The organism is Stieleria maiorica (assembly GCF_008035925.1).
GTDB lineage: Bacteria > Planctomycetota > Planctomycetia > Pirellulales > Pirellulaceae > Stieleria > Stieleria maiorica.
Genome location: NZ_CP036264.1, coordinates 2,371,168 through 2,832,540, shown reverse-complemented (window position 1 = coordinate 2,832,540; position 461,373 = coordinate 2,371,168). Strand labels below are relative to the sequence as shown.

Here is a 461,373-nt window from a genome sequence, read left to right as displayed (position 1 = left end):
CAAGATGACTGCTCTATCAAAACACGCTGCAACTGCAAATCTGCTCATCCTTATTTTTCTCGCCTGCGGCTTCGCATCGGCTCAGGAATCGCAAGTCTCGGTATTGATGCTTGGCGACAGAGGATTCCATAGGCCATCCGAATTCTATCGGCATTTGGCTGGGCCGCTCCGAGAGCAAGGGATCGAATTTACTTACACGGAGAAACTGAGCGACCTCAACGAAGATCATCTCGCCAATTATGAAGGGCTGATGGTCTTCGCAAACATTGAGCAAATCACACCGGACGCCGAGTCGGCTCTGCTGAACTATGTTCACAATGGTGGAGGCCTGATTCCTGTTCACTGCGCGTCGTTCTGTTTTCTCAATTCCGATAAGTACATCGAATTGGTTGGCGGTCAGTTTCGAAGTCACGGGTTCACTCGCTTTGAAACCAAGATCGTGGCTTCTGACCATGAGATCATGCGGGGGCTGAAACCGGTTCGGTCGATGGACGAAAGCTACCGCCACAGCAAGCTCAACCCGGACATGACCGTTCTTGAGACACGGAGCGACGAATCCGGCCCCGTGAGCGATCCCGATGGTGAACCCTACACATGGATTCGGACGAGCGGACAAGGACGCGTTTTCTATACCGCGTGGGGTCACGATCATCGGACGTGGTCCAACGATGACTTTCAAAAGTTGCTCGCACGCGGTGTTCTGTGGGCCTGTGGTCAGACGCTCACCGCAGCTTCGGCCGACAGTGTTGAACCTACAGATCCCAAAGCGAGTGCGGTCGTCGCTGCGAATCGTCCCTTTTCCGCGCCGGCGATGAATCCGCCTTCGGTCGACGATGAACAATTTGCAACGACAGACGTGGGGGCGAAGATCCCCAACTACACGCCGGGTGCCCAGTGGGGAACGCAGGCCGAACCGTTCTCGAAGATGCAAGATCCTCTACCAGCAGAAGAATCCATCAAAGCATTCGCGACTCCGGAAGGCATGCATCTTGCAATCTGGGCCAAGGAGTCGACCGACAAGTGGCCCAGCGATCGCCAACAAAAGGACAAGACCGCGGGGCTAAAGGGCAAGCCGATCGCAATGACCTGGGACGAGGACGGGCGTCTGTGGATTTGCGAAACGGTGGACTATCCCAATGAACTGAAAGAAAAATCAGCTGTCGGCCGCGACCGCATCAAGATTTGCGAAGATACCGACAACGATGGCCAGGCCGATAAGTTCACCGTCTTTGCGGAAAACCTTAGCATACCGTCGACATTGGTTTGCTACCGGGGTGGTGCGATCGTCCAGGACGGCGAAGAGACGATTTATTTGAAGGACATCGATGGCGACAACAAAGCTGATTTTCGACAGTCGCTGATTACCGGCTGGGCGCTGGGGGACACCCACGGCGGCGTTAGCAATTTTCAGTATGGCCCCGACAATTGGATCTGGGGCATGCAGGGCTACAACAATTCCCAGCCCGTCATCAACGGCGAACCGCAAATGCGTTTCCGCCAAGGGTTTTGGCGATTCAAGGTCAAGGCGGGTGCCTCGGATGAGACAGCGCCAGCCTATGCGATCGACGCAGAAACGGGCAAAGTCGCAGACAACCAATCAAGCGACTTCGATCAGCACACAATCCGTGTCGATACATTGGAGTTCATGCGAGGCACGAACAACAACACCTGGGGGCTAGGTTTCAGCGAGGAAGGCTATGTCTTTGGTTCAACGGCCAACGGTTGCCCGAGCGTTCACATGCCGATCCCCAACCGGTACTACGATCAAGTCGCCGGCTGGTCGCCCGAGACTCTTCAGAATATTGCCCAGTCACATCGATTCGACCCGATCGATGATCGCATCCGTCAGGTCGACTGGCACGGCGGATTCACGGCCGGATGCGGCTCAGCAATCTACACCGCACGCAACTATCCACCGACTTGGTGGAACCGCATTCAAATGGTCTGCGGTCCGACGGGGCATCTCGTCGGTTCGTTCGTGCTGGAGAAGGACGGTGCAAGCTATCGCAGTCGGAACATGTTCAACACGGTTGCCAGCATCGATGACTGGTCGGCGCCGATCATGTCGGAGGTCGGTCCCGATGGCAACGTTTGGGTCTTGGACTGGTACAACTACATTGTTCAGCACAACCCAACGCCCAACGGTTTCCAAACCGGTAAAGGGGCTGCGTATGAAAGTGACCTGCGCGACAAACGTTTTGCCCGAGTCTATCGACTGGTGACCGACGAGGCCGGCAGCGGCTCTGCGACGCGAACGTTACAACTCGCTGATGCAGAGAACGCGAAGTTGGTTGCGGCACTCAGTAACGACAATTTCTTTTGGCGTCGAACGGCACAGCGTCTTTTGGTCGAACGTGCGGCGACTGACGATGCGACGCTCAATGCTCTCGTTTCATTGGTCGACAACAATCAAGTCGACGAGATCGGATTGAACCCAGCCGCGATGCATGCGATTTGGACGCTCGCAGGCTTGTCGGAACCGGGTAACGAGTCAGCAGTCGCTGCACTGGCAAAGGCGTGTGCCGCCGGTTTCGATCATGTATCCAGCCCCGTGCGCAACGCGGCAATCGCGAGTTGCGGTAGCGGTCAAGTCGCCAAGGCGATTGAAGCGGGTCTGCAAAACGACGTCGACCCCAAAGTGCGATTGACCTTGTTGCTGCGCGTTGCCGAAGGAAAAGCGAACGCTGCGATCAACGGTGACGAGCTTGCTGGCTTGGTATCTTCGATCGAAGACGATAGCGTTTTATTGGACGCATGGACTGCCGCTGCTTCGACCGATCCTGCTGCGGCGATCGTGGCGCTCGGCAAGATGAGTCCGTCCGCCGCGAATTCGCTGGGTCAACGGATTTCCGTTCTGGCGGAGCACCTCGCGAGGAGCAATCCCGCGGCTGAGCAAATCAGCGAGCTGCTTGAAATCTCGCCCGATTCACCAGTCGCCGTCACGGTCTGGGAAGGCTTGGCAAAGGGTTGGCCGCGAGATCTGGTTCTTAATCTTCCCGAGTCATCGCAGAAAATTGTTCGTGACCGGTTCTTAGCCAACGACACTTCGGTCGAAAGCAAAGCCGCGATCCTGGCGGTAGCCGACAAGTGGTCGATCACGAACCTAAACGAGATCGTCAGTGAAATACAGGACGATCTGCTGACAACCGCTTTGGACGCGGATGCCGATTCAGCGAAGCGTCTGAGTGCTTGGGATCAAGCGATTCGCCTTGCACCAATGAGTCCAAAGATTCTCGACGCGGTTGAGGCATTCTTTACACCTCAACTGGCTCCAGAAACTGGGATCGCGGCACTGAACTCACTGCAGGCCGCCCGCGTGAATGGTCTTTCCGAAACGTTGTTGGACATGAAATCCTCGCTGGGTCCAAAACTCGGTAGCCAAGTTCTGACGTTGCTTTTATCCCGAGCCGACAGCACTGAAGATTTGCTGGACGCCATTGCCGATGGACAAGTGCAATTCAATGATCTTCAGCTCGATCAACGCCAAGCCTTACTGAACCACCCCACCTCATCGATAGCATCGCGAGCGAAGGATTTGATGGAAACGCGAGGTGCGATGGTAACATCTAATCGCCAAGCATTGGTCGATCAATGGTTACCGGTCGCTGCCGTGGAAGGCGATGTGACGAACGGCCTGGCGATGTTCAAGAAGCATTGTTCGGCTTGTCACATTCATGGCGAAATCGGGCAAGAAATCGGTCCTAACTTGACCGGCATGGCGGTTCATCCCAAAGAAGAAATCTTGATGAACGTCCTCGATCCATCGCGAAGCGTCGAAAGCAACTTCCGCACGTACCAGATTTTGACCGTCGACGGAAATGTGCTCTCCGGAATGCTAGCCGGCGAGTCGGCAAACTCGCTACGCATCATCGACACGCAAGGCAAAGAAAAGCTGGTCCTTCGCGAAGACATCGAGCAATTGACTTCGTCGCACAAGTCATTGATGCCAGAGGGTTTTGAAAGCTCGATCAGTAAAACTGAAATGGCGGATCTGCTTTCGTTTCTTGCCAAACGTGGCAAGTACGCGCCGCTGAACATCTCTAACTCTGCGACCATCAACAGCAAAAAAGGCCTCCCCGGATTCCGCGGACGACCTGGAGACGAGTTTGTACTCGATTCCTATGGGCGTGTAGAGGTCGAGGGCGTTCCGTTCGAATTGGTCGATCCCCAGGGAGATCGGATCGCCAATATCATCGGTTTGCAACGTCAATCATCGCGATTCCCAAGCACGTTGCCAGAATCGGCTAGCCTCGACTGCGCTGGAAACGTGAAAACGATTCACATATTGGGGGGCGTCGCCTGGGCTGCCTACCCACGTTTCAAGGATGAAACGACCAGCATGATCGTCCGTCGTCATTACGCTGACGGAAGCACAAGTGACTTTGAATTGGTCAACGGCAAGCACATCGTGACTTACCAAGCGGGCGAGGATGTGCCGGAATCGAAGAAGGCGATTGAAGCTGGCGGCAAGCAAATTCGCTACTTGAAGATTCCCGCCGAAGCTGACAAAGCACTTACGAAAATCGAATTCTTGAAAGGCGGTGACTTTTCGCTTCCGCTCGTGTTTGCGGTGACCGTCGAGTTTGCAGGTGAAGCTCACTAGACCTGACGGTGATTCGTTGACGTTCCTTCTCCTCTTCTTCTATATCGAGACCCTCTCATGAGAAAATTTGTTGCTCTAGCCCTACTCGGCATGCTACAGCTTGCCTGTGCCGTTGCCCAAGCACAGGAGCAAAACCCGGAACGTCCTCGCCAAGGTCGTCGCGGAGGCGGATTCGGCGGCCCGATCGAACTTGGTCCCGAAGACAAGCAAACTTATCCCGATCCTGCAGATAGCATCGTTGCAAAGCGAGAAGACATTCCGCACGGCAAGTTGGAGATGATCGACTATGAGTCGAAGACGGTCGGCACGACTCGCAAGATGAACGTCTACACGCCCCCGGGGTACTCGAGCGAGAAGAAGTTCCCTGTCTTGTATTTGTTGCACGGCATTGGTGGCGACGAGACCGAGTGGCAGCGTTTTGCGACACCTGATGTGTTGTTTGACAACCTGATCGCGGATGGCAAAGCGGTTCCAATGATTGTGGTGATGCCGAACGGCCGCGCGCAGAAGAATGATCGCGCCGAAGGCAATGTGATGGCGAGTGCTCCAGCATTTGCCGTTTTTGAGAAAGACTTGCTCGATGACGTCATTCCCACCATCGAGTCGCGTTATTCCGTTCAGGCCGATCGAGAACACCGAGCCCTGGCCGGCTTGTCGATGGGCGGTGGGCAGTCGCTGAACTTCGGACTGACCAACCTGGACACGTTTGCCTGGGTCGGCGGATTCTCGTCGGCGCCCAATACCAAGGCCCCAGAGGAATTGGTCCCCGATCCAGAAAAGACGAAGGAACAACTCGAGCTACTCTATCTGTCATGTGGAAGCAAAGACGGATTGATCCGAATCAGTCAACGTCTGCAGCGTTATTTGAATGAGAACGACATTCCACACATCTGGAACGTCGACTCGCACGGACACGATCCGACCCACTGGCGGAACAATCTGTATTATTTTGCTCAATTGGTATTTCAGGAGACATCCAAGGCCTCAGGGCTGCAGGAAGACAATACCAACAATTCGAATAAACAGCCTTCTGCGGACAAAGATCAGAACGCGGCTGCTGGAAGTAATCTTCCAGAAGGCATCAAAGACGATTTCCAGCCGGCGCCCACCAACCAAGCTGGAAGAGACTACCCACAAGTCAATTCCCAAGGCCGAATCAAGTTTCGAGTCGTCGCGCCGGAAGCGAAGAGCGTGGCAACGACATTTCGCGACAGCACGGAGTTCGTCAAAGGCGACGATGGCGCTTGGACCGGATACTCACGACCACTTGATGAAGGCTTCCACTACTATGAGCTGATTATCGACGGTGCTCACGTACCTGATCCCAACAGCAAATACTATTTCGGAGCAATGCGTTGGGGGAGTGGAATTGAAATTCCTGCCCACGATCGCGAATTCTATGCACTGAAAAATGTCTCTCACGGCCAAGTTCGCGAGATCTACTTCCATTCAGAGAGCACGGATTCCGAGCGGCGAGCTTTCGTTTACACACCTCCGGGATACGACAGCAATCAAAACGAACGCTACCCAGTGCTGTACTTGCAGCACGGTTGGGGCGAAAACGAATACGGCTGGAGCGTCCAAGGCCACGCGGGTCTGATCATGGACAATTTGATCGCGGAAGGAAAGACGAAGCCCTTCATCATCGTCATGACCTATGGCATGACCAACGAAGTCCGCATTGGCGGGCTTCAGAACTTTGATATCAAGGATTTTGAAACGGTCCTCGTTGATGAACTCGTCCCACATATCGACCAGAACTTCCGCACTTTGACCGATCAACCAAATCGTGCCATGGCTGGACTGTCGATGGGTAGCATGGAAACGAAGTCAATCACGCTACGCAACCTTGACAAGTTTTCACACATCGGGCTTTTTAGTGGAGCCACGATTGGAAAAGAAGATGTCGAGAACACGGAAGGGTTCAAAGACAAAATCGAACTCGTGTTTGTTAGCTACGGAAGCAAAGAAGTCGACGGCGGTCGAACTCGTCGGGGAGGCAACCCGGCCGGCTCCGTGAAGCAATTAAAAGAGATGGGAATCGATGCCCACTACTACCTGTCTCCCGAAACCGCCCACGAATGGCAGACTTGGCGACGCAGCTTGAAGGAATTCGCCCCTCTGTTGTTTCAGCCTGAAGACAGCCTGTTAGGCAGCTGGAAGGTCGACTTCGACACTCGAATCGGCGTTCAAAGCTACGCAATGACTTTTGGCAAGGAAGGCGGCAAGCTGTCTGCGACAGCGAAAGCGGAAGTCAACGGTCGCTCGCGCGATGTCACCTTTGAGCAGGTCAAACGGACCGGCGATACCATCTCGTTCGTCGAAAACCTGAATTTTGGTGGAAACGAGATTCGCATCGAATACGAGGGGCAGATTGACGGCGACACGATCCTGTTTTCGCGAAAGGTAGGTGACTTCGCAACGGAAAAGGCAACAGCGACAAGGTCTAAGTCCGTTGACGACCTGGTGTCCGAGAACGCGAAGGAAGCAATGCAACGTGGGGCGGATGCTCAGCCACAACAGGCCGTCGTAATGGCCGACTCGGTCGACCCAAACTTCCACATTTATCTCTGCTTCGGCCAATCCAACATGGATAGCGGCGGGCGGATGAATGACGCTGACCGAGACGTACCCGAGCGTCTGCTGGTGATGGCCGACTTTGACAATGAACAAAGGGGCTGGCAGAAAGGAAGCTGGTACCACGCCGTCCCACCGCTGGCTGCTCGCGGACGAGGAATCTGTATGGTCGATTCCTTCGGGAAAGCGATGGTTCATTCGCTTCCAGACGACGTCCGCGTTGGAATCATCAAGGTTTGTGTGCCCGGATGCAAAATCGAACTGTATCAGAAGCAGTCGTTTCAGTCTTATATCGACGGCGAGCGAGATTGGTTGAAAAACATTGTCAAAGCCTACGAGGGAAATCCTTATCAGTACCTTGTCGACATGGCTAGAGAGGCGAAGAAGCACGGCGTCATCAATGGGATTCTTCTCCATCAAGGCGAATCCAATACCGGGGACAAAGAGTGGCCCGAGAAAGTCAAGTCTGTCTATGACGACTTGATGAAGGACCTCGATTTAGATCCAAACGAGGTGCCACTGTTGGCCGGAGAGATGGTGCACGCTGATCAGGGAGGCCGATGTGCAAGTCACAACGCGATCATCGCGACCTTACCGGAAGCAATCTCGGGTGCTCGGGTAATATCGTCAGCAGGTTTGCCGACCGACGACAAACTGCATTTCAACTCGGAAGGGTCTCGCGAGTTTGGTAAGAGATATGCCGCTGCAATGCTTTCATCGTTGGCCTCAGAGGGCGTGGTCGCCGAATAAGCCATTTCGCCAATTGATCACTGCAACTTCCAAAACCACATCGGATATCGCCGTATGTCATTTCAATCGATTGTTGGCTTTTGCTGCATCGCGTTGTCCGCCACGTTCACGCTGGGCCAAGAAAATGCTTTGTCAGAGCAGAATTCCGAAAGTGTGACTGGCACTTGGCATTGCCAATTCGATTCCCCCTTCGGATTGCAGACTTACCGCTTCCATATTGCGATCAATGACGCCGGCGATGCAGCCGCACACGCGGAAGTGGATACTCGCGACGATCAACGCAAAGTCGAGTTCGTCGATGTGAAAGTCAACAACGATTCACTCAGTTTTGCAGAGGTCCGCCAGTTCGGCGACCGAGAGTTTCGTATTGAGTACAGCGGCGAACGCAAAGGAAAGGATCTCGCGATAACAAGGTCATTTGGAGAGCGGGGCGGCCAGGTGTCGCTTGCCACGCGTGAGCTTCCCGAGCCACCACCGAAGGAAGATTTCACACCAGTGGTCGAAGTCAGAATCGATCGCCTTATCAAAGACGCGTTTAAAGATTCATTCTTGGTCGGCATGGCCGGTGACCTTCCTTCGCGTTATTCGGAAGAGGAGTTGAAACTAGCCGCAGAGCATTTTGCCGCGATCACTCCCGAAAACTGCATGAAGCCCGAGCGAGTTCACCCGGCAGAAGATCGTTGGGATTTCCAGCGGACCGATGCTCTCGTGGAATGGGCCGAAAAGAACGACATGACCATTCACGGCCACACGTTGGTTTGGCATGCGCAGACGCCCAATTGGTTCTTCGAGGGGCGCGATCCCGAGACGGTCAAGCAGCGAATGAAACAACATATTGACACGCTTGCGGGACGGTACAAAGGGAAGTTGCAGAGTTGGGATGTGGTCAATGAAGCCATCAACGATGGTGGGAACTCTGAAACCGCGAAGACGGAGAATCTACGCAACTCGAATTGGTTGCAAACGCTCGGCCCCGAGTTTCTCACTTTGGCATTCAAGTTTGCTCGACAGGCAGATCCCGATGCGGTGCTCTACTACAACGACTACAACATCGAATCGGGACCCAAGCATGCAAGTTCGATGGTGCTGCTTGAACGACTGCTTGCCGAGGGTGCTCCCATCGATGCCGTCGGCATCCAAGGGCATTGGCGAAGCGGGCGAGTTCCTTTCGAAGACATCGAAAAGGCGATCACCGACTATGCATCGCTTGGACTGAAGGTCAGCATCACAGAGCTCGACGTCACGATTCGTGGTGATTCCGGCGGTCAATTCGGAAGGCGTCGATTCCGCAGCAACACTCCGCCTTCGCTCGAAGACTTGAACGCACAAGCCGAAGACTACGCCAAACTGTTCGCCATTTTTGGCAAGCACGAAAAGGTCATTGAGCGAGTCACCTTCTGGGGTCTGAACGACCGACGCACGTGGCGCTGGGGACAATATCCGCTACTCTTCGACGGGAACAACAATCCCAAGCCCGCCTATGCCAAAATTATCGAGCTGACCGATGAAACAGAGGCTGACCAAGAAGCAGAATCACCAAAGCAAATTGAGGTGGAAGATGGTGGACAAGGTCCCTATTCGGCGATCGCCACGGAGTCAACAACGCTAGCCGGCATGACGATCTATCGCCCCAAGTATTTGTCTGCTTTTGGGAGAGAACGGAAGCTACCGATACTGTTGTGGTGGAACGGTGCGTGTGCAAACACAACCGATGAACACAAGAATTTTCTGAACGAGATTGCATCGCACGGATACCATGTTCTCGGCATTGGACCACTCGATCAATTGGAGCGACGTGGTGAATCATCTCGTCAGCGGACGAATTCCTCTCACCTGCTTGCTGCCTTGGATTGGATCATCGAACAGGACGCGAGCGTCGACAGCATTTACTCCGGCAAAACCAACACAACAGTGATCTAGAGTAACCGTCGAAAACGAGAAACTCCGCACGTTTCTCGGTGTTTGTTACCTTTCACTTTGAGCCAATGTCACTTTTCATCGGCCAGGATCAAAAAGACATTGGGCCGAGTGGCAGGATCGGCTCGGAGTGGGCTCCGATTGAACATGGCGACGGCAAGGATCACCAGCGTCACGATGGAACGACACGCAAAAAGACGTCAACGACCGAGGACGAATCGGCCGGGTCACGCATAGAAACTGGACCATGATGAATTCCTTTCGTTGACAGAATCGATCCCACGCGCACGCCTGCCCACGCGCCCTGCCGGCGTGGCTCGCCGTCCCCAGCGAGCACCGAGTGTGGTGGTCGGCAAACCGCGGAATCCACCTTCGCCGAGCCGTCCTTCCGGGGACAGTGATTAACGCGGTTTTGACGGGCGAATCTGTTCGCCAACGATCGCTCTGCGATTGCAGCCGGCTATTGCAGGTCGTCCTCGGCCATTTCACTCATGGTTTCCGATTCGATCTGCTTTTCCATTTCCTTGTAGGCGTCGATAGCCGCTTGGTCGGCGTCCTGGGTGACCGAGGTCGGTTTGGATTCCGCGCAGCCGCCGAGCGTCAGAGAAAGTGAGACGGTGGCGGCGACGCACAGCAGGAGAGATCGTGTGTTCATATTAACTCGCTTGAAGAATTCGGTATTTCGGAAAGCCTGTTCGGATCGCTTCCCCATGACGTCGCGGCGCTCGCCAGAGCGTGGGCAATGCCGGGAACCACCTTCTGGCGAAGGTGGCTACGTTTGAATCGCGATTCACTTTGTTTCATCCTCAAAGTGTCGCTGTCCAGCTAGGGGCCATCGACTTGAAGGAAGGCGACACAGGAGTCATGTCGCCTTCCTTTTGATGTCCGAGCTTGGGGACGTTATTGGTTCAACTGTTCTTCGATAGTCTCGCTGGCCGCTCGGGTTCCCAAGGCGCCCCAAAGCCCGTAGGGGCTCTTGTTGCCCGGTGCTCGGGGCCCGGTTCCGTTGATCCAGACGTCACCGTGATTCCGGCTGCCGGCTTCGATCGAATCGGTGATAAAGACGACCGCACCGTCTCCCATCAGGACATGCGCGCCGCCTTGGTGTCGGCTGGACATCGGAGCGGTCCCCGTCAGGTCGTCGCCATTGTGACGCGAACAGTAGATGTCGTTGGGAGGCAGGATGGTGAAGCAACCGGTGAAGATTTGTTTGAAATCTGCCCAGCGGAAACCTCTCGCACGAGTCGCTCGTGAGGCACCGTTAAGCCAAAACCGCGGCCGATCGGGATCGACGAAGTCATCGCAGGCACCCGGATTGTCGCGGATCGCGTTCATCGAACCGTTGTTGTTGCCCAGTGTTCCGCCGTCGCTGGGCAAGACGGTCCGAGCATCGGTGTCGCCCAAGTACGTTGCGATCTCGCCCATGGCGATCGTGTTGGACAGGCCATCGAGAACGTCGCGGAACCGCCCGCTGATATCGCGTGGTTTATAGAAACCGCGGTGCCCTGCCTGGGCACGCTGGAAACGGACCGACGCGACCGGCTCCATCAGGTCGCCGTCCCAAGGACCGACCATGGTTTGCCAAGTGCTGTCGCCCAAACAGGCGGCGTAGTTGGCGCGGCCCAGTGCCGGCAGTCCGACACCGGGGTCGCTCGGGCAACGGTAGGTGGGGATCTCCATCGTCCAAGGTTCATAGTCGATGTTGTCCGGCGTCGGCCCCATCGATTGGAAGTCGATCACGCCGTCACTGTCGATATCCATCGGGTTGCTGATCCGTTCCCAAATCGACTGCTGTTCCATAAACGGCAGAATCCCGACCAGTGTGCTCAAGCGGCGATTGTTTGCCAACGCGTTGGAGGCCCACCAAGCGTTGCCGGCACTGGGATTGGAGGTCGTCCCGACGCCGTGGGCGGGTATCCGTTTGTAGGTGGAATGGTAGTTGTGGATCGCCAGCCCGAGCTGTTTGAAATTGTTGCTGCAACTCATGCGTCGGGCAGCTTCACGCGCCGCTTGAACAGCCGGCAGCAAGAGCCCGACCAGAATGCCGATGATCGCGATCACGACCAGGAGTTCAACGAGTGTGAACCCCGCTTTGGACGTTCGGTTCATACAAATGACCTTAGGAAAAAGAAGAGAATAGTAAGTGGCCGGGCGGAGCCCCCCGATCCGCCGCCACGGTACCATCGTCCAGGCGGGGTGGAAATAATTTATTGCGTCGACCAACAAACGATTTGCGTCGGCGTGTTCATGACGTGTCAGCGGCCTGTTGATTGACAAGCCCGCAGCGCGAGCAAGGGGGAGAGGGCGGATCCGCTCGCTCGCGCTTCGGGCTCGTATCGCTCTGCTCATTCATTAACAACGAGTAAACCAACTGGGCGTGATACATCCCGCTGAAAGCCGATCCGACTAGCGAATCCCCCTGCGCCGCCGATCCACCGAACGCCCGTTCACACACGCAGCGCCTCAGGTGACACATGTGGCCAAGATGAATTGACACGACGCAAGGCGACTGATTTGCGGTCCGCAAGGCTTTCTGGTAGCTTTCGTTGGACGGTCCGTCGTCGCAAGCTCGCGACCGACTGACGAATGATTTGCGACACGCAGACGGCGTTTTGCGACACAGGTGGAGAGCACGTCATAGGCAGGCTGCATTGAATCCAACCAATCGACCCCGGATCGCACTACTTGTCGAAGCCTCGCGCGCTTACGGGCGGGAACTGCTACGCGGCGTTGCGTTGTTCTCACGCACGCGAGTGGAATGGTCGCTGTTGCACCAAGAGATGACGCTGGACTCGGCGATCCCCGATTGGATTTTCAATTCACGCATCGACGGTGTGATCGCCCGCGTGGACTGGCATACGATCGAGCCGCTTCGCCAATTGCGTGTTCCGATCATCGATGTCCGATGCAACCGAAAATTCACCGGTGTGCCGCAGGTGGAAACGGACAACAAACGCGTGGCGGAGATGGCGTTCACGCATTTGTGGGAACGCGGGTTCCGCCGATTCGCATTCTGTGGGTTTCGCTTTGCAACCTATTCCGATGCCCGACTGGCGGCGTTCCAACAACTTGTCGACGCCGCGGACTGTCCCTTCGATGTTTACCAATCACCGGGCGTGCCCGGCACGACGCTGACACAGTTGGAAGAGGCAGGGGTGCTGGAACTGGAGTCCCTGGCGCAATGGTTGTCCGCTCTTGAGCGCCCCACCGGGTTGTTTGTCTGTAACGACATCCGCGGCCAACAGGTCCTCAATGCCTGCCGGTTGGCGAACATCGCGGTCCCGGACGACTTGGGCGTGATCGGCGTGGATGACGATGACGCGATCTGCTTGTTGTGTGATCCGCCGCTGTCGAGCGTCCGCCCCAATGCCGAGCGCGTCGGGTATCGGGCGGCGGAGATCTTGCAACAAATGCTGACCGGCTGGCGTCCGGAAAACGAGATCGAATACGTCGCGCCGGTCACGGTTTCCGAGCGTCTGTCGACCAAGGTGGTCGCGGTCGATGATGTCGAAATCGCACGCGTGTGCCGATTCATCCGCCAGAACGCCTGCCAGGGCATCAACGTCGGCGACGTCGCACAGTTCACTTCACTTTCCCGACGACAATTGGAACGCCGGTTCCGCGAAGCCTTGGGCCGCACGCCGCACCAACAGATCACCCTGACCCAACTCGATCGCGTCAAACAATTGCTGCGGGAGACCGACATGACGTTGGAACAAATCGCATTCAAGACCGGATACAGCCACAAAGAAAGTCTCGGTTCGGTCTTTAAACGCGAACTCGGACAATCCCCGGGCGAGTATCGATCGCAGCATCAGACCGAACGCGACACCCTGGCCACCACAAACGATCCCAACGACCAATAGCGACCAATCAACACCAATGCTTCGAATCTTCTTGCTCCTGATTTGTTTCGGCCTGGGCGTCCCCTGTTCCCAGGCCCTCGAGATCTTCGTCAGCCCGACCGGTGATGACGCGGGAGACGGATCGGCCGCCGCGCCACTGGCTAGTCTCGCCCGCGCTCAGCACTTGGCGCGACGATCGGCCGGCAAGGCCGCCGTGACCGTGTCGGTTGCCGACGGGGTGTATTACCTCAGTGAAACGTTCACGTTCACCGCAGCCGATTCGGGAACGGAACGATGGCCCGTGACCTACCGCGCCGAAAACGAAGGCGGCGCGGTACTCAGCGGCGGAACCAAGCTGGACTTGCAATGGAGGCCTTACCGCGACGGCATCTTCGCGGCCAGCACCAAACCGGGACTGGCGATCGACCAGTTGTTTTTGTCAGGACGCAAGCAACGGATGGCACGCTATCCGAACTTCGACGCCGACAAAAAGACCGAGGCCTACCAGGGATTTGCCGCCGATGCGTTTTCCCGACAGCGGGCCAGCGGTTGGGCGGATCCCACCGATGGCTTCATCCATGCGATGCACCGCTCCCGCTGGGGAGGCTACCACTATCGAATCACCGGCAAGAACGCCGACGGTGACGTGACCTACGAAGGCGGCTGGCAGAACAACCGTCAAATGGGCATGCACAAAGACTATCGGATGGTGGAAAACATTTTCGAAGAACTGGATGCCCCGGGGGAATGGTTTCACGACTCCAAGAGCAACACGCTGTACCTGATGCCTCCGGCAGGCATCGATTTGGACCAGGCCGTTGTCGAAGTCGTGCGGCTGCGACATCTGGTCCAGTTCGACGGGACTGCGGACGATCCCGTGCGATTCGTCACCTTGCAGGGATTCGTGTTCCGGCATGCCGCGCGGACGTTTATGGAAACCAAGGAGCCGCTGTTGCGATCGGATTGGACGATCTATCGGGGAGGCGCGGTCGTGCTGGCGGGGACCGAAGATGTCCGGATCCTGGATGCGGAATTCGACCAGGTCGGCGGCAACGCAATCTTCCTGAGCAATTACAACCGACGCGCGCTGGTCAAAGGTTGTCACATCCACGACACCGGCGCCAGCGGCGTGTGCTTTGTCGGCGATCCCAATGCCGTCCGCGACCCGTTGTTCGAATACCGCCAAAAGAATGATCTGACCAAGGTCGATCGCACACCCGGTCCCAAGACAGACAATTACCCGGCGGATTGCATCGTCGAAGACTGTTTGATTCACGGAATCGGTCGCGTCGAACGCCAACCGGCCGGGGTTCAAATCACCATGGCACAAGGCATCACGGTCCGCGACTGCTCGATCTATGACTGTGCCCGCGCCGGCATCAACATCGGCGACGGCGCGTGGGGCGGTCACTTGATCCAGCGCTGCGACGTGTTCGACACCGTCCAGGAAACGCACGACCACGGTTCATTCAATTCATGGGGGCGCGATCGCTACTGGAGCAGCGACCGCAACGCCAGCCAAGTCGTCATCGACGCCGAACCGCAGTTCCCCTTCCTGGATGCGGTCGAAACGACCGTGATTCGCGACAGCCGATGGCGCTGCGACCATGGCTGGGACATCGATCTGGATGACGGGTCGTCCAACTACGACATCTACAACAACCTGATGCTTTCCGGCGGATTGAAGCTGCGCGAGGGGTTCCGTCGCCGCGCGTGGAACAATATCACCGTCAACAACGGGCTGCATCCGCATGTATGGTACAACCACAGCGGCGATGAAGTCTTTGGCAACATCTTCATGGCCGCGCCACAGGGGGCGCGGATGCCGACCGAAACGGCGAAAGGAAAACGCGTCGACGGCAATCTGTACTACGCACACGTCCCGGCGATCAAGGATCGCTACGCCAGCTTCGGCTGGGATCGCAACTCGATCGTCGCCGATCCCAAGTTCATCGATCCGGCCGCCGGTGATTTTCGCGTGCAATCTGATTCGCCGGCACTGAAGATCGGATTCGAAAACTTTGCCATGGGTCAGTTCGGCGTCAAGAAACCGGCGTTCAAGCGGATCGCGCGCACGCCGGAAATCCCCGCCTTGGAAGTCAAGCAGGAAATGGCAAAACCCCGCTCCGACAGCGGCCGGATCGGAAAACCGACGACGACGTATTGGCTGGGAGCCGCGGTCAGCGATCTGAAAGGCAGCGAGTTCTCCGCCTATGGGGTCTCTCAAGAAGAAGGTGGCGTCGTGGTTTCAAAGGTGACACCGATCAGCGACGCGGCCAAAGCGGGCTTACGCGATGGTGACTTGGTTCAGGGAATCAATGGAACTGCGGTCACTCGCGTCGCTCAGTTGCTGGCGGCGTATCAACAGCTACGCGAGAACGCCTTGGTACTGAAGGTGATTCGAAACCAACAAACGATCTCGCTGTCCGATCCGCACGCCCCAGGAATCCTGTTCGAGTCCGCTCCAAATCCTGACGGTTTCCAGACGGTGATTCTGCAAAGTCCAACGACCGGCAAGGTGGACGCCCAGCCCACCCCACGCAATGAATCGCTCGCGACATTGACCGACGGCAAGATCGAAATGGGATACGGCCCGGTCTTCGCCAATGGCGTCACGGCCGGCGCTTACCGCATGGACCTGGGAGAACTGAAAGACGTTTCGTCGATCACCAGTTGGTCTGCCAATTATGGCGGAGTCCGAGGTGCACAACGATGGACGGTCTATGGAAGCGATTCGCAGTCCGATCCCGGTTGGAATGTCGGGGATCGCTCCAAGTTCACGCCACTGACATCAATCGACACCCGTGCGGCGTCCCACGAGGATTTTAATGCCGTCTCGATTCGTGCCAAACCGGGACGCAACCTGGGGCGATTTCGTTGGATCCTGTGGAGTGTTCGACCGGTCACAGGCCGAGGTGAAAACACGGCGTTTCAAGAGTTGGTGGTGCGGTAGGTACCGGGCCCTTCCTGAAGATTGGATCCTGCAATGAGTGCTCCCTTTCGTACGCTCGCCTTCGTTCGCATCAAGAGAATCGACGGGGCCAACAACGGAGCGAAGCTGCTGGCCCCCTCATCCCCAGCCCTTCTCCCCCGCAAAGCCGTGGGAGAAGGGAGCCGTAGTAAGTCGTGTAGCCACCAGAGCCAATGAAGGGTGTCTTCAACCAAAACGCACGTCTCATTCACTCCTTCGCATTGATCGCGATGGTCAACTTGGTGGCCGGGTGTTCGAGCGACAGCCGGTCGCCAGGGAGCAACAACGCCGCACAGGATTCGCATTCCGATGCGATCAACGCGGCGACTGATGAGGCGACGGCTGAAGACGCATTGCAGGTCGCCCGTCGCGCGCTGATCGCTTCGCCGGAAGATCCAAAACTTCTCACCGACGCGGCTCGGGCGACGGCGGCTGCCGGTGACCGCAGAGCAGCGGCGATGCTGCTTGCCAAGGCCGCCGAAGTTGCCGATTTCAACCCGACGAGGGTCGAGTGGGCGGTGCAGGCGTTGCTGGAAGTCGGGGAACTGTATCCGGCGATCGAGTTGCTTTCCCAGGCGGTGGAAACTGAATCGGACAACCTGTCGATTCGTCGCCAGCTGTTCGGGCTGCTCGGAGAAGCCGGCAGAGTCGACTTAATTCCTGAGCATTACGAAGCGATCATTCGCAACCGAGCGTTCGACGTTGCGGTATTGCTCGCCGGCACCGATACGTCCGAACGCTTGTTTCCGCCCGAAGCGATCGAAGCGCTGATCGAGCGCAATCCAGACGACCATCGACTTCGCCTCGGCATCGCGCAGTCGCTTCGCGATCAACGCCGGTTTTCCGATGCCGAGGCGGTGTTACGTGAAATCGTCCGGCACCATGCCGGTTTTGCTCCCGCACTGGCGTTGCTCGGGCGCATGCCGGGTGTCCAGCAGGCCGGCGATCAGGAATTTTCGGAGTGGTTGAACGCCGCGTTGCCGCACTGTCGCGACCAGTCCGATTTTTGGATCGCCGTGGCAGACAGGCATTTTCAACTGGATGATTTCTCGGCCGCGCTGTCGTGCTATCTCGCAGCGACTCGCATCAGCCCGAATCGGGTGGTTCCGTGGTCTCAAACCAGCCGGGCGATCCGTCAGCTTGTTTCAGATGTGGTGATTTCGCATGCCGGTGAAAAGACGACGCTCCGTGACAACGACGCTGATCGGATCACGCGTGTATGCGACCGGCACGTCAGAAACTTGCTGGACCTTCGCATGCACCTGCAGCGATTCGGCGGCAGTGGCGAAAGCAGCCAGCATGCTGCGGTCGAGATCGCTCGGGTGCTGAACCGAATGGGGCGGCGCTGGGAAGCCGAGGCGTGGTCGGCCATCGCGATGACGCTGCCAAATGAACGCGATTCGGAATTGAGCGAATTGCGTCAGGACATCATTGAAAACCTGAAACGAAGTCGAAGCTGGAATACGCCTCCCGAATTAGCTCCGTTGGATTCTCTGGTGTCCAATCCGGTCACCCGGGTCAATCGTTCGAGTCGTTTCGTCCCCTCGACAAACCGTCCGGCTGTTCTCGGCAACGATGATGCGATTCATTGGGCTGATGAAACCCGTTCGCGAAATCTGGTCGTGCCGACGCTCCAGTACCCCGACATCGCATCAAGCTTGATCCATTCGATGGGCAGCGGCGGGGGAACGATCGATTTCGATCTTGACGGTTGGTCGGACTTGTTTTTCTGCAGCCCTGTCCGTGAGACCGGTCCGCAGACCGAACCAACAAGTGTCCTGCTGCGGAACCTTGGCGGAGTGTTCGGCAACGTGACGCTTGTGTCCGGCTGCAAGAATTCAGTTGTCGGTCAAGGCGTGGCGGTCGGCGACTACAACGAGGACGGTTTTTCCGATCTCTTTATCGCGAACGTCGGGGCGAACCGGTTACTTCGAAATAACGGCGACGGATCGTTCTCCGACGACACGCGTTCGCTCTGCACGGCGTCGATCCAGTGGACCACGTGTGGTGCTTGGGTTGACTTGGACCTTGACGGGATCGTGGATCTGGTTGCAGTCAATTATTGCTCGCTGGCCGGCGGTGTCGATCTGCCCTGTCAAAACGAGGGCCGGCCGGCTCCCTGTCACCCGGCAAAGTTTGCCGGTGACGACGACCAAGTCTTGCTGGGCAACGGCAGGGGCGAATTGGTCGATTCGTTCGGCGAACAGCTGGATCAAATCACGCCCGGACGCGGACTGGGGGTATTGGCCGGGCGATTGACCGGTGAGACTCAATCCGCGTTGGTCGCCAACGACATGTCGGCCAATCACTGGTTTCAGGTCACAAGCGAAGGTTTGATCGAAGCAGCCGTCCCACGGGGCATTGCGGTCGATGGGCAATCGCTGACGCAGGCATCGATGGGCATCGCCGGCGGAGACTTCGATGGTGATCTGGACCTGGATGTTTACGTGACGGGTTTTGCACGCGAGTACAACATTTACTACGAACAACAAACGGGCGGATTTTGGGTCGACAACACGGCCGTTCAAGCATTGATCGAACCGACGCGAATGACGGTCGGGTTCGGGACGCAAGCAGTGGACATGAACGCCGATGGGATCGACGAATTGGCGATCACGAACGGACACATCGGTGGCTTCGGTCCCGATCAACCGTCCCTGGCACAGCCGTTCCAGCTGTTTCGACGGGCGCCCCAAGGACCGTTTCAAATCGTTGACCTTGCCAGCGAGGACACCTACCTGGCGGCCAACCATATCGGGCGCGCACTCTGGAAAATCGACGTCGATCAAGACTTGGCGGATGACTTGATCATCACGCATCAAAACGCTCCGCCGGCCTTGTTGGCCAACCGCACCGTAACGGACAACCGCCGGATCGGATTCCGCTGCGTCGGCACGACCAGCTCTCGTGACGCGGTCGGAGCGATCATCGACCTTGTCGCCGGCGGTCACCCCCGTCGGCTCTGGGTGCTCTCCGGGGACGGTTACATGAGCAGCAACGAACGAATTCTCAAGGCTGGAATCGGATCCAGCGACCACGTCGATGACGTCAACGTCACCTGGCCTGATGGAACGGTCGAGTCGTTCGGAAGGTTGGCTGCCGGACGAACCTATTTGCTGATCGAGGGTGCCGGGGAGGCCTTTTTCACCGAACCACCTTCGGCCGCCCCGGCGAGTGTCGCAAATCATTCGCAAGTCGACGCAGCCGGCGGTTGATTCCTCCTGCATTTGTGGGACCCTAGCCATTCCGCCGCAGCTCAGATTTCGATTTGGCTGGACAGTCGCCGTCCTCTCCGAGGTCGGCTCGGAGCAAAGCTCCGCTTTTTCGCGCGCCGAGTTCGGAGAACACGGCGACTCTCGGAACGCATCGTCAAGTACGTCAATTGAGTTGCGGTAGACTACGAGGGTGTGACTGGCCAGCGTTCCCCATCGGCACCAAGATTAATAACAACCATGAAATCCCGTGTCTTTGCCGCATATTTACTGCTGTTGGTAGCGTCCTACGTCGCACTGACTTCAACAGTCGCTGCTGAACCGTCGCGTCCGAACATTCTGTTCATCTTTGCCGACGATTGGGGCTGGGGAGACCTCAGCTGCCACGGCCATCGGTATGTCCAAACGCCCAACATCGATCGGCTGGCCCGCGAGGGGACGGATTTCCATCGCTTCACCGTTGCCAGCGGAGTCTGTTCGCCCAGCCGGACCGCGGTGATGACCGGACACTTTCCCGCTCGGTACAACATCGACGGACACTTTGCCTGGGTGCCCAGCAACGCCAAACGCAACATGCCCGACTGGTTGGGGACCGATTGCGTGACGCTGCCCCGCTTGTTGCAAAACGTCGGCTACGCGACGGCCCATTTCGGCAAGTGGCATCTGGCCAACGACATGATTCCCGATTCGCCATCACCGGGACTGTACGGCTATGACACCTACGGTGCGTTCAACTGTTCCGGCGAGCAGATGCCGGTTCACGAAGATGCCGACCACGCGATCGAATTTATCGAGCAAAGTCATCAAGCGGGCCAACCGTTCTTTATCAACCTGTGGATTCACGAACCGCACACGCCCTTCCATGTGGTGCCGAAGTATCGCTGGCGGTTTCGAAACAGCGGTCTCGAGGAACCCGATGAGATCTATGCGGCGGTGTTGTCGCACGCCGACGATCGGATCGGCCAGGTGCTCGATGCGTTGGACCGGCTGGACCTGACCGACGACACGTTGGTCATCTTCAGCTCGGACAACGGGCCCGCACGGGCCCGCCCCGGGACGGAACTTTCGCTCAGTTACGATACCGCCACGGGGGCGGGGTTCGGGATCGGAGCGGCCAAGGGAATCACGGCCGGCCGCAAAGGGTACAAGGCGGCATTGTTCGAAGGCGGGATCAATGTCCCCTTCATCGTCCGCTGGCCGGGCAAAGTCGCCGCGGGGCATGTTGATGATCGCGCGATGATGTCCGCGGTGGACCTGTTGCCGACGTTCTGTGAAATCGCCGGTGCCTCGTTGCCGGAATCTTACGTGCCCGACGGTATCAGCCAGGTCAAAACGCTGCAGGGCGAGACCAGCGACGGTCGAAGCAAACCGTTGTTTTGGAAGATGAGCGGAAAGGGCAAACCGGGACTCGCCGACTCCTTTCATTGGGTCGATTACTGCATCGTCGATCAGAATTGGAAACTGCTCAGCGATGTCGACTCGGACTATGTCGAACTGTACGACATCGTTGCCGACCCGTATGAACAGAAGGATTTACATCAACAACGTCCCCAGGTGGTCGCCGATCTGGTCGCCAAACTTACAAAGTGGAAAGCGACGCTTCCCGCCAAACCCGATCCGAAGAACTTTTCGTCCTTGCGAGAAGGCTCTTCGGACTGACAAGCACCAAACCCAAGACAATCGTTCAAAGAAACGCCACCCAATACGTAGCTACCTTCGCCAGAAGGTGGATCCCCGACGCTTTCCACGCTCGCACCGAGCGTAGCCACGTCGAATCAACGGCCACACCCGATCAACCGTATTCCGCAACGATGCCCCCCCAACCGACCGACCATCCCCGCGCCGTCACCGATCAATCGACGCGCCGACTTCCTCGCGTTTTGATCATGCTGATGCTTCTATGCAGCGGCTTTGCGTGTCAAGACCACGCGTTCGCCCAGCAGTACGCCGAAACGCAGGACGATCAGAATACTTGCATCGCGTGGTGGCGGGACGCCAAGTTCGGCATGTTCGTCCACTGGGGCGTCTACTCGGTCGTCGGCGGTCAATACAAAGGCCAGGAACTGCCCAACAGCGCCGAATGGATGATGGCACGCGGCAAGATCCCGATTTCCGAATACGAACAATACGCCAAACAATTCAACCCCGTCGACTTTGACGCCGATGAATTCGTCGGCCTGGCCAAGCAAGCCGGCATGAAGTATCTGGTCATCACCGCAAAGCATCACGACGGATTTGCGATGTTCGATTCCAAAGCGACCGAGTACAACGTCGTCGATTTCAGCCCCTTCGGCCGCGACATCATGAAAGAGTTGGCCGAGGCCTGCCAACGTCAAGGCATCAAATTCGGGTTCTATTACTCCCAGGCCCAGGATTGGCATCACCCCGGCGGATTTGGCAACAGTTGGGACAAAAGCATCCAGCGAATCAGCAGCGATCAATACGTTCGCGAGAAAGCTGTCCCCGAGGTGCGTCAATTGCTGACCGAATACGGGCCGATCGGCATCTTCTGGTGGGACACGCCGCGGGCGATGAGCGAGCAGGCGTTCAACAGCTTGCACTCGCTGACCAAACTGCAACCCGATGTTCTGACCAACGACCGATTGGGCGAAAACTTTCCGGGCGACTACAAGACGTTCGAACGGAACATCCCCCGACAAGCACCTGCGGCCAAAGATTGGGAAGTCTGTATGCCGATCAGCGGCAGTTGGGGATACAAGAAGTCCGATACGAAATTCAAATCCACCCGCACCTTGATTCAGAATCTGGCCGACATCGCCAGCAAGGGCGGCAACTACTTGCTGAACGTCAGCCCGACCGGCAAGGGAACGTTATTGCCCCAGGCGACCGATCGACTGCGGCAAATCGGACAGTGGATGCAGACCAACGGCGAATCGATTTACGGCACCACCGCCAGCCCGATCGGAAAACCGGATTGGGGACGTTGCACCGCCAAAGTCAGCCCCGACGGAACGGCGTTGTATTTGCACGTGTTTGATTGGCCGAGCGATCAAATTTTGGAGGTTCGCGGGCTGGCCAATCAAGTCTTGTCGGCCACCTTGCTCGGCGAAGGGCAGTCCGTGACGACCGAGGTGACGGATGACGGCATCCGGGTACGATTGCCCGAACAGCCGACCGACGAGTTCAACAGCGTGATCAAATTGGTCGTCGACGGTGCACCGAAAGTCAAATCGTTGTTGCCCACCCCCGGCAAGGACGGGGTGTTGGAATTGGGGGCCGAACTGGCGTTCATTCACAATAACGAAGGCAGTCGCGACGCCGGAATTCGCCAGCACGACGGCATCGATCACATCGGGTATTGGCATGACGATCAAGCCTGGGTCGAGTGGGAAATCGAAATCCGTGATCCCGGCGACTATCGCGTGTCTTCGGTCCTGTCGGTCCAAGAACCACAAACGCGATTCCGCGTTTCCGTCCACCAGTCCGAGCTGACCGCGACCGTCACTTCAACCGGCGGATATGGACGATACGCGGAAAAGGATCTCGGAACCCTTCGAATCGACCAACCGGGCCGCATGAGTGTTCGTGTCCATCCGATCCCGGGCTCTTGGCAACCGATCAATTTGAGGCAGTTGACGTTGAAACGTGATGACCCGGCAGGGGAAATCGAGTGATCGTCGACTGTCAAGCATTCCAATCGGTTCGTGTATCATTCGGATCGTCTCCCACTTCTCTTGCCGACATCACGGAACTAGGATTCCCGCTCGACTCGTTTTCCGGAAACTGTGAATCGCCCACCGAACTCTTGTCATGAATGCACCACTTTCCTCTCGCAGCGTTTTCAACGGCAACCTACCCAAGATCGGTATTCGACCGGCCATCGACGGGCGGCTGGGAGGCGTTCGCGAATCGCTTGAAGACCAGACGATGAACTTGGCACGGCGCGTGGCCGAATTGATCTCGTCAACCGTTCGTTATCCTAACGGCCAACCGGCCGAGTGCGTGATCGCCGAAACCTGCATCGGCGGGGTGGCCGAAGCGGATCAGTGCGAAACACTGTTCCGCCGCGAAAACGTGGGCGTATCGTTGACCGTCACGCCGTGTTGGTGCTACGGATCGGAAACGATGGACATGGACCCGCTGCGTCCCAAGGCGGTGTTCGGTTTCAACGGCACCGAGCGACCTGGCGCGGTGTACCTTGCCGCGGTCCTGGCCGGGCATTCGCAAAAGGGGCTGCCCGCATTCGGCATTTACGGGCAAGACGTCCAGGAGGCGGGCGACGCGAACATGCCCGAAGACGTGCAAGCCAAAATCCTGAACTTTGTCCGCTGCGGGTTGGCCGCCGCATTGATGCGGGGCAAATCCTATCTGTCGATGGGCGGCACCTCGATGGGGATCGCCGGATCGATGGTGGACTATGGCTTCTGGGAAAAGTGGCTGGGGATGCGAGTCGAAGACATCGACATGAGTGAGTTCAGCGGTCGGATGAACAAAGGGCAATACGACCAAACCGAATACGAACGCGCCCTCGATTGGGTCAAAACGAACTGTCCCGAAGGCGACGACTACAACAGCGACAGCGCCAAACGTTCCCGCGAGCAGTTGGACAGCGAATGGGCCGACAGCGTCAAGATGGCGTTGATCGCCCGTGATTTGATGGTCGGCAATCCGAAACTGGCCGAAATGGGACTGAAGGAACAGTCGCATGGCCACAACGCGATCGCGTCCGGTTTTCAAGGCCAACGTCAATGGACCGATCACTTCCCCAACGGGGATTTCATGGAAGCGATCCTCAACACCTCGTTCGACTGGAACGGCAAACGCGCCCCGTACATCGTCGCCACCGAAAACGACGCCCTAAACGCCGCGACGATGTTGCTGGGGCACTTGCTGACCAACACCGCACAGGTGTTCGCCGATTTGCGGACCTACTGGAGCCCCGATGCGATCGCATCGGTCTGCGACGGGTATCGGCTGGACGGTCTGGCAAGCGGTGGCCTGCTGCACTTGATCAACTCCGGCCCGGCAACCCTGGACGGCACGGGCCAACAATCCGCCGCCGACGGATCGCCGACCATGAAACCGTTCTGGGAAATCGGCGACGAAGAAGTCGAACAATGCCTGAAAGCCACGACCTGGCATCCGTCGATGACGGAATACTTCCCCGGCGGCGGAATGAGCACGCGCTTCAAGACCCGCGGCGGCATGCCGGCGACGATGACTCGCATCAATCTGGTCGATGGTCTCGGCCCCGCACTGCAAATCGCCGAAGGCCACACGGTGGAACTGCCCGAAGACGTTCATGACCGGCTGGACCAGCGCACCAACCCGACCTGGCCCACGACCTGGTTCGCACCGACTTTGACCGATCGCGGCGCGTTTTCATCGACCTATGACGTGATGAATTCCTGGGGCGCTAACCACTGCGTGATGACGGCCGGCCACGTCGGTCACCTGTTCATCACGTTGGCCTCGATCCTTCGCATTCCCGTCTACATGCACAACGTCGACCGCGCCCGCGTCTTCCGCCCCAGTGCCTGGAACGCCTTCGGAACGGACGACTTGGAAGGCGCCGATTTCCGCGCCTGCGAAAACTTCGGTCCGCTGTACGGACGGAAGTAGCAAGCACTCTTGGTGCTGTCGACTCAAGCAACGCCTCGCCATCAGCCACAGATGAACGCTGATGAACGCTGATGAAGACTGATGAAGACAAATCGCCCCCGGGATTGAGGCTGGTTGGATCGACGTTGATCGTCGACCACATCGAACGCACGTTCGCCGGTGAAAGTGTCGGCATCGATCTGCACTGATCACCCAAACCAAGGCGACTCCGCCGCTACGTATGGGTCGCCTGGTTATCCGACGATCAACGACAACAATGATTCCCTAGGGCGCAAACGGATCTTCAGAACGCGTCTCCTCCCCGCGTGTGTCTGCGAACAATTCGAACAGTTTTGTCTTCACTTGCGAAACGCTTTCAAGCTTTCCGACGCTCGTTGCGATTGCCAGGCTCAGTTTCGCGGGTACCTGATCGTTGAGTAGAACAACTGCCTGATCCTTCTCAAACGCGACTGCAAGGTGGTGGGTATTAGGGTGGTTAAACTCCTTGCGGTTGATGCTGGCTATTAGCACTTCGGAAACGCCGGCGTTTTTCAGTCCAATCGAGATCGCCGATAGCTGGGCGGCCGTGGTGGTTGGAGAATATGAAACGAGAGCACGCGGAGTTTGTGAATCGAGGTTGACTAAGAGACGAAGTCCTTGCGGGATGCGATCCTCAGCCTGGGCAGATGGAGCGACGAGAAGCAAGAATGCGATCGCGGTGACGAACAACCGCGCGAATTCGATTTGCATTTCAAAATCCCCAAACGCGTATGAGTAGAACAGAGATCGTCACCGCGTCGGCACGATCGACCGGAACTCCAACAAACTCAACTCGCCGACTGCGGTACATCAATTGGTTGGCGCGGATCGGCCACGACGACCGATTGAGCCATCGCCGCTCCAGGCCAATGTACTCGATCGGAAACACTGCGTGACGTTTTACTTCGATGACGCTGCCGTTTTTGCTGGACGCCCGAAAGGCTGGCACAGAGTTTGCCGATGGCGTCACGGCCTATTGATTGAATCAGCCGTTTGGCGCGAGCCTACGGGCCCGGTGCGTTTTCTCAATGGTGCATGCCCGTACGCGCGCGAGAAACTTCGATCCCGAGGGAATACCTGCAAAGCCATGCGAAGGTCGTGAAGCGAGTGTTTCCGACCACGGATCAACCGCTGAAGTTCTTCAATGTCGTTTGCCGGTACCAATTGATGCGATTCCTTCAAGGACGTAACGTCGGCAGTCACCGCGGACGGACGTTTGACTTTTCTTTTCAATAATACGCGCAAGGCGTCCTTCGGTGCACGCAATTGTCCCCCGTCTCTTGCTCGTCGAACCATCGCAAGATCATCGGCCGCGACAATTCACAAATTGTACCGTGGACAGGTCGGTATCACCAAATTCCGTTTGGCCTCCAATTGCATCATCCCCGACGTCGCAGCTAAGGAACCGACAGTTGCGCATCTTGGCCTCTTTGAAGTCGGAACCACGAAGATCGCATCGCTCGAATGTCACGTCAGTGAGTTCAGCCATGAAGAATGACGCCCAGTACAAGTCACAGCCAGTGAACGTGATTCGTGTGAGTGTCGCACCTTCGAAGTGCGAGCCCTCGGCAATGCAATCGACGAAAGCTTCGTCTTGGGCGACGACGTCCATGTTGTCGGCGCTGTTTCGCATCGTGATCGAGCTAGGCATGGTCATCAGTCGGGGAACCATTAATGATTGGTGGTCGGACCAGGGTGACAGGGCAAAGTCCACGGTCGGACCGTGGAGCACTGCCCGCCACCCGATGGCAGGGCGTGGCGGTGTCGCGGTCAAGAATTGGGCCTTCGCTTTCGGGGGAAGCGGATCTGCCGCGCCGGGCCTCGGTGGCAGGTGAAGCCGCGTATTGGAGGAAGAGCTGGTAAAAGATTGCCTCGTCCGCTCCGATATCGCCGATGCTCGGCCGGATTACCCCTGTGCCGGAGCCGCGTTTCTTCAGCGTCACGTCGATTACGTGTATCATGGGAGGTGCGTTTTGCTCCGCACACGCGCCCACCTTCACCCGCTCTCTTGCCGAGCGGCCCTGCCTGACCGATCCGGTTGCACTCCCATCCCGAGAGTCTATTTGACCGTGAATTCCATTCGACTTCTTGTCGCAACTCTGACCGTTCTGCTGGTCGGTCTTGATCGCCTCGTGAAGGCCGCCGATCCGCAATCCTCCGCCAAACTGGATTTCGCCGCCGACATTCGCCCGATCCTCTCCGATGCCTGCTACCACTGCCACGGTCCGGATGCCAACGCCCGCGAGGGCGGGTTTCGTTTGGATGATCGCCAGGCGGTTCTGGATGCCGGCGTGCTCGCCTCCGGCGACATGCTGGAACGGCTGACGAGTACCGATCCCGATGTGCGGATGCCGCCGCCCGATTCGAATCGACGCTTGCGGCGCGGCGATCGCGCCAAATTGAAACGCTGGCTGGCCGAAGGTGCCGATTGGCCGGTCGATGATCGACACTGGGCCTTCATCCCGCCGCTGCGGCCGGATCTGCCGAAGGTGGCCGACACCACCTGGCCACGCAACCCGATCGATCGCTTTGTCCTCGCACGGTTGCAGGCGGAAGGATTGAAACCTTCGGCCGAAGCCGACAGGGCGACACTGCTTCGCCGCGTCAGTTTTGATCTGACCGGGCTGCCCCCGACGATCGAAGAGCTGGACGCCTTTTTGAACGATCGCGCCGGCGGCGCCTACCAGCGCGCGGTGGACCGGTTGCTCGAATCACCACGCTACGGCGAACACATGGCCGTCGATTGGCTGGAAGCGTCTCGGTTTGCCGATACCGATGGCTACCAAAACGATCGGCTGCGTTACATGTGGGTGTGGCGCGATTGGCTGATCGACGCCTTGAATGACAACCTGCCGTTCGATCAATTCGTCGTCCAGCAGATGGCCGGCGACCTGCTACCGGACCGCAGTTTTTTGACCCAAGTCGCGACGGGATTCAACCGCAACCATCGCATCAATTCCGAAGGCGGCTCGATCCCGGATGAATGGATCGTCGAATATGTCGCTGACCGAGTGGAAACGACCGGCACGGTGTTTCTGGGGCTGACGATGACCTGCTCGCGATGCCACGACCACAAGTACGACCCGATCTCGCAAAACGATTTTTATCGCCTGTTCGCGTTCTTCAACAACATCGACGAAGCCGGCTTGGGACCGAACAACGGCAACAGCCCGCCGTTCATCAAGGTTCCGAAGACCTGGCCGAATCTGGCCGAGGATCAATTGGAGTTCGTCATCCCCGAACCGGTGAAGATCAAGGTGGTGCAGACGTCCGTCCCGCGACCGCAACCCGGTGGCGAAGACACGGTGATGGTGTTGCACGAGCTGGACCAACCGCGCGACACCTATCGACTGGAGCGGGGCCAGTACGATCAACCGGACAAGTCGGAAAAGCTAGAACCAGCAACGCCGCCGGTCCTGGGAGCCTGGAACGAGGATTGGCCGAACAATCGTTTGGGGCTTGCCCGCTGGCTGGTCGATCCCGGACACCCGCTGACGGCACGGGTGACGATCAACCGTCTGTGGCAGCATCACTTCGGGGCCGGACTGGTCAAGACCAGCGAGAACTTTGGCGTCCAAGGGGAAATGCCCAGTCATCCGAAATTGCTCGATTGGCTGGCGACGGAATTCATCCGCACCGGCTGGGACGTCAAAGCGATGCATCGGTTGGTCGTGACCAGCGCGACCTATCGGCAACAGTCTTCGGCACCAGAAACTTTGCTCGAACGCGATCCCGAAAACCGCCTGCTGGCACGCGGACCGCGCAAGCGACTGTCCCCCTTTGCGATCCGCGACACGGCACTGTTCGCCAGCGGATTGCTGAGCGATTCGATCGGCGGCCCGTCGGTCAAACCGTACATGCCGCCGGCGATTTGGAGCAGCATTTCCAACGCGAAGTACAAACAGGACACGGGGGAAAAACTGTATCGCCGCAGCATGTACACGTACTGGCGACGGACCGTCCCGCCGCCGACGATGATGGCATTCAACGCCGCCGCCCGCGAGACCTGCATCGTGCGGAGCGACCAAACCACGACGCCGCTGCAAGCACTGACGATGATGAACAACATCACCTTCGTCGAAGCCGCACGGCACTTGGCCGAGCGGGTGATGATCCCGGACGCCGGGAACCAATCACAGGCAATCGCCAGGGCGTTTCGGTTGGTGACCAGTCGACAACCGCGACCGGACGAGCTTGCCGTGCTGGTCGAGGACTTCGACGCGTACCGAGAGGAATTTCGAAAGGCGCCGGATGCCGCACGGCGCTTGCTGTCGGTCGGCGAAACCCTTAGCTCGCCCGAATCGGATCCGGTCGAGTTGGCGGCACTGGCGTTGGTCGCCAACACGATCCTGAACCTGGACGAGGCCATTGCGGAGAACTGAGATGAATCCCTCGGAAGAATTCAAGCGACAACACAACCGACGCGCCTTTTTGGGCGGCAGTGCGTTGGGGCTGGGATCGATCGCGGCAGGTTCACTGCTCGGCTCACTGCTCGGTGCGGCCGAATCGACGCCCCTCCCAGCCGGCGTTTCCTCGGCCGTTTCGACGATCGCTCCCAAAGCCAAACGTGTGATCTATCTGTTCCAGTCCGGCGGCCCGTCACAGATGGACCTGTTTGATTACAAGCCGGACTTGGCCAAACGATTCGGTGAAGAAGTGCCATTGTCGGTTTACCCGGCCGAGCGAAAGACGACGATGACATCGGGGCAATCATCCTTCCCGGTCGCGCCGAGCACGTTCAAGTTCCAACAACACGGTCAGTCGGGCATTTGGCTGAGCGAGACGCTGCCGCACCTGTCCAAGGTGGTCGACGAGATCTGTGTCATCAAAAGCATGTACACCGAAGCGATCAATCATGACCCGGCAGCCACGTTGTTTCAGACCGGTTCGGTGATCGCGGGTCGGCCCAGCATGGGGGCTTGGGTGAATTATGGCCTGGGCACCGAGAATGCGAACCTGCCCGCGTTCGTGGCAATGACGTCCAACGGCTCGGCCAAGGCCGGTCAACCACTTTATGACCGGTTGTGGGGCGCGGGATTCCTGCCGGGACGATTCCAGGGTGTAAAGTTCCGCGGCCAGGGCGATCCGATTTTGGATCTGTACAATCCCGCCGGCGTCACGCAAACCCAGCGCCGCAGGATGTTGGATTCGATCGAAAAACTGAACCAAGACCGCGCCGATCACTTCAATGATCCCGCGATCGCCACCCGGATTGCCCAGTACGAACTGGCCTACCGGATGCAAATGAGCGTCCCGGAATTGATCGACGTCAATGACGAACCCCAAGCGGTGCTGGACATGTACGGACCGCAGGCGACGCAGGTCGGAAAGTATGCCTACAACTGCTTGTTGGCGCGTCGGTTGGCCGAGCGAGGTGTGCGATTCATCCAGCTGTACCATCGCGGTTGGGACGCGCACAACAACGCGCAAAAGCAAGTCCCGGCCCAGTGCCGTGACACGGACCAACCCACCGCGGCCCTGCTGAGCGATCTGAAACAACGCGGCATGCTGGATGAAACGCTGGTGATTTGGGGCGGCGAATTCGGTCGGACGGTGTACTGCCAAGGCAAGTTGACGGACAAGATTTACGGTCGCGATCACCATCCCAATTGCTTCACCTATTGGATGGCCGGCGGGGGCATTCGCGGGGGGATGACGTACGGCGAAACCGACGAATACAGCGTGAACGTGGTGGAAAAACCCGTCCATGTGCACGACCTGCAAGCCACCATCTTGGCCCAGTTGGGGATCGACCACGAACAGCTGACGTACCGCTACCAAGGCCGCTATTTCCGCCTGACCGATGTGCACGGCAACGTGATCAACGAGATCGTCAGGTCGTGATGGGTGCGGAGGCTTGAGAAAGGCAGGTCAAAAAATCGGCAGGTCAAAAAATGGCAGGGCTGAAATGGTTTGCACGGGGTGCATGGCAATCTTCTTACCTCCAAAATTTTCCTACCTCTCCACCCAGCCTACGAGCCCCTTCACGGCGGTGGGGATCCGGATAGAGATGGCAGAATGATTCGGGGCAGAATGATGAGGGTGCATGTGGGCTAACGCCAAACGACTGACCTCACCAAGGACCTAACAGCCCCACCAAGAACCTAAGCGTTGGGTGACCGTCTCGGTCCCCCCAATTCATTTTATGACCAGCCCATTTTTTGACCAACATTCGTCCCGCCCGGCGCAGGATTGTCGCAGACCTGGACGGCCCCTTTGAATACGCTACAACGACCGACAGCGAACAATCCGTCCGGTTCGAATCACCACGAGATCCACCATGCTTTTGTTGCGTTCAGCACGTCCGGTCCTTTCAACACTTGGCGTTTTCACGCTACTCCTCGCCGGTCGGTCGAACGGCAACGCCGCCGAACCGGCCAAGCCGGTGTTCAAGGACGGCGAGGCTCAGGTGGTCAAAGCGTTTGAAGATTCCGACTATTGGATCCGCCATGACCTGTGGGTCGAAACCGAATTCGATTCTGACGGCGACGGCAAACTGGATCGGATGCACGTCAGTGTGACCCGCCCGCGTCAAACCGAAAGTGAAGGGTTGAAGTTGCCGGTGATCTACAACTCCAGCCCCTATTATGCGGGCACCGGCGCCAAGGGACAGGAGTACTTTTGGAACCCGCGCCAGGAACTCGGCCAGGCGCCGCCGGAGCGGAAACACTTCGGCCCCGTCGAGCGAACCGGGATGCGTCCGATCATCTCCAAGCGGCACGAGAAAGACTGGGTCCCGCGCGGCTACGTCGTGGTTCATTCTTCGTCGCCCGGAACAGGACTCTCGCAAGGCTGTCCGACCGTCGGTGGGGACAACGAATCGCTGGCCCCCAAAGCGGTGATCGACTGGCTTTGCGGCCGCGCCGATGGATACACGACTCCCGATGGCGACGAAACGGTGACGGCGGATTGGTGCACCGGCAAGGTCGGAATGACGGGAACGTCGTACAACGGCACCATCCCCTTGGCGGCGGCGACGACGGGAGTGGAAGGACTGGAAGCGATCATCCCCGTTGCCCCCAACACGTCGTACTATCACTATTACCGTTCCAACGGCCTGGTGCGACATCCGTACGGATACTTGGGTGAAGACATCGACTATCTGTACGACTTTATCCACAGCGGCCCCGAAGCGCGACGTGACTACTGTGATTGCAACGTCCGCGATGAGGAAATGCTCAAGCAGTTCGACCGGGTCAACGGTGACTACAACGACTTTTGGGCGGGACGCGATTACCTGAACGATCTAGAACCGCTGAAGGCTGCGGTGCTGATGGCACACGCCTTCAATGACTGGAATGTCGTCCCCGAGCACAGCGTACGAATCTATGAGGCGCTCAAAGCCAAAGGCGTTCCGACCCAAGTGTTCTTTCACCAGGGCGGGCACGGCGGTCCGCCTCCGATCAAGATGATGAACCGCTGGTTCACGCGTTACCTGCACGGCGTGGAAAACGATGTCGAAAAGGACCCGCGTGCGTGGATCGTTCGCGAGAAAGACAAACAAGACAAACCGACGTCCTATCCAGATTACCCCAATCCTGACGCCGAACCGGTGACGCTTTACCTGTCCGCCGGCGCCCCCGAGCCGGGATCGCTGGGTATCACGCCGACCAAAGACCAGGGGACCGAAACGCTGGTCGACAACTTCTCGTTCGACGGTGCATCGCTGGCACAAGCCGAATGGACCGAGCATCGGTTGATCTACACCACGCCCGAATTGAAGGCGCCGATCCACGTCTCCGGAACGCCTCGGATCACGATCAAACTGGCCAGCAGCAAACCGGCGGTCAATCTATCGGTGTGGCTGGTCTCACTGCCGTGGAACAACGACAAGAACGCCAAGATCACCGACAACATCATCACCCGAGGCTGGGCCGATCCGCAAAACCGGAACTCGATCACCGAAAGTGAACCGTTGGTGCCCGGACAGTTTTACGAGGTGTCGTTTGATCTGCAGCCCGACGATCAAATCATCCCCAAAGGCCAGCAGATCGGTCTGATGATCTTTTCCAGCGACAAAGATTTCACGCTGCACCCCAGGCCGGGAACGGAACTGACGATCGACCTGGACGCGACCTCACTGTCGCTGCCCGTCGTCGGTGGCGAGGAGACGCTCGGCAAGGCGTTTTGACGCAAGATGTCAGTGATTCGTCACCCTCCCGACACGAGACAGGATCTCCGAAACCGGCGTCAAATCACTCACGGTTGAATCCCTCTGGATCGGTAGAGAATCAAAACGCTGTGAAACGTTTGCGGCCTACGAGGTGTCGGATCCGAAGGACACGGGCTTAGGCGGATGCCCGCGGCGTCGGTGCCGTTTCTTCGGCTAATGTTCCTCGAGCACCTCCGCGGCCGACAAGAAGTGATCCTGGTCGGTGTCCAGACCGCGAAAGGTTTTGATCGGGCCGATGAACTCGGTCTCCGAAACATCCCCGTCTCGATTGGCGTCCATGCGAATCGCCCAACTGGGACGCGGGTCGGTGCCCGATACATCACTTCGATTGATTTCGAATCGCATCTCGTCTTGATCGGGCTGGCCGCGACCAAACTGGATCATCAGTGTGTCGGGTATCTTCGTCGCCGGCACCGTGCCGGATTTATCAAGCAGAGTATGCAATCGCTCCGGCACGGAGACGATTTCGCGATGGGACAAGAATTGGTCGTGGTCCACGTCGAACCAGGCAAACACAGCATCGGGGTGCTCCGCGGCTCGTCCGCGGACCTGAACATTCCAAATCGATTGCTTCCGACCAAGCGTTTGATTGATCTCCATGAAACTCAACTTGCCGTCTCCATCTGCATCCAACTGTTCCAATGGAAACTGCTCCTTGGCGACGTCGGGCAGTTCACCCTCGTCGATCGCACCGTTGTTGTCGGCATCCAACTGACGAAAGACTTCGCGTGGAATTCGGTTTCCGGTTGTCGGCGTGTCCGACGTGGTGACCCCCACCTGAAACGCTGTGCCGACGATCCAACAGCGGTCGGCTCCCTGTTCAATCGTTGTCGTACTTTCAGCGGCGTCTGTCAGTGCCACTTCGGTCGATATGACCGGTTCGCCGCTTACGAAACGGACGGTGATCGAGAATGCAGGATCGATCCCGAGCACCGATTCCGCTTCCTCCGCCGAAATCCACTCGTCCCGATTCGCGTCAAGCGATCGGACCGGATTGGTCGGACCAAGAACGGAAGTTTCTTCAAGCAAGCCTCCCATCGCGTAGGACAAGTCGGACCAGTTCACGAACCCAGACAAATCCATTGCGACGTTGCCTTGACGGTTGGACCGGTTGCGCCGCCAGGCATCGTTGTCGTTTTGGCGTCCCCGCGATGACTCGGCAAAGTCGATGCACTGGTCGGCGTTGGAATCGATCTCGCGCAGCAATGCGTCGGCGGCCAAGTCGATCTCAGTCGCATCGAGCTTTCGATCCTGATTTCGGTCGATGGCGGAAAAAAGCGGCGATTCGCTGCGATTGGCCCATCGAAAGGCGTCGGTTCCGAACAGCCGGAATTCGCCGTTGACATTGGAATCGCGAAAGAGGAAACGCGTCAATTCCTGGTCATCGACGCGTTGGTCCTTGTTGCGGTCGTAACGTTTGATGAGCATTTTTTCCTGACCATTGACGCGCGAAGCCGTTTGCCCGAACGTCGCGGGGTCACCGGCAACGTGCTCCAACAGCTGATCCCAAGTCGGCTGCAGTTCTTCCGTCGCGCCGATCGCCTTTCGCACCATCGACAATTTTTGATCAAAGGCCTCACGCAGCGGTTGGTCGTCGATCAAAACGTCCAAGCCGACCAACAGCGGTCCCATCGATGTCGGGATCCACAGGCGGTACGCGGGTTCGGTCGTTGCGGTTGGATCGGGGGGCGAAGGGGCAGTCGGATCGGCGTCCAAATTGACGTCCAGCTCCGTCAATCCGTCGACTTCCGCGTTTGTCTGGATCGACGTCGTTTCCAAAGTAGTGTCGATTGACTCTGCGTCGGCCGAATCGGCGTTGGACACATTCTCGATTCGGTCGCTTTCGCGCCGGCTTTCATCCGGTACCGGCTGTGGTGACGTACTTGCGGAGGTGCTGGTGTTCAGCTCTTGCTTCACCTCGGGCGTCGCTATCGTCGGTGCCGGCGCTGGACCCACCGTATGATCACATCCGGATAGCACAAGGAGCCCCGCCAAGGCGATGGATTCCAAGCTGGCGCGTTTGGTCAGCACCGCAGCGACCTTCGCCAGAAGGTGGCACCCCGGCCCGATCCACGCTTTGGCGAGCGTCGCTACGTCGATCTGGCACTGGCCAAGGAGGCAGCTCACAGCAACACCTGTCGGATCGGGCTGCCTTCGGAGATCGCGATCGGCCGGCCGCCCTCGGCGATGTTCTCGCTGGCGGGGTCGACCCCCAGAGCGGCGCAGAGCGTCGCCAACAGGTCGTGCTGGTTGATCTTTCCGTCGGTCACTTCCATACCATCGGCACTCGTTGCGCCATATGCTTGGCCGCCGGCGATCCCTCCGCCGGCCAGCACGCACGAAAATGCTTGCGGGAAATGGTCTCGCCCGCCGTTGGAATTGATTGCGGGCGTGCGTCCGAATTCGCCCGCCCACAAGATCGTCGTCTTTTCCAGCAGCCCGCGATCGGCCAACTCGGTCATCAGCGTCGACCACCCCGCGTCCAACTGCTCGCTCAGTTGCTTGACCTGGTCAAAGTTGTTTGCGTGCGTGTCCCAGCCCAATCCGTCGCCCAATGTGACCTCGACCAGCGGCACCCCACGCTCGATCAATCGCCTGGCCATCAGGCATCCTTGTCCGAACGTGCCGCGTCCGTACGCCTGGCGAACGACTTCCGATTCTTCGGTCAGGTCAAAAGCATCCTTGGCGTCGCTGCCGAGCATGTCGATGGCCGATCGGTACACGGTGTCGTGTGCGACAACGTTCGGCGTACCGCGTGTCTGCAAGAATGTCGATTGCATTGACTCCCACAGGGCCAATCGGCGCTCGAAACGCGGGGCATCGACCATCGGGTGTGGCTGCAAATGATCGACGCGCAACGGAGCAAAGCTGTCGTTACCCGGCGGCCCGGAGGCGCTGACCGACGTCGCTGCGAATTTCGGTCCCAGAAAGCCAGGGCTGAGCGAGCTTCGGGCGAACGGCCCCGGCGCGATCGTGACGTAGTGGGGCAACTTGGACGCGGGATTCCGCAGCGATTTTGAGAGCGAACATCCGATCGCCGGGTAGCGGACCGGACCGCCGATCGCATGCCCGGTTCGCATCACGGTCGTCCCCCGCTCGTGGTCGCCTTCCTTGGTCGACATGCCGCGCAAGATCGCCAGTCGGTCCGCCTGTGCGGCCAGTCCGGGAAGGTGTTCGCTGAATCGCAGTCCCGGGGCGGCGGTCGAAATCTCCTTGAAGGATCCGCCGTTGTTGTGCTTGGGTTTCATGTCAAAGGTATCGATCTGGCTGGGGCCGCCCGACATCCAAAGCAACACACAGTGTCGCTGGTCGTCGGCCGACGCCTCCGCCGCGACCGCCGCGATCGATTGCATCAGCGGGCTGATCCCGATCGCTCCACCGATCGAAACGGCAGCGGCGATCGACTGACGGCGCGTGAAGACCGGTGGTTGCAACATGGATTCACCTTTGTTGTGGGATCGGCTTCCAGCCTCGTCTTCGCTCTCATTCCCGGGCTCCGCCCGGGAGCGGGATACATCGGTGGCTCCGCCCCCGTGTCGGGTTAACGGGAGGCGGAGCCTCCGGTTCAGTGTGTCCCCAGGCAGAGCCTGGGAACAAGTCGTCGCCTCTTCAGTGTGTCCCCAGGCGGAGCCTGGGAACAAGTCGTCACCCACCTCTCACGGACAAACAAAACACTCCGCGGTATTGAGCAAAATCCACGTCAGATCACTCAACCGTGACGCGGCGGATTGCTGCGTCTCTTCATTCAAATAAGCCAAAAATTGATGACGTTCGTCGTCGGTCGGCGGTCTTGACAGACAAGCCAAAAACAGCATTTCGATCCGATCGGCATCGTCGAAAAACGGCGCGTCCATCGACGCGATCAGCCCGCTCTGCTGCTCCGCCGTCGCCGCCAACATCTCCGGTCCGTTCATCATGCCGAGCACCTGCACGACGCCGTGTGGAAAATCGGTCGAATCGGCATCCGCTGCATCCATCCGTCTGAGAAATTCAGTCCGAGCCATTTGGGTTCCGCCTGCGTTCTGTCCTCCCATCAACACGTTTTGCCGAAGGCTGTCGAAATACTGTGACGCCGAAAGCGTTTTGATGTTCATCGCGGCAAAGGAATCCGCCGGCGGCCGCGTGGCGTCGCGGGTCTCGCTGCTGCGTTGATAGGCGTCGCTGTTTGCAACCACACGATACAGAGCCCGCAGATCGAAGCGTTGTTCGACCAGGTAGTCGGCCAGGAACTGCAACAACTCGGGATGGCTGGGCGGGTGGCTGGAATCCATGGCGTCGACCGGATCGACAATCCCACGTCCGAACAGGTGCGCCCAAACCCGGTTGGCAGCCGCGCGTGCGAAGTACGGGTTGTTGCGTGAGGCCAACCAAATCGTCAGTTGCCGGCGTCGAAAGTCGGTCGGGTCGGCTTCGGGTGGTGACGACGCGCCGGGATAACGCGGCGACATCACGCGATCCGATTCGGGAAATAGGACTTCTGTACCGGATCGGTCTTCGATCGCTTGGCCGCCGCCGCGCATGTCCGAATCGCTCAAGCGAAGTTGTGCGAAGAACGCGGCGAAGGACCAAAAATCATCTTGCGTCCAACGCGCATAAGGATGGTCGTGGCACTGGGCGCATTCCAATTGGACCCCCAAAAACAATCGGGACGTCGCCGCGGCCAGCTTGACCGGTTCCAGATTTCGCGAGGTGTAAAAGATCGCCGGCCCGCGGTCACTTTTCCCCCCCGCTGTCAGAAATCTTCCAACGAGATGATCGTAGGGCGTGTTCTTGAGGAATTGCTGCCGCAACCACGTCTGCAACTCCGCTGCGTTTTGTCGATTCTGTTCGGCGGTCTCAGCCGGCAACAGAAACGCGTTCCAGCGATCGGCCATGTGATTGGCGAATCGAGTGGATTCCAGCAAGGAATCGATCAGCCGATCTCGTTTATCCGGTGCGGGGTCGGCCAGGAACGTTCGCAGCCGCCACACCGGAGGCGCGACGCCGGCAAGATCCAGCCAAACTCGCCGGCAAAACTCGGCATCGCCGCTCCGTGCACTCGGTTCAATCGATGCCTGCCGCCAGGATTCGGCCAGGTAGCGATCGATAGCCGCAGACGGATCCACGAAGCGATCCCCCGTCACCTGATCGCATCGGGCGACGTCGGCGAATAAGCAAAGGACCGCGAGAGCGGTGTGAACGAAAAGCAGACGTTTCATCATGGCATCCTGAGTTATACCACGCCCGCGATTGAGGAGCGAAAAAATCGGCTATCGCCCTCCGGCCCCGAATTCACATCAACTCTTCGCCGCATGGATCGCCAGCACGATGGCGAACCAGATCGCAAACGCAGCAATACCGGTCAACACGTTGAGCGCGACCTTTGCCGCAATGGGCAGATTGGACTTGTAAATCGCCATGTTGATGCCATAGGCGCCTCCGCCGAGCCCGCCGCCGATCGCGCCGCCAAACGCGACCATCAGGAACGGCCATCCACACAACAAGTGAGCAGAAAACGGCACCTTGTCCGCGCCGCTTTGCTTCGTTTGATCTGGCGTTTGACCGGCAGCGCCATCCACGTTTTCAACCGGTTGATATGGATTCGAGTCACCGTTCACGTCGTCGCCTCGGAAAGTTTGGGCTGTGGATGCTGCATCGAAAACTTCCGCCGAGAACGCGGAAACGATCTGCAGGCCGACATTGTAACGCGAGAATCTGACCGGAATGGTGCTGCTGGCTCGTCGAGGCTTTGCGAAGTCGTTACGATTGGCGTGACGCGAAACACACCTCGGAGATTGAGCGGTAGCGGATGATCCCAACGACGATGATCCCATGGAACTTCAGCACGGGCGGATTCAGCATCCCGGCCCGATCCACAGCCGTGGCGGCCTTCAGCCCCCTGGTCTGCGTTGTTGCGATAAGCTGCGCGATCGTCTTGCCATTGGCACATTCGGCAACCGTCAACGCTCAGGATCAAGCTGGCGTAAATGCGACGGCTGACCAGGCAAGCGATCCGGCGGGAATTGCCGTTACCGTCATGCCGGCCGGCGTCCAGCGATTCGCCAGCGGCGGCTGGGCCTCGTTGGCCGTTGTGGGTGTCAACCACACCGACCAGGATGCCGAAGAAGTCGTTTCGGTCTTTGTCGGTGACGATCCGAATCTGCAATTTTCAACGCGAGTTTGGATCCCTGCCCACAGCAAACGCCAGTCCTGGCTGCCGATCGCGATTCCACCGAAAGCACAGATCGACGAAAACCGTGTCGATCTTTCGATGATTCGTGTGACGAAAACGGGCGACGGGGAGTCCTTCACCGAGAACATCAATCAAATGCCCGTGTCCAAGCGGTCGCTGATGTTAGTGGACGACGAAATCAACACCGGTTTTTTCGCAGACCCGCCGGGCTTGGTCGACACCGCCGATGGCGATACCCGGCGCGCCAGATTGAACCGAATCCTGAACGCGGGGCGAGACTCGGTGATGACGGATCCGCGCGAGCTGCCGATCGTCAGTTTCCTGTCCAATTTTTTGCCGCCCACCCACGGGGCGCTGGCGGAACTGGATCAGGTGGTGATCGCCGGCGATCAATTGCAGTCCGATTCGGAAGGGATTCGCGCGGTCCGACACTGGATCCGACGCGGCGGACGGGCGTGGATCATGTTGGATTTGACGAGCCGGTCGCTGGTCGATGACCTACTCGGCGATGACTCGGACCATAGCGTGATCGATCGGGTCGAATTGAACGCGTTCGACCTGCACACGCATGACCCGATCGGCGGTTCGGCCGGAACGACGGAAACCTGGACGTCGGAGATGCCCGTGCAGATGTTGCGGGTGTTGACCCCGTCGGACGATGTGGTCTGTCACATCGACGGCTGGCCGGTGGCGTTTTGGAAACGTGTCGGCGATGGGGAGGTTCTATTCACGACGTTGGGCGGCGGCGGATGGGTGCACCCCGATCAACGTGTCACGGTCGCCCTGTCGCAGCTGTCGCGCAGGTTCTTCGAACCCCGAAATCCGCCTCAGGATTTCGTCGGCGCGATGCAGCCCATCGTGGATGACCAAATCGGCTATCGAATCCCCAGCCGCTCCCTGGCCGCTCTGGTGCTCGGTCTGAACGCCCTGGTCATTCTGGTCGGCGGCGTCTGGTGGACGCGACAACGTCGACTGGAACGGATGGCGTTCCTGGTTCCCGTCTCGGCAACCCTGACGACCGTGATCATGTTGTCGATCGGTTCGTATCACACCACCGCGATCCCGTCGACGGTCGCCACCAGTCAAGTCGTGCAGGTTCGAACGGCGACCGATGAAGCCGATGTGGCGACGATCCGTGCCGTTTACACGCAACAATCCGGCGACCTGGGACTGATTTCCAGTGACCAGGTGATGACGATGCCGTTGGAAGACACGGCAACCAGCGAAACACGCCGGATCAGCTTGGAAGACGACGGCACAAGCCGCTGGATCGGCCCGCCGCAACCGCCCGGTGTCGTCCGACACCTGGCATCCGATTCAATCCTCCCCCTGGAGCAACCGATCTACGTTCGCGGAACCTTCGATGCCGATGGGTTTCGCGGGACACTCCACGGGTTGGATCCCAGCACCTGTGGTGACGCGCTGGTCGTCGCGTCGCCCGCACCGATGACGGCGGTCAGAATCGAATCGGCGTCCGTTCCGGGCGAAATCACCGCGAGTACGTCGGATCGACTTTCGCCCGGTCAATTCATCCCCGGTTCACTGCTGACGGACCAACAACGCACGCGTCAAGCGTTTTTACGCGGCCTGTTCGATTCGGTCCAAGACGATTCCCCACGCAATTCACTCGGCGATGGGCCGTCGCTGTTACTTTGGACGGACCCGATCAATGTCGGCGTTCAATTCGACCGTGGCTTTGATCAAAGCGGGGCGGCACTGGTTTCCATCCCCATCCAAGTCGATCGGCCGGAATCGGGGAAGCAGTTTCAGATTCCGTCGACCTTCATTCAAACCGACACCTTTTATGGGGCGCAGGGTCGAACAACGCTGTTCAATCCGCGAACAGGAAAGTGGTTGCCGGAGATGACGAAAGCCGCCGAAGCACAACTGTTGTTTCGCTTTCCCGCTGCCGTCGCGGCCATGTCACTCGATCGCGTCCATGTCACGATGAAGGTGAACGCCCCATCGCGAACGCTGTTTGCGAAAGCTCTGATCGAAGGACAACCCACGAGCGTCTTCCGCCGGGAGAATGCGACGGGCGTGATCGATTTCACGATCGATCGGCGGGATGCATTGCGTCTGCAGGACGACGGCGGGTTGTGGCTGGCAGTGGGCGTCACCGAGTCCTCCGAAGCGCAGCAGCGGCAGCAGACCGTCCGACCGCAGGCAGATCAAACCGAATCCGACCAATCCCAGCCAGGGCAACCGCCTGCAATCGATCCGGCTGAACGCTTCGTCGACAACACCACGTGGCAAATCGACTACGTTCATCTGGATGCCGTCGCAACGATCCGTCCCGACGACCTTCCCTCCCTTGTCGAAGAATCCGAAACAGGCTCCCAGTGACCGATCCATCCCCCATCATTGAAACCGTCAATCTGACCAAGCGGTACGATGAATTCACCGCCCTGGACTCGCTCTCCATCTCGGTCCACAGCGGCCAGATCCTGGGCTTCATCGGCCCCAACGGTGCCGGCAAAACGACAACGATCCGAATCCTGGTCGGGTTGCTGAAACCGACCAGCGGCTCGGCCCGAATCGCGGGAGCGGACTGTTTGACCGAATCACGCAAGATCAAGCGTTTGGTCGGATACATGCCCGACGATTTCGGAAAATACAACAATATGCGCGTCGGGGAATACCTGGATTTCTTCGGCGCCGCTTACGGGATCGGACGTCGGCAACGCATCGTGCGGATCGACGAAGTGTTAGAGATCGCCGGTGCGACGTACATGAAGGACTTGTTTGTTGACGCGCTCAGTCGTGGGATGCAACAGCGCGTCGCGATCGCCCGAACGCTGATGCACGACCCGCAAGTGATGATCTTGGACGAACCGGCCAACGGGCTGGATCCGCAAGCACGGATTGACATGCGGTCGATGCTGTTGCGACTGGCAGAGATGGGCAAGACCTTGATCGTCACCAGTCACATCTTACCGGAGCTTGCGCGGGTGTGCGACATCGTTGCGATGATCACCAAGGGACGCCTGCGGGCCTTCGGGACGCTGGACGAGATCATGCGGGACATTCAACAGCGACGCACCTTCGAAATCCAGTTGGTCGATCACGATCAAGTCGACCGCGTGGTGGGCTTGGTGGAAAACTGGTCGCGTGAAATGGACCACCCGTCCGAAGTCACCGGGGCAAAAACCGAATCGATGGTTCGATTCACGACGGAATTGAATGACCGCGAAATCACTCCGCTGTTGACCCACCTGGTCGGTTCGGGCGAAGCGATCGCCCAATTCCGCGAAGTCCCCACGGACTTGGAGGACGCATTCCTGTCGGTCGCCGGCCAAAGCCACGACGATGACGCAGCGGAGAAACAAGTGGCATCGGGGCAGGCGGCATCAGAACAGGCGGCATCATGAGTTCAGCATTCAACCCGGTCGTGCAGCGAGAGTTTTTCGGCATTGTCCGCTCGCCCAAAGCCTTCGGGACGCTGTTGGCATTGACGATCACCTTTTCGGTCGCGGTGCTGATGCGTTGGCCCACCGATGCGACGGTCGATCTGAACGGCGTCCAGTCGATCCAGGTGTTTCGCGTGTTCGGCTATGGCTTGCTGGCCGGCGTCGTGTTTTTGGTGCCGGCGTTTCCCGCCACATCGATCGTCAACGAAAAGAACGCCGGCACGCTGTCGTTGCTGCTCAATTCGCCGCTCAGCCCGCTGTCGATCTACCTGGGAAAACTCGCCGGCGTCCTGCTGTTTGCCATGCTGGTCTTGCTGGCCAGTTTGCCGGGGGCGGCGGCCTGTTATGCGATGGGAGGGATCGACCTGCGCGACGGTCTGGGGCTGTTCTATTTCGTGCTGCTGTTGCTGGTTTTTCAGTATGCCACGTTGGGAATGCTGATCAGCAGCTATGTCCAATCGGCCGACGCGGGGGTGCGGTTGACCTACACGGTGATTTTTGCCCTGTTCTTATTGACACTGGTTCCCGACGCGTTTTTTCCCGGCGGGTCCGGCGTGATGGGAACCATCGCCCAGTGGGCGCGTTACCTGTCGCCCGTTCCGGTCGTGATGCAGATCATGGGACAGGGCGGACTGGGGTCTCGGGGGCTGATTGAATCGCCGGGCAACTTGCAATTCATCATCATCACACTGGTCAGCAGTTTGGTGTTCGCCGGCATCACGATCGGCAGATTGAATTACCGGATCTTTGACCAATCGCGGGCCAAGGGCGTGATCACCGACGACCGTGGACTGACGGCGCGGCTGCTGCGGCGATTCTTGTTCATCGTCGACCCGCAGCGCCGCAAACCCGGCATCCCCTGGTACCTGAACCCGGTGATGGTCAAGGAGTTTCGATGTCGTCGTTTCGGCCGTTCGCAATGGCTGTTTCGCCTGGTCGCCGTCTGCGCCGTGGTTTCGATGGTGTTGACCTTTGCCGCCGCCACCAGCGTCACCTCGTGGGGCACGGAAACCATCGGCGGGTTGATGGTGATCTTGCAAGTCGTGCTGATCGTCGTGATGACCCCCAGTTTGACCTCGGGGTTGATCAGCGGCGAACGAGACGGCGGCGGTTGGGAACTGCTACGTCTGACTCCGTTGTCGTCGCTGAAAATTGTGCGTGGCAAACTCTTAAGCGTGCTATGGACCCTGCTGTTGGTGTTGATGGCCACGCTGCCGGGCTATCTGGTGATGATCTACATCCAGCCTCAAATGTGGTACCAGGTCAATTTGGTTTTGGTCTGTTTGGCGTGGACCGTGGTTTACACACTGGCGGTCAGCGCGGCCATCGGCAGTCTGTTTCGTTACACCGCGGTCGCGACGACGGTCACGTATGTTGTCGTGATGACACTTTTCTTGATCCCGCTACTGGTTTGGTTAGGGCGCGGAGCCCCGTTCGGGTTCGAATTGGTGCAGCGTGTGTTGTTGATCAATCCGGTCGGCGCGGCACTCAGCGTGATCGAAACGCCCGGGTTTGAAAACTACGATTTGTTGCCTGACGCCTGGTACGTCGCCGGCGGCTTTTCGGCCTTCATGTTCTTGGTCTTTGGTTTACAAGTATGGCGTCTCACTCGTCCCGTCTAATGGCCGGTTTCACGGGGATTGCCGGACTCGCGGCTTTCGCGTTGATCGGCGTCTTCTCCGGCTCTACCAGCGCAGCCGAACCGGCGTCGTCGATCCTGGACGTTGATGACGTCATGGGGACCGATCCCACGTTTCCGTTTCGGGAAACGCAGCTCATCATTTCCAACGACGCGATCCCGCTGTGGCTCAATGCCCTCGCCAAGCCCAACGCCCAACTGCAACGAGTCACGGTCGACACGATCGCCATCGCCCACCGCCGCGGGATGGACGGCATCGATGCCGCCTTGCCAGCGTTGGTCGACTTGGCGGGTCAAAGTGAATTGGCTTTGTCGGTTCGGCGGGCGGCGGTACGAGCCCTGATCGAAATGGACGCCCGCGATCAAGCGCCGTTGCTGGCCGCACTGGCCGATCAGCACGGACCGGCGATTTCGGCGCTTGTCGAACCGGCACTCGTCCGGTGGAAGTCGCCGGAACGGTCACCGCAATGGCTCGAGCGGCTTCGCGATCCCGGCTCTCCACGGCAATCGCTGGTCAACGCGATTCAGGGGATCGGAGCACTGCAATTGCAAGACGGATCGGACTTGCTCGCTCGTTACGTCCGCGACACGACACAGCCCGCTGGAATCCGGCTGGCCGCGGCGCGGTCACTCGGCCAGCTCTCCGGCTCGGGGCTCGTTCCACTGGCCGGCGATCTGATCGGTAAGGATGACGGAGACATGGTCGCGGACTTGATGGCAATCGCTCTGATGAGTCGCCATACGGATCCCGACGCGATCGATCTGCTGCGGTCGATGATGGACCGCGACAGCACCGCCGTGCAATCCGAAGCACTCCGGCGACTTTATGAAATCGATGGCAACCTGGTGCTGGAGTTCGTCGAACAGGCGCTGCCCAGCCCCGACGTCAACGTCCGTCGCACGGTGGCCCAAGCCCTGATCGACAGCGAACAGGTGTCGCGCATCACCCCCTTGGCGACGCTGCTGGACGACGTCAATCCGGGGCTTCGCCGACACGTCGCCGCCGCCTTGTTTGAACTTGGCCTATCGCCCGAGCTGCGCGACGAAGTGATCGCACAGGCGTCGGGGGTGCTCGACCGAGATGCCTGGCGCGGCTGCGAACAAGCCGCCCGCGTCCTGATCAGCTTGGACCACAAACCGGCCGGGGACCGGTTGGTCGATCTGCTGCGGCATCCCCGTGGTGAAGTGATGGTGACCGCCGGCTGGGGCCTGCGTCGATTCGGGGAAAAGCGGCATCTGCCGGCCATGCTCGGACGCGCAACCGAGATTCACCAGCAGTTTCAAAAACGTCAGCTCAACGCGGGCTCTCCCGGCGTGGTGGACCTAATGTCCCAGCTTTTCCAGGCCTTTGGTGAAATGGAATACCATGAAGCCGACGAACTGGTTCGCGCGTATGTGCCACGCAGTTTCGCGCTCGGTGAACGGGCGCGGACCGCCGCGTCATGGTGCGTCGGGTTTCTGTATCCCGATCAGGCGCCCGAGGATCTGGTCCAGGTTCTCGTCGAAAGGCTCAATGACGTCGAATCGCTGGAGCCGGAGTACGGAACGGTGCGCGCGATGTGTGCCCAAAGTCTGGGGCGGATGAAGGCCGAAGCCGCGTTACCGGATCTACGCCGGTTCGCGACCGATTTCGGAGGCGACGTCTGTTTCTCCTGCCACTGGGCGATCGAGCAGATCACCGGCCAATCATCGCCACCGTCGGTCGAACCGATCGTGATCGATTACGACGACTGGTTCCTGAAGCCGATTTCCGCCGACGAGTGAAGAGGGTGGGGGCAAAACGATGGGGGCAAAACGATGAAAGGCAGAATGATGGGGGGCAGAATGATGTTCGCTGGCGAGCGTCTCGTTGACGTCGCTGCGCTCGGTGCGAGCGTGGAATACACACGGGATCCTCCTTCTGGCGATGGTAGCTACGTTTGAGCGACGATTCACGATGTTTGTTACACGGTAGTGATCAAGAGCAAGAAAGCCTGTCAGGCAACCTTGAGCTGGCTCGTGCCTTTGGCCAGGTCCAGACAGACAATCAGTTTGCCATCGGTGCGGGCAAAGGTGCCGCTTTGCAATCGCGATACCGACGCCACCTCGTTCAGCGTGGTGGTCTTTCCCGCGTGAGTCAGCGTCGGAGCTTTCGTGATCGATGCGGCGTCCATCGAAATCGTGAAGTCCTCGCATGCCAAGGGGGCTTCGATGGCGATCGATCCGGTATCGTGTTGCGTCAACTTGGCCATTTCCTTTGCCGCCCAGTAGCGTCCGATTTCGCTGACCTTCAACCACAGCGTCTGGTCGCCGTAGCGTGAGGCGAGCGACGTGACCACACGTTTAAATGCCTCGAATCCCGACTTGGTTCCGTTGCAATACATGCCCGGCCAATGGCACAGCATCACCGCCGGTTCGCCGCGCTCGATCAATTCCACCATCCTCCCCGAGGTGGCGTCTGGGGTGCAGTACAGGTCCGGTTGCGATTCCTTGACGCCTTCCCAACCGCCGAACCAATCGCCCGTGCCGGCGGGGACGTTCATGGTCAAATTGGACAGGGTTTTCTGGCCGCCAAATTCCAAGCGAGGTGCCGTCGATTCGTCACCGCTTTTGACGTATTTGAAGTAGTGCGGCAGCTCGCTTCCATACACGTCGCGCACCGCCTGGCCGACCGCGATCGGCAGTTTGTCTTTGACGCGGTTTCCGAATCCGCCCGGGGTGGTGATGCCGTCGCAATGCAGTCCGCAATTCTTCAGGATTCGAAGTGCGTAGGCCAGGTAGGCGGTCAAGTGGTCGGTGCTGATGTCGGTTTGCGGATAACTGTTCTCCATCGTCCCTGAATTGGCCTCCGCCATCGGCCGGCCGGTCTTCAGGTCGATCACCCGCGTGTGCGTGATCATTTCCGGATGGATGTCCCAGTGGGGCATCATCAGGTCGCGGACGAGTGCCAGACTGTCGTCCAGATCCTTTCGCGACCAACCCGGCAGCGTGCGATCCAGCCATCCGACACAGGCCGGATAGGGCACAATGCTGTACTTGCCCTTCACACCGTGCTGGGCACACCACTCGCCAAATTCACGGACAAACCCGTCAGGGATTTCTCGCGGCCAATCACGCCACGGTTGATCGTACGTGTCTCGATCGGGCCAGGCCTGCGCGAATTGCGGCATGCAAAAATGCCCCATGTTCACCAGGCACGTCGAGTCATCGATGATGAACGACAACGGCACACGTCCGCGCGGGTTCAGGACGCGAATCGAGTTGTCGGCCGCAGAAATCTCGTTCGCGCCGGCCATCCCAAACGGGCCGAGCGCAGTCAAACCGCCCAGCGAAGCGGCGGAGATTCGGAGTGCGTCGCGTCGTTTGATGTTCATCGATGAATCATGCCAATTGTGGTAAATCGAGCGTCGTCATGTTCACAGCTGCTGGTCCGAATATAGCAGCCTCTCGCATGGTTTTCTTTCCTGCCACATCATTCTGCCTTCTCATCATTCTGCCTTCTCATCGCGCCGCTCGCTCACCGGCCTGTTGATTTAATCGCAACCGAAACAATAGTGAGCCGTTGGCGCTAGCCACGGGCCTCGAAGCGATGCCGGCACCGCTAGGCCCGCGGCTAGCGCCGTCGGCTCACGAAATCGACAACCCGTCGCGCTTCCCTCTGGCATTTCTCTCTCATCGTTTTGCCGCCATCGTTTTGCCCCATTCCAACCCCATATCCCCACGACGACTTCACCAATCAATCTCCCACGCGCCGCTGTTCAAGTGCAGAAACCTCGTCATCGCCTCCACTTCGGCTTCCGCCTGCAATCGAAACGCCTTTTGCCGAGGACGTTTGTCGGCAAAGCCGAACTGCACATTCAAGCGGTCGTCGCTGACGTTCGCGTTGGCCCAGCCGAGAATTTGATCGCGCCACAGCACCGGCATCGCGTAGTAACCCCGGATCCGTTTCGCCGCCGGGACGTAGGCTTCGAAGCGATAGTCCCATCTCCACAGTTGCTGGAATCTCGCCCGATCTCGTACCAAGGGGTCAAAGGGCGCCAAAATCCGAACCCGCTCGATCACTTCGTCGCTCAACCAGTCCTCTCGGCTCCAGAGATAAGTCACACCCGCGACGTCCACTTCGTTTAATCGTCCATCCTCAACCAACGACTCGACGGCCGCCAATCGATCTCGTCGTGATGGCACCAGGTGGTTGTGGCTGCGCAATTCGGAGACCAGCATTGATCGGGTCGCCGCGCCGAACACGGCGGCGGTGGTCAAGGCAAGTCGGCGATAACGCTCGGCCGGGTCCGCTGGATGATCGCCACGATCCTCGGGCACCTGATAGACGCGAATCCCTTTCTCCCGGCGAACCACTCGCAAATGCCCGTGGTGGTGAAGGTGCTCCAGAATGCGCTTCGTTTGCTGGGACTTGCCGCCCCAATAGTTCTTTACACTCTTGCGACCGAACCGATCATCCAAACCCCGCGGATGCGCTTCGCCCAAATCCGCCACCGCATCGAGCACGTCGCGTTCAAGCTTTTTCAGTTTGCGATGCGGACGCAGGCGTAGGTTTCTCCAGACCTCGGGTGTCATGAATCCGTACGCAAATAGATAGCCTTCCTCGGCGTCCAGATCGGGAAACTTCTCCTCCAGCTCACCCGCGACGTAGCCCGGGACACGCTGCCGAAGCATCAAGTCCTGGGCGCGTGCCGGACAGCGAATCGGATCCGCCTGCACAAACAGCATTGCGTTCAATGCATCGGAAAGTCGATCGAAATCGGGAAAGGAACCGGCAACAACCCGTCGCCTGAATTCGTTCAGCTGCAGTCGTTCCACCGTCGTCTTTACCCACAAAGTTCCTGTGCACAATTCTACATTTTTGCACCCAATCTCGCGGAAAACCTTGCCGGGCAACAGGTGGTAGGCGAAAATACTCCCTGCAGAGACGGGGGCGAGACGAGTGACGGGGTCTGGACGGTGATCACGATAGCTCGGACGTGACACCTCATGACCGGTTCACACCCCGAACGCTTGATACCAAACCCGATCTTTGATCGGCGCGGGGAAAGCATGGCGGTTCGACTTTGCGCTGGAATGTCCCATTCCTCGTAGCGACCGGACATCACGTCATGCTTCCCCAACAACTCTCACGAAACGCGGCGTCACGTCGTACCAAGAAGAGTCGTCAACGTCATCGTCAAGCGTATCGCCGTCGTTTCTCGCGTCCCCAGCTTGAGTTTCTCGAGAAGCGGCTGTTACTTGCTCAAGACTTGTTGATTGCCAATCCGGAAGCCGACAACATCCTTCGCTTTGAGGGCGCGACAGGCGATCCACTCGGTGAGTTTGTCAGCGCCAATTCGGGTGGCTTGGTCGATCCGATCGATCCGACATTTGGCCCGGACGGCAACCTGTATGTGATCAGTAGCGAAGCTGGTCACGAGAAGATCCTCCGGTACGATGGCGGCGACGGCAGTTTCATCGGGACCTTCATCGACACCGGCGCGGGCGGATTCAGCGGGGCCAGCGCGATCGAGTTCGGACCCGACGGTGACCTGTACGTCGCGACCAACACCAGTGCGGGGGTGTTGCGATATGACGGAGCGACCGGTGCCTTTGAGACCGCGATCGCGGCGGGAGAAGTGGCTCGCGCTTCAGGGATCGCCTTTGGTCCTGACAACAATCTGTACGTGATGGACAGCGATGGTTTCCTGAACACGTTCGCCGATCGCATCACCCGCTATGACCCTGCAACAGGAAACCAGATTGACGAATTTGTCGCCCCCGGCAATCTGGATGACGTGGCCTATTTCACGTTCGGCCCCGATGGGCACCTTTACGTTCCGGACGTCTCCTTCAACGACATCCGCAGGTTTAACGGCACCACGGGGGAATTCGAGGGGATCTATGTCTCATTGGCCCCGAACGAGCCGTCATTCGACATTCGATTCGGCACTGACGGATCGGCGTACGTCAGCAACGGTGGTGTGGAGCGATTTGATGTCGAGTCAGGCGACTTTATTGATACGTTTATTGACGGCCAATTCGGCACAGCCACCTTCGTGCCAAGCTTCGCTGAAGCCGTCGATCTCGAAGTGCTCAGCGTCCAGATTCCCGCGGGTGCCGTTCAAGGAGAACAACTGACCATCGCGTACGAAGTGCGAAACTCCTCTGCCACGTCAACCGCAGGTGATCAGTGGACCGACGTCGCCTACTTTTCGCTCGACGACGTCTTTGATCCGTCCGATCAGGAGGTTGGCAGGGTTGATCGCAAATTTGAACTACCCGCTGGTGGTCAATACACAGAAACGATCACCGTTGCAGTGCCCGCTACGCCCATCGGGCTTTATCACGTATTCGTGATTGCAGATCGCCGCGGAGAAACAAGCGACCAGTCTCGGGCAAATAACCTCGGCCTCGCGCCGACCACACTGCTGACCTATCCACCGTTATGCGACAGTCACGACGCCGCTGGTTCGATCACCGTCGGCAGGACGGCTTCATCACAGACGATGGACGATATCAACGATGACCGGCTGTCAATCACGTACACGGCATACAACGCGACTGCGTGTGTTGTTGATGACGTCTTGTTAACGACAACGCTACAGACAGGCGTGGCGCTCGACACGGCCGAAGTGGCTCCCGAACGTAATGGTGAAACGCTTGCCTGGGCACTTGGATCACTGGCGCCATACGGTCGAGCAAGCGTAACGATTGAGGTGGCACTTTCTAATCCAGTGCCATCACAGATTGACGGCGGTGCTGCCGCATCTGGTTCGATTGACGGCTGGATCGTTCGCGATTCGGCCCCTCCATTGTTGCTCGCCACAGGTCCGTTTGATCCCGCCGTGTTGGCATCAACTCCCGACGCCAATACAGATGATCCCGTAATCCAGGAGAAAGCTGCGGAGCTTGACTACGATCCGCTGAAAATCGCGGACTTCCTGACACATGAAATTGGATATCAGTCCTATTCGGGCTCCCTGCGTGGCGGCCGCGGCACGCTGTGGAGTGGGGCCGGGAACTCTCTCGACGAAGCAAGCTTGGGCATCGCATTGTTTCGAGCGTCGGGGATTCCGGCCCGGTACGTCGCCGGAACCTTGAATGAAGAGCTCTCTCAGCAACTGATCTTGTCGATGTTCCCGGCCGATTCATCGGCAATCGGTTTTGTTCAACAGGATTTCGAAGTTGGGGATCCCGTGAACGACCCACAACTGGTCGCGGAAACAGCAGCTCACTATTGGATTCAGCTCGACGTTGGTGGAGGATTTGAAGACTTTGACCCCACGTTTGCCGACGCAACCATCGGCGCAACTTATGCCGATGAGCAGCAGACCTTCACTGAAGTCTCACCGGCGCTGAGGCATCGGACTACGATCCGTCTGAATGCCGAATTCTATCACGAAGCGAATACGTTGTTCGGATTGTCGAACCCGATCAACACCAAAACCGTCCTTGAAGAAACCTTTGATACCGTTGCGCTTGTGGGTCGTCCCATTTCGATTGGGCACTTTGTCAACCAACGGCAGACCGGAGCGGTGATCACGGCGCGAACGATCACCTATTCGCCTTACTATCGAATCAGCGATACCGCTTTCGACTTGGCCAGCGATGAGATCTTTTCGGGCGAATCCTATCAGGAGGTCTTTACTAACTTTCCCTTTGGAAACCAGATCCTCACCGGTGTATTCATCGAATTGGATGTCATCGGAATCGACGGCACGACATCGACGTCCGAGCACGTCTTGCTCGATCGTATCGGTGCGGCGAATCGCGATGGGGCTGGCGGCGACGTCTCGATTTCTCCGGACGATGGCCCGGCGTTTTCGCCTTTTGACGCAACGACGATCAATGTCTTGCCGGGAAAGAGCGACCCGAGAGCACTCGCGCGGGCGATTCACGAATTGGAGTCGCTCAACCGCCGACTGCTCGAACGCGGCGCACAAAGCGGCGGTCTGCAAATCGATCCTGGCTCGCCCGATTCGGAATTGATGTGGACAAGTCGCGTTGCTCTCAATCGCCTGCGTCTCGCCCATTTCCTATCACTCTCCGAACTTGTGATCGATGCGGTTGCTCGCGATGTCAAACTGGCCGCCTACCAGGACTCTCCAAGAATCACCATCGCGAAATCATTGGCGAGATTCAATGCCGATGGCCGACTCACTGTCGCCGAAGCAATCGACTTGAATCGCAACGACATGCGAGTTGTCGTTTCACCCGGTCAAGCAGTTGCCAGCAAGATCGGTTTTCAAATGCATCGCGGCTTCGTGGACAGTGAAGTCGAAGCTGTAGTCCTCGGTACGTCCGCGGGTTCGGAATTCAACGTCACCAGTGCAGACACGATCATTCAGGCTGCCGTCGCCGAAGGGGCGACGTTGGTTGTGATCGGACCTGGCGATGAGACCAGACTTGAAACACTCGACATCTCCGCGGATGTGAAAGCAAGAATCCTGCGAGCGATCACTGATGATAAGTTGGCCGTTGTTCCGGACCGGGCGATCGACATTGCGGGCAACGCCCAAGTAGCATGGTACGAGATCGACCTCGAAACCGGAGACACGATTGGGGTCCTGGCCGATGGAAGCCATGGAGCCATTTCCGAGCGAGTTGCGGCACTGTGGGTCGGATTCGCCCTAGGATTCTCCACGCCTCCGTTGATCTACGTCGGAGGTCTACTCGCCCAGAAATACGGGGCGCCAGATAGTGTCGGTTCCGGTGCGGGAGCCGCCTCCACACTCTGGGGTGTCGCCAACGAGTTGTTTCCAAATTTGAAAAACCCCAAGCACGGCTTTGCAGGTGGTAAACATCCAGCCCCCTTCTTTTTCTTCTTCGGATTTTTGGCGGGGCTCTGGCTGAGCATTTACTTATCCGGCAAGATCAATCCATTCCTACTGGAACAACTCAAGAAACTCCCTGGCGACCCACCGTTGCCTCCCTTCCTATTTGGAACGGAGATTGTCACGCCGGGATCATTTAGCAACGCTTCATTCCAGCAGACGGTTCAGCCGACGCTCGCCGGCGGAAACGTATCCGGGGCGTTAGGCGCCCAATCGGTACGTGCTTCAGGTGCGATCGACATCAACTCATCGGACCATAAAAACGTTGTCAATCGTTACGCTGCTAACACACTGACCGTCGTCAACGGTGAATTATTTGATGCCGATGGCAATCGACTTGGCACAGGCGACATTTCGATGTCGTCCATCCCCCATGCCGATGTGACCCTTACCGGCGTACAGTCCAGACGTGAATTTGGAGTCGGTCGTGTCCTCATCACTCCTTCATCAGACGACGGGATCGCCGTCGTCAGCGAGTGGGACGAGTTGACAGCGACCTTCGGTGGCGAATTGGTCGCAGAAATCACGACGAACTCACTGTTGCTGAACAACACGCCGCTGCCGATGGGAAACTACAGCATCGTTTCGGAGTCTCTCACCCTACAGGGCAGCGGTTCCGTTTCTCATGTTCATGTGGAACACTCGCTATCAATCTCTGCCGAAGATGCGGTTGTTGAGATCGGCCCGGGAAGCACTGGCAACCTGACCGTCGGCACAGACAACGACGTGTTTATTCACGGAATAGCACTCAACGGCTATACCGGCTCCTTAGATATCGCGTCTGACGCTGAATCAGTCGCCGTCAGCCTGCAGGGCGCTGCAGAACATCAATCCCACGTGATTCCCAGCAACACGACATTCTCAGCCGACCACAATACTCCCACGTTTTTGACGCCGTTGGTGCAATCCAGTCTGGGCGGACCGTATGACATCGTCGTTGACGCCCCCGAGGGCTGGACGGTTGAAGCGTTATCCGATGGATCGGTATCGGTACTCCCGAAACCGGGTGCTGCACTTGGGACACACTTCGTCAATCTGACAGCGAGATCTCAACATGATCCTGCACTGCGAACCAAAGCAAGAATTGGTATCGAAGTGGAATCCACGGATCCTGGCGTGAGTCTGTCCGTTGATCATGACACGGTTTTCTTTTTGGATCTCAACGGCGGCCAGGTCCCCACGGTTTTTCGAGCCACCGTCGGCAATCAAGGACAGGACTCAGACGTGTTCGATGTCTTGGTCCCGCAGGCCCCACCTGGCTTTGAGGTCATCATTTCGAATCCGGAATTGCGAGTCGACGGGGGAAGATCAGCGGTTACCGGAATCAATCTGGTCCCCACCGGTCCGCTCAGTCCACCGGGAACGACGATTACATTTGACGTCGTGGCAACAAGTGACCAAGATCCCACGGTCACCGCGATGGACACCGTCAGCTACACCATTGATGACATCCATGGATTGGCCGTCAACATTGACCCGATCGAGGTCACCGCGATTCCAGGCGAGACGGTGACTTTGGAGTTATTGCTCCAGTCGACAGGGAATGTCGCCGAAGAAGTCTCCTTTGAGACGCAGTTGTCCGATGGCCTGGCAGTCTCAAATTTACAGAGTGTTTCGCTAGCTCCAGGTAGTTCTCAGATCCTGGAGATCGGTTTCACGCCCGATGCCTCGGTGCCTCTCAACAGCATCTTGTCCGCCATCATCACCGCGGACATCGGCACCGAGATTCCGGTCGTGACTCAAGTCTTTGTCTCGGTCAGCGCCCCGGGCGTTGCAGCCGTCAATCGAGCAGCAACCGCGGTACGGGCGCTGAATGACACCACGCTCGGAGATCGACTCGAAGATCTTGGGATCGGGCTGACGCGGCTCGTTCAAGAGCCGGACAACGCGTTGTTCAAGGAACAAGTGCGGGTTCTTCTGGACAACACGATCAGCTTTTTCATGGATGACACCGACTACAACGGCTTTGTCGGCCCACTCTCCACAGCAAGAGACGGTTTTAACACAGCGAGTACGGCTGAAGCGATCAGCACCGCGATCGAGAGCATCGGAAATGTCCTCGATGACTTCGGAGAGGCGGTAGGCAACCTCGCGGCCCATCAATTCGCCCTGTCCCTCAGCCCCAACACGCTGGTCGCTCAACCCTTGGTGCCGGCTCCGTTTGTCGCTCGCGTGCATAACTTGGGCACGGCCACGACGAGTTATAGCTTGGCCCTGGCGGGAGTTCCCGACGGCGTCACGGCGACGCTCGATCAGGACACGCTGACGCTCGCGCCGGGTGAGTTTGCCGATGTGCCGGGATCGCTAACGCAGGTCTCGACCACCGAACTGGTAGATTTTGATTTCAGCGTCGATGTGGCCGTGACCGGCATCACGACGCAGATCCAAGAATCCGCCATCGGTTCTGTGCGACCGCGAAATGAAATCGTTTCCGTCACCGGCATTGACGTGGTGCCGCCGTTCGGGGATCCGGGAACTCAGGTCAACCTGACCGCGCGATTGCTCAATGCCGTCAACCGGCAACAAGCGGCACTGGTCTCCTACTCCGTGACCGATCCCGGTGGATCCACCGTGTTTGAATCGCCGACACCGGTTCCCGCGTCACTGACCGTGCAAACCTCGCTGGTCAGCGTCGACCTGGGAAACCTCGACACGAGCGGTTTTGCGCAGGGGCAACACACGATCAAGGTGACGGTCGCTGATGCAGACGGCAACGCGATTCCCGGTGCCGATGCGACCACACCGCTAATCATCGGATCACCCGTCGAAGCGACTCTCACGGTCGGGCCCCAAGTCGTGCCCCCTGGGGTGAGCACGGTTACGAACACGCTGCAAGTATTTGGCAAGGTCCCGCTGGGTGTCGGCACGCTCAAGCTTGTCGGCATGTTGCCGATCGAAGCGTTCACGGGAAATTTTGATAACGTCGATGCCATCCAGGGGATCACGCTCGGCGGTGACACCGCGTACGTGCATGGCAACGCGCTGGGCATCGGCAGCCTGCATGTTGTCGATCTGTCCGATCCCACCGCACCGACGCGCACCCGAGCGGAAATCGGTATCGTTTCGACCGCCGGTGCGATTGACGGTGACCGCCTGTTCGCCGTCGACGAAGGGACCACGGCAAGCGGATTCTCGACGCTTCACGTCTTCGATCTCAACGGCGGTTCGGGAGGTACGTTGGAGGATCCGTTGTTACGTGATTCGATCTCGGTGCCCTACATCTTTGGCCAGGACCTCGTGGTCTCGGGGGACTCTGTCTTCACCGCAGAGGCTCAGGTACGATTCAACGGGCCAAACCTGCTGGAACAGAACGGCACCATTTTGTCGTTTGACGCCAGTGATCCGGCGGACGTGCAGTTCCTGGACTCGCTTTTCGACGTCAACGGCACGACCGACGACGGCAATCCCAACATGGGAGGCAACTTCTACACACGTGCGTTTGCTTTGGCGGATCCGACGACGCTGCTTGTGACCAGCAGTACGTCAACGGGAAGTGACACACAAACCGGCACGGGGCGTTTGCTGGTCGTGGATGTCGCCGACCCCGCAGCGATCAACAGTGATGATCCGAACACCCAGAACGCGGTCGTCACGGAACTGTTGATTCCCGGCACAACGTTGATCGCCGATATTGTGGTTCACGGGGAGATGGCGTACGTGATCGGCAGCACCGGTGGGTTTAAGAACGGCGACGAAACGGACCGCGCCCCGACCGGTGATCTGGTGCTCGCGTCGATCAACATCAGCGATCCACGCAACCCAGTGCTCACCCATACCGAGACGCTCACGCGGGCCGCTCGCGGAGCGCTCAATCTGACGGTGCTGGGCCCCGGTTGGCTGGCGATCTCCAGTTTAGGTGATGCGACCGCCGACACTCCGCAATTGATCACGATCGACGTTACCGATCCCGGTTCGTTCTCATTCGATCAACAGCTTGAATTGACCGGTACGCCGGAAGGCATGGCAGCCGACGCGACACACTTGTACGTGACGCAAAGTGACGGTTTATTCGTCTATGAATTGCGTCCCGACGACCCGCTGGAATTGCTTGCTGTGGCGCCGGTCGCCGGGGCCGCCGGTGTCGCGGTGCAGAATGACATTGCCTACGCCTGCGGAACCGACGGGATCAGTGTGCTCGACTATAGCAATCCCGCCAGTCCCACCGTCGTGGACACCGTCGGTACGGGCTCGCATCGTGGTTGTCGTGTCGATGGCGACCTACTGGTCGCCATCCGCGACCCGACGGCACGTACCATGGCCGTCGATGTCTATTCGATCCAGAACGACCCGCTCTTGCCCGTCTTGTTGGGAAGTTCGCCTGCGATCCAATACGCGAATCTCGAGTCAGGGATCGAACTGATAGATTCACATGCCTTTGTCTCTCAGTTCGGCGTTTGCGTACAGACGCGGCCCGCGACCGGGAATATCGTCGGGATGATGGGCGAATTGCTGTCTGTGGCGTTCAACTTGGACGACCCGGACAGTCCGACTTCGGCGACCCCCGAGTTGGCCGATGCGCTTTTCAATACGTTCGGAGACAACAACTCCCCGCCGACCGACGTCGGTGGCTGCGCACTCAGTGGTGGTGACCACAATGTGTTTGGACTCACCTTGGCCGGCCCCGATCTGGCCTATCTGGCCGCGGGTAGCGCGACGGTCGCCAACCCCGGCGGAGGCGTCGGACGAATTCATGTCGTCGACATCAGCAACCCCGGCGCCGCACAAGTCGTCACCGACGTGGATCTTCCCGGGACACAGCAGGCGTTGGGGATCGGAATCGCGGGGAATTACGGCGTCGTCATCGGCAGCACGACTGGCTGGAACAATCCGTTCGATGGATTTCGTGCCGGAAATCTCACCGTCACTTCCCTCGATCTGTCCGATCCGCTTGATCCCCGAGTCATCTCCACCAAGGAACTTGATCGACCGGCACGGTCGTTTTGGACCAACTTCGGTTCACTCGGTAACAACCTGTTCGGATTCTCAAGCCAGAACTGGCAAAGCGATACCCAGCGTGATGCCAAACTCTTGCTGATTGACCTTTCCAACCCGTTGGATCCGTACGTCATCGAAACGGAGGTGGAACTCGATACGGTTCCTCCGAACTCGATCACCGCCGACGGAGACCTGTTGTTCACGACGGACGCTGGTGGTGTGTCGATTTATCGCATCGGCGACCTGCCCAGGATTCCCTTCACCGCCCAGGTCCAGATACCACGCAACTCAGGTGTGTCCGTCGTCGAAGCCTCGTTCAATCTTCCTCCCGACCAGATCATCGCTAACGATCCCGACTTTGACACCTTGGTGTGGAACTTGGCTTTGACACCCGATGCCGATCTTGTGAATCTGACGTGGGACACCGTCGTCACCGCGTTGCAGCCCGGCCAGTCACGAGCGATCACACTCGACACCACCGTCGATTTCGCTTACCAGAGTGCGCCGGGACAACTCACATTGGCAGCTCAAAGTGTGGCGGTCCAGCAGCTCCTTGCGATCAATCCTTCCGGATCCGCCGCACAACCCGGAGGTAAAGCTGACTTTACCCTTTCGGTCATGAACCCGCGCGATGTCGACGTCACCTACGACTTGTCCAGCAGCGGAGTCCCTGCCGACTGGATCGATCTCGTGTCGCAAGTCGTTGTTCCCGCCGCGGGATCAGTTGATGTTCCTCTCACGCTGCGGCCGGATTCGAATGCCGTCCTCGATGACTATGGTTTCGTGATCACGGCGACGAGTCATGGCACCACGGGAGACGTAGAAGGATCGCTCACCGTTGCGGGCGACCCCATTTTGCCACCGATTGATCGCGCGGCACGGGGCGTTTGGGTTGAATTGAAACCGATGTCGGCAACGGCCGGACAGGGGACTTCGGCGATCTACACGGCTCGAGTCTACAACACTGGAAGTGAAAGTGATGAGTTTGTGTTGTTTGTCAGCGGACTGCCCGCGGAGTTTGACACAACGATCAATGCCGGAATCTTCAGCGTGCCGGCCGGGGCGAGCAACTTCCGCGAATTCCCCGTCCGAATCACCCCGCCGGCCGGGACCGCCGCGGCCGAATATCCCTTCACCGTCACAGCCGCCTCGGTTGACCACGTCAGTGTCACCGGCCCGGCTGCCGGATCGTTGACCGTCGTTGACGTCGGTGTCGATGTTGAAATCGTGCCGACGTCCACCGATCCGGAAACATCGGTGCAAATGACGATCACCAATACAGGCACTGTGCCGGAGACCTTCGACGTCTCGCTTGCGGCGCCCGCCGCGCTGGCCGCGACCCTGGGCACCGCGACAGTCTCGCTGCAACCCAGTCAGTCTCAAACCGTCACCATCGATCTCGGCGAAATCGACTTTGCCTTTCCCGGAACGTTGCAACTGATCGGATCCGCGAGGTCACAGACCCAGCCGACCGTCCTGGATGCTCAGAGCATCGACGTAAACATCGCCGCTGTACGAGCAATGACGGCTGAATTCGAGCGAGACACTCGTACGTTACCGCTGCCCGGTGTTTCCAGCTTTTTGCTGCTGGTCGACAACGTTGGCAACGTGGAAGACGAATACACCGCACGGATCTTCAGTACGGACGGCCCGGTATCGGCCGCACTGAAGGATCTCGACGGCGTGCCCGCCCAGGAAATCCCTCTGTTTGTCTTGCCCGGCCTTTCGCGTGGCGGCATCGTGCTGGACACGGAACTGACCGGATTCGGCACGGGGACGGTCACCGTCCAGGTCAGATCTCTCAACGACGCGACGATCCTGGCCGAGGACACCATCACGGTCATGACCGACGCTGAGTTCGACTTTGGGGATGCGCCGGAGGGAATTCAAATCGAAGACCTGGTCAGCAACTATCCGACTCGGCTCGGCAGCGGTGGAGCCAGGCACGCATTGGTCGACAATGGGCCGCGTTTGGGGCCTTCGATCGATGTTGAACCGAACGGGCAACCGAGCGAACTGGCCGATGGTGATGGAATCGACGAGGATGGCGTGATTCAAATCGCTAGCTTCGTATCCACCGCAAGCCAGTCCACCTTGGGAAGTGTTCTCATCGATGTGTCAGGGACCGCCAAGCTGGACGCCTGGATCGATTTCAATCGGAATGGCCGGTTCGACCACCCGGCCGAACACTTGGGTTCCGGAACGAGCACGGCGCTGGTGCCGGGCGCGAACATCGTTCCGGTGACTGTCCCTCCGGGCGCTTCGGTCGGAACCACCTATGCCCGCTTCCGCATCAGTACGCTTGGCGGACTTGCGCCCGGTGGTGAAGCCGACGATGGCGAAGTCGAGGATTACCGGTTTGAGATTCTGGATGGTACGTCGGGTGCCGATGCTATCGTGAACCTGATCGTCGGCGACGTGAATGTGATCGGTGAAGGTGGTGATGTCGTGGTTTTGCACGAAACGACAGAACTGTTCCGAGTACCGGGTGCCGCGCTGGCGGGCCTAGGCTTTCAGGGAACCGACGAAGACGACCTGTTGTCGCTAGGCAACCTCGGCGCGGTGCTCAACGCGCCGATCCCGATCGGCTTTCACGGCAGCGGCGGCAGCGACACATTGAAACTGGCCGACCGTGATCAGCTGCTTGATCTGACCGACGACGATCTGAATCCACTCGGCGATATTGAAGTCATCGACGTGGTGGGCGCCAGTCCCAACCATTTGATACTCGACGTCGTCAGTGTGGTCGCATCAACCGACATCGACAACTCGTTGCTAGTGATTCACGACGACGACGACACGGTCCACTATGCCGGGGCACAATGGACCGTCAACCTGCCGATCTTTGTCGACGGTGCTCAACGGCATCACCTGACCGGTGGCGGAGCGACCGTCGAAACCCTCAACACACGTCCCTGGACCAACCCCTACATCAGAACCGATGTCGACCGCAGCGGATCCACTTCACCGCGCGACGCGTTGCTGATCATCAACTTATTGGGGCGAGAAGCGGCGGATACCGGATCGGTTGCTTTACCCGATCCGACCTCGGCAGAAACGATCGCCGATTGGTACTATGACGTCAATGGCAGCCGATTCGCTTCGCCACTGGATGCACTCCAGGTAATCAACTTCATTGCGGTCCAGCAAGAATCCGAAGGGGCGGCGGGAGAAGCGTTGCTGGCGGCGGATCTGTTAACCAGACGTTCGGCCCTGGGGGATGCAACCGAGTCATTGCAATCTCTGGACACCGCGATCCGAAACGCCCCAATGAGCAGTCTGAGCATCGACCGTTCGTGGCCCCTGCCGACCGGCCGGCGACACTGGCCAGAGACTGCCGATACCGATCTGGAACTCAGCTTTGTTGATGGAAATCGAGAACGTTCACTCGGCGAACTCGATGCGATTGACTACTCGCTGGCGAACGATCCGGCACAACCGTTTTTGTGGCGTTTGGAAAACGGGGAATTGGATGCCACCTTGGCCGACTGCTCGCTGCAGTCGCTGGGCCACACTGACAAATCCTGAGGGCGGCAGCCAGGGCGTGCTCGTTCAAAAGCCGCTTGGATCGCCGGTTCAGAGGGGGCCTATCGTACGTCCGAAGCGAATTAGGTAGAACTTGAATTTTCCCCGCAGCCGATCATTTGCCAATGGATCCAATCACTCAACTCGTTCTCTGCACCGCGGTTGCCGGCGGGGCGATTCCATTGGGAGGCGTTGTTGCGTCGTTTGAAAACATACGTCCTCGTTGGCTTGAGGAGGAGTTCCGTCACACCGTGATCGCATTCGGGGGTGGCGCCCTGCTCTCAGCTGTCGCGCTGGTGCTGATCCCCGATGGCGCCGAACTGATCGCGACGTGGGAAACGGTGACGGCATTTGCCGCCGGAGGGCTGTGTTTTTGGGGATTGCAGATTCTGCTTGACCGGAGCCAGTCGTCGGCATCGCAGCTGGTCGCGATGTTGTCCGACTTTGTTCCGGAAGTCATCGCACTTGGAGCCGTGATCTCGGGCGGCAAAAGTGGCGCGATACTGCTGGCGGTGATCATCACGCTTCAAAACCTGCCCGAAGGGTTCAATGCTTATCGAGAGCTTCGCAGCGGCGGGCTGGCATCGCGAAAAATCTTATTTTGGTTCATGATCGCGGCGATACTCGGGCCTCTGTTGGGATTCTTGGGATATCATTTGCTCGCCGACGAACCGAGGATTCTGGGCTGGATGCAAGTCTTCGCCGCCTCAGGGATCCTCTATTTGGTCTTTGAAGACATCGCACCCCAAGCGACCTTGAATAACAGCAGTTTTCCGCCGCTAGGGGCCGTGTTTGGTTTTTTGCTGGGGCTGTTCGGAAAACTTTTGGAAGGCTGAGCGGGGCGCGTTTCTCGGGTTTTGCGATTCGGCCGCATTTCAATTACGTTGTCCCGAATGAACGACATTGTTTCCACCAGGTTGATTGCAAGTATGCCTTTGTACCGTTGTGTTGTGCCCGAGTTATTCCTATTCGTTTCCTTCCTCGGCGTATCAAACTGCGCCGCCGAGGACTGGTACCGTTGGCGTGGTCCCGACGGAGACGGCATCTCTCGTGAAACGGATTGGAAATGCGATTGGGCGGGCGAGGGGCCTGACATCGCGTGGTCCCGTTCGGTCGGAACCGGATTCTCATCGGTGGTGGTCAAAGACGATCGAGTCTTCACGCTTGGGCATGTCGACGACCAGGACAAGGTCTATTGCATCAACGTCGCCGACGGAGAAATTATTTGGACGTTCGGCTATCCCGCGGAACTCGACGACCGCGACTTCGAAGGCGGCCCGATCTCGACACCGACCATCGATGGTGACAGGCTTTACGTGATGGGGCGTGCCGGAGAGTTGTTCTGTTTGCAGATCTCCGATGGCTCCAAAATGTGGGGCATCAATGTCGCTGATGAGGCCGAGGTGCGGTTGCCCGGCTGGGGCTTCTCCGCCGCTCCCTTGGTGATCGGCGACAGGCTGTTGCTGAATGTCGGCGAGTCCGGTGTCCTGGTGGACAAACACAGCGGTGATCTGATCTGGAGCTCCGACGACCGTGAATGCGGCTACGCGTCTCCGGTGTTGATCCCCAATTCCGATCCCACCGTCGCCGTGATCGCGTCCGGAAAAGCGTACATCGGTGTGGATGTCCAATCGGGGGAACAGCTTTGGGCCGAACGTTGGTTGACCAGTTTCAATTGCAACGCCGCCGATCCGATCTTTCATGACGGCAAGATGCTTCTCTGCTCGGGTTACAACCGCGGCGCGGCTCTGTTTGACATCGGGGGGACGACGCCCGAGCTGATTTGGAAATCAAAAGAGATGAAGAATCAGATTCACACGTCGATTCTTTACCAGGGCTATCTGTACGGCATCGACGGTGATATGGAAGCCGGCGCGCGATTGCGCTGCATGGACTGGGCGACCGGCGAAATCCGCTGGTCGGTCGACGACCTGCGCCCCGGAGGTCTGGCGATGGCCGATGGCAAGTTGTTGTTGTTGACCGAACCAGGCGAATTGATCATCGCCCCGGCAACCCCCGACGGCTGGGAACCGATCGCCCGCGGGCAAGTCCTGGACGGAAAAAGCTGGACCAGCCCCGTGTTGTCCGGGGGCCGCATCTTTTGCCGCAGCATCCAAGGCCAACTCGTCTGCATCGATTGCCGCGACTAGAATACCCGTGGCATTACTCCCAACTCCCAACTCCCAACTCCCAACTCCCAACTCCCAACTCCCAACTCCCAACCCGCCCCCATGCCCATCCAACGTCGCTCCTTCCTCGCCGGCACCGCCGCAGCCGCCACGCTCGCATCGGCCCCGGCGATCCATGCCGCTTCCAAAAACAAACAGTACCGCACGGCGCTGATCGGAGCCGGTTGGTGGGGCATGAACATCCTGCGCGAGGCGATGGCCGGTGGGCAAACCAAAGTCGTCGCGCTGTGTGATGTTGATTCCGACCGCTTGGAAATCAACGCCGAGGAAGTCACCGATTTATCCGGCGACACCCCGCGAATTTACCGCGACTATCGCGAGCTGTTCGAAAAGGAAGACGTCGAAATCGCGATCATTGCCACGCCGGATCATTGGCACGCGCTCAATGCATTGGCGGCGATCCAGGCCGGAGCGCATGTCTTTATCGAAAAACCGACCGGCCACACGATCGGCGAAAGCCAAGCCGTCCTCGCCGCCTCACAAGCCGCCGATCGCTTGGTCCAAGTCGGACTGCACCGACGCATCGGCCCCCACCACGTCTCGGGCATGAAATTTCTGAAGGACGGCGGGGCGGGCGACATCGGGTTGGTGCGAATGTTTGTGCACAGCCGCGGCGGGGCGGAAAAGCCGACGCGAAACAGCGAACCGCCGGAGAATCTCGATTGGGACATGTACTGTGGCCCCGCGCCGCTGCGTCCCTATTGCCGTCGGATTCATCCCGGCGGCTTCCGGCACTTTCTGGATTTCGCCAACGGAACGCTCGGCGACTGGGGCGTCCATTGGCTGGACCAGATGCTGTGGTGGAGCGACCAGCAATCGCCGGACAGCGTTCATTCCACCGGCGGGCGACCGATCGCCGGTCAGGCCGTGCTCAACGACGAAGAGCAAACGACCGACGCCCCCGATCACCAAACCGCCACGTACGAATTCGATTCCTTCACCGCGACCTGGGAACATCGCAAATTCGCCGGACAGGGACCGGAGCAGACCAGCATCGGATGCTACTTCTTCGGCACCCAGGGAACGTTCCACATCGGCTGGCGCGACGGTTGGACGTTCTACCCGGCCGACAGCAAGAAGCAAGTGATCCACCAAGATGCCGAGCTGCAAGAACCCGACGGGCACAACCTGAAATTGCTCTACGCCGATTTCCTTCGAGCAATCGAAACCGGCAGCCGCCCGGTCGCCGACATCACCGTCGGACACCAGGCCACCACGCTGGCCCTCTTGGGCATGCTGTCGATGAAACTCGGCCGCAGCGTCCGCTGGGATGCGGGCGCCCAGCAGATCGTCGGCGACGACGAAGCCAACGGCATGCTGCGACGAAAGTACCGCCAGCCCTGGAGCTATCCCGAAATCGGATAGTCGCGGCAGGACAGGTGACAGAAAAAGGGGGGGCAGAAAAATGGTGTTTCGGATTCGTCGACAAGAAAATCGGTGACAAGACAATTAGCACTGGGTGAGCCAAAAGAACCCTTCATCTAATCAGGCATCCATTTTTCTGCCCCCTATTTTTCTGTCATTTTCCTCCCCACTACCGCAGCAACCGGGTGTACTGCATTCGAAACGCACCGTCGTATTGTCGGTCGCTCGATGTCAGTGGAACGGCGTAACCGGCCGTCAACTGACCTTGCTGTTTGAACTCAAACGTGGTTCCCACCACCGCACTCGTCAAGCTGGTCGTTCCGCCCCAGTTGCCCACCTGGATGTTGCCGGCGGTCACGATCGAGGCGTCGTCGCCGAGCGAATTGGTGTGGTGGACTTCCACGGTAGGGATGATCCCCGACAAGCACGCTGCGTCATCATTGCGATAGGCCCAACAACCCAACGCGACATCGAAGAAGAAGTAGTCGGGATCGTCAAATGAACCCGCTGCTTGAAGTCCTTGTCCGGAGTTCGTCCACACGTCGTTCTCGTCGGTCGCAAAACTGAATTGGGTGAAGCCTTGCGCGAACCACTTCTGCGACGGCATGTACAGCCATCCCAAGAACGGTTGGATTTGCACGGCGTCGTTTTCAACACGCAACAGCGGTGTGCCGTCGGCCAAGTCAACGGCGATGTCATCCGCGGTCGAAAACCCGAACCCGACGCCGCCGGTCAAGGCGTACGTGTCGGTGCCGTACAACAACCCTTTGACATACAGCATGATGTTGCCCAGTTCGGCGCTGGATCCGTTGGAAACCGCCGTGCTGGTCGCGGTCAGATCGCTGACCGCATCGGTCGCGAACGGGATTCGCAACTCGACCGAGGCCTGTCCACCCAGGAACGTCTTTTCAAACCCGGGTGTGAACCGGTTCAGACCGCTCGACGCATTGCTGGCGACCACATCATCGAAAAAGCTGTAGTTGAAGAACACGCGATCCTGCGGCAACACGCTTCCGCCCTCGGCGATCTTCATCGATCCGACGCCGCCGTTGGCCGCGCTCGGCAGCGCCGTGTCGAAGCGAATCAGATAATCATAAAAATAATACGCGTCCAAGTCCTCGCCGCCGTTCATCGAATCCGTCCCGCCTTGCAGCATCGCTCCCGACGCGCTGGCGTCAAAGACGGTCGTCCCCGTTAGCGCATTGCGACTTTGGAAAGCCGCATGGACGCCCGTGTCGTAAGTACCAGGCGGCGGTTGCAGCAGGACAATGTCATAGGCCTGTGCGGTCGAAGCGAGCTGGGCTTGAATCTGCGAGATCGTGTCGGCCGTGGTCAACGTCGCGTTGCCGGCGATCGTGCCGGCCAGGCTGGCTGCGGGCAACGTTCCACTGGCGCGAAAGATCGCTTGGGCTTGTTGGACCGAAGCCAGACTGCTGGCATAAATCCCGACAGGCCCGGATTCGGAGATCGTCAATGTGCTTCCCCCCGGCGGCAGTGTTCCGGGAGCATCCAAATCGTCGGCAAACACGAACACGCGGTCGAGCCGGTAATCGCCCACCGCCCGAGTCTGCGGGCCGGCAAAGAAATCCCCGATCATCGAGGGCAGCCGATCCTGCAAGCTGAGACAGCGGCGGGGCGTGCTTTCAAGCATCGCGTCGCAGCATTCGTCCAAGCCATCACAACCGACTCCGTCGCAGAGCGGCGCGTCACAGCACGCCTCGGGCAAATCATCCTGGCCGAGGAGGAACGAATCGCCCGCGGAAAACAGAACGGCAGCCGCAAGAAGGCGAAAAACAATCTGTCGAGCCATCACCAGGACCTCCCTGTCCAACCGTTGACGCCGAAGCCCGTTGGCAAGCCACGGCCCTCGCACTTCCCCCGCTTCCGCTGAGCTGCAGACGCCCCTCGGCCCGGCAATCAGGGACCCGGCAATCAGGCGACGCACCGGAGGCAGCTCAACCACTCTGCAGACTGGTATCGGCGGGCCGCTTGTACCAATCGCACCGGTTCAACCGAATTCACCCCCGACACGACCCCGTTGAGCGTGACAACCGCTACGAGTGAAAGGGACTGCGTAACCGGCACAGTTTAACGGGAGCGAGGGACAGAAAAATCGAGGGCAGAAAAATGGCAGGGGAAGGGAGAGACAGGAAAATGGGTGACAAGAAAATGAGGGGCGAGTCCGATAGCTCGTGACCATTTTGACGATCATTGGCCAACGGCCTGCACAGCGCACGAAAGGACCGCAATTCAACCCCCGTCCCCTTTAGACCCCGAATTGATTCTACTTATGCCCGTGCCATTCGTGTCACTCTTAGCCGCCGATTGGTGAAAGCCTCCGCAGCTTTACCTGTGCTTTTACCTGCGGAAGACCAATGAGTTCATCGTAGACGCGATTATATCCCACGACGAATTTGGGGGTTGCCTCCTGCGGATCGGTCAAAATCCGAAGGTTGCCTTCGTCAGGCCACCAATGGTGATGGGGGATCCTGAAAATATGCCCATGGTGACTGCCATCGTAAGCCGCAATCAGCCAAGGTTCGCGGGCCGCTCCCAAAGCGTGCCAGTGAGACCGTGGGCGAAATACCTCCCACGCCCTGTCATAGATGCCGAGAAAGTCTTCGGGAATACGCCGCGTCCATTGCTTCACTCGTAGGAAAAACTCGAGAGACGCCACCCAAGAACCACACGCATTGGACAACATTTGCTTCGCAGTGCTGCGGTCGTTGCTCGCCAAGTTTCCCGCATCTTTCAACAGGAGCCCATACTTAATCATGCTCTGGTACAACAGCCGTGTTGTCATTTCATATTCCCCTGATCGCCTCTCTTGGTCCGCCATTTCTTGTGGCGAAATGGATAGGGTACTGGCGAGACTGATGGGCATAGCTTGGCTCCGAGAGCGATTGTCAAACGTTGTGCTTGGCGTCCTAGGAACATACGTCGCGTTATCCTCTGAATCAAAAAAAACAACTCTCGATCATCGAGTCTTCTTGCGGCTGTCGGGGGCGCTCATGGGTGGCCCCTTTTCAAGCGTCCCCGACAAAGAGAAAGACAGGAAAATGGGTGACAAGAAAATGACGAGCGAGTCCGATAGCTCGTGACCCTTTTTTCGATCATTGGCCATCGGCCATAGATACCAATAGCCTGGGGCATCGCCCCAGGAATCTAACGTGCTCTCCCGCCATTTGGCCAACGGCCATGCACAACACTTGACCGAGCCCACAAATCAACCCCCGTCCCCTTTGGCCAGCCCCCTTTTGTCAGTAATGCAGTCCGCATTTCTGGCGATTCCTCCGAGGCACTTTCTGTATAATCCTCTGACTTGGCACCACCAGGTTTTCTCCTCCGTCACGTGGGACTGTGGTGAACCCGATCTTAGTTGCGTTGATCCTGCTGCTTGCCGCCTTAGGCGGTATTCTCTGTCTGATGATGTTTTGGCGACCCAAACGTCGGCTTTGCCGCGCAGAGGTTGTTCAGATTATTGAGCGTTTCTTATCCGGAGAAGGGGGGGCCTATGAATGGGACGATTTTCTGTCGCTCCCGATTGCGGACCCGAATCTTGATCGAGTCCGTCAGCAATGCGTACGCGTCGACTGGGCGAGCAAGAAGGGGCGGGAGTCTATCGAACGAATCCTGGCCGAGATTCGCGGCAATTAAATACAGGTCGACCGAAGCCGAAACAAATCCAAATGCCCGTGCACGAAGAATCCGGCACTGCCGATTGCAATTCGGAATACCAGACAACCGATCACATTATTCCACCCTAAGCCGATGCGCAGGTAGTTATTTCCATTGAGTAGCCCGGGCACTCCGCCCGCCCGACTACCGATCCTGGTCCCGCCTCTCGCAAACAGGCTCAACAGGATTCTGCTGTTAAGAAGTGCCCGCTCAATGAAGGATTCGCCCGTCGGGTCGGTACCATTGGCGGGCGAATTATTGACGTAGCGGTAGAGATTGATGTCGTTCGCTTGAAAGCGAAGCTGATCCTCGCTGGTGAATTGACCGTTGCCTGCGTCGTACCACCTCGTCCGATAGAAGCTGATCTCGGCTGCATGGTCGACCTCTCGGCCGGTGAATGCGAATCGACCAAAGACCCCCGGTTCCGGACCCGTGGTGATGTTCCCGAATGCGCTGTACATCGCGTGATAGACAGGGACAGCACCATTGGGCTGGATGTCGCTGACCGTCGCCAGACGATCCGTGAGATACCAATTCCTTCCGAGTCCGACGGAGTAGCGTGCAAGATTGCTGTCGATTTCATGGCCGTACAAATACCTCGCGACGGCTATCTCGGCTTGATTGAAATCAGCCCAGATATGGTCGCCGTTGTGAATAAAGAACTCGTTTTCGGTCGACTGTGATTGGGCCCCATCGGGATCGATTTGTCGGGCAAAACGTCGACCGAGTGCGTCATAGGTGTACTCGACAGAGTGCATCAGGATCGCTCCGGCGACGGGTGAATCGGGATCACCAGGATCACTGCTCCAGTCATCGATCCTGACCAAGCGATTCAGATGATCATACTGATATGTTCGTGTTTCGCCGTTGCCCAGGTGGATTCGTTTGACTTGATTACCTTCGCCGTCGTATAGATAGCGGTAGGTCCCGTCAGATTCGAGTCGGTTTCCGGTGCCCGTGGTGTAACTGCGGTCAACACCGCCAATGCTGGACGATAGACGGTTGCCGTTGGCATCGTACGTGTAGGATTCGTCGTTCTGCTTTTCAAAGTCAGCCAGTGTGAGTTGGCCGGTTAGGTCATAGGTGTAATCGATTGCTTGCTCGTACTGGCTTTCTTCGTGAAACCGGTTTTCGCGGACAAGCAATCCGCTAAAGTCATAGTCATAGTCGTATCCGGCTAGAAGCTGGTCGACCGAGTCTTTGTGAAGAATTGCATTACTGCGCCCCGATGTGTCGTAGGTTCGATCAGAAAGACCGACCAGTGCATCGCCAGTCAGGTCGGAGTAGCGACGAGTTTCAATTTCACGACCAGCGGCATTGTAAAAGAAATCAATCCTCGCATTGTCCACGTCGGCGACTTCTCCACCGGGGATGTCGGAGTCGAACCACCTGCGTACAGCCAGTCGGTTTCGTGAATCGTATTCGGACGCGACGGTGACCCCGGCGTCGTCACGCGTGCTCGTGACATTGCCGACCGGGTCGTAGTCGTGGGTCAAAACGATTTGTGGGGCACTTGAGATCGTGTTAGATCCGAATTCGACGGACTTTAATCGGCCGAGCAGATCATAGGTGTGCACATAGCTGCTGTTGTTGTCGACTGCAGTCAGCATGTTGCCGAGCTCGTCGTAAGAGAAGCTGATCGTGTTGAGCAAAGTGTCGGTTCCGGCTTCGTACCATCGCTCCTCCTCCAGACGGCCTCCGAGATCGTACTGAAACTCACGTCTGCGACCGTTGCGATCGATCGTTTTCGTTTGGTTTCCCCCGGCGTCATAGCAGGTCAATCGCACATGATTCGCAGGCGTATTGGTCTCGCATGAAGCGCCGCTGGCAAGATCCACTGATGTCATTGCACCTTCGATCGACAACCCTTCGTTGTAAAACGGATCACGTTCCTCGATGGCTTGATTGAGTTCGTCGTATACCCAAGTCGTGATATTTCCGACCGGATCCCGCAGCAGGATTCGATTGCCGTTGGCATCGTATCGGAAGTCAGTGATCCCGCCTTCGGCATCGACCTGTCGGATCAGACGATTGTTCTCGTCGTACTCGTACTTCGTGATGCGACTCTTGCGATCTTGCAGTGGAGTTGCCGGCGATTCCAGCAAGGTGTTTCCGGCACCGAGAGCGTCAGGACTTACGATCACTTCCCAATCAAGCTGATCTCCGACATAGAACTTCCGAACGACGGACTGCGGGTGATGCGGATCACCGGTGACACCGCGTCGCCGTTCAATTTCACGTCCTACGCTGTCGTAGTCCGTCTCGCTGATTTCAACGAGTGTTCCATCCGCTTCAAACGTGCCTTCACTGGTGACTTGACCGAATTGATTAAAGCTGAATTCCTCGTAGGTGCCATCGGCATAGATGATGCTCGATGGTGAACCGCAAGGACAAGCGTCGTCGTACACAAACGTTGTCGTGTAGCCGTTGAAATCGATGTGCTTGGTTCGACGGCCTTGATCGTCGTAGATGAAACTGGAGATGTCGCCCAACGCATTGATGACCTGGGTCAAATTTCCACGGGCGTCGTACCCAAAGCTGGTTGTGGCGTTTCTGGCGTTCGTGATCGAGCGGACTCGATTCCCGGAATCGTACGTAAACTTGGTGACGACAGGAGTATCGAAAGGACCGACTTGGCTGCCAGCCTCGATGAACTGCATGACATTGCCGCGGGCATCGTATTCGCGTTCGGTGATGAATCCCCGTTCGTCAATGATGCGAGTTTCCAGATCAGGGTGCCGCGGGTCGCCATACTCACGCGTCACCTTGTTGCCGAGCGGGTCGATCTCTTCAAGCACATTTCCACGATCGTCATAAACTAACGTGGTCGGATTGCCGTTTCCATCGCGGACGATCGCCGTGTTCGCATCCGCGTCAATTTCACGATCGTCAACTCGGTCGCCCTCGGCGTCAATAACGCCCTTGAACTCCAATTGCCTACTGTCCGAGTTCTCTTCGTAAACGGTTTTCAAGACGCGTTTGCCCGACGCATCGTAAACCGCTTCGAGGTAATGGGCAGCATCGGCCCAGTATTCGTGCCGCGTTGTCAGTCCGGCTTGATTGGTAAAGCCGGCCAGGTCACCATTAAGATCGTATTGATATGAAAGGGGATTGCCGGCCGGGTCGACAATTATTTTGATTCGGTCTCTATGATCACGGACGAACTGAATGGCATCACCGGATGAATGGCTGATCCCCTCGTCGCTGAAGGTGGCGGTGTTGCCGTTCAGGTCGGTGATGGTTTGCAGGCCGTCGAATTGGTTGTAGCGGTATTTAAGGCCTTCTTTGGTGGTCAGCGTGTAGGTGTCGGGATTGATCCCGCCGGCCAGGGCGCCGACGATGCCTCCGACGGCGACGGTCTTCTGATCGATGGTGAGTGTGTCGTAGACGCCGGGGTCGGGCGTGAAGACCGGTCGGCCGGTCGATCCGAAAAAGCTGCCGCGGATGTCGGTGACGTCATAGGTGAACCCGACCCGCCGGCCATCCGGATTTGTCAAATACACCTTCGTCTTTCCGGCGACAAATTTGTCATTGCCGAAACTGAGTGCCCCGCCGGTTCCAATCGCCCCCGCTTCGAAGATCCTTGCGTCCTGCACGCCCAGGCTCCAGCCGTAGCCGAAGTCGCCTTCGTCGCCCGCGTTCAATGTGTCGTAGACTCGCGTGACGGTGATCGGGATCCCTACCAAGGGAATACTCAGATCGATGAACTCCAGACGGAAATTGCCGAGTTGAAGGTTGCCTTCGACGTTGACCAGCGTCGGCTGCACGTAGCCGCGACCGTTGACGTCATAGGCCGCCACGACGATCGCGTAACCGTCCTTGGAAACCGCCGAACTGTCGAACACCGCCAGCTCGCCGTCGTGGACTTCTTCGGTCCCCTCGTTGACCATCACCCAATCGGGATCGGACAGGTTGATCCCCGTCAAGGAAACCTTGTCGGCTCGCGCATAAAACACGCGGTAATACCACAGGTTGTCTTCCGGATCATCGACCGTGCCTTCGATCGTGACCAATCCCATCACGTTCTCACCGACCTCCGGCGACGTGATCATCACCTGCGGCGGTTGATTGTCGGTGGGATCGAATCCGGGATGCGGCGGCAGGTCGGGTGGGATCACCGTTCCCGGATTGTTCGGGTCCACCGGCTGGTTCGGCCGCGACGGATCGACGACCGTGACGGTCCCATCGCTTTGGCCGCGCAGTCCCACCGTGTCGATCGCGAACGCTTCCAACGCGACCGCGCCGACGGTCTGGCCGGTCAAGACGACCGCACCGGTGTCATCCAGCGTCACCATCGCGCCGTCGACGATCAAGCCGACGTCCACCACGCCGACATTGTCGGTCGCCAACACCCGGACCGTGTAACTGGATCCCTGGTCCACCTGACCGTCGCCTTGGAAGGACCGATTACCTGAAATGATGGTGAAAGAAACCTGCGGGGGGATCGTGTCGTCGAGCAACGTGATCTGCCACGTGTCGCTCGCCGATTGCCCCCGATCGTCCGAAACCGTCACCGTCACGTCGGCCGCGTCTTCGGAAAAACCATCGGTCTGCCAGATGATGCGTCCGAATCGATCGATGGTCATCCCATCGGGTGCATTGTCGTTCAATCGGTACGTCAGCGGATCGCCGTCGGAATCGCTGGCGCGAACGGTGTAGCGGTACGTTGCCCCGCGCACGACGCTGTCGATCGGCGTCGAATTGATCTGGGGCGCGCTGTTGACCGCAATGGACAACAAATAGGTTTGTGTCGAAGTTGCTCCATGGTCGTCCGTGGCGGTCACGACGACCGTCGGGCTCGGATCTTGTTCGGCCGGTGTCCAACTGATCAATCCCGCATCGTCGATCGTCATCGCCGCTGGCAGGTCGCCGGCGATCGAGAACGTCACCGCGTCGCCATCAGGATCAACTCCGCGGACCTGGTACGTGTACAGCGTCCCGGCTTCGGCGGCAAAGTTGGGGGTCGACGTGATGATCGGGGCGCGGTTGCCCACGGTTCCCTTGCTCGGGTCGCCGGGGACCCGCAGCTCGTCGGACGACTTGACGACAATCGTGTACGCTTGCGTTCCCGAGTCCAGTCCGTCGCTGACTTCGACCAAGACGTCGTGCGAGTCGACTTGGGCGGCCGTCGGCGTCCAGCGAATCAGACCGGTCGTTTCGTTGATCTCCATCCCATCAGGAGCTTCCAGCAATTTCCACGTCAGCGGGTCGTTCTCCAAATCATCGCCGCGGACCGCATACAAGTAGACTCGGTCGCTGTAACCGACCGTCGGCGGAATCGAGACGATCGCCGGAGCGACGTTGTTGCACCCGACTTCGATGCTGAATCGTTGCGTCGCTTGGCCGACCAGCACATCAGTGGCAGTGATCTCCACGAAATGGCTGCCGATCTGCGACTCATCGGGAGTCCAGCGAACCACGCCGGTGTAGGGATCGATCGACATGCCGCGCGGTGCGACGGAGAGTTCCCAGCCGACCGGATCGCCGTCGGGATCACGTGCGACGGCATCGTATTGATAGTCGCGGCCGCTGACCCAGTGGGTCGGCGGCACGGAAGTGATTTCGGGCGGCTGGTTGATGTCGACCGATGCGACGGTCAGGTCGAACAACTGCGTCGCCACACCACCGCGACCATCGCTGACTTGGATTTCGATCGAGTTGTTGGATTCGGCACTCCGCGAAGGCGTCCAGCGGACGATTCCCGCGTCGGTGATCTGCATCCCGGTGAGCGGATCGATCAATTGATAGGTCAGTGTGTCGCCATCGGGGTCGGAGGCTTGGAGGTCATAGGTCCAAGCGAGTCCAAAGCGTGCGGTCGGGCGAGGCGACGATTGGATGACGGGATTGCGGTTGACGGCGGATGCGTCGGCGATACTCAACGTCCAATCTTGCGAGTCCGAACCGCCACGACCATCTTCGGCGATGACCGAGAAACTCGCGTCGGATCCCGAAGCATCCTCGGGAACGTCCCAGACGAGTTCGTGATAGGAGTCGACCAACTGGTCATCGGAGTTCATCAATTCCACGCGTGAGATGGTGATTCCGTCCGGAGCGGTGTCACTCAGCCGCCACGCCACCTGATCGCCGTCGGCATCTTGGGCTCGCAGCCGATGTGTAAACGGTTTTCCGGCAGTCGCCATCACGGCGGGAGTGGACGTGATCGACGGAGCGACGTTCGGCGCGGTGACGACGACTTGGAACGATTGGACGGTCGATCCGCCACGCCCGTCACTGACTTGCATCACAACATTGTGGCTGCCGAGTTGATCTTCGGTCGGCAACCAAGCGATCGAACCGAGTTCCGGGTGAATCGTCATCCCGTCCGGGGCGAGGGGCAAACGGAATTCCAACACATCGTTTTCCGGGTCTGAAGCGACCGCATCGTAGCGATACAGATCGCCTAGCGTGATCTCGGTAATCGCGGAACTGGTGATGACCGGCCGTTGATTGAGCCCCCCGCTGACATCCGAATTGACGAAGCTTACGTTTGTCGCCGATTGGCCAGTGTTTAAGTGAACCCTATAGACGTTGTCAGTCGGAAAGCTGGGACTCCAGCCCTGCTGAACGACTTGGCGAATGCTGTAGTCTCCGGCGGCCACGTTATGAAACTCAAACTGGCCTTCCGAATCGGTCCGAGTAAATCGTTCGCCTGGATCGAACACGGCGTTGTGATTGGAGTCGATGAAAACGGTCCAGTCCTGCAAGCTCACTTCCGAAGGATCCGGTTGCTGCGTGATCGATTCAAGACCGAGTTCGACGTAATCGAACGCGGTATAAGGTTCCTGAGGCGCGACGAACCGCACATCGAGATAACCATACCAGGCTGACCCGACCTCATTAAAAACTTGATCGAATTGGAGACTCGCAGAGGCTGATTGGATCAATCCGTTTTCGTTTGTCGGCTGGATCGAAAGGGGAATAACGATGGTTTCACCGGCCGCGCCCGATCCATCGTTGGCGATCACTTCGATGCTCGCCGGGACAACGTCGTAATCACCAAAGACGACGTTCACGAAAAGCTCGCTTCCCTCCGAGACACTTTCCTTTTGAACCTCGAACCGAAACTTAAACGTTGGTTCATTTGGGACGTCCGCACCAGTGGGATCGGGGAAGTTGGAACCTTGGTAGCTTGTCGATAGGGCGATGTCGGTCCACTCGGAACCGCTGGACCCCAGATTGACAAAACCGAATCCGTTGATGGAATCTCCACCGCGTTCAGAGACGTCGCGGTTGTCAAACTCGTCACCGGAACCGGTGGCAACGTCAAGATTTCCGTTCAGGTCCGGCAAAAACTCGCCATCTTGTAGCAGGCCGTTTCCATCGGTATCGACCGGAGTGTTCTGTGCGGACAGAAAAGCGGATGGATCTTCGAACCCAAATCCGTCCACATCGCCAATGATGATTCCCGTAAACGCGTAGGGTTCCGATGTAATGCTTCCGGTAATGGATCCAGTCCCGGGCTCGGCAAACTGAATCTGAAACGATTGGTCGTCAACGCCGCCGCGACCATCGGAGACCTCAACCGTCACGTCGACCGCTTCGACTTGGTCGGTCGGTGGAACCCACGTGATTCGACCGGCCGAATCAACCGCCATGCCGTCGGGAGCGACGGGAAGACGATAGGTCAGGTCATCATTGTCCGGATCAACGGCGACCACCTGGTACTCGTAGACGTCACCCAGGTTGACGGGGACCGACCCGAGGACTTCGTTGGTGTTGGCGTTGACGAAGGCCAAATCGAACCGGGACGGTGTGCCGGTTTCGAATCGGATGTCGAACGAAACAGTTTGGCCGGGGGCAATGTCGGTTTGGATTCCGGTCAGATTGACAAACCCGACTTCGGGATCGGACGCGACGACGTTGATCGGAATGTTGCGGATGATGCTCTCGCCCAAAATGTCCGAGAACACGTTGGTGAACGCCTCGGCGGCCGCCGCGTCGCTCCGCAAAAAGTTCAAATCCCACGTGATGCCGTCCACGCCCCACGCCAAGTCGACGTATTCGGTGCGAATGTTGGCCACGTCGCCTCGTCCGACCGGTTCGCTGCGAACATATTGGCCGCCATCGGAGACGGTAAATCCGGAACCGCCGTCGCTGACATAGGCGGTTCCGTCGGCGGCGACGCCGAAAGCCAGCGCATCGTTGGAATCTTCCATGCGCGCATTCGCAACAATCGAAAACAAAATGTTTTCGTTCTCCAGTCGGTCGGCGATCGAATTGAATGACACCGATCCGTTGACCGTCGTTCGTTCTTCATCGGTGACCAGAATGACGACGCGCGACGCTTCATCCCGGAACGAATAGTTGTTCAGCGTGTACTCGATGCCGTCGTAGCCGTCTTCGGCGCCTGAACGCGAGGTGCTTAGCGAATTGGTTGCGGTGGCGAAATCGGTGGCCGACATCCAACGATCGCTGCCGGATTGTCGTACGCGGGCCGAGTTGGCGAATCCGACCAAACCGTATCGGTTGTTTGTCAGGCCCGACCCGACCAACGACTGATCCAGGGATGATATGATGTCACCCAGCCATGCCTGTTCACCGGCCATCGATCCCGACTCGTCGACCACGAACACGATATCCGCCGTCCCCAGATCGCCACCCGAATCGGGCAACGTCAGCGAGATGTTCGATTGGACCGTGCCACCAACCTCCAGAGGCACCGAAAGCTGCGTGGGATTGGTGTTGCCCGAGGCGGGATTGTTGACGCCGGCGATCCCATACGACGTGTTTGGATCCGAGACGATCGTCGGCGGATGGTTTTCCGGGTCCGGGTGAACACAGACGACAAACTCCTGGATCGCCACTCCGCCGTTGCCATCGCTGACTTCGACCGTGACGTTGTGATTGCCGATCTGGTCGGCGGTTGGCCCCCAGGTGATCAGTCCAGATGTTGGGTTGATCACCATTCCTTCGGGGCCATCAGTAATCAGGTAAGTCAGCGAGTCATCATCCGGGTCAATTGCATCGACATCGTAGGAATAGGTCGTCGCTGCAATCGTGGTTTTCGTGAATCCCCGGTAGAACACATCCGCTTGAGACTGGTTGAAAAAGCCAAACCTTCCTTCTGAAAAAGCATTGTCGAAGATCTCAATCGGTTCGATTACGGGCACACCGTCTTGAGAGATCTCGATAACGAAACGGCCTGGTTCGAAATTCAATGCGAACTGGTACGGCACGTCATCGACGTAGCCGATGTTGTTCTGATAGAGCGTTCGGATGCGAGTTGGGTCCGGATGCACCTGATAGCCGATGTCGGCATTGTCCACCTCGGTATCAGAATCGACTACCTTGACCGTCATCAAAGCGGGGGACCGTTCCCTCCAATCAAAAAGATAGAAATGCTGGGGGTCTTGGTAGCCGAACACAAATCCCACCCAATCATCATCTCCACCTTCCAGATCGTCGAAGACGGTGAATTCGCCGGAAATTGATGACTGCCCCAGTTCTTCATTGGAAACGAAGACGGCTGCATCGGAGTTGATTACTTGATGTACCGAATAACCGTCATCCGATACTTCCCAGCGTGAGTCGCGAACTTCACCCCCGTCAAAGTCGTGTTGAGTCCAGTCCGACAAACTGATTGGCGTGGGAATTCGTTGCAGTGATTTTACCACTGATGCAATCGTCACCGGCGTGCTGGTGATCACCGGTGGGCGGTTGGGCGGGGCCTGGGAAACCGTGACGGTGTAACGCTGCGTCGCGACGCCTCCATTGCCATCGCTGACGCGGACTGCCACGTCGTGCTGGCCGATGTCGTCTTGGCTGGGCATCCAGGTGATCAGCCCCGTCGCCGAGTCGATCGTCATCGCACTCGGACCCGTCGTCAAGCCATACGTCAGCGTGTCCCCATCCGTATCGGTCGCATCGACGTCGTAGCGATACGTTCGGTCGTAGGGGGCTTCGGTTGCCGGCACCGTGATGATCACCGGAGCTTCATTCAGTTTCCCCAAGAACACCAGTTCGTAATCAAACCGATGCTTCAGCGGGTTTTGGAACGCGATCGTTGGCGATGCGGTCACCTCGTTCGGTTCCAGCGTCCCGTCGTCGACGGCGCCTGAAAAATCAAAGTACGGCGTTCCGTCGTCCAGGTAGCCGTCGGGCTCGACGACCGAGACCGTCGGGTCGCTGATGTTGCGGACTCCGACCAACAGCGGCACCTTGCTTTCGAACACGCCGTCGTTGCGCGTCGCCAAGTCAACATACAGATGCCGCTGGTCCTCGTTGAATGAGGTCCGGCCGTACACGCCGGAAAAGCTGCCGGTGATGTCGCTGTATCGATCCAATTCGATGCCCGACGGTTCACGGCCCGTGACGGAGACTGTCACGGTGCGACTCTGACCATAGGCATCGAACGCTTCGACTTCATATGCATTCAATCCGTTGGCGACATCGACGTGTGTGTAAAACGTTCCGCCGGCGTCCAACGCGTCCACCGGTTTGCCGTTGACCGTGACATAAGCAATCGAATTGGCGAATTGCTGGTCGACGTTCAAAAACGGAGTCGCTGCGGTCGCGATGCCGGACAAGACGATCGTCGATGGTTCGACCGAGGTCTCCGCCGACGGGGTCAGGATGTTGATCTCCGGCGGCGGCAAGGCGTCGACGGCGAACTCGATGACGCTGGGATCGACTGCCGGGTCGGAGGACTGCAGCGTGAGTTGAACTTCCAGAAATTGCCCACGGACCTCCTGCAGCGTCGCCAACGATTCGGTGATCGTCCAAGGCAGCGACTTGATCGATCCCGGGTCATCGGACGCCCTGACGCGAATCGTCAGATCGCTGCCATCGGGAGTGTCGGCGATCGCACGCGCGGTGGTCCAGACCGTACTCGGTCGGCCCGAATCAATCGTTTCGGTCCAGGTGCCTTCGCGGAGCAGGTTGGCCCGAACGCTGCCGGTGGAATCGCTGTAGTTGTACGGCGAATTCCCGGTCGGCACGGACAACGCCACCTGGTCGGTGTCGGGGTCGACTTTGATCGCCGTGTTGCTGCCGAGCGAGGTCGTCCAGAAGAACCCGTCCGCGTCGACGGCGGCACCTTTCAGGGCGTGCGCGCCGGTTTCGACGGTCTTGGCCTGGATCAGCGTTCGCCGGTCGTCTGCGAATTCCCATTTGAACAGATAAGTGCCGTCGTGGTGGGCCGCCCAGACGTCACCGTTGTGGTCGACCGCAACACCACCGCCGCTCGATTCCCCCGTTGCCGAGTTGTAGTGATCAATCTCGCCCGTGGCCGGATCGTAACGAGTGAGGTAAGAACCCTGCCAACCAGAGGTCCAGACGACGCCGTTTTCGTCCAGCGTGATGCCGTACATGGTTCGGCCGATGTCGATGGAGCCTAAGTACGATTGCGTGTTCGTATCGATGCGATCCAGGTGCCGCGAATTGGCCGTCGTACTGTAAAGGATGCCGTTACTACCGATCACGGACCCGTAGGGGGCTCCGGAGACGGCGACGATTTTTTCGAACGCACCGGTGGCCTCGTCGAAGACTTCATACTGATTTCGGTTTAGCAATCCGACCCACAGCTTGCCATTGCCATCGATCGCAATGCCCCGCGCCCCGCCGCCATAATTCCACTGATCCGGATTGCTTCGATTTCGGCCCGCATGAATCGTCATCGCGATGCGTTCGTCATCGGGCTGGCCATCGCCGTTGGCGTCCCAGGGCAGCATTTCGTCGCCGGAAATGCGTCCATCCCCGTTGGCATCAACACTGGTGTCGACGACGCCGTTTCCATTGCGGTCGATGAAACCGTCGTGCAGGATTTTGACGGCGTTGTAGGGGATGCTGGCGTTGTCACCGCGGTTGGCGACCCACGCGGCCCCATCCCCGGTGACCGCAATCCGCGACGGGTTGGTCGCACTGTTGGCGCCCGTCCGATAACGTGCTAATTCTTCGCCCGTTTCGGTATTGAATTTGGAAACCGTTCCGTCACCGGAATTGGAGATCCAGATGATCGGCAAGATTTCGATTCCACCAGATGCGTTCAACTGGATCGAACCGGCATCCTGGTCGGCACGCAGATTAAAAAGTTCACCCGACTGGAAGTCATCCGCGGTGGTGTAGACAAAGGTTTTCGGGAAATCGATCGGCGCTGAAACAAGCGGAGGTTTCTGTGCATCCGTTGAGACCGTCGTGTCCACGATGGCGAGCGGTGCAGGCGCGGTGCGAGATTGCTGCGATTGGAATTCCCCGACCCTCTCTGAATCCGGCGGCGAATCCACGGGGGCTCCCGTGTAACCGGGGATCACATAGTCGACGATGCGCACGGTCGTCATCGTATCGGAATCGTCGTTTGCCAGTCGAAAGATCAGGTTGGCGGTTTCACCCGCGATCACGCCGGAGAGATCGACCGTGACCTTCGTGCCGCCGTCGACCGGTTCGGTCGAAACCCCCGATCCGGTGACCGATCCCAGTTCCTCCGTCACGTTAAAAAACGCGTCGCGCGTGGCGGCGTACGGTGCGATCAGTGGATTACCAAGACGATCGACCAACGCGACTTCGAACGCATCGTTGATGAACTGGGTGTCCGCTCTGTCAAACTCAAGGTCGCTGTACGTAAAACTCAGCTCGCTTGCCCCGGCGGGGACCACAAACGTCGTCTCCAAGGTTGTCACGAAGGAATCACCCTCGGTCAGCACCGCGGTGCATTCGTCGGCGACGACACTCCCTCGTTCCGCGTCCGAGCCTCCCGATTGTGAGGTTCGCCAACCGGTCAAATCGTCGACAAACCGTGTGCAGCTGTCGTAGGGAGCCTGCGTCTGGATGTCGATGATGACGTCGTCAAACCCACGGTTCCCCACCAGCATCCCCGGCCAACGACTGGCGTGCAATTCCCAGCCGATCTGTGGTGCTGTGGCATCGGTCGCAATCGATTCGGTTAAAAGCCTCAGGTGCTGATCGGAGTCACCCAGATCATCGGCCGGCTGCAAGACGTAAACGCCGAGGTGCCGACCGGCAGGAAACGTGTTACTTTCGCGAAAGGGTTCGGCGCGAAACTTGGAATACGCTACCTCGCGATGCGCCGACGCGAAGACGGCCTCGGGATAATCAGCGTGTTCCGGCGCCACCCCGTCGATCGCCCCCGAGGCATCATCGGCGATGAAGAATCCCAGCTCGTTGAACTCTTCGCGGACGAATTCGAAGTGGGCCGACAGATCGATCAGCTGATCGTCATCACCGGGCAGCGTCATCAACATCACGCTGGTGAAACCGGCGGGGGCAAGATCACCTTCGGCTTCCGGGCTCAAGTACGCGATCGAGCCATCGCCGGTTTGTTCCAGTCCATTGATCACACGCAACGCGTCGACGGTCGTCAACTTTCCGTCGCCGCTGGTGTCGTAAAAACTTTGCAGCCGGTTGGATCGGGTCCCCAGCGTTCCCGATCCATCCGACGTGGCGATCTTGTTGATCACCCGCAACGCATCCATGGAGCTGACTTGCCCGTCATTGTTCACGTCCAACGATCGCGCCGGATTTTGCCAATCCGACGCGAGCAACATTCTCGCTTCCAGCTTTTCCATCAGCGAGTGTCGGTGGCGATCGCGTTTGCGGCTGGACTTCCGACGTGCATGGGGCGAATTCATTTGGCCTGCCTCACGGGGTCAATCTTGGTTGGTCCCCGGTATTCTGGTAGGCCCCTCCCCCCCGTGCCACCGTTAGGCCCCGAAAAACCGCTAACATTTTCCTATCCGTCAAAACCGTCACCCGCTGGTTCACAGGATCGGATTGATGACAGACGGTGCATCGCGGCGATTCGTCGCGGACGCGGCCATGACGCAGCGACGCTGTCCCGCCCCTTGCTGGCGCTGCGGGCTAGTAAATCAACAGGCCGGTAAGCCGTTGGTGCGTGAAGTGGTGCTGTGGGACGATCTGGCAAGTTTGCGACGTATGGTTGGCAGTCACCTGTTTTCCATCCCGCCTGAGACTGCCATGGTCGCGACTCTGCCATCCCCGTCGTCAGCCTGTTTTGAGACAAACTCACCGCAGTTCAGCGGACGCATCATCGACGATCCCGCTGCACTGGAGTCGTTCGTGCCTGCTTGGCGGGATCTGGTCGCACGGTGTGCTTGGCGCAACCCGTGTTACGAACCGGAGTTTCTGATCCCGTTGCTGAAGTATCGCGGCGACGAATCGGCTGGGTTGTTGGTGATCGAAGGTGCCTCGGCGATGGATACGAATCGGCACTTGTATGGCGTGATGCCGCTGGTGACCAAGTCGTTCTATCACTTGCCGGTGCGATCCGTGCACGCTTGGCGGCCCGACGAAGCGTTCGACTCAACGCCGCTGTTGGATCGCGAGCACGCCGACGACGCGTTGTCCACGATCTTCACCACGCTGTCAGGTCGGGGCGTCCGTCTGTTGGCCTTCGACACCGTCTCGGCCGATGCGGCGTTTGACGGATTGATCCGGCGCGCGGCGGCACGCCAGGATCGGGCCATCTTCACGCGTGACCGTTTTTCCCGAGCCGCGATGCAGCCAGGGGACGACGCGGAAACGTATCTTCGACAGTCGATGTCCAAGAATCGTCGCAAGAAAGCCAAGCGACTGCTGAAGAAGCTTCAATCGGTCGGAAGCGTTGCATTGGAACACTCCTCGGGAGCAAACGACGTTCACCAGTGGGCACATGAATTTGTCGATCTGGAAGCTTCCGGATGGAAAGGCCGCCAGGGGACCGCGATGGCTTGCCAAAGCGAATCACTGGCGTTCTTCTTGGAATTGGTCGATCGCTGCGTCCCGCACGACGCGATCCGATTCGGCCGATTGACGCTGGACGGCGTCCCGATCGCGATGCTGGTCGATCTCCACAGCGGCGGTCAGGTCAGCGGATACAAGACGACCTACGATGAGCGTTTCGGCGAGTATTCGCCGGGATTCCTGCTGGAACTGCAAAACGTGCATTGGCTTCACGAGCTCGGATGCTCCCTTTGCGACTCCTGCACCGACCCGAACAACGAACTGATCAACGGCCTGTACGCCCAGCGTCTCCCGTTTCAAAGCATCGTGATCGGGCTGGATTCCGCCATGAATTGGCCGGTCACGTCGCTGTTGCCGTTGATGCAAACCACGGCACGACTGACAAAATCCTGCGTCCGAAAAATCAGACGCTGAACATGCGGGATCAGCGAATACGAGCACGAAACGCGAGCGGCCTGTTGATTGAGTGAGCCGACGGCGCTAGCCGCGGGCCTAGCGGTGCCAGCATCGGCCTGCGAGGCCCGCGGCTAGCGCCATCGGCTCACCATTGTTTCGGTTGCGATTCAATCGACAGCCCGCAAGCGAGTGGGTTTCGATCAAACGACGTTTCTTATTTTTTCCCCGGACAGTTAAGGGAACGCCGGTCGGACCACGCAGGGGGCTGGTGAGTCGGGAACGCTCCGATTCTCCACCCCATTTTTTCTGCCTTTGGTCCACAGGGTCGCTGCAATGTTCCCCAAAAATATCACGTTCGGTCAAAAACGTTCAAGTCGCTGCAAAAAGAACCCGACGAAACGGCGTTCGACGGCACGACGCATCACGCGTCCGTTGGAAACACTCGAAGCCCGCCAATTGATGGCCGCCGATGCGACGCCGATGTCGCTGTTGGATGTCACCGCCGGCGATCACACCGCGGCGCTCATCGCCACGGTTGAATCGGGCCAGCAGTCCGACCAGTCGGCGCAGACCGCACCATCGCAAACGTCGCAATTGTCAGCTGCCGCCCGCCAGACGGTCGACGCGATGAAGGCGATCGCCGACCAAACCGGCCGGATCGCACTGGACCAGATCGATCAATTCGCCTCGTTCGCGGGCATCGTGATCGAAGCGCCGACGTTCGGCAGCGATGGTTCGGTCACCGGGACAACGACGTTCGGACAATCCGACGCTCCGGTCTTGTTTCAATACGTCGGCAACGCGCTGGGAAGCAACGCACTGGAAAACGATTCACTGGGACATTGGGTGTTGGCCGTCAAGACCGATCTGGGGGCGCTGGCCCAGAGCAACGACTTGATCGAATCGCCACTGGAATTCAAGTCGCCGATCGTGGTCTTCTCTGCAGCGGCGGGTGAGATCGAATCGTCGGCGATGTCGACACAGGCCCAAGACTTCTACGGTGACCTGTATGCTTCGGATGATTTCACCGTCCGACTGCAGCGCGGCGTCAACGTGCTGACCACCGCGACGATCGCTGAAGATTCGATTCCGGCCGAATTGCTGGATCGAGTCGGTTTGGCCATTCCGGAGATCCAAATCGAAGGCGTCTTGTTCAGTGAGTTTTCCAACGACGTCGTGCAGCGATGGCAATCAGAACCCAAAGACACCGGTTTCTGGGAAGAGCTGCGCGAAGACGTGATGCTGAGGGCGACGTTGCCCCAGATCGTCATCAATGACCTGCCGCCCAATTTGAGTGTCGGCAACGCGTTTCTGGTCTGGCAATCGCCTGGCACCGACCAAGACCAATTGTATGTCAGCGTTGATTTGGCGATGGCTCAGAGCGACGGTTCGATCGTCGAGTTATCCGGACGCGTGGGGATCGCGGAAACGCCGACCGGAAACGAGTTTCGCTTGTCCGCGACCGCTCGCAACATCAACAACGCGTTCGGCGTGACGGGGCTGGACCTGGACGAAGTCATTTTGCTGATCAGCATGAACACCGTCAAAGCACCCCAACCGGGCCAGACAGGCGCGAATCAAGTCGGTCCGACCGCAGTGCCATCGGTCAGCGTTGGCGTGCTGGCGGACATGGAACTGGGCGGACGCCACGTGTCGATCGCCGGGAAAGTGGATTTCAGCATGGCCGCCGGGACGCCGGTCAAAATCGCGCTTCGCGGCGAACTGGAATCACTCTCCAGCACCGACCTGATGAATTTTGCCAAGCGATTGACCGGGCTGGGGGATGTCTCCTCCGACCCGAGCAAAACGCCGACGTTCGAGATTCGTGACGTTGTCCTCAACATTGCCCCGCTCGGTGGCGATGTCGAACTTGGCATCGAAGACGGCATCGGCGTCCGGGGCGAACTGTACATCAAAGGAAACTTGGCCGGTCGCGTCGATGGATTGATCGATCGCACCGGAATTACACCGGTCGTCCGACTGAAAGCGTGGACGCGGGCGTTCGACTTGGGCGCCCTTTCGGTCACCGACGTCAACATTGACATCCTGATGTCCGAGAGCAGCCAGGATCACTTCATCGTCAGCGGCGGTGTCAAGATGCTGGGCGTCTCCCACGACGTCGACATTCACATCACGCCACGCCGGATGTATTACAACATCACGACGGAAGTCGACGGATTAGGCATGGTGGATTACGAATTCGAGGCTTCGTCGATCGGCGTTCCGTTCTGGACCTACCGTGCGGTGGTTCGCAATGATTTGAGCGCGACGCTGGAGGGCAAGGTCGCCGGAGGATTGAACGATTGGATCGACCAGGCCCGCAAGGATTTTGACAAAGCCCAAGCCGGCCTCGATGCGGCACAGCGGGAGGTCGACAAGCTGATCGGCGAACGTGACACTGCGATCAAGGAAGCCCAACGCGATTTCGACGAGATCAAATCGAATTTGGCGGCGGCGGAAAAAGCGGTCGCGTCACTTTCCTCCAAAGTCAATTCGCTCCGAAAAACCGAAAGCGCCCGCTATTCGACGTGGCGCAAGGCCGTTCGCAGCCGCAAGCAAGCCAAGTGGTACAACTACGCTCAACGTCGAGCGTACGAAGTCGCAACCTACGCCAGGTACGCCTCCACCAAGGGACTTCGCTTGGCCGCCCAGGGATCGTTGAATGTCGCCAACGCGACCATGTCGGCCGTTCGCGCGTCGGCGGGCTGGATCCTTGACGCCGCCGGCCCCGAGGCTCATCCGGAAGTGATTCGCATCAACGCGGAACTGGCCCTCAAGAACGCGGCCCTGGATGTCGCCCAATTGGCGGTCCAAGCCGCCGAGGAAGTCGCGACCGGTGCGGTCGGAGCGTTGGCGTTTGTGGCCGAGCACCATGACGACCTGTTCATGATCGACCAAGTCTCATTCGAGGGCACCCTGTCAGCCATGTTGGCCGACAATGCGGTGGACTTTCAAATCGACTATCGATTCATGAACAAATCCCACAGCATGGGCTTGCATCTGGCCGCCCCCGACCTGGACCTGGATGACATCGCCAAACAGATCGTCCGCGACGTCAAAGCCGGTTTGGCCTGATTCTCGCCGGCTCGACAGCTCGTCGTGCCTGGGTAGAACTGATGTTTGTTGAGGCGTCCTGCCCAGTCCCACCATGGTCGTTGTTTCGTTTGCGGTCTTTTGACCGTCTTATCCGGCAAACGCGTCGATGCGATCGCCGATGCCGGGATGCAACCACGTCGGCTTGCGGGCCGCGTCGCTGTCTTCGGTCACTCGCAGCAGCGCCGCGGCGAGCTGGTGTCCCGCTTCGCTCTCGGTCGGCGGAACGTCGGCGCAAACTTGAGAGACCGTCGGCGCCAAACGACAGGCGACCGCATCGGCGTCGTATTCGCTGCGGTAGCTGACGATTCGCAAGATCAACACGGTGGCCAGCAGACTCAGGGCGCTACCAAGCGTTCCGGCCCAATCCGTTGCCCAATCCGCCACCCAAGCAGAAAGCGAATCGTGCATCAGTCCCCGCTCTAGCGCCGCGCCGGCCAGCCAGGCGGGAACCAGCGCGGCAATCCGCAGCGGCACGTGATGCCGTCTCGCATGCGCCACCTCGTGCAAAATCACCATCGCAAGTTCCTCTCGGCTGAGCTCTCGGACCAACCGGTCGCTCAACATCAGCACGCGAAAACGCCCCAGCAAACCGGCGATCATCGCATTGTGGGTTCGCAGTCCCGTGTCCCACTGCACGATCTTGCAGCGTGGGATCCCGGCAGCGGCAACAACGGATCGGATCCAGTGCAGCGTCGCATCATCCAGGGGCGTCGTCGGAAAGATGCGTCGGACCAAGACCGGGATCCCGGCGACCAGCACCAGCCCAAGCGCGCCCCAGGCCACCCACGGCGGCACCTGATCCCCGATCGATGTCAGCGAGACGAAGTCGATCAGTGCCAAAATGCCGACGATCGGTGCGATCAGCCAGCCGACGCTGCAACGCAGCGTCGCAACGATCGACTTCAATCCTGCCCACACGTTGGGCCGCACCAACCCCAGCCGCGCCGCAAACAGATACTCGCCCGCCCATAATCCGGACATCATCGCCATCGCAGGAAACAGCAGCACCGTCGCCTGCAACGCCAACGAATCTTGCACCACCGGCAGTTGATCGAAATTGCGGCCGAGCCCGAATCCCCCCAGACAAAGCAGCACCAATCCCAAAGAAAACCAACGAAAACACTCGGTTTGCCGATCAAACCAATCGTAGCCGACCCGCGCGTCCACTTCGCCTTGATCGATCAATCGCACGACCAATCGCACCGCCAGGTAACACAGCACCCACCAAGCGACGATCACCAGGGCGGTGAAGCCCGCTGCTCGGGCGAACGATTGGCTGGATGCGGGCAGCGACCCCAAACTGAGCGAGAGGATGACGGCCAGGAAGTAGTAGAGCTGCATCGGCAAACGGGGAAGTGTGGGATGTGCATTGGGGCGGTGGGCGAGGCTTCTGGTGGTCTACCGCAGCTCAATTTTCGTACTTGACGATGGGTTCCTTGGGTCGCCGTGTTCTCCGAACTCGGCACCCCAAAAGCGAAGCTTTTCCCCGCGCCGACCTCGGAGAGGACGGCGACTGTCCCGCCCATTGGAAAACGAAGCTGTGGCAGACCGCTAGCCTGGCATCAGTGGGAGAGGCGTTCAGTATCACTGCGTTTCCCGCCGAGGTCCCACTTCTTTCCCAGCCCAATCACGAATTAGCCGCAGAGCGGTCCAGATTTTCCGGTCATTTCGCCAAATTGACGCTCCCTGTAGACTACCCGGACAAGGAATGCCGTCTTCTACTGACCACGAAATTGCCCGAATGTCGACGACCGAAATCCTGGTCAAGGGTGCCCGCGAGCACAACCTCCGTGATGTCAATCTGACTCTGCCCCGCGGCGAACTGGTCTGTTTTTCCGGTGTGTCGGGCAGCGGAAAGTCCTCCTTGGCCTTCGACACGCTGTACGCCGAAGGCCAACGTCGCTACGTCGAGTCGCTTTCGAATTACGCGCGGCAATTCATGGGGCAGATGCCCAAACCCGACGTCGATTTGGTCAGCGGACTGAGCCCTTCGATTTCGATCGCCCAAAAATCGACCGGCAACAATCCCCGCAGCACCGTCGGGACGATCACTGAAATCTACGATTTTCTGCGGGTGCTGTTCGCCCGGGTCGCGACACCGAATTGCCCCAATTGCCACGTCCCCATCGCCGCCCAACCGTCCGACGCGATCACGTCACGGATCTTGGACCTGGATCCGGAACAAACGATCTGGGTTTTGGCGCCGCTGGTGCGGGGGCACAAGGGCGAGTTCAAGGACTTGTTCGAAGATCTGCGTAAACAGGGGTTCACACGAGCACGCGTCGACAACGAGACGATCCTGCTGTCCGACCCGCCGCCGCTGGATCGCGCCCGCCGCCACGACGTCGAAGTCGTGGTCGACCGCGTGGGAATCGATGACCGCGACCGCGGCCGCATCAACGAGGCGGTCGACCAAGCCCTGAAGCTGGGCGATGCATCGCTGATCGTGTCGCTTTCGGATCCCAACAGCGATTCGGCGAGGCCGGCCAAAGAAGACATCTTGTTCTCGTCACGCTACTCCTGCGGCTCCTGTGGCGAAAGCTTCCGCGCACCGACGCCCCAGTTGTTCTCCTTCAACAGCCCCCAGGGGATGTGCGAGGCCTGTGACGGACTCGGGCACCTGTACACGTTCGTCCCCGAATTGATCATCCCCGACGAATCGCTGTCGATCCGCAAGGGGGCGATCACGATGTTGGGCAAGTGGGGCGACATCGGTCGCTATCGCCGCCACATCTACAAAGGCTTTGCGACGGCGATGGACAAGCAGTTGGAGCTTGATCCGGGGACGATGCTGGAGACGCGTTGGCGTGACCTTCCCGCCGACGCACAAAAGTTGTGGTTGTGGGGCAGCGAGTCGACGTACGAATTGACGTGGCGCGGCGGCCGCAAGAGTCGCAAGTACAGCGGTTCGTTCAACGGATTCATTCCCGAACTTCTGGATCGCTACCGGACGACCAAGAACAAGATGCAGTTGCGGCATCTTGAAAAACACATGAACACGATCGATTGCGTCGATTGTGAAGGCCGGCGGCTGAATCGACAGGCCAGTGCGGCGACGATCACGACCGCGTCGGCCACGTTCCAAGATCGCAGCGCGCTCTCGCTGCCCGATTTGTGCGAACTGTCGATCGACCAGCTGAGCGACTTCTTTGGCGAAATCAGTCTCGGAGAAACCGATGCCAAAATCGCCGCCGAAGCGCTGAAAGAAATCCGCACGCGGCTGGGATTTCTGCTCGGCGTCGGTTTGGACTATCTGACCCTGGGACGAACCGCGCCCACGCTCTCCGGCGGCGAATCGCAACGCATTCGACTGGCCGGTCAGATCGGCAGCGGTCTGGTCGGCGTGTTGTACATCTTGGACGAGCCCTCGATCGGATTGCACGCCCGCGACAATGATCGGTTGATCGAAACACTGGTGCGGCTGCGCGACGCCGGCAACACCCTGATCGTGGTCGAACATGACGAAGACACAATGCGGGCGTCCGATCGGATCGTCGATTTCGGTCCCGGCCCGGGCGTCCGTGGCGGCGAAATCGTCGGCATCGGAGGCGCCGACGAATTGGGCAGCAACAAACGCAGCGTCACCGGCCAATATCTCGCCGGGAATCGACAAATCGCAATCCCCGAAACACTGCGTCCGATCGATGGCGAGGAACAGCTGACGATTCACGGCGCACGATTTCACAACCTGCGAAACGTCGACGCGACGATTCCGCTGGGAACCGTGACCTGCGTGACCGGGGTTTCCGGCAGCGGAAAAAGTTCGCTGATCGGCGGCATTCTGGAACCGGCATTGCGCCGCGAACTGAACGGCGCCGAATGCGAACCCGGGGACCACGATTCGATCAGCGGTCTGGACTTTCTGGACAAGACGATCGCGATCGACCAATCACCGATCGGCCGAACGCCACGCAGCAACCCGGCGACGTACGTCAAAGTCTTTGACGAAATCCGCAACCTGTTCGCCAAACTGACCGAAGCGAAAACGCGGGGCTACACCGCCAGCCGATTCAGTTTCAACGTCGACGGCGGACGCTGTGCGGCTTGCGACGGCAACGGTGCGACCAAGCTGGAAATGGACTTCCTGGCCGACATCTGGGTGACGTGCCCGGTCTGCGGCGGCAAACGTTACAACCGCGAAACGCTGTCGGTCCAGTTCAAGGGTGCTTCGATCGCCGACGTGCTGGAGATGGACATCGCCCAGGCCCTCAAGTTGTTCGAAAACGTCCCCAAGGTCGCCGAAAAACTGCAAACGCTGGTCGACGTCGGCTTGGAGTATCTGAAACTCGGTCAACCCTCCCCGACGCTTTCCGGCGGCGAAGCACAGCGGATCAAGCTGTCACGCGAGCTCAGTAAACGCGAAACCGGCAAGACGTTGTACGTGTTGGACGAACCGACGACGGGGCTGCACTTTGCCGACATCGAATTGTTGCTCCGCGTGATCCACGGCTTGGCCGATCGAGGCAACACGGTGGTGATCGTTGAACACAACCTGGACGTCATCAAGACGGCCGATTACGTACTCGATCTGGGCCCCGAAGGCGGCGCCGGTGGGGGCAAAATCGTTGCCGCGGGACGTCCGGCCGAGATCGCCAAGAACATGGACAGCCACACCGGGGCGGCGCTGGCCAAAGTGATGGGCGTCAAGCGTCGCAAGCCGACAAAGCGTCACGCCACCGCCAAGCCATCGGCCGCATTGGCGCCGCCGCCGGAAAAGGCCAAAACCCACTTGGTCGTCCAGTCCGCTGCGGAACACAATTTGAAATCGGTGTCGGCGGAAATCCCCCGCGACGCCATGACCGTGTTCTGCGGCCCCAGCGGCAGCGGCAAAAGCTCGATGGCGATGGACACGATCTACGCCGAAGGCCAACGCCGCTACGTCGAATCGCTGTCGTCCTACGCCCGGCAATTCATCGGCCAAGTCCAAAAGCCCAAGGTCGAACGGATCGAAGGTCTGTCGCCGGCAGTCGCACTGGAACAAAAGAACCTCGGTCATTCCCCACGCAGCACCGTCGGCACGGTCACCGAGATCTTTGATTTTCTACGCATCTTGATGGCGCGTCTCGGTACCCGGCACTGTCCCGATTGCGGCGTCGAAGTCGGCACGCAGACGCCCGAACAGATCGCCGAGAAGGTTTTGTCGATGCCCGAAGGCACACGTGCCTTGCTGCTTTCGCCGATCGAGGTTGTTGCCGGTGAAGCGTCCAAGGACACGTGGCAATCGCTGCGCAGCCAAGGCTACCAGCGGATTCGCGTCGATGGAAAAACAATCTCGCTCGATGACGCCCCCGCACTGGATCCGCGCAAGCGACAAACCGTCCAAGTCGTCGTCGACCGGATCGCGGTCAACGCCGAAGAACGCTCGCGCATCAGCGACAGTGTCGAACAAGCGTTATCGTTAGGGATCGGAGTCATCCAGGTCGCGATCGCACACCCGGACCGCGAAGAACAACATTGGGAAACGATCACCCACAGCCAGCACCTGGTCTGTGGTGACTGCGGGCGATCCTTTCCCACGTTGACGCCGCACCACTTTTCATTCAACAGCTCGGTCGGATGGTGTCCGCAGTGCGAAGGGTTGGGCATGCAGACGGGAACCAACCCGACAGCCCTGATCGACTCGCCCCGCAAAACACTTGCCGAAGGTGCCGCGTTGCTTTGGCCCAGCGTCGACCAGGAAGTCTCGATGTGGCTGCTGCGCGCCCTTTCGCGGCAAACCGGCATCCCGATCGATGTTCCCTTTGACGAATTAACGGCGTCGCACCGCAGAATGTTGTTCCATGGTCTTGGGGATCGCTGGATCGAGGTTCACCAAAACGATGCGAAACCCGGATCAAGTTCCCACAAGAAATTGTTCCGCTATCGATTCAAAGGGTTTTATCCGGCGTTGGAAGAGGCGTCGCGTTTGACACCGGGACTGCGTGGCAAGCTGGAACAATTCGTCGACGACATCAATTGCAGCGCCTGCGACGGGTCTCGATTGCGAGAGGAAGCCGCGGCGTGCCAATTCCGCGGTTGGACGATGGCCGATCTGGTTCACATGCCGCTGGACCGATTGGACGACGTCGTTTCGGATTGGAAGCTTGACCGTCGCGAAAAGAAGATCGCCGGCGAATTGGTCCGTGAAATTCAATCACGGGTCCGGTTCCTGCTGGACGTCGGGTTGAACTATTTGACCTTGCATCGCGGCGCCGCCACGCTGTCAGGCGGCGAAGCCCAGCGGATCCGCCTGGCCGCCCAACTCGGCAGCGGTTTGTGCGGCGTGCTGTACGTGCTGGACGAACCCACGATCGGGCTGCACCCGCGTGACAATTTGCGTCTGCTTTCGGCGCTGCATCGGTTGCGTGACCTGGGCAACACGCTGTTGGTCGTTGAACATGACCGCGACGTGATTGCCGGCAGCGACTACCTGTGCGATTTTGGTCCCCGTGCCGGTCGGCACGGCGGACGGATCGTCGCCGAAGGCCGCCCGACGGCTCTTTCGCCGATCGAACAAAGCGTCACGGCGGGTTACATCAACGGCACCAAGCACATTCCCTTGCCGTCCGTCCGGCGCCCGGTGATGACCGAAGGCGGCAAGCCGCTGGTGGATCATTTGACGTTGGTCGGCGCATCGGAAAACAACCTCGATCACGTCGATTTGAAACTGCCAATGGGCGTGTTGACCGTTGTCACCGGCCCCAGCGGCAGCGGCAAGAGCACGCTGATCGAAGGGACCTTGTATCCGATCCTGGGCAAGCGGTTGCACCGTTTGCGGATGAAACCCGGACGGCATGAAAAGGTCGAAGGCTTGCGACACATCGACAAAGTGATCCGAGTCGATCAATCGCCCTTGGGCAACACCCCCAGCAGCAATCCGGCGACCTACACCGGCGTGTTCGATACGATTCGAAACCTGTTTGCGATGATCCCCGAAGCGGCCGAGCGCAAGTTCACGGCGCGGACATTCAGTTTTAATGTGCCCGGCGGACGCTGCGAGACCTGTGAAGGCAGCGGGCAACGCAAGATCGAAATGCACTTCTTACCCGACGTCTGGGTGCCCTGTGAAGAATGCGACTCGCGGCGTTACAACGAAGACGTGCTGGAGATCAAGTATCACGGCAAGTCGATTGCCGATGTGTTGGCCATGCCCTGCGGCGAGGCGGTCGAATTGTTCGCCGCCGAACCTCGGATCGTCCGCGTGCTGCAAACCCTGTGTGACGTCGGTTTGGACTACGTCACGCTGGGGCAATCCGCACCGACTCTATCTGGCGGCGAAGCCCAACGCGTGAAACTGGCGTCGGAACTCGCCCGTCCGGGGACCGGCAAAACGTTGTACCTGTTAGACGAACCGACGACCGGATTGCACTTCGACGACATCGCAAAACTGTTGGACGTGATTCAGCGTCTGGTCGATTTGGGCAACACCTGTGTCGTGATCGAACACAACCTGGACGTCGTCAAGTGTGCCGACTGGATCATCGACATGGGGCCAGGGGCCGGCGTCGACGGCGGAAAAATCGTTTTCGAAGGCACGCCCGAGCAGCTTGCGGCGACCGCGACGTCAGCGACCGACGACCGGCCGGTGTCCGTCACCGCATCCTTTGTCGCCGAAGCACTTGATCCATCGCAACGCGCAGCCAAGCCCCAAAAGGCCCCCCCAAAAAAGGCCAAGACCGCCCGGCGAAAACAATCCACCTTGCGAATCGATGCGGCCGACCAAACGAAGTCCGTTACGGAGTCGGCGGCCAAAACGAACGGCCAAGTGAAGAAGGCGAAAGCCAAACGGAAGACCAAGAAACCTGATTCGAATTCCGTTTGGAAAACACTCGGCCGGAAATGGCATTCGATGCCCAAAGGGTTCGACGACAACCAGAAGCCGGATTGGCCGATCAAGTTGCCGGATCGATTGTTCGATCAAATCGAAAAGATCGGCGGTGAGGATTGTTTGCGGATGTCGGCGGCCAATCGAGTCGACGTGGTCGGCGCCGATGGTGACGTCAAGCTTTCGATCCGCACGCGCGATTTGGATGCGGTCAAGATCGTCGCCAACGAACCAATCGATCCGACCGAAGCCGATGATCTGGGCCACGCCAAGATCGTGGTCACAGGCGACAAGCAAGCGACCACACTGGCCATCAACCGGCTCGGCCAAGCGACCAAACCAGCGCTCCGCCGCTTCCTCAAACGCGCCCTAACGACCTAGCATGCCAGCGGGACGCGTCAGCGAGCGGCCCGTCACCAAATCACCATCACCGGCCACTGGCTCACGCCACGTGCTGGCATCACCACCGGCCACTGCCGTCACGCCACGTGCTGGCATGAAACCGCTATCTCTCACTCAATTCCAACAATGCCCCACACCCCTTCCACGCACGACCTCGCCGGCTGTGAAGAGGCGCTGCGCATGGCGATCCAGCACGGCGTCTGGGACGCGGCGGTGGCGGCGAAAGTCCGCTCGATGGTGGGGCAGGACCTCGCCGCCGTCGTCTTGGTGTCGCTGAATCTGCAATCCAAAGCGCGGGCGAAATTAGGTGACGGAATCTGGTGGTGCACCGAGCGTTCGCTCAGCCAAGCGACACCTGCAGCGGTCGCCGACTTGAAGGCCCGCTGGATGAACGGCACCACGGTGGTCGAAGGTTGTTGTGGATTGGGCGCCGACACCATCGCGATCGCCAAGGCATATGGTTCCTCCGGCCGTCCGATCACCGCGGTTGATACCGACCCCATGATGGTTGCCATGGCCACGGAAAACCTACGATTGAATTTGGGTTCCATCCCGGCGCAGATCGACGTGCGTTGTGACGACGTCGCCACGTTTGCGATTCCCGGCGACGCGACCGTTCATCTGGATCCCGATCGCCGCGACGATGCCGGCCGCAAGGTTCGCCCCGAAGACTACTCGCCGCCTTGGGACGTGGTGGAACAAATCCTGGATCGCTGCGAGGCGGGGATCGTCAAACTGGCGCCGGCCGCAGAGATCGAAGACCGGCCGCAGCGGCATCGCGTGTGGATTTCGCTCGGCGCCAATGTCCGCGAGCAAACGTTGTTGACAGGCAGCGCGATCGATCGGGCGGGTGAGAACCTTGGCCCGCCGCTTGCCGAATCCGCGCGCTCCGCGGTTGTGCTGGGGAAAGCTGGCAATGTTGCGATACACACCAGCGAGCGCATCGACGGCGCGGTCGAGCGAGTGGACCAGCCGATGGCCTACCTGGCCGACCCCGACGCCGCCATCCGCGCCGCCGGACTGACCGAATCGTTTGCCGATCAACACGGCTATGCCACCATCGGCGGCCCCCGCGGGTTCTTGACCGGCCAGACCGAAATCACCGGTGATCTAGCGATCTGTGAACCCGTGATTTGGTCGGGGGCCTGCGATGACCGCAAGTTGCGCAAGACGTTGCGATCGATGAATGGTTTCCCCTGGCGAGTCAAAACGCGGGGCGTGTCCCAGAATCCCAACGTGCTAGAAAAGCGCTACCGATCCTGCGGCGAGCGGCCGTTCACACTGTGGATCGGCAAGGGAACGCGTCGTCAATTCGCGGCGTTGACCGCGCCCGGATGACCGGTCCCACCTTCCGAGGTCGTGCGGTTTCTAAGTCTTTGATTCTAAAGGGTTCTTGCAAATATCTCTGGCGCCCTGAACCACAGGGAGGTCGATTGCCCACGGATAGCAGCGCGAACCCACGGATCCCAGGCCGCATCACATCCGTGGGTTCGCGCTGCTATCCGTGGGTTTATTTGGTTCTGCCAGACCTCCTTTCCGAACGCACCACCTCAAAGCAAGCGTCCTGCCAAGGGGAGTGAAACGCGTAAACGCTTCGTATCTCCGCGGGCAAAAACCGTACGCCCTCTTCTTGCGAAGGTAGCTACGTTTGAACTTTTTCCGATTTTCTTAGTCACATTTCCCACCCGCCTTCGACTCCCCTGATACAGACCGGCAAATCGGTCGTTTTCAGGTCGTATTCCACTCTTTGAAGGTTGGTTGTCATGTTCCGAGCGGTCAAGTATTCCGTCGCCGCGTTTCTGGCGGTCCTGATCGGCGGCGTTTTGTTGTTGGGGCCGGGTTTCTTTAGCTACGTGCGTACGTCGGCGCGGTCGGTGCGTGATTCCGTCCAGGAAACCGTGCCGATCGAGTTTGAATTGCGGCGGGCCCGAGATCTGATCGAAGCCATCTTGCCCGAACTTCAAGCCCAAGTGCGAATGATCGCCCAGGAAGAAGTCGAAATCGCTGCACTGCGGCGAGACGTTTCAGAAACCGAACACCGTCTGGAGGACGAACTGGCGACGCTTTCCAATCTGCGTGAACAGATGCGGACGCAATCCGTGTCGTTCAAAGCTGGCGGTCGCAACCTGAATCGAACGCAACTGACCGAGCAACTTGCCAGACGCTTGGACCGCTACAAGACGGGCCGACTTGCACTGGCCGCCAAGGAACGGTTGTTGGAAAAGCGAAACGAATCGCTGGCCGCGGCGCTGGCATCCTTGGATTCGATGCGCCACCGCAAAGTCGAACTGGAGCAAAAGGTCGAGGCGTTGGCGGCAGAGGCTCGTTTGGTTCAAGCATCCAAGATCGATGCGGGAATCCATCTCGACGGCAGTGAATTGTCGGATGCCGATCACTTGCTGCAACAGATTGAAACTCGATTGGCCGTCGCCCAGCGGGTCTTGGAACACGAACAAGATATCTTTTCCATCGACCTGGAGGGGGAAAGCCAAAGCGAAGATCAAGTCTTGGCGGAGTACGACGAGTACTTCGGCAACTCGAACGCCCCGCAACCGTTGGTGTCTAGCCTTTAGGCGACTCCCCCTCGCTGCGAAGCAGCGACAGGATGCGGCTACCAGTACGATGGCCCTTCCGGGCCGTCGTCCACAGGACTCCCCGCGACGACCTAGAAAGGACGTCGTACAGCGGTCAACACTGCCAGCGCGACAGGGGTGCCACCATCCGCAAGAGCGCAACACCAATTCAACAAGCTCCCTAACATCCCAACCGTGTTTCCAATCCAACTCAAACGAATCGAGACCGCGATCGACGCAGGGCGATTGGACGACGCCTTTGAGCTGCTGATCGCGACACCGCAGCGAGGGCACCGCGACGGCCAGCGGTTGACGGATTTGTTGATCGATCATCTGGTTCAACGTGCACGGCGGCATCTCGATCGCCAACACCACCGCGATGCCAGATCGGATGCGGACAAGGCACGATGTCTGGCCGGACGGACCAGCGAGGTCGTCAATCTGGTAAGCGAAATAGCGGAAATTGAATCGCAGCAGCGTGCCCAGGCGGCCGCCGAGCAAGAGGCAGCTCGGGAGGCTAAAATGCAAGGTCAACTCGGTCAATTCACGTTGGGACAACATCTCTTGCCACCCGGTCCAACCCATTCCAGGCTCGCCGCCGAAATCGAACGCAAACGCACGTTGGCCGCTGCGGCGGCCGATCGGATCGGCCAGGCGATCGCGTCACACGATTTTGAGGCGGGCGTTGCAATCGTCCAGTCGCTTGATGCAGAACTTCGACGTCATCGATTGGTGGTGGACAAGATCCGGGCACTGCTGCCGCCGATCCTGGAGCGGATTGTCGCCGACTTCGAGAGCGGTCGACTGGATCGTGGCGGCGACGGGTTGCAAATGGCAATCGCCGCGGCGCCGATGGATGCTCGCCTGAATGAACTGCGATCCTGTTTCGATCGATGTGCACGCGCAAACGAGTTGATCGGCCGGGCATGCTACCTGGAAGCCGATCGCGAACTCGCCTTGGTCTCGCAAGTGATCTCAAATGCACCTTGGATCACCGAAACTCGCAAGACACTCGCCCTGCTTGCTGACCAAGTCGCCAAGGTGCGTTCGGGTCCGTTGGGGCTGCTCGACGGTTACGTCCCGATCCCGACGGGTAGACCTGTTGGTGTTCAGGCTTTAGCCGCACACTCCGGCTGCGAAGCAGCGACCGGGGTTCGGCTAAAGCCTGGACACCAACGGGTGGACGAGCGGCAGGGCGCCAGGGTATTGCGGGTCGATGGGCTGGGGACGATCCTGTTGCTCGATGCGGAGCGTGTTTCGGTGGGGGCGTCATCGACGTCACAGCGTTACGATTTGCCGCTCCTGACCGAGGGGCCGTCGGCTGCGTTGTTCATCCGCCGCGCGGGCGAAGACTATTTTGCCGAGTCGGAGGCAGAGTTCCGTGTCAACGATCGGCCGACCAAACGCCGACTGTTGGCCGACGGTGATTCGCTGGGGTACGGCCGGCGGGGACGTCTCAAGTTCCGCAAGACCGTCCCTGCAAGCGGTTCGGCGGTGCTGCAATTGTCCGGGGCGGGGCTGGCCAAACGTGAGATTCGCTGCGCGGCATTGATGGCGGATTCGCTGTTGTTTTCGGGCTCCGGCGGCCACTTTTCGATCTCCGGCGGCGAGCGACCGATCGTCGTGTTTCGCTCGGCCGGCGGTTACGCGATCAAATTCGCCGAGCCGGGCGGTGACGTCTGCCAACTGGAACCCGATCGCCCGGTCTTACTCGGCCAGACGCGTTTTTCACTCACTCAAGTCAATCTGTCCTAAGGTCGCGGCATGCCAGCGTTTCACTACCAACAAGGCGATCGTCCGCTGGAGGGTTACACGATCCAGCACGCGCTCGGACGCGGCGGATTCGGTGAAGTCTACTTTGCGACCAGTGATGCGGGCCGCGAAGTCGCGCTCAAAGCGGTGCAAAACTACGAGGACATCGAACTGCGCGGCATCGGCCACTGCATGAATTTAAAGTCACCGCATCTGGTGATGATCTTTGATGTCAAACAAGGCGACGACGGAACACCCTGGGTGATCATGGAGTATGTTTCCGGCGCTTCCTTGCGAGAGATCTTGGATGCGTCACCCCAGGGAATCGATCCGGCGCAGGCGATGTTCTTCGTCCGCGAGCTTGCCAGGGGAATCGACTACTTGCACACCGCCGGAATCGTCCACCGCGACTTGAAGCCGCACAACATTTTCTTCGAAGACGGTGTCGTCAAAATCGGCGATTACAGTTTGAGCAAAGTGATCACCGTCAGTCATGCCAGCGGGCATACGATGACCGTGGGAAGCGTGCACTACATGGCCCCGGAGATCAGCATGGGGCGATACGACAAAACCGTCGATCTGTATGCCCTGGGCGTGATGTTGTATGAAATGCTGACCGGCAAACCGCCCTTTGACGGCGAAAGTGTCGGCGAGATCTTGATGAAACATCTCAGCGGTGAAGTCGACGTCGGCGCGTTGCAAGAACCGTTTGCCGGCGTGGTCCGCAAGGCGATGGAACGTGACCCGGCAAAACGTTACCAGTCGGCCCGGGAGATGGCTGATGCGCTGGGCTGTGAATCGACAAGGGTGATCGACGATTCGATCCCTGCCAGTTTGTCGTTGATCGGGAAAAAGAACACGTCCCCGACGAACCCAGCACCATCAAAGATTGAATCGCTGGGGATCGAAGACTTGGCCGACACCGTCGGAGCACGTCACGCCACCAGCGACACCGCCGAATCGGAAACACCGTCACGCGGACGCGACACGCATCCAGTGGTCGATGCGCGATTACGGCGGATGGCTGACGCACGGTATCTGACCCGTGTGGCTCTGTCGTTCGTGTCCACGATCCTTCTGGGGGCGCTGGCTTTTGTCGTCTCTCTCGAGGTCGCCGGCGATCTTGATGCGATCGCGCTGGTATTGATGCCGGTTTGGATCTGGCTAATTTCGATGCTGTTGGCGATGACGATTATTTTTTCCCAGCCGCCAGTGCCGCGCTGGTTTACCCCTCTGGCCACGCGGGTTTGGCTGCTCGGGGTTTGGGCGTTGATCTACGGCTTGCTTCACTATGTGTTCAATCGAATTCCGTTTGAAGATGCACTTGCCGGATGCTGGGCCGGCGGTCTGACCGCGACCCTACTGATGGACTGGCGGTGTTTCGCCGATCCGCAACGACCACAGCGAATCCGAGTCGGACGAACACTGATTGCAGGGGCGGTCAGCGGTGTTGCGGCAGGGCTCTATGGGGTCGCGCTGGGACTGAACGTCTTTCGACTGGACTATGTGATCCTGTCGATGGCCGCAACGATGGCTGGCGCGATCACGGTTCAGTTGACGTCGCTTTGGCAAGAGCCGAATGACACGCCGTGGGACCGAGGCGACGCATCGCGGCACAAGACGACCCCAGCCCGTCGACCTGGCGATGACCGTTCGCGGCCCAACAGCGCATTGACAAATTTCTTTCACGCTGAAGCATCGATCGAGGAGCACGTTTCCTAATGTTTGTCAGCTTTTTCTTACTGATCGTCCTCGGGATCTACCTTGGCATCTTGGTCGTCGTGATCGTTTCGGCGGTCAGTGCAAAATCGACTGCCGGCCGTGTCGCTGCGATCGTGGCGGGCTTGTTTTTGTTGATCATCGTGCCGTTGTTCCTACTGGCTGCCACGTACAGCGTGCGAGTCGCCTCGTCCGAGCACCATGTCTGGGCCGACCAGCACGCTGCGGGAACCCGAGTACCCGATCGACCGCTCGATTCGACCAGCGTCGATGTTCCGTCCATTCCCACCGGGGAATCGGCCTCCGCGGCTCCATCGCCGCCTCAGCGTCCGGTACCGCCGCCGGTCCTGAAACCGGTTGATCAGACGTCCGACGAGGATTCACTTCAGCCAAACACATCCTCCCAACAACAGCCGGCCGGAACGTGGCGAGCGACGGACACGGCGACTTTTACGGCAAACGTGTATCCGAGTGATGCTTCCGCGATCGATGCATTGCTATCCGGCCTGAAAGAGAAACTCGCCGAAAACCGAGTGCTGCTTCGTGACGACCAAAACGACAGCAACGACGTTGTTGATCCCGACAAGGTCGTCGTTTCCGCCGATGGCCCCGATCTTGACTCCTTGCTTCCGGCTGCGATCTCACGTCTGGGGACGCAGTTCTCCGCGATCGGCGTCGGAACACGTCCGGGCAACGCACCAACCAAACCGATCGAAAACGAGCTTGCGATTCATTTCTCTGTCTCCAAGTCGACTTTGATGCAGGCACCTTGGGATCAACAAGACCAGCTGCAAAGCCGACTGCTCACCTGTACCGCCACGATGGGCGGTCGCCAAGCCTCCTTCCAGGCTTTTGTGACCGAGAAACCTTGGGTCGAATCGTTCGACCAATTTGTGTCCCGGTATCCACAACGCAAATTCGTTGTCGGGTACTCCGGCGAATTTCAATCGACCGAGGGTCAGGCCCGCAAAGCCGCCTTGGAGGATGCGGTCCGGCAAGCAGCGTTTTCGTTCCGCGGAAAATCGTACGCGATCATTGACGACCGGCATGTCGTCGATCGATTCGCCCAGCGACTGTCCCGTTCTTACGGCGACGTGTGGCGAGAAGCCGTTCTGGTCGAAGTGCCCGATGCACAACAAGTCGATGTTGCACGCACGACCGCGGCCGAAGCGTTTGAACGTTCCCAAATCGGACGTCTGTTGCAAATTTTTGGAGTGGTTGTGCTGGTCCTCGCGACCATCGTGTTATGCCTGGGGCTGAACTGGGTGACGGAAGGCTACTATCGAAGCCAGGTCATGCTAGGATTGGCAGGCGTGGTCGTGATGGGAGGTCTGATTGTTGCCATGTTTCTCGGATAGGACGCCCCGTGAACGAAGCTGACGCGCATCTTCTGCAATTGATTGAAACCGGCGACCAAGACGGGTGGCGGCAATTCGTAGACCGATTCCAGCGTCGCTTGATCGCATTTGCGCTCCATCGTGTCGATTCTTTGGCCACCGCCGAGGACTTGGTCCAAGAAACGTTCGTCTCGTTCTTGGATGCGCGGGAAAACTATCGCGGCGACGGCGAACTAGAATCCTTTCTGTTTCAAATCCTGCGGTACCGCATCATCGATCATTACCGTCGCAGCGGCATCGCGCAGCCGTTGCCCGTGTGTCACTTCGGCGGAGAAAGCGTGATCGACGCACTTGCCACCGCGGAGTCGACCGAGCCGAGTGTCAGTTGGTACGTCCGACGTGATGAACAGAACCAAGCCACCACCGTGGCGCTGGCCGCCGCGATCCGTCGTCTCGCCGATGACTTGCAGTCGGGCGAGCGGTTTAAAGAGCTGGAAATCGCCGAAGGACTGTTTTTCGCCCGGCGACGCAATCAAGAACTCGCCGCGGTGATGGAGATCAGTGAAAACGAAGTTGCCGTGGTGAAACGTCGACTGATCGGACGACTGCGTGACGAACTGAGACGATCGGCGGAGCGTGCCGGCAACTGGCCCGATGATGCTTTGCTGGCCGACGGTTTGTTAAGTCGCGTCTGGGAAGCGGAACGCCCCAGTTGCCCCAAACGCAGCACGCTGGGCAAGTACACCCTGGGGATTCTGCCGGACGCCTGGGCCAGCTACGTGGATTTTCACGTCCAGACGCTCGGGTGTTCGTTTTGTCGAGCCAATCTGGAGGAACTCCGTCCCGGTTCGGCAGCCGGTGAAAACGCTGCCGCCCGCGACCGGTTGGTGCAATCCACCATCGGCTTTTTTCGGGCGCACGTTGGTGTCTAGCCTTTAGGCGATTCCCCTCGCTGCGAGGGGCGTCGATTGTATTACTGATGGGTTCAGTTACTTTTGTTCCGTGCGTCATCAAAGATCACTCCGCTCGGTTCGCCAACGGCGATCTACAACTTAGCCTGGGGTAAGACCGGATGAGCCCCAGCGAATCCGGGCGTAAACCCAGGTCCACTTTCCTGGGGTTGCGGTCACTTCGCTGCGCTCGTTCCCTGACCCCAGGCTATGGATGTGTATGCCCTTTGGGCAAGTGCTGCGGAATTCATTCCGCAGCATCGTGAAACAACGTTCTGGGCTAACAAAGAAGATCGATGATCACCACTGAGCGGTACTAACCCAAAAATCGCTCAGTAAAACAATCGACGTCTCAAGCAGCGACCGTGGGCGGCCTCGCCTACTTCTTCTTCCCATTCTTGTTCGGGTTCAGCGGCAGCACGTCGGCCCGCTCGGCATAGGCTTGCCATATGGCGGCCAGCGATTCGACTCGCTCGGGTTGTTCGTCGGCCAGATCGTGTTGTTCGCTTCGATCGGCCGCGATGTTGTACAGTTCCCACTTTCCCTTGGCCCCCTTGGCGACCAACTTGAAATCGCCGACGCGGATCGCACGATTGCCTTCGTGTTCCCAGTAGATCGCCTCGCGCTCGATCGGTTTGCCTTCGAAAGTCGGCACCAGGCTTTTGCCTTCCATCGGTTTGATCCGGTTGCCGCCATGAAACACGCTCGGGTAGTCAGCCCCCGAGACATCCACGGCGGTCGCCATCAAGTCGACCAGGTGGCCGGGCGTGTGTTCCAACTCGCCGTGACGCGTCACCTTGGAGGGCCAATGGACGATCAACGGCGTCGAGATGCCACCTTCGTGCACCCAGTGTTTGTACTCGCGAAAAGGGGTGTTGGAAACGGTGGCCCAGGCGCGTCCGTATCCGATGTAGGTGTCGGCCGGCCCGGCCATGACGCCTTTGCCGGTTCGAACCGGGAAACCATCGCGGGTTTGTTTGGGTTGCATGTCGCCCTGCAGGTAGTCCTCGGGCAATGTGGGCAGCGTCGCTGCTTCGGCGCGATCCACACCTTTACCCCCACGCCCGTAGTTTTCCGCACATCCGCCATTGTCTTGAAAGAAACAAATCAGCGTGTTCTCGAATTGTCCGGTATCGCGGAGTGCGTCGACGATTCGCCCAATGCCCTGGTCCATGTTGTCGATCATCGCCGCGTAGACTTCCATGTTGCGTTTTTCCCACTCCCAGAATTCGACTTCTTTGGAGTTTTCGGGGACCGGAAAGTTGGTCGTCGCGTTCGGATCGATCACGCCCAAGTCGATCATCTTTTGGTAACGTGCTGCACGAACGGCGTCGTATCCGGCATCGTATTTTCCTTTGTACTTTGCGATGTCTTTTTCTAACGCATGCATCGGCCAATGAGCCGCGGTGAAACTGACGTACATAAAAAACGGTTGGTCGCCGGTTTCGAAATGGTGTTCGTTGATGAAGCGAACGGCGTGATCGGCGATCGCATCGGTGTAGTAGAACGTGCCGTTGGTTTGATCCTCCGGCCCGTATTCGGGGTCGTCCGCGGGCGAGAGGTATTGGTTGTCTCGCGTCAACGTGTTGGGATCAAAAAAACTGCCGGCGCCGTGGATGGTTCCATAAAAGCGGTCGAACCCGCGTTGCCGCGGCCAGTTCTGTTTGTCGGCTTCGTTCTGGGGGCGGATCTGTTTGGTGACGTGCCATTTACCCGACAGGTAGGTGCGGTAGCCGGCCGGCTTGAGCACCTCGGCCAGCGTGACGCAGTTTCGATTCAGGTCGCCGCGGTATCCGTCATAGCCACGGTCGTTCATCATGTGCCCGATCCCCGCCTGGTGCGGGTACAGCCCCGTCAACAGACTCGCCCGGGTCGGGCAGCAGCGGGCGGTGTTGTAGAACTGGGTGTAGCGGATCCCCTTGTCGGCGAGGGCATTCAAGTTCGGCGTGTCGATTTCGCTGCCGTAACATCCGATGTCCGAGTATCCCATGTCGTCGGACATGATGTAAATGATGTTCGGAGGCTGCTCTGACGGGGCGCGATCGGCCGCCGTAGCAGTGGAGTGCGGACAAATCGTCGCCGCTGCGAAGCAAATCGCTGCAAATCGAAATCGTAGCATGAAAGATCCTCGGTGATGAATGTTCCGGTGGCTACCATCTTAACCTGCCAGCGATCGACCGCGTGGCGGTCATCGAATCGCTTTTCGCTTCCGAAACCGACTAGAATGTCGCATCTCCGGTCCGCGTGGGGAACGTCTTCAATGAGGGCTCACCGAATCGGCCGTGACCGCCGCACCCCGTTACCTGACTCGGTTGGAAACAGCCGAGTGACGATCAACCGATGAACAAACACGCTCTCTGGCTCGTCTTACTCCTCGCGTCCAGCGTCGCTGCCGAGGATCGGCCGAACATCCTGTTCATTTTCTCCGACGACCAGAACTACAAAACGCTGTCGTGTTACCCCGAATCGCCCGAATGGGTGCACACGCCCAACATCGACGCGTTGGCCAGACAGGGCATCCGATTCGAACGCACCTATTTCGGCGCCTGGTGCATGCCCTCCCGCGCCAGCTTCCTGACAGGCCGTCTGCAACACGGCATCCAAACGATGCGGATGGAGGGCCAGTACCCTGCCAGCGTCTACGATCCACAACAATGTCGTTTCTGGCCCGCCGAACTTCGCAACAGTGGCTACCACACCGCTCAGATCGGCAAGTGGCACACGGGCATCGACACCGGCAACGGTCGAGACTGGGACCACCAGATCGTGTGGAATCGTCCCGGGCACCCGGAAAACGCCGGCAACTACTTCTACGATCAAATCATGACCTTCAACGGAGTCGATCGTAAAGTCGACGGGTACTCGACGGACAATTACACCAACTGGGCGATCGACTACATCAAGGGCCAGAACCGCGACGAAACCAAGCCCTGGTATTTGTGGTTGTGCTACGGAGCCATCCACGGACCGACCACGCCCGCCGACCGACACGAAGGAAAACTGGCCGGCAACACTGCTCCCGTTCCCGAGGATATCTTCGGCCCCTGGCCCAACAAGCCTGCCTACCTGGCCAATCTGAACGCATGGCAAGAAGGTCCCGACGGCAAACCGTATCGCCGCAGCAAAAAAGTTGCGAAAAGCAACTTCAACACCAACACCGCCGGGCAGGGATACGACGATTGGGTCCAGCAATACAACGAATGCGAAATGGCGATCGACGAAGGCGTCGGTCGTTTGATTCAAACCCTGCGTGAAACCGGTCAATTGGAAAACACGCTGATCGTCTATGCCGCCGATCAAGGTTTCGCACTCGGGCAACATGGCATGAACAACAAAGTCGCGCCCTACGACGCCGCGATCGCTTCGCCCATGATCATTTCCCACGCCGGAAAGATCCCCGCCGGAAAGGTTTGCTCGCACCCGATCAACGCCCCCGACCTCGTCCGTCACTTTTGCAAAGCCGCGAACGTTGACCTGCCCTGGCGGACCGACGGGCGTGACATCAGTCGGCTGTTGGCCGATCCAGAAACCGACGACTGGATTCAACCGATGCTGATGACCCACACGGGACGCCGATACGGATCTGACACCGATCAAATGCCGGATGAAACCGGAATGTATGAAGTCGGCGGCATCCCCTGGTACGTGCTGCTGCGCGACGGCCGATACAAGTACATCCGCACAATGGTCGCAGGCGAGATGGAAGAGGTCTACGATCTGCACGCGGACCCGGAAGAACTGAACAACCTCGCGTTGCTGCCGGAGCACCGAACGTTGCTGATCTCCCTGCGGGAAAAAGCGATCGAGGAGCTGCACCGCACCGACGCAAAGTTCGTTCCGCATCTGCCGGCACCGCGGACACCCTAGTGCCGCGGAAAGGAGGCAGGTACCAATGGCACGGGCATAAGCGTTGGTGGCTAGCCTTTAGGCGATTCCCGGTCGCTGCTTCGCAGCGACAGTGGGCGGCTAAAGCCTGGACACCAGCGGTTGCTGCATCCCTTTTAAGTAATGCCCGTGCCCATCAGGTCCGGTACCGGACTGCGTCAATCACTCTTTGTTCACTCCACCATCGATCATTGAATCCCCGCTTCGCCATGGCTTCGCGCTACAAGACCCTACTGTTTACGTTCTTCGCCTTCATCGCGACAACCTGTGCCATCGCCGACGAACCCAACTCGCCGGCCGATTGGGATGTCGAGAATTACCCTGCGCCGAACCGGCAACAGAAGATCGACACCGACACCGGCACGTGGATGAATTTGGATGTCAGCCCCGACGGCAGCCAGATCGTGTTTGATCTGCTCGGGGACCTGTATCTGATGCCGATCACCGGCGCCGACGGCACCGAGGCGACGGGAAAGCAATACCCCAAAAACCTAACCGGCACGGTCGCCTGGGAAATGCAGCCGCGTTTCAGCCCCGATGGCGGCCAGATCGCGATGACCAGCGACCGAACCGGCAAGAACAAGAAAGCCGGCGACAACCTTTGGATCATCAACGCCGACGGGTCCTCACCGACTCAGGTGACCAGCGAAACGTACCGCTTGATCTGCAACCCCGTCTGGTCACCCGACGGCCAGTACCTGGTCGGGCGGAAACACTTCACCAGTCGACGTTCGCTCGGTGCCGGTGAGTTTTGGATGTTCCACCGCGATGCGATGGCCGCCGGGGCGACCGCCGGCGTGCAATTGACCGAGCGGCCCAATGACCAGAAAGATGTCAACGAACAGGTTTTCTCGCCGGACGGACGTTACTTGTATTACAGCCAAGACGTGACACCGGGCGACACCTTCGAATACGACAAGAATTCACACCAAGGCATTTACGCGATCAAGCGATTGGATCTGGTCGAAGGCGAGACCGAGACGCTGATCCGCGGTCCCGGCGGAGCCTGTCGACCGACGCCGTCTCCGGATGGAAAAACGTTGGCCTTTGTCCGCCGCGTCGGCGTCAAGACCGGACTGCACTTGTTCGACCTTCAATCGGGCGAGATTCGATTGGTCTATGACGACTTGGAGCGCGACATGCAAGAAGCGTGGGCGATCCACGGCGTTTACAGTGCGTTCGATTTCACGCCTGATGGCCGATCGATCGTGATTTGGGCGAAAGGGAAAATCCGCCGAATCGACCTGGAGAGCGGCGATGCGGAGACCATCCCGTTTCGAATCCGCGACACGCGTACCGTCAAGCCTGCGGTCCGTCACAAGATCCCCGTTGGTCAAGACGAATTCGACGTCAAGATGCTGCGCGACGTCTGTGTTTCACCGACCGGCGATCGGGTGGCATATCAAGCACTCGGATACATCTACCTCAAGTCACTGCCCGATGGCAAACCGATTCGTTTGACCAGTCAAACGCATCACTTTGAGTTTTGTCCGCAGTTTTCTCGCGACGGGCACTACATCGTTTACACCACTTGGAATGATCGCGAGCTGGGGACGATCCGAATCGCGTCGACCGATCCGAGTGCCAACGAAAACTGGATCGTGACCGACACCCCCGGCCACTACACGAACCCGACGTTTTCGCCCGACGGAAAGCAAATCGTTTATGAACGTGGCGGCGGTGGGCATTTGCGGTCGCCGCTATGGTCGCGTGAACAAGGCGTTTACCGAATCGGTTGGCGTGACGGCGTCGCCGAACGGATCACCGAATCGGGCAGCGATCCGCAGTTTGCCGCATCGGGCGACCGAGTCTTTTTGACGCGGCGTGGTGGCGGCAAGGAATCGGACAACGTCACGTTGTTTTCGGTCGACCTGGCCGGCCTGAACGCGCGTGATCACTACACCAGCGACTGGGCGACCGAAATGCAAGTCTCGCCCGACGGAAAGTCGTTGGCATTGATCGAACGGTTCCATGTCTATGTGACTCCCTTTGTTCACGCCCCCTCGGCGATCAAGGTCGGCCCTGGCGGGAAAGGATTGCCGATCGCCAAGGTCAGTGAAGAAGCCGGCGATTTTGTGCATTTTTCCGGTGACGGATCCGCGTTGCATTGGTCGCTCGGCGCGGAGCTTTCCACGTGCGATGTTTCGGACGCCATGGACAAGATCGCCGGAAGCAAGGAGGAATCGGACGCGGACACCAATGAAGCCTCCGCCGCGATTAATTCCATCAGCATCGGCTTCAAACATCCACACGACCAACCCGGCGAAACGCGTGCGCTGGTCGGCGGGCGGATCGTCACGATGGGCAAAGCCGGAGTGATCGAAAATGGAGTCGTCGTGGTCCGGGGGAATCGGATCGTCGCCGTCGGCCCGCGAGACGAAGTTGAAATCCCTGATGACGCGATCAAGACCAATCTGAATGGACAAGTGGTGCTGCCCGGGTTGATCGACACGCATGCCCACGGAGCCCAAGCGACCAGAGGGATTACGCCGCAACAGAACTGGATCGACTACGCCCGGCTGGCGTTCGGCGTCACCACGATCCACGACCCCAGCAACGACACGCACAGCATTTTCGCGGCCAGCGAGATGACCAAGGCGGGTGTGATCGTCGGCCCGCGGACCTTTTCGACCGGCAAAATCCTCTATGGTGCCACGGGGTCCTACAAAGCCGAAATCGAATCGTTGGCCGACGCGGAGTTCCATCTCAAACGCATGAAAGCGGTCGGGGCGTTCAGCGTCAAAAGCTACAACCAGCCGCGACGCGATCAACGACAGCAGGTGCTCGCGGCGGCGCGGAAGCTGGACATGTTGGTTGTCCCCGAAGGCGGTTCGACGTTCATGCACAACATGACCATGATCGTCGACGGGCACACCGGGATCGAACACACCTTGCCGGTGCAAACGGCCTACGACGACGTCATGGACCTGTGGCGTGGCACCGGAGTCGGATACACGCCGACCTTGAATGTCGCCTACGGGGGCCTGTCGGGTGAACGTTATTGGTATGCGATCGATGATCTGTGGTTGCACACGCGGCTTAAGACCTTCATTCCGCCACATGTCTTGAATCCACGCGCACGACGCCGTGAAAAAGCGCCGCTGGAAGATTACAACCACATCAAGGTCGCCGAGATTGCCCGGCAGGTCGTCGAACAAGGCGGACTGGTGCAAGCCGGCGGCCATGGTCAATTGCCGGGGCTGTGCACGCACTGGGAGATGTGGAGTTTCGTCCAGGGAGGCATGACGCCGATGCAGGCGCTGACCTGTGGCACGCTCAACGGTGCTAAGTACCTGGGGCTGGACGATGACTTGGGATCAATCGAAGTGGGCAAGCTGGCCGATCTGATCGTGATCCGTCGCGGCGCCGATCCGATCAAACAGATTCGTGATTCGGAGAAAATCCAATTTGTGATGGCCAACGGCCACCTGTTCGAAGCCGATCGAATGAACCGTATCGGTGACAATGCGCCACGTGGAGAGTTCTTTTGGGAGAACAACGCCGGTGCGGGTGTGTTGGCGACCGCATCCGAAGCGGTCGGCTGCAGCTGCCATCGCGGCCGGTAGATCACGCAGTGCGTGAAGGTCAGCGAGGTATAAAAGCACGACGGACATCAGCGGGATTGACGCACGTGTCGCCTTTCGTTTCGCCGTCGCGGAGAGGAGGTAAGAAGATTTCGGAGGTAAGAAAATGATGATTCGCAGATCAGTTTCGGAGGAGCCAATCTTCCTACCCCAAATCAGCCTCCGCCCAATGGCACGAGGTGGATTGATGGAAGGGATGGCAGAATGATTCGGGGCAGAATGATGGAGTGCGCGTAGCGAGCAGCGGCATGCCCTACGCGTGGCGCAACAACTGCATGAAGCGGCGGAGCAATTGGTCGGTCGCCGGTGTGTCTTGCACTTTCGCCTCGAACACGTCCAGCGGGTCACCGGTGATGGATTCGACGTATTGGGGATACGCATGCACCCGCTGGATAAACGCATGGCGGTCCAGCTCGGGATGGAATTGGGTCCCATAGATCGGCCGATCCTTGACGCGGAATGCTTGGTTTTGCACCTTTTCGCTCGATGCCAGCAAGATCGCTTGCGGGGGCAAGGTCACGACGCAGTCCTGGTGTCCCATTGGAGCGAGGAACCGATTGCCGAGCGGCCCAAACAGCGGCCCGAACAGCGGATCCTCACGTCCTGCCTGGGTCAGCCGGACTTCGATGGATCCCAATTCCGCATGGGACGCATCGGTCACCACTTCGCCGCCGAGTGCCTTGGCCATCGCTTGGAATCCCCAGCAGGAGGCAAACGTCGGTTTGGCCAATTCATACAACTCCCACATCGCCGCCAGCGCCGGTGGCAGCCATTCGCCGCCTGCGGCGACCGAGTAGTCTCCGCTTCCGCCTAGCAGGACCACATCGACGGCATCCAGCTGAGCGACGGTCGGCGGACCGGCCAACAAGTCGTGGACAGCGATCTGTGACGGATCACATTGCAACGCCCTGGCAAAACACTCGATCTCCTGCGTGCGCATCGGATCGTCGGCGTTGCGGATTTGCAGCAAGAGAAACCTGTCCATCGATCGCATCACTCCCAGGACCCGTGCAGTCAGCCCGGATAAGTCTATCACAAGCGGCCCAGGCGACCAGTCGCGTGGGCAAGCGGTCCGCCCCCCTGGCCGAGAGCACCACGGTGTTAAACCATACCGGTTGCAGTGGTTTTTGGTCCGGTGCACTGGCGATTTGACGACTCAGGTTTGCTACCAGAGGCAACATCATGTCAATCGTTCCGATACTACATTTGTCGTCCATCCGCTGCGGATGTACCTCGGATCAGATCGGCAAGGATGCCGGTGAGATCATTTCTCGTGGAGGGAGTCTATCGGTGTGCACGGATGCCATCAGACAATTCAAAATGTCATTGTCGGCTTGCTGCTTGTTATCCGTTGTCGGGTGCGCACAGGTTGACCAGCGCAGGGTCACGCCCGAGTTGCCGGGCCAGACCACTGCACCGACGAAGACACCGTTGACGGTGCGACCGGCGGTGCACCGCCAAAAGGCAGCCAAGACATCAGTTGGGTCACTCGATCGCGTCAACACCGTTGCGTACGCGGATGAGGGGCAACAATCCTCTTCGAGTTTCGCGGACCATCTGGAGCGAATCGCGTTGCAGCCGGTCGAGATGAACACGGTCGAGGCGCGGCTAGAATCATTCAGCGATCTCGTCGCGGCGGATGTGTCGCAAGCCAGCGCGGAAAACGTCTACACCCTGGACCAGCTCGAGCAACTCGCCCTCACCAACAACCCCGCCATTGTCGCAGCCGGCGCGACAGCCACCAAAGCCGCGGGGCTGCGCAATCAAGTCGGCACCCGGCCCAACCCGACGCTGGGATATTTCGGCCAGCAACTCGCCGATGAAAACACCGACCAACACGGTGTGTTCCTGGAACAGGAGTTTGTTCGTGGCAACAAGTTGGAACTCAATCGTGAAGTGCTGGGACACACGATGTCGGCCCAGCGTTGGGAAATGCAGACTCAACGCTACCGTGTTCTGACCGATGTGCGCGTCCGGTTTTATGAAGCCGTCGCGGCGCAGCGACGCGCCGACGCGACACGCAATTTCGAAACCGTCGCCCGACGCGGGGTTCAAGTTGCGATGGAGCGTCAGCAGGCCGAAGAAGGCAACTTGATCGAGGTCTTGCAGGCCCAAACACTGCTCAGCGAAATCATGCTGGCGGCCGAACAAGCAGAAGTCGAGTACCGAGGGGCGTGGCAAGATTTGGCCGCCGTCGCCGGGTTGCCCGAAGCCGCGCCGGCGCGACTGGTCGACGGGCCGGCGACCGAGAAAACCCCGCGCGATTGGCAGGCCGCCTACGACCAGATCCTTTCCGAAAGTCCGGAGTTGTCGGCGGCCAACGCGTTGGTTTGTGAGAAGTACGCCTTGCTGAAACGGCAACGCGTCCAGATGGTCCCCAACCTGACCGGACAATTCGGCGCCGGTTACGACAACGCGACCGACTCGGGAATGATCAATCTGGAATTCTCCGCGCCGATCCCCGTGTGGAACCAAAACTCCGGCAACATCTCGGCCGCCTACGCGGAATACACCCGCGCCCTGGAAGACGTCAAACGGATCGAGCAATCCATCAAGTCGCGACTGGCACGCACCGCCCAGGCCTTCGATTCCGCCTTGGCAGCGGTCACAAAATACGAACAGGAGATCATCCCGCAGACGCAGAAGAGCCTGGATTTGAGCGAAGAGGCCTATCGCGCCGGTGAACTCGAATTCCTGCAGGTCCTGGTCGTTCGGCGTAGCTTTTTCGAGTCGGCGATCCGCTTGATCGCCGCCGAAGGAAATCTGGCCCAAGCCAACGCCCAAGTCGAAGGGCTGTTGTTGACCGGTGGATTGGACGCCCCGTCCGACTACACCGACGGCGACGGAATTCGCGGCGTGTCCTTCGGCGGCCAGTGATGGCGGGAAGAACGTTGGTGTCTAGCCTTTAGGCGACTCCACTCGCTGCGAAGCAGCGACCGTGGGCGGCTAAAGCCTGAACACCAACACGTGTGCCCGCTACCTTCATCCGCCAACGGCTCCATCATTCTGCCTCCCATCGTATTGCCCCCATCATTCTGCCCCGTATCATTCTGCCTCCTCCCTACAGAACACGATCCAAGCAGGTGTCGCTCGCTTACGCTTCCCGCTGGCATTTCTCTCTCATCGTTTTGCCCCCATTGTTTTGCCCCGAATCATTCTGCCTCCTTCCTACAGAACACGATCCAAGCAGGTGTCGCTCGTCTACGCTTCCCGCTGGCATTTCTCTCTCATCGTTTTGCCCCCATTGTTTTGCCCCGAATCATTCTGCCTCCTTCCTACAGAACACGATCCAAGCAGGTGTCGCTCGCTTACGCTTCCCGCTGGCGTTTCTCTCTCATCGTTTTGCCATAGGAATCCAGATCGCCCGAGTCTGAATCATGGAGACTCGCTCAATGTCATGTGCAATAGCGGGTAGGGTTTGCCTTGTCCGTCAAGCGGTGATCGACCTGTGACGCGGAACCCCATGCGTTTGTAAAAGCCGACCGCTTGCTCGTTTTGCTCGTTAACGTCAACCCTTGCTGCTCCCTGCTGCTCGATCGCGTGCTCGGTCAACAGCCGTCCGATCCCGGAGCCTCTTCCCTGCGGAGCAACGAACAGCATTTCGATGTTCCCTTCATGCACGCCGCAAAACCCGCGGATCTCGCCTGCATCGGACTTCGCGCATCGAAGGTCGACCGCGTCAAAGTACTGGTCCAAGATCATCGGTCGGAGCCTTTCGATGTCGCCTTCCTGCAGAAAGTCATGCGTGGCTCTCACGGACGCCTCCCAGATTTCGATCAACGTTGAATAGTCATTCTGGGTCGCCTGCTCGACTCTCATCTCGTCCTACTTCCTTTTCACTGAACGTCATTAAATTCATCTTGGCCCCCAAAAGTGGCCCTGTCGCTCTTCGCAATTGTGGCCCTGGTGCAGGGCCACCCTGATCCTAGAATTGCGGTCGAGTGTCCCGCCCACAAAAACTTCGTCGAACAGGTGAAACTGTGAAACAACTCTTAGCAAATCTTGTTTTAGTGATCGCCACCCTTTGCACAAGCCACGTCGCCAACGCCCAACAGGCGACAATCACCGCACCGGAAACGTGCACCATCAACGTCAAAGACAGTGTCAGTCGGTCGACGTTCGACCCGTCGCTGCCGACGATCGGCGTCCTGCTATTTGACAGCGTCTTGATGACGGAAGTGACCGCGCCGATCGACGTGTTTTCCAAGCCGGACAAAGACGGAAAAAAACTCTTCAACGTCGTCACGGTCGCGCGAGCCCTCCAGCCGGTTTCGATGGAAAGCGGGCTACGAGTCGTACCGGATTATTCGTTTGACGATTGCCCCGAATTGAACGTTCTGGTGGTGTCCAGCTCCTATGAAATGGAATCGGTGATTGCTTCCGCCGAGATCGTGGACTTTGTCAGATCAAAAGGAAAAACGTCGGACTACACGATCAGCAACTGCGCCGGTGCCCACTTGATTGGCGCAGCCGGCGTCGCCGATGGCCGCAAGATCGTCACCTACATCGGCGGAGGCAATCTGCTTCAAGAAACCTATCCGAAGCTCGCGGTCCAAGATGACAGCCGCGTGAGTTTCGTGAAAGACGGCAAAATGATCTCGTCCAACGGCAACCTCGCCAGTTACATCTCCGCGTTAGAGTTGCTGCAAGAGATGACGAGCCGGCAACATCGCAACTTCGTCGAATCGCATCTGTATCTGGACCGATTGAAGAACTACAACCGCTGAGACGACACTGTAGGGGCTCACTTTTGCAGCTCTTTCGCCCAGCGACGGACCGCTCGACGGATCGATTCTTTGTCGAACGCGGCAAAGCCCAGAATCATGCCAGGTGCGTCCCCGTTTCGCGAATACATGCTGACCGGGTGAAATTCAACTTTCGCTCGGTTGGCTGCCGCGATGAGCTTGGTTTCGGCCGCTTTCGTGACACCGCGTGCCACCAGGTGCATCCCCGATTCTGGCTGCTCGACACCAACGTACCCGGCGAGGTGTTTGTCGAGCGTCTCGAGAAGGACCGTCTGTCGTTCGCAGTACAGCGCACGCATCCGGCGAATGTGTTTCACAAAATTCCCGGATTCGATGAAGCGGTGCAGCACCATTTGAACGAGCGGCGGTGACGCTCGGTCCTGCAGAAAACGCGCATAGGCAAAGGTCTTCGCCAGGTCAGCCGGCACAATCAAGAATCCCAACCGGATCGCCGGATACAGCATCTTGCTGAACGTTCCCATGTAAATCGTACGCCCCGAAGAATCGAGACTGCTTAACGAAGCATGGGGGCGTCCGGCATAGCGAAATTCACCGTTGTAGTCGTCTTCGACAATCCAGCTTTTGTGGCGTTGTGCCGCGGCGATCAGTTCCAACCTGCGATTCAGGCTCATGGTCATGCCCATCGGCCATTGGCCACCGGGTGTCACACAGATCAGCTTTGGCGGTGCGGTGTTTTTGGGAACTCGCGACAAGTCGATCCCCTGGGAGTCCAGCGGCAACGGTATCAGGCGTGCCCCCGCGATCTCCAGCAATCGGTTGGCCGGCGCGTTCCCGGGCTCTTCCACCCAAACCGCGTCGTCACGCTCCAACAGTAACTGCGAAATCAAGGTCACGGCCTGCTGCGAACCGGAGGTGATCACGACCTGGTCCGCGTGGCATGACAGCCCTCGCGAGACCGCCATGTACTGGGCAATCGACTCTCGCAGCGGCTGATAGCCTTGCGGATCACCAACGCATAAATGGCGTCTGGACCACCGGGCCTGTTCGTTGCGGAAGCGATTCCAGATTTCGAGCGGAAACTCATCGATCGCTGGTAAGTGGGGAGTGAACGCTTTCGGTGCCGCCGTCATCGTCGGCATCCAGCGGGATTCGTCGCAGAACTGCCGGCCCAAGGGCGACAGACATTCCACGGGATTCATTTGCGGTGCCACTGGACTCGTGGTGGCGTCGAATTCAAACGCTTGCGGCGGCATTTTGGCAACGCGTGTTCCACTGCCGCGAACCGACTCCAAATACCCCTCGGAGATCAATTGATCATACGCGGCCAGCACCGTATTGCGAGAGACGCCGATCGCGGTCGCAAGGTTGCGGCTGGAGGGCACACGGTCATCGGGACGCAAGGTTCGGTCGGCGATGGCCTGCCGCAGATGATGCTCCAGTTGCTGGTAGACCGGCGTCGCAGAATCAGGAATCAGCTGAATGGACTCGAACTCGAACTGCTCGTTTCTGCGCCGCGACATGACTTCTGCAAAGTGGTCCCGTTGAATCACCATAAAGTGGCCCTTTCTCGGATCCACCTGGATTCTATGATTCTACTGCGAAACGTTATTCCATAACCATCGGAGAATGAAATGCGAGCAGATTACTTTCAAACGGACCACCGATACATCGAAGCGTTGCTTAAGAAACCCGCCGCAGCGGTCTAGCCTTGCACGATCAAGTCGCAAAGCTCCCCAAGAGTATCAATGGCTTGATCGGCCGTATGGCGCTAGCCTACGGGCCTTGGTTCACAATCTCTGTGAGTGGGGCCCGTACGCTCGCGCGAAACGGCTAATCCAGTCAGCAATTCGATTGAATCAAATAGGCGCAAAATCTTGGTCCGCCGCAAACCGCCGAAAACGTCTGCTGCCGTGATCAGAACGAAGCCACCCTCTGGGATACGATCCGCCAACAAGAGCGTCGCCATGATAAACTGGGCAGCCCCATGACTCGCTGACTCCAACGGAACTTGTGTCCCACCATGCCAACCTTCACGCCAAGAACTCGCACCTTCGTTCTATTCTTCGCATTGCTATGCACCGGGATCGCCGCCGTCGCAGCCGACGGACTCGTTAATCCAACCGATGCAACAAACCAAACGGTTCAAGAAACGGGTTCTAGCGTCAAAGAGGGCACGCCGATTTTCTTGACGGCAAACGACCTGTCGATCGTCACCGGAAAGCCTTCGCTAGTGACCATGTCCAGTGGGTCCACACACATTCCCGTCTGGTCCTTGTCCGGCGGCACCACCGGCCAGTCCGTCGCCGGAATCGTCAACGGTCTGCCCAACGAGTGCGTCGCGGTGAGGGTCGAGATCGTGGTCACGACGACGGACAAGACGACCAGCCCCGAGTTCCAGGATCTCTATCGCGTCCATTTGTCTCAGTTGGTCGATGGCGTTCCGTTCACGGACCGGTACGCGCTGGGAAAACCCGTGCAAACCAAGCTCCCCGCCGCACCGTTTCACACCCGGACGATTGTGCTGGAGACGTTCTACCAAGTGGATCCCGACGCTCCCTTGTGGGTGCGGATCCAGCGTGAACCGGGGCTTCCCGGCGACACGTTCACCCGGCCCACTGGCTTGGCGGTCGTGAAAGTGACACCCTTGATGACCGACCCTCCGAAAGCGCACCTCGTGCAGGACGTGGCCGGCTATAACTCGTGGCCGATGATCCAGGCCATCGGAGAAAAACTCGTCTGCACCTACAGCAGGGGCTCAGCACACTCGATCACCGAAGACGCCCGCGCCGTCTACGCACGCACCTCCACCGACGGCGGCGAAACATGGACCGAGGAAACGGTGGTCGCCGACACACCCGGATACGGAGAGGTCACGGTCGGAAAAGGTCTGGATTCCAGCGGCGCGATGTTGTTGTGGGTGCGCCGCATCGGAAAGGATTGGAACCACGACCTGTACCGAAGCACGGACGGCCAGACGTTTACGCTGCTATCCACTCCGAAGCTGGACGTTCAACCGATGCAGATCACCGACGTTTTCTCCGTCCCCGGCGTCGGACTGATGGCGCTGTGGTTCGCGGGAAAATACAATGACCAAGCCGTTCATTCTTGGGGCATGATGACCAGCAGCGACGATGGCGTCACTTGGAAACAAACCACCATCGAATCCGAATTGACAAAACAGGATTGGCCGACCGAACCCGCCGCCGTCTACCTGGGTGAGGGGCGGATCCTTGCCGTCGCGCGGACCGAAACCGGCCCCACCCAGTTCCAGATGATGTCCACGGATTACGGCGCGACCTGGACCCGCAAGCGAACCAACATCGGTGATATCGCGGCATCCACGCCCAGCCTGATCCTCGATCCCTATTCCGGATTGCTGAGCAACTATTACTATGAACGTGGCCGAGGCCTCCTCCGCCGCCGCGTCGTCGATCCGGAGCACATCTTTGAACATCCACAAGACTGGCCCGCGTCGGAGATCGTGACCCTCGCCAGTCCGGTCATGTGGGACTCGGGAAACGCAAACGCAACAGCGATCGGGAACGAGCACTACGTCGCGTTCTATTCCGGCAAAGCTCCCAACACCTCCGTGCTCGTTTCCGAGGTCCCGGCGCCGATCGACAAGTAATCACGTCGTCGACCACCGCATCATTCTGCCCCGCATCATTCTGCCTTTCCCCCACTGACTCCCATCGACGTGGCAGGACACCGTATCCTACCAATCAGATCGATCGCCTGACTGACAACGAACTCCAACTTTGAAAACCATGCAACACCCCGCAATCATACGAAAGCCCGGCGAAGGGCGCAGGATCGGCATCGTCGGCGACCTGTACCGGTTCCTCGCCACCGGGAAAGAAACGGGCGGGAAGTACGCCACGTTTGAGGCGATCGTTCCGCCCGGCAGCGGCCCGCCTCCGCATGTCCACAGCCGAGAAGAAGAGTCGTTCTTGGTCCTGGAAGGCGAAATGACGTTCCAGTTGGGCGACCAGAGGTTCACGGCCGGCGAAGGCACGTTCCTGAACATGCCCGTCGGCAGTCTTCATTGCTTCAAGAACGAATCAAACAAGACCGCACGGCTGCTGATCACCTTGGCGCCGGCCGGGATGGAGGAGATGTTTTTCGAGGTGGGAACACCGTTGGCCGATGACGCCGACACCGCGCCGCCACCCAGCGAGGTCGAGATCAAAAAACTGCTCGACGCCGCACCTCGTTACGGCCTCGAAATCAGGGTGCCGCAAAAGTGAAAGCAATGGCACACAAGAAAGGGCTTAAAGGGGACGGGGTGAATGGCACGGGCTTAAGTCCATACGCTGAGCCGTAGGCGCTAGCCTCGGGCCTTACCTTAAGTCCATACGCTGAGCCGTAGGCGCTAGCCTCGGGCCTTGCCGCCGTGTTAAAGGCGCATCAGGGCCCGCGGCTAGCGCCGTCGGCTCACTATGCCCTTGCCATTCGGGACGGGGGTCTTTTTTCTTTCCGTTTCGGCCAAAAACGAAGTCGCCGGCGATTTCCTTCCCCGTTCTGTAACGCCCTGCGTACCTGGGTTGGCGGGTGCCGTGGTTGACTTCAGCGGCACCGCCACCGGTTTGGCAACTGCCGACGGCGAACAGCAACCTCTTGTTAACTGAACGGGAATCCCATGAGCGATGGTATCGTTGACGAACGGAGCGTGTCCCCTCCGGCGGCCCTTTTGGCCGACTTTGGTTTTGATGACGACAAACTGAAATCGAATCACAAGGCCTGGCTGGAATCCGCGGTGGTCGACCGGATTCGTTCCGTAGCGATGAAGCCGGCGGACGGCTATTGGGAAATCCGTCTCGAAGGAGCAGCCAGCCAGATCGGCAGCGACGGCTACAACCTGCAATTGTCACAGCGGCGAGCGGATCAGGTGCAGAACTACATTCGGGGGCGGCTCGCCGGGCATCCGCTGACATTTCGAGTGATCCCCAGGGGCGAGAGCGTGCCGGTCGACCCGGCCGTCCAGGACAACGCTTGGGACCGGGCCGTCGCCGTGATCGTCACGAAATACCGCTTGCCCAAGCCCACGAAGAAGCCGAAAAAACGCAAGCTGCCGCCGACGAAGATCCCCAAGGTCATCCCCCCGATTCCGAAAACCAAGTCGTTTTCTATTCAGGTGATCAGCGGTGAAGCCGAGTCGCTGTTCAGCCTGGCCGCGCCAACTGGCCTGGCCAAAGGCGTGGCAAAACGAATCGCCAAACGTATCGGTGCGAGTGCGAAATTTGTCGAGAAGATTCTCAAAAAACTTCCCTTCCCCAACGCTCGTTTCGGGCTCTTGGCGTTGGAAGTCGAGGTCGAGATCGTCGACAAACTGTTCAAAGAATCCGCACGTTACACCATTGAGCACAGTGTGCCCTATTGCAGCGGCGGAATCACGGGTGCACCGAAGAAGTTTGAGATTCGACGCGGCGACAAGGCGACGTTCACGGACTTGCGGGCCATCGAACCGGACGACTTCGCCGGCGACGCGTTCCTGTCCATTGCCGACGAGCGGTTCAGTTTTGGAAAACCGGCCAAGGGGCGAGGATTTCGGCATTCACGCGTGGACCTCGATTTTCGCTGGATGCCGAACAACGTCATTTTCGGTGATGTCGGTGCCGCGGTAGACTTCGAACTCAGCTAGCGAACCCTTACCGGCGTCGGAGGACATCCTTGCGTCGCACTTGGAGTCGATGATCGAATCCGCCGAGTGAGACGGCCGGTCTGCGACTCCAATATTGCATCTCCGCCCCTTTCCTGGCCTGCGCTTGCTTGTCGGTCAGCGTTTGCCGGCAAGCGATCCCATCAGACCGATGAATCCGGCAACGGACAGCCAACGCACGGGACCGGTTTCAAAAATGACAGTCGCGGAAAGAACAATCGCCGCGGTGAACCAAAAGACCGCCCGGTCGATTCCCTGCCATCGCCGTCCGCGGATCGCCATCGCGGTCGAATAACCCATCCAGATTGCGGCGAAGGCGAGATTGACGTACACACCCCATCCAGCTCGGATCCCAGTGACTCGCTCGGATTCCTTCGCCGTCGCCGCGATCGCTGCCGCATGGCTCCAGCCGTATGCGAGTCCATAGCTGGCCAGAATGTGCAGCGTGATCATCACACTGCCGAAAAGCCAAGCGAAACAGTAGACTCTCTGCCGCGCACGGTTGCCGACATGAGAATCGCCGCTGCGCGCGAAGCTGCCGACAAACCAGCCGACCAGGGCCAGCCAAACCGGAACATAAATCAACGCGTCATCGATCATGGTAAGCCAATGGACCGGAAGGGCGCAAGGGTGATACACCCCGGTTCAGGTTCCCAATGCAGGAAGAACATGCAGTGCGAGGTCCACGGCAAAGTGAGCCAACATTGCGGCGATCAGACTACGCCGCCAATACAAGAAACCGAACAAAACGCCGACGAGTGTGTTCCCCATCATCGTCGCCGCAATTCCGATGCGATCGGCTGCGCCATAGGAGGCAAGCTGGGGTAAGTGCATGGCCGCAAATACCAGAGCAGAGACAACAATGGCCGACCATCCGACGACCGGAGAAACGTCCTGTCGAGCGAGCAGCCGCAACACCGTCCAGGCAAGAATCGTCAAGACCCCCAGACGCATCCAGACCTCCTCTCCGACCGCAGCACCGATTGAAACCATCAGCCCACCCCAGATTCCCCGGTGTCCAAGTGTCGGCAATTCTGGTGGCAGATACGGCTGAGCGACGAATCGAAGTAAGAGCAGCGAAATCCCCAATGCCAGTCCCAGAGGGATGGCTAGCTTGGCATCCTGAAGGAGTTTCTTTCCCGATCCTGGCGTTCGATACAGTAGATCGGTGACCAAAGGCGCGCCGAGACCGATCGTTTGCCCGAGCATCAGACCTAACGCCGCCAGTGGAATCGTGACGGCACACAAGACGATGGCACTGGGCCCCAATACGGCGAGGAAGTTGCCGTCGAAGGTAGCGGCCAAGCTAGCGAGTTGGGTGACCAGAGTCAGGCCCACCAGCACAGTGAGCGGAAGAAGCGTTGATCGTTTCAGCCCGAATGCCGATGCTATGCTCATTTCGATGGTGATATCAACGGAGGAATGTGAAGCCCAATCGATGTTCGTAACTTGCGTCTAAATCTTTGCCGCAATACGAGGTCTTTCTACCAAGATTTTCGATTTCCGGGGCGTCGCGTGCCACGCCGCGGAGAAACGAGTCAAGGCGGTCGTTTGGGACGCCGTCACACTGCTGCAACTGGTATCGACCAGCGCAGTCTATGAAGATAGTCTGCACATCAACCGCCAATTTTTTGAGCTTCTCCGAGTATCCGAGAGCTGCCACTAAGTTCCCGGAAGAACCTTTTCCGGACGAAACTGGGAATCCATGATCAATCCAGGTGCAAATCCAAGAAGCGTTGTTGCGATTCCTCGGTACCGATCACAAACATTTCCGCGTTCGCCGGGAGTTTCGTGTCTGGATCCGGATTGACGAGCAGTCCCTCGTCGCCCTGAATGGCGATCACGCTACAACCGGTTCGTTGCCGCACGGCGTTTTCAACCAGCGTCTTGCCGGCAAGTGACGAGGGCACGTGCACTTTGAAAACGTCCAACCCTTCGGCTAACAGCAAGACGTCGCTGCGTCGGAGTAGATTGAAGATCACGTTGGCTCCCATAGACGACTCGGAGATGACGAAATCGGCACCGGCACGGTGAAGTGTATGGATATTACGTTCGTGCGTCGCACGACTGATGATCTGAACGTCCGCATGCAACCGTCGGCAATACAACGTCAGGTAAACATTGAGCGCGTCGTCGTGGGTCGTAATCACCACCGCAGACGTTTCCATGATCCCCGCTTGCTTCAGGATTTCCAGGTCGGCCGCGTCGCCTACGATCACTCGGTCATCGTGCTTGCGCCGCTCGTCTTTTTCCACCACCCGAAAATCAATGCCCTGCTGCTCAAGGCCACGAGCGGTTGCTGACCCGACACGGCCGAACCCGATAATCACGATCGGAACATTGCTGAAGTGATAGATACAAAACAGACTGTCGTATTCATCGAGTTGCTCACGGGTGCCCGCCATGACCAAGATCGTATTCTCGGTAATGAGCGTGTCGGGACCCGCGTTTTGGTAGCGTCCCCGTTCCCAGACTCCCGACACGCTCAGATTGACGTGATCACGTAGACGAATGTCGCGAAGCGTTCGACCGACCAACGGCGTTCTGGCCGCGCTGGCCTCGGCGATCAACAGATCATCAAACTGCCCGATGACGTGTGTTTTGGCGTCACGACCGATCACGCGTCGGGCCAGCGACCGGCCCATCATTTCAGCGAGTTCCAGCACCCGCGTGCACCCGGCAAGTTCCAAAATGTCGACCGAAGCCACGTTGGCGGCGGTGGCAACGATCGGCACCGTTTCGGAGACTTCGCGTGCCGTGAAGGCGACATTGGTATTGATGACGTCGGTGCCGATGGTGGCCACAAGTGCCGCCGTTTCGGTGCGCAACAGCCGGTAGGTCTCAGGGTCGTCCAATTCACCAACGACGACTTTCAAGTCCAGGTCGTGAAGTCGCAAAGCTTCCGCGACATCCGACACGAGTATCACATACGGGTATTTGAACTGCGTCAGCCTTTTGATCAACGCTGCCTCGACCGGGCCGTAATCCGTCACAATCACGTGACCCTCGGTATTGGCGGGCAATTGACGCGGTGCCCGTGCGGCTTCCTGGGCTTGCATCCACGGTGCATAGAAGAATTGAATGAAAGTGAAGGGCAGCAGGATCAGCATGAACAACGTCCCGCTCATCAAGACGACCATCGAAAAGAGCCGCCCCAGATCCGTGTGAAACGTGATGTCGCCGAACCCCAGCGTGGACATCACCGTCAACGTCCAATAGATGCCCGTGATCCAACTAAAACGTCGACCCTCCCACGCCATCAGGTGATGAAAGATCACGCTGTAGATGGCAATCATCCCGAACATCAAGAGTGCGAACTGGGTCAGCACCCGCAAATTACGGCGACTGGCACGGTTCCGCATAAAATGCAGGTACAGCGTCGTGAACGATTTCATTGCATTCTCGATGTCGACGGCTCTGCTCTCGATTGCACCGATGCACCGGATGATTCGTCGTAGGTCAGTCTAACAATGCCGACTTGGAAGTTCAAAGCAAAGGGCGCAACGCTTCTACCAGTGGCGCGTTGACGCCTCTGGGAAAACTTGCCCGCGCGTGTTCGCATCACTTCGCTGTTGACGATAACTCGAATACTTCGTCACCGGCGGTCTTACGCAAACGACGTTGCGGCAATTGCTGCGGCCCAAAAACAAGGCTGAACAAATCACATGATGGGAATGTCCAACGGGGGGCTCTGTTCGACGCACTTGCAATTCAGTGGTCTTGTAACCGCGGGCCGCATCCCAGACACAATGTTAGGCTTTGTCCCTCAACCCGTAGCGGAAGCCGCCAAGGCTTTCGACGCGCAGCAGTCCACACGGGAAAAGCCGGAATTCTTGGCGAATTCCGCTACCACAGACGACCCTTGCCGGGTTGAGGGACAAAGCCTGGTCCGAGACAGATTGCAGATCGATGCCTGGTAAGGAGCGTTGTTGAGCAACGCAGCCTGCTCCGCAAGCCGATCGATGTTGGCCGAACGAGCATCCAGATGGCCAGCGGTGGAAGTCTCGGCGTGTTAAAGTACGCTCACGCAACCGACCCGAACCAAGTCGGCTTTGGGCCTTCGTTCACCCGACGGCCGGACCGATTCGCTGTCTTACGCACGTTCGTTTTTTGACAGCCCGGTCAGTGCAAGACTACAAGAATTTTCCGGAATACATTAATGGCCCGAACAAGAGTTCAATTGCTGCTTTCAATCCTGCTGACCCTTGTCATCTGCGTGCCCGCGTCCGCCTGGTCGGCTGACGAATCGAAGCCGGAAAAGCTGCGGATCATCACGCACAATGTGTGGTATGGGTTCACCAAAAAGACTGAACCGCGATATGCCGACTGGAAACGCTGGATGAAGGCTCAATCGCCCGATGTCGTTTCATTGCAGGAGTTGAACACCTACACCGAGGAAAGACTGCGAGCAGATGCGGAATCATGGGGGCATCCGTATTCCGTACTACTGAAGGAAGACGGGTTCCCCACCGGGATCACTTCCCGATATCCGATCCAGGATGTGAAACGAATTCGCCAAGGATTCCACCATGGTCTGCTTCGATGTCGCATTCAGGGCATCTGGTTTTATGTGATCCACTTTCATCCTTCCAATTTCCAGCGGCGGATCGATGAAGCCGCACTGTTGAAGCAGGATGTCGACTCACTCCCCGAACAGAATCCGAAAGTCGTCTTGGCCGGCGATTTCAACGGGTTCTCCCCAGCCGACCAGTCACAGTATGACTCAGATCAGCAACTGGTTCCGTTCTTCAGGAGCCTCGATCAGAAAAGCCCCGGAGCCCGCAATCTGAATGATGGAAGAATCGACTACGGCGGCATTCAGGCAATTCTGGAACAGGGATACACGGATCTGATCGCCTCGCGCAGATCTCCTCACCTACCTTTCGTCGGGACCTTTCCGGGCGCACTTGTAAGCGATCAGGATCATGGGACGGATCGCCGGTTGGATTACATCTTTGTCTCTCCATCGCTGCGTGATCAGGTGGAATCGGTCGCGATCCTGCGTGACCCCTGCACGGAAATGCTCTCGGATCATCTCCCTGTGACCGCAACGATCCGGCTTCGTGAACCCGCGGGTCAAGCATCCATATTCGCATCAAAGCCGGAACTGCTGCAGGAAACAGGAGCCGGTGAGGGGCCGGCGTGGCATCCGAAACTGGGACTGTTGACAAGCGGGGAAGGAAACATCAATCGGCGCACACCGGCGGGAGAGCAAAGCGTGTGGTTTCGCAACGCCGGATCCAACGGACTGCAATTTGACCAACAAGGCAACCTGGTGATCTGCCAGTCGGCTCAGCGACGTCTGGTGCGGCGGAGTCAGGATGGTTCGCTGCAAGTGCTGGCGGACCAATTCCGGAACACGAAATTCAACACCCCCAACGATCTGGCCATTGATGCAAAGGGACGGATTTATTTTACCGACCCGCGTTATGGTGATCGTTCCTCCATCGAGATGCGGGATGATTCCGGCCGCCAAGTGGAAGGCGTTTACCGAGTGGATCCTGACGGTGGGATTGCCCGCATCATCACGCATGAAGTTGACCGCCCCAACGGGATCGCAATCACGTCGGACGGTCGATTCCTGTATGTCGCAGACAACAATAACAACAGTCGTGGCGGGGCGCGCAAGCTGTGGCGATTCAACCTGAACCCCGATGGCAGCGTTGACACCGCGACACAGAGGCTGATTCATGACTGGGGATCAACGCGGGGTCCGGATGGCCTCAAGCTCGACACCGCAGGCAGGCTTTACGTTGCCGCCGGACTGAATCGTCCGAATCTGCCATACGAAACCGCAGATCCGCCTACCGCTGGGATTTACGTGTTTTCTCCTGCGGGCGAATTGCTGGAATTCGTGGCAATCCCCCGTGACGAAACCACCAATTGTGCCTTCGGAGGCGCCGACGGAAAAACGCTGTTCGTCACCGCGGGAGGAACGTTATGGAGTATCCGCACAACAACTCCCGGCCAGGTGTTCTGAAGCGATGGCATTCCGGAAATCCCAGTCGATGTCACGGAAGCCTAGGCAAGACTCGCGATTGAGCGACCGGGATTGCCGCTATTCTTTGCCGCTCGGATCAAGACGTCGATGTTAAATTCTGATTCGATCGTTGGCTTACGCTTTGATTTCATCAAGCTGCTTGGTCGCGATGCCGACCGGGCGGTCAATCGGAACCCCGGCGCATGAAAGCAGCGTCGTAAGCAGGTCGCCCTGGTTGCCCTGAGTGTCGGGTAGGAATCTCCCTGTCTTGATGGAGCCTCCCCCCTTACCAGCGATGATGAACGGCAGGTTCTCTCGGGTATGCCGATCGCCGTCTTCGAGACCGGAACCCCACATCATGATGCTGTGATCCAGCAGCGAGCCGTCACCCTCTCGCAAACCGGCCATCTTTTTGACCATGTAAGCAAACTGATCGACATTGAACTTCGTAATGGCGGCCACCTTGCGGACCTTCTCCTGCTGGTTGTTGTGGTGAGTCGTCGAATGATGCTTGTCGGTGAATCCGAGTTCGGGGTACGACACTCCGTTTGGGGTGGAACCGATGTAGGAGCAGACGCGGGTTGTATCGGTCTGAAAGGCCAGCACCTTCAGGTCGCACATCACCTGCATGTATTCACTGCGTTTGTCACCTTCGGGAATCTTGATCTCGATCGGCGGTGAGTCCGAGTCGTGGCGGCGACTGGAGCGAACGCCGGCCTTCTCCAAAGCCGCCTCCTTCTGTCGCATTTCGATGGCGGCAATCCTCCGTTCCACCGAACGGACGCTATCCAAGTACTCGTCCAATTTATGCTGGTCCGTCGGGGGCAGCGTGCGCCGCAAATCTCGTGCGCCGGCGAGCACTCGATCCAACAATTGACGGTCCAGCGGGCTCATCGGCGTGGATGCGTGCCCCTTCGATTCCTGCTTGTTGAACAAGCGATTGAGCACGTTGTGCGGATTGATCTCGGCCGGGACCGCTTGAGTCGGCGAGCGAAAGCTACAGTGCGAATAGTAGGCTTCGTTCAGTCCTGCCTGGTTCTCCTTCCACGTCTGAGGCATCGTGGCTAGTTCCAACGAAGGCAACGGTGTGAACGCTCCAACGTAGTTTGCGGCGATCTGGTCGGCTGAAATCGAGATGCTGATTTCGTCGCGTTTGTCTGGGTTCGGCAGCGCTGCGGTGAGCCATGTTGATAGTTCGAGTGCGTGGGGGGCGCCTTTGAAAGGACCGTTGGAAACCCCTGAAACGCCTTTCATCATCAAACACTGGTCAAGTATCGGCCGCAGGGACTCGAGTGCTGGTGGCGGCGATGTGAGGAAGCTCTCCGCATCGGCGGGCCAAAACTGGTCCATGATCACGCCATGGGGCATGTACATGAACCCGAGACGTATCGGTGGTTTGGATGCTTGATTCCCACTGGCTTCTGCCCACCCCATGGCATCCAACAGAGGCAGCGCGAGAGCGGCTCCGGCGCCTTTCAAATAGGTTCGACGATCAATGATTGTCATCGGACTCTCCGGTGTGTGAATAAATAACTGGCGATCACCTCGGTGATCACCGTGCGCATTCGGTAATCGTCCTCGGCAATCTTGACCATCAGTTGGTCGATCACGATTTCATCGTAGCCTTCCAATTGCCGCCCCAACGCGAAGGCCATCAAGCGTTCAGTCAGGTTGCGAGCCAGGTCTGATTTTCGCTCGGCCAACAGGCGTTTGAGTTCTGCGGGGTTCGAAAAACGCGCGTCACCGGGAAGTGCTCCCGCGGAATCGATCGCGACACCGGCGTCATTCTTTTCGCGCCAGCGTCCAATCGCGTCGAAGTTCTCTAACCCGAAACCGATCGGGTCGAGAACCCTGTGGCAGTTGGCGCAAGTCGGATCGGATTGGTGTAATTCGGTCCGCTCGCGGAGCGTCAGACCTTCCAGGTTCTTCTGCGGTTGATCTTCCAACTCGGGGACATCCGGTGGAGGTGGCGGGACGCGTTCTCCCAGGACCTGCTCGAGCACCCAGACACCACGCTTGACGGGGCTGGTGCGGCCTGGAAACGATGTCGACGCCAACGTGGCCGGCATCCCGAGAATGCCACCGCGATTGGGGTCTTCCAGTTTGACCTGTCGCATTGCGGGCCCCTGAACGGATTGCTCCAGGCCGTACAGCTTGGCGAGCGGTTCATTAAGAAAGGTGTAGTCGCTGTCGACGAACCGAAAGACGCTTTGGTTCTCGCGCACGATGCTCTCAAAAAACAGGCGTGCTTCATCCATCATCGCCGTCCGCAGTTCGGCAGTCATCTCAGGAAACACGTCTGGGTCAAACGTCTGGTTCTTTAGCCCACTGACGCCAAGCCACTGGGCGCCGAAGCTGTCAAACAAAGCGCGCGATCGCTGGTGATCTAGCAACCGCGCCACCTGGGCCCGCAATACTTCGGGTTTGTGAAGCTGGCCCTTGTCGGCCAGCGCAGACAACTGGGCGTCAGGCGGTGCCGACCACAGCAAATAAGAAAGGCGGGAGGCGAGTTGATAATCGTCCAGCGGTACGATGGCGTCTTTCGAGTCGAATCCTGCCGCAGGCGTGATGAATAGAAATTGCGGTGAGACCAGGATCGCCTTCCACATCAACGCCAACGACGCCGTGTAATTCATCTGGTGCTCGCGGCCGAGATCGAAGATCCCCACCAATACATCCAGTTCCGCCTCGGTGGGCGGACGACGGTAGGCGTCGCGAGCCAACGTGCGGGCAACTTCTCGAGCCGCACTGGGAAAATCGCTGTCGTCCGCAGGAGTTTCGCCAAACAGACGTCTTTGCACTTCGTTGGGTCGTTGCCCCTCCGGTGCCACGACTTGTTCGATCAACTTGTTGGCGATGCCGAGGAACAGCTCCGATTGCAGAGGCGAGATGGAGTTCAGATAGCCCTCCCCGACGACTTCCTCTGGCAAGCTGCCTGCGATCGACGGGGCCACACCATACAGGTCGCGCAGCGTATTGCCGTATTCCACCTTGCTCAGACGCCGGATCACGAAGGGGCCGGGATCACGCCCGGCCAGATACTTCAGCTTGCCGATCCACTGCGCGAACTCACGCCGCTCCTCCTCCGTCGGAATCTCTCCCGCGTCTTCGGGCGGCATGTCGTGGACCTTGACGTTCGCAACCGCCTTCTTCCAATGCAGGAATGACGTCGCGCTTTCAGGGCTGTTAAGTGCCGACCGTAGATTGAGTCCCGCTTCGGGACGCGGACCGTGGCAGTCGATGCAGTATCGATTGACGAACGGCTCGACCTTCTTTCGGAAAGTCTTTCTGGCATCGGTACGAAGCGCTTCCTCGTTCGCAACACCATCTTCAGGCTCTGCTCGACAGGGCGAAGCCGGCGCCAAAGCCAATACGATGCCCAGGGCCGAGATCGTCAAACCGAAACGAAAACGGTTGTGGATCTTGCTCTGTGCTTTCATGTGTTTGCCGTCCCGCGTACCTGAGGTGTTCGTAAAGCCGACGAAAGATTTACGGCGAAAAATGCAATCAATCGTCAGCCCGCCTTCGCCCGATTATGCCAGAATCTGCTCCGCTACGCGAGCGTCGTCGACGCCGGCCAGGCGGACGTCCAGGCCGGTGAGTTGCTATTGCTGATCAATCCCGAAATCACGAACCTTGCGGTGGAACAGACGAATGATTTCGGTTCACCATCACTTCGACTGTAAAATGGTCGCCGAGCGGTTTAACGTCATAACACATGAATGTCTTGCCGCTCAATTCAGTACGATCAAGCAATCGCGGCCACGGAAGCTCTCGGTTCTCAATGTCTCGACTTCAATCGTCTCTGCCGACCTCGCCACCGTAGTCCATGAAGATCGTCTTCGCGTGAACCGCCAAGCTGTCGACGAGCGCCGGATCATCGGGCGAGAGCGGCGTTTCCGGGGTAAGCTCTCCCGCGCGAGCGGCAAGCACGATGGCGGCCAACACATGCTCAACATCGACCGGTAGATCCGTCGATTCTTCGAGCCGGATCGCCAAGTCGAACAGCACCTCCGCGAGTGAGGGATCGACGGTCGCTTGCCCGGACGCACTAACGGACAATCCCGGCACAATCTGTTGCTTTCTGGCGTCGTTCATCGGCGCTCACAACGCTCCATTGATAAACTCAAACAGCGCCTTCGTGGGCGGATCACCGGGCAATCCCAATTCCCTGTTGATCGTTCCATGGTTCTTGCCTTCCGCGGCAAGACTGTTGGCATTAACAACAGCTTTCCTGAGGGCGTCTGCGAAAGCCTGGGAGCGAGCCGTCGAGTCGGCGCGACTGGCGACGTGCAGGATCAGGAAAGCCGGAATGCCTTTTCCCTCAGCCACGTGAGCGATCGGCGACAGGTCGTTCTGGCTTGCTTCGCTTTTACCGAAGACAGTCGTGTAGAGCCCGCCACGCAGAGGGCCGGCGCTCTTGATCTGACTTACGACATCATAGGCGGCGGTGTCGACGGGGATGCAGCCGGTGATTTTGCTGAGCGACAGGCCTTCAGCCTCGAGATAACGTTCATCGGTGCAAACCAAAGCGGCCAAATGCGCACCCGCGGAGTGCCCGGCAACGAAGAGCGATTCTCGATCACCGCCGTAGTCTTCGGCATGATCGTAGCCCCACTTGATCGCCTTGGCGATGTCACTCGTCATTTGCTTGACCGTTACGTCAGGCACAAATCGGTAGTTGACCGAGATGAAGACAAACCCCTTCTCGATGAACGCCTTGGGTTTGCTCTGGACGCCAGCTTTGTCTCCTTTTCGCCATCCGCCCCCGTGAATCCAGAACACGATGGGATGGTCATCGCCTTCGGGGGGCGCATAGACATCCAGTTTTTGTCGCTCGTGGCCGTTTTCGACATAAGCGACGTCACGACGCACGTTGATCGCCTCAGAGACAGTCGAGGCCTTCCGTACCTTGATCCATTCGACCTCCAGCTTGAACGGTCCGGCCTGCTTGTCGCTGAGTTGAATTCCCAGGACCGTGACGTTATCGGGGACAAAGGTCTCGTTCGGAAACACTCGACCTCGCCATGTGGCCACGAACTTGTCCATTGGCAAGACGACTTCGATCCATTCGTCCCTTTTTGTTTTGAAAGGTTGTTGGTAGGAATTCCGGCTGACACGACGTGGCACATAAAGGCGGAGGTTGTATTCACGACCGTCGCCGCGAACTCGAATCACAATGGAATCGCCATTTTTGAGTCCAAGATTGGAACCTCTCGATCTGACCGATGCGAAGCCTCCGTTGTTTTCCAGCGACAGCGTGCCGAAGAACTCGAAATTCCTGTCGTCGTTGATTTCGAAGCGGCCATCGGAACGACCGCCCATCACGCCATCGTTGACGGCTTGCCATCCCTCGGCAGCGTCTGCGTCGTCGAAGTTAAACAGGATTCGATCCTCGGCAATGACCGACACGCCTCCCAGGCAGGCGATCAGCAACATCATTCTTAAGATCATGTTCTTGATTCTCGTGAAGGAAAACTCATTCAGATCTCCTAGGATACCGTTTCGCAACCGCGGCGCGACAAAGCCCCGGCAAAACCCAATGGGCCAGACCATATGGCACGGCATAAACGCTGGTGTCTAGCCTTGAGGCGATTCCCGGCCGCTGCATCGCAGCGACAGCCGGCGGCTAAAGCCTGCACAGGAGCGATTGCTGAATCCCTTTCGGCTTAACCCCGTTCCATTCAAACCTGCCCCTTTTGATGCGTCACCATTGTAGAACCGTTGTCCCCAACTGTTCCCCCTCAGCCGCACGCGGCTGACCCCGGCACCCTCTGCCCGCTGCGCAGTCAGCAGAGAACAGTTGAGACAACGGTTCTACGCTGGCTAATCAAAGGGGTCAGGCCCAATACTGTTCGGCACAAGATTTGCGCACGAAGTTTTAGCATATTTTGGCACGCGGTTTGCGCCATGGACACGCTCACAGAGGACGGCTGCCATAGTGTCATTGTCGCTGACGATTCGTCATGCCCGCCAAGCAAACCAAGCCCAAAATAGTTCCAAAACGTGGGAAACCAGTTGTCACTCCTGGTACTCCAGATGATCTGTCGGTCGATCAGGCACAGCAAGAGGCGACCACCGATGCCTCAGATCGAAAATTCAAGAGCAAAGACATTCAAGGTCTGAAGTATCTCGATATGATCGCTCCTCTGCTGGAGCGACTTCATGACGACCAATGCGAACGCGACAAAGCTGGCAATCGAGACCTGCACTACGACCAACTCTGCATGCTGGTACTGCTATATCTATTTAATCCGGCGATTACCGCGTTGCGGTCAATTCCTCAAGCCACGGAACTTGCGAAAGTCAAGAAACGACTCGGTTGCGGACGAACATCCCTTGGCTCACTGAGCGAAGCTTCGCGCGTGTTCGACGCCGACCGTCTCAAAGAAGTCATTGCCGAGCTCGGCCAGCACGCACAGTCGGTACATGGCCAAAAGAGCCTGCACGGCATCAACCAGACGATCACCCTTGTCGATGGCTCATTGGTCTCTTGCCTGCCTCGCTTGATCGATGCATCGATCTTCAAAGGGCAAAGCAACAGTCACTTGGTCAAGTGGCGATTGCATACGCACTTCGAGGTGGATCGGTACGTCCCGACGCGAATCGACGTGACGCCCGACGCAGGTGGCCAGCACGACGAACGATCGGTGCTCGAGCAGACGATCCAGCGAGATCGTTTGTATGTCATGGATCGCGGTTATGCAAAGTTCTCGCTGTTCAACAAGATCGTCCAAGCCAAAAGCAGCTATGTGTGCCGCGTTCGCGACAACAGTGTTTACGATGTCCTGGAGCAGCGAGTGCTTTCCGAAAAAGCCGTCGCCGCAGGAGTCTTAAGCGATGAGATTGTAGATCTTGGCAGACACCAGGGCGGAAACCGAGAACGGCCAGGGCATCCTGTTCGGTTGATCTGCGTTCGTTGTAGCGCCCATACCAGCCGTGGAAAGTACCACGGGACTTCGACGGGACCGAGCAGCGATGGCATCTTACGAATCGTGACGAACATGCTGGATGTTCCCGCCGAAATCATCGCATTGATCTATTCTCAACGCTGGATCATCGAGATCTTTTTTCGATTCTTCAAGCAGTTGATGGGCTGTAGCCACTTGATATTCCACAGCCAGAATGGAATTGAGATTCAGTGCTATTGTGCATTGATCGCCTGCCTGCTGATCAACATCTGGACGGGGCGCAAGCCAACCAAGCGTACGTTTGAGATGATCAGCTACTACTTCATGGGTCTGGCGAGCGAAGAGGAATTGATCGCTCATTTAGAGAAACTCAAGCGGCACTACGACGCGACTGCAACCAACCAATAAAACTCGATTCGGGAGCATCGCAATTGATGTTGCCTGCGATTGATGCTGCGCGGTCACCAAAACGATAATCGCTCCGCTTGCCAGCCACTGCTTGCGACTGCAACCCGAACCGTCATCGATTACTCAAACTCTGTCCGCTCAAGGTGCGGAGCAAGCAGAGTGCCGAACAGTATTGGGTCAGGCCTCTTTGTTGGTCGGCAACGTCCCAAGAATGCAGGCGGCTGGCATGCGAACGTCAACGGACACGGGGCGATAGCCGCCTGAAGTAGCGGAAGCCGCCAAGGCTTTCGACGCGCAGCAGTCCACACGGGAAAAGTCGAAATCCTTGGCGAATTCCGATACCACAGACGCCCCATACCGGGTTGAGGGACAAAGCCTCGCGCTGGAGCTACTTGACGATCTTCTGGTCCATTGGCGATCTCCTTTGTTGCAGTCACTTGCGAACAGCGTCTACGATCAAGAGCCCGACTCCAACCATGCTGCCCAAGGCGATCACCGCATAACCAATTCGAAACGCCAAGAATTGCGACACGTTGTCGGTCGGCTCAAATGTCGCCAAGAAGCCGAATCCACAGAATGCAGCGACAGCGAGAAGGGCGATCACCCCCGGTATAGCGGCCATTCGTTTCATGATTCCCCGCCCTTGTCGCTCGTCTTCCCGTCACGGTGCCTGCGGCACCGATCACTACAATACTTGACTTCGCCCCAAACCTTCTCCCACTTCTTTCGCCAGGTGAAAGGGCGGCCGCAGACGATGCAGATTTTCTCGGGAAGTTTGGGCTGTTTTTTTGCCATCGCAATGACTCGCGCGCGAGTTTGATCTCAATGCCGGGGGGCGCCGATCCAGCGATCGCCTTGCCACCCAATTTATCTCACATTCCGCCCTGCGACGACTGCAACGTCGGTTGGCCGTTTTCGCTGCTCCGGTTCGGAGTCATGGTGGACTGTCAATTGATTTGCATGACCGTCGAAATTTGACGCCCGCAATCCATCGGTCTAGTCTAGTGTGACTCGTTCTGAGATCTACATTTTGAGGCGTCGCGATGTTGCAGTTCATTTTCAAGTCGGTCGCGTCGTTGGTGCTGATCATCGTATGTCGGCCCGCCATTGCTGCCCCGGTCTCGTTTCTGCCAATCGCCGAAGCCCACATCATCGACAGCGACGGCAACGGAGTTTTTGAGACGATCTTTGACGACCCATCGTTTGCGCTTTCCATTCGGCGTTTTGACGGCACCGTCCAAGATCGGACAGTGATCGAGTACGATCTTTCGTCGATTTCCGGCGACGTTCACGTGACGAGCGCTCGGTTGGATTTTCGTGTGACCGCGATACCCTTGGCTGGATCGGGAGCCGTATCCATCGGTGGGTACGCGGGGAATGGCACGATCGAGTTAGCGGACGCTGCAAACCCCGTCCTGGCGATTGGCTCCTACGATGCGATGACGGAGGGACTGGGGCTGACGTCGGTGAACCTTGATCCAGCATTCTTTCAAAACCAGTTGGCGGGAACAGCCCCAATCGGCCTCCGTCTCGAGTCTGCGGTTAACGAAGTCAATACGTCGATCTCGCAGTCGTCCCCTGCTCCCACTCTCGTTCTGGATGTCGTGGCCGTTCCTGAGCCTTGCCTTTTGGGCTTGCTCACCATATTCATTGCAGGTTGTTCACTCTCGCGACGGTCCCGTACGGCGACGTGATCGAAACAGGCGGATCGACCGGTCGCCCAAGCGGCTCCGGCTCTGTCGACCGGAACAGCGGCTTGGCAATCGAAAACCGCGGACCTTAGACTCACTGCTAAGTCTCTTTCAGCCCTGTATTCTCGGCTACCTTGATTTCTTGTCGGCGTTCTTGCGTTTGCCACCCGTTGCCTTAGCTGGCTCCGCATTGGTATTGGGAAAGAACTCTGCCAGTTCAACCTTCAGGCTCGCGAGCGATTCCTCACCGGCAAGATTATTCCACTCGTTGGGATCGATTCGCAGGTCGTAGAGTTCCTCGCTGCCGTCGTTATATCGGATATATCGATGGGTTTGGCTGCGGACGGCGTGGTTGTCTTTGCCGAAGGTCGTCAACGCCACGTTCGGCCATGGTGCAGATGGGTTTTCCAGCAACGGCGTCAAGCTGACTCCTTCCAGTCCCTCTCGGGGTGGCAAGCCACACAATTCGATCAGAGTCGGATAGATCGACAACAATTCAACGGGGCGCTTGCACGGTTTGCCCTGATCGATTCCCGGGACACTGAGAATGAAAGGAACGCGAGTCGCTTGTTCCCAAAGTGATTGCTTCGCCCAGCGTTCCTTCTCACCAAGAAAAAAGCCATGGTCCGAGTACAGCACGACGATCGTGTTGTTTGCGTGCGAACTCGTTGCGAGAGCATCGAGGACTCGACCAACCTGTTCATCGGTCCAACGAATACAGGCCAGGTACGATTGCACGGCCTCATTCCAGCGTCCGCTTTCGACAAACCACGAGTGAGCCGGCGCGGCGGGGGCCTTCGTCAGAGTCGCGGCAATGCTTGGCAGGTCGTCACGGTCACCGTCTTTCACCTCTGGCAGTTCGATCGTGTCTGCCGGGATCTCATTGAAGACGCGGGTCGGAGAATAGAATGGAACATGGGGCCGATAGAACCCAACGGCAAGAAAAAATGGTTGCTCGGATCGCTTGCCGATGAAATCGATCGCCCACGAAGCATCGACATAATCCTGGAACAGTTCTTCGTTATAGGACTGGCCGCCAAAATCCCACAGGCCTTTTGCCCCGTCGGGGGTCTCAGGGATCAGACGTTGATCGATTTTCTGTCGCTGGCCAGGTCGCGGCCCGATTTCGTCAAAGTCACCAGGCGGCAACCCAGAACCGTGGTAGATCTTGCCCGTGGTGTAGGTTCTGTAACCGCTCGCCGCGAAATGGCGAGGTAGCGTGACACGGGACTTCAGGGCGTCCACGGTCCAAGGCTTGGGCGAATTCATATAAACGCCGCTGCTCGATGGCCGCATCCCGTACATAATGCTTGTCCGGGACGGGTTGCAGATCGGTGCCTGGCAATGAGCATTGCTGAACAAGGTCCCATGCTCGGCAAGCCGATCGATGTTGGGCGAACGGGCTTGCGGATGCCCGCCCAAGCAGCCAACCCAGTTGTTCAAATCGTCAATCGCAATCAGCAACACGTTCGGCTTATCAGCCTGCACGACAACGGATGGCCAGGACAAGACCAACAGCCCGAATAGGACGCGCATTGATTGAGCACGAGTCATGTGAAATCGCCTCAGCGGGATCGAGGGTGCGGGGAGTACCAGAGTGTAGTCAAAAATGCGGACGAGCAGGCTTTGACCGACGTGATCGCAGGTAGCCAGCAGTAGAAATCCCGGCTTGTGAAAGTACGCTCAAGCAACCGAAACAGGCCGTAACGGGTTCGGGCCTGCTTCGATCGGCGGCTCAAAGCATGACACGAACGGATTGGCTATATTCTCTTGTGTCGAATTGAAACTCTGCCTCACGGAACGAACGCAATGGTATCAAGTGAAACGAGCGAATCCCCCATTACAGTGGCCGTGTCGCGGTCATTGTGTCTCCTGATCGTCGCATCTTGTTTGACCCTCGGTCGTCCCGTGTTGGCGAAAGACCGATTGATATGCTGTGGTGGGGCGGAGGTCTTTATTCTTGAAATCGATCCAGACCAATCCGAGGCTCCGGCGCCGGTTTGGTCGTGGAAGGCAGAAGATTCTCCTGAGATTCCGGAGGCGGGTAGAAGATCGTTCGCGACGACCGACGAGTGCAAACCGATTGGAGGGTCTCTTCTGATCACATCGTCCAGCGGCGGTGTCGCATTGATTCGCCGGAGTGACAAACGTTGCCAGTTCTACACGGAGGCGAAGAATGCCCACAGCGCATGTCTACTGCCGGTGGATCGCGTTGCGGTGGCGTCAAGCTTTGGCGGCGACGAACTTCTCGTTTACAAGCTGGCCCGGCCCAGCGGCAGCCCGGCAAAACCGGTCGCCAGAATTCCCCTTCGAGGTGCCCATGGAGCGATTTGGGACGAGGAGTTGAAACGATTGTGGGCCCTGGGATCCGATGAACTCCTGTTGCTCGATATTGGAGACGAACCGACGAGTTCCACCATCGGTGTTGATCGACGAATCGAGCTCCCGACGCCCGGCGGCCACGACCTCTCGCAATCACGCGAAACGTCCATCTTCTTCGTGACGACGAACGAGCACGTCTACCGTTTCGATGCCAGAGACGCCCGCTTTACACCACACCCAATTCTTGCCGACCGGCCCAAGGTGAAATCGGTCAGCGAACATCCTCAGACCGGTGAGGTCGTTTATCACCAGGGAACGCCAGAAAACTGGTGGAGCGACAGAATTCGATTCCTCGGCGACCGAGAGGACATCCAGCTACCAGGGCGACGACTCTACAAAGTCCGATGGGACAGGTAAGCTTCACGGAGCGAAATCAAATGATAGACATCGAGTTGTTGCCGCTCCGACGACGAATTGCTGCGGTTGCTCGACCAGCAGTCGCATCGCCATCGTTCCGCCGTTGGATGCCCCAGTGACGTAAACTCAGCTCGGATCACGATCGTGCTCTTTGACAACCGTCTTAACCGGCCGGTGACGTTACACGTTGAATTCAGATTTGCCCGAATTCGCCGCTCCGGTTTCCGCAATTGTTCGATGGCTCTTCATCGGTGCGGGGCAGCAGGTAGATTGACACGTTCATACATGACAGTCGCAAAATCTCTCTCCAAATCAATCGGAGTTCCGATGGAATGTTGCGTCCACTCGACCACGATCGCTTCCAACGACTCTTCATTCGGTCCCCGACCAAGGAAAATACGAGTGCTTCCCCCGGTCACCACCCCGTATGTCAGGTACAGTGAACCTTTGCTCCTTGAAATCAAGTGATCAATTTCCGAACCGTCATCGAATCTTAGGTGGCCCGTCGCAATAAGTTCATGACCGGAATCATGAAGAGCAGTTGCCCAGGCTTTGTAGTAGGTGCCCGATCCCGATGTCTTCCGATGAGAATCTCCAAGGCTTTTGTCGATCGAAATCTCAAACCCGGTTTGATGCCTTGAGACGAGTTCTGAATCCAGTAGATGCTGACAAGACTCAACGGGCCTCCATTTTCCTGCGATCGTATGGATGATTTTGTTCAGAGTAGTTTCACCAGCGTCGATCATCGTCGTCAGGCACAGTAGCGTGAACGCCATTGTGATGAAGAGGGTTTTCATGTGTTTGCCTTCCTGAAATGTGTGTGTGTGCCAGCGAACACCAGCGCTGACCGGGCCACCGCGAGCGTTCATCGATTGGAACTCGCGTTGTCGACGACGCCGCGTCCATCGCGTGGTTCTGTCGCGTTTGGCCCAACGATCAATGAGTGCCAGTTGGTGCCTACGGTTGACGGGTATTTGCTCTCTGAGCCTCGTGCAAATGGAATAACAGAAACTGCTCGCCTCCTACGCGTTTACGGAACTGCTCTCGGTTTGCCGAGTTGAGCCAGTGAAAGTACCATGGGGCAATCGCGGTTTCATCAACTTGAAAATGGATCTCACTGCCGATGGTTTCGGGTACAGCGGGCAAGTCCTCACCTGGCTCCGGCTCCTTGGGGACCTGCAGCCGAAATCCCAGCCGACCATCCATTGCATCCTTGCACCTGATCTGCATCTGCATTTTCTGCCAACCCGTATCGTTTGGGCGCAGCGATCCAAGGGTGATCGGCACGACCTTCGTCTTTGCAGTTTCAACCAACACCACTGGGCCGATTTCAATGAGCTGGCGATCAACTAGTCGCGATAGCATCTTTGACGTGGCAGCAAATGGCAGGTTCTTGCTCGCCTGTCGCGTCCCATCGATGGTGGTTGGCGGGTCAACAAAAGCTTCCTGAACGAAACGAGCGAGTTCGACGCGCTCACGCACTTCTTCAGCAGGCAATCCATCAACTTCATCAAGCAAATGGTGCGCTGCGGAATGTGTCAACGACATTGAGACAACTTTTGGATACTTGTTAGCAGGGCAGCCCAGCGTACGCGGGGGCCAGCCCCCGAACCCCCGGGATTTTTTTAGGCATGGCTCGGGTGTTCAATGATGTTTCTTGTGGTATCGTCGATTCGTCCGGTGAAACGGAAGATGGCTCTGCGGGGACGCAACCGTCCAAGGGATAGCCGGATCGAGGGTGCGTCAATGACGTCTCTTATGGAGCTCCGGGGCAATTCGCTTCAGGGGCTCCGATTTTTCTTTCTCTTTCCCGTTTTGGAGCGTTGATCCAGACGGCCTTGGGAAGACTCGCAGGAGTTGGGACGCCGCCCACGAATCGCTCAGGATTCTTTTGCCACGCCTCTCGAAGCGTTTCCTGTCGCTGTGCAAGGATTTCTTCGGCTTGTCCGTAGTGTAACGATGATGGTGTGAGTAGGCCGATGCCGCTGTGGTAATGCTCGTCGTTGTACCAGCTGAAAAAGTCTCGACAGAAGCCAAGTGCATCTTCATAGCCCCCGAATCGCTTTGGAAATTCAGGACGATACTTCATCGTTTTAAATTGGCTTTCCGAGAACGGGTTGTCGTTGGAAACGTGGGGGCGGCTGTGTGACTTTGTGACGCCCAGCGAAGTGAGTAATTCGGCCACGGAATGGGATGTCATCGAAGGCTCACGGTCGCTGTGAAGGATCAATTGGTCGGATTGGACGCCTTGTTTTTCAATCGTCGTTTCAATGAGCTGGGTGGCCAGATCGGCGGCTTCACGATGCGCCAGCATCCAGCCGACGACGCAGCGACTGTAGATGTCCAGGATGACGTAAAGGTAATAATAGGTCCATGTTTCGGGACCCTTCAGCTTGGTGATGTCCCAAGACCAAACCTCATTGGGTCCGCTCGCCAACAGTTCCGGCTTTTGGTAGTTGGGGTGTTTCAGTTGATTCCGCCGCTCGCGAGAACTCTGGTTCTCGGCGAGGATCCGATACATCGTTCGCACGCTGCACAGGTAATCGCCTTCATCAAGCAACTTCGAATAGACCTGCCGCGGTGACTGATCAGCGAAACGTTCACTGACGAGTTGATCAAGCACCGCCTTTCGTTCATCCGCTGATAGCGTTCGAGCAGGTGCAGGCCTCGGGCTCGATGGCCGATCGGGATCACGACGACGGTAAAACGTCGCTCTGGAAACGTTCAGTGCCCGACACGCGGCGGCGACGCCGACGCGTTTGCTAAGCCCTTCGGCTGCTTTCAGTCTGTCTTCTCGGGTGATCGCGTCTGCATCATCTCCGAGACTTTTTTTTGGACGTCAATGATCAACTCCGCCTGACGGAGTTTCTCTTTCAAGCGTTCATTCTCACGCCTCAGATCAGCGAGTTCCTTTGCCGCTGACGCCTTTTTGGGTGATGCTGCTCGATTGGATTTTTTCGATGATGACAATGGTTCTTCCCGAAGTTGACGACGCCAGCGTCCTACCACTGACGAGTAAAGCCCTTCGCGTCGCAGCAGGGCTCCGATTTCACCAGGCTCGGTACACCGTTCGGCCTCGAGCGCGATGCGGCGTTTGTACTCGGCAGTAAAGCGACGACGGCTCGCTTTCTCAGTCACCTCAGGATTTTTCTCAACTTTTTTGTCAGCGTTCTCGGTCATGCAAAATGCTCCGTGCCCTCAACTCTGAAAAACTCAAAGTTGTCTCACGCATGTTGGCACGTCGCAGCCTTCGGCCGCAACCAAACGATCCGGCCTCCATGACCGTTCAGAATGCCGGGGGATTTTCCCAGGCATTGCTCGGGTGTTCAAGGAGCGGCCAAATGGTTGCAATCTGCGGCACCTTCCGCAATCCTTGCTATTTACATGGTTGGCGTTTTACGCTGGGAGGGTGACATGGAACGATTCATCGAACGACACGATCAACGCATCATCGGTGTTTTGTCGGGATTCGACCGGATCCTTTTTCGTGGGACCATACGTGCGTTGAGTTACTTGGACGGGATGGATAAGTATTTGAACGTACATGGCGTCCTCTACAAACATTTCGGCGGTTTCGTCCAACGCATCTCAGACAGAATCAAGGAACACGCCGCTGAATACGCTGAAGCGCATGGCCGGCCGTTCCGATACTTAACGTCTTCATCCATTTCCAAAGAAGACTGCGCGCGAAGCATCATGGAGCAAGACTCCATTCAGCAAGGATTAGTTTGCGTTTTGTCATGTGTGGAATCGTGCCAAACCTACGAGCTTCATAAAGATCCGAAAGGAAAACGTCTTGAATTGGCGCATGCCCGAAGGAAATGCTTGTTCCTCTATTTCTACTTCGTCGACCGGGAATTTGGCCTGATGCACGTCCGACTTCAGACTTGGCTTCCCATGACTATCCAGGTTTGTTTGAACGGGCGTGAATACCTTGCAGGTCGACTGGATAAGGCTGGCATCGGCTACAACAAACAGGGCAATTGCTTTACCCATATTGATGACCTTGCCAAGGCCCAGCAGATGATTGACGATCTTCACAAGCGAAACTGGGTACAGTTCCTGAATGCGTTGGCCCGTCGGTTCAATCCCTGGCTCAAACTGAAAAGTCAGCTGAAGTTCCCCGCGTATTACTGGACCATGCGCGAAAGTGAATACGCGACTGATGTGATGTTTGCGAATGAGGCTTCACTTAATGCGATCTACCCTGCTCTTGTCAATCATGCAGTTCAGCACTTCGGCTGTCGCGATGTGATGCGATTTATGGGCCGTCGCTTTCATCGTGATTTCAACGGGGAAGTGACAAGCGATGTGAAGCATCGTGTGGAAGGAGTAAGGATAAAACACTGGGTCGATGAGAACTCGATCAAAATGTACGACAAGGCGGGCAGCGTACTGAGAATCGAAACCACGATTAACAATCCGAGACGCTTCAACGTTCGAAGAAAAGCGACCCGTGGCGGCGAAGTTGTTGTTGCATGGTTTCCGATGCGAAAGAGCGTCGCCGACGTTGCACGGCGTGTGGAAATATGTCACGCCGCGAATGAGCGCTATCTTGAGGCACTCGCTGTCGTAGGAGAATCATCTCCCGCGCACAAGATACTTGATCCAGTAAGTCGCCGGATTTTCCGTCAGGGACGACCATATCGGGGGCTACGCCCGATCGAACCGGACGAAGTTCGCATGTTCTCGGTTCTGCAGGAAGGGACGTTCCTCTTGCAAGGGTTCCGCAATAAAGACCTACGGTCAAGGCTCTTTCCACATGTCAATCGTAATGACAAAGAGCGGAAGCGGGCGGCTGGGCGTATCACTCGGTTGCTACGGTTGCTTCGCGCACACGGATTGATCCGAAAAGTTTCAGGCACGTTCTACTATCGAATAACACAAAAAGGGCAGAAACTTATGACGACGGCTCTGAAACTTCGCGACACCGAACTCCTCGAATTGAGCGCTTAATCTTTGTTGTCAAAACAAGCTTTCACGGGTTTGTTATACAGAGGGTTCCACCCGAAAAGCGTTGCACCGAGTTATTCTGCACAGGAATACGATGCGCAAGGTCGCTGGCTTATTTCAAAAGCTTCGGAACTTTTTCGCCGGCCGCCATTGTTTATCGGATGGGAAGACAATCTGTTGCGTCGTTTTCCAAACGATTTCAGCGGATTGCACGCGGGTGCGTGTAATCCTGCAGTGATATGTCGCGACGCCAATGCCGAATACTGGCAATGGTGGCTCGCTCAGAGACGCTATTTGAATAGCTTCTTGATGTTGTTTTTCGCTGCCTTTCCTTTGCTCTTCACGCGTTTGCTGGTCGATGAGACCTTCCGTCCGGTTGACCTAACGCGATTGACAGCTTTTGCCGGTTTTCGAAGGTCGACCGAGACCTCGCCGCCGGCTTTCCCGCCGACACCGACTGCGCCACCGACGCCATAGTCGAAGTTGACGCGACCGTTCTTGTACTTTGCGTCAACGCCCGCTTCGACGCCAACTCCAGACCATGCTTCTCCAGTCGCTGCGACACCAACAGGACCGACGTCAGTGCCAACGCTGCCCCGAACCCTGGCTCCCGCAAAAGCGTTGCCATTGATTCCGACTCCGTTGTTTGAGACTCCTGCCTGCGCACCTGCTTCCACCCCGACGAACGCCTCCGCTTCGGAATAAGTCCTCACCTTCGTATTCCCAACCCGACCTTCCTGGGAAATTCCGGTATCAGCCGCGTAACCTGCGCGAACGCCTCCTCTCACGCCGGCGAACCATTTCTCGTCTCTTTGCCGGCCAAATTTCATCGCGTTGTCTTTGTCGTTTCCGGCCGAGAAGCCAATATCGAGTTGGCTTTCCTGTCGCAGTCCGGAGTTGCCCCATGTCTTGCTCGTGGCACCGTTGCGATGTGTCGTCGTTGAACCGGCGCGTTGCTGGTAGCTCATGCCGGTTGGCAAGGAACGAGATTGCTGTGGAATCCAGTCTCCCCATGGGTTTTGGGCTGATCCAACGGAGACGGTCAAAAGTGTCAGGAAGAGGGCATGCGCTGCAGTTTTCATGTCGTTTCACCTAGAGGAGGAGCGGATTTGCTCTCCAAAGCGTGAAGTGAAACGGAGTGTTACAGCGATTCGCAAAACATTTTCTCAAACAGCCACAGGATGTCTGCGAGTTCGCGTGGTGGCGCTCCGGAATGCTGCAGAGCCGAGTTCGGCCAGATGCCGCGTGAAGGGTCGCGCAACTACGAAACCCAAAAGGTGGTGGTGGTGGTGGTGGTGGCGATGATTTTTTTCGCGCATGCCGGCGAAAGCGGTTCGAGGCGGAACCCGCGATGGCCACCCCCACCCGCTCGGAAGGACCCGTTCGGTGCTTGGTGGGAATGGCCGGCATTGCTGGGAATTTGCCGCGTTTTCCGCGGCGTGGGGCATTGTTGACGGGGACCAGAATAGGCCGATGATGCCCGCGGAAACACGCCGCGCGGCGTGTAAAGAACGCCACCCGGAATCTATCCCGTTTTGCGGGCAACGTCACGGGCCTTTTCGGCGTCACGCTCCGCGTAGATTTCGGTCACATTCGCTACGGAATGACCGAGAATGACCTGAGCCGCCTCCAAGCCAAATTGCTTTCGGACCTCCGTCCCGCGGGTGTGCCGCAATCGATTCGGCGACCATCGATGTTCTGATTGCCAGATCTTCAGTGCGTCGCCTTCAAGCGGCGTGTCTGGAGGGAATGCGACGTCGCAGGCACGATGAATTGCCCCGTAGAGTTGCCGGATCGGGCGAATGATCGTTTTGATCGCGTACGCCTCGCTCGTCGGAGTGCCATTCTTCTTGTAGTACCGCTCGGCGAACTTGCGGTATTTGTTCAGGACCTGCGCGACGGTCAGGGACGCCTCTTCTTCGCGCGGGAGCGAACGGTCGTTCGCCAAGTATTCCAAGATCAGCCGGTCAAACTCCAGCTTGCTGGCTCGGCTGCCGTGGGGGCCGAGATAGAAGTCACGTCCGTCGAGTGTGACGATGGCTTGTCCGCTCGCTCGATGCTTGCGGTACTTGGGATGCGATGTAGTCAACTTGGGCATGCGATGGGTCTCCTGAATGCCAAAACGGTATGTACCGTTTTGGCTCCGGTGGAAACGCCGCACGCTTGACCATCAAGCGGAACCCAAAATCGCGGTTTCGGCTATAAGAAAAACTAGTCTTTTTCAACAGTCGGGGCGACACGATTTGAACGTGCGACCTTCTGGTCCCAAATCTCATCTTTTCCTATAGAGAAAACCGGCTTTTCGCGGGGATTAAAACCGTGTTTTCCCGAAGGTACCCGTGTTCTGGCACTGACGCAAGTTGACGCATAGAATTGCATTGAAACGCGAGGAATAGCGGTATTTGGGCAGAGCGTTATTGGCCAACGCCGTAGTCTGCAGATGACTGGCATCCCATTCAGATTGGCGATGACGAATATGGAGGGTCACCAGAAGCATGCACTCGAAAATCGTTCGCCAATTGATTCTTGGAGCGGCAATGAGATGGCTAAATATGAACCGGACAGTGAGGGAGAACTCTACGACGACGTTGGCTCGATTCGAGCCGAAGACGTCAATCAAGAGCTCGTTTCTAACGTCAACGAGGAGGGGCGCGGAGATGAGTGCGTGTCAGGTTTTCCCGAAATCAATATCGCGTTGCTAGACGCGATCAAGATCCTCAGGGTTTTTGTTGACGATCGCATCGAGTTCAGTTCAGAACGAAACTGCCTGTTGCTCGATGGAAAGCGGTTCATTCCATCATCAGGTTCCAGCGGTCTGGTGAAAGACGCATTCGAAGTTTTTGAGACTTCGAAGCGGGTTCTAGATTTGGTCGAACTTCAGTTCAATCTAGCTGGAGCTCAATCGAATGAGCAAATAGGAAAGCTGTTGCGTCTGAATTTGCACCGCCTTGTCAATGACTCATTTGGGCTGGGGCGAATGCATGAACGCATGATGCAGCGTGCGACTGGCATTGAAAAGCAATACGCGTCCGCAGAAGAACGCGACCGCGGACTAAAAAGATCACGTCATACGGGTAAACGCATTGCTGACGATTTTTTCGCCGAAGTGGCTCAAAGCGTGCTCTCAGAAAATCTAGGTGCGCAGAAAAAGTTCATAGACACCGCGATACTCAGAGAGCTGAAGAAGCGAGGAGTCGACATTACTAAACGGTCTGTTACACGATACCGACAAAAGCTGGAGAAATTAAATCGGGAGAATCTCTGACCAGCGATTTCTCGCTGGTCCGTAGCATCCTGTAGCCTCGCTGCACACGAATTAATACTCCATCCCTTTGCGAGGTGTCCTGTGAATTCATTCGAATCAAGTGGCGATGCTACCCAGCTATTGCGGCTATCGAAAGCGGTATCGGTCGTGGAACGCATCACCGGCGAACGTCCCCATGTTGCGAGCCTGCATCGTTGGGCTGCACGCGGATTGGCTGGCTGCAAGCTCCGGACAGTCTACGCGGCTGGATGTCGCCGTACGTCAGCACTGTGGATACGCGAGTTCTTCGATGCGGTAACGGCCGCCAAAAGCGTTCCAGGCCAGCATAGCAGTTCGGCCCCCCAGGATCGAGACTCGATCTCGGCCGATGCCGAACTGAAAAAAGCCGGCATCTAAGCGATGGCGACTAGAGCAGATGATTGACACAACTGTCAATCGAAACCGCCAGTGCCCAACACGGGACTGACCGATGTTTCGCCAGTTGGGCGCGCCCCCACATCGAAGTGTTCATGCGTTGCGGGTTCGCGGAGACGGGATGACTCAACGCTCGCCCCAAAACAAAAACCGCGACAAAGAATAGTGTCCTTGTCGCGGCTTTCGATTCATTTCCGCCGGAGCGGCGCACACCGCTTCCGCTGGAGTTCAAAGTTCCTTTGCGCAGAAACTTAAACCATGTCAAGTATAACCAATACGTACGGCGAAGCAAAATCTAGTAATCCCACAACATCCCAACGCCTTAGGAGAAGTCAGGCCCTACGCAAGGCTCGCGCTGAAGCTGGCCTACTCATCGGCGAGAGTTGCCGCGAGGTCGCGGTCAAATGGATCGCCAAACGCGCCTTCGGTCACTATGACGCACTGGTAAAGAAGCTCACATCCAACGCGTCGCCGGTCGAAGTTCATCCCAAAATCTCCGGCAGCGATGCCCGACGCAGCGGATTTACCGCCGAAGGACAGAAAAACTGGCCCTGCAATCGGTGCGGCACAGAAAGCAGCATCTACGCCCTTTATGGCGGCAAAGGTGAGGATTCCGGGCTGGGCAAGGGCCAATCGTTTAAACGCCGCGGTCTCGTCTATTGCGCCAAGTGTGAGACGTCGACTTGCAACGTGGTTGAGACAATTGCAATGCTACGCGGCGATGACCACAGCGATCCGGAAGTCATCGACGGAGTGATCGAGGACATCTTCGCGTCCGACGTCATCGACGCTCCGCCACCGCTCTCGGACAAGATCGATTGGAGCAATCTCGAAATCGATTTCGATGATGAGCCCAACTACCGCGTTCAATTTAACCTCGTCGCGTGCGAGCGGGAATTGAAAAGCAAGAAGAGAAAGGCCGAACAAATCGCAGTGGAAATGGAAGCCCGTCTAGTTGACGCAGCCTCACCAAAATCGCCGAAAACGGCATATCCCCCGCTGTGCCCCGTCCAGCCGGCGGCAAAATCAAAGAGTTCGACCCAAAAAATGGGAAAGAAAAAGCCTCGCCGCAAAAAGAAAGTCACGAAGAACGCGACCAAAGAGACTCCGGACATTCACTCGCTGATCGTCAAATTCGCCGCGATGAAAAAGATGCCACCGGAGTCATTCGTCGCGTTCGGCGCAGCGGTAGCCAAGGACAGACACGGAGAAGACGAAATCAGGGTTCCGCTCTGGTACCCTGAGCCCGCAGACGCAGTAGGTGTCGAGTTGGACGGCGTAGACCTGGACGGCTACTTCCGCATGTCGCTGGGAAGCCCCGAGATGATGAAGGGGAAGATAAAGTGGCACGCCAAGCACGGGTTGTTCCTCCCGGGGCGGCGACCACAGCCCGGGGAGGCGTGGCACCTCGTAGAAGGCGTAAAAGATGCCGCAGCGATGCATGGGGCGGGCTACGTCAACACGGCAGGACTGTCGACCAAGTGTTTCGCGGGCCTATTCAAATCGCGTTTGCCCGCGATGTTTAATGGCTGTCACGTGATCCTCGTTCCCGATCGCGACAGAGCTGCAGCGAACAAGGTATCCGAAAATAGGCAAGCATTGCTTGATGCTGGGGCAGCATCTGTAAAGGTAGCCGTTTTGTCTTTCCCCATAGTCGAATCGAAAGGGCCGGACGTCCGCGATTACATCGCCGAGTTCGGCGAAGAGAAGCTTCGTGAGCTTGTCGCCGCGGCCGCGGAATACAACCCGAATGACTGGCAGCTTTCAGACTCCAAGGGGCGACCGAAGATTCGAAACAGCAAAGTAGCAACAAAGGAAATCATTGGAACGATCTTACGCGAACTCGCTAAGCGTGAAGACTTGTTCGTCCGAGAAGGACGGTTGGTCGAAAGCTACGTGGATTGCTCGGGAGAACTCCGGCTAATGGAGCTGAAGCAAACGGTGTTGCCGAGCGAAATCAATGAGGTCCTTGATTTCGGACCGGCAGGCGTTCCGAAATGGGCAGCGCCCCACGTGCATGGCCACAGCCATAAAGCGCATCACTTCGGGATTCGAGTTCTGGACCGCGTGTCGTCGGCCCCGGTTCTCCGGGCCGATGGCAGTATCATTCGCGACGGCTACGATCCGGAGCTGAGGGTTCTCGTCAAATCGTCCCAAAAATATCCAGCCCTGCCACAAATGGATCGTGAACCGCTCCTAATGTTGGACCCACTGTGGAAATTGATCGAGGAATTCCCGTGGCTCAACGATGAGCAGGATCAAGCCGCTTTTCTCGCTGAAGTCGTGACCGAAATCGTCCCACATTTGTTCACGGGGCGGCCACCGCTTTTCGTCCACGAAGCAAACGTTGAGGGTGCCGGCAAATCTCTACTGGCATCCTTAGGCCACATCATCGCGACCGGATTTCAACCTTCGTTCCTCGCCTACCAAGCGAACCAGGAAGAACTGCGAAAGACAATCACATCGATGCTCATGCGCGGCGAAATGATGATCTTGCTTGACAACGCCGACGCTGAAATTGGTGGCGCCGTAATGGACATGTTTCTGACGGCCGAGATCTGGTGCGACCGGATTCTCGGCGGGAATGAACCGTACAAGGCGACCAACCAAGCGATGATGATTGTGACCACCAACAGCGCGACATTCACTCCGGATACTTTGAGACGAACGCTTCCAGTGCGATTGAATATTACAGATTCCGCATACAAAGCGCGAACGTTTAGAATTGAAAACTTACTCGCAGAAGCACAGCAGCGACACCACAATATTTACATGCGAATTCTCGCGTGCCTGCATGCGTACATCGCCGCGGGAGCACCGTTGCCGCCGTCGGAAATGACACTTGCCAGCTTCGAGGGCTGGTCACGATTCGTCGGCGGATTTGTCGAATTCTGCGACTTGCCGTCACCACTGTCAACTCGTGATAGTCTGCAGCAGGCTAGCACAGTAAACGACGTCTATGACACTGTAATAGCGGCCTTCAGGTCGCTTGACCGTGATACCGTCAACGGATCCGGCATGACCGCCTCTCAGATTGTCCGTGAGTTCGAAAAAGCCGAGCGACCGCGCGACAGCTTCAGCACGGTGGGCAAGCTGACAAACGGAAACTCGTCAGACGCACTGAGAGAGATGATCGAAGCGATCGGAATGTCTGGAAACCGTCCGTCATCACGAACGCTTGCCTGGGCACTGGTCAAGCTAAGTAAACGTCCAAGAACCGATTACCGGATTGAAGTCACTGAGGGACGAGCCAAGCAATTCAAACTTGTCGACCTCAACCCGACAGCACCGTTGACGATCGCAAAACCAGATTCGACTGATGCCGCCTGAGAGAGGGCAGTTCCACAAAGGTTCAGCATGGGGTTCAACAAGAGTTTGGATCGGCGTTATACGGGGAAAACGCACAGAAATGCTGAACCTGCTGAACTATTGGCGTCCTACGCGTGAACCCCGATGCGCGGAGGCGCTGTCCACCCAACTCGTCCGTACACAAGTACCAGCGGCTCAGCGCATCGGTGTTCTTGCGGATTGAGCCAGAAGTTCAGCAGGTTTAGTACTTTTCACGTTTCGCTCGGCAAAACACGGGAAATGTCGTGTGCTAAACCCCATTTTGAACCTTGCTGAACCCTGCGGAAAGCCCTCGTTCGTCGTGGGGATTCTGATCGTTTTGCCGTAAAGTTTATGTAGAGATCCGATCTTCCTTGCATTGGACGCGCCCACGTCGAGGGATGAGCAATAGATTGTTGATCAACAGCGCTCATGACGTCGATTCCCGTTCAGCCTATGTGGCAGTTCATCAACGCAGACAGATTGTTGAGGATTCCGGTTTGAGAGCGTTGCTAACAACACATGTTGACTATTGTTTCCGCACTCTGATTGCAAAAACGGTCAACTCGGTTGCATGTCTGGACTAGTCAGGCCAACGATTGTCTGAGCTCAAACGAAGCAGCTTTTCGATTGTTGGCGCTCTGCCGTGCTCGCAATCTGAGCGGAAATCGCCGAGTTGAGGATCCAGGTAAAGTTTGTTTAGCGTGGATACATTCTGCATCCACCACCGCCGGAACAGTACGTTTCTTCAGACTGCCAGCATCACTGTGTATTCGACTCCGGATACGCTAGATCGATGCGTCCATGAGTTCATCGACCTGACCTGATTTTGTCGTTTCTGAAAATGTTGTGTAATGCGGGTGTAGACGTTTCTTCCGAGAGGGTCCGTAGCCAAACACAACAACCATGAGCAAACACAATCCCAAGGAACACACCCGCCCGATCTACATGGCCACTAACGGCCTCCGCGATCCGGACTGGCGTTGGCGGCTCGCCGTGAGCTCTGCGCCCGTTACGCGCACCACACGGCGGCCTGACGCGATCTGCTGGCATCTCGTTGATTATCTCGCAAGCGGCGACGAGTGGATCACCTCATTGGACGGCACTCGACGATTCTCAATCAGGCCGCTGCTGGCGATCCAAAACGATCGGCTAAAACGCCTGACCCTGGAATCGCGTGTGCTTGCCTTTCGCGACATCACCGTTGCTGCCGAGGCATCCCGTGTCCCCGTCCAGGTCGCCCACGACTACTGCAGCATCTTTTTCGACGTCGGCGATCGATTGCACGCAGTCCGGGCGATCGACAGCAAGATCATTCATGCGGCTGGCCACCGTGACGACATCGTCCGTCGCGAGTTGTACTGGCACGCGTACTTCGGCGGGCCGCTGGTCGCCGAACACTGGCTCTTGCACCTGCCCTTCGTCGGATGCGAAGCCGAGCACGACTTGGAGACCCCGGAAGGCCGACAGCGTGAGCAGCTTGAGCTGACGATGGCGTCACGCGAACCGGGCCCTGAGTTCTACGACAGCAAGCTTTTGCCCGTCTACCAGCAATTGCTCGACCGGGAGCCGAAACGCCGTCCCTACGCCGAATGCGTCCAGGATCACGTCACAGACGCCCTGGAGGCCTACTGGAGAAGCGAGCCGACCGAAGCCGCCCGAAAGATCCTTCATTCCAGAATCGCAGCTTAGCCATCGACGGGGAACTCGAATGTCCATCAACCTCCGCCGAATCGGCGTCAACACGTTTGTGACGGAAACCTCACGCCGACAGGGAAAGGTCGTGCAGCGTCACGTGGGGAGCTACACGAACCCGTTCGTTCGCTTCATTTACAGGAAATCGCAGCTGACAAAGACGCTCGCCAGGGGGCTCCGAAATGAAACAGCAGCGATCCGCCAAGAGTGCCGCCTGATCGAGCAAACCATGTTGCAGCTTGAATCGCTGGCAAAGCACTTCTTCGTGTTTCTCCGACTCGCCGTTACTCGTTTTCAGGAACCGTCCCCGATGTCGAAGCCAGACTCACCGGGCCAAGCAACGCAGCACGCCGCAACCAAGCCTGACCGGGAACATATCGACGAAGCCCTGCGTGTCCTTCCCGCAAAACATGCCTTCGGCAAGCTGTGCAGGCAGGCCGACGCGGGAGACCCCGAGGCCATACGGCGACTCGATGAGTTGATCGAGCAAGCGCCCGAGATCCTTGAGTCGATGGCGGACCTGATTCGGTTTGCCAAGCAGGCGGTTTTGCGTGGGATCTCACGTGAAAGCGTTGTTTTTTCCAAAGCGATGACGGCCAAACTCCAGGTTTTAGAAGACAGGATCAAGGCGGATCACGTCGAAGATCCCATCCTGGACATGATGGCGGAGATTGTGGCAATCAGCCACTTGGACGCGATGCGCTGCGCATTGCTCGCCCTCAACGGACATGAAAGCAAAACCGACGCCGATCACATCCAAAGACTCGTCGACCGATCGGTGCGACGGTTCGTCGGCATTCAGCAGAACTATCAACGGCTCGCCTGGCAAAGCAAAAGCAGGCGCGCCGTCGCACGCTCACGCAAAACCAAATAGTCAGTCTTCCGACAGCCCGAACCGCCCCCAACCCCATCACGACCACTTCGTCTCAACCGGCAGGCCCACCCATGCATTCTTTAAACGCAGAATCCCAAAAACATCTTGCGGCGATTAATGACGCCGTTGGTGTCGCCGAGAAATTCCTCGCGGCGATGCCGGGGAGCCGTCACAGCAATTGTGTGTGTGAACTGGTTGAACACGCGCCTATTTTCGCGACGATCCCTCGGACCGCGTGTGCCTGAGATTTGGCCGGATTAACAACCACTCGGGCGAATGCCTGCATGTCGAGGTCTCCGACGAGCATGGTGAGACGTTCTACACGGTGTGGATCTGCGATGAGATCGTACCAATTGCGATACGATTCGCTATTGCCAGGCAGATTCCGGCAATGCTCAGATTCGTCGCCCATCATGCACAGGCGGTAGCTGCCGCGCGGGCTGAGCCCCTTGCCAAATTAGTTGAAAGGGCAGCAGCGACGATGCCTGTGCCGGGGCAGGCATGCTGCGTTAAACCGCGGTGATCGATCAAATTCGGAAGCAAGGTTCCTTCGTCTCCAACACGATTGCGGGAAAAAGTTTGTGTCGCTGGCCGCCCGTCTTGCGTGGAGATTTTTCCGGGCCGCGGCAATGGCGCTGACAAATGTTGCATTTTGATTTTCCATTCCCGTTGCAAAAACTGGAAGGTGCGGGACTAAGCCCGCTGAGAATAGGACGGAGCTTCCGAGGAGGCTACGGCCCAGCCCCGCAGATCTGCGGAGCGACCGATAGCCAAACGTAAGCGATGGGAAGAAGCAAGCGGCAGTTTCTAACCATCCTGTTGTGCCACGCACACCTTCCACCCCGCCAACGCCCGTTGGGTCAGATGAGGGATGGCGAACTGCTCCTGTAGTTCTTGCTTTTCGGGGCGTTTCAGCGGAGTTTCAAGGATACAGCGAGGAAGACAAACGGCTTCAACTTCGACGTCGCGCTCCATGCCTCGCACGAACATGAAGTGTCGGTGGCTCCAGCGAATTACTGTAGCTTGAGGGCACAGCTTCTTCCGTATGGCATAAATCGGCGTGATGATCCTCCAGACGGATCCATCGCCGAGGCGATAGTCCTTTCCGCCGATGTATCCGTTGAACTGGCCTTCGACGTGGGACATGCTGACGACGTACGAGTTGCTGGCGTGCATTATGGCTGCTCCCATGTGCGACTGAGTGTTGGATGTGTTCAATTCCAGTAGACCTCGCAACGCCAAATTCACGAAATAACTGCGAGTCCGTCCGCGCGTTGGTGCCCTACTTGATTTGCCGACTTCGCTGAGCGCAGGGCGAGCGACGCTCGAAACGCACTCTCATGATCCGCGTTTTCCCTGCGGGATCTTGGGCAGTGCCGTGAGGGGTTTTTCGACCTTGATTCGGCGCCATCGATCCCGTCAAATCCACAGCGTTGTTTCCCTTCTCCGCATGTCGCTGGAAACACTGCTCGACTGAGAGTTGGAGCAGACGTTTTTGCACAGGACGTGCAAATTTGGTGCTCTTCTTAGCGGCGATAGAATCCAACCCAGTAGTCAGTTGTTCCTTCGCGTTAGATGAGAGATTCCATGAATATTGCAGAACTTGCCCGCCCAGAAGTCTCCGATCCGATTGATCCCAAGGATGAGATTCGATTCCTCTTTGGGGCCAATCCCTTTGCCAACAAAATGTGCCAACTCCAAAAAGATCCTGCCTATCTCGGATACTACATGAATCATTGGCATCGCCCACCGCCGCTTCCCGGTCCGGGTGACGTCGGGGATTCGGTCTTGGGCATTCCCTGGCTATGGTACTGGCTTGCGATTGGCTGCGAGGGCTGCGCAAGTGAGCCTGATCATTTTGTGCTGCCGGTGGTGATCGCGCTCTGGCACCGCGCCATTCGAACAGGAAGGCGAGAAGTCCCCCTCAAAAAGGAGTTCTTAGAGGAGTTCGAATTGAAGCCGAGGAGTGCCGACCGTGCACTGAAGAGGTTGCATGAGAAATCCCTGATTCTTTACATCGTCCACAATACGAAGCAAAACAACGTTTTGCTCCTGCCGACACCACGACTGGACGACGAGTAGGAAACGCACCGTCCGTGAATGGGTGTCGCGAGCTACTGTGATCTCGCCAAGTGCGGCAGCTTCGTGCCGTTGGTGGCATACGGGGTGAGAGTGACCGGATTGCCGATAGCTCTCGCTTGAACGAGAACTCGTCGTGTTTTTCTCACCCGCCAATAATGGGCTAGCGGTCGTCTCGCAGGCGTGTGTTGATAACCAGCGGATCAGCTTGTCAACGGACGAGCGCGAGCCTGGCATTCGCCGTCATCATTGTCCGGTTGCAATTGCGAGAACCAGCGAGACGTCACATCATTTTGAGCTGAAGTATTCGTCTCTTGTTTGGCGATTACCGAATGCCGTCCGGACCTGTTTTTTCCGCATCCGCCCGCGGCTCTTCCCGCCGAGGTGCCAAACGGTGGATTTTGTTTTTCCCTCTCCGCTGCAAATCGTGGCAGTGCTGTCAGGTGCCGGAAACGGTTTGAAGCCTGGGGAGCGACGCTGGCGACCGTGCGGGCACCGGCGAAGTTCGACGTCGGGCGACATGTGAACGGCGCGACGCATCCGTTTCAATGTATTGCGGTCCGACTGTCCAACGAGACGTCTCCGATCACTCCCGAGACGAACTGCCTCCCCGGACCGCTGCCGACCCCGATCTCCCCCGTGGCAAGCCCAACAGTGCCGAAAGAAGGCAGCAAACGGATACCTCCACCGCGATCCAGAGGTGCCTCCGGGCGGCCACATTGTAAGCGTTCTATCTGCCCAGGGTGGCCTTGGTGGCGGGGGAAGCTGCCGACGGCCAATCGTCCCCCGTCAATTCGGTGGCCGCCGCTTCCCATGTCTCTAGCACGCAGTTCATCGGCGCTGCCGTTGATGCTGCGTTTTGATCTCACTGGGGTGTCTCTGAGCTCTACTTCCGCTCGACTCCCAAGGGGCGGCGCGAAGTGCGGTCAAGGGATTCGGTCTTTTACTAAAAGAAAAACCCACTGGATCACGCATCGCATGTCACGAGGGAGTCAGGCGTCTATCGATCCACCACGGGCCACGAGAGATCAAAACGCTTTCGCGGTCTCATCGCTGGTAACCCACGGTCAGAAGACCCCTGAAGCTGGCGATAGCCTTGCTCGCCATCACGTCTGATTTCGGGTGCGCCCTAACGGAAGTGACCTGATGCAGTTCACCACATCATGTCCAGGTCCCCGTCGCCGGTTTGCTGGGCGTACTCAAGGTGGTCGCACAGGTCAGCGACCGCTTCAACATCAGAACCCGCTTTGCCTTTGACGCACGAGTGGCTCAGGTCGCCGATTAGCCACTGCAGCTCTACCCGAGTCATTCCCACTCGGCGAATCGCTTGTTCTTTCGGCCAGCGTCGTAGTGACGCCTCTAAGCGGCCCGATACATAGCCGTACTTCAGGATCAAGTCACGATGTTCACGCGTCAGTTGAATTCGCTCGGTCAGTTTCGTCATCACGCCACCCTCGCCTCACGGCGACGCACTCGACGTTGCTGTGTGGTCAGGCGTCGCGTCTTCTGCTCGGCGTCGCGGTAGGGACGGATCGACTCCGGGTGTTCCTTGCGCCACACGTCGGGAAGCAGGCGTTCGTAATCTGTGCTGCCACTTGCCAACTGACGAAGACAATCGTCCACGTAGGCCCAAACATCCAAGTGATGCCGTGCCGCCGAAGACACAAGACTATACATCGTCGCCGCCACTCGGCCTCCTCGGTTTGATCCGACGAACAACCAGTTCTTTCGACCGATCGTCAAGCGGCGAAGTTCGTTTTCCGTCGCATTGTTGTCAATCGGGATCGCGCCGTCGCCAAGGAACACCGACAACTCATCCCACTGATTCAACGCATAACGCACCGCCTTGCCGATCGAGCTCTTCGGAAGCACTCGTCGATCACCGTTCATCTGCAGCAACCAGTCATGAAGGTCGTTCATGATCGGCACCGACTCGTTCTGACGCAGTTCCAGTCGGTCGGCCGCCGAAGCTTCTCGCACGCGATCTTCAACCTTGTACAGGCCACGGTAAAACGCCAGTGCCCGCGCAGCGGCGACCGGGTCGTTCGGTCTGGCTTCGACGAACTTTCGACGTGCGTGCGCATTGCAGCACGCGGCAAAGATCTGATCCTGTGCTCCAAGATAGACTCCGTCGTTGACTCCATAAGCATCGACCACCGCGTGGCCGTGAAAATCACGAAGGAATTTTGCCGGGCCGTCGCGTCCTCGTTGTTATACACAATTCATTCCCCTGATCTGGTTGCATTTGGACCAAAGCTTCGCCAACAACTACTGATGTCGTAGAGTCGTTCCATGCCGCGCATGACCGTATCGGTGCCAGGCTCGTCATGTCGTGGTCGGTCGATGTAGCCGCCAAGCCGAGCGATCATGCGGACGATCTCCTTCAACGTCGGTGGTTTCTTTGGCGGATCTTCCCCGGTGACGATCTTGTATACCGGCTGCCATTCGTCGGCTACGAATACTGCTTCACAGCTGACGTCTGGACATTCGCGACCGATCCGCACGCTGTAGAACGTTCGCCACGCCAAGATCATCGAAACAGCGAGACAACGCTCGAATCGTTCGATCTTTTCAAACCGCTTTGCTTCGATGCGAGTGCCTGATTTGAGAGTTCGGAAGAATACTTCGATCAACCAGCGAATGCAGTAGTAAGACAACACCAGCTCAATCTCTTCCTTGTTCGAAATCGGCATATTGGTCAGCAACAGCCAACTGATAGGCGTATCCCCTTCAGGCGGATCGATCTCGTGAGCCCAAATCGCGTTGACTTTCGTGGGCCGTAGGTGTCGATCGGGCCGATAGGGGTTCTTCAGTGTCAGCGTCGTTGCACGCACCTCGAGTTCGCATTGGCGTGCCTCTCGCGGTTGATTGCGTGCTCGTTTGTCACAGGCTAACTTGGGTTGGTGCGAACGAATCGTTATCGCTTTGGTGTAGCGTACTTTGCTCGCGGCGAGTTTTTCATGCAGATTTCCTGATGGCCGACCGTGCTGATCAACGATCGAACGGTCATAGCAACTGCGAATAATCCACCAAAAGTTCTTTGGAGAATCGGAATTACACTCGATGACTTCAAAGATGTCCGCTTCGCTGTCAGCCACGCAGACAACTTGCGTTTCGGGGTGCTCGCTAGCGATTAACTGTGCTTCGCGGTGGTTTTCAAGCCATCGCAGAGACTCCTTCTCTTCAATCGGCACTTTCTTTCGATCATCGGCTTTTGACGGACCTTCCTCGCGAGTCCAAAGTTCCGCTGCAACGGTTCCTAAGGGCGTGCCGGTGGGAGTGAACGCCATCAGCGGGTGAAGCAACTCGCCGTAGCGTGAACTGCCATCTAGCGGACCGGCCCCTTCTACTTGCGTGTTAGGTTTCGTCAAATCCAGTTCCGTCGTATCGTGAGCCAAGATGACAACTTCTTGCTCAGCAAGACGCTTATAGCAGGCATCTATATGGGGCGCTAAAATGTCCTCAAAGCAGATCGCATCGTTATCAAAAAGTCGGTAGGCTGCCGTTGTTTCGTTGTGTCCTGCGCCGACTGCAGCAGGAATGCTCTTGCTCGGCAAACCAGCCATGGCGGAGAGCACTTCGGCAAGTCGTTCATTTCGTCTCTTGTCGCCAAGATCCACCGTTTCTAATTCGTCAATCACCCATTGGCTCACCATCGCAAACACTCCGTTGCTACCTGTCGTGCACCTGAACTCCCTGTGAGCAACAGTTTGAGCGATTTCGCGAATCAATACATCATCAAAAATTTGTGTATAACAACGAGCCGTCGCGTCCCCGGCTTTCCGTGAAGTCGAACACGTTATACGGATGATCCTCCCCGCCTCGATACAGCCAGAATCGTGCAGTCCGCATCTTGCCCGGCAAGCTGATGTCCTGCAGGCGAACCGACGTATCATCGACACCCAGCACATCGCCTGAAACGATTCGCGACTTCATCAGTTCCACCAACACATCGGCCAATGCCGCGATGTTCGCCAGCATCCCAAACTGTGTGTTGCGAGGGATCAGCATCCCGGCGCGGGCGAAGATGTCTTCTCCGCGATAGAGCGGAAGATGATCGGCGAACTTGTTGACGATCAGTTGCGTGTAAACACCGAAGCCATAATCGCTGCCGGGGATCGGCGTTGTCAGTCCGCAGGGTTCCTCACCGGCGGGCACCTGAGCGATCGATTCTTTGCACTTGCAGCAGGCTCGTTTGTGGCGATGGATCTCCCAGACGAAAAACTCTGCCGGGATGAAATCCAATCGATTGCTGATGTCGGTGCCCACAATCGGCATCTCTTCACCACAGCACAGACAGCTTCGCTGTTCGGCCGGAACGTCCGCCTCGATGACTTTGCGTTTGAGATGATCCGGTAGCTTCTCGGACTTCTTCTTGCGACGACGCCGACGTGGCCGGATTGCTTCATCGTCTTCGACATCGTCATTCTCGGCTTGCTGAACACCTAAGTCGAACAGATGCAACTGCGAGTCATCTTCGACGTGCCGCTCGGAAGATCTGCCGAACAACTTGCTGCGATAGAGGTTCAGTTCTTCGCGGAGTTGTTCGTTGGCTTTCTGCAGTCGCTCAACCGTTTCGATCAACTCAGCGTTGAGCCTCAATGCGCTCTGCAGGTCGTCATTGTTTTCCGAAGCAGCCATGCAGTTGTTATCGCCATCAAAACAAAAAACGCAAGGCTCTGTTGGGCCTTGCGTTGATGCTTTTTAAAAAGATTTGCTCGGCTAACTCACGCCGCTTCAGGGCGGTCGATCGAGTAGCGTTTGCGCCGTTGTGATCCTTCGATCTGCACACCGCGGAGCATCATGACCAGGCCGGCCGAGTCGATCTCGAAGCTGCCATGCTCTTTGGAGACAATCTTTTCGAAGCTTCCACTTTCGAGTCGCTTGGACCAGAGAGCCAGGCCGTCGCAGTCCCACATCAAAGTCTTGACATAGTCGCGCCGACGGTTGAAAAAGACGAACAGATGACCGGAGAACAAGTCGACCTGAAAATGTTCTTTGACGAGTCCGGACAAGCCATTGAAGCTCTTCCTCATATCGGTCGCCTCGGTGTAGACAAAGATCCGCGTAGTGGGCGCAAGTGCGATCACGATGCCACCTCGCTGAGTGCCTCGACGATGTTCTTGATCAGCCTGCGTTGCTGCTCGTCGGTGGCGTTCCGGTCGAGTCGAGCAACAGCCCCGCCAGGCAATTCAATCTTCAGGCCGGTCGGTTGAGCCGCTTCCATCGCGGCGGGCAGAAGCTCAACCGCGACGAACGAGGCCGCTCGATCGCGGGGGCCTGTTGGACGATCGGGAACGCAGGATCGCAACTTCCGTCGCCACTGATAGAAGGAGGCGACCGAATAGCCTTCGCGATCACAGAAATCAGTGACGGTCAGGCCGGATTGGGCGAACCGTTCGATGCGGTCACGCCACTGCTGTGCGAGTTGAGGGTTGGGGAACTGCGGCATGGGTTTCTCCTGAAAGTGGAAAGAAACCCCTCACGCTAACCAGCCGGTCAACATGGGCAGATAGAACGCTTACTTCCATCGCCTCAACACTGGTGCAAACCGACTCACGAATCAGGAGATTCGAAACTGCATTTACTCGGGGGACTTTAACGACCTGCTAAAAGCATCGACGGACAACGAACAGTTTCGAGATCTTTTTGGCTTAGACGAAAACAAGTCCTATCGATATGCCTTCGAAGAATTTGCTTTGCGGTTTTATACGTTTGCCGATCGATACGAAGATTACGACGGGAATTTATCGCAGTACCTCAACTCTTATATGGAGCACGCACGAAAGAAGTTCTCCGATAGCGACATTGACAAGCGGAGAAATCTATTCGACCGCACCGTTTCCGTAATATTTAGACGCATCACATCCGGGGCAGCGTTGCCGAAGCTCAGCAAGGCAACGATCGAAGCTCTGTTCGTTGGAGTCGGCCGCAACATTGATCATGTCGAGGAATTTACAAAGGCTCAGCTTGTCAGCCGGTTCAAAAAATTGAGGGCGTCGGAAGAGTTCACCCCCGAGAATCTGAAAAATGCTATTACCACAAAAGTTAAGTTAATAGCTCGTATGGATCGTGCGGTTGAGATTTTTGCATAACGATGATCGTCAAAGCCCACATCGAGAAAGACCTCAAAAGACTGAACAGGCTGTACACGGAAAGCTTGACCGGCGCCAGTAGCGATGTGCCGATTTACTATTCAAAGCTGGCAGTTCTCGAACTCGCCGGGTGGCTTGAGGAATCGTTCGATCTCATCGCGTTTCGAGCAATGAAAGGAAAAGTATCTCCAGGGAAATTCCAGAATCTGGTCGACGATGCGGTGAAAAAAAATCACGGATTCAATTACGACAACAACTTCCTGGTAATGATGGCTAAGCTCATCGGGCTTACTCATTGCGAAAAACTCGATCGCCACCTCGATTCCGATGCATCTTTGAGCATTTTGCGAAGCGAGCTGAATGCTCTACAGCAACAACGGCGTACGGCCGCACATGTCAATATTGCCCGGACTACGCTGGCTTTTGATGCACCCTCGGTCTCGCTTGCACGCATGCAGAAGGTCTATCCGATTCTAAGGGGTATCTACCGGTGGTTTTGCTGAGCTGTGTCGGGGGGCGTTTGGCAACGTATTTTTGACGTCGCAGGTCTCGACTGACGGCGTTTCTTCAGCTTGTCATAGATGTCGATGACGACCGATGCCCAGGCGTTGATGGCTTCGCGCAATTCGTCCGAGCGTTCCATAGTTCCATGAGGTTTCTTCGGTTCGCTACTTGGCTGCCGTTGGCAGCCAGCCCTTGCGTGGGACGCACTTGAGCAGCCCCAATCGCGCAGCGCGGTGCAGGTGCACCGTCCCGTAGTTGCGTCCCAATCGGTCGGCAAAATCCTTCGTTCGTACCGGCGTCTTGCCGTCAAACATCTCCCTCATAGTCGACGCGACCTTCTCCGGTTCGGTCAACGGTCGGTCCAAATCCGCTTCGGTGAACTCAAGCACAAACGGCATACTTCTGCTCTGACAGCTTGCAATGCTTGAATTAGCCATCCGAGCGATTTGCTCCGACCGTCTGGGGGCTAAAAAAATGTGAGTCGCTTGATTGAATCCGATTCTCCTCCAAACACCCCGCCGGACAAACCGACGAGGTGTTTTGCATAGTCGGCAATCGGTACTAGCAGTCCGGTAGGTTTGCTTGATCTGAACGCGGTGAATCCTGCGGAAGACGCTTAGAATCCGTCGCGAGCATCTCGACAAGTACCGGATCGGCTCTCGCTTCGGCGACCTCGTCGCGTTTGCTTTTTGTGAGCAGCAACAGGATTAATACAAGCGGCAGGCAGCATGCGAGCAGGATGCCCGTCGCTTCGATGGACTTGGCGACGATCGGGTCGCTGCGTTCGCGTTCGGACCAGAGTCGGCGGTCCGACTCCAGATCGTCTCGGCCCTGACTGAGGATTTCTTGCTGATCAAGTACCCTTTGCTGGGCATCGAAGACTTGGTCAACCTGACGGTCGGTCAGAACCGGTGGTTCGCGCTTGCATCCGCTCAGCAGCAGGGGCATGAGCGTGATTACCGAGATCATGGCGAGATTTGTTCTCATCGCCCTCCTCGTGGTTTCGGGGTTGGTTGTGGAGTAGATGATTCAGGATCTGACGCAATCCTCGAATCTGTGTTTTCGACTGGAGCAAAAGCAAGGCCGTGACAGTCAATGCCAGTGCCAGCGTGAAAACGACTATATGGACTGGTTCCATGGTTGATTTCCTTTCGGCGAAGGAGTGGGACGCAGTGCGAAGACGTTAGGCGGCGTCCCGGGATTCTTTCAGCTCGCCGATCAGGCTTGAGGCTTGACGAATCGAGAGGGCCGAAACGTCGGCAACCCCGATGCGGTCTTGAAGCAGATGATCGAGATTCACACCTTTACGGCGCGCAATCGCCCGGATGGCGGCGACTTGGTTTGCCGTTGCTAAGCGTTGGCTGCCGTCAGCCGAACTGGATGTGTCGTGACGTTCACGTCGGCCCGAGCTGTGTGCTACTGTCTCGGAGGGCGAAATCGCCCACCCGGAAACGGCGTCGACGCAGTGACGGGTAACTCGGTGAAGCCGTGACTCCGCATCGGCGTCGAAATTGTCCAGCTGGAATTCAGCCGAGCAGGTCGTCGTGATTCCGTCCCGACAGGGCGAATCCGAGACACTGATTGATAGTCTCATGGGGGCTCCATGGTTTGAGTAAATAGTTCAGCGACGAAGATTGATCGCTAGGTGGGCATCATTTCCGATGCGAGAAGGTTGACGGTCAGGTCGCGTTCGACCGGAATGCCCCTGAGCCAGCGTGTCAGCTGATGGACCATCAGCGATGCCGCGAGATTGGCGGCGTAGACGGTGCTGGCGGTGGTGCAACTGCCCGAGTGGGCTTCGGACGCGGAGAATAGCGTCGTTTCGTAGTGCTCGTCGTGTGTCGGATCATCCGACGCGAGCACGCGAACGACTTCGCCGCGCATCCGACCATCGATCCACAAGTCGCAGCGAGATTTCAGGCAACGCCAGATAGCGGCTCGTGACGCAATTGAATCGACACACGAAACGACGATCTTGCCGTGTCTCTGTCGTGGTCGGAATCGGTCCTTCACGATGGCCACGTCGACCAACGGATCCACCAAGCGAAGATCGCAAGCCATCGCTTCCACCTTCGGTTGGCCGATCTGGTCGTGTCGGTAACCTTGTGTGGTGACGTTGGTCGGCTCAACGTGATCAAAATCGATCAATTGCAACCGTGGTACGCCGATTGAGGCGAGTTGCAATGCGACTTGGCGACCGATGGCGCCGACGCCGATGACTGTGATCGTGTGTCCTGCGAGACGTTCTCGGGGTACAAGCCCTGCTTGCCGCGTGAAGCGATCTGCTGGCCCGGTCATGACGCAACCCACTCGCTGGCATGCCAGGGACTGGCTTCCCAGGACGCTCCCGTGTCCGGCGAATCCGGGCGAAAGTCACGGAGGTTGCTGTCCGGAAACATGCTGTGCCGCATCGCAAACGGATCCAACACGGTCACGCGACGAGCGTATTCGGTCGACCACAGGTCGTGATCGGCCGCGGCAAAGGGGGCCGAGTAGTCGATCTTCCGCCGCACTTGCGTTTCGACTCCCGGGCCGGTGTTGAACTTCAGACGCCCGTACGTGGCTCCGTGCCGGGCCAAAATGAACATCACCGCCCAGTCCGCCGAGCCGAAGCAGCGTTCAAATGTCTCTTCGTCGGTCCCACTGGGAGACGGACAGCTGCCCGGATGGGTGTGGATCCAGATCCGGGCAAATTGCTCCGGGGAACGCCCCTCGTCGACCTGGTCATCGAAAAAGTCGGCCACCGACGCGTCGTCAAACTCGACCGTAACCGGTGTGCAGAGCTGATCGATCATCACCACATCTTCGACGAGCAGCAGGTCGTGTGCGTTGCTGATCCCGAATCCGCCGACTTCAGTACCGCCGAGATCACGCAGGAACTTTAGTTTCGCCCAGGCGTATGGGCTGAACCGCAGGGTTGGGCTCCTGCCCAGCTTCTGCCGGCGTCTTGGTCGGCGCCTGCGACCGCTCTTCGTTCGTTTCTTGGTCAAGGCAATCATCGCATTGGTTCTCCGTTAAACAGTGTTTGCAAAAAGATTCCCCGCATCGGTCGCACGATTCCATGCAACCGTCGCAGTAGTAAGATCTGCAGCTCTCGCAAATCGATGTGCAGTCGTGACAGAACGACTCGTCACACGCTTCACAGCCGCAGCTACAGTCGCTGCACGTTCGGCGACCGCAGCGATCACACCGGCATGTGTCGTCTTCGTCGACGTTCGCACCACAATCGCCGCATTCCACGCCGAACCAGTCACCGAGGCTGATGTAGGCACTGTCGGGGTTGTAGGTCTGCAGGATCTGACGAACGATCAGGAAGAAGTCGTACAGACGGCCGTCGGCGAGAGCGTGTTTGATCGGTTGATGACCATCGCCCTCGCAGAGCGTTTCCGACTGCACGTGGGGGTGTGTGGTTGAGTCACAGCTCACCGCAGGCTGCGGATCTGTCGCGATCACGCGGTAGGAAGTGGACTGACCGAGGTAGCGGATCTCCAACTCGATCTTGAACGGTCCCAACAGCACGCCTTCCAGCTCGATCGGTTCGGTGGTTACGCCGACGGTGCGGTTCTTCAGGTTCAGCTCGACGGATTCGAAGTCGGCTTCCAGTGCGGTCAAGTCGCCGATGAGATCCAGCATTCCGCAGCGGACGCCGGGCTCGACGGTTTCAGCCATCGAAACCAGTGATTGATCAATCGACTCGCAAAGGGACCTCAACGTCCTGGCGAGTTCGCGATGCAGACGATTTGCCGCGAGCAGCCAGCCGCGTGAGACGGCGACCGGTTCGAGTCGCTGCAATCGCAGGATCCTCTGCAGGGAATCCGTTGGGACTGGCGTCAGTCGGCGCCGTGGCGAGGTTTTGCAAACTGCCGCCAGAACCTTCTGTGCGATCTGGTACCGCTTTCGAGCACGCTTGCGATCGAGTCCACGGTCACGCCTGCAAGCAGCTTGCTCCGCATCGGTGGCGTGCCCTGGGTTTGACTCCCGAATCACGACGCTCCCTCGATCTTGGTCGGTGTGATCGAGATGCGGTCGCCTTCCTGCAGAATTTGATCGCGGGGCACCGGCAGACGATTCACTCGAATCAGATAATTCGACTCCCGGGCAGCCCCGATGCGTTGGTTGAACAGGTCTTGGACGGAAGTGTTGTCTTGCACGTCGATGTAGTCGGCGAAGCCGGCTCCGTCGTTGTTGATCAGTAGGACTTTCATGGCTTGGATTTCCGCTGGGTGGAATTGGAATGTGCCGTGACGGCCGATCGGTCTCGCGTCATGCGAACCCGGCGGCGGCCACGGCGAAAGAAACGATGACCGGCGGCACGCTGGGCGCACCGCCGGTCATCGCGGGTGGCGTTGATTCGTGGTTGCGATCGATGGCAACCCGAACCACGGCACCTAGAACTCGAAAGACAGCTCCGCATTGATGTCATCCTGTGCGGCATGAAATGCGTCCCAGTCGATGACGTGGGGGCCGAGATCCTCGGCTTCCGGGTCGCTGATCGAGATGTCGGGATCGGCGATCAGAAAGCCGAGACGCTTGATGGTGGCGACGGTTTCTCCCGTCGCACGAGAAACACTGCGATAAAGGTCTGCTTGAAGCATCGGAAGGGTTCTCCAAAAGGTGGGGGAAGAAACGAAAAAAGCCCTCGCAGGTCAGCGGACAGCGCTGACCTGAAAGGGCTTCAAAACAGGACTCAAACGATTCAATCAGTCTTGAAGGCTTCGGCCGGGGCGGGCTGTAGCCAGTGCTGGTGTAGCCAAGCGACTTCCGCTCGCAGGGCCTCGCTACGGTTGGCGAACGGTCCAAGACTGGGGCCGCCAACAGGAGACAGATCAGCCATCCATTGGCCGTTTTGGTCGGGCTCCACGTGAGAGCCGCGCTGGATTGATAATTTGCCGATGACGGACAGGTCCAGGTCCTCGCTGTAGACGCAGCGGCAGTTGCCGCCCGGGGTGACGATCAGTTCCATGCCGATCACTTCGTCCGCCGCAGAATGTTGCGACGGGGGCGGTCGACCATCAGACCATCCAACGACGACTGCACCGCAGCCAACTGCCCGGTGATCCGCTGACGCAACGACTCGCTGTCACGCAAGGTTTGCGGTGCGACACCGTCTATGACTCGGCGAGCCCGATCGACCACCTGATCCAGCTCTTCGTTGGAACGGATGTTGAGCCGCTGGAACCGGTCAAAGAACTCGGCAAAGTTCTCGATCGCGGAGTCACGGAACACCTTGGGCTTGCCGTCATTGTTGCCGGTCAGCCTTTCGGCGAGGTGCTCGACCATTTTGTTGAGTTCGTCGATGAACGCCGCCTCGGCCAATTGCACCGCTTCGTCGAACCGGCTTTTGACGCGGTCACATTCCTGCTGGTACAGCTCGGGATTGAGCCGACGCAGGTAGTCGGGCGGTTCCACGCTGGGGAATTCCCAGCCGATCTCGAACAAGCCCCGCAGAGTGTCTGGGTAATCGCTCTCGCAGTACAGATCGCCGAGACGATCCCGGGCTTCGTACTTCAGCTCGTCAAAACGAGCGTCCAGGGCTGCGACGGCTTCCGCCAACTCGTCCCGGAAGCCCTGCATCCGGCTATCGATCTGGTCGACCGAGGCTTGGGGAACCAGCCGGATCCCCGGTTCCGGGAACGGCAACGTCGCGCCCTTGAAGTACGCCGTCGCTTGGGTGCGAACCGAGGTGACGGCGCGAAAGCTCGCGTCGCCGGTGTCGATCAGCTTTTTTCCAGCGCTGATGTACTTGCCTTCGGCATGGAACGTGTCCGCCGCCAAGGCCTTCTGCTCGGACGACAGCGATTTACGCGTCCCGAACCAAGTGAACGACAACCGCATCGCGGCCATCGTCGTGCGAAGTTTGCCGCCGTGGTCGCTTGTTGCCGCGGGGGCGTCTTCGAGTGTTTGTTGCATGAGATGATTTCCTTCGGTGGTGGGTAGATACGAAAACAGCCCACCGCGGTGACGGGGGCTGTTGGGCAAAAACAAGGAGTTGCAATCCGGGTCAGTTTTCCGACGGTTCGCTGCGGGAGACGCCGCGCCGGGACGCACGGCGTTTGGGGCGATGCTGGTAGATGCCGGACTGATCGGCGTCCAGACAGCGCCCCGACGCCCACTTACGGAGCCTGTCGATCGATTTCGCCGAAGTGACCGCCACGGGGACGACGTTGCTTGCGGCCTGGACCACGGGGACATCGAGCAATGCCGCCAGTCGGCAGCACGCCCTGATTTCCGCGCCGGTCCAGTTGTCGTCGGCAGGCTTTCGCTGATCGGGTGCCAGAGCGAACAGCTCCAGATACAGCGACCAGATCGTGTCTTTCTGTTCGCGGCCCGGCAGGTCGACGAAAAAGACACCGTCGAAGCGTTCGCTACGGCTGAATTCCGGCGGCAGCTTTGACGCGTCGTTGCTGGTGCAAACCACGAACACGTCGGACTTGTGATCGTTGAGCCAACTCAAGAATGTGCCGAACATCCGCGATGAGACGCCGCTGTCGTTGCTGCCTGATCCACCGACGCCCGAGAACGCCTTTTCCGCTTCGTCAAGCATGAGCACGCATGGTGCCATCGCATCAACGATCTGCAGTGCTTGCCGCGTACGTTCCTCGGATTGGCCGACGAGCGAGCCCATCAGGCTGCCCACGTCCAGTTGCAACACGGGCCGACCGACTTCTTTCCCCAGTGCTTTGCAGAACTCGCTCTTGCCGCAGCCCGGCGGCGACAACAGCAACACGCCGCGGGGACGAACCAGCTTGTTGACCTGATTCGATCGCAACAGGGACCGCCGCGTGAACGCTTTCAGCGACGCCAGGCCACCGAGCGTACTGAAATCCGCGTTGCCGCGATACAGCTGCAGCGTCCCCGCCTTGGTCAGCATTTGAGACTTCTGCTGCCAGAGGGTTTCGGCGGTCAGGCGGTTGTCTCGCACCAGCGACAGCGCAAACGCGTTTTCCGCTTCAAACCGGGTCAGTCCGGTCGCCGCATCGAGAACACGTTCGAATTGTGCCTCCTCGGGCTGTTCACCCGGCTCGGTGGCGATTGCCGCGGCGATCTCACGCAGTTGCTGGCGGCTCGGCAATTCGTGGTCGATCACGACAAACAGCTTTTCGAGCTCCACCGGAAGCTGCACCATCGGCGCCAGGACGACCAGAATCGTCCGGGTTTGTTTGCCGGTGATGACCTGGTGAGCGATGGCCTGGATGATCTCCGCGGACTGCAGAAACCGGTGGAAGTTTTCCAGGACGACGATCGTCGTCTGGTCGTCTTCGGACAGGAGGCTGGCGACGCCGACGGCTGCCAGCGGGTCGCTGACGTCCTGCTCGACAGCCTGACCGCCGCAGCGGAGGCCGGCGGCGATGTTCCAGCTGGCCATCCTCCAGCCTTCTCGCTGGCACAGCTGGCTGATTTCATCGATCGCATCGACATGTTCGTGTGATGTGATCCAGATTCCGGAGAAGCACGCGCGCACGTACTCCTCCATTCGCTTGGCGAGCGACATGGTGTACTCCAAGGGGGTGGTGTGTTGACGATGACGGCAGAATGCCGCCGGGAAGAAGGCAAAAGCCCGCGATCACTCGCTGGCCCGCTGTTGCTGCTCGTTGGCAGCCTGATGAAACTCCGGTTTCAGCTTTTCGATGGTCTGTTGGCCCAGAGCCTGCAACAGGACCCGACTCGCCTGCCGGCAGTCGCTTCCGGTAAAGCCGTTGGTTTCCACCCGGGTGTTCCCATCGGGGGCGACGATGATTTCGATGGTCTTCATGCGGCACCTCCGACCTGGACGGTGACCTTGATCGAACCATCGGCCAGCCGCTGTTCGCTGACCGAGTGCCCCTGTTTCCGGGCCTCCAACTTGGCCCGCTCGACGGCGTAGGCCTGCATGAACTCGTCGAGCCGTTTGGGGTCTCCCCAACGGCCCTGGTAGTTGTCGTACTGGACCTTCCCGGTATCGAGCTCGCAGACGACCGGGTAGCGCCAGTCACGCAGCTGGACGCCCAGGCCGGACGCTGTCTTGCTAAACAGTTTGAAGGTGCCCTCACCGGGCGGCTGAAGCCCCAAGCGATTGCAGCCGGCCCGGACGGCGGCCGCATCGCGGATTTCGGTCTGAATTTCGACGATGTGCGACATCGTAAGTGCTCCGAAAGCGAAAAAAGTCAGGTTTCCGGGGGCAACATGCTCCCATCACCCGTACGTAGCGCTTTTTCGGACAGAATTAACCTTGGATGCCGGTCACCGATGTGGCCCCGAAAGCGAACGGCGTGAATGTCGATGCATTCACTGAGCCCCGCCTTCCGCACGCAACCTTTCATGCTCGTGACAAACGTTGGATTTTGTTTTTGCAATGAACTACCAAAAACGATCGTGCCCTATCCGGTCTTTCGGACAACGTCTCGCGCTTTCTCCGCGTCCCGCTCTGCGTAGATCTCGGTGACATTGGCTGCAGCGTGACCGAGAATCACTTGGGCGGCTTCAAGTCCGAATTGCTTTCGCACTTCAGTTCCTCGAGTGTGCCGTAGGCGGTTTGGAGACCAGCGATGCTCCGACTGCCAAATCTTTAGAGCATCGCCCTCAAGAGGCTCCTCGGGTGGGAACGCCGCGTCGCAGGCTCGATGGATGGCACGGCGATAGCTGTTGGTATCGTACTTCTCTCTCGGAGGGCGTCTGGCTTTCTTGCCAGCCAAACCGGCATGGCAGTAGCCAGGACGGCTTCCTTGATTCAGGGGTGTGACGCGAGCTGCGTGCTTCGCTTCGTTTTGTTGTTTGACCGCGTCACGGGGAGAGAAGCAGTAGGCGTCATCGGGACGTAGAAGATATCGAGAGAGTAACGCCTGCCCTTCGGGACCAACGTAGACGATGCGTTCGCGTCCATGATGCTCAGTCTTGTGCCCGTCAGGACGATACTCCCAAACATCGTTCCTGCGGTCTATGTCCACTGGGCGGACAGAGCAAACTTCAGCCGGACGCATTCCCGTCAGTAGCTGAAGGCGGATCATGTCGCGCACAACACCGCAGAGGTGTTCCATCGTTCGCTCGACGATCCCTAAATCGATGGGCTGCACCGGTTTAGATTCCCTCGCTTCCGTTCGCCCCTTTTTCAGCCCTGGTACCATAGAGAGGGCTTGAGGGATCTCGACCGGAATGAGCTCCTCGGACGCGGCCCAACGGAAAACGCGGACAATTCGCTGCACATTCTTATTGATCGTGCCACGCGAGTGACCGGCGCGGATCCACTCGTCACGTATCGCCTTGAGTGCAAGCGGTCCAAAATTCGTTACGGGCTGCTGGCCGTAGAGACGCCGAACGGGTCGCAGCACCGTCTTGATAGCATGGGCTTCTTGAGTTTGCTTACCGTTTTTGACGTAGTACCGCTCGGCGTGCCGCCAGTACTTCAGAATAACTTGGGCAACCTTAACTGTCTCATGATCCTGGAGTGGGCGTGAACGACCATTTGACAGGTATTCTGCCATCAAGCGATCGTATTCCGCGATGCTGGTTTTGCTGCCGTGGGGGCCGAGATAGTGGTCCTTACTATCGATGGTAACGACGGCTTGTCCGCTCGCTTTGTGCTTGCAGTACTTTGGTAGAGATTTCGTCAGTCTGGGCATGCGTTTTGTCTCCGGTGGAAGCCAAAGCCGTATGTACGGTTTTGGAACACGGTGGAAACGCCGCACGCTTGACGCTCAAGCGGTAACTGAAAAGGCAGTTTCGGCTATAAGAAAAAGTAGTCTTTTTTAACAGTCGGGGCGACACGATTTGAACGTGCGACCTTCTGGTCCCAAAAGGCCCGAAAACACCCTAACAAGATTCCGTTTCACCCCGGGTTTTATGCAAAAACACCCGGATTCTTTGTGCAGTAAAGCATAGATTCGGCGCGAAGGTCTTCGCAAGCCCCAACAAGTATCGCGGTAGTGACCGCCCTTATTCAGCTCCAAACCTGGGTTTTTCGGTAGAGTCCCCTTAAGAGTCTGGCAGTGTGTTCAAATCCGACAGATCCAGCGCGTTATTAGTCCCACTTGTCGCGTGAACAGAATTCGTTTCTGCGAGGTTGGACGTGACAATGATGGAGAAGGGCACTTCAGGTTTTGTGGGAACCGCAGGCGTCTTCCCGGTCGATATCGTCCTCGATGTTATCTGCCAGCAGGTGGAAGCGTCCGATGGGCGTCCAGAAGCCCAGCTAGTGTCCGTAACTTCAGCCAAATAGCCGACAACTGGCCGATTTGCTGCCGACCTGTCGGCACTAGCTGGTCCGGGGCAGCATTATTGCTTTGGGTGACACCAAGCTCACGACGCACGGATGTTCTGAACTCAGGCCTCAAACAAATGGTACCATTTGTTTGAGGCTCGTCGCGGGAACCTGCAAGCGCTGTTCTTTCGGATTCCGGACGATACAAGTACCGAACGGACTCAGCGGATCGAGCCGCACTTGCGTGTGAACTTTCACCGGTTGCTTGCCGTGTTGATCGACTGGACTATCGAGGGCACTTGTCAACCAGAGGACATGAGAAACTCTATCACTTTAAGACGTGCGAACTTGGCGGTCTTCACCCGCATAGTTCTTGACTTCGCTGGCTCTGACAGGACTATGAGCTTCCGCAGCTCTCCGTTGTGACGCCGCTTCGGAAACACGATGGCGGATCGTGATTCGTAGGAGTATTCGATTGCTCCAGTTGCCAGCTTTCGTTCAGCTATCTTGGGCTTGCACTGCACGTGAGAGGCTTCTCCAGTTTGCCGTTCAGCGTCCTTCAGAGTGATCTCGCCATGGACAGCTTGTATGGCGAGTGCACGATCCTTGTTAAGGACGGTCGTCAATCGACGGACGGCGGATCGTGATGACCTGGCCAAGCGAATCGCGGCCTCGCGTACCGTCTCACCGGGGGCTAATTCAATCGACTTCCCATCACCAACGTAGATTTCGGCCAGAACTTCGACATCCTCTTCGCCGTCGTCATTTGACTGAGCGTCCGGTTTTCCGTTCGGCTCGCCAATACGTGATCGCAACAACTTTTCGATTTCCAGGGCGATCCATGCACGGGTTGCCGCGTTGTATTCCCGCTGATTCGTGTCGGCCAATACATGTTGCAGGGGGCTCTGAGGATCGACGATACGAAACTCAGGCCTAATTCCCAGTGCACAACATGCGATCAGCCGATGCCGACCGTTGAGCAATTTGCCGTCGGAGGTGATATCGATCGGGACGGTTTGCCCCGTAGACTTGATCGACTCGCAGAGCTGTTGGATCTGCGACTCCGAGTTCAGCGGCATGATCCCACACTCCTCTGTCACACCTGTGACCTGGTCGTACCGCTCAATCGCGTGCTCGATGGTCGGCAGAGGCCCTAATTCAGCGTGCTCGGTCGGCTTTTGATCCGCCTCGTCAGAGGATTGCTGCAATGGTTTCGCAGGCGTCTTGCGTTTCGTAAAATTCGCTTTCTTCGGCGTGGATTTCGGTGTCGCTTTGCTTCGTTTTCCATTGGCGGCCTTTCGTTTCGGGGTCTTTTTCGATCGTGTCTTTTTCTTGACAGACATGTGATTTCCTTGATGGAAAAGGGGGATAAAGCAATCTCCGCCAATAGACCGAGACGGTCAAAATCCACCAAAAAGTCCGCAAGCGTCGAGAAAACTCCGTTCGATTCCCACGAAGTTCGTGCGCTGCCTTAACTCTGCTTTCAATCGCGCTACGTACGGGTGACGGGAGCGTGTTGCCCCCGGAAACCTGATTTTTTTCGCTTTCGGAGCACTTAAGATGTCGCACATCGTCGAAATTCAGACCGAAATCCGCGATGCGGCCGCCGTCCGGGAGGGCTGCAATCGCTTGGGGCTTCAGCCGCCCAGTGAGGGTACCTTCAAGCTGTTTAGCAAAACTGTGTCCGGCCTGGGCGTCCAGCTGCGTGACTGGCGCTACCCGGTCGTCTGCGAGCTCAATACCGGGAAGGTCCAGTACGACAACTACCAGGGCCGTTGGGGAGACCCCAAACGGCTCGACGAGTTCATGCAGGCTTACGCCGTCGAGCGGGCCAAGTTGGAGGCCCGGAAACAGGGGCACTCGGTCCGGGAACAGCAATTGGCCGATGGTTCCATCAAGGTCACCGTCCAGGTCGGAGGTGCCGCATGAAAACCATCGAAATCATCGTCGCCCCCGATGGGAACACCCGCGTGGAAACCAGCGGCTTCACCGGAAGCGACTGCCGGCAGGCGAGCCGCTCCCTGTTGCAGGCTCTGGGCCAGCAGACCAGCGAACAACTGAAACCCGAGTTTCATCAGGCTGCCACCGAGCAGCAGCAGCGGGCCAGCGAGTGATCACGGGCTATTGCCTTCTTCCCGACGGCGCTCTGCCGCCATCGTCAACAAACTACCCCCTTGGAGTACACCATGTCGCTCGCCAAGCGAATGGAGGAGTTCGTGCGCGCGTGCTTCTCCGGAATCTGGATCACATCACACGAACATGTCGATGCGATCGATGAAATCAGCCAGCTCTGCCAGCGAGAGGGCTGGAGGATGGCCAGTTGGAATATCGCCGCCGGCCTGCGCTGCGGCGGTCAAACCGTCGAGCAGGACGTCAGTGATCCGCTGGCTGCCGTCGGCGTCGCCAGCCTGCTGTCCGAAGACGACCAGACGACGGTCGTTGTCCTGGAGAACTTTCACCGGTTTCTGCAGTCCGCGGAGATCATCCAGGCCATCGCTCACCAGGTCATCACCGGCAAGCAGACCCGGACGATTCTGGTCGTCCTGGCGCCGATTGTGCAGCTTCCGGTGGAGCTCGAAAAGCTGTTCGTGGTGATCGACCACGAACTGCCGAGCCGTCAGCAGCTGCGTGAGATCGCCGCGGCAATCGCCACCGAGCCGGGTGAACAGCCCGAGGAGGCACAATTCGAACGTGTCCTCGATGCGGCGACCGGACTGACCCGGTTTGAAGCCGAGAACGCGTTTGCGCTGTCGCTGGTGCGAGACAATCGGCTGACGGCCGAAACGCTGTGGCAGCAGAAGTCTCAGATGCTGACCAAGGCGGGGACTCTGCAGCTGTATCGCGGCAACGCGGATTTCAGTGCCCTCGGCGGTCTGGCATCGCTGAAAGCCTTCACGCGGCGGTCCCTGTTGCGATCGAGTCAGCTAAACAAACTGGTTCGTCCCCGCGGCGTGTTGCTGTTGTCGCCGCCTGGCTGCGGCAAGAGCGAGTTCTGCAAAGCACTGGGAAAAGAAGTCGGTCGGCCCGTGTTGCAGCTGGACGTGGGCAGCCTGATGGGCTCGCTCGTCGGCCAATCCGAGGAACGAACGCGGCAAGCCTTGCAGATCGTTGATGCGATGGCACCATGCGTGCTCATGCTTGACGAAGCGGAAAAGGCGTTCTCGGGCGTCGGTGGATCAGGCAGCAACGACAGCGGCGTCTCATCGCGGATGTTCGGCACGTTCTTGAGTTGGCTCAACGATCACGAATCCGACGTGTTTGTGGTTTGCACCAGCAACGACGCGTCAAAGCTGCCGCCGGAATTCAGCCGCAGCGAACGCTTTGACGGTGTCTTCTTTGTCGACCTGCCGGGCCGCGAGCAGAAAGACACGATCTGGTCGCTGTATCTGGAGCTGTTCGCTCTGCCACCCGATCAGCGGAAGCCTGCCGACGACAACTGGACCGGCGCAGAAATCAGGGCGTGCTGCCGGCTGGCGGCATTGCTCGATGTCCCCGTGGTTCAGGCAGCAAGCAACGTCGTTCCCGTGGCGGTCACGTCGGCGGAATCGATCGAAAGGCTCCGTAAGTGGGCGTCGGGGCGCTGTCTGGACGCCGATCAGTCCGGCATCTACCAGCATCGCCCCAAACGCCGTGCGTCCCGGCACGGCGTCTCCCGCAGCGAACCGTCGGAAAACTGACCCGGATTGCAACTCCTTGTTTTTGCCCAACAGCCCCCCGTCACCGCGGTGGGCTGTTTTCGTATCTACCCACCACCGAAGGAAATCATCTCATGCAACAAACACTCGAAGACGCCCCCGCGGCAACAAGAGACCACGGTGGCAAACTTCGCACGACGATGGCCGCGATGCGGTTGTCGTTCACTTGGTTCGGGACGCGTAAATCGCTGTCGTCCGAGCAGAAGGCCTTGGCGGCGGACACGTTCCATGCCGAAGGCAAGTACATCAGCGCTGGAAAAAAGCTGATCGACACCGGCGACGCGAGCTTTCGCGCCGTCACCTCGGTTCGCACGCAAGCGACCGCGTACTTCAAGGGCGCGACGTTGCCGTTCCCGGAACCGGGGCTCCGGCTGGTTCCCCAAGCATCGGTCGATCAGATCGATGGCCGGATGCAGAGCTTCCGGGACGAGCTGGCCGAAGCCGTCGCGGCCCTGGACGGCCGTTTTGACGAGCTGAAGTACGAGGCCCGGGATCGTCTCGGCGATCTGTACTGCGAAAGCGATTACCCGGACACTCTACGGGGCTTGTTCGAGATCGGCTGGGAATTCCCCAGCGTGGAACCGCCCGACTACCTGCGTCGGCTCAATCCTGAGCTGTACCAGCAGGAATGCAATCGCGTCAAAAGCCGGTTCGACGAAGCGGTGCAATTGGCCGAAGCGGCGTTCATCGACGAACTCAACAAGATGGTCGAGCACCTCTCCGAACGGCTGACTGGCAACGATGACGGCAAGCCCAAGGTGTTCCGTGACTCCGCGATCGAGAACTTTGCCGAGTTCTTTGACCGGTTCCAGCGACTCAACATCCGGTCCAACGAAGAGCTGGACCAGGTCGTCGACCGGGCTCGCCGAGTCATTGACGGTGTCGCACCGCAGAGCCTTCGCGACAGCGAGTCGTTGCGCCAGCGGATCACCGGACAGTTGGCAGCGGTGCAGTCGTCCCTGGATGGTCTCATGGTCGATCGCCCCCGTCGCAACATTCTGCGGCGTACGAAGTGAACGGCATGGAGCTGATCGTCACCCCGAGCGGCAACTGTCGCTGCGTTTACGGCGAGGACGTGGACCTATCCGTTATTGGCAAACTATCGATCCAGCGGGGCTCCCACGTGGAGCCCGATGAGAACGGCCAATGGATGGCTGATCTGTCACCTGTCGACGGCCCCAGTCTTGGACCGTTCGGCAACCGTAGCGAGGCCTTGCGAGCGGAAGTCGCTTGGCTGCACCAGCACTGGCTCCTGCCCGCCCCGGAGGAAGCCCTCCACACTGATTGAATCGTTTGAGTCCTGTTTTTGAAGCCCTTTCGGGTCAGCGCCGTCCGCTGACCGGCGAGGGCTTTTTTCGTTTCTAACCCCACCTTTTGGAGAACCCTTCCGATGCTTCAAGCAGACCTCTATCGCAGTGTTTCTCGTGCGACGGGTGAAACCGTCGCCACCATTAAGCGTCTCGGCTTTCTGATCGCCGATCCCGACATCTCGATCAGCGACCCGGAAGCCGAGGATCTCGGCCCCCACGTCATCGACTGGGACGCATTTCATGCCGCACAGGATGACATCAATGCGGACTTGTCTTTCGAGTTTTAGGTGCTGTCACCCTGGTTGCCATCGATCGCAACCAGGAATCACCACCACCCGCAATGACCGGCGGTGCGCCCAGCGTGCCGCCGGTCATCGTTTCTTTCGCCGTGGCCGCCGCCGGGTTCGCACGACGCGCGACCGGTCGGCCGTCACGGCAAATTCCAATCCCAACCACAGGAAAACCGATCCATGAAAGTCCTACTGATCAACAACGACGGTGCCGGTTTCGCCGACTACATCGACGTGCAAGACAACACCTCTGTCCAAGACCTGTTCAACCAACGCATCGGGGCCGCCCGGGAGTCGAATTATCTGATTCGAGTGAATCGTCTGCCGGTGCCCCGCGATCAAATCCTGCAGGAAGGCGACCGAATCTCGATCACGCCGACCAAGATCGAGGGAGCATCGTGATTCGGGAGTCAAACCCAGGGCACGCCACCAATGCGGGGCGAACTGCATCCAGGCGTGGTCGCCGACTCGATTGCAAGCGTGCCCGGACGCGGTACCAGATCGCACAGAAGATTCTGGCAGCGGTTTGCGAAACCTCGCCACGACGTCGGCTGACGACAGTCTCAACGGATTCCCTGCAGAGGCTACTTCGATTGCAGCGACTCGAACCGGTCGCCGTCTCTCGCGGCTGGCTGCTCGCGGCAAACCGTCTGCATCGCGAAATCGCCAGGACGTTGAGGTCCCTCCGCGAGTCGATTGATCGAACACTGGATTCGACGGCCGACACCGTCGAGCCCGGCGTCCGGTGTGGATTGCCGGAACTCATCGGCGATTTGACAGCACTGGAGGCCGACTTCGAATCCGCCGAGCTGAATGTGAAGAACGGCACCGTCGGCGTGATCACCGAACCAATCGAGCTGGAAGGCGTGCTGTTGGGACCGTTCAAGATCGAGTTGGAAATTCGCTACCTCGGTCAGTCCGCTCCCTACCGCGTAATCGCGACAGATCCGCAGCCTGCGGTGAGCTGTGACTCAACCACACACCCACACGTACAGTCGGAAGCGCTCTGCGAAGGCGATGGTCATCAACCGATCAAACACGCTCTCGCCGACGGCCGTCTGTACGACTTCTTCCTGATCGTTCGCCAGGTCCTGCAGACCTACAACCCCGACAGTGCCTACATCAGCATCAACGACTGGTTCGGTGTGGAATGCGGTGACTGTGGTGCGAACGTCGACGAAGACGACACATGCCGGTGCGACAGCTGCGGTCGCCGAACGTGCAGCGACTGTAGTTGCGGCTGTGAAGCGTGCGACGAGTCGTTCTGTCACGACTGTACATCGATCTGCAAAGGCTGCAGATCTTACTACTGCAAGGGTTGCATGGAAATGCGCGACCGATGCGGCGAGTCTTTTTGCAAACACTGTTTAACGGAGAACCAATGCGATGATTGCCTTGACAAGGAAACGAACGAAGAGCGGTCGCAGGAGCCGACCGAGACGCCGGCAGGAGCCGGGCTGGCGCCAAACCCTGCGGTTCAGCCCCTACGCCTGGGCGAAACTGAAGTTCCTACGTGACTTCGGCGGTACCGAGGTCGGCGGATTCGGAATCAGCAACGCACACGACTTGCTGCTCATCGAAGACGTGGTGATGATCGATCAGGTCTGCACACCGGTTTCGGTCGAGTTCGACGACGCGTCGGTGGCCGACTTTTTCGATGACCAGGTCGACGAGGGACGCTCCCCGGAGCAATTTGCCCGGATCTGGATCCACACCCATCCGGGAAGCTGTCCGTCTCCCAGTGGTACCGACGAAGAGACGTTTGTGCGCTGCTTCGGCTCAGCGGACTGGGCCGTGATGTTCATTTTGGCCAAGCACGGAGCCACGTACGGGCGTCTGAAGTTCAACACCGGCCCCGGGGGTGAAACGCAATTGCGGCGGACGATCGACTACTCGGCCCCCTTTGCCGCGGCAGATCATGATCTGTGGTCGACCGAATATGCACGCCGCGTGACCGTGTTGGATCCGTTTGCGATGCGGCACGGCACTTTTCCGGACAGCGACGTACGTGACTTTCGCCCGGATTCGCCGGACATGGGAGCGTCTTGCGACGACAGTCCGTGGAATGCCAGCGAGTGGGTAGCCTCATGACCGGGCCGGCAGATCGCTTTGCGCGACAATCCGGGCTGGTCGCTCGGGAACGTCTTGCAGACCACAGGGTTACCGTCATCGGCGTCGGCGCCATCGGACGCCAAGTCGCATTGCAGCTCGCCTCGATCGGCGTACCACGGTTGCAGCTGATCGATTTTGATCACGTTGAGCCGACCAACGTTACCACACAAGGTTACCGGCACGACCAAATCGGCCAAGCGAAGGTGGAGGCGACGGTTTGCGATCTTCGCTTGGTGGATCCGATGATCGATGTGGCCATCGTGAAGGACCGATTCCGGCCACGCCAGAGACACGGCGAGATTGTCGTTTCGTGCGTCGATTCGATTTCATCACGGACCGCCATCTGGCGTTGCGCGAAATCTCGCTGCGACTTGTGGATCGACGGGCGGATGCGTGGTGAAGTCGTCAGGGTGCTCGCCTCGGATGATCCGAAACACGACGAGCACTACGAAACGACGCTGTTCGCGGCGGCGGAGGCCCACACAGGAAGCTGCACCACGGCCAGCACCGTCTACGCCGCCAGTCTTGCGGCATCACTGATGGTCCACCAGCTCACGCGCTGGCTACGGGGCATACCCGTCGAACGCGACCTGAGCGTCAACCTTCTCGCATCGGAAATGATGCCCACCTAGCGACCAATCCTCATCGCTGGTTCATTCACTCAAACCATGGAGCCCCATGAAACTTTCAATCAGTGTTGCCGGCCCGCCCTGCCGAGACGGAACCACCACGACCTGTGCGGCTGAATTCCAGCTGGACCAATTCGACGCCGATGCGGAGTCACGGCTTCACCGAGTTACCCGTCACTGCGTCGACGCCGTTTCCGGGCGTGTGATTTCGCCCTCTGAGACAGCAGCACATAGCTCGGGCCGACCGGACCGTCATGAACGTTCCAACTCTCGTGACGGCAGCCCCCGCTTGGCAACGGCAAAGCAAGTCGCCGCCATCCGGGCGATTGCACGCCGTAAGGGTGTGGATCTCGATCACCTGCTTCAAGACCGTTTCGGGGTCGCCGACGTTTCGGCACTCTCGATTCGCCAAGCCTCAAGCCTGATCGGCGAGCTGAAAGAATCTCGGGACGCCGCATAGCGGCTTTTTACCGCGCTCCACTTCTTTGCGGAACGGAAATCAAACATGGACCCTATCCACGTAGTCGTTTTCACGCTGGCAATGGCATTGACCGTCACGGCCTTGCTTTTGCTCCAGTCGAAAACACAGATTCGAGGATTGCGTGAAATCCTGAATCATCTACTCCCCAATCAACCCCGAAACCACGAGGAGGGCGATGAAAACAAATCTCGCCATGATCTCGACAATCACTCTCCTGCCCCTGCTGCTGAGCGGATGCAAACGCGAACCACCGGTTCTGACCGACCGTCAGGTTGAACAGGTCTTCGACGCCCAGACAAGGATGCTTGATCAACAAGAGATTCTCAGTCAGGGCCGAGACGATCTGGAGTCGGACCGCCGACTCTGGTCCGAACGCGAACGCAGCGACCCGATCGTCGCCAAGTCCATCGAGGCGACGGGCATCCTGCTCGCATGCTGCCTGCCGCTTGCGTTGATCCTGTTGCTGCTCACAAAAAGCAAACGCGATCGGGTTGACGAAGCAAGAGCCGATCCGGTGCTCGTCGAAATGCTCACGACCGAGTCTAAGCGTGTTCCCAGGGCGTCACCGCGTTCAGATCAAGCAAACTTATCGGACCGCTAGTCCCGAGTCACGACGGTACAATAAAACATCCCGCCGGATCAGTTCGGCGGGGTGTTTCAGTCGGAGCCTGCATTCTGCGAATCATGCCGGTCTTTTTTTTAGCCCCTAGCCCGGCCAATAGGGCGGCTTAGTTGCATTGGCGTGTACCCGCCCGCCAGAACAGGTATTCAAGTCGAGATTCCGGCTAGCCCGGATGATGCTATTGAGGAGATTCTCACCGCCCGCCAGTCACTGATATGGGAGTCTGGGCAGTTGCCGATTTGCTGCGCCGATGGTTGTGCCCACTTTCAGATATCTGGACCACATTACGTCGGCCGCGATACGTATTTTGACGAACTTGGAGCCACCCACATTGCCTGCATCCCTTCCAGTTGAGTTTTCGATTCGTTCCGGTGCCGACCGCAGGCCAATCAACGACAATTCGATCCACACCGTCCGCGGGCAACGTCACTAAGATTCAGGCAGCGGTCGTTCGTCAATCGTCGCTTCGGGGACCAACAGCCCGAAGGCGAAGTAGACAGCATCCGGTTCACTACCCACGCCAGAGTTGATCGAATCAATCACCTCTTGGACGACCGCGACCAGTTTGTCAGGATTCCGTCGACCGCAATTGCAGTTCTCGCAGCCCCCCCTCCCGCAACACCGATAAAGGGAAACGCCCGAGTTTGCCGATCAACTGGTTCGTTCCTTGATCTCTTGCAAGCTTGACGGCTTGCGAACTCGGTCCAATCGTCAGCTTTTTGATCTCCATACAAAGGTCAGTGACGTGATCTAATTCTAGCGAGTTCCCGTCGTTTAGCAGTATTCGCTAGATTCTGTCTACTTTGCTAGACCCCCTTGATCACGGTCTACCGAGCAATGCGAATATGAAGAGATTATTTTATTCGCGTGACCAGACGTGTCACGCGTTTCGGTACACTTTGCAAACTGAATCTCAATGACGGACGGGGGCAAACGATTGATCGGCGATCAATAATCATCGATGCGATCTTTAAATTGGGGGGGGCGACGAACATTGCTCCAACCCTACCGATTCCATCGATGATTCTCCAGAACCGGCTGTCTTATCCATGTGTCCGTGCAACGACGTCTAAAAAGACTTATTTGTTCAACACCTTCGCGATCACCGCTCAACAGGATTCTTTTAAATGCCCTCATCACTCAACCTCAAGACACTTCACGACGCCGTTTCTAACACTGCATGTGCCTTTCGTTCTCGGACGCGGTTGCATCCAGCCGACGGTCCCGGCGGAAAGATCTTTCCACCGACGCATCTGGGCGGCGAGTATGCGATCGAACAACGTCGGAGAACCGGTACCGATGGCAAACCGGAGGAAGTTACTTGCGTGTTGGTTGATTCGGTGCAGTCGAGTGCTAATCGGCTTGAGGAAGCGTTAAAGCTCCAAGTGGACTCGGGCAAGCTGTCCCTTCCACTTGTTCGCGTCGACTTTGACGACGACAAATTGACCGACCCGATCGGATCGTTGTCGACGTTGGACGTTCCGCACCGACTGGCTGATGCGATTTTGCGTGACAGCTTGATTGACGAAGATGGGAAGGCGGTCCCCTTCCGCAAAAGTTCTTGGGGCAGCCGGCTCGACGTTGCAAGCTTGGCCAACGCAACGCCACTTTTGGAAATCTCACCGACTTCCTTGCTGTTCGGGTTGTGGGATAGCACTGGGCCAAAAGGCGGTTTGGGCGCAAAATTTCAACGCGCCATCGTCAGCGAAATCGTAGCCATCGGCGCGGCCGTTGGGGTGCGGACGAGCAGCCGGATCGATCCGCTGCAAATTCGCAGCGGTATCCCGATCAAGAAAGGCAATGATTCCGAATACGAAGTCGCGGCGAAAGAAAGTAAGGGAACCGTGCAGGCATCGGAGATTAACCACGGCAACATCCCGCCGACCATTGATGCTGGCGGGATCACTTGTGACTACTGCGAACATTCATTGACGCTGTCTTTGCCGGCGTTGCGGCGTTTGCGGTTTCCAATAGACGGCCAGTGGTCGCCTGAGGCCGACAATGCTGGAAGAACGCTGTTAGCTTCGATCGGCTTGATGGCATCCGCGTTGGCTTGCGAAGCTGGTTTTGATCTCCGCAGTCGATGCCTGCTGTGGCCGGAAGTTCCGTTTGAATTGGAACTGCTCGATCGACCCGGCGAAACACCCGAGCGGTTTACGTTGACCGGAGATCAAGGCATCGCGCTTTATAACGAAGCGGTCGAGCAACTTCGCGGCGTCGGCCTTCCCTACCATACCGAACCGGTAACGCTGCGTCCCAAAGATTCGTTGATGAAGTTGCTGGTCGCAAGTCAGGAAAAGGCTGCAGCGGAATCACCGACGGAGGGTGACTGAGATGCTCACGATCGCTTGTCGCTACCTGACCGGTCGCGTTGTAGCGGCGTCAGATGCGGATCGCGAAATTTTTGCTTATCCGCCGCAGCCTGCACGACTGATGATGGCGCTCACCGCCGCGGCGCACGAAGGACATGCCGAGCAAGACGAATTTAAAATGCTGACGCGATTGGAGGCGATGCCACCGCCGACGATTGACGCACCAGCGGTCTGTCCGCGAGAAGTCAAGACGGTATTTGTTCCGATCAACGACAAAGTCAACGATCCGTGGAATCGTTCCAAACAACCTCGGTTCTTCCCATCAGCCCATATCGGCGACGCCCCGGTGCGATTCATCTGGCCCGAGGAAACGTTGAGTGACGCCGAGGCCGCTTCGCTGTCGAAATTGCTCGGCCGTGTTGTCCGTTTGGGACACTCTTCGTCGCTCGTCCAGATGTGGCTCGATGACCAGCACAAATCAAGTCAATTGATATCAGCCGAGCAGGCCAAACGTTCGGTTTACGTCCCGGACGCTCGAGGAGAGCATCGGTTTCGGATCACCCGGCCGGGGACCATCGGCCGCTTGCAATCAGACTTTAACGGTAAGGCGATCGAGCGTTACGCAGAACTATCGATGGATCTGGAAAAGGCGAAAACGACCAAACAGCGAAAGCTTGCCAAAGAGCGACAGCAACAGCTTGCGGAAGAGTTTCCCGATGGTCTGCCGACTTCCCGGCGTCCGGTGATCCGCACCACGCAGGGTTACCGGGAGCAAGTCGAACCGTCGTCGACCACCATTGTAGAAACGGTGTTTGATCCGGCGATGATCTCGCTGGCGCAGATCGAAGGAAACACGCACCATCTGTTGCAAACGCTTCATCTGACGCGAACACTCCGGCAAGCGTTGATCAGTCATTTGGGCAACGGACGTGGCGAAGTCCCGTCGTGGATCTCGGGTCACGCTGAAGATGGGGGCCCGACCTCCGATCCGCACATAGCGTTTTTGCCGCTTCCGCACGTTGGAGATTCGATCGATCGTATGCCGAGCAATGATCAAACGCGACGGCGGCTCGATGTTCGCAGAACCCGTGTCGATGGTCACTTATTGGGATTGGGGATGGTGATCCCGCGAACGATCGAGGATGACCGTCGTGGCTTGGAACTGGCAAGCTTTTTGGTCGAAGACGATGGAACACCTAAGGGCATTCGGCTGTACGGCAACCACGACGAGTCGAACCAAAACAGCGAATTGGAATTGCAGTTTGAAGACCGCATTCGGCCTCCTCGCGCGATCATCCCGGAGACCTGGACTCGACCATCACGGTACTGGGCGACCGTGACGCCGATTGTTCTAGATCGTCATCCCCAAGCCGATTCTCGACGCGAAAGAGCGAAATGGCGTGCGGAAGTCACGTCGATCATCGCCCGCGCCTGCGCAAACATTGGCATCGATCAGCAACCGATCGCTGTTGACCTGGGCCGGCACGGTTTCTTGGCAGGCGTTCCGAGTGCGTATCGCAGCGCGGGTCAGCGAACCGGTTCATTTCCGCTATTCTCGGACGTCGACGGCAAGCGACACCGGATGCAACTTCACGCCCTGTTGGAATTTAAGAATCCGATACGCGGCCCAGTAATTTTGGGTGCCGGACGGTTTCGAGGCTACGGGTTTTGTAAGCCGATTCAAGTGCGAAACTGACGAATAGATAATCTGGCTCCCCTCGCCCCGCTTCGGGGAGCGGGGCCGGGGGTGAGGGGCTTACGAAGTTTGAATCAGGAATGTTTGAGAGTGCAAGTTTGAACACGATGAATTTTGATCCACTGACACCTGACGACTTTACCGACTTCTTTCAGGCGATTCACGGCTATTCGCCATACCGCTGGCAACGTCAGCTCGTCGAGACGATCGATCAAACGGGATGGCCCGATCAATTGGCGTTTCCCACAGGCAGCGGCAAAACGTCCGTGCTGGACATCGCCTTGTTTTCGCTGGCATTGCAATCTGATCGCGAACACCTCCAGCGGACGACCGCAACGCGCATCTTTTTCGTTGTCGATCGTCGGATTGTCGTCGACGCTGCGGCACGATTGGCCGGCCAGTTGGCCTCCGAAATCAACCCGGATCATTCCGAGCCAGTCGTGCGAAACGTAGCAGTTCGCTTGCAATCGCTGTCGATGCGGGACGGCCGAATCGGCCAACCCGGTGAGAGCATCGTTGCAACCCATATGTTGCGGGGCGGATTTTATCGCACCAACGCGTGGGCCGGTTCGGCAACTCAACCGACGATCGTCAGCGCCACGGTCGATCAAGTCGGATCACGATTGTTGTTTCGCGGCTACGGGATCAGCCCGGCGGCGCGATCGTTGCAAGCCGGTTTGATCGGTAGCGACAGCCTGATCGTGATCGATGAAGCCCACATCAGTCGCGCGTTTGCCGAATGCGCCCGCTCAGTTGCCGAGTACCAGCGCCGCGAACAATTGCGTTGCCCCGCCCCGATCACCCGACCGCTGAAAGTCGTCGAATTGTCGGCCACGATGGCGCCGCAACCGAGCATGAGTGCCAACGTTTTGGACGAACCACCAACGATCCCGCCTTCCCGCAAGCTGGAGCGTATCGAATTCGACTTGGAGGCCGAACGCCAAGCAAATCCGACCTCGCCGGCCGTGAAGCGATATGAAGTTGCCAAACCGATCAGCGTCTCCGTCGCGGAAAAGGCGAAGGGAAAACGCTGGAGCGATGGGCTGGTGAAGGATCTCGACAAGCGGGTTCGCAACCATCTGACCGATCAAGCGAATTCGGTGGCAGTGGTCGTCAATCGCGTTAAGACGGCGATTGACCTATTCCAACAACTTCGATCGGGAAAGCAGTCAGTCGACGCCGACGTTGAACTGATGATCGGGCGGATGCGACCGCACGACCGAGACCGAATTGCCGAACGTTTGCGTCTACGTTTGGAACCTTGCCTCGAGGGAGCGTCGGGGGAAAAGCCGATCGTTGTGATCGCCACGCAATGTTTGGAGGTCGGCGCAGATCTGGACTTCCAACGGATGATCAGCGAAGCGGCCAGCTTAGATGCGCTTCGTCAACGGTTCGGCCGCTTGAACCGATCGGCCCAACAGGCCAATTCACGCGGCGAAGTGGTGGTGCGTGCCGACCAACAAATTGATTCATCAAAATTGGATGACATTGCCGGATCGAAGTCGCAGGCCAACGACCCGGTCTACGGCGATAGCCTCTCGCGAACATTCGATTGGTTGCAAACCATTGCCAGCGACGACGAAATTGATTTCGGTAGCCGAGCGATGGATCGACACTTCGCCGATTGGATCGACCGCAACGCCGCCGACGGGCATGCCGAGCAGACCTCGCGGTTGCTGGCCGGCACTGCTGAACAAGCGATCTTGCTACCGGCCCATGTGAAGATGTTGGTGCAGACGACGGTTGATCCCGGCGTTCATCCCGATCCCGACGTCAGCCTGTTTCTACATGGCATGATTGACCGGCCGGCCGACGTGAACGTCTGCTGGCGAAGTGATCTGTTTCGGCTCGAATCCAGCCCGGCGGCAAAAGGTGAAAAAGACGAGGAACGCTTCAAAGCTGTCACGCTCGACGATCGCGATCTAGTTGCCGCGGTCACCCAGTGTCCGCCGACTTCACCGGAGTGCATGACGATGCCGATCAAGGCAGTGACAAGATGGATGCGCGGGCAGTCGGGCGTCGATGAGAATCTGGCAGATACCGCTTCGCTGATGGAACACGATGACGAAGTGGAATCATCGAGAGATTTGGTCGGTGTGATCTACCGAGGACCTGACGAATCGGTCGCGTGTCGTAACCCTCGTGACCTGCGACCCGGTGACACGCTGGTGCTGCCGACTACTGTCGGAGGATGGAATGACCTAGGTTTTTTGCCTACCGAAACATCGATCGACACATTAGATCCTGACGAATTATCACTGCAACAAGTGGAATGTCTGATCGGCGTCGATGTTGCCGACGAATCCTCACTGCTGGCACGTTGGAAGTTTCAGCTTCGTTTAATGCCCGCTTTGCGAGCGTTTGAAAAAAGCTTGCCGGATTGGCTTTCCAAGATCGATCGCGGTGACGAACGAAGCGTACCCGCAGATTGGCTTGGTGCGCTGATTGCGAAGCGAATCGACCTCTGCGATGCGAGCTTTCAACAATTACTCCGGAAAATCTCTTTCGGCGAAAACGATCCAGTGATGCTCGACGGACCGGGAACGTATCGGTTACGAATTCGCGACGGCAACACGGGCTTTCTGATTCAGGGACAAGAACGATTGACATCCGCGCAGGCTCATTCGATCGGGGCCGGCGATGGAGAACACCGAGAGATTGAATGGGTGGAAACCCCCGAATGCAACCGAGCCGTTTCGCTAGTCGATCACTCCACAGCTGTCAGCGAGCGAGCGTCCTCTATAGCCAACGCAGTTGGGCTGCCCGAAAAACTTCAGGCGACCATGGGCCGTTTTGGATGGCTACATGATCTGGGAAAGGGCGATGCGCGCTTCCAAACGATGCTCAGCGGTCTGCCCGGCCGAATCGGATGGTTGCGCGGAAAGCCGCTGGCTAAATCCGGTCGAATCGACGAGTCGGCAGCCGTACGTCGGCGGATACGAGAACAAGCGAACTTACCTCGTGGATTCCGCCACGAACGAACGAGTGTTTTGGTCGCTGAAGGGCTCGGGATTGAATCCGATCCGCTGGCTTTGTACTTGGTCGCCGCCCATCACGGGCACGCGCGTCCCTGGTATCCGCCCGTCGACGATCCGCTGCCGCCGGCAGTCACAAAGGACGCGATCGAAGGTTTGGAATTGGTTCCAACGGTTGACTCTTCCATCGAAGATTTTGCAGGCGATCTTCGTATCGCGGATCGCTTTTGGCAGACACAGGAATCATTCGGGTATTGGGGATCCGCTTGGCTGGAAACGATTGCACGCTTGGCAGATCAACAAGTCAGCCGGGAAGAAGCGATGAATGCCAATACTTCGACGGCCCCAGGGTCATCGCGTCCCACCAACGCGATCCAATCATCCAACGATCCCACGGCGTTGCATGAAATCCCGCTCGAGGGACTCGACGGCGGCAACACCCTGGCCTATTTGGCCGCGTTGGGTGCGTTGGTTTTGGTCAATCAAGCTTGCCGAAAATCGGGAATCGATCAGCCTCGGATGAGTTGGTCGGTCCGCGATGCGGCCTATCGACCAAGCTTATGGCTGCCAGCCCAACAAGCCACCGAAGATTGGATCATCGATGCTTTGGAGCAAGTTCTCGACGAAACCTTCACCGGACCGCGACGCTGGCTCGATAGTGGCTATCAAAAGGGTCAATCGGAATGGCCCAAAGGGTCTGGCAAAGTCAATCCGAATCCGGCTTGGATGCGACTGGTTGCCGAAGCTACCCGCCGACACTTCATTGCCTCACCGGACGTCGACTCCTTTGAATGTGATTGGGTATCCGCGATCGGCAGCGAGGCGTCTCAGCGACGAAGCAGCAAAGTACGCGAAATCGACTACTCGCATCTTTATTTGACCCGAGGTTCGGGGCACCAGCGGATGTTTGAGATCGCCAGGGCGATTCGCGAGCAAACCGAATCAAGTCACTTGCGCGAAGCTTTGTTCGAAACGTGGTCCTATACAGATCTTGGACGCGGATTGTCGTTGCGATTCGACGCTGCTGAAGATCGCCCGTACGCTATGCGGTGGCTCAATCCATCGAGTGACCCGATTCAAACGGTACGCGGTGCCAACGCGTTAGCTTTTGAAGCCTTGGTGTGTTTCCCGACGGCGGTCGTGCGACACGAATTGATGACGACCGGGTTTCATCGAATCCGTCGCAAGGGGACACACTGGTACTGGCCAATGTGGCGTTATCCGATCACCTTGGGTGTCGTGGGCAGTCTGTTGCAAATCGACCTTCGTCGTATTTCAACCGCATTGAACTCAACGTCCCACCACGACGCCACGGCATCGTTTGTCGATCGCTGCGGCATCGAAGCGATTTACCAAGCCGAACGGAAGGTCAACGACAAGTTCTTCAATTTTGCTCCTTCCGTTGCCTTGCGATAGAACATCTCATTAAAACGATATATCCGTCGTCGGACTGAGCCAACGCCGCGAGCCGGCCCCCGTTCTTTCTCAATTCGGTTGTTGAATCCTTTCGATCCCACGCCCGTTCGCGGTCGTCGCGGGTGACCGCGAGCCGGGCGCTGGGCACGGGGCCAGACCTGTCGACTTAAACGAAGGCATGGAGGGTCGATAGGTGGCGTGCGTTTAATGCGAGTGTATACCTGTCGGCGCTGTGGAAAATATTTGGCTTACCGCGCTGTCGCGATGCTGGCGTGCCGATTTTCTCCAACTACCCTGGTGCAGGTCGGCCAGGGACTCTTGGCCCTTCGCGACGGCCCGCCGAGTTCATTCGCCGTGCGACGTATCTACCTGATCACCTATGACGTCTGTGAGCCCAAGCGGCTTCGCCAGACCTTCAAATGCTTGAAGAACTGGGGCGACCATCTTCAGTACAGCGTCTTTGAGTGCCATCTGACGCCGACGGATTTGATCCACTGCAAAGCCGAACTCGCCGAGATCATCCATCACGGCGAAGACCAAGTCTTGGTCGTCGACCTGGGCAGCGTCGAAAATCGATCCGATGATTTGGTCCAAGCCATCGGCAAACCCTACAGCGACATGGCCGCCCCATGCATTGTTGTGTAAGTCACTACAACTGGCCGCTCGCAACTAGCAACTCAACAAACCATGATCCAGCCTCTTGACTCGAACGACACTGAGCAGCCTTCGGTCGACTACCTGCCGGCCCGGATGATCAACGAATACGTCTACTGTCCACGGCTCTTTTACCTGATGCACGTCGAAGGCCAGTTTGCCGACAGCTACGAAACAGTGCAAGGCCGCATCGTACATCGACGTGTCGACAGCGGTAACGGACGGCTTGATGCACCGGAGGTCTTCCCCGAAGCCGACCTGGAACCGGCGGAAATCGATATGCCACCAGAACCGCCAAAACGTCGCGGAAAAATGAAGCACGTGCAAGCGGCAACGTTGTTTGCCGATGCCGATACCGCTGATGATGATGTCGACGCGGCCGACCCCCGAGAGGATAACGAAGAGAAAACTCGATCGTCCGTTCACGCTCGCAGCATTACACTCAGCAGTGATTCCCTCGGCGTGATCGCGAAGCTTGATTTGGCCGAAGCGAACGGGCAACATGTCACCCCGATCGACTACAAACGCGGCCGACCTCGACGTGAAGCAGACGGTACCGCTGGAGCTTGGCCGCCGGAACGTGTGCAAATCGCCTTGCAAGCGATGGTGCTTCGCGACAACGGGTATCAATGCGACAGCGGCATGCTGTACTTCGATGAAACGCGACAGCGCGTCGACGTCCCTCTGGATGACGCCTTAATTCGGCAGGCCGAACAGGCCATCAATGGAGCGCGAGCGGTCTATGACTCTGCGACGATCCCGCCGCCGCTGGTCGACAGTCCAAAATGCCCAAAATGTTCGCTGGCGAAAATCTGCTTGCCCGACGAAACGGCTCGGCTGGTCGAAAACCGCCGGCTCAGCGAACTAGAGCCTGATCGCGAAGTCCGTGCGATCGTCACCGCCCGCGACGAGCGGCGGCCGATCTATTTGAGCACCCAAGGACTGTGGGTCGGCAAGAAAGGCGACATCTTGCAGGCTAAAGCCGACGGCAAGCTGCTGCAGGAGATCCGTTTGAACGAAGTCAACCAAGTCAACTTGTTGGGCAACGTCCAACTTTCCACGCAAGCGATGCAGACGATGCTGCGGATGGAAATCCCGGTCGCTTACTTTACGCAAAAAGGATACTTCTACGGCGTCGCCGGCGGTCTGGGCGTTAAGAACATTCTGGTACGCCGCGAACAATTTCGACGCGCCGACGATACCCAATTCTGCTTACGACTGGCTAGGGAGCTGGTGCGTGGCAAGATCCGCAACCACCGCACATTGCTGATGCGGAATCATCGCCAGCCTTCGTCGATTACGTTGCGCGAATTGAAACGATCTGCCGATCACGCGACGCGATCGGATTCGCTGGCGTCACTGCTGGGGATCGAAGGCAACGCGGCACGATTGTACTTCGGCGATTTCTCCGGGATGTTGAAGGTCGACTGTGATGTGGAGACGTCCCCCGGGGCGGCGCTTTCGGAGAAACGCCCGGCCTTCGACTTTCGCGGCCGCAATCGCCGTCCGCCTCGCGACCCGGTCAACGCGCTATTGTCGTTCGCATACGCACTTTTGACCAAAGACTGCTTGGTGGCGGCAACGAAAGTGGGGCTGGATCCCTATTTGGGTTTCTACCACCAAATCAAACCGGGCAAGCCGGCACTGGCGCTCGACTTGATGGAACCGTTCCGCCCGCTGATTGCGGAGTCGGCGGTGTTATCGGCGATCAACAATCGGATGGTCACGCCAGAGCATTTCCTTGTGGCGGGCCAATCGGTTGTGCTGACCGGTACCGGCCGAAAGCATTTCTTGATGGCCTACGAGAAGCGAATGGATGCCACGGTGACTCACCCATTGTTTGGATATCGGGTAAGCTACCGTCGGCTACTGGAGATTCAAACTCGGTTGCTCGCCCGCCTGCTCAGCGGCGAGATCGACGACTATCCAGTCTTCGTGACGCGATAGTTGGATCCCTCAGGCTCGGAATCGTGGCAAGACGCGGGTGCGAGCGGTTCGGCGGTGACGAATCACCGGCAACCTCTCGCAGTCCGGCAAATCACGGTTTCAAACGGCCCCCACGATGTCATTTTCCCACGATCGAACCCCATCATGGCACCAACCGCTCGAAACGCGCCATCAAAATCCGTTAAAATGCCGAGGCCGCCGGCCCGGGCCTTTCCGCGCTCAATTGAGCGCGGCCTCATTGAAGCAAAACTACATGAGTTCCTGCGAGTCCCCACCTTTGGCTTTCCGCGCTCAATTGAGCGCGGCCTCATTGAAGCGAAGATCACTTCGACGATCGCGTCACGCCAGCCGCTGACTTTCCGCGCTCAATTGAGCGCGGCCTCATTGAAGCGTGCAGGCCCAAGGTGCTGAAAGCTTCGCGGTCGAATTCTTTCCGCGCTCAATTGAGCGCGGCCTCATTGAAGCTTTCCCATTGGCCACTCGGGGTACTGGTCGCCGTCACTTTCCGCGCTCAATTGAGCGCGGCCTCATTGAAGCTCGGCGGGAGGGCGGCGCGGCATTGTTCGCCGATCCACTTTCCGCGCTCAATTGAGCGCGGCCTCATTGAAGCGCATGAATGCAGCAGAGTCAAAGGTTGGCAAGCACGTCTTTCCGCGCTCAATTGAGCGCGGCCTCATTGAAGCCTGACGCCGGACGCACGGGATAGGGCGGCCTGTGTCACTTTCCGCGCTCAATTGAGCGCGGCCTCATTGAAGCCTGCACAACGCCGCCAACCCTTGGCCGTACAAGGTGATCTTTCCGCGCTCAATTGAGCGCGGCCTCATTGAAGCAAGGTGAACGGAAACAGGGCAGGCGGTTACCTACCCGCTTTCCGCGCTCAATTGAGCGCGGCCTCATTGAAGCGCCCGCACCAAGCAGCTGCCCGGTGTGGAACTGCAACTTTCCGCGCTCAATTGAGCGCGGCCTCATTGAAGCCGAGTCCCGTTGTAGCGGAAACAGCCCACAGCGGTCTTTCCGCGCTCAATTGAGCGCGGCCTCATTGAAGCTGAGGATTGCGAATAATCGCAGGTGGTCGAATTGGTACTTTCCGCGCTCAATTGAGCGCGGCCTCATTGAAGCATTCGGGAGGTGATGCAATGGCAAACGCGATAATGACTTTCCGCGCTCAATTGAGCGCGGCCTCATTGAAGCGAAATCAACGAAATGCGGCAGGAAATCTTGCGAGAGCTTTCCGCGCTCAATTGAGCGCGGCCTCATTGAAGCTCGTCAGTGCCGCCTCCAGGGCCGCGATCTGGCCACTTTCCGCGCTCAATTGAGCGCGGCCTCATTGAAGCTCTTGGTGGCTTTCTTGCGGGCGGCTTTCTTGGGCCTTTCCGCGCTCAATTGAGCGCGGCCTCATTGAAGCCAACTACGGGTAGACAAGTCGGACAGCGACCCCGATCTTTCCGCGCTCAATTGAGCGCGGCCTCATTGAAGCGAGAACTCTATCACAGGTTGGGCACGGTTCACGTTCGCTTTCCGCGCTCAATTGAGCGCGGCCTCATTGAAGCCTGTTCTCGATCTCCACACCTTCCCCTTACCCAATCTTTCCGCGCTCAATTGAGCGCGGCCTCATTGAAGCCCGACGTAAAGGTCTGGGATCCGAAGCCGCGGACAACTTTCCGCGCTCAATTGAGCGCGGCCTCATTGAAGCCTCATCATATCTCGTAGGCGACACGACGTCACTCGCTGCTTTCCGCGCTCAATTGAGCGCGGCCTCATTGAAGCCCTGCTGCACCGGCGTCGCCCAGCGGCAGTTCCCCGGCTTTCCGCGCTCAATTGAGCGCGGCCTCATTGAAGCGTCGCCATGCTCGACGAAAAGTCATGCTCCGTCGGTGCTTTCCGCGCTCAATTGAGCGCGGCCTCATTGAAGCAAGAATTCTCCGCGATCGTCGATTTCACATAGCCACGCTTTCCGCGCTCAATTGAGCGCGGCCTCATTGAAGCGCGCCCTCTCGGTTCTACGCTTTCCCACTATCACCACTTTCCGCGCTCAATTGAGCGCGGCCTCATTGAAGCGCGTTGGTGGATGGCGCAACGGTCGTCGACGAAGGCCTTTCCGCGCTCAATTGAGCGCGGCCTCATTGAAGCTTCCGCGTTTCTGCGGATTCGCCAGAAACTCCGCCACTTTCCGCGCTCAATTGAGCGCGGCCTCATTGAAGCCAATTCGTCCGCCAACACTTCGGCACGCTCGCGCATCTTTCCTCGCTCAATTGAGCGCGGCCTCATTGAAGCAAACAGACCTTCGGCGCCATTGGGCGACCAGAAAACTTTCCGCGCTCAATTGAGCGCGGCCTCATTGAAGCCGATGGCTGCGAGCCGGTGTCTTCACCGCCGTCCTCCTTTCCGCGCTCAATTGAGCGCGGCCTCATTGAAGCGTCAGTTCGTCGGTCAGCCGTTCAAACGGGGTTTTGCTTTCCGCGCTCAATTGAGCGCGGCCTCATTGAAGCTCAAGTACATCTGGCGGGCCGCGGAATGTGTCAACGACATTGAGACAACTTTTGGATACTTGTTAGCAGGGCAGCCCAGCGTACTCGGGGGCCAGCCCCCGAACCCCCGGGATTTTTTTAGGCATGGCTCGGGTGTTCAATGATGTTTCTTGTGGTATCGTCGACTCGTCCGGTGAAACGGAAGATGGCTCTGCGGGGACGCAACCGTCCAAGGGATAGCCGGATCGAGGGTGCGTCAATGACGTCTCTTATGGAGCTCCGGGGCAATTCGCTTCAGGGGTTCCGATTTTTCTTTCTCTTTCCCGTTTTGGAGCGTTGATCCAGACGGCCTTGGGAAGACTCGCAGGAGTTGGGACGCCGCCCACGAATCGCTCAGGATTCTTTTGCCACGCCTCTCGAAGCGTTTCCTGTCGCTGTGCAAGGATTTCTTCGGCTTGTCCGTAGTGTAACGATGATGGTGTGAGTAGGCCGATGCCGCTGTGGTAATGTTCGTCGTTGTACCAGCTGAAAAAGTCTCGGCAGAACCCAAGTGCATCTTCATAGCACCCAAATCGCTTTGGGAATTCAGGACGATACTTCATCGTTTTAAATTGGCTTTCCGAGAACGGGTTGTCGTTGGAAACGTGGGGGCGGCTGTGTGACTTTGTGACGCCCAGCGAAGTGAGTAATTCGGCCACGGAATGGGATGTCATCGAAGGCCCACGGTCGCTGTGAAGGATCAATTGGTCGGATTGGACGCCTTGTTTTTCAATTGTTGTTTCAATGAGCTGGGTGGCCAGATCGGCGGCTTCACGATGCGCCAGCATCCAGCCGACGACGCAGCGACTGTAGATGTCCAGGATGACGTAAAGGTAATAATAGGTCCATGTTTCGGGACCCTTCAGCTTGGTGATGTCCCAAGACCAAACCTCATTGGGTCCGCTCGCCAACAGTTCCGGCTTTTGATAGTTGGGGTGTTTCAGTTGATTCCGCCGCTCGCGAGAACTCTGGTTCTCGGCGAGGATCCGATACATCGTTCGCACGCTGCACAGGTAATCGCCTTCATCAAGCAACTTCGAATAGACCTGCCGCGGTGACTGATCAGCGAAACGTTCACTGACGAGTTGATCAAGCACCGCCTTTCGTTCATCCGCTGATAGCGTTCGAGCAGGTGCAGGCCTCGGGCTCGATGGCCGATCGGGATCACGACGACGGTAAAACGTCGCTCTGGAAACGTTCAGTGCCCGACACGCGGCGGCGACGCCGACGCGTTTGCTAAGCCCTTCGGCTGCTTTCAGTCTGTCTTCTCGGGTGATCGCGTCTGCATCATCTCCGAGACTTTTTTTTGGACGTCAATGATCAACTCCGCCTGACGGAGTTTCTCTTTCAAGCGTTCATTCTCACGCCTCAGATCAGCGAGTTCCTTTGCCGCTGACGCCTTTTTGGGTGATGCTGCTCGATTGGATTTTTTCGATGATGACAATGGTTCTTCCCGAAGTTGACGACGCCAGCGTCCTACCACTGACGAGTAAAGCCCTTCGCGTCGCAGCAGGGCTCCGATTTCACCAGGCTCGGTACACCGTTCGGCCTCGAGCGCGATGCGGCGTTTGTACTCGGCAGTAAAGCGACGACGGCTCGCTTTCTCAGTCACCTCAGGATTTTTCTCAACTTTTTTGTCAGCGTTCTCGGTCATGCAAAATGCTCCGTGCCCTCAACTCTGAAAAACTCAAAGTTGTCTCACGCATGTTGGCACGTCGCAGCCTTCGGCCGCAACCAAACGATCCGGCCTCCATGACCGTTCAGAATGCCGGGGGATTTTCCCAGGCATTGCTCGGGTGTTCAAGGAGCGGCCAAATGGTTGCAATCTGCGGCACCTTCCGCAATCCTTGCTATTTACATGGTTGGCGTTTTACGCTGGGAGGGTGACATGGAACGATTCATCGAACGACACGATCAACGCATCATCGGTGTTTTGTCGGGATTCGACCGGATCCTTTTTCGTGGGACCATACGTGCGTTGAGTTACTTGGACGGGATGGATAAGTATTTGAACGTACATGGCGTCCTCTACAAACATTTCGGCGGTTTCGTCCAACGCATCTCAGACAGAATCAAGGAACACGCCGCTGAATACGCTGAAGCGCATGGCCGGCCGTTCCGATACTTAACGTCTTCATCCATTTCCAAAGAAGACTGCGCGCGAAGCATCATGGAGCAAGACTCCATTCAGCAAGGATTAGTTTGCGTTTTGTCATGTGTGGAATCGTGCCAAACCTACGAGCTTCATAAAGATCCGAAAGGAAAACGTCTTGAATTGGCGCATGCCCGAAGGAAATGCTTGTTCCTCTATTTCTACTTCGTCGACCGGGAATTTGGCCTGATGCACGTCCGACTTCAGACTTGGCTTCCCATGACTATCCAGGTTTGTTTGAACGGGCGTGAATACCTTGCAGGTCGACTGGATAAGGCTGGCATCGGCTACAACAAACAGGGCAATTGCTTTACCCATATTGATGACCTTGCCAAGGCCCAGCAGATGATTGACGATCTTCACAAGCGAAACTGGGTACAGTTCCTGAATGCGTTGGCCCGTCGGTTCAATCCCTGGCTCAAACTGAAAAGTCAGCTGAAGTTCCCCGCGTATTACTGGACCATGCGCGAAAGTGAATACGCGACTGATGTGATGTTTGCGAATGAGGCTTCACTTAATGCGATCTACCCTGCTCTTGTCAATCATGCAGTTCAGCACTTCGGCTGTCGCGATGTGATGCGATTTATGGGCCGTCGCTTTCATCGTGATTTCAACGGGGAAGTGACAAGCGATGTGAAGCATCGTGTGGAAGGAGTAAGGATAAAACACTGGGTCGATGAGAACTCGATCAAAATGTACGACAAGGCGGGCAGCGTACTGAGAATCGAAACCACGATTAACAATCCGAGACGCTTCAACGTTCGAAGAAAAGCGACCCGTGGCGGCGAAGTTGTTGTTGCATGGTTTCCGATGCGAAAGAGCGTCGCCGACGTTGCACGGCGTGTGGAAATATGTCACGCCGCGAATGAGCGCTATCTTGAGGCACTCGCTGTCGTAGGAGAATCATCTCCCGCGCACAAGATACTTGATCCAGTAAGTCGCCGGATTTTCCGTCAGGGACGACCATATCGGGGGCTACGCCCGATCGAACCGGACGAAGTTCGCATGTTCTCGGTTCTGCAGGAAGGGACGTTCCTCTTGCAAGGGTTCCGCAATAAAGACCTACGGTCAAGGCTCTTTCCACATGTCAATCGTAATGACAAAGAGCGGAAGCGGGCGGCTGGGCGTATCACTCGGTTGCTACGGTTGCTTCGCGCACACGGATTGATCCGAAAAGTTTCAGGCACGTTCTACTATCGAATAACACAAAAAGGGCAGAAACTTATGACGACGGCTCTGAAACTTCGCGACACCGAACTCCTCGAATTGAGCGCTTAATCTTTGTTGTCAAAACAAGCTTTCACGGGTTTGTTATACAGAGGGCCGGCCTGAAAGGCGACGCCGCTTTCCGCGTTCAATTGAGCGCGGCTTCATTGAAGCCCGATCGCCCCCACTTCCCGCATCACGGCAATGATGGCTTTCCGCGTTCAATTGAGCGCGGCCTCATTGAAGCTTGAATAGCGAAAGTCGCACCCTTTAATGGCTGACCTTTCCGCGTTCAATTGAACACGGCCTCATTGAAGTCCGTCAGTGCCGGACTCCAGCAGCGTCCATCCGGTTGACCACATGACCGACGAGGATTGCGGGGTCCTTTGTGAAGCTCGATCGGAGGGGCAAGTGAGCATCCGGCCCTTGGGTGAAATGGAACTTGCCAGCGGCAAACCAAGCCGTCAAATTGTCGGGGACTACAGTTACTGGTTCAACAACTTCAGGTAGAGTTTTGTCCAAAGGTGAGAACCGCATCACGATTATTCCGGCGATCCACGGCAAGCTGACTTCTGACCGGAAGGCAAGCGAACCGGATGTCGCCTGGATCGTTCAGAAGTGGCTGGAACGGCATCCCGAAGTTGAGAATCGTCGGGGGCGTATCCGAGCCGTGAGCGGCCAGTGGACGACCGAAGATGGTCTGAAAACCGAGGTCATTACGATCACGATGAACATTGACGACGATATTGCCGGCTACGATCCTGAACAAGATGCCGATCTCTACGAGTACTGGAGGGCTGAACCTCGGTATTTTGAAGCGAGCTAGTGCGGTCAACGACCGAAAACACTCTGGCCAACGAAACGGCGGTCACCAACACGTCTCGCGCCACATAATGGCGTTGCCTTCGCTTTGACGGACTACGAATCGCTGCGCCCAGACGTGCTGACGAAAGATTATCCTGAAGGTATCGGGGGACTCGCTTAGCGGAGCACGATGCGGGTGAGCGTGGCGAATGCGAACAACGCGTGAGCGATCGCTTGCTTCAACAGTCCGGCAGCCAGCCGCTCACGCGTCCCAGCACGGAGATTTCAGCAGTGCTCAAGACGTCGCACTCGCACACCCCACGAATGCGAGTACAAAACTCTGAAACCTGCCAGCAGTTGCTCGTGACAACAACATTTCAGGTACTGTGTTCGATAGACTTTCCTGCGAATCCTCCCCATATTGGCAATGCGTGACCTTTATGGAGCGGAATCATCGAGCAATGAACCAGTTAGAGTGTGCGCGGATTGCTCGATGCTGCTAGCCTCCCCTTCTCTGCGAAACGATGGGAAAGAGAAAGAAATCGAAGAGGACGACAACAAGGTCAGCTGCGGAGTATTCTTTTGCCGAGGCCCTGTCTTTTGCCAAGAAACGCAAACTGGACGACTGGACAAGACTACTCTCGAAGAACAACGGCCAAGCTGCCCTCGAAGCAGGCGGTCAGTTTGCTGACCTTCAAAGGTTTCATAGAGAAGTGCGGTCTGCAGGAGGCGTGCGTGAAGTCGTTTCCGATAATCGAGGCTATGCTGGTCGGTTTCACATCGCCTCGCAGTTGCTTGCCTTGAAGAATGATTTTGTCGTCTCAACGGTTAGCGGCTTAAATCGAGCTCCATTGGAATCGTTCCAACTCGCGGAGTCCCTCCAGGATTTGAAACTGAAGGCGCCAGGCACATATCCAGGGAGGCTCTTTCATGCGATCATGAGCAATCTCCTTTTCCCCGACGGTAAACGCGGACCGTTGCACCTTATCGATCGCGCTGGAGAGTTGACGGTTGCGGGCAAGGGAAAGTTGAAAGATGCAGAGTGGACTGCGACGTACCCCGAGGAACTCCGTTCGATTATCGGATGCGACCCTTTGGTGTGGTTGTTGACCCAGTACAAGAGAAAGGTGAAGGTCCCGCCGGTGAGTCAAAAGATGGCGATTCTTTTGTCGGGAACCGATATGAAGAATAGAGAATTGGAACAGCTCTTCGCTCCGCGAAAAAGCAAGAGTGACTTCAAATGGCCGTCCATGAATCAACACGATCAAGCTGACCTGATCAGCTATCTCATCTCAGGAATCTCTCGGCTTTTTCGTTCTCTCGGATTTTCGGGCCTTGTCCTTGCGCTCGAGCACGACAGAATCTTTTCTGATGGTCGTAAGGAGATTAAACGCAAAGAACCCGATCCTACGAAAAGACGAAGAAAGACAACAGAGTTCGAAAGGGACATGAGAACGTGTTTTGGCGCTTTGATTTGGGCCGCGGTCGCCCCCGACGATATCCGAAAGTGTGCCGGAACACGCGATGGGAAGATCTCCCGTACGAAATGTTGCCACGGTGAGCTCCTCAAGCATACAGGCGGACCGAACAGTACGACCGCATATCCATTTACGACTACGAAGCGCTGCCATCTTGGTGTTCTATATTCCACAACGCCAAAGAACGAGGTTTCTGACCAAGGCTATCAGATGTTTGGACGCCACAACTCGATCGTACTGCCGAGTTAGTTCGGTCAGGTATGTCTGCATTGGCTGGCGAATCAAGAATGCCTGCTGTTGAATTCGAGACACTTGAAGGCGGAGCCCCGGTATTTCAATGCAGGTTCTTCTACCGATCTCAGAGTGGTGAAACCGCCGGATGGCGGGCGAATACGCTTAACACGCTTCGGACAGAAGCTGGGTGAAAACCTGCAGAACTAGGTTCCATTGTTTCTCGACAACAAATGGTGCCATTTGTTGTCGAGTCTTCGGTTGGTAAGTCAGCCCGCCACCAAATTTCCAGAGATACTGCAAGAAAACAGAACCAGCCACCTAAATGCCGACCGGTCGGCACGGCCGCCAAGCCGGGACATTCGCGGCACCGAATCCAAACTATCGCAATCCCAACACGCTGCCGGTATCAGGCAATCAACGTAAGCGTCCAGGACGACCATTCGGTCGGGGGCTATCTTTTGAGGCGGGCGAGGCGGCCGCAGAACTCGGACCTTTGTTCGGGGCTAATCCCCCACCTCTATAACTTCGTGGGCCCCAATGCCCTGCAGTGTTGTCGCCAGTCGTGGCGCGGACTGGGGAGCAACGTAGAGAACTCCAAGATTAACGGGGGACGAAATCGTGAACGGATACGCATTCTTGCTTTTGCTGGTTCCCGTGTGCTTAAGCAAGTCTCCGCATTGACATAACGCGCTATTGATCCGGCCGTCTTCGCCACGATCGCATGTTCGCGTGGACTCAGGGGCAATGGCAGCCCAAACGAACGCCCCCACGCCTTGCTCATATTCTCTGGTGTCACATCGCGCACTCCGCCACTCGCCAATTCGATCGAACGCGATGATCAAACCAGAATAATTAAGCAAACGAACGAGTGCGGCAACACCCGAGACCAAGTAGCTCATGAGATCGTACTGATTGCTCACATCCATGAAGGGCCAGTAAATATAATTCTTACTTACTCGCCGTCCAAGTAAGTGTGATTCCATAGCACGCTGGTCCATATTGGTTCCCGAGAGCAGAGTAGCAAGTTTCTCTTGGCTACAATTCACGTATTGGGTCAGCAACCACACCAATGGCTTGCATTCGATTTTTTCGAGTAATTCTTGGGGGTACGGTCCATCGTGATCCCACTTCTCGTTTTCAAGCTTAAGCCCCCTCTTGATTTCAAGTTTCCCCGCACGCTCCAGCAAACTAAGCGTCCCGCTTTTTCCGTCGGGGAACGTAAGCTTGCACATGATCGCATGAAACAGCTGGCCGGAAAACTTTGTCGGACGCGAGATACCTCTCTCAAACTCTTGGGAGACAAGTTCGTTAACCGTTGCGACAACAAACTGGTTGTCAAGAGCAAGAAGTTGTGAAGCCCGCAAGATCTGGGTGGTAGCTTGCTCGTTGTCGCCTCGAATCTCACGTACACCACCGGTTGATTTGACTTCTCTGTGGAAATCCCTGATTTGAGCGAACGTGCTTCTCGCCGCCTCATCGCTCGTCAAGTTTTTCCGGGCCTCAATTTTCTCGGTTCTGGATAAGTCAAATTTCTTAGCGACAGCCCGTGCTCGCGTGAACGAATACTCGTGATCCGATTCTGATTTCGCGCTACGTTGCGTTTTTGACTTTTTCTTTGCCACGTTCGACCAACCTGTACTTAAGCGACACGAATCAATTCGTCGGCACTACCACATCCCGACCGCTCTGAGATTCCGGCACCTCAGTCATGCTCTTTTCGTCTATTCGCCGGAAACGTAGAACAGAATAACGCGTTCCAAACGCGGGATGTTGTGGTGGAGATGTTTGCTTCGCAATACCCACGGCCCCTCTTCTACTAGCCCGGCTTTTCTGGAAGCATCATGAGGATCTTGCTCTTCAACATCTCGGCGTCAGATCGGCTGCTGAAAGGGCCAACCTGCACCATTGCCGGATCCAGTTCGTTTGCCCTCGTTAAATCGCGGCACGACTTGGGAATGTGCTCTTGTTCGATGTTGCGACATTGAACGAAATAGGCATTCTCCTCGCACTCTATCTCGATGCAGGGTTCCAATAGCGGCAATATTCTTTCTAAGGTCTCGATCATTTCATCGCATCGTTCGACTAGTTCGTTCCTCAGAAGACCTTGTGCGTCGTCCTCTGTCGCTGCTAGCCCACATCTGTCGGACATCCAGCAGCCACCCACAAAAAAACCAACGCCGAACGCAACTATCCCGGCACCAAGGACAAGGATTAGCCACAACTCCGAGAGAAGGGGCGGTACGTGCATTGCAGCGGCTAATGTCGCCAATGTGGTAAACGCCAACCATGCGCGACCGACATTTGTGAGGCGCCGACCACGCCCAATTTGGAGTTGAAAGCTACGCATATCAGCAAGTCCTGCAGAAAAAAAGCCTTCAGTATGTCGTTTCCCGATGTCGAATTGAGCGCGAGCGTAGAGAAGTCGATCGAATACTGCCGGGTACGGGGATGAGCAGCCCGCTTTGAAGACGGCCTGCTGCATCTGTAAATCTATGCGACAGGACCATCCCACGGTTTTCGGCCAGTAATACGCTGGGTTTCTTTGGAAGAAACATGAGTGATGTCAAAGACACAGGACCGACCATCAAGCCGTAGGTGATAGCGAGTTCCGCCTACTTCCACGGTCACATGCTTTGTAGGGTCATCGGGACTTACGTGGCTTCCACGAATGACACGCCACTTCGTGCTGCTCATTTGCTTCAGTAGTTGTCGCGCCCCCGGCGAGGCGGCCGGACTGGTCGCCGTAGCCAATAGGTCGACGACTGAATCAACTGAGGTGAATGCCTCCCGGCGAGAGCGTTTTCGGAAAAAGTCCGCTGGCATTCCGCGTGATTCTGCGCGCTAACGATCAGACATTCCTCGACGGCGACGTGTAATTGGACCAGACTCTTCGGGCTCCTCACCAAGCCGAGAAGACAAAACCATGGCGCAGCGAGCCGCTCCCAAAAGTGCCTTGCGATCGACTGCGACTCTTCGCTGTGCGACATAATCTTCACTGAGATCAAGGGTTTCCTGGTCAGGATCGGCCTCGCTCTCAACCATCGACAAAACGAAGCTCCGAACTTCCTTGTTGTAGGCATGCTCAATCGCCACTTCATGAATTTGGTTCGCCCGGTCAGACGGGGGGGCCATCGCCAGTTTTAGTTTGAACCACCATGGCGGCCACTTTCAGCCAAACAATTTGCCCTGGACCCGATGCGCGGCTCAAACATTGGAATCCGCAACAATCTTAAGGGGAACTCGTATGCGTCGGTGACGCCAATAAAAAGCAGTGTTTACTGGTGCTCATGGGCGCAACGGCCGATGGCAAAAAGGAGTTGGTTGCAGTGCTCGATGGGTACCGGGAGGGCGAACAGAGTTGGTCAGAGTTGTCGTTGGATTTGAAGCATCGGGGACTGACCATCGATCCGAAAGTCGCCGTCGGCGATGGAGCTTTAGGATCCAGGGCTGCACTTCGCAAGATCTACCCTGCAGCGTGCGAGCAACGCTGCTGGGTTCACAAGACCGCCAATGTTTTGAACAAGATGCCGAAGAGCGTTCAACCGAAGGCTAAGGGCAACCTGCACGAGACCTGGCAGGCAGAAACGAAGGCGAACCCCAAGGAAGCTTTTGACGCATTTTTCGAGAAGTATCAAGCCAGGTACTCGCAGGCTTGTGACTGCTTAAAGAAGGGCCGTTCGGTGTTGCTTACGTTCTACGACTTCCCGGCTGAACACCGGAGTCATCTGCGAACGACCAACCCGATCGAGTCCACCTTCGCGACCATTCGCCTTCGTCAGCGGAAGACCAAGAGAAGCGGTTCACGACGCGCAAGCCTGGCGATGATGGTCAAACTCGCTGAATCAGCTTCCAAGAAATGGAGGCGACTGAACAGTCATGAAACAATCATTCACGCCATCGAAGGTCGGTCTTTCAAAGACGGAATCATGCAGGAAGAAATCGCCGCTTAATTCCAAACGCCAAAACACGACATTTGACAATAGCTCGCGTACGCTTTGATGGAACCACTGGCGTGCTCATTGAGGAATTCGCCGTGAGTTTGAACGCGCCAGAGGACTTGGTCTTTGAGCCGGATGGCGATCTTTATGATGCAAGGGGCCGTACCTATTAGATTAATCGTGCTTTGTCCGTGCAAATCGAGTTTCGCGCGAGGCAGATTTATTGCGACCCCAGTAGATTGTATTCAGAATCTAGGTCCCAGAGAATCGTCGTATCTCGCATCTCACGTTCGACAGGGGAGACGAATCCTTCTGGCTTTATGGCCAGCACCGAACACGATGCCTCAGCTAACACTGATTCAGCTGTGCTCCCGAGCATGAAATCTGGCAGGCCGGTGCGGCTTTGAGTCCCCATCACCAGCAAGTCGGCCTTGACATCTTGGACGGTTTGGCGAATCCTCTCATCCGCATTACCTCGAATCACATACCGTTGAACTTCTAAATGTCGCGCATCCGATTTACTGAGCAGTTCGTCCATTCGCTCGTTGACCAATGTCTCGTACCGTTGTGTCATTCCGTCAATGACAGAGTCGCCCATCTTGATTCGTAGCGGCCGCTCCATCCAAGCGTTTACTACGCTGACCACATGCAGCGAGGCAGATTCCTGCCGTGCGATCGTGCTCGCAAGCCCGAGGATACGGAGGTTCAGTGCTCGATTCACCTCATCGTCAGCTGTCGCATCGATCGCCGCAACAATTCGGTTGAATCCGTTGTGGTTGTGAGGATTCTGCAGCCATACCGGACAGGGGCTTAAACGCAATAACGACGATGATACGCTTCCTGGCAACTCATGGACGAAACGCTTGCCAAAGCCATCGGCGGTTGCGAATAATAGGTCATGGTCGCCTATGACAGCCTGCTGTACGGTTTCGTGAGCTTGATCACCGACGATGACGATAACATCCAGTAGAAGGCTGCGGTCGCAATGCTGGCCCGCAAGATCCAATAATCTCCGACGCTGATCTTCGGCAATGACTCGCTGTAGTCGGTCGGTTTGGTCGAAGGCGTTGGTTAATCCCAGCAGGGCCATCGAAGGCTTGACCACATTCATCAACGTCAATCTGGCTTCGTTCTTGCTCGCCAATCGAACGGCATGTTCAAGCGAACTCACCTGGTCTGCGGGCTCAATGTAGGCGAGAATATTTCCAAATGGTTTCACTTAGATGCTCCTGAGTCAGGTAATCGTCGCGCTCCCACTGCGTTGCTCCGAGAACGCTCCGAAGAATCGGTTTGGCGACTTGCTACCTGATACCTTGTAAACGGCGGGCCAAACTCCAACTGGCACGAAAGTTGCGACCAAGGCTGATCTATAAATTTCCTAGCACGCAACTTGAGGGGAGTCTCATGAATACTCGCGAACACGCAATCGGCAGGCTTCAATTATCCTTGATATTTGTGTTGCCATTTATTGGTACTGCAATAGTCATCACCTTGGCGTATTGGCTGTCTCGGTTGGATCTCGCGACGCAAATGTAAAAGTAGTCTGTCAGCAATGACTGCCCACGCAAGCTCGTCACGCGATGTTCCATGTCAACGCGAGTATTCCACTGGCAACGGGCGTTGCCTGGACGTAAGCCAGGCAGGATGTTGAGCTGAAAGCAACACGTGATATTTTCGCTTGCTCAATCCATTGGCCAACGTGCCAATTACAGGTCTTTATACCACGAAAACGCCATCACTCATCTAAGCGGATGCATATCACGCCGCATGCAAAACAATACACTGCCAAGAGCACGACGATCGAACCAAATCCAGGATGCAAGAAGGAGCATTAGAAAAAAGCGGTGTCCAGTCGGCGGTTTTCCGTATTCACCTTAGACTCTTCGTTCGGTTGCCTCGATTCAAAAGCGTTGTAAAAGACAGGTCTTTACATCCGCCCATCGCGGATGGCGTCCTTGCCAATGTTGTGTGTGGCAACCCATTTAGGGAAGCGAGACTTTTTTGCATAAATAGCTGCAACGAAGAAGCTTACTAATGACCATACGCCATGCGTATCGGCTACCGAAGCGTGATAAAGGACGTGCTCTGCAGTAGTTACTGGACTGGAGAGGCCTGATCAGGCACGATGCGAACAAATCCATGGACAGTTGCTCATGATTCGCCGTGCCGTCAAGGTTGCGAGCTCACAGGATGACTCTGATGAGGCCCCGTACCCTGCCTTGCAACTTCTTCGCCGAGTCGTCACCCGAAGGCCGGCAAGTATCAGCAAACACTCGGGCCGTTCATTGCTGCGACGAACTCGCAAATGAATCAGAACCCACGATTGTGTATCAACGCCAGACGTCGTGTCGACAGGAATACGCAATTGTTCGATCGAGGCGATGCTTTTTGGTCGCTGCGCTGCGAAAACCTTGTTCGTGACGGCATCATTGCGCGAGCGGGGGGCGTTGGCCGAACTGCCAGTTCGAGAAGTCATACTTCGGCGTGATGTCGTCCGTGAACGCTTCAGGGTTGAAGATGAGGTACAGCGCTATCAACAAAGCCGGCACGATCAGAACGAACACCATTGCCAAAATTTGGAGCGTGATCCCACGCTCTTCGTCGTAGTCGCCTATGTTGCTCTGGTGAATCGTCTTCGAGGTTGAATCAACCGTCTTTTTGACCGGATTAGAGTTAGCGCGTTTCCGTCCATCTTGAGGGGCCCCGACCGTGAGTTCGGCTTGCGGTCGCTTGGTGATCTCCGGTGGCGGAAAGGCGATTAGGGCGGTGAGCATTTGTTTGCCCTTCAAAGCAGGTACTTAAAAAGGGCGAAGGCAAATCTTTCCAACTCTTCAGGCAATTGTGAGTTGTTGGTCGCTTTGCTACGAGGATTTGGTTCGGTTAGAGCTGCTAATGCATTCGGCGGGCCATTGACGGAACCACAGAAAGCACGGTGTTTTTGGTAGTTTTGGAGCAATTGCGTCGCCCTGATTTCCCTGCAGGAAACATGAGTTTACGTTTACGTGCCGTATTCAACCCTTCGCATGTCAGTAAAATGGAGGCATGAAATCCAGCAAAACACACCAAGCCAATGGACTTCCTGCTCGCGGCCAGCCGATCGCGGCGGAGTATTTTCGCGCGATCGCCGAGGGCACGATCGATTGGGAGAGTTGGCATTCGAGCAACGGAGAAGTGTTGTGGGTAAACGAGGCGGTCCGTCGCTTCACCGGGTATTCGCCACAAGAATGTTTGGCAATGGTGGACTATCCGCTGCCGTTGATAGTGCCGGAGGATCGCGACCGCATGACGATGCATCTTCGCGATGCGGCCGACGGCAGCACCGAGAACAACATCGAATTTCGGGTCATGCATCGTGACGGTAGCATGCCTTGGATGGCCGTTTCGTGGCAACCGATGCACGATGACGAGGGGCGACCGCTCGGGTTTCGAGCCAGCGTGCGGGACATCACCGAAAAGCGACGGCTTCGCGAACAACTTCGACTGCACAACGAACATCTGGAACAGCTTGTTCAAGAACGCACCGCTCGTGTCGCCGAGTTAGAAAAGCATCGCGCCAAGATGCAACAGCTCGCGGCCCTCGGCGAATTGGCGGCGGGCGTGGCCCACGAGATAAACAATCCGTTGGCCGGGATACGCAATGCTCTGTTGCTGATCAAACGAAATCTTCCGAACGACATCAAACACTTCGATAAGTTCGAGTTAATCGATAAAGAGATTGACCGCATCAGTGGCATCACACACCAGATGTACCAGCTCTATCGCCCGAGCCAGCAGACTGCGACGCGGTTTTCCATTCAACAAACGATCGCAGAGGTGTTTTCACTTGCACTGCCACTTTCGCGAAAGACGAACGTACAGGCAGTGTTGATCGCTGGCGATATGAAAGTCACCGGTGAGCTTGACGCGGATGAGGTTGTGTTGCGTGAGGGCGAATTGAAACAGGTCCTGCTGAACCTAATTCATAACGCGATGCAAGCTTCTCAAGCCGGCCAAAAGGTGATGGTGACGACGTTGACCGACGAATCATCCGTACGCATCGAAGTGTCCGACGACGGTTTCGGGATTGCTGCCGAGAACCTTGACCAGATATTCGATCCGTTTTTCAGCACGAAGACCGAGAAGGTCGGCGAAGGAATGGGGCTTGGTCTATCGGTAACCCGAAGCATCATTGAGGCGATGAATGGTTCGGTCGAAGTTGCAAGCGAAGTCGGCAAAGGAACCCTTTTCACGGTGACGCTGCCGAGGCGGTTGGGCAGATAATCACTTCCTAGATTTTCGGTAGAGTCCTCCTGTGAATGAACAGCCTCACCGTATTTTCATTACAGAGGACGAATTGCATTACCGAAACACCACCGCTGAATTGCTGCGCGACGAAGGCACCGAGTGCGTTTACGCCGACGACACGTCGGCGTACGACGTGATCTGGCCACAGGTTCCACGCAGTTTCGATTCCTAAGACTTCCTTCCAATCATGACTGAATTCTCGGGTGCAGCTTTAGCTAAATCGCCAACCAAGTGTTCAATTAAGAACCTCAGTATAATTGTGGCGAGAAGTCGAGCCGCCGTCCAGTAGAGGCTAGCTGCCCCAGTTCTACTCTTGCCGCGTGAACTCCGAGATTTGCCGCCCTTTGATCTTCGTCAACTCACGCAAACGTCTTGCCAGGGCTAGAACGGATCCTGCCGCACTGCTTCCCTCCAGTCGCCTTAGCAACTCATCTACTAGACGATCCGAACCCAGGGCACAAGCCACCATGTCTTGAACGCTGGAATTGCTATGACAGCGACACTCTCGAGTGTCGATTACCTCGCGACTCAGAGTCGGTCCTGATGGCATGTACGTCGTACGCTGCGGATCAAGTTGCTGCATTTCATCGCAAACCGCCCTCAGAGAGTGGGCTTCAAGTTTGGCGAGATAGTCCAGTACAATCTGAGCCGTTACGTTGTTTGCGTTCTTGGACAGTTGCCGGTACCTCGCAAGCCGAATGGCATAAAGGTCTTCTAGTAGCTGCAGAATATCGTACACGGTCTTAGGAGTATTCATGAGCATTGTTTTCTTTCGCATAATTTTGAAACGATCAGAAGGATTTCAGGGCAGGCTCCGTCATTGCGTTATTTCAACGGGCTGAATAGGTCATCGCGTTTACCTCAATGCGTAGGGGCTTTTCATTTGCTTGGATCAACGAGCAGGGAACCGAATTAACCACTTCGATTCGGCCACCTTGCGCTGGAATCACGCTGCGGTACTTATCAACCTTGTGGCCCGCATGCTGCTAGCATGCCGCTGTCATGATGCGCAGCTCACTTCGCAAAACGACCATTTAGCCACCGTTCAACAAGACTCCAGTCTCGGCAGGAAAAGAAGACGCCATCAGTGCGGCATTTTTTACAACGACTGAATAATCGGTTGGAATAAGGATGCGCTTAATGGTCTTGGAGACGGCTGCCGACATCGTAATGTCCAATTTATGTTTATTCTTGCACCAGCAATAGTTTCGGGGAAGCGATTCATCACTGAAAAACTGAATGCAAAGCATGTACCAATAAAAGCACTGCTGTCCAACGTGCCGTCGCCGTTTCACGCAACGGACTTTAGTCGGGTGACGTGGCTCCCATTCACCGGCGAGACCAGGCTGCCTGGCTTGATGACCAACACGGAACAGCCAATTTGGCTCAAGACGCGCTCAGCCGTACTGCCGAGGAGCATTCCCGACAGCCAACTTCGTGAAATCGCTCCCATTACAATCCAGTCAACCTTCTTCTCAGTTGCGAATGCGGGGATCCTTATTGCCGGGCGGCCTTTCCGAATGAATGCACTTTGACCACTTACGATCCTTCCGTGTGCCTGTAGGAACTCATAAAACTTCTCCTCGCTTCGGTTTCGCACACGCGCCGTCAAGTCCTGGAAGTGTATGTCCTTCGTTCGCATCAGCAAAAACTCTTCACCGTAGATCGACCACGCGTGAACGATCGACAGCTGAGATTGGTAGCATCGGATCAGTCGTGTCGCCGCAGTAACAACTCGATCGTTCAGAACGGCATCAACGAGTTCATCACTGGACGTATCAACACATGCCATCACCTGTGAGTAGGATGGCGACACGCCTGGCGCGACCAATAGCACCGGGTAGGGACATTCTCGTAAAAGCCGTATGGCGGTCGTTCCAACACCTTGCTTACGTCGACTGCCTCTTCCTTTGGCTCCCCGCACGACGAGGTCGTGGGCACCGCTTGAAACAAGCCGTGTGATCTGGAGGGGCGTCGTTCCGCTCAGCACGTCAATTTCGGCATCAATGCCTCGGTCACGAAGCGGTCCGGCCAGTTCCGAAAGTTTTTCGCGTTTCTCGTAAATGATAGGCCGCGGCACACAATGATCTCTCCTGGGGCAAAAAAGGCATGCAAATAATATTGCAGGATCCATTCCCGCTGACACTCGATGGTAGCAGCAAATGCCGGGCCAGCGTTTTCCTATTCGTCACCCAGCCGGAACAAGTAGCCGTGGCATTGATAAGATTGGGTTCCAGATCAACGATTCGGCTGCGGCAGCGTCAACTGCCAGGTCCAATGATCAACACTAGGCGACATTCGTGTCGAAAATCCGTTTTGCCCGTTACTGAGAAGATTCAGAACCATGCCCTGGTCAAATTCCGGGCAACGGCAGGAATGGACCGGCGTTTGCAATGGTCGGTACGCATTAGGGTCTTAATTACGGCGTCGCGCGTGAGTCCGCCTAGCCGTCAACAACCTAGACTGACAGCTTCAATCATTCTTTATTGATCAATGCGCTCCTCCAAGGACGTTAATAGTGCACAGTGACTCCTGGAGTCTGGACAACCAGTGGCTGAACGATTTCAGCGAAGCCTTTACTCGTGGCACGCATCGATTGATTCGCCGAATCACGATCGACGGCCACCCGAATCGCGTCGTCCTTGAAGGCTGCGCTCGATCCTACTACGCGGTGCAACTTGCGATCCACGCAACCTAGTGGTTCAGTCGTAGTCGCCCACGTTTTCGGCAGATCACGTTGCTATTGGAGATCGATGAACGCATGTTGGAATTCAACATCATTCAATGCGTTGCACCGCCAGGTGACGTGGCAGTGTCAACGTCATCGAGCGAGCGTTATCACGCGTTGACGTTTGCGCCCTTGTAAAGGGCGGGCGAATCGATCGATACGATGCAATCCCGGCGGAACGGCTGGCAAATCATTTTATTGGTACAGAAAATGCGCAGACTGGCCATTATCCCATCCTCATCAATTCGAATACACCATCATGGATCGCAAAAAACAGAATCATCGTCACAGCGGAAGATCGCAATCGCCCCGAGAGCGTTTTGGTCATTTCATCTGCAGCGGCAATTCTCGACAAGCCCTATGTCAGCGACTTGCGGCGTGAGCTAGGCAACGCGACGACCGTTGCCCGACTCGAAGTGCCCGGAGACGTCATCACCATAAACACCTCTGTTAGGTTGCGGGATTTGGATCCGAGCAAGACAGAAACATTAACGCTCGTCGATCCCGAGGAAACGTGCGTTGCCGAAGGCAAGCTTTCGATCCTCTCGCTACTGGGGGCGGAATTGTTGGGGAGGCGTGTCGGTGAAATTGTGACCTTGAAGGTATGCAGACGGGAATTATCGAAACGCATTGAAAAAGTAACGTTTCAGCCCGAACGAGTGGGAGCCTTCAACTTGCAGAGAGTTGCGATTTTCACTCCATTGACGATGTCGGATTTGGATTGCCCCTGCCGGTTCGAATCAACGGGCGATTAAGACGCTGCACGGTGCATGTCGAAGGACATACCGCGACGTACAGCCCAGCAGGGCGCGTTCGATCAGCGACTCTCGATGGTCCCCCGTGAGAATGAGTTCGCATTCGCGCTCGGCCGCATATTCAACCAGTGCTTGGCCGATGTGAGGCGCGTCGCAGATCTTCGTGTAAACCACGAAGCCCGCCGATTGCAGTTCGGACTGGATCGTTTCGAGGTGCCGTTTGGCGAGGGAGCGAACTTCTTTCCGGTGGGCTGATGCCTTGCGAAGTAGATCACGTTCGTAGTAGGTGCGTCGCTCTATCACATGCAACAAATGAATCTCCGTTTCGATCGGTATCTTCATTTCGCGTATCCATTGAGACATGCGCCTATCGCAATTGGTATTGCCGATCGCGATTAATAGATTGCCGGGCATCGCCGCTTTCAGAAACCGCGACGCAGAAATCCCTGTCGGCGGACGCACGACCAAAACGGAACAACCAGCCCTGACCGCAACGTACTCAGAAACGCTTCCCAGCAGAACACGCAGGAGAGCTGAACGGCCGATCGCTCCGAGGACGACGAGATCAATCTCTTCTACCGCTGCAAATTGCGTGATTTCGAATCCGGGTGATCCGCAAGAGGTGTGAGCCGTCGCACTTCGGAACTGACGTGCCAGCACCCTGGATCGCTGCTCAAGGAAAGTCTCGACAGCTCGACGTTCAAGCGCCTCTAAGTCTGCGTTGGGTAAGCTGGCAATGACGGTCAACAAAGACAGGTCGACTTGCTCGCGGATTGGCAAGCAGCAGAGCATCTCCAATGCGTACCCTGCGTAGGTGGAGTCATCCAATGGTAGAAGAATTTTCATGAGTGGCTTTCTGAGTCCGGCTATCTAGCTGCCCGTTTTGATGACTGAAGCAGATACACACGCAATTTTGGGGCCGTTTGTCTCTCTCTGCGACATCGGTGCGGATCAATAAGTTAGATCTGGGAATCTGAAGCTTACGGTGGACTGGATCCGTAAACGGAGGTTGACGCATAGAAACGAATGGTCACACAGGGAGGGCGGTTCGGTGGGGCAATCGCTCTTCATGGGGGGCCGATCCCATTGCGCGACACACGCCTTTGTGAATTCGCCTCGAGTCCGTTGTCGCTCATCGACCGATTCTCTCACCACGCTGAACGATACGCCAATTGCAAATCGGAGCACTGAATTAACCGTTTTCGGGGAATGTTTTTGCAGAACCAAATGGCAAGTCCCGCAACCGATCAAGCCTACCCAGACGCATGTTTGGCCCGCATCCGACGCGTAAACTGCAACTGGGCGTCGGCAGCGTACTGTTGCGAAGCAATCTGCCAGCAGATGTCCATTGCGACGATCGCGTACGGTCAAGATTCCGAGGAAGCATTAGTGTCAAAGCCATGCTCCGAGGCCATCGTGTTGGGCGAAGCCATTGTCGAGAGCACTCGTGAGAACGCACTGTCGCGCGACTATGTTGGCAATCAACTCAACTGCACCTCATGTCACTTGGAAAATGGCCGGCATCCGGTGGTGGCCAGCTTCATCGGAATCGCGACAGCCTACCCCGCCTGGTCTCCTCGCGAAAAGCGAGTCACCACATTGCAAGACCGAGTCCTGAATTGCTTTATGCGGAGTGAGAATGGGACGAGACCTCCGGTCGGCAGCAATTTGGCGATCGCTATCACGGCGTGCATCACATCGTTTTCAGAAGTCCAGCCGATCAAAGTCAATCGTGACAAGCCGTTGGGCCCCAGCCACATGCCAACTCTGTAGCCCCCTAAAAATGCTCCAAGTATTAGGAGGGACCGCACGCTGTACGCGGAACACTGCGCTTCCTGCCATGCAGCCGACGGGCTTGGCGGCAACGAAGGGCCGCCGGTCTGGGGGCCGCAATCCTAAAACGACGGGGCGGGACTGAGCCTCGTCCCCAAGCTGGCATCATATCTGAAGATTGCCATGCCTTTAGATGATCCCCACTTGAGCGACCAGGAAGCATTCGATCTTGCGGCTTTAGTGAATTCTCATCAGCGGGCGAGGTTTAAATTGAAGAAGATGTTACCGCCACAGGAAAAAATGGGCGAGTACAACGGTGACCGATAAAAGCCACCCTCTGTGAGAAGTGCGGGCTGGTGATCGACTCGCAATCTTTGGTGCTGGGCGCAGCCTGACGTGCCGCTCCCGCTCGCGGACCCTGCCAAGCTTCAGCGGTACTCATCCGCGTCAATCCCGTGGCGTTTGAGCAACTTGCTCAGTCCTTGTCGTGACAGCCCCGCTTGCCGAGCCGCACTGGCAATCACGCCGTCGTGTTTTTTTAGGAGGATCGCCAGATATTCGCGATCCGCATGGTCGAGCGCTTCGTCGCGGGAAATCTCGGATAACCCTGCCCCCGGCCCCGACTGGCACGGTCCGTCACGAAGTTGTCGCGGCAAATCGTCCACTTCGATTTTCGGCCCGCGGGCCAAAGTGATCGCTCTCTCCATAACATTGCGAAGCTCTCGAATGTTACCAGGCCAATCATAGCGACGAAAACACTCCAGCGTTTGAGTTGACAAATCTGTCACTTCTGCGCGACCGGAATTTAGTTGATTCAAAAAATGTTTGGCCAGCAATACCACATCGTCGCCTCGTTCTCGCAAGGGCGCCAGCTCAATATGAATAACGGCAAGGCGGTAGAACAAATCTTGTCGAAAACGGGCTGCGGCGACTTCCTTTTGCAAATCGCGGTTCGTGGCGCAAATGAATCGGGCATCAACTTGAACGGGGCGGCTCTCACCGACCGGCGTAAAAGTCTGTTCCTGAATCACACGCAACAATTTGGCCTGTGACGTCTGCGGCAATTCCCCGAGTTCATCAAAGAACGCGGTTCCGCCGTCACAGTTCCTCAACAGTCCTTTTTGGTCCTTGACCGCGCCGGTGAATGATCCTTTGACGTGGCCGAACAATACCGACTCAAAAAGCGACTCGGGTACAGCAGTGCAGTCAATGATTTGAATTGGGTGATCGGCACGTTGGCTGTGGTCATGGATGGCTTTGGCGATCACTTCCTTGCCGGTGCCGCTCTCACCTGTGATCAGAATGTTTGCGTTACTTGTCGCGACTCGGTCCACGATGTCGAGAAGTTCGATCATCGGTTGACTACGACCGATAACTTCTGGGTACTCCGTGCGTGTGTCCGTGACGTTCGAAGCTGAGGTGGTTGCGCGAGGTAGGGTCGTCGGTTGTCGGATCGCCCGATGGACCGCTGCCAACAGTTCCTCGAACTTAATCGGTTTCAGCAGATAGTCCGCAATCCCCAGTCGCACGCTTTCGATCGCGCTGGGCACCGAGGGAACGCCGGTCACCACAATCATCGGAATGTGTGAATACTTCGTTCGCCCCTCTTTCAATAACTCAAGCTTCAAATTGCCCGGCATGTTTAGATCCGATAAGATCAGATCAAACGGGTGGCCTTGCAGAACTTCGATCGCGTCATTGGCATCCTCGACGCAAATGCATTCGTAACCTTCGTCACGCAACAGTTCAGCAGTTGTGTCACGATACAACGGTTCGTCGTCGGCAATCAGTATGCGTTTTGGCGTTTCGCTCATGAACCGTATTGTAGCGAAAGCGTGGTGTCGCGGGAATTGCCAAAAAACTGTTCTGATTGCCCTTGCCCTGAAGCACCGACCGCGGCGACCACTAGGAATCTTGCAAACGCCCGGGCAGGGGAAACGCAAAAGACGCTCCGCGGTTGGTCTTGCTTTCAGCTCGTACCGAACCTGCGATCGATTCGGGCAAGCTGCGTGCAACCGATAGCCCAAGTCCCGTGCCCTGTCCGGCCTTTTCGGCCTGAGTGCAAAAAAAGATCGAAAACATGATTCTCGTGCTTGGGCGCGATTCCCTGCCCCCGGTCAAAACTGCCCCAGGTCAACAGCGTCGATCATGAGGCTTGCATCCTACGTCTCAAGATTCCATTTCAACGTTTGACCAGCCTTGGATGCCAGCACCGCAATGTGGATCAGTTCGAATCAAGTTCCGGCTCATACGTGTATCAATCCTGGCTTGATCGACGCGTCTTTCAGTCCCACCGAGATGCCCTGTGGAGCGAGGTCAGCTTCGGGAAGCGGATTGGTTTGGTGACTCGCCATTGCGGCCGAAGGTTTTTGTAAGAGGACGGAGCATTCCGAGCACCAGCAGCGAAATTAAGCCGGAGGCCACTGCCAGTGCGTATTCGCCCATTCCGGCAACAGTTCCGAGCGCCGCCGCCAACCATATTGAGCTTGCAGTGGTCAGCCCCTTCACTTGCACTTCAGGACCGAGCTTGAGGATCGTCCCCGCCCCCAGAAAGCCAATACCGGCCGCGATCCCTTGAATCACTCGCGTGACTTCATTCGAATCGTCCGGAGCGGTTGTGACAGCGGCGATTGTGAAGATCGCTGCGCCCAAAGATACCATCATGTGAGTCCGGACCCCCGCCCACTGCCCACGCAACTGGCGTTCCAAACCGAGGGCGCCTCCGAATGATATTGCGATCATCAGCCGAACGCAGTGCTTCGTAAACTCTTCAACCCAAAGGTGATCCAACATCTATCAGTCCATTTCTTGAGAAAAACTTTGCGAACGTCATACCGTCATTTCCATGAATCGGTACCGCAACGCGTTATGCCAAGCTGCTCCGCGATTCGACCACAACCCGCTTGCGTAACACGCACGCTTCCCGAGTTGCCGTGCAATGTGGCTGGCATCCGCAATAGCGACATATCATGCGTTCCAGGAGGTCCAACGTCATCTCCGCGGCCGGTGTTTGGTGTCGCAGTCGTACACGAATGGACCGTCCTCGCTTAAGATTCGCTGTCGCAATGCGGCGTGCGCGTCGGGCTGCTTCGGAAACAGCTGCCATAATGTTTTCATGCCTTGCATTGACTGAAAATGGACGTAGATCCGGGCATGTTTAGCGTGCCACGGCATTGAACAACATGAAACAGTAGGTGCGACATAAGTTTCGGCTCGCAGTGCCACTCGCCTTACGGTTGCATTGGGACGGAAAGCGACAGCAATCTGGGCGTACGGCAAACCGAGCCGTTTAGATTATGCCGAACCGGCCTCGCGAAGCGAATTCCGGCTGGATCGGCACGGAAGGCTGTTCTCAGGTGAGAAGCATTCGGCGTTCCGCCGCTCTCAACTCAGCTCATGCAACCCCTGTGCCGATTACGCCAGATCTTTCGAACGAGCTAGAACCCGTTGCGGAGCATAAGCGGTACTTCCGTTGGAAGTCGCCATCGGCTGCCCGCGTCGCGTTAACAATCGAACACAACCGCCAACCGACGTTGACATTATTCGCATGGGCACTAGACACTATCGGCTGCCCCCGCCCCAGATCCCATAGCAAGCCTGACCGCTACCACCAGAAGCAGCATCGCATAGAAATTGGCAAGCATGTTGAGTGCTTGGTTTAGGGGCGTGCGGACAAACTACGAAACGTCTTGTCGTGCGTGGACTTCTGCCGCGAAGAGAGTTTTCCTCCTATCGATCACAAAAATCACTTCGTGAGTTGCAACAACCAACGGTCAGCAGACTGGTGATGATTGAATTCCAAAAGCGTAACCGGACGTTTCCTGGGTGGCGACGGCCATTGACACTACCACCGGCTGCCTTCGGGTATGACGGTTTAAGGATGTTAGAAATGGAAATTCCGGAAACCTCTACAATTCTATTTCCCTCCATCTCCTTTCTGCTTTCCAATCGCATCTGAGATACCATTGTCAATCTAGGTGCGAATCCAAGAAACGCTGTTGCGATTCCTCTGTACCGATCACAATCATTTCCGCATTCGCCGGGGGCTTTGAATCCGGTTCTGGATTAACGAGCAATCTCTCATCGCCTTAAAATACGATCACGCTGCAACCGGTGCGTTGCCGCACAGCCCCTTCGACAAGTGTCTTTCCTGCAAGTGACGAAGGCACGCGCACCTTGAAAAGGTCTAACCCTTCGGCTATCAACAGCACATCGCTGCGTCGGAGCAGATTGAAAATCCCGTTCTCCCCCATAGACGCCTCAGAGATTACAAAATCGGCACCGGCACGGTGGAGTGTATGGGTATTGCGTTCGAGTGTCGCACGACTGATGATCTGAACGTCCGCACGCAACCGCCGGCAATACAGCGTCAAATAAATGTTGAACGCATCATCGTGCGTCGTAATCACCACCGCAGACGTTTCCATGATTCCGGCTCGCTTGAGAACTTCGAGGTCGGTCGCGTCGCCTACGATGAGTCTGTCATCGTGTTTTTGCTTCTCCCTCTTTTCCACAATGCGAAAATCCATGCCCTGCTGATCAAGGTGTCGGGGCCCGCGTTTTGGTACCACCCCCGCTCGCAGACCCCCGACACGCTAAGATTGACGTGATCGCGGAGACGAATGTCACGAGGCGTTCTGCCGACCAATGGCGTTCTAGCCGCGCTGGCCTCGGCGATCAACAATTCATCAAATTGCCCGATGACGTGCGTTTTTGCATCGCGCCCGATTATGCGTCGGGCCAGCGACCGGCCCATCATTTCTGCGAGCTGAAGCACTTGTGTGCATCCGGCTAGCTCCAAAATGTCGACCGAGGCGACATCAGTGGCGGTCACGACGACTAGCACTGTTTCGGAGACTTCGCGTGCCGTGAAAGCGACATTGGTTTTGATGACATCAGTGTCGATGGTGGCCACAAGTGCGGCCGTTTCAGTGCGAAGCAGGTGGCACGTCTTAGGATCGTCCAATTCACCAACAACGACTTTCAAGTCCAGATCGTGAAGTCGCAACGCTTCTGCGGCATCCGATACGAGAATCACTTATGGATATTTGAACTGCGTCAGCCTCTTGATCAAAGCAGCCTCGACCGGGCCGTAATGTGTTACAATCACGTGATCCTCGGCATTGACGGGCAGTTCGCGAGGTGTCCGCGCCGCTACCTGAGCTTGTATCCACGGTGCGTAGAAGAATTGACTGAAGGTGAAGGGAAGCAGGATCAGCATGAACAACGTCCCGATCATCAAGACGACCATTGAGAACAGTCGCCCCAGATCAGTGTGAAACGTGATGTCGCCGAATCCCAGCGTGGACATCACCGTTAACGTCCAATAGACGCCTGTGATCCAACCGTAGCGTCGCCCCTCCCAGGCCATTAGGTGATGAAAGCTCACGCTATAGATGGCAATCATCCCTGACATCAAAAGTGCGAACTGGGTAAGAATTCGCAAATTGCGGCGGCTGGCCCGGTTCCGCATAAAATGCAAGTACAGTGTCGTGAACGATTTCATTGCGTTTTCAATGTCGACGGCTCTAGTTGCAGCAGTGGCAATGTTTGCCGAACTCGCTGTTTCGTGGCCTTTGCCGTTGCGTGACCCGCTCCATTGTAATGCATGCTAGCGATCTTCGAGAGCGTTCAGCAGATCGGCGGTCAATTCACCCAGCGTGGCAAGTTGTCGATCAGCGATGGCAAAGTGCGATTGATTCGCTGCGGAAGCTTCAGGAATCACGATCGTTTTCATCTGCGCTGCTTTGGCGGCCAGAAGGCCAATGAACGAGTCCTCCAGCGCGACGCACCGCTGAGGCTGCACTTCGAGTGCGTCAGCGGCGTTCAGGTATACTTCGGGATGAGGCTTCGAGTACCGCAATTTCGCACCTGACACGATCACCGGGAAAACATTGTGCAGGTCCAGCGCATTGATCGTCGCCTGAATCAACGTCATCGGTGAGGGTGACGCGAGCGCGAGTTGCGATCCTGACTTCTGGCAAACGTCAATGGTTTGGTTTAATCCAGGCATCCCGGGTTTGTGCGCTCGCACCAATTCAACCACGAGGTCGACGATTCGGTCGCAAACCCCTTCGCGACTGAGAGCATCCCAAGGGGACTGTTCGTAGCACCTTTGGACAATCTCATCGACTCGCATTCCTGTCGTGTCAATTGTGTCTTGGCGGGTGATGGCCACACCACTCGGTTGATCGGCTGGAACGATGTAAAAAAAGCAGCCCAGCACGCGAGGCCGTATCGCCATTCATACGACCGGATGGCCCCACTTGTCTGAACGAATGACGTGTTCGCCCTCGCCGATGCCGTTGAAGCCAGGCTTCAGCGATAGCCCTTCGATCGTGTTTCGTCGTTCTTCTTCGCTGCTGAACTCCATCGGACGCTTCGAATTCAGTTCATTGAGAGAACGGATGCGATGACTCTCCATAAACCGTGTCAGTCCGTCCAGCATCGTACGAATGATGTCAGGGCCTTCGCGGTACACGGCGGAGACAACCATCGCTGCATCCGCACCGGCGAGCAGCGTCTTGATCACGTCTTCTGGTCGACCGATTCCACCGTTTCCAGCCAGCGGCATGGTCGGACAGTGGCCATAGACGCTCATCAACGCTCTCAAAGTCGGTGAAAGCACACCGGGAGGCGATAGCCCCCATTTACATTGAAGTTTAAAATTGTCCAATGCGATGTCGATCTCCGGATCGCGTGCATAGAGCACCAGCCCTTGAACACCTGAGACCAATCGTCGCGCCAAATGGCTGACAGCGGTGTACTCGCGGTGTAATTTCAAGAACAGCGGAACCCGAATGGATGCCCGAATCTCCTTCACCAAGTTGACGACTTGATTTTCCAGCTCTCGAGGTTCATCGTAGTCGTTGTCAGGCCGATGATGCACGTTCAGTTCGATTGCATTGGCTCCCGTGACTTGTAGCTCGCCAGCGAAGTCCAGCCAATCGCCGTCCGTGCCACCGTGCAGACTGGCGATGACGGGAATGTTGGACTGCACGCTCGCGCGGTTTAGCATGGCGAGGTAGGTTTCGACATCGGGAACCAATGCCCTTCGCGTCATTCCCGTCATGCGATCGAGCAGTCGTTGTTCTCGCTCGGTCACGGGACCGCCATCGCGAATTCGCCACGCGATCACGTGTTCTTCGAACAGCGACGGCAGAACGATCGCCCCCGCACCGGCACGCTCCAACGCGATCCGAGTTTTCGTGTTGCCCGTCAGCGGGCAGGCTCCGACGATTAGCGGAGAGTGAAGTCTTAGGCCGCCAAAGTTCGTTGTCAGATCGAGAGACATGTGAAGCAATCCATTGGATGAGTAATGGGCAGATTATGGTAGATCATGCAAAGGCAGTGCCAAAAACACTTCAAGCATGCGCACCGTACGCTGAAGCGGTTCCTCCATTGAAACGAGTCCGCCACCGCCCTGCGACGATGCGTCAACCCAGGTTGTCATTGGAAACGCGGTTTGACGCTTTCTGGCAAGACATGAACCTGTCCGTCGGTAAAAAGCCTACGCCGCGGCCGGCACGACCCATTGGCATGTTCGTTGCATTTGAGGTTGCTCGACGTCGCGTGACTCACCATTCCGTCACTCCAAGGAGATCTTGTCATGTTGATGCGAAATCCGGAACACCAAGTCGCTGAACGAGTTGAGCTCGAACGTGGCCTTGATGATCCTCGCGTCCTTTACACGCCCCTCGAAATGCTTCTCGGTCAAACAGTGTTGATACTGTTGTTTCTCGTCGCGATCTTACTGAAGGAAATGGCGTGAAGGGATTTCCATCAAAGGGATTCAGCAACCGTTGCCGTTTAGCCATTAGGCGACTCCGTTTCGATGCGACGTAGCGAAATCGGGCGGCTAAAGCCTGCACACCAACACTCATGCCCCTGCCATTTTGATCCGACACCTGGTTTCCCGTTGATTCTCTGTTCCTACGCCACACTTTATGGAAATGCCCGTCATGCCACTTAAACGAATCATCATTACCAAGGCGGACCACGATCGCCTCGAAGAACTATTTCTAAGCAGAGTCGCGGACGCGTTTCGCAATAAGCCGTACTTGGATGACCTGCGCGGCGAACTTAATGCCGCTCAAATCGTCGATCCGGGCGATGTCCCTGCCGACGTCATTACGATGGATTCGACGGTGCGATTGCGCGATATGAAGGCAAAGGAAACTGAAACATTCACTTTGGTTTACCCCGATGAGGCAAACGTCGTCGAAGGGAAACTGTCGGTGCTGGCTCCACTCGGAACTGCCATCCTAGGCTGCCGCGTTGGCGACCTGGTGCGAAGGCAGGTGCCGAGCGGGATGGGTCGCTGGCGTGTCGAAGATCTTTTGTTCCAACCCGAACGCGATAGCATTACTGCGTAAGCGTTGGATTTCGTGTTTGCATGTCGACTGTCGTCCCCTGCCCCTTTGGAGAGTATCCCATGATTGTTTCCGTCACCTCGACGATCGAATATCTCAACCCGCAAGTACGCGAAGCCATTGAGTTGCGGATGTCCAGCACGCTGGCGCGGTTTGCCCAACGAATCGCCAGAGTATCCGTCACGGTCGTCGACGAGAACGGTCCCCGTGGTGGAGTCGAAAAGCTCTGCCGAGTCAGTATGCTGGTGCCCGGCCTTGGCACGGTCACAACGACGGCACGACACGAAAAGTTGATGGCCGCGGTCAGCGACGCGGCACGGCGTGCGCGACGCATCGTAGTGACAAAAATGCAACGACCGCAGTCATTGCGTTTGCGTCGGCGAACGAAGGGCCATCCGACCCTCGATACCAACAAGCCAGCACTGGAAAATGAATAGCTCAACAAGTAAAGGCCAGCTTCACGAACGTGTCGCGTCGTCGCTCCTCCGAATACTCGGCGACGACTTGGTGCGGCATGTTCAGTGCGAGTCAAACGCACGACGTGTGTCACTCACCGGGACAGTGACTTCCCGCGGTGATGCGTGCTCGTGTTGGGCGATTGCCATGACGACTCCAGGTGTCGATTCCTTTGAAAGCAAAATCACCGTATCCCAGCCATAAAGTTAAAGTCTTCCATCGCGGTACACCATCATGTCATTTCGCAACATCGCCGTCAGTCGAACCGATCTTCACCGACTGCAGTCTCTACTGGAAAGTCATTTCGTTGAAGTGATCGGGAATGGCCGTACGCACCTGAACGAACTGAAGCGAAAGTTGGAGAATGCGACCGTTGTTGACTCCAGCGAAATACTGCCCGACATCGTAACGATGAATTCGACGTTCAACCTGTACGACTTGGATCGCGATGAAGCGGACACCTTCACGTTGGTGTATCCCGATGAGGCTTGCATCGCCGAGGGGAAACTCTCAATTCTGTCACCGCTTGGCGCAGAAGTCTTTGGACTTCGCGTCGGCGCGAATCTGACGTTGCACCTCTTGAATCGCGACACTCGCAAGCGAGTCGAAAAAATATCGTTTCAGCCCGAGCGAGTGGGAGCGTTCGACTTGTAGCCTGTAAAGCCCCGGCCAGCTAAACCAATGTGCCGTTGCTGCAGATTCCATTTCACCATCAATTTCTCGATCAATCATGTCCATCGCAAGCCATCACGTCGTCATCACTGGCGAATACCAACATCACATCATCATCACAGCCAATGATCGTCTGCGGCTCTTGCAGTTGCTGCAACGTGAATTTAAGGAAATCACCGGCTGCAAGGCTCACCTGGACGACCTGCTAAAAGAACTTCACCGAGCCAGCATCGTCGACCCGGCGGACGTACCCGGTGACGTCGTCACCATGGACTCCGTTGTTGAACTAACGGACCTGGACAGCAACGACCGCGAGATTTACACGCTCGTTTACCCTGATTGCGAAGATGTGCAAGAGAAGATGCTGTCTGTATTCGCGCCGATCGGGACCGCCATTTTGGGTTGCCGCGTTGGTGACATTGTGTCCTGGCCGGTCCCAATCGGCGAGTGTCGCATGAAGATCGAAAATATCTTTTATCAGCCCGAACACTACGAAGTCGGGTAGCAGAAATACTGCTCGAGTGACCAAAACTCAATGAGTCCGATCCGTCTCGACTAAGTTTTCTTAAAAGCGAGCAGGCGGAGCGCGTTTAAGACGACGACAATCGTTGAGCCTTTTCGCTTCCCTCGTTGGCAATGATCAGTTCGCTTAACCGATCGGCACACGCATCATCCTCGCCCGGGAGTCCGGGAAGGAGGAATTGGATATCGAAGCGAACCTTGTCTCGCATCTGCCGATTGTCTGTCGATGTAGGTTTTGTCGGTCGTAGAAGCCGCTAATGGCCTCGGGACATCGATTGTATTGGCGACGAATTTGATCGTAGCGGAAAGCGATAAGACCTTTGCAGCGTCAGCCCTCTCTAGCGTTTGCTTGCTGCGCAAACGCCGTCTCTCCCAGAGGGAGAGAATCTAAATGGGTTGCCCAAAGCTGCCGTTAAACAATCGATGGCCTCCGGGCATCGGAAACGAACGCTAGCCACCGCTGACGCCCTTGCGAATACGGTCCCCGATGTTTTTGTCGATGTTGCTCCAGTACTCCAGCGCCCGCTGTAGCACGGGCTCGGACACGCCTCCCTTCAGGTGTCCGACGACATTTGACACCAAACGCTCGCGTTGCTCATCATCCATGACGTCGCGAACCAACGTGCCGGCCTGACCAAAGTCGTCATCATCCTTACGTAGGGTATAGGCGGAACGAGTAAACTCGCCGTCGGCCGCCCATGTTGCGTCTTCGGGAAAACGCTCACCATCGGCCGCCGGTCCGCCCTTGGAGTTTGGTGCATATACCGGGTCAGAAACGTTTTGCGTTCGACCTTGCCCATCCTTACTGTAGCTGAACACAGGACACTGCGGAGCGTTGACTGGAATCTGCTTGTAGTTCACTCCCAGTCGATGCCGATGTGCGTCCGCGTAGGCGAACATGCGACCGAGCAACATCTTGTCGGGACTGATTCCAATTCCCGGCACGAGGTTGTTGGGTTCAAACGCCGCCTGTTCGATTTCGGTGTGGAAGTCGGTCGGGTTGCGATTCAGAGTTAATTTGCCGACGTCGTGCAGAGGGTAATCTGCATGCGGCCAGATTTTGGTCAGGTCGAACGGATTCAACCGATAGGTCTTCGCTTCCTCGAAGGGCATGATCTGCATCTTCAACGACCAACTGGGATGGTCACCTCGCTTAATCGCGTCGAACAGGTCGCGACGGTGGTAGTCACCGTCAGCCCCGGCCAATCGGTCGGCCTCTTCCTGGGTGAGAAAGTCGATGCCTTGATCCGTCTTGAAGTGGTACTTCACCCAAAATCGTTCGCCGGCGGCATTGACCCACATATAGGTGTGGCTGGAGTAGCCGTTCATGTGCCGCCAGGTCTTTGGAATCCCGCGATCACCCATCAACCAAGCCACCTGATGGGCTGATTCGGGCGACAGAGACCAGAAGTCCCACTGCATGTCATGATCGCGGAGGCCGTTGTCCGCACGACGTTTTTGCGATCGTATAAAATGCTGGAACTTCAAGGGATCACGAAGGAAGAACACGGGCGTGTTGTTCCCCACCATGTCGTAGTTGCCTTCGGTGGTGTAGAATTTCAGCGAGAAGCCGCGGGGGTCGCGCCAGGTATCAGGACTGCCACGCTCGCCCGCCACGGTGGAGAATCGGATCAATGTGTCGGTCGTCGTCCCCGGCTGAAACACTGCCGCCTTGGTGAACGCACTGACATCGTGGGTTACTTCGAAGTGCCCGAACGCTCCGGAACCTTTCGCGTGCGGCTGTCGCTCGGGAATGCGTTCGCGATTGAAATTGGCCATCTGCTCGATGAGGTAATGGTCGTGCAGTAAAATGGGCCCATCAGGTCCTACGCTCAACGAGTGCTCGTCACTGGAGACGGGGCAACCCGCATCGGTGGTTGTCGGCTTCGAGTCATTCTTGTTCATACTGAGAATCCTTTGTCTTTGCAGTTCGGCGATCGGCCTGGCGCAACCAATCTATCATGTTCAGCGGTTACCATGAGTTGCTCCAACCGCAATTCGTGCGCCAGTCGCGACGCATTCCACGCCGAGGCGTACTTCAGCAGCAATCCGGAATGCTTCCGTGAACTCCTCCGGGTTGGGCCGCTACCAAACGCTTTGCCTGGTCGCCTTCACTGTGACTGGCGATCGACAGAACGTCCGCGGCTTTTAGCGAACACTGTCCTGTTTGTTTTCTACCGGATGTCGGCCCACGCTTTGCTCGGCATTTCGCGTGGTGACAATCTCGACTCCCACGTGGCTTGTGTCGCTTTCACAACCTAACCTGCGATGCAGGTCCACCTTTTCAAGAAAAATTCAGAGAAGTTGATTTACACGTGATTGAATTCGTGCTGAAACCAAAGCCGCCTTTTCGGCTCGATTTGGCTGCCTGGACCATCCGCCGGCGACCAGAGAATGTCATCGATCATTGGGACGGGAGTGTCTATCGTCGCGTGTTGCCGTTCAAAGAAGAAGTCGCATTGGTCGAAGTCACGCAGCGATCCAGCGGCATGCATCCTCGGCTATTAATACAAGTCAACTGCGACAATGAGTCACCCGAGTTGAGGAGCGTCGCAAGCGCTGCCGTGGAGCGGTTGCTCGGCATCCGCGTGGACATGCAGGGCTTTTATGAATTCGCGGCCGGAAAACCAAAGCTGGGACCGCTCGCCTCGCGGTTCCGTGGCATGAAACCGCCGCGATTTCTGACCGGTTTCGAATGCCTGGTCAACGCGATCGCCTGCCAACAGTTTTCGCTGGCCGCTGGAATTCAAATTCTAAATCGGTTCTCCGAGACGTTCGGAAGGTCGTTTCAAAGCAGCGACACCGGTTATTTCGCATTTCCCCGCCCCAAAGATTTGATTCAGGTCCACGAAGAGGAACTTCGCGAGATTGGGTTCAGCCGACAGAAGGCTGCAGCATTGCTGGACTTGGCCCGCTTGGAGCGCACGGGCGAGTTCAAGCTGTGGCAGTTGCAAAAAGTTTCAGACGAAGCAGCCGTCGCCGAACTGTGTCGATTGCACGGCGTCGGCCGTTGGACGGCTGAATACGCACTGCTCCGCGGCTTGGGCAGACTACATGTCTTCCCCGGCGACGACGTTGGTGCGCGAAACAACCTGTGCCGCTGGTTGGGTTTGTCCGAGCAACTCGACTATGAAAAGGTAGCTCGCGTGCTGAAACGCTGGAAACATTTCGGCGGCCTGATTTACTTTCACCTTCTACTGGAGAAACTCGCTGCCGGAGGACATCTAGCGACCAGTGCAGATCCAGTTGCAAGAGATCGCTAGTGTCATCCACGGTTGTCAATGTCAACCTGCGCTGACGTTCGGCGTTGCGTAAGTGATCAGATCGTTCGCTCACGCCGCGAATTCGCTACAGGTTTCAAAGGCTTTCGCCAAGCCTCGGCCGTAAGTGCTGAACTGGCACAAGGTTAGCATTCCATGGACTGTACGCAAGCCTACTGATTCATGCGACTGTCCTATGAACGTCGGCTGATTGCTGCTTTTGGAGATTAGAACCGTGAGAAAGAACGTCATCCTCTGTCCTGTCGACTACTCCGAGAGCACGGAGTTGGCGATCAGTCTGGCCGTTGACCTGGCCAATGCGGTTAACTCGAAGGTGATCTTGCTGCATGTCATTGACCCGGGCGTCCCAGCGCTCTCTATCAATCAGTCGATCAATAACAGACTTCTCGCACGTCTGCGTGAGCAATACCTCGATCTCAATGAGGTTGATTGGGAGCAAGTGACGCGGCACGGCGATCCAGCCGAGACCGTGATCGCGTACGCCAAGCGGCGTTCAGCAGACCTGATCGTGATGGGCACGCAAGGACGAACGGGACTTGCAAGTTTGGTCGTCGGTAGTGTCGCGAGAAAAGTGATGGCCGGTGCTCACTGCCCTGTGGTGACAGTGAAGACACCGACGTTATCTGGTGCAGGTTCGTGGCAAGACGCAGTGATGCCGATGCGAGCCTCGACTGTGAGGTGATGTCGCGACCGTTTCGGGGAGTACTCAAGCCGATCACTTTGGCGTTTGGCAAACGCAGCATACCAACCAAGGACAATCAGAATGATTACTAAACGCTTCAAGATTTTCGAACTGCTGGGCTTTCCGATCTACTTGGACCTGAGTTGGTTTGCAATTGCGATTTTGATTTCCTGGTCGTTGGCCACCGGCGTCTTTCCACAGCAAGTCGAAGGACTGACGGGATTGACCTATTGGTCGATGGGTGTTGTCGGCGCGATGGGTCTGTTCGCGTCCATTCTCGCGCATGAACTGGGGCATGCCGTCATGGCTCGGCGATTTGATTTGCACATGCGGGGCATCACACTTTTCATTTTTGGTGGCGTGGCTGAAATGAGCGAAGAACCGCCCAGCGCCAAGTCAGAGTTTTATGTCGCCATTGCTGGACCGATCGTCAGCATCTTCATCGCCATCACATGTTTGGCAGTTGGTGCTGTGGGCGGCGGGTTGATGCCCCAATCTTTCTCTGCTGTGGTCTGGTACCTGGGAATGATGAACGGTGTGTTGGTCGCGTTCAACATGATTCCGGCCTTCCCGCTCGATGGCGGGCGGGTATTGCGCTCGATCCTTTGGCACGTGAAGGGCAACTTGCGATGGGCGACGAAGATTTCGTCGTCCTTGGGGTCTGGGTTCGGGCTGGTGTTAATCATCATGGGCTTGATGAACCTTTTGGCCGGCAACGTTATTGGTGCCGTTTGGCAATTCTTGATCGGGATGTTTCTACGTAACGCCGCTCAGGGGTCTTATCAGCAGGTGTTGGTGCGGCGAGCGCTGGAAGGCGAACCCGTCTCTCGCTTCATGCAACCCAATGTCGTCACGGTCGAGCCTTCGTTGAGCGTTGACACATTCGTCGAAGACTACGTCTACCGTCTGCATCACAAGATGTTTCCCGTGACCGACAATGGACGACTGATCGGCTGCGTGACGACTCGGGACGTGCAACAGGTGCCGCGAAACGAGTGGGCGACGACGACCGTGGCGAAAATATCGCGAGACTGCGAACAAAAGAATACGATTACTCCGTCCAGTGACGCGATCCAGGCATTGGCAAAGATGAGTCAGGCAGGCGTGTCGCGAATGATGGTTGTCGACGAGGATCGATTGGTCGGGCTGTTGTCGCTCAGCGATCTGATGAAGTTCATCGCGTTGAAGATGGAACTGGAGGGTGGTGACGAGACGAGCTTCGAAACGTCACCGCAACCGGAATGCAGAGAGGGAACAGCACGATCGTTCGAACAGAACGCTCGTGCCAGTAATAAGCGAGCTATCGAGATGCGCTAGCGCACCTCATACAAGGTTGGCAATGCACTCAATCGAATTTTACTTCAACGCCGTACTTAAACAGCGCACTTCATCCTTACCTACTTTCACCGCAGGAACTGAATCGTGTCCAGAAACTCAAATTCCATTCGCCGAATCCTTTACGCCACGGATTTTTCACCAGCGTGTCAGGCTGCCTTGGAGTATGCCAAACGACTCGCCGAATGCAGCGGCGCGAGTGTGCTTGTCTTGCACGTTCAGCCGGGATGGAGCGGAAACGCTGAAACCAGCGAGGAAACGTCTCAAGAACTCAACATTATTCAGTCTCGCCTGTCAGGCGTTGACGTCGAGTTGCTTGTCCGCTCGGGTCCAGCGGGAGAGGTCATTTGCTGGGTTGCACAGGAACGTGGTTGCGACGAAATTGTAATGGGAACGCATGGCCGTACCGGATTGGCAAGCCTGCTGATGGGAAGTGTTGCCGAGCATGTGATTCGTCACGCAAGGTGTCCCGTCGTGACCGTCCGTTTGCGACCAGAGAATGAAAAGCCCCTAGAAGAACCCAGGGTTGGAATGGAGATGCCACCCATCCAACCGTTATAACGTCATGACGCGAATTCAGAGGAAGTGATGATCGAAACGACAGCGAACAAGTACACCTGGCAGTCAAGGTCCCTTCTGCCGTGCGTCATCATTGGTGCAATGTTGGCAACGACCGGGCAATGTGACGAGGCAATGTGACGAGCGAGTTGTTGCCGTGATTGTCACCCGGTCCCAAGTTTGTGCTCTCCGAGCATCTTTCCGAAAATGGCAAACTCGACGAACAAAAGTAACTTACGAGCAGGTTTCGCCAACAAGCAGGCAATCAGCTACGTTGCAAGTCACCAACCGGAACTGCATCGCCTTCAGCACCGCCCTTCATCGTCGTGTTGCGATGAGAAGATACTGAAGATTGGCTCAGCGTTCTCCCGGATGACCGTCCGTTCGAGGTCTCGCTCGATCGGCGAGACAAACCCCTCGGGCTTGACCGTCAAGACAGAACACTTCACGTCTGACAAGACAGACTCGGCCGTATTACCGATGAAGAAACCGGCGACACCCGTGCGGCACTGTGTCCCCATGACCAACAAGTCGGTTTCGAGATGCTTGACCAACTCGCGAATCTTGTCGGCGGCAGCCCCACGGCTAATATGCTTTCGAACATCACCGACCGTTACCGTTTTACCGATCAAGTCATCCACTCGGCGACGCACCGAGGCCTCAAGCTCGTCGGCCATGCCGTCGATGATCGAGTCGCCCATCTTCATCCGCAGCGGCGTTTCCATCCAAATGTCCCATGCACTGACGACGTGCAGAGCCGCTGATTCACGTTTCGCGATGGAATCAGAAAGTTCCAGGATGTTGTGATTCAAGTTGGCTGTCGCTTCGTCGTCTGACGTGGCATCAACCGCAGCTACAACGCAGTCAAACGTGCCGCGAAGTTTCGGTTTCAACAGCCAGACCGGACAGGGAGCTATACGCATCAATGATTGTGAAACGCTGCCGAGCAACCGATTGACGACGCCGGCGCCCTCGGCGGATTTCACCAACAGATCGTGTTTGCCGGAAATCACTTGTCGGACGACTTCATTCGCCCGATTGCCGATGGTAACCACGACATCCAACGGAACACCGGTGCAGGAGTACTCGCTCGCAATCTCAAGCAGTTGGCGGCGACGATCGGCGGCGACGGCCTGCTGCAACCCGTCGGTGTCGCTGATTGCATTCAATAATCCGATTGCGCGCGGCAGTGGCTCGACGACGCTCATCAACGTCAGCGACGCCTTGTTTTGGATCGCCAACTCAACGGCGCGGCATCGCGTCGATTCGTCCAACGAGGGGTCAGTGACATGCAGAATGTGGCGAAATGGCTTCATGGGAATGGTCCTGGCTTTGGGAAGGACTGTTGATCACAGCGGCTTAAATCGAGTGAATCTCAAGTGATGCAAAAATCAGTCCGTTGTCGTCGAAAGCCTCTCTTCACCTGTCTTGCGACGCGCAGCACGTCAACGGTGGTGGACACGTGACACCTGCAGTTGGCACGGCATGGCGTAGGCTGCCAGCTAGCGCTACCGAACTGATCGCAAACGGGCCGCCTACGCCAGGTTGAATCATCGAATTGTCGCGTTGGAACGAGAAGTGCATCGTGATTCATCATCTGCTTAGGATTCAATCACAAGGTGTTAAAAGGAGATTTAGTCATGCGTCAAATCACTGTCGAACGTTTTGCCCAGCTACTTGCAACTCATCCCTCGCCGTGCATCTCACTCTATCAACCCACTCATCGACGGCATCCAGACAACACTCAGGACACAATCCGATTTCGGAATCTGCTCGGCCAACTGGAATCGTCGTTGGCTCAGCAGTACGATGCCGACCAAGTTCGCGAAACTCTGAAGCCGTTTGAGCAACTTAGTCGGAATCACAACTTCTGGAATCATCGGACCGATGGATTGGCCATTTTCTGTTCGCCCGGCATCTTTGAAATCGTCGAGCTACAGCGTCCCGTTCAGGAGTTGCTTGTGGTCGCCGACAGCTTTCATACGAAACCTCTGGTACGGATTCTTCAGTCGGCCGACCGCTATCAAGTCCTGTGTCTCAGTCGCCACGAAGCCAAACTCTACGAGGGCAACCGCGATGCGTTGGCGGAAGTTGAATTGATGGACGTACCTACGAGCATCTCGGACGTATTGGCCGATGAACGGAGTCCGGTGACTCAAACGGTAGGTTCGTATGGCAAACGTTCAGGCGAAGGTGGTATCGCAGTGCATCATGGTCATGGGCCCCGTACGGATGCCAAAGACGCGGATGTCCTGAAGTTCTTTCGAGCGGTCGATCAGGGGATTCTGAAACATCACTCTCGCACGACCGCATTGCCGTTGATGTTGGTCGCACTCGCAGAGACCCAAGCTGAGTTTCGCCGGATCAGCGACAACCCATTCTTGCTTGCCGGAGGAATCAAGGTCGATCCCGAATCGCTCGACGCAAATGAACTGCGAGAGCGGGCTTGGAAAGCGGTCGAACCGACGTACTTGGAACGACTGGCGAGCATGACGGAGAAGTTTGGGGCGGCACGTTCTCGCGACGCTGGATCAGGCGATCTTTCGGATGTCGCGAGGGCAGCCGTTGCGGATAAAGTGGCAACGCTCATGTTGGAGGCGGATCGCGTCATCCCAGGAGTACTTGACCGAACGACAGGAGCAATTAACTCGCCCGACGCGACAACTCCCCACGTTGACGACATGCTTGATGATCTTGCCGAGTTGGTGCTCTCCAAAGGCGGCGAAGTCATCATCGTTCCGAAAGACCGCATGCCAACGGAATCGGGCTTGGCGGCGATTTATCGATTTTAACAGACTCGATTATGTGTTGGCTCTGCGTTGGCCCCCAATCCTACAGCGAGTTTGAACACTCCTGCGACTCTCGAAGGCATCGAAGAGTTTTTCAAGGCGTGGATGCTAGTTGTGCAAGTCAACTAACACGAGGTGTCCGACGAACGGTCGCCGGCCCACGCGAACGGCCAAACCTGCCGACTAAGTTCTTTCAACACATAGTCATCGCATTTAGAAATGGAAATTGGAATGTCCAAAAATACCATCAAACCCATTCGACGCATTCTTTTTCCTACGGACTTTTCGCCAGCCGCAAACGCGGCTTTCGGGTACGCGGAGCGTCTTGCTGCCAGTACCGGCGCAGGGATACTCGTTCTACATGTGCCACAAGACTCGGCAACGGTCGGCCCCTTGAACAACGTAGCCGGCGAAAAGAGACGTCAGCTGCAGGCCGTTCGGTCACAGCTGCCCGACGTTGATATCGAACGCATCTTTTACGCCGGGGCGCCAGGAGAAGTCATTTGTTGGATCGCTCAGGAGTATCGGTGCGACCAGATTGTGATGGGAACGCATGGACGCACCGGCTTGATTAATTTGCTGATGGGCAGCGTCGCCGAACACGTGGTCCGCCACGCGCGGTGTCCTGTGCTGACCGTTCCCAGCCGGCCCCGTGGTGAAGCCCCCTTGAAGGATCCCGCCATCGACTTCCCGCCACCAATGATACAGCCTTTGTAGGAACTTGAACCCATGCGACAGCACCCAACGCAATCCTCTGACAACAGCCCGCGATACCCAGGAATGCAACGATGAGCTCACGCGATAAATCCGGCGTCCAAACGAAACTTGACCCGGCGGAGCTGAGCGATTGGTACGAATCTCTCGACAGTGTGGCGGCGCGATACGATTCGGATTGCGTTGTTGAATTGCTGCATGCTTTACGAATGCGAGCGGCACATCTGTTACCGGAACTTCCACCCGTGACGGCGACCCCCTATCAAAACACGATCCCCAGTCATCGACAGCCCGTTTATCCCGGCGATCTACAGATCGAGAAACGCATCCGCAATCTCATCCGCTGGAATGCGATGGCAATGGTCGTTCGCGGGAACCAGGAGTTTCCCGGGATCGGCGGTCATCTTGCGTCGTATGCCTCGATTGCGACCTTGTTTGAAGTGGGCTTCAACCACTTCTTCCACGCGTCGACAGACGAGCATCCTGGCGATTTTGTGTACTTTCAAGGTCACTCCTCGCCAGGTATTTATTCCCGTGCGTTTTTGGAAGGGCGATTGCAGGAATCCGATCTCCAGCGGTTTCGTCGCGAGACGCCACGAGAAACAGGACTTTCGTCTTACCCACATCCGTGGCTGATGCCGGAGTTCTGGCAGTTCCCCACCGTCTCGATGGGCCTGGGGCCGTTGATGGCGATTTATCAAGCGAGGTTTCTAAATTACCTGACGAATCGGGGCATCATCAATGCTTCGCAGTCACGTGTGTGGTGTTTCATGGGCGATGGCGAGAGCGATGAACCAGAATCGTTGGGCGCGTTGTCGCTGGCCGGACGCGAGCATCTGGACAACTTGACTTTCGTTATCGACTGCAATTTGCAACGACTCGATGGTCCGGTGCGTGGCAACGGGAAAATTATCCAGGAACTTGAAGGTGTATTCACTGGTGCGGGTTGGAGCGCCATCAAAGTGATCTGGAGCAGCGACTGGGACGAGCTGTTCGCAGCAGACACCGACGGATTGTTGGCAAGACGCATGAACGAAGCCGTTGATGGGGAGTTCCAGAAGTATGCCGTTGAATCCGGTGCCTACATTCGCGAGCATTTCTTCGGCACGTCGCCTGAATTGCAAGCGTTGGTATCGCATCTTTCAGATGAACAGATTCGACGATTGGGACGCGGTGGTCATGATCCGAAGAAAGTGTACGCGGCTTACAAGACCGCGACGGAGTACAAGCAAGGGCCGTCGGTGATTCTTGCCAAGACAATTAAAGGCTACGGGCTCGGTACAGCTGGCGAGGCGAGCAACGTTTCACACCAGCAACACGAATTAAACCCCGAACAGTTGCAAGTATTCGGCAAACGATTTGAAATTCCGCTCAGCGATGACGAAATCGCGCAAATGGCATTCTGCCGTCCCGACGAATCGAGCAGTGAAATCGCGTATTTGAAATCTCGCAGAAAACAATTGGGCGGTTTCCTGCCGGCCAGAAAGACGACCACTGCGAAACTGAGCATCCCCAGCCTGGACGATTTTGGCAGGCTGCTTCAAGGTACGAAAGATCGTCAAGCCGCGTCGACAATGATGATCGGCAGGATTTTGGCTCAGTTGTTGAAAGACAAAGACATCGGCAAATACATTGTGCCGATCATCCCTGATGAAGCACGCACATTCGGATTGAATTCGCTGTTCGCCACCTACGGAATCTATTCCAGCAAAGGCCAACTCTACGAACCGGTCGACGCTGATCAGTTGATGTACTATCGCGAAGCCAAAGATGGACAGGTATTGCAAGAGGGGATTACGGAAGCCGGTGCGATGTCAAGTTTTATCGCAGCGGGGACAAGTCATGCGCACCTGCAGACACCGTTGATCCCGTTCTATCTGTATTATTCGATGTTCGGTTTCCAGCGGGTCGGTGATTTCATCTGGGCTGCGGCCGATTCTCGCGTGAAGGGATTTTTGATTGGGGCGACGTCAGGGAGAACGACGTTGCAAGGCGAAGGGTTGCAGCACTGCGATGGCCATAGCCCGCTGGTTGCGACGACGATCCCAACGCTTCAATCTTACGATCCTGCGTATGGGTATGAACTAGCCGTCATCATTCAAGACGGATTGCGACGGATGTATGTCGAAAACGAGGAGATCTTTTACTACATCACCGGATACAACGAGCTTTATTCGATGCCGGACATGCCTGACGGAGCGGAAACCGGAATTCTCAAGGGCATGTATCGACTTCGCAGCGTCACGCCGGAACAAACGCCCCGTGCCGCGCGGCCGCAGTTGTTCGGCAGCGGATCTCTGCTGCCGGAGGTCTTGCGGGCACAAGAAATTCTCGCTGAACAATACGAATTGGGAAGCGATGTATGGAGCGTGACCAGCTATTGCCAGTTGCGACGCAATGCACAAGCAGCCGACCGCTTCAACGACTTGCACCCCGGGGAACTGAAACGCCGCAGTTATTTAGAAGAGGCCTTGGAAAACGTGAGCGATCCGATCATTGCCGTTACGGACTACATTAAGCTGGTTCCGGATCAAATTCGCCAGTGGGTTCCGGGTCGGTATGTGACACTCGGCACCGATGGTTTCGGTCGCAGTGACACACGAAAAGGTCTTCGACGTCACTTCGCTGTAGACGCCGAACACATCGTTTATGCGACCCTTCAGGCTCTTCCCGACTCGTCCGGATTCGCCAACGATCAACTGATTGAAGCGATGCGTCATCTCGACATTGATCCCGAAAGTATGGACCCCGCAATCGCGTGAATCAAACTCTTTTTTGCTGAAACCAAATGAACATGACTCCGACGACAGCGGCCCAACAGATGCCGGAGCACTGTTTGCTGGTGCGGATGGTTAAACGTGTGTCTCGGCCTGGTGGTTCCTGGTGCGAGCGCGCAGTGTGCCAAGCGAGTTAACAATCGGCAGTTTCGCGACGAGCGAGGGAGAGGAACCTGCCGAGTTGGTCGATTGGATCAATCGACAACGTGACAGTCATTGTTATCCATCGAAGAACTTTCTGATCGCATGCAACGTTGCGGCGCGACCCGCACGGCCCCAGGATGTCATCAGCGGAATCTCCTTCGGACAGACCGCTTGGCAGTTCCCCGCCTTGCCACAATTTTGGATGCCACCCGGTGCGATCATCGCTTCGATACGATCAGAAGCCGACATTCGACCGGTGGGATGCGAGTTCATGAGTACGCTTTGACTCATCGCAGCCGCACCGATGAATTGACGGTCATACTCAGCGTCTCGACGGCGTTTGAAATCCTCGTCGCATTCGCCATCCGCTTGCTTGACCTCGACCCGGGTGTACTGCGGGCATGCTTCCAGGCAGCAACCACAGCTCATGCACTGACTCAGCGGATACGCCATGCTTTGCTCCTGCTGCGATTGCAGCGGCCCCGGTCCCATGTCGTAGTATCCGTCGACGGGAATCCAACACTTCAACTTCTCAAGTGCTCGAAACAACCGCTGTCGATCCACGAACAAATCTCGAATCACGGGGAATTTGCTCATCGGACGAAGTTCAACGTGCGCCGGATTGTCTTTCAGCAAGTCGTCGATCAGCGCTGAACATGCTTGTCGGACACGGCCATTGATCACCATTGTGCAAGAACCGCACACCTCCTCAAGACAGTTCGCATCATACGCAACCGGGGTCGTTTTCATTCCTTCGATCGTCGTCGGGTTGGCGGCGATACGCTGCAAGACGCTGGTGACATTCATACTCGGCTCGCGACGAACCTGGAACGTCTGCCAGTAACTCGGCCTGTCAGGGTGGTCCTGACGCAGGACACGCACCGTCAACTTCGGTTCATTCATCGGACACTCCTGTTTTCGGCCCGTCATTTGCAACATGCATCCTGAACCCAAGGTCCGGCATCGGACACAATCTGGAGACATGAACGATGAGCAATCCGCGTACCGTATACGAAATACTGCAGTTGCTTGAAAAGTACCACGGCCAGCGTCGTGCCACCTATAGCCGGCTCGCCGGCGACGCGACCGATGCGATGGCTCAGATACTGCTGGAACACTTAGTCGTGCTTGAAGATCATTCGCTGAAGGTGGTTCAAGGCGAAATGCAGCAGCTTGATCCAAAGCACGCGACATACCTGACTTCGGGGCCGGTTTTGAGCCAAGAAGTCACGCACGCGGGCGACTGCCACTGTGCGGGCGATCCCACGTTCCAGGAATCTCTCGCTTGTGCATTGGAGTCGGATCACTTACTCGATCAATTGCTTCATCGATTGGAAGGATGCAGTGCCGCCCCATCGGTCTTGGGCTTGGCGAAGCGGTTGCGTGATCTGGAAGAAACGAAGGGTCGTCAAATCGCCAACTTCACACGAATGGACTGACCAAACATTTCCCGTCACCCAATCGGCGAGGGTCGATTTAATATCCAACGTTGTCATGCCTTGCTCCTTTTCCCTCTCGGAAGATTATCGTTAAAAGTACCAAAGAATCTTCGACACCATTGATCGTGTGAGGAACACCGCCAGGCAAGAAAGTCCATTGATTCGACTTGAGCGAATGCGTTTCACCATAGGCAGTCAGGGCAACACAGCCTTTCAGGCATTGGATCGTGATCGGACCGGGGACATGGTGGTTGTGGCAGACTTCGCAGTCCTTGCGAACCGCCATCCGGATCGCCTCGAATGATTCGTTCTTCACCAAAACGAATGTCTCAGCTTCCGGCAACAACTCGTCCGGCGACTGGAGATTTGCGGCCACGCCAGCGGCCGCGTGTGGGATCGACATGAGAATTGCCTTTCATCACGATTGGGTTCGGAATATTCATATGATTGCACGCAAAATGCGTGCCGTCTTCGGAGGCAGGAACCGCTGGATGCCTGCGGTAACGAAAGTCGGCAAGACTGTCGCCCTCATGCAGGCAAATCCAACCGATTAAGACAACGCTGGTTGACGCTCAGGAAACAAAAGGTGACGCTTGAGCATCGGCGGCAATTAACGGTTGCCAGAACGTTGGATTCCAGTTCCAGTTTGCGGTCGCAATGTGACCGGCAAACGGGATGCAGGCATCATGATCAACTTTTTTTCCGGTACACCGTTTGCGGGCTCTTCGGGCACCCGAGGCCGCGGGAACGGCGACGCCCGAACTCTTCGTTCCGCGAAGGTCGAAACCGATGTCGAAACAAAAATTGAAAGTCAAACTCATCCGGGCCTACGAGACCATTCCTCGCGACAATGGCCACTACCGGGTTTTGGTGGATCGGTTGTGGCCGCGCGGTGTCAAGAAAGAGGATCTTGATGTTGATGTCTGGATGAAGGAGGTGTCGCCGAGTACCGAACTTCGCAAATGGTTCGACCATGATCCCGAACGGTGGGATGAGTTTCGCACGCGATACTTCAAAGAGCTGGACGAAGTCAGAGTCCAAGTGTTAGAGATGCTTGAGTCTGCCGGCAAGCGAACGATATTGTTGATCTATGGCGCGAAGGACGACGAGCACAATCAAGCAGTCGCGCTGAAAGAGTGGATCGAAAACCATTTGTCCAAATAGATAGCCTGCCCGTCAAAAGCTGGACGTCGATATTGTTGCCGAGACAATCAGTTGCGGGCAGATGGAGGAGAATTGCACGGACAACTTGCCGATGGCCTGCGGGCGATCTTCTTAGGCTATGGGGTCCAAGACGAAGCGGGTACCCGTGCAATCCTAGCAAGGGCAAAAGTCGAGATTGCGTTGGAGTGCGGTTGTGCTTTGAACTGAACAAGTGAGGTCAGGAGAATCACCATGTTTCGGCTAGTCCAAGTTCTGTTGGATGGATCGTCGTTCGCCAAGCATGCGTTGCCGCTAGCGGTTGGCATCGCGCGGCGAGACGGGGCGACACTTCATGTCGTTCGCGTGTATGTACCGATCGCAGACATCGATCTTTATAAACAAGGTGATTTGTTTGCAAATCTGGATCGGGAATTGATGGAACACGCGGGCAACAATCTCGATGCGGTCGTCGCGAGTATTGCGGAAACCACGGGCTTGCACGCGACGGCTGTGCAGCTCAAAGGGCCGGTCGTCGACATGATTGCCCGGCACGCCTCCACAAGCGGTGCCGATTTGTTGATCATGACAACACAAGGGCGCGGTCCGCTATCGCGATTTTGGTTCGGCAGCGTCGCCGACTCACTCGTCCGACAAACGTCGATACCGATCTTAGTCATACGTCCGCAAGAAAATGCTCCCGACATTGCCCAGCCGCCGTCCGTCCGGCACGTGCTGATCCCGCTGGATGGGTCGGCACTCGCCGAGCAAGCACTGGAACCCGCGCTGACCCTTGGGAACGCTGACAATAGCGAATTCACGCTGCTGCGTGTCGTCCCGACGACGCTCTCTGACCATGATCCGATCAGCGGGCGGGTGAAAATGGGGTTAGGAACATCGTGGCATCAACAACTGCACGACTTAAGACGCCAGCTCGAAGCCGAAGCGCAGGACTATCTCGATCAGCTTGCGGGGCGGCTGCGGGCGCAATCGTTGAATGTACGGACTCGCTTGATTGCACATGAACAAACGGCGACAGCGATCCTCGACACTGCGTCAAGTCTTAGCGTTGGCGCCATCGCCCTGACGCCCCGTGGCCAAGGGGGCCTCAAGCGGCTGTTGCTCGGAAGTGTCGCCGACAAGGTGATACGCGGTGCCTCTATGCCGGTGCTGATCTGCCCACCGGTTGACGAATCAAAAGCGTTCGGAGATCGGGCGAAATCTCGAGGCTAACTCGTTCAGGTGCAGTTGACTTAGCGTGCACATGCTCGGCTGGTTTTAGAATCACACGTCGTGTTAGCGCTGAGTTTCCACTACAGAACGTTTATGCGGAACGAAATGTGCACACCTGCCTTAGACGGAACACAAGTCGCGAGCTCTTGTGTTCGGATTGGAGGTGATTGACCTCTGTCAGCTTCTGTTGTCGCGTCGCACTATTAGTTACCTGGCGGAGGAAACGCGTATTATGGCAATTGACCCGATTTGCAAGATGACCGTCGATGAAGCGACCGCGCGTAGCGCCGAGCGCGACGGGCAGACTTTCTTCTTTTGCAGCGAGCATTGTCGAGTGAAGTTTCTCGATGAAGGCTTGCCGGTCAAGACGCAGCACCACCAGCACGACCATACGCATTGTGAAGCGGCGCAAAACACTCAGAAGGCCGTCGCCGGTAAATACATCTGTCCGATGTGCGAGGGCGTCGCGAGCGAAGTGCCGGACAATTGCCCAAAGTGCGGCATGGCCCTGGAACTGGCAAAGCCAACCATTGGCGGTCGGAAAACAATCTACACCTGCCCAATGCATCCGGAGATCGAGCAAGAGACGCCGGGAAGCTGCCCCAAGTGCGGCATGGACTTGGAGGCAAAGTACCTCGAAGCCGACGAAGAGGACGACTCGGAACTTCGCAGCATGACGCAGCGATTCTGGGTGGGCGTCGCCCTGAGCGTACCGGTATTTCTGTTGGCCATGCTGCCGATGGTTAGCGTACCGATCGACGTCTGGGTGGGGCGATCGGTTGATGTCTGGCTGCAACTGATCCTCAGCACGCCGGTCGTGTTGTGGGCGGGATGGCCATTCTTTGTGAGGGGTTTTCGGTCCATCGTGACATGGAATCTAAACATGTTCACGTTGATCGCGACCGGCGTCGCAGCGGCTTATCTCTACAGCCTGATCGCCGTGCTGCTTCCAGGCTTGCTCCCGGATGAATTGCAAGTCGACGGCTACGCCGAGGTTTACTTCGAGGCTGCGGCGGTCATCGTCACACTGGTGCTGCTCGGTCAAGTCTTGGAGTTGCGGGCCAGACGACGCACGGGCAGCGCGATCCGGGAATTGCTGTCCTTGGCTCCTCCGACTGCACGGGTGGTCCGAGACGGGGATGAAGTGGAAGTCGTTTTGGATGAAGTTCGAAGCGGCGATGTTCTACGAGTCCGCCCTGGTGAAAAAATTCCAGTGGATGGGAGGGTGACTGACGGGAACAGCAGCGTCGACGAGTCGATGATCACCGGTGAGTCCTTGCCGGTGCAGAAGCAAGTGGGCGATGAAATCATCGGCGGTACCGTCAATCAAACCGGATCGTTCCTGATGGAGGCTGAAAAGGTCGGCGAGGATACGGTGCTCTCGCAGATCGTGGGCATGGTCGCTGATGCACAGCGGAGTCGTGCGCCGATTCAGAAGATCGCCGACACCGTTTCGGGGTATTTCGTTCCCGCGGTGATCGTGATTGCGATTGTCACCTTCATCGTCTGGGCCGTGTTGCGACCGAAAGAACCTGCACTCGCTTGGGCTTTGGTCAACGCTGTCGCGGTGCTGATCATCGCCTGTCCCTGCACCTTGGGGCTGGCCACGCCGATTTCGATCATGGTCGGAGTCGGCCGTGGAGCACAAGAAGGGGTGCTGATCAAAGACGCGGAAGTCCTGGAAACGCTGGAAAAGATCGATACGATCGTCGTCGACAAGACCGGAACGCTCACCCAGGGACGACCAAAACTGACCGAGTGCATCGCAGTGGACTCCGATACCGAAGATGAACTGCTCCGCATGGCGGGGAGCCTGGAGCAGCAAAGCGAACATCCGCTGGCTCGTGCCATCGTCGAGGGTGCGCAGGCCCGAAATCTGGCACTCCCTGCTCCCCATGATTTCGATTCCATCACCGGAGGCGGCGTTCGCGGATCGATTGACGGGACAAAGGTCTTGATCGGCAATCGCCCGCTCCTGGAAGACAACGGCGTGAACAATGTGTCGGCACTCAATGAGCGGGCCGTCGGACTGCAACAGCAGGGTCGAACGGTCATGTTCGTGGCGGTCGATGGCGTGTTTGTCGGACTGATCGCCGTCTCCGATCCCCTCAAGGATTCGACACCCGAAGCGGTCAAAGCCCTGCACGGTCTTGGCCTGCGGATCATCATGCTCACCGGCGACAACGAGCATACAGCCAGAACGGTCGCTGAGCAGCTCGGCATCGACGAGTTTGAGGCGGGGGTCAGCCCGGAGGACAAGCACGAGCGAATCAAGGCGCTGAAGGCCGGCGGTCGCAAGGTAGCGATGGCCGGGGACGGCATCAATGACGCACCGGCGCTTGCCGCTGCCGATGTGGGCGTCGCCATGGGAACCGGCACGGACATTGCCATTGAGTCGTCGGGCGTGACTTTGGTCAAGGGCGACCTGCGAGGAATCGTCAAGGCGGTGACTCTGAGCCGACACACGATGCGAAACATACGACAAAACCTGTTCTTTGCCTTCATCTACAACGCGCTTGGCGTGCCGATAGCCGCGGGAGTTCTTTATCCTATTTTTGGCCTGCTGCTCAACCCGATGATCGCAGCCGCCGCGATGAGCTTCAGCAGCGTGTCGGTCATCGGCAATGCGCTGCGATTGAGAACGATTCGCCTATCGGCGGCCTAGGATCAACGGATGAGCTATCCACCCGGCTAGTGGTTTGAGCGCCTGGTCATTCTTGATGACTTCGCTTCTCGCTACGGTGAGCTCCTCGCTGACATGATTCCCTAGGTCGCAAAGGGCAACGCAAAGCTCATCGAACAGATCGCTAAGTGGCCTGGACGTCGTCCAACCCGGCCGCCGCGAAGATCGCCAGGGCTGCCATCGAAGTAAAGATCGCCAGCACGGCGCCGATGCCGAGCCACTGCGCGATGACTCCGAAAACGCCTCCGGCGAGCAGAATCAGACCGACCATCGAATTGCTGAGTGCGGTGTATGTTGCGCGGTTGTCGCGGTCCGCCATGTCGACCACGTGCACGGAACGCCCGAGCCGTACGCCTTGATGGGCGATCATGAGTACGAACAGCAGCGCCGGCAAAAATGACGCCTCTTGCAGTACGGTTGGCATCGCCAGGGCGACGACGGCAGCAACCGCGTTGGCCAGCGCGGCGAGCGTCGCCGCGAGCATCAACACGAGACGACTTGACCGGTCGGAGAAGCGGCCCCAGACGTAGGCGCTGCACAGACTCGCCGCCGCTGACGCGATCATGAAAGGCCCCAGCGTGCCGAGACCACTGGCTGCACGATCGCCGCTGAGTGCGATATAAAACGGCGGCGCCAATGCCGTTGACAGCAATAATGTACGCGTCACGATGAGACGGCGCAGCTGTGCGTCGCGACGCAGCAGGCCGAGCTGCTCGATGACTGCGGCCAGACCGTCAATGCTGCCTTCGGTCGCGCCGGGTTCTTCCCGAACTAATCCGAAGACAAACGCAGCCAGTAGCCAACAGCCGCCGCCGAGCACGACCATGCCGGCGACGACCGGCACCGTGAGTGGGATCCAGCCTATTGAATAGCCGAGCGCCAACAGCAGCGTCGCCAAGGCAGCGATGGTCCCCGTCGTGCCGCTGACCGAGCCACGCCGGCCCTTGTCCACGGTTTTTCCGAGCAAGTCCTTGTGGCTGATCGAGCACAGGCTGCGGCCGAGAGCGAAGATCGCGATCAGTGCGACCGCCACGATGCCAACCACGGTGCCGGAGAACATTTGTGCGAACCAGCCCATCAGGCCGAAGCTGATGATCGCTGCGCCCTGGACGACACAGCCGACCACGTAGACCGGCTTGCGGATGGAGAGCCGCCGAAGACGCGCCGAGATCGCCAGTTGCGGCAGCATCGCCAGTGATTCGCGCACCGGCACCAACAGACCGAGCGCCCAGGTCGGTGTGCCGACCGCGTCAAGCAACCAGGAGAGCACGAGCTTGGGGTCGGCCAGGCCTTCGCCGACTTTCGTGAGACTCAGCGACACGATGTGTACGCCGTAGTTGTGCGGCTGCGAGCGGCACGCAGATTCGGGTAAGTCGCGGCACACCTGCGCCAGTTCGTCGTCGTCGACGAGCAGTGCATGCAGGCGGGTGAAGCCGGTTATCTTTTCCATAGCTCGGTCCTGATCGGGGAATTTCCTGACTTGCTCAGTGGCTGGACTCGAAGCCAGCATACCGGATCCCCGTCAACTCGGCGTTTTCCCTCATTCAGCTTGTGGTGCCGTCGCTGCGGAACTGGTTCATGTGGTTGTAAGCGCACCCTTGCGCTATGACCTTCACACGTGCTGCCGATTCGGTACGCAACAGGCGATACGTCTCTGGATCATCCAATCCACCCACGACGACTTTCAAGTCCAGATCGTGAAGTCGCAAAGCTTCTGCGACATCCGACATGAGGATCATGTAGGGGATTTGAACTGCGTCAGCTTCTTGATCAACGCAGCCTCGACCGCTCCGTAGCGCGTCACGATCACGTGGCCCTCGGTATTGACGGGCAACTGGCACTTCCTTCACGACTCCGCCTCCTCTTTTCCTGCCAGACACTGTCCATTGCGCTGCACATCGCTCACAATGGACGACGTAGCACGTGCCACGCTATGCACTCGATTGTTTCACCAGTGGCGGAAAGAGGGAGCATCCAGATGACGAATGATCCATTCGGTATTGCGGCAACTTTGACAACCGCCACGACAACTGCACGTTACGTGAGCCTGACAATGCTGGCCGACAAGACCGGCGCAGATGTGACGCGACTTCCCCACACCGTCAAGATCCTGCTGGAGAATATCGCTCGGCGTGCGGGGGGCAGGGATGTGTCGCCGGCTGACGTGGAAGCACTCGCTCGTTGGCCCGATGGCCCCGCTGCGTCGATCGCGTTCATGCCGGCTCGAGTCCTGATGCAGGATTTTACCGGTGTTCCCGCCGTGGTGGACCTCGCGGCCATGAGAAGCGCGGTCGCCAGAGCCGGCGGTGACCCACAGAGCGTCAATCCCTTTGTTCCGGTCGACCTGGTCATTGATCACTCCGTCCAAGTCGACCGATTCGGCAGCCCCGATGCCTACGCCACCAATCTGAGTTGGGAGTACCGCCGCAATCGCGAACGCTACGCTTTGCTGAACTGGGCACAGCAGGCCTTTGACGGCTTCCGCGTGGTGCCTCCCGGAATGGGGATCTGTCATCAGGTCAATCTCGAACATCTGGGCCGCGTCGTGATCGAGCGTGACGGCTGGGCGTTTCCCGATACCTTGGTGGGAACCGATTCACACACACCGATGATCAACGGCCTCGGTGTATTGGGTTGGGGGGTCGGCGGGATCGAGGCCGAAGCGGCGATGCTGGGGCAGCCGATGTTTCTGCCGAAACCTGTCGTGCTCGGGGTCCGGACGCGCGGCACACTGCCGCCCGGAACAACCGCGACCGATCTCGTGCTGACGCTCGCTCAAATCCTCCGGGCGCACGGTGTGGTGGGTAAGTTTGTCGAGTTTTTTGGGCCGGGACTGAGTTCATTGAGCATCGCAGACCGTGCCACGTTGTCCAACATGTCGCCGGAGTTCGGCGCAACGGCCACGCTGTTTCCGGTCGATTCGAACACGCTGGAATACCTGCGTCTGACCGGTCGTGGCGACAATGTCGATCTGGTCGAGCGATACACGCGAGAGCAGGGATTGTTCCGGACCGATGACGCCGTCGAGCCGAACTTTAGCGAAGTCCTCGACCTTGACTTGAGCCAAGTTGAACCGAGTGTTGCCGGGCCAAAACGGCCTCAGGACCGTGTCTCACTAGCGGGCGTGACCGAGTCGTTTCACTCCATCCTTGACGGTAAGGCGGCCGAGGCAAGTCGGCAAGAACTCGCTCGGTTCAAGGACGAAGGCTGTTCGGAGGCCGGCCGGTTTCTCAAAGCATCCAAAGAGAATTTGGAGGAGCCCAGCGCCGCGGCATCGGTCCGGGATGGCTCGGTTGTCATCGCTGCGATCACCAGTTGCACGAACACGTCGAACCCGTCGGTCATGATCGCCGCCGGTTTGCTGGCTCGTAAAGCGGTCGAAGCCGGCTTGCAAAGCCGGCCCTGGGTGAAGACTTCATTGGCACCAGGCTCGCGCGTCGTCACACAATACCTGGATAAAGCGGGTCTGACGCCCTATCTCGAAAAGTTGGGTTTCAACCTGGTGGGGTATGGTTGCACGACTTGCATCGGCAACTCTGGTCCTCTGCCCAAAGAAATCGCCGAGGTGGTGACCACGAAGAAACTGTCGGTCGCTGCCGTGTTGTCGGGCAACCGAAACTACGAAGGCCGCATTCATGGGCATGTAAAAGCCAGTTACCTGGCTTCGCCACCACTCTGTGTCGCCTATGCGCTGGTCGGCACGGTCTTGTGTGACCTCAGCGTCGACCCGCTGGGAACCGACCAAGAAGGCAACGCCGTTTATTTAAGGGACATCTGGCCGACCGCCAAAGAAATTGAAACCTTGGTGGCCACGGCGGTGAGTTCTGAGCAATTTGATCTGGAATACGGTCGCATCTTCGAGGGTGATGACAAGTGGAAGAGTATGCCTGCGCCGACCGGCACGTTGTTCGAGTGGACCGAGGACTCCACCTACGTCCGCGAACCACCTTTTTTCCTCGACTTTGCTGACACTCCAGAGCCACCAACAGATATCCACCGGGCACGCGTGCTGGCGGTGCTAGGAGACACCATCACCACCGATCACATCTCTCCCGCCGGTGCCATTGCTGCCGATTCACCGGCGGGCGAATATCTGATCCGCCACGGTATTCCGATAAATGAATTCAATAGCTTCGGCTCGCGGCGTGGCAACCACGAAGTCATGATGCGTGGGACGTTCGGCAACATTCGCCTCCGCAATGCGATGGTTCCCGGCATTGAGGGTCCCTGGACGATTCACACGCCTAGCGGGGACAAGATGCCCATCTACGACGCCGCGATGCGATATTTGCAGGAAAGCACACCGCTGGTGGTCATTGCAGGAAAAGAATACGGCTCGGGCAGTTCGCGCGATTGGGCGGCCAAGGGTGCGGCGCTGCTGGGTATCAAGGCGATCATTGCAGAGAGCTACGAACGCATCCACCGCAGCAACCTTGTCTGCATGGGTGTCCTACCCTTGCAATTCAAGGCTGGCCAGTCGGCACAATCGCTGGGCTTACGCGGCGATGAAACCTACACCATCACCGGCATCGGAAATGGGATAGAGCCGCAGCAAACGGTCAGCGTTTCAGTCGTTCGGCCAGATGGCTCTCAATTGACCTTCGATACCATGGTGAGAATCGACGCACCTGCCGAGGTCGAGTACTTTGTGAACGGCGGCATCCTGGAAATGGTTCTAAGGCAATTGCTGCCACCTACAGCACGGGGCTGAATAACCTCGCCAACACCGTTCCAATTCGTACGTACCAAGGTCGCAAACGGCTTCGGCGGGGATCGGCCCGCACCGAATCTTTGAAGTCCTGCTGCAACATCTCGGCGACTTGTCGAATCAGCTTTGGCTCATCCGCCGCCAGCATCAACTCGAAATTGAGGTACAGCGAACGGTTGTCCAGGTTGGTTGATCCGATCAGAACAAGCTGATCGTCCACCAGTACACACTTCTGATGGAGAAAACCATCCTTGTATCGATAGACGGGAATTCCGATCGACTCGAACAGTTCCTCGTAATAGAAACCGGCGAGGTGGGCGAGCCATTGGTCAGTTTGAGTTGGCACGATGATCCGCACATCGATGCCTCGGGCCAGTGCCATCGATAAAGCGTTGATGCAGGTTTCATCGGGTACAAAATACGGCGTGCTGATCCAAAGCCGGTGTTTGCTGCAACCGGCTGCTGCCGCGAACATCATCGTTGCACGGTCGAGTTGGTCGGTGGGACCGGTCGCAAAGCCGCTCGCCGACCCGCTGGTGTGTTCGGGTGGGGAAGCGGTGGTCGCCTCGTCCGCTACGTCGGTCGTCTCTCGCTGATTTGAGTCATTAACCCAAACCGCTTCGGGCAAATCCGAACGCGTGGCCCAATAATAGTCTTTCGCAAACACCGCTTGCACTGTCTGCGCAACAGGTCCGTCGACAAAAAGCCCGGTGTCACGCCATCGCGTTGTCCAGTCAACACGCCCCAGATATTCGTCACCAACATTCAGGCCGCCGACGATCGTGCGCCGGCCATCGACCACTAACGACTTACGATGATTGCGGAAGTTCAATTGGAATCGGTTGATCCAACCTTGCCGAGTATTGAAAGCATGAACGTCGACACCGCCGTCTCGAAGTTTTTGCAGGTATCGAGCTGAAAGCGTCACGGAGCCGATCTCGTCGTACAGCAATCGGACGGCGCATCCGGCGCGAGCTCGCTCGCACAAGGCGTCGGCGAACTGATTCCCAAGTTCGTCATCGCGGATGATGTAGAATTGAGCATAAACGTACCGCTGGGCCGAAGCGATCTGCTGCAAAAGTCGTTCAAAAAACGGACCACCGTCAATCAGCAACTCGAAACGGTTGCCGTGGCTCACCGGAGCGCCGAGGATATCGGCAAGGCCGCCCAACACAGACTCGGTCGATGAAATCGCGGCAATCTTACCCTTGTACAACGCCCGCCGAGCGGCTTCGACTGAATCTTTGTGCTGTTGTTCGACAACACGAATGGCTTCCCGGTAGCCCGCAAACCGGTTTCGACCAAACACCCAGTACAACGGCAGAACCAAAATCGGCAACGCGACGAGCCCGACGGCCCATGCCACGGCGCCCTGCGATGTGCGTACCTTATTGATGGCGTGCCATGCCGAGACCAACCCGCCCAATTCGAGTGCGGTCAAAACAGTCGGAACAACGACACTCCACGAGTTTGATACTTCATCCAAAATGTCGATCATTTGGGCCTTCCGTACTTCGTTAATCGCCAACTTCATATTTCAGGAGTAGACGTGCCGACGATCGCCGATTCATTCTACCGGTCTTAAAAAGAATTCAGCAGGTCTACGGTCAATTCCTGCAACGAGGTGAGTTGGCGATCGGCGATGACGAAGTGGTTTTGATTTGCGGCGGCCGTTTCGGGAATCACGATCGTTTTCATCTGAGCTGCTTTGGCGGCCAGTAGCCCAATAAACGAGTCCTCCAACGCAAGACACCGCTGGGGCTGGACGCCCAGTGCGTCACCGGCGTTCAGGTAAACTTCGGGATGAGGCTTCGAGTACCGTAATTGAGCACCTGATACGATCACTTCGAAAACGTCATTCAGATCGAGCGCATCGATCGTCGCCTGGATCAACGTCATCGGTGACGACGAAGCGACTGCGAGTTTCAATCCTGCCTGTTGGCAAACGTCAATCGCCTGGTTCAATCCAGGCATCGCGGGCTTGTGCGCTCGCACTCGTTCAATCACACGGTCGACGATTCGGTCGCAGACGACTTCGCGGCTGACCGAATCCCAAGGCGACCTTTCGTAGCACCTTTGGACAAGCTCATCGACTCGCATTCCTGTCGTGTCGATCGTGTCTTGGCGGGTAATGGTGACGCCAAGCGGGGGAAAGACCGCCAATTGGGCATCTTGCCAATAGGGCTGCGAGTCAATCATCAAACCGTCCATGTCAAACACTGCTGCTTCAATCATCATGCGTTGCACTTTTCGTTAGGCGTTTCTTTATCGTGCCCTGGCACCGTTCTTTCTCCGAAACGCAACATTGGTCCCGCAACGGCTCGGCGATCCTTGGCTTGGCATTGGTGCGATGGCTTCTCATCGTCACTCAGCGCCAATGGTCTTGATGGGTCCACCCACTAAAATCGGTTCACCAGCACGACTTTTCCGTGGTCGACGCCTGCTTCGACGCGGCGATGCGCATCGGCGGCCTGGTTCATTGAAAACACACTGTCGATCGTTACCTTCAGTTTACCGAGTTCGTAGAGTTCGATTAGCTCACGGAGATCAGCGGCCGAAGGTTTGGCCAGCATCACGGTCCCGGACTTCGACAATGGCCACGTCACGACTGTCATGAACATCTCGATCGCATTGGGTTCGGTTGAAACATAGCGCCCGCCTTCGGAAAGCACACGACGTGCGTCCAGATAACCAGATTTCCCTGCGACGTCGAAAATCAGATCCCACTGTTCACCTAAGTTGGTGTAATCAACTTCGGAGTAGTCGTAGAAACGATCCGCGCCGAGGTCGATGCAGAAATCCTCATTGGAACCACTGGCAATCGCGGTGACGTGTGCTTCGTAGCGTTTCGCAATTTGAATGGCGAAAGCTCCCACGCCACCACTCGCTCCGTTGATGAGCACCCGTTTTCCGGGAGCGATCTGCCCATGATCACGAAGTGACTGGAGCGCGGTCGTCCCTGCCAGTGGGATCGCGGCCGCTTCCTGCATCGGCATCGTGTCAGGGATTTTTGCTGCCACATCAATCGGGCAAACAACAAACTCGGCACAAGCTCCCCCACGAAGGTGGTTGAGATACGCCATCACTCGATCACCGGGCTTGAAGGGAGCATCCGGATCACAATCCACGATCTGACCGGCAACGTCGTATCCGGGAACTCTAGGAAACCCGAACAATAGCAACCCTTTCAACTCGCCCCTGCGAAGCCGGTAGTCGATCGGATTCACGCTCGACGCCTCCACATGAATCAGAAGCTGGCCTGGCAGTCGTCGCGGAACCTCAACCACCCCCGTGCGCAGAACGCTGGCGCCGCCGTAGTTGTCGAAGACGACCGCATGCATCAGTTTGAGTGGTTTGATTGTCGCGAAGTTGTATTGGCGTGTAGTTTGTTTGCGTTGTTCGGTTTGCATGTTCATTTCATTGACATCAGTTTGAAAGAAACAAGGTCGACACTTCGCCGACGCTTACTGCACAACCGCATGCAAACGCTGGACCAAGCAAGTTCGACATTAACTCGCACGTTAGCCTGTTGGCCGGGTCGGATTCTCGTGTTGCTCCAGCCGCCTACCACCTCGGCCCTACGAAAGCGACACGGAAGTACCAATCTACCGCGAAAAGTGTCTCCTGGAGTTGACGCTTCAAGCCGCAGGTTGACGCTGTCGATCGGTCGATGCACACCGAATCCTTCTGTTGCTGGGCAGCTTGCGTCATTCTCGCCCCCAACCACTGATTGGAACGGAACCTGCATTGATGGGATGACGTTCAGCGGCGTCAGCAACGGGCGACCCGCAACCGATATCCCGGATCGAAATGAGGAAACAAATCATGAGCATGGCAACCGCAACGGAACTCGAGACTCGGATCGACATCCCCCTGTGTTCGCGTGAACCGATGATCGACCTGTTAAATCAGCAGCTTGCCGACACGTTCGACCTGTACTCGCAGATCAAGCAGGCTCACTGGAACGTGAAAGGAATGAAGTTCATGTCATTGCACGTGCTGTTCGACGATCTAGCCGCCAACTTTGATCGTTACGCAGATGACATCGCCGAGCGGGCGACTGCGTTGGGCGGCTTGGCACGCGGTACCGCAAGACTGGCGGCAACGAACTCGCAGATTGATGAACTGCCGATCGAGATGACCGATGGCAAGGAATTTGTCGTTGCGATGGCGGATCGATTCGCTGCGTACGGCGCGTCGTCACGTGCCGCCATCAAACGAGCCGAAGACGAAAACGATGCGGTCACCGCGGATTTGTTTACCGAGATCACTCGTGAAGTCAACAAGAGTCTTTACTTCCTCGAATCGCACCTTCAGGGATAGTTTTAATTCGATCCCAGCGGTCAGCCTCGCCTTTTTTTATCGTTGGAGCCAGTGAGTTCTGGAACGCCTCCGACAAACCCTTTCTTTGTCTCTTTTTCAAAAGTAGTAATCGTGTCCAGCGATCTGAATTCCGTCACGGTGACCATTCAAACGAACCATGGTCTGACCTTCACAGTGGCCGTTCCTGAAATCCCCGTCACCTCGACTGCTGATGCATCGAGCGTGCGAACTACCATTGTTCGCACGCCAGAATCGAAACAGGCAGTCAAAGCGGAGGCGGTCGGATGATGGAGTGGTTGCTCAACCACGAAGCCTTCCAAAAGTTCGGCGCGGATTGTCTGCGGCTGATCGTCGCTGTGATACTTGGAGGCTTGCTGGGGCTAGAGCGTCAATTGCGCGGTCAGTGGGCCGGCATTCGAACGCACATGATGGTCTCACTAGGTGCAGCCATCTTTACGATCGCGGCAATCACGACCACGCCGGATGACTCAAACGATGTCACACGCGTGATACAAGGGATTGCAGCGGGAATCGGCTTCCTAGGTGCGGGGACGATCCTAAAACTCAGCAACGAAGTGAAGATCAAGGGACTCACGACAGCCAGCTCGATTTGGTTGGCGGCTGCGTTGGGCACGGTGGCTGGGATGGGCGAGTACGCATTGGCCGCCGCCGCCGGATTGATCTCCATTATGGTTCTGGCGAGCCTTCGCCCCATCACCAAGGTGATTGGAAAAGAACACGTTACTGAAACAGAATCATCCGATGTTCGACAGTTTGAAAGTTGAATTGAAAGTCGACTACCCAGGGAAACCAGCATGCAACTACGAGTCATTGCCACCGATTATGACGGTACGATCGCCCAGGACGGAGTGCTTGATCCAGCCGTCCGCGAAGCAATCGCGGTCGCTCGAAAGCGCGGCGTGATGGTTGTGATCGTGACGGGGCGGATCCTTTCAGAGCTACGTCATGTCGCGGGTTGTTTGGACTTTGTCGACGGTGTCGTTGCTGAAAACGGGGCCGTCGTTGCGTTCCCAAATGGGCACATCAGCGTGCTCGGCAGCGCGCCACCTTTGTCCTTGATCTCGAAGCTGACGCATCGCGGTATTGATTTCAAAGTGGGACGCTGCGTGGTGGAAATGGATGCCGAGTATGCCGACGTTGCGATTGAGCTGATCCGCGAGTTGGAGCTACCGCTGGCGATCACTTTTAATCGCGGGCGGATGATGTTGCTGCCTGCGTCGATCAGCAAGTCGGTCGGCTTGCGTGAGTTGCTGGGGGCGCTTGGAGTCTCGGTTCACAATGCGGTCGGGATCGGCGATGCCGAAAACGATCACGAGTTAATCGCTTGTTGTGAACACGGCGTGGCTGTCGCCTGGGGGTCGGAACGGTTGAAGCAGGTGGCGGGGCATGTCATCGAGGGCCACGGGCCCGCAGCCGTTGGCGAGTACATCAAACGCATCTCAGCAGATATACGGTTGCCGCCAGAAACGATGACGCATCGCAAGCTGATCCTGGAGGAAATCGAGGGCAAGGCTCCGTTTGAAATCGCAATTCGTGGACGCAATGTCCTGGTGGCCGGTGATACAAAGAGCGGTAAATCATGGCTGGCGGGTTTGCTGGTCGAACAACAGATCCTGCAAGGCTATACGGTTTATGCGTTTGATCCAGAGGGCGACTACAGCAGCCTCGCTACGCTGCCGAATACGGTCGTGCTTGGCGCGGGGCGACTCTTGCCACACGGCGACGACTTGAAAATGTTATTGCAGCAGGGGTTGAGTGTGGTTTTGAATCTGTCGCACCTGGAACATCACCAAAAACGCGAATACATCCAACAGCACTTGCCCTTGGTGGCCCAGCACCGCCGTGAGCGCGGATTTCCACATCGCATCTTGCTCGACGAGTGCCATTATTTCTTGGACGGTACCGACGGCGTCGGATTGCTGGATTCGCAACTCGATGGCTATACGCTGGTAACCTACCTACCCTCGCTGTTGCCGGCCAACGTCTTGAAGCTGGTCGATGTGGTGGCCGTCACGCGGCTGGCCGAGCAGAAGGAAGTGGATGCGCTGAGAAACATGCTCGACGACACCACGTTCTCAAACGTCGACTCTCACGACTGGTACGATCAACTTGCAAATCTCGGGATCACCGAAGCAGCACTGTTGCCACCTACAGAAGAAGTCGCCGGAAGGCTCCGCCGCTTCGTCGTCGCACCTCGTTTGACCACGCATGTCCGTCACCGCACCAAGTATTTCGATATCCCGGTCCCCGAGGGACGCCAATTCGTCTTCACCGAAAATGGTCGACCTGTTGGCGAAACCGCGGCAACACTACGAGAGCTTTCGGCGGCGGCAAGTCGTACCACGCCAAGTGTTTTAGCGGGCCACAATCGGCATCACGACATTTCACGTTGGATCGCGAGCCTGTTCTGTGACCATGACCTTGCCAACGATGTCAGGCAGCTGGAGTCAAAACACAAGCGTGAAGTAGCGAAAGAATGCTTTGCCACCGACCTGGCAGAGATCATCGAACGACGATACGAATCAACTCACCAATAGAGGAAACCATGAATATCCGACACATCTTGCTCATGACTGATTTCTCAGAGATTGCCCGAAGCGCTTACGCCAGTGCAGTGAACGTTGCGTCAAAGCTCGATGCAATGATCCATTTAACGCACTTCACCGGCGTAGTGCCCAGCTTGTTGCCTCAGCGGGATCGAGACCAGCACTTTGAGAATCTCGCGCAAGCACTCTCCAGCGAAGCGTGTACGCATCCAAGCTTCGCAAGCGTTGATGTTACACCGCATCTGATACGCAAACGATGGACGCGATCGCGCCAGCGGGCACTCGAAGACGAACTCGAAATTGACCTGGTCGTTATTTCACCTACTGGTCGAACCGGGATTCCTCTCGCGTTGTTGGGAAGCTTCGCCGACCGTGTGATTCGGCACTCGTCCAAGCCGGTTCTGTTGTTTAGACCGCGCGGAAATGCGACAACGTTTGATCCTCAGTCCGTCTTGGTTCCGCACGATTTCTACGACCCTCCCACAGCCGTTCTCCCGGCGATGGGATTACTCTCCAAACACTTCGACAGCAGGTTTCGCTTCGTCCATGTCTATCAACCACCGACAAGCAACGACGATCACGTTCGCGGTTGGATCGAGAGTATCTCGCACAGCCGCGGAGCCGCAATGCCAACTGTCGAGGATCGCTTCGCGAAGCTGGCCCATGGCCCGCTGGCGGGTCTCGATGTCACATTGGAAACGTGCCAAGGAATCCCGGCGCTGCAAGCTGTTCAACGCGCGAACGATCTTCCCGCAGACCTTGTGCTGATCGGCAAATTCGATGGACTTGGCGGTGTGGCGCGACATGTCGTTCGTGAAGCCCCGTGTAGCGTTTTGACGGTACCCAAATCGTAGGGCAATGCCGCACTTTCTGGATTGAGCATCAAGTCAACTCCACTTTGCCAAGGATCGCATGTCAACCCATCTGGCAACTTTCGGCTCCCGCTCGGTGGGGAAAGAGAGTGTCCAGCCGTCTATCCGTTGGACGCAGGAAGATGTAATGTTATAACATCGACGCCGACCGTAACCGCTGAGACCCGTCATCAGGCAATGTTGAGCGATGTCTCTGCGGTCGACGGCGTCGAGTCTACGAAAGATCCCGCTTTCGTCACTGATTTCATTTTCGTCTAAGAATGTTACCGAGCGCACCCGTGAGTCAAAATCTTTCTGAATTGTCGTACGAATACATTCGAGAGAAGCTCGCAAGCGGGGAGTATCCGCCCGGAAAACAGTTGGTCAATCGAACGCTCGCAGAAGAAATCGGGGTCAGTGTGATTCCGGTTCGCGAGGCGATCAATCGGCTTTCCAGCGAGGGCTTGGTGGACCATGTTCCGGGTGCCGGTGCATATGTTCGCAAAACAAGTCGTCAGGATCTCAACAACATCTACGTCTTGCGCGATGCACTTGAGAGTTGCGCTGCGTCCGAAGCCGCCCAGTACATCACTGAGGATCAACTGGAAGAGCTCCAGTTCATCCTTGATCGAGCCGGAGAAACCGCCAAGCAGATATGTGATTCGCCCAAGGGGTACAGTACGAAACGTCAACTGGAGCGCTGGATGGATGACGAGCAGCAATTTCATGAACTGTTGATCGAGGCGTCGCGAAATCCGTTGCTTGCAAAAGTCATCAAAGACAACCGGGCCATCGCAATGGTCTTCGCGGCCCAACGTTATGATCCGCGATTGTTGACGGCGGAGGTCGCTCGGGAGACGTGCAAATCGAAAGCGGAACTGCTGAAGGCATTGCGAGACCGCGACCCGAAACGCGCACGGCAGTTGATGAGTGATCAAATCCAGCGCGGCCGAAAAACCGTCATGGACTTTCTGAACCAGCAAGGTCGAGAGCGGATCTAGATCCCCTTCGTGTAACGCGCAGGACGACTCAGCGCGTTGGTGTCGAGGCCTCAGCCGATTTCCCGACGGGGAAACGATCGGCGAGAACGCCTCCAGGCGAGGCACCATCAATCGCGGATGGAATTCGAGCTGCCGTTTGCAAATCATTCGGCCCGAGTGAGTTGCAGCCATTCCCCTCGGCTGTCAAGCGTGCTGCTGTCCCAGTCCAAGCCCCGTCCGAGGGACGGAACGCCATTGAAACGAAAAAAACTGGATTTTCAATGTTCCCTCCTCCACCTTGGCGTTATAACAGAAGATAACACGGCTCCCGATGCGAAATGTTCAGGAGGCATAGAACAACCATGCCTATCCGCCGGTCGCAATATTTCGAGGTTATCCGAAATGATCAAGATTCGCAGCGCAGACGAACGCGGTCATGCCGATCACGGCTGGCTCAAGACGTACCACACGTTTTCCTTCACTTCGTACCGAGATCGCGAGCAGATGGGCTTTCGCAGCCTGCGCGTGATGAACGAAGACCGCGTCGCAGCGGGAAAAGGCTTCGGTACTCATCAGCACGACAACATGGAAATCGTTTCGTATGTCCTGGAAGGTGCAATTGAACACAAGGATTCGATGGGCAATGGGGAAGTCCTCAAGCCAGGCGAATTTCAACGGATCAGCGCGGGGACTGGGATCTCGCACAGTGAATTCAATCCATCGTCCAGCGAGCCGATGCATTTCTACCAGATCTGGCTGATCCCATCCGAACGCGATCTCGAACCCAGCTATGAGCAAAAAACGTTTGAAAAGTCCCAGCGATTAAACGAATTGCAGCTCGTCGCTTCTCCCGATGGGCAGTCCGATTCGCTGACCATCCATACCGACGCAAAGATCTACCTGCTTGATTTGGACGGTACTCAAGCGGTCAAAATGCCCTTGGCAAACCAACGTCATGGTTGGGTCCAGGTGTTACGAGGTTCTGTGGAGTTGAACGGTGCATCGCTAGGGACAAGCGACGGCGCGGCAATCAGCGACGAAGATTCGATTGAGCTAAGCACGGATGGTACGGCCGAGTTGATGCTGTTCGATCTTGCCTAGTGAAATAACGCCACGTTGCGTACGAAACGCCGCGATATCCCGGGATTGCAGCTGCCTTCGCCAGTAGGTGTATGCCCAATGGTGTCCGCGCCCGCAGCGAGCGTCGCGACGTTAAAGTATCGCTGTCCCGCAGGCCGAGTGCCACACCGACAACGATGCCAGCGGCCGGCGGTTGCTGTCACGGAAATGAGAAAGATGCATCCTCACGTGAGGATGTACGAGCTAACTAAACGGAGGTTTGAGTGATGAAGATTTATGTTGTGTTTTACAGTCTGTACGGTCACGTGTTCAAAATGGCTGAGTCGATCGTCGAGGGGGCGGCGAGCGTGGACGGCGCGGACGTGAAATTGTTTCAGGTCGCCGAGACGTTACCCGATGACGTGCTCGAGAAGATGCACGCCAAGGACGCAAGGAAGGCGTTTGAGCACGTCCCGGTTATCGATGCCAAACAACTGGGTGATGCGGATGCCATTATCTTCGGCACACCGACACGCTTCGGAAACATGGCCGCTCAGATGCGAACGTTGCTCGATGCAACCGGTGGTCTTTGGAAGAACGGAGATTTGGTCGGAAAAGTCGGGAGCGTCTTTGCGTCGACTGCGACTCAGCACGGTGGTCAGGAAACGACGCTCACCAGCTTTCACACAACGCTGTTCCACCATGGCATGATCGTCGTCGGCGTTCCATATTCCTGCAAAGAGCTAAGCGAGATGGGCGAGATCAGCGGCGGAACTCCCTACGGAGCGACGACGCTGGCGAGCGATGATGGGGCGCGACAACCGAGCGACAACGAATTGGCAATCGCACGATTCCAAGGGAAACATGTTGCCGAAATCACCAAGAAGCTGGTCGGTTAACGCCGAATAAAGAGTTCGCGATTGGCAGCGTGCCGCCTGATCAGCCGCCGTGATCTCGTGGGCCCCATCGAGCCCCAATAGACACATGACTCCCCCGTCGACACGTTTCTTGTTGTCCGAACTATTTTTCTTTTGCGAAACGCCTGAGGCCGTCCGCGGGGCGCCGATGGCGGAAAGCGGGGGGCCTCGAGTTACTGACTCGCATCAATCAGATCAAGACGCGCGGTCTGCGGCTTGACTCCTGCTGCCCACTGCGACCGTCTGCGGTGGGGGCCTCCGTGCGGAAGTTCGCATCGGCGTCCTGACCAACGACAGGCCTGTTCCCGCGGGCCTGTTCTCGCCGCTCGCGTGATGCTGAGCTCCGAGAAAATGAAAAAAGATCTCACTTTTCCCTTGCCCTAAGAAATCTCATGTTATAACATGGCATAACACCCCACATCCGGTAGGCCACTCCGAATTCTTCTCTGGAGACTTGCGATGCGATCGAGCCCCCTCACGTTATTCCTTCTTTCTCTCTGCCTCGCCGCCGGTTGCGGCAGCCAGGGCGCACCGTCCCCCGCGCCTGGCGAGCTGGATCGATATCTGCAAGAGAACCCCGAAGCGGCAGCACGTGGCGGCCAAGAAGAACCGGCCGGCTTCGCCGGTCCGACCGACGCTCCCGGCTAGGACAACCCCTAGCACATTTTTCGTTTTTCCCCGTTTTGATTTACAGAGGTGTATCATGAATCTCAGGCGTAATCGCGGTTTCACGTTAGTTGAGTTGTTGGTGGTCATCGCCATCATCGGAATTTTGGTCGGCTTGCTACTGCCGGCCGTGCAAGCTGCCCGCGAGGCGGCTCGGCGAATGAGCTGCAGCAACAATTTCAAGCAGATCGGTTTGGCGTTCCACAACTACCACTCCGCCTACAAACAGTTGCCCGCGCAGGCGGGTGGCACGTCGCGAGTGCCCGGCTCGGGCTGGGGCGCCAACTACACACCGACCCCCAACGGTGGCGGAACGAATCTCAACCAACTCAGCGCGCTGGTCGGCATCACGCCATTCATCGAACAGCAGGCGCTTTGGGATCAGCTCAGCAACCCGTTTCGGGTCGCCTCGGGCGACTCCTACGCGGCAATGGGCCCGTTGCCTTGGATGCTATTGGCCGATCACGCTGCACAGGGCGAATACACTCCCTGGTTGACGAGTATCCCCACGTACCGTTGTCCAAGTGATCCGGGCGAGGGTCTCCCAGCGCAGGGGCGAACGAATTATGGCGTCTGTCTCGGCGACTCGCTCTATTTTCAATACCAAGGAATCACCGACCAGTACGGAAGGCCACATCCCAACGCTGTGAACGCGAAGAAAACGCAGCGTGGAATGTTTGCGCACGGCTATCTCAATCCCAAGTTCCGCGATGTCCTGGACGGGCTCTCCAACACGATCATGGCTGGCGAGTTCAGTACCGATTTGGGTGATCGAAGCGTCACCACGGCGGCAAAAGGAGGAGACAATGGAATGCATCTCGATCCGACCATCTGTTTCAATGGAACCGATCCAGACCGGCCCCGATTTTGGGCTCCGGGCACTCAAATCAATGGATCGGACGAGGAGAGGCGAGGCTTCAAATGGGCGTTCGGCTTGGCCCTGTTTTCCGGAATGACGACAATTCTTCCCCCCAACGCGCCGGTTTGTTATGACACATCCAACTCTGACATCTTCCGCTGGGGAATCTTTTCTCCCAGCAGTCGCCATCAGGGCGGCTGTCATGTTCTGATGGGTGACGGTGCGGTGATTTTTGTGACGGACTCGATCGAAGCCGGTGGAGGCCCGATGGTTTCTCACAATGGCAATGGCGCCACGTTGGCACCCGGTTCCGCCAGCCCCTATGGATTGTGGGGAGCATTGGGAACAAAGGGCAGCGGGGAAACGATTGAAACGCAACTCAATCAGTAGGCAATCAAAGGCGGGCTTTGGGCTACAAACTGCAATACCGGGTTTGCGCTACTCAGGAGTGTCGCGCTGCCCGGTTTCGCGTCCGTTCCCACGCCTTCTCCCCTGATGCGTCGTTCTCGTGGAGAGACGCTGTTAATCAACCACACAGAAACTTCGGTGATGAACATGACTCTCGGTCGTCTTCTTACCATTCCGGTCATCGCCCTACTACTCGTGGTGCCATTTGAGGCGCCGGCCGATGACGTTCTTTTCAGCACTTCGTTTGAACGTCCACAGGACGCAACGTTCCGGCAGATCACTCTGGGCTCGGTCGAGATCGAGGCGACAGGGACGGCAGGCATCACTTCACGGTTTGCCCGCAGCGGCGACCAGTGTCTGCACATGCTCGGCGACGCAAACAACACGGTCACCTTTTTACTTCCACCGGAATTGTCCGGCGTCAGGGGAATCCGCTTTTTTGCTGAGCGGTGGACGGCCAAAGGTCCGTTTGCATTCAAGGTCGAAGTCCAACAGGACGGGAAATGGCGCGATGTTGCACAACTGGACCGTGTCATCGACGTGGGCGCTCGATTCCGTTCACACATCCAACTTCCGATCACGGGCAATGCCAAAACCGAAGCCATTCGTTTCAGCGCCGAAGCGGCGTCCCAGTCGGGGCTGCTGATCGACGATCTGTCGTTGCATTCTTCGGTTCCCCAACGGCCAACGTCCATTCCGAGCGATGTGATGCCGAGCGAACCGCTGAAACTGATCAGCAGTCAGTCCCTGTTTGTGTCAGGCACAAACGACACGCACACGTTTCGAATCCCGGCCATTGCGACCGCAACCAATGGTGATCTGATCGCCGCTTGCGATGCCCGGCGGACCGGATCGGGCGACCTGCTTCCGCAGCGGACGATCGATATTGTGTTTCGCCGAAGCACAGATAATGGAGAGACCTGGACGCCAATGGAGGTCTTGGATCAGTCTGACGATGGAGGATGCAGCGATCCATCGTTGCTGGTCGACGAAATCACCGGCGACATCTTCTGTTTTTACAACTTCATGGTAGATGATAAGTCGAACAAGGAGTTTCGTTTTTACGTGCAGAAAAGTTCGGACCATGGAAAGACATGGGGAAAACCAGAGGACTTCACAAGCCAGGTCGCCGGCCCCGAATTGCAGAATGCGTTCAAGTTCATCACATCGGGCCGAGGTATTCAAACCCGCGATGGAACACTGATCCACAACTACGTTCGCGTCGGCAACGGAATCACCCTGTTCGCCAGCGGAGACCATGGCAGGACATGGAGAGTGCTCAGCGATGTCACGCCGGGGGACGAGTCAAAAGTTGTGGAATTGTCAGACGGAAACCTGATGGTCAATTCACGGATCTCGCCAGGCAAGCGGATGGTGCATCGGTCGGCTGACGGAGGCAAGTCCTGGGACAGCGCGGCCGACTTCAGCCTTCCCGACCCGCGTTGCAACGCCAGCATCATCCAGTACACGGCGAAACGCGATGGCTACTCTAAGAATCGGCTGCTGTTCTGCAACGCTGCCTCCAACAAAGGACGCCAGAACTTGGCAGTCCGAATCAGCTACGACGACGGTGTGACCTGGAGTGCCGGAAAGGTGATCGACAAAGGGCCCGCTGCCTACTCGGAAATCACCATTTTGAAAGACGGTAGTTTCGGCGTCTTGTACGAACCCGGCTATAGCGAAATTCGTTTCGTCCGTTTCACGCTCGATGCGCTCACAGACGGGACCGACCGGTTGACCAAGCCCTATGCCCCCGCCATCAGGCCTTAAAGCTAACGCGTTTTTGTCGTTAGCCGCGTGCGTCTCGCATCGTGCCCACTCACTTCACTTGCCCAACATCCACTGCTACAAAGACTGGTTCGATCATGAACGATAACAAGCTCCGCGGCCTGATTGCCGCAACCTATACACCGCTTGATCTCAACGGTGAGCTAGACACTGACCCCATTGGACCGACGACCGAATGGCTGATCGCCCAAGGCATTAGCGGCCTTTACACCTGCGGAAGTACCGGCGAGGGAATGTCGCTCAGGAGTGCTGAGCGGTGTAGCGTTGCAGAAGCATACGTCCAGTCCGCCGCTGGCCGCGTGCCAGTCATCGTTCAGGTCGGGCACAACAGCGTCGCCGAAGCCAGACAGCTTGCCGCCCACGCACAACAAATCGGGGCGGATGCGGTCTCTGCGACGTGTCCGTCTTACTTCAAAGTCAATGATGTCGACACGCTGGTCGATTGCATGGCCGAAGTTGCCGCCGGCGCGCCGAAGTTGCCGTTTTACTATTACCATATTCCAGCCCTAACCGGTTCAACATTGGACATGGTCGAGTTTCTCAGGCTCGGGGGCAAGCGAATCCCGAACCTGCGAGGTCTCAAATACACCGACACCAAGTTGCATGAATTTCAACAATGCTTGGAGCTGGACCAGGGAAGATTCGACGTCGTTTGGGGGTGTGATGAGATGATGCTCGGCGCACTGGCGACGGGGGCTACCGCCGCGATCGGAAGCACATTCAACATCGCTGCTCCCCTGTACCTTGAAATCATCGATGCCTTTCGCCTCGGAGATTTCGTTGAAGCTCGACGTCTGCAGTCGCTCTCGGTGGCAATGATTCGGGCGATCGGCAAGTACCCGTTCCATCCAGCGATGAAATCCGTGCTCGGCTTCAGCGGCTTCGATCTGGGTGGCTGTCGCCTGCCCCAAGGCCGCTTGTCGCAATCCGAAACCGAAACCTTGCGAAACGAACTGTCATTGCTTGGATACTTCGAGTGGGCACAGCCAAACTCCCACCTTTCGGCGATTTCGTGATGAAGTTGATCGCCGCGTCGATCCTCCTTGCTTGCGTTTGCATTGGCTCGGTGTCGATGTTCGCCGGTTCTGTGGCTTGGTCCGATGAGCCGCAATGGTTGTCTTGGAGCGAACTGCCACCGGTGCCCGACGAACTGGGGTATGCGGGGCCGTTTGCCGGTGTCCACAACGGCGCCCTGATCATGGCAGGAGGTGCAAACTTTGCCAAACCGGTTTGGGAAAACGAAAAACGATGGCATGACCAGATTTTCGTACTCGCCAAGAGCGATCTCGGTAAGGACGGCACCAAGTTCGAGTGGAAAGATGGCGGCAAACTCTCCACGCCAATCGCTTATGGCTCGGCCGTCTCAACGGCCGATGGCGTCGTCTGCATCGGTGGTAGCGACTCGGACGATACCTTTGCCGACGTTTTTTTGTTGCAGTGGGATGGCGAAAAGGTCACGTCCCAACGCTATCCGTCGCTACCACGGCCCTGTGCGCATGGTGCAGCCACTCTCATCGATGAGACGATCTACTTGGCTGGTGGCCAACACGACGCATCGCTCCAATCCACGATGTCAACGCTTTGGTCTCTGGACTTGTCACAGCGTGGTGATGCGGAAGAGTTCGTGTGGAAGGGACTTCCGCCGTGTCCGGGCCCGTCCCGCGCGTTCAATCTGACCGTCGCGCAGCACAATGGGTACAACGATTGTGTCTATGTGATCAGCGGCAGGCGACAGCACGGCGACGAAGTTGAGTTCCTCAAAGACGTATGGGAGTACACGCCCGCGACGCAGCAGTGGCGGGAGCGAAAAGCGGCCCCGCGGTGTGTGATGGCTGGAACGGGAATTGGCTTCGGCCAGAGCCATCTTTTCGTCCTGGGCGGCGCAGACGGCTCGCTTTTTCTCAAAGGCAATGAGCTCAAGGACGATCACCCCGGCTTTGTCAAAAAATCGCTGGCGTACCACACGATCACCGATACGTGGATCGAAGCCGGCCCTGTGCCACAGAATCAAGTCACGACAATCGCGGTGAAGTGGGACGGATCGATCATTATTCCCAGCGGCGAAATTCGACCACGTGTACGATCACCCAAGGTTTATCGGGTCACGATGACCAGCCCAGGCCGTGACTTTGGCATGATCAACTACGCCGTGTTGTTTGGCTACTTGTTGGCGATGGTATCTACTTCACTAACAAAAACAAGAGCACAAACGATTTCTTCCGAGGCGGCCAGGCGATTCCGTGGTGGGCGGCCGGCTGTAGCATCTTTGCCACCATGCTCAGCTCGCTCACGTTTACCGGCATTCCATCAAAATCGTTTGCCCAGGACTGGGTGTATTCGATTGGCAATCTGATGATTCCAGTGGTCGCAGTACTCGCGGTCTTCGTGGTGATGCCGTTTTACCGGCGGATCGATGCGACCAGCGCTTACGAGTACCTGGAAAATCGATTCAGTCCTGGCGTGCGTTTGTTTGGCAGCGCCAGTTTCACGCTCTTTCACGTTTTTCGAATGGCCGTTGTGATGTCGTTAACCGGTTTGGCGCTTGCGGTCGCCACGCCGCTGACACCTGCACAATCCGTGTTGTTGATGGGCGTGTTGAGCATCACGTACTGCACCATGGGCGGTATTGAAGCCGTCATTTGGACCGACACGATTCAGACTGTTGTGTTGCTCGGCGGCGGACTGCTGGCGTTGATCTTGTTGCTGGGCGGTGTGGAAGGCGGTGTCAGTGGCTTTGCGACAACGGTATCGGATGCGGACAAGTATAAAATCGCCAATTATCACTGGGACGCAAGCAGTGCACAGATTGCCCTCTGGGTGATCATCCTTGGTTCGATCGCTCAAAACGTTTCATCGTACTCCGCCGATCAAGCTGTTGTGCAGCGGTACATGACAACGGCAACCAAAGAGTTAGCGGCACGCTCGATTTGGACTAACGCGGTGCTGACGATTCCTGCAACTCTGTTGTTCTTTGGGATCGGAACAGCACTGTTTGGTTTCTACAGTTCTCATCCCGAAAAATTAGATCCGACGATCACGACCGATCAGGTCTTCCCGTTGTTCATCGCTCGTGAAATGCCGATCGGAATCGCGGGGCTGATCGTGGCCGCCGTGTTTGCTGCCGCTCAGTCCACTGTTTCGACCAGCATGAACTCGACGGCCACCGCGATCGTAACCGACTTCATGAGACCGCTGCGTGCCTGCAGGACAGAGCACGGGTATTTGAACGCAGCCCGTTTCTGGACGTTTCTGTTAGGAGTGGCCGGAACGCTGCTGGGCCTTGTTTTCGTCAATCCAGAGATCAAATCGTTGTTTGACACTTTCATCATGGTCATCGGTTTGTCCATGGGGGTGCTGGGTGGCTTGTTCGTGTTGGGAGCACTCAGTCGGCGAGCGAATGCGAAAGGCGCAATGATCGGCGCGATCGTGGGTGCGGCTGTGATGTTCTCGATGTGGAAATTCACTCCGATCAACGGATATCTCTACACGGCCAGCGGTATTACCTCCTGCGTCGTTGTGGGTTTCCTCGCCAGCCTCCTGTTCGGTAGCCCATTGGACGATTTGACGGGGTTAACCATCTATACGTTGCACGACCCGGAATTTGCTTCCCAATCGAGCCCGGTTGTCCAATCGGCCAAAGAAGCAAAGCAGTCTGAAGGCCTTTCTTAACAATGATGATGTTCACCCTATCCGGCCGAATGCAGGATGTAGGAGACCAGGTCGATGGATGAGATTCGCCGCTCCAAATTGATTTCCACTTACCGGGACGGCTTGCTCGAAGACACGCTGCCTTTTTGGATAAAGCACTGTGTCGATCGAGAGCATGGTGGTTTCATGATGTCGCTTGATCGTGACGGCACCGTCATCGACACCGACAAGGGCGTTTGGCAGCAGGGACGCTTCACTTGGCTGCTGGGGGAACTTTACAACAACGTCGAGCAACGGCCAGAATGGCTCGAACTGGCCAAGCACGGTGCACAGTTTCTCGACGATCATTGCTTTGATCCCCGTGACGGTCGGATGTGGTTTCATGTCACCCGCGATGGCAAACCGATTCGTAAGCGACGCTACGCATTCTCCGAAAGTTTTGCCGCGATCGCGTTCGGGGAATTGGCCAAAGCGACTGGCGATCAGCGATATGCCGAAAGGGCGAAACGAACTTTTCAACGTTTCATTGACCACAACCTGGATCCACAGGGCACCGATCCCAAATTCACCGACACACGTCCCCTGCGTGGACTCGGATTTCCGATGATCACGATCGCGACCGCTCAAGAGCTGCGTGAGTCGATCGACTTACCCGAGGCCAACGAGTGGATCGACCGCAGCATCGACGACATCCGCCAATTCCATCTCAAAGAGGACATTCAGTGCGTGATGGAGACGGTCGGTTCCAGCGGCGAAATTATCGACCATTTCGACGGCCGTACGCTGAATCCGGGACACGCTATCGAAGGCGCCTGGTTCATCATGCTGGAAGGCAAGCTGCGTGGTGATGGCGAACTGATTCGCACCGGCTGTCAGATGCTGGACTGGATGTGGCAGCGGGGCTGGGACCCGCAGAACGGCGGCATGCTCTACTTCGTCGATGTGAATGGCCTGCCGGTTCAGGAATACTGGCATGACATGAAGTTCTGGTGGCCACAGAACGAATCGATCATCGCCACGCTGTGTGCCTCTCTGCTTACGTCCGACCCCAAGTACGAGCGCTGGCATCGGATGATTCACGACTGGACCTACTCGCACTTCCCCGACGCGGATCACGGCGAATGGTTCGGCTATCTGCACCGTGACGGTTCCCTCAGCTCGACATTGAAAGGCAACTTTTGGAAAGGGCCCTTCCATCTGCCTCGGATGCAGCTCGTTTGTTGGCAACTGCTCGCCGAATCGTCAGAGTGATCGACGTCCTTCCGGTTGGCGTGTCATAGTGCGAAATAATTTAAGCCGGTGCAGCCTCGACGTAATCACCCATTTTGATCGGTGAGACAAATCTGTTCGGCTTGACGGCGATGACCGAGCACTCGATCGAGCCCAGAATGCGCTCGGCTGTGTTGCCGATCAACATGCCCGCGGCACCACTACGACCAACCGTTCCCATCACGATCAGATCGACACCTTCGAGCGATGCGAATTCGGGGATCACGATCGGTGCGTCGCCCTTGAGCATGTGCACAGATTCGTCGTCGATCGTGCACCCATGCCCTAGCAAAAATTTGTCGAGCAATCCTTCGATGTGTTCCAGTCGACTTCGTTTCATTTGCTCAAATTCGCCTTGGGGCATTCGTCCGTGGAGCAATTGTTCGCCGTCGATTGTCCAAGCGTGGGCGATCGATCGTCTTGCACCGTGCCGCTTGCTGATTGCTTCGGCCAGTTCAAGAATCGTCTTGTTCAGCTCCGCGTCGACAGGGTCGCCCGTCGAAGTGTCGATACACGCCAAAACGTGCCTGAGAATCGCGGGTGAATCCGGTGCCACCAAGTGAACGGCGCAGGGACATTCCCGCAACAATCGAGTTCCTGTCGTTCCAAAGAACCCCTTGCGACGACTGTCGCTGCCCTTGGCGATTCGCATGACAAGATCGTGTTTGTCTCGCAAAACTTCACGAATGATCTCAACGGACGACTTTCCGCTGAGTACCTTCGTTTCCACGTCGATGCCTTCGGCGCGAAGCGGTTCCGCCAATTTTTCAAGCTGTTCATGTTTCTCGCGAACCATTAATCCGCTAATGTGATCATGGTCGTTTACCAGCAGACGAACCGTCCAGGGTAATGGCGGTACGACGTCGACAAGTTTCAAAGAGGCGTTGCTCTCCTTGGCGAGTCTCGCGGCTTCGGTAATGGCACGTTGGTCTTCAAGTCGCGTGTCGGTAGCGACCAGGATATTGTTGAAACGTTTCATGTCTGAGATCCTTTGTGGGTGGGGTATGCTGCCAGCGGTGAAACGCAAGCGGGGAGCTTACGCCACATGGTTTACGCGGCAACGGAGTCGCGTTCAGGTTGGTAGATCACTTCGTCGATACGTAGAATGCTCTTGTCGGCTGAGTCGGACCCGCCGACCGTGTGCCCGACTTGGTTGCCGAGGATCGCCGTTCCGATCGGTGCAAGGATCGACAATCGACCCACAGTGATGTTCACGTCGTCGGGATAGACGAGCGTATAGGTTTCGGTCCGCTTGGTCTCCAAGTCCGTCAGCTTGACGGTCGAGTTCATCGTCACGACATCGTCTGGCACCGAGGCTGAATCGACAATCGTCGCGTGTTGCAGTTCTGTCGCTAGATCTCGAGCGGCTTTCGGGTCCGAAATCGCGCCGAGCAATTCTTCCTTCAAGAGTTCAAGCAGAAGATCGAAGTCTTCGAGTGTCACAAACAGTTTCCGGGATGCCATGTCGAGAAGTCCGGTTTGGAGGTGATGTCGTACTGAGAGGAATTGGGGATGAAGACGAGCTAGAGCAGTACCAGGATCACGGTCACGAGCAACACGACGAGCAGCGCCAGCAAAACGGTGACGCTGTAACGCCGCTGATCGTTGCGATAGGTGCCCATGTCACGCTTCCCCACATCTGCGGCGGAATCGTGCTGTGATGATCGCGAAACCTTGTTGATTTGTAGCGGCACGCGCCGGGGCTTTGGTAGTGGCTGACGCAAGCTCTTGGTGCGGACCGTTGGCGACAATGTTGTTTTCCACAAGAGCATGACGATGACCCTTATTGGCCGAGAATGCTGTAACGGAACTCGTCATCGACTGGTCGATTGAATCAACAGGGCCGTGAAGATTCCGATGTGTACGGGGTCGAAAGTCCCGATGACTTACCCTACGGACTTACTCGAAGCAATCTTCGGACCAAAGGTACGAACGGCGGTGTTTCGGGGACTCACAAATCAATTGCGTGTTGGATACGTCACCACGGATAGCGAAGCGCCAACCCAGGTTGACGCTCTAGGTTCTCGCGATCCGTGTGGCTTCAGACGGCCAATTGAGCCTTGACTGTTTTCTCCGTGTGAATGCACGCCAACCACCGGTTGGTCCGCCGTTTGCGTAAGTGAAGTGGTAGCGAGCTTCATCACGAGATTTATGAGTGATGAAGCGGCGACGCATGACGTGCTGAACTACACAATCCGAGGAGAATGACAATGAACATCGACAGGACGCACGAACACGAGATCGATCGCTGGGAAAACGAAGGTGGGAGTTTCCTCTGCCGCGCGGCTTACATCGCCGATCCGATCGGTGTTCAGCAATGGTCATGGACTGAACGGAAACAGCAGCGGCACGATGGCGAGTGTCGCAAAAAGAATCAGCAGCTGAAGCAGCACGCCTACTTTTAGGAAATCACCAAAACGATAGTTTCCCGCTCCGGCTACCAAAGCATTGATCGGTGACGCAACGGGAGTGGAGAACGCTGTGGACGCGGCCAAAGCAACGCCCATCAGTAACGGATAGGGAGAGATACCAAGCCGCTCGGCGAGTTGGAGTGCCAGTGGGGCAATCAGTACACCGGTCGCGGTATTCGAGATTGCTTGGCTTAACAGCGACGTGACCGCGAAAAGCAGCAACAAAAGCGATGACGGACTCGTAAGTCCGGGGCTCTCCACGATTTCACCTACGACCAAGTCGAGTGTCCCAGTCTTCTCCAACGCAGTTGCGAGTGGCATGACGGACGCAATCATCACAATGCTCTCCCAATTGATGCTCTGGTAAGCATTTGATCCCCGAAATGCTCCGGCTATCACCATCAGTGTGGCAGCGGCGAGAACGGCGGTCACGTTGGCAACGATGCCGGCACTCATTGCAATCAGCATTCCGACGAGAATGACGACGACCCAACGGGCGGCGGGAGTAAGCGGCGACTCTCTTTGTTCCTCCTGTTCGCTGACCAGCAATACATTGCTTCGCGATTTCCTTAGTCTCTTCAACGCACTTGCATTGGCGGCGATCAACAGCGTGTCGCCAGGCACCAGCGGAGTGTCCGATGTCCGAGTACCAACCGGTTTGTTTCGATGCTGTAAAGCGAGCACCATTGCCCCGTAGATGCGAAAGAAATCCACGTCCCGCACCGTCCGGCCGACAAACTCTGATCGCGGGGGAATAATGAGTTCGGCCAAATAAACTTCTTTGGGCAATGCCGCTGTTGATGCAATCAATTCGATTTTCCCCTCGCTGATTAGGTTTGCGATGGCTTCCTCATTCGATGACTTGATCAACAGCGTGTCACCGGGTTGCAGAAGAGTATCCGGGTCACATTTTCGCACCACCGTGCCCCTCGCACCTGTGGTAGAAACCGCGATCACATTGACATGAAAAACGGTGCGAAGCCTAAGGTCGCGGAGGGTGCGACCCGCGAACGTCGATCCGTGTGGAATTCTGATTTCGCGAATCTGGCCGTCGACGCCGTAGCTGTGAATCAGTTCCGGACGCGACACGAATCCCTGATCTTGCGACGCATTTCCGGAACCCGTGCGTTGCGCCGGAAGCAGGCGAGTGCCAATCGTACACATGAAAACGATGCCTAGCGTCAGCATCAGAATTCCGGCGGGGGCAAATGAAAAGAAGTGGAAGGTATCAAGCCCCGCATCTCGCAATACCTGATTGACGACCATGTTCGGTGGCGTCCCAATCAGCGTCAACATGCCTCCGAGCGAAGCGGCAAATGCCAAAGGGATTAGTAGCTTTGACGGCGAAACTTTGGCGCGGCGACAGAGGCTCAGAACCACGGGTAACATCACCGCTACGGTCCCAGTAGAGCTGAGAAATGCCGATAACAACGCGCTGGCCAGCATTACGATCACCGTTAGCCGAATCGTAGACGTGCCGCCAAGTCGGCCGAGCCACCTGCCTGCAAGATCGGCAACGCCGGATTCCAGGATCGCACCACCAACGACGAACAGTCCCGCGATCATCAGGACCAGCGAGTTAGAGAAACCCGCGGTTGCTTCGGTTGGTGTGAGGATACCAGTGAGCAGAAGTACCATCAGAGAGATGAATGCCACCACGTCCAAACGGAAGCGGTCCAGCACGAATGCAATGATTGTCGCCAGCAGAACGCAGGTCACTATCCAAATGTCAGTAGTCATAGGAAAATAGTAACGACGTTGCGAGAGTGGCGTAAGCATCCAGCTCGCGATTGATAAGATAACTGCACGATCGATTTCGAGGAGTTAGACGCGGTATTGCGTCAACGGACATGAATGCCAAGAATCGTCATCGCACGGCGTCTTCGCGTCAACCCTGACTAACATTGGGCGGCATTCGATCGTCAAATCGCCATGTATCATCTGTTGGTACGACAGTTGCACTTCAGTTAGTCAAATCGGGCTCTTGACCCCGGGACAACCTGGAACTGTTGCAACGAAGGGAGAAAACTAATGGCATTCGACGCACTCGATACTCGACTACGTGCTCTGGAGGATGAGTTCTTTCACCAAGTGGATTTAAAGCTTGGTGAGCAACTGCGCGAAAAGACTTTGCGTGAAGGGAAGCGTAAACGCCTCAGCCAAGCAATTCCTGTTGATGACGAGACGTCGCTTGATGAATTGATCGAGCAGGGCATCGACGAACACACCGTTGCGGTGCTTTTGCTGGTGCCACTCGTTTTTGTCGCCTGGGCCGATGGCCACGTCACCGAAGCCGAACGCAAAGTCGTGATCGACTGCGTTTCACAATACTCCCACGAGGATGCCGACTCCTTTGTACGGATCATTGAGCCGTGGCTGAGGCATCAACCAAGCGAAACGCTTTGGGAGGCCTGGCAACTGTACATCAAAGCCTTGCGGGAGAAATCGTCCGATGCCGTCGCGAACATGCTCGGCGAAAAGCTCATGGAACACGCCACTCGCGTCGCCAAAGTTTCCACAAGCTTCTTGTCGCTTCATCGCATTGGTCCTGAGAAGCAAAATGCTCTGAACCGACTTCGAGACACATTGGCGTTGTGAGAGCCTCCGGGACGACAAGTGACCAGCTACCGATTGCGCTCGGCCGCGCGGACGTTGATCGCCCCGAGAGTGTCCGGGACAGCATCAAAAACGGTTCCGAACGACATTTAATGAAGTTGACCCGATGATGCTGGACGACACTGCGAATACAGCCAGCCACGAAACAACCAGGTCAATGCTGCCAGCACGATCCACGTCATCGACCCGACACTGATCGTGGCGATCCCTGCACTCGCGACGAGTGGCGGCAAGGAACTGAACAAGGCCTGAGCGTCGCAATCAATGGAAGCACTGTCAGGTAAACAGCGACCCAAACCACGCGCGTCATTTTATACTTTGGCGGAGCGGCATTGAAAGGAATCGCCGCGGGCGGCGTGAACCAAGTCTCGAACCCGGTGAAATGTTGAACCTCGGCGGAAATCGCCATGGCTTCGTACGAAGAAACTTTCGTAGAAAACACGCCCGGAATTAGGGGGAGGCTTGCCGACTTGGGGCAAAACGATGCCAGCAGTTTGCATCCACTACCCGTCACGATCCAGCGCCGCTAGCTTGTCTTCGATGTAGGCGACATGATGCGGTAGATGATTCGTGACATTTCCCAAAAGCGTTTCAAGCGAGATCGGACCGTCGTCGCTGTGGTGGCCGATTCGTTCAAAGTCACGCTTATTGAGCAATCGCAAGATTCGTGTCATCTGTTTTCGCACAGACTCAATGACGTCAAGTTCCTCGCGTAGATCGCGTGATTCGTAGGCTAGGCCAGCTGCAAATACTCCAGGATCTCCTCCAAAAAACGTTGGCTGATGCTCGGCGATCACTCGCTTCATTCGGTCAGCATAGACCAGTTCGAAATCCGCGATGTGACAAACAACTTGGCGCGTGGACCATTTCCCGGGAATCGGTACTGCATCAAGCTGCTCCGCTGACAGTTTCGCGACGACATCGTGCAGCAGGGTAGGCCCTGCTGCATACTGAATAACCAGATGCGTACTCGTCTCCATACCGAAACAGTCCTCGACTCCTCACTATTGGATCGGAACGGTGTAACTGATTGCTCCGATCGGCTGCCCTTCCTTCACTTCTTCTGCTGAAATGCCCGCGGTGGAAACGATCGATAGGAGAATGGTGGCGGCGAAACAGTCGGAAACGAATCCTCCAAAGTTAGTCGTCCGTCTCATTGAATGGCTCCGCGCATAGAACGCGGGGGGTGGCAAACTCGCAACCCCCAAAGATGCTCCCCTGTTGCATCGTTTTTAACCTTTAGCGGCCAGGCCGTCAACTTATCTGGGCACGCCCCCAATGCGGATGGCGACGGAGTCTGGTAGCGCTCGTTCGCTTTCGGTCACTGCCAGCCCATAGGTCGGTGATACCGGGCGAGCAAAAGAAAATCGGCACGCATCGCTGGTTTGATCGCGAGTCACGACGCCGTGATCCGCCGATTCGGCGGCGATGCCGCCACACAGGCCAACACGGGCTTCCGTAATCTGTTCGGCCTATAACTTTCTCTGTACTTCTTTTGACACGTCCGATCCTTGCTTGGACGCCGGTTAACCTAAATCACTTAAACATGTATAGTTCATGCATGTTTTAAGCGGATCCGGGGTCCACTGCCAACGGCAGCCCGTCTGCCGGGTTTTCAGCAGAACGGTGCCTTACCGTCCCTAGCCCGAATTGCGTTTCGTTCCACCCAAGTGAAGGACAATAGATTGACAGCCGAGCCGATGACCAGCCTCCTTGAGCATCTCATCCGCGAGAAGATTCTGTTGCTCGACGGCGCGATGGGCACCATGATTCAGCGGCTTGGTTTGTCGGAAGCCGATGTACGGGGTGAGCGATTTGCGCAGCATCATCGGGACCTCAAAAACTTCTCAGACATTCTCTGCCTGACGCAACCGGATGCGATCACCAGGATTCATCGTGCCTACCTGGAAGCGGGGAGCGACATTGTTGAAACGAATACCTTTGGTGCGTCGCCCATCGGGATGGTCGAGTTTGACCTGCCGCTTGAACTGGTCGATGAGATCAACCGGGCGGCAGTCCAGTGCGCCAGGAAGGCAGTGGAGGAGTGGAACGAGCGGACGCCGGACAAGCCGCGTTTTGTCGCCGGTTCGATCGGGCCGACGACGAAACAACTCGCAATCAGTACCGAGGACGATCCGGCGCATCGGGGCGCAAGCTTTCCCCAGCTGGTCGACAGCTACCGGGCTCAGGTGGAATCGTTGGTCGCTGCGGGGGTTGACATCCTTCTGCCTGAAACTGCCATCGATACACTGAACCTGAAAGCCTGCCTGTTCGCGATTGCTGAGTATTTCCGCGCCGGTGGACGCCGCGTTGCGGTGATGGCGAGCGGAACCTTCGGCGACGGTGGGCGTACGTTTGTCAGCGCGCAGAGCGTCGAAGCCTTCTGGACGGCGATCAATCACTTTCCGCTACTTTCCGTCGGGATGAATTGCGCGTTGGGGCCTGATGTCATGCGTTCGCACCTTGAGGAGCTCTCGAAAGTTGCGGAGATCCCGATTTCCTGCCATCCGAATGCGGGATTGCCCAATGAAATGGGTGAATTTGACCTCAGCCCGAGAGCAATGGCGGAGAAAGTGGGCGAGTATGCGGACAAAGGCTGGGTGAATGTTTTGGGCGGATGTTGCGGCACGACTCCGGACCACATCCGAGCCATCGCCAATCGTGTGAAGCAGTGCAGACCCAAACAAGATGCGCCCCGCACGGTCTACACCCGACTCTCAGGCCAACTTCCGATGGTGATGCGACCGGAGATTCCCTTCACGATGGTCGGAGAACGCACCAACGTCATGGGCAGCAAGCGGTTTGCTCGATTGATTCGTAAAGAACAGTACGAACAAGCAGTTGAAATCGCTCGCGAACAGGTGGAAAACGGCGCGACAATCATCGATGTCAACTTCGACGAGGGAATGCTCGATGGTGTCGAGGCGATGACACGATTTCTGAGGTTGATCGCGGGCGATCATGTCGTTGCAGCGGTGCCAGTGATGATCGACAGCAGCAAGTGGGAAGTGCTCGAATCAGGCTTGCAAAACGTACAGGGCAAGGCAATTGTCAACTCCATCTCGTTGAAAGACGGCGAAGACGAGTTTCTTCGCCGCGCCGGATTGGTGCGGCAGTATGGTGCCGCCGTCGTGGTGATGGCGTTCGACGAATCGGGGCAAGCAGCCGACGAAGAGAGCAAGGTGCGGATTTGCAAGCGCGCCTACGACTTACTCATAAAGGAACTGGGTTTCCCGCCGGAAGACATCATTTTCGACCCCAACATCCTGACCATCGCGACAGGAATGGAGGAGCATGACAACTACGCCGTTGACTTCATCAATGCGGTGCGTCGGATCAAGCGGGAATGCCCCGGCGCCAAGACCAGTGGTGGCGTTAGCAACATCAGTTTCAGTTTTCGCGGTAATGAACCGGTGCGGGAGGCGATCCATAGTGCCTTCCTATTTCATGCGGTTCGCGCCGGACTGGATATGGGAATCGTCAATGCCGGGCAATTGGAGGTTTACGAAGAGATTCCCAAAGACCTGTTGGAGCGGGTCGAAGATGTGCTGCTGAATCGTCGTCCGGATGCCACCGAACGAATGCTTGAATTTGCCGAAACCGTCAAAGGCGGTGGCAAACAACGATCTGGCGAAGATCTGGCGTGGCGAAAAGAGCCGATTGCCGAGCGGATGAAGCACGCGTTGGTCAGGGGAATCGACAAGTACATCGTCGAGGACACCGAGGAGGCACGCCAACATTTTGATCGCTGCATTGAGGTTATCGAAGGCCCGCTGATGGATGGGATGTCCGTTGTTGGTGACCTGTTCGGCGCCGGAAAAATGTTCCTGCCCCAAGTTGTCAAGTCGGCGCGTGTGATGAAGAAGGCGGTCGCCTACTTAGAGCCTTTCATGGAAGAGGAAAAACGACAGGCAGGTACGCTGCACCAGCAGGCTCGCGGCAAATTCTTGATCGCGACCGTCAAGGGCGATGTCCATGACATCGGAAAAAACATTGTCGGCGTCGTCTTGCAGTGCAACAACTACGAAGTCGTTGACTTGGGGGTGATGGTGTCGTCCGAGAGAATCCTTGAAGAGGCGGTTAGACAGAATGCCGATATGATCGGACTGAGCGGGCTGATTACGCCCTCTCTCGATGAAATGGCTCACGTCGCTCGTGAAATGCGACGCACCGACATGACGATACCCTTGTTGATTGGTGGTGCGACCACCAGTGCAAAGCACACCGCCGTGAAAATCGCACCGGCGTACGACGGACCGGTGGTCCACGTGCTTGATGCCAGCCGAAGCGTCAATGTGGTCGAGCGATTGCTGGGCGACGGTCGCGATGCTTTCATCGCCGAAAACGCGGAGACTCAAATCAAACTTTCCGCCACCTTCCGGGATCGCAAACAGAAACTGGTGCCGTATGCAGAGGCGCTTGAAAAGCGTTTCAAAACCGATTGGGATACGGTCCAAATCAACAAGCCCGCTTTCACCGGCATCCGCGTGCTGAGTCGCATTCCGCTCGACGACATTCATCCTTACATTGATTGGTCCCCCTTCTTCATGACCTGGGAGCTGAAAGGCAAGTATCCGAAGATTTTTGATGATGTGACGGTTGGCACGCAAGCCCAAGAACTTTTCCGTGACGCCAATGAACTACTTGATGAAATCATTGCGGAACGCACGTTGACGGCCAATGCGGTCTATGGTTTCTGGCCGGCAGCGAGTGCCGGGGATGACGTGATCCTGTTCACTGATGAATCCCGAGCGACAGAAAAGACGCGGTTGCATTTCCTACGTCAACAATGGGAACGTAAAGGCCAGCAGGACTTCCGGTCGCTCGCCGACTATGTCGCTCCAGTCGACAACGGGCGTGAAGACTATATTGGGGGGTTCGCGGTGACTGCTGGCATTGGGGCCAGCGAATTGGCGATGAGATACAAGTCGGAGCTGGATGACTACCGGGCGATCATGGTGCAAGCGGTCGCCGATCGACTGGTTGAAGCACTGGCGGAAATGATCCATGAGCGAGCAAGAGTTGATTGGGGGTTTGGCAAACTAGAAGGGCTTTGCAAAGAGGATCTCATCAACGAAAGGTACCGCGGGATCCGGCCGGCCGCAGGTTACCCTGCGTGCCACGACGATCGCACCAAAATTAGGCTGCAAACAGGAGTTTTTCGAGAAATGCGGTGTTCCAGCCTGCGATTTTTCGTTTCCGCCTAAGACTCTTCTTCCGGGTGTCTCGCTTGAGAAGCGTCGTGACAAACCGACGAGTAAAGCTCATGTTCGACGTAGCGTTCTTGGTTCGGAGCCGACTCGAATCCTCATGAAACACGACATCGAGAACCCAGTGCATGCTTTCGATGCCCCAGTGGCGACGAGCGCTATTTGCGAATTCACCTACACGTGCCGGTCGGCTTGAAATGTAGTAGCGAATATCACTTGTTTGTTTGTCGCCACGACTCGTGCAAGTATTCGCTTGGCAAATGCTTTTGGCCCCTTTCCATTGATCGGTCAGGGCACGCAGTGACTCAGGAATCGGGCCAGTCGCGTAAAAGCGTTCTTCGTCACGCCCAGCCTGCTTCCCCTTGGTCGTGGTCGATCGCACGCCATGAGTTGTGAGCCCTTCGTTGTGAGCCATTTCAAAATGTTCAGCGATGGCGGCGCAGAGCTTGGGGTGATTGTCCTTGACGGCGAAAACATAGTCGCCACCTTCGTCGATAATCTTTTCGGCGATCGACTTTTGGCAACCCATAGCGTCGAGCGTCACGATCGCATTGCTGATGTCGATCAATTCGAGTAACTCGGGAATCGCCGTGATTTCGTTGGACTTTGAGTCGACTTCGGTTTGCCCAAGCGCAACGCCGTTTTCGGTTGCCCAGGCGCTGACAATGTGGATCGCATCGGATTTCTCCGCGTCGGTGTAGGAACCTCGTACCGTCTTGCCATCGATCGCAACATGAACGGGATGATCGTCGTCCTTAATCTCGTGATCCCAATTCATTTCGCAGAGATGAGCATGCCACTGAAGAAGTGCCTTCTGAAACTCAGCTGGTTTGATCAGGGACAACACTCGCGTGATGGTATCGTGAGAAGGGATGCCGGCTTCAAAATCTGCGTATTTGGATAGCCAGTCCAGCTTCTCATCGCCGAAGCTTTCGATCTCATCAGGACCGTCCGCGCCAGCGATGACAGCCGAGACAACCAAGAACAGAATCGAGTTAAGTGGATGAGTTGTTCGTCCAGCCACTCGCGGATCTTCAACTTGATCAAAACACTCGTGAAACACGTCGATTTGGGAAGCCATTGCCATCTCCGTAACAGGGCAGTGAGAAACCAGTCCGGCTGAATTTATTGGCGGAGGGGTTCACTGAGGCAAGGCTTCGGCGAATACTGAATCCAGATTTTGGTGCGATCGTCGTGCCCTGCGTGCCCGGACCATACCGAGAAACGAACCTTGTTTGACCTACTCGACGCGGAGAAAAACACGGGCATCGAATTGACCAGCAGCTTCGCGATGACGCCGGGGGCAAGCGTCAGCGGACTCTATTTCGGTCATCCCGAGTCCCGCTATTTCACGGTCGAACGCATGACGCGAGACCAGATCGAAAGCTACGCACGACGCAAGGGAAAGCCCATCGAGGAGGTCGAACGCTGGCTCGCCTCGAACCTTTCTTACCAATAGGTTTAGTGCTTACGGATGAAACCTAGAAAGTCGCTCAAGTCCAGCACCGCGACGACCGGAGACTAAAGATGTAGGAGTGATGCATCTTTCTGCATCCAGTTTGATGATTCGAGTTGACCTGATTCTTCATAAAGAGAGGCTGGTATGGGCATCGATGCTTTTGACACTTACGCGACCGGTCCTGACGGTTCGCTGGTACACGTCGATGTCAGGGTTCCCGAAGGAACAAAAACGGAAGCGGTGACACGGATTATTCGCGAATTCGCCGGCGCGTCAGACCCGGAAATTGAGACCCAGAAGCGCCGCGGAAAGTCACGGGACAAGATGTTCCTCAGTGACCTCGTCGTGAATGAGGCTCGAATGCGAGGTTTCTGTATTGTGCCGTTGCAACCGCCTCGACGTGCGGCGGCATGAACTCCAGCCATGTTTCCCAGCGACGTCATTGCTAGAGGAATGCACAAGCCGCTTGCTGGCGATCGATCATTCGTGGTCGGCTCATGATCAACGAAAAGCATTTCCGCGAGTTGTCGAAAGTGAATGCCGGGCTCCATTGAGCCTAAGCGTAACCCTTTGCAAGCGGGTGGGTTCTCGTCTGCTTGCGTAGGGAGCATCGCCACTGAGAACCTCGCGAATCAGCCGTATTATAAGGGGCGTTCATCCGCCGGAACTCCCTCGTCACACTTCTTGCAATCGAGGTGAAAGCCGAGCATTCCGTTGCGTCCAGCCTGATTGGTTACCCAGTGTCGAACGAGCCATGGCGGATCGTGGCGGACGTGTTGATTGTGGCCGCATGCAAGTTGAGCAACCCAGTGCCCCTCATCGTCCCTGTGATAACCAGTGATAGGTTGTTGCATCGCACGGCATCTCGAATACTCGCTGGGGACACTGAGGGCCAAAGGCCACCTTCATGGTATGGGAAAACTGATTCAAGGCCAGGAGGCGAGCTACTAGCCATTATGCCATTGGCAGGCCGCGAGCGCTCCTAGGGGCATGCGCCCACTGAGGCTTTGGATTTGCCCAGGCTCAGTGCGTCTCCGTTTCTCGCCGCGCGCTACGTTGAATCAACGAGCGGGATGATCGGGCTGGCCGAATCGAGAAGTTGCTTAATCGTCACCGCGGCAAAGGCAGCTTCCGTTTCCGCATAGGCGCGATCCAGTTCCGCATGCAGCGGGCAGAGTGATGTGTGTGACTTGAGCCCCAGCGGACAACTTGCGATTCGACCAAGTGGTGCAACCGCATTAACCACATCGAGGATCGTGATCTTTGCGGCCACTCGAGCAAGCGCGTATCCACCACGCGGACCACATTTCGATTCGATCAGGCCGGTGGCCACCATGTCTTGGAGCACGCGATTGAGATATCGACGGGGAATCTGTGTTCCGGCCGAGATGCCGTCGGCTGATGAGGGCGTTTTGTCGCACGCTTCGCTTGAAGCCAAGAACGTGACCGCTCGCAACGCGTATTCCGCTGTTTTGGAAAGCATGGTTTTCTGATTCTCTACCGGATTCTTGACAAGATCCATCATGCACCTTGACGTGCAGATTTAGAAATATACATTCAGGTACATGTTCTGGTCTCCCCGCCATGCCCCCCCTCTTGACCTGAGTACTACCCCGACATGCTGAGCGAAAAAACGGTCCAAATCGTTAAGGAAATCACGCCCCTGGTCGCCGCCAACGCCGAGACCATCACGCGTCGATTCTACGAACGTATGTTCGAGGCCAACCCCGAGGTGAAGGCATTTTTTAATCAGGCACACCAGCATACCGGTGGGCAACAAAAGGCCTTGGCCGGTGCGATTTGTGCCTACTTTACGCACATTGACAATCCTGCCGTCCTGATGCCAGCGGTCGAGTTGATCGCCCAGAAACATTGCTCACTGGGCATCAAGGCGGAGCATTATCCGATTGTCGGCGAAAACCTGCTCGCGGCCGTCAAGGACGTCATGGGCGATGCCGCGACCGACGAAATCATTGACGCCGTCGCGGAGGCATACGGGTTTCTGGCGGACATCTTCATCGAACGTGAGTCTGGGATCTACAAGGAACAGGAGTCGACTCCCGGCGGGTGGAACGGTACACGCAATTTTTTGGTTTCCCGGAAAGTTCCCGAAAGCGATGTCGTCACTTCGTTCTATTTGAAGCCGGAAGACGAGGGGCCGCTCCCTCCGTTCAAGCCCGGTCAGTACATCACCGTCCACATTGAACACCCCAATACGCCGACCTCTCCGCGCAACTACAGTTTGTCTGATCGCCCCGGCGAGTCGCATTTTCGCATCAGTGTCAAACGGGAAGAACGGCCGATCGCCGATGCACCCGACGGCTTGATCTCGAACCACCTGCATGATGCGATTGCCGAAGGGCACCGAATCAAACTGGGGCCACCCTGTGGTGAATTCACGGTGGATGCAACGAGGGTCGCCAAGCCGATCGTATTACTCGCCGGTGGTATCGGAATCACGCCTCTGCTTTCGATGGCGAAATCCATCGTGCATGCCAATCCCGACGCTCACATTTACTTCTTGCAGGCTGCTCGCAATAGCAAATTGCACGCTTTTGCCGATGAACTCCGCAATTTGGCCGAAGCCGCGCCGAATGTGCACACCCATGTTCTATACGACCAGCCGCTCCCTGGTGACGTGGAAACCAATGCGTGCGATGCCGTCGGGTTGGTGACAACGGAGCTGTTGCGGACCTGGACTCCGTATGAAGAGGCAGATTTCTACTTCTGTGGCCCCAAGCCGTTCATGCAATCGGTGCACGCGAGTTTGCGAGAGCTAGGCGTGGATGAGCATCGCGTACGCTACGAGTTTTTTGGTCCCAAACAAGAGTTTCACGCCACGATCCCAGCTTAGTGTTGCAGATAGGGTCCCGTCTCCGGATGCATTCACTGTAGCGCAAAACGCGGCGCGAACACCGCTACCCGATACCACCATCAAATCAAGCAATTTTTATCTGGCGTCTGCCGAACCTATAGGAATCCGATGAAACGTCTTTGGCTCGCATTTACAGCCGTGATGGTTGTCTCGTTCCTGGTCCTAGGCTGGATTGGAACACGAATCTATCAAGAGATGCCGCCGATCCCTGACAAGTTTGTCACCACGGACGGAGTGACGCTTGTTGAAAGCGGCGAAATTGGCAAGGGCCAAAATGTTTGGCAGTCGTTGGGTGGCATGCAGGTGGGTTCGATCTGGGGGCACGGTAGCTATGTCGCTCCTGACTGGACGGCTGACTGGTTGCATCGTGAAGCCATGTTCATCCTTGACAAATGGGGCGGGGCCGAGTTTGGGCAGCCATTTGATGAATTGGACGAAGAACACCAAGGCCAACTCATCGGGCGATTGTCGAAGATGATGCACACCAACACCTATGATGAGTCGACGGGTGTGGCCACAATCGCCCCGATTCGCGCGGAGGCGTTCGCAGCGAATGTCGAACATTACAAAACTGTGTTCATCGACGGCAACGCCGACTACGCCATCCCGCCGGGAACGATTTCCGATGAGCAGCGGCTTCACAAATTCGCAACGTTCATCTTTTGGACATCTTGGGCCGCTTCCACGACACGGCCCAGTGACATCGCCAGCTATACCAACAACTGGCCACACGAACCGTTGGTCGGCAATCGGCCTACGGGTGACAACATCGTGTGGACCGGTGTCAGCGTGATCATGTTGCTTGCCGGAATCTCCGCAATGGCTTGGTGGTACGCTTCTCGTCGCGAAGAAGAGGAAAAAGCGGAGGGGATCGCGGCTTCCGACCCGCTTTCACGATGGCAGGCCACGCCCTCGCAGAAGGCAACGATCAAGTATTTTTGGGTCGTCGCCGCGTTGATCTTTGCACAGATGAGCCTGGGGATCGTGACGGCCCACTACGGCGTCGAGGGCGAGGGGTTCTACGGGTTTCCATTGGCCGAATACTTACCCTATAGCGTTTCGCGGACTTGGCACGTGCAAATCGGGCTCTTTTGGATCGCGACCGCCTGGCTGGCCGCGGGACTGTTCATTGGACCACTGGTCAGCAATCACGAACCCAAGTTCCAGCGGCTAGGCGTCAACGTTTTGTTCGCTGCCTTGTTGCTAGTTGTCGTGGGTTCATTGACTGGAGAATGGCTCAGCGTCAAGAACTACATGAGCGATTCCGTTTCGTTTTATCTCGGACATCAAGGTTATGAGTATGTGGAGCTCGGCCGACTTTGGCAGATCGCCTTGATGGCAGGACTATTGCTGTGGCTTGTGCTCATGCTACGAGTACTCTGGCCCGCCCTTCGACAGGCCGCTCACGCGGAAGACACCGCAGAAGCCGTGCAAAGTTTCGATGTGGACCGGAGCCGTCCCGAGCTGAAAGCCATCGGAACATCCGGCCAAGGAAACGTCGAGGCGAAATCGCAGCGTCATCTGGTCACGTTGTTGGCGGTTGCCACTGGTGCGATCGCCTTATTCTATGGAGCCGGCCTTACCTGGGGGCAGCACTCTCACCTGACGATGGTCGAGTACTGGCGATGGTGGGTCGTTCATTTGTGGGTGGAAGGATTCTTCGAAGTCTTCGCCACAACCGTCATCGCATTCGTGTTCATGCGTCTGAATCTCGTGCGTCCTGGATTGGCCGCGGCGGCCGCACTGTTGTCGGCAACGATCTTTCTGGCTGGGGGGATCATCGGAACGTGTCATCACCTGTACTTCTCCGGCACTCCGGTGGTGGCGCTTGCATGGGGCTCGGTATTCAGCGCCTTAGAGGTCGTGCCGTTAACGTTGATTGGCTTTGACGCCATGGAGGACCTTCGACGCAGCAAGGCATCGCCGTGGGTTCGGCGATACAAATGGCCGATCTACTTCTTCGTTGCCGTGGCGTTCTGGAACATGATCGGGGCCGGGTTGTTCGGATTCATGATCAATCCCCCCATCGCTCTTTATTACATGCAAGGTCTCAACACAACACCGCTGCACGGGCACGCCGCGTTGTTCGGTGTTTACGGTATGCTTGGCATCGGACTGATGTTGATGTGCTTGCGAGTCCTGATCCCAGCTCGATCATGGAAAGACGGTGCGTTGAAGGTCGGCTTCTGGGGCATGAACATCGGTTTGATGGCGATGTGCGTGCTGAGCCTATTGCCCGTTGGACTGCTGCAAACGAAAGCCTCTGTCGAAACCGGTTATTGGTTTGCCCGCAGCAGTGAGTTTATGCAGACGGATCTGATGCAGACCTTGCGTTGGATGCGTGTCCCAGGCGACACGATCTTTTTCTTGGGAGCCGTCGCACTGGTGTGGTTCGTGTTCGGCTTGTGGACCGGCCATTCGTTTTCAAAGCAAGACGATGGTTTCGACCAACCTCAACTGCGATCGTCTTAATCCATCTAGCTTTGACCCAACGGAACTGAAATGTTAACTCTCGACCCCAATCAAACCGTGGGCGACTTTGTGCGTCAAAGCCCCAGTCTGGCTCGCGTGTTCGAACGTCTCAACATTGATTACTGCTGCGGTGGAAAAGTCACGCTAGCGCGTGCCTGCGAAAAACGCGGTATCGACACGGCCGACGTCTTGCAACAACTCGACAAGTGCAACGCTGATGCCCAAACCGATCGTTTCGTCGATGCCGATGGGATGACGCTGACCGAGTTGGCCGACCACATCGAGTCCACGCATCATGCTTACCTGAAGGAGGAGCTGCCGAGGCTGGACTTGATGACTGAGAAAGTCGCTCGAGTGCACGGGGACAATGAGCCGCGGCTGCAGACGGTTCGTGATGCGTTTGTCGCCTTAAAAGCCGAATTGGAACCACACATGATGAAAGAAGAACGCATACTATTTCCAATTATTCGGCAACTGGAGGCATCGTCCGACCGCCCTGAGTTCCACTGCGGTAGTGTTGCGAACCCGATTCGTCAGATGCAGCATGAACACGACGAAGCCGGCAAGCTATTAGAGACTCTAAGCGAATCCACGGATCAATACTCGCCACCTGAATGGGCATGCAATACTTACCGGGCGATGCTTGATGCGCTGAAACGTCTTGAAGCCGACATGCACCAGCATGTCCACAAGGAGAACAATGTGCTATTCGTCAAAGCGCTGGCGATTGAGTAACACCAATCCTTCACTAGAAAGCTCCATCGAATAATGATGACTACAATGACGCATTCCGGAGGCCGGCCAGACGCGTTGCCCGGCGACAAGCTTGACGCGTCCAAGATGCCAGGCCATTGGCTGCTGGCGCGAATGGGAAAGCGGGTGCTGCGTCCTGGCGGTATCGAAATGACCCGCCGGATGCTTGATTCGCTATCGATATCGTCTTCCGACACCGTTGTGGAACTTGCACCCGGGATGGGGGCGACCGCTCGGCTAACGCTCGCGTTTCGGCCAGCCGCTTATATCGCCGTTGAACGTGTCCCAAATGCTGCGATGCATCTACTGGAACCGTGGCGCGTGATTTCCGACGAGGGAATCTTCGGTGCTGCCCGAATCGCTATGAACGTGATGCGGACTCCCGTCGCCCGGCACCGAATCTTGGCCATGCGAGGTGTCTTCAAACGATACGCTAAACACCTTTGCGCGGTAAGCATGACAGGACACAAGCCACTTTAACCTTTTCATCTTTAGCACGACAGAGACTCCAATGTTGCGATACCACTCCTTGATCAAATTCACGGATACCGGCGCGTCGAACGTTCAAGACTCGATCCAACGGGCGACGGCGTTCGGGAGATCAGTCGAACTGGCGGGCGGCAAGCTAGTCGCCCAGTATTGGGCCCTTGGGGCGTTTGATGGATGTGTCATTTTCGAAGCCCCCGACGACAAGACCGCAACACGCCTGCTCGTTCAACTTGCAAGAGACGGTTTTGTGCGGACGCAAACGATGCAGGTTTTCGACAATAAGGAAGCCGCCGAGCTACTAAATCACTAGAACAATGAATCAAATCAACCAAGCCATTCAATTGACGAACGCGATCGAAATTCAAAACGGGAGCACCGTCAGCAAGACATTGCACCAGGACGGGTTCTTGAAAACGGTTTTATTCGCGTTTGATGCTGGGCAAGAGCTTTCAGAGCACACCGCGGCCGTGCCAGCGATCATGCACTTTCTCGATGGCGAGGCAAATGTGACGGTCGGCGACCAGAAATCCGACGCGGTCGCCGGCAGCTACTACTATATGCAAGCGAACGTCCCTCATGGTATCGCTGCGATCAAGCCGACTCGCATGCTGCTTCATCTGCTTAAAGGAGCAAAGTCCAATGCGTGATTCGCTGCAAACGGACTTAGAGACGCCAAAGACAGTAAACCACTGGAGCAGATTCATCGACCGGATCCACGTCCCTAGGCATCCCTACGCACCGTCGCCTTTGCGTCGAGTTTTTTGCCTCACCTTTCTCGCCATACTTGCCAATTCCGCCGTCGCCGACAACTGGCCGAGTTTCCGCAACGGGGGGACGTCGGTGGTCGAGTCAGAAGCTCCACCAATTCGCTGGTCACCTGACCATGGCATCGCTTGGCAAGTCGCGATTCCCGGCTATGGTCAATCTTCACCGGTTGTTTGGAATGGAACGGTTTATTTGACTTCTAGCGACGGACCATGGCAAACACGCCAATTCGTTCATTCGTACGAATTGGAGTCGGGCAAGCACTGTTGGAGTCGCGAGGTTTCCGGGTCGACAAAGTTCGAGAACTATTTTCGCAATAGCCGGGCTGCGCCGACGTGCGTCGTTGATGAGCATTGCATCGTTTCGTTCTTCGCCACTGGCGATGTGACTGCGATGGACCATCAAGGCGAGGTTCTTTGGACGGTGGCACTATTCGATCGCTTCGGCATGCCAGTCAATGAACGGGGAACCGCCAGCTCTCCGTGCCAAACCGACGATCACGTTATCCTAGTCATCGATCACAGCGGACCATCGTACATCGTGGCGATCAACAAATCCGACGGTTCGATTGCATGGAAAACCGAGCGTGGCCATCGCGTTCCGTCATGGTCTTCTCCAGTCGCCACCACGGTCGCAAATCACGATCTGATCGTTATCAGTTCCGCGGACACGATTGAGGCGTACGACGCGAACAACGGAGCGATGCTTTGGCAACGCTCCGGGTTGGCGGGCAATCACATCCCGTCGGCAACGGTCGTGGACGGATCGGTGTACACGGGATCGACGCAAATGTTTCATTCCAGCGCGAGTGAGGAAGCAATAGCGGGATCGAATTGCAAGATTGACATGGGTGATCTAAGCGAAAGCAATGCGCCTACCGTTGTATGGTCAGCCGAACGCGCAAACTCGTACTATTCCTCGCCACTTGTCTTTGGGGGTTATGTCTATTATGTCAACAAATCAGGTGTGCTCTACTGCGTCGATGCAGAAACGGGGGAACGCTGCTTTGCCAAACGAATCGGAAATCCCTGCTGGGCATCTGCCATTGGGGTCACCGACGATGCTGGAAACCAGTTGATCTATTTCGTCACCAAAAATGGATTCACCGTGGTTTTGAGGCCTGCCCCAGAGTACGACCAGATTGCCCGCAATCAGTTATGGGACGCCGAAGCGATGGTGCAGGCACGGGAGGAAGCGAAAAAATCTCGCGAGTCCAATCGCCTCCCCGCCGAAGAAGCACCCGAAAAAACCGGACCTGAAAAGATGTTGGCTGGCATGCCTGAAAAGGCACTTCACCAGTTGTTTTCCTACGATGACCCAGCCGTGTACGGAGTCGCATTCGCTCAAGATCGATTACTGATTCGGACCGGCCAGCGTCTTTACTGTATCGGAACAAAGCAGTGACCCCTCATTCGCAGCTGCCGTCACCAGACGGTGAAAACATTGCGTCTATTGAGCGAAGCTGTAGTTTTCGAGTTGTTTTTCACGCCCCCCAGAAAGGTCGATGACGTGAAGTCAGATTGGGATCCCGATTCCTCCAAAGTCCAATGCGATCAAGTTGCTGCATACGACGAGATGCGACGTCGTTGTCCGGTGGCTTACAGCGAAGCCCGCGGCTGGTCCCTGTTTCGCCATGCTGATGTCATGCGAGTCCTGCATGATCCCGAGTCCTTTAGCAATCATGTCTCGCAGCATTTGTCGGTCCCCAACGGAATGGATCCACCGGAACACACGGTCTATCGCAAAGTCATCGAGCCCTACTTCAACCCTGAACGTATCAAGTCGTTCGAGCCAACGTGTCGCAGGATTGCCGCTGATCTGATAGGCAATGTCGTTTCAAAGGGAAACGACGTGGAGTTGATCTCGGAAGTGGCCAGCCACTTCGCCGTTCAAATCCAATGTGCCTTTCTCGGCTGGCCGGTGAGTTTGCATGACACACTCATTGATTGGAACGTAAAGCACCATGACGCGACACGAAAGATCGATCGCAAGAGACTTTCCGAATTGGCCCGCACGTTCGAGACGATTGTGGATGGTTTGATCAAGCATCGCATTGCTTCGTCTGCGGGACCGCACGAAGATTTGACCGCTTCGCTACTGCACGAAACCGTTGATGGTCGCCGACTGAGCAATGAAGAAATCACAAGCATCTTGCGCAATTGGACGGTCGGCGAAGTTGGCACGATTTCCGCCGCAATTGGAATTTTGGTTCATCAATTAGCCGACGACCAGAATTTGCAGCAACAAATGCGATGCGAGGCAACACTACTACCGACGGCGATTGACGAAATCCTGCGGGTTCACAACCCTTTGGTCAATAATCGACGGACTACGACCTGCCCCGTCCAAATAGGTGCTCGACAGATTGAAGCGAACGAGCGGCTGTCACTGAATTGGATATCAGCCAATCGTGATGAAACTGTATTTGCTGAACCAACCACCGTGAGATTGGACCGCAATCCGGATAAAAATTTGTTGTATGGTGCAGGGTTACATGTTTGCCCCGGTGCACCTCTCGCACGCATGGAACTTCAAGTGTTCATGGAAAAGCTACTGGAGCTAACGACGGGAATCGATTTTCAACCAGATGTCGCTCCCGTACTTGCAGCCTACCCGGCCAGCGGATATGCATTGCTGCCGATTCACGTTTCCAGTGAGTCACCATCGGATCAAGCTTCCTTGAAGAATACAATTCGGACGGGAGTACGATAGATCGATGTACTCGTTGTGGTTGTTAACGGCCACCATGTGTCTTAGGAGGGATAGCAACAGGGGCGTGGTATCGCCAGCCGCTGCTGCGAATCGTCTCCGTTTGGATTTGCACATCGAGTTGTTGCGGCACCATGTATGACTGGATCATGGATGAAATCACTGCTGAGAGCCAGTTCCACGCTGAATCCTGCCTACTTCGCTCTGGTCATGGCAACCGGTACCGTTTCGACAGCCTGCCATTTGCTGGAATTGCCTGTGATCCCAACTGCTTTGTTCGGTATCAACATCGCCGCGTTTCTATCGCTGGTGATTCTCTCTGCCCTAAGGGCAATCTTTTTCCCGCGTCTGCTAATGGCCGATCTAATTGATCACAAGCGCGGAGTCGGTTTTTTTACGACCGTTGCCGCCTGCTGCGTCGTGGGAATTCAGTTTTTACTGCTTGCCAACGCTCCTGCGGCTTCCGTCACCCTGTGGACCGTCGGAGTCGTCCTTGGGCTCGCACTCACCAATGTGGTTTTCACCAGTTTGACGGTGAAACAGTCCAAGCCTACGTTGGCCGAAGGAATTCACGGCGATTGGTTGGTCTCGGTCGTCGCAACGCAAGCGGTTTCCGTTCTGGGGGGCATGCTGTCGGAACGGCTGGGATCGCACCGCGAGATCGCCCTGTTCTTTTCCGCTTCGATGTGGTTAGCCGGGGGTATGCTTTATATTTGGATCATCTCGCTGATATTTTATCGCTACACTTTTTTTGCGATGAGTGCGTCTGAGATGTCGCCTCCCTATTGGATCAACATGGGAGCCATGGCAATCTCCACTCTGGCGGGTGCAACTTTAGTCTCGAAGGCAGATAGCTCACCCATTTTGCTTCAATTGTTGCCGTTCATCAAAGGCTTGACATTGCTGTTCTGGGCGACGGCAACTTGGTGGATCCCCATGCTGGTGACGCTCGGCATTTGGCGTCATGTCTACAAGCGGGTTGCATTCGCTTACGACCCTCAGTACTGGAGCATCGTCTTCCCGATCGGAATGTACGCCGTATGCACGATTCGTTTGGCGCAGGAATTGGACGCGCCATATTTGTTGTTGATTCCGAACATCTTCGTCTACATTGCGCTCGTAGCGTGGGGACTCACTTTCCTGACGATGCTGCGATCGCTATGGAAACTGCGAGGACATTAAACCGGCGCGGTAGCCAGCAGCATCAAGCTGTAGCGGCATTGATGGTCTGATTTCGTGATTCATTGAAGCTCCTGTGAAAAGATGAAAGTCAGCAGCACGACCGAGTCTTCGACCCCCGAAATTGTGTGGCGAAGACCAGCAGGCACATACGTCCACTGGTCGGCAAGAACGGCATGACGACTTCCGTCGAGCTCCAGATTGATGCAGCCATCGAGACATTGAATCGTGATCGGGCCATCGACCTTGTGGTTGTGGCAGACCTCGTCGCCCTTCGACACGACCATTCGAATCACCTCGAACGATTCGGTCTTAATGAAGGCTCGCGATTGTTTGCCAGCCAACGCATCACCCTGCGTGCGCAGGTTGACGGGCACTCCTGGAGCGGCATGTGGAATCGACATCTTCTCTCTCGGTTTGCAAGGTCAACTTCCGTCCGAAGCGGAGGACGATGTTTTCAGTAACGCCTTGAACCATAAAGGTCTGGAGCACGTTTTATGGCACTGAAATGCAGGTAATGGCCCTGTGACAAAGTGAACGCCGCGTTTGTCACCGGGCATGTTCGCCGACAACTCAAGTTGACGGTGCCATCGCGATTTTTTCACGGACGGCGTCTCCATCACAGTGCGTCAAAACGCCGTCATGCACTGAAGGTCAAACTTGCCTGGTTGGCATTCGCATTGCTCAGCGTGATTTGAATTTGACAATCAACACTCGAGGAGCGATCGTGATGAAAGAACCACGAACGGTTTACGAGGTGCTTCAAATGCTTGAACACTACCACTGCATGCGGAGATCTACCTACGAAGATCTCGCCGGTCAGGCAATCGACCCAATGGCGAAAATCCTGCTTGAGCACCTTGTGGAACTGGAGGATTATTCACTGAATGTCGTTCGCATTGAGTTGGGGCAGTTGGACCAAAAGCATTCAACGTTTCTAACGTCGGGTCCGGTGCTCAGCCGGGAGGTGTCCCATGCAAAAGACTGCCGTTGCGACCATCAACAATCGTTTCAAGAGGCACTGATGTGCGCACTGACATCGGATCGATGGCTTGATGAATTGCTTCAACGTCTTGAGGGGTGCAGCGCCGCTCCGTCCGTCTTGCATTTGGCAGAACGTCTACGTGATTTGGAGGAAACGAAAGGAATCCAAATTGCCAACTTTACGAGAATCGACTAGGAGCGCGAATGTCACTGTGCGCACTGCTAGAGCAGATTGATAGGTGCCGGGAATGTGAATCGCATCTTCCGGCAGGGCCTCGACCGGTTGTCCAAGCGGCCGAGGATGCGAAGATCCTGATCGTCGGACAGGCCCCCGGGCGAAAGGTGCATCAGTCGGGAATCCCCTGGGACGATGCCAGCGGGAAGCGTCTGCGGGCTTGGATGGGAGTTGAATGCGAACAGTTCTACGACGCCAAACTGGTAGGAATCATGCCAATGGGTTTCTGTTATCCGGGGCGCGGACGTTCTGGAGACCTGCCTCCACGGAAAGAATGCGAGAGATTGTGGCACCGTCGATTGCTCGACGAATTACCAAATATCGAGTTGACACTGCTGGTTGGGGCATATGCGCAATCCCGTTACCTAGCCGAGGGGCACAGCAAATCGCTGACGGAAAACGTCGCGAATTGGCGCAAGTACGGTCCTACTGTTTTTCCACTGCCACACCCCAGCCCAAGAAACCATGGTTGGTTGAAAGCCAACCCTTGGTTCGAGGAAGAGCTATTACCGAGTTTACAAGTGACGATTGCAGGCGTCTTGCGGCGGCACAAGCGACACAACAGGGGAAGCAAAATCGCTCAGAGGCCTGCGACTCTTTCGCCCCGAAAGCAAACCTGACGCGTGCGAAAATCAAGGCAGACCGCGCGGCACCTGCCCGCTGTTACGCTGCAACCCAAGCTTCCACTTTGCTGCCTTTCTCCGTGACTTTGCTGTTCAAGCCCCCGCCGTACGGGGCGTTGATGCAATTCAGCCCATCGGTCACAGACCGCTCATGCATCCGCTGGTGGTCCATGATGCTTCAAAAGCCATTCCTTCAACACCACGGCTTGATTGTGCCGCTCGTCTTTTGCACCATAGATCAAAAGAATCGTTCGTTTTCCCGCGTCGTCAATCACGCTTCGAAATCCGCCCTCGATTTCATCAAGCTCTTTGAGGTACCGCTGGCGAAACTCGTCCCATCTGTCGGGATCATGATTGAACCATCTCCTCAGATCGTTGCTGGGCGCAAACTCTTTCGCCCATTCATCAAGGTTTAGCTTTTCTTTTGAGACCCCCCGCGGCCAGAGCCTGTCCACCAACACGCGGTAATGGCGGTTGTCCTGAGGAACTGCGTCGTAGGCTCTCGCAAGTTCAATCTCCGGCAGTTGATTTTTCATAGCTTCACCTTTCCGATCACCGTCCGTCGTGGCGATCACTTGTTTGCCTCCGGTTGAACGGCCGATCGCCCTGCGGCAGGGGCCCGAATCAGGAACGTCGACCCAGACGACTTCGCCATCGATTTTGATTGCGTAGCAAGCGACATCACGAATTCCTGGGCCGCTGAGCAATCGACCACTGGTGACGTCAACCTCGACACGGTGCCAAGGACAGGATACCACACAACCATCTAGCCTGCCTTCACTCAAAGGAGCTCCCTGGTGCGGGCATGCATCATCGATGGCGTAAACCGTTCCATCGACGTTGAAAAGTGCAACGATCGTGTTTCCGACCAATACCATCTTCGATTGGCCCGGCGGCAGTTCGTCGTTCGACATAACGCGAGTCCATGTCATGATGATCCGCTCCTCACTGGATTTGGGAACTCGCCGGAGTTAGGGGCTGGCCCATACGAATTAATAGTGGACAACGTAACGGGATACCCCTAAAGTCCAGATGCGAATGCACATTTTCTGCGTTGCTGCTATCTGGCAGCGTAGCTGACGAGGATTGCAGTGCAAGTTGACACTTTTCGAGTACGTGTCGAGAGACGCGACCAACCGTCAGGGCCGTCGTACTGGCAGTCCTTTGAGTTGGCCTATCGCCCGGGGATGAATGTGACCAGCGTCCTTCAACTGATTTGCGCAAATCCGATCACGATCGACGATCAAAAACTACCGCCGATCGGGTACGAATCCGGCTGACCGGACGAGATATGTGGGTCCTGCAACATGCTCATTTACGGTTGTGTACGCCAAGCCTGTTCTTTGCTGGTTGACCGTCTGCTCGATGAGGAACGGAGTGCTATCGAACTTCGCCCAATGAGTAAGTTTCCTGTCATTCGCCACCTGTTCGTCGATCGGCACCGACTGCTTCGCGCCCTGGAGAAACGGGAGTGTTGGATCCCCGTTGACGGATACGCTGACATGGGACCTGGGCCGCGTCAAAGCGCCGCACAGCAAGAGAAGAACTATCCGCTGAGCCAATGCATGAGTCGCGGCTGTTGCCTGGAGGCGTGCGCTCAGTATCAGTTGGTAACTGTCACGTAGCGCAAGGAGGAAACGCCCCGCTGTGACGGTCACTCCGCGCAACCGCAGACCAGTTGCGGACGTTGCCAATACGTGTCTGATTGCCTGTTGCAATACGCGAAATTGAGCCACGCCTTGGTGGCAAATTCACGACTCGCCTCAGCAGCATTTGCTCAGCACTGCTTGGGACTTCATCCGGCCCCTGAATTGCTTGGTAGAGACTCTGAGGCATCTTGTGATGATGATTCAGCCTCGATTTCGCGCGGTTCTGTGTTTAAACCGTGATTGGATCAGGTGCAGTAACACAGCCGAGGCGTCAACGGGCGTTGCCACCGGAAACTGCAGTTGTCAACGGCATCATGTGTCTTTTCGACGACCGTTGGTTCGATGCGTAGGCTTGCATCCGCCACCGCTATGTTAGACTTGCCGCTGATGTACTTGCGACTTCCGAAAACGAGCACGATCTGATCAAATCGCCATCTCATCGTTCACGATCCATGCCCCCCTTCCTTACCCACCCCAAGGCAATTTGCGTCATATGCATCTACCATCCCCCCTGTTTCGAGCGTTTGTTTGTTTCCTGGTATTCGCTGCAATGCACGGTCGCACTGTGGCGGTAAATGCCACCGATCCGATCGCGAAGATGCAATCGGATGCCGTGCGGCAGCGGCGAGCGGACTGGGGTAATTGGGGCCCCGATCCGGAGACCTACTCGAGTTGGAAAACACACAGCAATCGCCTGATTCCGGTATACACATTCGGAATCGATCTCGACTCGGTTCGTGGGGAACGAAGCCTGTACCGCGATTCCGGAAAAATTGAAGCGCTCTATGGTTTTTCACCGGAAAACACGTTCAATCCTGATGCGACGTATTTTGACCAGACGGACGTCTACCGACTTCAAAAGATGGCCGTCGATTCAGGCAAAAAGCGTGTGATCTTATTTGTGTTTGACGGAATGGATTGGGACACGACTCGGGTTGCAGCGATCGCCAATTCCGGACAAATCTATGACAAGGGACGTGGCAGTGGTCTAGCATTCTTGGATTATCGCGGCACAACGACAGATTTCGGTTATTGTGTCACCAGCCCACGGTGCGACGGCACAGACGTCGATGTCAATCTTCAAACGGTCGCAAATCCCGAGGGCAAAGTACGCGGCGGCTACGACGCATCACTCGGAGGTGAAACGCCTTGGTCTCTCATCATCGACCCCGCGTATCCAATCGGAAGGAGCGAAAAAACCAAACATGCCTATGCCGAATCCTCAGCGACTGCGACGTCATTGACATGTGGAATTAAGACTTACAACGATGCGATGAACGTCGACTTCGTTGGACGCGAAGTGCTTCCGATCGCCAGGACACTGCAAGATCAAAGCTTTGCCGTTGGCGTTGTGACGAGCGTGCCGATCAGCCACGCAACACCAGGCTGCGCTTATGCCAACAACGTGCATCGAAACGACTACCAAGATTTGACCCGTGACCTGATCGGGCGGCCATCAATTTATCACCCTGGTGGATTGCCGGGCGTTGATGTTTTGATCGGCGCCGGATGGGGAATTGACAAAGAAAAGGATTCCGCCCAAGGCAAGAACTACGTCCCAGGTAACAAGTACATCGCAGCAGACGACCTTTCCGCGATCGACGTTAAAAACGGTGGCAAGTACGTGATCGCTCAACGAACCAATGGAATTGAGGGGGCGGAGGTGCTCGATCAAGCCGTCCACCAGGCAAAAGACAGCGGCAGCCGATTGTTCGGTTTTTTTGGGGCCGAAGGTGGCCACTTGCCATTTCAAACCGCGGACGGAAACTATGATCCGGTCGTCAGCTTCGGCACCCCTGATCCCGCGAAGGCCGAGGTGTATAGTGAAGCGGACCTCCGCGAGAACGTCAAATTAGAAGACATGGCGATCGCAGCACTCGACGTTCTTCAGTCGCGTTCCGACCGCTGGTGGCTGATGGTTGAAAGCGGCGACGTTGATTGGGCAAATCATTCCAACAACATTGACAACTCGATTGGCGCGGTGCTCAGCGGCGACGATGCGTTTGCCGCTATCGTATCCTGGATTGAAGAGCACGGTGGATGGGACGACACCGTGCTGATTCTAACGGCCGACCACGGACACTATTTCAATCTTGATCGCCCCGAAGCTTTCCTGCCAACATCACGACAGTAGACCGATTTGACTTCGCCAGCGGCGTTCATCCAGTTGGGCGAGGACAGGCAGATGGCAGTTTTGACATGCGGAAAGTGCTTGTCAATCCTATCGCAGCCGAAATCACTTGAGCGGAGAGAGAGCATTTGATTGTAAGCCGACTTGCAAAACTTTACCGCTGGATCATTAGCCATGAATTGACCACCGTGCTGCTGCTGACTGTGGTGGGGCTGGGTGTCTGGGGCTTTGTCTCAATTGCCGAGAGAGTCGTCGAAGGCGATAGTCGCCTACTCGACGAAAAACTCTTGTTGAGCATGCGCGCTCCTGGCGACCCGACAGATCCGATCGGACCAAGCTGGTTCGAGGAAGGCGGGCGAGACGTAACGGCGCTCGGAAGCGTTGCTGCGTTGACGATTTTCACATCTGCGATGTCGGGCTATCTCTATTTCAAAAAGCAGCCCTGGGTCGCCTTGTTTATTGTCGCGGCGATTCTCAGTGGAACGGCGGTAAGTACGTTGATGAAGTTGGGATTCGATCGGCCGAGACCGGAATTGGTGCCTCATGAAACGCGAATCTACACAAAGAGTTTTCCGAGTGGCCATGCTGCAATGTCGTCGCTGGTGTTTCTGACGCTCGGCGCGGTCATGGCGCGAACCGAACGAGACCGCCGGACGAAAGTATTCCTGATCGTCGTTCCCATTGCGTTGTCGTTGTTGGTCGGCATCAGCCGCGTCTACATGGGCGTTCATTGGCCGACAGACGTCGCCGCTGGCTGGTTATTCGGCATGACATGGGCCGCGGCATCATGGCTTGTCTTTCGCTACTTACAGCGACGATGTCGCGGGCGTGTCCAACCAACGAATTTGACGGCGGAACTGCAATCGCAATCCAATGCGATATAACGAAAAACTGGGGCTTGATCGTTCTCGCTGCAAGAGCAATCAAATGTCTTGGTTCGACGTAGAAAAGAATTCGTAGTCCAGCAAGCGGACCATCGGCGTCACCAATGGCAGGAACAGCAAGGTGTTGCAAACGTAATACACCGTGTTCGTCGCTGCGATCGCCGCGACCGTGTTGGGGAAGGTTTCGACGTCGTCGACCATGGCCACTTGATTGACATCGACGCTGATGATCGAGTGAATCAATCGGATGTACCAGTGGAAAATGAGTGTGATCCCAAACACACTACTCAAATTGAGATCGACGAAAAAGTACGCCGCTCGGCGCACATTGGTCGTGGTACCAAGCGAAGCAAGAAAAGCCGTAATGGTTGTTCCGACGTTCTCTCCCAGAATCAACGCCGCCGCAGTGGGCTAGCTGATAATGCCTTGGGTTGTCAGCGAAACTGTGATTTCGAGCGTAGCCGACGAGAACTACACAAGCGTCGTCAGCAAGCAGTCGACGAGTGCGCAAATCAGGACACCGAAATAGCTGACCACCGCATATCGAGCAAACCTGTCTTCAAATAACGGCATTCCCGTGATCATTGCGCAAGCGCCCTTCATGATTTCCAAGCCAAAGAACACCATCCCCACACCGACCAGCACGAGCCCCCAATAGCGCCAGCGATCTCGTTGACGGTCGTGATCGAGCTGGACTGAACGATGAAGGTGACAATCGTCCCCACGACTGTCACAAAAATGCGGTTGTTGATCACGCTGTTAATTAGGCGGCGGAGACGATTTCCCGCTACCGCTTGCATGCCATCGGACAGGTGCTTCATGCCGAATAAAAACTTTCCGGGCCCCCTAGCCAAATCAAAGACCATCTTGGTCAACGTGGGAAAATCCGTAAGGTCTTTCCGAGTTGTGGCGTGGAGAGTTTGTTAAGATTCAATCATGTTGCACGCACCCCAGTGGGTTCTAGAGCCGATAGTGCGTTCGCAAATGGTCAGCGTCAATTTTGAAGCACCGACGAGCGAGTTCTCGGATTTGGATGAAAACACAATCCTAGAGCGTCACCTTTCCCTATAAACTATGATCGCCGGAAGCAACGTCGTCTACAGAAAACCGAAATCCAGTTCCGCACCTGGACCGCGAGCGAAACAGATTAGCCCAAGTATAAGGGGCGACAGCCACCTCTATGTCGTCGAGAAATGCTGGTCTGTCAACGTGGTCCACGCCGATTGCACGGTAACGCTGGTCGCTCGAAAAGGCAAGCAAGACCAGGTTCCGGCGGACGACCCGAATCTGCGTCAAGCCACTTGGCTAGAACGCTTGTTGTACCGCAGAAGATTTCCAAACCTAGAGATCGAATCGGCTGGATAGTCGTGACCTACAGTCCAGAATCAATGCAGCATCAATGATTATTGACGAGTTGCAAGATTCTCTGCGCGATGGCATCGATATCGCCTCGAAATCGAAACCCCGACGTCAACGACGCCGTCGCTGATCATAGCGGTAATCAACGTGTCGCTAGCAGCGATCGGTGGCTGCCGGCTCACTTCGCGATAGGCCTCGATTCGCGGAAAAGTCGTCATTGAGTCGCATTCGATTAACACGAGATCACAGTTCGATAACATCGGCATTATGGGGCGTATCGATCTGCGGTGCTCGGGCTTTCAATGTCAGCGGACGGAATAACTGCTGCAATCTTGCTCGTGATGCGATCATAAGCCCCATACCAAGACTTGCCGCTCTTGCTGTCTCCAGGGACCAACACATTTCGACCACGAATTACCATCTCAAACGGTGCCTGGCCTTCGATATCCTCGGCGATTAACTTGCGATGAACGATGGTTTCGATCGACAATCGAAGATCAGTGGGAATTCGTTCGATGTAGCGACCGACGGCGGCCAGTTCGCCGTCTCGGGCAACCGTTCCGTCATAGTCGGTGGCGATGACTCGCAATCACATAGGAAACGATTCCTAAAGAGGCTGTGCATGCGGCATCCGAAGTTCGATGGCAGGGTCTGGTAGGGGAGATTCATTGCGAGCGCGGGTGGGGACGGTCAACACGGGGCATCGGGCGTGACGAACAACGTGTTCTGCGACACTGCCCATCAGCAGGTTGATCAGACCGGTGCGTCCATGCGTTCCCATTACGATCTGATCGCACTGCGCCTCTTGTGCAATCCAACAGATGGTCTCGCCGGGTGATCCGGCGTAGACTAGGCGAGAAACATCAAGATTCCTGTGTCGCGGTCGAACGGCTCGCAATTGCCGGATTGTCTCTCGATCCACGTCGTTGATAGGCCCTACCGTTGCCAAGCCCTGTTGAACGTGCAGCACGATCAACCTGGCCCCAGTCGAAGCCGCGAGACGCTCGGCATGTCCGAACGCAGCGTTTGCGACGGGCGAAAAATCTGTCGGAAAAAGGATGCGCTGAATGGGTTTGGAGGTCACCGTCGACATCTGATACTCCGTTTGGTTTTAGCGTTTGAAACCGCAACGGTCTTGCAGGTTCGATTCATCAATGGAATTTCGGATCTCATTGCGGAGGCAAACCGCGTGCCAATCGGAACACCGCCGTCCAAACCATCACGTCTGCTTCATACGATGGACTCCCATTCGCTGAACTGGCCCCCGTAAATCGGCATGGCCATACGATCGGGTTTGATGACTAGCACAGAACAGTTGATTACGCTCAACACACGTTCGACCGTACTGCCGAGAAGCATTTCCGAAAGCCAACTCCGTGCAAACGATCCCATCACAATCAAGTCAACATTGTTTTCAGATGCGAATGCCGGAATCATCGTCGCCGGCTCCCCTTTCCGGATGAAGGAATTTTGATCGCCGGCGTTTCGTCCATGCATCTGCAAGAAATCATGGAACATCTTCTCGCTGCGTTCCCGCACACGTGCCGACAAATCACGGAAGTCGCCATCCCTTGTTCGCACCAGCAGGAACTCTTCACCATAGATCGACCATGCGTGAAAGATCGAAAGCTTGGATTGGTGCCATTGGCTCAGCCGCGTCGCCGCAGCCACAACTCGATCATTCAAAACGGCATCGACAAGTTCATCGCTGGACGTGTCGACACATGCCATCACGTGCGCATAGTTTGCCGACGCGTTTGGCGCAATCAGCAAAACCGGGCAGGGGCACTCTCGTAAAAGCCGCATGGCGGTCGTTCCGACACCACCTCTACGTCGACTGTCTCTTCCTTTTGCAGTCCGCACAACGAGGTCATGGCCGCCACTTGCGACAAGACTTGTGACCTGGGTGGACGTCGTGCCGCTCAGCACATCAATCTCAACATCGATGCCGCGCTCGCGAAGTGATTCCGCCAGGGCCGATAGTCGTTCGCGTTTTTCTTTGATGATCGTTTCGCGAATCTCCTGATGACCGGCAAGCATCAGACGAACAACCCGTGGGAATTCCGCAACGACATCGACCAATTTGATGGACGCTCCACACTGTTGAGAGATCAAGGCCGCCTTGTCAACGATGTTGCGGACATCCATTCGGGTGTCAACCGACACCAAGATGCGGTTGAATTCGAACATCAAATTGGTCCTTTCAGATTCAACGAGAGAGGAAACGGAAGAGCCATTAACCAGAACGAAGAAAGTTGCAAGCGAACAGCCAGTCCTGTCCAACACGCCGCCTGTCACCCCAACCTCATTGCGCGGCGGACTGGTGACGGCAGTGAACCGCCGTTTGATCAGGTTCGGAATCCTGAATGTGTTCCGATTCTGGACCGCAGACGACACGAGATCGCCAGTCTGATGCGACGTGATCCGGAACGGTCGGGAGGCATGGAACCGCGACGACGTAGGTCAAGCCATGATTCGTTTGGACAGTGATCTCAATGACAGGTAACCCGTTGCACACGATGTTCTCTACTGGGATTGAAGGCATGCCAAGAAATTGCCGGATGCGTTCCCGCAAACAGCCCAACACAATTGCAAATGTCGGACCAGCACCTTCTAATTCGCCACAATGACCGACCTGTCGGGAAAGGTGGCAGACAAATCTGCAACGGGGAGGCAAAAACGTCAACTGCTGGATCGAGCGGGCAACGCAGGGAGACACTCTGATCCGGAAATCCGTCGCCGTTTGGCTCCGGCAGACGACTCCGCGACACGCTCGATTGCGTTTACTGAAAATCCAGCAAACCGTTTTGGGGTCAGTCCTACGGAAGCCTCCCGGAACCTCGTCCGCGCCGAATTAGCTTCGGTTGAAGTCCTGTGGGCAGACGCGAGCCAGCGCTGCAATGGACCGCCATTTGCAATGGTTGCGATGGAGTCGGCTTCCACTTACGCCAAAACGCGTGCGGGCGGGTTGTCGCCAACGAGCGTCATCAACGGATTCTATTAATCAACTTTATCCCTCATATTCCCCTCAAGGACGGTAACAATGCACGGTGACTCCTGGAGCCTCGACAACCAGTGGCTCAACGAATTCAGCGATGCGTTTGACTGCGGCACCCATCGCTTAATTCGCGAAATCTCGATCGACGCCCAACCCGATTGCGTCGTCCTTGAAGGTTGGGCTCGGAATTTCTACGCGGTTCAACTCGCGATCCATACCACTCAAATCTTCAGCCGTAGCCGCCCCCGTTTCCCACAGATTACGTTGCTTCTAAGGGTCGATGGACCAATGATGGAATTCAACATCGCCCACCGGGGCGAATCGCGAAAGGACGCGACGGTGTCAACTCCGCCAAACGCATGTCGTCACGAGTTGACGCTTGCACCGGTATGAAGGGCAAGCGAATAGGGCCGAAAGAGGGCTGTTGCGGTGTGGCGGTCGCCGATTCGTCCTATTGGCACAGTTATTGCTTTTGTTGGCCATCGTCCCACTCCCAACCAATGAAGCACACCATCATGAATCGCAAAAACAGAATCATCGTGACAGCGGAAGATTGCAGGCGTCTCGAAGACGTTTTGGTCAGTTCGTTTGCAGGGGCATTCTGCGACAAGCCCTACTTGAACGCTTTGCGAAACGAATTGGCCAACGCAGCGGTCGTTGCTCGAGAAGATGTCCCTGGTGACGTCATCACGATGAACTCGATTGTGCGGCTCAAAGACATCGCAAGCCGGGAGCTCAAAATATTCACGCTCGTTTATCCCGACGAGGCAAATATCGCGGAAGGAAAACTGTCGATTCTGGCACCACTCGGTACCGCGATCCTTGGCTATCGCGTCGGGGATACCGTCCGTTGGACCGTGCCCAGCGGTGAGGGACAGTGGCGGGTTGAGGCGGTTGTTTTCCAGCCCGAGCGTGAAGGCATCCTGGCATAGCACCGGCGGTTGCAAAACCTCTTGATGGGATTCTCGCAACGGAGTTCTCCGGAATGGATCGCACCTTCGTGCATGTCGAATGCGTCGCCGGAAACGGCGCGATTGTCTGGCCTGCGTGATCCCAATGCTTCGTGAAACTGATTCTAATCGACTGCGCTCGGGAACCGCCTACGAGTAGCGTCCAACGCGAATCGTATATTTTGTGTATCAGTACAGTATTTTTGTTTCAGTACAGTAATTGACCGGTAGCCCCGGTCGTTCCCTTAGGAAAACAATGTTTACGAAATTGATTGCCGTCACCCGAACGGACAAAACTCGATTGGAAGATCTGTTGCGACGCGAACTGACCCTCGGCTTGGGCGGTGATCGTCCACACCTGGATCGGCTGCAACAACGTCTGACGCAAGCCACGGTGGTGGATTCCCACGAGATGCTCCCCGACGTCATTACCATGAACTCCACTGTCAAGGTCCGCGATTTGGATCCCAGCGAAGCAGAAACATTGACGCTCGTCTATCCAGAGGAAACATGCGTATCCGAAGGAAAACTTTCGATCCTTTCGCTACTTGGTTCAGAACTACTTGGGATGCGCGTCGGCGAAATTGTGACCTTGGAAGTTTGGGGGCGAGAATTACGCAAACGCGTTGAAAGAGTTACATTCCAGCCCGAACGGGTGGGGGCATTCAATTTGTAGCCGTTCGTGCAGATTTATTTGACTCCCTGGGCACAGTCCTGACGTCTTCCAGCGCACATCCATTTGACCGAGTTTTTTATGTCCATCGCACATCCGCCCCACGTGGTGATCACCGCCGAAGATCGGCAAATCATCATCACCGCCGCCGATCAAACACGTCTGATCCAATTGTTAAACCGTGAATTCAGAGATAACGTCGGCTGCCGAAGTCATCTCAACCGTCTTCTTCATGAAGTTCACCGCGCCAACGTTGTTGATGCGTCGGAAGTTCCAGACAACGTTGTCACGATGGATTCGGTCGTCGAACTTCTCGATCCCGATACCAGTGAGCGCGGGGTTTTCACGCTGGTCTATCCGGAATCGGCGAGTGTCAAAGACAACATGCTGTCAATTCTCGCCCCTATCGGGACTGCGATTCTTGGTTATCGAGTCGGCGATACCGTTTCGTGGCCGACCCCGCGCGGGACGCGTCAGACAAAAATCGCAAGCCTCATTTATCAACCCGAACACTACCAACGTTGAGCCCCCGGCGCGGGACAGCCGACTTGGTGGTGATCGCGTCGACGCCAATCATGTTCGCAGCGAAAATCGTCCTGGGCGATCCTGTCAATTAAATTCAACGGGCGATCAGTACGCTGCACGGTGCATGACGAAGAACCTATCGCGACGTGCTCCCCAGCAGGGCTCGGTCGATAAGTGATGCTCGCTGATCCCCCGTGACGATGAGTTCACGCTCGCGGTCGAATGCATACCCAACCAAGACTTGCCCAATGTGGCGAGCGTCGCAAATCTCCGTGTGAACCACGTAACCCACGGATTGCCGGTTGGAGCACTCGATGATCCATTTCCGACAACCATTTTTGCAGAACAAAATGCCAAATCCCATATTTGAAAGACTTTTTTCTGCCGCATGGCTGACCGGCGTCCGCTCCTTGAGCTGCGACTGGGCTTTGACAACCCACCGCTTCCTGGGGATCTCCCTGCTGATGACAATCGCGACGATCGCACAAAGTCAAGATTCCGAGGAAACATACACGTCTCAATCGTACGCCGAGATCACTCGGTTGGGCGAAGCCATTATCGAGAATACACGTGAGCACCCACTGTCGCGCGACTATATTGGCAATCAACTCAACTGCACCTCGTGTCATTTGGAAAATGGCCGACATCCGATGGCGGCCAGTTTCATTGGAATCGCGACAGCCTACCCGGCCTGGTCCCCTCGTGAAAAGCGAGTCATCACACTGCAAGACCGCGTCCTGAATTGCTTCATGCGAAGTCAGAATGGGACGAGACCTCCGGTCGGCAGCAAATTGGCGATCGCGATTACAGCCTACATTACATCGCTTTCAGAAGGCCAGCCGATTAAGGTCAATCGTGACAAACCGTTGGGCCCCAACCACATGCCAACTCTGGAGCCCCCTAAAGATGCTCCAAGTATTAGGAGGGGCCGCACGCTGTACGCGGAACACTGCGCTTCCTGCCATGCAGCCGACGGGCTTGGCGGCAACGAAGGGCCGCCGGTCTGGGGGCCGCAATCGTATAACGACGGGGCGGGACTGAGCCGCGTCTCCAAGCTGGCATCATATCTGAAGGTTGCCATGCCTTTAGATGATCCGCACTTGAGCGACCAGGAAGCATTCGACCTTGCGGCTTTCGTGAATTCTCATCCACGGCCGAAGTTTAATTTGAAGAAGATGCTACCGACACAGGAAAAAATGGGCGAATACAACGGTGACCGGTAGCAGCCATCCCCTGTCAGACATGCGGGTTGGTGATCGGCCCACAACCCTTTGAAACCGGACGCTCGGCTTGAGGTGTTGTCCCAGGTCACAAAACCTATCGAGGCTTAGCGGTACTCATCCACGCAGATTCCATGGCGTTTGAGCAATTTGTTCAACCCTTGTCGTGACAAACCGGCTTGCCGAGCCGCACTGGCAATCACGCCGTCGTGTTTTTGTAGAAGAACCGCCAGACATTCGCGATCCGCATAGTCGAGCGCTTCATCGCGGGAAATCTCTGATAACTCAGCCTCCGGCCCCGACTGGCGTGGTCCGTCAAGAAGCTGGCGCGGCAAATCGTCCACTTCAATTTTCGTTCCGCGAGCCAATGCAATCGCTCTTTCCATGACATTGCGGAGCTCTCGAATGTTACCGGGCCAATGATTGCGACGAAAACACTCCAGAGTTTGCGGCGACAATCCCTTCACATCTGTTCGACCGGTGCCCAGTTGATTCAAAAAATGCGCGGCCAACAGTACCACATCGTCGCCCCGCTTTCGCAATGGCGGCAGATCAAGATGAATGACGGCAAGTCGGTAGAACAAATCTTGTCGAAATCGGCCTGCGTCCACTTCCTTTTGCAAATCGCGGTTGGTGGCGCAGATGAAGCGGGTATCAACTTGAACCGGGCGGCTCTCACCGACCGGCGTAAAAGTCTGTTCCTGAATCACACGCAACAATTTGGCCTGAGACGTATGCGGCAATTCCCCAAGTTCATCAAAAAACGCGGTTCCGCCGTCACAATTGCGTAGCAATCCCTTCTGGTCCTTGACCGCGCCCGTGAATGATCCTTTGACGTGACCGAACAAGACTGATTCGAAAAGCGACTCCGGGACCGCGGTGCAGTCGATGACCTGAATTGGATGATCGGCACGTGGGCTGTGGTCATGAATGGCTTTGGCGATCACTTCTTTTCCGGTCCCACTTTCACCGGTGATTAAGATGTTGGGGCTACTTGCCGCGACTCGTCCCACGAGGTCTAGAAGTTCGAACATCGGTTGGCTACGACCGATAATCCCTGGATACTCCTTGAGCGTGTCTGAGTCGTAGAAAGTTGAGCTGGGCTCGCGAGGTAAGATCACCGGTTGCCGGATCGCTCGACAGACTGCAGCCAACAGCTCCTCGAACTTAATCGGTTTCAGCAGGTAGTCGGCGATCCCTAGTCGCACGCTTTCGATCGCGCTGGGAACCGACGGAACGCCGGTCACTACAATCATTGGGATGTGTGCATACTTGGTTCGCCCTTCCTTCAACAGTTCAAGCTTTAAATTGCCCGGCATGTTTAGGTCTGACAAGATCAGATCAAACGAGTGGCCGTGCAGAACGTCGATCGCGCCATTGGCATCATTGACGCAAATGCATTCGTACCCCTCGTCACGCAACAATTCAGCGGTTGTGTCACGATACAACGGTTCGTCGTCAGCAATCAGAATGCGTTTGAACTGTTCGCTCAAGGGCGGCATAGTAGGGAGAATCTGACTCGCAAAAAGTGGCAGGTGAACGGAATTATCTGCCCCCGCACGAATGAATCGCCGAATGCGACTAATTATTCATCCTGCAAAGGCCGAGGCAATGAAAGTGTAAAACGCGTTCCGTGGTTGATCTCGCTTTCAACTCGCACCGAACCTGTCATCGTTTCGACCAAGCTACGCTTGACCGATAGCCCCAGCCCCAGCCCTTGGCCGACCTTCTCGGTCTTCGTGCTAAAAAAAGGATCGAAAATATGATCCAAGTGCTCGGGTGCGATTCCCTGTCCTTGGTCAACAACGTCGATCACGAGGTATGTCTCCCGCGTTTCAAGGATCACTTCCACCGTTTGACCAGCCCTGGATGCCTGCACCGCAATGTGGACCAGATTAAGTAAGACCTGCTTCAGCTCTCCTTCCAGCAACTCGACTTCGTCTGATTCCAGTTCGCCGCACGGTTTTTTCCCCGTAAGATTGAAAACCACTTCCACATTCAGTTTGCGGGCCAATGGTTGTGAAAGAGAGACGACTTCATCCACCGTCCGTCGAACAGAAAACCGAGTCGGTTGCTGCTGGCTCGGTCGATAGAGTTGATATATGTGATGTGTGATGCCGCTAATTCGATCGATTTCTCGATCGATCAACTCGAATTTGTCGTAGTGCCTAATGTCGCGGGGGAGATGACGCTTCATCAGCAACAGTGCGTTTCGTATCCCGGCAATTGGATTGTTGATCTCGTGGGCGACGCCCGCCGCCAATTCACCGAGTGCCGCGAGCTGCTGCATCTTGGCGCGATGTTTTTCTAGCTCGGCGACACGAGCGGTGCGTTCTTGAACAAGCTGTTCCAGATGTTTGTTGTGCAGCCGAAGTTGTTCGCGAAGCCGTCGCTTTTCGGTGATGTCCCGCACGCTGGCTCGAAACCCGAGGGGATTGCCACAGTCATCTTGTAGCGGTTGCCACGAGACGGCCATCCAAAGTCTGATGCCGTCGCAATGCAACACACGAGATTCTATGTTGTTTTCCGTGCTGCCGGCCGACGCATCACGCAAGTGCTTGGCCACTCGAACACGGTCTTCAGGCACCATCAGTGGCAGCGGATAGTCTGCCATCGCCAGACATTAGTTTGGTGAATACCCGGTGAACCGTCGGAGGGCCTCATTGACCCACAGTACTTCACCGTGGGAAGACAGCCAACTCTCCCAGTCGTATGTGCAGTTGGCAATCAGCCGGAAAAACTGTTCTGGGATTGGTTCGCCGCGACGGAGTGTTGGGATCAAGTTTCAGTTCATGGTGCGTGACAATCCCGGCGTGATCGACGCGTCGCCAGAGCCCACCGCGATCCACGGTGGTGCGCGGTCAATTGTGGGGAACGGACTGGTTCGACGTGTCGCTGTTGCGGAAGAAGGTCTTTGTAAGTGGCCGGAGCAGTCCGAGCACTAGGAGCGAAATCAAACCGGAGGCCGCTGCCAGTGCGTATTGGCCCAGTCCAGCGACAGTTCCGAGGGCCGCCGCCAACCATATCGAGCTTGCGGTGGTCAGCCCCTTCACCTGCACCTCAGGGCCAAGCTTGAGAATCGTCCCCGCACCCAGAAATCCAATCCCTGCCGCGACCCCTTGGATCACGCGTGTGACTTCATTGGAATCGTCCGGCGCGGTTTTGACGGCGGCGATCGTAAAAATCGCCGCCCCTAATGATACCATCATGTGGGTTCGGACTCCCGCCCACTGGCCCCGCAATTGGCGTTCCAAGCCGAGGGCACCTCCAAGTGATACGGCGATCAATAGCCGCACGCAGTGCATCGTAAATTCATCGATCCAAACGTGATCCGGCATCTGATGGCCTTTTTCTTGAGAACAAATGATTGAGCGACGTACCGCCATTCTCAGTTTTGTCCGCGCATGTAACGCGAGTGTCTGACCACTGCAATTCACGCCGCCGGGGAGTGTGGGGGGCGCACGCGGCGCCGAGTGATCCACGCATAAGTTCACGGTGAGCTTTCTACTCGGTTTCACAGACCGAAACTCTCTAGAGCAAGGTAGTTCGCCTGCTCCAATCGGTACCAAACGTGATTTAACGATCGCTTTCTGCAGCTATGATCCACTCCCTTGCCCGTCAACGTTTGGCGCAAACGCGGATTATATCTTTTGACGTCCTTAGCGTCGCACACTCGATTCCCCAACGGTCGTGCAACGCGCTTGCCAATCACGATGGCGACGTATTATACATTCACGAAACCCACGGCGGTGTCCGCGACTGTTGCTTGGTGTCTAGATCGTATACGAACGGATTGCCGTCGCTTGAGATTCGTTGTCGCAATGCGGCGTGCGCGTCGGGCGGCTTCGGAAACGGCTGCCATGACCATTTCATGCCTTGCGTAAACGGAAACAGGCGCAAATCCCGGCATGTTCAAACTGACTCGACAGGTTTTATCGCCCCCTCCGCGCGGCCCGTTTTCATCGTTTACCAGGACAGAAACCTCTGCAATGCGTGGCGCAAATCGCGACAACGTGTTTCGCACCAACTGACGAATTGCATCCCTAGTTTCGCTACCAACTTTGTCGATCGACGATGTGACAAGAATTTGCATTTGGGAATCTCTCCGGGTCAATGAGCAACAAAAAACAAAAAGGGTTGACAGACCTCGCCGCTCGCATCGCAACTCGCCTCACCGGGACGGCAAGCGACCAAAACCCGAGCGTGCGGCGAGCCGAGCCGTTTGGGTTATGGCGAACGCGTCGCACCGGGCGAGATCGGCACGGAAGGCTGTTCTCAGGTGACATGCGTTCGGCGTTGTACAGCCTTCAGCTACGCTCAAGCAAACCGTGTACCGGTTGCCACAGGTCTTTCAAACTTGCTCGAATACGTTGTGAAACGTAAGCGTTCCCTCGATTGGGAACCGTCTGCGGGTGTCTGCGTCGCGTCAACGATCGGACACAAACGTCAATCGATGTTGGCAGGGCTCGGCAAGACACTAGACACTTTTCGCTACCCCCGCCCCCAATCCCATCGCAAGCTTGAGTGCTGCCACCAGAAATAGCATGGTGATGGACCACGTCCAGGCTCCCGTATAGTCGAAAATCAGACCGAACAGTGTCGGCCCCGTCGCGGCAACCAGGTACCCGACCGACTGCGCCATTCCCGACAACTCCGTAGCCGATTCTGCATCGTGTGATCGAATAACGAGAAACAACAATGCGAGTCCAAAGCTTCCCCCAAGCACGAATCCAATTACCGATACCCAAACGACCGTAAGACCGTTGGGAGCAATCAACATTCCGACAAGCGAAAACGCCTCGGCGATGGTCAAAAACCACACCACGCCGCGTTGCTCACGCATCGCGCCGGCGATGGTCGGAATGATCAACGACCCGAGAATTCCCATGAATTGTGAGAGCGAGAGCATCCAACCGGAAAACGACGGTGTATATCCGCGAAACGTCAAGATCGCGGGCAACCACGCCAGCACTACGTAGAACGTAAGCGATTGCAAGCCCATAAAGAGAGCGACTTGCCAGGCCAATTTCGAAGCCCCCAGATCCTTCATCGCCCTGATAAAACTACGATTGGGCTCCGAGCGAGTGAGGCGACTGACCTGGGGAATCCACACCACAGCGGCGAAGAGTGACAAAACAGCCCAACTGCCAAGGGACCCACGCCACCCCAGCCCATCGGCAAGTGGAACACTGGCCCCCGCGGCAATCGTGGCACCTAAGCCCATCGTCGCGGAGTAAAGGCTTGTGACGGCACCTCCGCGTGACGCGAAGTTTCGTTTTGTCAAACTTGGCAGCAGGACATTGCCAAATGCGATCGCAACCCCCAACAGTAAAGTTCCGAGATAGAGTGTGAACACCGACGAGACCGAACGCATTGCGGTGCCAATCGCCAATAAGACCATTGCTCCGAGCAAGGTTCCGCCGATCCCGAGGCGACGGGTCAGCAACGGCGTCAACGTGGAAACGATCCCGAATGCAACCAAAGGAAGCGTCGTCAACAGCCCGATCAACGAATTTGGCAGCCCCGTCGATTGCTGAATCGGTTCAACCAACGGCCCAACACTCGATAGCGCCGGTCGCAAGTTGATCGCTATCAGCAGAATACCGGCAAGCAGCAACAGATCAGGCGAATTCGATTCGTCTCGGAATTGGCTGGTAGAGGACTCTGATTGCGAAGTTGGAGTCGGCAAGCGTCTTGATCGTTTTGTGTTGAGGGCGCGTTGATAGACTGCGAGGCTTCTTATCGCATGCAGACTTCTACCATGAAACGGAGTTGCCCTCTACGGAGCGAACGACTGATTTCGCAACTCGCAACAGCCAGCCCAACACGATCGATGAATGGGACTCCGATTAATCCTCCCGTCGAGAGTGACACCGCACGCCCGCGGGATCCGAACCGGCGGCTGAACTGAAAGGCAATTGCAGGGCCAAAACTGAAATACATTCAAGGGCGCCGGATAGGTGATGATTGAAGCCCAAAGCGTCGCCAAGCGTTTCCTGGGTGGCTACGGCAGTTGACGCTGCTGCCACTTGTCCTTGGGGTAATACTGGATGAAACCCTAACGCGATGGAAATACCGGGAAGAGCTGTTAATTCACCCGGAATTGCGTTCTGAATGTAGACCAAACCACACGATTCTCGTTTGAACGCGGCAGCAACGCCGACATTTGTTGCGTGAGTTGGCCAGGATCGACTGGACACCGTCGAAGCCACGTCGGTTCACGGCCAGGTTCTCGAACTCATTCGAGTCACGAGAGTGGTCGTAGAGTTCCTACTCGCCGGACGCATATCGGATTTACCGCCAGCGGGGCGTACGCAGAGCGTGGTGATCGACGAACGTCGTCAGCACCGGGTGCGGCCAGTCGCGCTTCGGGTTTTCCAGCACCGGCCGCAGGGAGTTCCCGTCCAAATTACCCGCCGGCTGGACGCCCGCGTAATCAAGGATGGTTGGGGCGATCGTTAGCAGATCGACGGGTTGGTCGTAACGGACGCCGCTGGGGATTCCCGGTCCGGCCACAATCATCGGCACCCGGGTGGTCTGCTCCCACAACGCTGCTTTACCCCAGTGCCGTTTCTCGCCCAGGTGCCAGCCGTGGTCGGAAAATAGAATCACGTACGTGTTGTCGGCATGCGGCCCGCGATCCAACGCCTCCAATACGCGACCCAGCTGGAAATCCATCGCCGTGGTGCATGCCAAGTAAGCCTGCAGCACGTCCTTCCACGTGCCGGTCCTCTCGGTCCAGTCCTGTGTGAAGACCCCAGGCGCTTCGACGTCCTGCGGTCGCCGGGGGCGTCGGCCGAAATACACCAAGTCGTCATTGTCGTTCGGCGGTGTCTTGGGCAGTTTGATCGTCGCCTTTGGAAACATATCGAACCACTTGCCGGCCGCGTAGAGCAACGTATGGGGTCCGTAGAATCCGCACCCCAACAGCAGCGGCCGGCTGTGGCGATCACCTAGCGCCGCGATCGTGCGATCGGCGATGATCGGGTCGAAGCTGGCAGCATGGTCGCGGTCCTTTGGCGGAACACCCCAGTCGGTGATTGCATCGCCCTGGTCGTAGTTCAGTTTCGGCTTTTGACGGGGACCGTAACTGGAGATGTTGGATCGCTGCCACTCGACGGCCGATTCGTCCGGGCGGCCGACGTGGAACAGTTTGCCGAACCCAAGAGTGCTGTACCCGGCCGACGCCAGAGCCTTCGGCAGCGAGACAGCGTCGGGCCGCCGCGACTGTTCTCGGAACCATTTGGACCGGTTCGCCGTGATATCGATCGTCGTCGGGCGCAACCCGGTCCAGAGGCTCGTCCGCGACGGCTGGCAAACCGGCGAGTTGCAATACGCCCGCGTGAAGAGCACACCGCGGGCAGCCAATCGGTCGATGTTCGGCGTGATCGCGTTCGGGTGACCGCCCAGACAGCCGACGTAGTCATTCAGATCATCGATGGCGATCACCAGAAAGTTCGGTCGCGGTTCGGCGGCCCGCATGGTCACGGCGGTCGCCATCAGCCCAACGGCAAGCAGCCATCGCATCGCCCCTCTCCCGCAAGTAATCATCAGCCAAACAGTCTCCAGCAATCTCGATGTCGTGGACCAAATCGGACACCGGCGAGGTTACTCCACTCGCACGCGGATTTCCACACGGTCGATGGTCATCCCAACTCGCCAGCGCCGGGGGCAGCATTGGAATGGATGAAGCTGCCGGATGACGGTGGATTGCCGGTCCGAAGCTCTTGCCGCGCAGAACGCGTGCGTGATCGACGACGCGTCCGTACGTCCCTCGGCCTCACCGCAGTTCCAGAATCAAGTGTCAAGGACATCGCCCGAACACCGTATTCAATCGGCATACTCGCTGTCGCCGAACGCACCCAGCGAATACCACGCTCGCTCTCTCCGGCCCATTAAGCCAGCCATGGTAAACCTTCCCGTGACTCTGCAAACCCTAACGCACTTACCCGAGTGTGACGACGCTGCGAACGTTGGGGGGGGAAGACAAAAGATCCACCGTTTGGTGGCCTGGCCGGGAAAGTCGCGGACGAAAAAGGGGGGCGCTCCATGGAATCCGGAAACAGAGCGAAGGTGCTCGATCGGTATGGGTTGGGCGCCGCAATTGAAAGCCAAGCTGACGAAATCAAATTTGCCGACCGGTCGGCGCGCACGACAAGCTGAGCCTCCTTTAAGCCAGCCACACCGCCCAATCCAGAGCTCGCACCTCAGTATTCCTGTAGGGCGCAAACAAATGGCACCATTTGTTTGGACGGCGGTCGGCTTACTTCGACCACCGTTTTGGCTGGTTGGTTCGCACTTTCTGTTACCCGCGGCACCTGTTGGTCGACTCGCTGTAGACCTCGGCAGCCCTGAAATGCTTCGACTGAAACAGCGGCTGTAGCGACGCGCAGGAGTCGGAACCGCAAGGTTACGTTCGGCGTTTCCTGGTTCCGGCGTTGACCACCGGCGAGCTCGCCATCCGCAAGCGAGCAGTGAGACATGTCGTGCTCACTCCAGCGCGGTATAGTCTTCAGCATGCAAGCAGAGCAGCCAGCACCATTGCCTCGGACAAGCGAAACAAACCTCGATGCCGAACTTGTCGATCCCCAGGATTCTGTGTACCGATCTCGTCTGCGCAGGCTTTTGCCGATCATTCTCTTCGTCGCCACCTTCCTCAGCACGTACCTGGCAGGCGGTCTGGCTTTTTCTCTGGCCCTAATGTCTACCTTATTGACCCACGAGCTGGGGCATTATCTTCAGGCTCGACGGTATGGTGTCCCGGCAAGCCTGCCTCTCTTTATTCCCATGCCGATCAGTCCCATCGGCACGATGGGGGCCGTCATCCTGATGGAGCCCGGCATGGGCAACCGCCGAACACTGTTTGACATTGCGATTACCGGACCGCTTGCCGGACTGGTGCCCGCCTTGCTGTTCTGCATTCTGGGACTGCAATGGTCAGAGGTCGTGGTCGTTACCGACAATCAAATGGGATTGATGTTGGGTGAGCCACTCTTGTTCAAGCTCCTGATCTACTTCACGTTTGGTTCTTTGGCAGAGGGACAGGACGTGCTCCTGCACCCGGTCGCCTTCGCTGGCTGGGTTGGCATCTTCATCACGGCGTTGAATCTTTTTCCGATCGGACAGCTGGATGGTGGACATGTTCTGTACGCTCTGTTGCGTCGGCGGGCCCACACGTTGGCCAAAGGTCTGCTGTTGGCTGCCGCGGTGGCGGTCGTCCTCTGGGGCTACTGGGGCTGGACGCTCATGCTGATCTTGTTGGTGTGGATGGGGCCCGTACATCCGCCAACCGCAGAAGATGCTGTCTCCTTGGGAACTGGCAGGAGCTTTCTGGGTTGGGCCAGCTTGTTGTTTGTGCCATTGGGATTCACTCCCGTGCCTTTCTACTTGCCAACGTGATCAGAGTCTGCAAGCTGTGTCTCCCAATAGGCACGGCCCTGTGGTTGACTTGTTCAGCAGGTGGCGGTCGGTGGCCTGGCAACGCGGTCAGTCCTGCAATGCAATTCGTCACGAAACCAACGACCGAGTTCGTTCGCATCGATCGGCAGAGCATGATGGCCAGATCGTATTCCCAGCGAGTCATTCGGCTGTCGCGCTCCGAGTATCGTCTTGCCGCACAAGCTCGCCATACAGGTCGGGACGTCGCTGGGCGAAATTGCGGCTGGTCGACCGCACGTGACGGACCCTTGCCATGTTGATCGTTGCAGTGATGTACGACTCCTGCCCCGGGGGACTCTGAGCAAGGATTTGGCTACGGCCGTCTCCGATCATTGTGCCTCCGCCGTAGGCTTGGTTGGAAGTAACCATGGCGACGTGGCTTTGAAACATGATCGAGCGGACGATGAAGTCCTCCACGGTACCACGTCGGCCGTTGATCCAAACGATCAACTCGGCACCACGTAGTGAAAGAACACGCGGCGGTTCGGGAAACCAGCCGTCATAACAGGTCATGATTCCGACTCGGCCGAAGTCCAACTCGAATACCGGCAAATCGTCCCCTGCTTGCATGACCCATTCTGGATCGTGCTCAAGCATCCACCGGCGGCTCTTGCCAACGGGCGGCCGCTTCCACGGATCGTCGCCCTCGAAGTGGTCGATGGCCGGATGTGTCTTTCGATAGCGGCCGATAATCTCTCCCTTTCGACCGAAGACCAAGGCCACATTGGCAAACGTGCCGTCGCCAGACTCTTCCCAGCAACCGACGATCACATAGATGGAATTGTTGCGAGCTGCCTCAGAGATCGGCTTGGTCGCCGGCCCAGGCACTTCGATGTGTCCGAGCACATACTCAGGGAACACGACCAGCTGAGCTCCATCGCGACCGGCGCGATCGATATAGGGCACCAACTTGCCCGACGGGTCGAATTCATCACGTGGGAGTTCGCCCTTGTCATAGCCACTGACCTGCACAGCGGCGACCTTCACTGAATCCGGTTTCGGCACGGAGGCTTGTTGGGCAACAACCGCGTCTGCAAGGCAAAAAACACAGACACCGATAAGAAAGTGGATTCGCGACATGATTACCAGTTCCTATGCTTTGGCCCAACTTCGTGACCGCACTGCGACGGACAAATGCGACGCTCAACTATCGCAAGTATCATACCACCCGGTGCTAGTTCGCGCGGAAATACCGCCACTACCGGTCTTTCTGTGCAGACTGGATCGGTGTTTCGGTTGAGTCACGTAACCGAGACAAGGTCCACATTCCAATGCCGCTTCCTTCCAATCCAGTCCGAGTTGTTGAGAACAGTGCATGGCGTCAGTTCGCGCTCGAATCGTGACGGCGAACAAGCCGCGTGTTGCGGCGGCAACTGTGCGAACGCCGAAATGAAATCACCCAATCAACAATGGCTCCGACCTCATCTTGACGACGGTGCTCATGCTGGTTGGTATTCGGCATCATACCAGCCCGCATCGGTCCACACCTGAACCCGCCGCGGAACAGCATGCATCCAAGATGATCGAAGCTGTTCACGCCGCTCCCAGAGCATGCGTTTGAGAGCTACCGGAAGCACAATGCCCTCAAGCTGCAGGAGCCGAAAGATATCCTCTTTCGACGCCGTTTCGCGTCCGATACTCCGGTTTCCGCCAGGATAAACCTTTCCAAATTCGGGATGGCCCTCCCAGGCATAACGTGAATGATTGAATATCTGCATCCATAGGGAAATCCACGGAATGATCTTTTGGTACTCCGTCGTTCCTTGATGCATTCGCACCTCAAGCAACTGAACGTTGGCGTTCATTCGCCGCAGATTGATCGAATGATATCGCGGGAAAGACCACTGACGCACGCACTGGTTGAAGGTTTGCAGGGTCAACTCGCGTAGAGGCTTGCAGTACTCATTGCGGCTCCGTTTGCTGTATGTCCTATTGCCGAGCCATTGAAAAAGCCGTGACGGCGCGACAAGAGTAAAAAGCCCCGCCTCCAGCCGGGTGAGCCTTGCGGCAAAGCCGTGTCTGCGTTCTGGCGTATTGAGCCGAGTTGCAAGTGTGATGTGCAAGCCGGTCTGGGCGTTCACACGAAGGTTTGGTGACCGCTCAACGAGGTCGGTCACCGCCTCCGAAACTCTCGCGAGTTCAGCAAACCCTTCAGCATTGACAAGGATCGGGGAGACAATTTCCCAACCGCACGAGGCGTCATACGTGACGCGCCATTGGGTTGTGTCACTGCTTTGGTGATAGTCTAGTGGGCGGTCACAGACCGGCAAAACGGCGACTCGCTGAATACAGCGGATGATCTCTTGCGCAGTGCGGGCCCACGTGTGATCTATATCCGGCTCGTAGGATCCCCGTGCCGAGAGTTCGATCTCTACGCCAAAAGTCTGATCCTTTGTGAAAGGTATCCCCACAACACCGTCAAGAACAAGATCTTCAAATTTCGGTGTGTCTTCAGGCTCGGCATGTCGTATTGCCCTGCCAGTTGACCGGTATGAAGCCCTGGTCGGCTTTGTGTTTACGTAATCTTCGGCATGAAACAGGCGAGAGCCCATTTGTTTGACCGAGTCCGTGAATTCGATGATCCGAAACTTGTCCTTCTTTTCGGTTTTTCGTGCTCCGCGACCTACCATTTGGGCGAGCAGGGTTAGGCTGCTTGTTGGCCGCGCAAGGAAGATCGTGTCGATCTCGGGAACATCGAATCCCTCGGTGAGCATCTCGACCGTCACGAGCACGTTTAGTTGACCATTCCGAAAGTCTGCAATGGCTTTGTTATTCCGCTCCGCCACCTGAGATGAATGAACCGCACGGCAAGCGACTCCCCTCCGGGAGAGCTGCTGGGCCAACTTGTTCGCATGCTCAACATCGCACGCGAAGATAACGGTCCGCGCGAACTTGCCCGCGCCATAGCCGCGAAGAAACGTCGAGACGATTTTCTCATTCCGATCCTCGCGGTTGCCTAGATCCGCTAGCGCATCGGATCGAATGCAGTCGCCCGAGAAAATCGGGTTCCACGTTTCACCCGTTGCGACCGCCTGCACGGTGGGGACCGCTAGGTACTCAGGGCAAAGATCGGCAAAAGACTTTGCGTAGGCGATGCGATGCGTCGTGGTGTCCAGGCTCGGCGTGGCAGATAGGCCAAGGACGCTCGCCTTCCCGAGGAACTGGCTGAGCAACTCTTTACCTAGCCTTGCCTTTGCAGCCCAGTGGCACTCGTCCACCACCACAAGGAGGGGGTCTCGCCCTGGCAGGGGAAACACGTGACCGCCAGCGCTCCGCGAGCACCAAGTTTGAACGGTTGAGAAAACGAATCGCGCGTCGAGCGTTTCGCGGAATTGTGGTAGGCCCTTGCCGACTCTCCCGATATTGGATGAAGCAATCATGTCGGTGTTGATCAATCCGCACGACGCCTGCGCCACAAGCTCCCACCGATTCGCAAGCCAAAGAACTTTGCCCGTTGGATGACGTCTGAGGTGACGGCACGCGATGTGGAGGGCCACCAACGTTTTTCCAGATCCGGTTGGCAGGCTGACGACTTGCACGCGTCCCGGGTCGCTGCGAAGTGCACGTTCGGTCTGCTTGATCGCTTCAATTTGGTAAGGTCTCAACGTGCTACTGGCCCATTGTCCGTCTGTCGGAGTAGAGGGCATCAGTACCGAGCGAGGCTGCGATCGGGAAAACAGATCGCTAGAACCAAGTCCTGGGACGGGGGCGTCAATTGTAGTGAGCGTCATGATTTCTACTTCCACGAGGTGAATGTGAGGCTAGGCGAGGCCTGCCACTGGATCTCTTTTGCGTCATTGCAAGTGGAAGCAAACAGTTCGAATTCACCAAATTTCTCGCACCGAAACCGAAAGTGCTCGACGGTATTTGCCCCACCTAAAGGTCAGTTGGAGATGTCGTTCTCAACGCGATGGAGCGAGTCGTCTGCTTGTCAATGCCGTTCGTGCGACACGCTCCCAGCTCGTCGGCCGCGAACGATAATGCGGGTGCCGTCCTACAAGACTTGGCCTGAGAGATCTTTATTTTGATCCGAGGTGAATTCAACGTCAGCCGCGGCGACCTTCAAATGAACCGATTCGCCAACTGCCCTGATGGTCGACCAATTGCGGGGATCCCGGGACTGTCCTGGCAGTCTGCCAACCGGTTCGCAACACGTGACGAATCGGGCCTCCTTCGAGTCAGCCACACCGCCCAATCCAGAGCTCGCACCTCGGTATCCCAGGAGGGCCTAAAACAAATGGTACCATTTGTTTGCGGCATTAACTCTTTCACAGTGGCCACAGTTCTGGCTGGTTCTGCCGCACTTTGTATCCCCGCGGCACCCGTTGGTCGACTCGCCGTAGACCTTGGCGATCGAGTAATGCTTCGACTGGAACAGCGGCTGTAGCGACTCGCAGGTGTCGGAATCGAAAGGCCGTCTTCAGCGTTTCGCGGTGCAGACGTTGTTCGTGAGGGCACGCCTGAGACTGGCGTCCTCAGCACAGCATCGCACGTTGGGCAGCTACCGACAGAGTGCATTGATCTTCGCACGGGATCTTCACGGCGGCGGCCGCTGGTATTTGATGCGGGGGGATCGAGATGAGCGTTCGCGTTGAGTGGGTAGGGCCAGTCGCGACCGCGTTCCAAGGCATCAACGGGCCGACGGACGAGCCGATTTTTTGGTGTTTTGGGCGGCGCAATGTCAATTGGATTTGACTTTTTTCCAAATCCATTCACCCGAAAGAGCCACAGTATGTTTCTCTGTAATCAGCGCTACGACTGCCAAATCTACGTCGTTAGCAAGTCCCACATCGCAAACCAGTTCTATGGGTACATCGGCGGAGAGGACTACTGCCTTGCCGATGGTACCATTTGGCGGACCAGCTCGCCGATCTGCAGAATTCGGAGGGAACAGTCCCCTCGTGCCATCGTTTTTCGCAGGGGAGGCCAACACTTCATGGCAGTGCAAGGAATGCGACGCACGGTGGAGGTCGAAGCCGTTCACCTGCCTCGATTTGTGCTTGAAACGCCGCTGAATCGCCCCGAAAAACACGAACTAGAGGAACTGCTAGCTATACCTACGCTGACCAAGCGGGCGTTCGCAAAGTGGAAAATTTGGAAGTGCATACGGCAGTGAATGATAGCTAGCGCATGGTGCCGACCCGAAGTAAGCATCGGGGATCGGCACAAGACTTATCACGGCAGGCGAATCGGCGGACCGCAATGACGGCCCCGCTGATGGCGGGAGTAATTGTGCCTTCCTGCGTTCAAACTGTGGGCTGGACTCTTCGTCCACACGAGGGGCATTCGCCATGGACACGTCTGACCCGCGTCGCTGACAACCAGCCAGTGACACTATAGCGTGCCGACCGGTCGGCACGGGCGAAGAACTGAGCCTCGTTCGGATCGGCCTCGCCGCCTAATCCCGGGCTCCCGCTTCGGTATCCAAGAGCTCCCTAAACAAATGGTGCCATTTGTTTGAATTGGCGGATCGCATTCTGCGGTCGCCGTTTAGACTGGTTTTGCCACACTTTGGTTTTCCCCGTCTTCATCGGCTGGTCTGGTCGTGTGACTGTGTTTCGGGGGCGTCCCCGCGCCACGACGCGCCCGAAGGCTCCCGACTGAGCTTCTTCGGCGGCAAGCGATTTGTCGCCTTACGCTCGCAATCCAGAAGACGTCGCTCTTTCAGTCCGGTCTGGGGCGTGCTGCAGTGCCCGCCCGGCCCAGTTCGTCCCTGGACGAGCGCCCGATCTATCAGTGGTGACAAGGCCGCACGCCCGCCGAACGTGCGGTCCACCGTGAAACAAGCCCCAGATGCCGAGTGGGAGAGACGAGTTGAACGCGGCAACCTGCTGCGGGCAACAGACCGGGAAAACTGCGAGAGGGAGTGCCTTGGCTGGATCGCAGTCTTCAGTAGGGCGGGTGGTCGAACTCGTAAAACTCGTGTGCAACTTCGGGATGGGTTCGTGTAATTTCGGCGATCACCATCTTGTCCGTCCGCTCGCGGATCGCGGCGTAAAAGACCTGATCGGCGATCGACTGCGACGATTTGTGGCACGCCCCAATCAAGTCGTCGTAGTTCGTGCATTCGTGGCGACAGGCGGAAAGATACGAGTTGGGAGTGTTCGACCATCGCATTCCAAGGTCATAGTCCTCCTGGCTGCATCTAAACTCGTTTTCGGCGTCAAATCCCGGCAGCTCCGCGGTGATCCGGCAGGCGGCCCGGGCGTGTGTCTCCGCCTCCTGTTCAATGTCGTTGACATATCCTTCGACGCAGCTTCCGCAGAAATGACCCTCGAATTCGTCGGCATAGTAAGCCTCGTTCGCTATTTGATCGCCGCACAATAAGCAAAACAAATCGCCGAGATCGAGTTCGTCGACGGGGACGCCAATCGGGGTGAATTTCATCTCGTTTCTCTTTGGTCAAATTCGAAACAACGGGATCGAAACAACAGGTCAGTACCTGCCGTTGAAAGCATGTGCTACACCTCAAGTTGACCCGATTCCTTCAACAGAACCAAATTTGGGACCTGGTGACGGACTAAACGCGACGGAGCTCGAGCAAGCCCGAGGTCAGCTAGGGATGACGATTTCTGCGAGATCCGCCACGACTCCCTGCTCGGGTGCCGATTTCGCCGCGGGATTCTGATTCGGGATTCTCGTCCCTGTAGCACGACAAATTACGCGTCGACCGAGCTTTGCGAACGAGCCGGGCCCCAGAAATCTGACTTCGGCGGAGCGAAGTTTTTGGCCCATCACCCGTTTACGCTACGATTAGACCGATCGCTCGCGGCTGGTTTTCGTTCCAATGCCTTTGCCCCAGGTTTTGGTCGGCCAGTCGCGGGCGTTCTTTACGCCGGGCTCTTTGGTTAGCTCCAATCAGACCGACGTGAGAACCATAATCAAACATCGGCACCGGCAGCAGTGCTGTCAGGGGGAATTCAGTGACGATCGGGCACTAACGTTTTCGTTGCCTCCGCCATTAGTTCAATTGCAAGAGCAACCCGTTCGGCCTCTTCCGCAATTCTCGCATTGACTTTAACTGCAAGTAGCATCAATTCCGGGATTTGACTGGCGACTGCAACCCTCGCTTCTGGAGGTACTTCTTCGTCCAACAGCCAAACTCTGTAATCGACGCCGTCGTACTGTTCCGAGACCGCGAGGTGCAAACACCCTCTGGGATGGCCGTCCAAGCGGCCAAATTCTAAACAAACCTTTCTGTAAGGCTCAACGAAGAACTTGACGCTTTCATCGGGAACTTGAATCGAGCACTTTTCGTGGCGACTCCCTGGGATCGATGCGAGGTTTTTCTCGGCAATTTCAATCATCCGATCTACTCGCTCGAACGCTTCAGTTGTTCGAGCGGTCTGTGTAAGTGCTAATTTGCTCATGGTCACCATCCTGTACTTGGTTCTGGAAGTTCGACGCCATAATTCATGGTCGTCAGACGCGAAAGATCCACTTCATCAAACACAACACCAGGGTTATCGCACGCCGCGTCAAAATTCAAGGGCGACGAGTTGCCGGTCGGTATAAGGTGCGTCTGAGAGCGAGCTACGGGTTCTATATCTGAGGCAACTGACACGGTTTACAAGGTGAAGTCTTTCGGGAAGTCCGTAGTGCACTCGCGTGCTATGTAGCGGATTGAGGCACTGCTCTACGTTCGCAGAGTTTTCCATGGGGAAGCGTTTTCTAATCCGCCAATACCTCAGGCATACGCGGTCCGAGGGATCGTCGCGATAATAAGGCGGCGTGTTCCCCCAGTTCGCACACACAGCTGCTGTGACGGCTCCCCGGCAGCGTCGCGAGGAATTTCTCGGCGACAGCAACGGCGTCATTCATCGCCGCAAGATGGTTTTGGGATTCTGCGTTTGGAGAATGCATGGGTGGGCCCGCGGGTTGAGGCGAAGTAGTCGTGATGGGGTTGGGTTCGGTTCGGGGTGACGGAAGACTGACTATTTGGTTTTGCGCGAGTAGGAAATGACGCGTCTGCTTCTGCTTTGCCGGACGAGACGTTGGTACGTCTGCTGAATGCCGACGAAGCGTCGAAACGATCGGTCGGCAAGTTTTCGGATGTGATCCGCGTCGGATTTGTTTTCATGTCCGTTGAGGGCGAGCAATGCGCAGCGCATCGCGTCCAGTTGGCTGATCGCCACGACCTCTGCCATCAGGCCCAGGATGGGATCTTCGACGTGCTCCGCCTTGATCTTGTCTTCGATCCCCTGGAGTCTGGCCATCATCGCTTTGGTAAATACGATGCTGTCGCTCGAAATCCCGCTCAGCACCGCCTGCTTGGCAAACCGAATCAGGTCCGCCGTCGATTCGAGAATCTCGGGCGCTTGCTCGATCAGCTCATCGAGCCGCCGTATGGCCTCTGGGTCTCCCGCGTCGGCCCGCCTGCAGAGCTTGCCGAATGCGTATTTGGCGGGAAGGACCTTCAGGGCTTCGTCGATTCGTTCCCGGTCAGGCTTGGTTGCGGCGGGCTGCGTTGCTTGGCCCGGTGCGTCTGGCTTCGACATCGGGGACGGTTCCTTAAAACGGGTATCGGCGAGTCGTAGGAACACGAAAAAGTGATTCATGAGGGCTTCAAGCAGCTTCATGGTCTGCTCGATCTCGCGGCACTCTTGGCGGATCGCGTTCATTTCCATTCGGAGCACCTTTGTGAGCGCTTTTTGCAGCTCGGATTTCCGGTAGATGAAGCGAACGAACGGGTTCTTGTAGCTCCCGAGGTGACGCTGCACGACCTTCCCTTGTTGGCGTGAGACTTCTGTCACAAACGAGTTGACGCCGATTCGGCGGAGGTTGATGGACATGCGAGTTCTCCGTCGATGGCTAGGCGGCGATTCGTGGGTCAAGGATTCTGCGAGCGGCCTTGGTTGGCGTACGTCGCCAGTGGGCCTCCAGGGCGTCTGTAACGTGATCTAGGACGCATTCGGCGTAGGGACGGGTATTCGGCTCCCGGTCGAGTAGCTGCCGGTAGAAGGGCAGCAGCTTGCTGTCGTAGAACTCGGCCGCCGGTTCGCGGGATGCCATCGTCAATTCAAGTTGCTCTCGCTGTCGGCCTTCTGCGGTTCTCAGATCGTGTTCGACTCCGCATCCGATGAAAGGCAGATGCAGCAGCCAGTGTTCGGCGACCAGCGGCCCGCCGAAGTACGCGTGCCAGTACAGCTCGCGACGGACGATGTCGTCGCGGTGGCCGGCCGCGTGAATGATCTTGCCGTCGATCGCCCGGACCGCGTGCAATCGATCGCCGACGTCGAAAAAGATGCTGCAGTAGTCGTGGGCGACCTGGACGGGGAGACGGGATGCCTCGGCGGCAATGGTGAGGTCGCGAACGGCAAGAACACGCGATTCCAGAGTCAGACGTTTCAGTCGATCGTTGTGGATCGCCAGCAGCGGCCCGATCGAGAACTGTCGAGCGCCGTCGAGGGATGTAATCCACTTTTTGCCGTGCTCAAGAAACTCGGCGAGGTCCCAGCACGTCGCGTCCGGCAGCGGAGCCGGATCAGCGATCGGCACGGATTTCCTGGCAAACTGCCAACGCCAATCCGGATCGCGGAGGCCGTTGGTTGCCGTGTAGCTTCGCCCAGTGCGTTCCTTCGTCGCTGTGTCGGTCATTTTCGTGTTTTTCGTCTGTGTGATTTCGATGGCAGAAAACAGGACAAGTGCATCACCGCATTACACTACATCTCGAGATTCCACCAAGTTTGGCCGTGTCGCTGCGCCGCGGCGGGGCTGAAAATCGCCGGCAGATTTCAATCGTGAGATCGTTTGGCCCGTGCTCGCTTGAGCATGGCGACTTCGGTTTGAATCGCGTTGGCGAGCCATTGCTGGAAGTCAGCCGGGCTCTCAGGCAACTGCTCGATGGGATCGTCAAAGTACGGCGTTTCAACGGGGACCACCTCAACCGCCAGCCCGATTGCACTTACCTTGAGCACGTAGTCGTTTCGTCGCTTCCGAACGGTGGCTTTGGGTTTGATTTGGCTGCCCAGGCGGCAGCGGACATCAACGATCTTCCAGGTCGTTCCGTCGCCGAGTTGGTAGATTCGCCCGTAATGGAAGCCGATGAAGGCATTGGCGATGTAGGAATCACTGACGATCATGGCATGGATCTCGCAGTAGCTGACAAGGCGGGGATTTGACTCGCCAGTCACGATGGTGGTCCCCGGCGTCAAAAGTCAACAGCGCCGCTTTTTTCGATCGCCTGACTGCCGGCGAGTGGTTCAAGTCAGGCGGTCAATTGCGGCACGCTGGGTGGATCACACATGCGGGGGCACAGGTCGCTGCAGCAGGTATGGAGCACCCTCTGTGCTGGAGCAATTCAGCAACCCGCTGGTGAAAACTACGGTCACCAAAACTCTACGGCGGCGTGTGCGAGAGCGGGGCGTCGTTGCATTGGAGGGAGTGCCGGGCCGTCAGCACGGCGACACGGACGTCTGCGAGAAGAAAATCCCCCCACAGAGAGAGCGACACCTCGAAACATGTGAGGTGTCGATACCGAGTATTTTGGCCGCGAGAAGAACGCGATTGGTCGTGTTAGCCAAGTCGGCGGTCAGCGGCAGGCGTCAGGCACGACCACGATCACGACGCTTCCGAGTTCCTCGGCGTCGCTCGACTTCGCGACGGTACGCGAGCGCGCCTTCGGTCACCCTCTCGACCGCCTCAGCGGTGCTGATCGACTTTTTCTGCTGTCGCTGCTCTGACGGCTGTTCTTCACGCTGCGGAGACGACTGAGTAATCGCAAGATCCCCCGGCAGTACACCGACTATCGCGTTTCGCACCGGGTCGGGGATCGTGCCATCACGGACGGCGACGCAGCGGAGTGTGGCGCCGTCCTCGGCGGTCACTTCCAGGTAGAGGCACGCTTTGGGCTGATTGTTGATCGATCCGTACTGCAGCCGGACGCGGTCGGTGGGACCCTCAGTGAGGCAGGAGCAGTGGTTCGTCACATCGAGGGAAAATCCAATCTGATCGCTGCTGGGACGCGAGGCGAGGATCTCCTCGGCCTTGTTCATTGTTTCGATGATCGATTTTTGATTGTCTTGGTTATCAGCCATTTCTCTCTGACTCCGGTTTTTGACGGTAGCTTTTCGGTTGTGCGACTCGCCCGCGACGAACGTCAGTTGGTCGTCAGCGGGGCTCGCCACGGCCTCATTGAACAGCAATCAGGGGCATCTCCCAAATCTCATGGTCGCGGCGAGATTTCTCGAGATGACCAACACGAAACTCGTGCCGACGATGTGATTCGCAGAGGGCACCGCTGAACGACATCGACGCCGAGGCCAGACAGGTCATCAGCGACGGAAGCGGGCGAAGCCTGGCTGGATGCAGCCTGGAGGCTAGCCACTGCCAGGTGCCAAGTGCCGGGTTGCCGGCGAGAGTCAACCAGCCGAGATCCTGACGCAGCGAAGAGGACGCGTCTCCTGCGGCCGGTCGACACGCTTAATCGCAGAGATCGTCAGATGACCGGAGCCACTAGAGCTTGGGGACCTAGCAGTGGCGGCAGATGCAACTGCAGCGCCGCCAAGGGGGCGCAGCAGGGTAGCAGCAAGGCAGCGGAAATGCGGCTGGAGAAACGCGGCAGAGTTGCCAAACAAATGGTACCATTTGTTTGAAGGCGGGATGGCGGCTGCGGAGTTCTTGCGAATTGATCCCCTCCCCGGGACGAAGTGCGGCGACGTCAAACCGGGGCTGAGGGGGCTGACGTCGGCAAGAGGACAGGGGCGGACAGGGTCTGTCGGTCGCTGCTACAAGTTCCGTCCAATCACCTCCTCCGGTGCATTTTCGGCGACCGTTGAATTGACCCTGTCCGCGGGTGTCCGCAGCGCGAAAGCATCAGGTCTTCGACAGCGTCGCTGTGGGCTCCTGAAGCGGTTTCCAATGCCGTGTTCAGCGACTGCGGCGAGATTCGCCGGAAGGTCTGTCAGAGTGGCTACGCGGCCGTGAGCGACGGCGGGCCGTCCGAATCAATCGTGCGGCCTGACAGCAGAACTCGGGGACGTCGACTTCCCGCCTCGTGCGATATGCGGTGACGCGTCCGCTGCTCACTGGCAGGCACATCCGGGCATCCGGCGAATTTCAGAATGGCGTCGGAAGCGACCGCCAGATTGATGCATCCGTTCAGCGCTGAAAGGCATTAGCGAGCGAACTGGCCGAAGAGGGACTACGTCGCGGTGATGGGGATACCTGCCCTGAGACTCGCCAACGCAAACGAACTCGTGGTTGCTCGAGCAACTAAATCGTGGCAATTTCAAGGGCTGAAGTGTAGTAGGGGCGGGGATGCGGCGAGACAGGAAAGAGGACGATTCTACGGAAAACGCCGCCGGCGTGTACCGCGGCGGATGGATCGCAAACAAATGGCACCAATTTTATTCCGGCGTGACGCGGGACACAACGCTGGTTTTTTGAGCGTGTCGTCGCGAAACTCGCGTATTGGCGGGTTACTGGTTGCGTGGTCTGCCGCACCCACGGGCGCCGCGAGAGCGTTTGATCGCGTTCTCCAACTGCTTGGGCGACCACTGATTTGCAGCCGCAAGTTCTCCAAAATTTACTGCCTCTTGGCGGATCAGTTCCAGGTTAGCAAAGGCGTCCCGAAGATGGCTGGTCGGCTTAAGAGTTGCTGGGGCGTACTTCACGAGTATTAGGAGGTGAGGAAGTGTCAGTTCCGGCTGGATTTGGCGGAGATCAGCCAGGACGGAGCGTTGACAGAGTCGGGCGGGGAGAGCATCGAATTGATCGATACAATTGAACGCCAGGCTTGGGGTCCGGTCCGGGGCCGGGTGTTCGCGCTTTCGAAGTTCGGCCGACAGTGCATTTTGCCAAGACAATCGTTCAACAACGATTTCCGGGCACAGATCGCTGTTTACTGGAAATCGCTCGTCGTAATTCGCCAGGCGTTCAATTGCCATTATTAGGGTCGGCCCCGGGTTGATTTCGCTACGGAGCGTCACGATTGTCGCCTGCAATGACCACCGAGTTTCCCCGCCGCCAAAACACCAGTCACGCGCGGTCGCCGCATTGTGGAAAGTCACGAGGCACCGAAGCACGTGATCCAGCTTCGATTTTTTGAAGACAAGTGTCGAAGCCAGCTCGGTGACACGATCAAGTTGAAACGGCGCGGGGCTGGCCCAGTGATTCAGTGGGTTTCTTCGGACTCTCGGCATTTTGGAGGCTCCAGGGCGGGTATTTCGAACTGTATTCGATCGGTGTTGCGTGTACGTTGACGTCAATTTGCAGGTGTCAATTTGCTCGTGTCAAACCGGGACGGTAGAGCTCGGGGCACTCGTGTTCCAGACATATGTTTCCCAAGCGTGCTGAATCTCGGATGGCAACGCGTTCATCACGACTTCTTTCGCTTCCGCCCTGATTGAGTCGCGTTGCTCGTAAAATAGGGACGTCCGCATTTGTTCGGGGAGTCCGTCCATGTGATAGACAATGATCGACTTCTTCCCGAGTTTTACGGGGTCAAAGCTCGCCTTGGTCGGTTGCTCATACTGCCCGTTTGTCGAATTTGAGCCGGAATATGTGTTTGAGATTCCCGCCGTTTGGAATAGCCACTCACGCCTCGCTACAACTTCTGGCGTGTCATCATTTTCGGCCGTTCGCATCGGGTAAGCGAGTAGATTGGCGTAGCGTGTTGACGTTATGGACCGCCCTCTCCGTTTCTTGGCATTGTTGATTCTGAAGCCAGGCACGGGCCACGTCGTGTGAGCCGACAAGCCGAATTCTTTGACTGTCAGTTCCCGCCAGAGATCATCGATGGAGAAGCGGAACGTCGGGACGTCGCAACCCGCAGCCGTCCTGAGAACGAGATGTAGATGACATGAGAGGTACTTGCTATCGGCCGTTCGTTTACAGTGGATTCCGACTACGTATTCAATGAGCGGAAACTGCTGTGTCTTGCGACGTGAAGCCTTCCTGATCTCGCTGATCAGTCGCTCTTTGGCCGCTGCGATGAACTTGACGTTCTTGATCTCGTCGCTTGCCGAGCGTGATGCTGGCGTCGTCAGAATTGTGTGAAACGCAAGCTCGCGTGACCGGTATTGAACTCCCGCCGCTCGATGGGCGGATCGCTCCTTCGACCGAATATGGCGGCAATGGTCGCATCTTGTGGTCTGGTCGCACACGTCGCAGTGTTCGGCGAGGTTTCTTTTTCCGACGCCCAGGATACGACGGCAGACGAGAGCCTTGGCAAGGCTGTTGATATAGTCAATCGTCAAAGGGTCGAACTGGTCCCTACGCATGCTGGCGATACGCGCAAGTACAGCATTTCGTTGAAAGTTAAGTCGCCGGCCGAATTCATTAACGGTTTCAAGCTTGCCGCCAACAGATATTCGGACGGGGAACTGTGGGTAGTGTGTGTTATTTTTCATGCTGTTGATGGAACCGACATATCCTCCCCGTGGGATACAAGGAGTGAATTGCACCTAGTTTGGGCACGGGAACCGTCGCAATGACGGATGGGGGTCATGCACTCATTTGTAGTCAAATGCCTGAAAACGCAAAAATTTGCCTGGTGTGAGGCGCCTACGTCACACGGCAGCACCGAATCCAGGCCGCACATGCCGCTCAGCGATGATGCTCTCGATCGGCAGCTGACGTCTGAGCAACGAGCCTCAGATCGTCAATGGATCGCTTGGCTATACGTGTCTACGGAGTCGGGGCTGTCGCTTTGTCTCAGTCTGTGCCAGCCGACGGAGGAGGGCTTCTCCTGATCGCGTAAGCGGATTCCCAAAATACGGACACTGCCCGATCGTCGACCGGCGCGTACCAGAACCCGCGAAAGAGACAGTGGAGCGGGGAACCAATCGCGGGCGTTTGACGGTAACGAATTGACTTATCCGCCCCTGAAAACCTAAACAGGTCTATCGGTGCCGATGCAGTCTACAGAAAGTGGGGCAAAACCAGCTCAGAACTGCGGTCGGAATCAACAAGGCCGTTGCAAACAAATGGCACCATTTGTTTGCCACCCCTTGGGTCAGCCGAGGCGTGAGCAACGAAACGATGTCAAAACTGACGTGAACAACACTCACACTTCCGCACTGCCGACAGGTCGGCAAATCAACCGGGTACGGACCGGTTGACAGTCGCGCCGCACTAACGGGTACCGATCGATCGGCGTCGCTCGGCACCTAGACGCCGTAGTCCCCATCTCCCGTCTTCGTCCGCGTCTATCCCTGCCAAGTCGGCAAGGGTCGCAAGCTGCGAGGCGATTTCACCGATCGTTTCGTCCTCTTCGCGCCACCAGCAACTCGGTTCTTCTGGGCGGCATTCATCCAATGCCGCGTGTCAATGTTTGACTAACCTGTCTGCAAGCTCATTGAGGTAGAATTCAAGGTAGGGATAACCGCGGTGCCGGTCGCCGGGTGAGTCTCCCGCCGCGACGATCCTTCCAGCATCGGCGGCATTGTTGGGATCGAGGCCGTGCGTCCTCTCCCATGAATCGGGCATCCCGTCGTCATCCGTATCGACCGGTGACTGCGTCGGGGTGAGCCCCTTCAAGAACCAGTCGTCGTCGGGAGCGGGTGGCGCATCGCGCCCCCACCGGCCCGTTTGGGTTTTGACTTCGTTGATGGTCTTCAGCGTCGTCCTGTCGCGGGGCCAACAGCCGGCCTTGGCAAGTACCTGATCCAGTGCGGTTTTCGCATCCACCAAATCGATTGGTGGTGTCTCGGCAGGACTGTCCACTTCAAGACCGTTATTGTTGAATTGAATCCAGCGTGGCACGCCGGCCGGCCCACTTCCCCACCGCCAGTGTCGGGGATGCCCCTGATATCCCCAGTCCTCGAAATAGTTGTCACGAACGTAGTAGGCCATGTGTGGCGACAACGCGAACGGATAAAGCCGGTCCTGCGTCTCAGGCCCACGCCGGTAGTAGTTCTTGTGCAGATTCACCGGGCTGCCAGCACGGGCTCCGTGACCATCATCGCTATAGCCGCCACGGCAGTTGTAGATCACATTGTTGCAAAAGTCGCCAGCGGCAGATTTGCGATAAGGCGCAAGGCACGGAACGCGGCGAGATTGATGCGCCCACAGGTTGTGGTGCAATGAAACCGCTCCGCTGTCTTCAGCCGTCGATATGATCCCATAATTGTGGGCACCCTTGCTGTGCCCCTGATCGTCAGATTCCTCGATCGAGCACCACTGAACGGTGACGTGGTGCGAGTGATACAGATCGATGACCTCGTCGTTGCCCCAGCTAAGAGACAGGTGGTCGAGGACGATGTTGTAGGTTCCGGAACCCGAGGGGCCGAGCCCGCCAAGCTGGATGCAGTCGCCGCCGGCACCGAGATCGCGTTTTCGGCGGACGCGGAGATGGCGAATGATGACGTCATGCACACCGTGATCGTAACTTGAAACAATCCCCTCAATCGTGATGCCCGCGCCTGGAGCTGTTTGACCGGCGATCGTGATGTACGGTTCTTTGATTCGGATATCGCCTCGAATGACACCACTCACTTCAAAGACAACGATTCGGGGGCCCCGCGCGCCGCACGCCTCGGCTAAGCTCCCCGGTCCGTTGGCATTCAGATTGGTGACCTTGATGACACGGCCTCCCCGGCCCCCGACGCTGACGGAGCCCCAACCCTCCGCGCCCGGAAAAGCCCTGAGTTGCGATGCGTCCACCGCCGCTACGCCCGCCACACCGCTCGTCAGGCATAACAGCATGTTCAGGCAAACGGCTCGCCACATCGTGCGAAACTTCATCATGCGTTCCTCAAGCCACCCGCGCGTTAGAACTGAACCGCCTTCCCACAGGCTGCCAGGTGTGCAGCACAGCTAAATCTGATTCCTGGTCATCCCGAACGAAATCACTTCCCCGACGACGTACCGACATGGATCATCTTAACTGCTGGCCTGAAGCAGAGCAGGCGGTGTCTGACCGAATGAAGAACAGGCAGCAGGATGCCGAGAATTCTAGGAAAATGTTCCGCGACGACCGTCGAGAACGGAATCGGTGGCACACGCCGTTTGCGTCGGATACCCTGTCCTGCTAGCTGATGTCCTTGACTCGATACCGTCGTGTGATCGTCATGCTTCACAGGGTTCCCTTCGTCAGATTCCTCATGCTTCCAGGCGGATTCAACGATGCAGATGAGATTGAGCGTGGCGCTATTGATGGGTCTTGCCTGTGGTAGCACGGCTTTGGGCCAGAATGTCGATTCGGACGTTGCTTATGTGGACGATGGCCATCTGCGTCACAAACTTGACATTTACACGCCCGAGGTGGCGGCATCCGCACCGCTGCCCGTCGTGTTTTGGATCCATGGTGGTGGCTGGCAGGTCGGCGACAAGAGCGACGTCGGCGTCAAACCGCAGGCATTGACCGAGCGTGGCTTCATCTTCGTTTCGACGAACTACCGCCTATTGCCGGAGGTCAGAATGGAGGAACTGATCAGGGATGTCGCGAAATCGCTGGGCTGGGTACACAAGCACATCGCGACGTATGGCGGTGACCCGCGGCGGATCTTTGTCGGTGGCCATTCAGCCGGTGCGCAACTGGCAGCCTTGATCTGCATCGATGAGCGGTACGTCGAAGAGGTGGGGGCTTCGCTGGATATCCTGAAAGGCTGCATTCCCGTCGATGGCGACACCTACGACATTCCCAAGATCATCATGACGGCCGAACTGCGCCAAATGCTCTACGGCGGCAAGATGTTCACGTTTGGGCATCGCCAAAAGTTCGGAAATGATCCGGAAAAACACGTCGACTTTTCCGCAGTTACGCACGTTGAGAATGGCAAAGGCATTCCGCCGTTTCTGATCCTTTACTTCTCTGGCAATCCCGATACGCGGGCCCAGGCGGGGCGTTTGGAGGAGGTGCTGCAGAGCGCCGACATTCCGGCAAAGGCTTTTGGAGCACGCGACAGCAATCACAGCCGGCTGAACAATGACTTGGGCAAGCCCGACGATCCGGCCACGATTGAGTTGTACAAGTTCCTCGATCAGCATATGGGCAGCGACTGACCGACCGAACTCCCTTAGGTCTCGTACATTCGAGTGGGAGTTTTTTTGTCGCCTAACCACTTACTCGGAGTGCTCATGCTGGCTCGCTTCGCCGACGCGTTTTATTATCGCTCGAAGGTGAGCCCGCGAGAGAACGCCAGAGCGGCGTCATACGTCCCCGGGACGACTGCAACGGGCCAGCTTGCCTCGGCAGCCGGCCTGGGCGACGCGGGCTGCTGGCGGCTCCAGCGTCGATTTACCGGGACAACCGTTTGGACGTCGTCCGAGCTGCTGCAGCGGGTCGCGAGAGCCATCACTGCCGAAAGAAACGACGATGCCGTCGTCGCAGTCCAATGTGGCTCGGTAGCGTCACATTTGCGAGGACACTCTTCTCGTCCAAATTTATGCGACGGTGAGGCAATGCGAGGAGTCGTAGGGTCGACTTCGTGGCTACTGAGTGCGCTCGATGAAACGCGTGAGCGCCTGCCGACTGGTGGAAATCTTTCCTCCCAGACGCAGCGTTTCGAGCTTTACGCCGTTTAGGCCTCGGCTCCGCCACCGATGAACGGTCGCGGTGTGAACGTTGACGAGCTCTGCGGCCTCCGCGAGCGGCATGAGGTCTTCGGTGAGTAGGTCCATTGCCGGGCATCGGGATTCGGTCTTCATGTTGACTGTTGGTCTGCGAGTATTTGAATCTGCGATCGAGGCGACTCCTCGAGTTCATCAGCCATTTCAGCAACAGTTGAACGTTTCGCAAAATCTTCCACCTTCCCACTTTTCTCGCGTGGGAGAGCAGGGCGAGGAGCTGCGTTCATTTCATTTCCGCATTGTCATCCTCGAAGACAGGCAGTTCGTCAATTTGTTTTGAATCAGACTTGCGCGTACCGGATCCAGCGTGACCGTAATGGTCCCGCAACCGGTCTCAAAGATCTTCCTTGGGGATTCGATCGGAATCGGGGTATAGCCATGCTCTCCCAGTCTTGCTGGGCCTGGCCGACATCGTAGTCATAGCTGCCGGCCTGTTGCTCCCAGTGGTCCAAACCGACCTTTCCCCATCGCGTAATGGCAGGAGCCCCTTCCAGTCATTCCCAGATCAGTTTGATGGCGGTCATCGTGAGTGCGGATTGGGGGCGAGACTTGCATGTCTCACCCCCTTTTGAACCCCGCTTGCCCCCGGTTGACACCCCGCTCGCCCCCGATTCATACCCGTTTCGCCCCCGCCCGCACCCCGTCCGGCATCCCGTCTGCAATCGTTAGGGGCAATGCTCTTCCCTTGGGGCGCGGACAATGCGGAACGTGCAGGTGTTGTTTTTTTTCCGTCCTGCCACAAGCACGTAGCCCCCGTAGCGCAGCCCGACGTGTTCTTGTAGGGCCCGGCTGAGCGTGGTCGGTGTGACCTTGCCATCTTTGCCGCGCGCAATCAACTCAGCAATCTCGCCGAGCACTTGCTGGTCGTCCGGAGATTCGGTTAAACGGTTGATCAAGTCGGCCGCCGTCATAGGATTCTCGTCCGCTCCGGCTTTTGCCAGGCCGGCGATCAACAGCCTGAGTCGTCGCTGGTCGGTGTCTTCCTTGGGCAGGCGGGCCGGATCCAGCGGATCGGGATAGCCCAGATACAGCACCAGCCCGCGGATCAAATAATCGAACCGTTCGAATGATCGAAACGGATCCCGATCCGTTTGCGGCATGCCGTCCAAAATGAACCTCTGCATTGCCGCGACCGTCGCATTGAGCATCTGGGAGCGGTGTTCGGCTAGGTACGTGTGAACGTCCCGCACCTTGTACTTTGTCGGTCGATCATCGCCGGGATGCTTCAATCGAATCGGTACCACGCGTCGCCACAGATCACCGCGATAGGCCAACCGATTGCCGGTAACGATCACGACCGTATGATTGGGCTCGTCGATCATCCCCATGGTCCCTCTCTCTCGGCCCGACCAGTGCGACGACGTGACGAATGATTCAAGCGCCTCTGAATTGATCGCAAGCCGCAAGTTGTCGAATAAGGCGATTGGCATACGCTTACGCACAATCGAGAGGAGTTCCAACATCATGTTGGTTGGATTGGCCGGCCGATTGTGCTTTCGTTCGTGTACCAGTAGCGAGGGCGACTCGGCCAACAGGCTTTTGCCGAGCCCGGCCCTGTCACCGTCGATCGCGAACAGTGGGGTCCGACCGTCGATGAGGTACTCGAAAGCCGCGGAAAAGAGCAGCATCAGGTATGCTGATCGGTCAGCCCCAGTTTCAAACGGAAACTCCTCAAACGGGGCGAGAACAACTTCATCGATTAACTGCCTCGCGTCTTCCGCCGTTGCAACAAATTGGATTGGCTCCCATTCGTCCATTAGATCGCAATACCATCCGTGCCCATCGTAGCCCGCTAGATCCTGGACGGTTCCATCAAGGGCCAGACGCGGAACCCGCGCGATGCCTTTCAGTTCAGGAACAATCGGCGTGTACGTATTGGCCGCGTCGACGGATTTAATCAGCCAGCTCCATTCACTCGGCTTGATGAACTCTAGGTTCGAGATCGCGACGGGAAGTAGTTCTTTCAACCGATCCTTGCCGATTGGAGCAACGCGGGCTGGACTACTTCCGTGACGCGGTACAACATGCGCCAGTCGACCGTTGTGCTGGTACAGTTGGACCTCGCGATGGTCCATTAGGTCGGCGAAATTCTTCCGCCCTAGGCGAGAGAGAGCCAGTATCGCCAGCTTAACCTTGGCTGGGTGCGGTATCTCGATCCGACCGATGGCGATGGGACCTTCTTCGGGCAGGCCTTGTAGAATGGCATCCCAATTATTGAAATTGGGTGCACCGCTCTCCGCGGATTGTTGGTCGTGGTCAGGCGTAGCGGAAAAGAACGCCTCTAATTGTTGGTCGACGTCGTCGCAAGACATGAAAAAAACTCCAAGAAAGGCGCTTCGACAATGTGCTATTCGATCGCCGTGAAGGAATGGTGTTTAAAGGGCCGAAAGCAGGCATGACGTCTCCGGCGGTCAGCGCTGAATCCCGGTGAGAAATCGTGTGACTGCCTGTTTGCTGGTCACGAAGTGTCCGCCGATTCGACAGGTTTCAAGCTTCTTGCCCTCGATCCCTCGGGTCCTGTAGCGGTGGATCGTTGCGATATGTCGATCCAAAAGGCGAGCAGCTTTGCTCAATGAAATTACGTCTTCGCTGAGCACGCGAAGACAGGGTGATTGGTCATTTTCCTGCACGTTTCCCACTCCCGTTTGCGAAGTTTACCCGCCAACGCGACGAGCATTTCGGGGAGCGAAAAACTGAATTGGCAACTCAATTCAATTGATCAGTTTTCTGCGAGGGCGAGTCTTCGAGCCGCGATTTGCGGCGTCAATAATCAAGAACTTTTTGAATTATCTCTGCCACAGATTGGGTTGACGGCAGAAAATTAGTTCGACAATTGAATTGAGTCGCGGGGAACCAGCGTGGGGTACGTACTGCAAGCGTAACCGAGATCCCTCACCAGAATTAAGAGAACTAGCATCGCACTTGACGTGGATGACGGTCTGCTTTGATCAGCGTGATCTGTTGAAAAGCGGGTCGTCGTCCTTGCTGGTCAATTCGTTCCAATCGGGGAGTCTTGTGAGTTCGTCCGAGTAAATACGAGTGACCTCCACAACTGGCTTACCCAACTTAATCGCCTTGGCGATAGGCCTGAATAGTGTGTCTGAGGATAGGTTGGAAGGATCGATTCCTAGTTTTTCCGCGATTCGCTTGTTGGTGAGTTCTTTGGGGTTTCCATGCGCCGCCAGCATTCGCAGGGCGGGCTTTATCCAACCTCTGTCTCGTGAATGCCGCTGCGATGAAGTCCGATTCTTCGTGGACGGACCTTCGAGGGAATTCAGTATGCGTTCCCACTCCTCTCGCCAACCAACGAGTTCATCAAACGTGGTTCTCGCTAGAGCATCATTGCGATTCAGTTCGGAAACCAACTTATAGCGGCGAAAGCTTCGAAATCGTTCAACAGCAGATAATACGGATTCCGCAGATTCCGACGTTGAGCGAGTGACGAGCCTCTCGATCGAGTTCAATTCTGCCTCCCACAGGTTCGACAGATCCCTCGCCGGGTTGAGAACAATCACGCAATTGTCGCCGACGTTTGTGCCGTAAGAACTGACGGATTCGACGAATCTTCGGATTGAGCTCAGTAGTCTATCGATGCCCACTTTTACTTCTTTCATCGATCTTGAGAGTTCTTTCATCGGCCTAGCACTATGATCCATCTGCTCTGAAGCAAGTGACAGGGGGCTGACTTCGTCAGCCTGGTTTCGGTTCTTTTCACAGAGCCCATGGATTCACAAGTAAGGAGTGTCTGATATAAACAACATCATGTGACGGAAGGTCTTGAAGAAAGTGATTGTCGAGCGATGTTCGTGGCAACTTGAGCTCCTGTAATCGCCCTCGCCTCTGATTCGCGAGCGTAGTGTTCCGTCATCCCGATTGTAGTGTGTCCTAGGAGCGCCGATGCGGCCTCAAGGCCGATCGCCGCTCGGATTTCGGTAGCTGTCGTGTGGCGGATTTGGGCAGGTGTCCATTTCGTCACCCCAGCCCGTTTGGCGGCTCTCTGGATCGATTGGCGATAGCTATTGGAGTTGTAGAATCGATTTTTCTTCTGATCGTAAGCGAACTCTCGCTTCTCGTACTTCAGCGGGGTAATTCGCTTGTTGCGCCGCATGGACCGGTGCCACTCGTCGGATTCGGTTGGAGAGAAGCAGTAGCTCTCCGGATGGCGGTTCATGTAGTCGGTCAAGATCTGGCGAGCATAGCCGACGATCGGAACTGCCTTTTTTACGCCGTGGTGCGATGTCTTGTGATCAGATTGGCGGTAGATCCACTCGGGTCCCGACTGATCGATGTCGCAGGGGCGGATCCGACACAGTTCGCCGGATCTCATGCCAGTGGCGAGTTGAATTCGGACCATAGCGGCCAGCACTGGCGTGAGTTCGGCGACGGTGGCGGCGATATCGGCCAGCGGAACTGGCTGCCTTGGCTCTTGTTCGCGAGCAGTTGTGTGGCCGCGTTTGAGAGGCTCCAGCGTCGTGAGCTTGTTGTAGACGTCGAATTCGATCAGTTCGACGCTCACTCCGTGCTTGAAGATGCGGCACGCGGCACGGATTTGCTCGTTGATCCATTTCCGTGATTGGTTGCCATCGGAAAGCAACGTGTCACGGACTTCCTTCAGCTTGCGAGGCCCGAACTCGGCAACAGGAACCGTTGTGTACTCGAGCTCGAAGATATCCAGCAAGGGTTTGTAGCGAACGAGGTCGGATCGACCCGAGACGTGCTCTTTCCACTCACCGATCAACTGGCCGACAGTGATAGGGGTGTCCTGCTGGTGGGTCGGGACGTCGTCGGGCATCCGCAGACCACTGGCCTGATAGATGCTCAGTAGCTCAAGATAGCGAGCGTTAGACTGGGGAGAGTTGAATTCGCCAAGGTAAAAGTCGCGACCGTTAAAGGTGACGATCGCTTGACCAGAGATGTGGTAACGATAGGCCGGTCGGGCCGTTTTTGGGCGTGCCATGATGGTGCGAACTCCGCTGTCAGGAGTTTTTCGGTAGTCTTTACCGAAAAACTCTGGAAACGGGCTGCACGTCGGCGTGACGGGGACGGCTACTGTTGCCGTTTCAGCCGGGAAAAAACGATGTCAATCATGTTGACGCAACAGTCGGGGCGACACGATTTGAACGTGCGACCTTCTGGTCCCAAACCAGACGCTCTGCCAGGCTGAGCTACGCCCCGAGTGGCGATTGTGGCGGCAAGATACCGGAGATCGACGCCGAGCGAAAGGTTCACTGGCGCACGTTTTTTCTACCGCTCCGAATTGCTTCTGAAATCCCTGCCGGCGGATGATGGCGGAGATTCGGTTCGTCCAGCCGCGTCCCCGGAGGGCACGACGGGGCAGGTCCGGGGAACGATTGGGACAATCGTTGGGGGAGCAATTGGGACAATGGCTCTACAATTGTCGCTAGCTGACTTGGGCGGGTTCGCCGTTGCCGAGTTGCGCGAGGACTTGCAGGACGCCGTTGAGATGGGCCAAACGCGGGCCGAAACGGTCCACGAACTCGTTGAGCATGAACTCGCTCTCTTCCAATCCCTCTTCGCTGTCGCAGATTTCCTCGGTCAAATTGTCCAAAAACTGCGTCTGCACCCGGCTGAGCGTCTCCGCGGCCGCTCGGCAGGACCGGGCCAACCGGGGGTTGGCTTCCTTCCACTGCTGCAGTTCGTTGGCGCGCTGCTCATTCATCGCATTATTTTGCTGGATCAAGCGTTCCAACAATTGATTCTGTTGCTGCTGGCCGGCGACCAAATGGCGGAGCAGGTCGACCACCACCTGGTCTTTCGATTTTCGAGGCTCGCTGTCTGATTCTGCCGTGACATCGATGCGGAAGACTGGCGAAAGCGGTTCGTGCTCGTATGACGACATGTGCGATAAATCCTTGGGAGCTGCGACTTTGCTTTGCTAGCGGACAAAAAATCCCGCCGGCATGTCTCGAATGAACCCCGAGTATAACCCGACAAAAATGGGCTTGTCGATTAATTGGAAACTGCCCGGAAAAAATCGCCGCCGCCGCCAGGAAAAATCGGCAGAAGCGGGTTTTCTTCATTTCCAACAAGTCGTCTCGGCGGCCGCGTGACCGTTAAAGTCAACGCAAGCAGAAAGCCGAAGTCTACCGGTGCGGTGACCACTGATTCGCCCGCGAGCTTTCTCGCGATCAAAACACCGCAAACCTCCCCGTTTCAGTTCGCGGTTTCGGAACGAATGCCTGACAACTTGCCTAAGAAAAACGACGCGACGATCGGCTACTTTACGGTCGTCAATGACGAACGGACCGGCTGGACCGGCGGTCTGCTGGTCTTGGATCGCGCGGGTCGCCCGCTGGAATTCCAATGCACCCTGCCGGTCCGCCCCACGCGAGCCCATGAAATCCTGTTCGGGCCCACCCTGCGGTCGCATCTGGTCGCGCAGGTGATCGGGAAACTTCTGCTTGCAAAGTGCCGCACGCCGCTGTCGCTGATCTGCTGTGACCTGCCGGAAGGACTGAAGGTCGAATCGTTCACGAAGTCTCCGGTCACACTGGTCCTGGAAGCCGCATCGGACGACCGCAACCCGATCTCCGCCGACTCGATTGCGGGATCGGAAACCGTGACCATCGCCGGCGCAACCTTTGTGGTCGCGATGGAACGCCATGCCGAACTGGAGGCGATCGCGGACTTCTACAACGACCTGCCCGATGCGGTGGAACCGTTCGAACGGATTCGCGAGGCGGTCAAGGAAGCCCACTCCCAACTCTCGCGGCAAAACTCGGAAGCGGCCTGATGAGTTTTTTTTCCGCCCGACCGCGCACAACGACCGCCGACGCCGCTGAGTTGACCGCCGAGATCGATCCGCTCCACTCCTGGGTCGCCGAGTCGATGTTTGCGGTCGAAACCTGCGAGCTGCCACTGCCAAGCATCGAGCCGGTCGCGATCCCCATCCGGCTGCCGAAACTGACGACACAGGTGCGCGGGTTTCAATTCCCCGACGCGGCACGTTGGATCCCACCCAATACTTCAACGCCCGACCAAGAAGCCGGCGCGGCAACCGAGGCGAAGAAGCAACGCAAGCCGGATTCAAAACGCAAGCACAACCGAATCAAGCCGCCCTCGGATATCGTCAAACTGCAAGACCGCTTGTACTACTTGCTGCAGCCGCCATTGGACCTGTTGGTCGGTAGCGGGCAGCTGAATTTCCCCTTTGATCCGTTCCCGTATCAGTTGGACGGGATGGCGTTTCTGTTCCCCCGCTACGCCGGCATCCTGGCCGACGAAATGGGACTGGGGAAAACAATGCAGGCGATCAGCACGATTCGATTGTTGCTGTGCAGCGGCGAGGTGAGGAGTGTGCTGCTGGTGTGTCCGAAGCCACTGGTGACGAACTGGTTGCGCGAATTCAGCGTGTGGGCGCCGGAGATTCCGATCGCGGCGATCGAAGGCAGTTCCGCCAAACGCGAGTTCCAGTGGCGTTCGCCTCAGGTTCCCGTGAAGGTCGCGAACTATGAGTTGCTGATGCGGGACCAATCGATCCTGACCGACGATTCAATGCATTTTGATCTGGTCGTGTTGGACGAAGCCCAACGGATCAAGAACCGCAGCAGCACCACCAGCACGGTCGTGCGCAGCATCCCGCGGACACGCTCCTGGGCGCTCACGGGGACTCCGGTGGAGAACTGTCCGGATGACCTGGTCGGCATTTTCGAGTTCCTTTCGCCGGGCTATTTGAAACCCGGAATGCCGATGCCCCAAATCGCCAAGCATGCCGGGGACTACATCCTCCGCCGCACCAAAGACATGGTGTTGGACGACATGCCGCCGAAACTGTATCGCGACGCGGAATTGGACCTGACACCGGAACAATGGTCGACTTATGAAGCGGCGGAAAAGGAAGGTGTGCTGTATCTGGAGAACCTGGAACAATCATTGACGATCCAGCACGTCTTCGAGCTGGTGTTGCGGCTGAAACAGATTTGCAACTTCGATCCGGTCACCGGCAGCAGTGCGAAGTTGGAACGATTGGTCGCGGATGTGGAAGAAGTCGCCGCGAGCGGCAAGAAGGCGATCGTGTTCAGCCAGTGGGTCAAAAGCCTGGACAAGATCCGCGACGCGCTGGAGCCGTTCGGGCCGCTGGAGTACCACGGTAAGATTCCGCAAAAGAAACGCAACACGGTGATCGACCGATTCAAGAACGACCCCGACAGCCACGTCATCTTGATGAGCTACGGAGCCGGCAGCGTCGGATTGAATTTGCAGTTCTGTGAATACGTGTTCTTGTTTGACCGCTGGTGGAATCCGGCGATCGAGGACCAGGCGATCAACCGGGCGCACCGATTGGGCGCCGCCGGGGCCGTCACGGTGACCAAGATGATGGCGATGAACACGATCGAACAGCGGATCAACGACGTGCTGGATCAAAAGCGCGAGATGTTTGACACGCTGTTTTCATCGAGCGAAACGCCGACGCGAAACGTGGGGCTGAGTCGCGAAGAGATTTTTGGGTTGTTCGATTTGCGCGCGCCTTGTGGGAAGAAGGTGGCGTAACGCCGATTGTGTGAGTGAGGGATTTGATCGTAGCGGAAGTCGACGGCGTTTTTGCAGCGCGGCCCCTCTCTGGCGTTTGCTTGCTGCGCAAACGCCGTCTCTCCCGGGGGGAGAGAATCTAAAATCGACAACCCAAACGGTGAGAAGGGGCGGCGAAAGGAACCGTCCAGCTTAGGGCGATGCTTTTCTCGCGGTACGATGGCCCTTCCGGGCCGTCGCCCGTGGGGCTCAGCGCGACGACCTAGAAAGGACGTCGTACACCCATTCAACGACCACCTCTTACCGAACCGTCCAGATCATCTGGATACGTCGCGTTTTGCCTCTGTCCTGAGCTGGACGGTCCCAAAAGCCTGGACACCAGCGCGAGGTTCAGGGCGTGACGATGCGGCCGTCGGCGAGGCGGAGGCGGTGGTCGGCACGGGCGGCGACGGCTTCGTCGTGGGTGACGACGATGAGTGTGATCGCCTGGGTGCGATTGAGTTCTTCGAGAAGGCGCAGGATCGAATCGCCGGTTTCGCTGTCGAGCGCGCCGGTCGGTTCGTCGGCCAGGATCAGCTTGGGAGCGTTGGCCAAGGCCCGGGCGATCGCCACCCGTTGGGCTTCGCCGCCGGAGAGTTGTGACGGCATGTGGTCCTCGCGTCCTGACAGTCCGACCTGTTCGAGCAATTCTTTCGCACGCGCCGATCGCTCGGCCGGCGTGTAGTCGGCTTCGAACATCGGGACTTGGACGTTTTCGGCGGCCGTCAGATTCGGCAGCAGGTAGTAGCTTTGAAACACAAAGCCGACGTTGCGGCAGCGGTGGCGATCCAGATCGCTGCGGGCGTCCAGGGGACGGCCGTCATAGTGGAGTTCACCCCGGGTGGGGCGATCGAGGCCGCCGATCAGGTTGAGCAGGGTGGTTTTTCCGCTCCCGCTTTTGCCGACGATTGCGACGTACTGTCCCGTGCGGATACAAAAGGATGCATCGGCCAACGCATCGACGTTTCCTTCGTCGTAGTGGCGACCAAGTCCCTGTGCTTCGATCAACACGTCGCCGCCGCGGCTTGATTGACGGGTGGGTGAGTCGGATGCTGGTGACGGAACGTCGTCCGCTTGCGATGATCGGGGTTCGGAACGGTGCTGGGGCATCGGCGTGATCGACGTGGTCAGGAATCAAACTCACACTCTAACGAATGTCGATGCGATGCAGTACATCCCACCCCCACGACGACGAACGATTGCCTCGGTGGTGGCTGTAGTGGCACTCGCACTGACCGTGGCACTGTGCTCCGCTGCGTCGGCCGACGACGCGGTATTTCAAGTCGCCCCGATCCAGACCGTCGCTCCGGGCACGCGGGTGCTGGATGCCCCCGGGCAGGAATCGTGGAATCGGCAGATTCTGGTGGCGTCACCCAAGATCAACAGCGGCGATGTCGATTCGGTCAGCGGATCGATCCGTGACGCGGCGACCAAGTGCGCGTTGACGATCATGGCGGAAGTCGAAACACCACTCCCCGACGGTCGGTTCGAATTGAAACGCGTCGGCGTAGGCTACAGCATCGACGGCCCCGAGGGACGGATCATTGTCTCGTCGGACACGGCGTCCGACTTGGACGTTCCGCTGGGGTTTATCGCCCGTCAAGTGTTGCGGACCAACGAGCAACAACTCGCCGACGTTTCCTTGATCGGCAAAACCTCCGCGCTGGCGTTGTTCGACGCGCCCTCGGTGATGCTGCGCAAGGGACAACACCGCAAGTATTTGACGCGCCATTTCGTTTATTTGGATCAAGCGACCGGCCAGGGCGCGATGGTGACGTGGTTGCTGGTTCCGCCGACCGACGAAGAGCATCCGATGGCGATTATCGATCAGCCGATGCGGGTGACGAAGTGGAACAGCAACGAAACCCGCAGAATCCACGTCGACGCCGACGAGTTCAACTTATTGGGCGTGCCGGGAGAGTTGGCGTTCGCACTCGAAGACCTGCCGCCGGGCATCGACGTCGCGTGGACGAAACGGGCCGCGCGGCTGGCAGGGAAGAAGACGTTTTCTTTGCCGGAGCTTCGTGAGTTGTCCGACGCATTGCGTGAAGCGATGGAGAGGTGAACGGTTTCGGGGGATACAGACAGGCGGCAAAACGATGGCGGCAAAACGATGAGAGTGAAATGCCAGCGGGAAGCGTAAGCGAGCGGCCCGGTAGGAAAGCAGGATGATGCGGGGCAGAATAATGGGGCTCGTCGACGGGTGGTCAACGGCGCCTCCTGACGATCTCGCGTTGCCCGGTGGCAGGTGGCCTGCAGATCGTCGCTCCACTTTAGAAGCGTCGATGAAATTCCTGCATTCGACGGCCCGGAAGGGCCATCGTACTTGGGGCACACGCGTGGAGGGACATCGTACTTGGACCGCTACGCGCTGATCAGTTGGTGTTGGACTTCGCCGTGGACGTCGGTCAGGCGGAAGTTGCGTCCTTGATACTTGAACGTCAACCGCTCGTGGTCGATTCCCAATTGATGCAAGATCGTGGCCTGGAGGTCATGGATATGGATCGGGTTTTCGGCGATGTTGTAACCGAATTCGTCGGTCGCGCCGTAGGTGATGCCCGGCCGGATGCCGCCGCCGGCCATCCAGACGCTGAAGCAACGCGGGTGATGGTCACGTCCGAAACTGTTGGGTGACAATTTGCCTTGGCAGTAATTCGTGCGTCCGAATTCGCCGCCCCAGATGACCAGGGTGTCTTCCAGCATGCCGCGTTGTTTCAGGTCGGCCACCAGCGCGGCGGAGGGTTGGTCGGTTTCGGCGCACTGTCGCGGCAAACCCTTCTGCAATCCGCCGTGGTGGTCCCAGCCGGGATGATACAGTTGGATGAAGCGGACGCCACGCTCGGCCAACCGCCGCGCGAGCACACAGTTGGCGGCGAACGTGCCGGGGTTCTTTGCGTCATCGCCGTACAGCTTGAAGGTGCTTTCCGGTTCATCGTTCAAGTTGGTCGCGTCGGGGATGCTGGATTGCATCCGATAGGCGAGTTCATATTGGGCGATGCGGGCTTGGACCAGCGGATCATCGGTTTGGTTCAGTTTGATCTGGTGCAACTTGGACAGCGCCCCGACCGCGCTGCGACGACTCTGCTGGTCGATCCCGTCGGGGTTGTTCAAGTACAACACGGGATCTTTGCCGCTGCGAAAACGGACCCCCTGATGGCGACTGGGCAAAAAGCCGCTGCCCCAAAGACGCGAGACGAGTGGTTGACCGCCCTTGTTCTTGGTCACCATAACGACAAACGAAGGCAAGTCGTCGTTTTCGCGTCCCAGCCCATAGTCCAACCAAGCGCCCATGCTGGGACGGCCGGGAAACATGCTGCCGGTTTGCACGAACGTCACGCCGGGGCCGTGGTTGATCGCTTCGGTGTGCATCGATCGGACGATGCACAGTTCGTCGGCAACGCCTGCCAAATGCGGCATCAGCTCACTGAGCTGGGCACCCGACTGGCCGTGACGGGAAAACTTCCAAGGCGAACCGACCAGCGGCAAACTGGATTGATTCCCACTCATCCCGGTCAAACGCTGGCCGCCGCGAACCGAAGCGGGTAATTCGGTCCCGTGTCGTTCGTTCAGCAGCGGCTTGTGGTCGAGCAGGTCCAGTTGACTGGGCGCGCCAGATTGAAACAGATAGATCACGCGTTTGGCACGCGGCGGAAAATGCAGGCCCGTCGCGGCGAGTGACGGATCGATCGCGGGTGCGGCGATCGCTTCGCGACCGGCCATCGCGGCCATCGCCAGCGCGCCCATCCCCAGTCCGCCGGCGGCGAAACATTCACGACGCAACAACGGTGCTTGAAACAAATTCATTGAACGGTTCTCTTTCATCGCTTCATCACGCTTTCGTCGTAGTTCATCAACGTTCCGATCACCACCGCGGTGGCGGCAAACGTTGCCGGGTCGACCGACCGGTCGTTCGACTGAGGGGCAAGTTTGAGTTCGCCGACCGCTAGATATTCGTTCGCGCGATCCGGGTGCTGGCCAAAGTAGGCCAGTTGGTCGGCGTACAAATCCGTGACGACTTGCTTTTCCGCTTCGGTCGGGAATCGGCTGGTCAACGTCCGGAACGCGTCACGCAGCACCGCTTCGGAATCGTCACCTTGTCGATCCAACAACCGGAACGCCAAGCCCCGTGCCGATTCGACGTACTGCGGACCGTTGAGCAACACGAACGCCTGCAACGGCGACGACGTCCGCTCGCGACGGACGCGACAGACATCGCGTTTGGCGGCGTCAAGTGTCATCATCGCGGGCGCCGGGCCGGTGCGTTTCCAGTAGGTGTAAATGCTGCGGCGATAAAGGCCTTCGCCCTGATCCCGCTGGACGGGTTTGAAGGACGCTTCGACCTCATACGGTTTGACCGGCGGACCACCGAGTTTGGAGACCAGCAGGCCAGAGACTGCCAGGGCTTGATCACGCAGCATTTCGGCGGGCAATCGGTACGCGTTGTGTCGGGCCAGCAAGCGATTTTCGGGATCTTGGTTCCAGACGTCCGGATCCGGGTGCTCGCTGGACGCCTGGTAGGTCGCGGACATCATGATCTGCTTGATCGCTCGTTTGACGTCCCAGCCGCCCTCGATGAAATCGATTGCCAGCCAATCGAGCAACTCCGGGTGCGTCGGCGGTTCGCCTTGGCTGCCAAAGTCTTCCGGGGTGCGAACCAAACCAACGCCGAAGCACAATTGCCAGAGCCGATTGACCGCGACGCGACTGGTCAGCGGGTGATCGCGGCGGAGCATCCAATCGGCCAGCCCCAGTCGATCCGGACGCGTTGCGGCGTCGAATCCCAGAATCGCCTTGGGGGTTCCTGGCGTGACCGCTTCGGCCGGCGCGTCATAAGCTCCACGTTCCAAACGGTGCGTCGTGCGGATTCCCGGCGACTCCTTCATCACCATGATCTCTTGGATCTGGTCTTGCAGTTGGGAGAGCGATCGTCGGGCCTTCGTCAGTCGCTGGCGGCTTTGGGCGACGTCCGCATTGTGTCTCCGCAGCAGGTGGTCGGCCACGGTTTGTCGTTGTGTCGACGTCCACTGAGGCGGTGACGAAGCGACCCAGGGCAGTGTTTCCTCGGGACGGGCCAGACGCTGGATTTCCAGGTCGGTCAGTTCACAATCGAACACGCGAAACGAATCCACTTCGCCGCCCGTGAAACCCCGGTCGCGAAAACGTTGCCCGATCGCCAGATTGTCGCCTCCGCCCCCGGTGATTTGCTTCGTCAAATGGTCGCGCACCGTGACCGCTTCCACGCGCCGACCGTCGATCGCGATCGACAATCCATCGGCGCGACTGGAGCCGTCGTTGGTGACGGCGACGTGCACCCAGCGGTCGACGGGGATCGGATCCGGCGTGCGAATGCGGATCGCATTGCCCGGCCAAAAATGGATCAACGACCAGCTCAGGTATCCGTCTTCGATCAGTAGTTGATAGCCGCGGCTGGCGGCGTCGGTCCAGGCCCTGGAACGGTGAAAGACGACGGCTCGTTCTTTGACATCGGGTGTCTTGATCCACAACGAGACCGAGAACGGTTGGTCGCGGCGAAAGTTACCGGTCTTTAAATTGACGACGTCGTCTCCGGTCAAACGTACGCCTTGCCCGGCCACACCGGGCACCGACCGGTTGGGCGCCGACGGCGGGGATTCGAACTCCAACGCCTCGATCGGCATCGCGAACAGCAAGGCGGACGATGGGGCGCCGGCTTGTTCATCGTCGGTACTGACATCAGCATCCGCCGGGGTGTCGAACAATTCGCGATACGCTTCGATGTCGATTTGGTTTTCGAGCGATTGGTGATAGCTGGCCCGATGCGAATCGATCTCCGTTTGCAATTTCGAAACTCGCCGGGCTTGGTCCTCGGTCGGCAATTCCAGTGTCGGCGTGGGGATCGACGGTGTGAAATAGGAATACAGGCCGGCTTCGTCGATGTTGGAAAAGAACGCCGCCAACTGGTAGTACTCCGTCTGCGTGATCGGATCGTACTTGTGCGTGTGGCATCGACAGCACTCCATCGTCAGTCCCAAAAAAGCGGTGGCAACGGTTTGGGTTCGGTCGGCGACGTACTCGATCCGAAACTCTTCCGGGACGCTGCCGCCTTCGACCTTCTGGGGGTGCAGTCGGTTGAAGGTCGTCGCCAGGATCTGCTCGCGCGAAGCATCGGGTAACAGATCGCCGGCGAGTTGCTGACGAAGAAACTGGTCGTAGCCGAGGTTGCGGTTGAAGGCGTCGACGACCCAATCTCGATAGGGCCAAACGAAACGATCGCGATCGACCTGGTAGCCGTACGTGTCGCTGTAACGTGCGACGTCCAACCAGTCGGCCGCCATCCGCTGGCCGAAACGTGGGTCGGCTAACAAACGATCAATGACGTTTTCGGTCGCTCGGGGCGACGTGTCGGCCAAGTAGCGATCCAGTTCTGCGATCGTCGGCGGCAATCCGATCAGGTCGAAGGTGATTCGTCGCAACAGCGTTTCCCGATCCGCCGCCGGAGCGAGTTGCAAGGCGTTCTGCTGCAGCCGATCGATGACAAAGTGGTCGATCGGGTTGACGGCATGATCGTCGGCAACCACCGGGACATGCGGTGCGATCGGTGATTGAAAGGACCAATGGGCTTGATAAGAAGCGCCCTGGTCAACCCAACGCCGGATCAACTGTTTCTGATTTTCCGAGAGTGATCGTTCGCTGTCCGGCGGTGGCATCAACGTGTCGGGATCGTCGCTGACGATCCGAGCGACGACTTCGCTGGCGTCCGCATCTCCGGCCACGATCGCCCATTCTTTGGCGCCGTCTTCGGTGTCCAACCGCAAGTCGGCTTCCCGCGCCGAGGCGTCCGGGCCGTGGCAGTGATAACAGTTTTCCGACAGGATCGGACGAATGTCTCGGTTGAACTGCAGAGTGTCTTGGGCGGAAACGATTCCGACGGAGGCCAGGCACAACGACAGGAAGATGACGCTACAAGGGCGACACTGGGACAACAAACGCGGCATGATGATCGACAGGCGGAACGGTCGGGTGGGACTGTGGTTGATTGTAGCTGCGACGAACGCGGCACCGGAGCCCTTTTTGATGCCGATTGTGTCTGTCGGACGCGTTTTGAAACGGATCGGAAGAAGATTTTTGGGGGTAAGAGAATAATGAAGTTGCACATGCCGGCGGTGGCAGGCAGCAGAGGCATGGCAGAATGATGCGGGGCAGAATGATGGGAGAAAGATGCAAGCGGGACGCGTCAGCGAGCGGCCCGTGCCGGGATTGCGTGCCGAACGAAGGAGGCAGAATGATGCGGTGCGTGAGGGCGGGTGCAGACGGGGGATCTGGCGTGAACGCGAGCGGATTAGACTGGCTACGCAGGAGATCGGGAGGGAGCGGGAAGCCTTCTTGGGGGCGGTTTGGTTTTGGTGGCCGGGGGGCAATTGGGACAATTGCAGAGGGAACAGTTGGGGACAACGGTTCTACATTTGGTGGGGCGTGTCGTCGGGTGGTGTGGTGATGTCCGGTTGTTCTTTTTCTTCGGGGGGATCGACGCGGACATGTCGGGTTTGGAATTCGCTGATGTCGCTGAGCAAGACGATCTTCTGCCAGATCTTTCGCGACAGGCCTGTGGTTAACTGTTCGACTTCGCTGACCGCGGCGACCGATGCGGCATCGTCGAATCGTTGGACGTACAGTGCGGCGATCTTGCCGATCAGCGACAGCATTTCGGTGCAGTAGTCCAGGTAGCGACTTAACTCCATCGGACTCATCGCCTCGGCCGGCGAGTTTCGCGTTTGCCGGTACCGCTGAAGCATCCGCTCGGGGTCTTTGGTCAATTGATGCATGTCGACCACGTGGGCGATCGACCGCAGTTCGTGCACGGCGATCAATGCGCGACGGCGTTTGATTCGGATTTCCAAACTGATCAAAAAGTAGATCGTCGCGCCCAGGACGATCAGCCCGCTGGTCCCCGCGTCGAAGGTCCCGATCAAATCAGGCCAACCGATCGCTTCGTCTTTGAAGCGGACCGAGTGGGTGGTGAACCAGATCATTCCGCCGACCAACACGACCACCAACAGTGCGAGCAGGTAGCCGCAAATACGGATCCACCAAACCGACTCGCCGATCCCTTGGGCACGCACGGCCGACTTCTCGGCGACCTCCAGCAGTTGCGTGCACAGATTGGAAAGCCCGCTGTCGGGAAACCGGTCCGAAATCCGCTGGTGCAACGCCGCAACGGTTTTGATGATCGCATCTTCGCGGAGGAGCAGTTTGGAGTTCATTTTCGGGAGTCGCCGTAAGATGAATCGCGTCGATTATTGGAGATGTTCTTTCAAGAAACGCCTGACTGCAGCACGGACCTCGGGTGTTTGAAACGCTTTCCCACCGTGCCCGGCTCCCGGGATGATTTCTAATTGCACGGGCACCCCGGCTTTCTTGAGCGCCTCGGCCAGTCGCACACTTTGGTCGACCGGGACACCCGGATCCTGGTCGCCATGCATGATCAGCATCGGAGGGTCATCGGGCGTCACGTTGTACAAGGCGCTGGCCGTCTTTGCCAACTCCGGGACGGTCATGACCGGTGCTTGAAGCAGTCGCGCACCATTGGATTTCGCAACGTCTTCAAAGCTCCGCGATTGCGACACGACGTTGGGAGGCATGGTGAGCAGGTCGGTGGGGCCGAACCAATCGATGCCGGCATGCACACGACTGCTGGTCGATTCGTTCCCCGGATACGGACGCGTCGCCATCAGCGCCGCCAAGTGACCTCCGGCCGACGTTCCCCAAGCGACGATGCGGTCGGGATCGAACCGATACTGTTCGGCGTGCTCGCGCACCCAGCGGACCGCTGCGTAGCAATCGTCGATCTGCGTCGGCCAGGCGGACACTTCCAACAGGCGGTAATTGATACTCGCCACGGCATAGTTTTCGCCCGCCAGCCATGCTGCGATCTTGAGCCCCGATCGCTTGTCGCCACCTTTCCATCCGCCGCCGTGCACAAAGACGATGACCGGCAAGTTGCGATCGATTTGCTCGGGCCGGTACAAGTCCAGTAGGAGCGGCCCATGCGGGGTCGTCGCGTACTGGATGTCCGAAAGCACCTCGACACCGTCGGGAGCAGTGACCTGGGCGGCAGTGACCTGGGCGGCAGTGACCTGGGCGGCAGTGACCTGGGCGGCAGTGTTCTGGGGAGAGGAGTCTTGGGCGGCGGCGGTCTCGATCGCAACCGCGAACAAACCGACTGTCAGAAGAACAGCAGACGCCGCGTCGCGAAGTCGCGGCGTGTGGAACGAGAATGGTTTCATGGCGGGGAGGACAAAAGGCGGTGGTTGAATGCCGCCTATTCTAACCCGCCGCTCGTTGTCTGCCGAAGCCTAGTTTTCGTTCGGGCTGGACACAGTCGCCGTCCTCTCCGAGGTCGGCGCGGGGTAAAGCATCGCTGACGCGATCCGCCGAGTTCGGAGAACACGGCGAATGTCCGGACGCATCGGCAAGTACGCCAATTGAACTGCGGCGGAAAACGATTGTCACCGATCGTCCTTGCGTCGCGGAATCTTATTCTTCGCGTTTATCACGTTCGATGAACGCGTACGCATTGTGATTGTGGATCGATTCGTAGTTTTCGCTGCTGACTTGATACCAGACGATGCGGTCATCGTTGTTGAGTGCGACCGCCAAGTCCCGGACGATGTCTTCAACGAATTTTGGGTTTTCATAGGCCCGTTCGGTGACCCATTTCTCGTCGGGGCGTTTCAGAACGCTGAAGACTTGCGTGGAGGCGCATTGTTCGACGATTCCGAACAGTTCTTCGATCCACAGATGGACGCCTTCGGCCATGCGAACTTTGACCGTCATGTCACAGCGTTGGTTGTGGGCACCGTAATCCGAGATCTCTTTGGAGCACGGACACAGGCTGGTCGCCGGGATTTTCAGCGTCATCACGAAGTCGTCGGTCCCGTTGCTGGCCAGTTCAAAGGCGACATCGAAGTCCAGCTTTCCGGACTGGCCGCTGACAGGCGCTTGCTTGTCGATGAAGTAGGGGAAGTTCAGCTCCAGATAGGCGTCTTCGGATTCCAGTCTCTCTTTCATCCGGTTGGCGACCAGCGGCAAGGCGTCGCTGCTGAGTTCCTCGTGGTACTCGTTCAGCACTTCCAAGAACCGCGACATGTGGGTCCCTTTCACATCGTGCGGCAGCGAGACGAACATGTTGATCGTCGCGACGGTGTGGATGAATTCGTTGCCTTGGCCCTTTCCGGGCGTCCGCAGCGAAATCGGGTACCGCACATTTGTCACCCCGACTTTATTGATCGCGACCTTGCGTCGGTCGCCCGTCGATTGGATGTCGGGCAGGGGAGTTGCGGTGATGGACGCTTTTGTCATGGGCTCGTTCGGGCTAGTCAAAAAGGGAGATCGGTGGCGGGTGATTGCATCGAATCACCCGGGCCGCGGACGCACTCGGCGAACCGAAGACGTCACAGTACGGCTCGCAACGCCGGGCGAATTTGCCGGCGCGGTCGTCCAATTCGTCATGCGGTGGTTAAACAGTTAAGCGGGGAAAGGCGGCTACCGCGGGCGAGCCTTTTCCAGCTGGCGGGAATGTGTTGCTCAAAATCGCGTGGGCGATCGAGCCGGTTGCATGCGCAGTCGTTCCCGGCCCGTCTAGTGTGACGTGGTGGCAACCCCTAGACAATGGAGGGCGTGCGGAATTCTGAAATCCGATGTGTTTTCTGCAGAGATTTCATGTGACGTTTGTTTTGGGCAGGGGGGGATCGGGGGCAATGGTCTTTGATGGTGCTGATGCTGGCGGGGACGGTAGCGGAAGCCGCGGAGGCTTTCGGTTTGTGCGGCGAGGCCGCCGGGATGCGAAACTCTTGGCGAGTTCCGCTACAGGGGGCGATTGCCCCCATGTCGAGCGGGAGGTCAGGGCCGCAGTTCGGCGGCCTTTTCGAAGCACTCGGCGGCCAATTCCGTCTCCCCCAGTGTCTCGTGCAGGCGGCCGAGCGAGCGGTAGGCGGACGCTTGGCGCGGGCCTTCGCTGACGAAAATCGCTTGCATCAGGTACCCCTTGGCCGCGTCGTGGTGGCCCTGCATCGCCAGCAACTCTCCGAACGGTTGGCAGGCTCGGTCGAAATGTCCGATGCGAAACAATTCGCTGTACTGCTCGATCGCCGCGTCAATCTGTCCCTCGTGCACCAGGCAATCCGCCAAGACATAGCGGCTTTCCAGATCCTCCGGCAGCAACCGCAGCGCGTCGTTGGCACTCCGCCTGGCCTCTTCGAACTTGCCCGCCCAATGCGTCAGCTTGGCCAGATTGCGAAACGCGACGCCTTGGGTTTGCCGGTCAAGCTTGCCGTGGATCGTTTGCGTCGCCGCGGCGATCTGATCCGGCGAGGGGACTTCGGGGACGATTTCGCGATCGACAAGCGCACTTAGTATCACCAACGCGATTTCGCGATGCACATCGATCGTGGGGTGCACGTGATCGAGAAACGACTCGGCGCCGAAGCAAGCATGCCCCTCTTCGTTTCGCCTCAATCGGCTCAAGTGGGATTCAAAATCAATCGGGATGACGGCCCCTTCGCCGATGAACGTTTCGATGGCCTGCTTGATCGGAGTCGTCGCGCGCAACGGGCAGATGTCTTCATCGATTGCGCGTTGGAAACTCTTACGGGCTTCGTCCGCATGATCCACTTGCAAGAGGGCTCGACCACGCAAGTAGTGGACGTCTGCGTTTCGCTGATCTTCGGCAAGGATCAGTTCCAAAACCTCCAGCGACTGCTCGGCGGCTCCGTCGGTGAGCATTTGGCGAGCGACTTCCAGGTCTTCTGCCAAACGCCGGCGCGTGGTGTCGTCGATGTCGTCGCCGAAGTCGGACTTGAAGGGCGCGCAGTCTCGGAGGTTGGACGCCGGAACGATGACCGCCATTTCGGCGCCGGCGTCGCGGGCGATGCGTTCCATCCGCCGCAGGTTGACGCGAAAGTGTTGCTCCACGCCGCGATGCCAGTGTGGGTCACGTTTGTAGCTGGCCGGTCCAATCGTGTGATTCAGGATCTCATCGACCTCTCCCTGCAGCATCGGTTTGCTTTCGTCTGTCGCGGAGGATCGCATCCGATCGGCCAGTGATTGAAGCGATTGTCCGAGGTGGGTGTTGCGGGCCAAGGTCCCCAGCCAGCGTGTCGCCATCACTCCCGGCGTGTCCGAGGATTCGAGCAGATCACCGTAGGTTCGCCATTCCAAGAATTCGTTTTGTCCGGTGTACACGATGAACAGGTCGACGTCGTGGGCGGCGAATTCTTGCATGACACCGGCGATACGATAGCTGGCGTAGCTGATCCCACCGGCGTTGATGACTTCCCAATGACGGTCCGGTGCGACCATCGGCAACATCGTCCTAAGCCAACCGCAAAACGACGTGGCATCATGAAACGGTCGCCCGTAGGTCGTCGACCCGCCCAGACAGACGATGCGGTAAGCCTCCGGTGACTTTGTCGCCGGGAACCATTGGTCGTTGAACCAGACCAGTTTGGCGGGATTGATTCGAAAGCCGGCTTCTTTCGTTGATGCGTTTGGATCGATCGGCGGGGATTCGACCAACAAGGGGACGCTGGGCGAGAATCCGACGAAGGGATCGGTCGGTGGCGGGGGAGTCCAAAAGCAGGCCAGCAGGACTTCCGCGACGCAGAGCACGAGGGCCGCCATGACGCCGGAAAAGAGCAGCCGTTTGCCCAGGCTGATGTGCGGCGGGGTTTGGGGTTGGACTCGGTGTGGAGGGGCGGGTGTCATGCGGCCAGTATAAACGACCATGTCAGCGGGACGCGTGAGCGCGGTTTGAGAAGGCAGAATAATGCGGGGCAGAATGATGAGAGAGAAATGCCAGCGGGAAGCGTCAGCGAGCGACCCGTGCAGGGATTGCGCATGAAAAGGACGGGGGCAAAACAATGCGGGCAAGACGATGAGAGAAATGCCAGCGGGAAGCGTCAGCGAGCGGCCCGTGCCGGGATTGCGGATGTAAAGGACGGGGCAAAACAATGCGGGCAAGACGATGGGAGAGAGATGCCAGCGGGAAGCGTCAGAAAGCGTGCGGCGGCATGGGGGCGGCGGCGTGTGGTGGAGGTCCTGGGCCACTTGCTTACGCTGCGTGCTGGCATCGGCTGCGTGCTGGCATTCGCTGCGTGCTGGCATGGGCTGCTTGATGCGAAATCGGATTCGTCGTATCAAGTTGCCCCGCATCGGTCGCCGATTCAATCGGTGTACCTCGTGTTTGACCGCTTCTCCCCGTTCCGTTTGCAGCTCTCTTCTCCATGCCTGAAAAAACACGTGTGGTTGGCCCCGGCCCCGATTCACGACACGTCATCGACGACGACGGCGACACGCTTGCGGTTCCGGCCGGCTGGGACTTGTTGCCCCCCGGCGATGCCGGGCTGACCCGCCGCGTCAAGGCGGCCGGGCCGACGTGGACGGTGAAGGAGCGTCGCGGGCGCCGCGTGTTTTCCAAAGGCGTGTGGGCGGACGCCGGGCAAATCGCCGCGGCAAAAGCGAAACTGGACGCCGAACGATCGACCGACGCCTACGCACGCAAGCGAAAGAGTGACGTCGCCAGGCGGGAGAAAAAGCAGGCCGAGTATGTCGATGAATTCGAAAACGCGGTGATCACGTTCTTGGGTTTTCACGCCTCCCATCGCGGCATCGCGAAACAATTGGCCGTCGCGGTGACCCAGCACGCCACGCCGGTGGGCAGCGGCACGGTTGCCCGCACGCAGCGGATTCCCGTGGAGCGACGCGCGGAATCCGCGGTGATCGCCTGGATGCGTCACCAGACGACCGCCTACGACAACCTGGTGATCCCGCGCGTCAAAGGAAAACGCCGCGAGGTGCGACGCATGTTGGCCGCAGAATCACGCCGCGTGTTGCAAGGTTATCGAAGCGGACAACCAATCGATCCCCAACAATGCCCGCTGCAACGCGCGCTGGCAAAGTTAGCCGGTTGAGCCGGAACACTGCAACGAGTTAGAAAGCCCACGGATGGCAGCGCGTACCCACGGATTTCATACAGCCTGGGATCCGTGGGTACGCGCTGCCATCCGTGGGTTAATTCAGATCCGGCTTTGGCGACCGTGCTGTGGCGTTGTACCACGACGCAGGCGTTTCGTCGGTGAGGCCAAGTGGTCCGATCAAACCGACTCATAACGCATCGCGATTGCTACTCGAACACCACTACCGCGTGCTCTGGCTGGTCGCTTCGCCGACGGGGATCAGGGAGTCCAGGGCGTCGTCGATTTTTACCGATCGGCGTTGGCGGTTGGTGAAGAAGTTGACGTGCGTGTACCCGACGCTCTGCAGCAATTGCATCGCCGTTTCATAACCGTCGCCGACTCGCTCGGGAACGTGGGCATCGGCGCCCAGCGTGACCGGGATGTCGCGGGTCTTCATCTCGGCCAGCATGTCCGGGAACGGGTTCATTTCCGAGATGCGTTTGTTGACGCCGCTGGTGTTCAGTTCCATCGCCACACCGGTCTTGGCGATCCGGTCCAGCGCCGGACGGATCACTTCCAAAATCGATTCGGGGTCCCAGGCTTCACTGGTAAAGTTCTTGATCAGATCGGGATGGGCCAGCGAATCGAACAGCCCCGTCTCGGCCGACTTGGCCAACAGGTTGAAGTAAATGCGTTGGACTTCGACCAAGTCATCTTGCCAATACGTTTCGCGGAACTCGCCGATTTGCGGGTGCACCGACCCGAGCACGAAATGAAAGTCCGCGCTGGAAAGTTGTTTCTCCAAATACGCTTCGTGGCCTTCGAAGTAATCGGCTTCCAATCCCAAACGCACATCGACGCGGCCACGCCATTGGTCCGTCGTTTCGGCCACCAGGTCGACGTACTGGTCGAATTCCGATTCCGCCATCCGGACGCCGGAGGAGAAGCCGTCGGGCATCGGGTTGTGGCAGGTCACATGCATGCCCAGCAGACCACGCGCTTCGGCGACCGCCGCGTATTCGGTCGGCATTCCGTCGGCGTGTTTGCAGAGCGGCGTGTGTGAATGGGATTCGAAAAGGATTCGATCAGCAGGCATGGAGACGGGGGAGTTGGGAGTTGGGAGTTGGGAGTCACTAGAACAACGGGTCGTGGTCGTCTTCGGGGTCCCCGCACCATTTCTTCAGGCTTTCCAAAACCTGGTCACGGCCGCGCAGGCTGGTCCAAACGGACTCTTCGACATCCAGTCGGATTTCGTATTCGCCTTCGCGCTCGCAATCCTTGTCGCCGCACCAATGGGGTAGGTCGGCGACCCAGACGATGCGATAAAGTGGGACGTGCTTGTCGTCAATCAGGATCAAGGGTGAATCCATGCGACCTGCCATGAAAATGGGGGTGTTAGGAAAACAAAAGAAGCCGGTTTGGCACCCTATGTTCTCAGAAATTAAGATCAGGACAATCCTTTAAGTTTCCAGGTTCGTCAGTACCGAAGTCGTCAAAACCATAGAGAAATCATGAATCTTTCACGTTCCGGTCGGATCGCCTGCTGTTTGGCTGCCCTTGTGTGGTCCGCCGTGACGTGCCGTTGTGAGGACACGCAACCGGCATCTGGCGACTCGGACACGTTGCCCCCAGCAGTTGCCAAGGCACCTGCCGTTACTGTGCGTGGCGACCTGTACCGCAGCCGCCAAGCGTTCTCCGCGACCGGAACGGGGCGTGTCGCGTTCATCGGCGGCTCGATCACCGAAATGGACGGCTATCGGCCCATGGTGATGGAAAGCCTAGCGGCTCGATTCCCCGAGACCGAGTTCGAGTTCACCAACGCGGGAATCTCGTCCACTTGCTCGCACACTGGGGCGTTTCGGTTGCCCACCGATGTGCTGTCGGCCAAACCGAATCTGTTGTTCGTCGAATTCGCCGTCAACGATGATCAAGACGCAGGGCACAGCCATGACGATGCGGTGCGGGGGATGGAGGGCATCATCCGAGCGGCCCGGACCAGCCTACCGGACGTGGACATCGTGATCACCCACTTCGTCAATCCGTCAATGTTGCAAACGGTTCAAGAGGGTGAATTACCGACCAGCATTCGGGCTCACGAAACGGTGGCCGAACACTATGACATTTCAACCTGTAACGTGGCCATGGAACTGGCCCAGCGGATCGCAGCGGGAAAAACCACTTGGGCGATTTATGGGGGGACGCACCCGAAGCCGGCAGGTAACCGGATCGCTGCGGACTTGATCGAAGATGTGTTCCGGCAAACCAAGTTTTCTTCTGCTGACGCGAAATCCGGCAACCGCCGACGCGATCTCTCGCGTCGGCTGCCGCCCCCGATCGATCCGTCCAGCTTCGATCGCGGACGTTTTCTCGCTCGTGATGCGATCACGATGGGGCCGGGATGGTCATACGTCGAACCGTCCTGGAAAGACATCGCCGGGTCGTTCCGCGAGCGATTTGCCGGTCGGCCGCTGACCGTTGCGACGGTCCCCGGCGCAGAGCTAGAGGTCGCGTTTTCCGGCACCGCGATCGGTTTGTTCGTGTTGGCCGGCCCCGACGCCGGTGTAGTCGAGTTTTCGATCGACGACGGAGACTGGCAGGCCGCCGAGCTGTTCCACGGCTTCAGCAAAGGGCTGCACTATCCGAGGACGGTGGTGTTGAAGTCGGCGCTGGACGACGGCCCTCACCGCTTGAAGCTACGGGTATCGAAAAAGAAAAACGAAGCGAGCCAGGGAAACGCCGTGCGGGTCTTGGAGTTTGTCGCGTCATAGTGGGGAAGGATGGCAGAATGATACGGGGCAGAATGATCAGGTGCGAAAAGTGGTGGTAAGCGGATGGTCCCGCCAACGACGGCCCGGAAGGGCCATCGTACATGTCTGGCCAGCGACGGCCCGGAAGGGCCATCGTACGTGTCCGCCGCTGGCAGCCCGGCCGCGTGTGGCGGGAGCCACACCGACAGTGCGTTCCAAGGCGGAGCCTTGGAACGAGGAGCAAGGAGTAACAACCTTGGAAGCCTATCCCGCAGCTGTTAGCAAATCGATCAGCTCGCTTCGAAGTGATCCGGTGGCCAGCAGCGCCGCGTGGTCGAGCAGGCAAAGCTGTTCGCCGAGCTGGCGGCAGCGATCCAGTGGCCCAGATTTATCGCAGCGCCGATCGCTGCTGCGGTGCATCGACCGATAGCCCGGACCGACGGGAAGCCCCGATCGCCGCAGCCGCTCGATCAGTGCGTCGCGTCGCGGTGTTAAGAATGCCGCTTTGTAAATCGTCGAGGGCTCGGTCACGCGGCAACTGGACGTCGCCCGGCCGGTCCAATCGACGCCGGCGACGATTGCCGAATAGGTTTCCCAGCGAATCCGATTGCACTCGTCCAACCGGTCCAACTGGGGCAGTAACGCCGCGGCCTGCAATTCACTCATCGGGGTCGAATCACTGGGGCGGTCGAGGTAGGCGTTCAGTTTGCTCGCAATCCTGTCGTTGTTGGTCAGCACGGCGCCCCCGTTTCCGGCGGTCAACGGTTTGCTGCCGCCGAAGCTGAGCACGGCGACGTCGCCCCAGGCCCCGGCCGGCCGGCCGTCGATCGCCATGCCCGGCGTCTGGCAGGCGTCTTCGATCAGCGCCCAGTCCTTCTGGTCACAGATTTCGCGCAGCTGGCGGATTTTCGCGGGGACGCCATACAGGTGTGAGACGACGACAGCTTTCACCGATTCAGGGCTGACTTGCCGCAGCGATTCGGGATCGACCGAGAATCCGGCCGGATCAGCGTCGACCAAAAGCGGCCGGGCTCCCAAGATTTCGATCGCGCGAAAGTTTCCCGGGTAGTCATAGCCGCACAGGGCGACCTGGTTGCCGGGCGAGATTCCGGCGGCGCGGAGGGCCGATTCGACGCCCAGTGATCCGCTGCTGACCAAACGCACGTGCCCACAGCCGATCAATTCGACAATCTTTTCTCGAAGCCTTTCCGTTGCTTCCCCCCGATAGCGGCCCCAGTGGCCACTGCGGAGGACCTGCAGAATGGACTCGGTAATCTCGGGCCACTGGGGAGGCCAGGTAGGAAAAAAATGGGAATCGGCGTTGGGTTGGGGGCCGCCGGAGTGATCCGGAGGGGGCACCGGACCGGCATTTGCTGGCGTTGACGCGGGTTTGGGAGGGGTGTGGTGGGTCATCGGGAGCGGTCTGCAGCCACGTGAGACTGGCAAAAGCAATGAAAGTTCGGCGCTGGCTGGGCTTGTGACCAATTTTGGGCTTCCATATCATGCCGCACTTGTATTTTGCCAACCAGATGAGAACCCAATCGGTCCGGATTGTGATCCACCCCCTGCTTCAATTCGCACCTTGGCTATTCCTGGCCGAAGATGTCCCGGCGGAGGTCGCCGAGCCCAAACCGTTTCTATTGCAGTTGATGGAGAATCCGCTGTTCCCGATCGCGGGAATCATTTTGATCTTCTATCTGACGTTGATTGCTCCGGAGCGTCGACGCAAGGCGGAAGAGGCAAAACGGATCGCGGCGATCAAAAAGAATGATCGCGTGATCACCAACGGCGGATTACACGGAACGGTCGTCAGTGCCCCGAGCGACAGCGATGTGGTGACGATTCGGCTGGACGAAAGCGGCACGATACGGGTGAAGGTCAGCCGGTGGGCGCTGACGGTCATCGAAGAAAAAAAGCCCAAGGACGACGCCAAGGACTAAAGAACGTCGAATCGAATTCGAATTCCCCACCAATCGAATCCGAGCCTTTCGAATCGTTCGCCCCCCACGACTCAACCAGCGACCTTGGTTGTTACCAAGGCAGCCCAAACACACCGACGGTGGTGACGCCGGCCCCGAAGGGACCGGCCAAATCCGCTTCCCCCGATCACTGCAACCGCAACGTTTGCATTCCTTTCGACAACGAAACAACCAACGATGGACTGCTTTTCTCTCGTTCAGCCCCCAGCCGACGTCACTCTGGCCGATCTCACATTGGCCGCCCCGAGTCTGCTGGCCGGCCTGATCGCTCAAGCTGACGCCGAACAAGGTATTTCATGGCAGCAGTACGGAATGCTGGCCATTGCATTGGCGGTGATGATCCTGCCGTTCATGGTGGGCGGGTTCTTCGCCAAACGGCTGAAGATGCCCAATCACAGCACGCGAATCGGGTTCATCCTGTTGGCGATCACCGCCAGCGTCACGGTGCTGTTGAACCGACTGCCCGACCGGGGCGTGGACCTTCGCGGCGGAACGATTCTGGTCTATGAGATCGACCCCAGCAAAAGCAACCCGGACGCCGAACAGCAAGGCAACGGGGTCAAGTCCAAGGATTTGGTCGGCCCGCTAACGAAGCGGATCAACCCCAGCGGCACGCGTGAGATCGTGATCCGTCCGTACGGTGATTCGCAAATCGAAATCATCATCCCGGAAGTCGATCAACGCGAAGTCGCCCAGATCGAAGAGACGCTCAAGCAGGCCGGGATCCTGCGTTTCGCAATCCTCGCCAACCGAACCGACCACCAGCGGATCATCAACTTGGCGGCCGAACAGGCGGCGTCGAAAGAACGTGCGATCCGCATGAGCGAAGTGATTTCGGACGTCGATGGTCGCACGGTCGGCCGTTGGGCCATCGTCGACCGCGAGACGACTCGGACGGGCGACAACGGGCCGTTCCGCGTCAACGTCGGGAACGCGATCGTTCGCAACCCGGACACCGGCGAATTCATCGAATTGCCGAGCACCGTCCGCGGCGACCAAGCCTTGCAAGCCAGCTGGGTCGACCAGCAAGGGCTGTCGGGATTGGAGGTGCTGATGATCATCGATCCCGATATCGACGTCAAAGGTGAAGACCTGGCGTTCGCATCGACCACCTTTGACGAGCAAGGCGCCCCGGCGGTCGCGTTCAACCTGACCGATTCCGGCAGCGGCAAGTTCCGTGTCTTGACGACCGAAAACGCGCCGCAGGGAACCCGCCAACGTCAACTCGGGATCGTGATGGACGACCGACTGTTGTCGGCACCGAACATCCTGCAACCGATCAGCAAGCAAGGTCGAATCACCGGTAATTTCACGACCGAAGAAGTCAAAGCGTTGGTCGATATTTTGAAAGCCGGCCAATTGCCTGCGGCTCTGACGAAACAACCGATCGCGAAGAACCAGATCGACGCGACGTTGGGTGCCGACACGATCCGCAAAGGCGTGATGGCGATCGGCGTTTCGCTGTCGCTGGTGCTGATCTTTATCCTGTTCTATTACCGGTTTGCCGGTGCAATCGCGTGCTTGGCCCTGGTGCTGAACCTGGGCATGATTCTGGCGACGATGGTGCTGATTCACCAACCGCTGACGCTGCCGGGACTGGCCGGTCTGGTTTTGACCGTCGGTATGTCGGTCGACGCGAACGTGTTGATTTTTGAACGGATCCGCGAGGAGATCAGCAAGGGTGCCAAGGACCGGATGGCGATTCGAAACGGATTTGCCAAGGCGACGGTCACCATTATCGATGCCAACTTGACGACGCTGTTCACGGCGATCGTGTTGTACGCGATCGGAACCGACCAGATCCGTGGCTTTGCCGTCACGTTGATCTTGGGGATCCTGTACTCGATGTTCACCGCGATCTACATGTCGCGAACGCTGTTCGATATCGCCGAGCGTCACAACAAGGTGTCGCTGGGGATGTCGGATATGGTCAACGCGATCAAGAATTCCGTGTCCGGCGGCGGCATGATGGACTTCATCGGCAAAGGAAAACCGGCCCTGGCCGTTTCTGCGATCCTGATCCTGATCGGTCTCGGATCGCTGTTCGCACGCGGCAAGAACATCCTGGACATCGACTTTGCCGGCGGATCGTCGGTCCAATTCCGCGTCAATGAGACGACGACGACGGAGACCATTCGCGAGATCGTCGGTGCAGGGATCGGTGACCAAGACGGCTCGCCCGTCCAATTCACCGTCAACGGCGTGACGATGGACGGCGCCGATGACGGGACGGTGTTTAAAGTCGATTCGTCGCTGGTTTCGGTCGATGATCTGCAAGCGCGAATCGTCGAGGCGTTTGAAGCGTCCACCGATACCGATCTGGTCACCTACGACGTCACGATCTCCGCCGGCGGATCGGAAACCTCCTCGATCGGCCGCGATTCCAACGGCGTGATGCTGGTCGCGATGCAGGCCGACAGTGAAGCTGCCGACAGTGAAGCAACCTCCGAGTCAACCAGCGCCGAGCCGTCACTGACCGCGGGCGAATCGGCCGTTCGCCGCATCAGCTTGGGGATCGGCGGCGGCGACACGAGTGCCTCGATCAGCGGCCCGACGTTGATCAACCGGATGAAAGAGGCCGCCGACGAATTAAACATCCCGCTGAATGAACGTGCCGTCGATTTGCTGCCCAGCGGCGAAGGCGCCGAGGATTGGAAGAGCGGATCGAGCGTGCCGTTTTCCGAGTGGAAAGTGACGTTGCCGATGGGCAACGACGCGGCCGACAAGGTGATGCAGGTCGTCGAGCGATCATTGGGCAACGAACCGGTTTGGGTCAGCAGCAGCAGCGTCGGTGCACGGGTCGCCGGTCAAATGGTCGGACGCGCCTCGGTCGCCCTGTTCGCCAGCTTGATGGTGATCATCTTGTACATCTGGTTCCGATTCCAGCGCGTCATCTATGGCTTTGCGGCCGTCGCGGCGTTGGTCCACGACGTTTTGATCACGCTCGGTGCGATCGCGATCAGCTACTACGTCGCCGATGCACTCGGATTCCTGTTGATCGACCCCTTCAAGATCAGTCTGACCGTGGTCGCGGCATTGCTGACGATCATCGGTTATTCGCTGAACGACACGATCGTCGTGTTTGACCGGATCCGGGAAACCAAAGGCAAGGCACCGCGGTTGACCGGCGAAATGATCAACACCAGCATCAATCAAACGCTCAGCCGGACCTTGTTGACTTCGATCACCACGTTGATTGTGGTCGTGCTGCTGTACCTGTTCGGCGGCGAAGGGATCCACGCGTTTGCGTTCTGTCTGGTCGTCGGTGTCCTGGTCGGAACCTACAGTTCGATCTTCGTGGCCAGCCCGATCCTGTTGATGTTGGTCCAACGGGGTGAGAAGACGCCCGAAGCGGCGTAAGCCCAGTCGGGCGTACGGGTGCTGGAACACTCCAACAAATAAAACCCACAGATGGCAGAGCGTCCCCACGGATCCCGGACTGCCAGACATCCGTGGGTACGCCCTGCCATCCGCGGGCTGATTCAAATGCGGTCCTGATGACGCGGTGTGCCTCGTCAATTGCCGGCCTGCGACTCGATCAAACGGATCGGCCCGTGTGTGACATCCATCATTGAATCGATCCGATATCCGGCACATGACCACCCGAACAAACTCGCCGCTTCCCAAGTCGTCCTGCATCGTGAGGACGGCTGTTGCGGTCGCGATGCATCTGGCACTTTTGCAACTTGTGTTGTTATCGATCGATGCAGCTAGTTGCCCGGCACAAGGGTCTGTTGACGACGAGTCAGCGTCACTGATGGCGACGCTGCGTCAGGACGTTGAATACCTGGCGTCGGAGGAGCTGCGCGGGCGGAGTGTGACCGACGAGACGATTGATGTCGCGCGAAACTATTTGCGCGAGCGAATGGAATCGATCGGGCTGCAACTGGACTCGGTCGCCGGCAGCCCCTTTCAAAGCGTCGCGATCACGGTTGGCAGTGAGGTTCGCAATGAAGAAGGCAACGTCTGTCGCATTCAGCTCCCCGGCCAAAGCGTCATCGAAGCGGACTTGAACGGTGGGTTCGGGCCGCTGGGCATCGGCAGCGACAAACAATCCGTGTCGGCGCGGGTGGTTTTTGCCGGCTACGGGATCCGTTCCGAATCGCACCACTACGACGACTACGCCTCGGTCGATGCCCGCGGTGCGATCGTGTTGATCCTGCGAAAAGAGCCCGGGGCCGGCGACCCGGACAGCCCCTTCGACGGTGTCAAAAATACGCGGCACGCCTACTTTGCCACCAAGGTCGCGGAGGCGATCAAGCAGGGGGCGGCCGGCGTGTTGATCGTCAATGATCCGCGGAGCGTTCGCGACGCAGTCCAGGAGGAACAGAATCGCATCGACCAGGAAGTGCGCCGCAAGGAACGCTTGGCCGAGGTGCTGAAAAATCTTCCCCAGCAAGCGGTCAAGAACCGCGCGGCGACGGCGGAGAAGATCGCGGCGACCGAGCGGATGATTGTGGCGATGCAATCCCAGCTTTCCGCTGCCCGACGCGGCGTTCTGGGGATCGCCGATGCAGGAACGAAAACCAAGCAGACCGAGAAGATCCCGGTTGCTTCGATCGCCCGCGATCTGGCCGATCAAATGCTGCGCGCCGGCGGCGGGGTGGGGCTGGAAGAGGTCGAGGCGGAAATCGACCGGACGTTTCGGCCGGACAGCCGGACGCTCGAGGGCGTGACCGCCGAATTATCGGTCGATTTGAAACCGGCGGTCGCGGCCAGCGACAACGTGATCGGGCGATTGCCCGGCAAGGGTTTGCTAGCGAACGAAACGATCGTGGTGGGCGCCCATTACGACCACGTCGGCATGGGCGGCTTCGGCTCCTTGGCCCCGGGAACGATCGCGGTGCACAACGGAGCCGATGACAACGCCAGCGGGACGGCGGCGATGTTGGCTTGCGGATCGGAATTGATGCGTCGGTTGGAATCGACGGCTTCGCACCGCACCGTGTTGTTCATCGGGTTCACCGGCGAAGAGCGTGGGTTGTTGGGCAGCCAGCATTATGTCGAAAACCCGGTGCGGCCGATCGAAACCACGGCGGCGATGATCAATTTGGACATGGTCGGCCGGCTTCGCGACAACGAATTGACGGTTTACGGGACGGGATCGGCCAGCGGATTAGAACCCGTCGTGGACGCGGCCAACGACCGCTTCGGCTTTGACCTTTTTAAGGTCGCCAGTGGTTATGGTCCCAGCGATCACCAGTCGTTTTACCGGGTCGGTGTGCCGGTGTTGTTTTTCTTCACGGGGCTGCACAACGATTATCATCGACCTTCTGACGATTTCGACAAAATCGATTTTGGGAACCTAACCCGTGTAACCGATATGGTTTCTGAAGTGGCATTTCAACTGGCGGTGCTCCCCCAACGGCCCGCGTATGCCGAGACCGATCCGAGGGTCCAGATCCGTCGTCAGATGACGGCATTTTTGGGCGTGCGGATTACGGAACGAGGCGGCGTGGTCAGCGTCACCGACGTGACCGAGGGGGGCCCGGCATCGAAAGCGGGATTGCAAATCGACGACCAGATTCAACGGATCGGCCGGCAGGTGATTCGCACCACAAGCGACGTCTTGTCGTGGGTGCGGGCGCACGAGCCCGGCGACACCTTCGAGATCGAGGTGCGTCGCGAGGCGAACACCGTGATGCTGCGTGGAAAGCTTGAGAAACGCTCCTAGAAAAAAGCGCATGATCAATCTTTACGTGGCCGGGGACGATTGCCACAATCGGTAATTAGTGAACAAACGCCGGAGCGATTTCGGCACGACAGCGACTGGGTGGTTCGGACCAGACAACGAATGTCTGCATCGGGCCATTGCGAGCAAATTGAGGCGGTAACTCGGTTTGTTTCATCGCTGTGACAAATGGACTGCGACTCAATACGCAAGGAGAGCGAAAGTGCGAACCGTTCGCCATCACGTCTGTGGAATTGCCATCGGATTGGCAACTGTGTTAGCTCCGTGCCTGATCAGCGGGACGGCTTCTGCACAGGAATCGGCTCCTCACCGCGTCGCGGTCGTGGACGTCGCTTACATCTTTAAGAATCATCCCGGGATCAAGGTCCAGGTGGCGAAAGTCGAAGGCGATTTGAAGGCCTACGACGCCGAACTGAAGCAAAAGCGAGAGCAGCTTCAGAACACCGCCGCCAAGCTGAAAACGCTGTCGCCGGGATCGCCCGAATACGCTCAACTGGAAGAGCAACTGGCCAGCATGGATTCCAAGCTCCGCTTGGACATGGCTCGCAAACGCAAGGAATTGGCCGACGCGGAAGCCAAAATCTACTACGACAACTACCAGCAAATCGCCGCGGGCGTGAAGTTCTTGGCCAACCACTACAAGATCAACCTGGTGCTTCGCTACAACAGCGAAGAAATGAATCAGGAGCAAGGCGAATCGGTCATCCGTGGCGTGATGAAGAACATCGTTTATCACGATGCCGCGTTGGACATGACCCCGGGTGTGATGCAATACCTGGACAAGGTCATCAAGACGGATCCGGCGATCGCGGGACGTAACAGCACTCAGCGTCAGTAGAGACGACGCAGCCCTGCATGCGGTGCAACTCCCGTCGCCAACTGGCGAGGGGTCGCACCAAAACGGCAAAGGGCCGCGTCAGCAGGCGACGGTCGACGTCAGTGGGCAAGGGCGTCGGCTGACACCAGACACAAAGCGGCGGACAGCGATGTCCGTCGTTTTTATTTTCCGGATTCGAAAAGTGGCTTGATCAGGCAGGGAGGCACGCCGTGAAGCTATCACGCAACCAGCATTCCATCGCTTCTTCTTGTCGGCTGAGTGGCCGAGGCTATTGGACGGCAAAAGAAGTCGACGTCGTCATGCATCCAGCCCCCGTGAACACGGGCATCACGCTTGTGCGTTCGGATTTGCCTGGCCAGCCGTCCTGTCCGGCTCACGTCAGTCAACGCACCGACGCCCAGCTGCGGACCAACGTCGCCTGTGGCAGCGCCGAGTTCGAGATGATTGAACATCTGATGGCGGCGCTCTACGCGATGGAAATCGACAACTGCGTCGTGGAAATCAGCGGCAAGGAACTGCCGGGGCTCGACGGCAGCAGCAAGCCCTACATCGACGCGTTGGCCGGGGCGGGGTTGGTGATCCAAGCGGGCGAACGACGCCGATTGGTGATCGACCAAGTGATCACGCTGCACGAAGGATCGTCTTGGATTTCCGCGTCGCCGGTCCCGACGGGCGTCAGTCACTTCGGCTACCAGTTGGTGTTCGATCAAGAAGGCGAGATCAGCAATCAATGTTACGGATTCCCCTGCACACCGACACGGTTCAGCCGGGACGTCGCTCCGGCGCGGACGTTCGTGACCGAAAGCCAAGCCAAATCGCTGCATGCCCGCGGTGTCGCAAAGCATGTTTCTTACCAGGACCTGTTGGTCTTTGGCGATGACGGCCCGATCGAAAATGAAGTCCGTTTCAAAAACGAATGCGCTCGTCACAAGGCGTTGGATCTTGTCGGGGATCTGGCGTTGGTCGGTGTCGAACTGGTCGGAAAATTCATCTCCTATCGCGGCGGTCATCGGTTGAACGGTCGGATGGCCAAAGCGCTCCACGAGTTGGCCACGTTGTCGCGATCGCGGGATCAGGTGAGTTCGTTTTGCGATCGTCGCCGCGCGGCCTGAATCGGTCCGAAAAAAGTTTCCCCTGGTGGACGAAAAAACAGCCCGATTCCTCTCGATTCAAAAGACATCGAATTGCTACGTTCCAAATCATCCGCGATTTGATTTCGCTTTCAGATCGCAACTTCCTCTGTCAATTATTCAGATTGGTTTGCCATGAGTGTTGTCATCGCTCAAACAGCCGTTGTTGATCCGCGGGCTCAACTTGGAAACGGCGTTCGAATCGGCCATTTTTCTGTGATCGGGCCGGATGCAAAAATCGGTGACGGCACGCTCATCGAAGAGCACGTCGTCATCACCGGCCACTCGACGATCGGTGATGACAACCACATTTTTCAAGGCACGGTGATCGGCGGCCACCCGCAGGACACAAGCTACAAGGACACGCCGACGAAAGTGGTCATCGGCGACAACAACGTTTTCCGCGAACACTGCACCGTCAATCGGGCGACCGAAAAGGAAGACGGCGTGACCGAGATCGGGCACGACAACTACTTCATGGCCGGCACACACGTCGCGCACGATTGTAAGGTCGGCGACCGCATCGTGATCGCCAACAACGGCATGCTGGGCGGACACGTCCGGGTCGGAAACGACGTCACGATCGCCGGTGGCGTCGGCGTGTCGCACTTCGCCAGCGTCGGACAGTTGAGCTTTGTCAGCGCGATGAGCCGGGTGCTGCACGACGTGCCGCCCTACACGATCGTCGACGGCCAGCCGACCAAACCACGCGCCGTCAACACGATCGGTCTGAAACGTCACGGGTACACCGCCGAAGACATCGCGGTGCTGACGCAAGCGTTCAAGTTGTTGTACCGAGCCCGCGTCGGTGTCGACAAGGCTCGCGAAATCGTCTACTCCCAAGGCCCGATTCGTCCCGTCATCAAACACCTTTTTGATTGTGTCGATCGTTCGTGCAGCGGACGTCACGGACGCGGTCAAGACCAACGGAGAAAGAAAGCAGCATGAGTCGTTTGCGCGTCGCCGTCATCGGTGCCGGCCATCTGGGCCGAATTCATTCCAAACTTCTCGGCAGCGTTGATGGCGCTCAATTGGTCGCGATCAGCGATCCGATCGAAGCCGCCCGAGAAAACGCGGCCAAACTGTTCGACGTCCCCACCTTTGCCGATTACCGCGACTGCATCGACCAGATCGATGCCGCCGTGATCGCCGCGCCGACCGACGCTCATGCCGAGATCGCGACGACGCTGTTGAAAGCGGGCAAGCACTTGCTAGTCGAAAAACCGCTGGCGACGACCGCGGCCGATGCCGACAAACTGGCGATGCTGGCCGCCTCGCGACGATTGACGCTGCAAGTCGGACATGTGGAACGGTTCAACCCGGCCTTCACCGCGCTGGGCGATATCGGTGTCGATGTGAAGTACGTCGAAGCCGTCCGCGCCTCACGCTTTCCCGGTCGTTGCCTGGACGTCGGCGTGGTGATGGACCTGATGATCCACGACATCGACCTGGTTTGTTCGATGACCGATGCCGCCGTCGCCGACGTCTCGGCCAGCGGACTGGCGGTCGTCAGCGACCACGAAGATTTGGCCGAAGCCCGGCTGGAATTCGCCTGCGGTCTGGTCGCGAATCTCAAAGCGTCGCGGGTCAGCCCCGCTCCGGCGCGACAGATGCAAGTGTATGGATGCGGCGGTTTTGCCGAAATCGATTTTTCCGGCCCCGCCCTGCACGCCGTTCGTCCCAGCGAATCGTTGGTCGACCGCGCGTTCGACCTGGACCAAGCCACCGACAATCCGCTCGGATATGCCGACGAATTGTTCGCCGACCATCTGCAACTGGAAACTAAACAACTCGAGTCGCGGAACGCCATCCTGGATGAACTTCACGACTTCGTGATCAGCATCCAATCCGGGATTTCGCCGACGGTCAGCGGATTGGCCGGTGCCCGAGCGGTCACGATCGCCGAGCGGATTCTTGATTCGATCGCCCAGAGGGCTTGGTACGCCGAGGCGGCCCCGTCGGAAATCGGGCCGTTGGCCAGCGTCCGCCGACGCATCGAAGCACCCCGTCGTCTACGCAAGGCCGCATAACAGCTCCGCGACACGCTGTTCCCTTGTTCCCGGGCTCCTGCCTGGGAACACACGGTCCCCGAGGCTCCCGCCTCGCGTCACCAGAGGGCATGTGGCGGAGCCACATCGGCATCGCGTTCCAAGGCGGAGCCTTGGAACGAGGCGCAGAGGCGCATGCCAGCGGGACGCGTAACGTCCTGTTGATTTAATCAGCCGTTTGGCGCGAGCCTACGGGCGCCAGTTCGTTTTCTTGGTATTGGAAGCCCGTACGCTCGCGCGAAACGGCTGATCCCACGTGTGATCGGATTAAATCAACAGGCCGGTAAGCGAGCGGCCCACGTCCCCCTTGTTCCGGGCTCCCGCCTGGGAACACACAGCCCCCGAGGCTCCGCCTCGCGTCGCCAGATACCATGTGGCCGAGCCACATCAGGATCGCGTTCCAAGGCGGAGCCTTGGAACGAGGTCGAACACGCCGAGTTCGGAGAACACGGCGACTCGTGACAGGCTGGAAACCCTATCCCTCGACCAGCGCGATCGCTTTTCGGATCGCTTTGGACGTCGCCTCGCAGGCGTCGTCGTTGTCCATCTGGTTGAGTGCTTGGTTGAACGGTTCGGCGCGGACCGGACCGTCATAGCCGACATCGATCAGTGCCTGCAGGAAGGATTTCACGTCGATCACGCCCGTTGCCGCGGGAAGTTCGCGTCGGTTGTCGATCTGCTGGTCGACCGGCACGTCCTTGGGGGCGTCGTTCAAATCACAGCCGACGATTTGGTTTGCATTCAATGAGCGGATGTCGTCGGCGGTTTCGCCGGCGGTGTACCAGTGCCAGGAGTCGAGCACGAAGCCCATGTTGTCCACGCCGATCGCCGAATGCAGTTCGGCCGTCTCGCGCATCGTGTGAATGAACGGGAATCGTTTCGAATTGCGCAGGGTCGCCGTGCCGACGTATTCCAGCCCCAAACGCAGGCCATGGTCCTTCAAGATTTTGGCACATTGGCGGAGCCGGTCGGCGTGTTGCTTGAAGTTGGCGACGTAAGTCAGGTCGTCGTGACAGGGGCGGATCCAAGTCCCCATTCGGTCCACACCGGCGCGACGCAACGCGGCCGCTTGGGCGGGCAATGCCCCCAAGTCGCGTTTGAAGGTTGCGTCGTCCTTGCGGAAATCGACGGGCAGGCCCGAGGAGCCCCAGACCAAGCCTTTTTCTTTCAGGGTCCCGACCAACGCCTCGCTTTGGGCATCGGACAGTTTTTCCAGTTCCTGTGGTGACGCTGCGACCGATTCGAATCCGTGCTTGGCCGCCAATTCGATCGCTTCGTTCTGGTTCGCCTTGACACCGATACTGCCCCAGCGGAGGTCAACGGTGAATTTGCGTTTCGCCTCGGTCGAAGCGAACGCAGACGAACAGGTCGCCATCGAGAAAAGTCCGGCCGAAGCCGCCAGGACGTCGCGTCGAGTGAATTTCATAAAGGAGTTTGTGTGTATGGTGGGGGGGGAAATGCGATCGGCGTCCAGTTTAACATCGATCCGGCGGACGCGCGGCGGCGACAGATTCGGCGGAAGGGGGCCGAGGCTGGGCTGGCGAAAATCAATGGAACTTGGAACGTTGGATAGGTTCGGGGACGTTCAGCGATTCTGCTGGATCCCTCGATTGCAAATTGCAAACTGTTCATTGCAAAATTCTGATTTGCCGGGAATCGTCGCTCAATTCATTTCGCAATTTGCACTGTTCATTTTGCAATTTTCAATCGTTGTCGGTTCACCAGTTTTCGACGCCACGTACTTTTCATCAGGCCAGGCTGGGGATGAGGGGGCCAGCAGCTTGCCTGATGCGAGCGAGATGAGGCGCAGACGTTTCGGGGGGGACAGCCCCTCACCACCAGCCCCTCACCCCAAAAAAAGATCGCGGTCATCGTCAATCCGCGATCCAAGTCTTTCGCTCGATCTGTTTTAGGGCGAGGGGAGCCATGCCCATATCTACGAGCCGACTTGTGCGGGCACCAATGCCCAGAGGGAGGTGACTTCAATTGTTTCGTTCGCATCAAGTCTTTCCCTGAAGCGGATGCCCCGATCGACCAGCGTCCGTCCCTGAGGGAATGGAATTCAGGCGCAGTGGAAAACCGAGCGTTGCGATATAGTTTGGCGATTCAGAATTGATCCCGTCGCCGAACCCTCTTACCGCCATGCGAATTCGTCCGCTTTCCGTTCAACGGGGCAACCTGTCCGCTGTTGCCTGTTTGACCATTTCCCTCTGTGTTCTGGGCTGTTTGTGCGTCCCGGGCTGCTCGCAGGGCGATCCTGACGCGGCGTCAAACCCTCCGGCCGGGGGTGCCGTGACGGAGAGTGGCGATTCGGATCGCAGCGTCTCCGACCCGTCAGCAAATGGCGTCGACGCGACTTCCGCGCAGAGAACAGCGCCGCCGACCACGGCAGAGCGAGAGGAATTGGCCGGCCCGCGGATCGCGGCCGCCGACTCAGCCGACCCTGCGATGGCGGCAACCGGTCCAGGTTCTAATGCCGGCGCCCCCAACACCACTCCGCCGAGTTTCGAATTGGCCGAGTCGAACACCATTCCGGCGGGCATCCCCGAGATGATCGGGACCGGCGGCGCAAACGCTGTCGCAGCCGAGCGTGAGCTGCGCGGCGATCTGACGGCGGACGAATTGATGACGTTTCTGGAGGAGTCCGATCGCGACATGGAAATGTTGGCCCGCCAGCGCAACCAACTGCAAGACGCCGACCAAGCCAATGAAATGATGCAGCAGTTGGTCAAGGGAAAACTGCAAGCTGCCGTCCGGCTTCTGGAGCATCCCAACGCCACCGATGCACAACGCACCGCGGGATTGCGTGGTCAGTTGCAGGCGCTGTCACATCTGTCGGCGATGGGCGACATCCAGTCGGCCAAGGCGCTCGAAGCCTTGGCCAAGCAGAACCTATCGTCGCCAGAATCGACGATCGCCAGTGACAGCCGAATCGTGTTGATCGGATTCGCCATCGACGGTCTGCGTGCCGGCCGGGAATCAGCCGCCCAAGAAATCGTCTCGCTGATCCAAGGCATGACGGCAAGTGCGACACCGGATATCCCGGCCGTGTTGATGATGGCGGAAGCCAGGCAAGTGCTGGCCGATTACGGATTGGTGGACCAATCGGCCAAGGTGCGTGAAAAAATCCTGGAACTGTACGGCAACTCCCCCGACAAGATGATCGCACAAGTGGCCGCCGACGCCGCCGGGACGGCCAAGTATGATTCCGCCACACGGTTGATCGGAGAGATATTGGAAAACGAGAACGTGGCCCTGGAGCGTTGGACCGAAGCCGTGACGACCTTGACCGGCGAAGCTCCCGATATGAACACCGTCGAATTCTTGGGCACGTCGGCACTGCAATTTGAAGCCGCCGGTCGTGACGCGTTTGTCCAGGAAACGTTCCGCATCTTGAGCGAACGGTTCGCCGACGCCGACTCGGCGACCGCCGGCGAAATCGCAACAGCCAAAGCGGCGATGGAAGCCCGCCGCGACGTCATCGGGACCTCATTGGACGCGTTGGCACACCTGCCCACCCTGGACGGTAACAGCATCTCGTCCAGCCACACCAAGGGCAAAGTTGTGCTGATGCCGTTTTGGGCGGTGATGATCCCGCCCTCGCTGCAAATCATCCCGATGCTCCAGGAGATCCAATCCCGGCACCCCGATAAAATCGCGATCGTCGGGATGAACTTGGACGGCGAGCAGGCCCCGTTGGGAGAGTTTCTGGCGAAGAATGACCTGGGATTCCCCAGCTATCGCAGCGTTTCCTCGGCGACGTCGGACCAGGGCAACCCGATCGCGTCCAAGTTCGGTTTGGTGTCGTTGCCATTCGTCGCGATCTTCAACCAACAGGGCAAGGTCGAAGCGTTGGACTTTACCGGGCTGCAACTCGAATCGGTTGTTGAATCGTTGATCGATTCGGAAAACTAGCTGGACAGTCGCCGTCCTCTCCGAGGTCGGCGCGGGGCAAAGCTTCGCTTTTTCGCGCTCGCCGAGTTCGGAGAACACGGCGACACTGGCAATGCATCGTCGAGTACGCAACTGACAGTTACGCGACGACACAAACCTTTCCATCTACAGTAGGCAAAGCCCAAAGCACCGCGATGACGATCGACCTGAAACAAAACCCCGCGACCAATCCTGCCCTCTTGTTGCGTTTTCGCGATCGGCAATACGCACCGGACATGCTTGCCGTGGCGGTCGGCAAACTGAATCTGTTCAGCTGGATTCACCAGCGGGGCGACGCCGACACGGAGGCGATCGCCAACCACTTTTCGCTCGCATCGCGCCCCTTGGATGTGTTGTTGACACTGTGTCGCGCCAGCGGGCTGATCGAAAGCGCTGGCGATACGCACAGGCTGACGGACCTGGGACGCGAACATCTGGTGGACACCTCGCCCTGGTTTCTCGGTCCCTACTACGCGCCGATCGTCGATTCACCGATCGCCCAGGGATGCTTGCAGGTGTTACGGCACGATCGTCCGGCCAATTGGCAGGCCAGCGAAGACGGCAGCGACTGGCACACGTCGATGATGGACGAGGACTTTGCCCAAGGCTTTACCGCGTTGATGAACTGTCGCGGCATCGCCATGGGCCAGGTGCTCGCCGACAAGCTGGGCGGCTTCATCGCCGATTGCAATCATGTGTTGGATGTCGGCGGCGGATCGGGAATCTACTCGTCCACGCTGGTCGCCAAACACGATCACTTGCGCGCGACTGTGCTGGAACAGGCACCGGTCGATCGGTTGGCACGCGAGGAAGTGCTGCGACACGGGCTGCAAGATCGGATCACGGTCGCTCAAGGCAACATGTTTACCGATCCCTGGCCCGGCGGAGCGGATTGCGTGTTGCTGTCCAATGTGCTGCACGACTGGGACTTTCCCGAGATCCGGACGCTGATTCAAAAGACGTGCCAGGTGTTGCCGGCCGGCGGTCGCGTGATCATCCACGAGGCATTCTTAGACGACGACAAAACAGGCCCGCTGGCGGTCGCCGAGTACTCGGTGCTGTTGGTCAACATCACCCAAGGCAAATGTTATTCGCCGGCCGAGTACGGCGTGATCCTCGCGGATCACGGATTCGAGGTCGGTCCGTATCACGACACGATCGCCGACCGCGGTTTCATCACCGCGATCAAACGCTAGGCATCGACCGCAGCTTCGTTTTCGGCGGAGCTAGACAGTCGCCGTCCTCTCCGAGGTCGGCGCGGAGCAAAGGCTTCGCCTTCGGGGCGCCGAGTTCGGAGAACACGGCGACTGTCCGACGCGTCAGCGAAGGGACACGCGGCGCCCCTCGCTGACGCTTCGGGCTGGCATCAGACCGACGACGGCACGAATTCCGGCACCGGGGCGGGCGGGTAGTGGAAACGCCCGTAACGCTTGGGGCCGACGTTGACGATCTGGCCGTCCATCGTGCCTTGAATCTCGGCGAGGACGCGTCGGGCCAAGCGGACCACATCGTGCGTTTCACTTTCGTCAAATTCGACGACGATCGTGTCACGCTGTTCCGCCTCTCGCACGGTGACTTCCAAGTGTTCGGCCAACATCTCCGTTGGATCACTCGACGATGCACGCTGGAACAAACATTTCGCCGATGGGCGGTTTTGCTTGACACTGGAGTTTGCCGAAACGGTGATGATCGGAAGCCCCGTTCCGAGCACGCTGATCAATCCGCACTCAACGATGTCCGCGTCGTTGTTGTATTCCAGATCCGTCACCACCATGCTTTGACAACCAAGCTGAATCGCCGCCGCCGCAATCCCCGCCTCACGCTGCCATTGCAACGGATCGGCCTCGTTGAAGCCGGCTTCGGCCAATGCTGCGGCTTTCTGTTTCAACTCGCCACTCAGCGGCAACGTCCCCGAGGGAACCAGTGGCGGGTCGGTGTACTCCACTTCCTGGATCACCGGTTCCATCGAACAGGCTTGGTTCCAGGACATCCGCACCGGCTTCTTTTTCGGCTGAACTTCGACGCTCGCGCAAAGTGCTCGCGTGGTGATTTGGAGCGGCACCGCAAGGATGCCTCCCAGTCCGACAAAGAGCGTTGCGAATCCGAAGGCATGGAAGATCGGGTTGCCGTCGGTCGAGCCGAAGTTGCCCATCGGGACCAGCAGGTAGAATCCGTACCCCATCAGTATCGCTCCGCCGGCGATGTACGTGAGACGCGTCGACCAGGATCCGCGCCCGTATCGCATCGGGTATCCGATCAGGCTGAGCACCGACGGCAACGGTGCGTACCAACAACACCAGATGCCGGGACCGCCGCTGCCGCAGAAGATCAATCCGAGCGCCAAGGCAAACCCGGCGGTCAAGAACAGATTGCGGGCGAATCCCAGGTCGGGTGTCCCGTCGATCGGAACGATCGTGTAGTAGACGTCATCGTCCTCCGGAGGCCCTTGGACCTCGTTCCCGGTGCAGAAGGAGACGAAGTCAGCGATCATCTGCCCTACGCCATAGGTGCTGACCATCCCGGTCACCGAATTGGTCTCGTCGACTTGGCGAAACGCTTCGTCCAAGAAATGCTCGCCCTGGGCAATGAAGACACGCGATTCGACGTCCGATTCATCGGTTCCGATCGGGACGACCTTGGCCGGGCCGAGACCGGTGTGCATGTGGCTGCGAACCAGCGGGTCGTCCATCAACGCATCCAGGTCTTCGTCCTCGAACAGTTCGTCCATGTCGACGTAGGGATCGATGACGGTGACGTTGACCAGTCGGATGTGCGGATTGTCGCCATAACCTTCGGCGACCAGGGTCTGCCAGTCCATTTCGACCGGCTCGCCCTGCATAACGGACGCCTTATGAAATTCATGGACGGCACCGGTCATTCCGGCAATCAGTCCGGCGGCAGCGATCACAAAGCCGAAAACGATCCGGAAGGGACGGGGCGGCGTGGACGAATTGTAGGGGTTGTAGCTCATCGGAGGCGTTCACCGGCAGCGGAACCAGACGGGCAGATCGATCAAGGCTTGGGGTCACAAGGAACCTAGCTCGAAAAACCATCTGGCGGGCCGCCCGGAAGACGAATCTGCCGCCGTCGGGCCTTCAAGTAGCGGAACTCCCCACGAGTATTCGTACCGGCGCGTCGGCACCACACCGGGGAGCCGAAAGCCTTGGCGGCTTCCGCTACGCATTGCGGCCGAATGTCGCCGTGTTCTCCGAACTCGGCGCCCTCGAAAAGCGAAGCTCTTCCCTGACGCCGACCTCGGAGAGGACGGCGACTATCCAGGGGCCGCCGAAAGAAGAAGCAGCGGATGGGGTGGGATTCGAACCCACGGTAGGTTGCCCTACGCTGGTTTTCAAGACCAGTGCCTTCGACCACTCGGCCACCCATCCGGCGTGATGATTTGATTCACCGCGGAATCACCGCCACCGGCTCGCTCAAGGCAAACGGGGACGTCGGCGAGCAGTCTACATCGTCATCGACCACGCGTGAAGTCCAGCCAACGGCCACGGAAATCATCACAAACGCCTCGCATTTGCCTGCCCATCATTCTGCCCCGAATCATTCTGCCTCTGCGTGCAGTGACCCCGTGCAGTGACTCCGTGCTGGGATTCATTCAACTACGCCGCTCGAGGCAGTTGACCTTCGTGGTCGGAATCCAGATCGGTCGCGGATTCCTCTTCGGCCGCCGGCATCGGGATGCTGACCGGTTCGGAATCGGGTGTCTCTTGAGCGTCCTGTTCGTCCAAGACCGGAGTCTCGACGACTGCGATTTCGACGACTGGGATTTCCGCGCCGATTTCATCGCCTTGGAACGACGCCACCAACGTTCCGCCGGCGCCGTGGATTTTCAGTTCGTCCGGCTCCATGAACCAGGTCGCCCGATAGGTGTCGCCAGCGGTGGTGGCGTGGAATGTCCGCCCGGCGTAGAACCCGTCGCGAATTAGAATCGATTCGGAGACGATTCCCGCTTCGTTTGCATCACCTTGGGCGTCGTCTGACGAGGCTTGATCCATTCCTTCGGGCTTTCCCTCACTCACCGTTTCACGGCGAGAGGGCGTCACGGTGGCGGCCAACCAACGTTGCAGGTGGGCTCGCACGGTTGCCAAGCGTTGGGAATTGGTCATTCGTCGGGTCTGTCGATAAAACGCGTGGGTGGAGCAAGGTTCCCGCCGGCGGTCGCGGTGCCCCGGGTTGATGCCCAGGGTTCGTTCCCGGGGTTCTCGTCCTGGGGGCATGTCCCGTGGGAATTTGTCGGCCGCCGGTGTATCGTTCATCGGCGTTTGGCCGCGTTTGATCCGCAAATTGCTGGACCGAATCGCACCGAAACCCCAAATCGCCCATTTTGCCAGTTAATTGAGAGTTTGCCGCAGGGAGCGCGTCTGGTTTGGACGCGAAACGGATGCGTATTTTGCTTGATGAAAACCAGTTGCAGGCCGGCGTCGAACGGCTCGCGACCGAGATCGATCGTTTTTATGGGGAAAAACGCCCGCTGACGGTGATCGCCGTGATGACCGGCAGCTTGGTCCTGTTTGCCGACCTGATCCGACGCCTGTCGATGCCGCAACGAGTTGGCGTGATCCAGGCGTCGAGTTATCGTGGGGGGACCGAATCGGGTAGCCTGGAGGTCAACGCCAACATGCTGATCGATGTCAAAGACCGCGACGTTCTGCTGGTCGATGACATTTTTGACACCGGCCGGACGCTGGATCGGCTGTCCGGCATGATCAAGGATTTGGGGGCCAAGTCGACCAAGACGGCGGTGCTGTTGCACAAACATCGCGAACATGCCGTCTCGCTCCGCCCGGATTTCGTCGCCTTTGAAATCCCCGATGAGTTTGTCGTCGGCTATGGATTGGATTACATGGACATGTATCGCAACCTGCCCTACCTGGCTGTCTTGGAAACGCACGAGATCGAAGCGACCGAGCACAAATCGAAACAGTGAATGGTTTGGAACGCCCCGTCCGTGTTCTGATGATCGGTCGACACTTTTGGCCGCACGGTTCGCTCGATTCGGCCGGCCATCTGATGGAACTCGCCACGGGGTTCAAGCTGGCTGGCGTTCACGTTTCGGTGGTCACACCCAAGCACGCGGCGTCGTGGGCCGAGCGTTTTTCGTTTCGCGAGTGCCAGGTGTATCGGCCGATTCGGATGTTCCGAACCGGTTGGACGGCGCGCGGCGATCGCACATCGTCACGCTACATCCGCTACCTGCGCGATTGGATCGAGTCGAATCCGGTGGCGTGCGACATGGTCTATTGTGACTCCGGTCGTGAAGAAGCGATTGCGGCGGTGGAAGCCGCCCGGGCGATCAAGGTACCCTCGGTCGTGCGTCTGGCCGGTCACGGCAGTTGCAGCGATCTGGAGTATCACCTACACAGCCGGACCGGTCGTCGCTGTCGCGCGGCCGTGATGGAAGCCACTGCGGTGGTGGTCGACAGCGCGTCGGCTCATCGCCGCTGGTTGGCCGACGGCGGCGACCGAGAGCGGGTGCATCGGATTCCGGTCGGCATCGGCCCGGCACCCGACCGAGGCTGGTCCAGCCCCAAACGGTTGCGGCGGGCGATGGCACGGATCAACGGCGATCTGTTTGTCCCCGATTCCTGTTCGGTCGTCCTGTCCGTCGAACGACTCGATCGCAGCTCCGGTGTCATGACGCTGGTCAAATCGGCCTACTCGCTGGCGCAAAAAATCCAAGGGCTGCAGTTTTGGATCGTCGGCGACGGTCCGCTGCGCGAAACCATCTATGCACAGCTCCGCAGCGACGGGCTGCGGCAATCGATGGCGATGCCGGGATCGTTCTCTTCGGCCGACGACGTTTTCTCCGCCGCCGACTTGATGGTCCATGCCGGTGACGAAGGGTTTGAACATCAAATTCCGACCGCCATCGCCGCCGGATTGCCGTTGATCCTGGCCAACACCGAAACGGCCCGCGAGTTTTTCGGCGTGACCGACTCCGACGTCCAAACGTGGATCCTGCGTCGCCGCGCTGTCACGATCGATGCTGGCGACGCGGAGCGGGCCGATGCTGATGCGTCTCATCCCGACGATCCCCCGGCGGTCGACAACGCCGGTCGCTGCGTGTGGTGGTTCGATCCCAAGCAACCCAAGACCCTGCGTTTTGCCATCGAACAGATCGTCGATAACCTCCAACAGGCACGGCGGAGGGCTCAGCAAGCGCGACGCGTCATGCAACGGACACGGTCGCGATCCGAATCCATCGAGCGTTTTGTGACGCTGTTTCGACAACTCGCCAGCGGCCAGCCCCGCCGTCACTCCGATCCGACGTCGATGGAAAACGCTCAATGAAACTTCGAATCGCACTGATCATCCCGACGATGGATCAGGGGGGCGCCGAAAAGCAGCTCGCATTATTGGCCGAAAACTTGCCTCACGACGAGTTCGAGGTGCACGTCTACTTGCTGACGCGTGACGGCCCACGCAGCCGATCGCTGCGTGACAGTGGTATCCCGGTCACGGTGATCGGCAAACGGTTCAAAGCCGATCCGACCGCCCTGTTTCGCTTGCGTCGTCTGTTGAAGGAATGGTCACCGGACGTGGTCCACACCTGGTTGTTCGCCGCGAACAGTTTTGGACGCACCGCCGCTGTGATGGCCAAGGTGCCGGTGATCATCGCCAGTGAACGCTGCGTCGATCCCTGGAAATCCTGGTGGCACTTCTGGATCGATCGTGTCTTGGCACGCCGCTCCACCGCGATCACGACCAACAGTTCAGGCGTGGTGGAATTTTACGCCGACCATGGGATCTCACCGAATCTGTTTCATGTGATCCCCAATGGAATCCCAGAGCGATCGGCGACGTCGATCACTCGCGGGCAGGCACTCGAGCGCCTGGGAGTGTCCGCCGATCGAAAGCTCATCATGGCCGTCGGTCGACTTTGGCCGCAAAAACGGTATCGCGACTTGATCTGGGCCGCCGAATTGATCGCCTGCACCCGCGGCGACACCACGCTGGTCGTGATCGGCGACGGCCCGCAAAAAGCGGAACTGCTGCGTTTTCGCGATGCCGTCACGATCCCCGAACATGTTTGCTTCGTCGGCCAACGTGACGATGTGCCCGAATTGCTGCCGCACGCGGACCTGTTTTGGATCGGCAGCGAATACGAGGGCCAGAGCAATGCGGTGATCGAAGCGATGCAAGCCGGACGGCCGGTGATCGCATCGGAGATTCCCGGCAACCGCGATTTGATCCGCCACGACGAAACCGGGCGGCTGGTCCCGGTCGGCGATCGCGCCGCTTTCGCCCGGGAATCGTTGGATTTGCTGGACCATCCCGAAACGGCCGAGCGACTGGGAAACGCCGCCCGGCGACGGATCGAAGAGGCGTTTTCGGTCGAAAAAATGGTTCAGCGGCACGCCCAACTCTATCGCCAGCTGCGATCGCAATTCGAGGCGCGGTAGTGCTGCGTTCCAATTCGATGGACGGGTTCACGGGTGGGAGCGCGAAAAGGGGTCAGGTACCAAAAACCAAATGGCCCGAAGGGTGCTTCGCATTTTTGGTACCTGACCCCTTTTCGCTCGCGCATTTTTGGTACCTGACCCCTTTTAGCTCGGCCAATTGGAACAGCGTGGTAGTCAATCTTTGGGCGAAGAAGTCCACGGACTGGCGAATTGACGGCAAATCCTGATAAGGCATTCCGTTCGTAACGATCAAGGCAAGGCCGGAGCGACGAAAATGATTTGAAACCTCGGTTTTGCTTCAGTTGCAAGTTGAGCGGCGGCAAACGACAGATACCATCAGGGCATCGTTGGACGACTTGGTCGGCCCGCCTGGGCCCCCGACGGGCTCTTTGCCGACCGGTCAACCGATCCTTTGCCCCAGCCTAGTGCTCTGTCAGCGTCAAATCCTTGGTTTGCGTAAGTCGAGCGGAAAAGGGGTCAGGTACCAAAAACCAAATGGCCCGAAGGGTGCTTCGCATTTTTGGTACCTGACCCCTTTTCCGCGGCACCCCAAGTTTAATAGTTGACGAAGTACGAGCTGCCTCCCCCCCCAGCCAACCGGTTTAGATGGACATGCGAGAAACCCGCCGACAAGCGATCGACGAAGTCGAGTTGATGTTGGCCAATGCCAGGCTTCGGGACGAGTTGGAGCCGTATCGCGATGAGTCGATCGAATCGTCGATCAACCGGATGTCGCTGCAGGCCGAGAACGAATACCTGGCGTCGATGCTGGCTTGGGAGCGTGCCCCGGCACTGCCGATTTCCGATTGGTTCTCCCCGCCGCTGCACTTGCTGCCGCCCGACGCGCTGGGAGATTCACAACTGGCACATCGGCTGAAAAAGACGATTCAAAAACTGTACAGCATGAACATCGTGTTGCGGTGCACCGATCACCTCTGTGACCGGGAACTGTACACGATCATCTATCGCGACATCTTGCCCTGTTGCGAAAAGAAGGTCGATGTCCCAGGCAAGGCACTCGAATGGATGTGCGTCGAGGACACCGAGACGTGGCTGCGGTATTACGCCAGCCCGGTCGAACGACGCCGCTATCAAGAAGAATACGATTGCGAGTTGCCGCCTTCGGAAACCCCCAAGCACCGTCGCAAGCTGCCCGGCAATTAGTCAGGACTTGGCTAGGCTGACGTAGCTACGCTCGCCAGAGCGTGGAGAGGCCGGGGAACCACCTTCTGGCGAAGGTAGCTACGACACATATCTTATCTGCGATCAGGCAGCATCAACCGCGGCAATCGAACCAGCACTCTGCCGCCGCCGGCAAACGCCCGCGACAACCAACCGGGGTTGCGGTAACGCCACATGCACGCCAAGGCCGCGACGCCGTCCTTCCAGGTGATTTTCTTGCCTTCGTCGTAGCTGCGGTACTGGTACCCCGTGGGAACTTCGGCGATCGTGACCCCGCGGTCGGCGATCTTGCCGGTGATTTCGGGCTCGAATCCGAACCGACATTCGCGGATTCGAATCGATCGCACCAGGTCGCCGCGGAACGCTTTGTGGCAAGTCTCCATGTCCGTCAATTGTTGGCCGGTCATGCAGTTGCTGATCGCCGTCAGGGCCCAATTGCCCAGCCGATGAACGAGTGACGGGTCATCGCTGCCGTCCAGATACCGCGATCCGTAGACGGCATCGGCCTGGCCGGATTGAATCGGCTTGATGACCTGCAGCAAGTCGATCGGGTCGTACTCGGTATCCGCATCTTGGATCGCAACGATCGTTCCGCGACTGTGTCGTATCCCCATTCGGACCGCGGACCCTTTGCCGTGGTTTCGTCCGCGCAACAAGATCGTGCGATTGGCACGTGGGGCAAGTGATGCCAACCACTGCGTCGTGCCGTCGGTGCTGGCATCATCAATCACGATCGTCTGCGTCCGCTCCGAAAACACTTCGTCGATACGCTCCAGGATTTTCGGCAACGTCTCGCGTTCGTTGTAGACCGGAACGATCACGCTTAGATCAAACGCACACTTGCCGTCCTGCTCGATCCGGCGACACGCCTGTTCGACTTCGCGCAGCGTTGTTTCGACTCGATCGATCACGTCCGTTGGTCCTTTCTCGAGTAGGGCAGGTTGAAATCCATCGGCGATTCCTGCGGTGCTCGATCGTGTTTCGGTTGGATTGGATTGTTCACTCATGTAGCTACGTCGGGTGTCTCATCAGTTCGGGCCTCACTTCCCAAGGTTGCGACGCGATCCGGTGGCACGCCCGATGGACCGGCCCAACGGTGGTGATGGCTTGCCGTCAATCTGCCGGTTGGTCCGATTGACGGGGTCATCGGGCCGGCGATCCCGTCGTCGCGTCGATCGCTTCGAAGTGGTACGCTTTACAGCTCCCCGCAAGATCCTGATACGACTTACGAAATTGCCCTGCGCGCATGACTATTGAACCGATCTACTTGCTGATCGCACTGTTGCCGCTGATCGCGTATTTGCTGTTGCTGGGGGTGATTCGCATCAGCGGTCGCGTCTTGGTCACGACGGGCGGCCGCGACATCGCTGCGCTCGGGTTTTCGGTCGCCGGGTGGGTCGCGATCGGCCCTGGCGAATTGTTTTTTCCAAAGGCTGCTGCCGGGGTCTTCGGCGGCTGGGTCTGGCTGGCGCTGGCGACGTTTTACGGGTTGATCGTTTCGTTGTTGGCGTTGACGGCGCGGCCTCGACTGGTCGTGTATGGTCGGACGCCCGAACAGATGTTGACGCCGCTGCTGGAAGCCGCCTTGGAGCTCGATTCAGAGGCGAGCTGTGACCGGGAAACGCTGCAGGTGTATCTGCCAAACCTGCGCGTTCACCTGAGAGCGTCAGGTCACCAAGCGATCGACACCACGTCGATTGAATCGTTCGAACCGATTGCAGCCGCAGCATTTTGGGGAAAACTACTTGGGCATCTCCGCGACAAAGCCGCGGCGACCACGGCTCCCGCCCCACGCCGCGGCGGCACGATGATCGCCGTCGCGCTCGCGATCGGGACCCTTGTCGTTTGGCGAGCCGTCGCGGAACGCCAGCAGGTCGTCGAAGGGTTCCGCGAATGGCTGTGGCGCTGACGAGGCGACGAGTCCATGCGTGTTGCGCAGCCGCGAGAACTCCTCGCGTCGCCCACGACTGTTCACCCGACGATTTAACAGAATCCCGGCAGCCTATCCCCCCGGCAGCCTATCCCACTGAAATCTGCCCCTACATCCGCACCCCGACGCTGAGCAGGATGTTGGCGTAACGTTGCTGGTCGGCCGTTTGAATGGTCAGCACGTGGTCTTCGGTGCTGACCGCTTTGTAGAAATCCCACTTCTCGATCGGCTCCAGTTCCAGATCCAAGCCCTCGGCTTTGATCGTCGCGCGGTAGTCGTCCCACACCGGCGGATCGCCGTCCAAAGCGTAGGGGCCCTCGGTTTCGGTCTTCATCGTTTGGATCGCTTCGACCGGGATGGCCGACAAGACCGCTTCGAGGACCTGATTGCAGGTCGGGACGCCGGGCATTAGATTCAAACTGACCAGCTCGGCTCGGGGGCCGCGTTTACTCGCTGCGGGGTAGTTTCCGTCGGCGATCAAAATGGTGCTATGGTGCCCCGAGGCTGCCAGGATGGAGGAGATCTGGGGGTGAATCAGTTTGTGGCGTAACATAGTGTGATGCGTTTGGAGAACAGACGGAAACCAACGGACTTTACAAACGGGCCGACCCAACGTGTGGCGACGACGACTTAAACTGGGAACTTACTTTCGAATCGGCGTCTACGTCCACTGGTCGTTCGCCCTTTTGGTCGCCTACGTGGCCTATGCAGGATACCAGGACGGCGTCGTCGGGACGGTCTTCGGCGTCACGCTTTTGTTGGGCATGTTTCTGTGCGTGACGCTGCATGAATACGGCCACGCCTTGATGGCCCGGCGGTTCGGCATTGAAACGATGGACATCACGCTGTTTCCCATCGGCGGTGTCGCTCGTTTGATGAAGATTCCGCGGATCCCCTGGCAAGAATTCTTGGTGGCGGTCGCCGGCCCGGCGGTCAATGTCGTCATCGTGTTGTTCTTGGCAGCCGTCTTGTTCGTCTTTTCCGGGTTCGGGTTGCCATCGCTGGGCGAATTAGTGACGCAACCGGACGCCATCGATCGTTACATCGAAACGCTCAATTCGCCGACGCCGCTGGGCTATTTGATGAGCATGATGTTGGTCAACACGGCACTGATTCTGTTCAACATGATCCCCGCGTTTCCGATGGACGGAGGGCGGGTGCTGCGCAGCATTTTGGCGATGGGAATTGAATACCGCCGGGCGACGCGGATCGCGTCCTACATCGGCGTGGTGTGCGCGGTCGTGATGGGTTCGTTGGCGTTGTACAACGGCGTGGTCACGGCCGGATTGATCGCCGTGTTTATCTGTTACGCGGGGCTGTCCGAAGCGCGACAGGTCGATGCGATCGAACCGCTACGGGATCTGACGATCCGCGATGCGATGCTGCACCAGCCGCCTTTCCTGACGATGGAAACCGAACTCGGGGAATTGCTGCCGACGCTGCGATCGTGCCCGACGACCGCCGTGCCCGTCGTCGGTCTGGACGATTTTGTCGTCGGCATCCTGGCCCTGGAAGATGTATCGGCGGCGCTGCGCGAGGGCGCCGATCCGACGACCACGGTCGGCCAACTGGCGCGTCACGACGCGCCAATCCTGTCCCCGGAGGAATCGCTGGAATCCGTCGTCACGCGGCCGTTGGACGGTTGTCGGCAATTCGCCGTCGCCGACGATCGCGGTCGCCTGGTCGGGTTGCTGGATCTGGACACGCTCCGCGTCCGCTCGGGCCTGGTCGGCTAGTCGTCGACTGCGGTGCAAGTTGCGGGTGCGTGTCGTAGCGGAAGCCGCCAAGGCTTTCGGCGCCCCGTGTGGCGTCGCCGCGCCGGACAGCCGACGTCTTCAAAGTTTTCGTCTTTCTGGGGAACGCTGCGCCCCGCCGGCGGCCTGAAAATGCCCTACGCTAACGAGTCGGTTTAGGAATCGCATGACTCTTGCCTGGGCATGACCGCTGTGGAAGAAGTGCTGACAGATCTCGCCAATCGAATGTTCGTCGGTCCCGTCTGGCCGGCGTCGATTCTGGTTTGCCTGATGGTGATGTACACCCTGGTGGCCTTGGTCGGGTTGATCGAATTGGATTTGGGGGCGCCTGACATCGATCTGGACGCCGACTTGGACATGGACGTGGACCTCGGCACGCCGGATTTGGACGCGGTCGATTTCGATGTCGCCGGCGGCGATGCCGAAGTCGGACATCCGGTCGGCCTCGATTTCCTGGGCGGGTTTGCGGCCACGACGGTCCGCTGGTCCAACTTCGGACGCGTGCCGTTGGTGATCTGGTTCGGGGCGTTCACCGTCCTGTTCTGGATGGTCTCCTACGGCCTCTGGCACGGATTCGACGCCTCACGGTATCAACCGATCTGGCTGCCTTCGGTCCTGCTGGCGGCGCGCAACTTTGTCATCGCCGTGGTGGCGACCAAGTTCGTCACCCAGCCGGTGGTCGGAAAGTTTTCGCCCGAGCCCGGTTACGACAAAGACCGGTTGCTCGGGGCGACATGCGAAATTTCGTCGATCGAGGCATCCCCCAGCTTTGGGCAAGCTAAGTTTCGGACGAATGCCGCTCCGCTTTTGTTAAATGTCCGCACAACGGGGGCAGTGATTCCGAAAGGGACGGAAGTGCGGATTACAGAGTTTGACCCAACCAAACGGATCTACACCGTTACTGAACTTGAACCGGAGAACCAATCGTGATGACTTGGAGTACTCTTGCGACCCCGCTGCTGGCCGAAGGCCTGCTGACGAGTGTCCTGATCGGCGTCGGGATTCTCTTTGTGGTGCTTCTAGGCATCGTCGCGACCATCAAGAAGTGTTACATGGTGGTCGGCCCGGACCAAGCGATCGTCAAAACCGGGATGGGCAAGATGGATGTCGTCACCGGCAACGGCATGTTGATCGTCCCGGTGATCCATCGTTACGAACTGATGGACCTGTCGCTGAAAAGTTTTGAAATCAGCCGCCAGGGCAGCGAAGGTTTGATCTGTAAAGACAACATCCGCGCGGACATCAAAGTCGCCTTCTTCATCCGCGTCGACAGCAGCGAAGAAGAGATGAAGGAGGTCGCCGCATCGATCGGCGCCCGTCGCTGTTCGGAACTTGAAACACTTCGTGAACTGTTCGACGCCAAATTCTCCGAAGCATTAAAGACGGTCGGCAAGCAATTTGACTTTGTCGAACTGTACGACGAACGCGACAAGTTCAAGGACGAAATCCTGAAGGTCATCGGCACCGACTTGAACGGATACCGGCTCGACGACGCGGCGATCGATTATCTGGAACAAACTCCCCTGGAACTGCTCTCGCCCAACAACATCCTGGACGCCGAGGGGATCAAGAAGATCACCGAACTGACCAGTGCCGAAAAGGTCAAGGAAAACCAGTTCACCCGCGACAAGGAAAAGACGCTCAAGAAGCAGGACGTCGAAGCCGAAGAGACCATCCTCGCGTTGGAGCGCCAACGCGTCGAAGCGGTTGAGAAACAGAAACGCGAAATCGCCGAAATCACCGCCCGCGAACAGGCCTCGGCCCGAAAGGTCGAAGAGGAACAGCGACTGGAAGCCGAACGGGCCCGGATCGCGACCGAAGAAGAACTCGGCATCGCCTCGGAGAACCGAGACCGTCAAATCCTGGTCGCCCAGCGGAACAAGGAAAAAACCGACGCCGTCGAACTCGAACGCGTCAATCGAGACCGTGACCTGGAAGCCACCGAACGCCTGCGGGTGGTCGGCGTCGCCGAAGTCGAAAAGGAAAAGGCGATCGAAACCGAAAAGCGAAACATCCAAGAGGTGATTCGCGAACGCGTCGCCGTCGAACGAGCGGTCGTCGAAGAGCAAGAACGCATCAAGGACACCGAAGAAATCGCCAAGGCCGAGCGAGCAAAAAAGGTTCAAATCACTGCGGCGGAAATGAAGGCCGAAGAAGAGCTGATTCGCCAAACCAAGTTGGCCCAAGCGGAAAAGGAATCCAGCGAGCTGTTGGCCGAAAAGATCCGCATCGAGGCGGAAGCCAAACGCGATGCGGCGGAGAAAGAAACGGCGGCCGCCAAGATGCTGGCCGAAGCCGACGCCGCCAAGGCCGCTGCGGCCGGATTGGCCGAAGCACGCGTGCAAGAAGCCAAAGCGGTCAGCCTGGAAAAAGAAGGGTCGGCCCAAGCGACCGTCCTGGAAAAGAAAGCGGTTGCCGAAGCCAAGGGCATCGAAGCCAAAGCGGCCGCGGTCGAAAAACAAGGCATGGCCGAAGCCAGCGTCGAACTGGAAAAGTATCGCAGCGAGGCGACCGGTATCACCGAAAAGGCCGAAGCGATGAAGATCTTCGACAGCGTCGGAAAGGAACACGAAGAGTTCAAGCTGAAGCTGAACAAGGAAAAGGAAGTCGAGATCGCGGCGATCGATGCCCAGCGTGGCATCGCCGAAAGCCAAGCCGGTGTGGTCGGCGAAGCACTCAAGGCCGCTCGCATCGACATCGTCGGCGGCGACGGCGAGTTCTTCGACCAGATCACTTCGGCCGTCAAGGGCGGAAAAGCGATCGACCGATTCGTCTACAACAGCCGCGTCGCGACCGACATCAAGGACACGTTCTTCGATGGCAACGCGGAGTACTTTCGTGATCAGCTGACGAAAATGATCGGACAGTTCAACTTGGACACCGACGGCGTCAAAGACCTGTCCATCGCGGCGTTGATCGCCAAGATGATGGGCATGGCCGACACCGACGACATGCGATCGCAATTGACCAGTCTGCTCGGGATGGCCGGATCGGCCAACATCGCCGACCAAAAAACCAGCCGACTGCTGGGCGGCAGTTCCGACAATGGTAAAAAACTGAAAGGCGGTTTAGCGTAATCGGCGGCGTCGCGGCCCCTCGCGATCGACCGCGAGGGGCCGTGCTCTCGCTTTGCCCTCCGCTCTGTGAAACGAGTCCGGCGAAGCCTTCCTGTGCCGCCACCGGCGGCCCGGGACTCAGCCCCGATGCCCCCTTGATTCCGTCAGCTGAATTCGCCGCCTGCTTCCCCCATCACCCTCCGGGAGCCAATCCATGCCCGACTCCCAACTCGCCGCCGGCACCTACGAAGTTCTCCGCAATCGTTTGCGTGATGCCGCCGACGACCTGCGTTCCCGGCTTGCCAAACTGAACGAGTCGCGGGCGGAAGTCTTTGGCAATATCGAGACCAAGTTGATCTCGACCGAACGTGTCACCACCGAACACAACTGCGTCCCGCGCGACCTGGTTTCCGTCGGCGATCAGTTCCTGTTCGGATACAACGTCCAGTTCGGATTGAAGACGGAAATCGAACTCTCGGATGTTTTTTCGGCCTACCGGTTCGAAGACAACCAGTTCCACGAGGCGACGTTGGATCTGATCGGTGATTCGCGTTTCCACAACGATTTCAGCGAGCTGTATCGGTTCTACAAAGACACGCGGTTTTCACGGTTCTATCGCTCCGGCCCGATCCTGCACATGGTGTTTCAGGTCGGCAAGACGAACCGCGACATCAAGTCGTTTAAATGGCGGGTCACGTCCGATGCGATCGAGTATATCGACAACCGCAGCGAACACGAAGTCAAAGAGCCCGCCCAGCACGAGTTTCGCTGGACGCGCACGACCCGCGATCAACATCACTACGGTGAACACCCCCACATCTCGATCGAAGACATCGTGTTTGTGGAAACCGTCGGCGGTGACCTGACCATCAAGGTCGAAAACAACACCAGCAGCGGCGAAGGCATCTATGCCGAACCGGTCGATAACCCCGACCAAACGCTCGATGACGCGGAAATCTACTACGCGGTCTTGGGCAACCTGGTGTTGCTGAAAATGAAACCTTACCAGGAAGACCGCTTCCGGTACCTGGTTTTCAACAGCAAGATCCAGCAGGCGATCCGATTGGACGAAATCGCCGAGGCCTGCGTCATGCTGCCGGGCGACCAAGGGCTGATCTTCCCCGGCGGCTACTACCTGCAAACCGGCGAATTCAAACGGTTCGAAACCGGACTCAGCGACATGCGTTATCAACGCACCGTCGCCGCCTCCAACGGTGAAGACTACCTGTACCTGTTCTACGCGCCGACCTCCGGGACCTACGTCCAACTGCGCTACAACCTGATCAAACAAACCGTCGACACGCCGCTGATCTGTCACGGACAAACCTTCTTCGAACGCGGCGAGATGGTCTGTTTCCGCGGCCAAGAAGAAGCCCAAAAACACCACGCCGTGCAGATCTGGCAGACGCCCTTCACCGGCCCCAATTTCGTCCCCGAAAACCAAACCGATTCGCTGCTGTTCAAAATCGGCAACAAGGAGATCGTCCGGGGGATGGCCGAGTGCAGCGAACTGCTGCAGCTGATCGACAAAGACGACAGCTACGAGGGCCTGTACGTCGATCTGAACAAGAAATCGTCCGACGTCCTGGACAGCTACTTTTGGATCGACAAGCCGGAAACGGAAAAGCTGGCCGAACCGCTGCAAAAGATTCGCGAAGCGTCCAATGCGGCGGTCGAAGAATTCGACAAGGTCGTCCGGGCCCGGCGCGAGACGGATTCGCGAACCAAAGAGGTCTCCGCGGCGATCGAGGCGCTGATCAAGAAGATCGAACGCAGCCGTTTCGAATCGATCGATGATTTCGTGACCTCGCTGGCCGAACTGCGAACTCAGCGCGGGCACGCTTTGGGGCTGAAGGAACTCCGCTACGTCGATTTGGAACTTGTCGACCAGCTCGAAACCGCCACGGCCGAGCGCAGCGAACGGTTGAGCCGTCGCTGTGTCGACTTTCTGCTCACCCCCGGCGCCCTGGATCCCTACATCAATCGCATCGCCGCGGCCAAGGATCGCGTGGCGGAAGTCGCGACGGTAGCCGAATCGAAGTCGCTGGGCGAAGAAATCGACGCCGCCGCATCGCAGTTGGAATTGTTGACCGAAACGGTCAGCAACCTGCGCATCGACGACGCGACCAAACGCACCGAAATCATCGACGCGATCGGCGACGTGTTTGCCTCGGTCAACCGTGTTCGCAGCGCGCTCAAAGCTCGCACGTCCGAGTTGGTCGGTGTGGAAGGCCGCGCCGAGTTTGCGTCCCAATTGAAATTGTTGGAACAAACCACGTCGGGCTATCTGGACGTCTGCGACAGCCCCGATCGCTGCGACGAATACCTGACCAAGGTGATGGTGCAGCTGGAGGAGCTGGAAGGCAAGTTCGCCGAGTTCGATGACTTTATCGAACAACTGGCCGTCCGCCGCGAAGAGGTTTACGCGGCGTTCGAATCACGCAAGGTGCAACTGGTCGAGAAACGCAACCGCCGCGCCGAGTCGCTGGCCTCGGCGGCCGATCGGATCCTCAAAGGCATCGACAACCGCGTGCGTTCGATGGAGTCGGCCGACGACATCGCGGCCTACTTTGCCGGCGATTTGATGGTCGAAAAGGTCCGCGACATCATCGACCAACTGCAGGAACTCGATGACGCCGTGCGGGTCGGCGATCTGCAAAGCCGGATGAAAACCATCCGCGAGGATTCGGTGCGTCAGCTGAAGGATCGGCAAGACCTGTACGAAGACGGCGGCCACATCATCCGTTTGGGAAAACAGAAGTTCGCCGTCAACACCCAGCCGCTTGATCTGACCACGGTACTGCGCAACGACGCAATGTGCCTGCACCTGACCGGCACCCAGTTTTTTGCACCGCTGGAGGATCCGGCGCTGTCGGACGCCAAGGATCTGTGGAACCAAGAGTTGATCAGCGAAAACCGCGACGTCTACCGCGCGGAATTCCTGGCCGTGGACCTGTTCAACAACCGAAACTCACACGGCCCGGCGTTGACCGCCGAAGCCGTCGACGCCGGCTGGATTCAATCGAAGATCGGTGGGCGATTCGACCAGGGTTACGCCAAAGGGGTGCACGACCACGACGCCGCGATGATCCTCGCTGCGCTGCTGCAGATCGACGCCCGGATCGACCTGCTGGGGCATCCCCCCAGCGTTCGTGCGGCCGGCTTGCTGTGGTTTGAGAAACTGCTGGATTCGAAAACACGCGACGCGATGACCGATTGGATCGGCGGTTTTGCGAAATTGGCCAAAGCCTACCCGCAGGCCGAACCGGCGGTGGAATTTCGTCAGCGGCTGGCCGAATTGGCCCAGCAAGACCATCCACTGTGGGGGCCGCTGTTCGATCACAACGTCACCTCCGAGGGAATCGCCAACTATCTGTTCGACCAATTGGTGCACAACGAACCCGAGGTCGTGTGCAGCGCCCGTGCCGCCGGATTGTACAAAGCGTTCACAGACTCGGTGCCCGAAGTCGATCGTCAAACGCTGCTCGAAGCCGCGATGAAAAGCAATGAAAGCGATCCGGTTCGATCCTTTGTCTTGGCACGCAACTGGGCGAAAGCGTTCTTGGCCAATCACGACGGCGACAACCAAGTCGATCCGGCTCACTACTACCTGGACGAACTGGCGTGGATCATTTTGTCCGGCGACCTCTCACGGCAGCGAATCGCCGAGGTCGAAATCGCGACCTCGCTGGGCGGATTGGTGGGCAACCACGATCGGATCCAAGGCGGCAAGATGGTCGTCCACTATCACGAACTGCTTCGTCGCGTCGGGCGTTACATGTTGGACATCGTACCGCGGTATCGAAAACTGAACGAAACCAAATCCAGGCTCGTCGACGCCGCCCGCGACGACATGCGGCTGGACGAATTCAAGCCACGCGTGTTGACCAGCTTTGTCCGCAACCGTTTGCTGGACGAAGTCTACCTGCCGTTGATCGGCGACAACCTGGCCAAACAAATGGGCGCCGCCGGCGAAAACAAACGCACCGACCGAATGGGGTTGCTGCTGCTAATTTCACCGCCCGGTTACGGCAAAACGACATTGATGGAATACATCGCCAATCGACTCGGGTTGGTGTTCATGAAAATCAACGGCCCGGCGATCGGGCATCAGGTCACGTCCCTCGACCCCGCCGAAGCACCCAACGCCGCGGCCAAGGAAGAAGTCGAACGATTGAATCTGGCGCTCGAGATGGGCGACAACGTGATGTTGTACTTGGATGACATCCAACACACCCATCCCGAGTTCCTGCAAAAGTTCATCTCGTTGTGTGACGCGACACGAAAGATCGAGGGCGTCAGCAACGGCAAAACAAGAACCTATGACCTGCGGGGCCGCAGGGTGTCGGTCGTGATGGCCGGCAATCCCTACACCGAAAGCGGCGAGCGGTTTCAGATTCCGGACATGTTGTCCAACCGCGCCGACGTCTACAACCTGGGCGAGATCATCGGGGATTCTGCCGACGCGTTCGAGATGAGCTACCTGGAAAATTGCTTGACCAGCAACACCACGCTGGCCCCGCTTTCCTCCGCTTCACCCGACGATGCCCGCGCCATCATCCGCGCCGCCGAACGCGACACGATGGAAGGCATCGAACTGCAAGGCAACTTCTCGCCCGACCAGGTCCGCGACATGTACGAAGTGATGCGGAAACTGCTTCAAGTCCGCGATGTCGTGTTGCGGGTCAATCGGGCCTACATCCGCAGCGCCGCCCAGGCCGACGCCTATCGCACCGAGCCGCCGTTCAAATTGCAGGGCAGCTATCGGAACATGAATCGCATGGCGGAAAAGGTCGCCAGCGTGATGAACGCCAAGGAACTGCAATCGCTGATCGTCAGCAGCTACGAACAAGACGCCCAGACGTTGACGACCGACAACGAAGCGAACGTGCTGAAGTTCAAGGAACTGATGGGCATCCTGACACCGGAAGAGAAAGAACGCTGGGATAGCATCAAGTATTCGTTCGTCGAAAGCATCCGCATGCAGGGTCTGGACAGCGAGGACCAGGCGGGACAATTGATGCGTCAATTGGCGTCGATGCGGGACGGATTGGAATCCATTCGCCAGGTCATCTCCCGAGCGATCGCGGCCAGCGGGGACGGCAGCGAAGAACGCATGGATGCGAGAATCGATTCACTGCGTCACAGCCTGACCGCTTCGGCCGATCAACTCGCCGCGACGCTCAAAACAACCGGGGAGCAGCTGCAACGCATCAGCGAACATCAAGCAAACGCCCAACCGCCCGATCAAAAGGTCTTTGTGCAACACAAGGTCCCTCGCGTGTTGGCGGATTTGATCAAAGGACAATTCCACCTGATGCAAGAATGGTTGCGGCCGATCCTGAGCGAATCGATCGACAACGGCCGCGATTTAGAACGGTTAAAAGAGCAACTTGACGCGATGCGGGCGAACTACCGAGAGATCGAATCCACCTTCGACGCCGCTTCGGGCGACGAACCGGCCTGATCGGCGTTTTCTGGTGGATGGGGTTTTCGATCGGTCTGACCGGCAAGCGTCCCGGCCGGCCGGGCGACTGATGTGAAAGATTTTCGAAAAAGCACGAAACAATCCCCCCTTCGCCACGATAACCTGGGTTCATCGCCACCGTTAACGCAAGGGACGAATCATGTCTGCGCACCGCCAAGAGTGCATGGGTTATGGGCTGTTCGGTCGCTGCTCTCCGACGAGTGGTTCGGACGAACCCGGTGGGACGTCGTCCCAAGTTCACATATCGGGTTCGGTCGGGCGGCAAGGGAAGAACCTGCGTGCCGATGTCAAATCGATCCAGCAGGCCCTCAATCAAGTCCCGGTCGGCAAGGGGCGTCCCAACCCGATTCTGGTCGTCGACGGGCTAAACGGCCCCAAGACCGAGCGGGCGATTTACATCTTCCAGAAACATCACTTCGGGGCCGCCCGCGCCGATGCTCGTGTCGATCCCGGGCATCGCACACTGGCCAAGTTGAACGAATTGCAACCGGCTGCGGGGGCGTCCGGAGGCGGATCGGCCGGCGGGGCGGGAGGCGGCGGAGGCTCTGCCGGACCGGGGACGAGTTCGTTCGTGCCGATGACGGATTCGGAAAAGGACGTCATGACGCGCGTCAACGCCGCGGTCAATCGCGCCGAACGCTGGGCGCTCGGCGCCGTCGTCGAACTGCTCAACGCGTTGAAATACCTGGAAGGCACGAAGGCTGAGAAACCGAGCTACGATCTGGTCGACCGCTGCTTCAAAATCAAGAGTTTGTCGACCGAAAAGCAACAGGTGCTCGCGATCAACAAGATCATCAAGATCTTCAATCGCTATCCCCGCGCTCGACGTGCCGTCCGACCGTTCGTGCGAACCGGAGGCAGTTGCACCAATGATGAAGGGCACGCCATTTTCGCCGAAGCCATTCCGGGTGGGTTTCACATGGAGGTCGAAGACTACAAACGGGTCAAGGTCTGCGTCAAAAACATGAAGGGCAAAGATGTCATCTTCATGACCGATGCGATGGTGCACGAAATGGCACACTTGGTCGGGCCTGCCAACGGCAAGGAAAAGATCATGCACGGCGGTCGCAAGAAAGCCGCCTACGGATTGGCCGCGCTCAGCCTGAACCACAGCGAAGCGATGATCTCGGCCTCCAACTACGCGTGGCTGGCCTGGTTGGCCCGATTGCCCAAGTCCGAATGGATGACCAACATCGGCAAATAGATCGCGCGTGTCAGCCTCCGTCTCGGCCGGTCGTTGGTGGGTGGAGAGGTAGGAAGATTTTGGAGGCAAGAAAATTGGCTGAATCGAATGGTGGTGCAATTCATAGTCTTCTTACCCACCGCCCCAATCCGCACGACCGCGACAACCGGCAAACTGTCCCCTTGGGGCCCCAGTTTCCGCCTGGTGAAGTGGGCAAACAGTCAGGCAATTTGGTGAATCTGGCGCGGCGTTCTTGAGTCAAAACAGGGGTTTTTGTACTCTTTTTTTGGCATTTGGCTAATGAACTGCGTAACCTTACACGGTGCCCCTGTAGATGGGCCCCCGATGCGCTCGGTCGATCGCGTTTACACGTTTATTTGCTCCAGAAGGTCTCCTCGCGATGTTTCGCCAGTTCTCCTGCAAACGATTCCCTCGCAGTCTGGTTCTCACCGGTTCCGCTGCCTGTTTTCTGGGCGGATGGGCTTGTCTATCGGGCGGCGGGGCCAGCGCTCAGGATTTTTGCTATCCCCAGGCCTACCGGCTGGAGCCGACGACCTGTTACGAACAGCAGACGGTGCAGCGGATGCGTCCGGTGTACCGGACCGAAATGGTCGAGGAGCAAGTCAAATCGTTCCGCCCGGTTGTCCGCACCCGCACCGAAATGCGTGAAGTCACCGTCCCGGTCAACACCGTCGAAACGTCTTACAAAGAAGAGCGATTCACGGTTTGGAAACCGATCACCGAGACCAGCTATCGCGACGAAACGTACACCGAAACCGAGTACGTCACCGAAACCTCCGAGCGCGAGGAACAGTACACGACGTATCGGCCGGTGACCGAAACGCAGATGTACCAACAGCAATACACGGTCCAGCGGCCCGTGACCGAAACCAGCTATTACGAACAGCAGTACACCGTCCAGCGACCGGTCGTCGAGACGCAAATGCAGACGCAGCAGTACACGACGCTGCGCCCGCAAACCACGATGGTCAACCAGACCGTGGACGCCGGCGGCTACGTCCCCCAAACCACGATCACTCCGGGATCGGTCGGCTACGGCCTGCAGTACCAACGCGGCCTTTACGCGACCCCGGGACCGCTGGGGATCTTTGCCCGTGTCCGCGGCGGTTACGTCGCCAAACCGGTCGTCACGCCGCCCACGGCGCAGACCCAGTACGTCTACCGCCCCAATTACGTCCAACAACAGGTCGCCCAGACGTCGTACATGCCGGTGACCGAGCAGGTCCAGGTGCCCGTCCAAGTCCAACGGATGCAAAGCGAGGTCGTCACCCAAAAAGTCCCCGTCCAAACGACCCGGATGCAGACCGAAGTGGTCACCCAAAACGTCCCGGTCCAGTCAACGCGGATGGTGCCGACGACGATGGTCCGCAAGGTGCCCTACGTCGTTCAACGCCCGGTCACCAAAACCATGACCCGCAAGGTGCCCGTGACCCAACAGCGCTGGATCACCGAAGAGCAAGTTCGCAAGGTGCCGGTGCAAACCAGCAAGATCCGTTACGAAACCAAGAAGGTTCCCCAGACCGTCCAGTACACAGAGTACGAAGAGGTCGTTCAGACGGTCCGCCGTCCGGTCACACGCACGGTCTACGAACCCTACACCGAAACCGTCGTCGTGCCGCGTCAAACCGTGATGCGCGTGCCGATGACCTACTACGACCCCTTCGGCAGCGCGATCACCCACGGGTTCTCCTCGTTCGCCCAATCCAGCGACTCGTCGTCGACCATCGCCCAGCCGGCGTCCAATTCTCAGATGAGTCTGAAGCCGGCCGAAACCTTCGATGGCACGCCGAAAACGGGTTTGAAAAGCATCGAGACGACGCCTGCCGAACCCGCCGTCGACGAGGACGATTCGGTGGAACTGAACCGGCCCGAGCTGGAAGATGACGCGTTGCCCGCACCGAACGGCGACGGCGCATCGATGATCGATGCCGGCTGGAAAATCCAGTGGAACCCGCCGCTGTCGCGAACCATCTGAACGGGGCGTCTGAACGAAGCAAAATCGTTTTGCCCCATCGTTTTGCCCCATCGTTTTGCCAGTTCTATAGCAGCGTGTTCATTCAATCGTGATCTCGGCTGTCTCCGGTCCCTCGGCTAAAACGTTGCTTTCCGCAGATTGCAATCCCTTGTCGCGAAGAAGCTCGGAATTCCGGTACTCCTCGTTGTTGAACGCATCGCGCGTGCCGAACGCAAATTGCAACGCCAACGCGCTGAACGATCGTGTGTGCTTGAGATTGTTGTAGTACTCGGGTGCGATCCGACGCAAACGTCCCAAACGAAACCACGGGATGTAATGAAAGTCATGATGTTCCGTGTGCATGCCAAAGTTAAAGGTGATCCAATTGACCGGCCCGTAGTTGGATGAACTCGGTTGGTAGCACTGATGCCCATGGAAATGCGAATTGCTAAGCATCATTCCGAACGCCAAGGGATGGAGAAATCCGGTCGTGAATAGCGCACTGAGAAACAGGTAGAGCAACGGCACCCAACCGAAGAACGAATACAAGGTGCAGATCAGCGCCAGGGCGACCAAAGGATACGTCACCGCCCACGATTCAATCTTGTAGCGTTTGTAGCCTGACACCAGATGCTCATCCGCCAAAACTGCCAAGGTGAAATCGGTGGGCTTGAGTCGCCGGTGATACAGTGCGGTGACCGCATACACGACCAAGCCCACGACCGCTCGCAGGATTTGGGTGACAAGCATGAACGCCGCCAACGGCCAGAAAAGCGGAGTCGTGATCCAAGTCGTCATCCGTTGCACGCGAGGGCCGGGCGTGTAATTGAAGATTCGGTCTTTCAACGCCAACAGGATACTGCGTCGGCGTTTGACGAAGTCCTTGTTCGATCCCAAATGATTGTGATGAACGTGGTGCTCGATCCACCACGTATGGTGGCCGGGAAACAGCATCGGCAAGGAGGTGAAGGTGAAAAGCCAACGGCTTGCGGCCTTGTTTCGAAAGATCAACCCGTGATTGCACTCGTGCGCGAGATTGAACAGGGCGATGTTGATGATCGCCCCGACACCCCAGGCAACCAAAACAATGATCCACCACGCCCGTCCGACCAAGCTGATGGCGATCCCCAGTTGCAGGGCAACCGCGGCGACGCAAAAAAGGGCCGTTATCGGTGCCGGACCAAAGAGTTGTCGAACCTCCGGATGATCTCGCAGAATGCCTTTGGCGCGGTTGCGATGCCAAACGGCATCCGGTTCGCATTCCTTGTCGACCGGGTCACAAATATCGATTTCAAATCCCGGAAACACAGGAGCCGGAGTGCCCAGAACACGCCAATGAAATGTAGGTGTGAATCCCCCCGGGATCATCTCCCGCGGATCCGATGTCGCCGTCATCAGTTGCTCCTGCAAGAAAGCTCTTTCTGTCATCAAGATCCGGTCAAGTTTTCCGGAGTTCGGACGCGGAGTTCGTGGATCGGACCGCCTGAATCGACTCGATGTCGACGCTGCCTTTCCCCACTCGAGCTCGCTCCTAGATAGCCCCAAATGATACCAATGTTGCGCCCGGTTGGCCAAAAGAACGGCGGTTCGGGTGAGCACACGAACAGTGCTGAAGCGCTAAACGCTGCCCGGGCTCTGCCCCAAAACCGATCGCGGATCGCCGACGAAATCGGAAAGAAAGCTCAGGAAAAACGCGGTAAATCAGCGGGACGACGGAATCTCGATGCAGCCCACAAGCCATGACTTGGCGGTACCTGAGAAAGCCCTCGCTTGGAAACGACCGCGAGACTCGGTCGGTGACCGTGCGGCGAGGTCCGTTTCTACGCCCGATTCGGGGCGATTGAATTTGAAATTCCTTCGAGTGGAGAAGTTCCCGTTGGTCAAAAAAATCGCGTCTGATTCATTGCTTTTCCTGCTTGTTTTGCTCGGTGTCACTACGTGCGTTAGCGGTGCCCAGTCCGCGGCCCCGCGTCCGAATATTGTGCTGATCCTCTGTGACGATCTGGGATACGCCGATGTTGGATTCAACGGTTCCCAAGACATCACCACCCCGGCGCTCGACCGGTTGGCAAAAAACGGCACGATCTTTTCGTCCGCCTATGTGACGCATCCGTTTTGCGGCCCAAGCCGGATGGGGATGCTGTCCGGTCGGTATCCCCACGTGTTCGGCGCGCCCTTCAATCTTCCGCCATCCGGCACCGAGTTTGATCGGTACGACGACGAAGGCATAGCGGTGGAGGAAACATTGATCGCAGCGGTGCTTCAACGCGCCGGCTACTACACCGGCGCGATCGGGAAATGGCATCTTGGATTCGCGCCCCAGTTCCATCCCAACGAGCGTGGATTCGACGATTTCTACGGCTTCCTTGGTGGCGGGCACATGTATTTTCCCGAGCGTTACGGGCCGATCTACCAGCGTCAGAAAAACGCCGGAAAAACGCGGTTTAACGAATACATTACGCCGCTGGAACACAATGGGACGGTCGTTGAAGAGAGCGAGTACATGACCGATGCGTTGTCGCGCGAAGCGGTTCGATTTGTGAACGAAGCCGAGCAGAAACAACAACCGTTCTTCTTGTATCTCGCCTACAACGCCCCGCACACGCCGCTGGAGGCCAAGGAAGACGACCTCGCCAAGTTTGAACACATCGAAGACGAGAAACGAAGAACCTACGCCGCGATGGTGTATGCGGTTGATCGAGGCGTCGGGCGATTGGTCGACGCGCTCAAGGCCAACGGTGCACTCGACAACACGCTGATCGTGTTTCTTAGTGACAACGGCGGAAAGATCGGCGCCGGGGCCAACAACGCGCCGCTGCAACAAGGGAAAGGCAGCGTTTGCGAAGGCGGATTCCGCGTCCCGATGTTCTTTCACTGGCCGGATCAGCTTGCGGCGGCAACGCGTTTTGAACACCCCGTCTCGGCACTCGATTTTTATCCCACGTTCGCGCGACTTGCCGGAGCCACGCTGCCGGCCGAACAAGAATTTCACGGCAAAGACATTTGGGACGCTGTTTCGTCAGGCGAAACGCCGCGTGCGGGCGAATCGATTTTTGCGTTGCGTCATTGGAACGGATTTCACAATGTGGGCATCCGTCGGGATCAATGGAAAGCGCTTAAGCGAGGCCCAAAAGCGTCATGGCAACTGTTCGACATACAGACCGACCTCGGTGAAGTTCATGACCTGAGTTCACAACACCCCGAAATCGTCCGCTCCATGGTTGACGAAGCGAAACGATGGAGCACGACGCACACGCACCCTCGCTGGTTCATCAACGAGCAATCCGAAACCTCGTGGGAGGCAAAGCAGATGCCACGGTACGAGTCGACGTTTGCGTTGCCAGATTCCACGCGTTGACATCGGTTCCATAATCGCTGCAAAACGAATTCGCGTTGATGTTAGCCTCTAGGCGGATGTTAGCCTCTAGGCGATCGTCCAGCTGAGGGCGATGCTATTGTCGAACGTATGATGGCCGTTCCGGGCTGTCGCCCGTGGGGCTCTGCACGACGACCTAGAAAGGACGTCGTACCCTCTCCATCGACCATCGTTTACCAATAGGCCGCATTGGTTCCCTGCGATGAACTTCCCTATGCTTCGGAGGGATGCGCGTAAGGCTTTCGATAAGGTCGTTTCAGCTTGTCGGTCGCTTCGGCATCACCAACGACGATGTGGGTGGCGGGATCAAATTCTAATGACCGTCCGAGTTTCATCGAGACATTCGCCATGATGCAGGATGCACTGGAAATGTGCCCCTGCAGGATGTCGGCGACCGGCTTGGACCGCTTGTCGATCGCATCAAGAAAGTCTCGCATATGACCGCGTATCGCCGACGCGACGTGCAGTTCCAACCGCCAATCCTTTTGATCGGTGACGTCGGTGGGGTACTTGTCGGTTTCGATCAGCTTTTCGCCGGTCAGTTTCTGGCCGCCCCCGCGGGGCGTGAATTCGTACTTGTGCACATCCAGTTTCAACGTGCCCCGGTCGCCGTAGATGATCCCCGCCCACGGCCAATCGGGATCGGGCGCGTTGCCCCAGCTGCGGTGTGTCCAGTTGACGTCCAGTTCGTCGAATTCGAAGCGAGCCGACTGGGTGTCCGAAATGTTCGCCTTGGAATCATGGTCGACGTAGATGCCGCCGCTGCTGCTGATTCGCTGCGGCCATCCCAGGCCCAGTTGCCATCGCACCATGTCCAGCATATGGACACACATGTCACCGACGATCCCGTTGCCGTACTCCATGAACGCTCGCCAGGATCTCGGGTGGACCAATTCGTTGTACGGTCGCATCGGTGCCGGCCCCGTCCAGGTCTCGTAATCCAGATACGCCGGTGGCGCGGTATCCGGCGGGTTCTTCTTCGCTCGCATGTGGTAGTAACAACACACTTCAGCGTGCGCGACGTCACCGAGCAAGCCTGTATCGACCACACGTTGCTTCGCTTCGATCAAGTGCGGCGTACTACGGCGTTGCGTTCCCACTTGGACCACGCGTCCAGTTTCGCGAGCCGCGTCCAACATCGCTTTGCTTTCTAGCACATCGACGCCGGTCGGTTTTTGCACATACACGTCGGCACCGGAGTTGACCGCCGCAATCATCGGTAGCGCATGCCAGTGGTCGGGCGTTGCGACAAGCACGATGTCCAAGTCTTTCTCGGCAAGCATGTCGGTGTATTGGCCATAGGTCCGCGGCCGTTTCTTGGAGACCTGGCGGGAGGCTATCAAATCCGCACATTCGCCCAACATGTTCGAATCGACGTCGCACAGCGAGACGACTTCGACCGGTTCGATGTTCATCAACTGCAGCAGGTCACACTTCCCGTACCAGCCACACCCGATCAAACCGACGCGGCGTTTCTTGTCGCCGGCGGCGGCATAGGCATGGCGACTGGCAACGGCAGATGCGGCGAGCGTGGATGCGGCAATGAACTTTCGGCGATCCATGAGAAGTGCCTGGGGTGTAGGGGACAGTTGATTTAATCAGCCGTATGGCGCGAGCCTACGGGCACCGGTGCGATCTTTTGCTGTTTCGATACCCGTACGCTCGCGCGAAACGGCTGATCCCACGTAGGATCGGATTAAATCAACAGGCCGGTAGGGGACTGGGGGACAAGCCGATTATCGCCGGTCACTTAGTGTCGATCAAGCAACTGGCACGGACTCAAGTCGAAAGGGATCCGGCAACCGCTGGTGTCTAGCCTTTAGGCGATTCCCGGTCGCTGCTTTGCAGCGACAGATCATTGTCGCGAACCTCGGCCAGTTTTCGGGTCAAAGTGGATTGCATGCGTGCCAGCACTTCCTGATAGCGATCATCGCCGGCCAGATTGTCGTAGCCCTGCGGATCGGCGTGCGTGTCAAACAACTCCGTCCCTGCCGATGCGTCTTCTTCGTATTGGATGAAAGCGAATCGATCCTCGCGGATCAAGAATCCTTTCCGCATCGGCGCGACGCTGAATGCGAACTCGCGCACTTGGTGATTGGGGTCGTCCAACATCGCCGAGATGTCTTTGCCTTGCACATGCTTCGGAACGTCCAATCCGCAGAGCGTCGCGACGGTCGGATACAGGTCCAATAATTCGACGAAACTGTGGCAGACCGCCGGCTGCTTTCCGGGAACCCGAATGATCAGCGGCACCCCCGCCGATTCGTCACGCAAGGAAACCTTGGCCCAGAAATCATGCTCGCCCAAATGGTACCCGTGGTCGCTGGTGAAGATCACGATCGTGTTGTCTTCCTGTCCGGATGCCTTCAGCGCATCGAGCACCTTGCCGACCTGGGCATCCATGTACGCGACCGACGCATAGTAGCCTCCGACGGCTTTCTTTTGTCGTCGCAGATCCATCTTCATGTTTGGGCTGGTTTTGTAATTGATACCGGCCTTGGGGATGTCGTCCCAGTCGCCTTCGATCTTGGGCGGCAGGGCGTGTTTGCTGTAGGGCTTGTACGGTGGAAAGTAGGACTTCGGCGCGACGAAGGGGACGTGTGGCCGCACGAATCCGACACCCAACCAAAACGGTCGGTCGCGTTGCTGACGAATCAGTTCACACGCCTTCTTTGCCGTTTTGCCATCGCTATGAACCATGTCGTCCCCATCGGCCTCCACGACGACAAAGGTGTTGCCGCCGACCACGGGTTTCTTGCCGTCGGGATTGCCTTCCAGTGTCTCGCCATCACCCGGAGCGCGCCATTCCGGGCCGGGGCTGTTGAAACGTTCGGTCCAGGACAGTTCGTCGTCGGCTCCGTTGTAATCGCGGCCCGGGCCGTGGTCCTCGATCCCGCCGGGAACGCCCATGTGAAAGATTTTGCTGACCCGCGCGGCGTAGTAGCCGTTGTTCTTGAAGTGCTGGGACCACGTCGCCCGGTCGCCGATTTGTGCCCGCGGGTTCTTGTATCCCAGCACGCCCGTCGCGTGGGGATAGAACCCGGACATGAACGATGCCCGCGAGGGTCCGCAGTAGGTTCCCTGGCAGTAGGCCCGGGTGAATCGCGTTCCGCTGGCAGCCAACGCGTCGATATTGGGCGTTTGGCAGACCGTGTTTCCGTAGCACGACAGTGCGGTGTACGTGAGGTCATCGGAAATGAGGAACAGCACGTTCATCGGCCGTTTCGCTTCCGTCGGCCCGTTTACTTCCGTGGCGGCCACGGTTGGACCAAGGGGCAAACCCAGCAGCAAGATCGCTGTGAACAATTGAAGCAGACGGTTCATCGCAGGTTCATTCCGGCAGGTGGGGCGGGACAAAGAAGGGCAGGTCTCCACAACATACACGCTGCCGTCGTTGTAGAATACGATCCCTGCCGTTTCCCATCCCCACCTCCTCCGGCAAGCGTCCGATGCGAAAAAACAGCCTTGTGAACCATTCTCGCCCCGTTTTGTGGATCGCCGCTTCGATCGTCGTCGTCTCGATCGCCACGGTGATCGACAGCCGTGGCTCGGCCGCCGACGACGCCCCCACGCTGCACCAGTTCCAGCGACAGCAACTGACGGGAACGTATTTCAGCGAAGGTGTCTCGGCCGGCGACATCAACGGCGACGGCATCAACGACGTGGTGTATGGGCCGTATTGGTTTGCCGGGCCTGACTACCAAACGAAGCACGAAATCTATCCGCCGGTTCCGCAAGACATGAACCGCTATGCGGACCACTTTTTCTCCTGGATCTACGACTTCGATCAGGACGGCTGGAACGACATCTTCGTCGTCGGATTCCCCGGGACCCCCGCCTACGTCTACGAGAATCCCAAACAGGCCGGATTGGATGCGCATTGGAAAAAGCACCAGGTGTTCGATTGGGTGTCCAATGAATCGCCCGAGTTGACCGACCTGCTGGGCGATGATCGTCCCGAGTTGGTGTGCACGCGGGATGGGTTCTTTGGATTCGCAACGATCGACGCCGAAGACCCTTTCGGAACGTGGCAGTTTCATGCCATTTCGCCGCAGGTGACCGCGACGCGATTCGGACACGGGCTGGGGATCGGTGACGTCAACGGCGACGATCGACTGGACATCATTCACCCCAAGGGCTGGTACGAGCAGCCGGAAAACGACGCGCTGACATCGCGTTGGATGCATCACGACGTGCGTCTTTGCGGGGGCAGCGGCGGCGCGGAGATGTACGCCTATGACGTCGACGGCGATGGCGACAACGACATCATCACCAGCGACTCGGCGCACAACTTCGGGTTGTCGTGGTTCGAGCAAATCGTTGATGGCGACGAGCGAACGTTCAAGCAACACCAAATCATGGGATCACACCCGTCGGACAACCAATACGGAGTGCTGTTCAGCGAGCCGCATTCGGTCGAACTGGCCGACATCGACGGTGACGGCTTGAAAGACATCGTGACGGGAAAGACCTATTGGTCACACCATCGACAAAGTCCGATGTGGGACGCCGGCGCCGTCGTGTACTGGTTCCGGCTGGTTCGCGGGGAAGACGGCATCGACTGGGTCCCCTATCAAGCCGACGGCGAAGCGGGGATCGGACGCCAGATCGTCGTCAATGACCTGGACGCCGACGGTCATCCCGACATCATCGTCGGCGGCATGAAAGGCGCCCATGTGCTGAAACACACGCAACAGCCGGTTTCCCAAGAACAGTGGCTGGCCGCCCAACCGAAACCGTACCAGGGATCCAAACCACCCAGCGCCGAAGGTGCGACCGCCAAACGTGGCCCGAAATCGAAAATCGATCCCCAAACCACTCGGGCCGTCGGAGCCATCGAAGGTGAATCGTTGAAGTTTCTCGCCACCGGAGGCAACGCGCGTCCGCAGGACATGTCGAACTTCAATGCCGACAACTGGAGCGGCAAGTCGCAACTGTGGTGGACCGATGCCAAGCCCGGCGACACGCTGACGATTCAGTTGCCGCCGGTCACCGGAGCCATCGACTTGGACGTGGTCCTGACCTGTGCGGTGGACTACGGAATCGTCCAGCTGTCGATTGACGATCAACCGCTGGGAGAACCGATCGATCTGTTCGATCGCCAAGTCGTCACGACCGGTGTGTTGTCGTTTCCGAAATTGACATTGAAAGGCAGCAAGCACACGTTGGGAGTGACGATCGTCGGTGCCAATCCCAACGCCAAGAAAGCATATATGTTTGCGTTGGATTACTTGCGAATCAAAAAGTCCGACGGCAGCTATGTCGCTGACCCGGCGGCCGGAAAAGCGACCGCCGACAACACGGCCGATGCATCCGGGATCCGTCCTAAAAACCTTGATGGCCGAGTGCTGAATCTGGATTTCGAAACCGGCACGCTGGACGACTGGACGGCAACCGGCACCGCGTTCGACAGCCAACCGGTCAAGGGCGACACCGTCAAACCGCGGCGCGCTGACATGCACAGCAACCATGACGGTCAGTTTTGGATCGGCGGCTTTGAGAAACTGGGCGACGAGCCCACCGGAACACTCACCTCGGCTCCGTTCATCGTCTCCCAGCCCTATGCGTCGTACCTGGCCAACGGCGGCGAGCACGAATCCACGCGTGTCGAATTGCTGCGCAAGGACAGCGAACGCGTGTTCTATCAAAGCAACGGGACCAACAGCGAAACGATGCGACGCGTTATCGTCGATCTGCGTGCCCACGTCGGCAAAGAAGTCATGGTGCGGCTGGTCGACGAGTCCGACGGCGGCTGGGGACACGTCAACTTTGACGATTTCCGATTGCATGCCAAACCTCCCGCGCGACCGACGCCGGCCATGATCGCCCTGACCGCCGATGAGTACCCGCACGCGGGGCTAGAAGCCCGGCAGGCTGCCGAGGCGATGCGAGTCCCCGAGGGATTTCAAGTCACCGTGGGCGCGGCCGAACCGGATGTGAAACAACCGATCGCGATGGCCCTGGATGATCGCGGACGAGTCTGGATTGCGGAGGCGTATGAGTATCCGACGCGTGCCGAAGGCGACGTCGGACGCGACCGGATCTTGATCTTTGAAGACACCGACGACGACGGTTCGCTGGATCACAGCAAGGTGTTTGCCGAAGGGCTGAACCTGGTCAGCGGATTGGAAGTCGGGTTCGGCGGCGTTTGGGTCGGTGCGGCACCGTACCTGATGTTCATTCCCGACAAGGACGGTGACGATGTTCCCGATTCCGAACCCCAAATCCTGCTCGACGGCTGGGGCTATCAAGACACCCACGAAACCCTGAACGCGTTCATCTGGGGCCCCGACGGATGGCTGTACGGTTGCCACGGCGTGTTCACCCACTCCCGCGTCGGCAAACCGGGAACGCCGGACGACCAGCGGACGCCGATCAATTGCGGCGTTTGGCGATACCATCCCACACGCCACGAGTTCGAAGTCTTCGCCCACGGCACCAGCAACCCCTGGGGCGTGGACTTCAACGATCACGGCCAAGCCTTCATCACCGCCTGTGTGATCCCGCACCTGTACCACATCATCGACGGCGCCCGCTATCAACGCCAAGGCGGCCGGCATTTCAACAACCACACCTACCGCGACATCGTCACCATTGCCGACCACCTGCACTACCTGGGCGCCACGCCGCACGGGGGCAACAGCAAATCGGATTCTGCCGGCGGAGGCCACGCGCATGCCGGGGCGATGATTTATCTGGGTGACACGTGGCCCGAAAAGTACCGCGGCCAATTGATGATGAACAACATTCACGGACAACGCTTGAACGTCGACGTCTTGGAACCCGCCGGATCGGGATACGTCGGACGCCACGGTCCCGATTTTCTGTTAACCGGCGACCAGGCCTCGCAAATTTTGAACCTCCGCTACGGGCCCGACGGCAACGCGTGGATGATCGATTGGTACGACATGCAGGCTTGTCACCGCCGCGAATCCACGCTGCACGACCGCAGCAACGGCCGGATCTACAAGATCAGCTACGGTGACGAAGTCGGCGCCGCCGCGCCGGAGATCGACTTCGGCTCGGCCAGCGATCTGCAGTTGGCCGAATTGACGCTTCACGCCAACGACTGGTACGTCCGCCACGGCCGTCGGGTGCTGCAGGAACGAGCCGCGGAGCGGGTGATCGCAACCGAAGCCGTCACGTGGCTACGCCAAATCGCCACGACACACACCGACGACACGCGCCGGCTGCGCGCCGCGTGGGCACTGCACGTGACGGGGAATTTCGATTCCAACGTTACTCGCTCCCTGATGGCTGACGAAAGCCCCTACGTTCGCGGTTGGTCGATCCAAATGGTGATGGAATCGACAGCGGGGAATGTCACTCCGGAGTATTTAGAACAATTCGTCGACATGGCCGGCGAGGACGATTCGCCGATCGTGCGTTTGTACCTCGCCTCGGCGGCCCAAAAACTGGCCTTGGATTCGCGTTGGGACTTGCTGCAGGCATTGACCTCGCACGCCGAAGACACCCGCGACCACAACTTGCCGTTGATGTACTGGTATGCGGCCGAACCGCTCGCCGATCTGGATGCCTCGCGGGCGATCGCGTTGGCGATGTCGGCGGGCGAGCGAATCCCGTTGCTGCGAGAATTCATGTTGCGGCGAATCGGCCAGAGCGGCGAAGACTCCCTGACCGTCCTGGTGGTGGCACTCGGACGCGCAAGCGACGCGGCCACGCAACTGACCTACCTCAACGCGATCCGATCTTCATTGGAAGGACGACGCCAAGTGAAGCCGCCAACGCAGTGGACGTTGGTCGCGCGGAAGCTGCTGTCCAGCCCGGATCACGACGTCCGCTTGCAAGCGGTTGCCCTAGGGGTCACGTTCGGCGACCAGCAAGCGCTCGCGGCGATGCGAACGCAAGTCGCCGATGCGTCCGCGCCGTTGGAGACCCGGCGAGTCGCCCTGCGGTCACTGCTGGACATGGACGACCCCGGCTTGGTCCCGACCCTGATCGATCTTTTGAAAGTCGACTCACCGTTGCGGGACGACGCGATCCGGGGACTGGCACAGTACGACGACGCTGCCATCGCGCCGGCCTTGCTGAAGGTCTACGGAGAACTCAATCCGGCCCAAAAGCGTTCGGCGCTGGCGACGCTGTGCTCGCGGGTCAATCCCGGTATCTCCCTGCTGACGGCCATCGAAGCCGAACAGATCCCCGGCACCGACTTGACCGCCGACCTGGTCCGGCAGTTGCAATTCTTGGGCAACAAGAAAATCGATGCGATGCTGGACAATGTCTGGGGCGTCGCCCGCGAATCGGCGGCCGACAAATTGGCGATGATCGGTGAGTACAAGCAACTGGTCGCCTCGACGGATCACCCGCCGGCGGACCTGGAACTCGGGCGCGCCGTGTTTGCCAAGACCTGCATGAAGTGCCACGTCTTGTACGGCGTCGGCTTCAAAGTCGGACCGGATCTGACCGGATCGAACCGCGCGAACTTGGAGTACCTGTTGTCGAATATCGTCGACCCCAGCGCCGTGATGGCCAAGGAATACGTGCCGACGGTCGTCTTGGTCGACGACGGTCGCGTGGTCAACGGACTGGTCAAGGCCGAAGACGAGTTCTCGCTCACCGTCCAAACCTCCGATGCGGTCGTTGTGATTCCCAAAGATGAAATCGAACAGCGCGCAACAGCCGACAAGTCGATGATGCCCGATGACCAATTAAAACAGTTCTCGCCACACGAAGTCCGTTCGTTGATCGCCTACCTGCGCGGGAAACAGCAAGTACCGATGCGGGCAACCAAAGAGAATGCCGCGGCGTTCTTCAACGGGACCGATCTGTCACACTGGAATGGCGATCCATCCCTGTGGTCGGTGGAAGACGGAGAATTGGTCGGGCGGACCGACGGGCTGCGCCGCAACGATTGGATCGTCAGTGATCTCTCGGTCGCTGATTTTCGATTGACCGTCGAAGTCAAATTGGTCGAGAACGCCGGAAACAGCGGGATCCAGTTCCGCAGCCGCGCCCACGACGGCGAAGTTTCCGGATACCAAGCCGACATCGGCGCCGGCTGGTGGGGCAAGCTGTACGAAGAACACGGACGAAAGCTGCTGTGGGATCAATCCGGCGAGTCACACGTCAAGCCGGGCGAGTGGAACACGTATGAAATCGTCGCCCGCGGACACCACATCCAGACCTTTCTTAACGGCCAGCCCTGTGTCGACCTGCACGATCCCGACGGCGCCGAAACCGGCATCATCGCCTTCCAGCTCCACAGCGGCGGCAAAACCGAAGTTCGGTTCCGTAATCTGAAGCTGGAAGTGCTCTGAAAACTTGGGGTGGGAGAATGGCACGGGCTCGGTGAGCCGACGGCGCTAGCCGCGGTCCTTGATACGCCTTGAACACGGCGGTAAGGCCCGAGGCTAGCGCCTACGGCTCAGCAAATTGGCTTAGGCCCGTGCCATTCTTGGCGTGGAATTTTGACGGTTTCGATTCCGCTGTACTCCCTTGAGATCAGCTGTCCGCCCATGGCATTTAATCATTCTGAGTGCGAATCATTCTGCCATCCTCTCCAGTTTCCTCGTCGTGTCGGATGGAGAGGTAGGAAGATTTTGGAGGTAGGAAAATTGGCGAAACTGGATGGAGAGCGCGATTCATCATCTTCTTACCCCCGAAATCTTCTTACCCTTTTTCCGCAGGCCATTAAGAAATGGGACCAAGTGCGCAAACCGGTTGATCTCAGTTGAGTTTTCCAACCGAACCGTACCGATGAAACAGTGCGCGTGAAACTGTCAATCGCCGATCGTTCGACCACGGACTCTGCCGCTCTGACGTCTTTCGGACACAGCACACGGCAGTTTTTCTCAATCACGCCCGTCGTGCAATCCGCGCAATCGGCAATCTTTCACAGGATTCGCCAGAAACCGGGGCGTGATTGTCTTCAGTCGCATTTTGCAAATGAACTGACGTGGGTGATTTGCCGATCACCATAGTAAGGACACATGCATGGGTGTGTGTGCGAAACGATGGGATCGACGCCCTGCGGAGCCATTCGATCACCCTCGCGAAACGCCATCGAAACACAAACCGCAATGGAATGCCACGGTGAAAACGAATCATCTCATTTGGATTTCGGTGGCAGCGTTAGCCATTTCCACCGCATCCCCGTCTGACGCCCAAACGCCCACCGAGGCGCCGGTGCCGACCATCTGGCGGTTCATCGGAATCCCTCAGGGCATCCAAAAAATCCGCGACGTCACGGTCAACCGCCGCGGTAACTTTCCCGGCCTGGAACGAAAGCCCCCGCTGAAGCGGATCGGCGATCCGGCCAACCTGGAATCCCCCAACCCGGCGATCAAAGCGGCTGCGGAGATCAAGCAAGCCGAGGACCTGAAGGCCCAGAAGATCAAGGCGATCAAGTTCCTGGCCAAGATGGGCTGCGGATGCTACGACAAGGAAGGCAAGATCACCGATGCCCTGCTCGCGGCCATGGACGACTGCACGCCGGACGTCCGATTGGCGGCAATCGATGCGATCGAAACGGCTGCCAATGGCGAAGGGTGCAGCAAGTGCGGATCGACGTCCTGCTGCAGCGAGAAGGTGACCAAACGGTTGAGCGAAATCGCCTACGAACGCGACGACAGCGGTTGCCACTTGGAGCCCAACGCGGACGTGCGAGCCGCCGCGGCAAAAGCCCTGTGCGTGTGCTGCCCGAATCGAGCGACCGGACCGATCGAAGAGGACGTGCCCGAAGAATTGGTTCCGCCGCCGGTCGTCCCGGATCCGATTTCCGGTGAAGGCACCGAGGAGGCCGAGGGGATTCAGGGTGAAGGTGCCGGTGCCTCCGGGGCCGAAGTGCTGGAAGCCCCGATTCGAGAAGACGCCACAGATGCCGCAAGCGGTGCCGCGGGTGCCGACACAACCACAACCGCCGAAGGGTTGAAACTGTTTCAAGCTGCCAAGGTCCAGCGATCCGATGTCGAAGTCGGTCAGGTCAAAATGATCGGCGGCATGGCGATCCAACCGGTCACCATTTCACCGGTCACCGCGACTTCCGATGCCCCCGCAACCCGCTCGATCAGCAAGCCGGTTTCGCTGTCGCTCAGTGACGACGCGGCGACGTCTGCCCCGGCGGCGGAACAAAAACCGCAAGCCCTGCCGATGCCGGTCGCACTCCCGATCAAAGAAGCTGCTCAAGCCGATCAAGCTCGCATCGCCCCCAAACCGGCCGCACGAAAGAACGTCGTGGCGACCGTCGTCGGAGTCGATCAGAAATCGGGCCGCGTCATCCTGCGAAGCGGCCAAGCCATGCGTCCCGGATCCTCGGTGACCGTTTACCATCAGTACCTGACTGGAGAACGCTTGGTGGCACACCTGCTGATCAACAGCGTCAATGGCAACCAGTCAGTCGCAACCGTCACTGACGCAGCCAGCTTGGCGAAGATCCACACCGGCGACCGCGCCGTGTGCTTCTAAAGCCGATCGCAACCACCGCATCACGAAAAAGCGTCAGCGGATCCGCTGACGCTTTTTTTTTGCGAGTAGCAGCTGAGATTTGACAGAAAAATGGGGGCGGAAAAATGAAACTCCCAACTCCCAACTCCCAACTCCCAACTCCCAACTCCCAACTCCCAACTCCCAACTCCTGAAACTCAAAACTGAAACGTCTTCTGCGTCTTCGATCGGATCGTGGCGATCGTTGTGGCGTCGGCCAGATTGATCGGAGACATCGCCGCCCAGACGCGGAGATCGTTTGCCGGTGCGGGTGGAGCGATCACGTCGACGTGGCTCAAGGACCGTGGCAGGGTTTGGCACAGTGACTTGGCCAATCGCTTGGCCCCGCTTCGTCCGGCTTCATCATTGTCGGCGACGATCGCAAGTCGTTGAGGCTGGTGTCGGTGGATGTAGCGGTCGACGAAAAAGGTCGACGCGCTGCAACTGGCCCTTCCGATTGCCCACCAGCCCAACGTGATCGCAGCTGCGGTGTCCGAGGCGCCTTCGGTGACATACAGCGTCTCCGGAATTCCTCTCGTGCTGCCGGGTCCGGTGGTTGGGCGGGCGATAAAGATCCCGCTTTGGCTGCCGCGGCGGGACCATTTGCAGTTTCGTTTTTGCGTCCACGGTAAACCGCTGATGCGAACGCCGATCACTTGCTCGTGTTCATTTCGCATCGGCCATGTGGAACCGTTGCCATCAGCGGTCACACCGACCCGGAGCCTCTGTAAGGCGTGCTGAGAGACCGTCAGTTGTTCGGCCAGCCGGCGACGCGTGGCAGCATCGATGCGGTGATAGGCGTCGCGTGCGAAGGCGGTGTGCTTGTCAATCGCTTCGGCAGACTGGTCGATGGGGACCGCAGCCGCCGAGCAGGACGATGAAGCTGACCCGGACGATGGAGTCGCAGCCGGTCGGTTGCGGGGGCTGCCGACGGCCGGCCGGACGCCCACCACATCGGCCAGGAAAGCCAGCGATTCGGCAAACGAACACCCCAGCCACCAGCGCAGCGTGGCGATCCCATCCCCCGGGCGGATCGCACAGCCGCGGGTAAAACAACGGCGGCAATGGACCGCCCCACGCTGTTGCAGATCCCCAAATGCCGCGAATCGATCACGCCCGCCACACTTGGGACAGGGATGGTTCCGACCATCCAAGACTGCTGCCGGGATGCCCGCGGAAATCAAAATCTCGCCCCACCGCCCCATCGCAGCTCGGCGAAGTTCGTTGAGGTCGTAATACGGCATCACAACGGGGAAAAAATGGGAAAGGCTTCCGGCCTGTCGATCGGCATTCTCTCCCTGTTTCGGCACGCCAACAAATCAGATTTCAGCCTCTTCCCGATCGTTCACTTGGCCCCGATCGTAGCGGTCGCCCGCCTTGCCTCCCATCTTCAATCGCACGGCCGGCTGCTACACTTCGGCCATGAGCGAAATCGATTTATATGACTACGAATTACCCCGTGAGCGAATCGCCCAGGAACCGCTGGCGACCCGCAGCGACGCCCGGCTGATGTTGGTCCATCGCAGCAGTGGCGAGATCGAACACCACTATGTGCGCGATCTGCCGGACCTGTTGCGAAGCGAAGACACACTGGTGCTGAACGACAGCCGCGTCATCCCGGCGCGAATGGTCGGGTTCCGCACTCGGACCCAAGGTCGCTGGCAGGGATTGTTCTTGCGCGAAGACGCCCAGACAGGGATCTGGGAGGTGTTGACCAAAACCCGCGGAAAACTGGTTCCCGGCGAAACCATCACGATCGAAGACCGCAACGGGTTGCCCGGCATGCGGTTGGAAGTAGTCGCGCGGACCGAACACGGGCACATGCTCGTGCTGCCTCGCCCCCCCGCCGATCGGTTGGCCTTCGGTGGCGATGAAGCCGAATTGTCAGAATCCGCCAGCGCCGATCAGTGGCTCAGTCGCTACGGACGCGTGCCGCTGCCACCGTACATTCGCGACGGGCACATGGTCGATGCGGATGTGTCCAATTACCAAACCGTGTTTGCCAAGACGCCCGGCAGCGTGGCCGCGCCGACCGCCGGTTTGCATTTCACCCCCAGTCTGCTCGGTCAGATCGCCGACGGAGGCACCGAGACCGCGTCGGTGACGCTGCACGTCGGGCTGGGAACGTTCCGTCCGATCAGCACCGCGACGCTGTCGGAGCACGAGATGCACACCGAGTGGGGACAGATCACCGAGGAAAACGCCGACTTGATCGTCCAGCGAAGGGCCTCCGGCGGCCGCTGTGTCGCCGTCGGCACGACCAGCGTCCGCGTGCTCGAGAGCGCCGCCGCAGACCTCTCGGGTGACCTGCGGGCCTGGACCTCGACCACGGATCTGTTCATCCGCCCGCCCTACCGATTCCAGGTCGTCGACGCGTTGATGACCAATTTTCACTTGCCCAAGAGCACGTTGCTGGTGCTGGTCAGTGCCTTTGCCACACGCGAGCTGATTCTTGAGGCGTACGCCAAAGCGATCGAAAGCGAATACCGCTTCTTCAGCTATGGGGATGCGATGCTGATCGTGTAGCCCGCGTTCCGATCAATAGCAACACGATCGCGGGTATCATCATGAATCCCGCCCAGCCATGAACCGACATGAGTGAATGCATCTGGTGGGTCGACGCAACCGGCAGCATGCACAGGAACACCGTGACGATCGTGACCAGTCCGGCAGCCAGGGTCGCGATGTAGCCCAGGATTTGCAGCCAGGACGTCGTCCGCTTGGCCGGCAGGTATCGCAGAAAAAACAACGCGAACACCGGCAACCCCATCACCAGCACTCCGCTGGCCATCATGTGCACCAGCAACGCCTGGCCGTCGAGTGTTTGCTCGTCCATCGCGGCGGGCCAAGAAGTGAACACGAGCACCGCCACCACCATCACCAGCGCCAGGAGCAAAATTCGATCGATCCAAACGAGCATCGGAATAGACGCCTTGTCAAAAAAGGGCACGGGGGTATTTAAAGCAACCGTTGGTGTCTAGCCTTCAGGCGAATTCCCTCGCCGCGTTCACAGCGACCATGGTCGGCCCAAGCCTGCACGCCAACGCTTCGGCCCGCTAATTCTCTTTCGTCTCCGCATCCCCCTTCGGTTCCTTTTCCTTTTCGATCACCAGCTTGGGCGGCAGTTCCTTGCCTTTGGGGACGAACTTCATCGAAATCGAATTGACGCAGTGCCGCGTGTTCTTCTCGGTGAACCGTTCACCTTCAAACACATGTCCCAGGTGACCGTCACAGTTGGCGCACAAGATCTCGACTCGATAACCATCGGCATCTCTTTGGCGCCGGACCGCACCCTTGATCTCATCGTCAAAACTCGGCCAGCCACAATGGCTTTCGAACTTATCTTCGCTGCGGTACAGCTGTGCGTTGCATTGACGGCAGATGTAGGTGCCGGGGTCCTTGGTCATCGTGTACCCGCCCGGCCCCGGCGGTTCGGTGCCCTTGTTCAAGATCACGTAGGCGGCGTTGCGATCCAGTGCGTTGTACTCTTTGACGAAATCCAACTTTTGTTTCGGCGCCGGCTTTTCGTTCGACTCTGTCACGGTTTGCTCTTCCGATTCGGGGGCTTTTTCGCTGGATGCTTCTTCGCCCTTCGTTGCGTTTGCGGTTTCGCTCGCGGGCTCGGGTTTCACTTCGGACGATGACGAATCGCCGACCAAGACCACCGGTTCGGAGGGTTCGGTGACGACTGGCTCGGATGCAACCGGTGTGTCAACACACCCGCACATCAGTCCCAAGATCGCAGCGCCGACCAGGCACCTTGCGCCGGCCGAAACCAGGTTCGTGAAACCGTACCCGCGATCGTGATTGTTCATGTTCTCATTCACCGAACAGCGTCTCCTTTGTGACCCGCCAAAAATAAAGCATCACCCCCATGATACCCGTTAGGGCAAGAAACAGCCAAAGCATAAATGGCCCCAGAATCGCCAGATTGCCCAAGAACCACCCGTTGACCAGCCGATCCCACCCAAAAACGGACAACAGCGTGCCGGCACACAGATACGGACCGAACGGGATCTCGGAATTTCGGGTGATGATGAAATACACCAGCACGATCGCGATTGCGGCGATCGGCGCCAGGAAAAACGACATCACCGCGCCTTGCCAGCCGATAAACGCGCCGATCATCGCCATCAACGTCACGTCGCCGAACCCCATCGCTTCGCGCCGCATCGCGACGCTGCCGACGATCCGAATCGCCCAGACCACCCCACCGCCGACCCCCAGCCCGATCAACGCCGTCAGCAATCCGATCCACGTGGCGCCGCCGACGCCGAAGATGATTCGGATGATCACCGCTCCGATCAACCACATCGCTAGCAACCGCTTCCATGGGTTGTACGGCTTGTTGCGCACCAGCGAGGCGAAGAAGTATTCGAACGCCTTCAGCGGACCGCGCCGCAGAATCAGCCGTCGATTGGAGAGGGCAAAACACCACATCGTCCAAATCCCCACGCCGGTCCACCAGCCCGCCGGACCTGTCCACTTCGGAGCCTCAGCCGGCGCCGGCAGATAAAACGCAACAGGAACCAGCACGCCATTCAGATCCAACGCCGGTAGAAAGGAGTCTTTCTGCGCCAGGCATGCCACGACCAACGCGATCAACGTCCCCGGGATCGTGATCTCGTCGGGAATCGTTTGTTCGTCGAAATCAATGAACGTCGCCGCCACCATCAACGAAATCAGGATCAGGTGCGATGCGAAAACCACCGTCATCCAGGGTTGATACCCGGCGATCGCCACCGGAACGCGATCGGCCGGCGGCAGCAACATCCCCGTCTGCGTAACGAACCAGTAATACAGCGGTATCCCGATCGCCATCGACAACTCGATCAGCATCGGGCGAACCCAAAACGCTTTGCCGTGCAGGGGGACTTCGCGACGCAACCCGAGCCAACCGAGGATCGGAATTCGATCCGATGTCTTTCGCGGCGGTGCCTGTGGGTCCGCCGGGGACCAGGGACCGATCAATCTCGCGTCCCACGCCAATCGATAGATCGCCCAGTTGGCCAGCGCGCCGAGCATGACCCCGATCACGGCCAGCAACACCAATCGCAGTTCGATCGGTAGCGTTATCCAAAAAGCGATCAACGAATCAGTCTCATGATGTAGGACGGCCCATCAACCCGATGGCCGGGCGTCTTCTTCGCCCCCGGAGCAGGCATGTTCGCCCCCGAGCAGGGATGGTCTACATTGTTCAGTGTAGACGCCTTCGGGTGAACCCCAGTAACCGCTCCCATTCCGTCGTCTGATTCATGACCGCCCCCGAAACACTCCGCTTCGAAAACCACCGTTTGATTTTGATCGACCAAACCAAGCTGCCGGGGGAATTGACCGAGCTGGTTTGCACCTCCGTCGCACAGACGCATGACGCGATCCGGCGCTTGGTCGTTCGCGGCGCACCGGCGATCGGCATCGCGGCGGCCTACGGCGTTTGCCTGGCCGTTCCGGCGGATGAGACCGGTACCCCCGGCCGGTCGCGATACATCGACGCGATCGAGTCCCTGGCCACCAGCCGCCCCACCGCGGTCAATTTGTTCTGGGCGCTCGATCGCATGCGGCAGATCGTTGACTCCACGCCGGAGGCTGAATTGAAAGACGCATTGGTCGCCGAGGCCACGCGGATTCACGAGGAAGACCGCCAGATGTGTCACGCGATCGGACGCAATGGCGCACCCTTGCTGGCCGATGTCCAAACCGTGCTGACGCATTGCAATGCCGGCGGGTTGGCCACGTCGACCTGGGGCACCGCGCTCGCACCGATCTATCACCTGCACCAGACCGGCGACGCGCCGAAAGTCATCGCCGACGAAACCCGCCCGCTGTTGCAAGGCGGACGCTTGACCGCATGGGAACTCTCGCAAGCCGGCGTCGATGTCACCGTGATCACCGATTCGATGTCGGGATCGTTGATGCGACTGGGAAAGATCCAAGCCGTGATCGTCGGGGCCGACCGGATCACCGCACGCGGTGATGTGGCCAACAAAATCGGAACCTATCCCGTCGCGGTGTTGGCCAAACATCACGGGTTGCCGTTTTATGTCGCCGCCCCGACCAACACGTTCGATTTACAACTTGATTGCGGCGACGACATCCCGATCGAACAGCGCGGTCGCGAAGAAGTCGCCGCGCCGCATGGCGTCCGCATCGTCCCCGACGCCGCCGACGTGCTCAATCCCGCCTTCGACGTCACCCCCGCCGAATTGGTCACGGCCATCATCACTGAACGCGGCGTGATCAAGCAGCCCTCGCGTGATGCCGTCGCAGAGCACTTCGCCAACGCGTAGCGGAAGCCGCCAAGGCTTTCGGCTCGCCAACAGCACGACTCCGTTTAGGGCGATCGAAACTCTCCGCGAGTTCCGCTACGCCAGATCGGTCCATCCAACTCGCACCTGCCGTTTACTCCGGCACGGTCACGGTTTCGCCGCCGGCCCGTGTGGACAGGTTTCGCCACAGTTCCAGGTTGATCGAATCGGTGATGAAGCGGACCGAACCGTCCATCATCGTGACGTTCACGCCGCCTTGGTGATAGCTGCGTGAGGTGACGGCGGCCTGGGTCAGTGCCGTCGTGTCCTTGCCTTCGCGGATGTTGGTGAAGTCCACATCGAATTCGCGGCCGCTGGCGGTGCACAGCACCTTGCGGTTCGGGGAAAACGTCGTCGTGAACCCCGATTGGTGAACGCGTCCGTCGACCCATTCGGTGTGACCGGTGTCGGTCTTCAGGCTGCCGCCCAGGGCGCAGATGTCTGCCGGTTCGGTCGGAATGTCGATGTCTCCGGCGATCTCCACGTCGCGGTAGTACGCCGTCCGAGCTTTGACTTCACCGAAGCCCAAGGTGTTGCTCAATCCGTCCAACACGTCTCGGAACCGCGACGGGCGTCCGGTGGCAAACGATCCGGGGCCGGTTTCGTTCGTGTTGGGGTTGAACACAAACCAAGGGCCGGCGTTGTATCCGTAGCTGAGCGGGTAGTGATAGGGGTTGCCGTCGTCATCGGGGCGTTCAAAGTCGTTGACATCGCTGGGGCACAGGTAGACCGGCACGCGGAAGCTGGAAACCTTGATCGATTCGCCGTCGACCGTGATCCGGGCCGCTCCATAGCCGGCTCCGAAATCGATCGCCGACGCCAACGAGACGTTCTCGACATACGGCAAGATCCTGGCTTGGGTCGACCAGCCGTCACCGGTCATCGCCGGTCGCGTCCAGGCCGGGGGCAGCCGCTTGGTCGCCGATTCGTAGTTGTGAACCGCCAAAATGATCTGCTTCATGTTATTGGTGCAGCTCATCCGCCGCGCCGCCTCACGGGCCGCTTGGACGGCCGGCAGCAACAGCCCGACCAAAATGCCGATGATGGCGATCACGACCAGCAGTTCCACCAGGGTGAAGGCGTTTCGTTGGGGCCGGCGGGTTGCGGGCTGGAGGGCTGCCGGCTGGAGGAAACAGGGACGCTGGGCAGGCATGGTGGGATATCTCCTCGGATGGCGTCCGCCTTTGCACGGGGCGGTCCGGTTTCTTGGTGCGGGGGAAGACAAATGGACTCGGGCAGTTCACTAACTAACGCTAATGAGAATTGTTCTCGACAAAGATTCTGGAAAGCTGCGGCCTTTTTTGCAAGCGGCGTAGCGAAAAAAGATTCGGATCGAGAAAACCTTCGGCCCCTGCGGCGATCTCACCGCCCGTCCGCATGCCTTGCCGGCCGCAGCGACTCCCTAAGCGAGTCTGTCATCCCGCCCAAACGAACCGCATTCCGCCCACGCCGGGGTCTGTCCCCGCAGCGACGTCGGGGTCAGTCCCCGCGGATCCCAGTCCCCGCGGATCCCAGACCGCATCACATCCGTGGGTACGCGCTGCCATCCGTGGGCTTTTTCGATTCCCCCTGACCTCCCCAGACGAACCAACTCAGGCCAGGAGCCTAGCTGGACAGCGCCGCTTTGCTCAAGAAACACCGTGAATCACCGGTCGAACGTAGCTACCTTCGCCAGAAGGTGGATTCCCGGGGGTTTCCACGCTCGCTTCGAGCGTAGCTACGCCAAAGTGGCGCTGTCCTAGGGTCTGTCCCCATAAGACCCCGGCACGACAAGGCAATGTGCGAAAACAGGCGGTCACGGCGAGCCGAGTGCCGACTCGGTGAGAACATCCACCGAGGTCATCACGACCAGCGGTGCCAGATCGCGATCGTAATCGCGTTTGGCCAGCGCTAGGGTGACCAGCAGTGGGATCGAAACCAGAGCGAGCCGAATGGCCCCCACAATCCACGGCCGTTGCTGTTTCAACGGCCGCAGCTCAGCGACCCAAACCAGCACGGGCGCGACACCGATCGTTACGGCCCGGCCGTCGGTCACGCGTCCGAAGAAGTGGCCGATGAACAAGATCCCGAACAGGCCGATCACGCCGACGCCGATCAAAACAGGCGGCAGCAACAATGGCCGCTCGTCGACCGGCCCGCGTCGACGACCGCGGACTGCCCAAACCACGATCGCAGTTCCCAACAACGCTGCGACGATCGGCATCGCCGCCTCACCGCCTTTGAGATAGCCCGCCATCATCACCGTTGCGGCCGCCGCTTGCAGCGACAGACATAGACTGACGGGAATCGAAATCCCTGGGCTGCGACGGGCCAACGTCAACAGTCCCCCCCAACAAATTGACAGCAAGGTCCAGCAGACGCCGATCGTGATCGCTGATTGCCAGACGGTCCACTCGTCGGGATTATTCACGTAAACCGAACCGTGCAACAAAACGCGTGGGACCAGCAACACCAGGCTGATCCGCAACAGCCAGACGAACCCGGTTGCCACACGCGGCAGCGCTGCGGCCCATTCGACCAACAGCACGGCGGGCAGGATGAGCAGGAGCAGCCGATCGAGCGCGGTCGCTGGCGGCACCGACACGTGAACCGATCCGACCCACAGCCCCGCTATCAAGCCGATTCCGATCGCGATGCCGGACGCCGTGTTGATCCAGGCCGGCGTCGAAGATCGCCGCGGCCACACCAACGCCGCGACAATCACGGCGCTGGCGATTAGGGCGGCCAGGATCGCCCGGGCGTACAGGATCGGATCTGGCATCAGTTATTCGCGAACGCCTTCACAGTCAATCATGATCAACGCCGTGTCACCGATCGGGCCAATCGCTCGCGCGTCAAAACCGTAATCGCTGCGTTTGAGTGAAAGCTCCGTGGAAAACGCGACCCGCTTGACCTTCTTGAAATCATGCTCCTTTCCGCCCATCAAGACGAGTGTGATCTGGTTGGTCGTGCCGTGCATGGTGAAGTCCCCCGTCACCTCGTATCCACCGTCGATCGGTTTGACGCTGGTGCTGCGGAATTCGATCGTGGGGAATTGTTTCGTATCGAAGTAATCGGGTTGACGCAGGTGCTCATCGCGGGCCTTGTTGGCCGTGTCGATGCTGTCGGCCTTGATCGTCAGCGCGAAGGTGGACTTTGACGGATCCTGACGATCCAGGGAGAACGTCCCCGAGACCTCATTGAATCGGCCATGGATCCAGCTGATGTCCAAGTGCCTCGCTTTGAAACTGACTGAGGAATGCACGCCGTCATAGTCATAGACGTCAGCCGCACGGGCCGACGGGCCACCCGCAACGCTCCAGGTGCCGACCAGGAGCCCGAGAACCAAGGTCAAAAAGTGGTGTCGCATCAGTTGTTCTTTCCAGCGAAAAATCGAAATCGGATCGCGCGCCGCACACGCAGCCCGCGGGGGATCGAAACTGTATACCAGAACCGCCGCCCTCCCTGAGCGAGCGCGCCGACTTTCCGTTGTCGATCCTCAGGTTTTCGCCCCGCTCATCAGTCGGCCACCGGGGTCTGTCCCCGCAGAGTTCCGCCGGGGTCTGTCCCCGCAGAGTTCCGAGCACGTTTTTCCCGCGGATGGCAATGCGTACCCACGGATGAGATCCGGTCCGGGATCCGTGGGGACGCGCTGCCATCCGTGGGCTTTTTCGATTTCCCCCCCTGATCCCCCCGAACGAATCCAATCAAGCCGACCCCCATCACAGACGGTGGCGCTGGGCCTGGCCCCGTGTCGCCCTGCGTCTGTCTCCCTGTCGTCGGTCCTCGCATCGCCGCCGCCTGCCCCCTCATCCCCAGCCCTTCTCCCCCGCAAAGCCGGGGGAGAAGGGAGCCGTCGGATTTTGGGGATTGCAGGGCTAATATCCGAGGTCTGTCCCCACGCGTTCAGTGTCCCTAAACAGACTGTTCGCGGTGTCCGGGACACCAAAAAAATGGCGGCAAGTTGACAGAATGTCGCATCTGGCCGGTGCACCCGCTATAGTTATTGCTGGGGGCCTTATCTGGCAGCGCTCGCTCGGCGACGCAGCAATCATCTTTTTTATTCGACCAGCTTCAATCGCAGGGGAGGAGCCGACGGCTGCGGGGTGGGCTTCGGGATCTGAACAGGCGTGTTCAACCCGAGCGACTATCGAGGACTTAGGACAATTCTTCAATCAGTGAGTGACTTGAGATGAACGAAGTGAAAGTGGCCCAGGATTTCATGCGTCGCCAATTGGTAACGCTCTCCCCGCACACCAAGGTTCTCGATGGTGTCGCGAGGCTGTTGCGAGACAACATCTCCGGGGCTCCGGTCGTGGATGATCAAGGCCAATACGCCGGTGTCTTTAGCGAAAAGTCCTGCATGCGGGCGATGACCGGCCCGATGGCCGCGGCGCTCGATTTGGGGATCAGCGCGCCCAAGGTCCGCGAGTTCATGAAGCGAGATCTGATCACGCTCTCACGCGACGACGATGTCTTTCAATCCATCGATCACATCCTCAGCAAACGCATCTCGGGGGCTCCGGTGGTCGATGAGCGAGGGAATTTCCTGGGCATCTTCTCCGAAAAGACTGCCATGCGGGTGTTGGTCGCTGCAATTTACGACCAGGTGCCGGGGACCAATGTCGGATCCTACATGAACCTGGATCGAAACCGGATCATCGGCGAAAACGACTGCTTGCACGACGTCGCGGAAAAGTTCGAACAAACACCGTACCGCCGCCTGCCCATCCTGCTCGGCGAAAAACTGGCCGGCCAAGTCAGTCGCCGCGACGTCTTGCGGGCACAGCACCGGATCGCAGTCGAAGTTGCCGACCGCGTTCGCCGGGGAGGCGTCAGCGACTCGGTGAAGGAGTCCGCCCGAGAACGCGAGGTCGGTGAATTTGCCGACACCGCCGCACTCACGCTGGGCCCCAACGCGGACATCCTGCAAATCGCACAGCTGTTCCTCAATTCGCCCTACCGGCGCGTGCCGATCGTCAGCGGAGGCAAGTTGGTCGGTCAAATCAGTCGACGTGACTTGCTGGAGGCCGCGGCCGATCTGCTCCGTCCCGATCCGGAACGCCACCGAGCGAGCCCGCTGTACTTGAGCCCGCTGGCCGACTCGCTGCCACCATCGATGCGTTAAACGCTTTCGCGCTGCTCCATGTACGATGGCCCTTCCGGGCCGTCGCCCGTGGGGTTCACCGCGACGACCTAGAAAGGACGTCGTCCCCCCAACCCACCGACTAGCTCTTACCCAGTCGGCCAGATCATTTGGGTTTGTCGCGTTTCACCTCTGTCCTCAGCTGGACGGTCCCTCAAGGCGAAACACCAACTGCGTCCCGCACGTTAATCCCCCGAGGCGGTGTGGCGACTGAAGGTCACAAAAATCACCCGCTCCAGCTTGTGGGCAGTCAGATTGTCCTTGGGGATAAAGTCGCTGGCCCCGGCCGCGACACAGGCCTGGGCCGTCTGTTCATCGGACAGCCCCGTCAACACCACGATCGGCACGTCCGGATCTTCGGCGTGAAAACGCTCGACCGTGGCAACACCGGCGCTATCGGGAAGCGTCAGGTCCAAGAAGACCAAATCGACGTCATTCTCTCGGTGCAGAGTGATCGCTTCGGCCAAACTGGTCGCCTGATGAATCATCACACTGTCGTTGGCCATCTTTAGCAACTCGACCGCCAGCAACATGTCCGACTGACTGTCTTCGACGATCAACACGCTAAGTTGTTTGGTCGTGACCGTCTGCCCCATCTCCGACATCGCCTGGCTAAGGTCACGCTCAAGTTCCTCGCAACTCTGGTAGCGCCGACGACGATCGTAGGCGACCATCTTTGAGTAGATCCGGTGCAAATTCGGCGGCAAACCATCCTCGGGAATCTCTCGAAAGCGGCGTTTCGCCACCAGGTTTTTGTACTGCCGCGCGAATGTCTTGCCCCGCACCCGAGTCTTCCCCGTCAACAGATAAAACCAGGTGGCACCGAGGCTGAAGATGTCCGATCGGACGTCCGCCTTGGCAAGGCTTCTCGCCTGTTCGGGAGCCATGTAAGGCAAAGTCCCTGCGATCTGCGTTTCACGCGTCAAGTGGATCGAGTGCGTTTCGTCGTTCCCCGAATCGAGACGCATCGATGCCAGCCCCAGATCAAGCAGCTTCACCTGATCGTCGCCGTTGAGCATGATGTTGCCCGGTTTGATGTCGCGATGCACCAGTTCACGACAATGGGCATGAGAGAGCGCACGGACCACCTGCAGAATGTATGCCGAAGCTTGCCTCCAATGTATCGGTCCGTTGTCATAGACCAACGCGTTCAGATCGGGCCCCGCCACCAGCTCCATCGCGATGAACGGCATCCCGTGAATCTCGCCGACTTCATACGCCGTCACGATGTTCGGGTGCGCCATCTGTTGCACCATTTTCATTTCGCGATGGAAACGCTCGCTGGTATGCGCGTTGTGCAGCACTTTGATCGCCGCGACCCGCCCCGTTTCTGATTCGTGAGCCCGAAACACGTGGGCTTCGCCACCACAACCCAACATTTGATCGATCACAAACCGCTCGATTTGATCACCGGGCTGAAGCAACGAAATGTGATCAAACGATTCCTCCGAATGCCACAACGCGGTGTATTCGTTTTCGATCCGTTGAATTTGGTCGCTGTCGAATGCACCGGAGGCTTTCAACCGCTGCAAGAACAATTGCAGTTTGTCACAATGGGTGTGCTGCGTCGCTGCCAGCTGTTCGCCACTGGTCCCGGGCACGGGAATGACAGTCGACGTTTCTTGATGCGGGCTACACATCGCTGGCAATCGTTGCGTGAACTTGAAAAGTGCGACGCCCCAATCGCAGAGAAGCCTGAAACGTTAGTATAGCGGCCCTCTAGTGGTGGTTGCCAATACTCAGCAATAACTGTTCCGGGCTTTTTTCGGGGCACCGCCCATCTCCATCCGGTTCCCCTTGGCGACGTCAACTCCGCCGCGAAGACGCGGTTTTTCTAACGAATCGGACCCAATCCGCCCCGCTGCAAGTCCGTGATCGTTGCCGATCCGAGTGCCAAACGCTCATCGCCGTCCACCACCAGACCAAAGACGATACAGTTTGTTACAAAAATCCAGTGTTTCTCTGGGGACGGCTCGCACCCCGGTAGACGCCGCCGTCGCGTTGCAATTCAATCGAACGTTACCTGAGGCGTTTCTTCCCAATCAACCGTGATCGCTATGCACGACCAGCACTTGAAGTCTTTGATCTGTGGGGCACTGTTCGTTTTGTCGCAAAACTTCGCCCCGGCCCAGCCCCCGAAAACGCGCACCTCCCCGACCACGGACACCTACCACGGAGTCGACGTCGTTGACAACTATCGTTGGCTGGAGGACTGGAACGACGCGGAAGTGAAGCGTTGGAGCGAAGCCCAAAATGCGTATGCGCGAGATTATTTGGACGCTCTTCCCGATGTCGACGCGATTCGCAAACGTGTGACCGAGGTGATGTCGGCCGAACAGGTGTCATACAGCAGCGTTCGTCATGCCGCAGGGCAGTTCTTTGCGATGAAGCGTCAACCGCCCAAGGAACAACCTTTTCTGGTCACGTTTGAATCACTCGACCATCCCGATCGTGCCCGCGTGTTGTTTGACCCCAACACGGTCGACGCCGAAGGCACCACGTCGGTCGACTGGTTCGAACCATCGCCCGACGGATCGCTGGTCGCCATCTCACTTTCCAGCGGCGGCAGTGAGATCGGGGACGTGACGGTCATCGACACCACCGATGGTCGCCAAGTTTTCGAAGTCGTTCCGCGAGTGAATTCGGGAACGGCCGGCGGCGATTTAGCATGGGCTCCTGACGGCGAGGGGTTTTATTACACGCGGCACCCACGTCCAGGGGAACGGGACGAGGTCGATCTGAATTTCTACCAGCAACTCTACTTCCATCGTCTCGGAACCGACAGCACCGAAGATCGGTTCGAATTGGGCAAAGGATTCCCGCGGATTGCCGAGATCGAAGTCGAAGTGCACCAGCAGTCCGGCAACGTGTTATGCAACGTCCAAAACGGCGACGGCGGCGAGTTCGCGCATTACGTGCGTCGGGCCGACGGGCAATGGACCCAGATCAGCCGTTTTGGAGACAAACTGGTTCAAGCGACCTTCGAACCCAGCGGCGCTATCCTCGCGATCACGCGTCAGGGGGCCCCTCGCGGTAAAATCGTTCGCCTTCCAACGATCACGTCCAAAGGTGCGTTGATCGATCCGTTGATTCCCGAGGGAGAGGACACGGTCGTGACCAGTTTCTATCGCGCACCGCCCAGCCTGGTCGCGACCGAAAACCGAATTTACGTCACCTACCAACTCGGCGGCCCCTCGGAAGTCCGCGTCTTTGACCGCGACGGCAACGCCCTGCCCAAGCCGAGGCAATTGCCGATTTCCAGCGTCGACGGGATCGAGCCGCTCGGCGGGGACGACATCCTGTTTTACAACAGTTCCTACGTCGATCCGACGCAATGGATGCACCATGACGCATCCAACCAAATGACCCGCAAGACACGATTGTCCAGCGAGTCTCCGGTCGACATGAGTGATGTGCATGTGACTCGCGAGTTTGCCATTTCCAAAGACGGGACTAAAGTCCCGGTTAACATCATGCGACCGGCATCGGTCAACGGCCCCGGACCGTTGGTCCTGTACGGTTACGGTGGCTATGGAATTAATTTGACGCCCCGATTCAACGCCAGCAACAAGGTGCTGTTTGAACAGGGCGTCACTTATGTCGTTGCCAATCTTCGTGGTGGTGGCGAATACGGCGAAGCGTGGCATCTGGACGGCAACTTGACCAAAAAACAAAACGTGTTTGACGACTTCGCGGCCGCAGCACGCTACTTGATCGACAACAACTACACGACGTCCGACCAACTGGCGATCATGGGCGGATCCAACGGCGGATTGTTGATGGGCGCCACACTCACCCAGCATCCGGACCTGGCGCGGTGCGTCCTTTCCTCCGTCGGTATCTACGACATGCTGCGAGTCGAGTTATCGCCCAACGGATCTTTCAACATCCCCGAATTCGGGACGGTCAAAAATCCTGAACATTTCAAAGCCATGCGTGCCTATTCGCCGCTGCACAATGTGATCGATCAAACCGAATACCCGGCGGTGATCTTTTTCACCGGCGCAAACGACCCACGCGTCGACCCCATGCAATCACGAAAAATGACGGCGCGGCTGCAGGCGGCGTCCGTTTCGGGGCTGCCGGTGTTGCTGCGCACCAGTGCCAATGCCGGGCACGGCGGTGATTCCGGATTGTCGCAAAAGATCGAACAGATGGTCGACACGTGCGCGTTTCTATTCCATCACCTGGGCGTCACTGTCCGACCGATTCCGCCGTCATCAGGTTCGGCCGATCGGTCGTGATGCTGTCCACGCCCCAGCGCCGCAAGGCTTGCATCACGGCGGCTTCGTTGACGGTCCAAGTCCAGACGCCCAGGCGGCGCGTCTTCAGTTCGGCGACCAGTTCCGGCGAGAGGATCTTGTAGCTCAAATCCAAAATCCTCGCGTTGCACTCGCGGGCTTGTGACTGCAGAAAGTCGGCTTGCTGCTCTGGCGTGCCCGGGATCGTCTCTCCGTAAAGCCACGCGCAGGTGAGCTTCGGTTCCAGTTCACGAATCTCTTGCACCACCGTCTTGCTGAACGCGATCACCGCGACTTGGTCGACCATGTCCAACGCACGCACATCGTCGATCACCTGTCTGGAAATGCCTTCCATCTTAACCTCGATGACCGGCTGGCAGCCCGTTCCACGCAGCCGCTCAAGCGCCTGTTTCAACGTCGGAACGGGCTCTCCGGCAAACCGTTTGTCTTTCCAGGATCCGGCATCCAGCTGCCGCAATTGTTCCAAGCTCAGTTCGGTGATGCGTCCCGTGCCATCGGTGGTGCGGTCGACCGTTTTGTCGTGCATCAACACCACGGTTCCGTCACCGCACTGATAGACATCGAATTCGCAGCCGTCGGCACCGGCACGGATCGCTTCGTCGATGGCAGCCAAGGTGTTTTCAGGCGCGATGGCGGAAAAGCCGCGATGGGCTACGGTCTCACACGCTCCACTGGGCGTCGCTACCGCGTCCCCGTCGTCGGGCAGCAAGCGAACCGAAACGTTGTCGAAACTGGCGATGCAACCACTGGCGCCCAGCCCGACACATCCTCGCCGGCGGTCGACACAATAATGGCTTTCGAGCACCTTTTGGTCGTCCAGATACGCTTCGACAAACGTCTCCCGAACCGTCACTCGCAACCGTCGCGGTTGGTTCAGCCGGCACGGTGCATCCGCGGCAGCCACCTGACGCACGCTCCACTGATCCGGCGCTGTGCGAACGGCAAACTCCACCCCGTTCTTGCGTGTCGCGTCAAACCGGACCGGAACCTGAGACCATGGCGTCGTACCGTCCTCGTCAGCGCGCACCAGCAATGAAATCCAACGCGACGGTTCACGCACCTTGATGAACGTCACCTCGGCTTCGACCTGATAATTCTTCCATGACGGATCGCCAAAGGTGATGTAGCTGTCCGAATCCATCGAACGGACCTGCAGTTTCCCCTCGGACGTTTTCCAGTCCCCGGCGACCACCGACCAGCCAGGCGGCAGACCGTCGCTTGCGTCAAATGATTCGATACGGTGCGTTGCGTTTTGGCCGGTCAAGGGTGTCACCAGCGTGATCAGGACGTTGAGCAGAATGAAAAGCCGCAATGGCATCGGGGAAACTCTCTCGTGGCGGGAATTGGAAACATCGGCGATTATGCCGTGGGAGGCGGGGGGGTGACCCATTTGAGCCAAAAGTCTCCGAGGGATCGCATGGCTCGAACGAACGCGTTCAGATCGACCGGCTTGGTGATGTAGCAGTTGACGTTTTCGCCATAGGCTTTCAGCACGTCATGCTCATCATCGGAGGTCGTGAGCATGATGACCGGCAGAAACTGCAACGCGTCATCGGCGCGAATCTCCCGAAGGACTTCGTGGCCATTTTTACGCGGCATGTTCAAGTCCAACAAGACGACGTCGGGTCGTGGGGCACCGGCGTACTTGCCCAATCGTCGAAGAAAATCCAACGCTTCGACGCCATCTTCCACGTGATGTAACGATTCGGTCACGCAACCTTCACGAAGCGCTTCGATGGTCAGCATCGCGTCACTGGGACTGTCCTCGACCAACAAGACTTCGATCTTTCGTTTCTCGTCAAAAAAACCATCCAGTTCAGATTCGGACATGACTTAGGCCGGTGGAAGAGTGAAATAGAAGGTGCTTCCTGCACCGGGTTGGGAATCGACCCAAATCCTGCCGCGATGTCGTTCGACGATGCGTTTGGCGATGGCGAGTCCCAAGCCGGTCCCAGGATACTGGGTCCGCGCGTGAAGCCGCTGAAAAATGACGAAAATCCGGTCTTGATACTCTCGTTCAAGCCCGATGCCGTTGTCGGAAACGGAAAACAGCCAGCGGTCGGTTTCCCGGTCGTCTTTTTCGCGGACGGCATCGATCTGAATCTCTGGCGTCTCCTCACCGCAAAACTTGATCGCGTTGCCGATCAGATTTTGGAACAGCTGAACCAACTGGTCGCGATCGCCGTTGACGACCGGCAAGTCGCCCCGCTCGATCACCGCGTCGTGTTCGTCGATGGCGACGGCCAAGTTTTTCATCGCGTCATTGACGACATCGTTGATGTCGGTGGCGACCATCTCTCGGCCGCGCGATTCGACGCGCGAGTAATCCAGCAGGTTGTTGATCAGTTCCTGCATCCGCTTTGCGCCGTCGACCGCATGGTGCAGAAACGTTTTGACGCGGTCGCTGGCATTGTCGCCCAACGCGATTTCAAGCAGCTGGCAATGCCCGGCAACGGCGCGAAGCGGTTCCTGCAAGTCGTGCGAGGCGACATAGGCGAACTGTTGCAGATCGGTGTTGCTGCGTTCGAGTGCCTCCTTCGCCTTGGCCAACGCCTGGGCCTGTCGCTCGCGCTCGAATTCTTGCAGTTTGATTTCGGTGATGTCGCGGGCGACGCCGAACACGCCCATGATCTGCCCTTCTTCATCGTACAGCGGCATTTTGGTGACCAGCACCCAACGCGGCTCTCCCCCCTCGCGGATCGGCGTTTCCTCCTTGTTGACCATCGCCTGGCCGGTCTCCATGATCCGCTGTTCGTCGACGGCCGTTTTGGCGTACAGGTCCCCCGACCAAATCTCCCGGTCCGTCTTGCCGATCAATTCCTCGGCGCAGTTGAAGCCCGCGTCCTTTGCCATCGACTCGTTGGCGCGAATGATACGTCCTTGCCGGTCTTTGAAGAACACGGCGTCGGGGATGGTGTTGACCAGCGAATTGATCAGGTGCTGTTCGCGCCGTAGTTTCGCGTTGGCCTGTTCCAACTGGTCCGCGTTCTCTTTGATCGCCTGCACTCGCGCCTGATCGGCCGCCCGGCGTCGCAACGCCTTGGCCGTGCGGGCGTCCGTCTTCACCACAAACCAAAGCGCGACGCCGTAGGCCATCAATCGCAAAAAGTGCCATCCCCACCACGGCAGATCCCACAGCTTGGATTGCTGGAACATGATCGCCGCAGCACCGAACAACCCGCAGTGCAGACAGAACAACAAGTCGTCCGAATTGCCGGTGGACCGGTACGTCAGAACCATCCGGGCCGTTGCGGAAAACATCAACGCTCCGCCCACGATGTTCATCTGCAACGCCAACGGAGTGAACAGCCCGCTCTCGGTCATCGCGGGAACCCGTTCGTCCAAAAAGATCGACCCCAACCCAAGCGTCAGGGAAATCGCCAAGACGATCCATGGCCAGGACCGCGCGTGTTGTTGCCAGTCCCGGGGCAACCAAACCATCGCAAACAACACTCCGCCGGTCAGCGTCGCCAGTGAGTGCAGCCAAACAAAGGTTTGGCCTTGCTCGACCATCCCGTGCAGCGCATCCAGGACCCCCATGCCGACCAGCGCCGATGCGATCCACGTGTTGTAGCTGGTGCCCGCCCGCAGCCGTTCCAACGACAGCAACATCCACGCCACACCCATCGCCACGATTGCGCCGGCCATCTCAATGGTCGAATGGAACGGCGTTTGGGCCCACCGCAGGTCCGCGAACCACCACCGCGCCGCAAACAGCGACAACATGTGCACGGCCAGACTGGCGATCAGAATGACCCAGAGGGTCCCGACCAGTTCAGCCGTTTGGGATTCTGTATCGACCGAGCCGGAACGGGGACCGCTCATGATGGAGGCAACCAAGGAGTGGGCAGTGGGCCTTTTGAGTCATCCTTGCACCCCCTGATTGTACCCTCTGGTCCGCCCCAACGCCGGGTCTGGAGAAGCCAACGCTGCGTAAAACCACGTGATTCAAACGCGCCCCATCATCTTGCCCCCATCGTTTTGCCCCATCATTCTGCCCCGCATCATTCTGCCTCCTCCGTAGCGCCACCGTTCTCGTTCCCGCCGCTCGCTTACGCTTCCCGCTAACATTCTGCCCCGTATCGTTCTGGCATGTCCCTCCTCGGCCCAACGGTTCCTCCTAAAACTACGGTGCCAACTGCATCACAAACCAGTCCACCATCGATTGGGTCGACCGCCGTGCATCCTCGCCTTGAAACCCATGCCCCGCGCCGGCCACTTCGATCAAGCGGCTGGTGACGTCGGCTTTTTCAAACGCGGCATGGATGTTGCGGCTGTGCTGGATCGGGACCAAGTCGTCTTGGTCGCCGGCGATCAACAGCGTCGGCGGATCATCGGGGGTGACATGCACCAGCGGCGAAGCGGTCTGGGCATTTTCGAGGTCCAGGTCCAAGGCGGGGAACCGCGCGTAAGCTTCCAGACGATCCGGCGCATCCTTGACCATGATCCGCAAATCGGTCGGCGCGACGAAGGCGACGACGGCAGCGACACGATCGGAAACCCGGTCCAGCGGGTCCTTGGCATTCGCATCTCCCGCATCGGACGCCGTCCCCAGCATCAACGAAAGGTGCCCCCCGGCACTGTAGCCATAGACACCCAATCGTTCCGGATCGATCTTGAACCGATCCGCGTTCGCGCGGACGAATCGAACGCTCCGGCGCACGTCCGCGATCGCTTCGGGAATCGAAAACTTGGGGCTGCTGCCGTGACGAACGGCAAACACCGTGAAGCCCTCGTCCGTGAGCGGCTTGAACCGTTGCTGCTGTTGCTCCGGCGGCTGCCAAGTGGAATACCATCCGCCGCTGACCATGAACAGGATCCCCGCCCCATTAGCATTGTCGGTCGGTGTGAACACATCCATGGTCATCGCCAACCCCGACTTGTGGCCGTAAACCACGTCCGGCGTGATCGCCACTTCGGCGCCAGCCGTTGAACTCAAGACCAGCCAAATCGCCAGCCCACCAAACAACCCTGAATGTCGCATCGAATCTCGTCCCGCAGGTGTTTACAACAAACCCAAAGCCGTCGAAGCGCATCGAACGGAAGACGCCTCGACCGCCTAGAATAACCACTTTCCACGCGGGCGACGGACTCACCGAACCGATTCCAGCGTCTTCTCGACGACAACCGCTGCCGCTTCATCCGCCGAGTTCATTCAATCATTTTTTGACCACTCCATTTTTTGACCACTCCAGATGTCTCAGATGACCGACCTCGAAACAACGCTGCGACCAAAACCGCAATGGACCGTTCGGCGGTTGTTATTGATCACGACTTGCACCGCGATCTGGATCGCCTCGCTTAAGGCATTCCCCGGGTTCTACGCTTTTGCATTGGCGATCTGCGTGATGTTTAGCCCATCCATTGTGGTCGCCATGTTTGCGATTTTGTTTTCAAATGATCGAAAACGCACGGTTGCTTTCCAGATCCCTGTGCCGATCCTGGCTCCACTTCTGTCACCGCGGACGATGGGAACGCCCTCTCCGCCTCTGACGTATTGGGAAGACGTTTTTCGGGGGCTGATGGACATGGGGATGATCGGTCTGTTGCTGTCCCTCATTGCCGTGTGCTTGGATTTTGCCTGTCGATTGATCGCGTCGTGGGCGATAGGCGCCAGTAGCGTAAACCGTTAACGCCTTGTTGATCTAATCAGCCGTTTGGCGCGAGCCTACGGGCGCCAGTGCGTTTTCTTGGTATTGGAGGCCCGTACGCTCGCGCGAAACGGCTGATCCCACGTGTGATCGGAATAAATTGACAAGCCGTTAATGAGTTCCGCGACGCCATTCACTCCCCTGCCAACTCGGGAAACACGCTCTCATCAAGCTCGGCGCGTTTGATGATCGACTTCAAGCGGATTTGAAAGTCGCTTTTGTAGTTGGCGACTTGCTGTTCGGTCAGCCCCAGCGTTTCGGCGACGTGTTTGTTGCCCCAACCGCGGACGATCATCAGTTCGATCGCTTGCAGCTTGATCCAATTGTCGCTTTGTTTCCAGCGATCGATTTGTTCGTGCATGGCATCGCGGATCGCTTGCTCTTCGATGCGTTTGCGTTCGACGCTGCGAGCGATCGAACTGGCAACGCGGGCACTCCCCTTCAAATCAAAATCCCCGGCCGAACTGGACCGGCCGTGCAGCTGCAGCGAGGGGCGTCGGCCTTCGCGTCGCAGGTGATCGGTCAGTTTGTAGGCGCAGATCGAAAACAGATAACTTTCCAGCGGCCGGCCGCCGTCGTAGTTGGGCAGACTGATCAGAAACCCGACGAAGGCTTCCTGGACGATGTCTTCGGCGGCGGCCGAATCACGGATGCGGCTGCGGGTGTACGCCAGCAACCGCCCCTCGTAGCGATCGATCAGGGATTGCCAGGCCGCGGAATCGCCGTCGCGGATTTGGGCGACCAGGAGTTCGTCGGCGGAGGGGCCGTCGGAATCGGCGGGAACATTCATGCAACACCGTCGGTCGGTTGGAGGTTTTCGATGACACGTTTGACGTTTTCGACCGCTTTTTCACCGGCCCGCCGTCCCGCTTCGATCAGCGGATCGACGGCGTGGAAATCTTCGATCCGAAACGCGCTCGTCTGAGGGATGATGATCAGGTCGCTTTCTTCGCGATGCAGGGCGCTGGAATGTCGACGCGAGATGTCCATCGTGCGAAGTAACGTCGAAAGATAGCTGGGAGGACGCAACCTGCCTTTGCGGTCTTTTGCAAAATCGGTCGTGATCGTCGACCCGACGTCGATCGAAACGACATGGTCGCACCCTTCGCTGCGGAGCACCGAAGCGGGCACATTCATCAACACTCCGCCGTCGACCAGCATTTGACCTTCGTGAATGATCGGCCGCCCGAACACGGGGTGATTGATACTCTGCAGCACCGACTGAACCAAATCTCCGGACCGGCGGATTTGCTGTTCGCCGCTGATTAAGTCCAACGTGGTGATCGCCAGCGGCAAGTCGGCTTGCGCGAACGTCATCTGATCCAGATACCGCCGCAGCTTGGTTTCGAAACGACCGCCGCGAAAACTGTGCAGCAGGAACATCCGTCGGGTCGCGGCGCGGGCGGCCAGGAATCGCGGCGGAATCATCTCCTTGCGGAAAAAATCGCCGATCTCCCAAGGGCTGAACCCAGCACCGAACGCCGAAGCGACGATCGCACCGGCGCTGGTGCCGGCGATCGAATCGAACACGACGTGGTGTTGCTGCAGAATCTCCAACACGCCGATGTGAGCGATCCCACGCGCCCCGCCGCCGCCGAGCGCGAGCCCGATCCGTTTGCCGATCAGCGATCGATACAGACGAATGACGGACGGGGCGACGAATTCTGCGCCACGATCTTGCCCGCGGTATTCACAACGCACTGCCAGCAAGTCGGGATAATCCATCATCGGCCGTGGTCGCGTTTCCGAATCGAACATCAGCGCGACGATCGGTCGGCGATGCGGCGGGATGGATTTCAACAGGCTTTGCGCGTGGTCGGAAAGGCCGCGGTGCGCATCAACGGCAAACACGACGCGATTGGACTCTCGCACGGCCGCGGCAGTTGCTTGGGTCCCGCTGGCGATGGCCACCGCCAAGGCCTGTTTGCTGCGTCCGGCGATCGTGCACCCCAAGTCGGGGACCGAGACCGTGACGGCGTCGCGATCAAAGTCATGCGGCGTAAACGGCAACTCGCTGTCGCTGACCAACAGCGGTTGAACCAGCGGTTGATCGCATCGCAGTTGGCCGAGCAATTGTTCGGCCAGCGACCAGCCGCTGGGATGATCGACGATGACTGCCAGGGAATGCACGCCGCGTTTGTTTTCTGCCCGCGACGATGCCGCGGTGTTCATCATCGACAACCGCTTGGTCAACGAACGGCTGAGGTTTTCCAGCAGTTGCGGATAGCTTTTCACCAGACGGCGGTAGTCTTCGCCGCTCAGCACCAGGGTTTCGACGTAGGTGACCGCGGTGACGGTGGCGGTCCGCGGGCCGCCGGAGATCACCGAGGATTCACCGAAATGGTCGCCCGCCCCCATCATGCCCAACGTGCGTTCGGCAACCGCCGGACCGTCGCCCGTCCAGACGCGCACCTTACCGGCCGTGATCAAGAACAACTCGTCGCCGTCCTCGCCGATTTCGATGATCGTCGCGCCGGCGTCGAACGAGCGTGGCTGAAACGCCGACAGCACGTTTTCCAGCCCGTCGTTGCTGAGTCCCATCAACAGCGACCGGGTTACCGATTGTTCGCGATCCATCTGGGAATACCCGAGCGAGAGAAGTTGACCACCAATCGATACCCTACCCGACCACAGCGGGATCCGCCAACGCACTTTAACCAATTGGCCCTCCACAACAAGATCGACGGACGAACGTCGGGATGGCAAACGGATCGCTCGCGCGAACCGGCAGAGGTCAAGCGAAGATCAGCCGTTTGGCGCGAGCCTACGGGCCCAGGCATGCATACCGATGCCCGTACGCTGGCGCGAGACGGCTGACGCTGGCGCGAGACGGCTGACGCTGGCGCGAGACGGCTGACGCTGGCGCGAGACGGCTGAGGTCAATCGAAAATGGTCCAGTGTGCTTTCATCGTCGCGTCGGGTCTGAGATCATAGTGCGAACCAACGATGAACGCCTCCCTTTGCCCCCCAATTGCAGATGTCTAGCGAATTTATCCTTGCCGGCGAAGACAAGATCCCTTCGGTCGGCCTGGGCCTTTGGAAAATCGATCGCGAGTCGACCGCCGAGATCGTTTACAAAGCCATCGAAATCGGCTACCGCCATATCGATGCGGCCTGTGATTACGGCAACGAATACGAAGCGGGCGATGGGATTCGCAAGGCGATCGACGATGGCTTGGTCCGGCGCGAAGACCTTTGGATCACCAGCAAACTTTGGAACACCTTTCACCGCGCCGAAGTCGTTCCCGTCGCGCTCGAAAAGACGCTGTCGGATTTGGAACTGGACTACTTGGACCTGTACCACATCCACTTTCCGATCTCGTTGGCCCATGTGCCGATCGACAAACGGTACCCGCCGGGATGGTTCTATGATCCCGATGCGGAGCACCCGCAGATGAAAGAGGATCCGGTGCCGATTCTGGAAACCTGGCAAGCGATGATCGAGTGTCAGAAATCGGGCCTGATCCGCCACCTGGGCGTCTGCAACTTCGGCGTCTCCCTGATCCGCGACCTGATGGCATCCTCGTCGGTCAAACCAGCGGTGCTGCAGGTCGAACTGCACCCGTATTTGACTCAGGAAAAACTGCTCCGGTTCTGCGCCCAGCACGACATCCACGTGACCGGGTTTTCACCGCTGGGGGCTCAATCGTATTTTTCCATCGGCATGGCCGAAGAGGGCGAAGGCGTGATTGATCGCAAGGAAACCAAGGCGATCGCCGAGCAAGTGGGCAGGACTCCGGCGCAGGTCGTCTTGCGTTGGGGCCTTCAACGCGGAACGTCGATCGTCCCCAAAACCTCGCGCGTCGAGCGATTGAAAGAGAATCTGGATCTGTTCGATTTCGAATTGACCGACCAGCAGATGAACACACTCAACGCGCTCAACCAGAACCGGCGTTTCAACGATCCCGGTGACTTTGGCGAAAAGGCGTTTCATACCTTTTTCCCGATTTATGAATAACTCTCCAGCCCCGAAACTAATCGCCCCCGTAGCGGAACTCGCCAAGAGTTTCGCTCCACCCCGTAGCGGAAGTCGCCAAGAGTTTCGTTACTCCGACGCACGCTGCCGAAAGTCTTGGCGACTTCCGCTACGGCTTTGACGCTTCCCGCTGGCAACCACCGCTACGTGGCGGTCTGCTGCTGGTAGACCACCAAACCGTGCAGGGCGTGGTACAGCACACCGCACTCCAGGTCGACGTCGCGGCATTGGTGCAACACGTCACACAACTTGCGGACGCTGCGGACCACCCAATCCGATTGCAACAAATCGCGATCCCCCGCGGTCGCGATGAACTCCAGCACGTGCCCGGTCGTCCCCAGCGTCTCACCCAAATCGTTGCACCAACCGGTGCGATGCATATAGGACGTGCTGTAGGTTCCGTCCGGGTTTTGATTGACACGGGCCAATTCGATCGTCGCTTCCAGGTGTTCTTTGGCGGCCGCCCAAACGCCCGTGATCGGACTGCCTTCGGCCATCCGATTTCGCAGCGCCGTTGCGATGCCGATCAACCGATGTGTTCCGCCGCACACGCTGATGGACAAATCGTGTTCGACTTCTGACTGGAGCAACAACTCCGTGCTGTACGTGTTGCCGTCGCGGGCGGTCCAGCGATGGTCGGTCGTGCGATAGTAAGACAGCGGAATCAGGGTCCAACTGAATTCCGCTTCGTAGTTCAGCGGAACATCCCACTCGGCTTGTCGCATCCAATCGTCGATCGTCAACGTGCGCTCTTCGACCACCCAAGTCGCATCGACGGGAAGCCCCGTTTGGGCGACGACGGCCAGCCACTGGTCACGGTGTCCCTGGCCGACCTTGGTGGACGGTTCCAAATCGACGCGCACCCCGTAGCGATCGTCCCCTTCGAACGCGTCACCGATCATCGGGCGAAACCCGTCACAGGTCCCGCCGGCACGAAAGTACTCGAGCGCGCTCTGGCGACCTCGCGGCGTGTCGATCTGGAACTCGTTGCCGTAAGCCAAGATACCGTGAAAGATCTGCCAGGCGCCGTTGACCATCGTCGACAGCCCCCGCCCCTGCTTTTCCGCTTCCAGCGTCTGGGCGACCAGGTCGGCGACGGGCAGCGAAGACGCGTCCGCGGCCGGCTCGCCGTCGGGCAGGGATTCGGGGATCGACAGCGGGCAGCCGGTCGTGACCAGTGCCGACGCCGCCAGCGCCGACAACGCGGTGCGGCGATCGAAGGAACGCGGCGGGGAAGTCTTCTTCATGGTGGAAAAAATGATATCGGTTCGAATTCAGCGGTCCGGCCGTCGCGGGGGATCTCCGCGAGCGGCCTGTCGATTGAATGAGCCGACGGCGCTAGCCGCGGGCCCAGCGGTGACAACCTTGCCCTTGGGGGCCCGTGGCGAGCGCCATCGGCTCACGATTGTCTCGGTTGTGACGCAACCGACAGCCCGCTAGCGGTTTCCGCTACCGGTTTCATTCCCAACCGGTCTGCGACAACGGGCGATGCTGATTGGACCAGTAGACCCCCGCCCACTGCAATCGGGGAACCGTGACAGGCTGGAATCCTATCCCACACTTTCGCCCGGGTGCGACCATTTCGACCGGAATAGGGACTCGTCGATTTTTGACAACGCGCGTAGACTTTAATGCAGCGACTTGAATGCAACGGCGATCGTCCGAGGGATCGCCGGGTCCGTTTGACAATTGTCTCTGGTTTTGCCCGATCATGCCCAACGAACAAGACATTTACGAAGAACACGTCTTGGATCACTACGAGGATCCCTACCACCGTGGTGAGCTGGCCACGGCCACCCATGCGGACGAGGGCAAGAATCCGCTGTGTGGGGATGTGATCCAGGTGATGCTGCGTTTGGATCGCGACGGCAAGATCGAAGAGGCATGGTTTGACGGAGAGGGCTGCGTGATCAGCCAAGCTTCGGCGTCGATGCTGATCGAGGCGATCGAGGGCAAGACGGTCGAGGAGGCGAAGGAGTTTACCGCCAACGAGATGTTGGATCTGTTCGGACCCCAACTGACGCCCAACCGCCAAAAATGCTGCTTGTTGTCCTGGCGGGTGTTGCAATCGGCGTTACACGCTCCGATCGATGATTCCGCCGATGACGACGACGCCGGGCCCAGCTTCGGCGGTCCCAGCTTGAGTGAAGAGAGCTAACGATGTCGCTAGATCCCCTACAAATCCGTCCCGACTTTCCGATCCTCCAGCGCAAGTCCGCCAGCGGAGCTCCGTTGGCGTTTCTGGACAATGCGGCCAGCGCCCAACGGCCGCAAGTCGTCATCGATGCGATCAGCGACTGTTACCAGCGTTATTACGCCAACGTGCATCGCGGCATCCACACGCTGAGCGAAGAGTCGACGGCGGCCTACGAAGCGGCTCGCGAAACGACGCGAGAATTCATCGGGGCGCGGTCGCATGCGGAAGTCGTGTTCGCGGCGGGGACGACCGCCGCGATCAACACGGTCGCCCACTCCTGGGGCGGCGAAAACTTGGCCGCCGACGATGTTGTGCTTTTGACGATCGCAGAGCACCACGCCAACATCGTTCCCTGGCACCAATTGGCCGAGCGGATCGGTTGCCGCGTCGAATTCCTTCCGCTCCGTGATGACTTCACGATCGATGATGCGGTGGTTCAAGCGAAACTTGATTCGCTGCGTCCCAAACTGTTTTCCTTTGCTTCCTGCAGCAACGTCCTGGGAACCAATTTTCCCGTGGCCAAGTGGACCGGCATGGCGCACGCCGCCGGAGCGACGGTGCTGGTCGACGCGGCACAGGGGGCGCCCCATCAAGCGATCGATGTCCAGCATTGGGACGCCGACTTCGTCGTCTTCAGCGGTCACAAACTCTGCGGACCCACCGGGATCGGTGTGCTGTACGGCAAAGAAACGTTGTTGGACGCGATGCCGCCGTTCTTGGGCGGCGGCGGGATGATCGATCGGGTCACGACCACAGGGTTCAGCCCGACGGGTTTGCCGGAAAAGTTCGAGGCCGGGACACCGCCGATCACCGAGGCGATCGGGCTGGCCGCGGCGATGCGTTACTTGCAATCGGTCGGGATGGACAACATCCAAGCCCACGAACACGTGCTCTGCCAGGCCGCCGACGCGGCGCTGCGAGAGATCGAGGGCGTCGAGATCCTTGGCCCCACACCGGACAGAAAAGCCGGCATCGTCAGCTTCACCGTCGACGGCATTCATGCCCACGACATCGCTCAGTGGTTGGATACCCGCGGGGTTGCGGTTCGTGCCGGCCACCATTGTGCGATGCCGTTGCATGAATCGGTCGGCAAGACCGCGTCGACCCGCGCCAGTTTTTATCTGTACAACACGCTCGAGGAAGTGGACCGATTGGTCCAGGCCGTCAAGGAAGCACGCGATAAGTTCATGCGTGGCGGCCGTCGCCGACGCCGACGAAGCCCTTCGCCGGCGTAAGCGGCAGTGTAGAGCAATTGTCCCAATTGCTCTGCAACGATTGGAACAATCGTTCTACATAAATCCTCACGCCATCTCCGCCCCTTTCCGCTGCGTCATCAACGAGACCACGATCAGCGTGACAAATGCCAACGGGATCGTCACGATGCCGGGCTGGCTGAACGGGGCGTAAGCCAATTCGGGATCCCAGCCATAGACACTCTTGTAGGTGTCACTGGACAACAAGATCCAACCCAGCGAACTGATCATGCCGACCAGCACGCTGGCCACGATGCCTTCCTTGGTCGTCGATTTCCAAAACAACAACATGACCAAGGCGGGCAAGTTGGCGCTCGCGGCGACGCTGAACGCCCAGCCGACCAGGTAGCCGACGTTCATTTCCTTGAACAGGATCCCCAGCACGATCGCGATCGCCCCGACGACGATTGCGGCCATCTTTGCGATCCGGACCTTCTTGTTCTCCGACAAGTCCATGCCGAACACGCCGACCAGCAGGTCGTGGGCGACCGCGCCGCTGCTGGCCAGAATCAGGCCGCTGACAGTACCCAAGACCGTGGTGAATGCGATCGCGGAAATGATCGCAAACAACCACGTGCTGATGCTGCGGGCCAACAACGGGGCGGCCATGTTGCTGTCGGTCAAGTCCATCGACGCGCTGGTCATCGCTCCCAGCCCCAAGTACAACGTCAGGACATAGAAGAACCCGATGCTGGCGATCCCAACGATCGTGCTCTTTCGGGCCGCCGCGCCGTCTTTGACCGTGTAGTAGCGAATCAAGATGTGCGGCAGGGATGCGGTGCCACAAAACAGCGCCAGCATCAATGACAAGAAATTCAGCTTGCCCACCATCGCTTCTTCGCGGATGCCGGCAAACTTGGGGTGCTCGCCCGGCCGCAGCACCTCGTTGCCGGGTGTCAGCTTTTGGAAGTAGACCGTCGACTTCGTGCCATCGTCGTGTACGACCGTCTTATTGCGCCACAAGACGACTTCGCTGTCATTCAACGTGGTGAAGAAGCTGACCGGCCCCAGCGGCCCGGTCTCAGCCTTGCCGTCGGGCAGTCGCGTCAGTGTGCCGACCGGTTGCAATTCCTTTTGTTTAGCGTCGCGTCCCAGTGGTGCGCCGTCGATTTGCAAACCGTCAGAGGTTGCAACGATGGATTGAGCCTGTCGCAGGATCACCTGGCCGTCGCCCGCCGGTTGGACATGAAAGACGTCAAACCCGACGCGATCGGCACGTAAGAAACGGACCAAATCCTCGTGCTGCTCCCAGCCGTTCTCGGCCGGCAAGACAGGTCTGCGGGCGATTTCGGGTTGCCCTAATTCACTGATGGAAATCGGGCCGATCGATTCAAACGCCTCGGGCTGAGCGACAAAGCCACGGCCCAACAGCAAGACCACCAGCACGGCGCTGAACACGACCAACAGCGATCCCTTCAAGAACTGCACCCAGGTCGTCGAGACCATCCCTGCGGTGACGACGATCGTGATCACCACGATCCCGACCAACACGACGCCGACCCAGTGCGGGAACCCCAACAGCGGTTGAATCAGCGATCCGGCGCCGACCATCTGGGGAATCAGATAGAACACGCTGACGACCAGCGTGCTCGCGCCCGCCGCCGCTTTGATGCCGCGCGAATCGAACTTGGCGTCCAAGGCATCGGCGAAGGTGAATCGCCCCAGCCGTTTCATCGGTTCGGCAATCACAAACAGCGCCACGATCCATCCGGCCAGGAACCCGATCGAGTACAAAAAACCATCGTAGCCGTACGAGGCGATCATGCCACAGATGCCCAGGAACGAAGCGGCGGACAGGTAGTCTCCCGCGAACGCGATCCCGTTGACGGCCCAAGGGATCTGCCCATGGGCGGCGAAGTACCCGGCCGATGATTTCGCCTTTCGACCCAAGAAGAAACTCAGGCCGACCGTGGCGCCGACGAACGTAAAGAAAACGAAGACGGCGATCCAAGAGGGGTCATAAATCACGCGAGGTCCCCCCGCGGTTCATCGCCGGAGGCAGCCCCGCCAGACGATTGGCCGGCCGGCGATTCGCCCAGCGGTTCGGACTTGCAAAGCATCCCGTACAGCAACGCCATCACCAGGGCGCCGACGATCAATCCGAATCCGTAAACGATGGCCAAGTTCAATCCGGCGATGACGGGGCGTTCCATCAAATGAGCCGCAAACGCGCTCAAAAAAACGAAACCCAAATACAGCACCAAATAGACGGCGAACAGCCAGAGCCCCAAGCGGGCGTTGGAGCGTTGTGTGTCCGAAAGCGACGACATCGAGACCTCAAGAAAGACAGCAAATAGAACAAATCCTCAACCGCCGCGAAGTATAAAGGAACTCAAGCCGCCCATGTGCCCGTAAGAATGAGTTTCAGGTTTCAGGTTTTTCGAACTGCCTACTGCCTACATTTTTCTGCCCCCCCATTTTTCTGTCACCTCCCCAACTCCCAACTCCCAACTCCCAACTCCCAACTCCCAACTCCCAACTCCCAACTCCCAACTCCCAACCCTCTAAACCCGAATCCCGACCTGCAACCCGTCATAAGCCATATCGATGCCGTCGGGCAGCCAGTCACAGGTTTTCTGGTAATCGAGTTGGTGGCCGGTGTGGGTCAGCAGCGTCCGTTGGGCACCGACGGCACGCGACACCTCGATCGCCTCCTCAAGATTGAAATGCGTCGGGTGGGGCTCCATGCGGAGGGCGCCGACGACCAGGGTTTTCACGCCTTTGAGCCGCTCGATCGATGCCGGGGGGATCAAGTTGGTGTCGGTGCAGTAGGCAAAGTCGCCGATCCGAAACCCCAGCACATTGAAGTGCGGTCCGTGCTTCATCGGGATCGGGATGAACTCGGTCCCCAGCACCTCAAACGGGGCGTGATCGATTCGGTGCAGCGACAGCTTGGGCGTCGCTCCGGGGTGCGTGTCTTCGCGGTCGGCAAAGGCGTAGGCGAAGGCCCGCCGGATGTTTGATTCAACGGCCTCGGTGCAGTACAGCGGGACGGCATGACCGAGTCGAAAGGGCATCAACCGCAAATCATCCAGCCCAAAAATGTGGTCGGCATGTTCGTGGGTGTAGACGACCGCATGCACCACGCGAATCCGCTCGCGAATCAATTGGACTCTCAGATCCGGCGGGGTATCGATCAGCACCGTGCCACCGGGCAACCGGACCGTGATCGCACAGCGGGTGCGATTGTTCCGCGCGTCGCTGCTTTGGCAGACCGCGCAATCGCATCCGATCGCGGGGACGCCGACGCTCGTCCCGGTGCCAAGGAACGTGACCAGGCCTTGGTGCGGGCCGCTGGATTCGGGGACAAACGACATGGATGACGGCAAAGCAACAGGGTGAGAGGTCAGTTTTTCAAAGCCACCCTCCCTCTGGGAGGCCTGGCGGAAATCAATGGAACCCGGAACGTTGGGTAGGTTCGGGGGCGTTCAGCGATCCTGCTGGATCCCTCGATTGCAAATTGCAAACTGTTCATTGCAAAATGCAAATTTGCCGAGAATCGTCGCTCAAATCATTTCGCAATTTGCACTGTTCATTTTGCAATTTTCAATCGTTGCCGGTTCACCAGTTTTCGACGCCACCTACTTTTCATCAGGCCGCCCCCTGGGAGGGTCGGGTTTTCCAAGTCCACCCTCCCCCTGTGAGGGTCGAGCGCAGCGAGGGGAGGGCGCTTTCATCCTGTCGATCAAGTCACCGCCGAGCCGGGCCGAAATTGGTTCGATTTCGGGTCGACCGCGGCGAGCACCCGACGCCAGCGGCATCCTACGGCAGCGATCGGCGAGACGCGAGAGGCGGCAAGCGTGCGGATTTCAATGAAATCGCAGCAAAATCGCGGCGAAGAGGCGTCGAGATCACCCCCAGGTTGTCTTCGGCCGCTTGTTTGGGCTTGCAGAGATCTCCGGCCCTGACATACTTACCCGCTTCGCCGTAAACGTATCGGCGTGCCAAACGCACCCCAAACATCGATTTTGGTGGCGTTTGAGGGAACAAAACACAAGAAATTAACGACGTCAGGGTGATCCGCAATGGCGGAAGTGGTACAGGTCCAAAAACGTGAGGGCAGCCTAGGAACGGCCGCATCACGCCGGTTGCGAAAGGCCGGCTCCGTCCCGGCCGTTTTGTACGGGCACAAGCAAAGCAACGAGCATTTGTCGATTTCGCAAAAGACGGTCGAATCGATTTTGCGACATCACAGCAAGATCGTCGAGCTGCAAGGTGCCGTCAGCGAGACGGCTTTGGTCAGCGATCTGCAATTCGATCCGTTGGGGATTGAGGTGCTGCACATCGACTTGCAGCGGGTCGACATGAACGAAAAGGTCACCGTGACGGTGCCGATTCGATTCAAAGGCGAACCGGCCGGCGGAAAGCAAGGCGGAATCGCGATCGAAAACGCTCACGAAGTCGAAGTCGAGTGCCCAGCGGTCGCCATCCCCGATTTCCTGCCGCTCAACGTGGCCAGCGTCGCCCTGGGTGAAAACCGCACGGCCGGGGACTTGTCACTGCCCGACAACGTCGTTCTGGTCACGCCCGTCGAAACCGTGGTTTACCATGTGGAAAAACCCAAGGGCCTCACCGAAGACGAAACCGAGGAAGAGGGCGAAGCGGAGTAGTCCGCCGCTGCCGCGGATTGACTCGCCAGGCCGATCGGCCATGGATCCTTCGACATTGCGATGAAGTTAATCGTTGGGCTGGGCAACCCCGGCCGGAAATACGAACAAACACGACACAATGTCGGTTTCACGGTGGCCGAAAAGTTTGCCGTGCTGACCCATGCCGGTGCCCCGAAAATTAAATTCGAAGGCGAACTCGCGGAGTCTTCGGTCGACGGGGAAAAGGTGGTCATCCTTTGTCCCCACACGTACATGAACGCCAGCGGGCAGAGCGTCCGCAAGGCGTTCGACTTTTATAAGTTGCAGTTAAGCGATATCCTGGTCGTTTGCGATGATCTCAATCTCGACAACGGCCGGATCAGGATCAAGCCATCGGGCAGTGCCGGTGGCCAAAACGGGATCAAGGATATTATCCGGCATCTCGGTTCGGAGTCGTTTCCGCGGCTTCGCGTCGGAATCGGACGGCCTCCCGAAGGTTGGACGGTGACCGATTATGTCTTGGGGAAATTCTCCAAGAGCGAATGCGATACAATCGATGCGGCGACCACCCGCGCGGCCAAAGCTGTGATCAGCTTTGTCACCGACGGCGTCGATCGCACGATGAGCCAGTTTAACGGCGACCCGGACGCTGGCTCAAAACCGAATCAACGAAAACCCTCCGATCAGCCCCAGGGCGATCCGCGATCGGTCGGTCGACAGTAAACCAACGTTCAATCAATCGTTCCCGTTTCACACCCGCGACAGTCCGATTCGCCGCCGGCCGATCGAGCTGAAGCCAAACGTAGCAAAGTAGAAAAGAAACAGTCGTGGCCAAAAACACTTACGAAACACTGTGCATCCTCGACAGCAACCACTACGCCCGTGACCCCGGCGGAGTGAGCAAGCAGATCGAAGACCTGATCACCGAAGCCGGCGGAAAAGTCGAAGTCAATCGTCTGTGGATGGAGCAAAAGCTCGCTTATCCGATCGACGGCCACCAAAAAGGCACCTATTGGTTGACCTACTTCGAAATGGAAGGCAGCGAAGTCCCCAAGCTGGATCGCGCGTTCCACCTCTGCGAGCCGGTGCTGCGTCAGATGACGCTGAAGCTGGACCCGCGGTTGGTCGAGCCGATCTTGGCCAACGCCCGTGGTGCATCCCCGGTCGCCAGCAAAGACGCCGAGGCCGAAGCGGCCAGCGATAGCAGCGACAGCGATAGCGACGACGATTCGGATTCCTGAGCAAGCGGGACTCCCCAGCCAGGCAACCACGTTTTTTGTTTTCCCCACATTCCCAGCAACTCACAGGACAACGATGGCCAGCTACAACCGCGTCATTCTGGTTGGGAATTTGACGCGCGATATCGAATTGCGTTACATCCCCAGCGGCCAAGCCGTTTCCGACGTGACCGTCGCGGTCAACGATCGACGCAAGACCGCCAGCGGGGAATGGGTCGACGAAGCCACATTCGTCGATGTCACGCTGTGGGGGCGAAATGCAGAAGTCGCCAGCGAATACCTGTCCAAGGGCTCGCCGGTCCTGATCGAAGGGCGATTGAAGCTCGATCGCTGGGAGACCGACGGACAGAAGCGAAGCAAGTTGCGCGTGATCTGTGAAAAGATGCAAATGCTCGGCGGACGTTCCGGCGGCGGCTCCGAGCACCATTCCAGCCAACGCGGCGGGAGCGGACAGACCGCCGAGAATCACGGCGGCTACAACTCCCAGGGCGCGGACGATTATTCCGCCGACTCGGGCGCACGCGATGCCCAGCCGACCGGAAGGGGGACCGGATACGACGACCCCGACATTCCGTTTTAATCAACACACCGTTATCGTGGACGGCCCCGGCAATGACGCCCCGGTTCGTCTTGTTTTCATTTGCAACCACCAATCCAACCTCCCGCCAGAGCACAACGATGTCACGCAACGGCCGAACCTTTAAACGACCCTACAAACGATTGCCCAAAGGCGACCACGGTGGGATCCAGCTTCTGTTGATTCACAACGTCGAACACCTCGGCAAGCAAGGCGATATCGTCGAAGTCAAACCGGGTTACGCACGCAACTACCTGCTGCCCCAAGGCATGGCGACCATCGCGACCGACCACCACAAACGGATGGTCGAAAAACACCGTGAAAAGCTGCGTGCGATCGAACTGGAAAAGCTGAAAAGCTACCGCGATTTGGCCGACGAACTCGGCAAGCAATCGATCACGATCGAAGCCAACGCGAACGACGAAGGCCACTTGTACGGCAGCGTCGGCCCGCACGAAATCACCGCGGCCCTCAAAGAAGCCGGCTTCAGCTTGGCCAACGACCAAATCCGCCTGGATGGCCCGCTCCGCGAACTCGGTCTGTACACCGTCCGAGTCCACCTGCACAGCGAAGTCGAAGCCAGCTTGAAGGTTTGGGTCGTCCCGACCGCCGCCGAAGACGCAACCGTTTCCTGAGCCGCGGTTCCCGGTCACCGGGAAACCGAGCAGTCGTCGCCAACACCCTCACCGGCCGATTCCCCCGAGCGCCCGCCGATCCGATCCACCCTACGATCGGCTGCGTTTCGGCAGGACGACGGTGAGCCACTGGCGACGCAACGTCCAACGGAAAAACAACCCGCGGGGCTGTGGCGGAACTGGCAGACGCGCTGGATTTAGGTTCCAGTTTCTTCGGAAGTGCAGGTTCGACTCCTGTCAGCCCTATATGCCGTTTCTCTGACAAGAGAAACGGCTTTTTTTGTGCGCGGGGCGAAGGATCGCAAGTGGCAAAACAATGGGGGCAAGACGATTCCCGGTGTTGATCGCCCAAGGGGACCGATCGGACACACAGGACCGATGGGCCCCGCACGTCCTATCGGTCCCGTTGAGCACGGGGCTGTTTACCACACCGGTGAAAGCCGATTCCCTGCCAATGCCCTCGGGTCAGTTTTTCGATCCATGCGACGCCCGTTCACTGTTCCCACTGGCACCCATTTGACACCGTTACGGCCCTCTCCAGTCAACTGACCAAACGTGTCGGCATTGCCAGCAAACTGGCTGGCATCGGAATGTGTCAACGACATTGAGACAACTTTTGGATACTTGTTAGCAGGGCAGCCCAGCGTACTCGGGGGCCAGCCCCCGAACCCCCGGGATTTTTTTAGGCATGGCTCGGGTGTTCAATGATGGTTCTTGTGGTATCGTCGATTCGTCCGGTGAAACGGAAGATGGCTCTGCGGGGACGCAACCGTCCAAGGGATAGCCGGATCGAGGGTGCGTCAATGACGTCTCTTATGGAGCTCCGGGGCAATTCGCTTCAGGGGCTCCGATTTTTCTTTCTCTTTCCCGTTTTGGAGCGTTGATCCAGACGGCCTTGGGAAGACTCGCAGGAGTTGGGACGCCGCCCACGAATCGCTCAGGATTCTTTTGCCACGCCTCTCGAAGCGTTTCCTGTCGCTGTGCAAGGATTTCTTCGGCTTGTCCGTAGTGTAACGATGATGGTGTGAGTAGGCCGATGCCGCTGTGGTAATGTTCGTCGTTGTACCAGCTGAAAAAGTCTCGGCAGAACCCAAGTGCATCTTCATAGCACCCAAATCGCTTTGGGAATTCAGGACGATACTTCATCGTTTTAAATTGGCTTTCCGAGAACGGGTTGTCGTTGGAAACGTGGGGGCGGCTGTGTGACTTTGTGACGCCCAGCGAAGTGAGTAATTCGGCCACGGAATGGGATGTCATCGAAGGCTCACGGTCGCTGTGAAGGATCAATTGGTCGGATTGGACGCCTTGTTTTTCAATCGTCGTTTCAATGAGCTGGGTGGCCAGATCGGCGGCTTCACGATGCGCCAGCATCCAGCCGACGACGCAGCGACTGTAGATGTCCAGGATGACGTAAAGGTAATAATAGGTCCATGTTTCGGGACCCTTCAGCTTGGTGATGTCCCAAGACCAAACCTCATTGGGTCCGCTCGCCAACAGTTCCGGCTTTTGATAGTTGGGGTGTTTCAGTTGATTCCGCCGCTCGCGAGAACTCTGGTTCTCGGCGAGGATCCGATACATCGTTCGCACGCTGCACAGGTAATCGCCTTCATCAAGCAACTTCGAATAGACCTGCCGCGGTGACTGATCAGCGAAACGTTCACTGACGAGTTGATCAAGCACCGCCTTTCGTTCATCCGCTGATAGCGTTCGAGCAGGTGCAGGCCTCGGGCTCGATGGCCGATCGGGATCACGACGACGGTAAAACGTCGCTCTGGAAACGTTCAGTGCCCGACACGCGGCGGCGACGCCGACGCGTTTGCTAAGCCCTTCGGCTGCTTTCAGTCTGTCTTCTCGGGTGATCGCGTCTGCATCATCTCCGAGACTTTTTTTTGGACGTCAATGATCAACTCCGCCTGACGGAGTTTCTCTTTCAAGCGTTCATTCTCACGCCTCAGATCAGCGAGTTCCTTTGCCGCTGACGCCTTTTTGGGTGATGCTGCTCGATTGGATTTTTTCGATGATGACAATGGTTCTTCCCGAAGTTGACGACGCCAGCGTCCTACCACTGACGAGTAAAGCCCTTCGCGTCGCAGCAGGGCTCCGATTTCACCAGGCTCGGTACACCGTTCGGCCTCGAGCGCGATGCGGCGTTTGTACTCGGCAGTAAAGCGACGACGGCTCGCTTTCTCAGTCACCTCAGGATTTTTCTCAACTTTTTTGTCAGCGTTCTCGGTCATGCAAAATGCTCCGTGCCCTCAACTCTGAAAAACTCAAAGTTGTCTCACGCATGTTGGCACGTCGCAGCCTTCGGCCGCAACCAAACGATCCGGCCTCCATGACCGTTCAGAATGCCGGGGGATTTTCCCAGGCATTGCTCGGGTGTTCAAGGAGCGGCCAAATGGTTGCAATCTGCGGCACCTTCCGCAATCCTTGCTATTTACATGGTTGGCGTTTTACGCTGGGAGGGTGACATGGAACGATTCATCGAACGACACGATCAACGCATCATCGGTGTTTTGTCGGGATTCGACCGGATCCTTTTTCGTGGGACCATACGTGCGTTGAGTTACTTGGACGGGATGGATAAGTATTTGAACGTACATGGCGTCCTCTACAAACATTTCGGCGGTTTCGTCCAACGCATCTCAGACAGAATCAAGGAACACGCCGCTGAATACGCTGAAGCGCATGGCCGGCCGTTCCGATACTTAACGTCTTCATCCATTTCCAAAGAAGACTGCGCGCGAAGCATCATGGAGCAAGACTCCATTCAGCAAGGATTAGTTTGCGTTTTGTCATGTGTGGAATCGTGCCAAACCTACGAGCTTCATAAAGATCCGAAAGGAAAACGTCTTGAATTGGCGCATGCCCGAAGGAAATGCTTGTTCCTCTATTTCTACTTCGTCGACCGGGAATTTGGCCTGATGCACGTCCGACTTCAGACTTGGCTTCCCATGACTATCCAGGTTTGTTTGAACGGGCGTGAATACCTTGCAGGTCGACTGGATAAGGCTGGCATCGGCTACAACAAACAGGGCAATTGCTTTACCCATATTGATGACCTTGCCAAGGCCCAGCAGATGATTGACGATCTTCACAAGCGAAACTGGGTACAGTTCCTGAATGCGTTGGCCCGTCGGTTCAATCCCTGGCTCAAACTGAAAAGTCAGCTGAAGTTCCCCGCGTATTACTGGACCATGCGCGAAAGTGAATACGCGACTGATGTGATGTTTGCGAATGAGGCTTCACTTAATGCGATCTACCCTGCTCTTGTCAATCATGCAGTTCAGCACTTCGGCTGTCGCGATGTGATGCGATTTATGGGCCGTCGCTTTCATCGTGATTTCAACGGGGAAGTGACAAGCGATGTGAAGCATCGTGTGGAAGGAGTAAGGATAAAACACTGGGTCGATGAGAACTCGATCAAAATGTACGACAAGGCGGGCAGCGTACTGAGAATCGAAACCACGATTAACAATCCGAGACGCTTCAACGTTCGAAGAAAAGCGACCCGTGGCGGCGAAGTTGTTGTTGCATGGTTTCCGATGCGAAAGAGCGTCGCCGACGTTGCACGGCGTGTGGAAATATGTCACGCCGCGAATGAGCGCTATCTTGAGGCACTCGCTGTCGTAGGAGAATCATCTCCCGCGCACAAGATACTTGATCCAGTAAGTCGCCGGATTTTCCGTCAGGGACGACCATATCGGGGGCTACGCCCGATCGAACCGGACGAAGTTCGCATGTTCTCGGTTCTGCAGGAAGGGACGTTCCTCTTGCAAGGGTTCCGCAATAAAGACCTACGGTCAAGGCTCTTTCCACATGTCAATCGTAATGACAAAGAGCGGAAGCGGGCGGCTGGGCGTATCACTCGGTTGCTACGGTTGCTTCGCGCACACGGATTGATCCGAAAAGTTTCAGGCACGTTCTACTATCGAATAACACAAAAAGGGCAGAAACTTATGACGACGGCTCTGAAACTTCGCGACACCGAACTCCTCGAATTGAGCGCTTAATCTTTGTTGTCAAAACAAGCTTTCACGGGTTTGTTATACAGAGGGCTGCGCTGTGATAGACTGAGGCGTGCCATGAACCCGTACACCCCACCGACCGATCCAGAGACACCAAAACCCAAACCGGTTGAGAATCAAGCCGGTCGGTTGGTCGCGATTGTGTTTGCCGGATTGATTCTTGGCGGGACATTCCTAATGGCCGCGCTGTCAGTACTTCGTGAGTCAGTTTTGCCTTTGCAGTCCCACACCCTGGGTCGTGAAGTTATGCTTCTGCCCATTTCAATCGCCGTCTCGACGGGATTCCGTTCGCGGGGTTTCGCGATGACGATGATCGGTCTGGCCAGTTCCGGATCGGTCGGTTTGGGCATCATGGTTTCGGGTCTACGCAGGCAACGAAGCAGACAAGAATAGTATCCACTACGCACATGGGACACGCCGATCAGCGGTAGAGCGTCGCCCACGCGTCCTGAACAATGGCTGCCGTTAGGATTGCGAATAGATGCTGCAGTTCTCAATTCGGACCCTACTTCTCGTTGTTTCGTTGTCGAGTATTTCTGCTGCGGTCTGGCTCTACTGGCCCGCCGAGCAGGTGATCGCTTCAACCGACGAGTTTCATTGGCACGACCATTCCGTCGGTGTTGTTGACAAGTGTTACCAAGGCGGACTTCAGCTCCGCGGACAAGTTCGGAGCGACGGGCATTACATTACGCTTCGGGAAGGAGAAGACCATCTTGGTACGACCGGCGGATGGTACTACGAGGTTGGCATTCAGCTCCCTAATGACATCGATTCTGACGATGTTTTTGACTTGGTCCCCGCAGCATCCGGGCGACACCTTGAACACGTCGGCAAATTCGATCGGTTGGGATTCTTGCAGCCATGCGAATTTGTTGCGTTCTACGTTGGCAGTCCCCTCAAAGACTGCATGGCCTGCGACGACCCAGATTCCAGTGGAAGCATTAAAATCATCTCATTGAGTCGCGAGTCTGTCACCATTGCCGTAAAGCTCCACGCTAGCATCCCCGACTCTTGGGACGTTGATATTGACCAAACGTTTACGCTCCCTCGCGAGTAGAGGTTACCGTGCCGTATGCCAACTTCGAATGGGCGCAGTGCCTTCCAATGACATCTCCGCGTCAGCAAGCGGATGTGAATTCTGCTGAAGAATCGAGGCCGACGCCAAGGTGGCGTGGAGCAGCAATCGATGAATCGAATATGGGGCAAAACAATGAGGGCAAGACGATGATGGGGAGAGAGTGGCAGAACGATTCGGGACAGGATGATCCAACTACAGCGTGAGGTCAGGTTGCCGAGATGTCCTTCTTGCTATCGTTTTGCCCCCATCGTTTTGCCGTTCCTCGCTGGTGGGGCGACAATCGTGCAATGGGACCAATAGGACACATCGGACTTATAGGTCCCATCTGTTCTATTGGTCCTATCGATCGCGGGCGTTTGGCCGCTGAGGTTGGACCAGGCGACGTTCGTTGCGAGTTGACCGAAATGCAGTCGGCGCCAAAGACCGACGCGAGTTTTTGACAACCACCCGACGCGCACCAGCGGCCGACGACGGTTAACTGCAGATCTGCGCCGGTTTCAACTGCCTGCGGTCACTTCCGTGAGGTTGTGCCTGCAACAGTGCGTTGCGCATCGACACGGACTTTCCATGGTCGAGACTCCATGACTAGGCGAATGCTCCGGTAAAGTGACGAAACATGCGGACGATGCTCGCGCCGCGGGTGTGCAGGCTTTATCCGCTCACTGTCGCTGCAAAGCAGCGACCGGGAATCGCCTAAAGGCTAGACACCAACGGTTGCTGCTTTGGGCGCGAAGGATGACATTTCGTCGCGTCTGGTACGTTTGATAACCGTAAAGCGATCATGGAAGCACAATGGAGCCTGCCGACAAAGCGGACCGGTCAGCATCGCGTCATTCGAATTCGCCTGGGACTGAGATTCTGGCACGCTCCGCCAGGATTCGCTCTTATTTCGGGTGAATGGGTTGGTGGTGCGTTGGCCGCCGGCGGAGGATGTCAGCCGTTAGTCGACGCTACACCGCATGGTTACATCATCAACCGACGCCGCACATCACTGTGTGGGGTCATTCAATACCGGAATCGCCGAATCACCATGCCCGCAGACGTTAATCCCTACTCGGCCCCATCCCCCATCGAAAGCAATGTTTTTCCCTGGCTGGGACAACGCTTTCCGGGTCGTTCAGTCATTGCGTTCGCGTTCGCTGTTCTGGAGGCATTCACGGCGTTACTCACCGGCGGGCTTTGGGCGATCAACGCGATCGATCTGGGTCGCTTCGGCGCTTTGTTTTTGTTGTCGCTCGTTGTTTCATCGGCGATGCTGCTCTGCTCGGCAAGATGCTACGCAACGGGATCGAGAGGGTTTGCTGTCTTACTCGCTGTTCTCTCCCTATGCGTGATGACCTGTGGTGTCCTTCTCTGTCTGCACGATGCCGGGGTGATTCCTCCGTTTTGAGTACATTAAGGCGGTCTACTTTTTCCGTGCAGCGAGCAGTACAGGATTTGACGAATTCGTCGCCGCACTCGATAGTGCCGTAAACGCTGCCGGCACAGTCCCTGAAGAGACGGGTGAAATCGGGTAAGGACATCGCCGTCGGGTTTTGGCACTTTCACATCCGTCTTGGAGGTGCACCGTTTTACCAAATGAGGTTTGAGTAAACATGCGACTGATCTGTTTGTTCGTTGCCGCAGGCCTACTTGCGACCGCGGCACTATCGATGGACGCCGACGAATCGCAGTTAGAAACCATGGTGCTTCAAAAGCTGCAAGGGAACTGGAAGGCGGAGAAGTGGATCATCCACGGGAAGGACACCTCAGAGGGGCGAGACAATCGGTCCTACCGAATCGAAAACCGAAAGATCGTGTTCGTTGCCGATGACGAAGAAGTCGGGCATGCCACTTTCGAAATTGATGTTTCGGACAAGCCATACAAGATCGACGTCACCTACGTGGGTGGCCCACGTGACGGGCAGACTCTACCCGGTATCTTTCGTTTTGACGACGAACACTTCATCAACTGCTTCCCCTATCCTGGCGATCCTCGACCAACGTCGTTTGAGTCCACCGCTGCGAATCGCTACTTTCTTTCGATCGACCGGAAGAAGGCTGATTGAACCGAACACCGGACGATGGCGATCCCCAGCGACCTCCGTGATACAATCCGACTACGTTGCCAGTGGATTTGGAGAGCGGACGGTGCGGGAGAAGGGAGCGACGACGGATGTACTATTGCGTTCATTCGTCGAAAACATTTCAATTTACAGTCCGGTGAGTCATCGGTTGAATGTCCGCTACACCAGCCCTGAAGGGGCAACGCCATCCACCGTGCCGGATCGATCGCCGCGCACTGTGTCGGCCTTCCAGGCCTGCGTTGAAGTTGCCATTCGAGACCGGGCCCTGACGGGCCCGGCAAACACTCTGTCAGCCCGCTGGGCTTTGAAATCGAGCTTTGTTCGTTCCCTGAAAAGCGAGCCAGAAGGTGAGAAGGAGGCTGCCGCCGAATCGGACTGGTCTGCCGCCGCTCAACTCAAGTTTTCCTGGGCCCCGAGAAACTGGCACTCTCTGCAGGATCCGCTCTAATCGGATCCTGTAACCGGCCCACACCAGAGCCGACAGATTTCTGGCGCGAGGTCTATCCGCAATCGTCCGCGTGCGCCGATAGATCGCTTTTCGTTCGTCCACAGGTTGCGCGCCACAATCGGGAGGGGTGTACGATGCTGAGTATCAACAACAAGTTGACGAATACAATCGGCAGTCAGAAACGACCGAGCGGCAACTTCTTCAAACACAGCAGCAGTTGGATCAATCCCCAAAGCAACTTGATCGAACACAACAGCAGCAAGACGAAACGGAGCGACAACAGAATCGATCCAAGGCACAATCCGATCGCTATGATGCGTTGCTGGACCGATGGGAAAAGCAGGCGGATCGTCAAGACAGAGTACTCGATGCGTTGGAGCAAGTGTTGTCAACGCAAGACGACGATCCGTTAAAGTGAGGCTCTTTGAGAAAGCGGTGTTATCCCCAGTGGAAACGGATTGATCTCCGCATGAGCGAACTTGATCGAGACCAATCGCAACTCAATCCGTACGCGGCGCCGGCATCTGAGGAGCTGCCGCGAAACGCTGTCAAGTCCTCGCTGATGTATGAGGCAACTCTTTTTGGCGGACTCGCTGCGATGATTGGCGGCGTCGCTCTATTGACCGCAGCGTCCGCCCATCCGATCCTCGTGAACGTTGGGGCGCTGCTCTTCGGGCTGGGATTCCTCGCGCTGATCGCCACACTTCGTTAGCCCCGAATGGTCCCTTCCATCGCCCGCCAATCTGGGTCCCTTACTGTCGCGCTATCGGAATCCTTGCCGCACTCGCAAAAGCGGGAGGTATCCTTCATGATACGATCATGACTTAGCGACCGCGAGGGAGACCTATGGATCGGAACGACTATCGAAAACTGGTTGACACCTTCTTCAAGTGGGATCAAGAGTCGATTGTGACGATCCTGGAAGAGCTGCTGAGCGCTGCGGCGACCGAACACGCACTCAACCCGGCCCACGCGATGTCGCAGAATTATGAGACGGCGAAAGCGAATCCTGAGATTCACATGTTGCCGGGCAATCTGAAAGACGCTCGCGACGCCGTTTTTCCTTACTTTTGGGGCACGGACAGCTTTAACAGCCCCCTGCACTTGGAAAACGTACGTGGCCCGGCCAACAACGCATCGCTGATCGGCGCGTTCGCCTGTTTGCTAAAGAACCCCAACCTGTGCACGGATCGCTATAGCCAGCGTTCGAATGAACTGGAGGTCAAATCGGTCACGGCGCTGGCCAATTTGATCTTCTATCACACCGACGATCCGTGGGGCGTGTTTACGATCGGCGGAACCATCTCCAATCTTTACGGCGCAAAAATCGGAATCGAGCGAGTCGTCCCCGGAGCGATGCAGAACGGCATCGGGGGGCAACGTGTGGTCGGGTTTTGTTCCGAAGCGAGTCACTATTCCAACCGCACCGTCGCCGGATGGCTGGGAATCGGCGTGAACAATCTGATCGCCATTCCGACGGACGCAAATCTGTCGATCCGTGTGGATCTGCTTGAGCAGCAGCTTGACGAGTGCTACCAAAACGGGACCAAGGTGGCTTATGTCGTCGCGTCCTTTGGAACCACGGACGGATTTGGGATCGATGATCTGGCTGCGATCCGCACACTTCTGGATGCCAAATCAACCGAGTACCAACAGCCGACACCGCAGCTGCACGTTGATGCCGCCGTGGGCTGGGCACTTTCTTTCCTGGCCGACTACGATCTGGGCAGAAACACGCTCGGTTTTTCGGACAGTCTGCTGTCGATCGTCAAACGAGTGCAGGAGGCCTGCAAGGGCTTGCGCGTCGTCGATAGTGCGACGATCGACTTCCACAAGCTCGGTCGCGGACATTATCCTTCCAGCGCATTTTTGGTGAATCACCGCAGGGATTTGAAGTACCTTGCGCGCGAGGTCACCGACACACCCTACTTTTCGGAAGCACAGGCCAGTCGTGATCCGGCGCTGATCACGCTGGAGTGTTCGCGGCCTGCATTGGGTCCCTACATCGTGATGGCCTCGCTTAATGGTATCGGGTTGACGGGGTGGCAAATGCTGACCGCACGGAGTCTGGAACTGGCCGAGCGACTCAAGCAGGGATTGGAGACGCTTCCCTATTGCAAGGTTTTGAATCGCGAAACGATCGGCGTTTCTGTCGATTGGTGGGTCTTGCCCAAGGGCCGTGATGCCGAACGCATCTATCGGCAACTGGTCGAAGGAACATTGCCTGACGCAGAACGCGAACAGTACTTTGCCGAAGTCGCCCGAACGCAGCGGAAACGCGAGAAGATGATGGATCCAAAGGTTGACGCGAGATTGGGATTCACGACGAATTTTGGATTCAAACCTTTCGGAATCGAAATCCCTGCTTGGAAAGCCGTGTTTATGAATCCGGCGACGGATGAAGAAATGGTCGATCGTATCCTCTGGAGCGTCGAGGAATCCGCCTGAATCTAACTGACGCCGCGGTGTCGTTGGTGTCGCTGATTGATCGGTGGGTTGATTTAATCAGCCGTTTGGCGCGAGCCTTCGGGCCCGGTGCGTTCTCTCGATGGTTCAGGCCCGTACGCTCGCGCGAAACGGCTGATCCCACGTGGGATCGGATTTAATCAACAGGCCTTGGCGCTTCCCGCTGGGGTCGGACGGGCCGCTCGCGGACGCGTCCCGCTGGCATTGTGTAGGCCGCTCGCTGACGCGTCCCGCTGGCATTGCGGGTGGGGAGGGCAAAACAATGGGGGCAAAATGATTATTGCAGGCGGGTGTTGGGCGCGGCGTCGGGCATCGTCGTTTCGTGGTCCTGACGCGTTTCTTGATCCTGCTATGATTCGAACCCGCAGGGGCGGTACTGGTGCGTTGAAGAAGAAGACTCCCTCCCGAGGAAACGCGTATCCGATGAAAGGTCACCCTGTCGTGGCGATTGCCGCCGCCTGGATTGTTGTTGCCGGCTTGGTCGTCGGTGGTTCCCCTGCAGCAGCTCAATCTGCAACCGCGCAATCTGCGGCAGCCGATCCGCCCAACATCATCTACATCATGCTCGACGAATGGGGCTACTTCGAATCCGGGCACATGGGCAATGGTGATCTGCTGACCCCCAACATCGACCGCTTCGCCGAAGAGGGCATGCGGTTTACCAATGCCTATGCGGGCGCCCCCGTCTGCGGGCCGACACGCTGTTCGTTGCTGACCGGGCTGCATGCCGGACACATGTCGATGCGAAAGAACGATGGGTTCTCCCCGATTCGCAGTGAGGAGCCGACGTTGGCCAGCATGCTCAAACAGCAGGGGTATGTCACCGGCGGGTTCGGCAAGTGGGGGATCGGGGGCCGCGGCACATCCGGCGTTCCAGAGCAGCACGGCTTTGACCAGTTCTTCGGTTACTACGACCAAGTCCACGCCCACACCTTCTATCCGCGCTACTTGATCCGCAACAGCCAGGAGGTGCCGTTGCCGGGCAACCCCGGAATCAGTTTTTTCGAAGGTGAGACCCACGCCCACGTCGAGATCTTCAATGAGGCGTTGAAGTTCATCCGCGAGAACCACGAGCAGCGATTTTTCTGTTACCTGCCGTGGACGCCCCCACATGGATTGTGGGGCATTGATGAAGACGATCCCTCGTGGCAGCTCTTCAAGGACAAACCGTGGACCGCGGGGCAACGGACCGAAAATGACGCCAAGGTTTACGCCGCGTTCATGCACATGGTTGACCGCCAACTGGGGCAAATCATTTCATTGCTGAAAGAGACAGCGATTGACGACAACACCGTGATCTTTCTGTGCGGCGACAACGGTGGCCAGGATTATTTCAAGACTCCCGAACGACCGCACGGATTCTTCGGTCCCAATCTGAATCCCCAAACCGGCGAGCGTTTTCGCGCGGGGAAAGGGTCGCTTTATGAAGGCGGCCTGAAGGTTCCGTATCTGGTGCGGTGGCCGGGCAAGGTCCAGGACGCTTCGGTTGCGAATCATTTGCTCTACTACCCGGACGTCATGCCGACGTTGGCGGACTTGGCCGGTGCGGAGTGCCCACCGACCGATGGCCTGTCGTTCGCCCCGACGTTGCTGGGCCAAGGCGATCAACCCACGCACCCGTCTCTGTACTGGGAATACCAAGGCCAGACGGCGGTGCGGATGGGCAACTGGAAGGCCTATCGTGGTCGCAATGGGACTTGGGAACTGTACGACCTGTCGCAAGACGTTGAAGAAAAACAGAATGTCGCCGACGACTACCCGGAAACGCTCAAGCAGCTTGTGGGACTTGCCGACCAAGCCCACCGGCCGGTTCGACCGGGCACGATTCACGATCGCGAAGTGATGATGAAAGACCATCGCCAGGCGCCGCATCAGGGCAATCTGGAGTATTTGAAACGCAACGCGAATGGTTCGTAGAGAAACGGTTTTGAAGCGTGGTGGACGTTGACTCAGTCCAGCGGACGTTTGTCGTATCGGTTGGTTCAACCGGTGCGGATGGATGTTGCGCTCGATAGGACGTAGGGGACCTATACGTCCTCTGTGTCCTATTGGTCCCATCGGGCGAAGGTGACGTCGGCTTTTTCAAGAGCGCCGGCGGGGCATGATCGACGGCCCGGAAGGGCCATCGTACGTTTCAGCGACGGACTGGAGGGGGCGTCGTATTGTTTAGCCGGCGTCGGGGGCAGCGGAGGTTCTGCCGAGGATGACTGACAGGTAGGGGCGTTTGGCGTCAGCAAACAGCCACGGTTTGACGCGGTAGCGGATCCGCGACTTTTGGCTCGCCTTCATCCAGACCGTCCGTTCGATTTCCTTACGAAGCTCGACCGATTTATCCAGTTTCCGTTTCAACGCGGAGCCTCGCGGCATGTCTGCCCACAGCACGATCTCCAGCGTCATGCCGGGTTCACGGAGCTTCGTCACGGCTTCGGAGATCAACTGGACGGCGTGCAGGCTGAGTTTTCCCGTCGTGGGGTCCGGTCGTTCGAAGGAATCGAAGACGACTTGGTTTTCGATCTCCGGCAGCATGTCCAGATCGAGTTGCGATTCCAATTCGGTGAGAAACTTTTGGAATTGTTCTTTCTCTCGATCAAGCACGCGTTGCTGTTCATTGATCTCGTCCGGCCCGATATTCTTGTCGGAGTCATCCTTCATATTCTCCGCCAACGCGTAGATCGGCTTTTGCGATTCCTGCTGGATCACTTCATTGGAGCGGCTGCCACTTAAGTGCCCGGGTTGCCCGGAGCTTGAAAAAGCGTTAACGAACGAGCCGGTTCCGGAGTGCATGTTGGCCCCGGTCTGTTCTTTGGCCAGCGAGTTAAGCACGATGAAGAAGGCCAACAGGGCGGTCATGGTGTCGCCGA

Annotated in this window: 335 protein-coding genes, 3 tRNA genes, 4 pseudogenes and 1 CRISPR repeat array (1 of these 343 only partly in view); of the genes and pseudogenes, 186 read left to right on the top strand and 156 right to left on the bottom strand. The window is 57.7% G+C overall.

What is annotated here, in order from left to right; genetic code table 11:
- Positions 1 to 4: 4 nt before the first annotated feature.
- From Mal15_RS09730 to Mal15_RS09720, 3 genes are all read left to right on the top strand, one after another.
- Complete coding sequence (locus tag Mal15_RS09730) at positions 5 to 4,603, top strand: PVC-type heme-binding CxxCH protein (protein ID WP_233903376.1); 4,599 nt, start codon at positions 5 to 7, stop codon at positions 4,601 to 4,603.
- 318 nt (positions 4,604 to 4,921) lie between these two features.
- The gene (locus tag Mal15_RS09725) at positions 4,922 to 7,930 is read left to right on the top strand and encodes an alpha/beta hydrolase-fold protein (protein WP_233903375.1); all 3,009 of its coding nucleotides are present in this window, start codon (positions 4,922 to 4,924) and stop codon (positions 7,928 to 7,930) included.
- 54 nt (positions 7,931 to 7,984) lie between these two features.
- A complete protein-coding gene (locus tag Mal15_RS09720; protein ID WP_233903374.1) occupies positions 7,985 to 9,850 on the top strand; it encodes an endo-1,4-beta-xylanase in 1,866 nt (621 codons plus the stop codon).
- A 457-nt stretch (positions 9,851 to 10,307) separates the two neighbouring features.
- On the opposite strand, the gene Mal15_RS09715 is transcribed toward Mal15_RS09720, so the two are convergent.
- Positions 10,308 to 10,502, bottom strand: a complete 195-nt coding sequence (locus Mal15_RS09715; protein ID WP_147867572.1) for a hypothetical protein — start codon at positions 10,500 to 10,502, stop codon at positions 10,308 to 10,310.
- 245 nt (positions 10,503 to 10,747) lie between these two features.
- Positions 10,748 to 11,956 carry a DUF1559 domain-containing protein gene (locus tag Mal15_RS09710; protein ID WP_147867571.1) on the bottom strand — a complete coding sequence of 403 codons (1,209 nt, stop codon included), beginning with the start codon at positions 11,954 to 11,956 and terminating at the stop codon, positions 10,748 to 10,750.
- A 542-nt stretch (positions 11,957 to 12,498) separates the two neighbouring features.
- Here Mal15_RS09710 and Mal15_RS09705 point away from each other — a divergent pair.
- The 6 genes from Mal15_RS09705 (at position 12,499) to Mal15_RS09680 (ending at position 25,458) form a co-directional block, all read left to right on the top strand.
- The gene (locus Mal15_RS09705; RefSeq protein ID WP_167546705.1) at positions 12,499 to 13,713 is read left to right on the top strand and encodes an AraC family transcriptional regulator; all 1,215 of its coding nucleotides are present in this window, start codon (positions 12,499 to 12,501) and stop codon (positions 13,711 to 13,713) included.
- A gap of 16 nt (positions 13,714 to 13,729) precedes the next feature.
- The gene (locus Mal15_RS09700; RefSeq protein ID WP_147867570.1) at positions 13,730 to 16,645 is read left to right on the top strand and encodes a PDZ domain-containing protein; all 2,916 of its coding nucleotides are present in this window, start codon (positions 13,730 to 13,732) and stop codon (positions 16,643 to 16,645) included.
- Positions 16,646 to 16,836: 191 nt separating this feature from the next.
- Positions 16,837 to 19,878: a CRTAC1 family protein gene (locus Mal15_RS09695; RefSeq protein ID WP_147867569.1), complete on the top strand. Its 3,042-nt coding sequence runs from the start codon at positions 16,837 to 16,839 to the stop codon at positions 19,876 to 19,878.
- 237 nt (positions 19,879 to 20,115) lie between these two features.
- Positions 20,116 to 21,534, top strand: a complete 1,419-nt coding sequence (locus tag Mal15_RS09690) for a sulfatase family protein (protein WP_147867568.1) — start codon at positions 20,116 to 20,118, stop codon at positions 21,532 to 21,534.
- Positions 21,535 to 21,686: 152 nt separating this feature from the next.
- Positions 21,687 to 23,510: an alpha-L-fucosidase gene (locus tag Mal15_RS09685; protein ID WP_233903373.1), complete on the top strand. Its 1,824-nt coding sequence runs from the start codon at positions 21,687 to 21,689 to the stop codon at positions 23,508 to 23,510.
- 136 nt (positions 23,511 to 23,646) lie between these two features.
- Positions 23,647 to 25,458, top strand: a complete 1,812-nt coding sequence (locus Mal15_RS09680) for an L-fucose isomerase (protein ID WP_147867567.1) — start codon at positions 23,647 to 23,649, stop codon at positions 25,456 to 25,458.
- Between the two features lie 264 nt (positions 25,459 to 25,722).
- On the opposite strand, the gene Mal15_RS09675 is transcribed toward Mal15_RS09680, so the two are convergent.
- Both Mal15_RS09675 and Mal15_RS09670 read right to left on the bottom strand, forming a co-directional pair.
- Entirely contained in the window at positions 25,723 to 26,187 is a 465-nt protein-coding gene (locus tag Mal15_RS09675; RefSeq protein WP_147867566.1) for a hypothetical protein, read from the bottom strand.
- Between the two features lie 592 nt (positions 26,188 to 26,779).
- A complete protein-coding gene (locus tag Mal15_RS09670; protein ID WP_233903372.1) occupies positions 26,780 to 27,127 on the bottom strand; it encodes a pentapeptide repeat-containing protein in 348 nt (115 codons plus the stop codon).
- A gap of 418 nt (positions 27,128 to 27,545) precedes the next feature.
- Between Mal15_RS09670 and Mal15_RS09665 the strand changes: the two genes are divergently transcribed.
- The 3 genes from Mal15_RS09665 to Mal15_RS09655 all read left to right on the top strand — a co-directional run bounded on the left by Mal15_RS09665 (position 27,546) and on the right by Mal15_RS09655 (position 33,607).
- Positions 27,546 to 29,858: a PSD1 and planctomycete cytochrome C domain-containing protein gene (locus Mal15_RS09665; protein ID WP_147867564.1), complete on the top strand. Its 2,313-nt coding sequence runs from the start codon at positions 27,546 to 27,548 to the stop codon at positions 29,856 to 29,858.
- 1 nt (position 29,859) lies between these two features.
- A complete protein-coding gene (locus Mal15_RS09660; RefSeq protein WP_147867563.1) occupies positions 29,860 to 31,320 on the top strand; it encodes a DUF1501 domain-containing protein in 1,461 nt (486 codons plus the stop codon).
- Between the two features lie 436 nt (positions 31,321 to 31,756).
- Positions 31,757 to 33,607, top strand: coding sequence for a Xaa-Pro dipeptidyl-peptidase (locus tag Mal15_RS09655; RefSeq protein WP_147867562.1), 1,851 nt, complete (start codon positions 31,757 to 31,759; stop codon positions 33,605 to 33,607).
- A gap of 195 nt (positions 33,608 to 33,802) precedes the next feature.
- On the opposite strand, the gene Mal15_RS09650 is transcribed toward Mal15_RS09655, so the two are convergent.
- The 4 genes from Mal15_RS09650 to Mal15_RS34380 form a co-directional block, all read right to left on the bottom strand.
- The gene (locus tag Mal15_RS09650; protein WP_147867561.1) at positions 33,803 to 35,776 is read right to left on the bottom strand and encodes an EF-hand domain-containing protein; all 1,974 of its coding nucleotides are present in this window, start codon (positions 35,774 to 35,776) and stop codon (positions 33,803 to 33,805) included.
- Positions 35,773 to 37,086, bottom strand: a complete 1,314-nt coding sequence (locus Mal15_RS09645) for a DUF1501 domain-containing protein (protein WP_147867560.1) — start codon at positions 37,084 to 37,086, stop codon at positions 35,773 to 35,775. The genes Mal15_RS09650 and Mal15_RS09645 overlap by 4 nt, the downstream gene beginning before the upstream one ends.
- A gap of 219 nt (positions 37,087 to 37,305) precedes the next feature.
- On the bottom strand, positions 37,306 to 38,847 hold the full coding sequence (locus Mal15_RS09640; protein ID WP_167546704.1) for a DUF1549 and DUF1553 domain-containing protein: 1,542 nt from the start codon (positions 38,845 to 38,847) through the stop codon (positions 37,306 to 37,308).
- Positions 38,848 to 38,925: 78 nt separating this feature from the next.
- On the bottom strand, positions 38,926 to 39,462 hold the full coding sequence (locus tag Mal15_RS34380; RefSeq protein ID WP_199773838.1) for a hypothetical protein: 537 nt from the start codon (positions 39,460 to 39,462) through the stop codon (positions 38,926 to 38,928).
- Between the two features lie 101 nt (positions 39,463 to 39,563).
- Between Mal15_RS34380 and Mal15_RS09630 the strand changes: the two genes are divergently transcribed.
- The 4 genes from Mal15_RS09630 to Mal15_RS09615 are packed head-to-tail and all read left to right on the top strand — an operon-like array spanning position 39,564 to position 46,634.
- The gene (locus Mal15_RS09630; protein WP_147867558.1) at positions 39,564 to 42,167 is read left to right on the top strand and encodes a hypothetical protein; all 2,604 of its coding nucleotides are present in this window, start codon (positions 39,564 to 39,566) and stop codon (positions 42,165 to 42,167) included.
- Complete coding sequence (locus tag Mal15_RS09625) at positions 42,164 to 43,192, top strand: ABC transporter ATP-binding protein (RefSeq protein ID WP_199773837.1); 1,029 nt, start codon at positions 42,164 to 42,166, stop codon at positions 43,190 to 43,192. The genes Mal15_RS09630 and Mal15_RS09625 overlap by 4 nt, the downstream gene beginning before the upstream one ends.
- Entirely contained in the window at positions 43,189 to 44,853 is a 1,665-nt protein-coding gene (locus Mal15_RS09620) for an ABC transporter permease subunit (protein ID WP_147867557.1), read from the top strand. The genes Mal15_RS09625 and Mal15_RS09620 overlap by 4 nt, the downstream gene beginning before the upstream one ends.
- The gene (locus tag Mal15_RS09615) at positions 44,853 to 46,634 is read left to right on the top strand and encodes a HEAT repeat domain-containing protein (protein ID WP_147867556.1); all 1,782 of its coding nucleotides are present in this window, start codon (positions 44,853 to 44,855) and stop codon (positions 46,632 to 46,634) included. The genes Mal15_RS09620 and Mal15_RS09615 overlap by 1 nt, the downstream gene beginning before the upstream one ends.
- Before the next feature lie 212 nt (positions 46,635 to 46,846).
- Here the strand turns inward: Mal15_RS09615 and Mal15_RS09610 are convergent, their stop codons facing one another.
- Together Mal15_RS09610 and Mal15_RS09605 are read right to left on the bottom strand one after the other, a co-directional pair.
- Complete coding sequence (locus Mal15_RS09610; protein ID WP_199773836.1) at positions 46,847 to 48,223, bottom strand: hypothetical protein; 1,377 nt, start codon at positions 48,221 to 48,223, stop codon at positions 46,847 to 46,849.
- Positions 48,224 to 48,578: 355 nt separating this feature from the next.
- A complete protein-coding gene (locus tag Mal15_RS09605) occupies positions 48,579 to 49,667 on the bottom strand; it encodes a DNA glycosylase AlkZ-like family protein (protein WP_147867555.1) in 1,089 nt (362 codons plus the stop codon).
- A 293-nt stretch (positions 49,668 to 49,960) separates the two neighbouring features.
- Here Mal15_RS09605 and Mal15_RS09600 point away from each other — a divergent pair, with 293 nt between their 5' ends.
- From Mal15_RS09600 to Mal15_RS09585, 4 genes are all read left to right on the top strand, one after another.
- A complete protein-coding gene (locus tag Mal15_RS09600; RefSeq protein ID WP_147867554.1) occupies positions 49,961 to 62,131 on the top strand; it encodes a GEVED domain-containing protein in 12,171 nt (4,056 codons plus the stop codon).
- A gap of 122 nt (positions 62,132 to 62,253) precedes the next feature.
- Positions 62,254 to 62,964, top strand: a complete 711-nt coding sequence (locus Mal15_RS09595) for a ZIP family metal transporter (RefSeq protein WP_147867553.1) — start codon at positions 62,254 to 62,256, stop codon at positions 62,962 to 62,964.
- Positions 62,965 to 63,057: 93 nt separating this feature from the next.
- Positions 63,058 to 64,278, top strand: a complete 1,221-nt coding sequence (locus Mal15_RS09590) for a PQQ-like beta-propeller repeat protein (RefSeq protein WP_167546703.1) — start codon at positions 63,058 to 63,060, stop codon at positions 64,276 to 64,278.
- 81 nt (positions 64,279 to 64,359) lie between these two features.
- On the top strand, positions 64,360 to 65,682 hold the full coding sequence (locus tag Mal15_RS09585) for a Gfo/Idh/MocA family protein (protein WP_199773835.1): 1,323 nt from the start codon (positions 64,360 to 64,362) through the stop codon (positions 65,680 to 65,682).
- A gap of 169 nt (positions 65,683 to 65,851) precedes the next feature.
- On the opposite strand, the gene Mal15_RS09580 is transcribed toward Mal15_RS09585, so the two are convergent.
- On the bottom strand, positions 65,852 to 67,492 hold the full coding sequence (locus Mal15_RS09580) for a hypothetical protein (RefSeq protein ID WP_147867551.1): 1,641 nt from the start codon (positions 67,490 to 67,492) through the stop codon (positions 65,852 to 65,854).
- 504 nt (positions 67,493 to 67,996) lie between these two features.
- Positions 67,997 to 68,566 carry a hypothetical protein gene (locus Mal15_RS09575; protein WP_233903371.1) on the bottom strand — a complete coding sequence of 190 codons (570 nt, stop codon included), beginning with the start codon at positions 68,564 to 68,566 and terminating at the stop codon, positions 67,997 to 67,999.
- Positions 68,567 to 69,045: 479 nt separating this feature from the next.
- Between Mal15_RS09575 and Mal15_RS09570 the strand changes: the two genes are divergently transcribed.
- On the top strand, positions 69,046 to 69,339 hold the full coding sequence (locus Mal15_RS09570) for a hypothetical protein (RefSeq protein WP_147867549.1): 294 nt from the start codon (positions 69,046 to 69,048) through the stop codon (positions 69,337 to 69,339).
- Here the strand turns inward: Mal15_RS09570 and Mal15_RS09565 are convergent.
- The gene (locus Mal15_RS09565) at positions 69,336 to 82,943 is read right to left on the bottom strand and encodes a putative Ig domain-containing protein (RefSeq protein ID WP_147867548.1); all 13,608 of its coding nucleotides are present in this window, start codon (positions 82,941 to 82,943) and stop codon (positions 69,336 to 69,338) included. The genes Mal15_RS09570 and Mal15_RS09565 overlap by 4 nt on opposite strands.
- Before the next feature lie 145 nt (positions 82,944 to 83,088).
- Between Mal15_RS09565 and Mal15_RS09560 the strand changes: the two genes are divergently transcribed.
- Positions 83,089 to 84,468, top strand: coding sequence for a GNAT family N-acetyltransferase (locus Mal15_RS09560; protein WP_147867547.1), 1,380 nt, complete (start codon positions 83,089 to 83,091; stop codon positions 84,466 to 84,468).
- 315 nt (positions 84,469 to 84,783) lie between these two features.
- On the top strand, positions 84,784 to 87,525 hold the full coding sequence (locus Mal15_RS09555; protein ID WP_147867546.1) for a hypothetical protein: 2,742 nt from the start codon (positions 84,784 to 84,786) through the stop codon (positions 87,523 to 87,525).
- Between the two features lie 108 nt (positions 87,526 to 87,633).
- Here the strand turns inward: Mal15_RS09555 and Mal15_RS09550 are convergent, their stop codons facing one another.
- A complete protein-coding gene (locus Mal15_RS09550; protein WP_147867545.1) occupies positions 87,634 to 88,887 on the bottom strand; it encodes a M48 family metalloprotease in 1,254 nt (417 codons plus the stop codon).
- 400 nt (positions 88,888 to 89,287) lie between these two features.
- Between Mal15_RS09550 and uvrA the strand changes: the two genes are divergently transcribed.
- From uvrA to Mal15_RS09515, 7 genes are all read left to right on the top strand, one after another.
- Positions 89,288 to 95,731 carry an excinuclease ABC subunit UvrA gene (uvrA, locus tag Mal15_RS09545; protein WP_147867544.1) on the top strand — a complete coding sequence of 2,148 codons (6,444 nt, stop codon included), beginning with the start codon at positions 89,288 to 89,290 and terminating at the stop codon, positions 95,729 to 95,731.
- Between the two features lie 147 nt (positions 95,732 to 95,878).
- Positions 95,879 to 97,090 carry a class I SAM-dependent methyltransferase gene (locus Mal15_RS09540; RefSeq protein ID WP_147867543.1) on the top strand — a complete coding sequence of 404 codons (1,212 nt, stop codon included), beginning with the start codon at positions 95,879 to 95,881 and terminating at the stop codon, positions 97,088 to 97,090.
- 425 nt (positions 97,091 to 97,515) lie between these two features.
- Positions 97,516 to 98,325, top strand: coding sequence for a signal peptide-containing protein (locus Mal15_RS09535; protein WP_147867542.1), 810 nt, complete (start codon positions 97,516 to 97,518; stop codon positions 98,323 to 98,325).
- Positions 98,326 to 98,520: 195 nt separating this feature from the next.
- Positions 98,521 to 100,080 carry a hypothetical protein gene (locus Mal15_RS09530; protein ID WP_147867541.1) on the top strand — a complete coding sequence of 520 codons (1,560 nt, stop codon included), beginning with the start codon at positions 98,521 to 98,523 and terminating at the stop codon, positions 100,078 to 100,080.
- Between the two features lie 9 nt (positions 100,081 to 100,089).
- Positions 100,090 to 101,799 (top strand): serine/threonine protein kinase, encoded by a 1,710-nt coding sequence (locus Mal15_RS09525; RefSeq protein WP_147867540.1) that lies wholly within the window; start codon positions 100,090 to 100,092, stop codon positions 101,797 to 101,799.
- A complete protein-coding gene (locus Mal15_RS09520) occupies positions 101,799 to 103,154 on the top strand; it encodes a hypothetical protein (RefSeq protein WP_147867539.1) in 1,356 nt (451 codons plus the stop codon). Before Mal15_RS09525 ends, Mal15_RS09520 begins: the two co-directional genes overlap by 1 nt.
- A gap of 8 nt (positions 103,155 to 103,162) precedes the next feature.
- Positions 103,163 to 104,065: an RNA polymerase sigma factor gene (locus tag Mal15_RS09515; RefSeq protein ID WP_233903370.1), complete on the top strand. Its 903-nt coding sequence runs from the start codon at positions 103,163 to 103,165 to the stop codon at positions 104,063 to 104,065.
- A gap of 397 nt (positions 104,066 to 104,462) precedes the next feature.
- On the opposite strand, the gene Mal15_RS09510 is transcribed toward Mal15_RS09515, so the two are convergent.
- A complete protein-coding gene (locus tag Mal15_RS09510; RefSeq protein WP_147867537.1) occupies positions 104,463 to 106,202 on the bottom strand; it encodes an arylsulfatase in 1,740 nt (579 codons plus the stop codon).
- Positions 106,203 to 106,423: 221 nt separating this feature from the next.
- Here Mal15_RS09510 and Mal15_RS09505 point away from each other — a divergent pair, with 221 nt between their 5' ends.
- Entirely contained in the window at positions 106,424 to 107,950 is a 1,527-nt protein-coding gene (locus Mal15_RS09505) for a sulfatase-like hydrolase/transferase (RefSeq protein ID WP_147867536.1), read from the top strand.
- A 227-nt stretch (positions 107,951 to 108,177) separates the two neighbouring features.
- Positions 108,178 to 111,534, top strand: a complete 3,357-nt coding sequence (locus Mal15_RS09500) for an amidohydrolase family protein (RefSeq protein ID WP_147867535.1) — start codon at positions 108,178 to 108,180, stop codon at positions 111,532 to 111,534.
- Positions 111,535 to 111,805: 271 nt separating this feature from the next.
- On the opposite strand, the gene Mal15_RS09495 is transcribed toward Mal15_RS09500, so the two are convergent.
- Positions 111,806 to 112,537, bottom strand: coding sequence for a type 1 glutamine amidotransferase (locus Mal15_RS09495; protein WP_147867534.1), 732 nt, complete (start codon positions 112,535 to 112,537; stop codon positions 111,806 to 111,808).
- Between the two features lie 335 nt (positions 112,538 to 112,872).
- On the opposite strand from Mal15_RS09495, the gene Mal15_RS09490 reads away from it, so the two are divergent.
- The gene (locus tag Mal15_RS09490; protein ID WP_233903369.1) at positions 112,873 to 114,429 is read left to right on the top strand and encodes a TolC family protein; all 1,557 of its coding nucleotides are present in this window, start codon (positions 112,873 to 112,875) and stop codon (positions 114,427 to 114,429) included.
- Between the two features lie 498 nt (positions 114,430 to 114,927).
- Here the strand turns inward: Mal15_RS09490 and Mal15_RS09485 are convergent, their stop codons facing one another.
- The gene (locus Mal15_RS09485; protein ID WP_147867532.1) at positions 114,928 to 115,371 is read right to left on the bottom strand and encodes an acetyltransferase; all 444 of its coding nucleotides are present in this window, start codon (positions 115,369 to 115,371) and stop codon (positions 114,928 to 114,930) included.
- A gap of 161 nt (positions 115,372 to 115,532) precedes the next feature.
- On the opposite strand from Mal15_RS09485, the gene Mal15_RS09480 reads away from it, so the two are divergent.
- On the top strand, positions 115,533 to 116,279 hold the full coding sequence (locus Mal15_RS09480; protein WP_233903368.1) for a DJ-1/PfpI family protein: 747 nt from the start codon (positions 115,533 to 115,535) through the stop codon (positions 116,277 to 116,279).
- 17 nt (positions 116,280 to 116,296) lie between these two features.
- On the opposite strand, the gene pdxR is transcribed toward Mal15_RS09480, so the two are convergent.
- Entirely contained in the window at positions 116,297 to 117,811 is a 1,515-nt protein-coding gene (pdxR, locus tag Mal15_RS09475) for a MocR-like pyridoxine biosynthesis transcription factor PdxR (protein ID WP_233903367.1), read from the bottom strand.
- A 467-nt stretch (positions 117,812 to 118,278) separates the two neighbouring features.
- Here pdxR and Mal15_RS09470 point away from each other — a divergent pair, with 467 nt between their 5' ends.
- From Mal15_RS09470 to Mal15_RS09460, 3 genes are all read left to right on the top strand, one after another.
- Positions 118,279 to 119,886 carry a sialidase family protein gene (locus Mal15_RS09470; protein ID WP_147867531.1) on the top strand — a complete coding sequence of 536 codons (1,608 nt, stop codon included), beginning with the start codon at positions 118,279 to 118,281 and terminating at the stop codon, positions 119,884 to 119,886.
- 139 nt (positions 119,887 to 120,025) lie between these two features.
- Positions 120,026 to 120,505: a quercetin 2,3-dioxygenase gene (locus tag Mal15_RS09465; RefSeq protein ID WP_147867530.1), complete on the top strand. Its 480-nt coding sequence runs from the start codon at positions 120,026 to 120,028 to the stop codon at positions 120,503 to 120,505.
- Positions 120,506 to 120,897: 392 nt separating this feature from the next.
- Positions 120,898 to 121,899: an OmpA family protein gene (locus Mal15_RS09460; protein WP_147867529.1), complete on the top strand. Its 1,002-nt coding sequence runs from the start codon at positions 120,898 to 120,900 to the stop codon at positions 121,897 to 121,899.
- 135 nt (positions 121,900 to 122,034) lie between these two features.
- Here the strand turns inward: Mal15_RS09460 and Mal15_RS09455 are convergent, their stop codons facing one another.
- The 3 genes from Mal15_RS09455 to Mal15_RS09445 form a co-directional block, all read right to left on the bottom strand.
- Complete coding sequence (locus Mal15_RS09455; protein ID WP_147867528.1) at positions 122,035 to 122,517, bottom strand: hypothetical protein; 483 nt, start codon at positions 122,515 to 122,517, stop codon at positions 122,035 to 122,037.
- A 45-nt stretch (positions 122,518 to 122,562) separates the two neighbouring features.
- Complete coding sequence (locus tag Mal15_RS09450; RefSeq protein ID WP_147867527.1) at positions 122,563 to 123,315, bottom strand: CPBP family intramembrane glutamic endopeptidase; 753 nt, start codon at positions 123,313 to 123,315, stop codon at positions 122,563 to 122,565.
- Between the two features lie 311 nt (positions 123,316 to 123,626).
- Positions 123,627 to 125,312: a potassium channel family protein gene (locus Mal15_RS09445; protein WP_147867526.1), complete on the bottom strand. Its 1,686-nt coding sequence runs from the start codon at positions 125,310 to 125,312 to the stop codon at positions 123,627 to 123,629.
- A 764-nt stretch (positions 125,313 to 126,076) separates the two neighbouring features.
- Here Mal15_RS09445 and Mal15_RS35000 point away from each other — a divergent pair.
- Complete coding sequence (locus tag Mal15_RS35000) at positions 126,077 to 127,897, top strand: SMP-30/gluconolactonase/LRE family protein (RefSeq protein ID WP_167546702.1); 1,821 nt, start codon at positions 126,077 to 126,079, stop codon at positions 127,895 to 127,897.
- Positions 127,898 to 128,032: 135 nt separating this feature from the next.
- Here the strand turns inward: Mal15_RS35000 and Mal15_RS09435 are convergent, their stop codons facing one another.
- From Mal15_RS09435 to Mal15_RS09420, 4 genes are all read right to left on the bottom strand, one after another.
- Positions 128,033 to 129,403, bottom strand: coding sequence for a DUF1552 domain-containing protein (locus tag Mal15_RS09435; protein WP_147867525.1), 1,371 nt, complete (start codon positions 129,401 to 129,403; stop codon positions 128,033 to 128,035).
- A complete protein-coding gene (locus Mal15_RS09430) occupies positions 129,400 to 131,337 on the bottom strand; it encodes a DUF1592 domain-containing protein (RefSeq protein ID WP_147867524.1) in 1,938 nt (645 codons plus the stop codon). The genes Mal15_RS09435 and Mal15_RS09430 overlap by 4 nt, the downstream gene beginning before the upstream one ends.
- A 355-nt stretch (positions 131,338 to 131,692) precedes the next feature.
- Positions 131,693 to 131,995 (bottom strand): hypothetical protein, encoded by a 303-nt coding sequence (locus Mal15_RS09425; RefSeq protein ID WP_147867523.1) that lies wholly within the window; start codon positions 131,993 to 131,995, stop codon positions 131,693 to 131,695.
- 6 nt (positions 131,996 to 132,001) lie between these two features.
- Entirely contained in the window at positions 132,002 to 133,351 is a 1,350-nt protein-coding gene (locus Mal15_RS09420) for a CIA30 family protein (RefSeq protein WP_167546701.1), read from the bottom strand.
- Positions 133,352 to 133,863: 512 nt separating this feature from the next.
- On the opposite strand from Mal15_RS09420, the gene Mal15_RS09415 reads away from it, so the two are divergent.
- Positions 133,864 to 135,216 carry an IS4 family transposase gene (locus Mal15_RS09415; RefSeq protein WP_147866038.1) on the top strand — a complete coding sequence of 451 codons (1,353 nt, stop codon included), beginning with the start codon at positions 133,864 to 133,866 and terminating at the stop codon, positions 135,214 to 135,216.
- Between the two features lie 433 nt (positions 135,217 to 135,649).
- Here Mal15_RS09415 and Mal15_RS09410 read toward each other — a convergent pair whose 3' ends face one another.
- Complete coding sequence (locus Mal15_RS09410) at positions 135,650 to 135,847, bottom strand: hypothetical protein (protein ID WP_147867521.1); 198 nt, start codon at positions 135,845 to 135,847, stop codon at positions 135,650 to 135,652.
- Complete coding sequence (locus Mal15_RS35110; protein WP_167546700.1) at positions 135,844 to 136,011, bottom strand: DUF2256 domain-containing protein; 168 nt, start codon at positions 136,009 to 136,011, stop codon at positions 135,844 to 135,846. Before Mal15_RS35110 ends, Mal15_RS09410 begins: the two co-directional genes overlap by 4 nt.
- Before the next feature lie 281 nt (positions 136,012 to 136,292).
- Between Mal15_RS35110 and Mal15_RS09400 the strand changes: the two genes are divergently transcribed.
- Entirely contained in the window at positions 136,293 to 136,910 is a 618-nt protein-coding gene (locus tag Mal15_RS09400) for a hypothetical protein (RefSeq protein WP_147867520.1), read from the top strand.
- Positions 136,911 to 137,036: 126 nt separating this feature from the next.
- Here Mal15_RS09400 and Mal15_RS09395 read toward each other — a convergent pair whose 3' ends face one another.
- Positions 137,037 to 138,461 carry a sulfatase gene (locus Mal15_RS09395; protein WP_147867519.1) on the bottom strand — a complete coding sequence of 475 codons (1,425 nt, stop codon included), beginning with the start codon at positions 138,459 to 138,461 and terminating at the stop codon, positions 137,037 to 137,039.
- Between the two features lie 255 nt (positions 138,462 to 138,716).
- Between Mal15_RS09395 and Mal15_RS34615 the strand changes: the two genes are divergently transcribed.
- Positions 138,717 to 139,646: a DUF6528 family protein gene (locus Mal15_RS34615; RefSeq protein ID WP_233903366.1), complete on the top strand. Its 930-nt coding sequence runs from the start codon at positions 138,717 to 138,719 to the stop codon at positions 139,644 to 139,646.
- A 245-nt stretch (positions 139,647 to 139,891) separates the two neighbouring features.
- Here Mal15_RS34615 and Mal15_RS09385 read toward each other — a convergent pair whose 3' ends face one another.
- From Mal15_RS09385 to Mal15_RS09375, 3 genes are all read right to left on the bottom strand, one after another.
- The gene (locus Mal15_RS09385; RefSeq protein WP_147867517.1) at positions 139,892 to 140,443 is read right to left on the bottom strand and encodes a hypothetical protein; all 552 of its coding nucleotides are present in this window, start codon (positions 140,441 to 140,443) and stop codon (positions 139,892 to 139,894) included.
- 160 nt (positions 140,444 to 140,603) lie between these two features.
- The gene (locus tag Mal15_RS09380) at positions 140,604 to 141,194 is read right to left on the bottom strand and encodes a hypothetical protein (RefSeq protein WP_147867516.1); all 591 of its coding nucleotides are present in this window, start codon (positions 141,192 to 141,194) and stop codon (positions 140,604 to 140,606) included.
- Positions 141,195 to 141,402: 208 nt separating this feature from the next.
- A protein-coding gene (locus Mal15_RS09375) for an IS3 family transposase (RefSeq protein ID WP_147867515.1) occupies positions 141,403 to 142,826 on the bottom strand; the annotation gives its coding sequence in 2 pieces (ribosomal slippage) (positions 141,403 to 142,472 and positions 142,472 to 142,826; 1,425 coding nt in all).
- Between the two features lie 234 nt (positions 142,827 to 143,060).
- On the opposite strand from Mal15_RS09375, the gene Mal15_RS09370 reads away from it, so the two are divergent.
- The gene (locus Mal15_RS09370) at positions 143,061 to 144,602 is read left to right on the top strand and encodes a hypothetical protein (RefSeq protein WP_147867301.1); all 1,542 of its coding nucleotides are present in this window, start codon (positions 143,061 to 143,063) and stop codon (positions 144,600 to 144,602) included.
- A gap of 287 nt (positions 144,603 to 144,889) precedes the next feature.
- Here the strand turns inward: Mal15_RS09370 and Mal15_RS09365 are convergent, their stop codons facing one another.
- Positions 144,890 to 145,681, bottom strand: a complete 792-nt coding sequence (locus Mal15_RS09365; RefSeq protein ID WP_147867514.1) for a hypothetical protein — start codon at positions 145,679 to 145,681, stop codon at positions 144,890 to 144,892.
- A gap of 443 nt (positions 145,682 to 146,124) precedes the next feature.
- Positions 146,125 to 146,376 (bottom strand): annotated as a pseudogene (locus tag Mal15_RS35245) (tyrosine-type recombinase/integrase); the annotation flags it as partial.
- Positions 146,377 to 147,039: 663 nt separating this feature from the next.
- Here Mal15_RS35245 and Mal15_RS09355 point away from each other — a divergent pair.
- The 5 genes from Mal15_RS09355 to Mal15_RS09335 all read left to right on the top strand — a co-directional run bounded on the left by Mal15_RS09355 (position 147,040) and on the right by Mal15_RS09335 (position 154,174).
- Positions 147,040 to 147,864 carry a hypothetical protein gene (locus tag Mal15_RS09355; RefSeq protein ID WP_147867512.1) on the top strand — a complete coding sequence of 275 codons (825 nt, stop codon included), beginning with the start codon at positions 147,040 to 147,042 and terminating at the stop codon, positions 147,862 to 147,864.
- Between the two features lie 81 nt (positions 147,865 to 147,945).
- Positions 147,946 to 148,260 carry a DUF1580 domain-containing protein gene (locus Mal15_RS09350; protein WP_167546699.1) on the top strand — a complete coding sequence of 105 codons (315 nt, stop codon included), beginning with the start codon at positions 147,946 to 147,948 and terminating at the stop codon, positions 148,258 to 148,260.
- 276 nt (positions 148,261 to 148,536) lie between these two features.
- Positions 148,537 to 151,608, top strand: coding sequence for a toprim domain-containing protein (locus tag Mal15_RS09345; RefSeq protein WP_147867510.1), 3,072 nt, complete (start codon positions 148,537 to 148,539; stop codon positions 151,606 to 151,608).
- A gap of 903 nt (positions 151,609 to 152,511) precedes the next feature.
- Positions 152,512 to 153,297 carry a hypothetical protein gene (locus tag Mal15_RS09340; protein ID WP_147867509.1) on the top strand — a complete coding sequence of 262 codons (786 nt, stop codon included), beginning with the start codon at positions 152,512 to 152,514 and terminating at the stop codon, positions 153,295 to 153,297.
- Positions 153,298 to 153,316: 19 nt separating this feature from the next.
- Positions 153,317 to 154,174: a hypothetical protein gene (locus Mal15_RS09335; protein WP_147867508.1), complete on the top strand. Its 858-nt coding sequence runs from the start codon at positions 153,317 to 153,319 to the stop codon at positions 154,172 to 154,174.
- An 807-nt stretch (positions 154,175 to 154,981) separates the two neighbouring features.
- Here Mal15_RS09335 and Mal15_RS09330 read toward each other — a convergent pair.
- Positions 154,982 to 155,350 (bottom strand): hypothetical protein, encoded by a 369-nt coding sequence (locus Mal15_RS09330; protein ID WP_233903365.1) that lies wholly within the window; start codon positions 155,348 to 155,350, stop codon positions 154,982 to 154,984.
- 411 nt (positions 155,351 to 155,761) lie between these two features.
- On the opposite strand from Mal15_RS09330, the gene Mal15_RS09325 reads away from it, so the two are divergent.
- Complete coding sequence (locus tag Mal15_RS09325; RefSeq protein ID WP_147867506.1) at positions 155,762 to 156,256, top strand: hypothetical protein; 495 nt, start codon at positions 155,762 to 155,764, stop codon at positions 156,254 to 156,256.
- A 1,150-nt stretch (positions 156,257 to 157,406) separates the two neighbouring features.
- Here Mal15_RS09325 and Mal15_RS09320 read toward each other — a convergent pair.
- From Mal15_RS09320 to tnpA, 6 genes and pseudogenes are all read right to left on the bottom strand, one after another.
- Positions 157,407 to 157,697 (bottom strand): hypothetical protein, encoded by a 291-nt coding sequence (locus tag Mal15_RS09320; protein ID WP_147866578.1) that lies wholly within the window; start codon positions 157,695 to 157,697, stop codon positions 157,407 to 157,409.
- Positions 157,697 to 158,449, bottom strand: a pseudogene (tnpC, locus tag Mal15_RS09315) (IS66 family transposase); the annotation flags it as partial. The gene Mal15_RS09320 and the pseudogene tnpC, both read right to left, overlap by 1 nt.
- A 26-nt stretch (positions 158,450 to 158,475) precedes the next feature.
- Complete coding sequence (locus Mal15_RS09310; protein ID WP_147866711.1) at positions 158,476 to 159,909, bottom strand: IS4 family transposase; 1,434 nt, start codon at positions 159,907 to 159,909, stop codon at positions 158,476 to 158,478.
- A gap of 82 nt (positions 159,910 to 159,991) precedes the next feature.
- A complete protein-coding gene (locus tag Mal15_RS09305; protein WP_147867504.1) occupies positions 159,992 to 160,894 on the bottom strand; it encodes an IS66 family transposase in 903 nt (300 codons plus the stop codon).
- Positions 160,895 to 160,980: 86 nt separating this feature from the next.
- Positions 160,981 to 161,343: an IS66 family insertion sequence element accessory protein TnpB gene (gene tnpB, locus Mal15_RS09300; protein ID WP_147867503.1), complete on the bottom strand. Its 363-nt coding sequence runs from the start codon at positions 161,341 to 161,343 to the stop codon at positions 160,981 to 160,983.
- Positions 161,340 to 161,705, bottom strand: a complete 366-nt coding sequence (gene tnpA, locus Mal15_RS09295) for an IS66 family insertion sequence element accessory protein TnpA (protein WP_147866581.1) — start codon at positions 161,703 to 161,705, stop codon at positions 161,340 to 161,342. Before tnpA ends, tnpB begins: the two co-directional genes overlap by 4 nt.
- 247 nt (positions 161,706 to 161,952) lie before the next feature.
- Between tnpA and Mal15_RS09290 the strand changes: the two genes are divergently transcribed.
- Both Mal15_RS09290 and Mal15_RS09285 read left to right on the top strand, forming a co-directional pair.
- Positions 161,953 to 162,348, top strand: a complete 396-nt coding sequence (locus Mal15_RS09290; RefSeq protein ID WP_147867502.1) for a hypothetical protein — start codon at positions 161,953 to 161,955, stop codon at positions 162,346 to 162,348.
- A gap of 2 nt (positions 162,349 to 162,350) precedes the next feature.
- A complete protein-coding gene (locus Mal15_RS09285) occupies positions 162,351 to 162,851 on the top strand; it encodes a hypothetical protein (RefSeq protein WP_147867501.1) in 501 nt (166 codons plus the stop codon).
- A gap of 165 nt (positions 162,852 to 163,016) precedes the next feature.
- On the opposite strand, the gene Mal15_RS09280 is transcribed toward Mal15_RS09285, so the two are convergent.
- From Mal15_RS09280 to Mal15_RS09210, 15 genes are all read right to left on the bottom strand, one after another.
- Entirely contained in the window at positions 163,017 to 163,250 is a 234-nt protein-coding gene (locus tag Mal15_RS09280; RefSeq protein WP_147867500.1) for a helix-turn-helix domain-containing protein, read from the bottom strand.
- Between the two features lie 163 nt (positions 163,251 to 163,413).
- Entirely contained in the window at positions 163,414 to 163,821 is a 408-nt protein-coding gene (locus tag Mal15_RS09275; protein WP_147867499.1) for a hypothetical protein, read from the bottom strand.
- A gap of 214 nt (positions 163,822 to 164,035) precedes the next feature.
- Positions 164,036 to 164,446 (bottom strand): hypothetical protein, encoded by a 411-nt coding sequence (locus Mal15_RS09270; RefSeq protein ID WP_147867498.1) that lies wholly within the window; start codon positions 164,444 to 164,446, stop codon positions 164,036 to 164,038.
- A 47-nt stretch (positions 164,447 to 164,493) separates the two neighbouring features.
- Positions 164,494 to 165,150, bottom strand: a complete 657-nt coding sequence (locus Mal15_RS09265) for a ThiF family adenylyltransferase (RefSeq protein ID WP_147867497.1) — start codon at positions 165,148 to 165,150, stop codon at positions 164,494 to 164,496.
- Positions 165,147 to 165,647, bottom strand: coding sequence for a hypothetical protein (locus tag Mal15_RS09260; protein WP_147867496.1), 501 nt, complete (start codon positions 165,645 to 165,647; stop codon positions 165,147 to 165,149). The genes Mal15_RS09265 and Mal15_RS09260 overlap by 4 nt, the downstream gene beginning before the upstream one ends.
- Before the next feature lie 73 nt (positions 165,648 to 165,720).
- Complete coding sequence (locus Mal15_RS09255; RefSeq protein WP_147867495.1) at positions 165,721 to 166,644, bottom strand: B-box zinc finger protein; 924 nt, start codon at positions 166,642 to 166,644, stop codon at positions 165,721 to 165,723.
- A 191-nt stretch (positions 166,645 to 166,835) separates the two neighbouring features.
- Entirely contained in the window at positions 166,836 to 167,057 is a 222-nt protein-coding gene (locus tag Mal15_RS09250; RefSeq protein WP_147867481.1) for a molybdopterin converting factor, read from the bottom strand.
- Between the two features lie 183 nt (positions 167,058 to 167,240).
- Positions 167,241 to 167,447 carry a hypothetical protein gene (locus tag Mal15_RS09245; RefSeq protein WP_095736772.1) on the bottom strand — a complete coding sequence of 69 codons (207 nt, stop codon included), beginning with the start codon at positions 167,445 to 167,447 and terminating at the stop codon, positions 167,241 to 167,243.
- Between the two features lie 101 nt (positions 167,448 to 167,548).
- Positions 167,549 to 167,815: a hypothetical protein gene (locus tag Mal15_RS09240; protein WP_147867494.1), complete on the bottom strand. Its 267-nt coding sequence runs from the start codon at positions 167,813 to 167,815 to the stop codon at positions 167,549 to 167,551.
- A gap of 5 nt (positions 167,816 to 167,820) precedes the next feature.
- Positions 167,821 to 168,762, bottom strand: coding sequence for a hypothetical protein (locus tag Mal15_RS09235; protein WP_147867493.1), 942 nt, complete (start codon positions 168,760 to 168,762; stop codon positions 167,821 to 167,823).
- A 91-nt stretch (positions 168,763 to 168,853) separates the two neighbouring features.
- On the bottom strand, positions 168,854 to 170,344 hold the full coding sequence (locus tag Mal15_RS09230; protein WP_147867492.1) for an AAA family ATPase: 1,491 nt from the start codon (positions 170,342 to 170,344) through the stop codon (positions 168,854 to 168,856).
- A gap of 72 nt (positions 170,345 to 170,416) precedes the next feature.
- Complete coding sequence (locus Mal15_RS09225; RefSeq protein WP_147867491.1) at positions 170,417 to 170,605, bottom strand: DUF2997 domain-containing protein; 189 nt, start codon at positions 170,603 to 170,605, stop codon at positions 170,417 to 170,419.
- On the bottom strand, positions 170,602 to 170,970 hold the full coding sequence (locus tag Mal15_RS09220) for a DUF1257 domain-containing protein (protein WP_147867490.1): 369 nt from the start codon (positions 170,968 to 170,970) through the stop codon (positions 170,602 to 170,604). Before Mal15_RS09220 ends, Mal15_RS09225 begins: the two co-directional genes overlap by 4 nt.
- Before the next feature lie 239 nt (positions 170,971 to 171,209).
- Positions 171,210 to 172,448 (bottom strand): tyrosine-type recombinase/integrase, encoded by a 1,239-nt coding sequence (locus Mal15_RS09215; RefSeq protein WP_147867489.1) that lies wholly within the window; start codon positions 172,446 to 172,448, stop codon positions 171,210 to 171,212.
- Between the two features lie 880 nt (positions 172,449 to 173,328).
- Positions 173,329 to 174,369 (bottom strand): ParB N-terminal domain-containing protein, encoded by a 1,041-nt coding sequence (locus Mal15_RS09210; protein WP_147867488.1) that lies wholly within the window; start codon positions 174,367 to 174,369, stop codon positions 173,329 to 173,331.
- A gap of 217 nt (positions 174,370 to 174,586) precedes the next feature.
- Between Mal15_RS09210 and Mal15_RS09205 the strand changes: the two genes are divergently transcribed.
- From Mal15_RS09205 to cas4g/cas1g, 17 genes are all read left to right on the top strand, one after another.
- On the top strand, positions 174,587 to 174,955 hold the full coding sequence (locus Mal15_RS09205; protein ID WP_147867487.1) for a DUF1257 domain-containing protein: 369 nt from the start codon (positions 174,587 to 174,589) through the stop codon (positions 174,953 to 174,955).
- Entirely contained in the window at positions 174,952 to 175,140 is a 189-nt protein-coding gene (locus Mal15_RS09200) for a DUF2997 domain-containing protein (RefSeq protein WP_147867486.1), read from the top strand. Before Mal15_RS09205 ends, Mal15_RS09200 begins: the two co-directional genes overlap by 4 nt.
- 72 nt (positions 175,141 to 175,212) lie before the next feature.
- Positions 175,213 to 176,703 (top strand): AAA family ATPase, encoded by a 1,491-nt coding sequence (locus Mal15_RS09195; RefSeq protein WP_147867485.1) that lies wholly within the window; start codon positions 175,213 to 175,215, stop codon positions 176,701 to 176,703.
- A 92-nt stretch (positions 176,704 to 176,795) separates the two neighbouring features.
- Positions 176,796 to 177,737, top strand: a complete 942-nt coding sequence (locus Mal15_RS09190) for a hypothetical protein (protein WP_147867484.1) — start codon at positions 176,796 to 176,798, stop codon at positions 177,735 to 177,737.
- Positions 177,738 to 177,742: 5 nt separating this feature from the next.
- Complete coding sequence (locus Mal15_RS09185) at positions 177,743 to 178,009, top strand: hypothetical protein (protein WP_147867483.1); 267 nt, start codon at positions 177,743 to 177,745, stop codon at positions 178,007 to 178,009.
- 102 nt (positions 178,010 to 178,111) lie between these two features.
- Positions 178,112 to 178,318: a hypothetical protein gene (locus Mal15_RS09180; protein ID WP_147867482.1), complete on the top strand. Its 207-nt coding sequence runs from the start codon at positions 178,112 to 178,114 to the stop codon at positions 178,316 to 178,318.
- A gap of 183 nt (positions 178,319 to 178,501) precedes the next feature.
- The gene (locus Mal15_RS09175) at positions 178,502 to 178,723 is read left to right on the top strand and encodes a molybdopterin converting factor (protein WP_147867481.1); all 222 of its coding nucleotides are present in this window, start codon (positions 178,502 to 178,504) and stop codon (positions 178,721 to 178,723) included.
- A gap of 191 nt (positions 178,724 to 178,914) precedes the next feature.
- Entirely contained in the window at positions 178,915 to 179,838 is a 924-nt protein-coding gene (locus Mal15_RS09170) for a hypothetical protein (RefSeq protein ID WP_147867480.1), read from the top strand.
- A gap of 49 nt (positions 179,839 to 179,887) precedes the next feature.
- Entirely contained in the window at positions 179,888 to 180,412 is a 525-nt protein-coding gene (locus Mal15_RS34610; protein WP_233903364.1) for a hypothetical protein, read from the top strand.
- Entirely contained in the window at positions 180,409 to 181,065 is a 657-nt protein-coding gene (locus Mal15_RS09165) for a ThiF family adenylyltransferase (protein ID WP_147867479.1), read from the top strand. Before Mal15_RS34610 ends, Mal15_RS09165 begins: the two co-directional genes overlap by 4 nt.
- 46 nt (positions 181,066 to 181,111) lie before the next feature.
- Positions 181,112 to 181,522: a hypothetical protein gene (locus Mal15_RS09160; protein ID WP_147867478.1), complete on the top strand. Its 411-nt coding sequence runs from the start codon at positions 181,112 to 181,114 to the stop codon at positions 181,520 to 181,522.
- 214 nt (positions 181,523 to 181,736) lie between these two features.
- Entirely contained in the window at positions 181,737 to 182,144 is a 408-nt protein-coding gene (locus tag Mal15_RS09155; RefSeq protein WP_147867477.1) for a hypothetical protein, read from the top strand.
- Positions 182,145 to 183,292: 1,148 nt separating this feature from the next.
- Positions 183,293 to 184,498, top strand: coding sequence for a type I-G CRISPR-associated RAMP protein Csb1/Cas7g (cas7g, locus tag Mal15_RS09150; protein WP_147867476.1), 1,206 nt, complete (start codon positions 183,293 to 183,295; stop codon positions 184,496 to 184,498).
- A 1-nt stretch (position 184,499) separates the two neighbouring features.
- Entirely contained in the window at positions 184,500 to 186,173 is a 1,674-nt protein-coding gene (gene csb2 / locus Mal15_RS09145; RefSeq protein ID WP_147867475.1) for a type I-G CRISPR-associated protein Csb2, read from the top strand.
- A 107-nt stretch (positions 186,174 to 186,280) separates the two neighbouring features.
- Positions 186,281 to 190,564, top strand: coding sequence for a type I-G CRISPR-associated helicase/endonuclease Cas3g (cas3g, locus tag Mal15_RS09140; RefSeq protein ID WP_167546698.1), 4,284 nt, complete (start codon positions 186,281 to 186,283; stop codon positions 190,562 to 190,564).
- A gap of 354 nt (positions 190,565 to 190,918) precedes the next feature.
- Positions 190,919 to 191,209, top strand: coding sequence for a CRISPR-associated endonuclease Cas2 (cas2, locus tag Mal15_RS09135; RefSeq protein ID WP_199773834.1), 291 nt, complete (start codon positions 190,919 to 190,921; stop codon positions 191,207 to 191,209).
- 42 nt (positions 191,210 to 191,251) lie between these two features.
- Entirely contained in the window at positions 191,252 to 193,165 is a 1,914-nt protein-coding gene (gene cas4g/cas1g, locus Mal15_RS09130; RefSeq protein ID WP_147867472.1) for a CRISPR-associated endonuclease Cas4g/Cas1g, read from the top strand.
- A gap of 209 nt (positions 193,166 to 193,374) precedes the next feature.
- Positions 193,375 to 195,654: a CRISPR direct-repeat array (repeat unit 36 nt; unit sequence CTTTCCGCGCTCAATTGAGCGCGGCCTCATTGAAGC).
- Positions 195,655 to 195,902: 248 nt separating this feature from the next.
- Here cas4g/cas1g and Mal15_RS09125 read toward each other — a convergent pair.
- Positions 195,903 to 197,326, bottom strand: a protein-coding gene (locus tag Mal15_RS09125; protein WP_147867471.1) for an IS3 family transposase whose coding sequence is annotated in 2 segments (ribosomal slippage) — positions 195,903 to 196,972 and positions 196,972 to 197,326 — 1,425 coding nt in all. Because the reading frame shifts where the segments join, the coding sequence is not laid out codon by codon here.
- 234 nt (positions 197,327 to 197,560) lie between these two features.
- On the opposite strand from Mal15_RS09125, the gene Mal15_RS09120 reads away from it, so the two are divergent.
- From Mal15_RS09120 to Mal15_RS09110, 3 genes are all read left to right on the top strand, one after another.
- Positions 197,561 to 199,102, top strand: coding sequence for a hypothetical protein (locus tag Mal15_RS09120; RefSeq protein ID WP_147867301.1), 1,542 nt, complete (start codon positions 197,561 to 197,563; stop codon positions 199,100 to 199,102).
- Between the two features lie 442 nt (positions 199,103 to 199,544).
- Positions 199,545 to 199,856, top strand: coding sequence for a hypothetical protein (locus Mal15_RS09115; protein ID WP_147867470.1), 312 nt, complete (start codon positions 199,545 to 199,547; stop codon positions 199,854 to 199,856).
- A 502-nt stretch (positions 199,857 to 200,358) separates the two neighbouring features.
- Complete coding sequence (locus Mal15_RS09110; RefSeq protein ID WP_147867469.1) at positions 200,359 to 201,561, top strand: hypothetical protein; 1,203 nt, start codon at positions 200,359 to 200,361, stop codon at positions 201,559 to 201,561.
- A gap of 488 nt (positions 201,562 to 202,049) precedes the next feature.
- On the opposite strand, the gene Mal15_RS09105 is transcribed toward Mal15_RS09110, so the two are convergent.
- Both Mal15_RS09105 and Mal15_RS09100 read right to left on the bottom strand, forming a co-directional pair.
- The gene (locus Mal15_RS09105; RefSeq protein ID WP_147867468.1) at positions 202,050 to 203,168 is read right to left on the bottom strand and encodes a hypothetical protein; all 1,119 of its coding nucleotides are present in this window, start codon (positions 203,166 to 203,168) and stop codon (positions 202,050 to 202,052) included.
- 194 nt (positions 203,169 to 203,362) lie between these two features.
- Positions 203,363 to 204,028, bottom strand: coding sequence for a hypothetical protein (locus Mal15_RS09100; RefSeq protein ID WP_147867467.1), 666 nt, complete (start codon positions 204,026 to 204,028; stop codon positions 203,363 to 203,365).
- 772 nt (positions 204,029 to 204,800) lie between these two features.
- On the opposite strand from Mal15_RS09100, the pseudogene Mal15_RS09095 reads away from it, so the two are divergent.
- A pseudogene (locus Mal15_RS09095) lies at positions 204,801 to 205,496 on the top strand (IS256 family transposase); the annotation flags it as partial.
- Positions 205,497 to 205,704: 208 nt separating this feature from the next.
- Here the strand turns inward: Mal15_RS09095 and Mal15_RS09090 are convergent.
- Together Mal15_RS09090 and Mal15_RS09085 are read right to left on the bottom strand one after the other, a co-directional pair.
- The gene (locus tag Mal15_RS09090) at positions 205,705 to 206,703 is read right to left on the bottom strand and encodes a universal stress protein (protein WP_147867466.1); all 999 of its coding nucleotides are present in this window, start codon (positions 206,701 to 206,703) and stop codon (positions 205,705 to 205,707) included.
- 1,207 nt (positions 206,704 to 207,910) lie between these two features.
- Positions 207,911 to 208,273 (bottom strand): hypothetical protein, encoded by a 363-nt coding sequence (locus Mal15_RS09085; protein ID WP_147867465.1) that lies wholly within the window; start codon positions 208,271 to 208,273, stop codon positions 207,911 to 207,913.
- 253 nt (positions 208,274 to 208,526) lie between these two features.
- Here Mal15_RS09085 and Mal15_RS09080 point away from each other — a divergent pair, with 253 nt between their 5' ends.
- Complete coding sequence (locus Mal15_RS09080; protein ID WP_147867464.1) at positions 208,527 to 209,744, top strand: two-component system sensor histidine kinase NtrB; 1,218 nt, start codon at positions 208,527 to 208,529, stop codon at positions 209,742 to 209,744.
- Positions 209,745 to 209,775: 31 nt separating this feature from the next.
- Positions 209,776 to 209,940, top strand: coding sequence for a hypothetical protein (locus Mal15_RS33985; RefSeq protein WP_167546697.1), 165 nt, complete (start codon positions 209,776 to 209,778; stop codon positions 209,938 to 209,940).
- A 1,119-nt stretch (positions 209,941 to 211,059) separates the two neighbouring features.
- Here Mal15_RS33985 and Mal15_RS09075 read toward each other — a convergent pair.
- Positions 211,060 to 211,848 (bottom strand): universal stress protein, encoded by a 789-nt coding sequence (locus Mal15_RS09075; protein WP_167546696.1) that lies wholly within the window; start codon positions 211,846 to 211,848, stop codon positions 211,060 to 211,062.
- Positions 211,849 to 212,286: 438 nt separating this feature from the next.
- On the opposite strand from Mal15_RS09075, the gene Mal15_RS09070 reads away from it, so the two are divergent.
- Together Mal15_RS09070 and Mal15_RS33980 are read left to right on the top strand one after the other, a co-directional pair.
- Positions 212,287 to 212,466: a hypothetical protein gene (locus Mal15_RS09070; protein ID WP_147867462.1), complete on the top strand. Its 180-nt coding sequence runs from the start codon at positions 212,287 to 212,289 to the stop codon at positions 212,464 to 212,466.
- Positions 212,467 to 212,816: 350 nt separating this feature from the next.
- Positions 212,817 to 213,251 carry a GreA/GreB family elongation factor gene (locus tag Mal15_RS33980; RefSeq protein WP_233903362.1) on the top strand — a complete coding sequence of 145 codons (435 nt, stop codon included), beginning with the start codon at positions 212,817 to 212,819 and terminating at the stop codon, positions 213,249 to 213,251.
- On the opposite strand, the gene Mal15_RS09060 is transcribed toward Mal15_RS33980, so the two are convergent.
- Complete coding sequence (locus Mal15_RS09060; protein ID WP_147867461.1) at positions 213,237 to 214,097, bottom strand: universal stress protein; 861 nt, start codon at positions 214,095 to 214,097, stop codon at positions 213,237 to 213,239. The genes Mal15_RS33980 and Mal15_RS09060 overlap by 15 nt on opposite strands.
- A gap of 543 nt (positions 214,098 to 214,640) precedes the next feature.
- Here Mal15_RS09060 and Mal15_RS34605 point away from each other — a divergent pair.
- Together Mal15_RS34605 and Mal15_RS34600 are read left to right on the top strand one after the other, a co-directional pair.
- Positions 214,641 to 215,024, top strand: a complete 384-nt coding sequence (locus Mal15_RS34605) for a c-type cytochrome (protein WP_233903361.1) — start codon at positions 214,641 to 214,643, stop codon at positions 215,022 to 215,024.
- A gap of 21 nt (positions 215,025 to 215,045) precedes the next feature.
- Positions 215,046 to 215,150 (top strand): c-type cytochrome, encoded by a 105-nt coding sequence (locus Mal15_RS34600; protein WP_315854297.1) that lies wholly within the window; start codon positions 215,046 to 215,048, stop codon positions 215,148 to 215,150.
- A gap of 302 nt (positions 215,151 to 215,452) precedes the next feature.
- Here the strand turns inward: Mal15_RS34600 and Mal15_RS09050 are convergent, their stop codons facing one another.
- The 7 genes from Mal15_RS09050 to Mal15_RS09025 all read right to left on the bottom strand — a co-directional run bounded on the left by Mal15_RS09050 (position 215,453) and on the right by Mal15_RS09025 (position 222,318).
- On the bottom strand, positions 215,453 to 216,838 hold the full coding sequence (locus Mal15_RS09050; RefSeq protein ID WP_147867460.1) for a sigma-54-dependent transcriptional regulator: 1,386 nt from the start codon (positions 216,836 to 216,838) through the stop codon (positions 215,453 to 215,455).
- Positions 216,839 to 216,929: 91 nt separating this feature from the next.
- Positions 216,930 to 217,106 carry an ATP-binding protein gene (locus tag Mal15_RS35105; protein ID WP_147867459.1) on the bottom strand — a complete coding sequence of 59 codons (177 nt, stop codon included), beginning with the start codon at positions 217,104 to 217,106 and terminating at the stop codon, positions 216,930 to 216,932.
- Between the two features lie 234 nt (positions 217,107 to 217,340).
- On the bottom strand, positions 217,341 to 217,817 hold the full coding sequence (locus tag Mal15_RS09040; RefSeq protein WP_147867458.1) for an MgtC/SapB family protein: 477 nt from the start codon (positions 217,815 to 217,817) through the stop codon (positions 217,341 to 217,343).
- Between the two features lie 1,295 nt (positions 217,818 to 219,112).
- Positions 219,113 to 219,553 carry a potassium channel family protein gene (locus tag Mal15_RS34375; RefSeq protein ID WP_199773833.1) on the bottom strand — a complete coding sequence of 147 codons (441 nt, stop codon included), beginning with the start codon at positions 219,551 to 219,553 and terminating at the stop codon, positions 219,113 to 219,115.
- Positions 219,554 to 220,062: 509 nt separating this feature from the next.
- On the bottom strand, positions 220,063 to 220,530 hold the full coding sequence (locus tag Mal15_RS34370; protein ID WP_199773832.1) for a potassium channel family protein: 468 nt from the start codon (positions 220,528 to 220,530) through the stop codon (positions 220,063 to 220,065).
- 105 nt (positions 220,531 to 220,635) lie between these two features.
- Complete coding sequence (gene hxpB, locus Mal15_RS09030) at positions 220,636 to 221,268, bottom strand: hexitol phosphatase HxpB (protein WP_147867457.1); 633 nt, start codon at positions 221,266 to 221,268, stop codon at positions 220,636 to 220,638.
- Positions 221,269 to 222,318: a beta/alpha barrel domain-containing protein gene (locus Mal15_RS09025; protein ID WP_147867456.1), complete on the bottom strand. Its 1,050-nt coding sequence runs from the start codon at positions 222,316 to 222,318 to the stop codon at positions 221,269 to 221,271.
- Positions 222,319 to 222,633: 315 nt separating this feature from the next.
- Between Mal15_RS09025 and Mal15_RS33975 the strand changes: the two genes are divergently transcribed.
- The 5 genes from Mal15_RS33975 (at position 222,634) to Mal15_RS09005 (ending at position 225,029) form a co-directional block, all read left to right on the top strand.
- Positions 222,634 to 222,795 carry a hypothetical protein gene (locus Mal15_RS33975; RefSeq protein ID WP_167546694.1) on the top strand — a complete coding sequence of 54 codons (162 nt, stop codon included), beginning with the start codon at positions 222,634 to 222,636 and terminating at the stop codon, positions 222,793 to 222,795.
- A 175-nt stretch (positions 222,796 to 222,970) separates the two neighbouring features.
- Entirely contained in the window at positions 222,971 to 223,399 is a 429-nt protein-coding gene (locus Mal15_RS09020; RefSeq protein WP_199773831.1) for a GreA/GreB family elongation factor, read from the top strand.
- Positions 223,400 to 223,458: 59 nt separating this feature from the next.
- Positions 223,459 to 223,833 (top strand): HPF/RaiA family ribosome-associated protein, encoded by a 375-nt coding sequence (locus Mal15_RS09015; RefSeq protein WP_147867455.1) that lies wholly within the window; start codon positions 223,459 to 223,461, stop codon positions 223,831 to 223,833.
- Between the two features lie 253 nt (positions 223,834 to 224,086).
- Positions 224,087 to 224,506, top strand: a complete 420-nt coding sequence (locus Mal15_RS09010) for a GreA/GreB family elongation factor (protein WP_147867454.1) — start codon at positions 224,087 to 224,089, stop codon at positions 224,504 to 224,506.
- 76 nt (positions 224,507 to 224,582) lie between these two features.
- Complete coding sequence (locus tag Mal15_RS09005) at positions 224,583 to 225,029, top strand: GreA/GreB family elongation factor (RefSeq protein ID WP_199773830.1); 447 nt, start codon at positions 224,583 to 224,585, stop codon at positions 225,027 to 225,029.
- Between the two features lie 467 nt (positions 225,030 to 225,496).
- Here the strand turns inward: Mal15_RS09005 and Mal15_RS09000 are convergent, their stop codons facing one another.
- On the bottom strand, positions 225,497 to 226,951 hold the full coding sequence (locus tag Mal15_RS09000; RefSeq protein ID WP_147867453.1) for a catalase: 1,455 nt from the start codon (positions 226,949 to 226,951) through the stop codon (positions 225,497 to 225,499).
- A gap of 422 nt (positions 226,952 to 227,373) precedes the next feature.
- Between Mal15_RS09000 and Mal15_RS08995 the strand changes: the two genes are divergently transcribed.
- From Mal15_RS08995 to Mal15_RS35100, 4 genes are all read left to right on the top strand, one after another.
- Positions 227,374 to 228,309: a DNA-3-methyladenine glycosylase 2 gene (locus tag Mal15_RS08995; protein ID WP_199773829.1), complete on the top strand. Its 936-nt coding sequence runs from the start codon at positions 227,374 to 227,376 to the stop codon at positions 228,307 to 228,309.
- A gap of 232 nt (positions 228,310 to 228,541) precedes the next feature.
- Positions 228,542 to 229,009 (top strand): universal stress protein, encoded by a 468-nt coding sequence (locus tag Mal15_RS08990; protein ID WP_167546693.1) that lies wholly within the window; start codon positions 228,542 to 228,544, stop codon positions 229,007 to 229,009.
- A gap of 81 nt (positions 229,010 to 229,090) precedes the next feature.
- Positions 229,091 to 230,326, top strand: coding sequence for a site-2 protease family protein (locus Mal15_RS08985; protein ID WP_147867450.1), 1,236 nt, complete (start codon positions 229,091 to 229,093; stop codon positions 230,324 to 230,326).
- 105 nt (positions 230,327 to 230,431) lie between these two features.
- The gene (locus tag Mal15_RS35100) at positions 230,432 to 230,905 is read left to right on the top strand and encodes a universal stress protein (RefSeq protein WP_167546692.1); all 474 of its coding nucleotides are present in this window, start codon (positions 230,432 to 230,434) and stop codon (positions 230,903 to 230,905) included.
- Positions 230,906 to 231,207: 302 nt separating this feature from the next.
- Here the strand turns inward: Mal15_RS35100 and Mal15_RS08975 are convergent, their stop codons facing one another.
- Positions 231,208 to 232,218, bottom strand: a complete 1,011-nt coding sequence (locus Mal15_RS08975) for a universal stress protein (RefSeq protein WP_147867449.1) — start codon at positions 232,216 to 232,218, stop codon at positions 231,208 to 231,210.
- Between the two features lie 324 nt (positions 232,219 to 232,542).
- Here Mal15_RS08975 and Mal15_RS08970 point away from each other — a divergent pair, with 324 nt between their 5' ends.
- From Mal15_RS08970 to aceE, 3 genes are all read left to right on the top strand, one after another.
- Entirely contained in the window at positions 232,543 to 233,694 is a 1,152-nt protein-coding gene (locus tag Mal15_RS08970) for a baeRF3 domain-containing protein (RefSeq protein WP_147867448.1), read from the top strand.
- Between the two features lie 216 nt (positions 233,695 to 233,910).
- Complete coding sequence (locus tag Mal15_RS35095; protein WP_147867447.1) at positions 233,911 to 234,408, top strand: universal stress protein; 498 nt, start codon at positions 233,911 to 233,913, stop codon at positions 234,406 to 234,408.
- A 71-nt stretch (positions 234,409 to 234,479) separates the two neighbouring features.
- On the top strand, positions 234,480 to 237,167 hold the full coding sequence (gene aceE, locus Mal15_RS08960; protein ID WP_147867446.1) for a pyruvate dehydrogenase (acetyl-transferring), homodimeric type: 2,688 nt from the start codon (positions 234,480 to 234,482) through the stop codon (positions 237,165 to 237,167).
- 234 nt (positions 237,168 to 237,401) lie between these two features.
- Here aceE and sdhB read toward each other — a convergent pair whose 3' ends face one another.
- Positions 237,402 to 238,229, bottom strand: coding sequence for a succinate dehydrogenase iron-sulfur subunit (sdhB, locus tag Mal15_RS08955; RefSeq protein ID WP_147867445.1), 828 nt, complete (start codon positions 238,227 to 238,229; stop codon positions 237,402 to 237,404).
- Positions 238,230 to 238,315: 86 nt separating this feature from the next.
- Here sdhB and Mal15_RS08950 point away from each other — a divergent pair, with 86 nt between their 5' ends.
- Positions 238,316 to 238,765 carry a hypothetical protein gene (locus Mal15_RS08950; protein ID WP_147867444.1) on the top strand — a complete coding sequence of 150 codons (450 nt, stop codon included), beginning with the start codon at positions 238,316 to 238,318 and terminating at the stop codon, positions 238,763 to 238,765.
- A 37-nt stretch (positions 238,766 to 238,802) separates the two neighbouring features.
- Here the strand turns inward: Mal15_RS08950 and Mal15_RS08945 are convergent, their stop codons facing one another.
- Positions 238,803 to 239,168: a cupin domain-containing protein gene (locus Mal15_RS08945; protein WP_147867443.1), complete on the bottom strand. Its 366-nt coding sequence runs from the start codon at positions 239,166 to 239,168 to the stop codon at positions 238,803 to 238,805.
- 386 nt (positions 239,169 to 239,554) lie between these two features.
- Between Mal15_RS08945 and Mal15_RS08940 the strand changes: the two genes are divergently transcribed.
- The 3 genes from Mal15_RS08940 to Mal15_RS08930 all read left to right on the top strand — a co-directional run bounded on the left by Mal15_RS08940 (position 239,555) and on the right by Mal15_RS08930 (position 243,803).
- Entirely contained in the window at positions 239,555 to 239,929 is a 375-nt protein-coding gene (locus tag Mal15_RS08940) for a DUF488 domain-containing protein (protein ID WP_147867442.1), read from the top strand.
- A 231-nt stretch (positions 239,930 to 240,160) separates the two neighbouring features.
- Positions 240,161 to 241,138, top strand: coding sequence for a universal stress protein (locus tag Mal15_RS08935; RefSeq protein WP_147867441.1), 978 nt, complete (start codon positions 240,161 to 240,163; stop codon positions 241,136 to 241,138).
- Between the two features lie 232 nt (positions 241,139 to 241,370).
- The gene (locus tag Mal15_RS08930; protein WP_147867440.1) at positions 241,371 to 243,803 is read left to right on the top strand and encodes a heavy metal translocating P-type ATPase; all 2,433 of its coding nucleotides are present in this window, start codon (positions 241,371 to 241,373) and stop codon (positions 243,801 to 243,803) included.
- A 142-nt stretch (positions 243,804 to 243,945) separates the two neighbouring features.
- Here the strand turns inward: Mal15_RS08930 and Mal15_RS08925 are convergent, their stop codons facing one another.
- Complete coding sequence (locus Mal15_RS08925) at positions 243,946 to 245,271, bottom strand: hypothetical protein (protein WP_199773828.1); 1,326 nt, start codon at positions 245,269 to 245,271, stop codon at positions 243,946 to 243,948.
- Positions 245,272 to 245,365: 94 nt separating this feature from the next.
- Positions 245,366 to 245,551, bottom strand: coding sequence for a hypothetical protein (locus Mal15_RS08920; protein WP_147867439.1), 186 nt, complete (start codon positions 245,549 to 245,551; stop codon positions 245,366 to 245,368).
- A gap of 203 nt (positions 245,552 to 245,754) precedes the next feature.
- Here Mal15_RS08920 and acnA point away from each other — a divergent pair, with 203 nt between their 5' ends.
- Entirely contained in the window at positions 245,755 to 248,532 is a 2,778-nt protein-coding gene (acnA, locus tag Mal15_RS08915) for an aconitate hydratase AcnA (protein WP_315854293.1), read from the top strand.
- Here the strand turns inward: acnA and cls are convergent.
- The 3 genes from cls to Mal15_RS08900 form a co-directional block, all read right to left on the bottom strand.
- Positions 248,516 to 250,027: a cardiolipin synthase gene (gene cls, locus Mal15_RS08910; RefSeq protein ID WP_147867437.1), complete on the bottom strand. Its 1,512-nt coding sequence runs from the start codon at positions 250,025 to 250,027 to the stop codon at positions 248,516 to 248,518. The two genes, acnA and cls, sit on opposite strands and share 17 nt — an antisense overlap.
- 83 nt (positions 250,028 to 250,110) lie before the next feature.
- Entirely contained in the window at positions 250,111 to 250,767 is a 657-nt protein-coding gene (gene hxpB / locus Mal15_RS08905; RefSeq protein ID WP_199773827.1) for a hexitol phosphatase HxpB, read from the bottom strand.
- A gap of 161 nt (positions 250,768 to 250,928) precedes the next feature.
- On the bottom strand, positions 250,929 to 251,945 hold the full coding sequence (locus tag Mal15_RS08900; RefSeq protein ID WP_233903358.1) for an NAD(P)-dependent alcohol dehydrogenase: 1,017 nt from the start codon (positions 251,943 to 251,945) through the stop codon (positions 250,929 to 250,931).
- A 409-nt stretch (positions 251,946 to 252,354) separates the two neighbouring features.
- Between Mal15_RS08900 and dps the strand changes: the two genes are divergently transcribed.
- The 15 genes from dps (at position 252,355) to Mal15_RS08835 (ending at position 267,846) form a co-directional block, all read left to right on the top strand.
- On the top strand, positions 252,355 to 252,852 hold the full coding sequence (gene dps, locus Mal15_RS08895) for a DNA starvation/stationary phase protection protein Dps (RefSeq protein ID WP_233903357.1): 498 nt from the start codon (positions 252,355 to 252,357) through the stop codon (positions 252,850 to 252,852).
- 111 nt (positions 252,853 to 252,963) lie between these two features.
- Positions 252,964 to 253,140, top strand: coding sequence for a hypothetical protein (locus Mal15_RS33970; protein ID WP_167546691.1), 177 nt, complete (start codon positions 252,964 to 252,966; stop codon positions 253,138 to 253,140).
- Positions 253,137 to 253,637 carry an MgtC/SapB family protein gene (locus Mal15_RS08890; protein ID WP_147867436.1) on the top strand — a complete coding sequence of 167 codons (501 nt, stop codon included), beginning with the start codon at positions 253,137 to 253,139 and terminating at the stop codon, positions 253,635 to 253,637. Before Mal15_RS33970 ends, Mal15_RS08890 begins: the two co-directional genes overlap by 4 nt.
- A gap of 30 nt (positions 253,638 to 253,667) precedes the next feature.
- Positions 253,668 to 255,410: an HAD family hydrolase gene (locus tag Mal15_RS08885; RefSeq protein WP_147867435.1), complete on the top strand. Its 1,743-nt coding sequence runs from the start codon at positions 253,668 to 253,670 to the stop codon at positions 255,408 to 255,410.
- The gene (locus tag Mal15_RS35090; RefSeq protein ID WP_147867434.1) at positions 255,350 to 256,273 is read left to right on the top strand and encodes a universal stress protein; all 924 of its coding nucleotides are present in this window, start codon (positions 255,350 to 255,352) and stop codon (positions 256,271 to 256,273) included. Before Mal15_RS08885 ends, Mal15_RS35090 begins: the two co-directional genes overlap by 61 nt.
- A 296-nt stretch (positions 256,274 to 256,569) precedes the next feature.
- Entirely contained in the window at positions 256,570 to 257,271 is a 702-nt protein-coding gene (locus tag Mal15_RS08875; protein ID WP_147867433.1) for a GntR family transcriptional regulator, read from the top strand.
- 234 nt (positions 257,272 to 257,505) lie between these two features.
- Positions 257,506 to 258,351: a pirin family protein gene (locus tag Mal15_RS08870; RefSeq protein WP_233903355.1), complete on the top strand. Its 846-nt coding sequence runs from the start codon at positions 257,506 to 257,508 to the stop codon at positions 258,349 to 258,351.
- Between the two features lie 245 nt (positions 258,352 to 258,596).
- Positions 258,597 to 259,208, top strand: coding sequence for an NAD(P)H:quinone oxidoreductase (gene wrbA, locus Mal15_RS08865; RefSeq protein ID WP_147867432.1), 612 nt, complete (start codon positions 258,597 to 258,599; stop codon positions 259,206 to 259,208).
- Between the two features lie 477 nt (positions 259,209 to 259,685).
- A complete protein-coding gene (locus Mal15_RS08860) occupies positions 259,686 to 259,874 on the top strand; it encodes a hypothetical protein (protein ID WP_147867431.1) in 189 nt (62 codons plus the stop codon).
- Positions 259,875 to 259,929: 55 nt separating this feature from the next.
- Positions 259,930 to 261,141, top strand: coding sequence for a DUF1559 domain-containing protein (locus tag Mal15_RS08855; protein ID WP_147867430.1), 1,212 nt, complete (start codon positions 259,930 to 259,932; stop codon positions 261,139 to 261,141).
- 159 nt (positions 261,142 to 261,300) lie between these two features.
- A complete protein-coding gene (locus tag Mal15_RS08850) occupies positions 261,301 to 262,929 on the top strand; it encodes a sialidase family protein (protein WP_167546690.1) in 1,629 nt (542 codons plus the stop codon).
- Positions 262,930 to 263,024: 95 nt separating this feature from the next.
- The gene (locus Mal15_RS08845) at positions 263,025 to 263,963 is read left to right on the top strand and encodes a dihydrodipicolinate synthase family protein (protein WP_147867428.1); all 939 of its coding nucleotides are present in this window, start codon (positions 263,025 to 263,027) and stop codon (positions 263,961 to 263,963) included.
- Positions 263,963 to 265,300: a hypothetical protein gene (locus Mal15_RS34585; protein ID WP_233903354.1), complete on the top strand. Its 1,338-nt coding sequence runs from the start codon at positions 263,963 to 263,965 to the stop codon at positions 265,298 to 265,300. The genes Mal15_RS08845 and Mal15_RS34585 overlap by 1 nt, the downstream gene beginning before the upstream one ends.
- Positions 265,222 to 266,616 (top strand): sodium:solute symporter, encoded by a 1,395-nt coding sequence (locus Mal15_RS34580; RefSeq protein WP_233903353.1) that lies wholly within the window; start codon positions 265,222 to 265,224, stop codon positions 266,614 to 266,616. Before Mal15_RS34585 ends, Mal15_RS34580 begins: the two co-directional genes overlap by 79 nt.
- 54 nt (positions 266,617 to 266,670) lie before the next feature.
- Positions 266,671 to 267,846 (top strand): AGE family epimerase/isomerase, encoded by a 1,176-nt coding sequence (locus tag Mal15_RS08835; protein ID WP_147867427.1) that lies wholly within the window; start codon positions 266,671 to 266,673, stop codon positions 267,844 to 267,846.
- A 40-nt stretch (positions 267,847 to 267,886) separates the two neighbouring features.
- Here Mal15_RS08835 and Mal15_RS08830 read toward each other — a convergent pair whose 3' ends face one another.
- The 4 genes from Mal15_RS08830 to Mal15_RS08815 form a co-directional block, all read right to left on the bottom strand.
- Complete coding sequence (locus Mal15_RS08830) at positions 267,887 to 268,843, bottom strand: universal stress protein (protein ID WP_147867426.1); 957 nt, start codon at positions 268,841 to 268,843, stop codon at positions 267,887 to 267,889.
- A gap of 71 nt (positions 268,844 to 268,914) precedes the next feature.
- Positions 268,915 to 269,328, bottom strand: a complete 414-nt coding sequence (locus tag Mal15_RS08825; protein ID WP_147867425.1) for a GreA/GreB family elongation factor — start codon at positions 269,326 to 269,328, stop codon at positions 268,915 to 268,917.
- Positions 269,329 to 269,387: 59 nt separating this feature from the next.
- The gene (locus Mal15_RS08820; RefSeq protein ID WP_147867424.1) at positions 269,388 to 269,636 is read right to left on the bottom strand and encodes a hypothetical protein; all 249 of its coding nucleotides are present in this window, start codon (positions 269,634 to 269,636) and stop codon (positions 269,388 to 269,390) included.
- Positions 269,637 to 270,185: 549 nt separating this feature from the next.
- Positions 270,186 to 272,015, bottom strand: coding sequence for an SLC13 family permease (locus Mal15_RS08815; RefSeq protein ID WP_167546689.1), 1,830 nt, complete (start codon positions 272,013 to 272,015; stop codon positions 270,186 to 270,188).
- 291 nt (positions 272,016 to 272,306) lie between these two features.
- Between Mal15_RS08815 and Mal15_RS08810 the strand changes: the two genes are divergently transcribed.
- Positions 272,307 to 272,873, top strand: a complete 567-nt coding sequence (locus tag Mal15_RS08810) for a hypothetical protein (protein WP_147867422.1) — start codon at positions 272,307 to 272,309, stop codon at positions 272,871 to 272,873.
- Between the two features lie 521 nt (positions 272,874 to 273,394).
- Here the strand turns inward: Mal15_RS08810 and Mal15_RS08805 are convergent.
- Positions 273,395 to 273,871 (bottom strand): DinB family protein, encoded by a 477-nt coding sequence (locus Mal15_RS08805; RefSeq protein WP_147867421.1) that lies wholly within the window; start codon positions 273,869 to 273,871, stop codon positions 273,395 to 273,397.
- Positions 273,872 to 273,895: 24 nt separating this feature from the next.
- Positions 273,896 to 274,048 (bottom strand): hypothetical protein, encoded by a 153-nt coding sequence (locus Mal15_RS33965; protein ID WP_167546688.1) that lies wholly within the window; start codon positions 274,046 to 274,048, stop codon positions 273,896 to 273,898.
- A 543-nt stretch (positions 274,049 to 274,591) separates the two neighbouring features.
- Between Mal15_RS33965 and metH the strand changes: the two genes are divergently transcribed.
- The gene (gene metH / locus Mal15_RS08800; protein ID WP_147867420.1) at positions 274,592 to 278,098 is read left to right on the top strand and encodes a methionine synthase; all 3,507 of its coding nucleotides are present in this window, start codon (positions 274,592 to 274,594) and stop codon (positions 278,096 to 278,098) included.
- Here the strand turns inward: metH and Mal15_RS08795 are convergent.
- Positions 278,031 to 279,188 (bottom strand): ISAs1 family transposase, encoded by a 1,158-nt coding sequence (locus Mal15_RS08795; protein WP_147867419.1) that lies wholly within the window; start codon positions 279,186 to 279,188, stop codon positions 278,031 to 278,033. The two genes, metH and Mal15_RS08795, sit on opposite strands and share 68 nt — an antisense overlap.
- A 111-nt stretch (positions 279,189 to 279,299) precedes the next feature.
- Between Mal15_RS08795 and Mal15_RS08790 the strand changes: the two are divergent.
- Both Mal15_RS08790 and Mal15_RS08785 read left to right on the top strand, forming a co-directional pair.
- Positions 279,300 to 279,560: pseudogene (locus tag Mal15_RS08790) on the top strand (vitamin B12 dependent-methionine synthase activation domain-containing protein); the annotation flags it as partial.
- Positions 279,561 to 279,704: 144 nt separating this feature from the next.
- A complete protein-coding gene (locus Mal15_RS08785; RefSeq protein ID WP_147867417.1) occupies positions 279,705 to 279,974 on the top strand; it encodes a DUF2024 family protein in 270 nt (89 codons plus the stop codon).
- Positions 279,975 to 280,201: 227 nt separating this feature from the next.
- Here the strand turns inward: Mal15_RS08785 and Mal15_RS08780 are convergent, their stop codons facing one another.
- Together Mal15_RS08780 and Mal15_RS08775 are read right to left on the bottom strand one after the other, a co-directional pair.
- Positions 280,202 to 280,414 (bottom strand): DUF3565 domain-containing protein, encoded by a 213-nt coding sequence (locus Mal15_RS08780; protein ID WP_147867416.1) that lies wholly within the window; start codon positions 280,412 to 280,414, stop codon positions 280,202 to 280,204.
- 197 nt (positions 280,415 to 280,611) lie between these two features.
- Positions 280,612 to 281,043, bottom strand: a complete 432-nt coding sequence (locus Mal15_RS08775) for an Rrf2 family transcriptional regulator (RefSeq protein ID WP_147867415.1) — start codon at positions 281,041 to 281,043, stop codon at positions 280,612 to 280,614.
- Between the two features lie 135 nt (positions 281,044 to 281,178).
- On the opposite strand from Mal15_RS08775, the gene hmpA reads away from it, so the two are divergent.
- The 8 genes from hmpA (at position 281,179) to Mal15_RS08730 (ending at position 290,805) form a co-directional block, all read left to right on the top strand.
- On the top strand, positions 281,179 to 282,414 hold the full coding sequence (hmpA, locus tag Mal15_RS08770) for an NO-inducible flavohemoprotein (protein ID WP_147867414.1): 1,236 nt from the start codon (positions 281,179 to 281,181) through the stop codon (positions 282,412 to 282,414).
- A gap of 129 nt (positions 282,415 to 282,543) precedes the next feature.
- Positions 282,544 to 284,907 (top strand): nitric-oxide reductase large subunit, encoded by a 2,364-nt coding sequence (locus Mal15_RS08765; protein ID WP_147867413.1) that lies wholly within the window; start codon positions 282,544 to 282,546, stop codon positions 284,905 to 284,907.
- A gap of 30 nt (positions 284,908 to 284,937) precedes the next feature.
- The gene (gene ric / locus Mal15_RS08760) at positions 284,938 to 285,642 is read left to right on the top strand and encodes an iron-sulfur cluster repair di-iron protein (protein ID WP_147867412.1); all 705 of its coding nucleotides are present in this window, start codon (positions 284,938 to 284,940) and stop codon (positions 285,640 to 285,642) included.
- Between the two features lie 529 nt (positions 285,643 to 286,171).
- Positions 286,172 to 286,459, top strand: coding sequence for a GYD domain-containing protein (locus Mal15_RS08750; protein ID WP_147867410.1), 288 nt, complete (start codon positions 286,172 to 286,174; stop codon positions 286,457 to 286,459).
- Positions 286,460 to 286,463: 4 nt separating this feature from the next.
- Positions 286,464 to 286,796, top strand: coding sequence for a cupin domain-containing protein (locus Mal15_RS08745; RefSeq protein ID WP_147867409.1), 333 nt, complete (start codon positions 286,464 to 286,466; stop codon positions 286,794 to 286,796).
- Complete coding sequence (locus Mal15_RS34995) at positions 286,726 to 288,318, top strand: outer membrane protein assembly factor BamB family protein (protein ID WP_147867408.1); 1,593 nt, start codon at positions 286,726 to 286,728, stop codon at positions 288,316 to 288,318. Before Mal15_RS08745 ends, Mal15_RS34995 begins: the two co-directional genes overlap by 71 nt.
- Before the next feature lie 30 nt (positions 288,319 to 288,348).
- Positions 288,349 to 289,626, top strand: a complete 1,278-nt coding sequence (locus tag Mal15_RS08735) for a cytochrome P450 (protein ID WP_233903351.1) — start codon at positions 288,349 to 288,351, stop codon at positions 289,624 to 289,626.
- Between the two features lie 150 nt (positions 289,627 to 289,776).
- Entirely contained in the window at positions 289,777 to 290,805 is a 1,029-nt protein-coding gene (locus tag Mal15_RS08730; protein ID WP_199773824.1) for a tellurite resistance/C4-dicarboxylate transporter family protein, read from the top strand.
- 59 nt (positions 290,806 to 290,864) lie between these two features.
- Here Mal15_RS08730 and Mal15_RS08725 read toward each other — a convergent pair whose 3' ends face one another.
- Entirely contained in the window at positions 290,865 to 291,206 is a 342-nt protein-coding gene (locus Mal15_RS08725; protein ID WP_147867406.1) for a cupin domain-containing protein, read from the bottom strand.
- Between the two features lie 326 nt (positions 291,207 to 291,532).
- Here Mal15_RS08725 and Mal15_RS08720 point away from each other — a divergent pair, with 326 nt between their 5' ends.
- Both Mal15_RS08720 and Mal15_RS35085 read left to right on the top strand, forming a co-directional pair.
- Positions 291,533 to 291,982 carry a hypothetical protein gene (locus Mal15_RS08720; RefSeq protein ID WP_147867405.1) on the top strand — a complete coding sequence of 150 codons (450 nt, stop codon included), beginning with the start codon at positions 291,533 to 291,535 and terminating at the stop codon, positions 291,980 to 291,982.
- Positions 291,983 to 291,990: 8 nt separating this feature from the next.
- Positions 291,991 to 292,641: a uracil-DNA glycosylase family protein gene (locus Mal15_RS35085; protein WP_147867404.1), complete on the top strand. Its 651-nt coding sequence runs from the start codon at positions 291,991 to 291,993 to the stop codon at positions 292,639 to 292,641.
- Positions 292,642 to 292,793: 152 nt separating this feature from the next.
- Here Mal15_RS35085 and Mal15_RS34570 read toward each other — a convergent pair whose 3' ends face one another.
- Positions 292,794 to 293,576 (bottom strand): DUF488 family protein, N3 subclade, encoded by a 783-nt coding sequence (locus tag Mal15_RS34570; protein ID WP_261344617.1) that lies wholly within the window; start codon positions 293,574 to 293,576, stop codon positions 292,794 to 292,796.
- A gap of 159 nt (positions 293,577 to 293,735) precedes the next feature.
- Here Mal15_RS34570 and Mal15_RS34565 point away from each other — a divergent pair, with 159 nt between their 5' ends.
- The 4 genes from Mal15_RS34565 to Mal15_RS08690 all read left to right on the top strand — a co-directional run bounded on the left by Mal15_RS34565 (position 293,736) and on the right by Mal15_RS08690 (position 297,308).
- On the top strand, positions 293,736 to 293,924 hold the full coding sequence (locus Mal15_RS34565; RefSeq protein ID WP_233903349.1) for a hypothetical protein: 189 nt from the start codon (positions 293,736 to 293,738) through the stop codon (positions 293,922 to 293,924).
- 9 nt (positions 293,925 to 293,933) lie between these two features.
- Positions 293,934 to 294,269: a 2Fe-2S iron-sulfur cluster-binding protein gene (locus tag Mal15_RS34555; protein ID WP_261344634.1), complete on the top strand. Its 336-nt coding sequence runs from the start codon at positions 293,934 to 293,936 to the stop codon at positions 294,267 to 294,269.
- A 574-nt stretch (positions 294,270 to 294,843) separates the two neighbouring features.
- The gene (locus Mal15_RS08695) at positions 294,844 to 296,427 is read left to right on the top strand and encodes an alkaline phosphatase (RefSeq protein WP_147867403.1); all 1,584 of its coding nucleotides are present in this window, start codon (positions 294,844 to 294,846) and stop codon (positions 296,425 to 296,427) included.
- A 125-nt stretch (positions 296,428 to 296,552) separates the two neighbouring features.
- Positions 296,553 to 297,308, top strand: a complete 756-nt coding sequence (locus tag Mal15_RS08690) for a phosphatase PAP2 family protein (RefSeq protein WP_147867402.1) — start codon at positions 296,553 to 296,555, stop codon at positions 297,306 to 297,308.
- A 39-nt stretch (positions 297,309 to 297,347) separates the two neighbouring features.
- Here Mal15_RS08690 and Mal15_RS34550 read toward each other — a convergent pair whose 3' ends face one another.
- The 5 genes from Mal15_RS34550 to Mal15_RS08670 all read right to left on the bottom strand — a co-directional run bounded on the left by Mal15_RS34550 (position 297,348) and on the right by Mal15_RS08670 (position 301,064).
- Positions 297,348 to 297,599, bottom strand: a complete 252-nt coding sequence (locus tag Mal15_RS34550) for a hypothetical protein (protein WP_233903348.1) — start codon at positions 297,597 to 297,599, stop codon at positions 297,348 to 297,350.
- A 308-nt stretch (positions 297,600 to 297,907) separates the two neighbouring features.
- Positions 297,908 to 298,174, bottom strand: a complete 267-nt coding sequence (locus Mal15_RS34545; RefSeq protein WP_233903533.1) for a hypothetical protein — start codon at positions 298,172 to 298,174, stop codon at positions 297,908 to 297,910.
- Positions 298,175 to 298,932: 758 nt separating this feature from the next.
- Positions 298,933 to 299,256, bottom strand: coding sequence for a hypothetical protein (locus Mal15_RS08680; protein WP_147867401.1), 324 nt, complete (start codon positions 299,254 to 299,256; stop codon positions 298,933 to 298,935).
- 18 nt (positions 299,257 to 299,274) lie between these two features.
- Positions 299,275 to 299,760: a universal stress protein gene (locus Mal15_RS08675; protein WP_147867400.1), complete on the bottom strand. Its 486-nt coding sequence runs from the start codon at positions 299,758 to 299,760 to the stop codon at positions 299,275 to 299,277.
- Positions 299,761 to 299,897: 137 nt separating this feature from the next.
- Positions 299,898 to 301,064 (bottom strand): universal stress protein, encoded by a 1,167-nt coding sequence (locus Mal15_RS08670; protein ID WP_147867399.1) that lies wholly within the window; start codon positions 301,062 to 301,064, stop codon positions 299,898 to 299,900.
- 229 nt (positions 301,065 to 301,293) lie between these two features.
- Here Mal15_RS08670 and Mal15_RS08665 point away from each other — a divergent pair, with 229 nt between their 5' ends.
- From Mal15_RS08665 to Mal15_RS08645, 5 genes are all read left to right on the top strand, one after another.
- Positions 301,294 to 301,671 carry a hypothetical protein gene (locus tag Mal15_RS08665; RefSeq protein ID WP_147867398.1) on the top strand — a complete coding sequence of 126 codons (378 nt, stop codon included), beginning with the start codon at positions 301,294 to 301,296 and terminating at the stop codon, positions 301,669 to 301,671.
- A 509-nt stretch (positions 301,672 to 302,180) separates the two neighbouring features.
- Complete coding sequence (rnk, locus tag Mal15_RS08660) at positions 302,181 to 302,597, top strand: nucleoside diphosphate kinase regulator (RefSeq protein WP_147867397.1); 417 nt, start codon at positions 302,181 to 302,183, stop codon at positions 302,595 to 302,597.
- Positions 302,598 to 302,871: 274 nt separating this feature from the next.
- Positions 302,872 to 303,291, top strand: a complete 420-nt coding sequence (locus tag Mal15_RS08655) for a GreA/GreB family elongation factor (protein ID WP_147867396.1) — start codon at positions 302,872 to 302,874, stop codon at positions 303,289 to 303,291.
- A gap of 105 nt (positions 303,292 to 303,396) precedes the next feature.
- A complete protein-coding gene (gene rnk / locus Mal15_RS08650; RefSeq protein WP_199773823.1) occupies positions 303,397 to 303,813 on the top strand; it encodes a nucleoside diphosphate kinase regulator in 417 nt (138 codons plus the stop codon).
- 314 nt (positions 303,814 to 304,127) lie between these two features.
- Positions 304,128 to 305,036: a c-type cytochrome gene (locus Mal15_RS08645; protein ID WP_233903347.1), complete on the top strand. Its 909-nt coding sequence runs from the start codon at positions 304,128 to 304,130 to the stop codon at positions 305,034 to 305,036.
- Positions 305,037 to 305,140: 104 nt separating this feature from the next.
- Here Mal15_RS08645 and Mal15_RS08640 read toward each other — a convergent pair whose 3' ends face one another.
- From Mal15_RS08640 to Mal15_RS08620, 5 genes are all read right to left on the bottom strand, one after another.
- Complete coding sequence (locus Mal15_RS08640; RefSeq protein WP_390623506.1) at positions 305,141 to 306,526, bottom strand: sigma-54-dependent transcriptional regulator; 1,386 nt, start codon at positions 306,524 to 306,526, stop codon at positions 305,141 to 305,143.
- A 92-nt stretch (positions 306,527 to 306,618) separates the two neighbouring features.
- Positions 306,619 to 307,647, bottom strand: a complete 1,029-nt coding sequence (locus Mal15_RS08635) for a sensor histidine kinase (protein WP_233903346.1) — start codon at positions 307,645 to 307,647, stop codon at positions 306,619 to 306,621.
- A gap of 247 nt (positions 307,648 to 307,894) precedes the next feature.
- Positions 307,895 to 308,470, bottom strand: a complete 576-nt coding sequence (locus Mal15_RS08630) for an MgtC/SapB family protein (RefSeq protein WP_233903345.1) — start codon at positions 308,468 to 308,470, stop codon at positions 307,895 to 307,897.
- A 1,040-nt stretch (positions 308,471 to 309,510) separates the two neighbouring features.
- Positions 309,511 to 310,722, bottom strand: a complete 1,212-nt coding sequence (locus Mal15_RS08625) for a CynX/NimT family MFS transporter (protein WP_199773821.1) — start codon at positions 310,720 to 310,722, stop codon at positions 309,511 to 309,513.
- Between the two features lie 605 nt (positions 310,723 to 311,327).
- Complete coding sequence (locus Mal15_RS08620; RefSeq protein WP_167546686.1) at positions 311,328 to 312,560, bottom strand: sulfatase; 1,233 nt, start codon at positions 312,558 to 312,560, stop codon at positions 311,328 to 311,330.
- Between the two features lie 990 nt (positions 312,561 to 313,550).
- Between Mal15_RS08620 and Mal15_RS08615 the strand changes: the two genes are divergently transcribed.
- Entirely contained in the window at positions 313,551 to 314,432 is an 882-nt protein-coding gene (locus Mal15_RS08615; protein WP_167546685.1) for a site-2 protease family protein, read from the top strand.
- Positions 314,433 to 314,612: 180 nt separating this feature from the next.
- Here Mal15_RS08615 and Mal15_RS08610 read toward each other — a convergent pair whose 3' ends face one another.
- The 11 genes from Mal15_RS08610 to Mal15_RS08560 form a co-directional block, all read right to left on the bottom strand.
- Positions 314,613 to 315,551: a carbon-nitrogen hydrolase family protein gene (locus Mal15_RS08610; protein ID WP_147867391.1), complete on the bottom strand. Its 939-nt coding sequence runs from the start codon at positions 315,549 to 315,551 to the stop codon at positions 314,613 to 314,615.
- Positions 315,552 to 315,910: 359 nt separating this feature from the next.
- Positions 315,911 to 318,076 carry a DEAD/DEAH box helicase gene (locus tag Mal15_RS08605; protein WP_167546684.1) on the bottom strand — a complete coding sequence of 722 codons (2,166 nt, stop codon included), beginning with the start codon at positions 318,074 to 318,076 and terminating at the stop codon, positions 315,911 to 315,913.
- A 2,284-nt stretch (positions 318,077 to 320,360) separates the two neighbouring features.
- Positions 320,361 to 320,858 carry a hypothetical protein gene (locus Mal15_RS08600; protein ID WP_147867389.1) on the bottom strand — a complete coding sequence of 166 codons (498 nt, stop codon included), beginning with the start codon at positions 320,856 to 320,858 and terminating at the stop codon, positions 320,361 to 320,363.
- A gap of 533 nt (positions 320,859 to 321,391) precedes the next feature.
- On the bottom strand, positions 321,392 to 321,841 hold the full coding sequence (locus Mal15_RS08595) for a hypothetical protein (RefSeq protein WP_147867388.1): 450 nt from the start codon (positions 321,839 to 321,841) through the stop codon (positions 321,392 to 321,394).
- 564 nt (positions 321,842 to 322,405) lie between these two features.
- Positions 322,406 to 323,263, bottom strand: a complete 858-nt coding sequence (locus tag Mal15_RS08590) for a hypothetical protein (RefSeq protein ID WP_147867387.1) — start codon at positions 323,261 to 323,263, stop codon at positions 322,406 to 322,408.
- A 19-nt stretch (positions 323,264 to 323,282) separates the two neighbouring features.
- The gene (locus Mal15_RS08585) at positions 323,283 to 324,068 is read right to left on the bottom strand and encodes a hypothetical protein (RefSeq protein WP_147867386.1); all 786 of its coding nucleotides are present in this window, start codon (positions 324,066 to 324,068) and stop codon (positions 323,283 to 323,285) included.
- A gap of 137 nt (positions 324,069 to 324,205) precedes the next feature.
- Complete coding sequence (locus Mal15_RS08580) at positions 324,206 to 324,604, bottom strand: hypothetical protein (protein ID WP_147867385.1); 399 nt, start codon at positions 324,602 to 324,604, stop codon at positions 324,206 to 324,208.
- Positions 324,605 to 325,015: 411 nt separating this feature from the next.
- Positions 325,016 to 325,507 carry a hypothetical protein gene (locus tag Mal15_RS08575; RefSeq protein ID WP_147867384.1) on the bottom strand — a complete coding sequence of 164 codons (492 nt, stop codon included), beginning with the start codon at positions 325,505 to 325,507 and terminating at the stop codon, positions 325,016 to 325,018.
- 1,383 nt (positions 325,508 to 326,890) lie between these two features.
- On the bottom strand, positions 326,891 to 327,613 hold the full coding sequence (locus Mal15_RS08570; protein ID WP_147867383.1) for a hypothetical protein: 723 nt from the start codon (positions 327,611 to 327,613) through the stop codon (positions 326,891 to 326,893).
- A 90-nt stretch (positions 327,614 to 327,703) separates the two neighbouring features.
- Positions 327,704 to 328,822 carry a hypothetical protein gene (locus Mal15_RS08565; protein WP_147867382.1) on the bottom strand — a complete coding sequence of 373 codons (1,119 nt, stop codon included), beginning with the start codon at positions 328,820 to 328,822 and terminating at the stop codon, positions 327,704 to 327,706.
- A gap of 916 nt (positions 328,823 to 329,738) precedes the next feature.
- Positions 329,739 to 331,160, bottom strand: coding sequence for a hypothetical protein (locus Mal15_RS08560; protein ID WP_233903344.1), 1,422 nt, complete (start codon positions 331,158 to 331,160; stop codon positions 329,739 to 329,741).
- Between the two features lie 378 nt (positions 331,161 to 331,538).
- Here Mal15_RS08560 and Mal15_RS08555 point away from each other — a divergent pair, with 378 nt between their 5' ends.
- A complete protein-coding gene (locus tag Mal15_RS08555; RefSeq protein ID WP_147867380.1) occupies positions 331,539 to 332,417 on the top strand; it encodes an alpha/beta hydrolase in 879 nt (292 codons plus the stop codon).
- 429 nt (positions 332,418 to 332,846) lie between these two features.
- Here the strand turns inward: Mal15_RS08555 and Mal15_RS08550 are convergent, their stop codons facing one another.
- Positions 332,847 to 333,062 (bottom strand): DUF1580 domain-containing protein, encoded by a 216-nt coding sequence (locus tag Mal15_RS08550; RefSeq protein WP_233903343.1) that lies wholly within the window; start codon positions 333,060 to 333,062, stop codon positions 332,847 to 332,849.
- Here Mal15_RS08550 and Mal15_RS08545 point away from each other — a divergent pair.
- Positions 333,061 to 333,264: a hypothetical protein gene (locus Mal15_RS08545; protein ID WP_147867379.1), complete on the top strand. Its 204-nt coding sequence runs from the start codon at positions 333,061 to 333,063 to the stop codon at positions 333,262 to 333,264. The two genes, Mal15_RS08550 and Mal15_RS08545, sit on opposite strands and share 2 nt — an antisense overlap.
- Before the next feature lie 385 nt (positions 333,265 to 333,649).
- Here the strand turns inward: Mal15_RS08545 and Mal15_RS08540 are convergent, their stop codons facing one another.
- From Mal15_RS08540 to Mal15_RS08515, 6 genes are all read right to left on the bottom strand, one after another.
- Positions 333,650 to 335,296, bottom strand: coding sequence for a hypothetical protein (locus tag Mal15_RS08540; RefSeq protein WP_147867378.1), 1,647 nt, complete (start codon positions 335,294 to 335,296; stop codon positions 333,650 to 333,652).
- A gap of 99 nt (positions 335,297 to 335,395) precedes the next feature.
- Positions 335,396 to 335,581 carry a DUF1580 domain-containing protein gene (locus tag Mal15_RS35080; protein WP_167546683.1) on the bottom strand — a complete coding sequence of 62 codons (186 nt, stop codon included), beginning with the start codon at positions 335,579 to 335,581 and terminating at the stop codon, positions 335,396 to 335,398.
- A gap of 351 nt (positions 335,582 to 335,932) precedes the next feature.
- On the bottom strand, positions 335,933 to 336,619 hold the full coding sequence (locus Mal15_RS08530) for a hypothetical protein (protein WP_147867376.1): 687 nt from the start codon (positions 336,617 to 336,619) through the stop codon (positions 335,933 to 335,935).
- A 125-nt stretch (positions 336,620 to 336,744) separates the two neighbouring features.
- Positions 336,745 to 337,941, bottom strand: a complete 1,197-nt coding sequence (locus Mal15_RS08525; RefSeq protein ID WP_147867375.1) for a tyrosine-type recombinase/integrase — start codon at positions 337,939 to 337,941, stop codon at positions 336,745 to 336,747.
- 144 nt (positions 337,942 to 338,085) lie between these two features.
- Positions 338,086 to 338,159, bottom strand: a tRNA-Pro gene (locus Mal15_RS08520).
- 226 nt (positions 338,160 to 338,385) lie between these two features.
- The gene (locus Mal15_RS08515) at positions 338,386 to 338,844 is read right to left on the bottom strand and encodes a hypothetical protein (RefSeq protein WP_147867374.1); all 459 of its coding nucleotides are present in this window, start codon (positions 338,842 to 338,844) and stop codon (positions 338,386 to 338,388) included.
- A gap of 336 nt (positions 338,845 to 339,180) precedes the next feature.
- On the opposite strand from Mal15_RS08515, the gene Mal15_RS08510 reads away from it, so the two are divergent.
- Together Mal15_RS08510 and Mal15_RS08505 are read left to right on the top strand one after the other, a co-directional pair.
- Entirely contained in the window at positions 339,181 to 339,738 is a 558-nt protein-coding gene (locus Mal15_RS08510) for a hypothetical protein (protein WP_147867373.1), read from the top strand.
- Complete coding sequence (locus Mal15_RS08505; protein WP_147867372.1) at positions 339,738 to 341,495, top strand: DEAD/DEAH box helicase; 1,758 nt, start codon at positions 339,738 to 339,740, stop codon at positions 341,493 to 341,495. Before Mal15_RS08510 ends, Mal15_RS08505 begins: the two co-directional genes overlap by 1 nt.
- A gap of 369 nt (positions 341,496 to 341,864) precedes the next feature.
- On the opposite strand, the gene Mal15_RS08500 is transcribed toward Mal15_RS08505, so the two are convergent.
- Positions 341,865 to 342,623, bottom strand: a complete 759-nt coding sequence (locus tag Mal15_RS08500; protein WP_147867371.1) for an ABC transporter ATP-binding protein — start codon at positions 342,621 to 342,623, stop codon at positions 341,865 to 341,867.
- A gap of 55 nt (positions 342,624 to 342,678) precedes the next feature.
- Between Mal15_RS08500 and Mal15_RS08495 the strand changes: the two genes are divergently transcribed.
- Positions 342,679 to 343,578 carry a hypothetical protein gene (locus Mal15_RS08495; RefSeq protein WP_147867370.1) on the top strand — a complete coding sequence of 300 codons (900 nt, stop codon included), beginning with the start codon at positions 342,679 to 342,681 and terminating at the stop codon, positions 343,576 to 343,578.
- Positions 343,579 to 343,877: 299 nt separating this feature from the next.
- Here Mal15_RS08495 and Mal15_RS08490 read toward each other — a convergent pair whose 3' ends face one another.
- The 6 genes from Mal15_RS08490 to Mal15_RS08465 all read right to left on the bottom strand — a co-directional run bounded on the left by Mal15_RS08490 (position 343,878) and on the right by Mal15_RS08465 (position 354,254).
- Entirely contained in the window at positions 343,878 to 345,317 is a 1,440-nt protein-coding gene (locus tag Mal15_RS08490; protein WP_147867369.1) for a DUF1501 domain-containing protein, read from the bottom strand.
- A gap of 14 nt (positions 345,318 to 345,331) precedes the next feature.
- Complete coding sequence (locus Mal15_RS08485; RefSeq protein WP_147867368.1) at positions 345,332 to 348,487, bottom strand: DUF1553 domain-containing protein; 3,156 nt, start codon at positions 348,485 to 348,487, stop codon at positions 345,332 to 345,334.
- A gap of 462 nt (positions 348,488 to 348,949) precedes the next feature.
- A complete protein-coding gene (locus tag Mal15_RS08480; RefSeq protein WP_233903342.1) occupies positions 348,950 to 349,753 on the bottom strand; it encodes a hypothetical protein in 804 nt (267 codons plus the stop codon).
- A 33-nt stretch (positions 349,754 to 349,786) separates the two neighbouring features.
- Positions 349,787 to 350,776 (bottom strand): alpha/beta hydrolase, encoded by a 990-nt coding sequence (locus tag Mal15_RS08475; RefSeq protein ID WP_167546682.1) that lies wholly within the window; start codon positions 350,774 to 350,776, stop codon positions 349,787 to 349,789.
- Positions 350,777 to 351,026: 250 nt separating this feature from the next.
- Positions 351,027 to 351,851: a GTP cyclohydrolase FolE2 gene (folE2, locus tag Mal15_RS08470; RefSeq protein WP_147867366.1), complete on the bottom strand. Its 825-nt coding sequence runs from the start codon at positions 351,849 to 351,851 to the stop codon at positions 351,027 to 351,029.
- Between the two features lie 540 nt (positions 351,852 to 352,391).
- Entirely contained in the window at positions 352,392 to 354,254 is a 1,863-nt protein-coding gene (locus Mal15_RS08465; protein ID WP_167546681.1) for a tetratricopeptide repeat protein, read from the bottom strand.
- A 518-nt stretch (positions 354,255 to 354,772) separates the two neighbouring features.
- Here Mal15_RS08465 and Mal15_RS08460 point away from each other — a divergent pair.
- On the top strand, positions 354,773 to 355,459 hold the full coding sequence (locus Mal15_RS08460; protein WP_147867364.1) for a DUF2293 domain-containing protein: 687 nt from the start codon (positions 354,773 to 354,775) through the stop codon (positions 355,457 to 355,459).
- A gap of 226 nt (positions 355,460 to 355,685) precedes the next feature.
- Here the strand turns inward: Mal15_RS08460 and Mal15_RS08455 are convergent, their stop codons facing one another.
- Together Mal15_RS08455 and Mal15_RS08450 are read right to left on the bottom strand one after the other, a co-directional pair.
- Positions 355,686 to 356,540 (bottom strand): histidinol-phosphatase HisJ family protein, encoded by an 855-nt coding sequence (locus Mal15_RS08455; protein ID WP_147867363.1) that lies wholly within the window; start codon positions 356,538 to 356,540, stop codon positions 355,686 to 355,688.
- Between the two features lie 37 nt (positions 356,541 to 356,577).
- Entirely contained in the window at positions 356,578 to 356,826 is a 249-nt protein-coding gene (locus tag Mal15_RS08450; RefSeq protein WP_233903341.1) for a hypothetical protein, read from the bottom strand.
- Positions 356,827 to 356,955: 129 nt separating this feature from the next.
- Between Mal15_RS08450 and Mal15_RS08445 the strand changes: the two genes are divergently transcribed.
- Entirely contained in the window at positions 356,956 to 358,212 is a 1,257-nt protein-coding gene (locus Mal15_RS08445; RefSeq protein WP_147867362.1) for an SGNH/GDSL hydrolase family protein, read from the top strand.
- Between the two features lie 243 nt (positions 358,213 to 358,455).
- On the opposite strand, the gene Mal15_RS08440 is transcribed toward Mal15_RS08445, so the two are convergent.
- A complete protein-coding gene (locus Mal15_RS08440; protein ID WP_167546680.1) occupies positions 358,456 to 359,550 on the bottom strand; it encodes a DegT/DnrJ/EryC1/StrS family aminotransferase in 1,095 nt (364 codons plus the stop codon).
- Between the two features lie 170 nt (positions 359,551 to 359,720).
- Between Mal15_RS08440 and yajC the strand changes: the two genes are divergently transcribed.
- From yajC to Mal15_RS08405, 7 genes are all read left to right on the top strand, one after another.
- The gene (gene yajC, locus Mal15_RS08435; RefSeq protein WP_167546679.1) at positions 359,721 to 360,131 is read left to right on the top strand and encodes a preprotein translocase subunit YajC; all 411 of its coding nucleotides are present in this window, start codon (positions 359,721 to 359,723) and stop codon (positions 360,129 to 360,131) included.
- A gap of 216 nt (positions 360,132 to 360,347) precedes the next feature.
- Entirely contained in the window at positions 360,348 to 363,530 is a 3,183-nt protein-coding gene (gene secD / locus Mal15_RS08430; RefSeq protein ID WP_147867359.1) for a protein translocase subunit SecD, read from the top strand.
- Between the two features lie 235 nt (positions 363,531 to 363,765).
- Positions 363,766 to 365,844: a M28 family peptidase gene (locus Mal15_RS08425; protein ID WP_147867358.1), complete on the top strand. Its 2,079-nt coding sequence runs from the start codon at positions 363,766 to 363,768 to the stop codon at positions 365,842 to 365,844.
- Between the two features lie 220 nt (positions 365,845 to 366,064).
- Entirely contained in the window at positions 366,065 to 366,700 is a 636-nt protein-coding gene (locus Mal15_RS08420) for an OmpH family outer membrane protein (protein ID WP_147867357.1), read from the top strand.
- Between the two features lie 209 nt (positions 366,701 to 366,909).
- Entirely contained in the window at positions 366,910 to 367,812 is a 903-nt protein-coding gene (locus Mal15_RS08415; RefSeq protein ID WP_147867356.1) for a UDP-3-O-acyl-N-acetylglucosamine deacetylase, read from the top strand.
- A 153-nt stretch (positions 367,813 to 367,965) separates the two neighbouring features.
- Complete coding sequence (gene lpxA / locus Mal15_RS08410) at positions 367,966 to 368,778, top strand: acyl-ACP--UDP-N-acetylglucosamine O-acyltransferase (protein ID WP_147867355.1); 813 nt, start codon at positions 367,966 to 367,968, stop codon at positions 368,776 to 368,778.
- The gene (locus tag Mal15_RS08405; RefSeq protein ID WP_147867354.1) at positions 368,775 to 369,860 is read left to right on the top strand and encodes a Gfo/Idh/MocA family oxidoreductase; all 1,086 of its coding nucleotides are present in this window, start codon (positions 368,775 to 368,777) and stop codon (positions 369,858 to 369,860) included. The genes lpxA and Mal15_RS08405 overlap by 4 nt, the downstream gene beginning before the upstream one ends.
- Positions 369,861 to 370,353: 493 nt before the next feature.
- Here the strand turns inward: Mal15_RS08405 and Mal15_RS08400 are convergent, their stop codons facing one another.
- A complete protein-coding gene (locus Mal15_RS08400; protein ID WP_147867353.1) occupies positions 370,354 to 371,304 on the bottom strand; it encodes a sugar phosphate isomerase/epimerase family protein in 951 nt (316 codons plus the stop codon).
- 716 nt (positions 371,305 to 372,020) lie between these two features.
- Between Mal15_RS08400 and Mal15_RS08395 the strand changes: the two genes are divergently transcribed.
- The gene (locus Mal15_RS08395) at positions 372,021 to 373,793 is read left to right on the top strand and encodes a thioredoxin-like domain-containing protein (protein WP_147867352.1); all 1,773 of its coding nucleotides are present in this window, start codon (positions 372,021 to 372,023) and stop codon (positions 373,791 to 373,793) included.
- Between the two features lie 173 nt (positions 373,794 to 373,966).
- The gene (locus Mal15_RS08390; protein ID WP_147867351.1) at positions 373,967 to 375,007 is read left to right on the top strand and encodes a methyltransferase; all 1,041 of its coding nucleotides are present in this window, start codon (positions 373,967 to 373,969) and stop codon (positions 375,005 to 375,007) included.
- 170 nt (positions 375,008 to 375,177) lie between these two features.
- Here Mal15_RS08390 and Mal15_RS08385 read toward each other — a convergent pair whose 3' ends face one another.
- From Mal15_RS08385 to Mal15_RS08375, 3 genes are all read right to left on the bottom strand, one after another.
- Positions 375,178 to 376,782, bottom strand: coding sequence for a hypothetical protein (locus Mal15_RS08385; protein WP_147867350.1), 1,605 nt, complete (start codon positions 376,780 to 376,782; stop codon positions 375,178 to 375,180).
- A 330-nt stretch (positions 376,783 to 377,112) separates the two neighbouring features.
- A tRNA-Ser gene (locus tag Mal15_RS08380) sits at positions 377,113 to 377,197 on the bottom strand.
- Between the two features lie 228 nt (positions 377,198 to 377,425).
- Positions 377,426 to 377,932 (bottom strand): hypothetical protein, encoded by a 507-nt coding sequence (locus Mal15_RS08375; RefSeq protein WP_147867349.1) that lies wholly within the window; start codon positions 377,930 to 377,932, stop codon positions 377,426 to 377,428.
- A gap of 275 nt (positions 377,933 to 378,207) precedes the next feature.
- On the opposite strand from Mal15_RS08375, the gene hpt reads away from it, so the two are divergent.
- The 4 genes from hpt to Mal15_RS08355 all read left to right on the top strand — a co-directional run bounded on the left by hpt (position 378,208) and on the right by Mal15_RS08355 (position 382,393).
- The gene (hpt, locus tag Mal15_RS08370) at positions 378,208 to 378,753 is read left to right on the top strand and encodes a hypoxanthine phosphoribosyltransferase (protein WP_147867348.1); all 546 of its coding nucleotides are present in this window, start codon (positions 378,208 to 378,210) and stop codon (positions 378,751 to 378,753) included.
- A gap of 29 nt (positions 378,754 to 378,782) precedes the next feature.
- On the top strand, positions 378,783 to 380,117 hold the full coding sequence (locus Mal15_RS08365) for a glycosyltransferase (protein WP_147867347.1): 1,335 nt from the start codon (positions 378,783 to 378,785) through the stop codon (positions 380,115 to 380,117).
- Positions 380,114 to 381,229, top strand: a complete 1,116-nt coding sequence (locus tag Mal15_RS08360) for a glycosyltransferase family 4 protein (protein WP_147867346.1) — start codon at positions 380,114 to 380,116, stop codon at positions 381,227 to 381,229. Before Mal15_RS08365 ends, Mal15_RS08360 begins: the two co-directional genes overlap by 4 nt.
- A gap of 612 nt (positions 381,230 to 381,841) precedes the next feature.
- On the top strand, positions 381,842 to 382,393 hold the full coding sequence (locus Mal15_RS08355) for a hypothetical protein (RefSeq protein ID WP_147867345.1): 552 nt from the start codon (positions 381,842 to 381,844) through the stop codon (positions 382,391 to 382,393).
- A 92-nt stretch (positions 382,394 to 382,485) separates the two neighbouring features.
- Here Mal15_RS08355 and Mal15_RS08350 read toward each other — a convergent pair whose 3' ends face one another.
- Positions 382,486 to 383,418, bottom strand: a complete 933-nt coding sequence (locus Mal15_RS08350; RefSeq protein ID WP_147867344.1) for a glycosyltransferase family 2 protein — start codon at positions 383,416 to 383,418, stop codon at positions 382,486 to 382,488.
- Positions 383,419 to 383,657: 239 nt separating this feature from the next.
- Between Mal15_RS08350 and Mal15_RS08345 the strand changes: the two genes are divergently transcribed.
- Positions 383,658 to 384,320, top strand: a complete 663-nt coding sequence (locus tag Mal15_RS08345; protein WP_147867343.1) for a hypothetical protein — start codon at positions 383,658 to 383,660, stop codon at positions 384,318 to 384,320.
- Between the two features lie 130 nt (positions 384,321 to 384,450).
- Here Mal15_RS08345 and Mal15_RS08340 read toward each other — a convergent pair whose 3' ends face one another.
- Positions 384,451 to 384,894 carry an RbsD/FucU family protein gene (locus Mal15_RS08340; RefSeq protein WP_147867342.1) on the bottom strand — a complete coding sequence of 148 codons (444 nt, stop codon included), beginning with the start codon at positions 384,892 to 384,894 and terminating at the stop codon, positions 384,451 to 384,453.
- Positions 384,895 to 384,955: 61 nt separating this feature from the next.
- Between Mal15_RS08340 and Mal15_RS08335 the strand changes: the two genes are divergently transcribed.
- From Mal15_RS08335 to Mal15_RS08310, 6 genes are all read left to right on the top strand, one after another.
- Positions 384,956 to 386,077 (top strand): site-2 protease family protein, encoded by a 1,122-nt coding sequence (locus Mal15_RS08335; protein WP_147867341.1) that lies wholly within the window; start codon positions 384,956 to 384,958, stop codon positions 386,075 to 386,077.
- A 201-nt stretch (positions 386,078 to 386,278) separates the two neighbouring features.
- Positions 386,279 to 387,025, top strand: coding sequence for an OB-fold-containig protein (locus tag Mal15_RS08330; protein WP_147867340.1), 747 nt, complete (start codon positions 386,279 to 386,281; stop codon positions 387,023 to 387,025).
- Positions 387,025 to 389,172, top strand: coding sequence for a flotillin family protein (locus Mal15_RS08325; RefSeq protein ID WP_147871909.1), 2,148 nt, complete (start codon positions 387,025 to 387,027; stop codon positions 389,170 to 389,172). Before Mal15_RS08330 ends, Mal15_RS08325 begins: the two co-directional genes overlap by 1 nt.
- 193 nt (positions 389,173 to 389,365) lie before the next feature.
- Entirely contained in the window at positions 389,366 to 394,618 is a 5,253-nt protein-coding gene (locus tag Mal15_RS08320) for a DNA repair ATPase (RefSeq protein WP_147867339.1), read from the top strand.
- A gap of 160 nt (positions 394,619 to 394,778) precedes the next feature.
- Positions 394,779 to 395,843, top strand: a complete 1,065-nt coding sequence (locus Mal15_RS08315) for a peptidoglycan-binding domain-containing protein (protein ID WP_147867338.1) — start codon at positions 394,779 to 394,781, stop codon at positions 395,841 to 395,843.
- 379 nt (positions 395,844 to 396,222) lie between these two features.
- Positions 396,223 to 397,818 carry a hypothetical protein gene (locus Mal15_RS08310; protein WP_147867337.1) on the top strand — a complete coding sequence of 532 codons (1,596 nt, stop codon included), beginning with the start codon at positions 396,223 to 396,225 and terminating at the stop codon, positions 397,816 to 397,818.
- Positions 397,819 to 397,896: 78 nt separating this feature from the next.
- Here Mal15_RS08310 and Mal15_RS08305 read toward each other — a convergent pair whose 3' ends face one another.
- Positions 397,897 to 399,225: a fatty acid desaturase gene (locus Mal15_RS08305; protein ID WP_147867336.1), complete on the bottom strand. Its 1,329-nt coding sequence runs from the start codon at positions 399,223 to 399,225 to the stop codon at positions 397,897 to 397,899.
- A 295-nt stretch (positions 399,226 to 399,520) separates the two neighbouring features.
- On the opposite strand from Mal15_RS08305, the gene Mal15_RS08300 reads away from it, so the two are divergent.
- Positions 399,521 to 401,155, top strand: a complete 1,635-nt coding sequence (locus Mal15_RS08300; protein ID WP_147867335.1) for a sulfatase-like hydrolase/transferase — start codon at positions 399,521 to 399,523, stop codon at positions 401,153 to 401,155.
- 230 nt (positions 401,156 to 401,385) lie between these two features.
- Here Mal15_RS08300 and Mal15_RS08295 read toward each other — a convergent pair whose 3' ends face one another.
- Together Mal15_RS08295 and Mal15_RS08290 are read right to left on the bottom strand one after the other, a co-directional pair.
- Positions 401,386 to 402,735, bottom strand: coding sequence for a Gfo/Idh/MocA family protein (locus Mal15_RS08295; RefSeq protein WP_147867334.1), 1,350 nt, complete (start codon positions 402,733 to 402,735; stop codon positions 401,386 to 401,388).
- Between the two features lie 250 nt (positions 402,736 to 402,985).
- Entirely contained in the window at positions 402,986 to 404,389 is a 1,404-nt protein-coding gene (locus Mal15_RS08290; protein WP_233903532.1) for a sulfatase, read from the bottom strand.
- A 251-nt stretch (positions 404,390 to 404,640) separates the two neighbouring features.
- Here Mal15_RS08290 and Mal15_RS08285 point away from each other — a divergent pair, with 251 nt between their 5' ends.
- On the top strand, positions 404,641 to 410,454 hold the full coding sequence (locus Mal15_RS08285; RefSeq protein ID WP_233903340.1) for a PVC-type heme-binding CxxCH protein: 5,814 nt from the start codon (positions 404,641 to 404,643) through the stop codon (positions 410,452 to 410,454).
- A 775-nt stretch (positions 410,455 to 411,229) separates the two neighbouring features.
- Positions 411,230 to 412,600 (top strand): hypothetical protein, encoded by a 1,371-nt coding sequence (locus Mal15_RS08280; RefSeq protein ID WP_147867332.1) that lies wholly within the window; start codon positions 411,230 to 411,232, stop codon positions 412,598 to 412,600.
- Positions 412,601 to 412,776: 176 nt separating this feature from the next.
- Here Mal15_RS08280 and Mal15_RS08275 read toward each other — a convergent pair whose 3' ends face one another.
- Positions 412,777 to 413,862: a primase-helicase zinc-binding domain-containing protein gene (locus tag Mal15_RS08275; protein ID WP_147867331.1), complete on the bottom strand. Its 1,086-nt coding sequence runs from the start codon at positions 413,860 to 413,862 to the stop codon at positions 412,777 to 412,779.
- 178 nt (positions 413,863 to 414,040) lie between these two features.
- Here Mal15_RS08275 and queA point away from each other — a divergent pair, with 178 nt between their 5' ends.
- Positions 414,041 to 415,144 carry a tRNA preQ1(34) S-adenosylmethionine ribosyltransferase-isomerase QueA gene (gene queA / locus Mal15_RS08270; RefSeq protein WP_147867330.1) on the top strand — a complete coding sequence of 368 codons (1,104 nt, stop codon included), beginning with the start codon at positions 414,041 to 414,043 and terminating at the stop codon, positions 415,142 to 415,144.
- Here the strand turns inward: queA and Mal15_RS08265 are convergent.
- The 3 genes from Mal15_RS08265 to Mal15_RS08255 all read right to left on the bottom strand — a co-directional run bounded on the left by Mal15_RS08265 (position 415,113) and on the right by Mal15_RS08255 (position 417,709).
- Positions 415,113 to 415,538, bottom strand: coding sequence for a hypothetical protein (locus tag Mal15_RS08265; protein WP_147867329.1), 426 nt, complete (start codon positions 415,536 to 415,538; stop codon positions 415,113 to 415,115). The genes queA and Mal15_RS08265 overlap by 32 nt on opposite strands.
- Positions 415,539 to 415,674: 136 nt before the next feature.
- Positions 415,675 to 416,433, bottom strand: a complete 759-nt coding sequence (locus Mal15_RS08260; RefSeq protein WP_233903339.1) for a methionine-R-sulfoxide reductase — start codon at positions 416,431 to 416,433, stop codon at positions 415,675 to 415,677.
- A 4-nt stretch (positions 416,434 to 416,437) separates the two neighbouring features.
- Entirely contained in the window at positions 416,438 to 417,709 is a 1,272-nt protein-coding gene (locus Mal15_RS08255) for a prepilin peptidase (protein WP_147867328.1), read from the bottom strand.
- Between the two features lie 164 nt (positions 417,710 to 417,873).
- Here Mal15_RS08255 and mtnA point away from each other — a divergent pair, with 164 nt between their 5' ends.
- Positions 417,874 to 418,905: an S-methyl-5-thioribose-1-phosphate isomerase gene (mtnA, locus tag Mal15_RS08250; protein WP_147867327.1), complete on the top strand. Its 1,032-nt coding sequence runs from the start codon at positions 417,874 to 417,876 to the stop codon at positions 418,903 to 418,905.
- Between the two features lie 112 nt (positions 418,906 to 419,017).
- Here mtnA and Mal15_RS08245 read toward each other — a convergent pair whose 3' ends face one another.
- The 3 genes from Mal15_RS08245 to Mal15_RS08235 form a co-directional block, all read right to left on the bottom strand.
- Positions 419,018 to 420,076: a DUF1559 domain-containing protein gene (locus Mal15_RS08245; protein WP_147867326.1), complete on the bottom strand. Its 1,059-nt coding sequence runs from the start codon at positions 420,074 to 420,076 to the stop codon at positions 419,018 to 419,020.
- A gap of 642 nt (positions 420,077 to 420,718) precedes the next feature.
- Positions 420,719 to 421,684 carry a hypothetical protein gene (locus Mal15_RS08240; RefSeq protein ID WP_147867325.1) on the bottom strand — a complete coding sequence of 322 codons (966 nt, stop codon included), beginning with the start codon at positions 421,682 to 421,684 and terminating at the stop codon, positions 420,719 to 420,721.
- A 3-nt stretch (positions 421,685 to 421,687) separates the two neighbouring features.
- Positions 421,688 to 422,272 (bottom strand): YceI family protein, encoded by a 585-nt coding sequence (locus tag Mal15_RS08235; protein WP_147867324.1) that lies wholly within the window; start codon positions 422,270 to 422,272, stop codon positions 421,688 to 421,690.
- An 822-nt stretch (positions 422,273 to 423,094) separates the two neighbouring features.
- Between Mal15_RS08235 and Mal15_RS08230 the strand changes: the two genes are divergently transcribed.
- Positions 423,095 to 424,030, top strand: a complete 936-nt coding sequence (locus Mal15_RS08230; protein WP_147867323.1) for a CBS domain-containing protein — start codon at positions 423,095 to 423,097, stop codon at positions 424,028 to 424,030.
- Positions 424,031 to 424,233: 203 nt separating this feature from the next.
- On the opposite strand, the gene Mal15_RS08225 is transcribed toward Mal15_RS08230, so the two are convergent.
- Positions 424,234 to 425,688, bottom strand: coding sequence for a protein kinase domain-containing protein (locus Mal15_RS08225; protein WP_147867322.1), 1,455 nt, complete (start codon positions 425,686 to 425,688; stop codon positions 424,234 to 424,236).
- A 417-nt stretch (positions 425,689 to 426,105) separates the two neighbouring features.
- Between Mal15_RS08225 and Mal15_RS08220 the strand changes: the two genes are divergently transcribed.
- Positions 426,106 to 428,292, top strand: coding sequence for a prolyl oligopeptidase family serine peptidase (locus tag Mal15_RS08220; RefSeq protein WP_147867321.1), 2,187 nt, complete (start codon positions 426,106 to 426,108; stop codon positions 428,290 to 428,292).
- Here Mal15_RS08220 and Mal15_RS08215 read toward each other — a convergent pair.
- From Mal15_RS08215 to Mal15_RS08200, 4 genes are all read right to left on the bottom strand, one after another.
- A complete protein-coding gene (locus Mal15_RS08215; RefSeq protein ID WP_167546678.1) occupies positions 428,243 to 429,628 on the bottom strand; it encodes a glycerophosphodiester phosphodiesterase in 1,386 nt (461 codons plus the stop codon). The two genes, Mal15_RS08220 and Mal15_RS08215, sit on opposite strands and share 50 nt — an antisense overlap.
- 41 nt (positions 429,629 to 429,669) lie before the next feature.
- Positions 429,670 to 430,140 carry a response regulator gene (locus tag Mal15_RS08210; RefSeq protein WP_147867319.1) on the bottom strand — a complete coding sequence of 157 codons (471 nt, stop codon included), beginning with the start codon at positions 430,138 to 430,140 and terminating at the stop codon, positions 429,670 to 429,672.
- A gap of 3 nt (positions 430,141 to 430,143) precedes the next feature.
- The gene (locus Mal15_RS08205; RefSeq protein ID WP_147867318.1) at positions 430,144 to 432,135 is read right to left on the bottom strand and encodes an ATP-binding protein; all 1,992 of its coding nucleotides are present in this window, start codon (positions 432,133 to 432,135) and stop codon (positions 430,144 to 430,146) included.
- Positions 432,136 to 432,436: 301 nt separating this feature from the next.
- Entirely contained in the window at positions 432,437 to 433,294 is an 858-nt protein-coding gene (locus Mal15_RS08200) for an alpha/beta hydrolase (protein ID WP_147867317.1), read from the bottom strand.
- A 220-nt stretch (positions 433,295 to 433,514) separates the two neighbouring features.
- Here Mal15_RS08200 and Mal15_RS08195 point away from each other — a divergent pair, with 220 nt between their 5' ends.
- Complete coding sequence (locus Mal15_RS08195; protein WP_147867316.1) at positions 433,515 to 433,943, top strand: hypothetical protein; 429 nt, start codon at positions 433,515 to 433,517, stop codon at positions 433,941 to 433,943.
- A 151-nt stretch (positions 433,944 to 434,094) separates the two neighbouring features.
- On the opposite strand, the gene Mal15_RS08190 is transcribed toward Mal15_RS08195, so the two are convergent.
- Both Mal15_RS08190 and Mal15_RS08185 read right to left on the bottom strand, forming a co-directional pair.
- Complete coding sequence (locus Mal15_RS08190; protein ID WP_147867315.1) at positions 434,095 to 434,751, bottom strand: RNA polymerase sigma factor; 657 nt, start codon at positions 434,749 to 434,751, stop codon at positions 434,095 to 434,097.
- Positions 434,748 to 436,538, bottom strand: a complete 1,791-nt coding sequence (locus Mal15_RS08185) for a patatin-like phospholipase family protein (RefSeq protein ID WP_147867314.1) — start codon at positions 436,536 to 436,538, stop codon at positions 434,748 to 434,750. The genes Mal15_RS08190 and Mal15_RS08185 overlap by 4 nt, the downstream gene beginning before the upstream one ends.
- A 400-nt stretch (positions 436,539 to 436,938) precedes the next feature.
- On the opposite strand from Mal15_RS08185, the gene Mal15_RS08180 reads away from it, so the two are divergent.
- Complete coding sequence (locus tag Mal15_RS08180) at positions 436,939 to 437,919, top strand: aldo/keto reductase (protein ID WP_199773820.1); 981 nt, start codon at positions 436,939 to 436,941, stop codon at positions 437,917 to 437,919.
- A 161-nt stretch (positions 437,920 to 438,080) separates the two neighbouring features.
- On the opposite strand, the gene Mal15_RS08175 is transcribed toward Mal15_RS08180, so the two are convergent.
- Positions 438,081 to 439,184 carry a hypothetical protein gene (locus Mal15_RS08175; RefSeq protein WP_147867313.1) on the bottom strand — a complete coding sequence of 368 codons (1,104 nt, stop codon included), beginning with the start codon at positions 439,182 to 439,184 and terminating at the stop codon, positions 438,081 to 438,083.
- A 464-nt stretch (positions 439,185 to 439,648) separates the two neighbouring features.
- Between Mal15_RS08175 and sufU the strand changes: the two genes are divergently transcribed.
- Together sufU and Mal15_RS08165 are read left to right on the top strand one after the other, a co-directional pair.
- Positions 439,649 to 440,095, top strand: coding sequence for a Fe-S cluster assembly sulfur transfer protein SufU (gene sufU, locus Mal15_RS08170; protein ID WP_147867312.1), 447 nt, complete (start codon positions 439,649 to 439,651; stop codon positions 440,093 to 440,095).
- A 2-nt stretch (positions 440,096 to 440,097) separates the two neighbouring features.
- Positions 440,098 to 441,369 (top strand): aminotransferase class V-fold PLP-dependent enzyme, encoded by a 1,272-nt coding sequence (locus Mal15_RS08165; RefSeq protein WP_147867311.1) that lies wholly within the window; start codon positions 440,098 to 440,100, stop codon positions 441,367 to 441,369.
- Between the two features lie 66 nt (positions 441,370 to 441,435).
- Here the strand turns inward: Mal15_RS08165 and Mal15_RS08160 are convergent, their stop codons facing one another.
- The 3 genes from Mal15_RS08160 to Mal15_RS08150 form a co-directional block, all read right to left on the bottom strand.
- A complete protein-coding gene (locus tag Mal15_RS08160; RefSeq protein ID WP_147867310.1) occupies positions 441,436 to 443,355 on the bottom strand; it encodes a sodium/solute symporter in 1,920 nt (639 codons plus the stop codon).
- Positions 443,352 to 443,657 (bottom strand): DUF485 domain-containing protein, encoded by a 306-nt coding sequence (locus Mal15_RS08155; protein WP_147867309.1) that lies wholly within the window; start codon positions 443,655 to 443,657, stop codon positions 443,352 to 443,354. Before Mal15_RS08155 ends, Mal15_RS08160 begins: the two co-directional genes overlap by 4 nt.
- A gap of 234 nt (positions 443,658 to 443,891) precedes the next feature.
- Positions 443,892 to 444,704 (bottom strand): MBL fold metallo-hydrolase, encoded by an 813-nt coding sequence (locus Mal15_RS08150; RefSeq protein WP_147867308.1) that lies wholly within the window; start codon positions 444,702 to 444,704, stop codon positions 443,892 to 443,894.
- A gap of 708 nt (positions 444,705 to 445,412) precedes the next feature.
- Here Mal15_RS08150 and Mal15_RS08145 point away from each other — a divergent pair.
- From Mal15_RS08145 to Mal15_RS08120, 6 genes are all read left to right on the top strand, one after another.
- Positions 445,413 to 445,997 (top strand): 50S ribosomal protein L25, encoded by a 585-nt coding sequence (locus Mal15_RS08145; RefSeq protein WP_147867307.1) that lies wholly within the window; start codon positions 445,413 to 445,415, stop codon positions 445,995 to 445,997.
- A gap of 60 nt (positions 445,998 to 446,057) precedes the next feature.
- Complete coding sequence (gene pth / locus Mal15_RS08140) at positions 446,058 to 446,699, top strand: aminoacyl-tRNA hydrolase (RefSeq protein ID WP_147867306.1); 642 nt, start codon at positions 446,058 to 446,060, stop codon at positions 446,697 to 446,699.
- Positions 446,700 to 446,803: 104 nt separating this feature from the next.
- Positions 446,804 to 447,217 (top strand): 30S ribosomal protein S6, encoded by a 414-nt coding sequence (rpsF, locus tag Mal15_RS08135; RefSeq protein WP_147867305.1) that lies wholly within the window; start codon positions 446,804 to 446,806, stop codon positions 447,215 to 447,217.
- Between the two features lie 73 nt (positions 447,218 to 447,290).
- The gene (ssb, locus tag Mal15_RS08130) at positions 447,291 to 447,794 is read left to right on the top strand and encodes a single-stranded DNA-binding protein (protein ID WP_147867304.1); all 504 of its coding nucleotides are present in this window, start codon (positions 447,291 to 447,293) and stop codon (positions 447,792 to 447,794) included.
- A 98-nt stretch (positions 447,795 to 447,892) separates the two neighbouring features.
- A complete protein-coding gene (gene rplI / locus Mal15_RS08125; RefSeq protein WP_147867303.1) occupies positions 447,893 to 448,426 on the top strand; it encodes a 50S ribosomal protein L9 in 534 nt (177 codons plus the stop codon).
- Positions 448,427 to 448,590: 164 nt separating this feature from the next.
- Positions 448,591 to 448,672 (top strand) — tRNA-Leu (locus Mal15_RS08120).
- Positions 448,673 to 449,239: 567 nt separating this feature from the next.
- On the opposite strand, the gene Mal15_RS08115 is transcribed toward Mal15_RS08120, so the two are convergent.
- A protein-coding gene (locus Mal15_RS08115) for an IS3 family transposase (protein WP_147867302.1) occupies positions 449,240 to 450,663 on the bottom strand; the annotation gives its coding sequence in 2 pieces (ribosomal slippage) (positions 449,240 to 450,309 and positions 450,309 to 450,663; 1,425 coding nt in all).
- A 234-nt stretch (positions 450,664 to 450,897) separates the two neighbouring features.
- Here Mal15_RS08115 and Mal15_RS08110 point away from each other — a divergent pair.
- The 9 genes from Mal15_RS08110 to Mal15_RS08070 all read left to right on the top strand — a co-directional run bounded on the left by Mal15_RS08110 (position 450,898) and on the right by Mal15_RS08070 (position 460,429).
- Complete coding sequence (locus Mal15_RS08110) at positions 450,898 to 452,439, top strand: hypothetical protein (protein WP_147867301.1); 1,542 nt, start codon at positions 450,898 to 450,900, stop codon at positions 452,437 to 452,439.
- Positions 452,440 to 452,935: 496 nt separating this feature from the next.
- On the top strand, positions 452,936 to 453,511 hold the full coding sequence (locus Mal15_RS08105) for a hypothetical protein (RefSeq protein WP_147867300.1): 576 nt from the start codon (positions 452,936 to 452,938) through the stop codon (positions 453,509 to 453,511).
- Positions 453,512 to 454,313: 802 nt separating this feature from the next.
- Positions 454,314 to 454,922, top strand: coding sequence for a hypothetical protein (locus Mal15_RS08100; protein WP_147867299.1), 609 nt, complete (start codon positions 454,314 to 454,316; stop codon positions 454,920 to 454,922).
- A gap of 205 nt (positions 454,923 to 455,127) precedes the next feature.
- Positions 455,128 to 455,580 (top strand): TIGR03067 domain-containing protein, encoded by a 453-nt coding sequence (locus tag Mal15_RS08095; RefSeq protein ID WP_147867298.1) that lies wholly within the window; start codon positions 455,128 to 455,130, stop codon positions 455,578 to 455,580.
- A gap of 115 nt (positions 455,581 to 455,695) precedes the next feature.
- Positions 455,696 to 456,046, top strand: a complete 351-nt coding sequence (locus Mal15_RS08090; protein WP_147867297.1) for a hypothetical protein — start codon at positions 455,696 to 455,698, stop codon at positions 456,044 to 456,046.
- A gap of 127 nt (positions 456,047 to 456,173) precedes the next feature.
- A complete protein-coding gene (locus Mal15_RS08085; protein WP_147867296.1) occupies positions 456,174 to 456,464 on the top strand; it encodes a hypothetical protein in 291 nt (96 codons plus the stop codon).
- A 51-nt stretch (positions 456,465 to 456,515) separates the two neighbouring features.
- Complete coding sequence (locus tag Mal15_RS08080) at positions 456,516 to 456,758, top strand: hypothetical protein (protein ID WP_147867295.1); 243 nt, start codon at positions 456,516 to 456,518, stop codon at positions 456,756 to 456,758.
- Positions 456,759 to 456,892: 134 nt separating this feature from the next.
- Positions 456,893 to 458,494 (top strand): pyridoxal phosphate-dependent decarboxylase family protein, encoded by a 1,602-nt coding sequence (locus tag Mal15_RS08075; RefSeq protein ID WP_147867294.1) that lies wholly within the window; start codon positions 456,893 to 456,895, stop codon positions 458,492 to 458,494.
- A gap of 441 nt (positions 458,495 to 458,935) precedes the next feature.
- The gene (locus Mal15_RS08070) at positions 458,936 to 460,429 is read left to right on the top strand and encodes an arylsulfatase (RefSeq protein ID WP_147867293.1); all 1,494 of its coding nucleotides are present in this window, start codon (positions 458,936 to 458,938) and stop codon (positions 460,427 to 460,429) included.
- A gap of 249 nt (positions 460,430 to 460,678) precedes the next feature.
- On the opposite strand, the gene Mal15_RS08065 is transcribed toward Mal15_RS08070, so the two are convergent.
- Positions 460,679 to 461,373, bottom strand: partial view of a flagellar motor protein MotB gene (locus Mal15_RS08065; protein WP_147867292.1) — the 3' portion only. Its footprint extends 58 nt past the window's final position; the window shows 695 of its 753 coding nt (coding positions 59-753); its start codon lies beyond the right edge, outside the window — the gene reads right to left on this strand; its stop codon occupies positions 460,679 to 460,681.

What these genes read in the sequence shown, in the direction of transcription:
- Mal15_RS09730 (WP_233903376.1), top strand. Translation starts at nt 5, where the DNA reads ATGACTGCTCTATCAAAACACGCTGCAACTGCAAATCTGCTCATCCTT.
- Mal15_RS09725 (WP_233903375.1), top strand. Translation starts at nt 4,922, where the DNA reads ATGAACGTCTACACGCCCCCGGGGTACTCGAGCGAGAAGAAGTTCCCT.
- Mal15_RS09720 (WP_233903374.1), top strand. Translation starts at nt 7,985, where the DNA reads ATGTCATTTCAATCGATTGTTGGCTTTTGCTGCATCGCGTTGTCCGCC.
- Mal15_RS09715 (WP_147867572.1), bottom strand. Translation starts at nt 10,502, where the DNA reads ATGAACACACGATCTCTCCTGCTGTGCGTCGCCGCCACCGTCTCACTT.
- Mal15_RS09710 (WP_147867571.1), bottom strand. Translation starts at nt 11,956, where the DNA reads ATGAACCGAACGTCCAAAGCGGGGTTCACACTCGTTGAACTCCTGGTC.
- Mal15_RS09700 (WP_147867570.1), top strand. Translation starts at nt 13,730, where the DNA reads ATGCTTCGAATCTTCTTGCTCCTGATTTGTTTCGGCCTGGGCGTCCCC.
- Mal15_RS09695 (WP_147867569.1), top strand. Translation starts at nt 16,837, where the DNA reads ATGAAGGGTGTCTTCAACCAAAACGCACGTCTCATTCACTCCTTCGCA.
- Mal15_RS09690 (WP_147867568.1), top strand. Translation starts at nt 20,116, where the DNA reads ATGAAATCCCGTGTCTTTGCCGCATATTTACTGCTGTTGGTAGCGTCC.
- Mal15_RS09685 (WP_233903373.1), top strand. Translation starts at nt 21,687, where the DNA reads ATGCCCCCCCAACCGACCGACCATCCCCGCGCCGTCACCGATCAATCG.
- Mal15_RS09680 (WP_147867567.1), top strand. Translation starts at nt 23,647, where the DNA reads ATGAATGCACCACTTTCCTCTCGCAGCGTTTTCAACGGCAACCTACCC.
- Mal15_RS09675 (WP_147867566.1), bottom strand. Translation starts at nt 26,187, where the DNA reads ATGCAAATCGAATTCGCGCGGTTGTTCGTCACCGCGATCGCATTCTTG.
- Mal15_RS09670 (WP_233903372.1), bottom strand. Translation starts at nt 27,127, where the DNA reads ATGCCTAGCTCGATCACGATGCGAAACAGCGCCGACAACATGGACGTC.
- Mal15_RS09660 (WP_147867563.1), top strand. Translation starts at nt 29,860, where the DNA reads ATGAATCCCTCGGAAGAATTCAAGCGACAACACAACCGACGCGCCTTT.
- Mal15_RS09655 (WP_147867562.1), top strand. Translation starts at nt 31,757, where the DNA reads ATGCTTTTGTTGCGTTCAGCACGTCCGGTCCTTTCAACACTTGGCGTT.
- Mal15_RS09645 (WP_147867560.1), bottom strand. Translation starts at nt 37,086, where the DNA reads ATGTTGCAACCACCGGTCTTCACGCGCCGTCAGTCGATCGCCGCTGCC.
- Mal15_RS09640 (WP_167546704.1), bottom strand. Translation starts at nt 38,847, where the DNA reads ATGAAACGTCTGCTTTTCGTTCACACCGCTCTCGCGGTCCTTTGCTTA.
- Mal15_RS34380 (WP_199773838.1), bottom strand. Translation starts at nt 39,462, where the DNA reads ATGGGATCATCGTCGTTGGGATCATCCGCTACCGCTCAATCTCCGAGG.
- Mal15_RS09620 (WP_147867557.1), top strand. Translation starts at nt 43,189, where the DNA reads ATGAGTTCAGCATTCAACCCGGTCGTGCAGCGAGAGTTTTTCGGCATT.
- Mal15_RS09615 (WP_147867556.1), top strand. Translation starts at nt 44,853, where the DNA reads ATGGCCGGTTTCACGGGGATTGCCGGACTCGCGGCTTTCGCGTTGATC.
- Mal15_RS09610 (WP_199773836.1), bottom strand. Translation starts at nt 48,223, where the DNA reads ATGAACATCAAACGACGCGACGCACTCCGAATCTCCGCCGCTTCGCTG.
- Mal15_RS09600 (WP_147867554.1), top strand. Translation starts at nt 49,961, where the DNA reads ATGCTTCCCCAACAACTCTCACGAAACGCGGCGTCACGTCGTACCAAG.
- Mal15_RS09595 (WP_147867553.1), top strand. Translation starts at nt 62,254, where the DNA reads ATGGATCCAATCACTCAACTCGTTCTCTGCACCGCGGTTGCCGGCGGG.
- Mal15_RS09590 (WP_167546703.1), top strand. Translation starts at nt 63,058, where the DNA reads ATGCCTTTGTACCGTTGTGTTGTGCCCGAGTTATTCCTATTCGTTTCC.
- Mal15_RS09585 (WP_199773835.1), top strand. Translation starts at nt 64,360, where the DNA reads ATGCCCATCCAACGTCGCTCCTTCCTCGCCGGCACCGCCGCAGCCGCC.
- Mal15_RS09580 (WP_147867551.1), bottom strand. Translation starts at nt 67,492, where the DNA reads ATGGCTCGACAGATTGTTTTTCGCCTTCTTGCGGCTGCCGTTCTGTTT.
- Mal15_RS09575 (WP_233903371.1), bottom strand. Translation starts at nt 68,566, where the DNA reads ATGCCCATCAGTCTCGCCAGTACCCTATCCATTTCGCCACAAGAAATG.
- Mal15_RS09565 (WP_147867548.1), bottom strand. Translation starts at nt 82,943, where the DNA reads ATGAATTCGCCCCATGCACGTCGGAAGTCCAGCCGCAAACGCGATCGC.
- Mal15_RS09560 (WP_147867547.1), top strand. Translation starts at nt 83,089, where the DNA reads ATGACAGACGGTGCATCGCGGCGATTCGTCGCGGACGCGGCCATGACG.
- Mal15_RS09555 (WP_147867546.1), top strand. Translation starts at nt 84,784, where the DNA reads ATGTTCCCCAAAAATATCACGTTCGGTCAAAAACGTTCAAGTCGCTGC.
- Mal15_RS09550 (WP_147867545.1), bottom strand. Translation starts at nt 88,887, where the DNA reads ATGCAGCTCTACTACTTCCTGGCCGTCATCCTCTCGCTCAGTTTGGGG.
- uvrA (WP_147867544.1), top strand. Translation starts at nt 89,288, where the DNA reads ATGTCGACGACCGAAATCCTGGTCAAGGGTGCCCGCGAGCACAACCTC.
- Mal15_RS09540 (WP_147867543.1), top strand. Translation starts at nt 95,879, where the DNA reads ATGCCCCACACCCCTTCCACGCACGACCTCGCCGGCTGTGAAGAGGCG.
- Mal15_RS09535 (WP_147867542.1), top strand. Translation starts at nt 97,516, where the DNA reads ATGTTCCGAGCGGTCAAGTATTCCGTCGCCGCGTTTCTGGCGGTCCTG.
- Mal15_RS09525 (WP_147867540.1), top strand. Translation starts at nt 100,090, where the DNA reads ATGCCAGCGTTTCACTACCAACAAGGCGATCGTCCGCTGGAGGGTTAC.
- Mal15_RS09520 (WP_147867539.1), top strand. Translation starts at nt 101,799, where the DNA reads ATGTTTGTCAGCTTTTTCTTACTGATCGTCCTCGGGATCTACCTTGGC.
- Mal15_RS09510 (WP_147867537.1), bottom strand. Translation starts at nt 106,202, where the DNA reads ATGCTACGATTTCGATTTGCAGCGATTTGCTTCGCAGCGGCGACGATT.
- Mal15_RS09505 (WP_147867536.1), top strand. Translation starts at nt 106,424, where the DNA reads ATGAACAAACACGCTCTCTGGCTCGTCTTACTCCTCGCGTCCAGCGTC.
- Mal15_RS09500 (WP_147867535.1), top strand. Translation starts at nt 108,178, where the DNA reads ATGGCTTCGCGCTACAAGACCCTACTGTTTACGTTCTTCGCCTTCATC.
- Mal15_RS09495 (WP_147867534.1), bottom strand. Translation starts at nt 112,537, where the DNA reads ATGGACAGGTTTCTCTTGCTGCAAATCCGCAACGCCGACGATCCGATG.
- Mal15_RS09490 (WP_233903369.1), top strand. Translation starts at nt 112,873, where the DNA reads ATGTCATTGTCGGCTTGCTGCTTGTTATCCGTTGTCGGGTGCGCACAG.
- Mal15_RS09485 (WP_147867532.1), bottom strand. Translation starts at nt 115,371, where the DNA reads ATGAGAGTCGAGCAGGCGACCCAGAATGACTATTCAACGTTGATCGAA.
- pdxR (WP_233903367.1), bottom strand. Translation starts at nt 117,811, where the DNA reads ATGGTGATTCAACGGGACCACTTTGCAGAAGTCATGTCGCGGCGCAGA.
- Mal15_RS09470 (WP_147867531.1), top strand. Translation starts at nt 118,279, where the DNA reads ATGCCAACCTTCACGCCAAGAACTCGCACCTTCGTTCTATTCTTCGCA.
- Mal15_RS09465 (WP_147867530.1), top strand. Translation starts at nt 120,026, where the DNA reads ATGCAACACCCCGCAATCATACGAAAGCCCGGCGAAGGGCGCAGGATC.
- Mal15_RS09460 (WP_147867529.1), top strand. Translation starts at nt 120,898, where the DNA reads ATGAGCGATGGTATCGTTGACGAACGGAGCGTGTCCCCTCCGGCGGCC.
- Mal15_RS09455 (WP_147867528.1), bottom strand. Translation starts at nt 122,517, where the DNA reads ATGATCGATGACGCGTTGATTTATGTTCCGGTTTGGCTGGCCCTGGTC.
- Mal15_RS09450 (WP_147867527.1), bottom strand. Translation starts at nt 123,315, where the DNA reads ATGAGCATAGCATCGGCATTCGGGCTGAAACGATCAACGCTTCTTCCG.
- Mal15_RS09445 (WP_147867526.1), bottom strand. Translation starts at nt 125,312, where the DNA reads ATGAAATCGTTCACGACGCTGTACCTGCATTTTATGCGGAACCGTGCC.
- Mal15_RS35000 (WP_167546702.1), top strand. Translation starts at nt 126,077, where the DNA reads ATGGCCCGAACAAGAGTTCAATTGCTGCTTTCAATCCTGCTGACCCTT.
- Mal15_RS09435 (WP_147867525.1), bottom strand. Translation starts at nt 129,403, where the DNA reads ATGACAATCATTGATCGTCGAACCTATTTGAAAGGCGCCGGAGCCGCT.
- Mal15_RS09430 (WP_147867524.1), bottom strand. Translation starts at nt 131,337, where the DNA reads ATGAAAGCACAGAGCAAGATCCACAACCGTTTTCGTTTCGGTTTGACG.
- Mal15_RS09425 (WP_147867523.1), bottom strand. Translation starts at nt 131,995, where the DNA reads ATGAACGACGCCAGAAAGCAACAGATTGTGCCGGGATTGTCCGTTAGT.
- Mal15_RS09420 (WP_167546701.1), bottom strand. Translation starts at nt 133,351, where the DNA reads ATGATCTTAAGAATGATGTTGCTGATCGCCTGCCTGGGAGGCGTGTCG.
- Mal15_RS09415 (WP_147866038.1), top strand. Translation starts at nt 133,864, where the DNA reads ATGCCCGCCAAGCAAACCAAGCCCAAAATAGTTCCAAAACGTGGGAAA.
- Mal15_RS09410 (WP_147867521.1), bottom strand. Translation starts at nt 135,847, where the DNA reads ATGAAACGAATGGCCGCTATACCGGGGGTGATCGCCCTTCTCGCTGTC.
- Mal15_RS35110 (WP_167546700.1), bottom strand. Translation starts at nt 136,011, where the DNA reads ATGGCAAAAAAACAGCCCAAACTTCCCGAGAAAATCTGCATCGTCTGC.
- Mal15_RS09395 (WP_147867519.1), bottom strand. Translation starts at nt 138,461, where the DNA reads ATGACTCGTGCTCAATCAATGCGCGTCCTATTCGGGCTGTTGGTCTTG.
- Mal15_RS34615 (WP_233903366.1), top strand. Translation starts at nt 138,717, where the DNA reads ATGGTATCAAGTGAAACGAGCGAATCCCCCATTACAGTGGCCGTGTCG.
- Mal15_RS09385 (WP_147867517.1), bottom strand. Translation starts at nt 140,443, where the DNA reads ATGAAAACCCTCTTCATCACAATGGCGTTCACGCTACTGTGCCTGACG.
- Mal15_RS09380 (WP_147867516.1), bottom strand. Translation starts at nt 141,194, where the DNA reads ATGTCGTTGACACATTCCGCAGCGCACCATTTGCTTGATGAAGTTGAT.
- Mal15_RS09370 (WP_147867301.1), top strand. Translation starts at nt 143,061, where the DNA reads ATGGAACGATTCATCGAACGACACGATCAACGCATCATCGGTGTTTTG.
- Mal15_RS09365 (WP_147867514.1), bottom strand. Translation starts at nt 145,681, where the DNA reads ATGAAAACTGCAGCGCATGCCCTCTTCCTGACACTTTTGACCGTCTCC.
- Mal15_RS09355 (WP_147867512.1), top strand. Translation starts at nt 147,040, where the DNA reads ATGACTGGCATCCCATTCAGATTGGCGATGACGAATATGGAGGGTCAC.
- Mal15_RS09345 (WP_147867510.1), top strand. Translation starts at nt 148,537, where the DNA reads ATGTCAAGTATAACCAATACGTACGGCGAAGCAAAATCTAGTAATCCC.
- Mal15_RS09340 (WP_147867509.1), top strand. Translation starts at nt 152,512, where the DNA reads ATGAGCAAACACAATCCCAAGGAACACACCCGCCCGATCTACATGGCC.
- Mal15_RS09335 (WP_147867508.1), top strand. Translation starts at nt 153,317, where the DNA reads ATGTCCATCAACCTCCGCCGAATCGGCGTCAACACGTTTGTGACGGAA.
- Mal15_RS09330 (WP_233903365.1), bottom strand. Translation starts at nt 155,350, where the DNA reads ATGCACGCCAGCAACTCGTACGTCGTCAGCATGTCCCACGTCGAAGGC.
- Mal15_RS09325 (WP_147867506.1), top strand. Translation starts at nt 155,762, where the DNA reads ATGAATATTGCAGAACTTGCCCGCCCAGAAGTCTCCGATCCGATTGAT.
- Mal15_RS09320 (WP_147866578.1), bottom strand. Translation starts at nt 157,697, where the DNA reads ATGACGAAACTGACCGAGCGAATTCAACTGACGCGTGAACATCGTGAC.
- Mal15_RS09310 (WP_147866711.1), bottom strand. Translation starts at nt 159,909, where the DNA reads ATGGTGAGCCAATGGGTGATTGACGAATTAGAAACGGTGGATCTTGGC.
- Mal15_RS09305 (WP_147867504.1), bottom strand. Translation starts at nt 160,894, where the DNA reads ATGGCTGCTTCGGAAAACAATGACGACCTGCAGAGCGCATTGAGGCTC.
- tnpA (WP_147866581.1), bottom strand. Translation starts at nt 161,705, where the DNA reads ATGCCGCAGTTCCCCAACCCTCAACTCGCACAGCAGTGGCGTGACCGC.
- Mal15_RS09285 (WP_147867501.1), top strand. Translation starts at nt 162,351, where the DNA reads ATGATCGTCAAAGCCCACATCGAGAAAGACCTCAAAAGACTGAACAGG.
- Mal15_RS09280 (WP_147867500.1), bottom strand. Translation starts at nt 163,250, where the DNA reads ATGCCGTTTGTGCTTGAGTTCACCGAAGCGGATTTGGACCGACCGTTG.
- Mal15_RS09275 (WP_147867499.1), bottom strand. Translation starts at nt 163,821, where the DNA reads ATGATCTCGGTAATCACGCTCATGCCCCTGCTGCTGAGCGGATGCAAG.
- Mal15_RS09270 (WP_147867498.1), bottom strand. Translation starts at nt 164,446, where the DNA reads ATGAGACTATCAATCAGTGTCTCGGATTCGCCCTGTCGGGACGGAATC.
- Mal15_RS09265 (WP_147867497.1), bottom strand. Translation starts at nt 165,150, where the DNA reads ATGACCGGGCCAGCAGATCGCTTCACGCGGCAAGCAGGGCTTGTACCC.
- Mal15_RS09260 (WP_147867496.1), bottom strand. Translation starts at nt 165,647, where the DNA reads ATGATCGATCAGCTCTGCACACCGGTTACGGTCGAGTTTGACGACGCG.
- Mal15_RS09250 (WP_147867481.1), bottom strand. Translation starts at nt 167,057, where the DNA reads ATGAAAGTCCTACTGATCAACAACGACGGAGCCGGCTTCGCCGACTAC.
- Mal15_RS09245 (WP_095736772.1), bottom strand. Translation starts at nt 167,447, where the DNA reads ATGCTTCAAGCAGACCTTTATCGCAGTGTTTCTCGTGCGACGGGAGAA.
- Mal15_RS09240 (WP_147867494.1), bottom strand. Translation starts at nt 167,815, where the DNA reads ATGGAACTGATCGTCACCCCGGGCGGCAACTGCCGCTGCGTCTACAGC.
- Mal15_RS09235 (WP_147867493.1), bottom strand. Translation starts at nt 168,762, where the DNA reads ATGCAACAAACACTCGAAGACGCCCCCGCGGCAACAAGCGACCACGGC.
- Mal15_RS09230 (WP_147867492.1), bottom strand. Translation starts at nt 170,344, where the DNA reads ATGTCGCTCGCCAAGCGAATGGAGGAGTACGTGCGCGCGTGCTTCTCC.
- Mal15_RS09225 (WP_147867491.1), bottom strand. Translation starts at nt 170,605, where the DNA reads ATGAAGACCATCGAAATCATCGTCGCCCCCGATGGGAACACCCGGGTG.
- Mal15_RS09220 (WP_147867490.1), bottom strand. Translation starts at nt 170,970, where the DNA reads ATGTCGCACATCGTCGAAATTCAGACCGAAATCCGCGATGCGGCCGCC.
- Mal15_RS09215 (WP_147867489.1), bottom strand. Translation starts at nt 172,448, where the DNA reads ATGCCCAGACTGACGAAATCTCTACCAAAGTACTGCAAGCACAAAGCG.
- Mal15_RS09210 (WP_147867488.1), bottom strand. Translation starts at nt 174,369, where the DNA reads ATGTCTGTCAAGAAAAAGACACGATCGAAAAAGACCCCGAAACGAAAG.
- Mal15_RS09205 (WP_147867487.1), top strand. Translation starts at nt 174,587, where the DNA reads ATGTCGCACATCGTCGAAATTCAGACCGAAATCCGCGATGCGGCCGCC.
- Mal15_RS09200 (WP_147867486.1), top strand. Translation starts at nt 174,952, where the DNA reads ATGAAAACCATCGAAATCATCGTCGCCCCCGATGGGAACACCCGCGTG.
- Mal15_RS09195 (WP_147867485.1), top strand. Translation starts at nt 175,213, where the DNA reads ATGTCGCTCGCCAAGCGAATGGAGGAGTTCGTGCGCGCGTGCTTCTCC.
- Mal15_RS09190 (WP_147867484.1), top strand. Translation starts at nt 176,796, where the DNA reads ATGCAACAAACACTCGAAGACGCCCCCGCGGCAACAAGAGACCACGGT.
- Mal15_RS09185 (WP_147867483.1), top strand. Translation starts at nt 177,743, where the DNA reads ATGGAGCTGATCGTCACCCCGAGCGGCAACTGTCGCTGCGTTTACGGC.
- Mal15_RS09180 (WP_147867482.1), top strand. Translation starts at nt 178,112, where the DNA reads ATGCTTCAAGCAGACCTCTATCGCAGTGTTTCTCGTGCGACGGGTGAA.
- Mal15_RS09175 (WP_147867481.1), top strand. Translation starts at nt 178,502, where the DNA reads ATGAAAGTCCTACTGATCAACAACGACGGTGCCGGTTTCGCCGACTAC.
- Mal15_RS09165 (WP_147867479.1), top strand. Translation starts at nt 180,409, where the DNA reads ATGACCGGGCCGGCAGATCGCTTTGCGCGACAATCCGGGCTGGTCGCT.
- Mal15_RS09160 (WP_147867478.1), top strand. Translation starts at nt 181,112, where the DNA reads ATGAAACTTTCAATCAGTGTTGCCGGCCCGCCCTGCCGAGACGGAACC.
- Mal15_RS09155 (WP_147867477.1), top strand. Translation starts at nt 181,737, where the DNA reads ATGATCTCGACAATCACTCTCCTGCCCCTGCTGCTGAGCGGATGCAAA.
- cas7g (WP_147867476.1), top strand. Translation starts at nt 183,293, where the DNA reads ATGCCCTCATCACTCAACCTCAAGACACTTCACGACGCCGTTTCTAAC.
- csb2 (WP_147867475.1), top strand. Translation starts at nt 184,500, where the DNA reads ATGCTCACGATCGCTTGTCGCTACCTGACCGGTCGCGTTGTAGCGGCG.
- cas3g (WP_167546698.1), top strand. Translation starts at nt 186,281, where the DNA reads ATGAATTTTGATCCACTGACACCTGACGACTTTACCGACTTCTTTCAG.
- cas4g/cas1g (WP_147867472.1), top strand. Translation starts at nt 191,252, where the DNA reads ATGATCCAGCCTCTTGACTCGAACGACACTGAGCAGCCTTCGGTCGAC.
- Mal15_RS09120 (WP_147867301.1), top strand. Translation starts at nt 197,561, where the DNA reads ATGGAACGATTCATCGAACGACACGATCAACGCATCATCGGTGTTTTG.
- Mal15_RS09110 (WP_147867469.1), top strand. Translation starts at nt 200,359, where the DNA reads ATGGGAAAGAGAAAGAAATCGAAGAGGACGACAACAAGGTCAGCTGCG.
- Mal15_RS09100 (WP_147867467.1), bottom strand. Translation starts at nt 204,028, where the DNA reads ATGCAGCAGGCCGTCTTCAAAGCGGGCTGCTCATCCCCGTACCCGGCA.
- Mal15_RS09080 (WP_147867464.1), top strand. Translation starts at nt 208,527, where the DNA reads ATGAAATCCAGCAAAACACACCAAGCCAATGGACTTCCTGCTCGCGGC.
- Mal15_RS09060 (WP_147867461.1), bottom strand. Translation starts at nt 214,097, where the DNA reads ATGAAAATTCTTCTACCATTGGATGACTCCACCTACGCAGGGTACGCA.
- Mal15_RS09050 (WP_147867460.1), bottom strand. Translation starts at nt 216,838, where the DNA reads ATGAGCGAAACGCCAAAACGCATACTGATTGCCGACGACGAACCGTTG.
- Mal15_RS35105 (WP_147867459.1), bottom strand. Translation starts at nt 217,106, where the DNA reads ATGTTTTCGATCTTTTTTTGCACTCAGGCCGAAAAGGCCGGACAGGGC.
- Mal15_RS09040 (WP_147867458.1), bottom strand. Translation starts at nt 217,817, where the DNA reads ATGTTGGATCACCTTTGGGTTGAAGAGTTTACGAAGCACTGCGTTCGG.
- Mal15_RS34375 (WP_199773833.1), bottom strand. Translation starts at nt 219,553, where the DNA reads ATGGATTTTCGCATTGTGGAAAAGAGGGAGAAGCAAAAACACGATGAC.
- Mal15_RS34370 (WP_199773832.1), bottom strand. Translation starts at nt 220,530, where the DNA reads ATGAAATCGTTCACGACACTGTACTTGCATTTTATGCGGAACCGGGCC.
- hxpB (WP_147867457.1), bottom strand. Translation starts at nt 221,268, where the DNA reads ATGGCGATACGGCCTCGCGTGCTGGGCTGCTTTTTTTACATCGTTCCA.
- Mal15_RS09025 (WP_147867456.1), bottom strand. Translation starts at nt 222,318, where the DNA reads ATGTCTCTCGATCTGACAACGAACTTTGGCGGCCTAAGACTTCACTCT.
- Mal15_RS33975 (WP_167546694.1), top strand. Translation starts at nt 222,634, where the DNA reads ATGTTGATGCGAAATCCGGAACACCAAGTCGCTGAACGAGTTGAGCTC.
- Mal15_RS09020 (WP_199773831.1), top strand. Translation starts at nt 222,971, where the DNA reads ATGGAAATGCCCGTCATGCCACTTAAACGAATCATCATTACCAAGGCG.
- Mal15_RS09015 (WP_147867455.1), top strand. Translation starts at nt 223,459, where the DNA reads ATGATTGTTTCCGTCACCTCGACGATCGAATATCTCAACCCGCAAGTA.
- Mal15_RS09010 (WP_147867454.1), top strand. Translation starts at nt 224,087, where the DNA reads ATGTCATTTCGCAACATCGCCGTCAGTCGAACCGATCTTCACCGACTG.
- Mal15_RS09005 (WP_199773830.1), top strand. Translation starts at nt 224,583, where the DNA reads ATGTCCATCGCAAGCCATCACGTCGTCATCACTGGCGAATACCAACAT.
- Mal15_RS09000 (WP_147867453.1), bottom strand. Translation starts at nt 226,951, where the DNA reads ATGAACAAGAATGACTCGAAGCCGACAACCACCGATGCGGGTTGCCCC.
- Mal15_RS08985 (WP_147867450.1), top strand. Translation starts at nt 229,091, where the DNA reads ATGATTACTAAACGCTTCAAGATTTTCGAACTGCTGGGCTTTCCGATC.
- Mal15_RS08975 (WP_147867449.1), bottom strand. Translation starts at nt 232,218, where the DNA reads ATGAAGCCATTTCGCCACATTCTGCATGTCACTGACCCCTCGTTGGAC.
- Mal15_RS08970 (WP_147867448.1), top strand. Translation starts at nt 232,543, where the DNA reads ATGCGTCAAATCACTGTCGAACGTTTTGCCCAGCTACTTGCAACTCAT.
- Mal15_RS35095 (WP_147867447.1), top strand. Translation starts at nt 233,911, where the DNA reads ATGGAAATTGGAATGTCCAAAAATACCATCAAACCCATTCGACGCATT.
- aceE (WP_147867446.1), top strand. Translation starts at nt 234,480, where the DNA reads ATGAGCTCACGCGATAAATCCGGCGTCCAAACGAAACTTGACCCGGCG.
- sdhB (WP_147867445.1), bottom strand. Translation starts at nt 238,229, where the DNA reads ATGAATGAACCGAAGTTGACGGTGCGTGTCCTGCGTCAGGACCACCCT.
- Mal15_RS08950 (WP_147867444.1), top strand. Translation starts at nt 238,316, where the DNA reads ATGAGCAATCCGCGTACCGTATACGAAATACTGCAGTTGCTTGAAAAG.
- Mal15_RS08945 (WP_147867443.1), bottom strand. Translation starts at nt 239,168, where the DNA reads ATGTCGATCCCACACGCGGCCGCTGGCGTGGCCGCAAATCTCCAGTCG.
- Mal15_RS08940 (WP_147867442.1), top strand. Translation starts at nt 239,555, where the DNA reads ATGTCGAAACAAAAATTGAAAGTCAAACTCATCCGGGCCTACGAGACC.
- Mal15_RS08935 (WP_147867441.1), top strand. Translation starts at nt 240,161, where the DNA reads ATGTTTCGGCTAGTCCAAGTTCTGTTGGATGGATCGTCGTTCGCCAAG.
- Mal15_RS08930 (WP_147867440.1), top strand. Translation starts at nt 241,371, where the DNA reads ATGGCAATTGACCCGATTTGCAAGATGACCGTCGATGAAGCGACCGCG.
- Mal15_RS08925 (WP_199773828.1), bottom strand. Translation starts at nt 245,271, where the DNA reads ATGGAAAAGATAACCGGCTTCACCCGCCTGCATGCACTGCTCGTCGAC.
- Mal15_RS08920 (WP_147867439.1), bottom strand. Translation starts at nt 245,551, where the DNA reads ATGTCGGATGTCGCAGAAGCTTTGCGACTTCACGATCTGGACTTGAAA.
- acnA (WP_315854293.1), top strand. Translation starts at nt 245,755, where the DNA reads ATGCACTCGATTGTTTCACCAGTGGCGGAAAGAGGGAGCATCCAGATG.
- cls (WP_147867437.1), bottom strand. Translation starts at nt 250,027, where the DNA reads ATGATCGACATTTTGGATGAAGTATCAAACTCGTGGAGTGTCGTTGTT.
- hxpB (WP_199773827.1), bottom strand. Translation starts at nt 250,767, where the DNA reads ATGATGATTGAAGCAGCAGTGTTTGACATGGACGGTTTGATGATTGAC.
- Mal15_RS08900 (WP_233903358.1), bottom strand. Translation starts at nt 251,945, where the DNA reads ATGAACATGCAAACCGAACAACGCAAACAAACTACACGCCAATACAAC.
- dps (WP_233903357.1), top strand. Translation starts at nt 252,355, where the DNA reads ATGAGCATGGCAACCGCAACGGAACTCGAGACTCGGATCGACATCCCC.
- Mal15_RS08890 (WP_147867436.1), top strand. Translation starts at nt 253,137, where the DNA reads ATGATGGAGTGGTTGCTCAACCACGAAGCCTTCCAAAAGTTCGGCGCG.
- Mal15_RS08885 (WP_147867435.1), top strand. Translation starts at nt 253,668, where the DNA reads ATGCAACTACGAGTCATTGCCACCGATTATGACGGTACGATCGCCCAG.
- Mal15_RS35090 (WP_147867434.1), top strand. Translation starts at nt 255,350, where the DNA reads ATGCTTTGCCACCGACCTGGCAGAGATCATCGAACGACGATACGAATC.
- wrbA (WP_147867432.1), top strand. Translation starts at nt 258,597, where the DNA reads ATGAAGATTTATGTTGTGTTTTACAGTCTGTACGGTCACGTGTTCAAA.
- Mal15_RS08860 (WP_147867431.1), top strand. Translation starts at nt 259,686, where the DNA reads ATGCGATCGAGCCCCCTCACGTTATTCCTTCTTTCTCTCTGCCTCGCC.
- Mal15_RS08855 (WP_147867430.1), top strand. Translation starts at nt 259,930, where the DNA reads ATGAATCTCAGGCGTAATCGCGGTTTCACGTTAGTTGAGTTGTTGGTG.
- Mal15_RS08850 (WP_167546690.1), top strand. Translation starts at nt 261,301, where the DNA reads ATGAACATGACTCTCGGTCGTCTTCTTACCATTCCGGTCATCGCCCTA.
- Mal15_RS08845 (WP_147867428.1), top strand. Translation starts at nt 263,025, where the DNA reads ATGAACGATAACAAGCTCCGCGGCCTGATTGCCGCAACCTATACACCG.
- Mal15_RS34585 (WP_233903354.1), top strand. Translation starts at nt 263,963, where the DNA reads ATGAAGTTGATCGCCGCGTCGATCCTCCTTGCTTGCGTTTGCATTGGC.
- Mal15_RS34580 (WP_233903353.1), top strand. Translation starts at nt 265,222, where the DNA reads ATGCTCAGCTCGCTCACGTTTACCGGCATTCCATCAAAATCGTTTGCC.
- Mal15_RS08835 (WP_147867427.1), top strand. Translation starts at nt 266,671, where the DNA reads ATGGATGAGATTCGCCGCTCCAAATTGATTTCCACTTACCGGGACGGC.
- Mal15_RS08830 (WP_147867426.1), bottom strand. Translation starts at nt 268,843, where the DNA reads ATGAAACGTTTCAACAATATCCTGGTCGCTACCGACACGCGACTTGAA.
- Mal15_RS08825 (WP_147867425.1), bottom strand. Translation starts at nt 269,328, where the DNA reads ATGGCATCCCGGAAACTGTTTGTGACACTCGAAGACTTCGATCTTCTG.
- Mal15_RS08820 (WP_147867424.1), bottom strand. Translation starts at nt 269,636, where the DNA reads ATGCTCTTGTGGAAAACAACATTGTCGCCAACGGTCCGCACCAAGAGC.
- Mal15_RS08815 (WP_167546689.1), bottom strand. Translation starts at nt 272,015, where the DNA reads ATGACTACTGACATTTGGATAGTGACCTGCGTTCTGCTGGCGACAATC.
- Mal15_RS08810 (WP_147867422.1), top strand. Translation starts at nt 272,307, where the DNA reads ATGGCATTCGACGCACTCGATACTCGACTACGTGCTCTGGAGGATGAG.
- Mal15_RS08805 (WP_147867421.1), bottom strand. Translation starts at nt 273,871, where the DNA reads ATGGAGACGAGTACGCATCTGGTTATTCAGTATGCAGCAGGGCCTACC.
- Mal15_RS33965 (WP_167546688.1), bottom strand. Translation starts at nt 274,048, where the DNA reads ATGAGACGGACGACTAACTTTGGAGGATTCGTTTCCGACTGTTTCGCC.
- metH (WP_147867420.1), top strand. Translation starts at nt 274,592, where the DNA reads ATGACCAGCCTCCTTGAGCATCTCATCCGCGAGAAGATTCTGTTGCTC.
- Mal15_RS08795 (WP_147867419.1), bottom strand. Translation starts at nt 279,188, where the DNA reads ATGGCAATGGCTTCCCAAATCGACGTGTTTCACGAGTGTTTTGATCAA.
- Mal15_RS08785 (WP_147867417.1), top strand. Translation starts at nt 279,705, where the DNA reads ATGGGCATCGATGCTTTTGACACTTACGCGACCGGTCCTGACGGTTCG.
- Mal15_RS08780 (WP_147867416.1), bottom strand. Translation starts at nt 280,414, where the DNA reads ATGCAACAACCTATCACTGGTTATCACAGGGACGATGAGGGGCACTGG.
- Mal15_RS08775 (WP_147867415.1), bottom strand. Translation starts at nt 281,043, where the DNA reads ATGCTTTCCAAAACAGCGGAATACGCGTTGCGAGCGGTCACGTTCTTG.
- hmpA (WP_147867414.1), top strand. Translation starts at nt 281,179, where the DNA reads ATGCTGAGCGAAAAAACGGTCCAAATCGTTAAGGAAATCACGCCCCTG.
- Mal15_RS08765 (WP_147867413.1), top strand. Translation starts at nt 282,544, where the DNA reads ATGAAACGTCTTTGGCTCGCATTTACAGCCGTGATGGTTGTCTCGTTC.
- ric (WP_147867412.1), top strand. Translation starts at nt 284,938, where the DNA reads ATGTTAACTCTCGACCCCAATCAAACCGTGGGCGACTTTGTGCGTCAA.
- Mal15_RS08750 (WP_147867410.1), top strand. Translation starts at nt 286,172, where the DNA reads ATGTTGCGATACCACTCCTTGATCAAATTCACGGATACCGGCGCGTCG.
- Mal15_RS08745 (WP_147867409.1), top strand. Translation starts at nt 286,464, where the DNA reads ATGAATCAAATCAACCAAGCCATTCAATTGACGAACGCGATCGAAATT.
- Mal15_RS34995 (WP_147867408.1), top strand. Translation starts at nt 286,726, where the DNA reads ATGGTATCGCTGCGATCAAGCCGACTCGCATGCTGCTTCATCTGCTTA.
- Mal15_RS08730 (WP_199773824.1), top strand. Translation starts at nt 289,777, where the DNA reads ATGAAATCACTGCTGAGAGCCAGTTCCACGCTGAATCCTGCCTACTTC.
- Mal15_RS08725 (WP_147867406.1), bottom strand. Translation starts at nt 291,206, where the DNA reads ATGTCGATTCCACATGCCGCTCCAGGAGTGCCCGTCAACCTGCGCACG.
- Mal15_RS08720 (WP_147867405.1), top strand. Translation starts at nt 291,533, where the DNA reads ATGAAAGAACCACGAACGGTTTACGAGGTGCTTCAAATGCTTGAACAC.
- Mal15_RS35085 (WP_147867404.1), top strand. Translation starts at nt 291,991, where the DNA reads ATGTCACTGTGCGCACTGCTAGAGCAGATTGATAGGTGCCGGGAATGT.
- Mal15_RS34570 (WP_261344617.1), bottom strand. Translation starts at nt 293,576, where the DNA reads ATGACATGGACTCGCGTTATGTCGAACGACGAACTGCCGCCGGGCCAA.
- Mal15_RS08695 (WP_147867403.1), top strand. Translation starts at nt 294,844, where the DNA reads ATGCACGGTCGCACTGTGGCGGTAAATGCCACCGATCCGATCGCGAAG.
- Mal15_RS34545 (WP_233903533.1), bottom strand. Translation starts at nt 298,174, where the DNA reads ATGGTCTTTGATTTGGCTAGGGGGCCCGGAAAGTTTTTATTCGGCATG.
- Mal15_RS08675 (WP_147867400.1), bottom strand. Translation starts at nt 299,760, where the DNA reads ATGTCGACGGTGACCTCCAAACCCATTCAGCGCATCCTTTTTCCGACA.
- Mal15_RS08665 (WP_147867398.1), top strand. Translation starts at nt 301,294, where the DNA reads ATGACCGACCTGTCGGGAAAGGTGGCAGACAAATCTGCAACGGGGAGG.
- rnk (WP_147867397.1), top strand. Translation starts at nt 302,181, where the DNA reads ATGAATCGCAAAAACAGAATCATCGTGACAGCGGAAGATTGCAGGCGT.
- Mal15_RS08655 (WP_147867396.1), top strand. Translation starts at nt 302,872, where the DNA reads ATGTTTACGAAATTGATTGCCGTCACCCGAACGGACAAAACTCGATTG.
- Mal15_RS08645 (WP_233903347.1), top strand. Translation starts at nt 304,128, where the DNA reads ATGATCCATTTCCGACAACCATTTTTGCAGAACAAAATGCCAAATCCC.
- Mal15_RS08635 (WP_233903346.1), bottom strand. Translation starts at nt 307,647, where the DNA reads ATGGCAGACTATCCGCTGCCACTGATGGTGCCTGAAGACCGTGTTCGA.
- Mal15_RS08620 (WP_167546686.1), bottom strand. Translation starts at nt 312,560, where the DNA reads ATGCGATGGCTGCTTGCCGTTGGGCTGATGGCGACCGCCGTGACCATG.
- Mal15_RS08615 (WP_167546685.1), top strand. Translation starts at nt 313,551, where the DNA reads ATGCAAGCAGAGCAGCCAGCACCATTGCCTCGGACAAGCGAAACAAAC.
- Mal15_RS08610 (WP_147867391.1), bottom strand. Translation starts at nt 315,551, where the DNA reads ATGTCGCGAATCCACTTTCTTATCGGTGTCTGTGTTTTTTGCCTTGCA.
- Mal15_RS08600 (WP_147867389.1), bottom strand. Translation starts at nt 320,858, where the DNA reads ATGAAATTCACCCCGATTGGCGTCCCCGTCGACGAACTCGATCTCGGC.
- Mal15_RS08595 (WP_147867388.1), bottom strand. Translation starts at nt 321,841, where the DNA reads ATGAGCAAATTAGCACTTACACAGACCGCTCGAACAACTGAAGCGTTC.
- Mal15_RS08590 (WP_147867387.1), bottom strand. Translation starts at nt 323,263, where the DNA reads ATGTCCATCAACCTCCGCCGAATCGGCGTCAACTCGTTTGTGACAGAA.
- Mal15_RS08585 (WP_147867386.1), bottom strand. Translation starts at nt 324,068, where the DNA reads ATGACCGACACAGCGACGAAGGAACGCACTGGGCGAAGCTACACGGCA.
- Mal15_RS08575 (WP_147867384.1), bottom strand. Translation starts at nt 325,507, where the DNA reads ATGGCTGATAACCAAGACAATCAAAAATCGATCATCGAAACAATGAAC.
- Mal15_RS08570 (WP_147867383.1), bottom strand. Translation starts at nt 327,613, where the DNA reads ATGCCGAGAGTCCGAAGAAACCCACTGAATCACTGGGCCAGCCCCGCG.
- Mal15_RS08565 (WP_147867382.1), bottom strand. Translation starts at nt 328,822, where the DNA reads ATGAAAAATAACACACACTACCCACAGTTCCCCGTCCGAATATCTGTT.
- Mal15_RS08560 (WP_233903344.1), bottom strand. Translation starts at nt 331,160, where the DNA reads ATGATGAAGTTTCGCACGATGTGGCGAGCCGTTTGCCTGAACATGCTG.
- Mal15_RS08555 (WP_147867380.1), top strand. Translation starts at nt 331,539, where the DNA reads ATGCAGATGAGATTGAGCGTGGCGCTATTGATGGGTCTTGCCTGTGGT.
- Mal15_RS08545 (WP_147867379.1), top strand. Translation starts at nt 333,061, where the DNA reads ATGTTGACTGTTGGTCTGCGAGTATTTGAATCTGCGATCGAGGCGACT.
- Mal15_RS08550 (WP_233903343.1), bottom strand. Translation starts at nt 333,062, where the DNA reads ATGAAGACCGAATCCCGATGCCCGGCAATGGACCTACTCACCGAAGAC.
- Mal15_RS08540 (WP_147867378.1), bottom strand. Translation starts at nt 335,296, where the DNA reads ATGTCTTGCGACGACGTCGACCAACAATTAGAGGCGTTCTTTTCCGCT.
- Mal15_RS08530 (WP_147867376.1), bottom strand. Translation starts at nt 336,619, where the DNA reads ATGAAAGAACTCTCAAGATCGATGAAAGAAGTAAAAGTGGGCATCGAT.
- Mal15_RS08525 (WP_147867375.1), bottom strand. Translation starts at nt 337,941, where the DNA reads ATGGCACGCCCAAAAACGGCCCGACCGGCCTATCGTTACCACATCTCT.
- Mal15_RS08515 (WP_147867374.1), bottom strand. Translation starts at nt 338,844, where the DNA reads ATGTCGTCATACGAGCACGAACCGCTTTCGCCAGTCTTCCGCATCGAT.
- Mal15_RS08510 (WP_147867373.1), top strand. Translation starts at nt 339,181, where the DNA reads ATGCCTGACAACTTGCCTAAGAAAAACGACGCGACGATCGGCTACTTT.
- Mal15_RS08505 (WP_147867372.1), top strand. Translation starts at nt 339,738, where the DNA reads ATGAGTTTTTTTTCCGCCCGACCGCGCACAACGACCGCCGACGCCGCT.
- Mal15_RS08500 (WP_147867371.1), bottom strand. Translation starts at nt 342,623, where the DNA reads ATGCCCCAGCACCGTTCCGAACCCCGATCATCGCAAGCGGACGACGTT.
- Mal15_RS08495 (WP_147867370.1), top strand. Translation starts at nt 342,679, where the DNA reads ATGCAGTACATCCCACCCCCACGACGACGAACGATTGCCTCGGTGGTG.
- Mal15_RS08490 (WP_147867369.1), bottom strand. Translation starts at nt 345,317, where the DNA reads ATGAATTTGTTTCAAGCACCGTTGTTGCGTCGTGAATGTTTCGCCGCC.
- Mal15_RS08485 (WP_147867368.1), bottom strand. Translation starts at nt 348,487, where the DNA reads ATGCCGCGTTTGTTGTCCCAGTGTCGCCCTTGTAGCGTCATCTTCCTG.
- Mal15_RS08480 (WP_233903342.1), bottom strand. Translation starts at nt 349,753, where the DNA reads ATGAACTCCAAACTGCTCCTCCGCGAAGATGCGATCATCAAAACCGTT.
- Mal15_RS08475 (WP_167546682.1), bottom strand. Translation starts at nt 350,776, where the DNA reads ATGAAACCATTCTCGTTCCACACGCCGCGACTTCGCGACGCGGCGTCT.
- folE2 (WP_147867366.1), bottom strand. Translation starts at nt 351,851, where the DNA reads ATGACAAAAGCGTCCATCACCGCAACTCCCCTGCCCGACATCCAATCG.
- Mal15_RS08465 (WP_167546681.1), bottom strand. Translation starts at nt 354,254, where the DNA reads ATGACACCCGCCCCTCCACACCGAGTCCAACCCCAAACCCCGCCGCAC.
- Mal15_RS08460 (WP_147867364.1), top strand. Translation starts at nt 354,773, where the DNA reads ATGCCTGAAAAAACACGTGTGGTTGGCCCCGGCCCCGATTCACGACAC.
- Mal15_RS08455 (WP_147867363.1), bottom strand. Translation starts at nt 356,540, where the DNA reads ATGCCTGCTGATCGAATCCTTTTCGAATCCCATTCACACACGCCGCTC.
- Mal15_RS08450 (WP_233903341.1), bottom strand. Translation starts at nt 356,826, where the DNA reads ATGGCAGGTCGCATGGATTCACCCTTGATCCTGATTGACGACAAGCAC.
- Mal15_RS08445 (WP_147867362.1), top strand. Translation starts at nt 356,956, where the DNA reads ATGAATCTTTCACGTTCCGGTCGGATCGCCTGCTGTTTGGCTGCCCTT.
- yajC (WP_167546679.1), top strand. Translation starts at nt 359,721, where the DNA reads ATGAGAACCCAATCGGTCCGGATTGTGATCCACCCCCTGCTTCAATTC.
- secD (WP_147867359.1), top strand. Translation starts at nt 360,348, where the DNA reads ATGGACTGCTTTTCTCTCGTTCAGCCCCCAGCCGACGTCACTCTGGCC.
- Mal15_RS08425 (WP_147867358.1), top strand. Translation starts at nt 363,766, where the DNA reads ATGACCACCCGAACAAACTCGCCGCTTCCCAAGTCGTCCTGCATCGTG.
- lpxA (WP_147867355.1), top strand. Translation starts at nt 367,966, where the DNA reads ATGAGTGTTGTCATCGCTCAAACAGCCGTTGTTGATCCGCGGGCTCAA.
- Mal15_RS08405 (WP_147867354.1), top strand. Translation starts at nt 368,775, where the DNA reads ATGAGTCGTTTGCGCGTCGCCGTCATCGGTGCCGGCCATCTGGGCCGA.
- Mal15_RS08400 (WP_147867353.1), bottom strand. Translation starts at nt 371,304, where the DNA reads ATGAAATTCACTCGACGCGACGTCCTGGCGGCTTCGGCCGGACTTTTC.
- Mal15_RS08395 (WP_147867352.1), top strand. Translation starts at nt 372,021, where the DNA reads ATGCGAATTCGTCCGCTTTCCGTTCAACGGGGCAACCTGTCCGCTGTT.
- Mal15_RS08390 (WP_147867351.1), top strand. Translation starts at nt 373,967, where the DNA reads ATGACGATCGACCTGAAACAAAACCCCGCGACCAATCCTGCCCTCTTG.
- Mal15_RS08385 (WP_147867350.1), bottom strand. Translation starts at nt 376,782, where the DNA reads ATGAGCTACAACCCCTACAATTCGTCCACGCCGCCCCGTCCCTTCCGG.
- Mal15_RS08375 (WP_147867349.1), bottom strand. Translation starts at nt 377,932, where the DNA reads ATGACCAATTCCCAACGCTTGGCAACCGTGCGAGCCCACCTGCAACGT.
- hpt (WP_147867348.1), top strand. Translation starts at nt 378,208, where the DNA reads ATGCGTATTTTGCTTGATGAAAACCAGTTGCAGGCCGGCGTCGAACGG.
- Mal15_RS08365 (WP_147867347.1), top strand. Translation starts at nt 378,783, where the DNA reads ATGATCGGTCGACACTTTTGGCCGCACGGTTCGCTCGATTCGGCCGGC.
- Mal15_RS08360 (WP_147867346.1), top strand. Translation starts at nt 380,114, where the DNA reads ATGAAACTTCGAATCGCACTGATCATCCCGACGATGGATCAGGGGGGC.
- Mal15_RS08355 (WP_147867345.1), top strand. Translation starts at nt 381,842, where the DNA reads ATGCGAGAAACCCGCCGACAAGCGATCGACGAAGTCGAGTTGATGTTG.
- Mal15_RS08350 (WP_147867344.1), bottom strand. Translation starts at nt 383,418, where the DNA reads ATGAGTGAACAATCCAATCCAACCGAAACACGATCGAGCACCGCAGGA.
- Mal15_RS08345 (WP_147867343.1), top strand. Translation starts at nt 383,658, where the DNA reads ATGACTATTGAACCGATCTACTTGCTGATCGCACTGTTGCCGCTGATC.
- Mal15_RS08340 (WP_147867342.1), bottom strand. Translation starts at nt 384,894, where the DNA reads ATGTTACGCCACAAACTGATTCACCCCCAGATCTCCTCCATCCTGGCA.
- Mal15_RS08330 (WP_147867340.1), top strand. Translation starts at nt 386,279, where the DNA reads ATGACCGCTGTGGAAGAAGTGCTGACAGATCTCGCCAATCGAATGTTC.
- Mal15_RS08325 (WP_147871909.1), top strand. Translation starts at nt 387,025, where the DNA reads ATGACTTGGAGTACTCTTGCGACCCCGCTGCTGGCCGAAGGCCTGCTG.
- Mal15_RS08320 (WP_147867339.1), top strand. Translation starts at nt 389,366, where the DNA reads ATGCCCGACTCCCAACTCGCCGCCGGCACCTACGAAGTTCTCCGCAAT.
- Mal15_RS08315 (WP_147867338.1), top strand. Translation starts at nt 394,779, where the DNA reads ATGTCTGCGCACCGCCAAGAGTGCATGGGTTATGGGCTGTTCGGTCGC.
- Mal15_RS08310 (WP_147867337.1), top strand. Translation starts at nt 396,223, where the DNA reads ATGTTTCGCCAGTTCTCCTGCAAACGATTCCCTCGCAGTCTGGTTCTC.
- Mal15_RS08305 (WP_147867336.1), bottom strand. Translation starts at nt 399,225, where the DNA reads ATGACAGAAAGAGCTTTCTTGCAGGAGCAACTGATGACGGCGACATCG.
- Mal15_RS08300 (WP_147867335.1), top strand. Translation starts at nt 399,521, where the DNA reads ATGCAGCCCACAAGCCATGACTTGGCGGTACCTGAGAAAGCCCTCGCT.
- Mal15_RS08295 (WP_147867334.1), bottom strand. Translation starts at nt 402,735, where the DNA reads ATGGATCGCCGAAAGTTCATTGCCGCATCCACGCTCGCCGCATCTGCC.
- Mal15_RS08290 (WP_233903532.1), bottom strand. Translation starts at nt 404,389, where the DNA reads ATGAACGTGCTGTTCCTCATTTCCGATGACCTCACGTACACCGCACTG.
- Mal15_RS08275 (WP_147867331.1), bottom strand. Translation starts at nt 413,862, where the DNA reads ATGCCGTATTACGACCTCAACGAACTTCGCCGAGCTGCGATGGGGCGG.
- queA (WP_147867330.1), top strand. Translation starts at nt 414,041, where the DNA reads ATGAGCGAAATCGATTTATATGACTACGAATTACCCCGTGAGCGAATC.
- Mal15_RS08265 (WP_147867329.1), bottom strand. Translation starts at nt 415,538, where the DNA reads ATGCTCGTTTGGATCGATCGAATTTTGCTCCTGGCGCTGGTGATGGTG.
- Mal15_RS08260 (WP_233903339.1), bottom strand. Translation starts at nt 416,433, where the DNA reads ATGAACAATCACGATCGCGGGTACGGTTTCACGAACCTGGTTTCGGCC.
- mtnA (WP_147867327.1), top strand. Translation starts at nt 417,874, where the DNA reads ATGACCGCCCCCGAAACACTCCGCTTCGAAAACCACCGTTTGATTTTG.
- Mal15_RS08245 (WP_147867326.1), bottom strand. Translation starts at nt 420,076, where the DNA reads ATGCCTGCCCAGCGTCCCTGTTTCCTCCAGCCGGCAGCCCTCCAGCCC.
- Mal15_RS08240 (WP_147867325.1), bottom strand. Translation starts at nt 421,684, where the DNA reads ATGCCAGATCCGATCCTGTACGCCCGGGCGATCCTGGCCGCCCTAATC.
- Mal15_RS08235 (WP_147867324.1), bottom strand. Translation starts at nt 422,272, where the DNA reads ATGCGACACCACTTTTTGACCTTGGTTCTCGGGCTCCTGGTCGGCACC.
- Mal15_RS08230 (WP_147867323.1), top strand. Translation starts at nt 423,095, where the DNA reads ATGAACGAAGTGAAAGTGGCCCAGGATTTCATGCGTCGCCAATTGGTA.
- Mal15_RS08225 (WP_147867322.1), bottom strand. Translation starts at nt 425,688, where the DNA reads ATGTGTAGCCCGCATCAAGAAACGTCGACTGTCATTCCCGTGCCCGGG.
- Mal15_RS08220 (WP_147867321.1), top strand. Translation starts at nt 426,106, where the DNA reads ATGCACGACCAGCACTTGAAGTCTTTGATCTGTGGGGCACTGTTCGTT.
- Mal15_RS08215 (WP_167546678.1), bottom strand. Translation starts at nt 429,628, where the DNA reads ATGCCATTGCGGCTTTTCATTCTGCTCAACGTCCTGATCACGCTGGTG.
- Mal15_RS08210 (WP_147867319.1), bottom strand. Translation starts at nt 430,140, where the DNA reads ATGTCCGAATCTGAACTGGATGGTTTTTTTGACGAGAAACGAAAGATC.
- Mal15_RS08205 (WP_147867318.1), bottom strand. Translation starts at nt 432,135, where the DNA reads ATGAGCGGTCCCCGTTCCGGCTCGGTCGATACAGAATCCCAAACGGCT.
- Mal15_RS08200 (WP_147867317.1), bottom strand. Translation starts at nt 433,294, where the DNA reads ATGCGACATTCAGGGTTGTTTGGTGGGCTGGCGATTTGGCTGGTCTTG.
- Mal15_RS08195 (WP_147867316.1), top strand. Translation starts at nt 433,515, where the DNA reads ATGACCGACCTCGAAACAACGCTGCGACCAAAACCGCAATGGACCGTT.
- Mal15_RS08190 (WP_147867315.1), bottom strand. Translation starts at nt 434,751, where the DNA reads ATGAATGTTCCCGCCGATTCCGACGGCCCCTCCGCCGACGAACTCCTG.
- Mal15_RS08185 (WP_147867314.1), bottom strand. Translation starts at nt 436,538, where the DNA reads ATGGATCGCGAACAATCGGTAACCCGGTCGCTGTTGATGGGACTCAGC.
- Mal15_RS08180 (WP_199773820.1), top strand. Translation starts at nt 436,939, where the DNA reads ATGTCTAGCGAATTTATCCTTGCCGGCGAAGACAAGATCCCTTCGGTC.
- Mal15_RS08175 (WP_147867313.1), bottom strand. Translation starts at nt 439,184, where the DNA reads ATGAAGAAGACTTCCCCGCCGCGTTCCTTCGATCGCCGCACCGCGTTG.
- sufU (WP_147867312.1), top strand. Translation starts at nt 439,649, where the DNA reads ATGCCCAACGAACAAGACATTTACGAAGAACACGTCTTGGATCACTAC.
- Mal15_RS08165 (WP_147867311.1), top strand. Translation starts at nt 440,098, where the DNA reads ATGTCGCTAGATCCCCTACAAATCCGTCCCGACTTTCCGATCCTCCAG.
- Mal15_RS08155 (WP_147867309.1), bottom strand. Translation starts at nt 443,657, where the DNA reads ATGTCGTCGCTTTCGGACACACAACGCTCCAACGCCCGCTTGGGGCTC.
- Mal15_RS08150 (WP_147867308.1), bottom strand. Translation starts at nt 444,704, where the DNA reads ATGTCGTTTGTCCCCGAATCCAGCGGCCCGCACCAAGGCCTGGTCACG.
- Mal15_RS08145 (WP_147867307.1), top strand. Translation starts at nt 445,413, where the DNA reads ATGGCGGAAGTGGTACAGGTCCAAAAACGTGAGGGCAGCCTAGGAACG.
- pth (WP_147867306.1), top strand. Translation starts at nt 446,058, where the DNA reads ATGAAGTTAATCGTTGGGCTGGGCAACCCCGGCCGGAAATACGAACAA.
- ssb (WP_147867304.1), top strand. Translation starts at nt 447,291, where the DNA reads ATGGCCAGCTACAACCGCGTCATTCTGGTTGGGAATTTGACGCGCGAT.
- rplI (WP_147867303.1), top strand. Translation starts at nt 447,893, where the DNA reads ATGTCACGCAACGGCCGAACCTTTAAACGACCCTACAAACGATTGCCC.
- Mal15_RS08110 (WP_147867301.1), top strand. Translation starts at nt 450,898, where the DNA reads ATGGAACGATTCATCGAACGACACGATCAACGCATCATCGGTGTTTTG.
- Mal15_RS08105 (WP_147867300.1), top strand. Translation starts at nt 452,936, where the DNA reads ATGCTGCAGTTCTCAATTCGGACCCTACTTCTCGTTGTTTCGTTGTCG.
- Mal15_RS08100 (WP_147867299.1), top strand. Translation starts at nt 454,314, where the DNA reads ATGGAAGCACAATGGAGCCTGCCGACAAAGCGGACCGGTCAGCATCGC.
- Mal15_RS08095 (WP_147867298.1), top strand. Translation starts at nt 455,128, where the DNA reads ATGCGACTGATCTGTTTGTTCGTTGCCGCAGGCCTACTTGCGACCGCG.
- Mal15_RS08080 (WP_147867295.1), top strand. Translation starts at nt 456,516, where the DNA reads ATGAGCGAACTTGATCGAGACCAATCGCAACTCAATCCGTACGCGGCG.
- Mal15_RS08075 (WP_147867294.1), top strand. Translation starts at nt 456,893, where the DNA reads ATGGATCGGAACGACTATCGAAAACTGGTTGACACCTTCTTCAAGTGG.
- Mal15_RS08070 (WP_147867293.1), top strand. Translation starts at nt 458,936, where the DNA reads ATGAAAGGTCACCCTGTCGTGGCGATTGCCGCCGCCTGGATTGTTGTT.